Below are 414178 nucleotides of genomic sequence, written 5' to 3' on the forward strand. Positions count from 1 at the left end.
TCGGCCGGGACCTGCTGCTGCGCGAAGCCTGGGGGGACCCCCAGCAGACCGCCGGCAGCAACGTGGTCGAGGTCTATGTGCGCTACCTGCGCCAAAAGCTCGAGGAGGGCGGCGAACGGCGGCTGATCCACACCTTGCGCGGGCGGGGCTATTGCCTCTGTGAGCGCCAGCCTCCAGCGGCGCCATGACCATGACCTTGGCGGCCCGTCTCGCCCTGGCAGTCACGGGATTGGCGGCGTCTGGACTGGGCTTGTCGGTTCTGGGGATGTCAGCGCTGTCAGTGTCGAGGTTGGCTCCGATCCCGCAGCAAGCGACGACCCCGGCGCAACCCCCCCAGTTCCTGCCGATCGAAGCCCAGTGGTGCTTGGAAGCGGAGCCAGGCCCCTGTATCCAGCTGGAGGTGCCGCGAACCCCCCGCCAGTTCGCCTGGGGACTGATGCAACGCCCGGCCCTTGGCGCGCTGCGGGGCATGTGGTTTCGCTTCGAGCCCGAGGCGCCGCTGAGCTTCTGGATGCACCGCACCCTGGTTCCGCTCGACCTGATCTTCCTGCGGGCCGGCCGGGTCATCGCCATCGAGGCGGCGGCACCTCCCTGCCCGCGCTTGCCCTGCCCCAGCTATCGCTCTCCGGGGCCCGCCGACGGCGTTGTCGAACTTGATGGGGGTGAGGCGGCCCGGCTGGGACTCAGGCCGGGAAGCCCGGTGCTGATCCGCTGGAACGGCGCCCCTTCAGCACCAGCACCGGATTGAGCGGCGACAGGCGGGTGCCATCGGCCAGGGATGCCCCGCGCCAGGCCTGGTGCTGGCTCACCTGCACCTGCAGACCGGCCCGCTCCAGCAGGGGGCGCAGTTCGGCCAGGGCCTCCACCGTCGCCAGTGGCACCACCACCACCCCAGCGGGCCGGAGGCGCTCCAACACGGCCTGCAGCAACGGGGCCCGCTGCCGACCGCCTCCACCGATCAACACCCGGTCGGGGTCGGGCAGGGGAGGGGGGGTGTCATCAGCCCCGGCTCCCACCAGCTCCAGGGCCTCGCCCTCGAGCACCCCTGCCGGATGCACGCCCAGTCGCTGGGCATTGGCGGTGATCAGGGCGGCGGACCCGCCGCGCCGCTCCACCGCCCAGAGCCCCAGGTTCGGGCGCAGCCGCAGGGCCTCCAGACCGATCGAGCCCACCCCGGCGCCCAGGTCCCAGAGCACGCCGTCAGGGGGCAACTCCAGATCGGCCAACAGCTGAACTCGCACCTCCCGTTTGGTCATCAGGCCAGGGCGATCGGGGTGCTGCAGCCAGAGGCCGTCGTCGAGGCCGAACAGCGGCAGCTCGCCCGGATCGGGCGGGGCGGGGGTCTCGGCGATCAAGACCACCAGATGCAGCGGGTCGAGATCGGCGGGAAGGGCCGCCTCCGCCCCCAGGCGCCAGACCCTCTCGTCGGGATGGCCGAGCCGTTCGCAAAGCCAGACGGCATAGGCCGCTTCCAAGCCGGAAGCCCGCAGAATTCGGCGCACCTCCTCGGCACCGCCCCGGCCCGGATCGGTGAGCACCGCCAGGGCGGCTGGCCGCTGCTGCAGCCTGCGGGCCAGGGGTTCGGGCTCGCGGCCGTGCAGGCTGATCCAGCTCGCGTCCTGCCAGGGCCTGCCGATTCGCGCGAACGCCAGCTGCAGGCTGGAAGGTGCAGGATGAAAACGAAGCTGCTCTGATGGGATCTGCTGCAACAGCAGCCGACCGATGCCGAACCAGAGCGGATCGCCGCTGGCCAGCAGCACAGTGGCCCGACCAGCAGCCAGGGAGGCTCGCAGCACCGGGATCAGCTGATCGGGCCTGTCGCTGCTGTGCAGCTCCGCCTGGCAACTCCCCAGACCGCTCAGTAGGCGGGAGGGTGCCGCCAACAGCTGGGCCCTGTGCACCAGCCCCAGGGCCTGGGCAGAGAGGGACTCAAGGCCGCCGGCATCGGTGCCGATCACATCAAGCCTGGCGTCGTTGTTCATGGATTCCAGGTCCCCTCGCCATGATGCCCGGCAGATTGCTGCCGCCTGCCGATGTCCTCCCTGGCCGATCCCGACCGCCGCCAGCGCATCCATGAACTGGTGCTGGCCCTGGTGGGCCGTCAGGGGGAGCTGGAGCTCCTGGCCGGCGACGGGGTGGGTGGCGGTGGCGTCGAGGGTGACCCGGGCCTCTGGCTGGAGCGCAACCGCCGCGTGGTGCTGCGCTATCAGGCCCTGGTGCGTTCGGCCATCACCCTTGATGCCCTGATCGATCAGGACGTGAGCCGCAACCAGTAAGACGCAACCAATGAGCCGCTTGGGGCCAACCTGTTCTGATCAGTTCTGACAAGCTGACTCCACTTTCCCTGGCTCGATGGCGCCTTTCGGTCTTACCGCCTTCTCGAAACTGTTGCGCGGCCGCGGCTCCAGCCAGCCCTATCAGGCACCGGCGGCCAGTTGGCAGCGGCCGTTCGGCCTGGGCTGGGAGGCGCCTTACACCGTCCGTTACGCCAGCAACCTGGATGACGGCCCCAACCACGGCATGCCCCTGGGTGGTTTCGGCGCCGGTTGCTTCGGCCGTGCCCCCGATGGCCAGGTCAACCTCTGGCATCTCGATGGCGGTGAACACTGGTTCGGAGTTCTGCCGGATTGCCAGTTCGCCCTGTTCGAAAACGACGGCACCACCAGCCGCGCCCACGCCCTGGCCACCGCCCCGCAGCGTGACGATTCCCGTCCGCTTGATTCCAGCCAGGAGCCAGGCGAGCCACCCCTGGGCGCCTGGCAGTGGTACCCGGCCAGCACCCCTGAGCAGAGCACCGGCACCTATGCCGCCCGCTACCCCCTGAGCTGGGTCGAGCACAGCGGTGTGTTCAAAGCGTCGGTGGGCTGTGAGGCGTTCAGTCCGATCCTGCCGGGTGATTACCAGCGCAGCAGCTACCCGGTGGCGGTGTTCCGTTGGCGGTTGGCCAATCCCACCGACGCGCCCCTGGACCTGTCGCTGCTGCTGAGCTGGCGCAACACGCTGGGCTGGTTCACCAACACCGATCCCTCCGCCTCCGTCCACTTCCGCGATGACGGCAGCCCGGAGCACACCTACCTGCCGGCGATCGGCCGCGGCGAGGGCCAGCGCAACCGTTGCGTTGATACAGGCGCCCTCCAGGGTGTGCTGCTGGAGGGGCGGCGCAGCCAGCCGTTGGCGGAGGGCGAAGGCCAGTGGTGTCTGGCGGTGCCCGCCGACCTGCCGGGGGTGGAGGTGCTGCGCTGCAGCCGCTGGGATCCCCGTGGCGATGGCGCCGAAATCTGGGAGCCCTTCGCCCGCGATGGCTCGATTCCAGCCAGCGACAACGACCGGCGCAGCACCGCAGGCGAGCAGGCCAGCGCGGCGCTGGCCCTGCGCTTCCGGCTGGAGCCGGGCGCTGAGATCGAATTGCCGCTGGTGATCAGCTGGGACCTGCCGCTCACGGCCTTCGCCACCGGCCAGGGGGCCCTGCGCCGCTACACCGACCACTTCGGCGCCGGTGGCGACAACGCCGTGGCGATCGCCACCGAGGCCTTAGCCGACTGGCCCAGCTGGCGCCAGCAGATCGACGCCTGGCAGCAACCGGTGCTGGAGCGCAGCGACCTGCCCGAGGCCCTGCGCATGGCCCTCTTCAACGAGCTCTACGACCTCGCCAGCGGCGGCAGCCTCTGGACCGCCGCTGGTCCGGAGGATCCGGTGGGTCGCTTCGGGGTGCTCGAGTGCCTCGATTACGCCTGGTACGAAAGCCTCGACGTGCGCCTCTATGGCTCCTTTGCCCTGCTGCAGCTCTGGCCTGAACTCGACAAGGCGGTGCTGCGCAGCTTTGCGCGCGCCATCCCGGCCGGCGATGCCACCCCCCGACCGATCGGCTGGTATTTCACCCAGGGCAAGGGGCGGGTGGAGGCGCCCCGCAAGCTGGCTGGTGCCACCCCCCACGACCTCGGCGCCCCGAATGAGCGTCCCTTCGATGCCACCAACTACACCGCCTACCAGGACTGCAACCTCTGGAAAGACCTGGCCTCCGATTTCGTGCTGCAGGTGTGGCGCAGCTTCAAGCTGGCGCCTGGCGGCGAAGACCTGCGTTTCCTTGCCGATTGCTGGCCCGCTGCCGTCGAAGCCCTGCGCTACCTCAAGCATTTTGATGCCAACAACGACGGCCTTCCCGACAACGGCGGCGCCCCGGACCAGACCTTCGACGACTGGCCACTGCAGGGGGTGAGTGCCTACTGCGGCGCCCTCTGGATCGCGGCGCTGGAGGCGGCCCTGGCGATGGCCCAACGGCTGCAGCTGGAGCTGGGCCTCGACACCGGAGACGTGCAACGGGAGTTCGGCGGTTGGCTGGAGCAATCGCGCGCCAACTTCGATGCCCTGCTCTGGAACGGGGAGTACTACCGGATCGATGCCGAGAGCGGCACGCCGGTGGTGATGGCCGACCAGCTCTGTGGTGATTTTTACGCCCGTCTGTTGGGCCTGCCGCCGGTGGTGGCCGAGGAGCGCTCCCGTTCCTCGCTCGTCGCCATTCGCGAGGCCTGCTTTGAGCGCTTCGAGGGCGGCCGGTTGGGGATGGCCAACGGCCTGCGCCGCGACGGCACGCCGCTGGATCCGGGCGGCACCCATCCACTTGAGGTGTGGACCGGCATCAACTTCGGCATTGCCGCCTATTACCGCCTGATGGGCGAAACGGACACCGCCCTGGCGGTCAGCAGCGCGGTGGTGAACCAGGTGTATGGCGGCGGCCTGCAGTTCCGTACTCCCGAGGCGATCACGGCGACGGGCACCTTCCGCGCCTGCCACTACCTGCGGGCGATGGCGATCTGGGCCCTCTGGGCCACGCACACGGACTGGCAGCCGATCCCGGGCGCCGCGCGGGAACCATGAGCAGAGAAAGCCTGACCATGCCAATCCAGAACACTGGAATCCAGGGTCGATTGGTGCCCGTGGCTTGCCGTCCCCTGATCCTGATGCTCGCCCTGTTGCTGTCGTTTGCTGGCCTGGTGTCCTTCCCCAACGCGGTGATGGCGGCCTCTGGCCCCCTGGCCCAGCTGCACGCCCACCCCGATGCCAACGGCTCGCCGGTGCTGCGCAGCCTTGAAAGCCTGCGTGACCTCGACGACCAGAGCTGGCAGCTGGTGGCTTACCGCGAGGGCCCAGCTGGGGGGGCGTTGCGTCTGCGCCTGGTGGGCTTCCCAGGCAAATTGCGGCTTGAGCACCCCACCCAGCTGCAGGTGCGCTCCGGCCCCTTCAGCTGGAGCTTGGACGACCTCACCCTGGAGAATTCCCAGCTGGCGGTTGATGGCCGCTCGGCCGCGGCGGAATTCGATCTTGAGCCATTGCTGGCCGATCTTTCCCAAGACCGGCCGCTGCGCTTGAAGCTCCCCGGTGCCATTAACGAGCTGGCGGTGCCCCCCTATGTGGTCAAGGAATGGCGGCAATTGATGGGCGTTCAAGCTGTAGTTCCCGCTGCTTGAAACGTCTGAGCGGCGTCATGGGCGGCCTGGTGAAGACCACGTAGCCGTGGCTTTCTGCCACGGGTTTTTCATGGGCTGAGGCTGGTGTTGCCACTACGGTGATATCGAGCGCGAGAGCAACGGGTGAGCGTCTGGCAGCGCTGGATGGACCGCGCCCTGCAGCTGGCGGCGCTCGGCGAAGGCCGCACCAGCCCCAATCCGCTGGTGGGTGCGGTGGTGCTGGCCGCCGATGGCACGCTGGTGGGGGAAGGCTTCCACGCCAGAGCCGGGGCGCCCCACGCCGAGGTGGGTGCCCTGGTCCAGGCGGGTGAACGCGCCTGCGGGGGCACCTTGGTGGTGAGCCTGGAGCCCTGCTGCCACCACGGCCGCACCCCCCCCTGCAGTGAGGCGGTGATCGCCGCCGGCATCTGCCGGGTGGTGGTGGCAATGGCCGATCCTGATCCCCGGATGGCCGGCGCAGGCCTCGCCCAATTGCGGGCCGCTGGAATTGAGGTGATTGAGGCGGTCCGGCAGAGCGAAGCGCTGCGGCTGAACGCGGCCTTCTGCCACCGGGTGCGCAGCGGCCGCCCCCTGGGCCTGCTCAAGTGGGCGATGAGTGTGGATGGACGCACCGCCCTCCCCAACGGCCACAGCCAATGGATCAGTGGCCCCGAGGCGCGCCAGTGGGTTCACCGGCTGCGCGCCGGCTGTGATGCGGTGATCGTCGGCGGCGGCACGGTGCGCGCCGATGACCCCCTGCTCACCAGCCGTGGCCGGCGTTCGCCCGAGCCGCTGCGGGTGGTGCTCAGCCGCCAGCTGGATCTTCCCCCCGGCGCCCAGCTCTTTGACCAGACCGTGGCCCCCACCCTGGTGGCCCACGGGCCTGCTGCCGAACCCAGCCAGCGCCGCCGGCTTCTTCAGGCCGGGGTGGAGTGCCTGGAGCTCGAAGCCTGTGAACCGGCTTCGCTGATGGGGGCCCTGGCCCTGCGCGGTTGCAACCGGGTGCTCTGGGAATGCGGGCCGAGCCTGGCGGCCGCCGCCGTGGCCCAGGGATGCGTGCAGCGCCTGGTCGTTGTCGTGGCCCCGCGGCTGCTGGGCGGCGAGTCGGCGCGAACCCCCCTGGGAGACCTGGGCCTGACGGACGTCAACGCCGCCGCCCGCTGGAGCGAATGCGGCCTCGGGCGGCTCGGTCACGACCGGCTCTGGGAGCTGGTGGCGCCATCAGGCGAACGGCAGTCATGACAACCTGGCCCCATCGCTCTGGGCCCCACCCACTTCACCGACATCTGAATGACGCTTCTGCCTTTCGATCTACAGATTCCGATCCTCGGCCTGCTGCTCGCCGGCGGGCTCTGGTTACTGCTGGAGCTGCTGGCCCGCCGTTTCTCGCCGGGTTCACTGGCGCGGGCCCTGCTGTTGCGCAGCCAGCTCAGTCTTTGTCTCACCGTTGTCGCTGCCAGCTTCAGTTATTGGCTGGCAGGCCTGCTGCCCGCCAGCAAGCTGCCGACACCGCTCAATGAGGCGCAGCTGCGCGACACGCTGGTCAGCATCGGCCTGATCTGGACGGTGCTGCGCTGCAAATCGGAGCTGCTGCGCAAGGCTGATCGCTTTTCCGCCCAGCTCCTGCCCACCCTGCCCAGCAGGGATCGCCTGTTTCTCTTCGACGTTGCCGACAAGTTGATCGGAACGGTGGTGTTCGTGCTGATCACCCTGGCGATCCTCCGGTTGCTGGGGGCGTCCTTAACGGTGTTGGCCACCGCCGGTGGCTTCGGAGCGGCCGCCATCGGTTTCGGCGCCAGAACGATCGTGGAGAACCTGCTCAGCGGCGTCAGCCTCTACATCAATCGACCGTTCGTGGTGGGTGACATGATCCAGATCCCCGCCGACTCACTGATCGGTGAAGTCGAGCAGATCGGCTGGTTCTATACACGCCTGCGCGACCTTGAACGCCAGCCCCTGTTCATTCCCAACGGTGTGTTCACGACCCAGCCCGTGATCAACACCGGCCGCATTGACAGCCGCCGTATCTGGATCGAATTCGGTCTGCGCTTTGAGGATCACCAGGCGATCCAACCGGTGATCGCCGATCTTGAAGCCGCCTTACCGAAGGAGTCAGGGATTGATCTTGCGATGCCGCATGTGGTCCATTTCGTGAGCTACGGCCCCGCGAGCCTGGATCTGCGCCTGCTCTGCTTCTCATCAGGCGGCGACATCATGAATGCCTGGGACCTGCAACAGCGGCTGTTGCTGCAGATCGGTCATGTGGTCAAGGCCCACAATGCCGCCATCCCTTACCCCACCCGCCAACTGTTGAAGGCCTGAGCGCTGCGGCGCCTGAGCCAACACATCCGATCCTCTGTCTGGCCTGTATTCCATAGGTCCAGCCTCGGTGCAGTCGGCAGGGCATTGTCCGTAGCCTTTTGCAACGAGACGTTAAGAGCGTTGGCCAGGCCCCTTCCATGCTTTGTGGACCAGACGTGCTCCCAAGCGATTCCCCCGATCGTTTCAAGGAACATCAGGGTCTGGTCGACGGGCCTGATGCCCTTCTGAGGCGGCAGGCGATCCTGGTTTACGGGGTCTGGGCGGCATTGACGCTGGCTCTGGTTCTGTCGGTCGGCGCAGGCTCCGGCCCGATGTCGTGGCGCAGCCTTGTGCCGGCGCTCGCCGTCAGTATTTGGGCTCTGCTGCTCGGCTCACGCCAGGAGCAGCATCTGCCGCTGGCGGCCCGCCGCTCGGCGGTGGTGTTGCTCAGCCTTCTGGCGGCCCGCTATCTCCACTGGCGCCTGGTCAGCACCCTCAACCTGGCTACCCCTGGAAGCACAAGCCTGAGCCTGGTGATGCTGGCCGCCGAGCTGGCGCTGCTCGCCAACGGCTTCCTGCAGCTCTGGCTCACCTGGGTCAGGCAGCCGCCGATTGAGGCCGAAGCCAGGCTGGCTGCCGCCGACCTCGGCCGGCAGATCAGCGCGACCCCAGCCAGGGTGCCTGCCGTTGATGTGCTGGTGCCCAGCTACGGCGAACCGCTGGAGTTGATCGAGCGCTGCTTGCGCGGCTGCCTGGCCCTCGACTATCCGCTCTTTCGCGTCTGGTTGCTGGATGACAGTGGGCGGCCTGCTCTACAGGAGCTGTGCAAGCAGCTGGGCAGCCGCTATCTCACCCGTGGCTTCACCCAGCACGCCAAGGCCGGCAACCTCAACCATGCGCTGCCGCAGCTGCAGGGCGATCTGATCGCGGTGTTCGATGCCGACGTGGTGCCTCAGCAGGAATTTCTGCGGCGCAGCGTAGGCCTGTTCAGCGACCCGAGGGTGGGCTTCGTCCAGACCCCCCAGACCTACATGAATGCCGATCCGGTGGCTCGAAACCTGCGCCTCGAGCGCTGGCTGATGCCGGATGAGGAGAACTTCTACCGCTGGGTCGAGCCCACCCGCCAAGCGGTGGGCGCCGTGGTCTGCGCGGGCACCTCCTTTCTGATGCGTCGCTCGGCGTTGCTGCAGGTGGGGGGATTCGAAACCGGCACCTCGTCGGAGGATCTGGCCACCGGCATCCGTTTGGCCGCCGCCGGCTACCGCAATCTCTATCTCAATGAAAAGCTGAGCGCTGGCCTCTCCCCACTTTCGATCGGGGCCATGGCCCGGCAGCGCGGTCGCTGGGCCAGCGGCACTCTGCAGATCCTGCGCACCGGTGCCAACCCCCTCCGGATCCAGGGGCTGAGCCTGTGGCAGCGGATCGCCTATCTCGAGGGAATCCTGCACTGGTTCAACGTGATTCCCCAACTGCTGCTGTTGCTGATGCCGCTCAGCCTCGGCCTGCTGGGGGTGGCACCGATTCTGGTGCGTGGACCGGGCTTGCTCGAGGTGGCCCTGCCCTTTTTTCTCAGCCAACTGCTGCTGGTGGGTTGGTTCAGCCGCGGTGCTCGCTCGGCCCTGCTGCCCGAGCTCTACCGCTGGATTTTCCTGTTCCCGATCCTCACGGCGGTGCTCTCCACCCTGGTGGGCTGTCCCCGAAAGTTCAGGGTGACTCCCAAGGCGATCACCGCCCAACGCACCTGGCTGCCGGCCGGCGGTTTGTTTCTCCCCCTGCTGGTTCTGCTTGCCCTGCAGCTGCTCAACCTGCTCCATCTGATCCTCGGGCCAGGCGGCGCTGCCCCGATCGGCCCTGACCAGGCGGCCAGCAGCCGGGCAGCCACCCAGGCCCTCGGTCTCGTCTGGGCTTCGATCAGCGTCGCCACCCTGAGCGTCGCCCTTCGCACCTGCTGGGATCGCCCCCGCAGCGAGGCCACCCCCTGGTTCGCGGTCGGTTCGCCTCAGGTGCTGTTGCGCTCGGCCACTGGGCCTGCTCAGGCCCGCCTGATGGCGATCAGCGAAACCGGACTTGAGTTGCTGCTGGGGCCAGGCGGCACTGATGCCTGGGCTGCGGGGATGCTCGAAGGCGCCCGGCTGCAGTTGGAATGGCCAGGCCCCCTGCCGTTTCCTCTGCCGGTGCGCATCGCACGCACGCAGCGGGCAACAGCCGGCCTGCGCGTCGGTGCCGACTGGAATGACCTTGACGCCGCGCAAAGCGAAGCGATCCAGTCTCTGCTCTACCGACGCCTTAGCCAGTGGCCAACGCGTCAGGCGCCCTTCGAGCCCCTGGCCTTGCTTGCCGTTCTGTACCGCCTGCTGCAGCCGATGGCGGCGCAGGGTTGGTTTCAGCGCAGCCTGATGCCCTTGACGATCCAGGTCGATAACCCCTGAAACAAGGGACCCGCTGACCAAAGCCGCTCGATCAGGCTCAAGCAAACGCGTTTAGGCACCGGCAAGCGCGAGAATGAAAACTTTGCTGCCAAGTCCATGCAAGCCAGTTGGAACGACTGCCTGATCGCCACCAGTGACGACATCGTCAAGGTGGATGGCAATGCCTACTTCCCCGCCGAGTCCCTCAACTCCAGCCATGTTCGCCCCTCCAGTCACCGCACGGTTTGCGGCTGGAAAGGTGAAGCCCACTATTACGACGTGGTGGTCGGCGATCAGGTCAACGCCAACGCCGCCTGGTTCTATCCCGAACCCAAAGCGGCGGCCGCCGAGATCAAGGGTCGTGTGGCTTTCTGGAAGGGCGTTCAGGTTCGTTGAAGCGGGTCTCGGTTGCTGCTTCCCCAGAGTTTGGCTGATTGATGGGATGCGATTCAGCGCATTGGTTTCGGCAGAATCAGTTCGTCTCTGGGGTTGCTGCTGCCGGTGGTGAGTCAGTGTCTTGAATGTTTTGAGTGTGGTCGGTTGGGTCCGTAGGTGAAGGTCGCTGTTCGCTTGACCAACTGACGATCATTCCAGCGATTGGGATGGCTAGAAAGACGCCAAGCAGACCGGCAACCCGTTCGCCGATGAACAGCGCGAAGAAAATCACCACAGGGTTGATGTTCAAGGCTTTCCCCATCACTTTCGGGTGAATCAGATTGTCCTGGATCTGTTGCAGAACAATCGAAACCACCACCACCGAAAGTGCCGTCCACGGCCCTTGGGTGACGAAGACAAGACTACTGATTATGATCACTCCAAAGGTGGCCCCGATGCCCGGAATCGCATCGAGCACTCCAATGATGATCGCCAGAACCAAAGAGAATTTCACGCCTAAAACTGTGAAGGCGACGAAGCTTGAAATTGAGAGAAACAGCACCAGAATCATCTGGCCCCGCAGAAATCCAAGCACGTTCTTCTGCACACTGTGATCAAAGTGTTGGCGTGATCTGGCGGGCACCAGCCTGAGCAGCGAAATCCAGAGACGGCCATCATCAACCAGCATGTAAAGGCTGATCACCGGCAGAAAAATGAGTGTCAATACATTGCTGAAAGCACCGCCGATGAAACCGAAGCCCGTCTCCAAGCTGCTGCGCAACACCGACAGGATTGAGTCCAGATTGATCTGATTCAGCGTTTCAGTAAAAGGCAGATCGGAATCTCGTAATTTGCTTAGAACGTCCGTAGCAAGTGCACTGCCCTGGTTGACGACCTGAAACCCAAGGATCGCAATAAAGCCCAGAATCAACGCAGCAACAGCCAGGCTGGACGCCACGATGGCCAGCCATCTGGGCATTGTCTTGCTTAAATAGCGAACCGGAAAATCCATCAATATAGCGAGAATCGCCGCGACGATAAACATCGCCAGAACGTTGTAGAAGTAGGAAATTGCTAAGATTCCGGCCCAACCGCTGGCAAACAACAGCAAGAACCTCAATAAATCTGAATTCTGGATGGATTCCAGTCGGCTAGTAGCCTTGCTGTTCATTGGCTGATGTAGGGGAATGGTCACTGACAGCATTGGCTGTCGCTAGAGCTCTACCGAAAATCCAGCTGAGCAATGCTTTGTCAGCAAATCTAAGCTCTCCGTTGCTGATTCCTGGAGCTCGGCCTGTTCTTACACCAACACTGCTGGGCACTCGTAAGAGCCAAGCCCTCAAAAAGCCTCTCGATTAGGTAGCAAACTCCGCACACCTCAGGAGTCGTTCCGGCCGTGCTTGACAGCTGCAGATGGCATGAACCACACGCTCGGTCATTGCCGCCAGATTGAACCGCCGATTGAAGCGGTAGCTGAAGGCGCCCAAGTAGCGATCAGCGTACTTTTCGAAGCGAAGGGCATGGAAGCTGCCGCTGAAGCTGGTTTTCAAGTTGCTGAGCACCGTGTTAATCCAACGGAATTCTGGTAATTCATTGGGATGACGACCCTTTACGACCACAGGATGATGGAAGCAACCGACTTCTGCAACGGCGCGAAAGCAAGCCAGCCCATCGGAGATCACTTCACAGCCTATCGCCAGTGAATCTTGGGCCCAATCAGCAATAGCGGCAAAAGAGAACGTGGGCACGGTGGCAAGTTTTATATACCGGGGGTGGCCCGCCTCATCGACAGAGACGGCTGCCACGACCGGCACCTTGTTCTCCGATCCACGACCAGGCTTGCCACCACAGCGTTCTCCGCCAAGGTAGGCATCATCCACCTGCACCCTTCCTCTGAGGACATAGGCGCCATCACGTTCTTTCATTGCCTGCATGATCTTGTTCTGAAGCAACCATGCCGTTCGGTAGTTCACACCGAGATGACGCCTCAGAGCTAGTGAGGAGATTCCTGTCTTGGCTTGGCCGACGAGGTAGAAGGCAAGGAACCAGGTGGTCAGAGGTAACTTTGTTGCCTCCAAGATGGTACCGGCCGTGAGGGTGGCTTGATGACGACAGCTCCGGCACTGATAGCGCTTGTGGCGCCTGCCAATGATGAGCCCGTACTCCTTGCCCTCACAACGTGGGCAACGGAAACCATCAGGCCAGCGCGCCTGTTCCAGGGCAACTTCACATTTTTGCTCGGTTCCGTAGAGCTCAATAAACTGGGGCAGCGACAGGCTGGCCTGGAACTGGATCCGATTCATAGCCATGGCAGTGACGACTGGTATATGCGTACCAGCCTAGGTCCCAAAAGGGCTGCCTGCGGAGCTTGCTGCCTAATCAAGAAAAGCCTTGATGACCCCAATGACCACCTGGGTTCTTGGCGGTCCTGGAGCGGTTCTTGGGCGCCGCCAATTTGATGTCGTCGATTTCATCTCTCGATCGAAGCCGATCAACTCCGATCGACATCCATCGTCTTGTTGCTATGATCACAATATAGTTTCGCTACTGATTGACCGACCGTTCGTTGGCCCCCTGGCTGGATTCTTGACTGGCCTGCCTGCCGATCAACTTGGTTGCCATTTGCTGGCCTGTTTCGCGGCCCAGTTCAGCCCTGAACCGGCACAAAGCCTGCCTTTCGATGTCCTTATTGGATCACTCCCGTTGATGACAAACCAAATCGCGCCATCGCTGGTGACATCGGCTCAAGTTGAGCCAGCGGCTGTGAAGCGTTCGGATTTTGTATTGGCTCCCTATGTGAGGAGCAATGATCTTTGGGCCACTTGGCAAATCGTCAATACCCTTGTTCCCTATGGGCTGCTGTGGGTCGCGGTGATCTATGTGGCGAGGGTGTCGATCTGGCTGACGCCACCGTTGCTCGTGCTGATGGTTCTGTTTTCGGGTCGCTGCTTTTCGTTGATGCACGATTGCGGTCATCAATCGCTATTCCGCTCCAAGCGTATGAATCGCTTGGTTGGTTTTCTTTTGGGTGTGATCAACGCGATACCTCAGTACCCCTGGTCAAGGGGACATGCTTTTCACCACAAACACAATGGAAACTGGGACCTCTACCGAGGACCTTCGGCGCTGGTGAGCAGTGAAACTTTCCTGAAGATGACCCCTTTCCAGCAAGGATTTTATCAATTCCTTCGCCATCCCTTGATGCTCTTCCCGGGTGGATTCTTCTATTTGGTGATCAAGCCGAGAGTGGCCCTTCTGCTGGGCTTGTTTCACTTCGCTGGCCATGCCATGGCTTGCTTGAAAGCCGATATCCGCAGCAGCCTTAACTCGATCTGGACTAGCTACAAGCCTAAGTATTGGTATACCACTCTTGAGTTTCAGGATCTCGTCCTCAACAATATCTGCGTCGTTGCCAGCTGGATCATCCTCTCACGCTTGGTTGGTGCAGGTCTGTTCTGGAGCTTGTATTCGGTCGTGATGGCCTGCTCAGCAGCCCTGTTCATCTGTATCTTTTTTGTTCAGCACAATTTCGAGGGCTCCTACGCCCATCGAACAGAAGGCTGGAATTCGCTGACTGGAGCCATTGATGGCACCAGTCTGCTGCGCCTGCCAGCCATCCTCAATTGGTTCACAGCAGATATTGGCTATCACAACATCCACCATCTCTGTTCGCGGATCCCGAATTACCACCTCCGCGCTTGCCATCAACGCAATGCGTCCTTGTTAACCGGAGCCACCACCCTGACGGTGCGTCAGATTCCGGATTGCTTTGCCTTCATCCTCTGGGATCGGAGCACTGACAGCCTGCAATCCGTTGAGCAGGTTCAAGCGGCCCAGGCTTAGCGCTCGCCCAGCAACTCGGCCCAGCTGGGGGCCGAGCCAGATCCCGCCTTCACAGCTGACTTGATGTGGGGGAAGCTAACGAGCCAGGGGCTGATCGGGGCGATTGGCTCGAGCCGCTTCTGGCCGCTTGAAACCAGGCGTGGATTGGCAGATTTTGATTTGGTCTTGGTTTTCATGGTCTTGAGGGATAAAAGAAAAGGAACAGCAACATCCATCCGCTGACGCTCATTGAGAGTGACCAAAGAAAGCGTGAGCTTGCTTGAGAGGTCTTGAGAACGCTTGCCGCCTGGAGGGCAAGCTTCTCTACAAAACAAACTTCTTTGGCTTGACCTGGTGCTGAAGCGGAGCACTCAGGCGATCAACAAAAAACCAACGCTGCGGATCGATTCACTCAAAGTTTGCTTTCAATCTTCAATCTTCAGCTGTTAGTTGGCCTCTGGAAGATGATTCTAACTCAAAGTTTAGGTTTGTTTGAAAGCTAAGTTTCTACTCAAAGAGTATCACTCAAGAGTGCTACTTCAAAGTTGGATCGTCTCACAGAGTCTGCGATCAAGGCCAAAACCTGGGCGAGAACCCATAAAGGGTGCTCTTTGAAGACTTGTCAATCTGTAAGCCAACAGGCCGAAAGCCAGAGGTTTGAACAGTTGACGTGGTTTGGATGGAATAATCGGCCCCCCTAAGGAGCTACGGCCGACAAGTCCATACTAACCCCTTGACGCTCAGATCAGTTCCGGGTGGAGCGGATCTCCCTTGAACGGGCCGCTGACGGTGCTGGTGATCCAGCCGCCATAGAAGCCCCCTTGCTGGGGTCGTACCCGCTCTCCATCCACCCAGCAGCCGTCCATCTGGGCTGGATAGAGGGCATACCAGCCGGCCAGGGCCGCGAAGGCCGCTGTTGGCTCGGGGTAGTGCCAGAGAGCTCGCTTGATCCGCTGCGTTCCCACCACCAGATCGAAGTAATGGGCCACACCTTTCCATTCGCAGAAGCTGCGGCCGGGCACGGGCTCAAGCCAATCCAGTGCTACGGCGTCGGGCGGCAGGTAGTAGGTGGGTGGATGGAAGGTTTCGAGCACCTGCAAGGACAGCTGGGTCTCGCAGAGCAGCTCACCGAGGGCCCGCACCAGCACATGGGAGTGGCTGACGCGCAGCGCCGGAGGCCGGGGGTAGTCGGCGGCCTTCTCGGCCTGGGTTGCCTCCATTTGGCCTCTCCATTGACGACAATGGCTCCACCATGGCTCCATCACCCTCCGATCGGATATCGCTGCGTCTCGATCGGGCCCTGGCCCGGCTGGGCATGACGGCCCTGATCCCCGTGCTGCTGCTGCTGTTGGCCTGGGGCCAGGAGTTGGTGGACCAGCTGTTCTTCGCTGGCCAGTGGAATCTGCCGATGCTGCCGGGCGGGCCGTTCCTCGGCGTGCTGACTGGGTGGATTCCACCGGTCGTCGCAACACCGGGTTGGAAAAGGAGCATAAGGGCTTGTAGATACGGGTTTTCTCAGCTGCATCATTTTTAAATTTCTTTTCGATCAGTTAGTAACGAGCAGCAGCGGCTGGGCCCCGCCCGCTTGCGGGCGGTTCCACCTCGTCGGCAATCGGTGGCTGACGCCCCCGCTTGCCGCCAAGGCGGTTTGTTCAGAGGGAAAAATGGATCACCGGCTCACTTGATGATCGTTTCAACAGACGGTGCCTATGGATCCAAAAGCCAGTATGCACAGTGGTTTTCAGGGAGAACAGAATGCCAGATCTGTCGCTTAGGTCCGATGGCAGCGATGCGCGAGAACACCGTCGCGAATTAGAAAGGGGATTTCACAAAGCCCTCAGATGATTGTCAAGGGCCTCAGCAGGGGTCCTCCATCCGAGGGTTTTGCGTGGGCGTGTATTGAGTGCCAGGGCGACGGCATCAAGCTCGTTACGGGAGTGTCGGGACAAATCAGTACCTTTTGGGAAGTACTGCCGCAGCAGCCCGTTGGTGTTTTCATTCGACCCGCGTTGCCAGGGGCTATGCGGGTCGCAGAAGAAGATCCTCAGGCCTGTGTCGATGCGGAGTTGAGCGTGTTGTGCCATCTCAGCTCCCTGGTCCCAGGTCAGGGATCTGCGCAGCTGAGCAGGAAGCGTGTCGATCGTTGCAGCGATCGCATCGCGAACCGCCTCTGCACCATGTCCGGTCAGTGGGGGGCCGTTCTTGATCCGTGGCTGTTCTCCATGGCCCTGCATGCGGGGCAGGTGCAGCAGCAGGGTGAATCGGGTGGTGCGCTCCACGAGCGTTCCAATCGCTGAACTCTTGAGCCCCACGATGAGGTCGCCTTCCCAATGCCCCGGAATGGCGCGATCGTCAACCTCGGCCGGCCGCTGGGAAATCATGACCTCCGGGGTGAGGAAGTTCTTGCCGCTTGCCTGGCGCCTTGCGCGAGGAACACGTAGGGCACGCCCAGTGCGCAGGCACGCGACAAGTTCCCGTTTCAACGCTCCACGGCCCTGAACATAGAGAGCCTGATAGATCGCCTCATGAGAGATCCGCATCGACGCATCATCAGGAAAATCGATACGGAGCCGGTTCGAGATCTGCTCCGGGCTCCAGGAGGTCGCCCAAAGCCGGTCCTGACGACGACCATGCCTGCGGCCGATCCAGCTTGTAACAGGACCCGGCACGACATCACCGTTCGGGCGGGTGATCTGGCCAGAAAGCCGTTCCTGGACATACTTACGCAGGTGGCCGTTCCCGGCGAGCCTGGCAACTTTGGGACGTCTGGCGCGACGTTCAGCATGCCACTGTGCCGTTGTGGCCCGATAGGCCAACGCATTGCTGCGTGTTGAGGAATTACGGCGCAACTCTCGGCAGATGGTCGAGGCGGAGCGACCCAGCTCACGGGCAATGGCGCGGACTCCCAGATTCCTCGCCCAGAGGATGGCTATCTCCTCCCGCTCAGAAAAGGACAGGAAACGGCCCGAAGGCGGGTTCAGATCGATCGGAGGCATCCCGCCAGCATTGCGGAACCAACGCGTTCCAATCGCTTGAGGGATGCCCGCCTCGGATGCGGCATTCTCGCTCGATAACCCCTGAGCGATCGCCATCCAGAAAAGAACTCGATGCTTGTGCTGAGCTGTCGAGGGACGGCCAGGAGAGGGGATTTTCCCCCTCATCGAGCGAACGGCCATCTGCCGCTGATGCTTGCTCGTCATCCCAAAATCCCTCAGTGAATGAGGTGTTGCGACGACCACTTGAAACCGAGCTGCGCCCTTCAGTCACAGTGATTTCGGCCACCTGTTCGGGAACAGCCTCTGGTTTCTGCCCCTCTCCTGGCTGGTGCTGGCCAAAAGCCGTTCCGACTACATGGCCGTCTGGCTCGGGACCTACCTGATGGCGATTCCGGTCTGGCTGTTCTGGCCCAGCGGCAGCCATGGACTTTCCGGCGTGGTGTTTGCCCTGGTGGGATACCTGACCGTGATCGGTTTTCTGGAGCGGCGACCCCTGGTGCTGGCCCTTTCCGTGTTCAGCTTGATAAGCTATGGCGGCTTTCTGCCGGGTCTGCTTCCCTTCTTCTCACCGCCGGGTGTGAGCTGGATCGGCCATGCCTCCGGGTTTGCTGGTGGAGTTTTCGCCGCCTTTGCTGTGTTCAGGGAACCGGCGAAGGTTGACCGGCCCTGAACCTAAACCTTCAACCTGCGTTCCCCTGACCCTTCGCCCCCGATTTCGACGATGTCCTGTCCCCGCTGCGGAAGTTGGAATGTGCGCCGTGACAGGAGTCTGGCTGGTCGCATGGTCTGCGGCCAATGCAGCATGCCCCTGGGCCCCGGCCAGGCCTCGTCAGGGCGCGGGCCGGCGCGGCGGTTCCCCCGTCCCAGCTGGCCGTCCCGTCCAGGTGCTGTCTGGCGTTTGGCGCTGCCACTTGGCTTGTTGCTGCTGGTCAGCGCCCATCTGGCCCAGCGCAGCCTGCAGCAGGAACGCAGCATCCGGCCGCCGGCCGGGCTGATCCGCTGAACCCAACGGCCGCTCAGCCGGGAATGAAATTGCGCAGCCGACGCGCATCGTCACCAGCCCGTTGCTGCAATTCGCTGGCGCTCCGCTGGGATTCTTCGCGTTCGCGGGCTTCGAGCAGGTCTGTTTCTTCCACGGCGTAGCCTTCGCCTCGGGCCAGCATGAGGAAATCAGCCAGCTCGAGTGGCTCGTTCAACCTGGCCTGCAGCTGTGGTTGAAGGCTGGCCTGGAGCAGAAAGGCATCGAGTTGCTGGAGGCTCAAGGTGGCGGCGGCGCAGATTCGCCTGTCTTAGCGGATTGGGCTTCGATCGCAGCCGCTGCCGGCGGGTTGGAATAATCAGGTCTGTCCTGCATGGTGAAGCGGCTGATCAGCAGCCCCATCACCAACGCCAGGTAGAAAGGTCCAATCACCCCGAAGCCGATGCTGGTGATCTGGGCGATCGGCGTGGTGGGCAACACATCGCCGTAGCCGACTGTTGTGATTGTGGCGAAGGCGAAGTAGTTGAGACGCACAAAATCCAGCTCCCAGATCCTCTGCAAAGGGTTCTCGGCTGCCAGCTGATTGGGCAGCTCCAGACCAAGGGCCTGTTGGGAACTGCTGAAGCTGCCGGGTTGCACCGTTTCGAGCACGGTCAACAGCATGCCGGCGGTGAGCCCCAGCAGCAGATAGCCGGCCACCGCCCCCATCAGCACCTGGCCGTTGATCCGCCGCTCTTCGGCCAGATATCCCACCAGCCGCAGCAGGCTCCAGGCCACGAACATGGACATCAGAGCCATCACCGGCAGACCGCTTCGTTGTTCAACCACCGGTGTGAAATACCAGAACCACTGGGAGACGAGCGTCGCCAGTCCCAACAGGCGGTAGGAGCGTCCCAGCCGATGGCCCCGGCCACCGTGGCGGGTGTGCCCTTCCAGGGAGAGCAACAGGAGCAACGTGGTCAGGCTGTAGGCCAGGGCCCCCAGCCAGCGCAGGGTCTGGGGTAGGGCTAGACAGACCATCACCAGCAGCAGCAGTAGCAGCAGGTTCCGGTAAAAGCGATGCCGGCGACGCAGTCGCGCGAGCGGGCTGAGCGCGTTGGATCGGGCCTGAAGCCAGGTGTTCAGCAGGACGGGACACCGTTCGAAAGTGGAGCCATTCTGGGCCTGTCTCGAAACGGTCAGCCGAGCAGATCAAGCTGATGGAAACTGGCGCCCAACGGCAGCGCTTCCCAGCCCTGGGGATCCCAGCAGCCCAGCAACGGCTCCAGGGCCCGCAGTCCGGGGCCATCGGCAGGCGCCAGCCAGGCCTCTTCCAAGCCGGCGGGCAGGATCACCGGCATGCGGCCATGGATCGGGGCAACCAACCGGTTCGGCGCGGTGGTGAGCAGGCAACAGCTTTCCACCTCACTGCCATCGGCTCCGATCCAACGGTCCCAGAGGCCGGCCAGCCAGAACGGCCGCCGGTCGCGGCGGCGGATTAGCCAGGGCTGCTTGCGCCCGGCCACGGGCGGGCCTTTCCATTCATAAAAGCCATCAGCCGCCAGCAGGCAGCGGCGATGGCGCCAGGGGCCCCGGAAGGAGGCTCTGGTTGCCACGGTTTCGCTGCGGGCATTGATCGGCCGGGTGGCGCCCAGTGGATCCTTGGACCATTCCGGCAGCAACCCCCAGAGCAGCAGGGCTGCGCCGATCTGGCCATGTTCCTGGCGCAGGCCCAGCACCGGCTGACCCGGCCGCACCTCGGTCATCGGGGCGTAATGGGCGGCCAGGGCAGCCGGCAGGCTGTCGCGCAGCAGCGGCGGCAGTTTGTCGAACTCGGTGCTCAGCGCATAGCGACCACACATGGGAGAAGCAGATCACGTTCGGTTCTCACCCCCGCCCCGACGGGCATGGCCGCGGTGGCTCGGCCTAGCTTGGCCCCATTCCAGCGCCGCACACCCATGGCCCTCCGCCAGGACGACAATCGCCCCAACCGGCGATTCGGGATCATCAACCTCGTGTTGATCGGCTTCGGCGTGTTGCTGCTGTTCAGCAACTTCCTGCCCAATCAAGCCGCCCAGGTGCCACGGGTCCCCTATTCGTTGTTCATCGATCAGGTGAATGACGGCGACGTCAAGCGGGCCTTCATCACCCAGGACCAGATTCGCTACGAGCTCAGCAATGCACCGGAGGGAAGCCCCTCGGTGCTGGCGACCACGCCGATCTTCGACATGGATTTGCCCCAGCGCCTGGAGCAGAAGGGCGTTGAATTCGCCGCCGCGCCGCCGAAGCGGCCCAACTTCTTCACCACGCTGCTGAGCTGGGTGGTGCCGCCGCTGATCTTCATCCTGGTGCTGCAGTTCTTCGCGCGACGCCAGATGGGCGGCGGCGGAGCCCAGGGGGCGTTGAGCTTCACCAAATCCAAGGCCCGGGTCTACGTGCCCGATGAGGAGTCGCGCGTCACCTTCGCCGATGTGGCCGGTGTGGATGAGGCCAAGGCTGAACTGGCTGAAATCGTTGACTTTCTCAAAAAACCCGAGCGTTACACGGCGATCGGTGCCCGCATCCCCAAAGGGGTGCTGCTGGTGGGCCCTCCCGGCACAGGCAAGACACTCCTCTCCAAGGCGGTGGCCGGTGAGGCCGAAGTTCCCTTCTTCATCATCTCGGGCTCCGAATTCGTCGAACTCTTTGTCGGCGCCGGCGCCGCTCGGGTGCGCGACCTGTTCGAGCAAGCCAAGAAAAAAGCGCCCTGCATCATCTTCATTGACGAACTCGATGCGATCGGCAAATCCCGTTCCGGCTCGATGGGCGTGGTCGGCGGCAACGACGAGCGCGAGCAGACCCTCAACCAACTGCTCACCGAGATGGATGGCTTTGCTTCCACAGACAAACCGGTGATCGTGCTGGCCGCCACCAACCAGCCCGAAACGCTGGATGCTGCGCTGCTGCGGCCCGGCCGCTTCGACCGCCAGGTGCTGGTCGATCGGCCCGATCTCTCCGGCCGCAAGATGATTCTAGATATCTATGCCAAGAAGGTGAAGCTGGCCGAGGCTGTCGATCTCGATCGCATCGCCCAGGCCACCAGTGGCTTTGCGGGCGCCGATCTGGCCAACCTGGTTAACGAAGCGGCCCTGCTCGCGGCACGCGGCATGCGCTTGGCGGTGGAGCAGAAAGATCTCAATGAGGCGATCGAGCGGGTGGTGGCCGGTTTAGAGAAGCGCAGCAGGGTGCTCCAAGACGATGAGAAGCGCGTGGTGGCGTTCCACGAAGTGGGTCACGCCATCGTTGGGCACCTGATGCCCGGTGGCAGCAAGGTGGCCAAGATCTCGATCGTGCCCCGGGGCATGAGCGCCCTCGGTTACACGCTGCAGTTGCCCCAGGAAGAACGGTTCCTCAACTCCAAGGAAGACCTTGAAGGTCAGATCGCCACCCTGCTGGGAGGCCGCTCGGCTGAGGAGATCGTGTTTGGTGAAGTCACCACCGGCGCCGCCAACGACCTGCAGCGGGCCACCGACATCGCCGAACAGATGGTGGGCACCTACGGGATGAGCGACACGCTTGGCCCCCTGGCCTACGACAAACAGGGTGGCAATCGCTTTCTTGGCGGCGGCTCCAACCCGCGCCGCTCTGTGAGCGATGCCACGGCCCAGGCGATCGACAAGGAGGTGCGCGGCCTGGTGGACCGGGCCCATGAGCGGGCCCTAGCGATCCTGCACGACAACCGCTCCCTGCTCGATGACATCGCCGGCAAGATCCTCGAAAAAGAGGTGATCGAGGGCGATGATCTCAAAAACCTGCTGTCCTCCAGCCACCTGCCGGGGGCTGCTCAGCTGCCGGGAGAGGCCGCCGAGGCTGAACCAGCCGCTGTGGCCGGCTGAGCTGGGCTGGTTTTCAAGGGAACGAAAGGCCCCGGTACTTGACGCCGGGGCCCCTGATCCCGGATAAGGGATCTTTGGAATGGGGTCATGAGCCCTCCGATCACCAGCCCCGTTCCGGCCCTTGCAGCCCTGCGGGGACGTGACCTGCTCTCCTGCGCCGATCTCAGCTCTGACGAGGCCCAAGCCTTGCTGCAACTGGCGGATGAGCTCAGGAGTGGCGCCCGCCAGATCGATCTGAAGGGCCGGCAGCTAGGTCTGATCTTCACCAAGGCCTCAACCCGCACCCGGGTGAGTTTTTCGGTGGCCATGGCCCGCCTCGGTGGCCAGACCATCGATCTCAACCCCGCTGTCACCCAGGTGGGCCGTGGCGAGCCGATCGCCGACACCGCCCGGGTGCTCAGCCGCTACGTGGATGCCCTGGCGATCCGCACCTTCGCCCAGCAGGATCTCCTCGACTACGCGCACTGGGCCTCGATCCCGGTGATCAATGCCCTCACCGACCTGGAGCATCCCTGCCAGGCCCTGGCTGATTTTTTGACCCTCAAAGATGCCTTCGGCAGCCTCGATGGCCTGTGCCTGGCCTACGTGGGCGATGGCAACAACGTGGCCCACTCGCTGCTGCTCTGCGGAGCCCTGCTGGGGGTGAGTGTGCGGATCGCCTCTCCAGCTGGCTTCCAGCCTGATTCAGCCGTGCTGGAGCAGGCCAGGGCCCTGGCTGCGGGGCGTTGCAGCCTGGAGCTGACCACCGATCCCGTGGCTGCCGTGTGCGGTGCCCACGCCCTCTACACCGATGTCTGGGCCTCGATGGGCCAGGAGCAGGAACAACGGCAACGGGAGCAGGCCTTCGCCGGCTTCTGCCTCGATGAAGCCCTGCTGGCGGCGGCCGATCCGCGCGCCATCGTGCTGCATTGCCTGCCGGCCCACCGCGGTGAGGAGATCAGCGCCGGCGTCATCGATGGGCCCGCCAGCCGGGTGTTCGACCAGGCCGAAAACCGCCTCCATGCTCAGCAGGCGCTGCTGGCCGCTCTGCTGGGCGGGCTCTGACTTCCTGCCGGGGCTGGACATTGGCGCCAATTAGTGGCACAAATGTACTGACGGTGTCTGAGGCCAGCTGGTGATCTCCTTCGATTCGGATTCGCCTGCTCCCCAGGCCACGCTCACCTCGGCCCAGCAGGAGCTCTACGAGTGGCTGGCCAGTTACATCGACAGCCATCGCCACAGCCCCTCGATCCGCCAGATGATGGAGGCGATGGGCTTGCGCTCGCCGGCGCCGATCCAGAGCCGCCTGCGCCACCTGCAGCAGAAGGGCTGGATCACCTGGCAGGAGGGCCAGGCCCGCACCCTGCAGCTGCTGGGTGGCCATCTCCAGGGCATTCCCATGTTGGGCACCGTGGCGGCTGGCGGCTTGGTGGAGCCCTTCGATGACATCCAGGAGCGGCTCGATCTCCAGCCCCTGCTCGATACCCGCGGCCTGTTCGCCCTCACCGTGAACGGGGACAGCATGATCGCCGCCCACATCGACGATGGCGATGTGGTCTTGATGGAGCCCGTCAACGAGCCCAGCCGGCTCAAGGCCGGCACGATCGTGGCCGCCATGGTGGAGGGCCGGGGCACCACGCTCAAGCATTTCCACCGGCAAGGGGCGATGGTGCGCCTGGAAGCCGCCAACCCCGCCTATGCGCCGCTGCTGATCGAGGCCGAACAGGTGGCCGTGCAAGGGAAGCTGGTGGCGGTCTGGCGCCAGGTCTAGGGGGCCGCCCGAGCTGTAATGTTGGACCCGAAAGGGGCCATAGCTCAGCTGGTAGAGCACCTGCATGGCATGCAGGGGGTCAGCGGTTCGAATCCGCTTGGCTCCACTTTCAAAATCGTTGCAACTCACCCAACTCCCGTTCCTCAGCCCTGCGCTCTGTGACAGGGCGATCGCTTGGGTTCCTTCAAGCTTCAGCCGCTGGCCTCAGGAGAGGCCTCTCCAAGGTTGTCGGCGCTGGCCGGTCCGATCTCGCCGAGGGCGCGCATCAGCGGCGTGATCGAGAGTCCCTGCACGATCACTGAATAGGCCACCACGGCGAAGGCCACGGTCACTACGGCGTCGCGGTAGGGGAGTGTGGTGGGCAGGCCCAGCGAGAGGGCCAGGGCCAGGGCGCCGCGCAGGCCGCCCCAGAAGAGCACGTGCTGGTGGCTGGTTTTCACCTTCAGCGCTGAACCCAGGAACAGGCTGCAGCAGAGATAGGTGGACAGGGCCCGCCCCGCAGTGACCAGAACAATGGCGATGCCGATCGGCAGCAACACCTCGGTGAAGTTCTGGTGCGCCTCCAGCATCCCCATCAGCAGGAAGATCAGCGAGTTCACCACGAAGGCGGCGTAGTCCCAGAACGACACCACGGCCTCGCGTCCCTTCGGCGAGATGGCGCCCAATGGGCCGAGGTTGCCCATCATGATTCCGGCGGTGAGGGTGGCCAGCACCCCGGACACGTCCAGGTATTCCGCCAGCCAAAAGGAGCCGTACGCAGCAATGGTGGTGAAGGTGATCTCCACCAGGGGATCCTCGGTACGGCCGGCCAGGGCCAGGACCGCTGCTGCCACTGCGCCGCCGCAGGCCACGCCGCCAACGATCGTGACCGCCAGGAACTGAACGGTGCCCAGCGGTGTGATCGCGGCGCCGGTGGCCAAGGCGATCGCCACACTGAAGCCCACTGCAGCGGTGCTGTCATTCAGGAGGCTTTCGGCCTCCACCAGTGCCCGCAGCCGCCCATGCACGCCGGCTTCCTTGAAGGTGGCGATCACCGAAACCGGATCGGTGGCTGAGATCAGCACACCGAAGAGCAGGGCCGCCGGCCAGCTCCAGTGGGCCCAATAGTGCATTCCAAGCGTGGTGACCCCGACGGAGAGTACCACCCCCAGGGTGGCCAGGGTGAGCACCACCGGCAGGTCCTTGCGCAGCGCTGGCCAGGCGATGTAGAGGGCCGCCTCAAAGATCAAGGGCGGCAGGAAGGCGTTGAAGATCAACTCCCGCGTCAGGCTGAGATCGGGGGCGAAGGGCAGCCACGCCAGCACGATCCCCCCCAGCACCAGGCCAACGCTGTAAGGCAGTCGCAGCCTGCGGGCCAGCATGGCCACCACCGCTGCCACCAGCAGCAGCAGTTCGATCGATTCGATGGTGAGCATGGGCGAGAGGGGAGGGTGCGGCGTGCCGAAGGCAGCCCTCCAAGTGTGAAGGTTGGGACCCGCAGGCGTCAGCTCAGCTTCGCCGCTACGCCCATCTCCTGCTCCAGGGCTGCGATCGCCAGGCGGGTCTGCACGACGGCGTCGGGATTCAGGCTGATCGAATCGATGCCTTGCTCCACCAGGAAGCGGGCAAACTCGGGATAGTCGCTCGGGGCCTGGCCGCAGATGCCGATCTTGCGGCCGCAGCGTCTGGCTGTGCGGATCGCCATTCGGATCATGTCCTTGACGATGGGGTGACGCTCGTCGAAGAGATCGGCCACCAGAGCTGAATCGCGATCCAAGCCCAGGGTGAGTTGGGTGAGGTCGTTGGAGCCGATCGAAAAGCCGTCAAACCGTTCAGCGAAGGCCTCAGCTCCGATCACATTGCTGGGCAGCTCGCACATCACATACACCTGCAACCCGTTCACGCCCCGCCTGAGGCCATGGCGGGCCATTTCGGCCAGCACCCGGTCACCTTCCTCCGGCGTTCGACAGAACGGAATCATCGGGATCACATTGCTGAGGCCCATGTCCTCACGCACATGCCTGAGGGCCGCACATTCCAGGGCAAACGCTTCACGGAAGGCCGGCGCGACATAACGGGAGGCGCCACGCCAGCCGATCATCGGGTTCTCTTCGTGGGGCTCGAAGTCTGCGCCGCCCAGCAGCTTCGCGTATTCATTGCTCTTGAAATCGGAGAATCGCAGGATCACTGGACGCGGATAAAACGCGGCAGCCAGGCGAGCCATGCCCTGGCTGAGCAGGTCGAGGTAATAGTCCGCTGGATGGGGGTGGCCGGCGGTGAGCTTGGCAATCGCGGCGCGCTGCTCAAGGTCGCTGACCCGCTCAGGTTCCAGCAAGGCCATCGGGTGAACCTTGATCTGATTGGCGATGATGAATTCCAATCGGGCCAGCCCAACGCCATCACAGGGGATGGCCGCCAGCTTGAAAGCATCCTCCGGGTTGCCCACATTCACCAGGATCTGGGTGCGGGTGGAGGGAAGATCGCCGATGTCCTGTTCCTCCAGGCGGTAGGCCAGCGCTCCTCGGTAGACGCGACCCACATCCCCCTCGCAGCAGCTGGCCGTGACCGTTTCTCCATCGGCGATGGTTGTGGTGGCGTCGCCGCAGCCGACGATCGCGGTGATGCCCATTTCACGGGCGATGATCGCCGCATGGCAGGTGCGGCCACCCTGGTTGGTGATCACCCCGGCAGCCTTTTTGAGGATCGGTTCCCAGTCGGGGTCGGTGCGGTTGGTGACGAGCAGGTCACCATTCTCGAACTGGTCGATTCCCGTGGGATCGGCGATCACTCGGGCCCGGCCACTGCTCACCGAGGCACCAATCGCCCGTCCCTTGCTGATCAGTTCGGCGTCATGGGCTTCGAGATGCCAGCTGCGCAGCACGGCCGACGACTGGCGTGATTCCACCGTCTCCGGCCTAGCCTGCACGACGAACAGCTCGCCACTGAGGCCGTCCTTGGCCCACTCGATGTCCATCGGTGTGGGCACCCCGTGCTGGCTGCTGTAGTGCTGCTCGATTCGGCAGGCCCAGCGGGCCAGGGTCAGCACTTCGTCGTCGCCGATGGCATAACGGCGACGATCTACATCCGCAACCGGCACGTTGCGCGTGGAGGTTCCAGGATCGGCAGACTCCACTCCCACCATGCGGATCTCCTTGCTGCCCAGTCGGCGGCTGATGATCGGTGCATGGCCCTGCTGCAACGTGGGCTTGAAGATCAGGTATTCATCGGGGTTCACCGCTCCCTGCACCACGTTTTCACCAAAGCCGTAGGAGGCGGTGAGCAGCACCGCGTCGCGGAAGCCGGTTTCAGTGTCGAGCGTGAAGATCACTCCAGCGGCGGCCAGATCGGATCGCACCATGCGCTGCACGCCGATCGAGAGCGCCACCTCGAGATGGTCGAAACCGTTGTTCTGGCGGTAGGAAATGGCCCGATCCGTGAACAACGACGCATAACAGCGGCGGCAGGCATCCAATAGCGCCGCCTCTCCCTGGATGTTCAGAAAGGTGTCCTGCTGCCCGGCGAAGCTGGCATCGGGGAGATCCTCGGCGGTGGCGCTGGAGCGCACCGCCACGCTCAAGGATTCGCCATCCCCGACACCTTCGTTGTGGCGCAGATCGGCGTAGGCCGAAGTGATCGCCTGCTGCAGTGACTCCGGCAGAAACGCCGCCAGGATGCGTTGGCGGGCGGCCGCTCCGGCGGCTTGGAGGGCGCCCAGGTCGGTGGAATCGAGCTGGCTCAGCAGCTGACGCAGCGGCTGATCGAGACCGTTGTGGCTCAGGAAAAGGCGATAGGCCTCTGAGGTTGTGGCGAACCCCCCGGGCACGCGCACCCCCTGGGCCGAGAGCTCGCGGATCAGTTCGCCCAGCGAGGCATTTTTGCCACCAACGCTGGGGATGTCGGTGAGTCCGATGGCCTCGAGTGGGACCACGAGCTGCCGGTTGCGAGCCAGTTCAGCCATATGCCCCGCAAACTATGCGCGTGTTCAACCCTAGGGAAAGGCCCCGCCGGCGCAGCCAGGCCAGGGAAGATTCAGAAAAGACGAAGGAATACAGCGAGATCAGTCCGAACCGCTACGACTTCCTACGCTGGATTGAGGGTTGCGACAGCGTCATGCCCAGTGCCCCAACCGAACGGTCCGCTGAGGCCTCTGCTGAAGAGGTATCAGGCTTTGAAGCTTTGCAGTCGATTCTGGCTCGGCATCAGCGCAGCCCAGACAGCCTGATCGAGGTCCTCAATCACGCCCAGGAGACTTACCACTACCTCAGTGATGACCTGCTGCGCCATGTCGCCCGCAACCTGGGGCTGCCGCTCAGCCAGGTCTTTGGCACCGCCTCGTTTTATCACCTGTTTCGTTTCCAGGCACCGGCCAGGCACAACTGCACGGTCTGTACTGGCACAGCTTGCAGCGTCATCGGAGCCGGTCGCCTGGTGGAAGCTTTGGAGCAGGAGCTGGGGATCCGCCTGGGCAGCAGCAGGGCCGATGGATCAATAGACCTGGGCTCCGTTCGATGTCTGGGCACCTGCGGCGCCGCGCCGCTGGTGGTGATCGATGGGGTGGTGGCCAAGCAGCAGACCGTCGCCTCCGTACTGGAAGCCGTGCGGAGTCTGCGGTGATGACAGCACCCCCAGCCCCCTTGTGCCTGCGTTGTTGCACCTCGGCAGGCTGCCTGGCGAGCGGTGCGGCCGAATTGAGGCAGGCCCTGCAGCGTGCAGTGTCCTGTCTTGAGCTGGTCGACCGGATAGAGATCAGGGGCGTCGGTTGCCTGGGACCCTGCAGCCAGGGGGCGTTGCTGGCGGTTGACCCAGACGGAGCGCTCTTCGCCGGTGTCAGGGCGGAGGATGCCACTGGGCTAATTGCGGCTCTGGTCCGTCGCTGGGAATTGGAAGCGATCGATGGGCAGCGGCGGCCCCTCGCCTGGACCCCTGGGCGCGGGGAGCGGCTTGACACCAGTCGGCCTTTCTTTGCCCGCCAACGACGCGTGGTGTTGGAGAACTGCGGCCTGATTGACCCGGAGCGGATCGAGGCGGCGATCGAGCGGGGGGCTTACGACCAGTTGCGTCGAGCTGTTCAGGAGCTCACCCCGATGCAGGTGGTGGAGACGATCTACCGCAGTGGCCTGCGGGGACGCGGCGGGGCCGGCTATCCCACGGGGCTGAAGTGGAGCACCGTTGCCAAGATGCCCGGTGACCACAAAGTGGTGGTTTGCAATGCCGATGAGGGTGATCCGGGCGCCTTCATGGACCGCAGCGTTCTGGAGGGGGATCCCCATCGGGTGCTGGAGGGCATGGCGATCGCCGCTTTTGCGGTGGGGGCAAGCCGAGGCTTCATTTACATCCGCGCCGAATACACCCTGGCGATCGAGAACCTGCGCGGGGCGATTGAGCAGGCCCAGCGCCACCGCCTGCTGGGCCAGAGATTGTTCGATTCCAGCTTTGAGTTCACGGTGGAGTTGCGGGTCGGGGCTGGGGCCTATGTCTGCGGAGAGGAAACGGCCCTGATCCACTCGATCGAAGGCAAGCGCGGCACCCCCAGACCACGGCCGCCCTACCCGGCCGAGCAGGGGGTGGGCGGCCTGCCCACCTTGATCAACAACGTCGAAACCTTCGCCAACGTGGTGCCGATCCTGCGGGAGGGTTCCGACTGGTATGCAGCGATCGGTACGACCAGCAGCAAAGGCACCAAGGTGTTCTCACTGACGGGCAACGTGCGCTGGGGAGGACTGCTGGAAGTGCCGATGGGCACCAGCCTGGCCACGATCGTGCAGGAGATGGGGGGCGGTGCTCCCGAAGGCTCCACGATCAAGGCCGTCCAGACCGGTGGCCCCTCGGGTGGCTGCGTGCCCGCTTCCGAGCTCAACACAGCGGTCGATTACGCCTCGTTGCAGGAACTGGGCACGATCATGGGCTCCGGCGGCATGGTGGTGATGGACCACAGCACCAACATGGTGGCCCTCGCCGCGTTCTTCATGGAGTTCTGCCGGGATGAATCCTGCGGCAAGTGCGTGCCCTGCCGCGCCGGCACCGTCCAGCTCCATGGGTTGCTGCAGAAGCACCTGGCCGGCGACGCCACTGCCGCGGACCTGGCCCAGCTCGAGGCCCTCTGCCACATGGTCAAAGACACCAGCCTCTGCGGCCTCGGCCAGAGCGCTCCCAAGCCGGTCCTGAGCACCCTGCGCTTCTTCCGTGAGGAGTACGTGGCCCTGCTGAAGCCCGTGGCTGCGCGTGCAACCGAGGCTGCGCCATGAGTGTCTCCACCCTGACGATCGACGGCCAGGCGGTGGCGATGGCCGTCGGCGCCACCCTGCTGGAGGCGGCCCGGGAGGTGGGGATCGCCATTCCTACCCTCTGCCACCTGGAGGGGTTGAGCCCTGTGGCGGCCTGTCGCCTCTGCCTGGTGGAGATCGAGGGCAGCGGCAAGTTGCAGCCCGCCTGCATCACCCCCGTGCTGGAGGGGATGGTGGTGCGCACCGACAGTCCCACTTTGCGGGACTACCGCCGCACGGTGATCGAACTGCTGTTCACCGAGGGGAACCACGTCTGCGCGGTGTGCGTGGCCAACGGCCATTGCGAGCTTCAGGACCGCGCCGTGGAGGTGGGCATGGACCATTCCCGCCTGCCCTACCGCTTCCCTGATCGCGCGGTGGATCTCTCCCACCAGCGCTTTGGGCTCGACCACAACCGCTGCATCCTCTGCACCCGCTGCGTGCGGGTCTGCGACGAGGTGGAGGGCGCCCACGTCTGGGACGTGGCCTGGCGGGGAGAGCACTGCCGGATCATCGCCGGGCTCGATCAGCCCTGGGGAGCGGTGGATGCCTGCACCGACTGCGGCAAGTGCGTGATGGTCTGCCCTACCGGCGCCCTCTTCCCCAAGGGCGACACGGTGGAGGAGAAGCACGAGGATCCCAGCCAGCTGGTCGCCCTGCTGCGGGCCCGTCAGGCGCGCCAAGGGGCGCCGCCATGAGCTCCCCCTCAGTCAGCACTACCGGCAGCATCAACGGCAAGCTGCGTCTGGCCACCGTCTGGTTGGCCGGCTGCTCCGGTTGCCACATGTCGTTCCTTGATCTCGATGAGTGGCTGATCGAGCTGGCTGACTGCATGGACATGGTGTTCAGCCCGGTGGCTTCCGACAGCAAGGAGTACCCCCAAGACGTGGATCTCTGCCTGGTGGAGGGAGGCGTCGCCAATAGTGACAACCTGGCGCTGATCCTCCAGGTGCGCGCACGCACCCGCCTGTTGGTGTCGTTCGGCGACTGCGCCTTGAGCGCCAACGTGCCGGGCATGCGCAACATGTTGGGTGGGGCCGAGCCGGTGCTGCGCCGCGGTTACCTGGAGCTGGCCGACGACAGTGGCGTCATGCCGCACGCTCCGGGGATCGTGCCGGAACTACTGCCCCAGGTGTTGCCCCTCCACGAGGTGGTGCCCGTGGATTTCTATTTGCCGGGCTGCCCGCCGTCGGCCGCGCGTATTCGCGCCTTTCTTGAGCCGCTGCTGCGGGGCGAGGCGCCGCTGATGGAGGGGGCGGAGATGATCCGCTTCGGCTGATCCATGGAGCCGACCCCCACGCCACCGGCCGGTGCAAGGCGCACGATCCTGATCGACCCGGTGACCCGGATCGAAGGCCACGCCAAAATCACCATCCACCTGGGCGAGAACGGTGCCGTGGAGGGCGCCCGCTTCCACGTGACCGAATACCGCGGCTTCGAGAGGTTCTGCGAGGGGCGCCCGTTCACCGAGATGGCGGCGATCACCGCCCGCATCTGCGGCATCTGTCCGGTGAGCCACCTTCTCGCTGCAGCGAAAACCGGTGATCGGATCCTGTCCGTGACGATTCCGCCTACGGCCGTGAAGCTGCGGCGCCTGCTGAACCTGGCCCAGATCATTCAGTCGCATGCGCTGTCGTTCTTTCATCTCAGCAGCCCCGATTTCCTGCTGGGCTGGGACAGCGACCCCGCCAAGCGCAACATCTTCGGCCTGATCGCTGCTGACCCGGAACTGGCTCGCGGTGGCATTCGGCTACGCCAGTTCGGCCAGGAGCTGATCGAGCGGCTTGGGGGTCGCAAGATCCACGCCGCCTGGGCGGTGCCGGGCGGGGTACGCAGCCCTTTGGATCCGGCCGACCGCGAGGCGATCCAGGCGCGCTTGTCCGAAGCCTTCGCCACCACCAACGCTGCGCTTGATCGTTTCAAGGGGTTGCTGGATGGCCCATTGGCGGTGGAGGCGGCCACGTTTGGCTGTTTCCCATCCCTGTTCATGGGCCTGGTGGGGGCCGATGGCCGCTGGGAGCACTACGACGGCGATCTGCGCCTGATCGATGCTGTCGGCGCTGTGCTTGCAGAAGCCCTGCCTCAGCAGCAGATCAGCGAGGTGCTGGCTGAGGCGGTGGAACCCTGGACCTACCTGAAATTCCCGTATTACAGACCGCTCGGTCCGGAAGCTGGTAGCTACCGGGTCGGGCCACTGGCGCGGCTGAATGTGTGCACGCGCATCGGCACGGAGCGGGCTGATGCCGAGCTGCTGGAGCTGCGTCAGCGTGGCGGGCGCGTGGTAACCAGCTCTTTTTATTATCACCTGGCCCGCCTGATCGAAATCCTGGCGGCGCTCGAAGCGATCGAGGCCCTGCTCGACGATCCCGAGATCTGCACCAGACATGTGCGCGCCCATGCAGGGGTGAACACCTTTGAGGCGGTGGGGGTAAGCGAGGCGCCGCGCGGCACCCTGTTTCACCACTACCGCGTCGATGCCAATGGCCTGATTGAGGCGGTGAACCTGATCATTGCCACCGGCCAGAACAACCGAGCGATGAACCTCACGATCACCCAGATCGCCCGCACCTACATCCAGCCGGGCCAGAGCGAGATTGCCGAGGGCCTGCTCAACCGGGTGGAAGCGGGGATCCGCTGCTTCGATCCTTGCCTGTCGTGCTCCACCCACGCCGCCGGCCAGATGCCGTTGCATGTGCAACTGCTGGGGCCAGGCGGCGAGCTGCTGAGCGAGCGCTGGCGGGATTGAGGTCCCCGTGAGCACTCCAGAGGCGCCGCGGCGCGACCTGCTGATCGGCTGGGGCAACGCCCTCCGCGAAGACGACGGCGTGGGACGCGCCATCGCTGCGGAAGTGGAGGGCTGGGGGCTGGCGAACCTGTGCGTGATCGAGCGGACCCAGCTCACGCCCGAGCTGGCCCCAGAGCTGGCCGCCGCCCGGCGCGTGCTGTTTGTGGATGCGGCAGCTGAGGCGGCGGCTGGCTCAGATGGTTGGCGGCTGGAGCCGCTCCTGCCTCCGGCTTCTGGGCCAGCCGAGCTGTTCAGCCACCACACCAGCGCCGGCGGGCTGCTGCAGCTGGCCAACACGCTCTACGGCCGCCGCCCGCCGGCCTGGCAATTGCTGGTGACAGCTCACGGCATGGGCCTCAGCACCGAGCTCACGCCCGCGACCAAGGCTTTGCTGCCCGAGCTGCTGGCGGCCGTGCGTCGCTGGTGCAGCGGCGATGCATGAATTGGCCTTGATGGAGGAGGTGCGCCGCATTGCCCTGGCGGCGGCGGCGGCGCAGGGGGCCCGGCGGATTCACGCCGTGAAGCTCAGCGTGGGGCGGCTCTCAGGCGTAGACCCCGATGCGCTCGCCTTCGCCTTTGAGGTGGTGATGGCCGGCGGGCTGAGCGCGGGGGCGCAGCTGGAGCTGGAGGTGGTACCCACCGTGTGCCGGTGCGCGGCCTGCGATGAGAACTTCGAGCCGGTGGATGTGATCTACGCCTGTCCAGACTGCGGCTGCCTGTCGGCGGAGGTGCTGGCGGGGAGGGAGCTGGAGTTGACGGGGCTGGAGGTGAGTTGAAGCTGAGTTACTTGATTCCAACAACCATCGAATCCGGGCCAACCAGGTGCTCCACACGTGTGGACGTGAATCCCACCTCTTGCATCCAGCCCTGGCAGTCGCGGCCGGTGTAGTCGAAGCCGCCGGGGGTTTCGATCAACATGTTGAGGCTCATCAACAAGCCAAAGGCATTCTTGGAGCGATCGTCGTCGATGATCGCTTCGTAGATCACCAGTGCGCCGCCTGATGGCAGGGCGTCGTAGGCCTTCTGGATCAGGAAGCGTTTGGTTGGCAGGTCCCAGTCGTGCAGGATGTGCCCCATCAGAATCACATCGGCCCTGGGGAGATCGTGATCAAAGAAGTTGCCTGGGGTAAAGGTGAGACGGTCGGCAACACCAACCGCTGCCACGTAGGCCTCGAAGATCGGAGCCACTTCCGGCAAGTCAAACCCCACCCCCGTCAGGTGCGGATTGAAGCGTGCGATCTGGGCGGCGAGATCCCCCTGGGCGGTGCCCACATCAGCAAAGGTGGAGTAGTCCGTCCACGGGAAGGACTGGGCGATGGCCTGGTTGGCCGCATGGCTGATGCCAGTCATCGAGGCGAGGAATTCCTGCAGGCGGGCGGGATCCGCATAAATCGTCTCAAACAGACCCTCGCCACCGCCCTTGAGTTCGTTCTGCGGCAGCCCGGTGCGTAGCGCCTCGGTGAGGTGGCTCCAGGACGGATAAAGGCGATGGTTGGCCATCTCGAGGATTCCGCCCACATACGACGGCTTGGCGCGGTCGAGGAAGAGATCCGTCTCGGGGGTGTTCGCGTAGCCGTCGTCGCTGCGGGTCAGGAAACCCAGTGCCACCAGCGTGTCGAGGAAGTCGTGGGCGGCCCGGGGATGCAGGCCTAGCCGGCCACTGAGGGCAGCGAACGGCTCCGGACCGCGGGCCAGCTCACTGAACACGCCGATCTCGATCGCGCTCAGCAAGGCTTTCGACGCCCAGAAGCCCAGGCCGGTCTGCAGGATCCTCTCGGGGGTTGGGGAGTTGTTCATTGACTTCTGCGGGGCATGCGCCCAAACCGCCCATGAAGCGTAGGGCTGCTGCCGAGCTGGGATTGCAGCGTGGAGGCCGCCAGGCACAACCAAGTGATGGCGAGAAGAGACTTACGAAGTGTGAGGTGGATGGCTTTTATTGGACAGATCTGGCCCCTGTCATCGTTAACCTCGGGCGGGAGGGTCAGGGTTCAATTTGATTGTAGACCTCATTGGGAGTTTTGCCACCCAATGAGCTATGGGGTCTTACATGGCAGTACCTCCATAGGAATCGGGACAAGCTGATTTCAGCTTCCCAGCCATCGCTGTAGGCGCGCAGGTACACCTCCTCATATTTGACTGTCCTCCATAGTCTCTCCACCAGGATGTTGTCGTAACAGCGTCCTCTACCAGACCAGCTGATCTTGATCTCCTCTGTCTTGAGCCTTGCCACGAAGTCACCGGAGGTGAACTGACACCCCTGATCGGAGTGGAACATCTGTGGCTTTCGCCCACCGGTAAGAGCAATCTCCAATGCCTCCAGGCAGAATTCCATGTCAAGGCTGTTGGAAAGTTTCCAGCTGAGTACATGCCGGGAGAACAGATCCACAACGGCCACCAGGTAGAGGAAGCCCTTCCGCAATGGGATATAGGTAATATCTGTTGCCCAAACCTGATCCACTTCCGTGACCTCCTTGAGGTCCACCAGGCATGGAAAGCGCTCCGATGGCTCACCTGGCACTGTGGTGCGTGGCTTCTGGTAGATGGCCCGTAAACCCATGCGGCGCATGAGGTTTCGGACACGGTCACGGCTGATCGGGATCCCTTCTCGGGCCAAATACTGAACCATCCGACGGCTTCCAGAGGTTGGATCCTCCAAATACAGCGCATCGATCCTGGCCATGATCCCCAGGGTGGATTCAGGCACAGGGATGGGCTTGTAGTACAGCGTGGATCTGGGCAGCCCCAGGAGCTCGCACTGACGGCTGATCGTGATTTCTCGTTGGTCGTGATCGACCAGCTTTCGCAATTCACGGGCATCAGAGCAGCTGTGACTTTTTTTTAAGCCACTCCAGTTCCATCTGGAGCTTGCCAATCTGCTGGAACAGTTCGCCTTCCTTGGCCTGGCTCTCGTCTTTGCCTTGAGCCTTTTTGCCCTTGGCGAAAAGCTCACTGGCTCCTTCCAGGAGCTGCTTCTTCCATTGGCTCACCTGTATCGGGTGCACCGCGTGGTCTGCAGCGATCTCCTGGAGCGTCCTGCGGCCACTGATCGCTTCCATGGCGACCTTGGACTTGAATTCTGGGCTGTGGGTACGGCGTTTGCTCATCGGTAGGAGCCCCTTTCAGGGGCGGTGCCCCGCCTCAAAGGTTAACGATGGGACCTGTCCAGAAAACCCAGACCACCTCAGTGGCTCGGTTTTCCAGAGTCTCCTTAACGCATGGCCAACCCGCCCAATACCGCGCTACCCCATGACTATAACTTGTCTTGTGAACTCGGTGCGCGGTATTGGGTCGGCGTTTAGCCAATTGTTATGTGCGATTTTGAATACGACGTTCATAAGAAACATCCAACGGCCGCTTCGGACCCAGAGCCGGCAGCCGCGCGTTCGTTGCGATCGGCGAGGTGGTCCTAGTCTAAAGCCACCCCGGGTGAAATCGTCGAGCGGCAGGAGTCGGCCGAGAGTGGCTCCAGCAATCGCCGCTCCCCGCGGATGGCACTAAGCACGAAGTTTAGCGACAAATCTTTTGACGATTGCTTCAACGTCGTCAATCTCGTCAAACCTCACGATGAGCATCGGGATTCCCTTCTCTCGGCAGTAACGCTCCTTGATCTGATCGCGTTTGCTGACTGGGGCAGGATCGGACTCCCCCTTCCCAAAGTCAACCGGCCAAAAGTGTTGCTCGCCGTGGAATTCGATGACGCCACGGTCTCCCACGAAGAAGTCAAAGGGCAGCTCGTTAACGTTCCGGCAATCGGGGAATCGCTTCTGTTGCTCAAACCCAACGCCTAAGCGCTTCAGCACCTGCTCGACCCGGAACTCGCCGCGAGACTGGCGGCAGATCGGACATCCACTTCTTCCGAGATGATGGGAGGCTCGTTGGTGAAACGGACCGTGGTACGGGCAATGGATTTCGACATTGTCATTGGCACGGAGATACCTCGTGCGGCTGTAATCGTAAAGATCGCCGTGGACACCTCGTGCTTTCTCGATGAATTCCTCGGTCGTTAGCCTGCGGGAACCGCCGCAATCGGGGCACCCGGACCGCAGATGGTTCTTGGCCTTCTGGCGGAATCGACCATGAATAGGGCAGATGATTGTGATCTCTGAGTCGATAGAATCAAAAGCAACCTCGGAATAATCAAATTTGCCGTCGTGCTTCTCGGTGGCTTCCTCAATGAAGGTGGCCATATCAGTTTTCCCCCGTCCGTGGCATTTTGAGCAGCCCTCGTAACCTATCAGATGTGAGTGCGGTCGTTGCATGAAATCCCCGTGATCGCGGCAGGTGATGATGACCTTCTCATTGTTGGACACGTAGTCAACCTTCGCGTAGTAGTACTTGTCGCCCCAGACCTCGCGTGCCTCGGTGATGAAGTCTTCGGTGGTGCGAGGAGCGACGCCCGCACAGTCCGGGCAGCCGTGTCCGTGTAGGTGGGATTTGGCCTCTTGCTCAAAAGCGCCGTGGGTCGGACAGAAAATTTCGACCGGCAGCTTGTTGCCGCGGTACTTCACAAGGCTGTAATCGTATCGGTCGGCGTGAATAACACGAGCCTCTGCAACGAACTGCTCGGTCGTTTTTCGGCTTGCCCGCACCTTGCACTTCGGACACCCTTGCGGGTTGGTCTTGCTCAGATGATTGGAGGGTGACTTTTGGAAATCCCCGTGCTTACTGCAGGTGATCGTCACCGGGTTCTGATATCCCGTGTACTCAACCTTATCGTACGAGTACCGGTCGCCGTGGATGACGATCGCCTTGCGGATAAATTCCCCCTTGCTCATCCGACTACTCTCATTCCGTTCGAGCCGGGCGCACTCCGGACATCCCTGCTTGCGGCCACTAGTGTGCTTGCAGGGAGCGATGTGAAAGTCGCCGTGTTCTTGGCAGGTGACGGTGACAGCCGTCTTTGAGTTGACGTAATGGGTCTTGTCGTAGCCGTACCGGTCGCCGTGGATCGCCTTTGCCTCTTTCACGAAGTCAGCGGTCGTCTTCTTGCCGGTGCCGCCGCACTTTGGGCAACCGTACTTCGAGCGCAGGTGAAGGTGTGGAAGCTGGGTGAAATAGCCGTGATCGGGGCAGTAAATCTCGACAGGCTCTTTGGAGTGAATGAACCCGACCCGGTCGTACCCAAACTTGCCTCCGAATTTCGCGGTTGCTCGCTCTTTAAACTCTGCGATTGAAAGACGCTTGGACATCGTGGGTGGCTCGGCTTCGTAAATCCCCCTAAAGCTGGTAAAGCTGAGGGGCAATACGGTCTTGCGTGGGACGAAAATCAAGGAAGTCTGGGCATCCTTCATTAGCTATCGAAAGTAGTTTACACTTTTTCGGCCAAAAAAAATAAGGCAATAGGACTAGAAGGCCATCAACGATAGCCAAAAAGATCGTCGGGTTTGAAAAAGCTGCTTCTTGTTCTACGAAGCAAGAAGTAATTCTGGATCTTTCTCACCAAGAATGTCGAACAGGATGGAAATCCAGTCTTTCACTTGCGTTTTTCCGGTCAGCAGCTCCATGGGCGTTTTGTTCTTTCTTACGCCGTCACAATAACGCCGATGGTTGTGATAGTGCATAATCAGATTGAGCAGCTCTTGCGTGACGTGATTCTTGGTGGTGTTTAAATACGGCCGGATAATGGAATTGATACACTCGACCAGCGCCGAACTCTGGACAATGGTGTCGAGCTTGGCATAGACGGCTTCCTGAACATCTCCCAAGTTCTCCGGATGTAGGCCCTCGGCGATCTCCAGGCAAAATTGTTCTTGCTCTTGGGCCTTCTTTTTCCGCTCGGAATTCTTGACCTTCCTGAAAACCTTGCCCCATTGCCAAGCGATACAGTACGCCTTCAGGCTTTCATCGTCGATCGGCAGCGCTTTGCACGCGTTGACGACCTCCGCAGCAACATCCAAGTAATGGAACAAGTCCGGCAAGGCGCGCCTGATTTTTTGCACCGCTGCGGTGAGGCGGTTGTGGTTTAGTTCCTCCAAGAGCGCAAGGCCGGCCGTGAGGCCTGCTTCGGCCTGTTGTCGATCACGCAGGTTGCCGTTGACGTCGAACACATTGAGCTCGCCGAGAACGCAACGATAGAGGTAGCTGAAATCATCGTACAGCGTGACGGCCTTGTTGGCGGCGGCGACGGATTTCTCCCAAGCGAGCCTGCGCTGTTCGCGCACGTGAACGCTTTTTGCTGAAGTGAGTTTTCTTTCGCACGCATGCTCCACCCCGATCGCCTTGTAGGCGCCTGTTTCGAGGCTATGTGCCCAGTTCCCGAGCCGGTGGGCAACCGCATGGTAGGTATCGCTCTGGCGCACGACATCACTCAGGGCCTCGGCATGGCCCGCGCGGATTCCCTGACCGTCATCGGAAACCAAATAGACCGCTTCCAGCCCGTTGTCATGGAGGCACTCAAAATGTCGTTTCCAATCTTCTGCTTTCCGACTCTCGCTCAACTCGATGCGGAGAATCGCGCTACTAACGGGATCCACGGACACCAGGATCGGTATGGTTTTGGAAAAGATCTCATCGCTGGCAAACACCAGATAGCGGATGACGCCGTTTTCCGTGGAGAGCGTCGTCGGCAAGCAGCCGCCGATACGTGAGAGGAGTTGGCTGATGGAGCCAGTAGAAGACGATTCAAATGCGAATCGGCGCATGACCGTTGAGATGGCGCCGATACTGCTGCATGCCTCCATGCGCAGTGACAGCATCATCGCGATGGCTTGTTCGCGTGACGATGAAGAGGGACCACACCCCGCCGCCTCCCCGAAAAGAAACTGCCCGGCTTCTTTTAGCGTCGCGGCAAGTGAATAGACAAAAGGCCTGGATACGTCATGTTCATTTGCCAGCTTGGTTATCGTTCCCCAAATACCGTTCATCATGGCATGAAGCGCTTCTGCGCCTATCGCCAAGCGTACGCTGTTGGTAAGATCGGCGCGACGGGTGAAGCGTCTTCTTTGAAATTGGTCTTCGAGCGAGAGCTGACGATCTTCTGATTTTGGCAATACCATGACTACAAACCTCAATGCACAGTGAGCTGGGAGAAATTTCCCATCGCTTATACAAGAAGATGCGTCACTTGTCTAGGTCATGTCTTATTCGCCCATCGCCGATATCAGGTCTAATGAATGGTTGCCCATCCTACTCCAAGGTGTAAAGTGAGAGATGAAGGATGCCGAAGTCTGACCCAAGATACGTAATGCTAGTGGCTGACCATCTCTGAAGCACATAACGCTAATTGGGCGGATCCGCATAAAATCCCCCTCCTGATCCTATTAGAAGAATAAAGCCGGGGATGCCAGCTGGCAACATGGCAAGAACCCTGTCTTGTCCAGGGTTTTCTGAATACCTCCGCACGATCCAGGCATCTTATGCGGGTCCGCATAACACTGTTAGTATCGATACAAAATCGCGATCCCGAGCCTCTGGGCCATGGCCTGGCCTCAGTCAAAAAACCCGCAACTTGGTGCTTTAGCCATATAGAAACAGGGCCGGAAGCGTCCAGTTTTGCTGTTTTCCCGACTGAATCTACTGCTTTTATTGCTTGCAATGGCTCGATGTAGCGCGCAGAAAGTAGTATAAGACCTGATCATGCCTGATCGGCGAAGTAACTTCTGCTTTAGGTTTGTCGATCCTTTGAACTTGACATTAAGCAGCGTAAGCGAAGCGAACGTCCGTCTTCAAAGTCGTGTTCGGCACCCACCTCACAGGCCGCAGATCCTTCTCTGGATCAACTTCATACTCGATACCAAGCTCAGCGAGAGGTTTCAGATGGTGAGCATAAATATATCCTTCTGCGAAGAGTCCGTACTGCTGCCCGAAGTTGAGGCCGCAAACGGAACAGCTGTCCCCATATTTATCGATACAGAGACTTCGCGCCTTGGCGTTCCTTTCGTAAGAGTTCAACTGGATTCTAGTTGCAGATCCCTCCAAGAGCGGCGTGCTCGATTCGACCTCGCTCGCATCGCTGAAAGCATCGAGACGACCACGTTTGTACACGTCGGCCAGGATCTCAAAGACCTGCTCCACGACTTCATCGGGGCCTAAGCCCCATTTTTGCCCACACCGGTGTCCCAGGTGAGAATCTTGAGCGTATTATCGGTGTAGTTTTTGCCCCTATCGGTCGCAGCATGCCATCCGGCCTTGAAGCGACCACGGCGAAGGCTATCCGGGGGATTGCGTTCATCTTTGGCGTAGTCGAGTTGTCCCAAGAACTCCACAATCTCTCTCGCCTGTTTCATCTCAGCACCTCGTTTGCCGAACGACAAATCAAGTCGTTAGCCGCCACTCCCCCTACTCCTGTCCACACTGGAAGCACTGCTCCCACCGGGCCCATGTGCTCCCACTGCTCCTGCGGCCAGCCCACCCGCACCGTCCAGCTCCGCCACAACCTGCTGGCCACCAACGACGCAGCGGCGGAACGCAACCGCGAGCGCTTCGCTGCCGCCGGGCTGCTGGTGCTGAATGTGCTCTCAGCACCAGGGTCCGGGAAAACCGCGCTGCTGGAGCAGCTCGCCCGCCAGTGGCGTCCGGCCCCGGTGGGGGTGATCGTGGGTGATCTGGCCACCGACAACGACGCCATTCGTCTGCGGGCCGCCGGCGCCCGGGCCGTGCAGATCCAGACCGGTGATCTCTGTCATCTGGAGGCGGCGATGGTGGGGCGGGCCTTTGATCAACTCGAGCCCCAGGGCATGGAGCTGCTGCTGATCGAGAACGTCGGCAATCTGGTCTGCCCCACCGCCTTTGATCTGGGCGAGCAGCTGCGGCTGGTGCTGCTCTCGGTCACGGAAGGGGAAGATAAACCGCTCAAATACCCGGCCCTGTTCAAATCCGCCGATGTGGTGGTGATCAACAAGGTCGATATCGCCGAAGCGGTGGGCTTCGATCACGCCGCGGCCCACGCCAACCTGGCCGGTGTGGCACCGCAGGCGCCGATCTTCGAAGTCTCGGCCCGCAGTGGCGTCGGCCTTGACGCCCTGATGCACTGGCTCAGCCACCAGCGGCAATGACCCCCGCCGGGCAGCGGCGCCTGCGGCTTGAGGTCGAAGGGCTGGTGCAGGGGGTGGGCTTCCGTCCGTTCGTGCACCGCCTGGCCAGCTCCCTGGCGTTGGCGGGCTGGGTGGAGAACACCCCATCCGGTGTCTGCCTGGAGCTGGAGGGGGAGGAAGCGGCACTCGCATCCTTTCTGGAGCGCCTCGATCTGGAGCGGCCTCCCCACAGCCGCCTCGATCGCCTGGAGCAGCAGTGGTTGCCAGCCTTGGCTCTCGGCCAGATCAGTGGCTTCCAGATCCGGCCGCCCTCCGGCAGCGCGTCAAGTCCCACCGCTCTGGTGCCGCCCGATCTGGCCCCCTGCGCCACCTGCCTGGCGGAGCTGGTCGATCCCTTCAGCCGCCGCTGCGGCTATGCCTTCACCAGCTGCGCCCACTGCGGGCCCCGCTTCAGCATCCTGCGGGCCCTGCCGTTCGAGCGGCGCCACACGTCGCTGGCCTCCTTTTTCCTCTGCGCTGCCTGCGCGGGTGAATACACCGATCCCGCCAACCGCCGCTTTCACGCCCAGACCACGGGCTGCCCCGCTTGCGGCCCCCGCCTGAGCTGGTGGGCGGCCGCTGAGCCGCGGCTGAGCGATCCACCGCTGAGCACGGGCCTGCTCAGCCCCTGCCTGACGGCGGCGGTAGTCGCATTGCGGGCGGGGCAGATCGTGGCGTTGCTGGGGGTCGGCGGGTTCCAGTTGCTCTGCCTGGCCGGATTGGAGGCGTCGGTGGCTGAGCTGCGGCGGCGCAAGGGTCGACCCGAGAAGCCTTTTGCGCTGCTGGCGCCCGATCTGGCTTGGGTACGGCGCCACTGCGTGCTGAGCCCCGAGGAAGAAGCGCTGCTCACCTCCCCGGCGGCGCCGATCGTGTTGCTGCGGCGCCGGCCGCCGAGCGATGCCGCCATCGCCGCCAACGTGGCCCCGGCCAACCCCTGGCTGGGGGTGATGCTGCCCGCCAGCCCGTTGCACGCCCTGCTGCTGCGGGAACTGGGCGTGGCGCTGGTCGCCACCAGCGGCAACCGCTCCGGTGAACCGCTCTGCGCCGATCCCGAACGGGTGGAGGCGGAGCTGGGGACGATCGCCGATGGTTTTTTGGTCCACAACCGCCCGATCGCCAACCCCGTCGACGACAGCGTGGTGCAGCTGGCGGCGGGCCGGCCGCTGCGGCTGCGCCACGCCCGCGGCACAGCCCCCACCACGCTCGATCTCTCCGCCCTGCTGCCCCACCCGGATGCGCTTGCCGGTGTGGTCGCCATGGGCGCTCAGCTCAAGGGCAGCCTGGCGATCGGCCTCCCCGGCGGTCGCGCCTGGCTCGGCCCCCACCTGGGCGACCTCGACAGCCTCGCGTCTGAGCTGCGCTTGCGCGAGGTCCTCAGTAGCGCCCTTGAGCGCCTCGGCCTCACGCCCCGCCGCTTTGTGGTCGATGGCCACCCCGCCTACGTCTCGCGTCGGATCGGTGAGGAACTGGCGGCGGCAGCAGGCGTGCCACTACTGCCGGTGCAGCATCACCACGCCCATTTGCTGGCAGTGGCGGCCGAGCACGGTCTCGTCCCACCGCTGCTGGGGGTGGCCTGGGATGGCGCTGGCTACGGCGGCGACGGCAGCCTCTGGGGCGGTGAGTGCCTGCGCCTGGAGCCGGCCGCACCGGGCCAACCGGCCCGCTTCCAGCGCCTGGCGCAGCTGCGGCCGTTTCCGTTGCCCGGCGGCACACCGGCCTTGCGTGAACCACGCCGCGCCGCCCTGGGCCTGCTAGCAACCGCCTTCGGCGATAGCTCCCGCAGCACTCATTCCGCCTTCAGTGCTGAGGAGAAGCGGGTGCTGCTTGCCCTGTTGCGCCGCGGCGGCCCGCATGCGCCGCTCTGCTCCAGCATCGGCCGCCTCTTCGATGCGGTGGCCTCCCTGCTGGGCCTGATCCAGATCTGCAGCTTCGAAGGCCAGGCCGCCCTGCGTCTGGAGGCGGCCGCCTGGGAAGGGATGCGCGCCACAGCATTCGAACGAGCCGGCCCCTACACCCTGCCGATCGGCCCCGCCAGCGAAACCACCGGCTCCGGCCAATCCGAACTGCCCCTGCAGATCAACTGGCAGCCCCTGCTCATTGCCCTGCTCGCCGACCGCGACCGCGGCGTGCCGGTGCCCGCCATCGCCCTGGCCTTCCACCAGGCACTGGCCGGGTTGCTGGTAGCGCTGGCCGAAACCTTTTCAGACACTCCCGGCGAGCGGCGCCTGCTGCTGGCGGGGGGCTGCTTCCAGAACCGCCTGCTGCTGCAACTCGCCGCCACTGCCCTGCAGCAGGCCGGCATCGAAGCACTCTGGCCCCAACGGATCCCTTGCAATGACGGCGGACTGGCCCTCGGCCAGCTGCTGGCGGCTGCCCAGTTTCTGTAAGGCCTCGCAACACTGAGAGCGGAAACGAACCAGCGACCTATAACAAAAGAAGGGCGGTCCCACCCCCGGACGCTGCACCTCTGCCGGAGCTCCGCGATGTGTCTGGCCTTACCCGGTGAACTGATCGCCATTGAAGACGGCCACCCCCCTGGCGTCGCTGTCGATCCCTCCGATCCGGCTGATGCCGCGCTCTGGCGCTTTGGGCTGGTGGATTTCGGTGGCGTCCAGCGCCAGGTGAGCCTGGCCTGCGTGCCCGAGGCCCGCCTTGGCGATCAGCTGCTGGTGCACGTGGGCTTCGCCCTCAGCGTGGTGCAGCCATGAGCACCGCCAGCATCGACGGCAACGAAGCGGTGGCCCGCGTTGCTTACCGCCTCAACGAGGTGATGGCGATCTACCCGATCACCCCGGCAACGCCGATGGGCGAATGGGCCGACGCCTGGGCCGCAGCCGGCCGCCCCAACCTCTGGGGCAGCGTGCCGCAGGTGATCGAACTACAGAGCGAGGGCGGCGCCGCCGGGGTGCTGCATGGTGCCCTGCAGGCGGGGACGCTGGCCTCCACCTTCACCGCGTCGCAGGGGTTGCTGCTGATGCTGCCCAACCTCTACAAAATCGCCGGTGAACTCACCGCCACCGTGCTGCATGTGGCCTCAAGGGCCTTGGCGGGCCAGGCCCTCTCGATCTTCGGTGACCACGGCGATGTGATGGCCACCCGCGGCAGCGGTTGCGCCCTGCTCTGCTCGGGCTCGGTGCAGGAGGCGGGCGACTTCGCCGCGATCGCCACCGCCGCCAGCCTGCGCGCCCGGCTCCCGTTCCTGCACTTCTTCGACGGCTTCCGCACCTCCCACGAGATCCAGCGGGTGGAGCTGATCGATGACGCCGTGCTGCACGCCCTGGTGCCCCAGGAGCTGGTGGCCGCCCACCGCCGCCGCGGCCTCTCCCCCGACCACCCGGTGATCCGCGGCACCAGCCAGAACCCCGATGTGGCCTTCCAGGCCCGCGAGGCCGCCAACCCCTTCCACGCCGCCGCCCCCGCGATCGTTCAAGAGGTGATGGACGCCTTTGCTGCCCTCACCGGCCGCGCCTATCACCTGTTCGATTACGTCGGTGCCGCCGATGCCGAGCGGGTGCTGGTGCTGATGGGCTCCGGCGCTGAAACCGCCCAGGAAACGGTGGAAGCGCTCAACGCCGCCGGCGAGCGGGTGGGGCTGCTGAAGGTGCGCCTGTTCCGCCCGCTCGATACCACCGCCCTGATCGCCGCCCTGCCGCCATCGATTCGGGCGATTGCCGTGCTCGATCGCTGCAAGGAACCCGGCAGCGGCGCCGAACCCCTCCTGCTCGATGTGGGCCAGGCCCTGCTGCAGGCCTGGGCCGAAAAGCCCGGCCCCCTGCCGCGCCTGATCGGCGGCCGCTATGGCCTGGCCTCAAAAGACTTCACCCCAGCGATGGTCAAGGCGGTCTTCGACGCCCTGGCCCGCCCCGATCCACCCGGGCGCTTCACGGTCGGCATCACCGACGACGTCACGCGCCTCTCGCTGCCGGTGGACGCCAGCTTCTGCACCGAAGCCGCCGACTTTCGCGCCATCGTCTATGGCCTCGGCTCCGACGGCAGCGTCGGCGCCAACAAGAACGCGATCAAAATCATCGGTGATCACACCGATCTCTACGCCCAGGGCTACTTCGTCTACGACTCGAAGAAATCAGGTTCAGTCACCGTCTCGCACCTGCGCGTCAGCCGCACCCCGATCCACTCCTGCCACCTGGTGCAGCAGGCCCACCTGGTGGCCTGCCACCAATGGGATTTTCTTGGCCGCTTCGATCTGCTCGAAGCGGCCCTGCCCGGCGGCACATTGCTGCTCAACAGCCCCTTTCCCCCAGAAGAGGTGGCGATGCGGCTGCCGGCGTCGGTGCGGCAGGCGATCCGCGCCAAGCAGCTGACGGTGCAAAGCATCGACGCCACGGCAATCGCCCGTGAGCTGGGGCTGGGCGGGCGCATCAACACGGTGATGCAGACCTGCTTCTTTGCCCTGGCCGATGTGCTGCCGCAACAACAGGCGCTTGAGGCGATCCGAGAGGCAATTCGCCACAGCTATGGCCGCAAGGGGGGGCGCATCGTGGAGGCCAATCTCCAGGCCGTCGACGCCAGCCGGGCCCGGCTGCAGCAGGTGCCGATCGCAGACGACGAGCCGGCCAGCGCTGCTGCTGCTGCAGATCCAAGCCAGGCCCCAGCCCCCGATCCGCTGGCGGCGGCATCCGCTGCGCTGCGCCGGCTGATCGCCCCCCAGCTGGCCCGCCAGGGCGACCGTTTGCCCGTGAGCGCCCTGCCCGCCGACGGCAGCTTCGCCACCGGCACCGCCCGCTTCGAGAAGCGCAACATCGCCGAATCCGTGCCGGTCTGGGACACCGAGGTGTGCGTGCAGTGCGGCAAGTGCGTGATGGTCTGCCCCCACGCCGTGATCCGCGCCAAGGTGGTGGAGCCCGCCGCCCTGGCGGACGCCCCGGCCGGCTTCGCCCACGCCGCGGCCCGCGACCACCACTGGCAGGGGCAGAGCTTCACCCTGCAGGTGGCCGCCGAAGACTGCACCGGCTGCGGCCTCTGCGTGGAGGTCTGCCCGGCCCGCAACCGGGCCGAACCGCGCCGCAAGGCGATCAACATGGAACCGCAGCGCCCCCTGCGTGAGCAGGCCCGCGGCCACTGGGACTTCTTCCTCTCCCTGCCGAACCCCGAGCGCGGCGCCCTCAACCTGGCCCACGTCAATCAGCAGCAACTGCAGGAGCCGCTGTTCGAATTCTCCGGCGCCTGCGCCGGCTGCGGCGAAACCCCTTACATCAAGCTCGCCAGCCAGTTGTTCGGCGATCGCATGGTGGTGGCCAACGCCACGGGCTGCTCCTCGATCTACGGCGGCAGCCTGCCCACCACGCCCTGGAGCTCCAACCGTAACGGCCGCGGCCCCGCCTGGTCCAACTCCCTGTTCGAAGACAACGCCGAGTTCGGACTCGGTTTCCGCGTCGGCTTCGACCAGCGCCGCGTTATCTCCGCCCAGCTGCTGCGCGACACGCCCGGCCTTCCCGCCGGTCTGCGTCAGGGCCTGCTGGAGGCTGACCAGCACGATGAGCCGGGCATTTTCGAGCAACGGCAGCGGGTCGTGGAGCTGCGGCAGTGGCTGGAGGCCAACGCCCCCACCAGCGCCCTCAACGACCTGGCCGACGACTTGGTCAAACGCAGCGTCTGGATGATCGGCGGCGACGGCTGGGCCTATGACATCGGCTACGGCGGCCTCGACCACGTGCTGGCCGGCGGCCACGACGTCAACATCCTGGTGCTCGACACCGAGGTGTACTCCAACACCGGCGGCCAGATGTCGAAGGCGACGCCGCTGGGCGCCGTGGCCAAATTCGCCAGCGGCGGCAAGGCCACCGCCAAGAAGGATCTGGGCCTGATGGCGATGACCTACGGCCACGTCTACGTGGCCAGCGTGGCCATGGGTGCCTCCCAGGAGCAGACCCTGCGGGCCTTCCTGGAGGCGGAGTCGTATCCGGGGCCCTCGCTGATCCTGGCCTATTCCCACTGCATCGCCCATGGCATCGACATGGCCCAGGGGATGACGCAGCAGCAGCGGGCCGTGGACTCGGGGCGCTGGCTGCTCTACCGCCACGACCCACGCCGCAGCGAGCGGGGCGAGAATCCGCTCCAGCTCGACTGCCCTGAACCGAAACTGGCCATGGCCGAAGCGATGGCGGGCGAAAACCGCTTCCGCCTGCTGGGCTATAGCCATCCTGACCAGGCCCGTGCTCTGACACGACAGGCCCAGGCTGAAGCCCTCCAGCGCTGGCACCAGTACGCAGCCCGCGCCGCCGCCCCGGCGGATGCCAGCAAGGGAGCCCCCCCATGAACGGCCCCGACCTCGCTACCACCTATCTGGGCCTGCCCCTCTCCTCACCGCTGGTGGTCGGCGCCGCCGCGCCGCTCAGTGCTGACCCCGACTTGATCCCGCGCCTGGCTGAGCAGGGCGCTGCGGCCGTGGTGCTTCATTCACTCTTCCTCGAGCAGATCGAGCACGACTGGCAGGAATGGGAGCACCACCAGCAGCATGGCAGCGAGAGTTTTGCTGAATCGCTGAGCTTTGTGCCGCCCAATGCCCCCACGCACCTCGGCATCGCGGGCTACCTGCAGGAGATTGAAAGCGCCCGCCGCCGGGTGGACATCCCCATCATCGCCAGCCTCAACGGAAACGCAGGCGGCCACTGGGCCGGCACGGTGCGGGCGATCGAGCAGGCCGGTGCGCAGGCGATCGAGCTCAACCTCTACGCCGTGCCTACCGATGCCGAGCGCAGCGGCGGCGAACTGGAGGAAGAGCAGCTGGCGATCGTGTCCACGGTCTGCACGGCCACCCGTCTGCCGGTGGCCGTAAAGCTCAGCCCCAGCTACACGAACCTGGCTCATTTCGCCCGTCGCCTCCACCAGGCCGGTGCTCGCGGACTGGTGCTGTTCAACCGCTTCTTCCAGCCTGACATCGACATCGAAGCCCTTGAGCATGTCTCGAATGTGCTGCTCAGCTCTGCTGCCGATCTGCGCCCGCCGCTGCGTTGGATCGCCCTGTTAGAAGGCCAGGTGCCGCTGGATTTCGCCGCCAGCGGCGGCGTCGCCCACGGCACCGACGTGGTGAGGCTGCTGATGGTGGGCGCCAGCGTCACCATGGTGGTGTCGGACTTGCTGCGCCATGGCCCCGGTCAGCTGCGGCAGCTGGAAACCGAGCTCACTGGCTGGCTCGAACAGCACAACTACGCCTCCGTGCAGGACTTGCGGGGCTGCATGAGCCAGCGGCGCTGCCCCGACCCGGCCGCTTTCGAGCGGGCCCAGTACGTGCGGGCGATCAGTACCAGTCCAGCCGGCAGCGCTCTAGGCACCCATCTGTGAGCGCCCTGCTGGAGCCCTTCCGCCGGCCGGAGCGGGTGCGGCGCCTCACCGCCGAACTGCGCCAGGCCACCACGCGTCCCTGGACCCTGATGGAGGTCTGCGGCGGCCAGACCCACGCGATCCTGCGCCATGGTCTCGACCGTCTGCTGCCCGATGGTCTGGAGCTGATTCACGGACCCGGCTGCCCGGTCTGCGTCACTCCGGCGGCGGCGATTGATCGGGCCCTGGAGCTGTCCACCAGCCCCGGGGTGATCCTCTGCTCCTACGGCGACATGCTGCGGGTGCCGGGATCGGCGGGCCGCAGCCTGCTGGAACAGCGTGCCGAAGGCGCCAATGTCCGGGTCGTCGCTTCACCCCTCGATGTGCTTGCCATCGCCCGAGATCATCCAGGCTGCCGTGTGGTGTTCTTCGCGGTGGGCTTCGAGACCACAGCGCCGGCCACCGCCTTGCTGGCCCATCAGGCCTGGCGGTCGGGGCTTACCAACTTGGCTCTGCTTGTGGTGCATGTGCGGATCCCCCCGGCGATGGAGGCGTTGCTGGCAGCTCCGGAAGGCCGTGTGCAGGGCTTCCTGGCCGCTGGCCACGTCTGTGCGGTGATGGGTAGCGAGGAGCTGGAGCCGATCTGCCAACGCTTCCGCGTGCCGGTGGTGGTCACGGGTTTCGAGCCGGTGGACCTGCTGGAGGGAGTGTTGTGCTGCGTGCGGCAGCTGGAGCGGGGCGAGAGCAGGGTGGAGAACGCCTATACCCGCGCCAGCCCGCCGCAGGGAAACGCTGCGGCCCGGGCCCTGATCGCGCGGGTGTTCGAGCCGGTGGATCAGGAATGGCGTGGCCTTGGCGTGTTCCCTGCCAGCGGTCTGCGCCTGCGGCCGCCCTACGACGCCCTTGATGCCGATTTCATGCAAGCGTCTTCTCCTGGAATCCCAGCAGCCTCTCTTGGCAGCCCCTCTATCTGCATCAGCGGCCGGGTTCTGCAGGGCCTGGACCGCCCCACAGACTGCCCCTCCTTCGGGGTGGCCTGCACGCCGGAGCGGCCGCTGGGGGCACCGATGGTGTCTGCGGAAGGGGCCTGCGCCGCCTACTGGCACTATCGCCAACGGGACGGCAGCGCTGCAGCCGGGGTGCCCTGAGCGATGGAGATCATGCACGGAGTCGGCTGCCCCATGCCCTCAGATCCCGCCGAACGGGTTCAGCTGGGCCATGGTGGCGGCGGCGGCCTCAGCCAGCGGCTGATTGAGGAGCTGTTTGTGCCGGCCTTCGGTCCCGCCGATGGGGTCCTTCACGATGCTGCCACGCTTGCTGCTGGGCCTGGGGCACTGGCCTTCACCACCGACTCTTATGTGGTGCGGCCCTTGGTTTTCCCTGGCGGCGACATTGGCCGGCTGGCGGTGATCGGCACCGTCAACGACCTGGCGATGGTGGGCGCATGCCCCTTGGCCCTCAGCCTGGCTCTGATCCTGGAGGAAGGCCTGGCGATGGCCATGCTTCGGCACATAGTGGCTGCCATCCGCACAGTGGCTGCGGAGTGCGGCGTTCCGGTGGTGACCGGCGACACCAAGGTGGTGGAGCGGGGCAAGGGGGATGGCATTTTCATCACCACCAGCGCCGTGGGCCGCCTGGGGCCGGGTCCCGCCATCGGCCCACCTGCGGTTCAGCTCGGTGACGCGATCCTGGTGAGTGGCGATCTGGGACGCCACGGGGTGGCGATCCTGGCGGCACGCCAGGAGCTGGGCTTCCGTACGGATCTGCAAAGTGATTTGGCCTCGCTCCTGCCGGCGGTGCAGGCGCTGCTGGCGGAAGGGCTGGCCGTGCATGCCCTGCGGGACCTCACCCGCGGTGGGCTCGCCAGCGCGCTCACTGAAATCGCCCGCGGCGTCGGGCTGGAGCTACGGATCCAGGAGGCGGCCGTGCCGATTGCGCCCGCTGTGGCCAGTGCCTGCGCCCTATTGGGCCTTGACCCGCTGGCCATGGCCAACGAAGGCCGCCTCGTCCTGTTCCTACCCACCGCCCAGGCGGAGCAAGCCCGTGCCGTGCTTCAGACCTTCCAGCCCGAAGCCGCGATCATCGGCACGGTGGCCGCTGCCGGTAGCGCTATGGGCGGCATCGTGCTGCTGGAGAACGCCTACGGGGTGCTTCGGCGGTTAACGCTGGGCCAGGGCGAGCAACTGCCGCGCATCTGCTGACCACTGCGGCAGTCACACCAGCGCCAGGCCAGCCGAATCGAAGACCCCTTCAAACAGCACAGAGCTGAGATAGCGCTCGCCGGAATCGGGCAGCACCACAACGATCGTTTGGCCTGCGTAGGCCGCTTCGGCGGCCAGGCGAAGGGCCGCCACCGTGGCCGCTCCGCAGGAGATCCCCGCCAGGATGCCTTCCTCACGCATCAGCCGCCGGGCCATCTCCACGGCCTCTTCGTTGCTGACGGCTTCCACCCGATCCACCAGGCTGAGGTCGAGGTTATCGGGTACGAAACCGGCGCCGATCCCCTGGATTTTGTGGGGCCCAGGCACCAATGGCTGCCCCTGCATGGCTTGGCTGATCACCGGGCTGTTCTCCGGTTCGACCGCCACCGACACCAGGGGCTGGCCCAGGGTGGTCTTGATGTAGCGGCTGACGCCGGTGATCGTGCCGCCGGTGCCCACGCCCGCCACCAGCACATCCACGGTGCCTTCGGTGTCGTCCCAGATTTCCGGGCCGGTGGTGTCGTGGTGGATCTGGGGGTTGGCGGGGTTGGAGAACTGCTGCAGCAACACGTAGCGCTCGGGATCGGAGGCGGCGATCTCACGGGCGCGGCCCACGGCTCCTGTCATGCCGAGCCGGCCTTCGGTGAGCTCCAGTTGGGCGCCATAGGCGGCCAGCAGCTTGCGCCGCTCCAGGCTCATCGTCTCCGGCATGGTGAGGGTGAGCGGCAGACCCCGCGAAGCCGCCACGAAGGCCAGGGCAATGCCGGTGTTGCCGCTGGTGGGCTCGATCAACTCCTTGCCAGGACCGAGCAGGCCATCTTTCTCCGCCTGCCAGATCATCGCCGCGCCGATCCGGCATTTCACCGAGAAAGCCGGGTTGCGCCCCTCAATTTTGGCCAGCACCGTGGCCTTGCTCTCGCCCACCACCCGGTTGAGCTTGACCAGCGGGGTGCGGCCGATGCTGAGGCTGCTGTCGGCGAAGATCGTGGTCATCGGTGGATCCCTGGCATCAACGAGGCAAAACTATTTTCAGACTTCGACCCTAGGCAAGGGGAGCAAAAGTCTTGTGGTTTTGGCTTTGGCTTTGGCTTTGGCTGTCTGGCAGAGATCAGGCCCTGAGCCGCTTCTCGGAGCGCCAGTAGCCGGCCGACTGGACCACCAGGAGCAAAACAACTGCCGGGACCACCACCAGCAGGGTGAACCATTGCAGCGGAGCACTCAGCTCGGGCTGCACATAAGGCACAACTTGCTCCAGCAGGAAAAGGCCGTACAGGCCGAGCAAGATCCCCCCCTCGCGGCGGGTGATCACTCCGCCTGTCCAGAAGATCGGCAGGCAGGCCAGGGTGGTGGCCACCATGATCGGCAGATCCCGCTGAATCATGGTCGGGTCGACCGTGAGGCCCCGGCTTCCCGAGAGAAAGGCGCAGCTGCCCAGGATCAGCATCTGGTTCATCAGGTTGCTGCCCACCACGTTGCCGATCGCCAGATCGCCCTTGCCCCGCAGGGCCGCCACGATTGAAGTGACCAGTTCCGGCATCGAGGTGCCGGCCGAAACGATCGTCAGTCCGATCACGGTCTGGCTCACCCCCAGGCCAAGGGCGATCGCCGTGGCCCCCTTCACCAGAATCTGCGACCCCCAGATCAGCACGGCCAGGCCGGCCACCAACTTGATCAGGGCCGGCTTCAGGCTGATGTCTGACTCGCCTAGATCCAGGTCGTTATCTCCCTCGGAACCGCCTTCTTTGGACAGACCGCCTTGAGAATCGGCGGCCTCGGAGATTTTGGCTTCCCTTGATGTGCGAATTTCCCAGATGGTGTTGATCACCAGGGCCACCAGCAAGGCCACACCCGCCTGCCAGGTGACCCGCCCGGCCGAGGCCATGCCCCACACCGCCATCGATACCGCCAGCAGGATCGGCACGTCACGGCGGACGAGCCGGCTCTGCACCCGCAACGGCAGGATCACGGCGCTGCAGCCCAGCACCACCATCATGTTGAAGATGTTGCTGCCGACCACATTGCTCACGGCCAGATCATCGGAACCCTGAAGCGTGGACAGCAGGCTCACGAACAGTTCCGGTGTGCTGGTGCCCAGAGCGACGACGGTGAGCCCGATCACCAGCTGAGGGATACCAAATAGCAGGGCCAGCGCCACCGAACCCTGAACGAACAGCTCGCCGCCTCCGAACAGCAGCAGGATTCCAACGACGATCTCCACGACGCTGAGCACGGCAGGGCTGAGCACGGCAGGACGGCGAGAGGCAGGTGGGAGTCTGACGGGTCATGGGACTGGTGTCCTGCCTCCTTCGTTTCCGCTGGCGGCTCTGCAGCGTGTTGCCACAGATCCAGGGCAAAGCAAGGGATGGCATCGGTGCAGTTTCTAAGGTTGCTCCGCGCCGCACTCCAGCCACCCGTTGATGATCACCAATCGCATCAACTTCCATCATCTCAAGGGTGATCTGTTCGGGGGTGTCACCGCTGCGGTGATTGCCCTGCCGATGGCGTTGGCCTTTGGTGTCGCGTCCGGGGCTGGGGCCGCTTCCGGTCTGTGGGGGGCGGTGCTGGTGGGATTCTTTGCCGCCCTGTTCGGAGGCACTCCCACCTTGATCTCCGAACCCACCGGTCCCATGACCGTGGTGATGACGACGGTGATCGCTGGCCTCACTGCCGCGAATCCGGAGAACGGCATGGCCATGGCCTTCACGGTGGTGATGCTGGCCGGCGCCTTCCAGATTCTCTTCGGACTGCTGAAGCTGGGTCGTTACATCACGATGATGCCCTACACCGTGATCTCGGGCTTCATGTCCGGGATCGGCATCATCCTGATCATTCTTCAGATCGGTCCGTTCCTGGGCCAGGCCATTCCCCCCCGCGGTGTGATGGGGACCCTGCGGGCGATCCCTGAGTTGCTGGGCCAGACGCAGCCGATCGAAACCTTTCTGGCGCTGCTCACGGTGGCGATCATCTGGTTCACGCCCTCCCGGTTCAAGCAACTGGTGCCCCCCCAGTTGTTGGCTCTGGTGGCGGGAACGGTGATCTCTTTGCTGATCTTCGGTGGTGAGGACATCCGCCGCATCGGCTGGATTCCCTCCGGTCTCCCGCCTCTCCAGCTCCCCACCTTCATGCCCGGCGAAATCCAGCGCATGCTTTTCTATGGCGCGGTGCTGGGGATGCTGGGCTCCATTGATGCCCTGCTCACCTCGATGGTGGCCGACAGCCTCACCCGCACCGAGCACAATTCCAACAAAGAGTTACTGGGGCAGGGCCTGGGCAATGTGGTCTCCGGCCTGTTCGGTGGCATCGCCGGAGCCGGTGCCACGATGGGCACGGTCGTGAACATTCAGGCCGGCGGTCGCACGGCCCTCTCCGGCCTGACCCGGGCCGTCGTGTTGATGGTGGTGATCCTGGGAGCCTCGGGGCTGGCCTCCTCGATTCCGATGGCCGTGCTCGCCGGCATCGCCCTCAAGGTGGGGATCGACATCATCGACTGGGGCTTCCTCAAGCGGGCCCATCACCTCTCGATGAAGGGGGCCCTGATCATGTACGGGGTGATTCTGCTCACGGTCCTGGTGGATCTGATGGTGGCGGTGGGGGTTGGGGTGTTCGTGGCCAACTTCCTGACGATCGAGCGGATGAACACCCTGGAATCGCAGGGGGTAAAGGCGATCAGCACCGGCGATGGCGATACCGATCTATCGGTGGCAGAAAAGCGGCTGCTGGATCAGGCGAAGGGCAAGGTGCTGCTGTTCCAGCTCAATGGAGCCATGATTTTTGGGGTGGCCAAGGCGATCTCCAGAGAACACAACGCCATCACCAGCTGCGATTCCGTCATCTTTGACCTCACGTCTGTGACCCACCTGGGTGTCACGGCGGCCCTGGCCCTCGAGAACGCGGTGGAAGAAGCGGTCGAGAAGGGCCGCGCCGTCTATGTGGTGGGTGCCACGGGCACCACCTTCCAGAGGCTCGAAAAACTTCGGATGTTCGAGATCTTGCCCCCTGAGCGGGTGACCCTCTCCCGCCTCGTTGCCCTCAATCAGGCCGTGGCCAAGGCCGGCGTGGCGTAATCGCTGCCGGACCGCGCTAAAGCATGGGGCGTCCGCGATCCTCTGTCGCCATGGCCGAATTGGTGCAGCCCGACCCAGACGCGGCTGATCTGGCTGCACTCGTCGCCGGCGGCCATGCCTGGGAGGTGGAGTCTGTGCTCGCTGCCCTCGGCAGCGACGGGCTCCTGGGTTTGAGCGAGCCGCAGTCTGCTCTGCGACTGAGGCGTTTCGGCCCCAATGAGCTGAGCGGGCGACGGGAGCCACCGCTGTGGTGGCGTTTTCTGGGGCAGTTCAATGACCCGCTCCTCTATGCCCTGCTGATCACCGGCGCCATCAAGGCCCTGATCCATTCGCTCACTGAAGCGCTGGTGATCTGGAGTGTGACCCTGATCAACGCGCTGATCGGTTTCGTGCAGGAAAGCAAAGCCGAGACCGCCATCGCTGCCCTGGCCCGCTCGGTGCGCACCGACAGCGCGGTGATCCGCGAGGGCCAGCAGCGCCTGATTCCCTCCCAGGACCTGGTTGTGGGTGATCTGGTCCGCCTGGAGGCAGGCGCCAGGATCCCGGCTGATCTGAGGTTGGTGGCTGCCCGAAACCTGCAGGTCGACGAGTCAGCTCTCACCGGCGAATCCATCCCCGTGGAGAAGGGCGTTGCCCCTGTGGCTCAGGCAGTAGCCGTGGCTGAGCGGAGCGACATGGCCTATGCGGGCAGTTTCGTCACGGCGGGCGTTGGCTGCGGGGTTGTCGTGGCCAGTGGAAACGACACCGAAGTGGGTCAGATCTCCGGCCTGCTGCGCAAGCCCTCCGTGCTGACGACCCCGCTCACGCGCACGATCCGGCGATTCAGCCGAACGTTGCTGCAATTTATCCTGGTGCTGGCCGGCATCACCTTTGCTGTTGGTTTGATCCGGGGCCGGGGGGCGGCGGAGATGTTTGACGGAGCCGTGGCCCTGGCTGTGGGGGCCATCCCCGAGGAGCTGCCGGCGATCGTGACCATCACCCTGGCGATCGGCGTGGGCCGCATGGCCCGGCGCAACGCGATCATCCGCAAGCTTCCCGCCGTGGAGGCCCTGGGCAGCACCACCGTGATCTGCTCCGACAAGACCGGCACCCTCACCCAGAACCGGATGACGGTGCGCGAGATCTATGCCGGAGGCAGCCTGGTGGCCCTGGAGGATCTCTGGCCCTCCCGTTCGGGCGGTCCCGACCCCTTGCTCGACAACAGGGCCCTGCAGGAAACCCTGCTCACGGGCCTGCTTTGCAACGACGCCCGCCTCGACCCGGAGGGCGATCTGGTGGGCGATCCCACCGAAGCCGCCCTGCTGGTGGCGGCCGAGTTGGCCGGCATCGACCGCGACCATGCCCTCGGCCACCACCCCCGCCAAGACGCGATTCCGTTCGCCTCCGAGCACCAGTACATGGCCACCCTGCACGGCAGCCGGCGCATCCTTGTCAAAGGGTCGCTGGAGGCGGTGTTGCCACGCTGCCGGCGCCAGCTGGATCGCTCCGGCGTGGCGATCCCACTCGATGGTGCCGCCGTGGAGGTGGCCGTCACCGCCATGGCGGGGCGGGGCCTGAGGGTCCTGGCCTTCGCCATGGGCACCGCCACGGCCGATGAGACCAGCCTGGATCATCACCACGTCGCCGGAGGGCTCGACTTCCTCGGGCTGCAGGGCATGCTCGATCCGCCCCGTCCTGAGGCGCAGCGGGCCGTGGCGGCCTGTCATCAGGCGGGGATCACCGTGAAGATGATCACCGGCGACCACCTGGACACGGCCCTGGCGATCGCCCGCCAGATCGGCCTTTCCGGCCAGGGTGATGCGGTTGTGGGGGTGGAGGGCAAAGATCTGGCGGCCATGACCCCGGAGGCCCTGGCCGCCTGCGCCGATCGCACCGATGTGTTTGCCCGGGTGGCCCCCACCCAGAAACTGGAACTGGTGCGAGCCCTGCAGGCCCATGGCGCCGTGGTGGCCATGACCGGCGACGGCGTCAATGACGCCCCGGCCCTGCGCCAGGCCGACATCGGCATCGCCATGGGTCGCGGTGGCACCGAGGTGGCCCGGCAGGCCGCTGACATGTTGCTCACCGATGACGATTTCGCCTCGATCGAAGCAGCCGTGGAGGAGGGTCGCGGTGTGTACCTGAATCTGCGCAAGACCCTGGCCTTTGTGCTGCCCGTCAACGGCGGTGCCTCGATCACGATCCTGCTGGCGGCCGTGCTCGGGCTTGAGCTGCCGGTCACGGCCCTGCAGGTGCTCTGGCTCAACATGGTCAGCTCGCTGACCATGTCCGTACCACTGGCCTTTGAGCCCAAGCCAACAGGGCTGATGGTTCAGCCTCCCCGTCCGCCCAGCCAGCCGCTGCTGACCCCCAGGCTGATCCGGCGGGTGCTGCTGGTGTCCTTGTTCAACTGGGGGCTTGTCTTCAGCGTCTTCTTCGGGGGCAAGGCCATCGGCGCCGATCTGGACCTGGCGCGCACCATGGCCGTTCAAGCCCTGGTGCTCTCCCAGGTGGTCTACCTGGTCAGCATCAGCCAGGTGGGGCGTGGGCTCTGCCGTTTGGGCGCTGGCGGTTGGCAGGCGATCCGTCAGGCCCCGGCCCTGCTGCTGGGGGTAAGCGTTGGTTTGCTGCTCCAGTATCTGTTTAGCCAGGCGCCCTGGATGAACAACTTCTTCGGCACGGCCCCGCTGGGCCTGCGAGAATGGTTGATCTCTGCCCTGCCCATGCTGGCCATGCTGCCGGTGTCGTTGCTGGCGCAGCGGCTTGATCCCACCAGCGCTGCCTCCCGTTCCTGAGGGTCCTGTGTGACAAGCCAAGCCCTGCTGGCCAGCGTCGCCTTCGCCGTTGTGCTGCTGGTCACCGCTTTTGGCCTGACCCATCTCACCGAGGCGGCCCTGCTCGGTGCCGCCGTGGTTGTGGTCACGGGGGTGGTGACCATGGGCCAGGCGGTGGACAGCGTTGGAGCGGCCCAGGGCACCTTGACGCTGCTGTTCGGAATGATGGTGGTGGTGCGGGCTCTGGAGAGCACGGGTGTCTTCGCCGTGCTGGCCCATCGCCTGCTGGTGCTGGCGCGCGGGGAAGGACGTCGCCTGCTGCTCGCCTTGGTTGGCCTCGCCACCTTGATCGGAGCCTGGTTACCCAACGCCACCACGGTGCTGCTGCTCGGTCCCCTGCTGCCGCCGCTCGCCAGGGAGCTGGCGCTCGACCCCAGGCCTTTGCTGATCCTGCTGGTGCTCACGGCCAACAGCAGCGGATTGCTGACTGTGATCGGTGATCCGGCTACGTTCATCGTCGCCAACGGCATCGAGGTTGGCTTCGGCCGTTACCTGGTGGAGATTGCGGGAGGGGGGCTGCTGGTTCTGGCAGCAATCCTGCCGACTCTTCCTTGGTTGTATCGCGACATCTGGCGGGCCCGCTTTTCCCCCCACACAGCACCTCCGCCGCAGTTGCACCATCGCCCCACCCTGGTGCTGCTGCTGATGCTGCTGGCCGCGATGCTGGGCCTGTTCATCGGCGGCGACCTGCTGCCGGTGCCCCTCACCCCCGATGTGGTGGCGCTGTTGGGGGCGTCGGTCAGCCTCACGATCGTGCGCGTCGGCCGGCTGCTGCCGGTGGAGCGCCTGTTGGCAGACCTTGACTGGTCGACGCTGATCTACTTCATGGCGGTGTTCGTGTTGATCGGATCCCTGGAGCGCACCGGTGTGTTGGCCACCGTGGCCCTGGGTCTGGCCGATCTGGTGGGCAAGGATCTGTTCCTCTCCAGCCTGTTGCTTCTCGTTGCCACGGCCCTGCTCTCGGCGGTGGTCCCCAACATCCCCCTGCTGGCGGCCCTGACGCCCCTGCTGCTGGAAACATGCGAGCAGCAGGGGTTCGCCGCACCGCCAATCCCTCTGTTTGCAGCCCTGATGCTGGGAGGGACCCTCGGCGGCAATGCCACCTTGATCGGAGCCTCGGCCAACCTGGTGGCCGCCGGCATCGCCCGCCATGAAGGGGTGGCGATCAGTTTTCGCGGCTGGCTGCGCACCAGCCTGCCCACGGTTGCGCTGCAGCTGGCAGCGGCGGTCCTCTGGTTGCGGTTGAAAGCCTGAGGTGGCAAGCCCCCGACGATCACAGTTCGTTAACTGAGTCATAGGCAACGCAACTTCACGCAGCCCCCAGCTTCAGCATTACGGCACTTAACGTTTGCCAACCATTGCAGCTTCGGTGATTTCCCCCAGGTCCACCTGGATCTCCCTGCAGATCATGCCCGCCTGAGCCTCGGCGATTGTTTCCCCGAATCTCACGACTCTCCCCCCGTTCTTCACCCCGATGATCGTCGTTGCCGCTCAAACGGCTTCCCTGTCCGCCAGCTTCGTGCAAACGGCCTGGTGGATTCCGCTTTACCCGATCCTGGGGGCCACGTTCTCGTTGTTCTGGGCGCCAGGACTGATCTGGCGCTCGGGTCCAAGGCCCTCCGGGTATTTCAACCTGGCGTTCAACCTGGTGGCCTTCCTGCACAGCCTGCTGGCCTGGATTGCCTTCGACGGCACCCCCCTGACCACCAGCTGGACCTGGCTCTCCACCGCCGGGCTGACGATTGGTTTCGACGGCACGATCAACAGCCCCGCGCTGATCGCCATGACGATCATCTGTGGCGTGCATGTGTTGGCCCAGATCTATTCCATCGGCTATCTGGAGATGGACTGGGGCTGGCCCCGATTCTTCGGCTGTTTGAGTGTGTTTGAGGCTGGTCTGTGTGCCTTGGTGCTCACCGATTCGCTCTTCTTCGCCTATGTGGTGCTGGAACTTCTCACCCTCGGCACCTATCTGATCGTGGGCACTTGGTTCAACCAGTCGCTGGTGGTGAAAGGGGCACGCGATGCCTTCCTAACCAAGCGGGTGGGCGACCTGATCATGCTGGCTGGATTGATCGCCCTGCTGCCATTGGCTGGCAGCTGGAACATCAATACCCTCAACGCCTGGGCTGCCACTGCCACGCCCACACCGGCACTCACCTTGATCTTGCTGGCGATCATTGCCGGCCCGATGGGCAAGTGCGCCCAGATCCCCCTTCACCTCTGGCTCGATGAGGCGATGGAAGGGCCGATTCCCTCCTCTGTTCTGCGTAATTCCGTGGTGGTGGTGGGGGGTGCCTGGCTGCTGCTGCGGATCGAACCGCTGCTGGCGGTGAGCCCGATCGTGATGGGGGTGCTGGTGATCGTGGGAGGCACCACCGCTCTGGTGGGCGCCCTGATCGCGCTGGCCCAGATCGACATCAAGCGGGCCATCTCCTTTCTGGTGAGCAGCTGGCTCGGCCTTCTCTTCCTCGCCGTCGGCAGCGGAGCTTCCGACTCCGCCTGGCGCATGCTGCTGATCTATCCGCTGCCGATGGCCTTGATCCTGCTGGCTGTGGGCACCGTGACTGTCAGCAACGTCACCCAAGACCTCACCCAGCTGGGCGGCCTCTGGAGCAGGCGGCCGCTGATGGGCCTGGCCTTCCTCACCGGTGCCGCCGGTCTGGTGGCCCTGCCGCCGTTGGGTGGCTTTGGTGCCCTGGCCACCCTGGTGGGATCACTTGGTGGCAGTCAGGCACCGGGTTTGCTGATCGGCATTGTGCTGATCACCAATGGTTTGATCAGCGCCGCCCTGGTGCGGATCTTCGGCCTGATCTGGGGCGGGCGGCCGTCTGTATTCACCCAGCGCTCGCCGGAAGTTCTCTGGTTGATGGTGTTGCCCACCTTTGTGTGTGCGGGCCTGGTGCTGCACCTGCCAATCCTGATGGCCAAAGCAGGAGTGGCCAGCGGTTGGAATCCGATGGCCTTTCCCCTGTGCGCCTCCACCCTGGCGGGTATCGGTGTGGCCGGGCTTCTCTACCTCGTGCCCTCCACCGCGGCTTCCGCCCATACCCGCGCCGAAACGATCGGCCAGCCCGTGCTGCCCGCTTCCCTCTCAGGCCTCCAGGAATGGCTGGCCTCGGATCTGCACACCGAAACCTTCTACCGGCGCACGGTGGTGGGCCTGGTGGTGTTGCTGGCGGCCGCCAGCAACTGGTTCGAGCGCTGGGTTGTGGATGGCTTCAGCACCCGCAGCGGCCTGCTCTCGCTGGCAGGCGCACGTCGCCTCAGCTTCAGCACCTCCGGCCGGGTTCAGACCTACGCGCTCACGGTTTTGTTCGGCGTGGTGTTGATGGGCCTCTGGCTCCTCACCCGTCAGACCGTCAGCCTGCCCACCTTCTGAAGGGGACATCACCATGTTGACTCTGCTGCTCCTGCTCCCCCTGGCCGCCCTGTTGGCCTTCCCGCTCCTGCCCGTCTTCGAGCCCCTGGGCCCGGCGCGCTTCCGCCCTGGTCTGTGGCGCCCAGCTACTGATCACGCTTTGGCTTGGCCTCCATCCGGTTGAGGAGTTACGACGCGCCTGGTTGCCCCAGCTTGGTCTGGAGTTCCATCTCGGCCTTGATGGCCTCAGCTTGCCGCTGGTGGGTCTCACCGCCCTGATCACCCTGCTGTCGGTGGCGGAAAGCTCCCCTGAAGAACCCCGCGGTCGCCTCTTGTATGGACTGCTTCTGGCCGCCGATTTCGGCCTCACCGGTGCCTTTCTGGCCCGCAACGCCCTGCTGTTCGTGCTGGCCTTCGAGATCACCTTGATCCCCACCACCTTGTTGCTGGCGATCTGGGGAGGGGAGCGCCGCGCCACAGCCGCGATCCGTTATCTGATGTATGGGGCCGTTTCCGGTGTAGCCCTGCTCGCGGGTGTGCTCGCCCTGGGCCTGCTTAACACCAACGGCTTCAGCTTTGCCTACGACGATCTGGCCCAGGTGAGCCTGCCGCCGGGCTCCCAGCGCTGGATCATGGGCCTGCTGCTGCTGGCCTTCGGCCTGAAGATGCCGGTTCTGCCCCTGCACGGCTGGCAGCCGCTGGCCTACAGCCAGGCCTCCACACCGGTGGCGATGCAGCTCAGCGGGGTGGTCTCCAAGCTCGGGGCCTATGGCCTGCTGCGTTTTGCCGTCGGGATGATGGGCGACACCTGGGCCGCCTGGGCCCCGGCCATCGCCGTGCTGGGCATGGTGTCGGCGCTGTACGGCGCCCTCAATGCCATTGCCCAGACCGACATGCGCCGCCTGGTGGCCTACAGCTCCCTGGGCCATATGGGCCTGCTGATGCTGGCCATCTCCGCCGCCTCACCACTCAGCCTGCAGGGGGCCATGGCCCAGATCCTGGCCCACGGCCTGATCACCTCGCTGCTGTTCTGTCTGGTGGGCATGATCGAGACCCGCACCGGCACCACCGAAATCGCGGGCCTCTCCGGACTGCTCAACCCTTGCCGGGGGCTGCCTTTCACCAGCGGCCTGTTCCTGTTGGCCCTGATGGCTTCAGCCGGGGTGCCTGGCCAGGCCGGTTTTGTGGCTGAAATGGTGATCTACCAGGGCAGCTTCACCCTCTACCCGATCCCCACCCTCGGCTGCCTGCTGGCTTCCGGTCTCACTGCGGTTTATGCCGTGCGGCTGTTCAATCGGGTGGGCTTCGGTCGGCTCGACAACGCCTTGGCGGATTACAGCCGAACCAGCTGGCAGGAGCGGGTACCGGCCCTGAGCCTGTCGATGCTGGTGATCGTTGCCGGCCTCTGGCCGAACCTCCTGCTGGGCTGGAGCGAGGGCGCCACGGCCTCGCTGGCCCTGACCCATCCATCCCCATCGGTGTTGGTGGCTGCCCTGCCGTCCGCCGCCGTTCCCCAAGCCGCCGCCCTCCTGGAGCTTTCCTGACATGACGGTCCTCACCAGCTCTGCCAAGGCCCTGCCCCCCTCCACCCATCCCTTCGCCGAGGTGGTGGAACGCCTTGAGGCCGGCGGCTCGATGTTGCCGGACACCCCCGAGAACCTGATGCAGATCATCGGCATCTACAAGGCCTACGCCGTGCCGATGGATTTTTACTGGCGCGATCTGCTCTACATCGCTGAGCAGGTGTTCCTCAACCCCCTGCCGGCCTTCAAATACTTCCCCAGCCAGGAGTATCTCGATCGCCCCAATTCCTATCAGGGGGATCAGGCCGAGCTGCGCATCTGGCGCGGTGAGGCCGGGGCCCACCCTGAGCTGCTGGAGTTCATGGAGAAAGGCGAAATCGGCAAGCTGCCGAAGCTGCTCCATCACCTCTGGCATGACCGGATCAACATGGAGTTCGCCGAGGCCTGCATGGATGCCATGCTTTGGCACCAGGGCATGGGCGGCCGCTTCAACGACTATCTCGACAGTGAGGTGTACAGGCAGAACGCCGACAAGGCGATCAAGGCCTACTTCAAGGGCAACCCCCTGATGCTTGGCCTCTACAAACTGTTTCCGGAGATGCTGCTGGAGCAGGTCAAGAAGCTGTCCTATGTGGCGAACCTGGGCCTGTTCTGGGAGGTGATGGCGCCGGTCTTCTTCGAGATGAGCGACATCTACGACGAGGGCGGTTTTTCGGGTGTTCCCGCCGCGATGGACTTCCTGGTGAACGGCATCTTCGCGGTGGCTGGCCGGCCGATCTACCACCAAGTGTTCATCCGTGGCGAGTGCTTCGAGATCATTCCCAAATCAGAAGGCTTCACCTGGCTCTACGAGGCGGCACTCCCCTATGTGGAGGCGGTGTTCTACCGCACGGCACCATTCCGCGGCACCAAGAGCTACAACGCCCAGGCTGGCCAGGTGCCCTCCGAGCAGTCCGAATTTCACTACGGCATCCTCTATGCCGATGTGTTTCCTGTGGGCTCAGCGGGGATACCGCCCACCTTGCTGATGCAGGACATGCTGCATTTTCTGCCGCCCTACCTCACCGAGCTTTACCTACAGCACAAGCGCGGCGAGGACGACATCCTGGTGCAGCTGGGTATCACCTTCCAGCGCTCCATGTACAACGTAACCTCGGCGGTGATCCAGGCCCTGCGGGCCGCCTTGCTGTTCCCGCTCGACGATCCCGATCCTGAGCACCTCAAGGCGAATCGTGCCTTCTTCGAATCCCAGATGGACCGCTTCATCCGTCCCGAAGCGCGCCTCAGGGATGTGCAAACCGAACATTACCGCTAGAGATTGTCCCCATGGCCAACATCATCGAAACCGCCAAGGGCGCCGGCCTCTTCTCCACCTTGCTCACAGCCGTGGAAGTGGCCGGTCTCACCGGTGCCCTCGAGAGTCCTGGACCGTTCACGGTGTTTGCTCCGGTGGACGACGCCTTCGCCGCCCTGCCTCCCGGCACCGTGCAGACCCTGGTGCAGAACCCACCCCAGCTGGCTCGCATCCTCAAATTCCATGTGATCTCCGGCGCCTACAGCCGCAGCGATCTGGTGGATCAGCCCAGCTGGGAGAGCCTGGAGGGGGCCATGATCCCGATCCGTTGCGCCGAGCCCTTTGAAGTCAAGAACACCTCAGTGCTCTCCGCCGACATTGTCTGTGACAACGGCATCGTGCACGTGATCAACCGGGTGATGCTGCCGGGCTGAAATGGGCTAGGCCTGGCTGAATCCCAGGCCAGAGCAGCACCGAAGAAAGAGGTATTGATCGGCTTGGAGGTGTTGGCCACAGAGAAGGGAACGGCCGTACCACTTCATCCTGTGGCTGTGCAGTCGATCGCTGCGGCCAACTGCTTGACGTCTGGGGCCGTCGGAGCAGAACCCCGACGGCCGTGCGAATCAGATGGCAGAGGGGCCCGATTCCGAGGTGCGGATGCGCACCACGCTTTCGACAGGCAGCACAAAGATCTTGCCGTCGCCGATTTCTCCGGTGCGCGATGCGCTGATGGCGGAGATGACGGCATCCACCTTCTCGTCATCGACGACCACCTCGACCTTCACTTTGGTGATGAATTCAACGGTGAATTCGGTTCCTCGGTAGGTCTCCACCTGACCCTTCTGCCGACCGAAGCCACGCACATCGGTGATGGTCATGCCAATGATCCCGGCTTCGACCAAGGCGGTCTTGACATCGTCAATCTTGGCGGGCCGGATGATCGCTTCAACCTTTTTCATAACGGAAAACGAGGGCTCTGAGGATGGGCTGGATGAAGGTACAGGAGGAGTGAATCGCCCCTGAAACCAGATGCCAGCTGAGCTTGAGGCCCGGTGTCCAGACGCTGTGTAGCCGTTGTGACCAACAGCTGCTCCGGCAGGCTGTTTAGAGAATCTGGGCCAGGAACTGGCGGCTGCGCTCGTGCTGGGGGTTGGTGAAAAAGGTGCTTGGCGGAGCCTCCTCGACAATCCGCCCTTCTGACATCAGCACCACGCGGTGGGCCACCTCCCGGGCGAAGCCCATCTCGTGGGTGACCACCACCATCGTCATGCCATCGGCGGCCAGGCCCTTCATCACCTCCAGCACTTCCCCGACCATTTCGGGGTCAAGGGCGCTGGTGGGCTCATCGAACAGCAGGATGCGTGGCTCCATGCAGAGGGAGCGGGCAATCGCCACCCGCTGCTGCTGCCCGCCGGAGAGCTGGCCTGGATACTTGCTGGCCTGCTCGGCGATGCCGACGCGCTCCAGCAGGGCGGTGGCCTGCCGCTCCACTTCGCTGCGGCGTCGTTTGCGCACCAGCACCGGCGCTAGGCAGAGGTTCTGCAGCACGGTGAGATGGGGAAACAGGTTGAACTGCTGGAAGACCATGCCGGTTTCGCAGCGGATCAGATCGATGTTGCGCAGGTCGTTGGAGAGGGCGGTGCCGTCGATCGTGATCGATCCTTCCTGAAACTCTTCGAGGGCATTGAAGGTGCGGATGAAGGTGCTTTTTCCCGAGCCCGATGGCCCCATGATCACCACCACCTCGCCGCGCCTGACCCGCAGGTCGACCCCGCGCAGGGCATGAAAACCGTTGGGATACCGCTTCTGAACGCCGATCGCCTCGATCATCCAGGGCCCCGTCGCCGCTGGAGCCTGCGCTGAGCTGATGGAGGGGGTGGTCATGGCTCAGGCAGGCGAATGGGTGGGGTCGAGGCGGCGTTCCAGGGCCCGGCTGCCGAGCCCCAGGGCGGCGCAGCAGCACCAGAACAGCACCGCCAGGGTGAGGTACACCTCGGCGGTGAGGCCCAGGAAGTCTGGGTTGGCCATCACGGTACGGGCGGTGCCGAGCAGTTCGAGCAGGCCGATCAGGGAAAGCAGCGTGGTGTCCTGCAACAGGGAGATGAACTGCCCCACCGTGGCCGGCAGGGCGATACGCAGGGCCTGGGGCAACACCACCTGCTGTAAGGCCTGGGGCACTGTCAGGCCCAGGGAGCGAGCGGCCTCCTGCTGGCCGGCGGGTACGGAGGCCAGCCCGGCCCTCACCGCTTCAGCCACGTAGGCGCCGCAGAAGAAGGTGAGCACCCAGGCCGCCCGCCAGACCCGATCCGGTGCCAGGCCGCCGGGCAGCATGAAACCAAGGATGTTCTGGCCGAGGAACAGCAGGGTGATCAGCGGGGCACCCCGGACGAATTCGATGTAGACCACCGAGCCCCAGCGCAGCAGGGGCAGCTCGCTGCGTCGTCCCAGGGCCATCAAGACACCAAGCGGAAAACTTGCGAGGATCGCGAAGCTGGCCATCAGCACCGTGAGCAGCAGGCCTCCCCATTCCGAAGGCGGCACCCGCACCAGGCCCAGGCCGCCGCTGATCAGGGCCATGCCCAGCAGATAGAGCAGCGGCCAGATCAGGGGAACCAGTTTCAGCAGGCGTGGCGGCAGGCGCCGGCCCCAGCGGCCTGCCGACCAGCGGATGGCAAGCAGCAGGGCTGTGATCAGCCACCAGCGGGCCTGCAGCGGCACACTGAGCCCAAGGGCGGCGGGGGCCCAGCTGGCCAGAAACGCCAGCAGGGCAAGGGCGATCCGGTCGTTGAGCGGCCAGAGCACGCCGCTACGGTCCGCCCTGGGAATGGCGCGCAGCAGGCCCCAGCTGAGGCCGGAGGCCATGGCCAGCAAGGCCACTAGCAGCCACAGCCGCCATTGCTGATCGAGCGGGTAGCGCCCAACGGCGAACAGGGTGCTGTTGGCCTGGATCACCACCCACTGCGCCTGCAGGAAGGCCCAGCGCAGCAGACCCAGCAACGACGCCCCGATCAGGGCCAGCAGGCCAAGGCTGATCAGCCCGTCGGTGCGGCTGGCGAACAACTCGCGGCGGATGGCCTTCAGCGCGGGGTGGGAGGCCATCAGCGCTCGCGGATTTGAACAAGCTGGTTCAGGCCGTTCATCACAGCGGAGATCAGCAGATCGATCACCAGGTAGGCCCCCAGCAGCAGCAGGAACACCTCCAGTGCCCGGCCGGTCTGGTTGAGGGTGGTTTCAGCCACGGAATAGAGGTCGGCGTAGCCGACGGCCACCGCCAGGGCGGAGTTCTTGGCCAGAGAAATGTACTGGCTATTGAGGCCGGGAATGATCACCGGCAGGGCCTGGGGCAACACCACCGAGCGCATGCTCTGGCTCCAGTGCAGTCCCAGGGAAGTGGCGGCTTCCCACTGGCCGCGGGGCACAGCGGCGATGCCGCCACGCACCACTTCGGCCACGAAGGCACCGGTGTAGGTGATCAGGCCGGTGAGCAGGGCGGCGAACTCGACCGAGAAACGCCAGGGAGCTTGCCAGATCCCATTCACCAGTTGCGGCCCCTGCCAGGACCAGCCCTCGGCGAACCAGGCCAGATAGAGCCCCGACTTGGCCAGCACCACCCCAGGAATTTGCAAGGCCTCGGTGCCGTTGCCGAAGGAGAGGAACACCACGAAATACCAGAACAGGAGCTGGAGCAACAGGGGGATGTTGCGAATCACCTCCACGTAGATCCGCCCCAGACGGCGCACAAGGCCGTTGCCGCTGTAAGCCGTCATGCCAACGGCCGTGCCCAGCAGCGTGGCTCCAACCAGCCCAACCACGATCGCCCTCAGACTGTTCACCAAGCCCACCACCAGGGCCCGCCAGTAGGGCATGGCAGCGTCGAATGGGATCAGGCTTTCGGCCACATCAAAGCTGGCCGGTTGACCCAACCAGCGCCAGCTGAGTAGCAGGCCGGCGGCGGTGAGATTGCGCACCAGGTTGCCCACCAGCAGCGCTATCACCACGAGCATCGCCAGGCCAACCACTCCCTGCACCAGCCAGGGGATCACGCGCCGATCCCGCCACCAAGGGATAGGGGGCTTCTGTTCGCTCATCGGGGGATAGGCATCCGGTGTGATCAGCGGAACGGCGGTGAATAGATCAGGCCACCGTCGGTCCATTGCCGGTTTTCGGCACGATCCAGTTTCAGCGCAGAGGCACGGCCCACGTTGCGCTCGAAGATTTCGCCGTAGTTGCCCACGGCAGTGACCGCCTGGACGACGAAGTCGGCCGGCAGACCCAGCTGTTTACCGAAATCGCCTTCCACACCAAGGAAGCGGCGCAGGTCGGCCTGGTTGGTGTTGGCTTTGGCTTCGGCCAGCTTTTCGGCCACGTTCGCCTGGGTGATCCCCAGTTCCTCAGCTTGGAAGAGGGCGTAGACCGTCCAGCGAATCGCATCGGCCCAGGCGGGATCGCCGTTGATGCTGGCGGGGGTGAGCGGTTCCTTGCTCATCACCACAGGGAGGAGCACGTGCTGATCGGGGTCGGGGAAGCCACTGCGCTTGGCCGCGAGCTGGGAGCGGTCGCTGGTGACGGCCACACAGCGTTTGCCCAGGTAGGCGGCATAGGTCTGATCGCCGGTCTGGAATTTCAGGGGGGTGTAGGCGATGCCCTGCTCGCGCATGCGATCGGCCAAGTTGAGCTCGGTGGTGGTGCCGCTCTCGACGCAGATCGGCTTGCCGTCGAGATCCTTGAGGCTGGCGATGCCACTGGCGGCCGGAACCATCATTCCCTGGCCGTCATAGAAGGTTGTTGGACCAAAGCTGATGCCATTCCCACCAGCCGAATCGCGGCTGAGGGTCTTGGTGGTGTTGCGGGCCAGCATGTCCACTTCTCCGCTGGCGAGGGCGGCGAAACGTTCGCTGGAGTTGAGGTCGCGGTATTCCACCTGGCCGGGGTCACCGAAGAGGGCGGCCGCCATGGCCCGGCAGGTGTCGGCATCAAGGCCGCTGTAGGTGCCGTCGGGGCCCAGGAAGCTGAAGCCCGGCAGCTTGCCGTCCACCCCACAAACAAGCTTGCCGCGGCTGCGGATCGTGGCCATCTTCTCGCTCTGGACCCCGCCACCGCCACTGCCCTCGTCGGCGCAGCCGCCCATCACCAGGGCCAGAAGCAGGGGGCTCGCGCTGAGCAGGCGCCGCAGTTGGAGCATGGGTGGATAAGGAGTAGTGGGCGCAGTTTGCCAGTTGGGGGCAAGAGCACAGGTTACAAGCTCGACAGCAACACAACTGGGATAATTCGATGACTTGGCAGCATGCGGTTGTCTTTCAGCGCAAAGCAGCGTCCTGTGGCTGGGCAGGAGCTGGCGACGCGGCACAGCTGGCTCACCCTGGTGAACCACTGGCGATCACGGCTCACCGTTCCACAGTTCACCCTGGTGAGCGGTGTTTTGGTGATCGTCTTCGGCACCATGCTGATGGCGCTGCCGGCTTTCTCCAACGCCAATGTGGGGATCTGGGAAGCCCTGTTCACGGTCACTTCGGCGATCACCGTGACAGGGCTCACGATCGTGAACGTGGGCGAGGACCTCACCTTTGCCGGCCAGCTGCTGCTGCTGCTGTTGATTCTCACCGGCGGCCTGGGGCTGATGGCGATCACCACCTTCCTGCAGGGCTTTGTGCAGGGAGGAACGGGATTGCGTCGTCGCCTCGACCGGGGCCGGACCCTCGATGAATTCGGCGTGGGGGGAGTGGGCAGCACCTTCCACTCGATCCTGATCACGGCCGCCTGGATGGTGGGTCTGGGCACCGTGTTGCTGTTCAGCTATGGCTTTCGCGACATCGCCTCCCCCGGTGAGCGGCTCTGGGCCTCGTTGTTTCACTGCATCAGCGCCTACTGCAACGCCGGCTTCGGCCTCTGGGGCGACAGCCTGGAGGGCTACCGGGGCAATCCGGTGGTGAACGCGGTGATCGCCTTGATGATCGTGGCCGGCGGCATCGGCTACCGGGTCACCAACGACCTCTGGTTGAACCGCTTCAAGGTGAAGCGCATCCGCAGCTTCTGCCTGCACACCCGCCTGGTGCTGCGCTGGTCCCTCGGGCTGGTGGTCTTCGGTGCCCTGGGCCTGCTCTTCACCGAACATGTGACCGGCAGCAGCGGCCTGACTTCGTTGCCGTGGTGGCAGGAAATTCAGGTGGTGATCTTCCAGTCGGTGTCGACCCGGACAGCCGGCTTCAACACCGTGCCGCTCTCGGCGGCGGCGATATCGGAAGCAGGGATGCTGCTGATGATGACCCTGATGTTCATCGGTGCCAGCCCCGGGGGTACCGGCGGTGGCATCAAGACCACCACCTTCGCCGCCCTGGTGGCCGCCACGCGCTCCACGCTGATGGGTCTGGACACGGTGGTGATCCGCCGGCGGGCCATCTCCGACAAGGTGGTGCTGCGGGCCGTGGGAGTCACCCTGGCCTCGCTGTTGTTCGTGCTGTTGATGGCCCTGGTGCTGGGGCTGGACCAGGCCACCAGCGCCGATGGGCACACCTTCACCTTCCTCGACAAACTGTTCACCTGCATCTCGGCCTTCGCCACCGTCGGCCTTGATGTGGGGGTGACGAGCGCCTTGAATCGCTGGGGCCAGCTGGTGTTGATGGTGGGGATGTTCGTCGGTCGGATCGGCATCCTGCTGTTGCTCTCGGCGATTTTCGGCAAACCGGCCTGTCCACGCGTCTCCTACCAGCACGAGGACCTTTACGTCTGAGCTCCCCAGCCATTACCGCTTTCCCCTTCGCTCCGGTCTTCAGTCCTTGGCGCCAGCATCCCCCGATTCCCTGATCCTGCGCCGTCCCGACGACTGGCACGTCCATCTGCGCGATGGCGCCATGCTTCGGGCGGTGGTGGGTGCCACGGCGAGCCAGTTCGCCCGGGCGATCGTGATGCCCAATCTCGTCCCGCCGATCACCACGGCGGCGGCGGCGGCCGCCTACCGGCAACGGATCCTGGCGGCGTTGGCAGCCTCCGGCCATCCCTGCGCCGGCCGCTTCACACCCTTGATGACGGCCTATCTCACCGACAGCATCGATCCAGCCGAACTGGAGCGGGGCTTTGCCGACGGCGTGTTCAGCGCCGCCAAGCTCTATCCCGCCAATGCCACCACCAATTCAGCCGCTGGGGTGAGTGATCCCGAGCGGATCACCCCGGTGCTCGCCACCATGGAGCGGATCGGCATGCCGCTGTTGATTCATGGCGAAGTCAGCGACCTGGACGTCGACATCTTTGATCGCGAGGATGTGTTTCTCGAGCGTCATCTTCAGCCGATGCTGGCGCGGTTCCCGGGCCTGAAGATGGTGCTGGAGCACATCACCACCGCCGATGCCGTGGCCTTTGTGCAGGACGCCGGCCCCCAGCTGGCCGCCACGATCACCCCCCATCACCTGCAGATCAATCGCAACGCCATGTTCCAGGGAGGGCTGCGGCCCCATGCCTATTGCCTGCCGGTGGCCAAACGGGAATTGCACCGGCTGGCCCTGCGCTGGGCGGCCACCTCGGGCAACCCGAAATTTTTTCTCGGCACCGATTCAGCGCCCCACCCCCGCAGTGCCAAGGAATCGGCCTGTGGCTGCGCCGGCATCTTCAATGCCCCCCATGCCCTGGAAAGCTATGCCCAGGTGTTTGAGCAGGAAGGCGCCCTGGATCGTCTCGAAGCCTTCGCTTCGGAGTTCGGCCCCCGCTTCTACGGCCTGACGCCCAACGCGGGCACGGTGGAATTGCGGCGTTTGCCCCTCGATGTGCCCAAGCAGCTCGACCTCGACAACGGCGAGGGGGGCTGCGAACGGCTGGTGCCTTTTCAGGCCGGAGAGACCTTGCCCTGGCGGCTGGTGGTCTCCTGATCCACCGCCACGGGCGGGTGGTTCACCGACAACAGGGCCGCCTGGTCATCACTGAGGCGTCCGGCGGCATGGAGCACCTGGATGATCCGACCGATGCTGAGAACGGGATGACAACGGTATCCAGCCTCAGCGAGTCGCTGAATGCCGCCGCCGCCGTGGTCAATCAGCACCACCACATCATTCACCACCAGTCCGGACGATTCCAGCTTGCTGATCCCATCGAGCACACTGCCACCGGTGATCAGAATGTCGTCGACCACCACCACGCTTTCGCCTTCCTGGAAGTCGCCTTCGATCAGGCGGCGGGCGCCGTGGGCCTTCACCTCCTTGCGGGGATAGATCAAGGGGCTGTGCAGTTGCAGTGACAGCCCCGTGGCCGTGGGCAGGGAGCCATAGGGAATGCCGGCAATGCGATCGAACGTCAGTGGCTCAAGCCGGCCGGCATAGGCATGCAGCACCCGGTGAAACAAGTTCGGATCGGAGATGATCTGGCGCAGATCGATGTAGTAATTGAAGATGGCACCGGAGGCCTGGACGTAGTCGCCGAACAACAGGCAGCCGATATCAAACAGGGCCAGAATGAGCTCATCAAGTGGATCAATCGGCGGCTGGGTCTCGCTCGGCGCCTTTGGTTCGCGGGGCGCGCCCGGTGCCGGTAACCAGATCGAGCAGCGATCGGCGCTGCCCACATCGAGGCGGAGCCGCATCGTTTCGATCTGTTGGCGCAGAGCCGCGGTGCCCTGCTCAATATCCTTTTCCACCAGCAGGTTCTGGGGCAGGGGCAGCAGCAGCCCATCGGCCGAAGAGGTGAGGCCTGCCTTGAGCATCGACTCCAGCCGCTCCTCCTTTCCCCAGAGGCTGCGCAGGATCACGAACCGCTCCGGGGCGCCCTGCCGCACCCGGGCCAGTACCGCCGGATTGCTGGTGCCCACCTCCAGCAGCAGCTGTTCACTTGTGCCCCAGAGTTGGCACTCGCGCACGAACTTGAGGTAGAGCGGGTCGTCTTCGTCGGGATGGTGCTGAAAGATCTTCGAGGCCGCGTTGGAGCTGTGGCAGGTGACCACCACACCCCGCTCCGGGTAGAGCAGAAAGGGCGCCACGATGTCCTGACCCGGCAGCGGCGAGAGGGTGATCGCATCGACCCCGAGCTCGGCGAAGACGTAGTGCGCCAGGGCCGACGACGTGTTCAGGTCACAGTGTTTGGCATCGAGGATCAGGGGCACCGAGAGCGGCACCAGTTCACGCACTTCATGCAGAAGCTCGATGCCGATCGGACCGAGCGCCTGATAGAAGCCCAGGCTCGGTTTATAGGCGCAAACATTTTCAACGGTGGCCTCGATCACCGTCTTGATCCAGCGGCGGGCCTGGGCCAGAAAGGAGCCATTGCCGGGGTTGTGGCGGCTCCAGGTCCGCAGCATCTCCGGGTTGGGATCGAGTCCGGTGATCAGCAGCGACTGGCGGCTGGCCATCGCCTCGGTGAGTTTGACGAAAAAGCTCATGATCTCCGCCAGCATGCCGGCGCTACAGCCACAGCCAGCCTCCTGAACCCTTCGAGCATGGGATGGAGCCTCCGCCCACTGGCCATTGCCTGGAAGCTCCATCATGGTCATGTCGACCGGCCCCACCGCAGGACCTCTTGAACATCAAGTTCTCTTGAACATCAAGTTGCTGAAGCCCGCTCCGCTCAGCCTGCTGCTGGCCATGCTGCTGTTGCCAGCGGCGGGTTGCGCCGCCGCGGAGGAGGCCCGCCAGGCTCCATCTCCTACGCCGCCGCTTCATGGCGGGGGCGGGCTGGGCACCACAGTTCGGCCCAAGGCCCTGGTCACGGGGCTGGAGCACCCCTGGGGGATGGCCTGGTTGCCGGATGGTTCCGTGCTGATCACCGAGCGTCCCGGCCGCCTGCGCCTCGTGCGCGATGGGGTGCTCGATCCAAGGCCGATTTCCGGGGTGCCCGAGGTGCTGGCCCAGGGGCAAGGGGGGCTGCTGGATGTGGCAGTGGATCCCGATTTCGAGCGCAACCGTTTCATTTATCTGAGCTACGCGGCAGGCGAGCGTGGCGCCAACGGCACCCGGGTGGCGCGCGCCCGCTTCAACGGCCAGTCTCTGAGTGATCTGGAGGTGATCTATGCGGTGCCCCAGAACAAGCCCGGAGCCCAGCATTTCGGCTCCCGCCTGCTCTGGCTTCCCGACGGCAGCCTGCTGGTGTCGATCGGCGATGGCGGCAATCCGCCGCTGCAACTCGAAGGTGCGCTGATCCGCCGCCAGGCCCAGAACCGCAGCAGTGCCCTGGGCAAGCTGTTGCGCATCACCCGGGATGGAGCCCCAGCCCGTGGCAATCCCTTTGCCACCGGCCAGGGCGAAGCGCCCAAGGTCTGGAGCTACGGACACCGCAATGTGCAGGGTCTGGCCTTGGACCCGCTCAACGGGCGGGTCTGGGTGAGCGAACACGGCGCCCGCGGCGGCGATGAGCTCAACTTGGTGGAGGCCGGCGCGAACTACGGCTGGCCTGTGGTCACCCATAGCCGCGAGTATTCCGGTCCGCCGATCTCTGCGGCTCAATCAGCACCAGGACTGGTGGATCCACGGCGGGTCTGGACCCCCGCGATTGCCCCCTCCGGTCTGGCGATCGACCGTGGCGATCGGTATCCAGGCTGGAGTGGCAATCTGTTCGCCGGTGGGCTGGTCTCGCGCGATGTGCGCAGGATCAGCCTGCAGGCCGATGGAACGGTGGCGTCTGAGGAGACCATTCCAATCGGGGCGCGGGTCAGGGATGTGCGCCAGGGGCCCGATGGCTATCTCTACGTGCTCACCGATTCGCCAGATGACGGCCAGTTGCTACGCCTGGAGCCGGCCTCTGCCCCGCCGCCCTCTGGCAACCGATGACCGTGGCGGTGGCCCTGGCGATGCTGGAGCGGCATCGTCTATCCAGGCCATTGGGGATTGTTTGGCGGCCACCTGGAAGCCAACGAGACGCCGGAGCAGGCCCTGCGCCTTGAGCTGAAGGAAGAAATCAACGGGGAGATCCAGGAGCTGCCCCTCTGGTTCAGCCACCACGACAGCCAGCGAAGCGCCTATTTCTTCCGCGCGGCCCTGCCGGTGCCCATAGAAGCGCTGGAGCTGCTGGAGGGTCAGGACATGGTGCTCGCTTCGCTCAACGAGATGGCCAGCGGGGCGATCTGCACCCCCAGGCTCGATCAGCCACGTCCCCTGGCCCCCTCGCTGCGCAGGGCCATGCTCGAACTGGAGCTGGAGCAAAGTGGCCTGGCTTCCGCTGGGAATGTCCGCCCTTGGGCTGCTGCAAGCGGTGAGGATTGCTCGGTTTCGTAGTGGACGCGACAGCGCAACTCATCCACTTACGTAACTATAAACAAGCGGAAATGATTCCTAGGGTTCCGATTTCTTCAGCTTCTTTGCTGGTGGAATGTCTGGTCCGAGAGGAACACACTGAAGTGATTCAGTGGCACGGAGGGACAAAAGCCCGGGAGACCGCCATTCTCCAACTCCCTCCGTGCATGACAGACCCTTCGCCCACCGGCGCTTCAGCTTCCGGCACGAGCTCATCAGCCTTCGACCGTCGCCCCGGCACTGAAGGCTCCGAAGCGCTGGAAAAAGAGCGCAAACTTCCCCTCACCGGCTGGCAGCAGGAGGTGGATCAGGGCCTGCAATACGGCCTGGAGGCCGCCGAGAGCATTGTTGATCGGCGCATCTCCACCTTCTCGCGCGGAGAGCTGCCCCACTACGCGGGCATCAACACCTTCATGAAGGCGCCTTACATCGAAGACGTGAACCGCGTCGGCGATTTTGATGTGGCGATTCTGGGCGTGCCCCACGATTCCGGCACCACCTACCGCCCCGGCACCCGCTTCGGGCCCCAGGGCATTCGCCGTATCTCGGCCCTCTACACGCCCTACAACTACGAGATGGGCGTTGACCTGCGCGAGTCGATCAGGCTTTGCGATGTGGGCGACATCTTCACGATTCCCGCCAACAACGAAAAGAGTTTCGATCAGATCTCCAAGGGTGTGGCCCACGTGTTCAGCAGTGGCGCCTTTCCGATCATCCTCGGCGGCGATCACTCGATCGGTTTTCCCACCGTGCGCGGCGTCTGCCGCCATCTGGGCGACAAAAAGGTGGGCATCATCCACTTCGATCGTCATGTCGACACCCAGGAGATCGACCTCGACGAGCGCATGCACACCTGCCCTTGGTTCCATGCCACCAACATGGCCAACGCGCCGGCCGAGAACCTGGTGCAACTGGGCATCGGCGGCTGGCAGGTGCCCCGCGAAGGGGTGAAGGTCTGCCGTGAGCGCGGCACCAACGTGCTCACCGTCACCGACATCTGCGACATGGGCCTGGAGGCGGCTGCCAAGTTCGCGATCGAGCGCGCCACCGACGGCACCGACTGCGTCTACATCTCCTTTGATATCGACTGCATCGACGCCGGTTTCGTGCCTGGTACCGGCTGGCCCGAGCCCGGCGGCCTGCTGCCGCGCGAGGCCCTGAAGTTGCTGGAGCTGATCGTGCGCCATGTGCCGGTCTGCGGCCTCGAGGTGGTGGAGGTGTCGCCCCCTTACGACATCAGCGACATGACCTCACTGATGGCTACCCGGGTGATCTGCGATGTGATGGCCCACCTGGTGGTGAGCGGCCAGCTGCCCAGAAAGGAGAAGCCGTCCTGGCTGCACGATCACTGCAACATGGCCGTCGATCAGAAGTGGAGATAGGGCCATGCACGAAGTCGACATGACCAAGTGCCTGCTGCTCTCCCTGCAGGAGTGGAAGCGGGAGCACGAACCCCACACCCCTTGCGTCTCGGCTGTGCACCTCGAGGTGGGTGATTTCACCTGCGTCGAACCCGCCGCCCTGCGCTTCACCTTCGCCGCTGCCGTGCAGGGCACCTGGCTGGATGGCTCGAAACTCCAGATCGCCACCGTGCCCCTGCGCGCCCGCTGCCTGGGCTGCTCCGCCGTTTATGCCCCCGAGCCGGATCAGGCCTACCGCTCCCCCTGCTGCGATCGGCCAATGGAGGAGATCATCAGCGGCCGCGAGCTGCGCATCTGTTCTGTCGATTACAGCCTCTCGCCTCTGTCTGCCTCGCCTCAGTCTTCAGGTTCCACCTCCCTTTCCTCGCGCTGACCCCATGCACATGCCTCTCAGCGACACACTCGGCCTCAACTTGATGGCCGCCAACCAGCACCAGGCCGATCACAACCGTGAGCGCTTCGATGCCTGGCAGTTGCTCTGCCTCAACGTGATGAGCAGTCCCGGCGCCGGGAAAACCTCCCTGCTGGAGGCCACGATCACCGCTTTGGCCCCCCAGCTGGCGATGGCGGTGCTGGAAGGCGACATGACCACCCAGCTCGATGCCGAGCGCCTCGAAGCTGTCGGTGTGCCGGTGGTGCCGATCACCACCGGTCGCGCCTGCCATCTCGATGCGGCGATGGTGAGCGGCGGTCTGCGCCAGCTCCAGGCGCGGCTGTCCCCGGCCGATCTCGACCTGCTCTGGGTGGAGAACGTGGGCAACCTGGTTTGTCCGGCCGAATTTGAGGTGGGCGAGCACCTCAAGGTGGCGCTGCTCAGTGTCACCGAAGGCGACGACAAACCGCTCAAGTACCCGGTGATGTTCCGCGAGGCCGATTGCGTGCTGATCACCAAGGTGGATCTGCTCCCCTATCTGCCTGTGGAGGTGGAGCGCTTCGAAGAGCACATCCATGCCGTCAACCCTGCCGCCACGGTGTTCCAGCTCTCAGCCAGCAGTGGCGTTGGCCTCCAGGCCTGGTACCAGTGGCTGCTCGACACCAGCCGCGAGCACACCCAGGCGTTGACAGGCCAGACCATCACCGCTGGCCGTTCAGCCCATGAGCCGGTTGCTGTCTGATGGCAGCTCCTCTGAGCTGATTCGCTCTCCAGGCGATTTGTGATCGCCGCCCAACCCCCGCACCTTCCACTCACGCCATTCAGCCATGACCAACTCTTCAGCCAAGAAACGCAACCGCGCCCTCAGCCTGCTGCTGCTCGCCACCCTCAGCGGCGGTCTGCTTGCCAGTTGCCAGCAACCTCCCCAGGAGGGCAACGCTCCGGTGCGGATCGGCTACAGCGCCTGGCCCGGTTGGTTCCCCTGGAAGGTCAGTGAGGAGAAGGGCCTGTTCGAGCAGGCCGGCGTTCCGGTCACCCTGCAGTGGTTCGATGGCTACCTCGATTCGATCAACGCGCTCAACGCCGGCCAGCTCGACTGCAACAGCCAGACCCTGGGCGACACGATCAGTTCGGTTGCTGGTGGCGCCGACCTGCGGGTGGTGCTCACCAACGACAACTCAACCGGTAACGACCAGGTGATCGCCGCCGAGGGGATCAGCAGCGTGGCCGATCTCAAGGGCAAGTCGGTCGCGGCCGAGGAAGGCACGGTCGACCATTACCTGCTGCTGCTCGGTCTCAAGCAGGCCGGCCTCAGCGCCGATGACATCACCTTCGTTCCGCTCGAAACCGGTGCCGCCGCCGCCGCCTTTGTGGCTGCTCAGGTGGATGCGGTGGGCGTGTTTGCCCCCTTCACCACCCAGGCCCTCAAGCGCAGCGGCAGCACCACCTTGTTCTCTTCCGCGGATTTCCCCGGAGCGATCAGCGATCACCTGGTCTGCCGGACCGAATTCGTGGAGAAAAACCCCGAGCAACTGCAGAACGTGGTGAACGCCTGGTTCGCCACCCTCGCTGAGATCAAGGCCCAGCCTGAATCCAGCCTGGCGATCATGGCCGAACGGGCCGGTGTCACCGAGGCCGAATACAGCGAATACGACGCCGGCACCACGATCTTCAGCCTTGAAGACAATCGCCAGGCCTTCCAGCCCGGCGACACGATGCAGTCGCTGCCTTTCGCTGCCGCTCAGATCAGCGACTTCCTCCAAGAGGTGGGCTTGGCTGAGACCCCGCCCGATCTCACCAACCTGTTCGATTCTCGCTTCGTTGAGGCTGTCAAGTGAGCCTGCGCAGGCAGTTGGATCAGCCCTGGTTGCTCGGTCTGGTCGGCATTTTCAGCCTGCTGCTGCTCTGGCAGCTGGTGGCAGCTTCGCGGGTCGTCGATCCGCTCTTTCTGCCCAGCCCGGCGGAGGTGCTGGCTGCCGGAGCGGAGCAGGCTCAAGAGGGGATCTTGGTCAACGATGCCCTGGCGAGCATTGGCCGCGTGCTGGGGGGCTATGCCCTCTCGATCCTGGTCTCGTTGCCGCTCGGCATTGCGATGGGCAGCAACCGGCTGGTCTGCCAGCTGCTGGAGCCCCTGCTGGGTCTGATCCGCTACATGCCGGCACCGGCCTTCATCCCGCTGTTGATCATCTATTTCGGCCTGGGGGAGCTGCCGAAGGTGCTGCTGATCTTCATCGGCACCCTCTTCTTCAACACCTTGATGATCATGGATGCGGTCAAGTTCGTGCCCCGCGAACTGCTGGAGTCGGCCCTCACCATGGGTGGGCGGGGGTTGCAGATCATCACCAAGGTGGTGGCGCCTTTCATCGCTCCCCAGGTGCTTGATGCTTATCGGATCAACATGGCGGCCGCCTGGAATCTGGTGATCGTGGCTGAACTGGTGGCGGCTAACGAGGGGCTCGGCAAACGGATCAGCCTGGCCCAACGCTTCCTGCGCACCGATGAAATCTTTGTGGGGCTGATCGTGATTGGACTGATCGGCCTGCTGATCGATCTGGGCTTTCGCCTGCTGATGCGCCGAACCTGCCGCTGGGCGATCTGATGCATCTGTCTGTTAAAGGCGTCAGCAAATCGTTCGGCAAGGGCCGCGACAGCAAACTCGTGCTCGAGGACATCAATCTCGAGATCAACTCCGGCGAATTCGTGGCGCTCGTCGGCAGTTCAGGTTCTGGAAAATCAACCGTGATGCGCTTGATCGCTGGCCTGGAGCAACCCAGCAGCGGCACCATCCACATGGACGATCGCCCGGTGCGCGGACCCGGGCCGGATCGGGGCATGGTTTTCCAGAAGTACAGCCTCTATCCCTGGCTGAGTGCTGCCGACAACGTGGCCTTCGGGATGCGGCTGCAGGGGCGAAACAAGCGTGACGTCAAGGAACGCACCGCCTATTTCCTTGAAGTGGTGGGTCTGCAGGATTCAGCCAGCCGCTTTCCTCGCCAGCTCTCCGGCGGCATGCAGCAGCGGGTGGCGATTGCCCGGGCCCTGGCGGCTGATCCCAAGGTGATGCTGCTCGATGAGCCCTTCGGTGCTCTTGATCTACAGATCCGCGAGTCGATGCAGGAATTCCTCTACCAATTGTGGGAACGCTCTGGCCTCACGGCCTTGCTGATCACCCACGACCTGGAAGAAGCGTTGCTGATGGCCCAGAAGGTCCACATCATGGCGCCAGGACCGGGCCGGATCGTACGCACCGTGGCGGCCACCCTTGATCGCAGCAACCTCAGTGCGCTGCGGATGGAGCGGAGCTTCCTGGAGCTTCGCGAAGATCTGGCCGGTTGCCTGCGGGGTCTGGATCAGGAACCAGCAGTGCTGGCGGCAAGATCCTTGGCGTCAACGACCGGATCCAGCAGTTCCGGTTGAACACCGAGGTAAACGGCTTCGCGGAACAGGGCCTGAAGGATGTCGGCATCGCCGCTTTGGCGGGCTGTGCTGTAGCGCTGCCGCAGGGACTGAACCATGGCCTGATGGTGGGTCTGCGATTCGATCATGGATTTTCCGTATCAGATACAACAATTCTATCCAGCCACTTTTGGTTCAGCCGGCTGATTGAAGCCATTGGACTGAAGCCATTGGATCGAAGCTGTTGGATGAAAGCCGTCTCAGCGCGAGAGTGGAGCCGACTGGTCGACGGGCAGGGCCTGGGTGATCACCTCAAAGCCGGTCAGCTCGTGCTCGCCGAAGGAGCGCAAAAAAGGCACATCGGCCGCATCGCGGCCGCGGGCGATCAGCACCCGGCCGATCCGGGGCGTGTTGTAGCGGGCATCGAAGGTGTACCACCAACCATCGAGGTAGGCCTCGAACCAGGCCGAGAAATCAATCGGCTCCGGACTGGGGGTGACGCCGGTATAGCCGACATAGCCGGTGCAGTAGCGGGCCGGAATGTTCAGGCAACGGCAGAAGCAGATCGCCAGATGGGCGAAGTCGCGACAGACGCCGAGGCCTTCCTGGTGCGCGTCGAGGGCCGTTTTGGTGGAGCGGGCGTCGTCACCGCTGAACTGGATGTGGCTGTGAACGTGATCACAGATCGCCTGCACCAGCGGCCAGCCGGCGAGCGACCCACCGAACAGGCTCCAGGCGGTGTCGATCAACCGGTCGGTTTCGCAGTAGCGGCTTGCGTTGAGAAAGGGCAGCACATCGGGCGGCAACGACTCCACAGGCATCTGCCAGGCCGAGGGCACCACCGCATCGCTCTGGCCGCTGTCGGCTACCACGGTGCTGAGGCTGATGTGGCTCTCGCCGGCCGGGGCCACCAGGCGGCAGCAGCGGTTGCCCTGGCTATCGCAGAACTCCTCCACCGGCACCGCCGGCTCCACCAGGATTGGATCGGCTCCCAGCAGATCCTGCTGGCGGGAGCTGTGCGGCTGCAGCAGCAACAGCAGCGGTGTGGGCTGGGGACAGATCACCGTGAGCTCACAGCCGACATTGATTTTCATGGCTGGGTGAACTCCTTGCCTGAACGCGCTGGGCTCACTCTGCCGATGCCGGACGCGGCTCAGGCCGGATGTGCGGAAGTGAAGGCCCCAGGGTCGTTATGGCGCGGCTCACCGCCGAGAATTTCTGTGAGTTCCAGTCGCCAGGCAGCAGGAAAGGGCCAGTGTGCCAGGCCCTGGAGGATGCGGCTGGCGTAGTCGGCGCTGGGGCGCAGCCCCTCGGCACTCCATACCGCTGTGGGCACATAGGTGGAGGCCTCGAAGTACTCAGCCGCCGGGCTGTTCACCGTCGATGTCTTCACCGTCACGGTGTGGGGCCGGTAGTGGCCGATCGCCACGCCCTCGCAGGCATCGAGCCGGCGGCGATCGGCTGGGTTGAGATGGTGCACCACTCCCCAGCAGTTGCGGCCGGGTTCGGGCTGGATGCCGGCGGCGCCATCGGCTGGATCGGCGCCTGGGCCCTGCGCCAGCCGGATCTTGTGGATACTCCAGCGCCAACCCGCCAAGGTCGTCACCAGGCCACTGCCGTCCCAGCCAGCGCAGCGGGCAGAGAGCTGGTCGGGGCAGAGGTTCGACCCATAGCTGAAGATCGGCGTTGAGCCCCAGTCGGCGAAGGGCACCAGTGGGGCTGCGGCCACCAGTTCGGGGCGGCCCACATACACCCAGGCCCATGTTCCGTCACCCAGCTGGAGCCAGTGGCGGGTGTAGTCAAAGGGAACATTTTCGAGCTGGTCGAGTCCGGCCAGCACCGCAGCCGAGACCGCGAACAGTTCGCCGTGAATCAGGGGGGGCGGCCCCTGCCGATCGCCTGCAGCCGCTGGCTGTGCCATCACGGCCATCGGATAGGGCCCGAGGTCATGGAGCTGCGCGCCCAGCAGACGCCTCCGCCCGAGGAAGCGTGCTCCGCCCAGCCAGGAGTGGTTGCTCTGGCCCCGTTTGAGCGTGCCGTAAACGAACACCGAAGCCAGGCCGCTAGCCACGCCCTACGCCTGGCCGGCCGATGGATCGAGCGGCAGGCCCTTGAGGCCCAGCGCCAGACGCCGCGCCAGCAGCAGCAGCGGATAGAGACGACGACTGCGGCCGGGATCGCCAAACACCAGGCCTAGTAACTGCAGCACACCGGGGTTGGGCTTCATTTGCTGGCACAAGCGGCTCACGGCTTCCGAGCCATGCCAGCAGCGCTCTCCTTCGATCAGCACCGCCCCGGCGGCCAGGTCATAGCCCCGTTGTTTCAGCTGCTCACGAAGCTGGTGATCGGCGCGGCCATCCACGATCTCCAGGCCAGGCAATTCGCCCCGCAGGGCGCTGGTGGCCGCAAAGGAACGGCAGAACGGGCAACCGCCGTCATAGACGAGTTGCATGGGCTGGGCCATGGCGGGCATGGGTCAAGTTGAAATGGCTGAAATCAAGGTGGCGTTGGCCGTCGCCGTCCTCCTCAACGATATCCACGAAGCTCTCGCCGAAGCGCAGGCGTGATCCGCCATAGCTCCAGCGGGCCTACACCGGACTTCTCACCGTTTCATCCACCCCCTGGTGGCCTCCTCAGGGGCGCCTGAGCCCGGTGACCAGCCGCCGGTGCCAGTGCTCACGGCTGACACCGAGCAGGAGCAAGCCGACTCCCGCCAGGGTCGGGGCTGAGATCTGCTCGCCGAGCAGCAGGGCCGCACTCAGCACCGCCACCACGATCGTCAGGCTGCCCCAGAGCGAAACCGTGGCCACAGGCAGCTCGGCGTAGGCGCGGCGCAGGGCCAGCTCACTGCCCAGCGAGAGCGTCAGGCCGTAGAGACCGATCACGCCCACCACCCACCACAGCTGCAGCAGCACGAAGTGACCAGGCCCAAACAGCAGCAGGGCCAGAAGGCCGAAGATCAGGGCGCTCACGGTGGAGGCCAGGCCCACGGTGAGCGCCCCGGACCAACCTTTTGACGCGATCCTGCGGCCTGTCACCGCCGCGCCGGAAAAGGCCAGTACCCCCAGCAGGGCCCAGCTCACGCCGGCCAGGTTGTCCATTGCCGCGCCCATGCCGCCACCACCCACGGCGCCGCCGGCCAGGTTGGCCAGCAGCAAGCCCAGGCCAATCAGGCCGAAGCTCACGCCGAAGCCATCCGGGAGCGGCTCCGCCAGCAAGCGCTGGGCCAGCAGGGCGGACACCGGCAGCACCAGGGCGAAGATCAGGGTCTGGCTGATCACCGAGAGGGAACTCAGGGCGAAGTAATAGGCGACCGGCCCAAGAAACAACCCCAGGAAGGCATCTACAGCCAGCAGCCGGCGATCGCTCGGCCTGAGCCGGGCTAGGTCGAGGCCCAGCTGCCTGCGCCCAGGCAGCATCACCGCCAGGCCCACGATCATCTGGGCCAGAAAGAAAACATTGCAGAAGCTGATCGGATTCTCACCGTCAACCAGCCGTTGGGCACCCATCTCCTGCAAACCCTTCAGCACCGTTGCATTCAGGCCCTTGAGCAGCACATACAACCCAAGGGGAACAGCGCCGCGCCAGAGGAGAGGAGTCACAGGGGATCAAACGTGGGGAAGCTCGGCCTTGATCCTCGCCTGGCTGGGCCGTCAGGATCATTCATTCCGATCGATTCTGCTGCGATCCGATCGCAGTGGCCGCAGAGCTTGAAGGTGCGTTCATCTGGAAGTTTTCGATTTGGGGCTAGTCAGCCATCAGCTCGTGTTGCTACCTTATGCAGGAGCAATTCCATTCATTCCATGCTTACTGGATCTGACCTGCTGACCAAAGTCAAGGAGTTGGGTGATGTCGGCAAATCAGAGCTGGTCAGGGCTGCTGGTTATGTGAGCGTCAAGAAAGACGGAACCGAGCGCCTGAACTTCACGGCCTTCTACGAAGCGCTTCTTGAGGCCAAAGGCGTCAGCCTTGGCACCACTGGCGGAGCTGGTGTGGGCCAGGGTGGGCGCAAGCTCAGCTACGTCACCAAGGTGCAGTTCAACGGCAATCTGCTGATTGGCAAGGCCTACACCGCCTTGCTGGGCCTCCAGCCCGGCGATGAATTCGAGATCAAGTTGGGCAAAAAGCAGATTCGTCTGTTGCCTGCTGGTGCAAGTGAAGAGGCTGACGACTGAAGCCCTGCGCTCCTCCAGCCGCTCTGATCTGGGGTCATTGCACGTCTGATCCAGACCGTCCTCCACTGCCCAGCACGATCATGTTGGTCTGATGATCCAGCCATCCGGAGCGAAATCCAGCCGCAGCGGTAACCGCGCGCAGATCGCGGTAGAACCTCACCCCATCCGGGCTGATCAGGGCGGTGACATGCCGTTGGCTGGGATCAAAGCCCCGCAGCCACTGCTGGAACGCGTCGCGTCCCATCACCTGGCCCAGGCGGGGCTCCATTCGCAGTGAAGATCCCATCTCCTCCAAGACGAAATAGCGCTGCAGTTGCGAAAGGTCGCTGCTGTCGACTGGCCGTAACCCCTCTGCGGTCAACAGCACATAAAGCGGCTGGGTGAACGATTGCTGCAGCTGGGGCAGTTGCAGCCGAATCGGCTCTGGCTTGGCAACGCGAGGTGGTGCTGGTTCGGGTTTCGCAGTCTCTTCCTTGGCAGTTTCTTCCTTCGCGGTGGATTGGCCCGGGCCCCTGGCAGAGAGCGCAACCACCATGGCGGTGATCATCAGCACCCCGAGCACGTTCATGAACACGTCAATCAGGGAGTCCAGCGACAAATCAACTCCTGCCCGGTGCCGTGCCCGTCTGCTCACCATGGCCGCCTGCTCACCATGGCCGCCGTGCTGACTCCTCCACCGGCTCGTAACCGAGGCTGGAGCCCGAGCTGCGCAGGGCGATGACCAGGCTATCGAGGTCGTCAAAACAACTTCCTGCCACCGCCAGGTAGATGTTGGCCGTCTTGATCTCTTCGGCAATCGTTGTTGGGCTGACCAGGTCCAGATCCCAGCGATCGGTGATTTCGCCACTGACAGGATCGTGCCGCTCGACTTGTCCGGCTCGGCAGAGCAGGAAGCTGGTGGGGGTGCGCACCGGCGTGCCTCCGGCCGTGACCAACTCCACCAGGGCCACTGGTGTGGGCTCGACTGGCTCAGGTGTGGCGGGCTTTGGCTGGCTCTGGGCTTGCTGCGGCGATCCCGATCCCAGGGAGAGCGCCAGCACTGAAATCACGATCAGGATGATCACCATCACGGCGCTGAGGATGTCGAGGAAGCCGATCAACTCCACCGACTGGCGGCTACGCCGGCGGGTTCGTCGCATCGCCGCTGAGCCTGGGGAAAAAGCCGTCGTTGATGGAGGCCTCGATATCGCCGGCCAGCTGGTGCTCTCCCCGCTCGGCGATGCTCATCAGCACCATGCAGAGCACCGCCGTGACAATGCCGAGCAGGGTGGTGTCAAAGGCGGTGGAGAGGCCCCCGGTCACCGCCGTCAGGCTGGCCTTCACGGTTTCGAGATCATCGATATTGGCCAGCAGGCCTGTGAAGCCGCCGATCGAGGTGGAGATGCCCAGCACCGTGCCGAGAAAACCCAGCATCGGCAGCACCCAGATCATCGTGCGCGTCACCAGATAGCTGTCTTCGATCTCAGATTGGGTCAGGGCGATGTCGTCTTGGTGCAGCTCGCGGGTGACCTGCCTGGAGCGCGAATCCTGAAAACAACGCAGCAGACGACAGAGACGATTCGAGATCACCGTGCGGCGTTGGGACAACAGCACAAGCATGGTCTGGACATCGGAATCCAACGGCCTCAGATCAACAAGGCCGCGAGGCATCCAGTCTCTGCCGACGTGGCGACGTTCGCGGCGGCTGGCCAGCAGGCGACGGCCGCAATAATCCACCACCGTGAAGGCGATAGCCAAGCAGAGCGGCTGGGTGAGGCCCCGATCCAGCAGGAAGGATCCGAGCACACTGCCGCGATAGGGAAAGAGCAGCATCACAACCACCAGGGTGAGCGTGACGCCGATCACGATCGATAGCAGGGAGGAGGATTCGATCCAGCGCCGTGCCGGTAGTTCAAGCAGGCCGGGATAGGTCTCCCCCCGTTCAGCCGTGGCGGGGATGGTTGAAACAGCCATCAAAACAGCGTAGGTTCTCCGACCCGAAAGATGAACCCGTGCGTGGGGTCAGCCGTGATCCTGCTGGCAAACCGTTCGGCACCTTCAAGATCGGGGAAACGGGCCACTTCGGTCCGTCCGTCGGAGGTTGTCGACGCCTCCGAGCGGCAATGGCGGCGCACCGCCTCGAGTGTTTCAGGTCCGCCGATGACGGGCCACCACACGTCACCAGGGCGGGGCAGATCCGGCCCTGCTGGGAGTGTCTCGCAGCCACTCCAGCGCTCCGTGCTGCTGAACGTCGTGCTGCCTTGACTGTCCATCGGCCAGGGATCGGGGGGGGCTTCCGGCAGGCGGGACGGCGGACTGGCCGGGACCGCTGCCGCGGCTGATGATTCGAGCTGCTGCAGGGAGTTGCGGGCCTGGGCGAGGGCTTCCTCCAACTTTTCGATTTCTTCCTGCTGACTCTGATTGCGCTCCCGCAGGCCCACCACCTCAAGGCGGCCACGGCCTGCCTCAACGGCGAGCACAAAGCCTGCGGCGGCGACCAGGATCGTTGCGATCGCAAAGCCGATCCAGCCCTGCTGGCCTTGGCGAGCTGGCGCCGTGGCCGCTCGCCGTTCCCCGAAGCCCAGGGCGAGACTGCGCCTGCAGGCATCGGCCAGCGGGGTCAAGGCACTTGCTGTTACGCCGATCCGGCCAGCCACAGCTGCCGCGAGGGCCGCTCGCTCCGATCGCGGCGCAGCGAGCAGATCCATCCAGCCGGCTCGAATCAGCGGATCGACACGGTCAACCAGCTCAGCCTCGCTGCGGTCTTTGGCGGAGCGTTCCAACAATTGGATCAAGGCGACGGGTTCGAGTCCCGTCAGTCCTGGCCAGCCGTAGGTCTCCTTCAGCCCACGCAGCATCCAACCAAAAGCCTGAAGGCAGGCCTTCGGGGGCAGGGCCGAGTCGCTAAATCTAAACATCACGGTCCGATCAAAGCGCCCAGGCCTGCACCGACCCCCGGGTGGCGCGGATCAGGGCGTTGCCGAGCGCCGGTTGGCGGTTGCACAGCCCCACCGCTAGCCGGGCGATGGAGGGATGCAGGAACCCTTGGTGCAGGCAACGGCCCAGCTGCAGTCGCCGCAGGAACACCCGGTTCCAATCGCTGCGGTAGCGCCTGCGCAGCACGTTGGAGTCCAGGGAGTTGCTTAGAAAGGCCTTGGCGATCGGGGCGGCCAGGTCAGCGGAGCCGAGGGCCATGGCCATGCCGTCACCGCAGAGCGGCGCAATCATGCCGGCGGTATCGCCGATCATCCAGACATCCCGGTCGAAGTGACCCTTCAAGGCAAAGCTGATCCGGCTCAAGGATCGCGACGATCCACCGACGCGGTCCATCCCCTGCAGGCGGCTGGCCAGGAAATGATTGCGGCGGAGTACCGCCAGCGAGGACAGCTCCCCTCGGCTCGATCTGGCCGGTCCTGCCGCTGCCTGCATCAGGCCGGCGTGGCCGATCCAGCAGACGTTGATCAGGCCTGATTCAATCGCTGAGAGACCGCAATACCCCCCCGGGAAGGCGTGCAGCTCCACCGCCTTGACGTTGTGATGGCCTCGGTAGTGGGCCTTGCCGGCCACGAACGGACTGGGCTTGGCGGCAAAGGCACGCCCCAGTTGTCCGTCCAGCCGGGAGCGCTTGCCATAGGCTCCGAACACCAGCTTTGAGCGGTACTGACGATCGGCTGTGCTCACCACGAAGCCGTCGTCCAAGCTGCCCCTGACCGCGGTGACGGGCGTGCGATCAAGGCAGCGGGCTCCGGCTTCAGAGGCGCGGTCCCAGAGGATTTTATCGAGGGCGTAGCGGCTCAGCCCCAGCGCCGTGCCGGGCAGCTGGCCGTCGAATGACTCCCCCGTGCTGGTGCTGAGGCTGGCCTTCTGAATCGGCACCGCGCCGGCCGTGCGCACCGCGTCGAGGATGCCAAGGCGCCCGAAGATCTCGGTGACCTCAACAGAGAGGAATTCGCCGCAGAGTTTGTGCAGCGGGAAATGCTGTTGCTCCAGCAGCAGCACCGAGTGGCCCCGTTCAGCCAGCTGGATGGCCATGCTTGAACCAGCCAGGCCAGCCCCGATGATGATCGCGTCGTGGAGGGTCATAGGGGCGCCGGTTCAGCGGATGGTGCTCAGTAGCCAGCGAAAAGCCCAGCACCATTGAATCGAAACGTGCTCGAGCCCGGCTTCTGTGGCGATCGCTTGGAGTTCCCTGGCCTCGAAACCCCGCAGAACTGAGATGGGGCCGTCGTTCTGCATCATCTCCGAAGCCTGCAGCAGGCGCGTGAGCCCATAGATGCCGGCGTAGGCCAGGGGGTGGCGCTGCAGATCGTTGATCAGGATTCCGCGGCGCGCCAGCCGCCCCATGCTCTCCATCACCTGTACCGCCTTGGCATGGGCGAAGTGGTGCAGAAACATCGAAGCGATCACCACATCGAAGGACTGCTCGGGGTAAGGCAGCGCCAGGGCATCGGCCACGTCCACTCTGATGGAGGGCTGCAGATCGGGGGGCAGCCGCCTGGAGAGCGCCTGGCGGGCGTACTCCACGGTGACCGGATTGGCATCGACCGCAACGATCGCGAGGGTGCGTCCGGGCGCATGCCGAGCGACCCAACGCACGAGATATTCAGGAAAATCGGCGATCCCCGTGCCGAGATCGAGGATCCGCAGCGGTTGATCTGTTGCCTGCAACAGCAAGGGTCTGAGGATCTTCATCGGGGCGCTGTAGCCACCCAGGGTCTGATTGACGACGCGAAGTTGATCGAGCGCACTGGTGAGCCGCTGATCGGTGATCGAAAAATCATCCATCAGCTCGTCCTGGTCGGTGCGGACCTTGAACGAGGGGAACAGGGGCGGCGGGGAGGTCATCGGCTTTCGGAGTCATAGTGTTGAAACAGGGCAGCTTCGATCGAGAGGCCAGGCCCGAACCCCAGGGCAACCCCCTGGTGAGGCACAGCCGCAGGGTTTTGGGGCGGCAACGCCATCCAATGTTTCAAGATGAACAGGATCGTCGGTGAGCTCATGTTGCCGAAATCGCGCAGCACCCCGTAGGAGGCTGCGAGGGCTTGCGTCGGCAGGGCTTGGCCTTGTTGCACCAGATCGAGGATCTGGCGGCCGCCGGGATGGACAGCCCAGAGGTCGATGCCAGAAGCATCGAGCCCATGGCGCTGCAACCATGGCTTAAGAAAACCGGGAAGGGCGTGCTGGATGCGCTGGGGAACGCTGGCCGCCAACTTCATCAGGAAGCCTGTGTCGCCGATCTCCCAGGTCATCGCCTCAAGCGAGTGCTCGGCGATCGTGCAGGCGCTGTCCCGATAGGTCAGCTGACCCCGTTTGGGATCCCGGCAAGAGAGAACGGCAGCGGCCGCCCCATCCCCGAAGAGTGCGTTGACGATCACGTTCTCCACATTGTCGGGACGCTGCATATGCAGGGTGCAGAGCTCCACGCAGACCATCAGCACCCGGGTGCTTGCCGGGGAGGCGCGGCAGATCGCATCGGCCAGCTTCAGGCCGTTGAAGGCCGCATTGCAGCCCATGAAACCGATCAGGCTGCGCTCTGCGCTGGGCGGAATCCCCAGCCGTTGTATCAGCTGGATATCGAGGCCTGGAGCGAAGAATCCGGTGCAACTCACCACAATCAGGTGCGTGATCTGCTCGGCGCTGCAGCCCGCCTGCGCCAGTGCGTCACGGGCCACCGTTTCGGCCAGAGGCAGCGCCAGGCGGCTGTACAGACCGTTGCGCTTCGCGGTGCTCGGTAGGGGCGAGAGCTGCCAGTTGTTTGGAAAAAAGTTGAAATGATCCGCCTCCTCCTGGCCAAAATCCTCCAGGCAGCTGTAGCGGTGCTCGATGCCCGATCGCCGAAAGGTGGAGGCGATGCGTTCCTCAAGTCCTGCGGGCAATCCTTCGATGCGGGCCATGAAGGCGGCAAGCTCCTGCTGCGACCTCCTGTACGGCGGGTTGCCGGTCGCGATCGCTTCGAGAACAGTGGGCTTCAAGCTGACACGGAAATCGATCTGGCATTGCGGGACATCATTCTGACCGCAGTGAGCGATTCCCTCGGCCAAGCCAGAACCCTGTCCCAAGCAAACCGGGCTGCGTCAGTCGCCTGATCCGGCTTGGTCAGGGTCTCAGCAAAGAGATGACTGACTTGTGAATGCTTGTCAATACTCCTACTTAGAACGTTACGTTAAGTGCGTCGGCTCCAGGTCCGCCTGTTGTCGAGCCTTTCCATTCCTGCCTGTCTTCGTTGTAGAGCTTCCCCATGACGCTTGAACACCTCGCTGGTCCCGTTGAGCAAGGAGCCTTTGTCCGTTTGGCCAGCAAGGGCGACACCATCTACCAAGTTCTGAGCCTCGATGCTGATGCCGATCGTTGCTGGCTGCGCCGCTGGCCGCTCTCCCGGCAAGGATCACCTCCGTTCTCCGTTCCCCTCCATCAACTCAGGATTGCGGAGCTGATGCCGGCCTGACAACCCGGCAACCATCGCACCCATAAGTTTTCATTGCTCTGGTACGGATAACCTGCTGGCGGTTGCCGTCAAAACTTCGTATCATTTCGAAGTAATCCCTGAGGCCCATGACTGAAACCCTCCCCCTCAGCCGTCAGTTCGCCGTCGAGGCCCAAGGCCGGGCGATCGACGCCTGCACGGACATTGAAGATCTGCGCAGGATCTCGAAGTCTTTGTTGGAGCTCTGGCAGATGCAGGCCAGCTTCAGTGAGGCCTATGGCGCCGAGTTGCTCAGCCTTCACAAGCCTTGACTTGATTGTCCCTGTCATCATCGACAGACCAAGGGCCAGGGCAAGGCGTGAACGGCACACACCAGTCGCATCAAAACTCTGCCGACGATGACGACTTGCCGGCGCCCAGGGGCCTGCCCCTGGGTTTCAGAATCCTGGCGGGTGTTGGTGCCGCTGCCTTCGTGATGATTGGCGTCAACATCTTGGTCGTAGGACTGGGCTTGCTGAAGGAACCCCCAGCCAAGCGTCCGCTGCCACCTCCCACAGCCCGTCGTGATGATCTGGTCCTTTTTTCTTCGACGCAGCGGCTGATAGCTGCTTTGGAGCCGAAAATCCAACGCGGCACTCCGGTTCGTTCCGTCCACTTTGAGCAAACCCATCCAGCCGTTTCATCGCTTTGACCTCTGCTGCTGTCATCGGCTGAGTCTCCCCTGTGACCATGCGATCCGACGCTGCGTCACCTTGTTCTTAAATCCTCCGTGGCCATGGCCTTGACTGCGGGTCGATGTACTGTTTGCTTTTCAAACAACGCTATCGCTATAGTTCGTAACCCTGAAAACGCGTTGACGAACCATCATGTTTGTTGATTCCGCGCTAGGGTTTTTTCCTATGGAAGCTCTCGCGGACTACTTCAAGGTTTTTTCTGAACCGAATCGCCTGGCTGTGCTTGAAGCCCTGCGGTCTGGGCCTCTCAATGTCACCGCTGTGGTGGAGGCAACGGGTCTCAGCCAAGCGTTGGTTTCGAAGCACCTCAAGTTGCTCAACATTGCCGGGGTGGTTGCCCGCCGTCCGGCTGGCAGCCTTGTTTACTACGAGGTGATGGACAAAAAGGTCTTCAAATTCATGGGTCAAGCCGAGAAGTTATTGACAGCCACGCGCCGCCAACAGCTTGAGGTTTTGGCCTCGATTGTTTGATATCAAGCGCTCTGTGCCAGAAACCGTGCGAATGGCCTCAACCAAGACCAACCGCGACGAGCCAACAGCAGCTGAGGGTCTTGAAAGACTCCAGCCCCACCCAGGTCTGGTGGCTCAAATCAGGCAGTTCAACTGAGGCATTCGAGAGATCAAAAAAGCTGATCAGTCGCGCCCGCAGCGGCACTGCCCACCTTTCCAGTTCGAGCATTTCTTCTGCTTGCACCCTTTCTTCTTGAGGCGGCGGGTCGGCAGGCTGATCCTGCCTGAAATCCGGGATTCAAAAAGGAAGCGGAGAGGGGCCATCCTGTAGCGGTTGTGGTCTGGCACTATTCAAGCGAAGTGCATGCTCTTGTTTGGCACTGAGTGAACAGATCGATGTAACCGATGATGCAGGCCATGTCGGCACACCCCTGCGAGAGGTTGCGCAAGGGGAAGGCGCTTGGCCTGGTGATGGCCTTTGTCAGGGACCCTGGCTTGGGCTTGGGTTCAGGCAACGTCAGCGGCAATCGCTTACACATCCAGAAGCTGGCCTTCCCATGGGGTGGTCGATGGCATTGTGTTGATCAAGTGTCGATTCAATAAAAGAGCCTTGGTCCTGACAAATAACTCTTCAAAATCACAAGGTATGGCGATATAATCGTCTGCACCAGCTCGGAAGCCTTGAAGCTTGTCTGCCACCCCGCTGAGGTCTGAGAGGATCAGGATGGGAATCGTTTCGGTACGGCAATCGGCGCGAATATCCTGACAGGCTTTTAAGCCTTTTCGATCCGGATTGGTGTCGCTGATAATGATCACACTCGGCTTGAAGCTAAGCGCCATTGGATGGGCGTTCAGCATGTTGTCGGTGTGCAGCACATTCCAGCCGCCTTCTTCTAAGAATTGGATCGTTTGATTGCGCCGCCGGTCTTCCTGCTCAACCAGCAAAAGATCGGGTTTCACGGCAGTGAAAGAACCTTGGCATTAGCAATCATGGCGAGAAAGAACATGGCAAGTGCTCCCTTTGCTTTGCCTGACTCTAGTCAAAAACTGAGCAGTTTTCAGGCCGGCCTGGCTTCTTAAGATTGGTTTCCAATTTGGTGGATACCTTTAGCATTGAACGGAATGTTGCCTTAGGCATCTTCACACTCTGTCTGCTCGTCTGGAGGATAAGACGGATCATCTGCGATTCGGCTCGTCCAGCCGAAAGGCCAAGCGGTTGGTTGGGGAAGAATGGAGCAGAACGACACAACCCAGCAGGATCTTCAGCCGCCGTTGAGCTTCATGATCATGTCGGCTGCACGAGATTGTTCAGCCAGTGTTTGGCGTAACTGGTTGGCGAGTTGCTCCATCAAGGAATGAAAATAGGGTTGTTCTTCGGCATAGCTCGCGCTGTAGACGAGGCCAATCACATCGTGATCGATCGGTTTGGGCTCAATCACACAGAACTGCCCGGACAGTGGTTGCAGGGGCAGCCTGAGATGGTGAACCAGGTGGGCCATGGGCTGATATTGCCGTTCCTTCCGACGTGCCGAGGTGGTCTGGATTCGATAGCCGAGGCTCTCAAGGTGACGCAGCAGGCGGGGATGGCTGAGGCCACCCTCCAGAGAGAGAATCTTGGTCTCCGCTGCTTCGTTGAAAGGGACATCCACCGGACCGACACCCCAGAGCGGAACACGAGTCAGCGCTTGGGCCACATATCGCTTGCCCTGGAACTCAAGCAGTTTCTTGTTGTCCTCCATTCCAAGTTCATAGAGCGATCCAACGAAGGCATCACAAATTCCATCTCCGATCAGGACCAGACTGGCGGAGAGGTCCGCTGTTTTCCTGACCCAGCTCTCGACTTGGAGACCATGGCCAACCAACAACGATGGAATGAAATCATCGACTTCGAGGCGGCAGCCGTCCTCGGCGGTACGGAGTTGCTGGGCTGTTGTGCGAAGGGTTGCCAGGAGGTTCGCAAGCTGTTTGCTTTCGGCTTCTTCGAGCAGCTGAACAACGGAGCGGTGGGCCCGATTCAAGGTGGCCTGCGAGTAGCAGGATGACCCTGCCGCCCGGTTGCAACTTCCCGAATAGAGACAGAGCTCATAGAGGGGCAACCAGCGCATCACCATCTTGCTGTCGAGATGTTTCCGCAATGCACCTTCCTTGGCTGACTGATGGTCGGGCAGGTTAAAAAATGGCTGCATCTGCACGGATCCGCAGCCTGCTCATTTCTGTAGTTTTGAAACTACCAGGCTATTTATCTATTTTCCCACGTATTTCCATGATCAAGAGGATGTTCAAAGATTTTATTTACAATTAGCAGGTCCCCGCTCTGATCCGATCTACTGAATCGCTCCTCAATTTATGAGGAGCGATTCAGCGTCTAAAGGCACTTCTCAGCGTGCTTTTATTCATCTCATCCTGTGTGGTAGTGGGTCACTTGCCCCCTTCGCGGGCGCTTTGCTGGTCTGCTGAAATGTAGAGCCCATGATGACTGTGAAAAGTCTGGTGCCCGCTTCTGCGCCGCCGGCGAAGGCTGGAAGCGGCTGCAGGCCTTTCCTAAGCGATTCGGGGATTCCACGATGTCCGCTTTTGCAGTCGTTCTCAGCCAGCGAGGCCAATCGTTCTGTGGGAATAAAAAAAGACCGCCCCTTACGGAGCGGTTAGCGCGATCCAGACTGCGCTCAGCCGACAGCAGCGGCAGCGCGATCGAAGTAGGTGCCGATTTCAGAAGCGAGTGCGGTGCAGTCACCGGGTGTGATGCCGTTGCGGTCGTTGACGAGGCCGAGGGCAGCGTCCTTCATTTTGCGGACACCTTCAGCAACTGAAGCGCCGGGGACGCCGAGGGCGAGATAGGTTTCGCGCAGGCCGTTGAGGCAGCGGTCTTCCAGTACGGAAGCGTCGCCGGTGAAGACGGCGTAGGTGACGTAGCGGAGGATGATCTCCATGTCACGCAGGCAGGCGGCCATGCGTCGGTGGGTGTAGGCGTTGCCACCGGGAGCGATCAGAGCAGGCTGCTGGGCGAAGAGCTCGCGAGCGGCGTTGGTGACGAGAGCGGAAGCGTTGGAGGTGATGCGGTTGACCGCATCCATCCGCTTGTTGCTGTCGGAAACGATTGCCCCGAGGGCATCGATCTGGGCAGAGCTGAGGAATTCGCCGCGGGCATCAGCCTGGGCGATCACCTTGGTGAAAGCGTCGAACATTCAGATGACTGAACTGAACCTCCAAGCTAGGTATCTACCGTTACAGCCCGCGAGCTGGAGCTGTTGCTCGCCCATGGTGACCCCTGTTTGCCATCCCTGGACTTTGCCTAGTTTGGAATCCCCTGGCTCCTGACAGCGTGTCCGAACCGGTATCCAACGCAGTGCCAACAGAAGTGCCCACAGGCCTGTCCGACGACGTTTCTGTAGGCTCCATGTCCGCTTTGAGTTGGCAAGAGCTGCAGGGCCTGGCGCTGGCTGAAGCGGACCGGATCAACGGACCCACCAATGCCCAGGCCCGCCTGCGTCTGTTTGGACAGAGCGAAGCTGATGTGCGGGTTGTCCTTTACCGCGATCACCACGCCTGGTGCCCCTATTGCCAGAAGGTCTGGCTTTGGTTGGAGGAGATGCGGATTCCCTACCGCATCGGCAAGGTGACGATGTTCTGCTATGGCGAAAAGGAAAGCTGGTTCAAACAATTGGTGCCATCCGGCATGTTGCCGGCCCTTGCCCTTGATGGCCGTCTGATCACCGAAAGCGATGACATCCTTCTGGCTCTTGAAGCGACGTTCGGGCCCCTAGGCGATCGGATGAAATCCCCTGCTGTGGCTGTTTTGCGCCGTTTGGAGCGCACCCTGTTCCGGGCCTGGTGCCAATGGCTGTGTGTCTCGCACTGGCAACAACGGGACGAAGCTGTTGCCGAGCGGCAGTTCGATCGGATCGCCGAGCAGGTGGACGAGGTGCTGCAAGCCACACCAGGCCCCTTTTTCCTGGAGCGATTTGGCACGGCCGATCTGATCTTCACGCCCTACATCGAGCGGATGAACGCGAGCCTCTACTACTACAAGGGCTATTCCCTCAGGCAACGCCACGCCTCCATCGCCTCTTGGTTCGAGGCGATGGAGGAGCGCCCCACTTATCGTGGAACCCAGAGCGATTTTCATACCCATGCCCACGATCTGCCCCCACAGATGGGCGGCTGTTATCCCAGCGGCGGCGCGGCGCAGCAGGCCTGCAGCCAACGGGTCGACCAAGGTCCCTGGCCCTTGGCCATGCCCGACGATCCTGAGACATCCCAACCTGCCTCGGATGATGCGCCGGCCGAAGCTCTGGCGCGCGTGTTGCGCCACAGGCAGGCCATTTTGAGCGTGAACCCCTGGGCTGGAGAGCCCTTTGAGCTGGCCCTGCGCTCTGCCCTCTCGACAATGATCACGGGCCATCACTGTTCTTCTCCACCTGGATCGGCGGCTGCACTGCTCTACCTGCGCGATCGGATCAGCGTTCCCCGAGATATGTCCCTGCATGCGGCCCGGGCCCTGCGCCAAGCCCTGACGCAGACGGCTGCCAGCGATCCGCGTGTTCATGATTCCGCAGCCCCTGCCGCGGTTCCCCTGCCCAGCCGTCACCGCCGTGATCAGGACCCGCTTGCCTTTAAGCGCTTAACTGATCTCGCGACTGCTTCACCGGCTGGGTGACAGCCTCAATCAAAGTCAGATTCGCCCTTCGGTGCTGCTCGCGCCGATTTCCGATGACACGTTCTCCCCTGCAACTCAAGCCAGTGTCCCCAAGGCTGCGGGCTCGGGCTATCGCCAAGGCCAGGGTCTTGGCGATAGCCGGACTTGCGGCTCTCTCGTTGATGCTGCCGCTGCGGGCCGTTGAGCTGCGCGGCATGACCTATTTCCAGACTCCGCCCTGGAGCCTGACGTTTCGTAATTACTACACCACCGTGATGGCTAACGGAGCGGAGTATTACTTCACCATCGTGATGCCGGAGCAGGCTGGCGCTGGGCTGGGGCGGGTTGAAATTCAGCAGACCACAGGATCAGACTGGACGTTTCCCTTTGCTGTGAACCAGAGTCGGGCTTTCCTCGGTGAACCTCGCCGTAAACAGGCTGCCATTGCGGTGGAGGCCAGCTTTGACGAAAAACGGCGAGAGTTCAGCATCCTTTTCCCTAACCCGCCTTCCCCGGGACAGACCGTTACGGTGGTTCTGAGGCCGTTCAACAATCCCTCCTTTGCGGGGATCTATCAGTTCGCGGTGCGGGCATTTCCCGCTGGCCCCAATCCGGTCGGCCAGCAGGTGGGTTTTGCGCGGATGGCGATCTACAACGTGGATCGTTTCTGAACTTCAGGGCATACGAAGTCAGTGAACTCAAAGCCTGGCGCGACGCAGCAGTTCACCAGGCTCCAGTCCCCCAGGCTGCGGGCCGCTTGCCAGCAACCTGGTTCGATGATCTGCACTGGATATTGATCCGGGTGGTCCAAGTCCAAAGGACCAAGCCGCAGGGCTAAGGCTTCGCTTGTGGATGGAGTCTTCAGTTTCGCCTCACCACGCCAGAGAATCAGTGCTGCGCCACCGGCGTGGTGCCAGCTTTCCTCCGCCCCAATCAGGCGATGCCAGCGGCTGGTTACACCGGCTGGCAGCAGGAAGTCGATCACGGTGAAGGCCGCACGTTCGCTGCCGTCGGCGCGCCGCACGCTGAGGCTGGAGCGGTGCCGTTCCCGGTAGAAGCCCCCCTCCGGGTGGGGCATCAACCCCAACCGGTCGATCAGCCGTTGCATCTGCGTTTCAGCGATCTGCGTTTCAGCCATCTGCGGGCTCAGTCGGTTGCGGTAGGATCGGTTTTTTCACCCACCAGCTGGAAATTGCTGGCGCCAAGGATCGCCTCTCGGTGGCGGTAATGCTTGAACTCCAACCAGTTGCCGGAAGGGTCGATCAGAAAAAAGCTGCGATGTTCCAGGGGTGAGCCTGGGTAACGCAGCCGTGGCTGGGCTCCGAAGTGCAGGCCCTGCGCCCTGGCCCGTTCCTCCAGGTTGGCCAGCTCCTCGGGCTCAGCCAGCACCAAGCCAAAATGCCTGGGATAAACGCCGCGCTGGGTTGCCAGCGCGGCCGGTTCGAGGTGGGCCACCAACTGGTGACCGCCAAGGCCCAGCACCAGAGCTTCGTGGCTGCGCCGGCCGCGCTGACAACCGAGTCCATCCACATACCAGCGCTCTGTGGCGTCGAGGTCGGTCACCGGAAAAGAGAGATGGAACTGCGTGGTGGTGGCCATGGAGGCAAGGGGCGGGAGGAAGCGTGTCGGTGCGCGTTGAACAGCCATGGCTGGACACAGAAAAGCCCCCGAGCGGCTGGCGGGGGCTTTCCCGGAGAGTGGTTGTGACCATCAAGGCCCCGGACCGTTCTCTTGGCCGGCGGGGTGGAGGGCGCGCCGGTGACTCCTTGATAGCCATGATCAGAGCTGACCAGCCGTAGCCAGCACCAAACGCAACAGATCAGACCGGAGACTGGCGTGCCCGTTCAGACAAAAACTCAGAGGCGACGACGAAATCCTTCACTGAAGCCTGTGCTCGCCGCTTCGCGCTCCTGGTTGCGCGAGTGCCGAAGTTGCCAGACATTGCGACTGATTCGCTCGGCCACGACGCCGGCGCGGCGAACTTTGGCGCTGCCGGGCCTGGCGCCGATCAGTACCGTGACCTCCTGGGTGGTCAGCGGAGCACCCGTTTCGATCGCCAAGGCAATGGACTCAAGCCGGGCTTTGATCGCCTGAACGGACAGGGGAGCCTCATGCGTACTGAAATCTGCATCGAGAACGGGTTCAGCAAGGCCTGAGCCCCCCATCCCGCGCATCAGGCCCAGACCCACAACGGCCAGGGCCTGCTCCGGTTTCACGCCCTGATCGATCGCTTCGGTGATCCAATCAGAAAATGATTGCTCCCCACTGTATGCCGCTACAGCGTCAGCGGCGGTTGTCGGTGTACTGCGTTTGGAGACCACGGCTTTTGTTGCGTCGACCCTGAGCTGGAACTTATCGGGTCTGCCTGGGATCGCAAGGGTCATGAGCGCGAATGGTGCACTCTTGGTGGTCTCGCCTGGGCAGCCACAACGGGGCCATGCAAGCCAAACGGTAGGATCGACTCAATTCCTCGAAAACCCAGTCCCGCTGGGGAATTGACCTGTTCTATGCAGGCAAGACACTCCCCTCCTTCAGGTCTGGTTTGATGCCCCGCTCGCCAAGGATTAACCCACTTAATCCTCGCTTGCCGACTGATCCACGCCAGCCGATTGATCCACGCCAGCCGAACGCCAACCCAAGATTCGGCTCCACGCCGCTGACCGGCAGCCGTAGCGCCCGGATTCAGCGGGGGCCAGCCATTGAGTTGCGCGCCTACGTCTTCCTGGATTCCCTGCAGCCCCAGTTGGCGGCCTACATGGGCACTGTCTCCCAGGGCTTTTTGCCGATTCCTGGCGACGCTTGTCTTTGGCTGGAGGTCGCCCCGGGGATGGCGGTGCACCGCTTGACCGACATCGCCCTCAAGGCCAGCACCGTGCGGCTCGGTCAAAAGGTGGTGGAGCGAGCCTTCGGCTCCCTGGCCCTGTATCACCGCGATCAGAGCAGTGTGTTGCTCTCGGGGGAATCGGTTCTCGATGCGATGGGAACCACCTTTGAGCACCGCAGCCAATGCGAAGTCACCTGGTCAGAAATCATCCGCGCCATCACGCCTGATCACGCCGTGTTGATCAACCGCCAGAACCGGCGCGGTTCGATGATTCAGTCAGGGATGAGCATGTTCATTCTTGAAACAGAACCGGCCGGTTATGTGTTGATCGCCGCTAACGAAGCGGAGAAGTCGTCGAATATCACTGTGGTGGATGTCAAGGCCGTTGGCGCCTACGGACGACTGACGCTGGCGGGCCGTGAAGGGGATGTCGACGAGGCGGCAGCAGCAGCCTTAAGGGCCATCGAGATCATCAACCGCTGAAGGCCGTCTTGATCCCAAGCAGCTCCCGGAGAGCTGGTGCGAGCAACCGGGCCGCCTTGGCCCTGCTGCCCAGCTTGCTCAATTGATGGTCGCTCATCTCGGCATAGGTGCAGCCGGCTTCTCGCACGTAGAACACCGAGTTGTAGCCATAGCTGCGTGCGGCCTCGACGGGCTCCACCAGAACCTCTCCCCGGCAGACTCCCTCGCTTTCGAGCACGATCTCTCCGGTCGGGTCTGCCAGGGCCAAGGCGGAATGGAACGCGGCACTGCGGTAGGGGTTGCCCTCCAGTTCAGCAAGCAGCCTGCTGATCCGCTCAGGATCACTCCCGGCGTAACGGGCCGAATACACGCCCGGGGCGCCGCCGAGGGCATCCACCGAGAGGCCGGAGTCATCGGCGAGTGTCCAGCGGCCAGTGATCTTGGCCACGGTTTCGGCCTTCAGGCGGGCATTCTCTGCATACGTGATTCCAGTTTCTTCGATGTCGAGACCATCGGGCTGGGACAGCAGCTTCAGCTGATCGACCACCTCAAGCATCGCCGCGATCTCGGCGATCTTGTGGGGATTGCCGCTGGCGATCACGAGCTCCACGCGTTCCAGCAAGGATCCAGGTCTCAACCCCGTACCGGGATGGGTGTGCGCTCCCGGCGCGGCAGGGGGCCGTCCCGGTCTGAGCGGAACGTCAGCTCCAGCTCGGCGGCGTGCTCCGGCAGCAGCTCGATCAAGTTGGCGAGGGCCTGGAGGGTTTGGGGTGCTCCCTTGGTCATGGCCTCGCCGCTCATCAGCACCACATCGAGTTCGGGGCCATCAGCCTGGGGTTGCACATCGGCGAACAATTGAATGACCAAACCCTGGGGCGGAACCCTCACCACGCCGCTGAGGTGGTGGGACCCCTGGTTGTCGATCTCCGTGCCGAGCAAGGCCAGGGCCGGTAGCAGGCGGGGGATCAGTGTGTCACCGCTGGTCTGGTCGCTGGGCTTCAAGACCAGCATCAATCGCGCCATGCTTCCGGTAGCAGTGACTCACTCTCGCGCAACGCCGTCCCAGGCGGGTGAATGTTGAGTTGGCAGTCCGGCCGCCTTCGCCAATGACCCTCGTTGAGCTCTCCAGGCAGTTGATGGGCCATGGCTTCGCTTGTCTGGGCGAGTCGGATGGTTCCTGGTTTCAGCAGGGCGAGGCGGGCTGGTTCGCCAGTGGGATCCCCCATCCCTGCGCCAACACGGTTCTCAGCGCTGGGCCAGACTGGAACTACGCCAGTCTGGCTGAGATCGCCGGTCACTTCCATGCTCGGGGAGTGCCCTGCAGTTGGCTGTGTTGGCCTGATCAGCAACCTCTTGAGCAAGGCCAGCACCTGCTGGCTCTTGGCTACCGACCCGTTGCCGCTGCGGCCCTGATGGCGGCACCGACGGCCGCGTTACTGGCGACGACGCCCAACCCTGGTCAACGGCTGGCGGCGGCCTTGCCTGGGGCGGAGTTGCTGCCGCTCGGCCCGTCGTTCCGGCAGGCCTACGCCGTCTGTGCTTCCGTCAGCACCGGCGCACCTCAGGCCTTTGGAGCACGCGCCGCCGCAGCCCTGCTCGGATCCGGCACGGCCGGTTCCCCACTCACCTATGGCGTTCTCCACGGCGGAGAGCTGTTGGCGGTGGCCACCTCGGTGGTGGTCGGATCAGTGGGCGCGATTTTCTGGGTGGGAACCCTGCCGGCTTGGCGGCGGTGTGGATTGGCTCGGGCCGTCACTGCAGCAGCAATCGCCGCCGGTGCAGCCCGCGGCGCACGCCTCACCCTGTTGCAGGCCGGAGACAACGCTGAAGGGCTTTACGCCGCGATGGGGTTTCGCCGCCACGGCCGCACAGAGATCTTCGTGCGTTCAGAGGTCGATCAATATTCGAGATAGATCAATGTTCTGATTTCTGGGATGGGCCGCCACTGCGACCTTGAGGGTCCGGTTAGCTGATGGCGGCGCCATCCTTCGGCGCCTTCGGCACCGTGCTGGCATTGCCGTTGCGAATGGCGTGATAACCGGGCGAGAGAATCTCCAGGTCAGCGGCAGCGAATTGATCTTGTAGGGCGCCGAGCAGGCCAGAAAGATTCTCGCGATAGCTTCCCGGTTCGCTGATGAACACGGTTAGCTCATAGCTGATGTGAAAATCATTCAGGGATGTTTGCAGCACGTAGGGCTTCACCTCCTTGCTGATCCCATCGACGCTGTGGGCGGCTGCCAGCATCAGCGCCTGCACCTGGCGCCAGGCCACGTCGTAGCCGATCGTGATCGTGGTGGCCAGCGCCACCGGCTGCTGGATCTCCCGTCTCGAGAAGCTGAAGTTCACGATCGAAGCGCCGATCACCGTGGCATTCGGGATGCTGACCAGCTCATTGCGGGGCGTCTGCAGGCGGGTCACCAGCAGGGCTCGTTCCTGAACGACTCCCACCACCCCATTGATTTCCACACGGTCGCCTTCGCGGAAGGCGCGGGTATAGATCAACATCAGGCCGCTGATGATGTTGGTGGCCACGGCACTGGAGCCAAGAGCGGCCAGCACACCCAGCAGCAGGCCGGCCCCCTGGAAGGCTCGGCTGTCGGAGCCCGGCAGGTAGGGAAAGGCCACAGCGATTCCCACCAGGGTAATGAAAATGCCCAAGAGCCTGGCAGTGGGCAGAGCCCATTCCGGATAAAAGCCCGGCACACGCAAGTTCCCCCGTCCGAGGGCCCGAAACCAGGAATTGCTGCCCTGGATCACCAGCACCGTGATCACCAGAATCACAGCCACGGTGAGCAGGTTGGGAATCGCCGTGAGCACGTTGGCGATGAATCCACCCACGAAGCCGAGGATCTGACCGCGCAGGCCTTCGGCAACGGCCTGGGTGGGCGGGAAAAAACCAAGCAGCAGGGGAATCAGCAGATAGCTGATCAGCGAGAGCAGGCCCCAATGGACAATCCTGCGCGCCAGCTGCAGCACCTGGCTCGACTGACCTGGATCCAGAACCTGATTGCCGGCAAGGCGCAGGCCCAGCAGTTGTTTATTCCTCTGGGACGCCAGCCAGAACTTCAGCGATCGATTAAGGCGAAGCTGAAACCGCAGCCAAAAGATGTAAATGCCGAGAACAAGCAAGGCCAGGGCCGTTCCCCTTAGCCAAGAGGCCAGATTGTTGTCCTGGCGGTAGCGCACAATGGCGCGGCGAAAGCTCTTTTGGTAATCGGCTGCGACGGCCTGGCGTGGTTGACCGAAACAGGCGGCGATCCGATCATCGATCGCCATTCCCTCCACCAGGGTTTCGCCTTGTTTAAGGCCAATAATCGTATACGGCGGATTTTCATAAATACTAATCTGGTCCGGGTCAATATTAAAGTTATTAGCAACGTTGGTCAGCCGTTTTGAGGCGTTCTCGGCCAGTGTTTTGGGGTTCTGGGTTCCTGGAGCCCCCCGAACTTCGGCCACACGCTTTCCTCCAAGCGTGATCCACTCCGGCGTGCTGGCGCACCAGGGCTTGGCGGCCGTCGCATTGCCGGCTTCTGGTTCCGCCAACGATGGCCCTATCCCCCAGAGCATCAGGACCACACTGATCAAGGCGGCCAGAAGTGTTCGCTTCAGGGAACCCCTTCGTTGCCGCCTGGAGGCCCGTTCCATTGCACGAATGGAAGCCGAATTGGGGCCAGCCATCGGAGCTGCCTGATCAAGGTGATGTGCCGGCCACCCTATGGCCCGGTTCAGACGCCGTTGGATCTGAACCACTCCAGCAGACGCTGCCAGCCATCGGCCGCCGCTTCGGGGCGATAGGTGGGGCGGTAATCGGCGTGAAAGCCGTGGGGCGCGTCGGGGTAGATCACGATCACGCTGCTGCTGCCTGCGGCCTTGAGCGCCTGCTGCATCGCTTCAATGGCCTCAAGCGGAATGCCGTCGTCGCTGCCGCCGTAGAGGCTGAGAACCGGCGCTTTCAATTGCCTTGTCAGCGCCAGCGGCACCAGCGGCTGCAGGGTGGTGGCCGGGGTGCTCAGGCGGCCATACCAGGCCACGCCAGCCCTGAGCCGGGGATTGTGGGCGGCATAGAGCCAGGTGATGCGTCCCCCCCAGCAGAAACCCGTGATCCCCAGCCTGGAGACGTTGGCCCTGGCATCGGCGCCCACCCAGGCCACCGTGGCATCGAGGTCGGCGAGCACCTGCTCGTCGGGCACCAACGACACGACCGGCAGAATCGAGGCGACATCAGGCAGGCCCGACACATCGCCTTGCCGCTCGAACAGGCTGGGGGCAATCGCCAGGTAGCCCTGCTGCGCCAACCGCCGGCAGACATCCTGGATGTGGGCATGCACCCCGAAGATCTCCTGGACCACCAGCACCACCGGGAAGCCCCGGCCAGAGCCAGGCATGGCGCGATAGGCAGGGATCGTGCGATCGCCCACCGGAATCGAGACAAAGCCGCTGATCAGCCCCGCCGTTGGGGTGTTCAAGCTGCTGGCGGCGACGGGCCCGGCCGCCAGGGCAAAGCCCGCCGCCAGGCTGCCGAGCATCAGATCGCGCCGCCTGATCGTCATGGAGTTCAAATCTGAAGGGGCAGGATCATGCCGCAGCCAAGCTAAGAGGCGCCAATCGCATTGCTTACGCTCAGACGATGGCAGCACGTCTGGTGATTGGCCCTGTGGATGTCGAGCCCGTCGTGCGGGAGTGGGTTGACGCCGAAACCCTGCAGCGTCTGGTGGCCCGCCACCGGCGCGGTGACTGGGGTGAAGTGGATGCCCGTGATGCCCGCGACAACGTCCGTGCCGCCTACCACCAGCAAGGGCGGCTACGCAGCGTCTACACCGTCGCCAAAGACCTGCAGGTGTGGGTGATCACCCACAACCTCGGCACCGACAGCCTGCACACCACCGTGTTGATCCCCGAAGATGCCTGAGGGTCTGCAGTTGGCGGAGATTGCCGCCCAATTCCTGCTGGACGCCCCTGTCGCGGCGATCGAACCGCTTGGCAATGGCCAGGTGAACGACACCTATCGGGTCAGGCTGGAAGGAAGCGAATCCCCCTGCTTCGTGCTGCAACGGCTCAATACCCAGGTGTTCCCCCAGCCAGAGCTGGTCATGGGCAACCTGGTCCAGTTCAGCGCCCATGTGGAGCGCCGCCTGCGGCAGGGGTTCCCAGGCTTGAGGGGCCGTCGCTGGGAGGTGCCGCGGATCCTGCCCGCACGCCAGGGAACGCAGTCCTGGCTGGAAGCGGACGGCTCCTTCTGGCGCCTGGTCAGTTTCGTGGCTAACTCCGAATCCTTTGAAACCATCGACGGACTCGCCCAGGCCCGCGAAGTGGGCCATGGCCTGGGCCTGTTCCATGCCCTGATCAGCGACCTGCCTGTGGAGGGGCTTGCCGACACCCTGGTGGGCTTTCACATCACCCCCACCTACCTGGAGCAGTACCACGCGGTGCTGGGGACTGGCCCGATCAGTGACGATCCAGATGTGGCCTTCTGCCGTGCGTTCGTGGGCGAGCGCGAGTGGGGTGTGGCCGTGCTGGAGGAAGCCAAGGCGAGGGGAGACCTGCCCCTGCGGCCGATCCATGGCGACCCGAAGATCAACAACATGCTCATGGACGTGGCCAGTGGTGAGGCGATCGCCCTGGTCGATCTCGACACCGTCAAACCAGGCCTGGTGCATTACGACATCGGCGATTGTCTGCGCTCCTGCTGCAACCCGCTGGGGGAGGAAACAAGCGATTGGGCCGCCGTGCGCTTTGACCCCCAGTTGTGTGACGCGATCCTTCAGGGCTACGCGGCGGCGGCTGGCAGTTTCCTCACCCCCACCGACTACGACTATCTCTATGCCGCGATTCGCCTGATCCCCTTGGAGCTCGGCCTGCGCTTCTTCTCCGATTACCTCGCTGGAAACACCTACTTCAAGACCCGCTATCCGCGCCACAATCTGGATCGTGCCCTGGTTCAGTTCAGGCTCACCGCAAGCATCGAAGAGCAGGAAACCGCGATCCGCTCGATCATTGACGGCCTGCGATGAGCCGGCAGCACCGGTCGCTCCATCCTTTTGAGGCCTCCGCTGATGCGGAGGCTTTTTCGCTGGAGGCCTGGATCAGCCGATTCCCCGGACGGCTGCAGATTCGCTACCGCCTGGCCGGACCCATGGATCAGCTGGTTCTGCCCCCGCCGGCGGGCCAGCCACGGCGCCGTGATCAGCTGTGGCAGAGCACCTGTTTCGAAGCCTTCGTCGCCCACGCAGGCCAACCGGCTTACTGGGAAGTGAACCTGTCGCCATCAGGCGACTGGAATGTGTATCGCCTCGCTGGCTATCGCGCCGGCCTGGAAGCTGAAACCGGTTGTCGGTCGGTTGTCTCAGAGGTGAAACGTCAGCCTGGCTTGCTAAGCGTGGATCTCAGCCTTGATCTGGCCCCCTGGTTTGGGGAAGCCCAGGCCTTGGACATGGCTGTCACCGCAGTGCTGGAGCACAAAGGCGAGACGCTCAGCTATTGGGCCTTGGCGCACGCGGGCCCCGAGGCGGATTTTCACGACCGTCGCGGATTTCTGCTGCAACTGCAGGTTCCGTAGGAGTGAGCGGGCGTTTGAGGCTCAGCTTCGTCCCAACAAGGCATCGCGGGCACCATTGATGGCCTGCATCGTGGTGTGCTCGCCGCCGCGGTCGGGGTGGTGAGAGGCTGCGGCTTGCTTCCAGGCGCGGGTCACCGCGGTAACGCTCAAGCGACCGGCCAGGGCCAGCCCGAGCAACTGGCGCGCGCCCAGGGCTTCAAGATCCGGGCTCTTGCCCAGGGGAGAGCGGTCGGCGGCCGCCAGGCCACTGCCTTTGCGTTTGCGCCCCTTGCCACGGCTGGCCTGGGGCCCAGCGGCCTGGCGGCCGAAGCCGAAGCCTTTGCCATTCGGCAAGGTCGACGCTGGCGATGGATCGGCGCCTGAGGCTTTGACCTGGGGCTTTTGGGCGACCAGCTGGTCGCGCCTACTGGAGAGAACCTGGGGCATCATCAGTTCAGGATTTCAGCAATTCGAAGACTCAACAAACTCAGCCGCTCCATCAGTTCAGCTGCTCAACAATTCGCTTACGCAACAGTCTGGTCAAACGAACAGCGCGGTTCAACAGACAGTCTGGGCAAACAACAGGCCAGTCACTCAACAGTTTGCTCAATCCACTGGCCTATCGCCGAACAGCTTGGCCGTTCCATGGTCAACGACGCCTGAACTTCCCGAAATCAGCATCACTCCCCATGGAGCAGGTTGGAGGTTTTTGGCGACCGACCCGCCGTGGCGAGAAAACCATGGCAAAGAAACCATTACGGGGAAACCATGGCGAGAACAAGGGATACTCGGATTGAAGCCCTTCGGCTGCTGCCAGTGAGGTTGTCAGTGAAGTTGTCAATGGAAAGGCTCCGAGTGAACCACCACCCAGAGCCCCTGCCCGAAGGCATCAACATCGTGAAATGCCGATCCGCTCCAATCATGCCCGAGCGCGGCCGGCACACCCTCCGGCGGATTCTGCTTGCCATAGGCCTGGCGGCGGCCTCGGTGCTGGTTCCTTCTGTGGCGGCTCTGGGGTCTGTGGCTTCCATGCCGGCGTCCCCTCTGAAGGCCTCCCCGGAGGCGGCCTCAGACAAGGTTGATTCCGCCAGGCTGAAGGCAGCCTTGGCCCAGCTCGAGCGCTTCACCACCGATCTGCTGCGCCAGACCGGCGTGCCCGGCTTGGCGATTGCCGTGGTTCACGATGATCGCGTTGTTTATCTCAAGGGCTTCGGCGTACGTGAGGTCGGCAAGCCCGGCTCCGTTGATGCCGACACTGTTTTTCAGCTGGCTTCACTCTCCAAGCCCCTGGCTTCCACCGTGGTGGCCTCGGTGGTGGGGGAAGGCGGCCTGAGCTGGGACGAGGCCGTGGTGAAGCGGTTGCCCCAGGCCCGGATCGGTGAGCCGGCCATCGCCGCCAAGGTGACACTCCGCGACCTGCTTTCGCACCGCAGTGGCCTGCCCGACCACGCCGGTGACCACCTCGAAGACATCGGATTTGATCGAGGCACGATTTTTGAGCGCCTGCGCTTTTTGCCAATCGGCAACCGCTTCCGCGCCGACTACGCCTACACCAACTTCGGATTCACGGCCGCCGCTGAGGCGGCCGCCGTTGGTAAAGGTCTGAGCTGGGCTGAGCTTGCCAACCAGCGTCTGTATCGCCCCCTGGGCATGACCCGGAGCAGCTCCAGCCATGCCGACCTGCTGGCTTTCAGCAACCGAGCCGCCCTCCACGCCGCCACAGGTGATGGCTGGGTGGCCCGCTACCAGCGCAACGCCGATGCCCAGGCACCCGCTGGTGGTGCCAGTGCCTCGGTGCGTGATCTGGCCCAGTGGCTGCGGTTGCAGCTGGCCAATGGGCGCGTCAACGGCCGGCAGCTGGTTGCAGCCAGCGCCCTGGCTGAAACCCACCGGCCCCAGTCGATCAGCAAACCGCCGGCCAACCCCGCCGTCGACCATGCCGGGCTCTACGGCCTCGGCTGGAACATCAGCACCACCGATCAAGGAGCGGTTCAGCTGGGGCACTCAGGCGCGTTCAACCTCGGCGCCGCCACAGCCGTCTACCTGCTGCCGCAGCAATCCCTGGGGATCGTCGTACTGAGCAACAGCGCTCCGATCGGCGTGCCCGAAACCATCGCCCTCACCTTCCTCGACCTGGCCACGCTCGGACAGCCTCGCCTCGATTATTTCCCCCTGATCAACCCGGCCTTGAAAACAATCCTTGCGCAGGACTATCCCGCAGTCGTCATGCCTGCTGATCCCCTGCCGCCGCGGCCCGCTTCGGCCTACAGCGGCCGCTATGCCAATGCCTTTTTCGGTCCGATTGCGGTTGTCGCCGAAGCCGGCGGTCTTGTGTTGCAGCTTGGCCCTCAGCCCCTCAACTTTGCGCTCACCCCCCTCAGCGGCGACAGCTTCAGCTATCAGCCCAAGGGCGAAAACGCTGGGGGTCCCAGCACCGTTGTCTTCAGCCCCGGCGCCGATGGCAGGGCCGTCCGGGTTCGGATCGACAATCTCCACACCAATGGCCAGGGGCTGTTCGAGCGGAACTGACCGGGGCCTTCAGGCCTCCATGCGGCTCAGGCCTCCGGGCGGTTGAGCAACTGGAGGATGTGCGCAGCGCTCACGTCGCTGCGGATCACCACCTGGCCGATGCCGGTGGGCAGCACAAAGCGCAGCTGGCCGTCTTTCACCTTCTTGTCGCTCTGCAGGGTGGCCAGCATCGCGCCGGCATCGAGTTTCGGGAGCTGCAACGGCAGGCCCGCCTTGGCGATCACAGCACGCTGGCGGGCCTGGTCGTGGTCTGTCCAGAGGCCCATCGCCACGGCGAGATCGCCGGCGGCCAGCATGCCCAGGGCCACCGCTTCGCCGTGCAGAAACGTTCCATAGCCGCAGAGGGTTTCCACCCCGTGGCCCAGGGTGTGGCCGTAGTTGAGGATCGCCCGCAGACCGCCTTCCCGTTCATCGGCCGCCACCACCCTGGCCTTGGCAGCGGCCGAGCGCTCCAGCAGCGTCTCCAGCAAGAGCGGCCCAACCGCCTCGCGGCTGGAGAGATCGGGGGCCGCCTCCAAGGCGGCGAACAGCTCGGGATCGCCGATCACGCCGTACTTGATCACTTCGGCCATCCCCGCCCGGAATTCCCGGGCCGGCAGGCTGGCCAGGGTGCTCGGATCGATTAGCACCAGGCGGGGCTGGTGGAAGGCGCCGATCAGGTTCTTGCCACCGGGGTGGTTCACCCCGGTCTTGCCACCGATCGCGGCGTCCACCATCGCCAGCAACGTGGTGGGCACCTGAACCACGGCGATACCCCGCAGCCAGGTGGCGGCAGCAAAGCCCGCCATGTCGCCCACCACCCCGCCGCCGAGGGCCACGATCACAGAACCACGCTCCAGCCGGCGCTGGAAGGCGGCGTCGTGGATCAGGGCCACCGTGGCGGGCGTTTTCTGGTCTTCCCCTGCCGGCACTGCTAGCAAGCTGGTCTCGAATCCCGCTCCATTCAGGCCCGCCAGCAGCGGCTCGGCGTACAGGGCCTCCACCGCGGGGTTGCTCACCACCAGCACCTTGCTGCCGGCCTTGAAACCCCGCTTCTGCATTTCGCTTCCGAGCTGGCCGAGGCTGCCGGCGCCGATCACCACCGCATAGGGGTTGCTGGCCAGATCCACCTGGATTTCGCAGAAACCGCCGGGCGTTGGCTCAACGGCCCAGCCGGCAAGCGTGGTGGTCATCGCGGCGAACCCAGGGCGTGAAGGCGAGGCTAGGGCCCCGGTTGCGCGGCATCGCTGCTCCGCCAGCCGGCCAGAACGGCCAGCACCGCCTCCCCGTAGCGCTCCAGCTTGGCGCTGCCGATCCCGCTGATTCCCGCCAGCGCTGAGAGGGTGGCCGGCTGGCTGGCGGCAATCTCCACCAGGGTGCGGTCGTGGAAGACCACGTAGGGCGGCACGGCCTGCTCCCGCGCCTGCTGGCGTCGCCAGTCCTTCAGGGCCGTCAACAGAGCGGCATCGGCCCCGGCCCCTGCTTCGGCTCCGGGCCCTGCTCCGGCTCCGGGCCCTGCTCCGGCAAACGATGGATCGCTGGCCCCATCGCTTGAGCGGGCGGCGGCACGACGACGCTCCTTGCGGGGCGGCGGCAAGGGCAGCTCCAGCCGCCGTTCTCCGCGCAGCAGGGCGCGCACCGACTCCTCGGGGCCCCAGCGCAGGCCGCCATGGCCATCGGGCACGGGTTCGAGCAAGCCTTCGGCCGTGAGCTGGCGCAGCAGGCTGCGCCACTGGCCCTGGTCGAGTTCCTTGCCGATTCCGTACACACTCAACTGCTGGTGACCCAGGGAGCGGAGCCGGGCGGTGCTGGCACCGAGCAACACATCCACCACATGGGCGGCGCCGAAGCGCTGGCCGGTGCGGAACACGGCCGAGAGGGCTTTCTGGGCTGGCACGGTCGCGTCCAGCCGCTCCTGGGGTTCCAGGCAACGGTCGCAGTTGCCACAGGGCAGGGCCAGCGTTTCGCCGAGGTGGGCGAGCAGCACCTGGCGCCGGCAGCCGGCCGCTTCGGTGAAGCCGATCAGCGCTTCGAGCTTGCTGTGCTCCAGGCGTTTCTGGGCGGGCTCGGCGCCGGAGTCGTCGATGAAGCGGCGCAGCTGGGGCACGTCGCCTGCCCCATGCACCATCCAGGCCACTGCTGGCAGTCCGTCGCGGCCGGCGCGGCCGGTTTCCTGGTAGTAGGCCTCCAGACTCTTGGGCAGGTCGACGTGGGCGACGAAGCGCACATCGGGTTTGTCGATGCCCATGCCAAAGGCGATCGTGGCCACCACCACCACCCCGGCCTCACGCCGGAAGCGATCGAGCGCCGCGGCGCGTTGCCCCGCCTCCAGCCCGGCGTGATAAGCCACAGCGTCGTGGCCGGCCGCCCGCAGCTCGGTGGCGAAGCGATCCACCCGGCTGCGCGAGCGGGCGTAGACGATCCCCGCCTCACCGCGGTAGTCGCCGAGGAACGCGAGCAGCTGGGCTTTGGCGTCGTCCTTGTTGCGCAGCAGGTAGCGGATGTTGGGCCGATCGAAACTGGCGGTGAACACCCGTCCCGCCTCCAGGCCCAGCCGCGTCACGATCTCTGCGCGGGTGCGGGGGTCGGCGGTGGCGGTGAGTGCCAGCCGGGGAACGGCGGGGAAGCGGGCCGCCAGCTCGCTGAGCTGCAGGTAGTCGGGGCGGAAGTCGTGGCCCCATTGGGAGACGCAGTGGGCTTCGTCGATGGCGAACAGGGCCAGCTTGTGTTGGCCGAGGCGATCGAGCAGGTCGCCAGCCGCCAGCCGCTCCGGTGAGACGTAGAGCAGATCCAGCTCGTTGCTCTGCAGGGCTCGCCACACCGCTGAACTCTCTTCAGCATTCAGCGACGAATGCAGCGCCGCGGCCCGCACCCCCGCCTGGCGCAGGGCTTCGACCTGGTCTTGCATCAGGGCGATCAACGGTGAGATCACCACCGCCAGCCCCGGCAGACAGAGGGCGGGCACCTGATAACAGAGCGATTTTCCGCCTCCCGTTGGCATCAGCACCAGGGCCGATCCGCCAGCGATCACGTGCTCGACGATCTCCTGCTGCGGGCCGCGAAAGGCGTTGTAGCCGAACACGCGCCGGAGCATTTCCTGCGGGTTGGCCTGTGGCGTGGACGTCACACCTGGATCTCGCACAATGGCTCCATGTCAAGCACTCCAACGCGCGCAGCCGCCCCCCCATCATTCCCCGTTCGCCAGCGGCGGGGCCTGGGGCGGGGGACCATCGCCTGGCTGTTTCTGCTGCCGGCCCTGGTGCTGCTGGCGTTATCGGTGCTGGTGCCGGCCGCCATGGCGCTGCTGATCAGCTTCACCGAAACCGGCCTCGACATGAGTGAGCCGCTGCGGTTCGTGGGGCTGGCCAACGTTCGCCGGCTGCTCAGCGATCCGGTCTTCTTCCAGGTGCTCGGCACCACCTTCCTGTATCTGATCGGCGTGGTGCCACCGGTGGTGCTCGGCTCGCTCACCCTGGCGGTGCTGGTGAACAGGAAGTTGCCGGGGATCCACTGGTTCCGCGCCGCCTTCTACACGCCGGTGCTGGTGTCGATCGTGGTGGCGTCGATCGCCTTCCGCTGGCTCTATGCCGAGAACGGCCTGATCAATGGCTGGCTGGCTGCCCTGCTCGGGAACGACTTCACCCCCATCGGTTTTCTCACCAGCCCATGGCTGGCGCTGCCCTCGGTGATCCTGGTGACCCTCTGGAAGGGCCTGGGTTACTACATGGTGATCTTTCTGGCCGGCCTGCAGGGCATCTCGCCTGAGCTCTATGAAGCGGCGGCCCTCGATGGCAGCGAAGGCTGGCGGCGGCACACGGACATCACCCTGCCGCTGCTGCGGCCCTATCTCACCTTGGTGATGGTGATCTCCTCCATTGCCGCCACCAAGGTGTTCGAAGAGGTGTTCCTGATGACCCAGGGTGGCCCGGCCGACTCGACTCGAACCCTGGTCTATTACGTCTACGACCAGGCCTTCAGCGAGCTGGAGATCAGTTATGCCTGCACCATTGGTCTGGCGCTGTTCCTGATCGTGATGGTGTTCAGCCTGGTGCGCTTCCTGGCAGCTGGTGATCGGGGCCTCACCTGAGCTGGCACGGGGCAGCAGGATGGAGCGGATGCGAAGCTGCTTGATTGCCAGAACACCATGTTGAGCCTGGGCGGGATGAGGCCATGAGCGGCCGCATCGGTGTGGTGGGCGGTGGCCAGCTGGCCCTGATGCTCGCAGAGGCGGCCCGTCCGCTGGGAGTGGAGCTGCACGTGCAGACCCCCAAGGCCGATGACCCGGCCACCCGCCTGGCCACCAGCACGGTGCTGGCCCCCCTTGATGACCCGGAGGGCACACGCACCCTGGCCGCCCGAAGCGATGCGATCAGTTTTGAGAATGAGTGGCTGGATCTTGATCTTCTCGCGGCCCTGGAGGCCGATGGCGTCGCCTTCGTGCCCCGGCTTGAGGCCCTCAGGCCGCTGGTCTCGAAGCGTGAGCAACGGCAGTTGCTGATCCGCCTCAACCTGCCGTCGCCCCGTTGGATTCCCCTGGAGGAGGTGCTCGTTTCTCCTGAACCGCAGGAGGTCAGCCTGGCGGCTGTGCCCCGCTCCGGCCAGGCTCCGCCCTCTTCACCGCCGCTTCCGCCTCCCTCGCCGCGCCTGCCGGAGGGGTTTGATTTCCCGTTGATGGCCAAGGCCGCCACCGGCGGTTACGACGGACGCGGCACCCAGCCGATCACCAACAGCGAAGAACTGAAGGCCCTGCTCCAGCGGGTCGAGCCGGCCGACTGGCTGCTTGAGGAATTTGTGGACTTTGATCAGGAGCTGGCCATCGTGGCTTGCCGTGATCGCCGTGGAACCGTGGCCTGCTTCCCGGTGGTGGAGACCCACCAGCACCAGCGCATTTGCGATTGGGTGCTGGCACCAGCCGCCATCAGCCAGGCCGTGCAGGCCCGGGCCCGCAACGTGGCGGTCTCGCTGCTCACTGCCCTGGATTACGCCGGCGTGCTCTCGATCGAATTTTTCTACGGACCGGCCGGGCTGCAGATCAATGAGCTCGCGCCCCGAACCCATAATTCCGGTCACTACACGATCGAAGCGGCACGCACCAGCCAGTTCGCCCAGCAGGTGCGGATTGTCTGTGGTCAGCCCCTTGGCCCCACCGATCTGAAGCTGCCCGCTGCCCTGATGGTCAATTTGCTGGGCTACGAGAGCTCTGATCGCACTTACCAGAGCGAACGCCAGGCCCTTTCCGCCCTTCCGGGGGCCAGCCTGCATTGGTATGGCAAGCCGGGTTCGACCCCGGGCCGGAAGCTGGGTCACATCACCCTGGCCCTGAAGGAAACGGACCCGGCACAGCGGACCACCGAGGCCGCCAGGCGCCTTAAGCAGGTCAGGGCGTTGTGGCCCCTTCCGGGCGAAAAGGCTTAAGATGATGGTGAGCTGCTGTGTTGGTGACTGCCTTTCACAGTTTTCTGATCTGACTCCCTCTTCGACGTGGGAGGTCTGTCGTGACGGTGCAGTAAGCCGGCCTCGTAGCCGGACACGGATCCCCACTTTGACCTCTCCCCTGGTTCATCCAGGTCGAAACCTGGGGCAAGACGGCACAGCGGTTCACCCCTTTCCTATTTCGGCCTTTTCAAAGCTCAGCCCTCCACTGATCCAAGCTCAGCTCCAGGCTCAGTGGGCCAGCCGGTCGAGTTCCAGCTGCAGGGTCTCTTTGTCCCAGCTGGTCACCACAAACACCTCCTGGGCTGAGCTGGCCCGCCGGGCCACCAGCTTGTAGCCACCGGTGATCGGCGTCGATACCCTCAGCCGCAGGCGGGGGCTGCGTCCCCGTACCCGACAGATCACCGCCGGGGTCACCGTCTCGATGCCGGGTCTGGTCGCCAGGGTTTTCAGCAGCGGAATCAGCCCTTCAAGGTAGGTGCTGTGGGTGATCACCACCCGGCCCATCCCGTTGCCCCACAAAGTCCAACGCTAGCTGGCTTGCCTCAGGCCGGCTCCAGTGGAGCCATGGTGAGGCCCTCGCCGCCGAGTTGCTGGTGGTAGAGCTCGGCCTGTTCTTGCTGACCACACCAGACCACCGCCGAGCCTGATTGATCGATCTGATGGGCCAGCTCCCAGGCCCGATCCGAACCCATTCCGGGAAGGATTTTCACCAGGCATTCCACGACGTGCTGAAACGTGTTCACGTCGTCGTTGAGCACCACCACCTTGAAGTGGGGATAGGGCTGTTGCTGCCGCACCCCCGCGAGGGCTGGCTGGCTACGGGTCGGGGTCGCTGTCGCACTTGCTGTTGCTGTTGCTGGATGGCTGAAGCTGCTGCTGGTTCTGGGCATGGAGGATCGAGGCAGGCCCAAGCCTAGGTAAGCTGCCTCAGCAAGCCAAAAGGGCACCGTTATGTTGATCACCCTGGGTTGGGCTTCTCTCGCCGCCCTGTTCAGCTTCTCGATCGCCATGGTGGTGTGGGGACGCAACGGCGACGGCAGCATCAACTTCTGAGCCGACGCTCCTTCACTTCAGGATGCCTGAGCTCTCCTTCGCTGGATCGACAGCACTCGCTGCGGTGGCCTCGTCTCTTCTGGTTTTCGTCACCGGGGGTGTGGTGTATCTCTCTGTTGTGGAATGGCGTGATCGTCGTCGACGCAACAAAGCCACGCCAAAACGCCGGTGAGCCTGTTGGCTGTTGCTAAGAATTGGAAGCGGCTACCCCGGCTACCCCGCCTCCCCTGGAAGGCGCTCCTGCCGGTGACCACTGTTCTGGTGGTGCTGTTGATTGCACTACCAGCTCTGCAGTTGCAGCGGTTTCCCCGCTCCAACGCCGCCGGTCTTGAGCGGCTGATGAGCGCATCGGCCCTGATCCAGAGCTTTGCGGCTGGTCCCCAGCGTCTGGTGCCGGCCCTTTGGGGCGAGCGACTCGGTCCCAGCCTCGCCCCCCGGCTTTGGGGACGGCAACGGGGCTTCTGGTGGCTGTTCTGGTCGGCCGATGGTGACCAGGCCGAGCCCTTTCTGGCCATGCCGAGCCGGACTTTCGGGGTTGCTCCTTCGGGCCCGTTGCCGGCCAACAGCTTGCGTGTCGATGACCTGGTGGTGGTCGCCCCTGATCCGCTGACCCTGCAAGTGCTTGAAGAGCAGCTGAGTCTCAGCCGGCGCCCTCCCCAGGGTCTGCAGGAGCGTTGTGTTGATCGCTTGCGTTCCGGCCAGGCGGTGGCTTGGACCAACACGGCCATGGCCCAGCTGGCTGGTCCCCTTGCCCCGTTGCTGCAGCGTTATCAGCAGGGCTGCCTCACGCTCGACAGTGACGCTTCGGGACTGCTCTGGCGGGGCGAATCCAGCGCAACGGTGGATCCGATCAGCTCCCCAGTGCCCCTGCCATCGCCGTTGGCTGCGGCCCCAAGCCCTCCCCTGCCCCCCTCCCTGCTGCTTGACGTGCGCGGTGAACGGCTTGACCTGCTGGTTCAGGACCTGTTGACCCGGCAATTAATCCGCGAACCGTTGAGCGAGCGCTACGGGCTCAGCCCTGCGCTCTCGGAGCGCCTGGCTGCGACGCCGTTTGTGTTACGCATCAAGCCCCTGCCGAGCGGCCCGTTTCAGGCCTCTCTGGATCTCCAGCTTGCTGTCGGCAAAGACCGCAGCGCCTGGGATGAATGGTTGCTTCCCCTGAGGGAAGCCCTGCTGGCCCAGGGCCTGACCCTGAAGCTGCCTGGTGAGGCCAAGCCAGCAGACCAGACCCTGCCAGAAGAACAAACCAAGCCTGCAGAACTAACCAAGCAACCGAACCCCGCCAAGCCGGGTCCGCTGCCGCCCCTGATCTGGCAGCGCCAGGACGGAACCGTGGTTGGTGGTTGGCGATGGATCACGGCTGGCGACGCAGCTGCCGCCAATCTGCTGTTTTTTCTGGGGCCACTGCCGTCTGAAGTCCCGCCCCTGATGGCGCCTGTCCCGCCTGGAGTGGCCTTGATCTTGAAGGCCCGCCCTGCAGCGCTCTCCTCCGCTTCACTGCTCCCCCAGGGATTGCCACCCGTGATCAGCCAGGCCGAGCAGCTTGAACTGTTCAGCGCTACAAAACCTAACGCGGACCAGAAGCCAGGGCCGTTGTCCTCGTTGTGGGGATCCCTACAGCTGGCGGAAGATCCCTGAGCGCGCAGATAGAGGTCTTGCGGCCTCGTTCAGCGGCTGGCGCTGGGGGCGGCAGGTTCGCTGCTGGGGCTGGTCTCACTGGCTTCGCTGGCGGCTCCTTCGCCGCTGAGTGCAGGGGTCTCAGTGGCCGCTTTGGCGCTGACCTCTTGCCGCGCCGTCAGTTCCTCAGCCTGGCGCTGGCGTCGCCGCCGATCAGCAGCCACGGTTTCCTCCATCAACTCAACGGCTTGGGCCATCTTCTCGAGATTGCCGGCGTAGAGGCTGAGGTCCTTATCAACGCGCTCTTTGAGCAGGCCCATCGTGGCGCTGATCTCGTGGGCCGACGCCTGCAGCGCTTGGGGCTCCAGGCTGCCTGCCCCTTGGGCTTGTTGCAGCAGGCTGAGCAGGCCAACGGCGAACAGGCGGGAGTAGTGGAAATCAGGGCGTTTGACCTGCTCGAGAACCCCAGCGATGGGTTCAGGTGCTCCCTCGCCCTGCGCTGAGAGCCAGCCTCGGACCTCCTCCAGGCTGTGCTTGCCGACCATTTGAACGGCCGCCTCCCGCTCGCGGCGGAACTCGGCGGCATCGAAGCCAGCCGAGGCGCACAGAGCCACAAACAGTGGCTCTTGCTGCGATTCGGGGCGGTAGCCCTTGGCGAAGCTGTCGAACACCTGGGTTAGGCCGGTGGCGAAGAGCGCATCACGGGCAAACCCCTTCTGGCGGCTGAGCAGGTGGAGCTCGACAAGCAGCTCATCCACCAGGCGCCGATAGAGGGGAGCAATCACATAGGGAAAGGCCTGATGAAAAGCGCGCTTGCTGTCAGCGACGGTGAGACTGGCACCCACACTTGGTTCCCATGATTATCTGGACCATAGCGCCGGGCACACCCCGAGTCGGCGATCGGCCTCGGTAAGATCGAGACACTGTGTTGATGGTTTGCCGATGATCCCGATCGTGATTGAGGATTCGGGCAGGGGCGAGCGCGCCTTTGATATCTATTCCCGTCTGCTTCGAGAGCGGATCATTTTCCTCGGAGAGCCCGTCACCTCGGAGTCAGCGAATCGGGTCGTGGCCCAGCTGCTGTTTCTTGAAGCCGAAGATCCCGACAAAGACATCTACCTCTACGTCAATTCACCGGGTGGATCTGTCTACGACGGTCTCGGTATTTTTGACACCATGCAGCACATCAAGCCTGATGTTCAGACTGTATGTGTCGGATTGGCGGCCAGCATGGGGGCTTTTCTGCTCAATGCTGGCGCCGCAGGCAAGCGCAGCAGCCTGCACCACTCCCGGATCATGATCCACCAGCCCCTCGGTGGTGCCCGCGGCCAAGCCAGCGACATCCGCATTCAGGCCGATGAAATTCTCTTCCTCAAAGACAAGCTGAACCGGGAGCTGGCAGCTCGCACCGGCCAACCGCTTGCACGGATCGAGCAGGACACGGACCGTGACTTCTTCATGTCACCGGAAGAGGCCGTGACCTACGGACTGATCGACAAGGTGATTGAGCGTCGCCCGATCCGGCCAGTCAGTTGAACGGATCGAAATACAGGATTATCTATAACTTTGGCTGGCTTGTGTCATCTAGGGAGTATCATCCAAGATTAAATTAATCCAGATTAGCCGGTCTGGATTGAATTGATCTGGACTGGATTGATTCAAACTTGTTTTAACAGCAAGCTGGTGGGTCAGTCAGTTTGCTCTCCTTTGTTCTTGCCGAGTTTATTGTCTATCAGGTGGCCCTTGCTGCCTTTGAGTTCTTTCCAGAGCTGTCTGATCTCTGAATAGGCATTGTCTTGGCTGACCTTGCCATTACTTTGGAGTCCGACAATCAGCCCCACCCTCTCGGCAAACATCTCAAGATTCTGGTGGAAGGCCACCCGTTCTGGAGTCCAGTCATCGCCGCGGTATTGGCTGAACGACTCCATTGGCGAGTGAGTATTGCTCAAGGTGGATAGGCGATGTATCCCACATTAGTTTGCAAGATACTGAGCTTGATGAACAATAGGTTAAGAAAATAATTCCAATGCAAGCGGAAAGCCTTGGCTTTCCGCCCCACGACCACCACCTTTGCTGGCTTGGCCTTAGCTGGCTTGAAGCAGGGGAGAGAAGCGCTCCTTCTCGGGAATCACGGTGAATTCGGCAACAATGCTGCGCAGTTCATCCCCATCGAGTGTTTCCTTCTCGATCAACAGTTCGACTAGGCGATCCATGCAGGCTCTGTTGCTTTCCACCAAGACGACGGTGTCGCGGTAGCAGCTGTCGACAATCAGCCTGATCTGCTCATCGATCCGCTTTGAGATCGACTCGGAGATGTCACTGCGGGTCATCAGATCGCGGCCCAGGAACACCTCCTGATTGCCACCTTCCAAGGACACCGGCCCAAGATCACTCATGCCGAAACGGGTGACCATCTGGCGGGCCATGCCGGCCACCTGCTGGATGTCACCACCGGCGCCAGTGGTCACCTCGGCATGGCCGAAGACCACGGCTTCTGCAGCTCGCCCGCCCAGGGCTCCCATGATGCGCGAGCGCAGCTGGGCACGGCTGACAAGCATCTGGTCCTCGTCAGGGGAGAACCAGGTGAGGCCCTGGGCCTGGCCGCGGGGAATCAGGGTGACTTTCTGGACGGGGTCATGTTGCTTGACCAGGGTGCCCACCAGGGCATGGCCAACCTCGTGATAAGCGATCAATCGCTTACTGCGTCCATCGGTGAGGGGCTTGCCTTCCATGCCGGCAATGACCCGATCGACCGCATCGTCGATCTCGGCGAGGGTGGTGGCTTCCTTGCGGCGCCTGGCCGTGAGGATGGCTGCCTCATTGAGCAGGTTGGCGAGATCAGCTCCGGTGAAACCTGGCGTGCGTCGCGCGATGGCTTCGAGCGAGACACCTTCAGCGAGCTTCTTGTTGCGGGAGTGGACCTTCAGGATCGACAGGCGTCCCTTGATGTCGGGAGCGTCTACGGACACCTGGCGGTCGAAACGGCCGGGGCGCAGCAGCGCCGAATCGAGCACATCGGGGCGGTTGGTGGCCGCGATGATGATGATTCCGGTATTCCCTTCAAAGCCATCCATTTCAGTGAGCAGTTGGTTCAGGGTCTGTTCCCGTTCATCGTTGCCGCCACCGATGCCGGCACCGCGTTGCCGTCCCACCGCATCGATTTCGTCGATGAAGATCAGGCAGGGGCTGTTCTCCTTGGCGCGTTTGAATAGGTCGCGGACACGGCTGGCGCCGACTCCGACGAACATCTCAACAAATTCAGAGCCTGAGAGCGAGAAGAAGGGAACACCGGCCTCGCCGGCGATTGCCTTGGCCAAAAGCGTCTTGCCGGTTCCTGGCGGCCCCACCAACAGAAGGCCACGGGGGATTTTTGCTCCCACCGAGGTGAACCGCTCGGGCTGTTTCAAAAAGGTGACCACTTCTTCGAGGTCTTCCTTGGCTTCTTCCACGCCGGCGACGTCATCGAATTTGACGCCGGTTTCGGCCTCCATGGCAAAACGGGCCTTGGTTTTACCGAACTGCATGGCCTGGCCAGGACCGCCGGGCATTGAGGAGGAGCGGCGGGCCAGAAAGATCAACGACCCGATCAACAGCAGTGGGAAGAGCAGGTTGCCAAGGATGCCCAAAGCCGGAGGGTTGTTCTTGGGGGGATGGATGTCGAAGCTGATCCCTTGTTGTTTGAGGGTGTTGATCAGCTCGGGTGCCAGCCCGGGCAGGTCAACCCGCAGGCGCTGGACGCGGTTATCGAGTTCAGGGTCGACAGCTTCGATCACGGCGTTGCGGCCGCCGTCATAGATGTCCACGGCTGTGACCCGCCCCGCTTCGACGTAATCGAGGAAGCGGCCATAGCTCATGCGTGCGACGGCGGTGTTGCGGGGGCCAGCCGTTGCCTGCCCCTGGGGAGCGAAACGATCGCCGCCACCACCCCCGGCTCCGTTGCCGAGCACCTGCCAGGCCAGAAACAGCGCTACGGCCAGCGGCAGCAGCCAGAGAGCGATCAGACGCCAGCGCTGATTCATGGAACGACCTTTAATTTTACGAATTGTAAAGCCCTGGCTTGCCGGCCGGGGCCGGTGCCTACTGGACTCTTGGCCTACTCAGTTTGTCACGGGCGGCAGGTTGAATGCCGCTTGGGCGCTGATGCCTGGGGATCGATGTTCAAGCAGGGCGTTTGTCGCCTTCCTCGATCATCAGTTCGGAGGCGGCTACGGTCTCCAGCAGCTCAGGCCCGCCCAGGCCATGGGTCCAGATTTCCAGTTCCGAGCCGAGCGGAGCTTCGAAGCTCAGCAACTCGAAGGGGAACACCACCCGCTCCAGATAAAACTCCTGGGGACCGCAACAGCGCACGATAATCATGCGATCGCTGGTGTTTCGGAAACCGCAGGGAAGGCGGGACACAGTTACAAAGCATCTTCGAATGCTCATCAACCCATCAATGGGCGTGGAGCGTTGGTCGCGATGGCAACCAATCGGCCTTCTTAAGAATTTGTGCTGGCTCAGAGGCTGCGCAGGGCCACGATCGGATCGAGCCGGGCGGCGCGGCGGGCTGGCACCACCCCGAAGAAGAGCCCGATTCCGCCCGAGAGCGCAACGGTGAACACCACGCTGTTCATGGCGATCGCTGCCGGTAAAGGCGTGAAGCGGGCTGCTGCCCCAACAGTGGCCAGTCCCACCGCACTGCCGATCAGGCCACCAAGGCTGGCGAGCACAAGCGACTCGACCAGAAACTGGAGAAGCACATCGCCACTGCGGGCCCCGAGTGCCTTGCGCAAGCCGATCTCCTGGGTGCGCTCACTCACCGAGACCAACATGATATTCATGATGCCGATGCCACCCACCAGCAGGGAGACCCCGCCGATGGCTCCCAGCATCAGGGTCAGGCCGCCGGTGATCGAGCCCACGATCGAGAGCGCATCCTGTTGGGAGCGCACGGCGAAATCGTCCTCCCGCAGGATGCGGTGGCGCTGGCGCAGCAGGTTGGTGATCTGGAACTTGGCCGCTCCGGTACTGGCCTCATTGAGCGCCTCGACGCTGATGAAGGTGAGGCTCACCCCAAAGCGGGTGCGTCCCCCCAACTTGTTGACCATGGTGCTCAGCGGGATGTAGGCAGCCTCGTCCTGATTGCTGCCAAACGCTGCGCCTTTGGGCGCCATCACGCCGATCACCTCGAACGACTGATCACGGATTCGCAGGGTCTGGCCGACGGCGGCTCCGACCGGCAGTAACTTGTCGCGCAGGTCGGGGCCGATCACGGCCACATTGCGGGCGGATGACATGTCATCCGGGCTGAAGAAACGCCCCTGGGCCACCTCAAAGCGGCGCACGGGCAGGAATTCGGGCGTGATCCCCGATACCGACGAATTGACGCTGTTCGAGCCGGCCTGGACCACCTCGTTCAGGGTGATCTGGGGGGCCACGCGGCTGACGCTGGGGACCTGTTCAGCAATGGCGTCGGCATCGTCGAGCACCAGGGTCCGTGGGGGTGCGATTCCTTGCCTGCGGGTATCGTTGCTGCCCGGCACGATGAACAGAACATTGGCGCCGAGGGTGTTGAGCTGGTTTTCCGCCAGGTTCTGGGCGCCCCTGCCGACCCCCACCAGAGTGATCACCGAGGCGTTGCCGATAACGATGCCTAGCATGGTGAGCAGGCTGCGCAGGCGGTTGGCCTTGAGGGTGGTTAGGGCCATCCCCACGGTTTCGGAGAGGGGAAGTTTTGCAGCCATCAATCGCCAAGCAAGGCTCCGGCCGCCATCATGGCCAAGATCAGATCCTGCCGTTCCGGTCGGATGCGGTGTTGTAGCTGCGTGCGCCTCTGTGCACCAGGCCCTCGCGCAGCTCCATGGTTACGAACTCGCCATGGCGCAGGTCGGTGGTGGCGTTGCTGACACCGACGATCACCGGCACTCCAAGCCTCTGGGCGATCACTGCCGCGTGGCTTTCACTGCCCGCGGCCTCGGCAATCACCGCCTTGGCTTTGCGGATCGCGCTGAGGTAGTCGGCCGTGGTTTCGCGCACCACCAGAATCTCGCCGTCGACCAGGCGGGCGGCGGCCTCTGGGCTGGTGGCCACCCGCACCCTGCCGCTGACGGAGCCATGGCCGATTCCTAGCCCCCTGCCCAGCACCGCCCAGACGATGCCCACCTTGACCAGATCCGTGGAGCCGCTCACCCCTGACAAGGTTCCGGCGGTCTGAACCACCAGATCCCCTTCCTTGAGCAGCCCCTGCTCCTGGGCGATGCCCATCGCCAGGGTGAAGGTGCTGGAGGTGGACTCCTGGTTGTCGATCAGCAGGGGGTTCACGCCCCAGACCATCTGGAGCTGGCGGGCCACATTCACATCGCTGGTGATCGCCAGGATGGTGGTGCAGGGCCGGAACTTGCTGACGTTTCTGGCGGTGGCGCCGCTCTTGGTGAGGGGCAGGATCGCTGCGGCCCTCAACTGGCGGGCAATCGTGCTCACCGCTTGGCTGATCGCGTTGGGAATGGTGCTGGCCAGGTGGCTGTCCACGGGGCGGCTGGGATAGTCACGCTCGATCCGGCAGGCGATCCGCGCCATCGTGGCCACCGCCTCCACCGGGTAGTCGCCCACGGCCGTTTCGTTCGAGAGCATCACAGCGTCAGTGCCGTCGAGAATGGCGTTGGCCACGTCACTCACCTCGGCGCGGGTGGGGCGGGGGCAGCTGGCCATGCTGTCGAGCATCTGGGTGGCCGTGATGATCGGGATGCCGAGCGAGTTGGCCTTGCGGATCAATTCCTTCTGCAACAGCGGCACTTCCTCCGCTGGCATCTCAACGCCCAGATCGCCCCGGGCCACCATGACGCCGTCACAGAGGGGCAAGATCTGATCGATCTGATCGATCGCCTCGAACTTCTCGATCTTGGCGATCACCGGAGTGGTGTGGCCGTGGCTGTTGATCAGGTCGCGGATCTCCTGCATGTCCGAGGGGTTGCGCACGAAGCTGAGCGCCACCCAGTCGACACCCTGTTGCAAGCCGAAGGCCAGATCGTGGCGGTCCTTGTCGGTCAGGGCACGGATCGAGAGCTGGACATCGGGGAAGTTCACACCTTTGTTATTGGAGAGCACACCGCCCACCACCACGGTGCAATGCAGGGTTTGCTGGAGCTTGTCGACCCGGTCGACGACCATCTCGACTCGGCCGTCGTCGAGCAAGATGCGGCTGCCCTCCATCACCTCAGCGGAGAGTTTGTTGTAGGTGACGGTGGCGATCTCCTGGGTGCAGGCCACATCGCGTGAGGTGAGGTCGAAACTGACGCCATTGGCCAGGGTGATTGGCCCGCCGATGAAGCGACCCAGACGGATCTTGGGCCCTTGAAGATCCTGGAGAATGCCGACGTGAATGCCCAGCTCATGGGCCACCTGGCGGATGGTGGCGATGCGCAGGGCATGCTCGGCGTGGTCGCCGTGGGAAAAGTTCAGCCGGAAGGTGGTCGCGCCGGCATGGATCAACTGGCGGAGTCGCTCGGGTGATTCCGTGGCGGGACCGATGGTGGCCACGATCTTGGTGCGTCGCGACAGATCGGGTTGGGCCATCGGGGGGGCCAAATGTTAAGCGGAAACTACCATCCGGTCCTGCCCGTGCGCCGCAACAACGGAACCGATGGAGCTCAACCATTACCAAGTCCAGGCCCGTGCAACGGCCCGTTACCCCCAGGTGGGGGGCAATCCTATTTATCCCACCCTGGGTCTGTGCGGTGAGGCCGGTGAAGTCGCTGACAAGGTCAAGAAGGTCCTCCGCGACCAAGGCGGCGTCTTCGACAGCGCGGCACTCGAGAGTATCAAGTTGGAGCTTGGCGATGTGCTCTGGTACGTCGCCCAGCTCTCCAGTGAATTCGGCTTCGACCTTGCCGAGGTGGCCAGCGCCAATTTGCTCAAACTGGCCAGCCGGGCCGAGCGCGACGTGATCGGCGGCAGCGGCGACCAGCGCTGAACAACCAACTGCAGAGCAACCACTGCAGAAGCTTGATTCCCGCGAAGATGGGCCTGAGTGGGCCAGCCTGCTCTTGATCTTCGCTGGCCTGACCCTTCTTGGCCCGATTCGATGCCTGCTCAAAGCCACCCAAATCAACCGTCCCTTTGGGGCTTCCCCAGCCCGTTTCAGGCCGCCTTTGTTACCGTTTTGTTGGCGGCTTTCTGGCTGCTGGTAGTGCCGATTGCACCGGCGCTGGCCGCCGATCTTGCCGTCACTGAGATCAGCCTTGAGCCTTGTCCTGCTGAGGATGCCGGGGCCCAGCCCGAGCTGCGGCGCCCGGTGGGTGCCAGTTGTTATGCCCTGCGGGGGGTGGTGACTAACCCAGGTTCAAGGCCTGTGGTGGACACCGACTTGTTCGCCCAGATCCTCGATGCCAGTGGCGAGCCCGTGCTGCAGAACCGCAGCAGGGTGGGATCGATCGGGGATGTGCCACCAGGGCCAATGTCGTTCGCTTTGCGCCTGGCGGTGCCGGCAGCGACTCCAGGTCCGTTGCAGGTGAGCAAAGCCAAGGCCCGGGGCTTCAAGGAGCCGGTTCGGGTGCGGGCCCAAGCCGGTGAGGAGCTGCTGCCCTTGGAGCTCGATGTGTCTTGAGCTCTGAGGCCTCAGAAGCCAAGACCACCAGAGGGCAGCGAGGCGCTGAGGCTACCGAGCAAATCCTGGGCCAGGCTGAGGGTGATGAAGGCGATGATCGCGGAGAGGTCAAGGCCGCCCAGGGGCGGGATCAGACCGCGGAAGGCATTGAGGTAAGGATCGGTGATCGAGCTGACTGTGGCCAGCACCGGATTGCTCCAGTCAAGATTGGGGAACCAGCTCAACAGCACCCTGACCAGGAGCACCAGGCTGTAGATGATCAGGGTCTGGGCCAGGACGGCAAAGATCGAGCTGAGAATGGACACGGTTCTCGTCAGAACAAAGTTCAGGCTCCGACTCTATGCAGCTTTGTCCCCATCCCTTGGCAGCCGAGCTGATTCAGCCGATGGCAGTGAGGCTGATGGAGAGGCCACAGGCTTGGCGGCCAAGGCTTCCTGGAGTTCGTCTTTGACAGCGAAGGTGCGATGGAATTTTTCGCTGAGGCTGACCCAGTAGGAACGCCCCTCACTCTGGCGGCGCCGTTCGATGAAGTTCTGGGCCATCAGTTCCTTGATGTGGTCGTAGGCCCCCGACCCCCTCAGTTCCACCAGGTCGGATTGAAGAATGCGCTTTTTCAGGGCGATGGTGGCCAGGGTGCGCAGGGTGGCGGTGCTCAGTTCGACGGGAAGCAGATTGCGAACCAGATCGCCCAGGCTCTCGCGCAGCTGCAGGCTGTAGCGCGGGCCCTCCTGGCTGATCTCCAGGGCCGTGTCGCGGTGGGCGTAGTCGGCCATCAGGGTGATCAGGGCCAGCTCCACCTCTTGCCTGGTCACCACGTCTGGCTGGTCGCGGCTGGCGATCTCAGCCAGCTCGCTGATGGCCATCGGCCTGCCTTTGAGGTAGAGGATCGCCTCCAACCGGGCGGCCAGGGAGATGGACTCGGCCGCTGACCCCGCTTGATGGGGCGCCCCAGCCCTTATGGCAGCCAGTGGCTGCTTTGGGACGGGCTGATTGGCTCCTCGGTCTTGCTCGCTCGACACCGGCCTTCACCCGCAGAGCTCTGCCGGCAACGTACCGCAGCTGTTCCGGCTCAGGCCACCACGGGAATCGGGCGGTGGGTGGCCCCGAGAAACAAGGCATAGGCGGGATTGCCGGTTTCCTCCCAGTGGCGGTAGCCCAGTCCAGAGAGGAACGCCTGCCAGGCGTCGCGTTCGCCATCGGCCACCTGAACGCCCACCACGATCCGGCCGACGTCGGCGCCCTGGTTCCTGTAATGGAAAATGCTGATCGTCCAGTTGGGGTGGAGGGCGCTGACGAAGGCCATCAGCGCCCCGGGCCGCTCCGGAAATTCGAAGCGATACAGCAGCTCCTCACTGTTATCGGGTGGAGTGTGGGCCACCGCTTGGGGCAAGCGGCCGCCCACCATGTGACGCAGGTGCAGCTTGGCCAGCTCGTTGCGGCTCAGATCCAGGCAGGCGAAGCCTCCACCGCGCAGCTGTTCGATCAGTTGCTTGGTGTCGCTTCTGCCGCTGATCTGCACCCCCAGAAAGATCTGGGCCACGTTGGGATCCGCCATCCGGTAGCTGAATTCAGTCAGGCTGCGCTGGCCGAGTTGCTCACAGAGCCGGCGAAGACTGCCGGTGCGCTCGGGGATCTCCACCGCCAGCATCGCTTCGCGTTCTTCGCCCAACTCGGCCCGCTCGGCTACGAAGCGCAGGCGATCGAAATTCATGTTGGCGCCGCAGGCCACCGCCACCAGAGTGCGCCCTTGCAGTCCACGCCGCTGCACATCGGCCTTCAGGCCGGCCACGGCCAGGGCACCGGCGGGCTCAAGGATCGAGCGGGTGTCCTCGAACACGTCCTTGATCGCCGCACAGATCGCATCGGTGTTCACCGTCACCATGGCGTCCACGTAGCGCTGGGCCAGCTCAAAGGTGTGAACGCCCACTTCGCGCACCGCCACGCCGTCGGCGAACAAGCCGACCTGCTCTAAGCACACCCGCTTGCCGGCGGCCAGCGAGCGGGTCATGGCGTCGGCATCCACCGGCTCCACCCCGATGATCTCCACCTTGGGCCAGACGCTCTTGACATAGGCGGCAATGCCGGCGATCAAGCCCCCGCCGCCGACAGCCACGTAGATCGCGTCAGGGGGAGGCGAGGCCTGCCGCAGGATTTCAAGGCCAACGGTGCCCTGGCCGGCGATCACCTCGGGATCATCAAAGGGGTGGATGAAGCTGAGCTGCCGGCTGGCCTCCAGCCGCCGGGCTTCCAGGTAGGCCTCGTCATAGGTGTCGCCATGCAGAACCACCTCGGCGCCGCGGGCCGTCACGGCGCGCACTTTCATCTCCGGGGTGGTGAGCGGCATCACGATCACCGCCCGGCAACCCAGTTTGCCGGCGGCCAGCGCCACCCCCTGGGCATGGTTGCCGGCACTGGCGGCGATCACACCCCGCTCCAGCTCACTGGCAGAGAGGTGGACCATGCGGTTGTAGGCGCCGCGCAGCTTGAACGAAAAGACCGGCTGGAGGTCCTCCCGCTTGAGCAGCACCGTGTTGCCCAGCCGAAGCGAAAGGTTCGGGGCCGGATCGAGTGGCGACTCGATCGCCACGTCGTAGACCCGGGCCCGCAGGATGCGCTGCAGATAGTCGTCCATGGGCCCAGTGTGGCAACCGCCGCTTCAGGAAAGGTGACCAGGAGACCCGACCCCTGAAGGCAACCCGTAGATTGACTGTTACAGAACAGGGCGGGGCATGCATCTCAGTGAGCTGAGCCATCCCAATCAACTGCACGGGTTGACCATTGGCGAACTCGAAGCCCTTGCCAGGCAGATCCGGGAGAAACACCTGGAGGTGGTGTCCACCAGCGGTGGTCACCTCGGACCGGGCCTGGGGGTGGTGGAACTCACCCTGGCCCTCTACCAGACCCTCGATCTCGACATCGACCGGGTGGCCTGGGATGTGGGCCATCAGGCCTATCCCCACAAGCTGATCACGGGCCGCTACAGCCAGTTCCACACCCTGCGCAAGCAGGGCGGGGTCGCGGGCTACCTGAAACGCGCCGAGAGCCGCTTCGACCATTTCGGTGCTGGTCATGCCTCCACCAGCATTTCGGCGGCCCTGGGCATGGCCCTGGCCCGTGACCGCCGTGGCGAAGACTTCAAATGCGTGGCCGTGATCGGCGATGGTGCCCTCACCGGTGGCATGGCCCTCGAGGCGATCAACCATGCCGGCCACCTGCCCAGGACCCGGCTGCTGGTGGTGCTCAACGACAACGACATGTCGATCTCACCGCCGGTGGGCGCCCTCTCCACGTACCTCAACCGCATGCGGCTGAGCCCGCCGTTGCAGTTCCTCTCCGGCAGCGCTGAGGAGGCGGTGAAGAATCTGCCTTTCCTGCACGGCGAGCTGCCGACTGAGCTCAAGACGCTCAAAGAGAGCATGAAGCGGCTGGCGGTGCCCAAGGTGGGCGCTGTCTTTGAAGAACTCGGCTTCACCTATATGGGCCCGGTCGATGGCCACGACATCGCCGAGATGGTGCGCACCTTCCAGGCGGCCCACCGCTGTGATGGGCCGGTACTGGTTCATGTGGTCACCACCAAGGGCAAGGGCTACCCCTACGCCGAGGCCGACCAGGTGGGCTATCACGCCCAGTCGGCGTTCGATCTCAAAACGGGCAAGGCCTTCCCGTCGAGCAAGCCGAAGCCTCCGAGCTACAGCAAGGTGTTCGGCCAGACCCTGGTGAAGCTCTGCGAGCACGACCCCACGGTTGTGGGGATCACGGCCGCGATGGCCACCGGCACTGGCCTCGACCTACTCGAGAAGGCGCTGCCAAGCCAGTACTTCGACGTCGGCATCGCCGAGCAGCATGCCGTGACGATGGCGGCCGGCATGGCCACCGCCGGCCTCAAGCCGGTGGTGGCGATCTACAGCACCTTCCTGCAACGGGCCTTCGACCAGCTGATTCACGATGTGGGCATCCAGAAGCTGCCGGTCACCTTCGTGCTCGATCGCGCCGGCATCGTTGGCGCCGATGGCCCCACCCACCAGGGTCAGTACGACATCAGCTATCTGCGCGCCGTCCCCAACTTCACGGTGATGGCCCCCAAGGATGAGGCCGAACTGCAGCGCATGCTCGTCACCTCGATTCACCACAACGGCCCCTGCGCGCTGCGCATTCCCCGCGGGGAAGGCGAGGGCGTGCCCCTGGCCGAAGAAGGCTGGGAGCCGCTGGAGATCGGCCGCGGTGAGCAGCTGGCCGATGGCGATGACCTGCTGATCGTCGCCTACGGCGCCATGGTGGCTCCGGCCATGGCCACCGCTGGACTGCTCCAGGAAGACGGCGTGCGGGCGGCGGTCGTCAATGCCCGCTTCCTGCGCCCGCTTGATCAAGACCTGATCCTGCCGCTGGCACGGCGCATCGGCCGGGTGGTGACCATGGAAGAAGGAGCCTTGCCTGGCGGTTTCGGTGCCGCAGTGGTGGAAAGCCTCAACGACAACGAGGTGTTGGTGCCTGTCTTGCGGATCGGCATTCCCGACCAGCTGGTGGATCACGCCAGCCCTGACCAGAGCAAACAGGCCCTCGGGCTCACCCCGCCCCAGATGGCGGAGCGCATCTGCCAGCGTTTCGGCCTTGCCCTCAAGCGCCAGCCGTTGGCGGTTTGAGCCCAGCTGAGCAACTCCGTTGCCAGGTGCTGGTGGTGGGCTGTGGCCCCGCCGGTGGCGAGCTGGCCAGGGGTCTGGCCAGACATCAGCTGGATGTGCTGCTTGTCGACAGGTTGCCCGATCTGCGCCGGGCTGCCTTCAGTAGCGCCGCCTTGCCGATCGGGGCCATCGAGCAGTTCGGCCTGCCAGCTGAACTGGTGGCCAGTCGCTGGAACGGCTGGCAGTTGCATGGCCCCGCCGGCGGCCGTTGGCGCTGGCAGGCCGAGCGGCCCTTGGGGGGCGTTCTCGATTTCGGTGCGCTGCGCCAGTGGTTGGCGGCGGAATGTGTGGGCTGGGGCGGGGCGCTGCGCCTGGGAACCCAGGCCCTGGCCTGCGCGCCGGATCAGGAGCGGATGGTCACCAGGCTGCGTCAGGCCGATGGTCGCAGCCTGGAGGTGACCAGCGACTGGGTGGTGGATGCCAGCGGTCAGCAGCGGTCGTTGATCGGTGAACCGGCGGCTGACGCCGATCCCCTGGTCTGCGGTCTCGGGGCCGAATGGTTGATGGAAGTTCCGCTGAGCACTTGGCAGGCCTGGTCGGAGCGGCTGAGCTTCTTCCTTGGCAGCGACTGGATGCCCCAGGGGTATGGCTGGGTGTTTCCGATGCAGCCAGGGCGCCTGAAGCTGGGGGTCTGCCGGCTGGAGAGTGAGAAGCCAGGTTCTGGGCCGGGAGCCTCAGCGCTGGGGCCCTGGATGGAGAGGCTGTTGCAGCGCTGCGGCCTCGAGGAGGCTCGCGTGATCGATCGCCATGGCGGCCGAATCCGTAGCAGTGTCGGGCGCCGGGATCGCCATCGCCGCGGTCGGCTGCTGGCCCTTGGGGATGGCATCAGCACCGCCAACCTGCTGGGCGGCGAGGGCATTCGCCACGCCATGACCAGTGGCCGCCTGCTGGTGGATCCGCTGCGGGAGGCCCTGGCTGGTTCGCCGGCCCGGCTGAACAGCTATCCAGCTCGCTTGCGCCAGGAACTGGGCTGGCGTTGGGGATTGAGCGGCCGATTGGCCCGCCGCACCTGGCTGGGCCTGGTGGACCAGAGGGCCGACCGGCGGCTGGAGCGACTGCTGCGGGGGCTCCATCAAACCAGCAGGGCAGAGGATCTCTCCGCCCTGCTGTTCGACTATCGCTTTGAGCGCTATGGCCTCAAAGCCTTGCCCTACCTGCTGGGCTGGCGCTGAGCGCTGCGCCGTTGAAGGGGTTCCCGGTGAACCGTTAAAGGGGGTCGTCGTGTTTCAGAGCACGCCGCGAGAAGCGAGCCCCTGGATCACGCCGATGCCGAAGATGTGTCCGAGGCTAGTGGTGCCGAGCACGGCCCCGATCCCGAAACCTCCGAAGAATTGGGGGTTGGGCATGGCCGGCCCTGCTGACGGGACATTGATGGTGGCCTTGCCGATCGCGATCGCAACGACGTTGCAGACGATCATCACCAGGGCCACCTTGGGGGACCAAGTGAATGAAGCGGGGGCCATGGCCAGGAGCGGAGCGAGCATCGCGGAGCAGTGAGTGTCGGCCCATCTTCCGGGGGAATCGGGCGGCGGTCACGGCCGCTTAAGACTTGTTCATCGGAGTGCTCGCCTGCTCCGTCGCCGGCTTCGCTGCCTTGCCGACGCCACTGAACCCCAGCAGGATCATCAGGTTGCCGACCGTCAGCAACGATTCGGCGCCGCCGTGGAGGGCGTCCACATCAGCCAGCTGCTGCCCGAAGCGCTGTTCAGCGACCACGGCGGCCACGATCGTCACGGCCACGAACACCAAGGTGAACTGGAACCCCCGCAGGGCCAGCGGTGGCATCCGCCCACTACGCCCCGCCCAGCGCAGAAATGCCAGGTAGGGAAGCAGCGAGATCACGAACAGAGGGCCAGGATCAATCGCTGCCAGAGATTCCAGCAAGGCGATGCCCGGTCCAGCTGGAAGCAGGCTCATGGCTGGGGCTCGGCGGGCAGCAGGTTCCAGGCGGCGGCGGCGAGGGCCAAATTGCCCATCAGGGTGGTGAAGGCCTGCAGCACCACCAGGCCCTTGAGGGCATCGGGATTGTCGAACAGGTGCCAGGTGCAGGCCGCCATGGCGCTGACCAGTGCCGGCAGCATCGCCAGGGCGATCCAGCGCCATTGCGGCTCATCCCGCCTCTCCCCCCAGAAGGTGATCGCCACGATCGCCAGAGCCCACTCCAGCACCGAGGCGATGTGGATCCACCAGGTGGGCAGGGACAGGGCATGCATGTCTCCCGCCGTCGAAGATTCCGTAATGTACGAAGCCTTGAACTCGGGCTGTGGCGCCCGAGCGGCCAGACAAGCGGATGCGATGCTGCGCCCTCCCACTTCCACACCCAGCCTGGTGGACCCGTCCCCTGCCGACCCGACGAGGGCTGCATCAGCCGCGGCTGATCCCAGGGTGTTGCTTTGCGGCTACTACGGCGAGCACAACCTTGGCGATGACGCCCTGTTGGAGGCCCTGTTAGGCCAACTCCCGGCTGGAATCGTGCCGGTTGTCACGGCGTTCGACCAGGCTGAGATCGAGCGCTGCTTCGCACTGGAAACCACCCAGCGGCGCCAGTTGCCGGCGGTGCTGGCAGCCCTGGGCTCCTGCCGGGCCTTGGTGCTCGGCGGAGGCAGCCTGCTTCAGGACTCCACCAGCTTCCGCAGCTTGCTGTATTACGCCGCCTTGATCCTGGCGGCCCGTTTGAGACGCAAACCCGTTCTGCTCTGGGGCCAGGGGTTGGGGCCCCTGAGCAGGCGTCGCAGCCGCCTGTTGGTCCGCTCTTTGTTGCCCTTGGTGCAGGCGATCAGCTGGCGCGACGCCGCCTCAGCGCAGCTGGCCTCAAGCTGGGGCCTCCAAGGAGACGTGGCTGCAGACCCTGTCTGGTCGCTGCCGGCCCAGGTGTGGCAGGGGGCTGGTGGGCCGATTGTGCTCTGCTGGCGACCCAGCGTTCTACTGGAGGGCCGCCAGTGGAGCCCGCTGCTGGAGGCTGTGGATAGCTTGGCGGCAGGGTGCGAGCGGCAGGTGATCTGGTTGCCCTTCCACCGCGATCAAGATCGCGGCCTGCTCTGCCGCCTGGCAGCCGAGGGCCTCGTGCCCGAACGGCTGCTGCAGCGCAGCGAAGAGCGCCAGATCGATCACCCTGCTGCTGCTTCAGACCTGTTCAGTGGCGCTGGGCTGGTGGTGGCGATGCGCCTGCATGGCCTGATCCTGGCCGCGCTCGCCGGCGCCCCCTGCGTGGCGCTCAGTTACGACCCGAAGGTGGCTGCCGCAGCCGGTGCAATCGACTGCCCCTGCCAGGATCTTGACCAGGCTGTAACGGCCAAAGACTTGCGGATGAGCTGGGAGCAGCAACTGGACCGGCCGTCATTACCAAACAAAATCGCTGAATTGCGAGCCAGTACCGCCATTCACGCAAAGCTCCTGAATCGCTGGCTAAAACCAGAACTGTTGTGAAGCTGGATTAAAACCAACAGAACCCAAAACTAATCAGGTGCTGTTGGATCGTGGATGACTGCAACTCAAATCAGATTTTGGACAGGTCGATGCCCAGCTCGCGGGCATAGGCCCCGAGACCTTTTTTCTGAATGGTGCGCAGCGTGCTGGTGGCGACGCGCAGCTTCAACCAACGCTTGCCTTCAGCCCACCAAAGGCGGCGCTCCTGAAGGTTCACCTGCTGGAGTTTCTTGGTGCGCACGTGGGAATGGCTGACGGCCATGCCGTTGTTGGCGCGCTTGCCGGTGAGTTGACAAACCCGGGACATGACAATCAATTCAGACACGACAACTGGGCACAAGCCCAACCAACACTTTATCAAAGGGTGGTGGATCTCTTGCTGGAGTGCCCGAAAGGTCCGGCAAGAGATCCTGCGGCGATCAGAAGCCTCGTTGCATCAGCCGCCCCATCAGATCGGCGCTGCGCTGCTGGAAGCCAGCCAGCTCCTGGGGTTCCAGACCGCCCACGGAGAGACGGGCCATCTCATAGATATGGCGGGTGAGCTCGTCAGCAAGCTGGCGCGTGGGTGAGGTGCCGCCGCCGGTGATCACGGCTCCGGACGAGAGCTTGAGCACCCCTTCAACGAGCGGGTGCCGGCGGTTGATCAGCAGCACGTGATGGTCGGGCAGGCCCGGCAACCGTTGCTCCATCAGGGCTCCCATGTCGTTGAGGCGGCGCATCTGCTCGGGCAACAGGATCAGGGCCGCAGGGGCGCTTTCACCCTTGAGTGCCTGCACCTGCAGGGTCACCTTGTCGTTGGCCAGGGCTTCTTTGAACAGGCTGCGCAGTTGCTCGGAACTGTCCTTGCCCTCGGCGTCGGTGATGCCGCTGTCTTCCTCCTGCAGGCTCTCGTCAAGTTCGGCATCGACGCGCCGGAAGGTGAGGTCCTCATGGCGCGCTTCGAGCCAAGGGATGAACTGGGCGTCAATGAGTGAATCGGCCAGCAGCACTTCGGCCCCCTGCCCCTTCCACAGCGCCAGGGGTCCGGCCTGGCCGGCCTCATCGGTGCAGTAGAGCACCCGTTTGTCGTTGTCTGCCGGCAGGCGGCTGCGGTAATCGGCCAGGGTGGTGAAGGCCGACTCCGCGGTGGTGCCGAACAACACCAGATCCGCTACCTGTTCGGCGAACTTCTCGTCTTCCATGGCGCCGATCTTGATGAACGGCGCAATCCCCTCCCAGATTTCGTTGTAACGCTCGGGCTCGTCGCGATGCAGCTGCTTGAGGCGATCGCCCACCTTCTTGGCCACGAAGCCACCGATCGAGCGAACACGCCGGTCGGTCTGCAGGGCGCTGCGGCTCACGTTCAGAGGGATGTCGGGTGAATCAATCACGCCGCGCAAGGGCAGCAGGTAGCGGGGCACCACTTCCTTGATCGAATCGCTGACAAACACCTGGTTGCAGTACAGCCGGATCTCGCCTTTCTCCCAATCACCGCGACCGGTCAGTTTTGGAAAATAGAGAATGCCCTGAAGGTTGTAGGGGTAATCGGTGCTGAGGTGAACCCAGAGCAGCGGATCGCCTTGAAAGGGGTAAAGATAGCGATAGAGCTCGATGTAGTCCTTGTCGGTGAGATCACGGGCGCTCTGCCGCCAGGGAGCCTGACGCTTGTTCACCGTTTCGCCTTCCAGCTGCACTTCTACGGGCAGGAAGTCGCAGTAGGTGGTGATCAATGCCCTGATTCTTGCGGGCTCGATATATTCGAGTTCCTCTTCCTGCATGTGCAGGATGATGTCAGTTCCCGGTGTGTCTCGCTCGCCTTCTTCAAGGCTAAAATTGGGAGAGCCATCACAGCTCCAGCGCACCGCCTCCGCTTCTGGGCGAGCGCTCAGCGAAACCAGTTCCACCTTGGCGGCAACCATGAAGCTGGAATAGAAGCCAAGCCCGAAATGGCCGATGATCGCATCATCTTCGCGTTTGTATTTCTCAAGAAATTCTTCGGCGCTGGAGAAGGCCACCTGATTGATGTAGCGCTTCACTTCATCGCGCGACATACCAATGCCGTTGTCGCTGATGGTGACAGTTTTGTTCTCCCGGTCGATGCGGATCTGGATCTTGCCTTCTTCGCCCTCGCTGCAATCACCGGCCATCGCCGCCATACGGCGCTTGCTGATCGCATCAACGCCATTGCTCACCAGCTCCCGCAGGAACACCTCATGGCCTGAATAGACGGCCTTCTTGATGATCGGGAAAATGTTCTCGGTGTGGATCTGAATCTGGCCCTGTTCCAGCACCGTCATGGGATCGAAGAAAAAAGATTCAGCAAGGAGACCTTAGGAAAGGGGCGCCGGGCCCATCAAGCCCGGCCAGGGAGGGGTGACCGAACCCTTAACCCGTCCACTAGAGCCCGGCGAACCACTCGTAGCCCTTGTCTTCCCAGGTGCCGCTGCGCGTTTCCAGGGTGGCGATCACCTGGAGGCGGGTGACCCATTTGCTGAGCTTGTAGCCGAGCTTGATCGGCGTGGCCAGGCGCACAGGCGCTCCGTTGACCACCGGCAGCGGTGCCCCGTTCATGCCCGTGGCCAGCAGGGTCTGGGGGTGTAGGGCTGCGGCGATATCCCAGGTGGAGAAGTACTGGTCGGCTGAATCAATCGCCAGATAGCCGCCCAGGCTGGAGATCCCCGCCAGGCTGAGCACATCGGCCAGGCGCACCCCCGACCAGGCCACGATCGCCGCCCAGCCCTCCACGCAGACATGGCGGATGACGAAATCATGCTGGGGCAACGCCGCCAGATCGGCCAGGCTCAAGTTCAGCGGCTGGCTCACCAGTCCATCGACCTGCAGCCGGTAGCTCTCTGGATCCAGCCGGGGAACTCCGTTGAAGCTATTGACCAGAAGTGCGTCTGGATCCACTTGATCACGGCGGAATTCCGGCACCGGATTCCGGCTCTGCATCAGGGCCTCGATGCGTTCATTCAGTGGTTGGGTGGCGTTGCCCACGGCTTTGCTGAGGCCGTTCAAGGCGCAGCCTCCTAGCAGCAGCGAGGAGCCGCCACTGACGCCAAGACCCAGCCATTGGCGCCGCTTCACAGAAACATCCCGCGCAGCAGGCGCAAGCCACCAACCCGCCAGGAGAGAACCGCATGGCTGATCGTGAGCAGGAGCATGGCGGGGATCGTGGCCAGATGGCTGACGCGCAGGGTCTGCCAACTGCTGATCCCGAGAGGTTCGGCGAAGCTGAACAGACCCGATAACCACCAGAACTGGGCCGGCTTGTACATGGCCAGGCCTGTGATCAGGCTGAAACCCAGTACCACCAGCATCAGGCTGTACACCAGGCGATGGGCCGAGAGCCGCCGTTTCTGGCGGTTTTCGCTGGCGCGCAGCCGCTCAAGATCGCCCGCATCGGCCAGGCGCCGCCGGCGTTGGTCGAAGAGCAGGACGATCCAGACCGCGAGATTGGCGGCGTAGAGGCCCATCAAGCCGAAGTGCCAGTCCCGGCCCCCTGCCAGCCAGCCCCCCAGGGTGAACAGCTCCGGCACGGTGGCTCCCTCGCGGCCGCCGAACACCGGATTGGCGTTATAGATCTGCAGGCCGCTGCCGGCCATCAGCAGCAGCACGGCCAGATCAAGGACATGAAGAACCCGGGTCCAGCCGGGCATTCCCCGAATCGGGGCAAGCTTTCGGGCCGTGGCCATCGCTCAGCGTCGCTGCAGGTCGGGGCGCTCTTCAGCCAGGATCGCCCTCTCTACCGGGCAGACCTGCAGGCAGATGCCGCAATCGATGCAGGTGTCGAAGTCGATCCAGTAGAAACTGGTCCCCTTGCTGTTGGCGCCCTCGCCGGGGTGAATGCAGGCCACCGGGCAGGCATCGACGCAGTCAGACACGCCCTCGCAGACGTTGGTGACGATGGTGTGGGCCATGGCGCGGGCTGGGCGTGATTCGCCCGATCCTATAAATGTCTGGCCGCAGGCTCAGCCGAGCCAGTCCAGGCCGCTGCTGCCCCTGGCGCTGGCGATGGCCTCGGCCTCCGGTTTGTTCAAACAGGGATCGGGAATCAATTCGGCCGACTGGCCCAGCCGATGCAAGGCTTCCAGCCTCTCCAGCGCTGCGGCCAGGCCGCCATGGTTGCTGCCTTGTTTGGCGTAGGCCACCAGTCGCGATCCCTGGTGTGATGCGACCCGGTTGGCCGGGTCGATCAGGTCGCGGATTTCCTCGATGCGGAAGCCGAATCCCACCCCGGCTGCCTCGGCTGGATCAGGGCAGAAGCGCTCCACCAGGGCGTCGTAACGGCCACCGCTGGCAATTTCCACCGGCGCCTCCTCGCCCTGGCAGACGAGCTTGAAGACGATTCCGTCGTAGTAGTTGAACTGGGGCTGGAAGCTGGGGTCGAGCTGAATCCCCACTCCGAGGCGCTCGGCCACTGGCGCGACGATTTCCAGGGTGGTGGCCAGCTCCGCGAGCAGGGGAGTCGGGCCCAATTGCCGCTGCAGCTCCGGCAGCACCCGCGCCGGCTGGCCCCGCAGCTGCAGCAGCTCCTGCAGTTGGTGCACGTCGCCTGGCGGCAGCTCCAGGGCGCCGATGGCCAGGGGGTTGAAATCGGTGAGGGCCTGCCGGCAGGCGTGGCGCTGCTCCGCCGGCACCCGATCGAGCAAGGCCCCGAGCACGCCGTGGTGACCCACCAGCAACAGCGGCCGGTGGCTGGCCTTGAGTCCCAGGGTTTCGGTGCAGGCCAGCAGCAGGCGCATCAGCTCGGCATCGGCGGCGGCCGAGCGCACCCCGAGCAACTCCACGCCGCTCTGCAGCCGTTCGCTGATGCGCTGGCCGCCGCCGTCGCCGGTGAAGGTGCGAAAAATCGAGCCCTCAGCCCACAGCCGCAGAGGCCGTGGCCTGGAGGCCAGGCGGGTGGAGGCGGCACGCACGATCGGGGCCGTCAGCTCTGGCCGCAACCCCAGCGGTTCCTCCGACGCCAATCGCAGCACATCGTTCTGAGGCTTGCTGCGCAGCAGCTGGAGCGTGTCGAGATGTTCAATCGCCGGCGGGGCCACTTCCTGATAGCCCCAGAGCCGATAGATCGTGGCCAGTTGGGCGCAGAGGCGGCGGTTGCGATCCACCTGGCCGGGATTGAGATCCCTGGCACCGGCGGCGGGTTGCAAGGCCATGGGGAACGGCAGGCGGCAGATGGTGGTCTTGGGGCGATCCTATGGAAAGGCTCGCTTCAGGCCACCTCGTCAGGCTTCCGCCTCAGGGCCAGGGATGCCGTAGCAGGCGCCAGGCAAGGGGCGGCATTGGGCCAGTCCAGCCATCAGGGGTTGGTGAAGCCCGGGAGCCGAAGCGATCAGCCGCCCTTCGCTGAGCTGCAGGGGCGATCCGTCGTAGCGGCTCACCACCCCGCCGGCCTGCTCAACGAGCACCACACCGGCGGCGATGTCCCAGCTCGAGAGCCCGCGTTCCCAGTAGCCATCGAGCCGGCCGGCGGCCACGAAGGCCAGATCCACCGCCGCTGAGCCGCCACGCCGGACGCCACGGGTGCGGTGGGTGAACCAGCAGAACTCGGCGTAGTTGGTGTCGGGCTGGCTCTGGCGGTCGTAGGCGAAGCCGGTGACCAGCAGCGACGCGGCCAGATCGCTGCAGCCGCTCACCTGAAGGCGCTGGTCGTTGCACCAGGCACCCAGACCGGGGGCCGCCCAGTAGCACTGGCGCAGGGCCGGCGCCTCGATGGCACCCAGCAGCGGCAACCCCCGCCAGGTGAGGCCCACCGAGGTGGCGAAGAAGGGGTAGGAGTGGGCGTAATTGGTGGTGCCATCGAGGGGATCGACGCACCATTCCAGCGCGGCCTCGCTGGGGTGGCGGCCGCTTTCCTCGGCCAGCACACCGAGCTCGGGCGTTTGGGCCGAGAGCACCTCCAGCACCGCCGCCTCGGCAGCCAGATCTGCTTCTGTGACCAGATCTCCAGCGCGGCCTTTCTCGCGGATCTGCTCAAGATGGCCATAGAACTGCTGCAGTACGGCAGCTCCGGCGGCGGCGGCGGAACGGGCTACACCACTGAGTCGTTCGATCTCAGTTGGAGCCAGCCCCGAGGCGGCCAAGGCCTGATCGGACAAGGCCTGATGGCCGCTGCCCGCCTCCAAAGGTCTGCTGCTCATTCTTCTTCGATCGGTAGACCGGGGCGGACCTTACCCCGCCCGAAAAAGCGACCGAACTGAAGCTCGTAGACCTCGTCTTCGTCCTGGGTTTCCACCTGCAGCGGTTCGGTGGCCCTGGCGACGCATAACAAGCCATAGCCCCGGGCCCGCAGCTCGTGGGAGAGGCCAAGAGATTCACCTTGGTCGATGCGGCCTTCAATCACCCGCACGGCGCAGGTGGTGCAGCACCCATTTCGGCAGCTGAATGGCAGCGGTTCTCCCTGTTGCTCGAAGCTCGCGAGGATGTAGTCGCCCTCGGGCACGTCCAATGCAATCACCCGGTTCTGCTGGCGCCAGTAGACCGTGATCGGAATCAGTTTTCGCATAGCGGCGGCGAGAACGTCAGAAGGCTGACTGCTACATTGCCACGTGGCCTTGGTCTGCGAATGGAGAGGTGGCCGAGTGGTCGATGGCGCAGCACTGGAAATGCTGTATAGGGGCAACTCTATCGAGGGTTCGAATCCCTCCCTCTCCGTAGTTCATCCAAAAAGCCGGCCATTAGGCCGGCTTTTTCTTGGGCTCTAAAAAAGCAAGAAGTCCCTACAAGTGGATGGCAAGAGTTTGAAATTGTGGCCATAGATTGTGGCCATAGATTGTGGCCATAGATTGTGGCCATAGATTGTGGCCATAGAATAAACATCCCCAAGCAACGACGAGTTCAGCCGAAGCGGCCGGTGACGTAGTCCTGGGTGGCTTGTTGGAGCGGTGAATTGAAGATTCTTTCGGTTTCGTCAAACTCGACGAGATATCCCACTTTGCCCGTACCACCTTCGACGGCCTCGGCATTGAAGAAAGCCGTTTGATCAGACACCCGCACCGCCTGCTGCATGTTGTGGGTCACGATCACGATCGAGAAGGTTTTCTTGAGTTCGTGCATCAATTCTTCGATCTTCAGTGTGGAGATCGGATCAAGAGCCGAACACGGTTCATCCATCAGAATCACCTCCGGTTCGATCGCAATCGCCCGGGCGATGCAGAGCCGTTGCTGCTGGCCGCCGGAGAGGGAGTTGCCGCTTTCCTTGAGTTTGTCCTTGGTTTCATCCCAGATGAAGGCCTTGCGCAGCGAACTCTCCACCAACTCATCCATGTCGCCCGTGAAGCCGTTGATGCGGGCACCGAAGGCGATGTTTTCGTAGATCGATTTCGGGAAAGGATTCGGCTGCTGGAACACCATACCGATCCGACGCCTCACCTCAACGGGATCCACCTCCGGGGCGTAGATGTCCTGGCCATCAAAGATCACCCGGCCCTTGAGAGTGCAGCCCTCGATCAGGTCGTTCATCCGGTTGAGCCCGCGCAGCACGGTGGACTTGCCACAACCCGAAGGTCCGATGAAGGCCGTCACCTTGCCGCGGGGAATTTCAAGATAGACATCACGAACGGCCTCGAAACTGCCGTAGCTGATCGTGACTTTCTCCAGGGACAGGCAGCTCTGGTTCGTGATGGCTGGTGTCTTGCGGGGCATCGTCATGGTCATGGTGAGAGGGCCGGGAAACGGCGGAGGAAGGATGGATGGAGCAGATGACGCTGAGATTGGTGGGGCTCACATGCTTGCAAAACGGCGCAGCCAGCGGGCCAGGAGGTTGGCTCCCAGGATCAGAACCACCAGCACGAACGAGGCTGCCCAGGCGAGTTCGTTCTGGGCATCGAATGGCATGATCGCAAAATTATAAATTAATACCGACATCGTGGCGATCGGATTGAAGACCCCTTCAGGCCAGAAGGGTGAAAACAGTGCGGTGAAAATGAGGGGTGCTGTTTCACCGGCTGCACGCGCAATCCCCAGCACCACACCGGTGGCAATCGGTGTGAAGGCGCTGGGAAGGGTGATGCGCGTGATCGTCACGAACTTGGAAGCTCCCACTCCGATCGCCCCCATGCTGAGCGCTTTGGGCACCAGCCTGAGACCCTCGTCTGTGGTTTTGATCACGGTGGGCAACATCAGGATCGCCAAGGCCATGCCCCCTGCGGCAGCCGTGTACGACTGACCAAAGAACACCCGGGTCGCCACGATTGCCCCATACACAAAGACGCCGCAGATGATCGACGGCACCCCGGCGAGGATGTCGTTACCCAGGCGGATGAACTGGGCGAAAGGCCCGCTTTTGGAATATTCGGCCAGAAAAATGCCACCACCAACCCCAACTGGAATGGCAATCAGGGACGCCACCAAGGTGACCACGAACGTGCCGATGAGGGCGTTGCCGATCCCTCCTCCATCAAGACCGGGAGCCGGCGGTAGTTGGGTGAACAGATTGATGCTGATCAGCCGCCCCCCCTGCAGAATCACGTAGATGAGGACAAGGAACAGTGGCAGCACCGCGATCAAGCTGAAGCCACCAGCAATCGTGGTGAACAGTCGATCAAGCCGGTTGCGTCTCAGCGACGGATTCAAGCACAGGGATGAATGCTTGATGGCTGGGGTCAGGGTCGTCATCGAGATTCAGGATCTGGAGTTCGGGTTCTGTGGGTATGGATTTCTGAATAAGTATGATTCAGAACCAATTGAAATAATTAATCCGAGCTGAAGGTTGAACGACTAATAGCGGAGGCTGAGCTTTTTGACAATCCACTGCGCCAGAATATTCACCGTGAAGGTGAGCAGCATCAGAATCAAGGCTGCATAGAGAAGGGCTGACACCTGAATGCCGCTGGATTCGCCAAATTGGTTGGCCAGCATGGCTGAGATCGTGTTGCCCGGTGCCAACAATGACCAGCTGAAATTCGTGGAGTTGCCGATGATCATGGTCACGGCCATGGTTTCCCCCATGGCACGGCCGAGGGCCAGCATGACCCCTCCAATGATGGCTGAAATCGCGGCGGGCAGAATCACATTGAAGATGGCAATCCAGCGGGTGCTGCCAACGCCGTAAGCCCCTTGCCGTAGGGCCGTGGGCACCTGGTTGAGGGCGTCGCGGGAAATGGCCGTGATGATCGGCAGAATCATCACCACCAGGATCAGAATCGCTGGGGCCATCCCCGGACCCTTTGGTGTGGTGCTGAACAGTGGGAACCAGCCCAGGGAGGCATGGAGAAAGTTGAGAAAGGGCCGAAGGATGGGCTCCATCACAAAGATGGCCCAAAGGCCAAGCACCACTGAGGGGATCGCAGCCAACAATTCCACCATCACCCCGATGATGTCGCGCCAGCGGGTTGGGATCAGATTTTCGGTGATGAAAATTGCCGTGCCAACTCCCAGCGGAACCGCAATCAGCAGCGCCAACAACGACGACACCAAAGTCCCGTAGATCGCCGTGAAGGCCCCGTACTCACCGGTGACCGGGTTCCAGCTGGAGGTGGTCAGAAATGTCAGCCCGAAGGCCTTGATCGCGTCTTGGGCGCCTTGGAACACAACAAGAAAGATCCCCACCAGAACGATGGCGACGGTGGAGGCAAGCAGAATGGTGAGACTGCGAAAGCCACTGTCAATCCAGCGTTCTGAGGGCGGGCGACGCCTTAATTTGAAGCGATCCACAGGTGGCTCCGGTCTCATCGCAGGAGCAGGGAAAAAGTACGCATCGTCAAAAGTTCAACACCTGAACTAGCGAAAATCTAGAACTGACCCCCCGCTTCCATCCACTAAGAACGCGTTAATCCCCCAGTCTCCGCCTGATCCCCTCGGCCCTCGGCCGGCTGGAGGTGCGGGCGGCTCTGGCCGCTCCCCTCGGCCACAGGCCTGAAGAGCCGGTAGTTTGGGTCTTCGATTTGGGGGTCCATGGGGCGCATCGTTGGCATCGACTTGGGCACCACCAATTCGGTGGTGGCTGTGCTGGAGGGTGGCAGGCCTCAGGTCATCGCCAATGCTGAAGGCAGCCGCACCACTCCTTCGGTGGTCGGTTACAGCCGGGAGCAGGAGCTGCTGGTTGGACAGCTGGCCCGGCGCCAGCTGGTGCTGAACCCCCGCAACAGCTTCGCCAATCTCAAGCGGTTCCTTGGTCGCAGCTGGGATGAGCTTGAGGAGAGCAGCCTCGCTGTTCCTTACACGATCCGGGCCAACGACCAGGGCAATGTGCGCGTGATCTGCCCCGTCACGGAACGGGAATATGCCCCCGAAGAACTGCTGGCCAGCATCCTGCGCAAGCTGGTTGACGATGCCGCCACCTACCTCGGCGAGCCTGTGGAGGCGGCGGTGATCACCGTTCCCGCCTATTTCAACGATGCCCAGCGCCAGGCGACCAGGGATGCCGGTCGCCTGGCGGGGCTTTCCGTGGAGCGCATCCTCAATGAACCCACCGCCGCGGCGCTGGCCTACGGCTTCGATCGCAGTGCCGTGAAGCGGGTGCTGGTTTTCGATCTTGGCGGTGGCACCTTCGACGTTTCGGTGCTGCGTATCGCCAACGGTGTGTTCGATGTCAAAGCCACCAGCGGTGACACCCAGCTGGGTGGTAACGACTGGGATCGCCGCATCGTCGATTGGCTCGCTGAAAATTTCGAGCAGACCCATGCCATCGACCTTCGCCGCGATCGTCAGGCCCTGCAACGCCTCAACGAAGCGGCTGAAAAAGCCAAACAGGAGCTCTCCGGTGTTCAGAGCACCCCGGTGTCGTTGCCTTTCATTGCCACCGGCCCTGAGGGACCGCTTCACATCGAATGCAGCCTGGAGCGCCGTCGCTTTGAGTCCCTTTGCCCCGATCTGCTCGATCGCTTGCTCAGGCCCGTGCAGCGCGCCCTGCGGGATGCGGAACTGACGGCTGAAGAGATCGACGATGTGGTGTTGGTGGGCGGCGGCACCCGCATGCCGATGGTTCAGGAGATGGTCCGGACGCTGATCCCGAGGGAGCCCTGCCAGTCGGTCAATCCCGATGAGGTGGTGGCGATTGGTGCCGCCGTTCAGGCCGGCATCCTCACCGGAGAGCTCCGGGACCTGATGCTCAACGATGTGTCGCCTTTGTCTTTGGGCCTCGAAACGATCGGCGGGGTGATGAAGGTTCTGATTCCTCGCAACACGCCGATTCCTGTTCGTAAATCCGACGTGTTCAGCACCTCGGAGGCGAACCAGTCAGCGGTGGAACTGCATGTGCTGCAGGGTGAGCGGCAGATGGCGCCGGACAACAAGTCGCTGGGACGGTTCCGCCTCTCGGGGATCCCACCGGCACCGCGGGGGGTGCCGCAGGTGCAGGTCTCGTTCGACATCGATGCCAACGGCTTGCTGCAGGTCTCGGCCACGGATCGAACCACCGGCCGTCAGCAGAGCGTCTCGATTCAGGGCGGCTCCAACCTCAGTGAGGAAGAGATCAGCCGCTTGCTTGAGGAGGCCACCCTCAAGGCGGCGGAGGATCGCCGCAAGCGCTCCGAGGTGGATCGCATCAACCGTGCCCAGACCCTGGTAGCCCAGGCCGAGCGTCGGTTGCGGGACGCGGCCCTGGAACTGGGCCCCTATGGAGCGGAGCGCCAACAGCGGGCGGTGGAGCTTGCCCTGCGTGATGTGCAGGCCCTGCTCAGCGAAGACGATCCGGTGGAATTGGACCTGGCGGTCAGCCAGCTGCAGGAGGCCCTCTATGGCCTCAACCGTCGCCTTGTGACGGAGCGCAAATCCGAATCGGGGCCTCTTCAGGGCATCAAGAACACCCTTGGTTCGCTCAAGGATGATCTCTTCTCCGACGACGACTGGGATGACTGGGACCGGCCCGATGGCCGCAGGCGTAGTGGCCGTGACCCCTGGGAAGAGCCGGTGATGAGCCGGGGTGGGTACCAACCACCCCGCTATGAGCGCGGCGGTGGCGCCAATCGGGATCCCTGGGCTGAGGACTGACCCTCCGTGACCCGCAGCGCATCGCCTCCGCTCGAAACCGACTACTGGCAGGTTCTCGCCCTGTCCCCCGGCGCTGATGCCGCCAGCTTGAAGCGTGCCTTCCGCCAGCAGGCCCGCCGCTGGCATCCCGATCTCAATGGCAACGATCCCGTTGCCGAAGAGCGCTTCAAGTTGGTCAATGAGGCCTATGCGGTGCTCGGTGATCCGAAGCGACGGGCAGCCTGGGAAGCCGGCCTCGATCCGCTGGCCGCCCGCAACGCCGCCACTGATCCCTTTGCGGCAGGCTTCCCCGCTTTCGAGGACTACCTGGATGCTCTGTTTGGCCGTCGCCGCCGGTCAGAAGAGACGGCTGACTCTGAGCCCTTCGCCGGCGAGTCTGACGACGGCTCCGGAGACGGCTCAGCAGACAGTTTTGGAGGCGGTTTTGAGGATGGTTTAGGTGATGATTTTCGCGATGATCCAGGCGGCGCTTCTGGCCCCACCAGCGATTCGCAGTGGCAGCCGGATCCGCCTTCGGGAGGGGTCACCCACGCTCCACCGTCGCCGCCGCCTGTCCAGGCTGCAGCCGATCTGGAAACGATGGTTGAGCTCACGCCGGAGCAGGCCCTGGAGGGAACCCGACTGGAATTGGAGTTGCCCGGTGGCACCGCGGTGGAATGCTGGACCCCGCCGATGGCCGGTGATGGCTGGCGACTGCGCCTCGCCGGCGTAGCCTCAGGTGGCGGCGATCACTTTCTGCAGCTGCGGGTGCGCACCGCAGACGGCCTGCGCGTCGAGGGTCTACGGGTGTCGTTCCAGCTTGAGTTGTCTCCTCCGGAGGCGGCCCTTGGCTGCCTTGTCGTGGTGCCGACCCTGCAGGGGCGCGTCCAGTTGCGGGTACCGCCCGGCTCGTCGAGCGGCCGATTGCTGCGGCTGCGTGGCCGTGGCCTGGCGCGTGGGGAGCAGCGGGGTGACCAGTTGGTGGAAGTGCGGATCATGGTTCCCGAGCAACTCAATGAAGCGGAAGAAGCCCTCTACCGCCGCTTGGAGCAGCTCGCAATGCAGAGCCGGGAGGAACTGGGGGGCGGCGATCGATGAGACACTGGCGCGGCGGCAATGTTTCGGTCGATGGCTGTTCATGTTCTGCTTTTTGATGCCGGTACCGAAAATGAAGGCATCCACTCCCTTGAGCTGAACGGCCACACCGTGGTGCTGCTGTTCGAAGAGCTCGATGATGCGGAGCGCTATGCCGGTCTGCTGGAGGCCCAGGATTTTCCGGTGCCCAGCGTCGAGGCTCTTGATCGCGAGGAGATGGAGCTGTTTTGTGTTCAGGCTGGCTACGAGGCCCGCTTTGTTCCCGCCGGCTTCCTGCCCCAGTCGCCCGAGGAGCGCCTGTTGATTGCTCCCCCTGAGCGCAACATGGATGTGAGCAGCTGGAAGGAGGGCCAACCCCAGGGTGACGCCGGAGGTGATGGCGACGGCGATGGGCCAGCGGAGAATGATGCGGTCGAGGCGTTCCGCCGCCGTCTGGAGGGGCTCCTATGACCTGCGCCGATCGCGGCAACCTGCTCACCGAGCAAGCGAATCCGGCCAGTGCCAGCCTGGATCAACTCAGCGTGCTCGAGCTCGTTCAACTGTTTTGCGAGGAAGACCTCCAACCGCAGCAGGCGGTGGCGGCGGCCGCCCCTGAGCTGGCCGCCGCCATCGCGGCCATCGGCGCTCGCCTTGAAGGCGGCGGCCGCCTCTTCTATCTCGGCGCTGGAACCTCAGGCCGGCTCGGCGTGCTGGATGCGGCGGAATGTCCGCCCACCTTCTGCACCCCCCCTGAGCTGGTTCAAGGCGTGCTCGCCGGTGGAGCTCCGGCCCTGCTGCGCAGCTCCGAAGGCCTGGAAGACCGCTTCGAGGCCGGAGCCAACGACCTGATCGCACGCGGGTTCGGCCCCGCCGATGCTCTCGTCGGTATTGCCGCCGGCGGCACCACCCCCTACGTGCTGGGTGGTCTCCGCCATGCCGGCAGCATCGGAGCGTTGGCGATCGCGATGAGTTGTGTGCCGCCGGCCCAGGCGCCCATGCCCTGCGCCATCGACATTCGCTTGCTCACGGGGCCAGAGCTGCTGACTGGCTCGACCCGGCTGAAGGCCGGCACCGCCACCAAGATGGCCCTCAACATTCTCTCCACCGGGGTGATGGTTCAGCTCGGCAAGGCCTACGGGAACCGGATGGTGGATGTGGCGGTCACCAACACCAAGCTCGAAGACCGTGCCCTGCGCATCCTCTCGGACCTCGCCGGAGTGGACAGGATTCAAGGCGCTGCCTTACTGGCTGCCGCTGGAGGGTCAGTCAAGACGGCCCTGCTGATGGCCGCCATGGGCGGATCGGCCGATGACGCCCGCAAGGCTCTGGTGACAGCGAGCGGCAGACTCCGCCCTGCCCTCGAGCTGGCAGGCGCCTCCCTTCCACCCCGCTAAGCCGGCCGATCGCTGACCCTTGCGGCGATCCCTGATCAGTTTGTGGCGTTGCCGTTGAACGGGCCCCAGTAGGGGCTGGTGAGCAGGTCGAGGCGCTCACGGGTGTGGCCTGGCACATGCTCCTTGGGCGTCATCAGGGCACTGCGCAGGGCCGTGTGGCTGCTGCTCGACGGCCTTTGAACAGCAATCCGCTCGGCAGCCATCGCCACGATCTGTTGGGCCAACGCGGCGTTGGCGCGGAGATTATCGAGCACCAGATCCACCGTCACCGAGGCGTGTTCGGCGTGCCAGCAGTCGTAGTCGGTGACCATGGCGAGGGTGGCGTAGGCCATCTCGGCTTCCCGGGCCAGGCGGGCCTCGCTGTGGTTGGTCATGCCGATCACCGAGCAACCCCAGCTGCGGTAGAGGTTGGATTCGGCCCGGGTCGAGAAGGCCGGCCCCTCCATGCAGAGATAGGTGCCGCTGCGGTGCAGCTGGCGGCCCGGTGGCATCAGGCTCTCGGCCACATCGCCCAGCAGGCGGCAGAGTGTGGGACAGAAGGGATCGGCGATGCCGACGTGCGCCACGGCCCCCTGGCCGAAAAAGCTGATCGGGCGCTGATGGGTGCGATCGATGAATTGATCGGGCACCAGCATGTCGAGCGGGCGCAACGGCTCCTGCAGCGAACCCACGGCCGAGCAGGAGAGAATCCAGCGCACCCCGAGGGAGCGCAGCGCCCAGAGGTTGGCCCGGTAGGGCACTTCGCTGGGTGAATAGCTGTGGTGGCGGCCGTGGCGGGCCAGGAACACCACCTCCAGGTCGCCGATCCTGCCAAGTCGCAAGCGGTCGGAGGGCGCGCCGAAGGGGGTCTCGATTTCCAGCTCCTCGATCGCTTCGAGCCCTTCCATGGCGTAGAGGCCGCTGCCGCCGAGCACGCCGAGGCGGGCCTTGGCCAGATCCAGGCCGGCCTTGACGGAAGTGGTGGAGCTGCTCATCGGCTGGGAGAAAAAAGAGGAGGGGAGCGGGAAGACGCCGCAGATTCAAGGCGCTGGCGGGGCGAGGCCCCAGGTTCAAGAACCAGGTTCGTGGCCTGTTCTAAGCGAGGCTGGCGAGGGGTGGACGGGGGGTGTCGATGGGGGGGTCGATACAGTCGGATTTTGCTGAACCAGCGTGACCCGAGCCTTCATGGAGACCGATGCAGTCACCGCCCAGGGTCCTGTCACTGTGGAAATCGAGCTGTTCGAGGCCGATGCGCCCAAGACTGTGGCCAATTTTGTGAAACTGGTTGAGTCCGGTTTCTACGACGGACTGGCTTTCCACCGGGTGATCGACGGTTTCATGGCCCAGGGTGGTTGCCCCAACACCCGCGCCGGTGCGGGCGGCGCCCCCGGAACCGGTGGCCCCGGTTACAAGATTGACTGCGAAATCAACAGCCGCAAGCACCAGGCCGGCAGCTTGTCGATGGCCCATGCCGGTAAAAACACCGGCGGTAGCCAGTTCTTCCTCTGTCATGACGCCCAGCCCCACCTCGATGGGGTTCACACCGTTTTCGGTCAGGTCGCCGATGTGGCCGGGGTGCTGGCGATCAAGAAGGGCACCAAGATCAACAAGGTGACGATTCAGGCCTGACCTGTTGGCCCTGCCTGGGCTGTCAGAGCGATCGCTGTCACAGCCAGTGCAGAAATCCCCCGGGGCCCGGGGGCAACTGGGGGCTGCGTTGCCGCAGTTCCATCAGCGGGCGCCGCTCCGGCTCCAAGGTGGCGCTGGGGTGACCGCTGCGCTGGCTGTCGGGGGTGAGCAGCAGGCTGACCCCCATGGTGCCCGGCCACGCGGCCATCTGGGCCAGCACGGCCGTCAGGTCGGCTTCGGCCAGCCCATGGGCTGTGGTGGGCGAGAGCAGGATGGCGATCTCCGGTTGCTGCAGCAGGGCCAGCAGCCGGGGATGCTCCTCCAGCTTGAGGTCGAGATGGTGCTGCAGGGCCCACTGACGCAGGCTCGGCCAGTGCTCCGCCATGGCCCGCTCCGGTTGCATCCCATTGCCCCGCCAGGCCACAACGGCGCTTGGCCCTTTGGCTTCGTTGGCCGGGGTCTGCAGGAAATGGCCGAGCTTCAGCCGCTTGGTGGCCAGATAGGAGGCGTTGTACTGGCCGGGATCCATCATCAAGGGCACCCGGTCTTCGACCTGGAGGCCATAGCCGCCCAGCCCGGCGATCTTGCGCGGGTTGTTGGTGATCAGCCGCAGTCGCCGCACCCCCAGATCGCTGAGGATCTGGGCGCCGACGCCGTAATTGCGCAGATCTGCCGCAAAGCCGAGCCGCTCGTTGGCTTCCACCGTGTCGAGGCCGCCGTCCTGGAGGCTGTAGGCCTTGAGCTTGTTGATCAGGCCGATGCCTCGCCCTTCCTGGCGGAGATAGACCACAACGCCCTCGCCGGCCGCTTCGATCATGCGCAGGGCCGCTTCGAGCTGGGGACGGCAGTCGCAGCGGAGCGAGCCGAAGGCATCGCCGGTGAGGCATTCGGAGTGCACCCGCACCAACACCGGGCCGGTGGCCTGGCCGGGGTTTCCCTTCACAATCGCCACGTGCTCGCTGCCATCGAGTTCGTTGCGATAGCCGATCGCCTGGAAGGTGCCGAAGGCGCTCGGCATCTGGGCTTCGGCGTGGCGACGGACAAACCGCTCGGTGTCCAGCCGGTAGCTGATCAGATCAGCAATGCTCAGCAGCCGCAGGCCGTGCCGCTCGGCGTAGCTGGCCAGTTGGGGGAGGCGCGCCATCGATCCATCCACGTTCTGGATCTCGCAGATCACCCCGGCTGGATAGAGCCCCGAGAGCCGGGAGAGATCCACGGCGGCCTCCGTATGGCCGGCTCGTTTGAGCACGCCGCCTTCCCGGGCCCGCAGCGGAAAGATGTGGCCCGGACGGCGCAGATCCTGGGGTTGGCTGCGGGGATGGATTGCCACCTGGATCGTGCGGGCCCGATCTTCAGCGGAGATGCCGGTGCTGACCCCGTTCTCAGGTCCGGCATCCACGCTGACGGTGAAGGCGGTCTGGTTGCTGTCGGTGTTGCGATCCACCATCAGTGGCAGCTCAAGCGCATCGAGCCGCTCGCCCTCCATCGCCAGGCAGATCAGGCCCCGGGCTTCGGTGGCCATGAAGTTGATCTGCTCGGGGGTGGCGAACTGGCCGGCGCAGATCAGGTCTCCTTCGTTTTCCCGGTTTTCATCGTCGACCACCACCACCATCTCGCCATTGCGGATGGCGGCGAGGCCGTCGGCCACGGAATCGAAGCGAATCCGCTGATCGATTGCAGCGCTGGAACTGGCGGGGCTGCCGGGCCTGCCGGAGAGGGGGTCAGAGGAGAGGGCCGGGGCTGGGCTCAGCTTGGATCGGGGGGTCAGGGCGGTTCGGGCCAGGGCTGGCGCGGTGTTCTTTCCTTTATAGGGCCGTTGAGGATGGCCCCGGTACGATCTGCCCTTCCGAGGCACCGGCATGTCCAGATCCGTCGCAGCCCAGCGGGTGGGGGTGATCGGTGCCAGCGGCTACGGTGGCCTGCAGACCCTGCGCCTTCTTCAGGGTCATCCCCACCTGGAGGTCACCTTTCTCGGCGGTGAGCGCAGCGCCGGCAAACGCTGGAGTGAACTCGCACCTTTCCTGCCGCTTCCAGGCGACCCGCTGGTGTCAGCCCCCACCCCCGATGCGATCGCAGCGGCCGCCGATTTCGTCGTGCTCAGCCTGCCGAGTGGGTTGGCCTCCACGCTCGTGCCCGGCCTCCTGGAGCGGGGGGTCCGGGTGGTCGATCTCTCCGCCGACTACCGCTACCGTTCCCTGGCGCTATGGCAGGCGGTCTACAGCAGCGAGGCGGTGCAATTCCCCCGCGTTGATGGAGCCCTCTGCGAGGAAGCCGTCTATGGCTTGCCGGAATGGGAGGAGGCGAGGCTTGGTCAGGCCCGTCTGGTGGCTGCGCCCGGTTGTTTCCCAACCGCTGGTTTGTTGCCGCTGCTGCCCTTCTTGCAGCAGGGTCTGATTGAAACGAAGGGCATCATCATCGATGCCAAAACCGGTTGCTCCGGAGGAGGCCGCGCCGCCAAGGAACATCTACTGCTGGCTGAAGCCAGTGAGGCGGTGGTGCCCTACGGCGTGGTGGGGCACCGCCACACCAGTGAGATCGAGCAGGCCGCCAGCCTGGCGGTTGGCCAGCCGATCCAGCTCCAGTTCACGCCCCACCTGATGCCGATGGTGCGCGGCCTGTTGGCCACGGTCTATGGGCGCCTGCGCGATCCCGGCCTGACCGCCGAGGATTGCACCACCTTGCTCAGGGCGGCCTATCGCAACAGCCCCTGCGTGGAGGTGTTGCCGGTCGGCACCTATCCCTCCACCAAATGGGTGCGGCAAACCAATCGGGCGCTGCTGTCGGTGCAGGTGGACAAGCGCACCGGTCAGCTGATTCTGCTCTGTGCCATCGACAACCTGGTCAAGGGCCAGGCGGGCCAGGGGGTGCAGTGCCTCAACCTGATGGCCGGCCTGCCGGCGGAAACCGGCCTGCCGCTGCTGCCCTTTTATCCCTGAGCCTGTTTCCAGCGCTGAGCAGCCAGGGCGACGGCCAGCGGCAGGAGCCGATGTTCCTGGCGCTGGATGCGCTCCGCCAGGCTGCTGTGGCTGTCACCGTCCAGCACCGGCACAGCGGCCTGGGCCAGGATCGCTCCGCCATCGACCACCTCACTAACCAAGTGGGCGGTGCAGCCCGTCAGGGTCACCCCTGCCGCCAGGGCCTGGCCGACGGCGTCTTGCCCGCGGAAGCTGGGCAGCAGCGACGGGTGAATGTTCAAAAGCCTGGCTGGGAAGGCTTCGATCAGCCTGGGGGTGACGATCCGCATCCAGCCCGCCATCACCACCAGGTCGATACGGGCTGCGGCGAAGGCCTCGATCAGGGCCTGATCGAGATCCTGCCGCTGGCGATACAGGCGGTGATCCAAGCTGACGCAGTCCACAGCAAGCCGCTCGGCCCGCCGCTGGGCGCCACAGCCCGGGTTGTTGACCACCAGCAGCTCCACCGACGCGTTCAGCGGTCCGTGCCGGCAGCTGGATACCAGCGCTTCGAAATTGGATCCATGGCCTGAGGCCATCACCCCCAGCCTCAGAAGGGGATGATCCAGTGGCCACGGCTGTGGCTGTGGCCATGGCTGTGGCAATGGCCACTGGATGGAATCTTGCCCCTCGCTAGGGTTTGGCTCAGCAGGCAACGGGCTCATGTCGCACCTCTCCATCCTGCCAACGGTCATTCGCGACGCGTCCCAGCTGGCCGCCAGCCTCGAAGATCTTGGCTTTCAACCCATTCTCGGCGGTGTGATCACCGGCTTTGCCGGGGAAGCGATTGCGGTGGAGCTGCGGGTACTGGCGGACCGTGATCAGCCCCTCGGCTGGCAACGGCAAGCGGATGGTTCGCTCGGCCTGGTTGGAGATCTGCAACGGCTGAGCCGATCCCTGCCGTTGCAGCAGTTGATCGGCCAGATCACCCACCGCTATGCCCTGCGGATGGCCCTGAACGAGGCCATGGAGCACTTGCCGATGGCCACTCTTCACCCCGCCTCCTGAACGATTGGCGCCAGTTGAGATCTCCCTGGATTTGCGCCTGGTCAGCCAGCACCTCATTGGAGTCCGTCTGCGCTTCACGCCGCGGCAACCATCCCTTTCCTTTCGCTTGCCCGCCTGGACTCCAGGCTCCTATTTGTTGCGGGATTACGTCCGCCACCTTGAATCCCTGGAGGTCTGGCAGGAGCATGGTTCTGGCGAGCCACCACCCATGCTTCCCAAACGCCTCGTGCCGCGGCGCGTTGGCCCGGCCAGCTGGCAGCTGGCCCTGGAGCAGCTCGGCCCGATCGAGATCCGTTATGCCGTGCTGGCCACCGAGCTCAGTGTGCGCACCTGCCATCTCGATACTGATCACGGTTTTCTGGCCCTGGCGGCCGTTGCTCTCCAGGTGGAAGGAGAGCGTTGGACGCCCCATCGGTTGACACTTCAGCTACCGGAAGCCTGGTCCCCCTTTGTGCCCTTGCCGGTTCACAGCGATGGCAGCTGGCTGGCTGAGCATTTCGACCAGCTGATCGATACCCCGATCGAGGCCGGTCCCCATGGGTTCTCCCCTTTCGAGGTGCGCGGCGCGGCTCACCGTTGGGTGAGCTGGGAAGACGGCCCGGCCGATCAGGCCCGGCTCCTCTCTCGCTTCCCGTCACTGCTGCTGGATGTGGCCGCCGTCTGTGAGGCCTGCTGCGACCTGATGGGTGAAGCGGTGCCGGCGGCACCCGATTACCTCTTCATTCTCCATCTGCTGGAGCATGGTTACGGCGGGCTTGAGCACGACCGCTCCACGGTGTTGCAGTTCAGCCGTCAGGCCCTGGCCAAGCCGGATGGCTACCGGCGCCTGCTGCAGCTGATTGCCCACGAGTATCTCCACCAGTGGAATGTGCGCAGGCTGCGGCCCGCTGAGCTTACGCCGATCGATTACGACCGGCCCGTGATCGTGCCGACGCTCTGGTTCGCCGAGGGGGTCACCAGCTATTTCGATCAGTTCCTGCCCCTGCTGGCGGGACGCAGCAGCGAGCGCCAACTCTTTGAAGATCTTGGCGCCGATCTCAGCCGCTACCGGCTGACACCTGGACGCCTGCAGGGCCAGACCCTGCGCCAGAGCGGCGAGGAAGCCTGGGTGAAGTTGTATCGAAGAGATGCCTACAGCGATGATTCCCAGATCAGCTATTACCTGAAAGGTGCCGTGGTTTCCCTGGTCCTCGATCTTGCCTTGCGGCGCGCCGCCAGTTGCCTGGCCGAAGTCTTGCGTGACCTGTGGCGCAGCCTCGGTCGCTGTGGAAAGGGCTACAGCGAAGAACTTTTGGTTCAGACTATTCTTGCCCGAGCGCCAGATCTGGCCGATGACCTGCCGCGATGGCTCGAAAGCTTCGATGATCCTGATCTTGACGCCTATCTCCACGATGTGGGACTTCAGCTTCAGGCGGTGGTCAGCGCCGATCCATACACGGGCTTCCGTTGTGAACGGGAGCAGGCTGAATTGAAGGTGCAGCGGGTGCAGCGCCATGGCCCTGGGCAACAGGCCGGCCTGGTCGTGGGTGATGAGCTGATTGCCATCGATGGCCTGCGATTGCGGCGCCCTGACGACCTGCCCCCCCTGCTCGTCGCTGGCCGGCCTCAACAGCTGACGATCAGCCGCCGCGGCTGCCTGCGTCAGCTCAGCCTGCGTGCGTCCCCGGCCGAGGTGGAGCGATGGACGCTTGATCCCGATCCGAATGCCTCTCCCCAGGCCTTGCGGCGGCGGACCGAGTGGCTGGGGCTCCTGCCGTGTTGAGTGTGTTCCGCGTCTGGATCGCCTCGGCTCAGCGGTTCTCCCTGCAGCGGGGCGGCCTGGTGATGGTGGGGATTGCGGCGTTGGCGGGGATCGGCGGCCTGGGTTGGGTGGCCCGTGATGTCACCGCTGGAGCGGGGGAAGGTCAGCGACCGTCCTTGCTGCAGTTGCTGGAAAACGTCAATGGGCGTGAGAAGGCGCCGGCCGTCGAGCCGCCTCTCCGCGCCGCGCCGCTGCCTCCGAAAAGCCACCGTCCCTGGCTCAGCCCGATGGGCCGCCGCTGCACCACACCCAATCCAGGCGAGAACCTTCGACTCACCCAGATGCTCGCTGGTCTCCAAACCAGCATGCGTCGTCTACGCATCGATCCCACCAATTTCGGCGTCCGTTACGACCGCGATGCTTTCGGCAACCCGATCGATCCCACGCCCCAGATGGTGGTGCTGCACGAAACTGTTTTTGGAATGGAATCGGCCGTGCAGACCTTCCAGACCCCCCATCCCCGAGACGAGGATCAGGTCAGTTATCACGTGATGATCGGTCTTGATGGCGAGGTGGTGGAGGCGCTTGAGCCCACTCGCCGGGCATTCGGTGCCGGAAATTCAGCTTTCAACGGTCAGTGGGTTGTCACCAATCCGGATGTGGGCGGTTCGGTGAACAATTTCGCCCTGCATCTCAGCCTCGAAACCCCGATCGACGGCGAAGACAACGATCCGTCCCACAGCGGCTACAGCCCTGCCCAGTACGACGCAACGGCGGTGGTGCTGACCGATTGGATGCGCCGTTTCGACTTTCCCGCCAGTCACATCACCACCCACGCCTACGTTGATCTCGGCGGTGAGCGGGCCGATCCCCGCAGTTTTGACTGGGCTGCTTTGGAGTCGAGGCTCGCGGCCCTCGGGATGCTCTGCTGAGACTCGAACGGATCTGGGCCGACCCGAAAAAGACCTAGATCACCGGCCAGATCGTTGGCCTGTAGGTGCTGTAGATGAGGGCATGCAAGGCGGGATCCTGCATGTAGCTGAGAATCCTGGCCGGATAGTCGAGCTTGCCGTTGTGCAGGTAGGCCAGGGTGGCCAGAGCCTTGGCATCGCGCGGGCTGGCACTGGCCTCCAGCAAGTGGTCGGTGGGGAAGCCGAGGTCGGTGGAGAGGCGAGCGAACTTGCCCACCAGCAAGGCCACATTGCTTTCTGGATCCAGCAGCTTTTCGCGGGCAGCGACCATTTCTGCCTCGCTGGCATCGGGGCGCAGCAGGCCCTGATGAACCAGTTCACCCACCGAGAGCTGGGCGGGGCCATGGGTCTTGAACAGGCCGGACTGGGCGGCAATGGGCAGATCTTCGCCCGGTTTGGCCCGTTGCAGCTCATCAAAGAGCACAGCCGCCACCAGCATCGGGTTGACCCCCTGCTGTTTCGACTCCCTCAGGATGATCGGCTGCAGGTGCTCCAGGCGCTGGAAGGTGTGGGCCCGCAACGGCGTGAGCTGGTCGAGGCCCCGGGTGAGGAGTTGGGCCAGCTCTGGCTGGGGGCCATGGACGCCAAAGCGGCGTTGAAGCTCCTGGAGTTCCTCTGGGGTGAAATCAACGGGGTTCGGCCGCTGTCCCTCCAGGCTCAGGGCAGAGGCAGAGCTGCTGTCGCTGCTCACCACCGTTTCGTGCACCACGGTGGTGATCTGAAGGGGAAGGGGGCGGCTGCTGCCGATCAGCCCAATCATGGCAAGGCTGGCCACCGGTGCCAGCCTGGAAAAGGCATGGACCAAACGTTTTGTCCACTTGGTTGGAAATGAACAGACGGCTGGCGCCACGTCGTGAAGATTTCAGGAATCTTCATCATTTTAGCGTTGATCTCTGGCTTGATCCAGTCCTGGGTCGTTTTAAGCGCTGTCCATTGCGCTGGGAGCTTTGGCTGGACGGGGCTTGGCCTAGATGGAGCTTGGCCTGGAAACGTTTACCGATAGGTTCAGCTTCAGACCCCGATGAACCACCCTGGTCGGATGACGCTTCCTGATTTCAATCCCTCCGAGCCCCGGGCTCAGTGGGAACGCTTTTGTGCGTTGCTCTGGCACCACGAGGGTCTGGGCCTCTGGCTGGATGTCAGCCGCATGGCGCTGAACCGATCCAAGCTCGAGGCGTTGAGGCCGGCCTTCAGCGAGGCCTTCGCGGCGATGCGGGAGCTGGAAGCCGGAGCGATCGCCAACCCTGACGAGCAACGCCGGGTGGGGCACTACTGGCTGCGGGACCCCCAGCTGTGTCCGGATCAAGCTGAGGCCGAACACATACGTTCGGAAATTGATCAGGTCGAGCGTTTTGGCCAAGGCGTGCTCGATCACAGCCGTCAGGCCCCCGGAGCAAGGCCGTTCACGGACGTCCTCTGGATCGGCATTGGCGGTTCTGGCCTTGGACCGTTGCTGATCCTGCGGGCCCTGCAGCAGGAGGGCGTCGGCCTGCCCTTTCATTTCTTCGACAATGTCGATCCCCAGGGCTTCAGCCGCACCCTGACGGCCCTCGCTGATCGGCTACAGACCACCCTGGTGGTTGTGGTCAGCAAGTCGGGCGGGACGCCCGAGCCCCATATCGGCATGGAGCAGGCCAGGGCTGCTCTGGAGGCCAGGGGCGGCAACTGGCCAGCCCAGGCGGTGGCGGTCTCGATGGCGGGCAGTGCCCTGGATCGCCAGGCCGAAAGCGAACAGTGGCTGGCCCGCTTCGACATGTTCGATTGGGTGGGCGGCCGCACCAGCATCACCAGCGCTGTCGGGTTGCTGCCCGCCGCTTTGATCGGTGCCGATCTACGCGCTTTCCTGGCGGGGGCTGCCGCGATGGATCAGGCCACCCGGGTGGCCGATCTCGAGGCCAACCCTGCCGCCCTGATGGCGGCCTCCTGGCATGCCGCCGGCGCCGGAAAAGGGCAGCGCGACATGGTCGTGCTCCCTTATCGCGACAGGCTTGAGGTGTTCAGCCGCTACCTGCAGCAACTGGTGATGGAGTCATTGGGCAAACGCCTCGATCGTGCTGGCCAGGTGGTGCACCAGGGCCTGGCCGTGTACGGCAACAAGGGCTCCTCCGACCAGCACGCCTACGTGCAGCAACTGCGTGATGGAATCGACAATTTCTTTGTCACCTTCATCGAGGTACTGGACGATCCCGCCGAGATCAAGCCGATCGATGGTGATTGGCCTGGCGACTTCCTCGATGGCTTTCTGCAGGGAACCCGTGCGGCGCTCAGTGAAGGGGGGCGCCAGTCGATCAGCCTCACCTTGCGCTGCTTCGATGCCCGGGCGCTTGGTGCCCTTGTTGCCCTGTTTGAGCGGGCCGTTGGCCTCTATGCCGAACTGGTCAACATCAACGCCTACGACCAACCTGGTGTGGAGGCCGGCAAGAAGGCCGCTGCCACGATCCTGGATCTGCAAAGCCGGACCGAAGCGCTGCTTGCCGATGGCGAAATCCGCAGCCTGGAGATGATCCAGACAGCCCTTGGCCTCGAGAGCCCGGAGCCCATCTTCTGGATCCTGCGCCATCTCTGCGGTAATGATCGCGGCTACAGCGCCGAGGGATCCTGGGCCCAGCCCGATTCCCTGCGCTTCTGCCAATCATGATCCAATCCAGGGCCGCCGTGGCCTGGGCCGCCGGAGAGCCGCTCGAGATCACCACGATCGATGTGGCTCCACCTCAGGCTGGCGAAGTGCTCCTCAGAGTGGTGGCCAGTGGCGTCTGTCACACCGATGCCTACACCCTCTCCGGCCAGGATCCCGAAGGGTTGTTCCCGGCCGTCCTGGGCCATGAAGGTGGCGCGGTGGTGGAGGCCCTGGGCGAAGGGGTGACCTCCCTGGCCGTCGGTGATCACGTGATCCCGCTCTACACGCCGGAATGCCGCGCATGCTCGTTCTGCCTGTCGGGAAAAACCAATCTCTGCCAGGCGATTCGTGGCACCCAGGGCCGGGGCCTGATGCCCGATGGCACCAGCCGCTTCTCCAAGAACGGCAAGCCCATCTATCACTACATGGGCACCTCCACCTTCTCGGAATACACCGTGGTGCCGGAGATCGCCGTGGCCAAGATCAGCAAGCGGGCACCGCTGGAGAAGGTGTGCCTGCTGGGCTGCGGTGTGACCACCGGCATCGGCGCGGTGCTCAACACCGCCAAGGTGGAAGCAGGCGCCACGGTGGCCGTGTTCGGTCTCGGCGGCATCGGCCTGGCGGTGATCATCGGGGCGGTGATGGCCGGGGCCAGCCGGATCATCGGGGTTGACACCAACCCTGAGAAGTTCGCGGTCGCCCGCCAGCTGGGGGCCAGCGATTGCCTTGATCCCACGCAGTCGCAACGGCCGATCCAGGAGGTGATCGCCGAGCTCACCGATGGAGGCGTTGATTATTCCTTTGAGTGCATCGGCAATGTGGAGGTGATGCGGGCAGCCCTGGAGTGCTGCCACAAAGGCTGGGGTGAATCCACGATCATCGGTGTGGCCGGAGCAGGCCAGGAGATCGCCACCCGGCCGTTCCAGCTGGTCACCGGCCGGGTGTGGCGCGGCTCGGCCTTCGGCGGAGTGCGCGGCCGCAGCGAACTGCCTGGTTATGTGGAGCGCTTCGAGAAAGGCGAGATCCCGCTCGACACCTTCATCACCCACACCATGCCCCTAGAGGAGATCAACAGGGCCTTCGATCTGATGCACGCGGGTCAGAGCATCCGCTCTGTGATTCACTTCAACGGCTGATGGACTCGCTTCCTGTTCTCAACAAGCTCAGTGAGACTCGCAGCTTCGGCGGGTTGCATCAGCGTTACCGGCATCAATCGGCAGTGCTTGACTGTGCCATGACCCTGGCGGTGTATCTGCCGCCCCAGGCCCTCGCTGGAGCCCAGGTGCCGGCGCTGTACTGGCTTTCGGGTCTGACCTGCACCGATGAGAACTTCATGCAGAAGGCCGGGGCCCATCGCCTGGCCGCCAGCCTCGGTCTTGCCCTGATCGCCCCTGACACCAGCCCCCGGGGCCCCAAGGTTCCGGGGGATCCGGAGGGGGCCTGGGACTTCGGCCACGGGGCCGGCTTCTATCTCAATGCCAGCGAGCCCCCCTGGGCACGCCACTACCGCATGCACGACTACGTGGTGCAGGAGTTGCCGGCGCTGCTGGAGCGGGAACTGCCCCTCAACGACCGCCGCGGCATCAGTGGCCATTCGATGGGAGGGCACGGGGCCTTGGTGTGCGCCTTGCGCAATCCAGGGCGCTACAGCTCTGTCTCGGCATTCGCCCCAATCAGCCACCCCAGCCGCTGCCCCTGGGGCGAGAAGGCCTTCAGTCGTTACCTCGGCCCCGATCGCACCAGCTGGAGTGCCTGGGATGCGTGCGAGCTGATCGCCTCAGCGCCGCAGCGGCTGCCGCTGCTAATCGACCAGGGACTCGACGATCCTTTCCTGGAGAGTCAGCTGCGGCCGCAGGATCTGGAAGAGGCGGCTCAAGCGGCCGGCCACCCACTGACGCTGAGGCGCCAGCCTGGCTACAACCACAGCTACTTCTTCATCGCTAGCTTCATCGACGACCACCTGCGCCATCACGCTGTGGCCCTGCTTGCGTCTCCAGGTTGACGCGGCTTAAGGCACCAGGTTGACGAGCTTGCCGGGCACCACGATCACCCGGCGTGGGGCTTGGCCTTTCAGCCACTTGAGGGCGATCTCGCTCTCGAGGGCCAGACGCTCAAGGGTGGCGGCATCGGCATCGGCGGGCACCTCCAGCTGACCCCGCACCTTGCCTTTCACCTGAATCACCAGTTGCACCGTGTCCTGGATCAGGGCGGTGGGATCGGCCACGGGCCAGCGCTGGCGGTGCACGCTGCCATTCCCACCCAGCCGTTGCCACAGCTCCTCGGCCAGGTGGGGAGCGAAGGGGGCCAGCAGGATCACCAGGGCGCTCAAGGCTTCGATCGCCACAGGCTCGGCCGCCGCCTCCAGCTGGGCCGCCATGACGTTGCTGAGTTTCATCAGCTCCGAGACGGCGGTGTTGAACTGGTAGTGGCCGGGGGCCAGATCGTCGTCGATCGCGGCGATGGCGGCGTGGACGGCCCGGCGCAGTTCCTTCTCAGCCGGGGTGCTGGCCGTTGCGGCGGCTCCTGGGGTGCTCGGCAGGCGCAGTCCGCGGGTTACAGCAGTTTCCACCAGCCGCCACAGTCGCTGCAGGAAGCGGAACTGCCCTTCCACATCGGCGTCATCCCACTCCAGATCTTTTTCCGGTGGCGCCTTGAACAGGATGAACATCCGGGCGGTGTCAGCCCCGTAGCGGTCGATCACCACGGCTGGATCGACGCCGTTGGACTTCGACTTGGACATCTTCTCGAAGAAGGTGTCGAGCCGCTCGCCATCAATCGGATCGCGGGGATCGGCCGGATCGCCCACATCGGCCGGGGCCACGTATTTGCCGGTCTGCGGGTTCTTGTAGGTGATGGCCTGCACCATGCCCTGGGTGAGCAAGCGCTGGAAGGGTTCATCGAAGCTGAGCAGGCCCCTGTCGCGCAGCACCTTGGTGAAAAAGCGGGAATAGAGCAGGTGCAGAATCGCGTGCTCAATGCCGCCCACGTACTGGTCCACAGGCAACCAGCGGTCGGCGGCATGGCGTTCGAACGGCAGCTGGGTGTTGTGGGGATCGCTGTAGCGCAGGTAGTACCACGACGAGCAGATGAAGGTGTCCATCGTGTCGGTCTCGCGCCGGGCGGGCTGGCCGCAGCAGGGACAGGGCACGTTCACCCAGCTCTCCAGTTGGCTCAGGGGTGAGCCGCCCTTGCCGCTGAAGGCCAGATCCCTGGGCAGTTCCACCGGCAGCTGGTCGGCTGGCACCGCCACCAACCCACAGCTGTCGCAATGGATCATCGGGATGGGGCAGCCCCAGTAGCGCTGGCGTGAGATCAGCCAGTCGCGCAGGCGATAGCTCACCTTGCCCTCGCCCCAGCCCTTCGCCTCGGCCAGGGCCACGATCCCGGTGCGGGCCTCTGAGGCCTCAAGGCCATCAAAGGGCCCGGAGTGAACCAGCCGCCCGCCCGCGGTCCAGGCGCCGCCGTCGTAGGCCTCTTCGCTGGCACCCTCAGGCACGATCACCCGCTTGACGGGCAGCTCGTACTGGCGGGCAAAAACGAAATCGCGCTGGTCGTGGGCCGGAACCCCCATCACCGCGCCGGTGCCGTACTCGGCCAGCACGTAATCGGCGATCCAGATCGGGATCAGCTCGCCGTTGAAAGGATTCAGCGCGCTTGAGCCCAGGGGCACCCCGCGTTTGGGGTGGTCCTCGGCCGTGCGGTCCTGTTCGCTCTGTTCGCTCACCAGATCACAGAAGGCCTCCACCGTCAGGCGTTGCTCAGGGGCGGTGAGACGGGCCACCAGCGGATGCTCCGGAGCCAGCACCAGGTAGCTCACCCCATAGATCGTGTCGGGGCGGGTGGTGAAGACCGTGATCGACTGCTCGCTGGCGGCTGCGTTGTCGGCTCCAGCCGGCGCCATGATCTGGAAGTGCAGCTGGGCGCCCACCGAGCGGCCGATCCAGTTGGCCTGCATCGTGCGCACCCGCTCGGGCCAGCCATCGAGCTGGTCGAGGTCATCGAGCAGAGCCTCGGCGTAGTCGGTGATGCGCAGGAACCATTGGCGCAGCTGCCGTTTCTCCACCTTGGCGCCGGAGCGCCAGGAGCGGCCCTCGCTATCCACCTGTTCATTGGCCAGCACCGTCTGATCGATCGGATCCCAGTTGACCGTGGCTTCTTTGCGGTAGGCCAGGCCCGCCTCGTGGAACTGAAGGAACAGCCACTGGGTCCAGCGGTAATAGTCGGCGTGGCAGGTGGCCACCTCCCGGTCCCAGTCGATCGAGAGACCGAGGCGCTGCAGCTGGGCCCGCATCTGGGCGATGTTGGCGTCGGTCCAGTCGCCGGGATCGATTCCTCGCTCGATCGCGGCGTTCTCCGCCGGCAGCCCGAAGGCGTCCCAGCCCATCGGCTGCAACACCTGCCGGCCACGCAACCGCTGGACCCGGGCGATCACATCGGTGATCACATAGTTGCGCACATGGCCCATGTGCAGGTTCCCCGAGGGATAGGGGAACATCGACAGGGCGTAGAAGGTGTCGGCCGCCGCTTCGCCGTCGCTCTCAGGAGTGGCGTTGAGGCCATCCTCCTGCCAGCGCGCCTGCCAGCGGGCCTCAATCTCGGCGGGGAGGTAACGATCCGGCTGTTCGATCTTGATGCCGGAAGTGGGCTTGCCGGCAGCGGCTGGAGTGTTTTCTGAGACGGCCATGGCTTCAAAACGGCCGTTTCACTCAGCCACGCACTCTTGTGCTCGATCGTGCCACATGCCGCCCACGGCCCCCGCTCCGCTTCAGCCCAGCGGGCGAATCAGGGCCACAGCGCGGCGGCCCATCAGCAGCAACGGAGCCTCCGGGCTGGTTTTCAGGGCCAGAAATTCCGGGTCCTGCCAGTACAGGCAGCCGCCCAGGGCGGTGCCGTCGATGAGCTGCAGCTGGAGTGGGGTGCGCTCACGGATCCAGTCCTGGAGTTGGCGCACCCCGGGCAGACTGGGATCCAGGGCATGACTCTCCATAGGATCAAATGTATGTGGATGGGGCGATGCCGATGCTGGCCTTCAGCAAATACCAAGGACTGGGCAATGATTTTCTTTTGCTCGATGGCCGCGAAGCCGCCCAGGCCGACGAGACCCTGGGGCTGAGCCCGGAGACGGTGCAGCGGATCTGCGATCGCCGCTTCGGGGTGGGCGGTGACGGCGTGATCCTGGCCCTGCCGCCGCAACAGGGCGGCGAACTGCGCATGCGGATCTTCAATGCCGATGGCAGCGAGGCGGAGATGTGCGGCAACGGCATCCGCTGTCTGGCCCGCTTCCTCGCCGACAGCGATGGCGACACTCCGGGGCGGCGCTGGCAGGTGGAAACCCTGGCCGGCGCGATCGTGCCGGAACTGCTCGCCGACGGCAGCGTGCGCGTTGATATGGGCGAGCCCTTTCTGCAGCCAGCAGACGTGCCCACCACGCTGCAGGTCGGGCCGGCCGGCTTGCCCCAGGGCGAACTCGAAGCGGGTGGAGAAACCTTTGCCGTTGCGGCGGTGGGGATGGGCAATCCCCATCTCGTCATCCCGGTGGCCGCCGTTGAATACGTTGATCTCGAGCGCCTGGGTCCGCTCCTGGAGGTGGACCCGGCCTTCCCCGCCCGCGCCAATGTCCATTTCGTGGCCGTGCGGGCGGCTGACCACCTGGTGATGCGGGTGTGGGAGCGGGGCGCGGGCCCCACCCTGGCCTGCGGCACCGGAGCCTGTGCCGTGCTGGTGGCCTGCCATCGCCTGGGCCTGAGCGGGCCAGAGGCGCGGGTGGATCTGCCGGGTGGAACGCTGTGGATCCGCTGGGATCTACAAACCGGCCATCTGTTCATGGCCGGGCCGGCAGAACCGGCGTTTGATGGGGTGCTCGCCCCCGAGCTGCTGGGCCTGGAGCAGGCCCAGCCCGTTGCCGCTGAACCCTCTCTCCCAGCGGTGAGTGCCGAGCAGCCAGCGATCAACTGCTCCGTCGCTTGCGTTCAGGGCTGCCAGCAACCGGAGAACTGCCCCAGTGCTGAGGCCCGCGCCCGGGTCGACGCCCTGCTCAGCAGCCGTTCGCTCGATGATCTCGTTGCCATGGCCTCCGGATCGCTCGAATCCCGCAGCCGGGCCCGACTGGAGCGCGATGAGCCAGCCCAGGGTTGAGCCGCCGCTCTATCTAGACGCCTGTGCGACGGCTCCGCCGGCTGAGGCGGTGCTGGCGGTGATGGCCCAGGCGCAGGAGTCGGCCTGGGCGAATCCCTCCAGCCTGCATGGCTTCGGCCTGGCGGCTGCCGACAGCCTCGAACGTAGCCGTCAGGCGGTCGCGGCCAGCCTTGGAGCCGACCCCAACGGCCTCATTTTCTGCTCCGGTGGCACCGAAGCGGCCCATCTGGCGTTGCAAGGCGCTGCCGCAGCCCTGCCGCCTGGCCGCCTGGTGATCTCGGCTGTGGAGCATCCGGCCGTGACGGCCGCCGCCGCCGCCCTGGAACGGCTGGGCTGGCAGGTGGCGGTCTGTCCGGTCGACGGCTTCGGCCGGGTGCAGTTGGAGCCGCTCGATGCGCTGCTGGCCCCACCCACCCGTCTGGTGTCGGTGATCTGGGGGCAGAGCGAAGTGGGAACGCTGCAACCGATCGAGGCGATCGGACGGCGCTGCCGCGCCGCTGGAGTGGTGTTTCACACCGATGCGGTTCAGGTGGTGGGCCACCAACCGATCCAGTTCGAGACGATGCCGGTTGACCTGCTCAGTTTCACCGCCCACAAGCTTCAAGGCCCACGGGGCATCGGTGTGCTGCTCTGCCGCCCCGACCTGGAGCTGCTGCCTTTGCTGGCTGGCGGCGGCCAGGAGGCGGGACGCAGGGCCGGAACCGAACCGGTGGTGCTGGCGGCGGGGCTGGCTGAGGCCTTGCGCCTCTGTGATCAGCGCCTGCTGGCCAATGGTGGCATCGACCCGATCCAGGCGCGGCGTGATCGCTTGGCTGCGGCCTTGCTGGCCCTGCCGGGGCTGAGCCTGAGCGGCTGCCCGCAGCGCAGGCTGCCCCACCACATCAGCCTCTTGGTGGCAGATGACCAGGGCCGCCCGTTGCCGGGACGGTCGCTGGTTCAAGCCCTCTGGCGGCAGGGATTGGCGGTGAGCAGTGGCACGGCCTGTCAGCAGGGGCAAGCCAGGGGCAGCGCGGTGCTGGCGGCCATGGGATACAGCCCCGAGCAGGCGTCGAGTGGCGTGCGGCTCAGCCTTGGGCCCTGGTTGAGCGACCAGGACCTGGCGGCTGTTCCGGCGGCCTTTGAACGGGCACAGCAGGCGATGGCCACAGATTTCAGCCGGTAGGGTCAAATCCCCGAGACCCCCCAGGCGTGCTTCCTTCCGACCTGCGCAGCGCTGAAGCTGAAAGCCTCTGCGCCCTGCAATCTGCGCTCGATGCCACCGCAGAGGGCGGCACGGCCAGCCGTTGGACGATCGAGTTTCGCTTCCAGGGTCTGAAGATCCTGCCTCTGGCCTTGCGCTTTGGGGCGGCGTTGCAGGAGCAAGGGCTGCCGATGCGCCTGCTGTTCACCGATGCCGGTGCCACGGCCCTGGCCAAGCGGGACGCCCCTGATCTGGCCGGCTCGATCGCCAGCCTCGGCGATCAGATCCGGCTGCAGAAGGCAGCTGACCCGGAGGCTGAGCCTGGGGCTGAGCTCGTCACAGAGTTGCTGGTGTTGGTGGCACCGGCCTTGGCTGAGTACGAAGATGTTGACACGATCTGCCAGCAGCACCGTGGAGCCGTGCTGCTGCTGAACGGCAATCTGGAGGATGCCGCCATCGGCATCGGCAGTGTGGCCCGACAGCGCCGGCGGGGTTTCCTCTCCACCTGGAGTTGCGCCTATGCCCTGATCCCCCTGGCCGAGGCAGCCCTGCGGCGCTCGTTTCCCGATCCCTGGGGCCTCTACCGCCGGGATGCTGACGGCTATCGCTGGGTGGCGAACTTCGAACAGAAACCGGATGCCGAGCTTCAGGCCGAAGCCCTCAAACCGGGCCAGACCCCCTCAATGGCAGATGGTCTGAAGGCCCTCGATCGCTTTCTTGGCAGTCTCAGCAATTGAGCTCCTTGTCTGCGGGATCGGCTCTGGTGGGACCGGTTCGGCTGCGATCGGATCGCGCCGGGGGGTGGTGGGCTGCGGAGAAGCTCCTTAAGCTTGCGTGTCTGCAGATTTTTGATGGCCGCTGAGCTCAACAAACGCCGATGGTCCTGGAGCCTGATTGATCTCGGGGCCCTCACGGCGGTGTTGCTTGCCGTTGGCGGTGTGATCTGGAGCCCCAAGCTCAGTGGAGCTGTCGCCCAGGCCACCGGTGCCATGCAGCCCGTCCTGGTCACGGTGGATGTGCGCGGCGTGCCCGTTGCCGATCCAGCCGGGCTGATCGAGGCCGCCCGCGCGGAGGGCAAGGTCAACATCGTGATTCGCAACCAACCCCACGGCACGGTGAAGCTGAAGCAGATCTCTTCCCTGCAGCGCCGGCTTGTGGCTGTTCAGCCCGACGGCAGCGTCGTGACTGCCGTCGATCCGAACCAGGCGATGGTGGGATCCCTGGATGCCCGTTTTCTGCTGGAGGGACAGGGTCGTAAGACTGGCGGCGGCGTTGTGTTTGGCAACCAGAACCTGAAGATCGGCGCGCCGGTTGAGCTCGAAGGTGCCCAGTTCCGTGTCGGTGGCACGGTCAGCGGATTGCGTCTGGAGGACTCCTGAACCATGGCCACTTCCATCCGACGATCCGCCTCGCGCTCCCTGGGGATAGGCCTGGGGCTTGGCTTTTCCCTGCTGCCGCTCGCTCCACTGCGGGCGTTGCCTGTCTCGCCTGTTTCAGCTCTGCCGGTGGTCAGTCCGCAGGTCGGACTAACCCAGCTCCAGAACCAGGTCAGCTGTCCGGCCCTGCAGTCCAGGGTACTGGGCATCCTGGGTGGGCAGGCCAGCGTCTGGAGCGTGACGGTGGCCGACGGTTCCGGTCGGCTGCTGGCCGATGTCAATGGGCAGCGACCCCGGGTTCCAGCCTCGAATCAGAAACTGGTCAGTACCGCCTTCGCCCTCGATCAGCTCGGGCCTGATTACCGGCTGAGCACCAGGCTCTGGCGACTACCGAATGGCAACCTGCGACTCACTGGTGAGGGCGACCCCGACCTGGCCGTACCCCAGCTGCAGCGCATCGCCAAGCTGGCGCTCGGATCGGGCGGTGGCCCCGGCCAGGCGCAGGGCCCGGTGCGCCTGGAGCTCGCCGAGGAACCGGCCCAGGCCTGGTGGCCTCCTGGCTGGCACCAGGGCGATCGGGCCTTTGCCTATGGCGCCCCGATCACCCGGTTGGCGATTACCAGCAACGCCATTGAGATGGCCGTGGCCAATCCGCCGGGCCGGCTGCAGCGGCTGTTGGCCAATGAGCTCACCCGCCAAGGTGGCCAGGCCACCCAGCTGGCCGTTGTCCCGGCCCAAAGCCCCCTCCCCGAAGACTCTCAGCTGCTGCATGTGGAGCCATCGGCGCCGATGCACAACCTGCTCAGCCTGGCCAATTCAGAGAGTCACAACTTCACCTCCGAGGTGCTCTTACGCCAGGCCGGCGGCAGCTGGAACCTTCCCCAGAGCCGCAACGCCGCCAGCCAGTGGCTCGGCCAGCAGGGCTTGCCGATGCAGGGGGTCGTTCTCGTGGATGGCAGCGGTCTTGACCGCGGCAACCGTCTGACCAGCCGGTTTGTGGCGGCTCTGTTGCTGCGCATGGCCGAGCATCCTTTCGCTTCCCGTTACTGGGCGTCGATGGCGGTGGCGGGCAAGCGGGGCAGCCTGCGCAACCTCTACAAGGGCACCAGCCTCGATGGCCGTTTCTATGGCAAGACCGGAACCCTCACCGGGGTGCGTTCGATCAGTGGGGTACTCAATACCAGTGACGGCCCCCGTTACGTGAGCCTGATCTCCAACGGTGCCGGGTCACCCAACACCACGATCGGCCAGGTGCTGCGTCAGGTGCAGATCGTCAGCCTCTGCCAGCCGCCTGCTTGAGGCGTGAGGCGGCACGGCGGGCTCGGCTCATGGGAGCCTCAGACGAGGTTTTCTGGTCCAGCTCTGCCGATGGCGTCTCGTTCGTCTGAATCCGACCGAGTTCGCGGCGGCCGGCCAATACCACCTTGCTGAGGTCGCCGAGGCGCGTTTCGAGTTCGCCGAGCACCTGCTCGGCATAGTGATTGGCCCCGTCCTGGACGGCACCGGCTTCCTGGCGGCTGCGGCTGATTAAGGCCTCGCACTGCTGTTGGGTCTGCTGGCGGAACTGGAGGGCATCATTCTGGAGCCGTTCGGCCTCTGACTGGCTCTCGCGCTGGATGCGCAGGCCCTCGACGCGAATCTGTTCGAGTTCCTGCAGGCTCTGCTGGCGGGCGCGGTCATGCTGCTCGCCCAGTTGCCGCTTCACTTCCACGTACTCGGAATCGAGCTGTTGTCGGCGTTGCATCGCCTCCTGTTCCAGTTGCTGGCGACGGCTGCTGAACTGCTGTTCCGTCTGGGCCAGGCGGGTCTGGTGCTCTTGCTCGGCCTGGGCCACCTGCTGGCGCGTGCTCAGCAGCATCTGTTCGCATTGCTGGCGGGCCTGCTCGCGCATGTCCGCCACCTGGCGTTCAGCTTCCTGACGGATGGCCGCCGAATTGATCAGCTCCTCCCGTTCCTTCTGGGCCTGGGAGAGGAGTTCCTCGGCCTGCAGTCGGGTTTTGGCAATGAAGCTTTCCCGCTGCTTGAGCAGCTCCTCAGCCTGGGTGAGCTGGACCGGAATGGCATCCCGTACGGCATCCATCAACTCGATGGCGTCCTGCTCATTGACCAGACGGCCACCGCTGAAAGGAATGCGGCTGCCCTCAAGCACGATCTCCTCGAGTTGATCGAGTTGATCCAGCACGCTGATCCGGGGTTCAGCCATGGGAAGAGTGTGGAGTGATTACCGATTAAAGAGCCTGGTGAGATCCTCTGCCACTCCGGTGGGCACCATGTGACGCACGTCGCCGCCGAAACGGGCCACTTCCTTCACCACACTGCTGCTCAGAAAGCTGTGGTGGGCTGCAGTGGCAAGGAAAAGCGTCTCGACTTCCGTCGCCAGGCTCCGATTCGTGTGGGCGATCTGCAGTTCGAACTCGAAATCGGTCATGGCCCTCAGACCACGCAGGATGACGGCGGAGCCGGACTGCCGGGCGTAGTCGACGGTGAGGCCATCGAAGCTGCTGACTTCCACCGCACCGAGATGGAGCGTGGCCCGGCGGATCTGTTCAAGCCGTTGCTCAAGCGGGAAGCTGGCTTGCTTGGCCGGGTTGCGCAACACCGCCACCACCAGGCCATCGAAGAGGCGATCGGCCCGCTCGATCAAGTCGAGATGGCCCAGGGTGAGGGGGTCGAAGCTGCCGGGGTAGAGGGCCTTCATCAAGCGTGGGCGGCAGGGCGGTGTGGCTGAAGCAACGCCCTGCCACTGGGCCGGATCCTATGGGCCCGATTGATGGGCTCCACTTCACTGGCCCGGATGGCTAGGTGGAGGTTCCCTAGAGTTGTCTGACATTCCTGTTCAGATTTTTCCGATGGCTCCAGACACCAGCTCCGCCTCTGCCGCCGGCCTCGCTCTTGATGCGGCGGCCAAGAAAACCCTGTTGCGCAAGATTCCGCACGGCGTGTTCATCTGCGGTGTGGCCGAAGGGGAAGAGGTGAACGGCTTCACCGCCAGCTGGGTCACCCAGGGCTCCTTTGAGCCGCCGTTGGTGGTGATGGCCGTGCGGGCTGATTCCAGCAGCAACGGCATCATTCAGCGCACCGGTCGTTTCTCGCTCAACGTGCTCTCCGCTGACCAGAAAGACCTGGCAGCCGTGTTCTTCAAGCCCCAGAAGGGCATCGGCGGCCGCTTCGATGCCGCGCCGTTCAGCCTCGGTGCCCTCGGCCTGCCGATCCTCAACGAAGCCCTCGGCGCTCTTGAGTGCGTCCTGGTGGGTCAGGTGGCCCATGGCGACCACACGGTGTTCGTGGCCGAGGTGAAAACAGCGGTGCTGCATCGCGATGGTGCGGCCCTGGAGCTGGCCAGCACCGGTTGGCAATACGGCGGTTGATCACGGCGGCGCCCCTGCGCAAAGACCCTGCCCGGCTGGAGCAGCGCCTCAAAGAGCTGCCAGCCGAACCGGGCTGTTACCTGTTGCGCGATGCCGAAGATCGCATCCTCTACATCGGCAAGTCGAAGAGTCTGCGCAGCCGCGTGCGCAGCTACTTCCGCGACTCCCACGAGCTGAGCCCTCGCATCAGCCTGATGGTGCGCCAGATCTGTGAGATCGAGTTCATCGTCACCGACAGCGAAGCCGAGGCGCTGGCGCTGGAATCTAACTTGATCAAGGCCCACCAGCCGCACTTCAACGTGCTGCTCAAGGACGACAAGAAATACCCCTATCTCTGCATCACCTGGAGCGAGCCCTACCCGCGCATCTTCATCACCCGGCGGCGGCGGCTGCGCAGCCCCCTGGACCGCTTCTACGGCCCCTACGTGGATGTGGGCCTGTTGCGCCGCACCCTGTTTCTGGTCAAACGGGTGTTCCCGCTGCGCCAAAGGCCCCAGCCCCTCTACCGCGAGCGCACCTGCCTGAATTTCGACATCGGCCGTTGTCCGGGCGTCTGCCAGGAGAAGATCAGCTCAGAGGATTACCAGCGCACCCTGCGCAAGGTGGCGATGGTGTTCCAGGGCCGCAGCGACGAACTTCAGCAGTTGCTGCGCGCCCAGATGGAAAAGGTGGCTGAACGGCTCGATTTCGAGCAGGCCGCCCGCATCCGCGACCAGCTGGTGGGCCTCGAGCAGCTCACCGCCGACCAGAAGATGACCCTGGCCGATGGCTCGGTGTCGCGCGACGTGCTCGCCCTCGCCGCCGATCAACGCGTGGCGGCCGTGCAGTTGTTCCAGATGCGGGCCGGCAAGTTGGTGGGCCGGCTGGGGTACACCGCCGACGCCAGCATCGCCTCCCCCGGCGAGATCCTGCAACGGGTGCTTGAAGAGCACTACAGCCAGGTGGAGCCGGTTGAAATCCCTCCCGAGGTGCTGGTGCAACACCAGCTGCCCCGCCAGGAGTTGGTCGAAGACTGGCTGAGCGAGCGGAGGGGCCACAAGGTGCGACTGCTGCAGCCAAGGCGGCAGCAGAAGGCCGAACTGATCGAACTGGTGGAACGCAACGCCGCCTTCGAGCTGGCCCGCGCCCAGCGCACCGCCGAGCAGCATGCGCTGGCCACCGAAGATCTGGCCCAGCTGCTCGATCTGCCCGAGCCCCCTCGCCGCATCGAGGGTTTCGACATCAGCCACATCCAGGGCAGCGACGCGGTCGCCTCCCAGGTGGTGTTTGTTGATGGCCTGCCGGCCAAGCAGCACTACCGCAAGTACCGGATCCAGAGCAGCAGCATCACGGCCGGCCACTCCGACGACTTCATGGCGATGGCTGAGATCATGCGTCGCCGTTTTCGGCGCTGGTCCCAGGTGAAGGCCGAAGGGGCGAACCTGGCCGAGCTGCGGCGCCAGGCGAACACCCCGCTCCACACCGATGGTCTCGGCGACTGGCCCGACGTGGTGATGATCGATGGGGGCAAGGGCCAGCTCTCGGCGGTGATGGAGGCCCTGCGTGAGCTCGACTTGCACGAGGAGCTGGTGGTCTGCTCCCTGGCCAAGCAGCGCGAAGAGGTGTTTCTGCCCGGGGCGAGTACGCCGTTGGAGAGCGAACCCGAGCAGTTGGGCCTGCAGTTGCTGCGCCGCCTGCGCGACGAAGCCCATCGCTTTGCGGTCAGTTTCCACCGCCAGCAGCGGGGTGAGCGGATGAAACGCTCCCGCCTCTCCGACATCCCCGGCCTGGGCCCGAAGCGGGTGAAGGAACTGCTCGGCCATTTCCGCTCGATCGACGCCATCCAGCTGGCCAGTCCCGAGCAGATCGCTGCGGCGCCGGGTGTCGGTCCGGCCCTGGCGCGCCAGGTGTGGAGTTACTTCCATCCCGATGACCTCGAGCAGGCCGCCGAAGCTGAATCGACCAGCCCAGTGCTTGCCGGACACCTGGAGTGAAGGAACTCTCCTTTAGCGTGAAGTTCCTTTCCCCTGGCCTTGATGACGCTGCCGGCCCTGCCACCGGAGGCCTATCTCTGGTTCAAAACCCTGCACATCGTCGGGGTCGTGGTCTGGTTTGCAGGTCTGTTTTATCTGGTGCGTCTGTTCATCTACCACGTGGAGGCGGACAGCCTTGAGGAGCCTGTGCGGGCCGCTTTCAAGGCCCAGTACGCCCTGATGGAGCAGCGTCTGGCCAACATCATCACCACGCCAGGCATGGTGGTGGCGGTGCTGATGGCGGTGGGCTTGCTGATCGCCCAGCCGCTCTGGTTGAAACAGGGCTGGATGCACGCCAAGCTCGCCGTGGTTCTGGCCTTGCTTGCCTACCACTGGTTCTGCTACCGGCTGATGGGTCATCTACGCCAGGGGACCTGCGCCTGGAGTGGCCGGCAACTGCGGGCCCTCAATGAACTCCCCACCCTGATGCTGGTGTTGGTGGTGATGCTGGTGGTGTTCAAGGGCCAGTTCCCCACCGGGGCGGCCACCTGGTTCCTGGTGGCCCTGGTGGTGGCCATGGCCGGCTCCATCCAGTTCTATGCGCGCTGGAGGCGCTTGCGAGGGGAGCGGGAGGCCCTGGCCAGTGGTGGATGAAGTGGCGGTCGCAGGCTCTGCGGAGCATCCGCTTGTGGCCGTGTTGCGCGGCGTGGAGCCCTCAAGTTGCCCCGGCCGGCTGAATTTTCACTGTCACACCATCTGCAGCGACGGCAGCCTCGCTCCCGAGATTTTGGCGGACCAGGCGATTGAGCTGGGGCTGGAGCATTTTGCCGTCACCGATCACCACAGCAGCCAGGCCCTGGCGCCGATGCGGCGTCACCTGGATCGGCGTCGTCAGGCTGGAGAGACCGTCCCCATCCTTTGGAGCGGCGTCGAGATCAGCTGCCTGTTGGAGGGGTGTCTGGTGCATGTGCTCGGGCTTGGTTTCGACCCTGGCCATGCGGCGCTCGCTCCTTACCTGGCTGGCCGCGCGGTGGTTGGCGTGGCCCTGCAGGCCGGTGCGGTTGTCGAAGCGATCCACGCCTCGGCCGGTCTGGCTCTGCTGGCCCACCCGGCCCGCTATCGCCGCCCTTACCAGCAGTTGATCCGTGCCGCTGCCAGCCTTGGATTTGACGGAGCCGAAGCCTTTTACGACTACGAGCAGTCTCCCCGCTGGGCCGCCTCTCCACTGGTCTGCGCAGCGATCGCCGGTCAACTTGCCGACCTCGGCCTGCTGCACAGTTGCGGTACAGATACCCATGGGTTGAAGCTCTACGGCCGCTAGACTCGGGTCAATATTTTGATCTCCTCACCATGGGCTTACTCGATCGTCTGCTTGGAAAAGGCGGTGATGGTGGAGTCTTTTCTTCGAAACCCGCTAAGCCCAAACAGGAAAAGGCTGCCAAGAAAGAAGGCAGCTTCTTCCTTGATGCCGATTCCTCAGGCACCCTCGGCAATGTCAACTACATGCGCACGCCGAATACGATCCGCCATACTTTTCCTGGCAATGTTGAAAGTCCTGGCAATAAGGAAATCATCCAGCAGGTGGATTCGATGCAAGCCAGGATCGAATCCAGTAATGCTGAAACTGAAGTCAAAAGCAGTGTCAGACCTTCCCAGGGTTACAACGATGGTGTCCCCAAGAAGGTCAAGAAAACCTTCGTGGAGAGGATGAGCAGCGCCGAGTTGGACCGCCGCCTGCGTGGTTCGGCCGTTTCAGGGGTGAACACTCCTGGTGGGATCAGCCCCCGTCCAGCCGGCTCGGCGTCAGCCGAGTCCTCGACCAGCCAACAGCAGGGCGAGAAGCCCGGCGCGATCGATCCGTTCAAGGCGATGGCCAGAGAGATCAACAGCTGACGTTCAGGTTTCAACCAGGCTTTCACTGCTGAGCACCAACTGGCGCAGGTGCTCCAATTGGTACTCGCTGGCTCCCTGCCAAAAGCCCCGGTTGTGGGCTTCAAGCAGCCGTTCGCCCATGTCGCGCAGTGCCCAGGGATTGGCCTGGCGTAGGAACTTCAAGGTGTCCTCTGACTGCAGCCATTGCTCGCAGATGGCTCCATAACTCCAGTCCGGCACCCGGCCGGTGCTGGCGTCATAGGCAAACAGGTAGTCGAGGCTGGCGGCCAGCTCGAATCCTCCCTTGTAGCCGTGGGCCTTCATCCCCTCAATCCAGCGTGGGTTGAGCACCCGGGAGCGCAAAACCTTGTCGAGCTCGCGTTCCAAGCGGTGCAGCCGTGGCCTCTGGTGACGGGAATGGTCGCCGAACCAGAGGGCTGGAGCTGTGCCCCGCACCCGCTCGGTGGCCGCGCTCAGCCCTCCCTGGAACTGGTAGTAGTCGTCTGAATCGAGCAGGTCGTGCTCCCTGTTGTCCTGGTTGTGCAACACCACCTCCACCTGTTGGAGGCGTTGCTCCAGGCCGGCCCGATCGGGCACAGCCTCACAGCTTCCTCCTCCCCGGCTTTCGTAGCGCCAACCGCTCCAGTTCAGGTAGGCCTCGCCCAGGTCGGTGCGCTGCTCCCATTGGCCGCTGTCGATCAGGCCCTGCAGGCCAGCGCCGTAGGCCCCAGGCGCTGAGCCGTAGATCCGGGCGGCGTGCCCCTCGCGGCGGGCCGAGGCGGCCAGGGGATTCTCCTGCTCCGGTTCATCCAGCGCTGCGACCAGTGCCGTCGCCTGGTTCATCCAGCCAATCAATTGAGGAAAGGCATCGCGGAACAGGCCGGAGATGCGCAGGGTGACATCCACCCGCGGCCGTTGCAGCAGGCTGAGCGGGATCACCTCAAGCCCCACCATGCGCCGGGTGGGCCCGTCCCAGACGGGCCGGACCCCCATCAACGCCAGGGCCTGGCCGATGTCTTCGCCGCCATTGCGCATCGTGGCCGTGCCCCACACCGAGAGGGCCAGATGGGCGAGGTCGTCGCCCTGCTCCTGCAGGTGCAGTTCCAGCAGAAGTTCAGCGCTGCGGCGCCCCAGGTCCCAGGCGGCTTCGGTGGGCAGGCCGCGCAGGTCGACGCTGTAGAAGTTGCGCCCGGTGGGCAGCAGGTCTGGGCGGCCGCGGGTGGGGGCACCGGCTGGGCCGGCGGCAATCCGCTCCCCAGCCACGCCGGCGACGAAGGCCTGTCGTTCGGCTTCGCCACAGGCCAGCAGCCGCGGCAGCAGGGTTGTGGCGACCCGCTCGAGCACGGCGGCTGTGGCAGGCCCGGGGGTGGCGGGTTTTTTTGTGGCAGGCCCGGTCAGTGGGTCCCTGCCGGGTGCCGACGGCTGCTCCAGCAGTAGCTCTTTCAGCAGGCCGAGGGCCCGCTGCTCCAGCAGCTCAACCGCGTCGCCGCAGCAGCGCAAGCCAGACGCTGGGCGGCCATGGGCCGTGGCGGGCAGAGCAACGGTGTCGATCAGGGCTGCCAGCTTGTGCCGGTCGCTGGCGTCCAATGGGTCTTGCTCCAGATCCGCCCAGGGATCGAGAGCAAGACCCAGATCAGTGGCGAGCGCCTGGGTCAGACCGGCCCCTTCCGCCAGGGGCGGGCGAGCCAGGCAGAGCAGCAGTTCGGCCAGGGGCTCGGCGGCCGGCAGGGTGCCGTAGATGTGCAGCCCGGTGCGGATCTGGGCTTCTTTGAGTTCGCAGAGGTAGCCGTCGGCGGCCTCGAGGCGGGAATCGAGGCTGGCTTGCTGATCAGGCCGATCGCCGTCCTGGCTGGGGCCTGCCGGTAAGGCCATGGCGTCAAGCTGCTCGGCCAGGCGCTGGCGCAGGGTTTCCACCCGGGCCGCACCGAGCTGGCGGGCCTCCCAGTATTCGTCGAGCAGGGTTTCGAGCCGTTGCTGCGGTCCATGCAGCCCGGCCCGGCCAAGGGGCGGGGTGAGGTGATCGAGGATCACGGCCTGGGCACGCCGTTTGGCCTGGGAACCCTCACCGGGATCGTTGACGATGAAGGGGTAGAGATGGGGCATCGGCCCCAGCGCCCATTCCGGAAAGCAGTCGCTGGAGAGTCCGAGGCCCTTGCCCGGCAGCCATTCCAGGTTGCCGTGCTTGCCCACATGCACCACCAGCTGGCTGGCGGCCACCTGCCGCATCCAGAGATAGAGGGCCAGGTAGGCGTGGGTGGGTGGCAGGTCTGGAGAGTGATAGCTAAGGCTCGGGTCGCGGTCGTAGCCGCGCTCGGGCTGAATCAGCACCATCACAGCCCCGTAGCGCAGGCCGCGGATGGCAAAACCGGTTCCGCCGGCCGTGCGCTCCAGCCCGGCATCGTGCTCGGGTGGCCCCCAGCGGGCCTCCAGAACCGCCCGGCCCCGGGCCGGCAGGGTGGCGTACCAGGCCTGGTAGGTGGCTAGGGGCAGATGGTCGAGGGCAGGGCGGTGGCTGCTTTCCGGATCATTGCTGCGGCCGGCCAGCAGCAGCTGGATCAGGGCATCGCCGCTCTCGGGCAGGGGGCCTGCTCCGAGGTTGTGGCCGGCCTCCTGAAGCCAGCTCAGCATCAGGGCCGTGCTGGCCGGGGTGTCGAGCCCCACCCCATTGGCCACCCGACTGTTGCGGTTGGGGTAGTTGGCGAGTACCAGGGCCACCCTTTTCTGCGCCGGCGGCGTCTGGCGCAGCTCCACCCAGGCCCGCAGCAGCTGGGCGATCCAGTCGAGCCGCTCGGGATCGGGCCGGTAGCCGTAGAGCGCCGTGGTCAGCCCCTGATCGGCGCGCAGCAGCTCTTTGAAGGCCCCAACCCGCGTGGTGATGCGGCCATCGAGTTCGGGTAGGGCCACCTGCAGGCTGAGGTCGAGAGGGCCCAGGCCGATGCTGTTGCGTTGCCACTGGTCACGGCCCTGGGTGCTGCAGAGCAGTTGCAACACCGGCACGTTCAGGGCCTCCCAAAGCGGAGCCCCAAGTCCGGCCTCCTCGAACTGCACCGAAGCGAAGGAGGTTCCGCACAGCACCACCTCCACTTGCTCCCGGCCGAGCAGATCGGCCACGCCCCGTTGCACGGCCGGATCCCTCAAGCCGCTCACCCAAAGGGCCCTGGGGCAGAGGCCCTGGCCCCGCAAGGCCAGCAGAGTGGCTTCAACCAGGGCCGTGTCGCCGGCCTGCCACAGGGCCCGGTAGAGCACCAGGCCCACTCTCGGCCCGGGGTCCTGGCGCCAGTCATGGGCCAGGGGGTCGGCGAGGGGGACCACCGCGGGAGGTTCCACCGTTAGCCCGGCCATCAGGGCGCCAAGGGCGATCAACACCTGGCGCAGATTGTCGCGGCCACCCTCCCGCAGGCCGTGGCCGATGGCGAGGCTGAGCCCCGGCTCCACCGTCCCGAGGCTGGCCAGGGCCACTTCCTCTTCGGCGGTGCCGGCCACCACCAGCAGCTGTCGTTTCGGGCCCGCAGCCGCCCAGTCCCCCAGTCGCTCCAACCCGTAGCTCCAGTGCCCCCGCCCGCCCAGCAGGCGCACCAGCACCACCTCGGTGCTGGCCAGGCTGGTGCTGAGGTAGTGATCGATCGCGGCGGGATGGAGCAAGGCCGAAAGGTTCAGGCCTCGCACCCCCCGCGGCATCAGGGCGGGTTCGCTGGCGAGCAGGTCCGCCAGGCTCTGCAGATCGCTGTCGGCGCTGCTGAGCACCAATAACGGTGCGGAGGGCTGCTCAACAAGCAGCGGGCCCTCCTCTTGATCGGAGAGGCCTGGAACGGAGGCAAGCCGGTGCATCGCCCCATCCTCGGCCCTGGCGGTGAGAAGATCGGGGCAGCGCGTCTCGTCGACGCCACTCGCTCCGCCTCCTCACGACGCGAACCTGCATGCAAGAGTTTCTGCCCTACGCCTGGTTCGGGGGGCGCTGCGTTCCTTTCGCGGAAGCCACGATCTCCGTGGCCACCCACGCCCTCCACTACGGCACCGGGGCCTTCGGCGGCATGCGCGCCCTGCCCAATCCCGCCGACCCCAACGAAATCCTGCTGTTTCGGGCCGATCGCCATGCCCGCCGCCTCAGCCAGAGCGCCAGGCTGCTGTTTGCTGAACTGAAGGAAGAAACGATCCTTGATGCGATCGTTCAGTTTCTGCGGGCGAATCGCCCCACCACACCGATCTACCTGCGGCCGTTTGTGTACACCAGCGATCTCGGCATCGCGCCGAGGCTGCACGACATCGAAACCGACTTCCTGATCTACGGCATCGAGCTCGGCGACTACCTCTCCCCCGACGGGGTGAGCTGCCGCTTCAGCAGCTGGTGTCGCCAGGAAGACCGTTCCCTGCCCCTGCGCGGCAAGATCAGTGGCGCTTACATCACCAGCTCCCTCGCCAAAACCGAAGCCGTCACCAGTGGCTTCGATGAGGCCCTGCTGCTCAACAGCCGCGGCAAGGTGAGTGAAGCCAGCGGCATGAATCTGTTCATCGTCCGCGATGGCCAGCTGATCACCCCGGGGGTGGATCAGGACATCCTCGAGGGCATCACCCGCGCCAGCATCCTCGAGTTGGCCCAGGATATGGGCATCCCCACCCTGGAGCGGGCGGTCGACAAAACCGAGCTGTTCATCGCCGATGAGGTGTTCCTCAGCGGCACCGCCGCCCGGGTCACGCCGGTGCGGCGGATCGAAAGCACCGAGATGCCCGCCGATCGGCCGGTGATGGAGCAGCTCCGCCTGCGGCTCACGGCAATCACCCAGGGCCAGGACCCCGCCTACGACCGCTGGGTGACGCGAATCCGCCTTGAAGAGTGAACGTTTCGCCCCGGTTCCAAAGCCAAGGGCGATTTCTAGACTGATCGCCCAGAAACTGCTGGCATGACGACATTGGTGGCTCCGATTGCAACCCCAGCGGCCCGGACGATGGGGTTCATCGAGAGGCTGCATGCACCGGAGCGGCCGGTGCTGGTCTTCGACGGTGCCACCGGCACTTCCCTGCAGCAGATGGATCTCAGCGCCGCTGATTTCGGCGGCGCTGCCTTGGAAGGTTGCAACGAAAATCTGGTTTTCACCCGCCCCGACGCGGTACAGGCGGTGCATCGCCAGTTTCTGGCGGCCGGTTGTGATGTGATCGAAACCGACACTTTCGGGGCGGCCTCGATCGTGCTGGTGGAGTACGGCCTGGAGGATCGGGCCTTTGCAATCAACCAACGGGCTGCGGAACTGGCCAGGGAGGTGGCACTCGAATTCAGCACTGCCGATCAGCCCCGCTATGTGGCGGGCTCGATCGGGCCCACCACGAAGCTGCCCACCCTGGGGCACATCGACTTCGATGCGATGAAGGCGTCGTTCCAGGAGCAGGCGGAGGGATTGATCGCCGGGGATGTGGATCTGCTGCTGGTGGAAACCTGCCAGGACGTGCTGCAGATCAAGGCGGCTCTGCAGGGCATCGAGGCCGCCTTCAGCTCTACCGGCCAACGACGGCCCTTGATGGTGTCGGTCACCATGGAAACAACCGGCACCATGCTGGTGGGTTCAGATATCGCTGCTGTGGTGGCGATTCTTGAGCCTTTCCCGATTGACATTCTCGGCCTCAACTGCGCCACCGGCCCTGAGCAGATGAAGGAGCATGTGCGCTACTTGAGTGCGCACAGTCCGTTTGTGGTGAGCTGCATTCCCAATGCCGGCTTGCCCGAAAATGTGGGCGGCGTTGCCCACTACCGGTTGACGCCCCTGGAGATGAAGATGCAGCTGATGCACTTCGTGGAAGATCTCGGGGTTCAGGTGATCGGCGGCTGCTGTGGCACCACACCAGCCCATATCGGCGCCCTGGCGGAATTGGCCCAGGATCTTCATCCCAAACCACGGCAGGTGAGGCTGCCGGAACAGCAACTCAGCCGCCCGGCCCTGCAGAGCGAACCTGCAGCGTCCTCGATCTATGGCATCACGCCCTATCAACAGGACAATTCCTTCTTGATCATTGGCGAGCGACTCAACGCCAGCGGTTCCAAGAAGGTGCGTGAACTGCTCAATCAGGAAGACTGGGATGGCCTGGTTGCCCTGGCTCGCGGCCAGGTGAAGGAGAATGCCCATGTTCTCGATGTCAATGTCGATTATGTCGGCAGGGATGGCGAGAAAGATATGCACGATCTGGTCAAACGGCTGGTCACCAATGTGAATCTGCCGTTGATGCTTGATTCCACCGAGTGGCAGAAGATGGAGGCCGGCCTCAAGGTGGCTGGTGGCAAGTGCATCCTCAATTCCACCAACTACGAAGATGGCAATGAGCGCTTCTTCAAGGTACTGGAGCTGGCGAAGCGCTACGGGGCTGCGGTGGTGGTGGGAACGATTGATGAAGTGGGCATGGCGCGCACGGCAGAAGGCAAGTTCGCCATTGCCCAGCGGGCCTATCGCGACGCCCTTGAATTCGGCATTCCTGCCCACGAAATTTTCTACGACCCGCTCGCCCTGCCGATCTCCACCGGTATCGAGGAAGACCGGGGCAATGGTGCCGCCACGATCGAGGCGATCCGGCGGATCCGGGCCCAGCTTCCCGGCGTTCATGTGGTGCTGGGGGTGAGCAACATCAGTTTTGGTCTCTCTCCAGCCACCCGAATCGTGCTCAATTCGGTGTTTCTGCACGAGTGCTGCAGCGCCGGTCTTGATGCGGCGATCATCAGCCCCGCCAAGATTCTGCCTCTGGCCAAAATCAATGACGACACCAAGCAGGTTTGTCTGGATCTGATCAACGATGCCCGCCGTTTTGATGGGGACGTCTGCACCTACGACCCCCTGGCAGAACTCACCAAGATGTTCGAGGGGGTGAGTGCCCGGGAGGCCCGCGAATCGGGCCCATCCCTGGCGGATCTGCCGGTGGACAAACGCTTGAGCCAGCACATCATTGATGGCGAGCGCATCGGCCTGGAGGTCGCCCTCAACGAAGCACTCACGGGCTACCCGCCGTTGCAGATCATCAACACCTTCCTGCTGGATGGCATGAAAGTGGTGGGTGAGCTGTTTGGCTCCGGCCAGATGCAATTGCCGTTTGTGCTGCAGAGCGCTGAAACGATGAAAGCGGCGGTGGCTTTTCTTGAGCCTCATATGGAGAAGACGGAAGGGGAGCGGCGGGCCAAGGCCAAATTCCTGATCGCCACGGTGAAAGGCGATGTGCACGATATCGGCAAGAATCTAGTTGATATTATCCTCACCAATAATGGTTATGAGGTGATCAATCTGGGCATCAAGCAGCCTGTTGAGGCGATCATCGAAGCCCAGCAACTGCACCAGGCTGATTGTATTGCCATGAGTGGGCTGCTGGTCAAATCGACCGCTTTCATGAAGGACAATCTTCAGGCCTTCAACCAGGCTGGCATTGCCGTGCCGGTGATCCTCGGTGGTGCCGCTTTGACGCCTCGCTTCGTCAACAAAGACTGCCGCAGTGTCTACAAGGGTCAGGTGATCTATGGCCGTGATGCCTTCTCGGATCTGCGCTTCATGGATGCCCTGGCCGAAGCCAAACAGGCCGGCCACTGGGACGACCTGCAGGGATTTCTCGCCGGCATTCCTGAAGGTCTGGGCCTGGGCAGCGAGCCTGAACCTGCCAGCGACGAGCAGACGTCAGAGACCAGCACCTCTGCAGAGGGCTCCCCAGAGAACGGCCTCTCCGCCGAAGCGGCAGCTGAGCGGCCCGAAGGCGCCAGTGCAGCCGGTTCGCTGCAGTCTCACCTGGAGCAAAACTTGGAGCGCTCCGAGGCCGTTCCCGAGGAGCCGGCGATCAGGCCGCCCTTTCTGGGCAGCCGCGTGCTGGATGAAGCGCAGATTCCCTTGGCTGAGGTGTTCGCCTACCTCGATCGCAATGCCCTCTTCGCCGGCCAGTGGCAGTTGCGCAAGACGAAACAGCAGAGCCGGGACGACTACGAGCAGATGCTGGCCGAGAAAGCCGAACCCATCCTGACCGGCTGGATCGAGCGCTGCCTCCAGGAATCCCTGCTGACCCCCCGGGTGGCCTACGGCTATTTCCCCTGCGGTCGGGAGGGCAACAGCGTTGTGGTGTTTGATCCGGCCAATCCTGGCGTGGAGCTGGGCCGCTTTGTGCTGCCCAGGCAGCGCGCTGGCAACCGCTATTGCGTCGCCGACTTCTACCGGGATCTCGACGATGGCCGCCCCACCGACTTACTGCCGATGCAGGCCGTGACCATGGGTGAGGGGGCCAGTGCCTTTGCCCGGGAGTTGTTTGCCGCCGACCGCTACACCGACTACCTCTACTTCCATGGTCTGGGCGTGCAGATGGCCGAGGCCCTCGCCGAATGGGTCCACGCCCGCATCCGCCTGGAGCTGGGGTTCGGCAGCGAGGAACCTGCCCTCCTGCGCGACGTGCTGGCCCAGCGCTATCGCGGCAGCCGCTACTCCTTTGGCTACCCGGCCTGCCCGAACGTGGCCGATTCACGCCCCCAGCTCGACTGGCTGGGGGCGGAGCGCATCGGCCTCTCGATGGATGAGAGCGACCAGCTGGAGCCCGAACAGAGCACCACCGCCCTGGTGGCTCTCCATTCCCAGGCCCGCTACTTCAGTGCCTGAGAAGCAATCAGCAGGGGGAGTGGCAGGCTGAGGAGGTGTCTTCCTGTTCTGTGATGGCGATGGCCGGTCCTGATGGCGTTGATGCGGCGATCGCCGCTGGAGTTGATCTCGATGGAAGCCCCATTCCCGCTGAGATGCTCAGCCTTTACAACGAGGTGATGGCGCTGGAGGCCCAGCGGGCCCGCAGCGGGGTGCGCAAATCAATGCGCAACAGGGTGGTGAAGACCGGCGCCAAGCATTTTGATCAAGCCAGCCTGAATGCCCGGCTTCGTTCAGCCGGCTGGGATGGCCTCAAGGACAAAGAAATCGCCTTCTTCTACAGCTGAGATCCAGGTCACCGGGGGCCTTAAGGCCTCAAAGGTCCTGGAGGCTGTCGATGACCGTTTGCTGAAAAGCCTGCAGGTTGGTGGAATCGCTCAGATCCAAGCCCTCGCCGGCGGCGTTCTGGCTGAGCTCCTGGAAGTGGAAGGCGCCTTCCCCATGGGCAAGGAACTCCATGGCGGATGTTTCACCGCTCTCCTTGAAGGCGTCGTGCAGGGCCATGAAGGCCGCATCCTCGGTGAAATCCCAGCTCATGAAGGTGTCAAGGAAAGACGGTTCAAGGAAAAGCGGTTCAAGTAAAGACGGTGGGGCAAGAGGAAGAGAGTCTTCTTTAGCAGCTCCACTGCATGACCTTTACTGCCTTCCCCCCCGACTTCGTCAACCTCTCGGCGGCGATTCGTGGGCTCTCCCAGTCAGAATTCCATTCAGCAGCACCTTTTCGATTGGATCCCTCTCCCCTTCCCACCAGCCCGAATCCCGCTGGCGAACAGGCTTTGAGCGTGCTTGGAGAGCCCCTGGAGATCTGCAGCTGCCAGCCCCTCACCGGTTGGCGCCGTGACGGACGCTGCCGCACCGACAGCAGCGACCTGGGTCAGCACACGGTTTGCTGCGTGGTCACCGAAAATTTTCTGAGCTACAGCCGCTCCCAGGGCAACGACCTCAGCACACCGATGCCGGCCTATGGCTTCCCTGGCCTCAAGCCAGGAGATCACTGGTGCGTCTGCGCTGCTCGCTGGCTGGAGGCCCATCAAGATGGCGTCGCTCCACCGGTGTGCCTGGAAGCCACCGAACAGTCGGCCCTGCAGATCATTCCGCTCGAATTGCTGCGCCAGACGGCCGTGAAGGCGTAAGAGCCAAGGCCTAGGCGGCTGGCCTGGCCTGCTCACCAGGGAATCTCGGCCCCGTTCCAAGCCAGGAATCGCCCGCTCTGCTCCGGTCCCTGCACCTCCAGCACGTCCAGCAGCTGGCTGGCGGCCCGTTCCGGGCTGAACAGCCGCTCGGACGGTACCGAAGCCCGGAACGGCGCCGAGAGCGGCGTTTCCGTGGTGCCGGGATGGAGCAGCGACACACAGGCCAGAGGAAGCCGCCGCTGCCACTCCAGCGCGAGGCAACGCAGGAACTGGTTCTGGGCCGCCTTGGCTGCGCGGTAGCCATACCAGCCGCCGAGCTGGTTGTCACCGATGCTGCCCACCCGGGCCGAGAGGCTGGCGAACAGCACCGGCTCGCTGCGGCTCAGCAGCGGCTCGATCGCCTTTGCCAGCAGCAGGGGCCCGTAGGCATTGACGGCAAACAGCTGCTCAAGGGCCTGGCGGTTCACCTGGCGCAGGCGTTTCTCCGGCTGCAGGCCGCTTTGATGCAACAGGCCTGCGGTGTTGATCACCAGTCGCAACGAGGAGCGCAGCGGCTCGAGCGCCAGAGCGAACCGCTCCAGGCTGGAGTCATCAGTCAGGTCGAGCGCCACGCTGCGCACGCCTGTGGCGGGGTCGTCCGGGCCTGGGCACCAACCCTGACGGCTGGCGGCCCAGAGCGTCAGGCCGGGGGCCCGGCGGCCCAGTTCAGCCAGCAGGGCCCGACCGATGCCGCCGCAGCCGACCACCAGGGCGTCGCCCCGCCAATGCCGAAGGCCGTGGGCCCCGTCGGCACTGGGGTTCAGGGCTGAGGCCATGACCAATTCCCGCTCTTGGATGTCGCATGATGGCGGGATGGCGATGCGGATCGGCGTTCTGGGACAGGGTGCATGGGGCCGAACCCTCTCCGGTTTGTTCGAGCAACAGGGCCATCGGGTGCAGCGCTGGTCCCGCACGCATCGAACCGACCCGGCCAGCCTGCTAGGGGGCCAGGACCTGATCATCTGTGCCGTGGCCATGGCCGGTGTTCCCTCGCTCGCTCGCCAGCTGGAGCCGGCCTGGCCGGATGGTCTGCCGCTGTTGAGTGGCACCAAGGGCATCGACCTGGAGCAACAACTCACCGCCTCCCAGGTCTGGCAGCAGAACCTGCCGAGTATGCGCAGTGTGGTGCTGAGCGGACCGAATCTGGCCACCGAGCTGGAGCAGGGCCTACCGGCCGCCAGTGTTTTGGCTTCCTCCCATGCCGCCCTTGCCGCTGAACTCCAGCGTGAGCTCAGTAGTGATTCGTTTCGCCTCTACACCAACAGCGATCCGGTGGGCACCGAGTTGGCTGGAGCCCTGAAGAACGTGATGGCGGTGGCGGCCGGAATCTGCGATGGGCTCGACCTGGGCACGAACGCCAAGGCCTCCTTGCTCACACGGGGTCTGGCCGAGATGGGCCGTCTGCTGGTGGCCATGGGCGGTGCCCCCGCCACCCTCTACGGATTGGCCGGGTTGGGCGATCTCCTGGCCACAGCCAACAGCTCCTTGAGCCGCAACTACCGCTTCGGTCGCCTGATGGCGCAGGGGGTGAGCGCAGCCGAGGCCAGGGAGACCCTCCAGGCCACCGTGGAGGGGCCGATGACTGCCAAGGCGGCCATGGCGCTGGCCCGCCAGCACGATCTGAGTCTGCCGATCTGTGAACAGGTGGTGGCCTTCGTCGAGGGGCTATCCACGGCCGATCAGGTGCTCAGAATCCTGATGGAGCGGGAGCTCGGCCAGGAGAAGCGATGAGAGGCCTTCCAGACGGGGCCACTCCGCCGGCCGTGCTGATCAACGCGTTCGCCGAAACCCTGGAGCAGGGCAATGGGGCGGCGGTGGTACTGCTCGACAAACCGGCCTCAGCAGCCTGGATGCAGTCGGTGGCCTCCTGTTTCAAGCAATCAGAAACGGCCTTCCTGCTTCCCATGGCCGCCCTAGAGATCCCTGGCCCGGGCCAGGACCCTGCCCCAAACCCTGATCAGCCGGCGTGGGCCCTGCGCTGGTTCACGCCGAGCTGTGAGGTGCCGCTCTGCGGCCATGCCACCCTCGCCGCCACCTTGGCGTTGGCCCACTGGAAGCGATTGGCTCGGGGATCGGCCAGCTGTTTTCAGACCCGCAGTGGCGGCCTGACGGTGCGTTGCCACCCCGACCACCCCGAGGGCGAGGGCCTGACCAGCAGATCCAGTGCTGGTTCCGCCGATCTGGTCTTGCCTGCATCGCCCCTGGAGGCCTGCCCCTTGCCCCAGGATCTCTCTGCTTTTCTCGGGGTTTCCCTGCAGGCCAGCTGGCGGTCCGACCTGGGCTATTGGGTCGCCCTGCTGGCTGAAGCCGCCGACCTCGCGAGCTTGGATGGCCAGGCCTTTGCGCTGGCTCTGGCCGGTGAGCTGCGCGCCGGCCTTGTATTGATGCAAGGCTGCCCGAGTGGCGAAGGACGGCCGCTGGTGATGGGGAAGCCAGCCGACTACCAACTCCGCTTCTTCGCGCCTGGCCTGGGCATCAGCGAGGATCCGGTCACCGGCTCAGCCCATGCCCTGGTGGCCCCGTGGTGGTGCGCCCAACGGCAACGCCGCCAGGTGGTGGGCTGGCAGGCGTCGAGCCAGGGGGGCGGAATGCTCTGCGAACGGCTGTCTTCAGGCATGATCCAGTTGACAGGCTCGGGGCGATTAATTTGGGATGGCGTCCTGATAACTGGCTGCGCCGCTGGCGCGACCGCCGAATGGCGGCGGTGCCTTCCAGGCAGCTGAAGCAATTTTTACTGGGCGCTCCCCTGGGCGTGTGTGCCATTGGTGTGGGCTTCCTGGCCCAATCGTTCCGCCCTGCCCCGCCAATTCCCGACGACCGCGTCCTTGATGCGCTGCTGCCGGCCGTCACCGAACCTGCCAAAGATCAGGCCGTCGAAGAGCGCCGCCTCGAAGCCATCGAGGCCCGCCGCGCCGAGCCGGCTCCTTCTGCTCCCGGCCTGCCAGATGGTGCAGCAACCCTGGTGGAGCCGGCCCCCGGTCAGTCCGTTGCCCTGGAGATCCGCGTGGCGCTGTTGCGGCAGGTCGGCCAGCCCAGTCTCACGGCCACCGGTCCTTGGACGCTGCGCAGCAGTGACGGAGACGTTCTGCTCCAGGGAGCCGCCCAGACACCGCTGGCACTCGCGGCCCTGCCAGCGGGGGCCAACGGCCTCTGGCTCTCCACCACTGCTGGCTCTGCCCTGCTGGTCAACGGCCAGGCCTACGAGGGCCGGATTCGCTTGCTTCGCACGGGCGATGGCCTGACTCCGGTGAACCATCTTCCTCTGGAGCGCTATTTGATGTCGGTGGTGGGAGCGGAAATGCCTAGCTCCTGGTCGATCCAGGCCCTCAAGGCCCAGGCGGTGGCGGCCCGCTCCTACGCCCTGGCGCATATGGCCAGACCTGCCGACCCCCACTGGCATCTGGGGGACACCACCCGCTGGCAGGCCTACCGGGGCTTGGCTTCGGTCACGGACCGCACGGCCGAAGCGGTCAGGCGCACCGATGGGCTCATCCTCAGCTACCAGGGGGGAATTGTTGAAAGCCTCTACGCGGCCAACAGCCAGATCACCGTGGAGGCCCATGGTCATCTGGGCGCCAGCATGAGCCAGGAAGGCGCGCAAGAACTGGCCCTCAGTGGCCTGACCTACAACCAGATTCTCGGCCGTTACTACCAGGGAGCCTCCCTGGCCAGGCTCCAGATCGGTGCCAAGAACTGAGCGCCTCTGGCAGGCGGCCCTGGAGCGCAGCGACCAGGCTTGCCGCCAGGGCAGTTTAGTCCCCCTGATCACCCGCCTCGTCAGCCCAGAGGGCTGGGCTCCGTTTCAGTTGCGTCGCCTCTGCTCCGCCACGCCGAAACATCTCAGGGCAGCAGGTCCCCGCGCCAATCCCTTCCTGCCCTGGGAACCCCCGCTGGAAGTGGAGCGCCTGGGCGAAAGCCATGTGCTTCTGCTGAACAAGTATCCGGTCCAGGCGGGACACGTGCTGCTGATCACCCAGAGGTGGGCTGCGCAGAACGACTGGCTGGAGGCGGCCGACTGGCGGTCTGTGCTGGCCGTGGATCAAGACACCACCGGGCTGTGGTTCTTCAACAGTTCTGCCCAGGCTGGAGCCAGCCAACCCCACCGTCACCTTCAGCTCTTGCCCCGCCACAGGGGGGAGCCTTCCTGCCCGCTGGAGCCTGCCCTTCGCGCCCAGCTTCGCGGTGATGCGGCGCCCTGGCCCTGGCTGTATCAGCTCAGGGCCAGGGCAGCGGGGGAGACCGCCTCTGACCTGGCGACCCACTACCGCGAAGGGGCGATCGCCCTGGGCCTGGGGGATCCCGCCGCCGCCGGAACCCCTCCGCCCCCCTACAACCTGCTGTTCTGCCGTGAGTGGTTCCTGATGATTCGGCGGCGCCAGGAGCATGTGGCCGGCTTCAGCATCAATGCGCTCGGCTTTGCCGGTTATCTGTTGTTGACCGAGCACTCCAATCTGGACTGGTTGAAGGCCCATGGACCCTGGGCCCTGCTTGAAGCGGTGGCCACCAAGGTTCCGTGATTTCACGGTTGCCAGATCGAAGCGACGGGGATCTTTGTGGAAAAGGAAGCGGCGTCCAGCGCCCTCCCCAGTTCCCATCCCATTGATCGATTGCTCCGCTCCCTTATGTCCCACCCCATCGCTGTGGATTTCGGCAAGACCGACTCGGTCGCTGCCGAGAAGCTCAACCAACGCAATCGCCGCGTGGCCAGCTATCGCGAGTTGGTCCGGCCCATTGCCCTTCACTACAGCGCTCTGAGCCCCGAGTGCGCCGACGACCTTATCCAGGTTGGCCTGCTTGGTTTGATCCGGGCCGCTGAGCTTTTTCTACCCAGCCTGGGGACGCCGTTTTCAGCCTTTGCCCGGCAGCACATCCGCGGTGCCATCCTTCATTACTTGCGAGATCAGGCGGCGCCGATCCGGTTACCCAGGCGCCAGCAGGAACTCGAAGACCGCTTGCGCCAACTGAAGCGGACCTGGCCCATGCAGGCCGGCCGCGAACCCAACGCCACGGAGATCTGCGCCGCCTTGGGCTTGGGCCTGACCCAGTGGCAACGGTTTGAGCAGCTTCGCGGCCTGGCCAGACCGGTGTCTCTTGATCTCCACGGGATTGAGTTGGCCGCTCCAGACCAGCCCGCAAGCGCTGGCTCAGGGGCTGAGGAAGGAAGGGCCATGGCGGTTCTCGAGGGGCTCGATCCCGGCCTGCAAGCGGTGGTCAGGCGGGTGGTCCTGGAGGGCTGCAGTCTCCGGCAGGCCGCCAAAGCGATGAATGTCAGTCCGATGACCGTTCACCGCCGCCTGCGCACGGCTCTCGTCGAGCTCAGGAGCCGACTGAAGGAATCAAGCCAGGATCTTAGTTCTGAGTTGAGGGTCCATCCCGGTGCATCTGTTGCTCCAGCGTGTTGATGGCCGCGCTGACAGCCGCCAACTGCCGTTCCACACCGTCGCGCCAGAAGGTGAGCATGCGCAGCTTGCGCTCCTGGTAGGCACGGCGACTGGCCTCGGGGTCACTGTTGCTGCCGGAGCAACAGCCGAAGGAGGGGAACATGGAAAAATGGTTCAGGACCAGACGGTTCTAGCGACCGTTCAGCGGTTGCGGTGAAGGCTTGAATCGACCTGTGCCATTATCAACCGCTAGTGAGATCCCCTGTCTGCGCGCAGCCAGATCAGTACAGCCGGATCGATCAGCACAGAACCAGTCTTTCGGTTGTTGGATCGCTTGAATTTCAGAAACGACTTTGCCGTCTCCAGGGGATGCGTTCTTTCCCTCACCGTGGCCCTCTCCGGCGCCGCCGTTCTTCAGGTCGCTCCGGCCCAGGCCTATGTCTCGCTGATGGCGGGCCAGTCTGCCCGCCCCCTCAATGGCACCTTCAACAAGGTGCCCGTGCTCCACTCCAATCAGCCGGAGGAGGTGTTCGGACCCGGCATCTTGATCAACACCGCACCGGGTTCCGCCTGGGCCCGGGAGACCGGCCAACGGCTCGACAATGCCACCTTCACCTTCAACGGTGAATTTGGCCTGCATGCCCATCACAAGTATTTCCCTGAAGATGCCAGCCGCCTGGGCGGACGCTATGTGCGCGGCAAGCTGACGATTGCCACCATCGTGATCAATCCGGGGGCGAAGCCTGTCGCCCTGGAGTTCGACCGTGGTGCTGTTCGCAACAGTTTCGAGGCTCCCTATTTAGGCAACCACCTGATGGGAGTGAAGCCGTTGGGGCCGCGGCCCTGGAACACCGGACCGGGTGATGCCACAGCCGTGATCATGCTGCGCAATCAACTGGATTCGAAGATGCCTGCAAGCTTCGTGATCCCTCCCAAGAGCCGGGCCGTTCTCTTCCACACCCGGCTGCCGGCCCGTGGCATTGCCAACGGCCTGTTGCGGGGGCGCAGCGACGGACCGTTCCAGATGGCGGTCATCGCTGCGGAGGATCCCAAGACCGATGCCGACCTGATTGCCGTCCTTGATCAGGGTGTGCTTGCTCCAGGCCGCACCTATCTAGATATGTTGCCCAAAATCAATGATGGCAGGGTGTTCTCCCGGGTCGGTGGTGTGGCCCTCGGTGATGCCTATGAGGCCCGTCTCAGCCACGATCTCAGCAGCGGTCCACTGCATGTGCCGCTCACCAGCACCCCTCGCCACAATTTCGGAACCCGTGACGTCCAGGTGAATCAGCTGGCCAGCCGCATGCTGGATTCGGCTCTCGACAACATCGGCACCTACGGCGTGCGTTTTGATGTCAATCTCGATCTCAAAGGCAGCGGGCCCTACGAGTTGGTTCTCAGCCATCCGACAGCTCCTGGCAAGCAATTCACCGCCTTTCGCGGTTCGATCGGCATCGAAACCAGCGAGGGCTACCGCGAAGTTCACGTGGGCATGCAATCCGGGGAAAGCCTTTCCCTGGGTTCACTCAACATCTCCCCCGGGGTGAACAATCCGCTGAGGGTGAGCCTGGTTTATCCGGCTGATGCCACGCCTGGCCACTTACTCAGTGTTGTTCCGGCCTCTCAGCTCGCCCAGCTGCGTCAGCGCGAGCGCCAGGTGGAGGTTGCCCGCGCCGAAGCGGCAGCAGCAGCAGCGAGAAAAAGGACAGCTCCTCCAGCTCCCCCGGCCGTGGCCGGCACCGCCAGACCGCCTGTCGTGGCCCCTGCCCCCGCACCCGCGCCGGCGGCCAACAGGCCAGTCAGGCCAGCCACACCCAGGGTCAATCCCTCCCCGGCAACTCCCAGGCCTCCCCTCCTGCCTCTGGGCCGTCCGGCCGTGATCCCCGCCTGGATGCAGCCCTTACCACCCTTACCCTTGCCCCGGCTGAACCGTGGCCTGCCTCAAACAACTCCAGGCCTCCCAGGCAACCGGGACACTCCCCAGGTCACCCAGTCGTTGCTGGATCGCTATCAGCAGGCCGCCACTGCCCAGCAGGATTTTCTCAACCAGATGATGGAGCGCTAGATCTGCGCCGCCGGTGAGCAGAGGTAGGAGCAGTCGTGGCTGAAGCTGAACGACCGATACGAAAGCGCTTCAGCCTCGATCTGCCATTGGATCGTCTTGCGCAGTTTGATCAGCTCTGCAGCGAGTGGGGGTATCGCAAACGGGGCGATGCACTGGAGCGACTTCTCAACCATCTGTTCAGCAGTGAGGAAGATCTCGAGACTGAAGACGACAACCAAGAAGCGCTCGTCTTGCATGAGAATGGTTCTCTCGTGCTCCTGGCCAACAGTCACCAAGCCGAACTGGTGTTCGACTTCGAAGCGGCTAGCACTCCGCTAGGTGCTGAGGGCTTGCTAGCTCCGGAGACCACGCGAGCCGCTGATCCGCAGCCTCCTGCAGGATCACGGGGCAGAGGCTCAGGAATCGATCTGCCCGGATTTGTCAAGCAGAAATCCGACCGCTTGCGGCAGAGCCTGCATCCCCGAGCGACAGGGTCGGTGCGGAGCCAGGAACCGCTGCCGCCGTTGGCCCCGATCGATCTGGATCAAGCCTTGCTGGCTACAAGGGAGCATTGGCTCAGTCTTTATGGCACCGAGGCCAATGCGGCGGTGCTGGAGGCCTCCATGATCTGGCTGGCCCAGGAGATCTGGCCCCAGTCCGACCAATCCGATGGCCGCCCGTTCACCTGGTCGTTGGCTGAGCAGTGGATTCTCGGTGTCATTCCCGCCTGGCCTGCAGGGCCGGCCAGTTTCGATCGGGTGATGGTGGCTGCCGGATTGCTGGAGGATCCCTTCAGCACCGAAACCCTGACGCTGCGGATCCCCACCTTGATCCGTCGTTTTGTGCACCGCTTCCGCCGCCGGCATCGCGGCACCTCCTTCCAGACCCTGGAGCACACCATGACGCTGCAGGGGGCCCTGCGTCAGCTGAACCTGCCCACCCAGACCGGGCATCGCCTCAGTCTCAATCAGATCAGAGAGGCTTACCGCGAGCAGGCCTTGAATCACCATCCCGACGCCGGCGGCAGCGCCGATGCGATGCGCCGCCTTAACGAGGCCTACCAGTTGCTGAAGGAGCTCTATCGCGCTAAGGCCTGAGTGCCTCATGGTTCGCATCTTGGTCTTATGTCTAGTCTTGACCTGAGTCTTGGTTGAGTTCGGTGATCTAGCGATTGGGCCCTTGCGTTCTTATTCGCTCTCGCCCTGGCCTGCAGCCTTCAACTAGCTGGTTTCAGGTTGCAGGCCTTCGCCAAGTTTCGGGTTTTGGTCATTGGGTGAGGTGGATGGCTTTTGGTTGCTGGTCCCTGGTTTCTGCCCAGCGGATTTGCTGTCCAATCCGGTCGTTGGCCACTGTCCAGTACTAACGAGCCCTTCCCTAAACCTTTGCCAGGACTGGATTGCCTGTTCTTGCGTACCTGCTTAAAAAGCAGGTACGCAAGCTGATGAGCGCCTTCGCCGTGCTCTCTTTATGGTCCAGCACGCGATCAGGACGAGGGGAAACAGGGAAGTTGGTGAAACTCAATGTTGCGATCGAGGGCTTTGGCCAGCACCTGGCGATCGCGCCGGGCGGCCCAAAGTTCCAGATCAAGGTTGCCAGTGCCTAAGACTCCGATCTTCATCGTGTTTTCTGATAGCTGACAAGACAAGGACTGAACGCGCCCGGTCTTGGTTTTGTCCAGACTGATTGCGACTCGAAGTAGACCTGAGAGAACTCGAATCATCTGGCGATGTGCTTTTGACAACTTCTTGAAGCGTTTATGCCGTTTGGTTGGAGCCGCTTTGCAGTGGTAACGCATCAAAATGGCGATCAATGACGTTTCTTCATCGGTAAAGCCCCGTGGAATTGTCCGCTTAATAATATCTCGCGAGTTTTTGTGGTGTTTCCGGAAAGATATGTACATGCCGATATCATGAAGTAGGGCGGAAAATCGCAGCAGATTGCGCTCGAATAGGGTGTAGGAATGAAGCTTTTGGGTTTGGTCGAAAAGCTGTAATGCCAAGCTGGAAACGTGTTCATTTCTCTGCCAATCGGAATCATATTTCAGGGCCAGTTGAGCCACCTTCCGATCGCGTAGATTCGTATAAGCCGGAAAGGATGTGACCCTGTGCGTGTGTTGCTCAAGATAGTTTAAAATCATTCCCTCACGCAGAGACGCATCGCAAAGGGTGATTTCTTGGGCGCCAACCATGTTCAACAACTGCATGAGTAAGACGCCGCCCAGTTGGATAGCATCGGCTCGTTTCTCGCTAATTCCATCGAACTTGGCGCGATCTGCTGCTTTGATTTTCAGCAATTCATGCGTCAGGCGTTCGATGTCTTTGAGTTGAACTGTTTCGGCATTCACCGATTGCCAAGAATCGCCGCCGGCCAGAAGATTGGCTGCCTCTCCTAGCGTACGAATGGAGCCCGAGGTACCAATCACCCGGTCGAAACCGATGACTCGAATCTGGTCGATTGTCTGCTGGGCCAAAGCCTGGATGTGTGCTTCAAGAAGGTGGCAAGCCTCACTACCTACGGGACCTTGATCTTCAAACATATCGAGTAGGCGAAGCACTCCCAACTGCAGGCTCTTGCTGAAAAGCAGGTTTTGCCGATCACCAATCACAGCTTCCGTGCTGCCGCCACCGATATCAAAGATGAGGGCTTTATCCACGCCAAGTGCGATTGAATTACGAACGGCCAAGAGAATCAGACGGGCTTCCTCTTTGCCGGAAATCATCCGGGGAGTCAGCCCACTGCGGCTCTCCACATCGCTTAAAAAGGCTTCACCATTCTGCGCTTCGCGTATGGCGCTGGTTGCGGCGGTTATCACCTGATCAACGCCAACCTGTTCAGCGAACCGCACATAGCGCTTGATCACGTCTAAGCCAGTTTCAAAGGCGCGATCGCCGATTTGCCTGGTTGCGAAAACCCCACTCCCCAGCTTGACCATCTCTTTTTCGCGCTCAATCACTTTGAAATTCCGCTCGGCGATCGCCTCCACGATGATCATGTGAATGGAGTTCGTCCCAATATCGATCGCGGCGAGTTTCATCGATCAGCCAGACGTCAGTTTCGATCATCATGACGTCATTTTCGTTTGATGGAGCTGACGTGGACCCTAAAAACTGAACCAGTCCTTATGAGAGCTTCCCTATTGGCCAGACTTGGCCAGGAGAAGCCCAATGAAACGCAAGCGCCACAACCCAGAGCAGATCATCCGCAAGCTTCGGCAGGCCGAGCAGCTGCTCAACCAAGGTCAGACTGTCGCCGATGTCTGTCGGGCCTTGGAGGTCTCGGCTCCCACGTACCACCGCTGGCAGCAGCTCTACGGAGGAATGAAATCCAGCGAGGCCAAGAGACTCAAGGAGCTGGAGCACGAGAATACTCAGCTCAAACGATTGTTGGCCAACGCAGAGCTCGACAAGGCCATGTTCAAGGAGCTTGCCGAGGGAAACTTCTAAGCCCGGAACGACGCCGCAGAGCCGTTGTGGTTCTGCAGGATCGATTCCGGGTTTCGCAGCGGCGCGCCTGCCGTCTGACAGGACAGAACCGCACCACCCAACGCCGACCAGCACGCGTTGTTGATCTTGAGGAGCACAAGCTTCGGCAGAGCATCCTGGCGTTGGCACGTCGCCATGTGCGCTGGGGACGGCGCTTGGTCTATCGGCGCCTGCTCCTGGATGGCTGGAGCGTGAACCACAAGCGGGTGCAACGGATCTGGCGGGAGGAAGGGTTACAGCGGCCTCTGCCCCGCAAGAGGAAGCGCTCGAGAGCGGCAAACGGATCGAGAGAGCTTCTGAGGGCCGAGTACCCACATCACGTATGGGCGATTGATTTCCAGTTTGATCAGACTATGAATGGCAGAAATCTCAAGTTCTTGAATGTCGTGGAAGAATTCAGTCGCGTCTGTCTGGCCATTCGGGTGGGCCGGCGCTGCAAGGCTGTGGATGTGATCGACACGATTGAGGAGCTACTCAAACAGCATCCAGCACCCACCCACTTGAGGATGGACAATGGACCAGAGTTTATTGCCCATGCCCTGCAGGAATGGTGCACAGGAAGTGGCACTGGCGTCGCCTATATCCCACCAGGATCACCCTGGGAGAATCCATTCGTTGAATCCTTCAATGGCAGGCTCAGGGATGAATTCCTAAATATTGAACTCTTCTCATCGGTCAATGAAGCCAAGATCTTGGCGGAAAGGCACAGAATGGAGTACAACACATACAGACCGCATTCGGCTCTCCAAGGGCGTACGCCCTTGGAAGTCCTCCAGCAATGGAGAGCGGCATGACAACCCCACCAGCTCTCACTGGAACTGGACCACTGATGGGGGTCACGTCAGAGCCGCTCGGTGATGACCGCAGTCATCGCCAACCGTCGCTTGCAGCTGGATTGAGCTTGGACTTGATGCACCCCTCATTGTGTCGATGCCAAGTTGGGCTCTCTCGCGGCCCGCTCTTGTTCTGGCGGCATCGCGGCGGATTCACTTTGGCAGCGAAAATTCGGGTCGTACTGCTGGTGGCTTGATTGGAACTGTCTGCTTCAGGCTCCTGTGAGTCTCATCCAAGTCCTGTTCTCGGTCTTGAAATGAGTCTTAAGCTACTCTAAGGTGTCTCATACAATTCTCTTGAAGAGTCTTCTTGCTTGACTCATCTACGTCAGTTGAGTCATCGCGCTTGCATGGTTTTGCTGGTTCACGTGATCCTCAGCGCGTGTGTTATTGGCTGCGTTCTTCCGTCGCAAGCCCGCTGAAGTGAATGTATCAGACATCCCAATCAGGACTTATGGCTAGTCCCATTCAAAGACCATTTCTAGAGTGAAGGCTTTGACGCGACTGTTCTGCGCTATCGCTTGTCTCGCAGAAGAGTTGCGCTTGTCTCGAATGAGAAGTGAAATGGGTCCAATACTGAATCCAGAGCTGGATTCGCGAGTAAGTTCGTCCAGTCCGCAGCGGCCTGGGGCCCTGTTCCGCTCCCCTATTGGGCAAAGACCCTCTTGAGGGCAGACCCTTTTGGGCGCCACAAAACGCCTGCCTGCGCGAAGAACCTCGGCAGGTAGCCGTCACCCCTGAGCAAAGGGTGCTGACGGGGCGGAGTTCCAGCTGGAGTTTTAGACCGAGGTCTGCATTCCCTGGATCAGGAAGTCGAAATAGGGCGCGGCAACGGCGGCGTCTTCAGTGCCGAGCAGCACCAGGGAAGCGGCTTTCAGGCTGCGCATCCCCTGCACCATGCCCGCCATCGGAACGCCCAGGCTGTTGTACATCTCCCTGGCACCGACCAGACCGATCTCCTGGATTTTTTCAGTGCTGCCGGCCATCACGCCATAGGTGACCAGGCGCAGGTACCAACTGAAATCACGCAGGCACTGGGCCCGCTGCCGCTGACCGTAGGCATTGCCACCTTGGGCGACGTAGTCGGGCTTGAGTTCGAACAGCTGTCTGGCCGATTCACTGACAATTTTTTTCTCGTTTTCGCTCAGCACCCGGGCAATCCTGATGCGCTGGTTACCGCCCGAGAGGAACTGCGCCATCGAACGCAACTCACCGCCGCTTGGATAGCGGAGCTGATCATCGGCTTGCAGGATCAGATCCCGGACAACGCTCATTCACTCGACCACGCGCCCAGGCATCCTATCGACCCTTTGGCCCAGGGGAGCCCCAAGGGAGCCATGTGTAATGCCCCTTTGCATCTAGGGTCAAAGTTCGTTTCTGCTGGGCCGAACCCGGTGCTGGGGTCTTGCTGATGGGGTGCTGTTAATGGTCTCTAGCTTGCCGGCAACAGGCATCGAACTGGAGCTGTGCATCCACGGCCTCAACCACGAGGGACAGGGTGTGGCCCGTACGGCTGATTCCGCAGAAGGTGAGTCTGGTCTGGTGGTTTTCGTGCCCAATGCCCTCCCTGGCGAGAACGTGCGCGTGCGTGTTCAGCACCGGGCCCAGCGCCATCTGGTGGCCGAGCTGATCACACGCCACAACGATTCTGCCGATCGCCGCAAACCGCCCTGCATCCTCGCTAACGACTGTGGTGGCTGCAGTGTTCAGCACCTTGAAGACCAGGCCCAGGCGCTCTGGAAGCAGACGTTGGTCCAGGAAACCCTGCGCCGCATTGGCGGGCTGAGCATCGAAAGCGAGCCGATCATTCCGGCCCAGGCTCCCACCGATTACAGGAACCGGGCGGTGATTCCCCTCGAGCGCACCCCTGAGGGGCGCTTGCGAGCTGGCTTTTACCGCAGTGGCAGCCACCGGATCGTGAACATGAACCGCTGTCCGGTGCTCGATCCCCGCCTGGATCGCCTGATCGCTCCGCTCAAACACGATCTGGAGGTCAGTGACTGGCCGGTGGACGTGAACCTCAGTGAAGGCGGTGGGCTGCGCCATCTGGCCCTGCGGCTGGGCCATCACACCGGCGACGTGCTCCTCACCCTGATCAGCAGCCATGACGACCTCCCCGATCTGGCGATCCAGGCCGCGATCTGGATGGAGCGCTGGCCTGAGCTGGTCGGGGTGTGCCTCAACCTCCAGCCCCGGCCCAACAACACCCTGATGGGCCCGACCACCCGCTGCATCGCCGGTCGTCCCTGGTTGATCGAGCGTTTCGCCGGCCTTCAATATCAGATCGGTCCCGATACTTTTTTCCAGGTCAACACCGCCCAGGCAGAGCAACTGCTGCCCTTGCTGTTGCAGGCCCTGCAGCCCTCGCCTGATCGCAGAATTGTCGATGCTTACTGCGGCATCGGCACCTTCACCCTGCCGCTGGCGGCTGCCGGCGCCCAGGTCCTGGGCCTTGAACAACAGGCCGGCAGTGTGGAGCAGGCCCGCATCAATGCCGCCCTCAACGGCTTGAACAACGTCGAACTGGAGGTCGCCGATGTGGCGATTGGCCTGCCCGAAGCCCTGCGCCACGCCGATGCCCTGCTGCTCGACCCGCCCCGCAAGGGCCTGCCGCACAAGGTCTGCGAGGCCATCGTGGCTGACCCTCCCGCTCGGGTGGCTTACCTCAGCTGTAACCCGGCCAGCCTGGCGCGGGATCTGGCCAGGCTGAGTGCCGATGGCCGCCTGGTCGTGCGCAGCATCCAACCGCTCGACTTCTTCCCCCAGACCAGCCATGTCGAGGCGTTGGCCGTGCTTGAGCGGGTGATCAGCTCCTGAGCTGGGCGCCGAACTGCTTGGCCAGGGCGTCACGAATCGCGCTGTGGCTCGGCTCCACATCGGCTTCAGTCAGGCTGCGTCGGGGATCGCGGTAGCGCAGGCGGAAAGCCTGGCTGACGGCTCCGGCGCCGACCTGATCACCGGCATAGCGGTCGATCAACTCAGCGGACTCGAGCATCGGTTGACCAGCTTTGCGAATCGCAGCCAGCAGTTCGCCTGCTGTGACCGTGGCTGGCACTACGAGCGCCAGATCTCTCTCCGAGGCCGGCACGGTCGCGTAGGGGGCATAGCTGGGCTGCCAGCGGTTGCGCCGTGTGGCCGCCGTGAGCAAGGGGGCGAGAGCCAGCTGAAACAGATAGGTGGCTTCTGGCAGGTCGAGGCTTTCGGCCCGAGCGGGATGGAGTTGGCCGAACCAGCCGGCCACCTGGCCCTCGACCACTAACTCGGCGGCCCGGCCGGGATGCAGCAGTAACGGGTCACCGAGATGGCGATCGACGCAAGGAATGGCCAGGCTGGTCAGCGCCTGTTGCAAGATCCCGCGCGCCTGGAAATAATCGGGGTGGCTGGGCTTACCGCCATTGCTCCAGAGCTCACTGCGCCGCTCAGCGCAGATAATTCCGGCGAGTTCGAGATGCTCCCTGGGAACCTCGTTCCCATCGGCGGGAGGGCGGAACACGGTGCCGATTTCGAAGCCCCAGAAACCGGCTCGCGACGCCTGCAGATTGCGGCGAGCCGCCTGCAGCATCTCTTCGATCAGGTTGTCGCGCAGGTGGCTGTAATTGGCGAGCAAGGGGTTGGCCAGGGGCACCCGCAGCGCCGTGCCGAGGCTGGATTCCGCCGGCACCAGGGAAAGGGCGCAGAGTTCCTGCAAGCCAGCTGAACAGAGGGCCTGACGCAGCCGTCGCTCCGCCCGTTGGACTGGCTCCAGGCCCCCTGGGCAGATCGGATCAGGCAAGTGGCTGGCGAACTGGTCGTAGCCGACCAGGCGGGCCACCTCTTCGATCAGATCGACTTCCCGTTGCAGGTCCATCGCCCGCGATGGGGGCACCGTCACGGTCCAGCCCCCGTCACCCGCTTCGAGCCGGCAGCCGAGGGCTTCGAGGGTGCCGGTGATCCGTTGATCGTCCAGATCCACTTCGGCGCCGTCCACCAGCACCGGACCGAGCAGCTGATGCAGGGCGTTGCGGCGCAGTTCCAGGGGCGGCGGCGGCGGGCCAGGTCGTTGATGCAGCCAGCGTTCGCCCACCTGGGCGCCAGCGATCTCCTGCAGGAGCGCGACGGCTCGATCCGCTGCCGCCAGGGTCACCTGCCGCGGCAGGCCCTTTTCAAAGCGCAGGCTGGCGTCTGTGCGTAATCCGACGCTGCGGGCGCTGCGTCGCACCGCCTGGGGCGCGAAGACGGCGGCCTCCAGCCAGAGGTTGGTGGTGGCCGGCTGTACGCAGCTGTTCGCCCCGCCGATCAGCCCGGCCAGGGCCACAGGTGTGCCGGCATAGGTCACCACCAGGGCCTCGCTGCTGAGGCGATGCTCCAAGCCATCGAGGCTGGTGAAGGCTTCATCGCTGCGCGCCTGGCGCAGGCCAATCCGCTGCGCCGTTGCCTCGCCGCCGCCAAGCCCGGCCAGGCGGTCGGAATCAAAGGCGTGGAGGGGTTGGCCGGTTTCGAGCATCACCAGGTTGGTGACATCGACAACGTTGTTGATCGGCCGCAGGCCGGCATGCTCCAGGCGTTGCTGCAGCCACTTGGGGGAGGCCGCCACAGTCACCCTGTTGAGGGCGGTGAGGCTGAACAGGCCACCGGCTTCGATCGCCTGCTGATCGGCGGCGGCCACCGCCAGAGGTTGCGCCTCGATCGCCCGTGCGGGGACGCTGGACTGCAGGGGGGCTCCGGTCAGGGCGGCGACCTCCCGGGCAATGCCCAGCATCGACAGACCATCGGGGCGGTTGGCGGTGATGGACAGCTCCAGCACCTGGTCGTCGAGGCCCAGGCTGGGCCCGACGGGGCTGCCGAGCGCTGGCACCGTTTCCAGCAGCGCATCGAGCACGGCAATGCCGCTGGAGTCGTCAGCCAGGCCCAGCTCCTTGAGGGAACAGATCATGCCGCTGCTGGCCACGCCCCTGAGCTCAGCAGGCTTGATCGTCAGGGCGACGGCCTGCAGGTGGGCACCCACGAGGGCGACCGGCACCTTCTGGCCAGCCTGCACATTGGCAGCGCCGCAAACAATCTGAAGCGGGCTTTCTGCGCCGACGTCAACGCGGCAGACATTGAGCTTGTCGGCGTTGGGGTGGGGAGTCTTCTCCAGCACCTGACCCACCACCACGCCTGCGGCGCTGGCGGCGAGATCCTCGATCTGCTCGACTTCGAAACCGGCGATCGAGAGCCGATCGGCAAGCTCCGTCACCGGTCCATCCCAGGCCACGAGTTCCCGCAGCCATTGGAGCGAGACCCGCATCCGCCTTGAACCATCAAAGACTTGCCAATCTTAAGGAGAGGGGGTGGGGGGCTCTGCAGGTAAGATCAGATGTTGTCAGTTCGCATCGCACAAGCGGCGCACGTCCTTACATGGCTAAAAACAAGGGCGTCCGGCTCGTGATCACTCTTGAGTGCACGGAATGCCGGTCCAATCCCGCCAAGCGGTCTCCCGGGGTGTCTCGTTACACCTCCCAGAAGAACCGCCGTAACACCACCGAACGGCTTGAGTTGAAGAAGTTCTGCACTCACTGCAACAAAAGCACGATCCACAAAGAGATCAAGTGAGCTCGGCGCTGAAGTGATTGATCGATCGTTCGTTCAATCTCCAGTGCTCTGCCAGTCAACCTTTCTTCCACCCTGCCTGTTTCGATTTCATGGCCAGTTCTTTTTTCAAAAAGCGTCTTTCACCGATCAAGCCCGGTGATCCGATCGACTACAAAGACGTCGATCTTCTCAAGAAATTCATCACTGAGCGTGGCAAAATCCTGCCCCGCCGCCTCACAGGTCTTACGGCCAAGCAGCAGCGTGATCTCACCAACTCGGTGAAGCGCGCTCGCATCCTGGCCCTGCTCCCCTTTGTGAATCCTGAAGGCTGAGTAGCGCCTTGGCCCTGCAAACGGGGGATTTGGTTGGCCTGATCGGTCCGAAGGGACCGGAACTGGCTGTGTTGGTGGCGCTCAACGGCTCCAAGGCCAGCCTCTGCGTTGGCTGGTCGGGGCGCTCTCAGCAGCTCCCGCTGCGTCAGCTTGATCCAATCGCTTCTTCCCCTGACAGCCAGGCGAAGGCTGGCCGGATCGACCGAGCTCCTTGGCAGCTTTCGGAACCTGCCCTTCTCGCCCTCGATCCCGGCCCCAAGGATCTGGCGGCCGCTTGGATGTTACTTGGCGATCAGGCCTGCACGCTCGAGGATTTTGTGGAGCTGGTGGCCAGCGCCGATACCCCGGCGGCTCGCGCGGCCTGTTGGTTGGCCTTGCAACAGGGCAACCAGCTCTTTTTCCGTTGGCGCAACGCTGAGATCCAGCCCCGCTCGCTCAAGGATCTGAGGCAGTTGCGGCGCGAGCGGCGCCTTGCTCGCCTCGCCGACCAACGCCGCGACGCCTGGTTCGAGCTGCTGCGTCAGCGCCTTCCAATTGAGCCGGCAGCTCTGGCGGCCCCGCAGCGCGATGAGCTTGAGCTCCTGCTTTCGCTCGCTGCGGGCTCCAGCGATGTCAGCTTGTCCCCGGAGCTGCGCCGTGGCTTGCAGCAGGCCGGTTGCGCGGCGGAACCCGGTCCGATCCGCCATCTGTTGGTGGATCTGGGCCAATGGGAGCCCCATGGCCTCCCCTCGATGCGCCGCAGTGTCTGGGAGCGGGGCTTCAGTGCCGAACTGCTCGAGGAGGCCGGCCGGCTCATGGCCAGCGCCGACCAGGAGACCGCCAGCGACCAAGGCCGCTGTGATCTCACCGGCCTGCGCACCTACAGCCTCGATGACGCCGAAACCGAGGAGATTGACGACGCCCTTTCCCTCGAAACCCTCCCAGATGGCCGCTGCCGGATCTGGGTCCATATCGCTGATCCGGGCCGGCTGGTGCCGGCCGGTTCACCCCTGGATCTTGAGGCGCGGCAACGGGCCTCCAGCCTCTACCTAGCGGCGCAGGTTGTGCCGATGTTCCCCTTCGCGCTGGCCTCAGGGCCGTTCAGCCTGCGCCAGGGTCAGCGCTGCCCTGCCTGGAGCACGTCGATCGAACTGGCCGCCGATGGCGCTGTCGCGAACTATGCGATCAAGCGCAGCTGGGTGCGCCCCACCTACCGGCTCACCTACAGCGATGGTGATGACCTGATCGAGCTGGCCCCACCCCAGGACGCCGACCTGGCCCAGTTGCATCTGCTGTTGCAGCAGCGCCGGCAGTGGCGACTGCAGCAGGGAGCCCTGCAGATGGAGCAGCCGGAGGGGCGGATCCGCACCGACGGCCAGCGGGCGGAGCTGGAGATCACCGAACCGACAGCGGCGCGGGCCCTGGTGGCCGAAGCCATGATCCTCAACGGAGCTGTGCTGGCCGAACACGGCGCCAGGCAGGGCCTGGCTTTGCCCTATCGCGGCCAGCCCGCTGCTGAGTTGCCAGCGGAGGCCGAGCTGCTGGCGCTACCTCCGGGGCCCGTGCGTCATGCAGCCCTGCGCCGCTGCCTGGCGCGCGGCAGCAGTGGCGTTCGCCCCTCAGCGCACTTCAGCCTTGGCCTGCCGGCCTATGTCCAGGCCACCTCTCCGATCCGCCGCTACGGTGATCTGGTGGTCCAGCGCCAGCTGGCGGCCCTTGCTTCAGGAGAGGAGCCGCTGGGCGAAGACGCCCTGGCTGAGGTGCTCAACGAGCTTGATCCGGTGTTGCGTGAGGGCATCCAGATCAGCCGCGAAGATCAGCGCCACTGGCAGCAGGTTTGGTTCGAGCAGCATCGCAGCGAGCATTGGCAAGGGTTGTTTCTGCGCTGGCTCCGCCCCCAGGACCGGCTCGGTTTGGTCCATCTCGAGGCGCTGGCCATGGATCAGGCGATGCGCTGCCCGGACTCTGCTGCCCCCGGTGATGGCTTCACTGTCACGGTGCAGCAGGTGGATTCTCTCTCTGACCTGCTCCGACTGGAAGCGCGCTGAGTCAATCCGCCAATCGGGAGGCCCGCAACCACGGTCCCCAGGGATTCGCCACGGCAATCAAGGCAACCTGGCAGGGACCCTGCTGGGCTTCCAGCCAGCTGGCCAAGACAGGCTCAAGCGTGATGACGGGCCAGCTGGCTGAGTTTGTGTCCAGCCTGTAGCCGCCTGCGCCATCAGGGTGCAGGTGGCCGCTGAACCTTTGGGCCTGGGCCTCTTGCGGTGGCGCCATCGCGGCGCTCCCCGCTGGCCCACACCAGCGACCTGCCGCTGAGATCAGGCTTGGATCGGCCAACGCTGCGTGCTGGCGCCGAGCGCGATCGGGATGGTGCCAGGGGGTATCCCAGAGCGGCACGGGGCTGGCCGGTGCCTTGGGATCATTGATCAGGGCCTGTTGCAGTGGCCGCAGCGGCAGAGCGACCGGGGGCACACCCAGGCGCACTGCCAGGGCGGCCGCCGCTCCTGCTGCCTGGCCGATGTTGAGGATCAGCGGCTGCAGCCGGGTGGCGCCGTTGGCCATGTGGCTGCTGCTGAAGCACTTGTCGGCCGTCAACAGGTTGTCAACCGCCGCACTCACCAGGGCGCCGTAGGGAATGCAGAAGGGGGTGCCGCTCCAGCGGCCGCCCCAGCGGCAGCTCTTGGCGGCCAGGGTCCAGTCTTCGCCGGGATAGTGGTGATCGTTGGCGTAGTTGCCGACGGCAATCGATTGCACGGCCTGGGGTCCAATCGACGCGCCATCAAAAGGAAGCGGCGCGATCGAGGCTCCCGGGCCGCTCGGCAGCAGATCCTGCTCTTTCACCGTGATCTGCCCCAACAGCCTCCTGCCCTCTCGCCAGTAGGGCATCAGGGCGAGGGCAGAGCGGCCGGTTGTGGCCGGATCGCCTGCCTCAGGGAACACCGAGCCCAGCTGCATCCAACCGTCGGTGGCCTCCACGCAGGCGGCGGCAAAAGCGAGGCTATGGGCACGCATCTGGCCGTAGAGGTGGCTTTCAGCGACGGGATCGCCGCTGAAAGCTCCGCCGAGATCTCCGTGCCAGTCGTTGCCATGCAGCGGCCAGTTCAACATCACCTGACCGCCAGGCAGGCGCCCGTAGGTGATGGTCCGCTCCAAGCCGAAGTGGCTGCTGGCCTGCTCAAAGGGCGCCGCCAGCCGCCGCCCGTCCGGGCAGCCGCCCTCTCCCAGCTGGCCCATCACCACCCAGGTGGGGGATTGCAGCCGTTGGCGCTGGAAAAATGGCTCCGCCTCCAGTCGCGCGCGCAGCGGGGCACTGGGTTCATTCCATTCCTCGCGGGCTTCCCAGCCCAGCCGGAACGGCACGCCTGCTAGTGGCAGCAGATCGCCCCGGTCGCTGCCATCGACCAGCACCTCGAAGGGGAGCCGCAGCAGCTGGCCGCCCCGCTCCACGGTCAGGGCTAGCAGGCGCGAGCCCAGGCACTCCACGTCCCGGAGGCGGCAGTTACTCCACCAGCGGGCGCGGGGTTCTGCTGCCAGCCAGCGCCGCAAGATGGTTTCTGCCGTGGCTGGCCGCCAGCCGAAGCAACTCACCCAGTTCTGATCGAGCCCTTCGGGTTCCTCTTGCTGCAACTGGCGCAGCAAGGCTCCCCACAGTCCCGTCTGCCAGGGCGAGAGCTCGTTGCCATCGGGAGCGCAGACCCCGGCAGCGCTCACCATTCCCCCCAACCAGGAGCCCGGGGTGAGCAAGAGTGTGGACGCTCCGCTGCGGGCCGCCTGCAGCGCCGCCGCCACACCACCGCTGCCGCCTCCCCACACCACCACCTCAGCGCCGTCTTCGATCCTGTTGATAGCGACTCCCGGCGAACGGCCGGATTCTGAAGGAGCGGCAGCGATGGGTAAGATCCGGCTCCATGACCTACACCCTCACCACCCCGCTTTATTACGTCAACGACAAGCCGCACCTTGGCAGTGCGTACACCACCCTGGCCTGTGATGCCCAGGCCCGTTTCCAGCGTTTGAAGGGCGAGCCGGTGTTGTTCATCACCGGATGTGATGAACATGGCCTCAAAATTCAACGCACGGCAGAAGCCAGCGGTGTCAGCCCCCAGGCCCACTGCGATCAGGTCAGCGAAACGTACGAGAAGCTCTGGCAACGCTGGACGATCAGCAACGATCGCTTCATCCGCACCACCGATCCTCGCCACAGGCAGATTGTCGAGCAGTTCTACCGACGGGTTGAGGCTTCAGGCGATGTGGTGGAAGGCCGCCAGCAGGGCTGGTACTGCGTGGCTTGCGAAGAGTTCAAGGATGATGCCCTCGGGGCTGAGGATCCGGAGTGCTCGATTCACCGCCGGCCGCTGGAGTGGCGCGATGAGCTCAACCTGTTTTTCCGCCTGTCGCGTTATCAGGCTCAGATCGAAGCTTTGGTGAGCCAGCCGGGCTTCATCGCACCAGCCAGCCGGCGCCGCGAGGTGGAGAACTTCGTGGCCCAGGGGCTACGCGATTTCTCGATCTCCCGCCTGCACCTGCCCTGGGGGATCCCCGTTCCCGGCCATGCCGATCACACTTTCTATGTGTGGTTCGATGCCTTGCTGGGGTACATCACGGCCCTGCTTGAGCCAGGCGATCCCGCCGATCTGGATCTCGCCATCACCCGCGGTTGGCCAGCCCATGTCCACGTGATCGGCAAGGACATCCTGCGCTTCCATGCCGTCTACTGGCCCGCCATGCTGCTCTCGGCGGGCCTGGAGCCGCCCCAGCAGGTGTTTGGCCATGGCTTCCTGACCCGGGAGGGCCAGAAGATGGGTAAATCATTGGGCAATGTGCTCGATCCAGCCGAGCTTCTGGAGCATTACGGCCGCGACGCGGTGCGCTGGTATCTGCTGCGCGACATCACCTTTGGTGATGACGGGGACTTCCAGCAGCAACGCTTCCTCGATCTGGTCAACAACGACCTGGCCAATACGATCGGCAACCTGCTCAACCGCACCACCTCAATGGCCCGGCGCTGGTTTGATAACGCCGTGCCTCCCGTCTCGGCTGGATTCATGGCCGACCATCCCTTGGCGGCGGCGGCGGCTACGGCCCGGGAGCTGGTGCTTGCTGGCATGGAGCGCCTGGACTTCCGTCAGGCCGCTGAAGCCGCGTTGCAACTGGCGATCGCCGCTAACGGCTACCTCAACGAACAGGCGCCCTGGAGCCGGATCAAACAGGGGGACGGTCGCCTGCAGGTGGCCGATGATCTCTATGTCGTTCTGGAGGCCAGCCGGCATGTGGCCCTGCTCCTGGCGCCCCTGCTGCCCGATCTCTGCGAAAGGATGTTGAAGCAACTCGGTCAGCCTCCACTGTCCAGTGGCGCTGCCGGCACTTGGTTGGAGCAACTGCGCTGGGGCGTTCTCGAAGAGGGTCTCCCCTTGCCCCAGCCTGAGCCGGTCATGGCCCGGCTTGAGCCGGGGGAATGAGGATGGGCCGTCTGGCATCCCTGCTGCTGATCGCCCTGATGGGCGGCTACGCCCTCTCCGGATGCACCCGGACGCCAGAAAAGAAGACAGAAACGCAGCAGTTCGTCTTTCAGTCGCTCAACCTGCGCCAATCCGATGACAAAGGCCGCCCTGCCTGGTCGCTGATCAGCCCTGAAGCCAGCTATGACCTCGAGCGGAAAATTGCCCAGGTCAAACAGCCCCGGGGCGTGATCTATGCCAAAGGCAAGCCGCAATACAACATTTCCGCCACCAGCGGCACGGTGATCAACGACGGCGAAGTGATCCAGCTGGAGGGGAAGGTAAAGATTCAGGCGGTCGGACCCAAGCCCTCGGTGATTTCAGGGGATCGGCTGCGCTGGATCCCCAGCCGGCAGAGGATCTCCATCGATCGCCGTCCGATGTTGGTTGATCGTTCCTCCCGCCTCACGGCTGATACGGCCCTGTTCTTGCTGGACCAGGACAAACTGGAGCTGCGGGGCCGCACCCGGCTGGTCAACTCCACCATCGACCTGCAGGTGGCCCAGGCCGACTGGTTCGCGGCCAGTGGCGTCCTCAAGGCCCCCGGCCCGGTCAAAGGGATCCGGCGACTCAAGAACAAGCAGGAGCAGACCCTCACAGCGTCCGCCCTGGAAGGCAACACCCGCACCGAAGTGATCGATGCCTTAGCTCCAGTGCGCTTTGTGGATCCTTCCCAGGACGCCGTGTTCAATGGCCAGCGCACCCGCTGGGACAGCGCACGCCAGCGGCTCAGCACGGCCTTGCCCTTCGTTGCCCAGATTGGAAACCAGGAGGTGCGGGGCCAGTCTCTGGAACTGCAACTCGATGAGAAGTGGGCCTTGATTCCGGCCGGCTGCGACCTGCGCCAACCGGGCGAAGGCCTGACGGCTAACGATTGTCTCTACAACTGGGCTGACCAGTCGGTGCGGGCCCGGGGAAACGTGGTGTTTCGTCGCGAAGCCAACCAACAGGTCACCCGCAGTGAGGTGCTCAACGGCAAGGTGGATGGGAAGGGTCTCGCCGTGTTCACGACACCGGGGGGTCGGGTGAAATCCCAGCTTCAGGTTCCGCCGGCAAAAGAGTCTCCGACAGGGGAATCGGCGGGCAGCCGCTCTCCCCGCTCCAGGCCTCCAGTGACGTTCTGATCTTCTCCGTCCAGCCCTCAAGCCAGGTTTCATCGGCCTTGCTGAAGCAGCGTGGTGACCAGCCACCGAGCACCAGCCAGCCGCCGCCGCCGATCGGCTGGATCAGAACGGCAGGGGTGCCGGCCGGTAGGCCAGTGAACTCCTGCCGGCCCGGGTAGAGCGCCAGGTTCACCAGGGAGATCGCCTTTCCGGTTTGGCGGGACCTCTCGCTGATGGCACCGGGCCGCCAGCGCTCCGTTGCAAGCACCCCCCGCCGCAGGATCGCCACTCCTTGCCAATGGATCAGCACACTGGCCGCTGGAGTGGCCGTGAGCAGCAGCCGGCTCCCCCAGCTCAGCTCGGCAGCCAGCGCTTCTGGCAGGCCATTGATCAACTCCAGGCCCTCCCGTCCCTCCAGGGACACCCGTTCCGGTGCTTTCGGGTTGGCCCGGGTCCAGAGCAGGGCCACCAGCATCAACCCCACGGCCATCAGGCTGGCGAGCACGGCAGAACGCTGCAGGGCAGGGCTGAGTTCAGGCGCGCTGGCCTGGTTGATCAGGCAAAGCAGCAGGCCCAGCAGACCGGCTGCCAGGCAGGCGCGGGCGGGGGCCGGAAGGCCGTTCACGGACGTGGCTGCATGGTGTGACGGGCGAGCTGAGGGCGACGCGGTTCGTGCAAACGCTGACACATGAGCACCCAGGGGGGCCTGAGCCATGACAGGTTTTACAGCGATGCCCTTTTGCACCCAATCTCGCCATGAATGCCAGCAAGGGATTCGCCGCGATCGCCTTGGCGGCGGTGGCCTGTGACGGAGCCATGGGCCTGGAGGAGGCCAAATCGCTGCGCAGCCAGCTCGATCACCGAACCCCCTTCGCCAGCCTGCCGGAGCAGACCATCGCGACGATGTTCGATGATTTGCTGCAGATTCTGCGCAATGACGGCATAGAGGCTCTCGTCTCTGCCGCCATTCCTGCCCTCAACCAGGAGCAGCGCGAAACGGCCCTGGCTGTGGCGGCCCAACTGGTTCATAGCGATCGGGTGGTCGAACCCGATGAACAGGTCTTTCTCGACCGGCTCTCGCTGCAGCTGGAGCTGCCGGAGTCGAGAGCGCAGCAAATCCTTGAGGTGATTCAGATCCTCCACCGCGACAGCCTGGCCGAGTGAAGGCAGACTGAAGTCAAGCCCGCCCTGCCAATCGTCATCCGTGCGCTTGCCGCCGCTCCTGCCCCGACTCCTGGCGGCCTTGGCCGTTCTGGTGTTCCTGTTCCTTCCCCTGCAGCCCTTGCTGGCAGCCGGAGTGGACGACTACCCCGCCGAGGCTCCCCAGCAGAGGTTGATCGATCCGGCCAGTCTGTTCAGTCGCTCCACCGCCAAGGAGTTGGAACATCGCCTCGAAGATTTCGAAGCGGGCCATGTCCAGGCCCATCTGATCACAGTCGATCGCCTCGATTACGGACTTGAACTCGAGAGCCTGGGCGCCCAGATGGAGGAGCGCTGGAGCCAGGCCAACCCCGGCCGGGATTCCAACCTGTTGCTGCTGATCGACGCCCAGACCAACACAGCCTCTGTGGTGGCTTCGCCCGATCTGTTGATGCAGTTGCCCCAAGACCTGTTGATCAGCACGGCGGACACGACCATGGGCATTCCTATGCGGATGGGATCGCGCTACCGCCAGGCCTCACTCGATGCGCTCAACCGCCTGGAAGTGGTGCTCAACGGCGCCGATGATCCCGGTCCTCCCGAGCAGCAGGTGCAGGTCGAGATCGTCACCAACATCCCAACCCAAGCTGAAACCGCTGCGGGAAGTGGCTTTACCTGGGTGGTCGTGCTGTTGGTGGTCGGCACGATTGTGCCGATGCTCACTTGGTGGGTCTTCTCACGCTGATCTGCCATGACCCTGCGTGATTGGATCGGGACCTTCGGCAGGGCTCGCTCGGTTGATCTCAGCAATGAGCTTGAACGGGCCTATGAAGCGGCGCTGCTGATCCAGAGCCTGGAACTTGAGTACTACAACGATCGTCCGGTACGCCCCGAACTTGCCCTGAGCCTGCCTCGCACGGTGCAGGCTCAGATGCTGCGCCGCTTTCGCACGGCCCTGCAGATCTGCAGCGATTTTCTCGATGGGCCGGCACCCCGCCGCCAAGAGCTCGACAGCCAGGAGCTGCGCCAGCTGCAGCTGATCGAATCGGTGGAGGGGCGCTACAGCAACCGCACCCCGGTGGCGGTCATGAGCCGCTCACCGGAACTCCTGCCCCGCAGCCTGATCGGCGTGGTGGAGCGGGTCCGCCGCCAGCTGGATCCCGAGGCCGAGGCCAATGTGGTCGCCGGCTTTCGTCGTCGCCGCGATTCCACCTTGGTTTCGCTGCGCATCCTCCTGCTGTTGGTGCTCGTGCCCCTGTTGTTCCAGCAGGTCAGCCGAACGTTCGTGATTTCGCCGGTGGTCGATCGTCTGGCCCCTGACGTTCCATTCCTGAGCTACACCAAGCCCCAACTGGAGGAGGCGGCGGTTGAGAAGTTACGCATCTACAAAGCGGAGATCGAGTTCGATGCCCTGCTCAAGGGCGACGATCTGCCCAGCCCGGAACTGCTGCACAAGGCCCTCTCCTCGCGAGCCGCAGAGCTGAAGCAGGAGGCCGATGGTCAGAGCACCCGGGCGATCAAGAACGTGCTCTCCGATGGGGTGGGACTGCTGGGCTTCGTGCTGGTCTGCTTCCTTGGCAGGGAGGAACTGCGGGTGCTGCGGGGCTTCCTTGATGAGCAGATCTATGGCCTCAGCGACAGCGCCAAAGCCTTTGCCATCATTCTGTTCACCGATATTTTTGTGGGTTTTCACAGCCCGGAGGGTTGGACGGTGCTGCTCGATGGGGTTTCGAACCACCTCGGTTTGCCCCAGCGGGAGAATTTTGTGCTCCTGTTCATCGCCACCTTCCCGGTGATCCTGGCCACGATCTTCAAGTATTGGATCTTCCGTTATCTCAACCGGGTGTCGCCCTCTTCGGTGGCCACCCTGCGCAACATGAACGGCGGTGGTTGAGGGGGCTATCCAGCCGTCCCAGCCGTCCCGCCTGACGCTGGTGACAGGGCCAAGCCGCAGTGGCAAGAGCCGCTGGGCCGAGCATCTCGCCACCACCAGCGGTCTGCCCGTTCTGTACTTGGCCACAGGACCCCTCTATCCCGGGGATCTGGCCTGGCAGCAGCGCCTGGCCCTTCACCGCCAGCAGCGTCCAGCCAGCTGGCCCACCTGGGAGGTGGAGGGGGCCCTGGCTGAGGCGCTTGATCGGGTTCCTCCCGGCTGTTGTGTCTTGATCGATTCCCTGGGCACCTGGCTGAGTCATCACTTGGAGCTGGAGTCCGCGGACTGGCAGCGCCAGCAGAACGGCTTGTTGGCGGCCCTGGAGCGTTGCTGCAGCCCGCAGCTGGTCGTGTGTGAGGAGACCGGCTGGGGCGTGGTGCCCGCCACGGCGATCGGTGGCCGCTTCCGGGACCGCCTCGGGCGGCTTGGACAGCTTCTCCAGGCCCGTAGCGGCGCCAGTTGGCTTGTGGTCCACGGCAGGGCCCTCGACTTGCTGGCGCTCAGCCAGCCTGTTCCCCCTGAAGCCACGCCCACAGCTGGTGGGGCCACGCCCTGACTCCCATGCCCCGTCTGGTTCTTTTTCAGCCCCAGATCCCTCCCAACACCGGCAACGTGGCGCGTACCTGCGCCGCTACCAACACCGAGCTGCACCTGATCTGTCCCCTGGGCTTCGCTATCGACGACCGTCAGCTCAAACGCGCCGGGCTCGACTACTGGCCTTGGGTGTCGCTGCATGTCCACGCCGACCTTGCCGCCTTCGAGCTGGAGCGCTCCAGACGGGGTGGGCGACTGGTGGCCCTGACCAGCCAGGTGGAACGCTCCTACAGCGCCTTTCGCTTCGAGGCCAGCGATTGGCTGCTGCTGGGCAGAGAAACCGATGGACTGCCTCCGGACCTGTTGAAGCTGGCCGACGTGCGGCTCACTATCCCGATGACCGGATCGGTGCGCTCGGGCGGAGGGGTTCGCAGCCTGAATCTCTCGGTCGCAGCGGCCGTTGCCCTGTTCGAGGCCCTGCGCCAGCTGGAGACCAATCCGTCCGCTGCCGAGCCCTGCGTGAAGTCATGACAAAACCAGTCTGCGAACCAAGCAACGAAGAGCAGTGAGCGCAAGGGATTGGGGCCTGCATCGGCCCTGCTCAGTTCTGATTCGGGTTCAAGGGTGGGGTCGTCTGGCCGCGCTTGAAGTCTTGATGGCTTGTTTCGAGAGTGCCCAGCCGCTACTCTCAGCGCGGCGCGGGGATAGTGGCTTCTCCACCGTGCCTTGTCCCTTGTGGAAACTGCATGAAGCCTGTTCACTTCTTTCTGGCAATGGCGGGGCCGATTCCGGTCCTCTCGCTCGTGGCAGCTGGAGCTGTGCCCGGTGTAGCCGATTCCCGCTCGCTCAGCTGGGACGACTTGCCCGAGGCCTTGGCTGAGGCTCACCTGGCGCTAGCGCCAGGTGAGCCTTCTGCCAATCGCTTCTGGATCAAAATCAGCAGCCAAGTCAGCATCAGGGAGCTGGCGGATGCCTTGAGCCTTGTGCCCACAGACCTAGCCCAACTCAACAAGCGTCAGGTTGGCCATCGCCTTCAACCAGGTGAATGGGTGCAATTGCCTGGCGAGTCCCAGGAGCGTGCTCGGCGGCTGGACTCACTCGACGCCGGACAGATCCGCCGTACGCCACCCGCTTCGGTTTCTGGGCCTGTTGCCTCCACTGGAGTGGTTCGCTTCGGTGATGATCTTGGCAAGCTGGCGCAGCGTTATGGCATGCGTCTTCAGGATCTGTTACAGCTGAATCCAGGACTCCAGGCTGCCAGCCTGGTAACCGGCACTCAGATTCGTGTCGCTAATTCTTCTCCGGCCCGCAGCCGCATGGTGCTGGGACTCAATCCTGTCGGTAGCGGTGGTCTGAGCTGGCCTGAACTGCCCAGCTTCGGCGGTGAAGCTGAGGTTCGCCCCGCCCCGACCACCACCACCTGGATCTGGCCAGCGAAGGGGGTGTTCACTTCGGGATTCGGTTGGCGCTGGGGTCGCATGCACAAGGGCGTCGACATTGCCAGCAACGTCGGCACGCCGATCGTGGCAGCCCGCTCAGGCCGCGTCAGTTATGCGGGATGGCACAACGGCGGCTACGGCTATCTCGTTGAGATCATCCATGATGATGGCAGCAAAACTCTCTACGGCCACAACAGCCGGGTGACGGTCCAAGTCGGCCAGACGGTTGCTCAGGGCACCAAGATCGCGGCGATGGGCAGTACGGGCCGCAGCACGGGCCCCCACCTTCATTTCGAGATTCACCCTGCCGGTCGCGGTGCGGCCAATCCACTTCAGTTTCTTCCTGGCAGAGCCTGAACAGAAGCTGGTGGAATCGGCGATCGTCTAAACTCCAGAGGATAAGGCTCGGTAGCTCAGCTGGTTAGAGCGTGGGATTCATAACCCCAAGGTCGAGTGTTCAAGTCACTCTCGAGCCATTTGATTCTTCACTCCATTGGATGGAATTGTGATGGTTATTTCATCTATTCGATGTCAACTGTTTTGATTGGTTGACGAGTTTTTTTATTTGGCCTCAGTTAATAGGCCCAAATTGACAGGCCTAACTTAATCGATGTAAGTTAAGGACAACTCAAAAATCACCTTTCTTGCCAGTCCTGTCGAGTCAGACCTGTTGTCAGGACTTGAATCCGATTGGCAGCCTCGGCGGGCATGTCGGATTTTTCAAGGTGCCCTTAATTGGGAATTCCTGAAAAACAAAAGCAAGGCACTCACGCAAAATGCAAGTGCTTCGCCGAAACAGCCAGCGACTCGATGCTGCCTATACCGCAAGCAGCAAATCGTGCGATTGGCCTCTGAGAGAGTAGTAGCCCTCTGAGTTCTCCTCCTGGAGGCTGTAAAGACCCAATAACCAACCCAGAATAAGGACAAAAAAGAGGCGCAGCAGCCTCAGCACCTTCTCGGAGCACATCACGATGAAGGCCATCGAGATCGTGGTCTCGGCACCATGCTTGAGTTTGGCCATGATCTGATCCAATGAATACTTACGCTTTCCAGCTCCAAAGGATCCCTCTACCTCATTGCGTCGGCGCTGATCAGCATTGAGTTGCTGCTTGCGGGCAGCATTCAGCTCTGGGTTCTTTGGGGGACGCCCCAAAGGCTTGCCTGAGAGCCGGATTCCGTTTCTCATGCAGAAGTGTCTATTCTCGCGATTGATGTAGATACGATCAGCGCAGATCCGCTCTGGGTAGCAACCATTGTCTTCTTTATATTTTTCTGCCTGAGCAATGAGATCTCCACCTTCGTTGTATGCATCCCAACTGATGCGATGAAGAAATGGAAAACCATTCTCCACAGTGATGCTGATTTTGGCACCAAACTCCACAGCTGCCCTTGCTTTTCCTCGAACGATCGGCCTCACCTGCTTCTGAACCAGGTGCACCAGCCGATGGGGAATGCTTCTGGTATTGCTTTCGAGAAGGATGGCTTGCTGCCGTGCCAGTTCACTGCAGGCCAGAAGCTTCTGCCACCAGTGCTGCTTGAGGGCAGAAAGGCTTGCCCCAACAGCGATCAACGCGTCGATCGACTCAAGATTGCGCTGCAGGTAGCTGAGCTGCTTCCTCACTGCAGCCTTGATTTTGCGCAGCCTTGGCTTTTTCTGCTTGGCGATCGTGAGGAAGCTGAAACGAGCTTTTTCGCGGTTGTAGTGGGGGCGATGGCGTCCAAAACCTTTGGACTGATGGCAAAGATCATCGATAATCTTTTCAGTGCCATTCCTCGCCTCGTTGAGCAGCTTCAAATCGGTAGGGTAGGTGATGTCTGCAGGGGTGCAGGAAGCATCAATGCTGATCGTTCCCCAGTTCTTGCCTTCTGGCCAGTCAGCTGGCTTGATCATCGAATCAAGTGAGAGCTGCGCGCCACCGTCTCCATCTTGATGATCCGGCTCATCGCTGTCATCAACTCTGGCAGCTACAGCTTCAACCAGCATCTCTTTGCCTCGCTGCACAATCAGCTCATTGATCTTGCGCAGATCTTTATCTGATAGTCGCTTACGGAAATGAACCATCATCGATGGATCAAAAGGGGCTTTGCTTGAGTAGCCAGAGAAGCCAAGAAAATACTGCATGTATGGATTTTCCTGGATCTGCAGTACAGTCTCCTCATCACTCAGACCAAGCCGCTGCTTGATGTAAAGAGCGCCAAACGCTAGGCGTACTGATTTGGCAGGAGCTCCGATCGTGGCGCTGAACTGTGGTGCGTAGGACGATTCAAGCTCTTCCCACGGTATCAACTGAGCAAGAACCACCCAGCGGTTATCTGGATCAAGTGTGCCGCCAAAAGGAAGGTGGAACTCCTCGATGGAGAGCTGGCCATTATGATGTTTCCGATACATTCGTGGCCGTTACACGATGTAGCGAGCAAGGATTTGCTCGGTCATGGCCAGTTTAGCGCCTTTGATTGGCTCAAACCAGCTGCAGGGCAGGGGTTTTGGCTTTTTCAGGAAGCCCTAATTGTTTCTGGCTTGTTAAATTTAGCATAATAACAAAAATCTATCGATTAATCCTATCCTTAAAAAGATTCTGATTGATCAAACTATTGTTGCCTGAGTAGAAAACGACCTGGCAACCGTTGTTTTTTATGGAAATCTACCTTCGGCTTCGTTAAGCCTTACGCTTTTTGTAGTTGCACTTCTTTGAATACCATCTTCTTGTCAGCCAAGACTTCATGCTTGGATTGTTGTCATGTTGTCAGGCTCCAATAGAGCTGCTGGCATCGCTGCAATCGTCGCTGCAACTTGTTCTGCTCGCGATGCCTGGGATCGTGCTTCAACAGTTCAACGCATGTCGATCGCATTGAGCCGATCGCGAAAGCTCCTGGATGAACCGTTGGCGTCCAGCTCAGCGGCGTCGCTGAAGGATTCCGACTTGCTGGATGGGGAGCCGTAGCCACTGGAGCGGCGCGAACGGCTGTAACCCATGGGTTGGGGTCGCATCTCAATCGCGCCAGTGCCAGCTCCTCGGGTACCACCAGCTGCCGCGTCTCCTTCCGCCTGCTGGCGCGGGAGGGGATGGGCCTTGAGCTCACCGCGGAGTTGGTTGAGGAGCCGAAAATGACCAGTGGTGTTGAACTTGCGCAGAATCGCCGGATCCCAGGACATGGAGCTGCTTGCTTTTTAGATTCTCCCCTAACCTTACCCCCCGCCCAAGCATCAAGTTTCGTGATAAATTGAAACACAGGCAGGTGGTCGTTCGTCAGGCTCAATCCTTCAGGCTGAAGACTTGCCTTCCCTGCCATTCCCTTTCTCCTCCAGCACCCCTATGACCGTCAACGCTTCGCTGCGCGTTGGTCAACAGGCCCCAGGGTTCACCGCAACAGCGGTTGTTGACCAGGAATTCAAAGATGTGTCATTGGCTGATTACCGCGGCCAGTACGTGGTGCTGTTTTTCTACCCGCTTGATTTTACGTTTGTTTGTCCAACGGAAATCACGGCGTTCAGTGATCGATACAGCGAGTTCAGCAACTTGAACGCCGAGGTTCTCGGTGTTTCAGTTGACAGTCAGTTCAGCCACCTGGCCTGGATCCAGACCGACCGCAGCCAAGGCGGGCTGGGTGATATTGCCTACCCACTGGTCGCCGATCTCAAGAAAACAATCGCCAGTTCCTACAACGTTCTCGACGAGGACGCCGGTGTGGCTTTGCGCGGTCTGTTCATCATCGATCCCGATGGCATCGTCCAGCACGCCACCATCAACAATCTTTCTGTTGGTCGCAACGTCGATGAAACTCTGCGGGTGCTGCAGGCCTTCCAATACGTGCGGGCTCACTCCGGTGAGGTCTGCCCCGCCAACTGGACCCCGGGCGAACTGACCATGAAGCCCGATCCCGTCGGCAGCAAGGTGTTCTTCGCCGCCATCAGTTGAGCGGCCCCCACCCCGTGTTGCCCTATCCGAGCAGGCTCGCTAGCAGCCGCTGCCCGTCGATCCCGCCCAGCAGGGGATCACAGGCTCGCTCCGGATGGGGCATCAAACCCAGAACGTTGCCCGCCGGGTTGCAGAGGCCGGCGACATTGCCGATCGAGCCATTGGGATTGCGCTGGTAGCGCAGCACCACCTGTCCCTTCTCTTCCAGCTCTGCCAGGCTTCCTGCCTCCAGCTGGTAGCGCCCTTCGCCATGGGCGATCGGTAAATGGATCGTCTCCCCGGCGGCATAGCCCTGCAGCCAGCGGCAGGGTCCGGGTTGGACATTGAGCGTCGCGGGCTCACAGAGAAAGTGCAGGCGCCTGTTGCGAGTCAGGGCCCCGGGTAGCAGGCCAAGCTCGGTCAGCACCTGGAAGCCGTTGCAGATCCCCAGCACCGGCCCACCCCTGGCGGCAAAGGCCACCACTTCCTGGAGCAGGGGCGCGAAGCGGGCAATGGCGCCACAGCGCAGATAATCGCCGTAGCTGAATCCACCCGGCAAGACCACAGCCTCCAATCCGCTGAGATCCCGCTGTTCATGCCACAGAAAGCGGGTTGGAATTCCCAGGCATCCTTCGGCGGCCCACTGCACGTCTCGGTCGCAGTTGGAGCCAGGAAAAACGGCAATACCAATGGTCACGCCGCCGCCCCCGCCTCGGCGGACTGCAGTTCCAGGGACCAGTCCTCGATCACAGGGTTGGCCAGCAACCGTTCGCTCAGCAGTTCCAGTTGGGAGCGGGCCGAGCTGGCGTCGATCGCCTCGATCTCGATCTCCACTGCCTTGCCGATCCGCAGGCCGACAACCCCCTCAACGCCCAGCCTGGCCGCGGCGGCGCGGGTGGCCTCGCCGGCTGGATCGAGAACCGAGGGCCTCAGGCTGACCAGAACGCGGGCTTGAAAGCGTGGCACTGGCAGCTCAGGAGATTGATTAAATCTTGCCATCGCACGCTCCTGCAGCTCCTGGCGCTGATCCAGGTTGAAACTGTGGGAAGCGGGGATGGCTGTGATGCTGGAGACAACGGGATGGCCTTCAACGGTCGCCTCCGCTCTGGAGCGAGTTCGCAGGCCTCTGGGCTTGGCCATCGGCATCGGCGGCGCTCTGGCCATGCTTCTGCTCTCGGCAGCCCTCGCGGATCAACAACGGCTTCAGTTGCGCTGTCGCACCGATCAGGGTCCTTGGCAGGCCTGTGTGATGCGGATCGAGGCGGTCGGCGAGCGCTGGAGCCTCGAACTACCTGATGACAGCTTCGATTTCCGCCATGACGGCAGCGGCATTGTCGAGATGTCGCGGGCCGGTGCTGGTCAGTGGAGGCCAGTCACCAGCCAATGGAGCCCGGAGCATGCGCTCTGCTGGAACGGACTTTGTGCCCTGGGTCAGTTTCCGCTCGATTGAGACGCTCAGAGAACCTCAGCTGTTCTGAGCGCTAGCAAGCAAGGCAGTTTCCAGGACAGCTCGATCGAGCTGCAGCCCAAGGGCAACCAGCTCAAGCACCGGCAGCTCAATCGTCGCAGGCTGTGCCGGCCGGACCCCGGCCTGAGGATGCGCCTCATACCAACACTCCAGCCGAGGCCCCACCGCCTGGATCTGCAGGGGACGGACCTTGCCAGGCTGTTGCAACGAGCCTTTGAGGCGAAGAATGGCCTGGCGCTCGATCTGATCGCGCAGGATCGCCTCCAGCCTCTGGCGATTGAAACGGCCTTCCAGCCGGATCGCCACCGATTGCATCGGCACGTGGCTGTGGTCGTGATGGTCGTGGTCGTGATGATCGGAGTCATGGTCTGAATGGTGGACATCGCCCGCCTGAACGCCCGAGCCGGCTCCCAGATCGACACGGGAGAGACCCAGCAACAACTCTGGTGCGATCCGACCCTGCTCCACCGGCAGCACCTGGGTGCCGGGACGGGTCGCCTGGCCGATGCGTTCGCGCACGCGCGCCAGTTGGCTGGGCTCGAGGCGGTCGGCCCGACTGACCAGCACCAGATCGGCCGCTTCGAGTTGCTCGTCGAAGAGATCCTCTAGGTCGCTGAAGTGATCAAGGCTGGGGTCAGCGGTCCGTTGTCGCTCGATGGCGGCGGGATCGCCAACCACGCTGCCCAGGGCCAGGGCTTCGCCATCCACCATCGCCACCACACCATTCACCAGGGTGCGGGTGCGGATCTCCGGCCAGGAGAAGGCCTGGACCAGGGGCTCAGGCAGGGCAAGACCACTGGTTTCAACCACGATCCCGTCAAGGCGGTCGGCCGAAGCGAGCAGGGTCTGCATCGTCGGCAGGAAGTCGTCTTGAACGGTGCAACAGAGGCAACCGTTGGCGAGCTCCACCAGCCGGTCTTCGGCCTCATCTTCTGGGCAGAAGCCGCAGCTGCGCAGCAGGGCTCCATCAATGCCCACTTCACCGAATTCGTTGACGATCACTGCCAGGCGCAGCCCGCTGTTCAGCAGCAGATGGCGCATCAACGTGGTCTTGCCTGCTCCAAGAAAGCCTGTCACCACGGTGACCGGCAGGCGCCGCTGGGTTGTGCTGGTGGTCATCTCAGGCCCCTTGGCTTGTAAATGGCTCATTCAGCTGGCGTGTTGATGCCGGCAGGGTCGCGAAGGACCGAAAAGCAATGGTCATGGGATTGCGTCCGGTCCGCGCCGGGATTGAGGGAGACAAACCGGTGGCTGATCCCCAGCGGAACCAGGGCAGAAATCTATCGGCAACCCAGGCTTTCAGCCGTGGCGGCGCCGGTGCTCGCATTCACTCCCGCCGCTCTGGCGCAGAGGGCACGCTGCTGGGAGAGATCCAGCACCGCATCACTGAAATCTGCGCCCTCAATCTCGGCATTGGTGAAGCGGCTCTGCATCAACATCGCGTGACGCAGCACGGTGCCGCGCAGATCGGCGCCATCGAAGCGTGTGGCAAAAGCCACCACATCCTCGAGATTGGCGCCGCTCAGGTCGCTGTCCCTCAAGTCGCTGGAATTGAACACAGCTCCGCGCAGATCGGCTTCGCCCAGATCAAAGCCCCGCATTTCGGCCTTGAGGAATTCCTGCTGCTTGAGATCACGGCCGTGCATGTTGGGCTCGAGATCCTGCAGGGAGCGTTGACCGCGCAGCTCCGGCGCCGTGATCGCCCAGGCCGGCGCCACCGGTAAGGCGAGGCCGGCTGCGCCCAGCATCAGCAGCAGTAAGACCAGGCTGATCCCGCGTTGATAGATCCCGTGTTGAAGAAGTGGGAACAAAGGCGCAGACCTAGCTTGTGCCTTCAAGCTATGCCAGGCCAAGGCCAAGACGCGTTTCTGCATGAGCATGTCCCTGCGGGTGGTGGTGCCACCCCATCCCCTGATCACCCACTGGCTTACCGTGCTGCGCGATGAAGCCACCCCACCGGCCCTGTTCGCCAGTGCCATGGCCGAACTGGGCCGCTGGCTCACCTACGAGGCGCTCAGGGATTGGTTGCCCCACCGTCCTGTCACAGTGCAGACTCCCCTGGCCCCTGCCGAGGGAACCGTGGTGGATGGAACCATCCCTCTGCTGGCGGTACCGATCCTGCGGGCAGGTCTGGGCCTCTGGCAAGGAGCCCAGACAGTGCTTCCCACCGCCCGGGTGGCCCATGTGGGTCTGGTGCGCGATGAGGTCAGCGGCATCGCCCGCTGCTACCTCGACACACTGCCTTCCAGCATTGGCCCCCAGGTGGGCGTGCTGGTGTTCGACCCGATGTTGGCCACGGCCGGCAGCTTGATCCAGGTGCTGGAAAAGCTAGAAGCACTCGGTGTGGGCGGCGATCGTCTGCGGGTGATCACGGCGATTGTGGCCAGCCCCGGCCTCAAGACTCTGGGGGAGCGTTTTCCCCAGCTCACCATCTACAGCGCCTGCATCGACGCCGAGCTCGACGACGCCTTTCGGATCGTGCCGGGCCTGGGCGATGCCGGCGACCGCCTCTTCGGTTCCCAGCAGCCCCAGATTTAAGATCCAGGCCCTTGCCTGTGGCTCTATGGCCGTTGCCGCCGCCGGAAGCCTTCATGCGGGAGCCCGGGTGCTCGGTGATCGGGGGGCGGCCAGCCTGCGCGGGATCGTGAGGGTACCGGGTGACAAATCGATCTCGCACCGTGCCCTGCTGTTCGGGGCGATCGCCATCGGCGAGACCGCGATCGAGGGCCTGCTGCCCGCCGAAGATCCGCTCAGCACGGCGGCTTGCCTGCGGGCGATGGGGGTGGGCGTGAGCCCGATCGTGGCGGGCCAAACCGTGCGGGTGGAGGGTGTTGGCCTCGATGGCCTGCAGGAGCCGGAGTCTGTGCTCGATTGCGGTAACTCCGGCACGACGATGCGACTGATGCTGGGCCTGCTGGCGGGCCGCGTTGGCCGCCACTTCGTGCTCGACGGCGATCGCTCGCTGCGGCGCCGGCCGATGCGACGGGTGGGCCAGCCGCTGGCGCTGATGGGGGCTTCGATTCGTGGCCGCTGCGCCGGCAACCTGGCCCCCCTGGCCATTGAGGGGCAAGACCTGCATGGGGCTGTGATCGGCACGCCGATCGCCTCGGCCCAGGTGAAGTCGGCGATCCTGCTGGCGGCCCTGACCGCCAGGGGGAACACCACCGTGATCGAGCCGGCCCGCTCCCGCGACCACAGCGAGCGGATGTTGCAGGCCTTCGGTGCCGATCTCGCCATCGGCGGCGACTCCGGTCGTCATGTCACGGTCCATCCCGGCGCCCAGCTCCATGGCCGCCCGGTGGTGGTGCCCGGCGACATCAGCTCGGCGGCCTTCTGGTTGGTGGCCGCCGCGATCACCCCCGGCGCCGAGATCACGCTGGAGAACGTTGGGCTTAACCCGACGCGGACCGGCATCCTTGACGTGCTTGAGCAGATGGGTGCCTCGATCGAGCGCTTCAACCTGCGCGAGGTGGCCGGTGAGCCGGTCGGCGATTTGAGGGCGCGCCATGGGCCCCTGCGCCCCTTCACGATCGCTGGCGATCTGATTCCCCGTCTGGTCGATGAGATTCCGGTGCTGGCGGTGGCGGCCTGTTGCGCCGAGGGCATCAGCCGTGTCGGTGATGCGGCCGAATTGCGGATCAAGGAAACCGATCGGCTGGCGGTGATGGCCCGCCAGCTCCTGGCCATGGGTGCTCGCCTTGAGGAAACCCCTGACGGCCTGACGATCGAGGGCGGTCAAGGTCTGCGTGGCGCCGAGGTTGACAGTGAGAGCGACCACCGGGTGGCGATGAGCCTGGCGGTGGCGGCTCAGATTGCCGTGGGGTCCACCCTGCTGCAGGGAAGCGAAGCGGCGGCGGTGTCCTACCCGGGCTTCTGGGACGATCTGGCTCGGCTGCAGGCCTGATCCGGACTGGCGCCAGGCCGGGGGCGGGGGCGAGGGCCGGTAGATTCCGCCCAGATTTCCCAGGCTTTCCATGCTCGCCGTTGCTGTTCTGGCTGCCGGAAAGGGCACCCGAATGAAGAGTGATCGGCCGAAGGTGCTGCAGGAGCTGGCCGGGGTCAGCCTGCTGGAGCGGGTTCTCGGCTGCTGCGAGAGCCTTGCGCCCGATCGCCGCCTGCTGATCCTGGGCCATCAGGCCGAGCGGGTGGAGGCGTCCCTGGCTGGATACCCCGGCCTCGAATTTGTGCGCCAACAGCCCCAGAACGGCACGGGCCACGCCGTCCAGCAACTGCTCGGACCACTCAGCGGTTTCAGTGGCGAACTGCTTGTGCTCAATGGCGATGTGCCCCTGCTCAGGCCTTCCACCCTCGAAGCCCTGCTTGAGCAGCACCGCAGCAACGGGGCCGCCGTCACCCTGCTCACGGCTCGCCTCGACGACCCCACGGGCTACGGCCGGGTGTTCAGCGACGGCGATGGGCTGCTCAGCGCGATCGTCGAACATCGCGACTGCAACGAGTCGCAACGCACCAATGACCTGATCAACGGCGGCATCTACTGCTTCAACTGGAGCCGATTGGCGGCGGTACTTCCCGATCTTGAGGCCAACAACGACCAAGGCGAGGTCTATCTTACCGATACCGTTGCCCTGCTCGATCCAGCCGAGCACCTGGAGGTGGCCGATCCGGGCGAGATCGCCGGCATCAACGACCGGATTCAGCTGGCCCAGTGTGAGGCGGTGCTGCAGGACCGGCTGCGGCGCCACTGGATGGCCGAAGGCGTGAGCTTTGCCGATCCGGCCAGCTGCAGCCTCAGCGATGGCTGTCGCTTTGGGCGTGACGTGTTGGTTGAACCGCAGACCCACCTGCGTGGCGATTGCCAAATCGGAGCCGGTTCCCGACTGGGGCCAGGCAGCCTGCTGGAGAACGTCCGACTCGGGGACGGCGTTGAGGTGCTCTATTCGGTGCTGCGCGACGCTGTGGTGGCCGATGGCTGTGTGATCGGCCCCTATGCCCAGCTGCGCCCTGGCGCGGAACTGGGAGCCGACTGCCGGGTGGGCAACTTCGTGGAGATCAAACAGAGCCACCTGGCGGCGGGCTGCAAGGTGAACCACCTCAGCTACATCGGTGATACCGAGCTCGGAGCGGGGGTCAATGTGGGGGCCGGCACGATCACCGCCAACTACGACGGCGTGCGCAAGCACCGCACCGTGATCGGCGCGGGCAGCAAGACAGGGGCCAATTCTGTGCTGGTCGCCCCGATCAAGCTGGGATCGAATGTGACGGTGGGAGCAGGCTCCACCCTCACCCGCGACGTACCGGATGGGGCCCTGGCGCTCAGCCGCACCCCCCAGCGGATCAAAGCCGACTGGCCTGGTCCTGCGGCCTAGGCCGTCACGTTGGGAAGTTGGCTTCAAGCAGGGGGATCAGGCGCTCCAGGGCCACGCCCCGGCTGGCCTTGAGCAACAGTTGATCACCTGGGCTGAGCCATTGCAGCAGCGGGTCGAGGGCCTGCTCGGGCGTGGCCACCCGAACCTGCCTGGGAAGGTTGGCTGCACCGCGCTCCATGGCCTCGCCGTCGTCCCCATCATCGACGATCACCAGGCCATCGAGGCCCAGTTCGGCGGCCAGCGCTCCGATCTCCTGGTGCAGGGCGAGGCTGTGGGCGCCGAGTTCGCGCATCGTTCCCAGCACGGCGAAGCGGCGTCCTCTCTGGCCGGCCAGCAGGTGCAGGGCGGCCACCACCGCTTCAGGTGAGGCGTTGTAGGTCTCATCGAGCAGGGTGATCCCGGCGATATGCAGGCGCCCGCTGCGCCCGCCTGGCAAGGACGGGCTCAGGTGTCGCAGAGCTACCGGAGGAACGCCCAGGTGGTCTGCCACCGCCAGGGCCAGCAGCAGATTGCGGGCGTTGTGCGCCCCCTCCAGCGGCAGGTCGTAGGTCTCGCCGTTGCAGACCAGGCCTGCCGGGGTGAGGGCACCTGTCCAGTCGGCAGGGGGCAGGGCGGCGGTGCCAGTGGCCTGGGCTGGCGGGTCACCAGCAAGGGCCACACGCCGCACAGCACCGCTCCACGACTGGGCGAGAGCCTGCTCAAGCAGGGGATCGCCGGCCGGGATCACCACCAGCCCACCGGGCCGCATCGCCGCGGTGATTTCGCACTTCGCCCGCGAGATCGCCTCACGGCTGCCCAGCCTGCCGATGTGGGCGCTGCCGATGTTGGTGATCACCACCACATCGGGTTCAGCGCAGCGGGAGAGCCGCTCGATTTCACCGAGCCCGCGCATGCCCATCTCCAGCACCACGGCGCGATGCTCCGCCCCAGCTCGCAGCAGGGTGGCCGGCACTCCCACATCATTGTTCTCGTTGCCGCGGCTGGCCAGCACCGGCCCAAGTGGTTCCAGGGCAGCCCGCAACAGTTCGCGGGTGGTGGTTTTGCCGGCCGAACCGGTCACCGCCAGCACGGGGATGGCCAGACTCCGCCGCCAGAGGCAGGCCAGCTGCTGGTAGGCCACCAGGGTGTCGTCAACGACCCAGGCCAGCAGTCCGGCCGGCAGCTTCTGGAGCTGGCGCCGCTCCACCAGGGCGGCCTGGGCCCCAAGCCGCTGCGCCTCGACCAGGAAGGTGTGGCCATCGAAGCGATCCCCCACCAGGGGAACAAAGCAATGGCCGACTGCCAGGCTGCGGCTGTCGGTGCAGACCGGCCCCAGCTCGGCTTCGAGGTTGGGCCGCTCCACGCCGATCGGAGCACCCCAGAGGCTTTCGAGCTCACCTAGCCGCATCGCTTTCGGTCGTTTCAGGTGTTTCGAGCATGATCATGCCTTGTCCCACAAGGGCGGTTCGTCCCAGGCTTCGCCCCTCTGGGTCGCCCAGTTCCAGCCTGTCGTAGCCCAGGTCCATGGATCGTTCGAGCCAGAGTTCCGCCCGTTGCCGGCGCTGCTCGCCAGAGAGGCTGGTGAACCCTTCGTTGAGCGCAAGCTCCAGCCTCCCCGCAGCGGGCCACGGCTTCGCTGTGACGATCAGTCCCTGGGGGTCGAGATCGGCCAGCAGGGCCAGCAGCGGATCGATCTTCAAGGCAGCTGGGGGCGAGATCAGCGGCTGCGCCGATTGCTCAGCGGTCTGGCCGGTGGTCTGTTCAGTGGTCTGCTCGGCGTCTGGATTGGTCGGACCCGACGGGTTGATGAGGTCAGATGGGTTGTTCAGGCCGGATCGACGGCTGTCAGAGGGCCCAGCATCAGCTTCTGACTCGGCTGCTGCTGCCGTCTGTGGAGCCGGTAGCGGCTGGACCAGAGGCTCGATGGAGCCCCCCGGTCGTGCGATCCGCAGCACCAGCACCGTGGCGCACATCAGCAGGAGCAGCACCAACGGCCAGAACCAGGCGGCGAGGCGCCGGGGCCAGAGGCCCGGCATGGCCAGATCACCTTCAGCGTTGCGCCGCCAGATCTCCTGGGCTTTGAGGCGAAGGCTGGCCCCGACAGCCCGCAAATCCCTGGCCAGCAAGGACCAGGGGTTGCGATAGGGCGCCGGCAGGTCACGGCCACTGCGATCCGGACCTCGGTCCATCGTTTGCTCAGCCAGGCCCACGGCGCAGCAACTGGGCCAGGGGGTTCCTGGCTGGCGGGTTGGTTGCCGGAGGGCTGCCCAGCAGACTCGGATCGTCGGATTGGCCCCGGGAGAGCTCCTCGATCTCGGCCGCTGACGGGGTTGCTTCTTTCACGCCGCGCACGTCCTTGTACAGGGCGTCGTAGGCCAGGGCGGAACGCTGCCAGCTGCTGTCGAAGGCCATGGCCCGCTGCTGCAGCTCCTGCCAGCTTTGGGGATGCCGCCAGGCTTCCCAGGCCCGCACAATCGCGGTGTAGAAATCGATCGGCTCGTAACGATCGAAGCAGAAGCCGGTGCCGCTGTGCCCGGCCGGGGAGTGTGGAGTCACGGTGTCCACCAGCCCCCCGACGTTGCGGACCACCGGGATGCAGCCGTAGCGCATCGCCAACAGCTGGCTGATTCCGCAGGGTTCAAAGCGGCTGGGCATCAGGAACACGTCGGCGCCGGCGTAGATCAGCCGCGCCAGCAGGTCGTCGTAGGTGAGGAAGACGGAAAAACGGCCTGGGTGGCGGGAGGCCATCTGCCACAGGCCCGCTTCGTAGCCGCGATCACCGGTGCCCAGCACGACGATCTGGCTGTCGGTGTAGGCCAGGACGCGCTCCGCCACCTGTAGCAGCAGATCCACGCCCTTCTGGTCGACCAGGCGGGTGACCATCCCCATCAAGAAGCTGCCGGGATTGGCGCTCAGGCCCATCCGCTCCTGCAGGATCGCCTTGTTGCCCGCCCGGGGGGCGAGGTTACTGGCCGAAAAACGGGCCGGCAGGGTGCTGTCGCTGGCGGGATCCCAGTCCTTGGTGTCGATGCCGTTGAGGATGCCCCGCAACTTGCCGCTCAGGAAGTTCAGCAAGCCATCGAGTCCTTCGCCGTAGTCCGGTGTGCGGATCTCCTGGGCATAGGTGGGCGAGACGGCATTGATCCGGTCGGCATAGATCAGAGCCACCGCCATGGTGCTGTCCCCCTGCATGTACCAGGGGCACCAGGTCATGCGCTCCAGCTTCCAACGCCAGGGCCCCTGGTATTGCAGGTTGTGGATCGTGAAGACGGTGCTGATCTCCGGGTCCTGGTGCATCCAGGCAGGCAACATGCCTGTGTGCCAGTCATGGCAGTGCAGCACCTCTGGCTTCCAGTGGTTCCAGCAGAATTCGGCGCTGGCGTTGGCGAAGAAGGTGAAGCGCCAATCTTCGTCGTCGCCGCCGTAGATGCGCTCTGGATTGAAGACCGGATGGCCGACCAGATAAAGCGGCAAGCCGTGGCTGGGGTGGCGCGTTTCGTAGATCGCAAAGTCGTTGTCCATGGCCCGACCGCGCCAGATGGGCTCTGGCGGGATCGGCAACTGGCTCCAGAGTTTGCCGTAGCCCGGCAGGATCAACCGGACGTCATGGCCGAGGGCGGCGAGGGCTGGCGGCAGGGCGCCCACCACATCGCCCATGCCCCCGACCTTGACCATCGGAGCGCACTCGGCGGCGGCGAACAGCACGCGCATGGGAGGTTGCTCAGGTGGGCCGAACTCTACGGGGAGCCTTACGCGCAGCCAGCGGTCTTGTCAGGGCAGGACCGTCACCATCGTTCCCACCTCAACCAACTGGAAGAGGTCTTGCACATTCTCATCGAGCAGGCGCACGCAACCGTGGGACACGGCCTGGCCGACGCTGACCCGCTGGGGGGTTCCATGGAAACCGACGGTGACGCAGCCCTTCACCTCCAGGTGTTGCTGGCCGTTGAAACCACTGCGTCCCTGGCAATCCCGCAAAAACCCGATCCAGCGGCTGCCCAGGGGGTTGTTCGGTCCCGCCGGTACCACCTGGCCGGTGGCCGGGTGCTCCCACTCAGGGTTGGCACGCATTTCGATCACCTCAAAGCGACCGAGGGGCGTTTCCCAGCCGGGCATTCCCACGGCCACCGGAAAGCGGCGCAGTTCCCGACCGTTTTCAAGGACCAACAGCTGGCGCTGGGCGCGGAAGAGCACCAGGGAGCTGGTGGGCGCTGGGCTGGGTAGGGCTGGGCTAGGAGTGAGCGGGCTCGACGGGGCGGGGCTGGACAAGGTCCATTTCAGTCGGCTGGCAGCTTCTGCAGAAGCCGGTGCAACGACAAGCAAACCGCAGGTGAGCAGGGAGGCGAACCGGGCGGCCAGCACAGAAACAATCAAATCCGGTAGGTCTTGAGATTAATCAATCCCTGGTCTCCTGGGAATGTCCACCAGCTGACGTTGCCTCAGGGCAGCCAGGCTTGATCGGAGAAATCCGGATCCCTTTTTTGCAGAAAGGCATCGCGACCCTCCTGGGCTTCGGCTGTTCGGTAGAAGAGATGGGTGGCCTGACCGGCCAGTTCCTGCAAGCCCGCCATGCCGTCGGTTTCGGCATTGAAAGCGGCCTTGAGGCAGCGGATCGCCGTTGGGCTCTGGCGCAGCACGTCGCGGGCCCAGCGCACCCCTTCGGCCTCCAGCTCGGCCAGCGGCACCACCGCGTTAACCAGACCCATGGCCAGCGCCTCCTCGGCGTTGTACTGGCGGCCAAGGAACCAGATCTCCCGGGCCTTGCGCTGCCCCACCACGCGGGCCAGATAACTCGCCCCGAAGCCGCCGTCGAAGCTGCCCACCCGCGGGCCGCTCTGGCCGAAGACGGCGTTCTCGGCCGCCAGGCTGAGGTCACAGAGCAGGTGCAGCACCTGGCCGCCACCGATCGCGTAGCCAGCCACCAGGGCAATCACCACCTTCGGCAGTGATCGGATCAATCGCTGCAGATCCAGCACGTTGAGGCGGGGCAGGCCGGAGCTATCGAGATAGCCGCCATCGCCGCGCACGCTCTGGTCACCGCCGGAGCAGAAGGCGTAGCCGCCATCGGCGGCCGGCCCAGCACCGGTGAACAGCACCACACCGATGGCTGGGTTGTCGCGCACGCGCGAGAAAGCGTCGCAGAGCTCCTGAACGGTGCGGGGGCGGAAGGCGTTGCGCTTGGCCGGGCGGTTGATCGTGATCCGGGCGATGCCGGCCTGCCGGCTCAGCTCAAACAGGATGTCCTCGTAGTCGCCTGCCGGCAGCCACTCCTCGCACTGGCGACCCGTGCTGGATGGGGCCGGGTTGGGATCGGCGCTCATCGGGCCTGAAGCAAGGTCGCCCTCATTCTGTGGCGTGACCGCCACTGGCTCGCAACAGTTCTCGCAGCTGGGCATCGGCCCGGCGATCGGTGCGCAGCTCCAGCAGGGCGAGCTGTTCTCCCTCACTCCAGTGCAGGGCTGCCGCCAGGTCGTCGAGCCGCTCCACCCGCCGGGATGGCACGCCATGGGCCGCCGCCAGGGCCCGGTGATCAAGGCGCTGGGGCATGGCGAACAGGCGCTCAAAATCGACGGTGCCTGTTTCGGGCTTGGTGCGAATCGGCAATTGCTCGAAGATGCCGCCGCCGCCGTTATCGATCAACACCACGGTGAGTTGCCCCGTCAACTGCTGACCCCACAACCAGCCGGTGCTGTCATGCAGCAAGGCCAGGTCGCCACAGACCAAGACCAGTTGTCCCAGGCTCTCGGCCAGTCCAGCCGCCAGCGACAGGGTGCCGTCGATGCCGGAGGCGCCGCGGAAGCCATAGAAGGGCCGGGCTGGGCCCCTTGGATCGGCAAAGCTCTCCCAGTCGCGCACGGGGCTGCTGCTGGCCAGCATCACCGGCCGATCGGCCGGCAGCAGCAGGCTCAGGGCCCGGGCCAGGGCTGGTTCGCTCGGCGCTCCGCTGGCCGGCAGGTTGTGATCAAGCAGCGCCTGGCAGGTGGCCTCCCGCTGCCGCCAGCGCTGCTGCAGGGCCGTGCTGGCTGGGGCGGGCTGCCCTCGCCAGATGGCGTCGCTCTGGCTCTGGCACCAGTGGGCCAAGCCCAGTCCATCGCTTGATGTCGCCGTTCCCAGCGGATCCTGGTTGCGGGGATCGGCTTCGCAGATCAGCAGCTGATGGCCCCCCAAGCCAGCCAACCACTGCTGAAGGCGCCTGCTGGAGGGCGTGGGACCGAGGCGCAGCACCTGGGCGGCCGCCAGTTCTAACGGCGCCGCCTCCAGCAACAGGTCGTAGCCCGCGAAGCAGACCAGATCCGATTGGCCCCGCAGCCCGGAGAGCCCGTCAGCCAGCAGGGGCCAGCCACTGCGCTGCTGCCAGTGGCGCAGGGCGGCAAGGAACGCCGGCCAATCAGCCGGCGTTCCGCGCCACGGTCCGGCCACGATTAGTCCAGGTTGATCGGGATCCAGGCCGGACAGCGCCGAATCCAGGCCCGTTAGCGCGCCATCCGGCCTGGCCACGACTTCTGCCGAGGAAGCAGCTGGCAGCCAGAGGGCGGCCAGGCGCTGCAGGGTGCCGGCGTCGGCGTGCAGGGGTTCTTCGAACGGAAGGTTGAGATGGACCGGTCCGGCTGGATAGCCCAGGGCGGATCGCCAGGCACGCTCGGCCATCGCTTCGAGGGCTGCCGCTCCCATGGCCGCCAGGCCGGTGGCCTCGGCTTCGCCGACCCAGCGACAGCTGGGCCGCAGGAAGTCTTCCTGGTTGACGGTCTGGTTGGCGCCGCATCCCTTGCGGTGAGCGGGTCGGTCGGCGCTCAGAAGCAACAGAGGGATCGCGCCGTGGTCAGCTTCCACCACCGCTGGCAGCAGGTTGGCGACGGCGGTGCCCGACGTGGTGATCACGGCCGCTGGGACTCCATCGGCCCGGCTCAGCCCGAGTGCGAAGAAGGCGGCGGAGCGTTCATCGATGCCGGTCTGCAGGCTCAGGCGCGGACCCGCCAGCATCCCGGCCGCCACAGCCAGGGCTGCAGACCGGCTGCCGGGACAGAGCACCAGGCGCCGCAGTCCAAGCCGCTGCAGGCCTTGCAGCAGGATCAGAGAAGCCTCAAGGTTCCCGGCTGCGCTCACCCTGGCCCGCACCTGTTCAGGATGGGGTGATCATGCCCACTTGCGGGGCTTTCCTCCGGTTCGGACCCTGAAATGAGCGCCCCAGCACCGGACCTCGCCCCAGCGCCTGCTCCTGCCACTGGCCCAGGGGGCCAACCGAACACCCGGCCCTGGCTTGGCCTTTTGCTCTGGGTTCTGCTGGCGGTGACGCTGCGCTGGGCGGTGATCGAACCCCGCTGGATTCCCTCGGGCTCGATGCTGCCGACCCTGCAGCTGAACGATCGGATCCTGGTGGAGAAGGTTCGGCCCCATCTGCCAGCCCCCCTGCCGGTAGGAACCATCGTGGTATTCAGGCCGCCAGACCCCTTGCTCGAAGCCGGCTACGACCCCAAAGCCGCCCTCATCAAGCGGGTGGTCGGCGGGGCAGGTGATCGGATCGAAGTGCGTGGCGGCGCGTTGATCCGCAATGGGACCCCCGTAGTTGAGACCTGGCGCCAGGTGCCGATCGCTTACGACCTACCGCCGCTGGTGGTGCCCCCGGGACATCTGATGGTCTTGGGGGACAACCGCAATGCCAGCCTCGATTCCCACCTCTGGGGTCCGCTTCCTGCTGATCACGTGATCGGCACGGCCGTGTTGCGCTACTGGCCCCTCAACCAGCTCGGACCGATACGGTTCTCACCCCTGCCGGCAGGAGGGGAGGCCGACGGCCTGCGGTAGGGTGAAAGCCGTGATGCAGAGCACACCGGAGATGTTCAACCCGGAGTTCCTGACCACTGACAGTGAAGCGATCAACAGTAATTTGTTGATTCAGTATTTGCAGGAACAATCCCCGGACGTGCTGCAGCGGGTAGCCCGTTCGGCCAGTGGCGATATCCAAGACATCATCCGCCACAACGTGCAAGGCCTGCTTGGGATGATCCCCAGCGAGCAGTTCGAGGTGAAGATTCAAGCCAGCCGGGATAATCTGGCTGGATTGCTCGCTTCGGCGATGATGACCGGTTACTTCCTGCGCCAAATGGAGCAGCGGATGGAGCTCGAAACCACCCTGTTCGGCGAAGGGGGCAGTGATGCCGATCCCGGCGAACTGAAGCTCTGAGGGGCTGGTCCTAGTTCTGAACAGACCTGGGGATGATTCTCCAGCGCAGCAAGTTGTTGTCCAGGCCAGCTAAGAACCGCCAGGACCCTTCCGAGCAGGCCCAATCACGTGTTTCGAGTTCGCCAGCAAAGTTACAGAGATCTTGGCTGGTGCAGTGGACCGGGGCCGTGTAGTGGGCGGGAATGATCCAGGCCAGGGAGTCGATCCCCGCCAGCTCACGGATCCAGCCCAACAGAAGCTCCTTGGATCGGGGAAAGACCAGCCTCTCCAGCACTGGGGCGATCTGCAGATGGGGTTGGCCCCCGCGAAGCAACGCCTCGAAGTCGGCCTCCCAGCCAGGCAGCCAGCGAAACGGATAGATCCCGAAATAAGCCTCGGCCTGCCGTACGCCGACTCGGCAGGACAGAGCCAACGCCTCTGCCAAAGGCAAAACCTGTAGGAACTCCGGCCGGAAATAGGACGCGAACAGGACCATGCGCCACCAGCCCCGTCGCCGCCGTTCGGCTGTGTCCTGGAGTTGTTCATCACCCCTCTCCCGTGCGTGAAACAGCAGGGGCCTTGGATCAGCGTCAAACAGCTGCGGTGGATCAGGGGCAATAGCCACGAGCGCATCGGTTACGAGCAGGGCGCCACTGCTGCGGTGGAACACGGCAACCTCCAAGAAGGTGCCGATGCCCAAATTCACAGGACCCAGGGGGTGCCAGGACAGTGCATCGCCATGGGGCACGCCGTCCTCAAATAACACCCGTGTGCGATCCGCCGGGAAACCCAGCCAGTCCAGGGGCAAAGAGAGTGGGAAGCTCCACTGCTTGGGACTGACCCAGACCTGGGCACGGGGGAAAGCCCTGGCCATGGCCGGTACCGGCAGCTTGTGCTCCAGCCCGGAGCTGGTCGGCAGCACGATCGTGACCACCGGACCGTGGCGAGCCTCAAGGCTCCGAAGTTCCTGGATCACTTCAGCGGTGGCAGCAACCGGGGCGTAGAGGAGCAGGCCTTCGCGCAGCCGCACCACCGTCATCCGGATCGGCACGGCCACATAGAACAGCCCCTGCAGCTGCTCGAAACCCCACACCAGGCCTGGAACCAGCTCCCGCACCAAGGTGCGCCGTCGGCCGTAGGGATAAAGCGGCAGCAGAGGCCACCAGGGCCAGCGCTGGTCGGCGACCGCATCACTCACTTGCCATCACTCACGCTGTTCTCACTCGCCCTGACTGAAACCACTGACGAAATGCTTGAGGCCCGCGAGGAGTAAGGCCGCTGGGCCATTCAGTCATGGGGGAGATCGTCAGCCCAACGCAACGTTGCTGTGAGATGAAGAGATTGTGCGACCCTATCAAAAAGCCCCCTCCAGGGAGGGGGCTAAATGGTGGCAGTGAACACCTGAGAAAGCCGGCAAAAGGCCTGAACGAATAACGGATCAGCCGATCAGAGCCACGGGCCTGGATTCGCTCAGGGCCAGATCAAGCGGGAAGTTGTGGGCGTTGCGTTCGTGCATCACCTCGAAACCGAGGTTGGCGCGGTTGAGCACGTCGGCCCAGGTGTTCAACACCCGGCCCTGGGAATCGAGCACCGACTGGTTGAAGTTGAAGCCGTTGAGGTTGAAGGCCATCGTGCTGACGCCCAGGGACGTGAACCAGATCCCCACCACCGGCCAGGCGGCGAGCAGGAAGTGCAGGCTGCGGCTGTTGTTGAAGGAGGCGTACTGGAAGATCAGGCGGCCGAAATAACCGTGGGCCGCCACGATGTTGTAGGTCTCCTCTTCCTGGCCGAACTTGTAGCCGTAATTCAGGCTCTCGCTTTCGGTGGTTTCCCGTACCAGCGAACTGGTGACAAGCGAACCGTGCATGGCCGAGAACAGCGAACCGCCAAACACACCGATCACACCGAGCATGTGAAAGGGGTGCATCAGGATGTTGTGCTCCGCCTGGAAGACCAGCATGAAGTTGAAGGTGCCTGAGATGCCAAGGGGCATGGCGTCAGAAAACGAACCCTGGCCGAAGGGATAGATCAGGAAGACGGCGAAGGCGGCCGAAAGCGGCGCGCTGTAGGCGACAAAGATCCAGGGACGCATGCCCAGCCGGTAGCTGAGCTCCCACTGACGGCCCATGTAGGCCGAAATACCGATCAGGAAGTGGAAAATGATCAGCTGGTAAGGACCGCCGTTGTAAAGCCACTCATCGAGGCTGGCGGCTTCCCAGATCGGGTAGAAGTGCAGGCCGATGGCGTTACTGGAGGGAACGACAGCACCGGAGATGATGTTGTTGCCGTACATCAAAGAGCCCGCCACAGGCTCACGGATGCCGTCGATGTCGACAGGCGGCGCGGCAATGAAAGCAATGATGAAGCAGCTCGTGGCTGCCAGGAGGCAGGGAATCATCAGCACACCGAACCAGCCCACGTAGAGGCGGTTGTCGGTGGAGGTGACCCACTGACAGAACCTTTCCCAAGAGGCGGAACGTCCGCTGCGAACAGCCGTTGTCATTGGAGGAATGAGGACGAAGATGAATGACAGGCTAGTCATCAAGACTTTGGCCTCTGGGATCACTCCATGATTCGTGTCGCCTGGAAAATAATGTTCATGAACATGTTCATCAAGTGTTCATGAAGATGGATGAATCAAGCCGGTAGCTGGCGCTGATCCAGGCCTGGACTGTTTCCCCTGGAGCCAGGACCGGAGAGCACCCAGTCCTTGGCCTGGCGCAGGAACGCCGGCCAATCGAGTTGTTCTGCTGCTGCAGCTTTGGCCACGAGCAGGGGGGCCTGCAGGCGCAGCTGCTGAAGATCGGCCTGGGGCACGCCGCTGCTGAGGGCCAGCACATCGGCCATCGCGTGGGCCACCACCCGGGTGAGGTAGGCGGCACTGAGCGCCTGGAGCGCGCCGCTCACCAACCAGGTGGAAGCCTCCAGTCGCATCAAGGCCATCAAACCCTGGCTGCTCCACTCGGCGACGCCCAGGGCCAGGGCGGCCTTGGCCAGCTCCATGGCGGCGTCGCGCAGTTGATCGGCATCCCAGGGGCAGTTCCAGAGGCGGGCCATCTCCCGCAGCATCAGGCCGTTGGCAGCGGCCAGCACCAACAGATCCAGGCTGGGCAGCGGGGCGATGAGCACGGCGCCTGCCACGGTCCACTGGGTGCGCTGCAGCAGCGGCCGCAAGGCTTGCCGCCGCAGAGCCTCAAGTTCGGTTTGCCAGGCGTCATGCAGCGAGGCAAGGCAGCGCCGGTCGGTGTCGATCAGGCGCTGCCGCCCACCGCCATGCAGCACGGGTTGGAGTGGCGCGGTTGCTTGGCCCAGTCCCTCGGCCTCGCCCTGCCAGAACAGCAGCCGCTCGCCCAAAGGCTCGGGCAGTTGGGAGCGGAGTTCTAGCTCCAGGTCTTGGAGGGATTGCGCCGCCGACGGCTGGGCGTCCACCAGCAACCAGACCGCTTGCTGCTGCGGCAGGCTGCCCAGCCAGCGCAGGTCGGCGCCCCGCAGGGGTGGCGTCAGGCCGTAGAGCAGCAGGTCGCACTGCTCAAGGGCTTGGGGCCACTGCCAGTCGGGGCTGGTGGAGGGAAGGGGATGGCCCCAGTGCAGGGTCAGGGGCAGGGCGCCGCGCAGGGCTGCCAGCAGGGCCGGTTGCATCGAAGCGGGCGGCGGGGTTAACCCCACCACGCCCAGCTCGAGATTGGTCCGTTGCTGCCGCTGCCGCAGCAGCTCCAGCTGCTGGATGCGCTTCTCCTGGGCCAGGGCTCTGGCCTCGCCGGTCAGCCCGCCTGCAACGGCCAGCTTGTCGAACTGAAGCAGCAGGGCGTCACAGCGGCTGTACCAGCCCTCCAGGGATGTCGGCAATTTGGGGCTGACAGGACGCCGTGGGCGGCTCAACCACCACCAGCCCCCTGTCATCGCCGCTGCGGCGAGGGCGGTGGGCAGGGGCAAATGCAGGGCGTCGCCGAGAACCCAGCCTCCCGCCAACAGCGCCCCGGCTGGAAGAGCCAGGCGGCGCAGCCCAGTGGCCGCGATCGGCAGCCAGGGGATACCCCTGGGATCAGGGACCATGGGATTGGGCAAAGGGATTGGGCAAAACAGTCGGGCAGCGGCGCCGGTGGCGGCTCCGGCTGAGGTGAGCATCTCTAGCTCAGCTCAACCAATCATCCCAGAGCCTCCATAAATTAGATGGGAAGCCTCCGCTGGAAACGTCATCCCGTCCCAAGCCGCTCGGGCCGCCCTCGGCAGTGACAACCGGGGGCCCGTTCAGAGGGTTCTGCTGATCGCCCTGGCGGTGAACATCGCCATGAGTCTGCTGAAACTGGCGGTCGGCCTGCTGAGCGGCTCCCTGGCCCTGCTGGCCGATGCGATGCACAGCGCCACCGATGGCCTCTCCAGCCTGTTGGGTCTGATCGCCAACGGTCTGTCCGATCCCAGGCCAGACCGTGACCATCCTTACGGACACCATAAATATGAAGGCGTCGGTGCCTTGGCGATCGCGGCATTCATCCTGTTTGCCGCCTTCGAAATCCTCCAAACCGCAGCCCAACGCCTGATCAATGGCATTGGTCCGCTGCGCATCACCCCCGTTGAGCTGGGCCTGGTTCTGCTGGCGCTCTGCGGCAATCTGGCGCTGGCGTTCTACGAACGACGGGAGGGTCAGCGGCTACAGAGCCGTCTGCTGCTGGCCGATGCCATGCACACCACCAGCGACATCTGGACCACCGCGATGGTGTTGGTCGGCCTCAGTGGCGCGCTCTGGCTGGGTCTGAACTGGCTGGATCTGGCGGTGGCGGTCCCATTGGCCCTGCTGCTTGTGCGGGCCTGCTGGCAGGTGTTGCGCAGCAACTTGCCCTGGCTGGTGGATCAGATCGCCATCGCGCCAGAAGCGATCCACTCGGTGGCTATGGCGGTGCCAGGAGTGCTCAACTGCCATGACATCGCCAGCCGAGGCGTGATTGGTCAGCAGGTGTTCATCGACATGCACATGGTGGTGGCGGCCAACGATCTACCCACCGCCCATCGGGTCACGGAACTGGTCGAAGAGCACCTGGAGGCTCGCTTCGGCCCGGTGCGCTGCACCATTCACCTCGAGCCCAGGGAATATGCCAGTGCCGAGATCACCTTCCGTGGCACCCATGGTTGAGCTGACGCGGGAGCTGGGCCTGTCTCTGACGCTCCGGCAGGCTGACCTGCTGGAATCTCAGTGGCAGCAGCAACAGCAGCAACAGCATTGGCATGGCCAGCTGCCGGTATTGGTGCTGAATCGCTGTTGGTTGCGGCTCGCTGTTGTGCCACTCGAAACCCTGACCACGGTTCTGCCCCCAGACAGCACGGCGGCAGCTCCGGAGTTGGTGCGCTTCCGGACCCTGCGGCAGCAAGGGGTGGAGTCTGTACTGGCGGAATCACTGTGTTGGCAGGAATTTGGCCAACAGGCCTGCCAACAAGCCCTGCAGCGTTATTGGCAGGCCCAGGACGACGGCCGTCACGGTTGGACGCTGGCTGACTACCTGGCCTTCCTGGCCACCTATCGAGGGCTGTTTGAGCGTCCGGGCGATCGGCCCTTGCCCCTGCTGGTGCTCGCGCGCGGGCGGCCGAGGGAGTCACACCAGCTGCACTGGATGGCCGGGAGAGGGAACGCCTGATGGGGCAAACTTGCCCTGGATTGAAGGGCTCCGGCAATGGCCGATCAAAACAGCACGGATCAGGGCAACACGGATCAGAGCAACAGCAGTCAGAACGACACAGCCATTTCTCAGGCTTCGCAGGAGCAGTCCGGGACGCCCGAGACCGAGGTCATTGCTGAGCCTCTGGGAACGCCAGAACCTCAGGCGGCAGCTGAGGCTCTGGCTTCCGGGGAGCCGGCTCGTAAGGAGCCTCGCGAAGGGCGCCGTGAGCGGGTCCGCGGTCAGGGTGGCGGCAGGGACGGCAATCGAGAGGGTGGCCGCGATGGCAACAGGGAGACCGGTGGCTACCGGATCCGCCTGAGTGACAACGAACAACGGGCTGCCCAGCTGATCCAAGAGACATTCCAGCTGCGCACCCCTGTGGCGGCCCTTGGTTTCTCGATCCGCACCGTGGCCCAATTGCTGGAGCTGGGCAAGCTCGATGAGCTGCTCGCCCAGCACCGGGCCCAAGCTGGCGACCGTCCGGAACCGTCCCGGGAAGCCAGCAGTGTGCGGCGCCTGGAGGGCCGCAGCGAGGGCCGCGGTGACGGCCGTCGTGAAGGGCGCGGTGAAGGACGTGGAGAAGGGCGCGGGATCGTTCGCTCTGGCGAGCGGAACCCCAGCCGCTCCGATCCGTTTGCCCGACCCAGCCGGCCCCAACCGGCCCCGCCAGCCCCGGTCGACGACACGCCGTTGGTGGAGGTGGCGCCCCTGCTCGATCCCTCCCTGCACCAAGTAGGTGGCAACGAGCCCGATCCAGCAACGGAAGGCCCCTTGCCGGTGACGATTGAACCGTCGCTCGAACCTGCCGCTGATCCCGACAGCGGCGACACCCAACCGTGAGTGATCGCCCCAGGGTTCTCTCCGGGGTTCAACCCAGCGGCGCCTTGCATCTGGGCAACTGGCTGGGGGCCATCCGCAACTGGGTGGCCCTGCAGGAGAGCCACGAGCCGTTTTTTTGTGTGGTTGATCTCCACGCCATCACGGTCCCCCACGATCCAGCCGAGCTGGCGGAGTCGACGTTGCGCACCGCAGCTCTCTACCTGGCCTGTGGAATCGATCCGCAGCGCTCCACCGTCTTCGTTCAAAGCCAGGTGGCTGCCCACGCCGAGCTCACCTGGTTGCTCAACTGCCTGACGCCGTTGAACTGGCTGGAGCGGATGATCCAGTTCAAGGAGAAGGCCATCAAGCAGGGCGACAGCGTCTCGGTGGGGCTGCTCGATTACCCGGTGCTGATGGCCGCCGACATCCTTCTCTATGACGCTGACCTAGTGCCGGTGGGGGAAGACCAGAAACAGCACCTGGAGCTGGCCCGCAACATCGCCCAGCAGCGCGTGAACGCCCGCTTTGCGCCAGCCGATCAGCCCTTGCTGAAGGTGCCAGAGCCGATGATCCTCGCCGAGGGTGCCCGGGTGATGAGCCTCGGCGATGGACGCAGCAAAATGAGCAAGAGCGACCCCAATGAGGGCTCCCGCCTCAACCTGCTCGATCCACCGGAACTGATCACCAAGAAGATCAAGCGGGCCAAGACCGACCCGGCCATGGGGCTGGAGTTCGGCAATCCTGAGCGCCCTGAGGCTGACAATCTGCTTGGGCTCTATGCCTTGCTCAGCAACCGCAGCCGCGAGCAGGCGGCGCTGGAGTGCGAGGCCATGGGCTGGGGCCAGTTCAAACCCCTGCTGGCCGAAGCGGCGGTCGAAGCCCTGCGGCCTTTACAAGAACGCTATGGCGCGATCCGCGCCGATCCCAGCGCTCTTGAGGCGGTCTTACGCGATGGGCGGGAGCGCGCCTCGGCGGTGGCTGGGGCGACGCTGGAGCGGGTGCGCAAGGCGCTGGGTTTTCTGGCAGCGCGCTGAAGCGGCTGGCTCTGGAGCGATGAATTCCGTCCAACAGCCTGGCAGGTGTCCCGCTCAGAGACTGATCCACCCCAGCTTTTTGATCAGTTGATCTGATCGTTTCCTGTGGCAGCCCGGCAGCGGAAGCCTCTGTAGCTAGCCAATTTACCGGATCAGCATTTCTACGCACCCTTGTCAAGGGCGGTCGGCCAGCTCTTGCCAGGGATCCGTAGCGAAAAGCACAATCTCATGGCAGTTCTTAATCAATACAGCCGATGCGTTTCAGGCTTGAGCGGCCAGCACCCCTCCTTCCCCTGACCCAGGTGGGTCTGCTGATGGGGTTTCCTTTGCTCTGCCTGGCCGCGACATCCGCGAGGACGACTGCCATGGCTCCGCCGCCGGATCCAATCCCAGCAAGAGCTCCCGCCGTGACCTCCCCGGTGGATGCAGTTGTCAAAGGACCGGGGCTTTACCGGATCACACCGGAGCGCCGGGCTGCGCTGGACACGATTCGCTATGCGGAGGGCACCTGGAACGGTGGCAGCGTTTCGGGCTACCTCACCCTCTACGGCGGTGGCCGCTTCCAGAGCATGGCCCGCCACCCCGATGTCGTTGTGGTCAGGCGCTACGCCAGCGCCGCTGCTGGCGCCTATCAATTTCTGCCTGCCACCTGGCGTGCGGCACAGAGCCGCCTTGGCCTGTCGGGGTTTGGACCTGCCAGCCAGGATCAGGCCGCCCTCGATTTGGTGGAGCGGCGCGGCGCCTTGGCAGCGATTGATCGTGGCGTGCTTTGCGATCGCACCCTCGACAAACTTTCGCGCGAATGGGCCTCCTTCCCGATGGTCAACGGAGCCAGCGCCTACGGGCAGCCGGCCAAAACCGCCTCAGCTCTGCGCCTTTTCCACCAGCGGATGCTGGAAACCAGGCGCCGTGATGCCGGCCTGGCGGCTTAGGGCTCGCGATACACCACCCGGCCCTGGGCGTCGTTGCCGACATCAAGTAGATGGGCATGCAGCAGCCGTTCGATTTCGCTGCGGACCGCTTCGCTGCTCTGATTGTTGCCGGTCTGGAGGTTCAAGATGGCGTCATTGATCGTGAACCCCTCCAGACGCCGTGAGCGGGCCAAAAGCAACAGTTGTTTCTCGAGGGATGGGTGCTCGCTTTCCTGCTTGCTCTGCAGAGCCTCAGCCAGGCGCAGCGGCATGTTGGCCTGCTCCACCATCGAGGGCAGAAGAAAAAGATCAACCAGCTGACCGATCCCGCACCAGCCCAGCGTGAACAACCACAGCGCTCCGCTGACGGGTTTGCGCAGATAAAAACGCTGTAACCCGCAGATTCCCAGCAGGGAGGCGGCCCAGAACAGATAGCCCAGGCCGATGGATCGGGATTCAGGCAGCCGTGATAAGGGCAAACTCGATTGAGGCAGTCGGGAGCCGGGGAAGCGGTGCCGGATCGGTTGCGACAATAGGATTCAAACCCCTTCAAGGCTTTGCTCGTGCCCGCACCGTCGCTGCCAGGCGCGCAGACCCAGCCGGCCTCTGCTCCGATCGACCTCCCCAAAACCAGCCAGAGCCCCCAGCTGCTGCGCATTCGCCACTCGATGAGCCACGTGCTGGCCCTGGCGGTGCAGACGCTCTTCCCTGAGGCGAAGGTCACGATCGGCCCTTGGACTGAAACCGGCTTCTACTACGACTTCGACCACCCCGAGCCCTTCACGGAGGCTGATCTCAAGGCGATCAAAAAGGAGATGGGCAAAATCATTGCCCGTCGACTGCCGCTGGAGCGGATCGAGCTGAGCCGGGGTGACGCTGAAGCGCGCATCAGGGCCCAGAACGAGCCGTACAAGCTCGAGATCCTCGCCGGCTTGGTTGAGCCGATCACCCTGTACACACTCGGCGAAGGCTGGTGGGATCTCTGCGCTGGTCCGCATGTGGCCAACACCGGCGAGTTGAACGGCAAAGCCTTCGACCTCGAGAGTGTGGCTGGCGCCTATTGGCGGGGCGATGAAAACAACGCCCAGTTGCAGCGGATCTACGGCACGGCCTGGGAAACACCTGAGCAATTGGCCGAATACCGGCGCCGTAAGCAGGAGGCCCTGCGCCGGGATCACCGTCGTCTCGGCATCGATCTGGATCTCTTTTCGATCGAAGATGAGGCCGGGGCTGGTTTGGTGTTCTGGCATCCCCGTGGCGCCCGCATCCGCCTGCTGATCGAGGAGTTCTGGCGCGAAGCCCACTTTGCGGCCGATTACGAGCTCCTCTACACCCCCCATGTGGCCGATCTCAGCCTCTGGCAAACCTCCGGCCATCTCGACTTCTACAGCGAGAGCATGTTCGGGCCGATGCAGGTGGATGAGCGCCAGTTCCAGCTCAAGCCGATGAACTGTCCGTTCCACGTGCTCACCTATGCCAGCCGGCTGCGCTCCTACCGCGAGTTGCCGATCCGCTGGGCTGAACTGGGCACTGTGTATCGTTACGAACGCCCCGGCGTGATGCACGGGCTGATGCGGGTGCGGGGCTTCACCCAGGACGACGCCCACATCTTCTGTCTGCCCGATCAGATTGGCGACGAGATCCTCGGCGTTCTCAACCTCACCGAGCAGATCCTCTCCACCTTCGATTTCAACACCTACGAGATCAACCTCTCCACCCGCCCAGAAAAATCAATTGGCGAGGACGGCGTCTGGGAGCTGGCCACCCGGGGCCTGATCGACGCGCTCGAGCGCAAGGGCTGGGCTTACACAGTGGATGAAGGTGGCGGCGCCTTCTACGGCCCCAAGATCGACATCAAGATCGAAGATGCCATCGGCCGTCTCTGGCAGTGTTCCACGATCCAGCTCGACTTCAACCTGCCCGAGCGTTTCGATCTGGAGTACGTGGCCGCCGACGGCAGTCGCCAACGTCCGATCATGATTCACCGCGCCATCTTTGGCTCGCTGGAGCGTTTCTTCGCGATCATGGTGGAGAACTACGCCGGTGACTTCCCGTTCTGGCTGGCACCTGAGCAGATCCGCTTGCTGCCTGTCAGCGATGGGGCGCTTGAGTTTGCAGCCGATCTGCAGAGCAAGCTGCGGGCCGCTGGCGTGCGCTCCAGCCTCGATCGCAGCGGCGAACGGCTCGGCAAGCTGATCCGCCAGGGCGAACAGCAGAAAATCCCCCTGCTCGCGGTGATCGGGGCCAAGGAAGCTGAAGGGGGGAGCGTGAGCCTGCGCAGCCGCCGCGACGGTGACCTCGGCACTGTGGCCGTTGCCGAATTGCTCAGCGCCGCCGCCGCCGCCAATCAGCAGCGCGCCGCCGGCCTCAACCTTCCCAGCCCATGACCCTGCTTCTCGCCGGCGACATCGGCGGCACCAAAACCCTTCTGGCCACCTACCGGCTCTCGGACGGGCAGCTGCTGCCGCTGCGCCAGGAGCGCTATCCCTCCCAGGCCTGGCCCGATTTCGCCGCCATGGTGGCCCACTTCCTTGCCGCTGATCCCCTGCAGACAGAAACGCCCAGCCATGGCTGTTTTGCCGTCGCCGGTCCGGTGATCGGCGGCCAGGTGAAGGTGACCAATCTTCCCTGGCAGCTGGATCAGCAGCAGTTGGCGGCTGCCTGCGGCCTGGACTGCTTGGAGCTTGTCAACGATTTCGCCGTGCTCGTGTATGGCCTGCCCCATCTAGCCGCCGATCAGCAGCAGGCCCTGCGGCCTTTGCCGGCTAAGGAGCCGCTGCTCAGTGCACCCGTGGCGGTGCTCGGTGCCGGCACTGGGCTGGGCACCGCGATCGGCGTGCCTGGGCCGTCCGGCCTGATCGCCATGGCCAGCGAGGCGGCGCACGCCGAATTCGCCCCTCGCCTGAGCGCCGAATGGCGGCTCAAGCAATGGCTTCAAGACGACCTTCGCCTCGATCGCCTCTCGGTGGAGCGGGTGGTGAGCGGCACCGGCCTCGGCCATCTGTTCCGCTGGATGCTGACGGAAGCCCCCAGCGCCGATTCCCATTCCCTGGCTGAGCCAGCCCTGGCCTGGGCGGCCGCTGAACGGGATGGCCGCCCCGATCGACCGGACCTGCCGGCTTTGGTGTCAGCGGCCGCCGCCGACGGCGATCCCATGGCCGCAGAAGCGCTCAGCCTCTGGCTGGGGGCCTATGGCAGCGTGGCCGGTGATCTGGCCCTGCACTGCCTTTGCCGGGGTGGCCTCTGGGTGGGTGGTGGCACCGCCGCCAAACTGTTGCATCGCCTGCGCTCGCCGGCCTTCCTGCAGCCGTTCAGCGCCAAAGGGCGCCTCTCGCCGGTGCTTGAAGCCATTCCACTGAGGGCCATCGTTGACCCGGGCGCCGGGCTGTTCAGCGCCGCCTGTCGGGCGCGAATGTTGGCGGGGGGGCACGACACGGCAAGCCCTTTATTCAACCCATGATCGGGCAAGTGGGACACTGTGGCCAGCAGTGCAGACAACATGGTGCGGCCGCGACTCGGCCAGGCAGTCGAGGTGAATGTTCCCGCCACCACGGCGAATCTCGGGCCGGGGTTTGATTGCCTTGGCGCTGCCTTGGCCCTGAACAATCGCTTCGTGTTGCGCTGCATCGAAGGAGATGGCGAGCGCTTCGATCTGCTGATCGATGGCAGTGAGGGCTCCCACCTGCGCGGGGGACCTGACAACCTCGTCTACCGTTCTGCCCAGCGGGTCTGGAAGGAGGCCGGCGAGGAGCCGGTGGCGCTGGAAGCGCGGGTGCGGCTGGCCGTGCCGCCGGCTCGGGGCCTGGGCAGCAGCGCCACGGCGATCGTGGCCGGCCTGATCGGCGCCAATGCCCTGGTGGGAGAGCCGTTGAGCAAGGAAAAGCTGCTGGAGCTGGCCATCGACATCGAGGGCCATCCCGACAACGTCGTGCCGTCGTTGCTGGGAGGGCTCTGCCTGACCGCCAAGGCAGCCTCCAATCGCTGGCGGGTGGTGCGCTGCGAATGGAATGAAGCCGTCAAGGTGGTGATCACCATCCCGGCGCTGCGTCTGCCCACCAGTGAGGCCCGGCGGGTGATGCCGCGCCACGTGGCGATCACGGACGCCGTCGTCAATCTCGGCTCGCTCACCTTGCTGCTGCAGGGGTTGCGCACCGGCAACGGCGATCTTATCGCCGATGGCATGCACGACCGGCTTCACGAGCCCTACCGCTGGGGTCTGATCCAAGGGGGACGGGCCGTGCATGCGGCGGCCCTGGCGAGTGGCGCCTGGGGGTGTGTGATCAGTGGAGCCGGCCCAAGTCTGATGGCCCTGAGCACCGCGGACAAGGCCGCTCAAGTTGGGCGCGCCATGGTGGAGGCCTGGGAGAAGGAAGGCGTCGCCTCACGGGCCGAAGTGCTCGAGCTTCAGCACCACGGCAGCCGCTGGCAGGCCATGGAAGATCGCCCTGAGTAGTTCTACCCAACTGATAAATTCGCCACCGCCGGGTCACCGGTGACACCGGATCCCTTGTTGGCTGCCATGGACGCCCCCCTGCTCCTTTCGGCCACAAGCCGGCTCACCACGGAGTTCCCCTGGCTCAGCCTGATCGCCCTGCTGCCGGCCGCCGGCGCCCTGCTGCTCCCCCTTTTGCCGGGTGATGGCACGGACCCTCGCGGCCCACGCACGGTGGCCTTGGTGGTGCTGCTGGCCGATCTGCTGCTGATGCTCTGGGTTTTCAGCCAGCGCTTCGATGGCGGCAGCAGCGCCCTGCAGCTGGTGGAGCGGGTGCCCTGGGTGCCGTTCCTGGGCCTGGAGTGGTCGTTGGCCGCTGATGGCCTCTCGGCGCCGCTGGTGGTGCTCAGTGGCCTGGTCACCCTGCTGGCGGTGGCGGCCAGCTGGAATGTGAACAGCAAGACCAACCTCTACTTCGGCCTGCTGCTGCTGCAGGCCTCGGCCCAGTCGCTGGTGTTCCTCTCCCAGGACTTTCTGCTCTTCTTCCTGGCCTGGGAACTGGAGCTGGTGCCGGTGTACTTGCTGATCGCGATCTGGGGCGGGGCCCAGCGCCAGTACGCCGCCACCAAGTTCATCCTCTACACCGCCACCGCCTCGCTGTTGATTCTGATCAGCGGCCTGGCCCTGGCCCTCGGCGGTGACAGCTTCACCTTGAATCTCGCTGAGCTGAGCAGCCGCTCCTACGGCGGCAGCTTTGGTCTGCTCTGTTACCTCGGTTTTCTGGTGGGTTTCGGCGTCAAGTTGCCGATCTTTCCGCTGCACACCTGGCTGCCCGATGCCCACGGTGAGGCCAGTGCGCCTGTGTCGATGTTGCTGGCCGGCGTGCTGCTGAAGATGGGCGGCTATGCCCTGCTGCGCTTCAACGTGCAGATGCTGCCGGAGGTGCATCTGCGGCTCGCCCCGGCCCTGATCGTGCTCGGCATCGTCAACATCATTTATGGCGCCCTCAACGCCTTTGCCCAGGACAACGTCAAGCGACGGATCGCTTGCAGTTCGGTGAGTCACATGGGCTTCGTGTTGCTCGGCATCGGCGCGATCAACAGCCTCGGCATGAGCGGCGCGATGTTGCAGATGATCAGCCACGGGCTGATCGCCGCTTCGATGTTCTTCGTCACCGGCGTGTTCTACGAGCGCACCAAGACCCTCTCGATCCCGAACATGGGCGGCTTGGCCAAGGTGTTGCCGATCACCTTTGCCTTCTTCCTGGCCAGCTCGCTTGCCTCCCTGGCCCTGCCGGGCATGAGCGGTTTTGTCAGTGAGATCACGGTGTTCCTCGGTGTCACCAGTAACGAAGGCTTCACCACCAGCTTCCGCATCGTCACGGTGCTGCTGGCGGCGATCGGCCTGGTCCTCACACCGGTGTATTTGCTCTCGATGTGCCGGCGCGTGTTCTTTGGCCCGAGGATCCCGGCGTTGGCGGTGCTGGGCGACATGCGACCGCGCGAACTGGTGATCGGCCTGGTGTTGCTCGTGCCCACCCTGGCCATCGGCTTCTGGCCCCGCCTGGCGATCGACTTCTATGGCGCCAGCACCACGGCCCTGGCCCAGACCGTGGCCAACCAAAGCGTGATCGCCCTCAGCCGGCTTCCCGCCCTGGGTTGAGCCCACGCCGGCGTGGCGGATCGGCTGAAATGGGCTCAGAGCCATTGATCCTCTGATGAGCGCCAACGTGATTGCGTCCCCGCTGCAGTCCTCGCCCTTGCTGGCAGGCTCCGGTCTGCCGGCCTTCGAAGCGATCACCGCCGAGCAGGTGAGCAGCCAGATTCCCCTGCTGCTTGATCAGCTCGGCTCAGCGCTCACAGCCCTGGAAGCCAACCTCAACACAGATCTGGAGCGGGCTGGGGCCAGCGGCGAGATCCTGGGCTGGGAGGCGGTGATGCAGCCCCTGCACCATCTCGGCGAGCAGCTGCGCTGGAGCTGGGGAGTGGTGAGCCATCTGGTGGGCGTGTGCAACAGCCCGGAGCTGCGTGAGGCCCACCAGAGCCAGCAGGCGGCCGTGGTGGCCTTCAGCAACCGGGCCGGCCAGAGCCAGGCGATTTACCGGGCCCTTGAAAAACTGCAGAGCCAGCACAAGCAAGCGGGGCCCGGTGAAGCCGGTGAGCTCGATGCCACCCAGCAACGGATTCTCAGCGCCGAGCTGCGCACGATGCGGCTGCGCGGTGTGGGCCTCAGCGACGGTGAGCAGACAGCCTTCAACAAGGCCAGTGAGGAACTCGCTCACCTCTCCAGTGATTTCGGCAACCACGTGCTCGATGCCACCAACCAGTGGACGTTACGCCTGACCACAGCGGATGAGGTGGAGGGCCTGCCGTCCAGCGTGCTGGATCAGCTGGCCCAGGCGGCCGGATCCAGTGACCCGACGGTGGGGCCCTGGCTGCTGGGCCTCGACATGCCCCGCTACGGGCCGTTTCTGAAATACAGCCGTCGCCGTGACCTGCGGGCCCTGGCCTACAAGGCCCATGTGGGGCGGGCCTCCAGCGGTGAACTCGACAACCAGCCGCTGATCAGCCGCATCCTCACGCTCCGCGGTGAGCAGGCCCGCCGCCTTGGTTTCCCCCATTGGGCCGATCTCAGCCTCTCGAAGAAGATGGCCGGCTCGGTGGAGGCAGTGGAGGCCCTGCTTGAAGACCTGCGTGCGGCGGCCTTGCCGATCGCCGAGGCCGAGCTGGCCGACCTTCAGTCCTGCGCCGCCCGCCACGGCGCCCCCGAGGCCAGCGATTTCCAGCCCTGGGATCTGCCGTTCTGGGCCGAGGTGTTACGCAAGGAGCGCTTCGATCTCGACAGCGAAGCCCTGCGGCCCTGGTTCCCGCTGCCCCGGGTGCTCGATGGCCTCTTTGCCCTCTGCGGCCGTCTGTTCGGCATCCAGATCGTGCCCGCCGATGGGGAAGCGCCGATCTGGCATCCGGATGTGCGCTTTTTTCGCGTGATCGATGCCGCCAGCGCGGCGCCGATCGCCGCCTTCTATCTCGACCCCTACAGCCGCCCGGGCAGCAAGAGGGGTGGGGCCTGGATGGACGACTGCCTGGGCCGTTCGCTCGATTCAGCTGGCACGCCGGTCTTGCCGGTGGCCTACCTGATCTGCAACCAGAGCCCACCGGTGGGCAGCACGCCCAGCCTGATGACCTTCGAGGAGGTGGAAACTCTCTTCCATGAATTCGGCCACGGGCTGCAGCACATGCTCACCACCGTGGAGCGGCCCGAGGCCGCCGGCATCAACCACGTGGAGTGGGATGCGGTGGAACTGCCCAGCCAGTTCATGGAGAACTGGTGCTACGACCGGGCCACCCTGCTGGGCATGGCCCGCCACTGGCAGACCGGCGATCCCTTGCCAGCCGACAGCTTCGCCAAGCTGCTGGCGGCCCGCACCTTCATGGCCGGAGCAGCCACCTTGCGTCAGGTGCACCTGGCCTTGGTGGACCTGCGGCTGCACAGCCTCTGGCAGCCGGAGGCTGGCGTCACACCGGCCCAGCTGCGTCGCCAGATCGCCACCACCACCACGGTGCTGCCGCTGATCGAGGAAGATGCCTTGCTCTGCTCCTTCGGGCACATCTTCGCGGGCGGTTATGCCGCCGGGTACTACTCCTACAAATGGGCCGAAGTGCTCAGCGCCGATGCATTCAGTGCCTTTGAGGAGGTGGGCCTGGAGAACGAGGCCGAAATCATCGCCACCGGTCGCCGCTTCCGCGACACGGTGCTGAGCCTTGGCGGCAGCCGCAGTCCCCAGGAGGTGTTCGAGCGTTTCCGCGGCCGCCCGCCCAGCCCCGAAGCCCTGATCCGCCACTCCGGCCTGGCGACTAGCGCGGTCTGAACCAATCAGCCCGAATGAATCAGTCTGAAAGCAGGGCCTGGCGTAACGCGGCCAGGCCGCGCTGATCGCTGAGGATGCCCTGGTGGGTCATCGGCGGCAGAGCCGTGCGGGGCCCCACAGGCAGCACCCCCCGCCAGCCCGGCACCACGATCTGGTCGGTAGGGGTATAGAAGCTGCGGCAGTCGACCGCTTCGAGGGCACGGAGATCGGCATTGAGCCTGTGCAGCAGCGGGCTGCCCAGTTTGAGTTCGGCAATTCCACCCAGCAGCCAGGATGGACAGATCTGGGCCAGGGGCGTGCCCTGCTGGGGGCTGGCCACACAGAAAAAGCGGCGGGTGCGCCTGTGCCCCCCCAGCTCCTGAATCCAGGTGCGGCCAATCACACCGCCCATGGAGAAACCCAGCAGGTCGATCGGCTCGGTAGGCCCGAAGGCCGCCTCGATCGACTCGCCCAGGCGTTCAGCCAGGGGCCCCATCCGGGTGGCTCCGAGTCGGTGGTGCAGATAGGGAATCAGTAGCGGGTCGCGCTCACCGGCCAGGGCGTCACGCAGCCGGTTGAACAGGCGTGGCGTGTCCCAGAGGCCATGAACCAGTACCAGGGGCGGGTAGGCGGCCAGTGGATTGGCAGGCATCGGATTGGCAGCCATCAGTGTGGATCAGGCCAATGGCGCCAGCGCTCCACGCTGACGCTCCCCTGGAAGCCCGGCACCGGCGCCTGGCATTTGCAGATCTCCACCCGCAGGGGCACCGGCCCGTAGAGCTGCTCCAGTCGGTCCATCACCAGCTCGGCGTAGTGCTCCAGCGTGAGGCAGCGCAGCTCACGGGCCTGCGCCTGCAGCGCCTGGATCCCCAGGGCGTAATCCAGGCTGAGGCTGAGATCGTCGCTGCGGCCGGCTGGTTGCAGGTCGTGCCAGAGGCTGAAAGCCAGCTCGAACCACTGACCCAGTTGCCGCTCTTCTTCCAGTACGCCCACATGGGCCCAGAGCCGCAGCCCGCGCATATGGATCGCATCCGTCCCCCAGGGGCTCCCAGCGTTCAAAGCGGCAGGGGGCGATGGCGGAACTGACGCAGCTTGCCAGCATCGGCGCCACTCTCGCCGCTGTAATCGGCGGCGATCTGGCCGTGGCCACGCAGCCGGTAGCGGTAGGTGATCAGGCCCTCCAGACCCACAGGGCCCCGCGGCGGCATGGTCTGGGTGCTGATGCCGAGCTCAGCGCCGAAGCCGTAGCGGAAGCCATCGGCGAAGCGGCTGGAGCAATTGTGAAACACCCCGGCACTGTCCACTGTGCGCAGGAAGCACTCGGCGGTGTCGGTGTTGGTGGTACAGATCAGCTCGGTGTGCCGGGAGCCGTAGCTGGCGATGTGCGCCATCGCCTCCTCCAGGCTGGCCACCACCTTCACCGCCAGCACCAGCCTCGAATATTCCGTCGACCAATCGGCTGCGCTGGCGGCCTTGGCCACACCGAGGGCACAGGCGGCTGGATCGCCGCGCAGCTCCACGCCGGCGGCAGTGAAGGCCGGGATCGCCCGCTCCAGGAAGGCGGCAGCCACCTCCTGGTGAACCAGCAGGGTTTCGGTCGCATTGCAGGCTGCCGGGTACTGGGTCTTGCTGTCGATCGCAATGCGCAGCGCCTGATCGAGGTTCACCTGCCGGTCGACGTATTGATGGCAGATCCCATCGGCATGGCCGAGCACGGGGATGCGGGTGTGGTCCTGGATGAACTGCACCAGGTCGTTCGAGCCGCGCGGAATGATCAGATCCACCAGGCCATCGAGCCTGAGCAGGCCGAGGCTTTCTTCGCGTGATGTGAGCAACGCCAGGCAGCCTGGCGCCACGGCCGTGCCTGCCAGCCCCCTGTGGAGCGCCTCCACAATCGCCTGGCAACTGCGGCTGGCCTCGCGGCCTCCTTTGAGGATGGCGCCGTTGCCGGAGCGGATCGCCAGGGCGGCGATCTGGATCACCGCATCGGGGCGCGCCTCAAAGATCACCCCCACCACCCCCAGCGGCACGCTGACCCGCTCGAGGACCAGGCCCTCATCGAGTTCGGTGTGCAGTTGGCGGCAGCCGAGCGGATCGGCCAGGGCCGCCACCTGGCGCAGCCCAGCGATGGCCGCCGAGAGTTTGCCTGTATCCAGCTTCAGCCGCCCCAGCAACGCAGCCGCCAGCTGGTCGTGCTCGGCGGCCTCAAGATCAGCCCGGTTGGCGGCCACGATGGCCTCGGCGTCTTCCTCCAGGGCGCCAGCCATGGCCTCCAGCGCCTGCTGCCGTTGGCTGTCACTGGTCTGGGCCAGGGCCATCGCTGCTTGACGCACGGCGCTGGCCCGTTGCAGCAGATCGGCGCTCGGTTCGGGGACGGATCCTGGGACGGAATCGGGAATGGATTCAGGAACAGAAGGGCACCATCATCCCAGCCGATCGAGGGCGAGTTTCGCCGCTCCCAGCCGGCCGGCCCCATTGCCCAGGGCACAGCGCCGGATCTGGAGGCCCTGGCGGCTTTCAGGCAGCACCCGCTCCTCCACTTCACGCCAGAGGGCCGGCAGAAAGTGGTGGCTGGCGCCGCTGAGGCCACCGCCGAGCAAGACCAGTTCCGGGGTGAGCACGTAGATCAGGGAACTGATCCCCACTCCCAGCAGGCGCCCATATTCCGCCCAGATGGCCAGGGCTTCGCCCCCACCCGCATCGGCGCGGCGGCAGAGTTCGGCGGGATCAAGCGGGCTGAGCCGGCCGAGGCCGCTGATGCTGCAGTACTGCTCCAGGGAGCCCCGATTGCCGCTGTTGCAGGGAGGCCCAGCCGGATCCAGCCCGATCAGGCCCGGTTCGCAGGCGGCGCCACCATGGCCGGTGAACAAGCTCCCGCCCAGCAGCAGCCCACCTCCCACTCCCGTACCCAGGGTGAGCAGCAGCACGTTGGCGTAACCCCGGGCGGCGCCGGCCCAGGCTTCGCCCACGGTGGCGGCGTTGCCGTCGTTGACCAGCGTGACCCGCCGTTTCAGCAGGGGCTCCAGCCAGGCGGCCAACGGCACCTCACGCCAGCCCGGCAGGTTGATGCAGAGCCGGGCCACCCGGCTGGCGCGATCCATTGGGCCGGGCAGCCCCACGCCCACAAGCGCCGCCTGGCGTTGCGGGTCGAGGACGCTGATCGCCTCCACCAGGGCCGTGGTCAAGGCCCCAGGCAGGGCCGGCTGAGGTGTGGGCCAATGCAGCTCCGCCAGGCAGGTGCCGCTGGAGCTAAAGCGGGCCAGCTTGATCGCCGTGCCGCCGATGTCGACACCGATCAGCTGGGGTGGGGAGTCCATCAGAAGCGGAAGAACAGTTGCAGCCGGGTCTGCCAGCGGCCTTCGGTGTCGAACGTGCCCTGGAGGCCGATGTTGTCGGTGGCCTGGTAGCGGAGGGTGAGCTCGGGGGGGATGTCGCTGCGGTTCGGGGCGGCCAGCACCGAGAAGTTGAAGCGGTCGCTGAGGTCCAGACCCAGTTCAGTGCCCAGCACCAACTGGCTCGGAACAGACTGGTCTGTTTCCTCAGAATCTTCGTTGACCGACGGGGTGACGAAGGTGGGATAGATCGCGAAGCTGATCCGCTGACCGAGGGCATCGGTGAGGCTGCTCAACAACGGCGAGAGCAGCGTCTGGCCAACCACCGTGGCCAGGGCCGCACCGGCATTGCCGCCGCTGAGCCCCGCCACGGTATTGCCACCGATCAGGGCCACCAGTCGCTGCTCGGAGATGGGCGGGTTGCTGCGCAGCTCGAACGACTCGCCGATCCGATCGGCCGGGCCGCTCACCTTGAGCACGACGCGAACCAAGTTGAGCTGGTCAAGGGGGGTGAAATCACCGCGCAGCGAGAGATCCGTGAGCGCGCTGCGATCACTGCCAGTGTTCAAGGTGTTGGAGATGCGGGTGCGCAGAGCGATGTCCAGGAAGGGCACCAGCCCCTGGGACGGGGTGAACACCGCCACGTTCGGCGCGTCGGGATCGAGGGTGAAATTGGTGGTGAAGAAACTCAGTCTTCCGCTCAGCAGCCGCACCACGCCCCTGGCCGAGAGGGTTCTGTCGATTGGGCCGTTGAGGGTGAGCAATCCGCCCGTCTTGAAGGTGGCCACGGGTGGAGCAACCACCAGCAGATCGGGGCCGAAGCTGAGCCGCAGGTCGTTCAGGCGCACATAGGAGAAATTGGGAATCGCCTGCCGCAACGCCAGGCCGGTCGTTGTTTCCACCTCGGGACCGAACAACACCAAGGGCTGTTGGAAGTCCCACTTCTCCTCCACCAGCTGCTGGACCGCCACCGGCTCGACCATGCCATTGGCATCGCTGCGGCCCAGGCCACCAGGCTGAGCATTGATGCTTCCCTTGCTGACCTGCAGCTCGCCGCCCAGCAAGGGCTTGAGCAGGCTGCCGCCGATTCCCAGCTCGCCATCGATGTCGGCTTCGAGTCGGGGGACACGGATGCGGGCCTGGCTGATCTCCACAACCAGGGGATTGCGCTGAGCTGTGACCTCGGTGAGGCCCAAACCGCCGCCAGCCTTGATCGTGCCCTTTTCACCCACGCGAGCGCTGAACTCCTGGACTAGCAGCTCTTCGAAATCGAACAGGATCGTTGCTTCGAGCTGTCGCACCTCCTGGCCGCCCAGAGCGAGTTCGCCCTCGCGGAAGCGCAGGAAGCCGTTGGCCACTGGCTGGCTGAGGCTGCCGCGCACGAGCACTTCCAGGTCAGCGCTGCCTTTCTGCCAGATCGTCTCGCCCGCGATCAGTCCATTGAGAAAGCGCAGGCCATCGCCCCGACTCGATAGCCGCAAGCGCAAGCCCTCGGCCTCCGGATCCAGGGGCACCTCAGCGATCAGATCGACGCTGTTTTCAGCGCCGCCACCGCGCAGGGCACCCTGGACATTCAGGTTGTTGCCCGCCAGCGACAATTCCCCCTGTTCCAGGTTCAGCGGGGTGTCATTCAAGAAGCCCTCGCGCAGCGCGATGGTGGTCGAGAAGCTGGGCTCCTCATCACCGAGCTGGTACTGACCCTTCAATGAGAGAACGCCGCGCAAGCTGGCCGGCACGGGGGTGAAGAGAGCCAGCAGGCTGAGCGACAGGCCATCGAAGCCAAAGGAACCCTGACCACCGCTGAGGGCCCCCTGGATCGTCACCACCAGAGGCTCAAGTCCCAGCGCCTTATCTTTGTCGGCGCCCCTCTGCCAGAGATGCCCCTTGGCGGCCAGATCGAGGCGAAGCTGCCCGATCGTTGGACCAGCAAGCGTGAGATCGGCATCGACCAGGCCGCGCAGATCCTGCAGACGCATCGGGGCCGATTCCTCTGGAGTCACCTGGAAGGCGGCAAGGCGCTCTTTGGCCAGTTGCAGGGCCCTGAGCTGGGTGTCGATCGATTCCCCGAACGTTTCAATCAGCACCGTGCCCAGATCCTCGGCCCGGCCCCTGGGCAGCGGACTCGCCCCCTGGGTCAACGGCCAGCTCCCCACCAGTTGGCTGAACATCTCCAGTGGCAGCCGGCGACCCTCCAGCTGGGCGCGAAGAGCTCCATTGGTCTGTCCACTGGTGGTGTAGGTCACCAAACCTCCCTCCAGCGGCTCAAAGCGACCCTTGAGCTGGAACAACCGCTCGCGGATTCCGCCGCTGGCCGTGAGTTCCTTGCCCAGCAGCTCCAGCACCATGGGACGCTCAACCGTGAGCGAGCCGCTGGCCGCCAGCGGTTGGAAATCGAGGCTGCCCTGGCCACTCAGCCGTCCGCCGATCGGTGTGGGGCGCGCCCTGGGCCCGACCTCCACCGCGAGTCCGTCGAAGGGAAACTGCTCCGCCACCCATTGGTAGCGCTGGGGGCTGCCGACCAGTCGCAACTGCCCTTCGCGTCGCTCCAGCACCACCTGTTGCGGCAACCAGTTCGCTGAGAGGCGGGCACGCAGCTCGCCTGGCGGTGCCGGGCCCTGGGCTCGCATGCGCAGGCTGCTTCCCGCGCCGACGTTGGCCGTGAGCGACCCCCGCCAGGTTTCCTTGAGCGAGAGCGGCCCGCCACCGGGATTGCGCAACGTGAGCTGGACATCAGGACGCAGGTCTGCGAGCGGACCACGCAAGCTGCCGCTGGCGGCGAGATCGCCTTCGAGCTCAACCCCGAGCAGGGGGCTGAGTCGCTGCAGCGCAAACGGCGGCGCCGCGAAGGCCAGGTCCAGGTTGCCTGCCACCAGCCCTCGCCGCTTCTGCCAGCGCAAGGGCAGGGACCCGCTGGCGCTCAGCTCAGGGCTCTGAAGCTCCGTGAGACGCAACAGGTTGCCTCTCCAGGCCAGGCTGGCCCGGGCCGGGCCGAGCACGGTCGTCTGGTTCACGCTCAGCCCATTTGGAGCCCGCAAGCTGGCGCTGATCGTGCCCAGCGGCCCTGAGCCCGGCGGGACCGTGCGGCGGGCCTCGATCTCCAGCAGGGGCCGCCCGGCCTGGGCCAGAGAACTGCGCAGCACGGGCTCGCTCCAGGTGCCGCTGAGACTGAGACGGCCGCTCAGCCATTGCTCCTCGCCGAGCAGGGATTCCAGCCATGGCGCCGACTCCCACAGCGAAGGATGTACGCCCAAGGCCCGGCTATCGAGGTTGAGGCGGGGCCACAACGGTCCAGCGAGGAGCAGTTCCGAGCGTCCCGAGTTGAGCTGAAGCTCAGCCAGCCGCAGCGTCAGCGACTGGCGCCAGTCGGCCAGAACCTGGCCGCGGAAACGCAAGGGCTCCGGGCTGGTCGGGGTTCCGCGCCCGAGCGGAATTTGCCCGGCGATCTCCAGCCGGGGCTGGCGCCAGGGGCCGCGCAGGTCGAAAGCGAGTTGGTCCCCGCGTTTGGGGTCCTCGGCGGTGAGGCGAAAGTCAAACCAACGCTCCAGCTCCAGCCTGCCGTTGAGGACCCCCTGCCAGTTCGCCATTTGCCAGGGGGTCCTGCTCAGATTGAGGCGCTCTCCGGAGCAGCGCAGCGCGAGGCGTTCGATCTTCAATGGGCCTGGCAGGAGTTCGTCTTCCAGCCCAAGGCCGTTGAGGTTCAGGGCGCCATTGCAGCTGTTGCGACCGTCGCTGCGGCTCAGGCGCAGGCGGCCATCCAGCCAACCGCTGGCGCTGGTGCCCCTGGTGTTCGGCAGCAAGGAGACCAGACCCGCCAATGGCTGGCGCTTGACACCGAGGTTGAGGCGGACATTGCCTGTGTCCCAGTTGGCGTCACCTTGCAGCGCAAAGCGGCCTTCGGGCGGCAACAGGGCTGCTCCCGACCAGGTGATCGCGCTGCGGTGGAGGGCGACGCTGAGGCCACCGTCCACCCGCAGCTTCAGGTTGAGCGGCTTGACCGCGACGCTGGCAGGATCGACGAGCCGCACCCGCAGGGCCAGCCGGGGGGGGGCTTGTCCCTTGACGCCGCTGAACACCCAGAACTGGCCCTGGCGGTTGGGTTCCAGCTCAAGGCTGCCGCCCTGCACGGCCAGCTGGACCACGGGCAACCCCTGAACAAGGCTGGCCCAGGGGGCGATCGCTACCCCAAGGCCCTGGGCTGCGGCCGTGGAGTTATCGGCGGGACCGGCCTCAACCCGGCTCGGCCCGATGGCCAGTCCCCAGGGTCGCAAACCCTGATAGGGGCCCAGTTGCAGCGGATGGCCCAGCCCCTTGCCGATCTGGCGTTCCAGGTCCGGGCGCAGGTGGCGATAGAGCCTGCCAACGAGATAGTCGGCGCCGAACCAGATGCCGACCGCGGTTCCCGCACCGAGCAACACCCCGCCAACAACGAGGGAGTGGCGCCAATTCAGCTTCGGCAACCCCATCGGAACGTTGTGGTTACCGCTTGAGGTTTCCGCAATCTATAAGGTGATTTCATTGCCGCCCAGCCCCCCCCATGCCCGTTGATCCCCTGTTGCTGACCGTCGGCAAATGGCTGGGTGCCGCCAGCGGTGTGCTGGCGCTGTTGATGGTCGCGGGATTTGTCTCTGGCTGGGGAATCCGCTTTCGCCTGGTGGGCATCACCAGCTTCACCGCCCTGTTGTCGCTGTCTTGTCTGGCCTTCGCGATCAGCTACAACCCCCGGGTGCTGGTGGAGGGGGCGGTCACGGCACCGATCGTGTTCGACAACGGCACCAACCTGGTGGTAGCCACCGCTGCGGCCGATCTGCCCGCCGAGGCTTTTGCCCCCACGGCCAAACAACTGGCCCTGAACCTGCGCGGCAATGGCCGCTCCAGCCCCGATGGTCTGGTGCATGTGCGCCTGCGCCGGGTTGAATCCGTGGGCCCGGGTCTCAGCCGGCCGGTGATGTTGGCCGAAGCCACCCGCAACAACCGGGGCGAGGTGGCCCTGCTGCTGCCTTGACGCCAACCGCCATCGGCACACTGCCGCTTCACTTCCAGGCTGAGCAACGCCAGCTTGAACTGGCAGGCCATCTTGATTGGCAGTCCCTGGCCCAGCTGAGCGACGCTGAGCTGCGTCGGTTGGCCCGCAATGGCGCCTCAGAGCAGCGGCTGATCAAGCTGCGCGGCCAGGCCCAGCTGATCGTGGCGATCGGCCTGGCGCCGCCGGATGCGGCCCTGTTGCTCTATGCCGGCATCGCCACTGCCGATGGCCTGGCCCAGGCCTCCCCCCAACAATTGGTGGTCCAACTCGGCCGGCTGCAACGCTCCTTGACCGGCACCACCCTGCCGATGGTCAGCGCAACGACAGTGCGCCAGTGGATCAGTGCGGCCCGGCGCAGCACCGGTCGCTCGCCAAACTGACCCGAACCGGGGCCGTAAAGCCTGGGGTACGCCTGAAATGGATGTGTATCCCCTTTGCGGTGGATCGTCTGTGTTCCTCGATTCTTTCCCTCTGCGATCGCTCCGCCTCGGCCTGGCCGTTGTTCTTGGCCTCGCCACGGCGTTCAGCGGCAGCTCGGCGATCGCGGCCTCTGCCTTGCTGGAGTCCGTCAAGCAGAATCCACAGGTAGCCAAAAGTCTCTGCGCCGAATTTCGCAAGCTCAACAGCCAGGGGGTGCGTTCCTCCTCCCCCCAGGCGATCGCCATGGTGGCCCGCCGTCAGGGCATCAGCCCCTCCGACGCTGAAATTGTCATCACCTACGTGGTTGGCCTGCACTGCCCCGACGTTCGCTGAGTGCCTCCCCCCCTTTCGGTGGAGTCGTTCGATGCCTGGATGCCCTGCCCCGATGGGGTGAAGCTGGCCACCCGCATCTGGAAGCCGGCCGTGGGCGGCCTTTGGCCGGTGCTGCTGGTGCGGCAGCCCTACCACCGGGCGATCGCCTCAACGGTGACCAGCGCCCACCCCACCTGGTATGCCAGTCAGGGCTATCTGGTTGCCGTGCAGGACGTGCGCGGGCGTGGCGACTCGGACGGCAGCTTTGCCGGTTTCGCCCAGGAGGCAGGCGATGGGGCCACCGCCCTGGCCTGGGCCCGCAGCCTGCCTGGATCCAATGGCCGACTTGGCTGCTATGGCTTCTCCTACCAAGGCCTCACCCAGCTCCTGTGTGACGACCCAACGATCCGGCCCGATTGCCTGGTCCCGGCGATGGCTGGCCTCGATGAACGGCTGCACTGGGCCAGCGACGGCGGCGCCCATCGTTGGGCGCTTGGCCTGGCCTGGGCCCTGCAGCTGACGGCCGAAACCGTGCGCCGCCGCGGTGAGGAGATGGCATGGCAGGCGATCCGCCACAGCCTGCGAAGCGGCGCCTTCCTTGAGGACGGCCTGGCCCTGCTGGAGCGGCATGACCCAGGCGGCATGGGCTTGGGCTGGTTCCGCCTCGATCCCGGCCATGCTGACGGTTGGACCGTGCATGACCCCTCCGAGACGCTGTTGCGTCAACCGATGCTGTTGCTCGGGGGCTGGTGGGATGCCCAGCTCGAAGGGATTTTCGATCTGCAGGACCGCAGCCTCCGCGCCGGCGGTGACCCCCTGCTGCGGATCGGGGACTGGACCCATCTTGATTGGAACGGCGGCCTCGATCGCTTGCAGCTGGCCTTCTTCGACCACCACCTGCGCGATCGGCCGCCGCCACACCCGTTGGCCCGTGAGCGGTTTGCCGATCTGACAACCGCCGACTGGGCCCAGCCGTCTGAACCCCTGCATCCAGAGGGTGTGGCGCCCTGGCGCCTGGGCAGTCAGGGTCTGGCCTGCATCGATGGCGATGAAGGGCGCCTGTTGCGGCCGGGGGAAGGGGGAGCGGGCGGCAACATCTGGCTGGTCCATGACCCTTGGCGCCCCGTGCCAGGCCGTGGCGGACACCTGGGCCTCGATGCCGGACCTGCCGAGCGCGCCGATCTGGACCGCCGCGGCGATGTGGCCTGCTTCAGCAGCGGGACTTTTGAAACCGGGCTGACTCTGCAGGGGCGCCCCCGGCTGGAGTTGGAAGTGGCAGCCGACCAGCCCGGTTTCGATCTCTGTGCGGCCCTGTCGATCGTGCGCGCGGGCGGTCGCCAGGTGTGGCAGATCAGCACGGCGGTGGCCCGTTTCCCCGGCCCTGAGGCCCAGCGCCGACAACGCCGCGTGCTGGTCTTCCAGCCGTTGCGGGCCAGCCTTGCCAGCGGCGAGCGCCTGCGGCTGTCCCTGGCTGGTGCCGCCTGGCCCCAGATCGCCGTTATCAGCGGTAATCCGGATCAGCTGCCCGGGCCGGTGGGCCCCGCGCACCGGGTGATCACCCTTCAGTTGATGCTCTCCGAGGCGAAGCTGTGGCTGCAGCCGATCGGATCGGCCAAACTGGGCTGATCGTTCGTCGACCAACTGTGACTCTGCGTGCCCCCCTGCTGGCCATGGCGTTGGCTTTTGGTGCTGTGTTCCCGGCTATCCCGGCCAGTGCGGGCCAGACGGCAGCCCAGGCCCGCAGCTCAGCGGAGACGATCATCCAGGGATTGCGCCGCGAAGACAGCCAGGCGATCTACGACCTGCTCTCACCGGATCTGCAACGGTCGACCACGCTGGAGCGCGTGAAGAAACGCCTCAAGCAGCGCGATCCCATTCTCAGTATTCGCATCAAAGAGGTGCTCACCGGCGCCGACGACAGCACGGTTGAAGCTGTGCTGGTCACCGCCAAAGGGTCCCAACCGCTGATCCTGGTGCTCGATGAGCAGGGCCGGCTGCTGGGTTGGGAAACGTCTCTGGAGGACACGCCGATCGAGAAGGTGGCCTCCAATTTCGTGACCGCACTCAGTGAAGGAAAACTGATCGAGGCCCGCGCCCTGCTCTCCAGCTTCATGCAGACCGAGATCAGCCCCCAGGATCTGCTCAACCGCTGGAAGGATCTGGAGAAACTCACCGGCAGCTTTCAGCGGATTCGCGGCACGGTGGTGGCCAGTGAAGGCGGCGAACAGCAACTGGTGCTCGTCACCACCCAGTTCAGCCAACTCACCGACAACCTGTTCGTGATCCTTGATCCCAGTGGTCACATCATCGGCGTTGATTTTCCTGAAGAAATCAGGACACCTGGTGTGGCTGCCGGCTCCTGATCACACCAGAACTTCGACTCCAAACCAAAGCGGCTGGAGGGATCTGCTTGCCGTCTAGGGTTGATTTTCGGATGCCTGCCTTCCATGTTCCCCGCCAGCCTCGACGGGATCGCTGAAGCAGGACAACGGCTGGGGGAGTGCCGGGACGACCATCCGTTCGCGGTGCTCGGCCCCCAACCCCTGGGCGATGGCTGGGTGGTGAGGGCCTGGATGCCGGAAGCCCAGTCCGTGGCCCTGTTGCTCGACGGCCACAGCCACGCCACGGCCACGCCCCACCACCCCTGGTTGTTTGAAGCAGAGTTCGACAGCGATCCTGGCTGCACCTACCAGCTGGAGGTAAGTCGGGCAGGCATCACCCACATCCAGCACGATCCCTGGGCCTTCCGCCAGGAGTGGTTGGGTGAACTGGATCGCCACCTGTTCGCCGAAGGCAACCACCACCACATCTGGCGGCGTCTTGGTGCCCACCCCTGCGAGCGCAGTGGTGTGCCCGGGGTTCAGTTCGCCCTCTGGGCACCCAACGCGCGCAGCGTGGCGCTGCTCGGTGATTTCAACAACTGGGATGGCCGGCACCATCCGATGCAACAACGGCTGGGCGGCATCTGGGAGCTGTTCATTCCCGGCTTGGCGGTGGGCACCGTCTACAAATACGAAGTGCGCAGCCCCGAGGGGCACTGCTACCAGAAAGCCGACCCCTATGGTTTTCAGCATGAAATACGGCCCCAGACGGGCTCGGTGGTGTCCCAGCTGGGCAATTTCCGCTGGAGCGATCAGGCCTGGGTTGAACAGCGGGACAGCCGTGATCCACTCGATCAACCGATCAGCGTCTATGAACTGCACTTAGGCAGCTGGATGCATGGCTCCATCGACGAGCCTTTCCTGGAGGCCGATGGCACGCCGAGGCAACCGGTGGCCGCCGCCGATCTCAAGCCCGGTGCTCGCCTGCTCACCTACGCCGAGCTGGCCGATCGGCTGATTCCCTACGTGGTGGCACGCGGCTTCACCCACATTGAGCTGCTGCCGATCGCCGAGCATCCCTTTGATGGCTCCTGGGGCTATCAGGTGGCCGGCTTTTATGCCCCCACCAGCCGCTTCGGCAGCCCCGACGAATTCCGGGCCTTCGTGAACCGCTGCCATGCGGTGGGCCTTGGCCTGTTGCTCGACTGGGTTCCAGGCCATTTCCCCAAGGACAGCCATGGCCTGGCCTTCTTCGATGGCTGCCATCTCTATGAGCATGCCGATCCCCGCATCGGTGAGCACAAGGAATGGGGCACCTTGATTTTCAATTACAGCCGCAATGAGGTCCGCAACTTCCTTGTGGCCAATTTGATCTACTGGTTTGAGGAGTTTCATATCGATGGCATCCGGGTGGATGCGGTGGCCTCGATGCTCTATCGGGATTACCTCAGGCCCGATGGCGAGTGGCTGGCCAATGACGAGGGCGGCCGCGAGAATCTCGAAGCCGTGACCTTTCTGCAGCAGGCCAACACCGTGCTGTTTCAGCACTTCCCCGGAGCGTTGTCGATCGCCGAAGAATCCACCACCTGGCCGATGGTGACCCAGCCCACCCACCTGGGCGGCCTGGGATTCAACCTGAAGTGGAACATGGGCTGGATGCACGACATGCTCGATTATTTCGAGCTTGATCCGTGGATGCGTCAGTTCCACCAGAACAACATCAGTTTCTCGATCTGGTATCACTACACCGAGAACTTCATGCTGGCCCTCAGCCACGATGAAGTGGTGCATGGCAAGAGCAATTTGCTCAACAAGATGCCCGGCGATGACTGGCAGAAGTTCGCCAATGTGCGCGCCCTGCTGGCCTTCATGTGGACCCATCCCGGCAAGAAAACCATCTTCATGGGCATGGAGTTCGGTCAGCGGGCCGAATGGAATGTCTGGGGGGATCTTGAATGGAATCTGCTCCAGTTCGATCCCCATCAGGGCCTGTTGAACCTGGTCGATGACCTCAACAGCTTCTACCGGGCCGAGCCGGCCCTCTGGCGCGACGACTTTGTTCAGTTCGGCTTCCAGTGGATTGACTGCAGCGACAGCCGCCATTCGGTGATCAGCTTCATGCGCCGGGTGAGCGGCGACGACAGCTGGTTGGTGGTGGTGGCCAACTTCCTGCCTCAGGCGCACGACCATTACCGCATCGGTGTTCCGCTGGAGGGCTTCTATGCCGAAGTGTTCAACACCGACGGCAGCCGATACGGCGGCAGCAACCTCGGCAATCTCGGTGGCAAGTTCAGCGACGCCGCCGCCATGCACGGCTACAGCCATTCGCTCGATCTCTGTCTGCCGCCGCTGAGTGTGCTGGTGTTCCGCAGGGATGCGGAGCGCAGCGAGGTCCTGTGTGACGAAGCCGCTGATGGCGGTCTACTGGTCGGGTAGGTTCGCCCCTGGCTTCGCTTCTGACCCCGCCTCCGATATCCCCCATGGCCGAACCCCTTCCCCTGTTGCTGCGCGCCGCCCGAGGTGAGCAGGTGGAGAGGCCGCCAGTGTGGATGATGCGCCAGGCCGGCCGTTATATGAAGGTGTATCGCGAGCTGCGTGATCGCCACCCCGGCTTCCGCGAGCGCTCTGAAAACGCCGATCTCTCCTACGAGATCTCGATGCAACCGTTCCGGGCTTTTGCGCCCGATGGGGTGATCCTTTTCTCCGACATCCTCACGCCCCTGCCGGGCCTCGGCATTGACTTCGACATCGTTGAAAGCAAGGGGCCGATCATCGATCCGCCGATCCGCAGCCGGGCCCAGGTGGAGGCCCTGCGGGCGCTGAACCCGGCCGAGGCACTGCCGTTCGTGGGTGAGGTGTTCGGGCGGCTGCGCCAGAGCGTGGGGCATCAGGCGGCCGTGCTCGGCTTCGTCGGAGCCCCCTGGACCCTGGCCGCCTATGCGGTGGAAGGCAAAAGCAGCAAGAATTATGCGGTGATCAAGGCGATGGCTTTCCAGGAGCCTGCCCTGCTGCACCAGTTGCTGGGCCATCTGGCCGATGCGATCGCCACCTATGTGCGCTACCAGATCGACAGCGGCGCCCAGGTGGTGCAACTGTTCGACTCCTGGGCAGGCCAGCTCAGCCCCCTCGATTACGACGTCTTCGCCGCCCCCTACCAGAAACGGGTGGTGGATCAGGTGAAGGCCACCCACCCCGACACCCCCCTGATTCTCTATATCTCTGGCAGTGCCGGGGTGCTGGAGCGCATGGCTAACACCGGGGTCGATTTCATCTCGTTGGATTGGACCGTGGATATGGCCGATGGCCTTGCCCGCCTGCCGGAACATCTCGGTGTGCAGGGCAATGTGGATCCGGGGCTGTTGTTTGGCACCCCCGAGGCGATCCGGGCCCGGGTGGTCGACACGGTGCTCAAGGCCAGGGGCCGGCGCCACATCCTCAACCTCGGCCACGGCATCCTGCCGGGCACCCCGGAAGAGAATGCCCGGGTGTTCTTTGAAGCCGGCAAAACGGTGAATGAATTGATCGGAGCCGCTGGTTGAGCGCTCCGGCCAAGGTTCTGATCACCGGCGCCAGTGGCTGCGTCGGTCAGGCGATCGCCCAGCAGTTGTACCGCGAATCCGATGTGGAGCTGCTGCTGTGGCTGCGCGACCCTGCCAAGCTCACCGCCGTTCCTCGCCACGATCCCCGCATCACCCTGCTGGTGGGTGATCTGCGCGACCAGGAGCCCCACGCCGCCGCGATTGCCTCGGCCCAGCGGCTGATCCACACGGCCACGGCCTGGGGTGATCCCGAGCGTGCCCATCAGGTGAACGTGGTGGCCGTCAAGGAGTTGCTGGGGCGCACCGACCCGGCCAGGTTGGAGCAGGTGATCTACTTCTCCACCGCCAGCATCCTCGACCGCGATCTCAACCTGCTGCCGGAAGCGGCGGCCTACGGCACCGAATACATCCAGACCAAGGCCCTCTGCCTGCAGCAGCTCGAGACCCATCCCCTCGCTGAGCGGATCGTGGCGGTGTTTCCAACACTCGTGTTCGGTGGATCGGTGCAACCGGGCAGCAGCCTGCCCACCAGCTACCTCACCGCCGGGCTCAACGAGGTGGTGCGCTGGTTGTGGCTGGCCCGCTGGCTGCGGGCTGAGGCCAGCTTCCACTTCATCCACGCCGAAGACATCGCCCGGGTCTGCGTGAATCTGACCCTGCAGCCCCACCAACCCAACCCGGAGCCGGGGCAGGGGCCGCTGCGGCGCCTGGTGCTCGGCCAGCCGGCGGTCAGCGTGGACGACACCGTCAGTCGCCTCTGCCGCTGGCGCGGGATGTCCCGCCCCCCGTTTGGCCTGCAGCTCAGCGGCTGGTTGATCGAAGCCCTGATCAAGGTGCTGCCGATCGAGGTGAACGCCTGGGATCGCTTCAGCATCCGCCAGCGCCACTTCGTGCATGAGCCGATCAGCCCACCGGAGCGCTTCGGGCTTGTCAGCCTGGCTCCCAGCTTGGAGCTGGCCTTTGAGACCGCAGGGCTGGCCCGTCAGTAAGCCACCTTCACCCTGAAACCATGGCCCTGAAGGGGTGTTCATTTCCTAGTATTGGCAAACCTCTTGGATTTGCCATGCGCTCCCGCCTGTTTGCGTCCCTGTTCGCCTTCTGTTTTGCCCTGATCAGCGGTCTGTTGCTGGCCCTGCCCGCCGATGCCGCCACCGTGGAAGTGAAGTTGGGCACAGACTCGGGCATGCTCGCTTTTGAGCCCAGCAGCCTGACCATCGCCAAAGGCGACACCGTCCGCTTTGTCAACAACAAGCTGGCCCCCCATAACGCCGTGTTCGACGGCCACGAAGAGCTGAGCCACTCGGCCTTGGCCTTCAACCCGGGCGAATCCTGGGAAGAAACCTTCAGTGAAGTGGGCACCTTCAACTACTGGTGCGAACCCCACCGGGGTGCCGGCATGGTGGGCAAGGTGATTGTGGAGTGAAGCGGGTCTCTGCCTTCTTGATCAGCCTCGAAGCTGAGCAGCGAAGCCGGTGATCACAGGATTGTTTCGATCGTGGCCGGCAGGCTGGCTTAGGGCCCAACTGCCGGCCTATTTTTGTATCGTTGCCCGGATTTTTCCATGCGTCGCCTGATCAGCTTTTTCGCTCTCTGTCTTGCCCTCCTCTTCGGTGCAGCCCCAAGCTTTGCTGCGGATAGCGCCCATGGTGGCCAGCTCTTCTCCGCCAATTGCGCGGCCTGCCACATGGGAGGCGGCAATGTGGTGAATGCCGAGCGCACCTTGAAGCAGGGAGCTCTGGAGGCTTACCTGGCTGATTACAGCACTGATCATGAGGCAGCCATCGCCGCCCAGGTCACCAAGGGCAAGAACGCCATGCCCGCCTTCCTCGGTCGGCTTACCGAAGCCGACATTGCCGATGTCTCGGCCTATGTCGAAGAAATGGCGGCCAAGGGCTGGACCTGATCTGTTTCGATCTGAACTGATTGGATCCTCGAAATCACGCCCGCCTTTGGCGGGCTTTTTTGTGCCGCTGAGCCAGCCAGCTCACGCTTGCTGGCGGTGGAGGGCGAGCACCTCAAGGTAGAGATCTTCGGGGATCTCGCGGATGTCGTACTCACTGGGGAGCACGCCATGGGCATGGCGGTGAACCACCAGCCAGCAGTTCCTTTCGGCATCCCTGCTGCTGGACTCGAAGCTGCGTGACTCCGCCACCAGCCGGGCCAACAGGTCCCCGTGACTCTCGCTCTCCATCCTTGAATGTCCGTAGATCGACGCGCCCATCATGATCATTCGCGCCCTGTTGCTGCTTCTGCCCTTGGTCGCCGCCACCACCCCCTCCCCCCAGGCTCAGACCTTCTCTGCTGATGGCTGTCCCCTGCTGGTACCCCGGCAGGATGCGGTTTTCCAACCAAAGCGGCTGCTCCCTGCCCAGGTTGCCCGCAAGAATGCCGGCGGGTGTCTGTCGCCTTCGGATGCCATCTACGGCGCCGATGGCTGCCCGCGTCAATTGTGTCCCCCACAGACCCGTGGCATTGAGCTCTGATGGAAGGGTGGCAAGGGTTCAGCTGGGGCGCAGCAGCCGAAAGGTGAGGTTGAGGCGCGGCTGGCTCACCCGGCGGCGGCGGGGCAGTTCATGCAGCCAATGTTGCTGGGTGGGTGGATCCATCAGCAGCAGATCGCCATGGCCAAGCTCCAGGCAGTGACGCTCACGGCTGTCCGGGCCTCGCCCTTTGGGTTTGAAGCGAAAACTGCGGGTTGCCCCCAGGCTCAATGAAGCGATCGGCGCGCTGGGGTCGAGTTCAGGTTCATCGTCGGCATGCCAGCCCATCCGGTCGTCCCCGTCCCGGTAGAGATTGATCAGCACCGAGTTGAAAGCACAACCAGCGAACGCGTTAGCAGCGCACCGCAAATCCAGAACGCGGGGGATCCAGGGCTGGGCGATCTGCTGTTCACCGCTGTAGGTGTAAGCAAAACCAGGATCGGCCATCCAGCAGGTGAGCCGGGGCAGAAGCCGCCGCTGCCCGAAGATCTGAATCGAGTCCTGCTGCCAGGGCACCTCCGCTTGCAAGCCTTTCAGGGTGGCGTCGGCATCAAGCAGCCAGCCTGGCTGGTGACGCAGCTTCAGGGTCTGGGTCAACGGCAGCCGTAGACGGAGATGGTGTAGCTGAAGCCGGTGGCGTTGGCGTTGTAGCCACTGCCCACTTTCATGTTCACCTGGCTGACGAGCTTGTTGGCGGGGGGCAGCACCGGGCCGAATTGCTTGAACTCCCCGGGCTGGGCGTCGAAGGTTTCATTCACCACCTGAAGGTTGGTGCCATCGCTGAATTTCAGATAGGCCTGGATCGGAAAGGGGCCCGCCTTGGTGGAGGTGGATTTGAAATTGAGCCGGTAGCTGTTGTAAGGCCTGGTCACCGCGAAGTCGGTGTTGAAGTTGGTGCGTCCGAAGGGGAACACCAGGGGACCGTCGAGCTGGATCGACTTGCTGACGCTGGTGCCGCCACCCACGGCGTTCAGCTTGCTGCAGGTGGCAGCCTGCGCCCCTGACGTCAGCAGCACCCCGCCTAGGAGCAGAGCGAGCCAGGGCAGGGCCGTGGCTGAAGCGGGGCGCAAAAGCGTGAAGAGGGAGCGAGGCATCACGGATTCTATTCAGTGGTCAGTAGAAAAACATAAAAGAGTGCTCTGCCGCTCGGTTCGGATGATTCGCTATTTGTTTCGGGCCACCCACCCTGTGGAGCCAGGGGATCCGGCATACGGTTTTCCTACACAGAAACAACGTCAGGAGGTCAAATGCAACCCACCGCCGAGCAGTTCACCGAGAAGGCCTGGGGCGCGATCGTCGCCGCCCAACAGCTGGCCCAGCAGCGCCGCCACCAACAACTCGAAACCGAACATCTCTTCGCGGCCCTCTTGGCAGAGCCTGGCCTGGCCACGCGCATTCTCGAGAAGTCGGGGGTGGATCCCGCCGTGCTGGCCCAGAAGGTGGAAACGTTCATCAGCACGCAGCCCAGCCTGGGTGCGGCGCCTGAGTCTGTTTTTCTGGGCAAGGCGCTCAACGCCCTGCTCGATCAGGCTGAGGTGTTCAAGAAGGAGTTCACAGACAGCTTCCTTTCGATTGAGCACCTGCTGTTGGCCCTGGCAGGCGATGGGCGTTGCGGGCGCCAGCTGCTCTCGCAGTGCGGCATCGATGCGGCGAAACTACGGGAGGCGATCGATGCGGTGCGAGGCAGCCAGACGGTGACCGATCAGAACCCCGAGGGCACCTACGAATCCCTGGAGAAATACGGCCGTGATCTCACCAAGGCGGCGCGCGAGGGCAAGCTCGATCCGGTGATCGGCCGCGATGAGGAAATCCGGCGCACCATCCAGATCCTCAGCCGCCGCACCAAGAACAACCCGGTGCTGATCGGTGAACCGGGTGTGGGCAAAACCGCGATCGTGGAGGGGTTGGCCCAACGCATCGTCAACGGTGATGTGCCCTCGGCCCTGCAGAACCGCCAGTTGATCTCGCTCGACATGGGCGCCCTGATTGCCGGCGCGAAATACCGCGGTGAATTCGAGGAGCGGCTCAAGGCCGTGCTCAAGGAGGTGACCTCCAGCGAAGGCCAGATCGTGCTGTTCATCGATGAGATCCACACCGTGGTGGGTGCTGGTGCCGCCGGGGGCTCGATGGACGCCAGCAACCTGCTCAAGCCGATGCTGGCCCGCGGTGAGCTGCGTTGCATCGGTGCTACCACCCTCGATGAGCACCGCCAGCACATCGAGAAGGATCCGGCCCTGGAACGCCGCTTCCAGCAGGTGTTCGTGGATCAGCCCACGGTGGAAGACACGATCTCGATCCTGCGTGGCCTCAAGGAGCGCTATGAGGTCCACCACGGCGTACGCATCGCCGATAACGCGCTGGTGGCAGCGGCCGTGCTCTCCAGCCGCTACATCGCCGATCGCTTCTTGCCGGATAAGGCGATCGACCTGATGGATGAATCAGCGGCCCGATTGAAGATGGAGATCACCTCCAAGCCCGAGGAGATCGATGAGATCGATCGCAAGATCCTGCAGCTGGAGATGGAGAAGCTCTCTTTGGGCCGCGAATCGGACCCGGGCAGCAAGGAGCGGCTGGAGCGGATCGAGCGGGAACTGGCGGAGCTGGGCGAACAGCAGAGCGGCCTCAATGCCCAGTGGCAGAAGGAGAAGGGCGCCATCGATGCCCTCTCCGGCCTCAAGGAAGAGATCGAGCAGGTGCAGTTGCAGGTGGAACAGGCCAAGCGCAGCTACGACCTCAACCGGGCCGCCCAGCTGGAGTACGGCACCCTGGCCGACCTCAACAAGAAGCTCGCGGCCAAGGAGGCGGCCCTCAACGCCGAAACCGGCGAAAAGAACCTGTTGCGTGAGGAGGTCACCCAGGACGACATCGCCGAGGTGATCGCCAAGTGGACCGGCATCCCGGTGGCCCGCTTGGTGCAGAGCGAAATGGAGAAGCTGCTGCATCTCGAAGCGGAGCTGCACAACCGGGTGATCGGCCAGCAGCAGGCGGTCACGGCGGTGGCAGATGCGATTCAGCGCTCCCGCGCCGGGTTATCAGATCCGAATCGGCCGATCGCTTCGTTCCTGTTTCTTGGACCCACGGGCGTGGGCAAGACGGAACTCTGCAAAGCCCTGGCCGCCCAGATGTTCGACAGCGACGACGCCATGGTGCGCATCGACATGAGCGAATACATGGAGAAGCACGCTGTGAGCCGCCTGATCGGCGCCCCTCCCGGCTATGTGGGTTACGAAGAGGGTGGCCAGCTCACCGAAGCCGTGCGCCGCCGGCCCTATGCGGTGATCCTGTTCGATGAGGTGGAAAAGGCCCATCCCGATGTGTTCAACGTACTGCTCCAGGTGCTCGATGACGGTCGCGTCACCGACGGCCAGGGCCGCACGGTGGATTTCACCAACACGGTGCTGATCCTCACCAGCAACATCGGCAGTGCCTCGATTCTGGATCTGGCCGGTGATCCGGCCCGCCATGGCGAGATGGAGAAGCGAGTGAACGAGGCCCTGCGCGCTCACTTCCGGCCGGAGTTCCTCAACCGCCTGGATGAATCGATCATCTTCCACAGCCTGCGCGCCGATGAACTGCGCCAGATCGTTGTGCTGCAGGTGGAACGTCTGCGTCAGCGCCTCGAAGGGCGCAAGCTGGGCCTTGAGCTGAGCACCGAAGCACTCGACTGGATCGCTGCCGCCGGATATGACCCGGTGTATGGGGCCCGTCCCTTGAAGCGTGCGATTCAACGGGAGCTGGAAACACCCATCGCCAAAGCGATCCTGGCCGGTCGCTTCCTTGAAGGCAGCACGATCGGCGTAGCTGTGGAAGCTGCGGGAGATAGCAGGCGGTTGTGCCTCTCCCAGGCCCTCAGCCATGAACTGGCGATGGTGTGATGACCAACCTGGCGTGAGGAGCCAATCGTCCGACTGACAGCAAGGAGAGCACGCTGCCGTACAACCAGTCACCTTGAGAAAATGGCTGGAGATCATCAATTGAGCGCGAATTCGACGGCTACTCGGTTTCTTTGTGCTTTCAACTGTCAATCTTTTGTTTCTTTTAACAATCGCTACCCTGTAGATTAATAAAAGAACGTTCAGGCGCCTTTTTTCATGCTGCATGTTGACATTCCTACGCGTGCCGAAATCGAAGCGCTGATGCTCAATCACGGCCCAGCACGGGTCAGCTTGGTCCTGCCGACCACACCGCTGACCCAGGCGGCCCAGGGCGACCGAATCGTCTTGAAAAACCTGACTGAGCAGGCCGTTGAGCAGCTCGCCAGCCACGACAAGCCTGAAGTACTCGCCATTGAGGAACTGCTCCACGATCTGATCGATGATGATGATTTCTGGGAGGTTCAGGCCAACAGCCTTGCCGTCTTTGTGTCGCCAGAAGGCCTGCGCAGCTTCCGCTTGCCCAACCACCTCAAGCCCGCCGTGGAGGTCAGCGACCGTTTTCACGTTCAGCCTCTGCTGCGCACGGTCACAGTGAATCAGTCGGCCTACGTGCTTGCTCTGGCACAGAACAGCGTGCGCCTGGTCGGGGTCTCCTCCGACCTGCCGGCTGTTGAGCTGAACTTGGACGGCATGCCGAAGGATGTGGCCAGCTCAGCCCGAAAGACGTCGATCAAAGACCGTTCACCCAGCGGCCGCCTTCAGGGCTCAGAAGGCATGAAAGTGCACCAAGTTCAATATGCACGCAAGATCGATCAGGCGCTGAGGGTGCTGCTGGTAGGCAAGGAAACCCCATTGATTCTGGCAGCGGCAGAGCCGATGCAATCGATCTACCGCGAACTGCAGTCGTATCCGCACCTGGCTCGCACGGCAATCCAGCACAATCCTGAAACGCAGAGCGATGCCGAATTGGCCTCAAACGCACGCTCCATCCTTGATGAACTGTTCAGAGATGAGCTTGCTGAGATCCATTCCCTTTACGCGCTGCGCACCAGCCAGAGTCGGACCACATCCGATCTAGTCCAGGCGGCCCGCGCGGCCACCTACGGCGCCATTCAATTGCTATTGATTGACATTGACGATGTCACCCCCGGCACCGTCGACGACGATGGAGCTGTGACTTTTGCCGATGGCCCCAGTGCCAAGAGCTACGGACTTGTCGATGAGATTGCCAGCCGCGCCCTAGTCACAGGCGCCAAAGTCATGGGTGTGCGCAAAAGCGATATCCCCGGTGAGGCGAAGCTTGCGGCGATCTTGCGCTACCCGTTCTGAATGCGTATTTTTTGAGAGCATCCCAATAGCTTCGGCAAGCAGGTTCTTCGTGCCACCTCATACCTGGTGCGGGAACCTGCTCAGGTCATTGACGTTTGTATCTCGTCCCCATAAGGCCCCTAGCTGCTGGCACCCATCTCCATGCCATCCGCTGGAATGTCTGGATTAGTACCAGAGCCAGTAGTAGCAAGCGGAGTTGGAACCAGAAACAATGCCTTGATGGTGGCCGCAATCGGTACGGCCGTGATCACACCGTAGAAATCAGCCAATGTCGCCCCCACCATCACCGAGAACAAAATCACGATCGGATTGAGTCCGGTGAGCTTGCCAAGAAGCCGCGGCGGCAGGATATTTTCGATCACCTGATCAACGAGAATCAGCACGCTGAACACGCGCAGCCCAAGCCAGAAACTCTTGAACATAAACAGGATGCTCACGACCAGAATGGCAAGGATGGCGCCAAAGGGAATGAAGCCCATCAGGCCGATGGCAAAACCTGAGAGGATTGGGAAAGGTGCCCCCAACAGCATCAAAGCGGGCGTCAATGCCGTGATCAGCACCACCGTCAGCACCAGCTGGTTGAAGATGTAGCTGTTGAAGTTACGCCGGAGCACGCCGAGAACATACAGGCCACGGTCATCCGGTAACCAGGACACCAAACAATTGCGGACCAGCTCACCGCCATAGATCAGGAAGAAGACGGTGAGCACAAACAGGAAGAAGATGCTGAAGAACCCGCCTAGAGAACCGGAGACGAAACTTGGAATCCCGAGCAACACACTTTCAAGCTGCTCTTTGATGTTGCTGGCTATCGCTGGAATCAATCCACTCCGGCAACGTCTGGACCAATCGAAAGAAAGCAATCACCAGCATGGGCACCAGCGTGGCGCTGGCGAGAATCACCCCTACGCTGAAGAGCAGAAACACCGCTACGATCGCCCAGCTGCGCTTGAAGCCCAGGCGTTTCTGTAGCAATCGAACCGGAATGTTCAGAATCAAGGCGATCACCCCCGCCAGGATGAAGGTAGAAACAACACCTTCGAAGGCGCGGTAAAGCCCACTGAAGACCCAGAGGTTCAGCACGATCACCGGAAAGACGAAGCCGAGCACCAGGGAGCGGGGTAGACGTGAAGGCAGGGTCATGGCCCACGGCTCAGAGGCCCGCGATCAAGACCCCTCGATCGGCTCTCTTTGGCTGGGTATGGACTCGATCCAGCGATCGGCGATCTCACCGGTGAGGCCTTGGCGCTGCATCCTGACCAGGGCCACGTCCAGTGGGCGCTCCAGGGCGCTGCCGCTTTGGATCACGATCCCATAGGGTTCGGTCGCCAGGCTGAAGGGGGCCAGTTTCTGCCGAGCTCCGGGATTCTGGAGCAGGTGATATTTCAACGCCGGGCGATCAAAAATCACGCCCTGCACCCCTTCTGCCTCCAGCAGGGCAATGGCGTCCTCCAGGGAGTCGGTCTGGGTGAGCCTTGCTTCGTAATGGTTGCCCCATTTCACGCTCGTGGTGCCACGCACCGCAGCGATCGGCACACCACGCAGGTCGGCAGGTTCGGAGAGGGGCTCGCCACCCAGCTGGGCCAGGGAGATCGTGAAGGCCGAGGCCAAGCCAGCCGTGATCGAAGAAACGGCGATCAACGACACCACCATCCACACACCCGAAATCCAACGACCAATGCCGGTTACCGGAGCGCGGTCGCCGTATCCGACGGTGGTCAGTGTGACGAGGGCAAACCACATGCCGTTGCCGATCCCACGGATGTAATGGCGCGGAAAATGCTCTGGATTTTTGCGATGTTCAGTCAGCCAGATCAGATTCCCCACCACGAACAAGCAGATCAGCAGCACACCCGCCGAAGACAGAGCCGCCCAGCCGAAAAACGGGCGCAGCCTCCGCCAGAGGCCTGGCGATCGTTCCGAAACCAGCAAGCCGACATGGCTGATGTAATAAGGCTGGGTGAATTCGATACCATCGATCATCAACCGATCCGAGGTGATGCTGATCGGACCGATCGCCACATCCAGCTCACCATTGGCCACGTTCTTGATGCTTGCTGCTGTCGATGTCTGTGGAATCAGTTTGTAGGGCAAGCCTTCTGAAGAAGCGAAATCCCTCCAGACGTCAATGCTGATTCCCTGGGTGACGTCTCCTTCGCGCATCACGAAGGGGGCTGAGCCGGACACACCCACCCGCAGCGTCTGCGCTTGCACCCTGATGCAAAAGCCGGTCGAGGCCACCACCAACCCGGCCAACCCCAGGGCCAGGCGGACGAACGGACGAGCTGTGGGAACAACCAGGGGCATGGCAGCAACGCAAGTCGATCAGACTAGGCCCGACTTGCGAGCTGTTCCGAGATGGATGGCTTGTCAACGCTGACTCTTGCGGCTGCACGGACCAGCTCCAATCGTGCCAACAGAACAAGGTCGACAGGCTCCAGCAGGTTGAAGAAACGACAGCAGCGACCAGATGCCTGTCAGGCTCCGGCCTGGCTATGAGCAAGCCCTGAGACAGCAGGTGCCTTGATGTTGCCGGAGCCGATCAAGGAGGAGTCATTTGTAATTCGTACAGCATTGAGTTCTTTCACCAATGACGATCTCGACGCGTGACTCATACTTGCGGGATTGCTGTTGGCAGGACCCCATCAACCCACAAAAAAGCCCCCCTCGCAGTGAGGGGGGCTTGAGGTGAAAGGCATGGCTGGAGCCAACAGGGTTGACTCCGCTGCGATCAGCCGATGGAAGGCGTGATCAAAGCCACAGGGGTGGCTTCTGCAGAGGCCAGGTCAAGCGGGAAGTTGTGAGCGTTGCGCTCGTGCATCACTTCCATGCCCAGACCGGCACGGTTCAGCACGTCAGCCCAGGTGTTGATCACGCGGCCTTGGCCATCGAGGATCGACTGATTGAAGTTGAAACCGTTGAGGTTGAAGGCCATCGTGCTCACGCCAAGGGCGGTGAACCAGATGCCACAACCGGCCAGGTGGCGAGCAGGAAGTGCAGGCTGCGGCTGTTGTTGAAAGAGGCGTACTGGAAGATCAGACGACCGAAGTAGCCGTGGGCCGCCACGATGTTGTAGGTCTCTTCCTCTTGGCCGAACTTGTAACCGTAGTTCTGGCTCTCGCTTTCGGTCGTCTCACGCACCAAGGAGCTGGTGACGAGTGAACCGTGCATGGCCGAGAACAGGGAGCCGCCGAAGACACCAGCCACACCCAGCATGTGGAAGGGGTGCATCAGGATGTTGTGCTCGGCTTGGAACACCAACATGAAGTTGAAGGTGCCGGAGATGCCGAGGGGCATGCCATCAGAGAACGAACCCTGACCGAAGGGGTAGATCAGGAAGACAGCCGAGGCAGCCGCCACAGGGGCGCTGTAGGCGACACAGATCCAGGGGCGCATGCCGAGGCGGTAGGAGAGTTCCCACTCGCGGCCCATGTAGCAGAAGATGCCGATCAGGAAGTGGAAGATCACCAGCTGATAGGGACCGCCGTTGTACAGCCACTCATCGAGGCTGGCGGCTTCCCAGATCGGGTAGAAGTGCAGGCCGATGGCGTTGCTGGAAGGAACAACAGCACCGGAGATGATGTTGTTGCCGTACATCAAGGAGCCGGCGACAGGCTCGCGGATGCCGTCGATGTCGACAGGGGGCGCGGCCACGAAGGCCACGATGAAGCAGATGGTGGCAGCCAGCAGGGTGGGGATCATCAGCACACCGAACCAACCGACATACAGGCGGTTGTTGGTGGAGGTGACCCACTCACAGAACTGACTCCAGGCAGAAGCGCCTTGGCGCTGCTGGATGGTGGTGGTCATAAGGACGGGGGGTGATGCTCCGAAGAGCGGGAAATAGGTCCGGAGAACCGGCCTTATTAATGTACAGCAAACTTTCGAAACATTTTAAGCTGGAAGGCAGGGGATCGATCAGCTCATTGGATCACAATCATTAGCCAGGCTTATGAGTCATGTCCTGACCAGGGGGGCTGAGCGTTTCTGTGAGTGGGAGTTCCTGATAAGAGTCTCAAGCTTGACGTTCTTGGCTGGGCGTTTTCTTTCACATCGTTCCCTTGAAAGCTTCCGGATAACCATGCCGCTGATCAGCTGTGGCGGTTCAGAAGACCAGGCTCAGAAAGTGTGACGGGGTTCCCCGGGTCCTTGAGATCACAGTTGATGCGAATCAAGTTGGGGCCCTGATAGCCCTGCAAATCGCCCTGCCTAAAACCGTTCCTGATTTGCCCTCTTTTGGTCGTTTTTGTTCCTAGAGCGGGTCTAGGCCGTTTGGGACCACCCAGAAAGACTATTTGGACAAACTCTTGTGCTGCAACCGATCTGAGCGATGGGGGCAGGGGGACTTGAACCCCCACAGCCTTGCGGCCTGCGGATTTTAAGTCCGCTGCGTCTACCAATTTCGCCATGCCCCCGGCTCAGGCAGCTTAGATTTCAGGGGTAGGGGTTTCTTTTTCCATGCCACTGCTTGGACTTCTCAGCTCGCTCAGTACCGACTCCCTGCTGGTGATCGGCGCCTATCTGGCCGTGGCCGGTGCCTATCTGGTGGTGGTGCCTTTGGCCCTTTACTGGTGGATGAACACCCGCTGGACGGTGATGGGCAAGCTTGAGCGCCTCGGCATCTATGGGCTGGTTTTCCTGTTTTTTCCCGGCTTGATCCTGTTCTCCCCCTTCCTCAACCTGCGCATGGCTGGCCAGGGCGAGGCCTGAGCCGATGACCCGCGGTCAATCGCTGCTGCTTGGCCTGGGCGTGTTTGCCCTCGGTGGAGTGGGCTACTGGGGTTTTCAGGCCGCTGGGATGGAAGAGGTCTCAGCCGGTATTGCCGCTGAAGCTGTCCTGATCCTGGTGGTGGTCGGCTGGACGGGCAGTTACCTGTTCCGTGTTGTCACCGGCAAGATGTCCTTCATGGAGCAGCGGCGTCAGTACCGCGCTGGCTACGACGCCTTGACGGAGGAGCAACTCCAGAAGGAATTCGACGCCTTAAGCCCCGGCGAGCAGGAGAAATTGCTGCGCGAGATCGGTCAGCTCAACGACGAACCTGAGCTGTGAGACGCTCCCTGTCGTGCCTGACGAGCCTCCGATGAGCACCGCCCCCTCCGCCGCCAGCCTCAGCACGTCTGGAGGAACCCCGATCCAGCAACGCTTTGCAGCACTGGCAGGGCAAGGTCGCTGCGCCCTGATGCCGTTTCTGGTGGCGGGTGACCCCGATCTGGCCACTACCGGCCTCACCCTGCTGGCCCTCCAGGAGCGAGGCGCCGATGTGATCGAGCTGGGGATTCCCTACAGCGATCCGCTTGCGGATGGTCCGGTGATCCAGGCCGCTGCCGGCCGTGCCCTCGCCGCTGGCACCACTCCCGCTGCCGTGCTGGAGCTGCTGGCCAGCCTGCGCGGCCGGCTGACGATCCCTGTGGTGCTGTTCACCTACACCAACCCCCTGCTCAACCTGGGCATGGAAAGCTTCTGTCACCAGGCCGCCGCCGCCGGTGCCGCCGGCCTGGTGGTGCCCGATCTCCCGCTGGAGGAGGCCGAGCGGCTTTCACCGATCGCCACCGCCGAAGGGCTCGATCTGGTGCTGCTGGTGGCCCCCACAACGCCAGCTGCCCGCATGGCCAGGATCGCCGCCGCCAGCCGCGGCTTCACCTATCTGGTCAGTGTCACCGGGGTTACGGGCGTGCGCCAGCAACTCGAAGAGCGCGTGGGCGGGTTGGTGAGCCAACTCAAGGCCCTGGGGCCCACACCGGTGGCCGTTGGTTTCGGCATCTCCGGCCCCGATCAGGCCCGCCAGGTGCGCCAATGGGGGGCTGATGGGGCGATCGTTGGCAGTGCCCTCGTCAAACGAATGGCAGCAGCAAGCGCTGCTGGCGATGATCCAGCCGTCGCTGCTGCTGGGTTCTGCGCCGAGCTCCGCTCTGCCTTGGACGGCTGAACCCACTTCCCACCTCCCCGATGACCGCGTCTCGCTCCGTGTTCGGCTTCAACCAGGATCTGCCCTTCTCAGAAGCCTGCGAGCGCAACAAGCAGCCGATCCTCGACGTGCTGAGTCAATGGCTGCCAGCGACCGCCAAGGTGCTCGAGGTGGGCTCCGGCAGTGGTCAACATGCCGTCCACATCTGCCGCCAGCTCAGCGTGCAATGGCAACCCAGCGAACAGCGCCAGAACCTGGCTGGGCTGCAGCGTCGCGTCGATTTCGAAGGGGGTGCGGCTCTGCCGGGCCGGCTGCTGCAGCCGATTCCGTTGGATGTGACCGATCTGAAGCAATGGCCTTCAGGTCCCTTCCAGGCCGTGTTCAGCGCCAACACCGCCCACATCATGTCCGCGCCAGCGGTGAGTGAACTGCTGGCCGGTAGTGCCAGGGTGCTGGATCCAGGCGGGCTGCTGCTGCTCTACGGACCGTTCCTCAGCGGCGGCGTCCACACCAGCGCCAGCAACGCCGCCTTTGATGCCCACCTGCTCAGCCTCGATCCAGCCATGGGTGTTCGTGATGCGGCTGAACTCAGTGATGAAGCCGCTGCCCTTGGCCTCACGGCCTTGGAGGATCTGGATCTGCCGGCCAACAACCGGGTGCTGATTTTTCGGTGTGATCAGGCCGTGAGCACGAAGCGATAACGCACATCACCCCGGCGCAACCGATCGATGGCGGTGTTGATCTCGGCCATCGGCAGGGTTTCCACCATCGGGGCGATCTGGTGGCGCGCGCAGAATTCCATCATCTTGCGCAAGCTCGCCGGCGAGGAGGTGGGGCTGCCGGTGATCTGGCGGCGACCAGAAATCAGGGCGAAGGCCTGGATGGGGATCGGCTCGGTCACCACACCCAGCTGATGCAGGCGGCCCAGGGGCGCCAGGGCGTTGATCACCGCGTCCCAATCGAGCGAATGGTTGCTGGTGTTGATGATCACGTCATAGCGATTCGGGGTGGAAGCCAGATCAGCCAGCAGCTGTACGTCATGGGCACCGAAGCTGCGGGCCTCTTCTGCCTTCGAGAGCGTGGTCGTGATCGCCGTGACCTGGCAGCCCCAGGCGGCCGCGAACTGCAGGGCGAGATGGCCGAGTCCGCCGATGCCGATCACGGCCACATGGGCGGTCGGAGAAATCGCCTCGTCGATCAGAGGCGCAAACACGGTGATGCCTCCGCAGAACAGCGGCCCGGCCAGGGCGGGGTCGACGCCGGCGGGGATCGGAATCAGCCAGTCTTGGTGGGCTTTGACGTGGCTGGCAAAACCACCGCTGCGGCCCACCACGCTGGATTCGAGATCGGCGCAGAGGTTCTGATCTCCGCCCAGGCAGAGGGTGCAGTGGTTGCAACTGCCGGCGATCCAGCCCAGGCCCCGCAGCTCACCGATCCACTCCTGGGGAACGCCCTCGCCAACGGCGACGACCCGCCCCACCACCTCGTGGCCGGCCACCAGCGGAAAGGTGCTCACCCCCCAGGCGTTGTCGAGCATCGAGACATCGCTGTGGCAGAGGCCGCAGTGCAACACCTCCAACAGGGCTTCCCCCGGACCGGGAGGTAACAACTCGGTGTTGGTGAGTTGCAGGGGGGCGCCGGCTTCAGCGGCCTGCCAGGCTGTGATCTGCATCAGGGCGGGATGGCAAACAGGCCTCCAGCATGGCGTCTACACCTGAAGGACCTGCCTTAACGTCTGTGTTATGGACCCGCAGGCCATCCCGGGCGAGGTGCGCATTGCCCTGCTAGGCATGCCCAACACCGGCAAGTCGACCCTGTTCAACAAGCTCACCGGCGGCGATGCCCATGTCGCCAATTGGCCAGGCCTCACCGTCGAGCTGCTGCGCGGCTCCCTGCCTGCCGATAGCCAGGGTCGCCATTACAGCTTGATCGACCTGCCCGGAATCCATGACCTGCTCGGCGGCAGCGAAGACGAGCAGGTTGTGCAGCGCTTCCTGCTGGAGACCCCACCGGATCTGGCCATCGTGGTGGTCAATGCCAGCCGGGTGAATACGCAATTGCGGCTCGCCCTGGAACTGCAGGCCAGCGGCCTGCCTCTGCTGATCGCCTTGACCATGAGCGATGAGGCCCCCCGCTTTGGGGTGCAGGTCGACGAAGAGCGCCTGAGCGAGGAGCTCAAGCTGCCGGTGCTCTCGATCAGCGCCAGACACAACCAGGGGATGGAAACCTTGCTGGAGCAGATCCACCGCTTCGAGCAGATTGAACCAGCGCCGCTTGCTCCGGCTGGACCCGCTGCGCTGGAGCAACGGCTGGCCCAGCTCGCCGAGCGCTGCGTGCAGTTGCCTGAGGGCCTGATCGACCGGCTCAGCGATCGCCTGGACGGGATCCTGCTGCATCCCGTGGCGGGACTGCTGGCCTTCCTGGCGGTGATGCTGGCGATGTTCCAGCTGATCTATGCGATCGGTGTGCCGATTCAGGAGGTCTTAGCGCTGGGCTTCGACTGGATCCAGCAGGTCGCCCTCTTTCCGGCCCTGGCTGCCGTTGGCCTGCCGGACTTTGTGGTGGCCTTCTTGGCGGAAGGCCTCTGGCTTGGGCTGAGCACGGTGATCAGCTTCATGCCGATCATTTTCATCTTTTATTTGATGGTCGCCCTGATCGAAGACTCGGGCTATCTGGCGCGCGCGGCCTTCTTGATGGATGGATTCATGCACGGCCTGGGCCTTGATGGTCGTGCCTTCGTGCTGCAGATTCTCGGCTTTGGTTGCAACGTGCCGGCGATCATGGGCACCCGGGTGATCCGCGATCGTTCGGCGCGGCTGCTCACCATGCTGGTGATTCCCTTCTCCCTTTGCCAGGCCCGCCTGGCGGTGTTTGTGTTCATCGCGGGGGCCTTCTTTGCCCGGCCGTGGTGGGCCGCTGGTCTGGTGATTTTCGGGTTTTACGTGATGAGTTTCGTGGCTGCCACCCTCACGGCCCTGCTGTTCAAAGGCGTGTATCCAAGCCGGGACGCCTTCGTGCTTGAGCTGCCCCCTTACCGCCGTCCGCAGCTTGAGGCGATGCTGAAGCGGGCCTGGTTGGAGATGACGCGCTTTTTTTTCACCACCCGCCGCTTCATCCTCCTCGGAGTCATCGGCATCTGGCTGCTCAACAACCTGCCGCTCGGTGTCGATCCGTTTTCCGGACAGTCGCTGGCCGGCCAGCTCGGAACCCTGTTTCAGCCGCTGCTCGGGCCGATCGGCATGAACCCCCAACTCACAATTTCGCTGATTTTCGGCTTCATCGCCAAGGAAATCCTGCTCGGGGCCATGGCGGTGATCTATGCCACGTCTCAGGCCAATCTGGGCGAGGCCATCGCCGCTTCAATCACTCCCTTGCAGGCGCTGAGTTTCATGATGTTCACTCTGCTCTACACCCCTTGCCTCTCCACCGTGGCGGTGCAGCTCAAGGAATCGGGCAGCAAAGGTTTCACTCTGTTGTCACTGGGCTGGTCGTTGGGCCTGGCCTGGCTGATGGCTGCTCTGCTGTATCAAGGAGGCCTGCTGCTGGGGCTGGGCTGATTGCGGGATCTGGGAGCGAGGCCGTGTCCATTTGGGCGGCCTCACGGCGACGCAACATGAACTCCATCAGTCCGGCCCGCAGGTGCAGTAACCCACCTGGATAACCCCGCCGTAACACCTGCAAGGCAACACCTGGACGCACGCCCATCGCCCTGAGGCGAGCCTGGAGCGCCGGCTGCTCCGGCAGGCTCCTGAGCCAGACGGTTTCTCCGGTTGGAACGACCGCTAAAGGGCGCAGGACCTCGGTCATCGCATCGTGTCCGTTGAGCTCTTTGTATCGGCCGCTTGTAAGGAGCTGCCTCCATTGACCTGTCTGCGCTGACCTGTCTGCGCTGACAGTGCAGAGCCATCAAGCTAAGCCGGTGCCTGTTGCGGGTGCCTGTTGCAATTGGCTGCGGCCGGGCCTCAAGCGGCGCCATTGCGTTGCTGTTGCCCTGAAACTTCGGTGTCTACCATCCGCTAACCCCTGCATCCATGGCCCGATTCGTGCTCTGGGGAACGTATTGCCCCAACGCCGTTGAAAAACGCACACCCTTTCGCGACGACCATCTCTCAGGCCTTCAGCGTCAGAAGGACAGCGGCCTGCTGGTCACCCTCGGACCCACCGAAGGCAGCAGCCATGTGTTTGGGATCTACGAGGCCGACAGTCAGTCGCAGGTGGAAGCCGCTCTCCACGCCGATGTGTATTGGCGGGAGGGGATCTGGACGGAGCTGAAGGTCTACCCCTGGATCGAGGCGTTTTAAGCCTTTGGGCTCTCGGCGGCCCAGTTGTTCAGGGCCTGCTGCCACACCCAATCGCCGACAAGCTCCGCTCCACCCTCGCCGAGGACGGCTCCATAGCCGCCCATCTGGCCGATTCCTCCGGCAGCAATCGCGGCAATGGCCTCGGGCCCGCCAACGCCGTTGCGCTCCAGCGCCGCCAACTTCAGCGTTTTGCCGCGGCGCAGGATGTTACCGCCATTGACATGACAGCCGGCGCAGTGGGCCTCAAATAACGAACCAGCCAAGGACTTTGTGGTGGCGCCATAGGCCGCTCGAGGCCAACTGATCAGCAGCGACAGTCCCAGCACGGCCGCCCAGACCAGTAGTCGCCGCCACCAGAACCCAACTCTTGCGGCAGTAGCGGCGAGGCTGTTGGTTTGGAAAGCTGGACTGTTGCTGTTCATCCTGGGTACATTTCTCCGCTTCAGCGATTTCCTTGATTTGTTGGGCTTGATCCTATGTTTTTTGGTCCTTGGTCCTTTGGTGTTGTCAGTGCTGTTCAGATCGGCTTGACAAGCGATCATGCTGGGATTCAATCAATCAGAGAAACGAATCGTTTTTTAGGCTTTAATCCTGCTGATTCAAAAGAATTCTTGAATAGAGTGACCTCATGCAAGCTTCAAACCCTGAACTAAAAGGTCACTACTGTCAGGCCAGTGATCTCAACTCATTCATTTCTACTCACTGATCTGAGCTCACTGAGTTGAAACGATCTGACCAGTATTTCAGGCCAATACCGGCAAAGCCAGACATGCAAACAAGGCAGGTCATGGGGCGATAATCCCGATTGGCTCCTAGGTCACTGGTCAATCGGCAGGCCGGCCTGGTGGGCCCGCTGGTAACGCTGATAGAGATCGAGGGGTGAGCGGTAGCGCTGGGGCAGACAGTCATGCAGACGCTGCAGATTGTGCCAACAGTGGGTGCGCTGGATGCGTTCCTGGCTGCGTTCGTCGGCCACCAGCCGGCGCAGGGCCTGGCAGTAGGCCGAAAAGCCCGCTTCAAGCTCACCAATCGTGAGCGGTTTTGAATCGGCCATGGTCATTCGCAGTTCAACTCCATGGGCCTTTCGATGACCGTATAAAAGAACGCGTCACCATTGCGAGTGTATCCGGCCGAGCGGTCAGATCTCGTTTCATTTCTTCGCAGCCGCTCCTCACCATGACCTCGCTGCGCCCCCTCACCAGCCAGGACCACCCTGAAATCGTTGAGGTCTACCGCGACGCGGTTCTCAGCCAGGCCCCACGTCTGTACAGCCCCGAGCAGGTGCGGGCCTGGGCCCAGCTTGCCGCCGGCCGGGCCTCTCTGCCCAGGGAGCTGGAGCGTGGCACCGGTCTGGTCAGCACCGGTTCTGGGGGCGAGGGCATTGAGGCGTTCGCCCTGCTCGAACCCGCCGATCGCCTTTCCCTCCTCTACTGCCGTGGACGCTCCAGCCGCCAAGGGCGCGGCAGGGCCCTGTTGCGGGCCCTTGAAGCGCTCGCCCGCGATGCCGGCACCCCGAAGCTGCGCACCGAGGCCAGCTTTCTCTCCAGGCCGTTGTTTGAGCGTGAGGGCTGGCAGGTCGACAGGTTCGAGACCCTGCCCCTCGCTGGCGTCATTTTTCATCGCTTTCGGATGTCGAAATGGCTGCAGGGCTGAACCTGCCAATGCCGCTGCGGGCCTAAACAAGTGGTTGGCGGGCGCTCCTGGATCCATGGCTGAGAAAGACCTCCAGCTGTTTCTCACCAAGGTGGAGCAGCTCAATGCCTTTGTGGCCCTGAGTCAACGCGATCTCGGCCTCGGCGAAGCCCTGCGCAACTGCGCTGATCACCAAGCCGTGGTGGCCCTGGCGCTGCAGCACGGCTTTGCGATCGGTCGGCGCTGGGGAGAGGGACCTGGAGCCGCTGAGCCCGAGCAACCACAACCCGCCAACTTGCTGGTTGGCCAGTGCCCTGATTCCGGCCAGGAATACAAGCAGCGCCTGGTGGAGACTCCGGGGTTGTGGCTGGAGCGCATCCACTCCTGCAGTTACAGCGGCAGTTGGCAGGACCAGCCGTTCAGCGAGTGGCTGACGCTGTTAAGAGGAAGCGCCGAACTGGCCTTCTCAGGTCCAGACGAGCGGGTTCTGCTGAGCCAAGGAGATCAACTGTTGATCGAACCCCACCGCCGCCATCGGGTGGTGGCTACAGATCCAGCCCCCGGAACCCTCTGGCTTGCTCTGTTCTGGGGGGCCGATCCCTGAAGTCGGCTTTGCGCACCAGCCAGTACCCGGCCGAAAGGCTGACCACCGTGACGCCCAGCCCCAACAACAGCATCGGCTTGTTCTCAGCTCCTGGCGGCAGCACGATCACTTTCCGGGCCACTGCCGTGAGCGCGGTGATCAACACCAGTTCGATCTGCACGACGTGGCGGCGCAAATAAGCCGTGACGTTCTGCAGCACCTCCAAGGCAATGAGCAGGGTCAACACATCGCCGAGGATCTTGATCAGGTCATCGCCAAGCCAGCCGCTGGCGGGATTGCTGAATTCACTCAGAACCGAAACCACCAGCTGCACCGTGGCAGCCACCAGAACGATGCAGATCAGCACCGACAGCAATTTGGCCAGTTGCCGCTCAAACCGTTCGACGAGGCCCATGAAGGCCTCGTCGCTAAAGGCGTTTTTAAGGCGGCGCATCAATTATTGAACGGGCTGAATTCCGGCCTGGCACGCGTGTCGCCTGGGGGGTTCTCCAGGGTGGTGTTGCAGGTGACGGAACCGTCGGGGCCCGTGACGCAATCCACAGGTTTGACGCGGGTGGCCGGTCCGACATTGCTGCCGCGCTCCAGCAGGAACGACTCGCTCTGAGCCAGGTTCTGGTCGAGGGCAGGCGAACCGCCCCATACAACCCCTGCCAGCAGCAGAGCCATGGCGAGGGCGTTCTGGCCGTGCCCGCAAGGGCGTTTGGGCTTCGGGCGTGATCGCATGCTCATTGCGGCGTCATCAGGGCCTCTCACTCTGCCTCTAAAGGCCTAACTTTTCTGTCCTTCACGGATCTCGTTGAGCAACGCGTCGAGATCGAGATCCAGCTGGGCGAGGGGATCAACGGCCTCCTCGCTCTGCCACTGGGTCTCGATGGCGCAGAGCCGTTCAGCCACGGCGCCCAAGCCCGCCTCAACGTGCAGACGCTGCAGCTCCTCAAGCAGCGCCGGCATCTTGATCGACTCAGCCCGCAGGGCCCTGCGCAGATCGGATTGGGTACGGCCGGAATGGCGCAACCAATCTTTCAAAAACACCTGCAGGGAATCGAGCTGTTCAGGACTCAGCGTCGCCATTACCGGGAAGGAGGGAACCAGCGATCCAGCTTGCGCCTTGCCCGTTGGCGGATGTCCGGGGTGAGGTGGCTGCCGGTCATGCCGAGCAGGGCCGTGATCGCCACCAGGTCGTCACTGAAGCCGGCCACGGGGATGAAATCGGGGATCAGATCGAGCGGCAGCAGCAGGTAGGTCAACGCTGCCATCACCGTGATCCGCACCTGGGGAGGGGTGTTGCCATCCAGCAGCAGCTCCAGGCATTCGAGAGCAGGCAGGGCGATGGCGCGGCCGGCGCGGCGCAGCAATCGCTGCAGCACACCCTCATCAACGACGCTGCTCTCGAGCACCTCGGTGTCAACGGTGGTTTCGGTTGAGGCCATGGGTCTATCCACAGCAATGAACTTAGCCATCATCCTTGCCCCGGACAAGACGGGCAAGTTCGGTTTTTATCCAGCGACGGTCGGTGATCATCCCCTGGCTGCTTCCACCAGGCCACTTTGCAGGCCGATCCGGCGCATCTTGCGCAGGGCCCGCTGCACCACCTGGCGGCCATACTCGCGGCTGCAGCCGAGTTGTTCCGCCACTTCCGCCAGGGTTCGCCACTGGTGCCCCTGATCGAGTCCGAAGCGCAACAGCACCACGGCGCGCTCACGCTCGCTGAGATCGGAGCGATCCAACAACTCCCAGGCCACCGCGTGGCGTTCACTGACTTCGGCTTGCTCCAGAGGTGACGGCTGGGTGCTGGGCAACACATCCAATAACTCTGAAGGGTCTGCCTTGGCGCTTACCGCCCCCTGCAGGCTGACGGTGACCGTACGCAGTTCGCAGGCCAGTAGATCTTCGAGCTGGTCAAGCGGAAGCGTGAGCTTGGCCGCCAACTGGTCGTGACTGGGGGAGGTGCCGTTCGCTTGCATCAACTCGGCCCTGGCCGCCCGCAGCCGCGTGAGCTTCTCGTTCACATTGACGGGAATCCGGATGGTTCGGCTCTGGGTGGAGAGGGCCCGGTTCAGCCCCTGACGAATCCACCAATAGGCATAGGTGCTGAAGCGATGACCACGGGTGGGATCATATTTTTCAACGGCCCGGCACAGGCCGATCGTGCCTTCTTGAATCAGATCGAGCAGATCAAGGCCCTTGCCCTGATAGCGCTTGGCCAGATTGACGACGAGACGCAAGTTTCCGACCACCATCTGGTCCTTGGCCCTGGTGCCGTTGCGGATGTGGCGACGCTCCAGGTCGGAGTACAGGCAAGCTGTTCCTGTGCCACCGGAAAGCCTGCAGCGTTCGGTGAGGGCCACCATGCTCTGCACTTTTCGGCCCAGGGTGAGTTCCTGAACCGGGGTGAGCAATGGATGGCGACCGATCTCAGCGAGATAGGAACTGAGTGAACTGGACATGGAACTCTCAGCAGCTTGGCTGATTCAAATTACGGTGCTTTTGGGCCAGTCCATCTAGCCCCTACGAATCAACAGGTTGGCTACTGATTTTGTTCCAAAATCATTAGTTTTTATACCGAGTTGAAGCGCCATCGCGGCCTGCGCTCGTGTCAGCCCAGGGGGCCGCTACCGTCGGCGAAATGGCACCCGCGATGAGCGCTCTCGACGCCTTTCCTGCCCAGATCCTCTCTGGCTTTCTGCAGCAAGGACTTTCTCTGCCCGCACTTTCACTGCCTGGTCTCTCCCTGCCAGGCCTCTCCCTGCCTGGGTTCGTGTTTCCCAGCGGCGTGCTGCCCAGTGCGGCGGTGGCCTACGTCCACTACCTCAGTTTCATGGTCTGCTTCGGCGCGCTCGTGCTGGAGCGCCGCCTGATCAAGGCCGACCCGGCCAGGGGGGAAGCGATCCTGATGGTGGTCACCGACGTGGTGTACGGCATCGCTGCCTTGGCGGTGCTGGTCAGCGGCATCCTGCGGGTGCTGCATTACGGCCAGGGCAGCAGCTTCTATACGGAAAATCCCCTGTTCTGGTGGAAGGTGGGCGTCTACCTGGCTGTCGGCGCCCTCTCCCTGTATCCCACGATCACCTACATCCTCTGGGCGATTCCGCTGCGCAAGGGTGATCTGCCCCAAGTGAGCGAAGCCCTGGCCACGCGCCTGCGCTGGGTGCTGAATATCGAATTGGCTGGCTTCGCCACCATCCCCTTGCTCGCCACCTTGATGGCCAGGGGCGTCGGTCTGCCCGGCTGAAGGTGGTGGATCGAAGCGCCGTTTGTTTGAGGGCCATCACGCTGCTGGGAATTGGTCTGGGCCTGCCTTTGCCAGCTCTGGCGAGCGATCGCTGCCCGCCTGCGCAAGCCAGCCGGCCGTGGCAAGAGCCTGCCACCAGCCCAGCAGCCAGCCCAATGGCCCACCCAGCGGCCAGCTCAGAGGGGCAGGCGGCAGGCGAGGTGGCGCCTGATTCCGGCGACTACCGCCAAGCCCTCGATCCTTCTGTCGCCGGCTGGCCCGTGCTGGCCCATTGGTGCGTCTGGGTGGAGCCGACCAGCCTGGAAGGTCCGGGCGCTCGCTTTGAGCAGCGCTGGCTGACGGCCGTGGAATCGGCCCTGGGGCAATGGCAGGGTCACCTGCCGCTGCAGCGGGTCAACGATCCAGCCCGGGCGCAGGTGTTCGTTCGCCGCCGCCGCCCCCCGCTGATCTCCCTGGAACCAGGCCAGAGACGCGCCAGCCATGGCCGGGCCAGCCTGACCCTGCAAGAGACTGAACGCCAGGGGGTCTGGCGCCTTGAGCCGCGCGTAGAGGTGTTGATCAGCCCGGATCAGCGCCGCGAAGCCACTGAAGCCACGGCCCTGCATGAGCTCGGCCATGCCTTCGGGCTCTGGGGCCATAGCCCCGAGGCCAGCGACGCGATGGCTGCGGTGCCAGGCGCCGTGCCGGTGCTGCAGCTCACGGCCCGTGATCTGGCCACCCTGCGCTGGCTCTATGCCCAACCCAGTCGCTTCGGTGTGCTACAGCCCCTGAATGAGCTTGAGATTGGGCCCGGCAAAAAGAGATCTCCTGAAACGTCTGCCGCTGGTCAGGACGGCTCCTGAGTGCGCCTTGGCGCTCCTCGCCGGGCCGCCAGCACCTCCTGCACCCGCCGCCAGGGGACGCCGTGGTGGGCCAGGGCCACCTGCAGGTGAAAGATCAGATCGGCCGCTTCGCCGGCAATGGCAGCGGCATCGTCGTCCTTGCAGGCCATCACGAACTCAGCGCTCTCCTCGCCGATCTTCTTGAGGATGCTGTTGTCACCGCCTTCCAGCAGCTTGTTGGTATAGCTGCCGGGTTCGGGATGGTCGCGGCGCCCATTGATCACCCGCGCCAGTTCGCTGCAGGCATCGGCCGGCGGCTGGGCACCAGCGTTCAGGCGTTCTGCGCTGATGCCTGTTGCTGTCAATCCATCTGCGAAGAAGCAGCTGCGGGCGCCGGTGTGGCAGGCCACGTCTCCGCGTTGCTCGATGCTCAGCAGCAACACATCGGCGTCACAGTCGTAGCGGAGGCCGCGCAGGGTCTGGATATGGCCGCTTGTGGCACCCTTGTGCCAGAGCTCCTGACGCGAGCGGCTCCAGTAGTGCACCTCGCCAGTGGCCAGGGTCTGCTCGATCGCTTCGGCGTTCATCCAGGCCAGCATCAGCACGGCCCCGTCGAGCCAGTCCTGGGCGATGGCGGGAATCAGACCCGCCGCGTTAAAACGCAGTACCCCAATCAGCTCAGGCCATGGCAGGGAGCCAGCGGCGGTGCGGCGGGGCTGAAATGATGCCTCCAAGGCCTGCAGTGTCGAGTGGCTGCGATCCTCCCCCATCCCATGACGGCAGCACCAGCGGCGGCCTACAGCTGCTCCAAACAGTTCAGCGGCTACCCCTGCTGCCACCGCCAGTGGCGCCACAGCGGCCACTGCCGTTTCGTGCACGGCTACAGCCGCAGCTTCACCTTCTGGTTCCGGGCCCACCAACGCGATGCCAACGGCTTCGTGGTTGATTTCTCCGGCTTGCAGGCCCTCGAAGCCCAGCTCGCCAAGCAGTTCGATCACACCTTTCTTGTCAATGCCGACGACCCATTGCTGGAGCAGTGGCGCGAGCTCGAGGCCCAGGGCGGCCTGGATCTGCGCGTGATGGCCAACGTGGGCATGGAGGCCAGCGCCGAGCTGGTCTGGGGCTGGGCCAATGCCCTGTTGCAGAACCAGGAATCCGGCCGGGCCTGCTGCTGGAAGGCCGAAGCCCGCGAGAACGAGAAGAACGCGGCCTGCTTCGAGGCGATTCCCGCCTGGTTCCAGCTGCGGGCCGACAGCTGATGGGTCTGCAGCGTCTGGCCACCACCTGGGCCCTGTTCCAGGCCTTGCTCGTTGAAGCGATGCCGTTTCTGCTGATCGGTGTGGCGATCGCCACCTTGGCGCGCTGGCTGAGCCCTGGCGGTCGCTGGGTGCGGAAGCTGCCAAGCCAACCGCTGCTCGGGCCGCTCAGCGGCGCTGCCCTCGGTTTCGCCCTGCCGGCCTGCGAATGCGGCAATGTGCCGGTGGCCCGGCGGCTGCTGGCCTCCGGTGCGCCCCTGGGCGCGGCGCTGGGGTTCCTGTTCGCCGCTCCGGTGCTCAACCCGATTGTGCTGGCCAGCACCTGGGCCGCCTTCCCGGATAAGCCCTGGTTGTTGCTGGCCCGGCCCCTGGGCGCCGTGGTGGTGGCCGTGGCGCTGGCCACCCTGCTGGGCCAACGCTCCGAAGCCCTGCTGCTCACCCCGGAGCTGCTGGAAGAACGGCGTCTGAGCCAACCGCTCAGCCAGGTTTCGCTGCTGGATCGCCGCAGCGGATTGATCGGCAGCCAGCCGCCGACGCCGCTGCCGGCCGACGTGCCGGTGCGACGACAGCCGCTGGCGGAGGTGCTGGGCCACGGCAGCTCGGAATTTCTTGGCCTGGCCCTGCTGCTGGTGTTCGGCTGCCTGATCGCGGCATTGGTCCAAACCGTGCTGCCGCGCAGCTGGCTGCTGGCCGTGGGAGGGGCACCAACCCTCTCGATCCTCAGCTTGATGCTGCTGAGCCTGGTCGTGTCGGTGTGCTCGAGCGTGGATGCCTTCCTGGCCTTGGGGTTCGCCGCCCAGGTCACACCCGGTGCCCTGCTGGCCTTCCTGCTGCTGGGGCCGGTGATCGACCTCAAGCTGATCGGCCTGTTCGGCGTCTTGCTGCGCCCGCGCGCCATCCTGCTCACGGCAGCAGGAGCAGGTCTGGTGGTGCTGTTGATTGGCCAATGGGCGAATCTGATCCTGTTACTTGATTAGGCAGCAAGCTCCGCAGGCAGCCCTTTTGGGACCTAGGCTGGTACGCATATACCAGTCGTCACTGCCATGGCTATGAATCGGATCCAGTTCCAGGCCAGCCTGTCGCTGCCCCAGTTTATTGAGCTCTACGGAACCGAGCAAAAATGTGAAGTTGCCCTGGAACAGGCGCGCTGGCCTGATGGTTTCCGTTGCCCACGTTGTGAGGGCAAGGAGTACGGGCTCATCATTGGCAGGCGCCACAAGCGCTATCAGTGCCGGAGCTGTCGTCATCAAGCCACCCTCACGGCCGGTACCATCTTGGAGGCAACAAAGTTACCTCTGACCACCTGGTTCCTTGCCTTCTACCTCGTCGGCCAAGCCAAGACAGGAATCTCCTCACTAGCTCTGAGGCGTCATCTCGGTGTGAACTACCGAACGGCATGGTTGCTTCAGAACAAGATCATGCAGGCAATGAAAGAACGTGATGGCGCCTATGTCCTCAGAGGAAGGGTGCAGGTGGATGATGCCTACCTTGGCGGAGAACGCTGTGGTGGCAAGCCTGGTCGTGGATCGGAGAACAAGGTGCCGGTCGTGGCAGCCGTCTCTGTCGATGAGGCGGGCCACCCCCGGTATATAAAACTTGCCACCGTGCCCACGTTCTCTTTTGCCGCTATTGCTGATTGGGCCCAAGATTCACTGGCGATAGGCTGTGAAGTGATCTCCGATGGGCTGGCTTGCTTTCGCGCCGTTGCAGAAGTCGGTTGCTTCCATCATCCTGTGGTCGTAAAGGGTCGTCATCCCAATGAATTACCAGAATTCCGTTGGATTAACACGGTGCTCAGCAACTTGAAAACCAGCTTCAGCGGCAGCTTCCATGCCCTTCGCTTCGAAAAGTACGCTGATCGCTACTTGGGCGCCTTCAGCTACCGCTTCAATCGGCGGTTCAATCTGGCGGCAATGACCGAGCGTGTGGTTCATGCCATCTGCAGCTGTCAAGCACGGCCGGAACGACTCCTGAGGTGTGCGGAGTTTGCTACCTAATCGAGTCCTGTTATGAGCTGGCGACCTGGCTTCAACAGCGGCCTCAAGGCCCTGAGCCTGGGGCTCTGGGGGGTGGTGCTGGTGCAGAGCGGCGCCAGTGGCCGTCTCGACCTGCTCCTGCGCGCCGTCTTCCATCCGCTGGTGTGGATCAGTGGCGGGCTGCTGCTGGCGCTGGCCGTGCTCGAACTGGTCAGCGGTCAGGAGGCGCCGCTACCACGGCGCCAGCGCCTGGGCTTTCTGGCGGGCTGCCTGGCGGCGTTGGCGGTGTTGCTGCTGCCGCCGGTGCCCTCCTTCGCCGACCTGGCCGCCAACCGCAGCCAGGACTTTCAACCGGGCCCGGGCCTTAATTTCGTTGTGCCACCGGGCCAACGCAGCCTCACCGAGTGGGTGCGCCTGCTGCGCAGCGAACCGGACCCCAAGCTGCACCAGGGCGATCCGGTCAAGATCAGCGGCTTCGTGCTACCCGTGCCGGGTGATCGCCCCCAGCTGGCGCGCCTGCTGGTGCGCTGTTGCCTGGTCGATGCGGTGCCGGTGGGCCTGCCCGTGCTCTGGCCTGCTGATCAACCCACCCCCGAAGCCGATCTGTGGTTGGCGATTGAAGGGGTGATGGAGAACGAAACCGTGGCCGGCCAGAATCGCAGTGTGGTGCGGGTGCGCCAGGTCCGCCCGATCCCCCGCCCCCAACGGCCGCTGGAACCATGAAAGGCCTGCGATGAAAGCTTTGGCCCGGAACACGGTGGCTGTGATGTTGCTGGCAGGGGTCGGCGTGGCCCTGGCCCAGCAGCAGCTGTTGGTGCGCATGCCGCCCCGCTTGCAATCCCTGCGCCAGGCGGCGGCCAGCTCAGGACCCGCGGCGCTGAGTCTGGAGTTCAGCCGGCCGATGGAGCGCTCCTCGGTGGCAGCCGGCAGCAGCCTGAACCCGCCGATCCCCTTCAGCCTGCAGGGCCAGTCCAACCCCCTGTTGCTGTTGCCGCAGGCAGGCGAGCGGATCGATGGCCCGCTGGTGCTGGAACTGACCGGTCGCGATCGCCGCGGGCTCGCCCTCGCTGGTGGCCGCTGGCGCTGGGATCCCCGCCCCCACCTGCTCGCGGTGGTGCCGGTGAACGGCGGCGAACAGGTACAGGTGCGCCAGCACGATGGCGCCTGGACCCCGCTCACCCCGGTCTGGCCGTCGATCCCGGAGCTCGAACCCATGGCCGACGGTGGCGGCCTTGGCCTTGTCAGCCGCGATCTGGAGGCCAATCACCAGGTCTGGCGGCTGCCGATCAGCCAGGAAAACCTGGTGGCGCTGCCTGGAAGCCTCCAGCCGGTGGGAGCCGGAACCTTACAGCCCTTCGGCGGGCCGCCCCTGCGCTTTGCCCAGCTCAGCAGCAACCGCCTGGGCGAACTGCTGGTGCAGGCAGCGCCCCGGCAGCCCGGCAACGACCAGCTGGTGCTCTGGGAACGCGGCGGCGGCCGCTCCATTCTCGAAATCGAAAGCAGCGGGCCGGTGGCCCTGCTCCCCCAGGGCGGCGAGCTGATCGTGCCGGAGCAGGAAGGCCTGGCCCTGCGCACCCTGCCGCCCCGGCCGATCCAGCGGCAGGTGCTGCCCGGCAGCCGCGATCTCAGCAGTTTCTGTCCGGTGGCCGGCCGCGCCCTGTTGGTGCGCCACTGGCCCGATTTCCGGCGTTCACTGGAACTGGTGGAACCCGGCCAGGCGCCCCGCTCGCTCTGGCTGGGCAGCGAAGGGCTGGTGGCTAGCGCCTGCTCGCGCAGTGGCGAGCGGGTCTGGGCGCTGTTGATTGAAGGGGTCGGCCAACCCAGGCTCACGCTGCTGGCCCTCAACCGCGCGGGCCAGGTGCTGCAGCGACGCCCCCTGGAGGGCTGGGAGCTGGAGCCGGGCACCGGGCTCGACTACGACCCCACCGGCGACCGCCTGCTGCTGGCCCTGCGGCCCCTGCTCCCCATCGGCGTTGCTGGCAGGAGCGCAGCTCCCCAGGCCCAGGCCGCCCTGATCGATGCCACCAGCCTGGAGCTCACCTTGCTCGGCAAGCCGGTGAGGCAGGTGCGCTGGCTGGTGGCGGGCTGATCCCTAACCGATCGCCCCCTGGCGCGGTGCCAGGGTCAGGGCACCCAGGAAGCCCAGCAACTGCACAATCACCACACAGGGCCCGGACGGCAGGTTCAAGGCCCCCGAGAGCAGCAGGCCCAGCACCGCGCAGAGGGCCCCGAGGCCCGAGGCCAGCAGCACGTAGGAATTGAAGTGGCTGCTCACCAACCGGGAGGCACAGGCGGGGATCACCACAAACGCACTGATCAGCAGCACCCCCACGGCCTTGATCGAGATCGCCACCACCAGGGCCAACAAAAGAATGAACAGCAGACGATGAACGGGAACGGCCACCCCACGCGAGAGGGCGAGCGATTCATCGATGGTGAGCAGGATCTGGTCGCGGCGGGTGAGGGCCAGATAGGCCAGGGCCGTGAGCAGCAGGGCCGAGATCAGGCCCAGATCCAGCCAGGACACACCGAGGATGTCGCCGAATAGCAGGCTCTGGATGTTGCCCTGGTAGGTGCGCACGAAGCTGAGGGCCACCACCGCCACCGACAACGACGAGGAATAGACGATGTTGAGCAGGGCATCGGTGGGCAGGCGGCTGCGCTCCACCAACCGACTCACCAACAGGGCGAAGATCACCGCAAAGGGGATCAACACCAGGGTGGGATTGAGCCCCAGCAGGATGCCGATAGTGATGCCCAGCAACGACGAGTGGCCCAGGGCATCGCTAAAGAAGGAGAGCTGGCGCAACACGGCAAAACTGCCCAGCAGGCCGCCGAGGGCGCCGGTGAGCAGGCCACCGAGGAGGGCCCGCTGCATGAACGGCAACTGCAGCAGCTCCAGGAAGGGGGCGGCTTCGCTCATCAGGAGGATGGGTTGGCGTGGCGATGGTGGTACGGAACGAAACCCCGGCCGTAGACACGCTCCAGCTGGGAGGGGCTGAGGGCGTGATCGGGCGGCCCGGAGCAGCAAAGGCGGCGGTTGAGGCAGAGCACGCCATCGCAGGTCCGGCGCACCATCTCCAGGTCATGGGATACCTGCAGGACAGTCCAGCCCTCGCTGCGGCGCAGGTCGAACAGCAGGCCATAGAACTGCTCGGCCATCTGGCTGTCGAGGCCGGCCTGGGCCTCATCGAGCACCAACAGGCGGCGGGGGCGCACCACGCAAAACGCGAGCAGCACCCGTTTGGTCTGGCCGCCGGAGAGCTCGCTGATCAGGCGATCGGCCAGGTCGCTGCAGTGGGTTTTGGCCAGGGCCCGGCGAACGGCCGCTCGCCGGGCCTCGCCTCCAACCCAGTTGAACCGAATCCCGGCCGGATCCCAGCCCAGGCCCACGAATTCAGCCACGCTGAGTGGGCAGCGGTTGCGCACACCGAAGCTCTGGGGCAGGTAGGCCACCTGGTCGCGCACCAAAGAGGGCAGCTGACCTTTGCGCCCGAGCCGCCGGCCCAGCAGCCGCACCTCGCCGCTCCTGTGGGGAAGGATGCCGAGCAGGGCCTGCACCAGGCTACTTTTGCCGGCACCGTTGGGACCGATCAGGGCGGTATCGCTCTCGGCCGCCAAATCAAAGCTGACGTTCTCCACTGCCACGGCGCCCTCCCGGCAGACCGTCAGCCCGCTGACTTCGAGAACCATTTCCGCCATCAGCCCAGCCTACCCAGTGTTCTGACTCCAGATCAGGGCGCGAAGGCCGCCGCCAGGGCCTTGCCGTTGCGGCGCATCTGGCTGAGGTAGTAGCCAGGCTTGCCGGCCTCGGCCGGGCCGGTTTCAAGCGGATCAAACACGCCGATCTTCACGCCCAGATCGGCGGCGAGGGCATTGAAGGATTGGCGCCCCTCCTGGGGCTCGCTGAGCAGGGTCTTGAGCTCGGTCTGCTCGACCAACTGGCTGACGCGCTGCAGGTCGGCCGGGGTGGGATTCAGCTCGGGAGACTCCACCACAAAGGCGACCTTGAGCTGGTAGCGCTCGGCGAAGTAGGGGGCGAAATCGTGATAGGCCACGAAGGTTTTGCCAGCAAACGGTTTGAGCTGGCTGGCCAACTCGGCATTGAGGGAGCGGAGTTCATCGACGAAGGCAGCGGCATTGGCGCTGAACTGCTCGGCGCAGTCGGGCTTCGCGGCGATCAGGCCATCGCGGATGGTGTCCACCTGCTGGACGGCGCGGAGGGGATCGAGCCAGACGTGGGGATTGATCGGACCGTGATCGTGGCCGTGATCGTGGCCGTCGGCATGGTCGGGGTCTTTGGCGTCTTTTTCAGTGTTCTCCAGGGTGGGGATGCCGGCGCTGGAGTCGATCACCTGGAGGCCGCTGTTGTCGGCGTTGACGATCAGCTTGTCGAGGAAGGTTTCCAGGCCCAGGCCGTTCTTGACGAGCACGTCGGCCTTCTGCAGCCGCACCAGATCACCGGGGGTGGCCTGGAAATCGTGGGGGCTGACCGTGGTTGGCATCAGGGCCTCCACCGTGGCGCAGGTGCCGGCCACAGCTTTGGTGAATTCAGTGATCGGCAGGAAGGTGGTGACCACATGGAGGGCGGCATCGCTGGAGGGCGCAGGCCCAGACGCATCGCTGCCACAGGAAGCCAGCAGGACGGCGGCCAGCAGGGCCATCGGGCGGAGCGGTGCGTTCAAAGGAGTGACCAGAACAAACGGATCGGGCCGCCAGAATCGACCAGCGGCGATTTGAGAATGGTACTCATTCAGGAAGCTATGCAGGCCGGCTTTGGCCAATCAGCCCCTGGCGAGCGGCGACAAGCGAAGCTCACTCCATAGGATCGCGTGGTGTTCTCAGTGCCCTTCGCCATGGCCGCCCAGGTCGCCGATCCAGCGGTCCGCCAAGGTCAGCTCAACCCCAAACAGACCCATCTGCTGGAGCAACTGCAACAGGCCAGCGAGGAACTCACGGGCCAGGAGCTCCATGCTCGCCTGCGCGGAACCCCCCACGGCATGGGTCTGGCCACCGTGTATCGCCACCTGCGCACCCTGCAGCAACGCGGCCTGGTGCGCTGCCGCCATCTGCCCAGCGGCGAAGCCCTGTTCGCTCCCACCGAACGGGATGAGCACCATCTCACCTGCGTCGATTGCGGCAGCACGGTGGTGCTGCAGAGCTGCCCGATGCACGAGGCCCACCTGAGTGCCAGCCAGCTGGGTGGCTTCCAGCTCCTGTTCCACACCCTCGAATTCTTCGGGCTCTGCGCCGGCTGTCAGGAGCGCCAAAACTCGGCTTAAGCCCAAGACTCGGCTGAAGCCCAAGACTCGCCCTCAGCCCAGACCAGCAGCCAAACCAGTTTCTTGATCGATGCCCGGCCCGCTTCAGTCGCCCCAGATCCGCAGCAGGTTGCTGTAGCTGCGGCTGATCAGGTCGAAGGCCTCCCCCTTGCCCTGCTGGCTGAACAGGAGCCGCCGGGCTGTGTCGAGCTCAAACAGAAGTTCCCGTTGCTCGGCGCTGCGGATGCGGCTCTGGATCCAGCCCACGCAGACCAGCCGATCGCCATCGCTCACGGGCTCCACCCGGTGCAGCAGGGTGCTCGGGTAGACGATCAAATCGCCGGCAGGGAGCCGAAAGGTCTCCTCACCATGGGGAAACTCCAGCACCAGTTCGCCGTCGCTATAGGCATCAGGCTCCGATAGAAACAAGGTGAAGGAGAGATCGGATCGCCCCTCCGCCATGTAGGCGTTATCCACGTGGCGGCCATAGCCCTCACCGGGGCCTGAGCGGCAAAAGCGCAAGCTGTGGATCCGCGCCGGCAGGGCGGCTGAGGCCAGCAGGGGATGGCCCTGCAAGGCCTGATGCACCAGCGGCAGCAGGCTTTGATGCAAGGCCGAACCCCGCGGCAACTGGCGGTTGTGCTTCACGGTTCGGGCATGCCAGCCGGCGCTGTCTTGGCCCGGGCGCCAGTCGGCCTCGGGAGCGAGCAGACGACGGCACCAACCGGCGAGCTGGTCGGCTGGCAGCAGCGAGTCGATCTGGAAACGCATCGGAGCAGAAACAAAGGGATGGGGGCGCTGCAGCGGGCGGGCGGGCTGGAGTGGGGCTGGCTGGCGCGGGCCTCGTAACAAAAAGCACCCGGGCGGGTGACCGTTCCAACCCAGCGCTTCAACCCACCGCTTCTGCGACCCACGGCTGCTGAGGCCCATTCAGAATCTCTCTCACACGATTCGGATCGACCATGTCACGACCCAGCATCGCCCTCTTTCTTGCCGCCAGCGGACTGATCGCCGGCGTGGCGGGCTGCGGCATGGTCCCTGGATTGAACGAGCAACGGATGCCCTGGGACAGGGAATCGCGGCGCGATAACGACGACAGGGATGACAACGAAGACCAACAAAGGGAAGGCCGTGAATGGGGCGAAGACAGGGAAGGCGGCGAGGGTGGCGAAGGAGGAGAGGGAGGCGAAGGCGGTGAAGGAGGAGAAGGCGACGACGACTGAAGAGCTCCAGCTCCCTTAGCCGGCGGCCCAACTGCTCAAAGACCACAAACCAGGCCCTTTGCCATCGCAACGCGAACGATTATCATTCTTACCAAGATCCGAGCTGGCTTCGCCACCCGGATGTTGCGCAAACCGTCCGTCCGCCCTCCAGCCGCCCATGTTCACCCGCCTGATCGCCCCTGCAGCCCTGGGTCTGCTCTCCCCTTTGGCCCCCATCCACGCCCCGGCCACGGCTGCTCCCGCCACAGTCCCAGCCACCGTTCAGGCCACCGCGATCAACCTCGCCGCAATCGACGCCTACGCCGCCTCAGCGCGATCAGGCCTGGAGCAGGTCACCAGCATCACCCAGTTCTCCGATGTGCAACCCACCGAGTGGGCCTATCAGGCCCTCTCCAGCCTGGTGGAGCGCTACGGCTGCGTGGCGGGTTATCCCGATGGCACCTTCCGTGGCAAGCGCTCGCTCAGCCGCTGGGAAGCCGCTGCCCTCCTCAACGCCTGCCTGGATCGGATCACCGAGGTGACCGATGAGCTGCGCAGGCTGATGAAGGAGTTTGAAACCGAACTGGCCGTGCTCAAGGGCCGGGTCGATGGCCTGGAGGCCAAAGTCGGCGAGCTGGAGGCCAGCCAGTTCTCCACCACCACCAAGCTCAGCGGCCTGGCCACCTTTGTGGTGGGGGCCAACGCCTTCAGCGGCAGCGCCAATGCCGAGGTGGACTCCGCCCGCGCCCAGGTGGGGGCCACCACCTTCAGCTACGACCTGCAGCTCAGCCTTGACACCAGCTTCACCGGCAAGGACCTGCTGCGCTCGATCCTGCGGGCCGGCAACTTCAGCGATTCGGTCTTCGGTGGCGCCGGACCAACCGGCGGCATCGCCGGCTTGGAAGTGGCCTTCCAGGAAGACTCCGGCCCCAATTCCGTGGGCATCGACAAGCTCTACTACCAGACACCACTCGGCGCCGGCTTCACCGCCACCGTTGGCGGCCGCGTTGGCCAGGAAGACATGCTCGCCCTTTGGCCCAGCGTCTATCCAGCTGACACCGTCTTGAACGTGCTCACCCTCAACGGGGCACCGGTGGCCTACAACAAAAACCTCGGTGCCGGTGCCGGCCTCTGGTGGCAGTCCAACGGCTTCAGTGTCAGCGCCAACTACGTGGCGGCCAACGGCAACCTCGGCAATCCCAGTGAGGGTGGCATCGGCACCAACGCCTCCGCCGGCACCGGCACCGTTCAGATCGGTTACGGCGCCGAGCAGTGGGGCCTCGCCGCGATCTATTCCTACCTACAGGCCGGCGTCGATGTGCCTGGCGCCACGCCTTTCACCGCAGCAGCCCTGGTGGAGAACCCCGCCAGTCGCACCAATGCCGTTGGCCTCAGTGGTTACTGGCAACCGGCCAACTCCGGCTGGATTCCCTCGATCAGCGCTGGCTGGGGGATCAACACCACCTCCTACGACAGCGATCAGAGTGATGGTGCGTTGACCACCAGTCAGTCGTGGATGGTGGGGCTGCAGTGGAGCGATGCCTTCTTTAAGGGCAATGCCCTCGGCATGGCCGTGGGACAACCGGTGTTTGCCACCGCCCTGCAGGGCGGCGAGACCCCCAACGACGGCAATTTCGCTTGGGAGTGGTGGTACAAGGTTCAAGTCACCGACAACATTTCGGTGACCCCAGCGCTCTTCTACCTCAGCCGCCCTTTGGGTCAGGACACACCCTCGGGTGAGAGCTTCCGCCAGCTTGGCGGGCTCGTGAAAACCACCTTCCAGTTTTGATCGCCCGGTCTTAACTATGAAATTGGTCTGGCAACGATCGATCAACCTTCGTGGCCGCCCGTTCCACCAACCTTCATAATCAGATTCGAAACGGTTTCAGCGGGGAACAGCCGCTGAAGGCAACAGGGAAAGTGCCGTTCGAATCGGCCGCTGTCCCGCAACTGTGATTTGGCTTGTTTTCAAGTCGATAAGTCAGGATTCCTGCCGTTTTGCACAATCCAACCGTCTAACCTGCGAGGCACAGTGTGACGACTTTCAAGGCTAAGTCGGCCAGTCTTTTTGGCATGGCAGCACTCAGTGCCGCCATTGTTTTGCTTTCTCCAGCACCTGCCCAGGCGATGCACATCGCTGAGGGGTTTTTGCCTTTTTCTTGGGCCGTCTTCTGGTGGCTGGTGTCCCTGCCATTCCTGCTGATAGGGATGCGCTCGATGGCTCGAATCACCCGTGAGCATCCCGAATTGAAGCTGCTGCTGGCGCTGGCCGGCGCCTTCACCTTCGTGCTCTCCGCCCTGAAGCTGCCCTCGGTGACAGGCAGTTGCTCCCACCCCACCGGAACAGGGCTGGGGGCGATCTTGTTCGGTCCCTGGGTGATGACCGTGCTCGGATCCGTCGTGCTGCTGTTTCAGGCGTTGTTGCTGGCCCATGGCGGCCTTACCACCCTGGGCGCCAACATGTTTTCGATGGCGATCGTTGGTCCGCTGGTGGCCTGGCTGGTGTTCCGCAGCCTCAATTCAACCGGCAACACACGCCTGGCCGTCTTCGCAGCGGCGGCCCTGGCTGATCTCGCCACCTATGTGGTCACCGCCGGCCAGCTGGCCCTGGCCTTTCCCGCTGCCAGTGGTGGATTCAGCGCCTCATTCCTGAAGTTCGGCAGTATTTTCGCGATCACCCAGCTGCCCCTTGCGATCACCGAAGGTCTGCTCACAGTGCTGGTCTGGAACTGGCTGCAGAACTACGGCCAACGCGAACTGACCACCCTCCAACAGCTCGCCCAGAAGGCCTGAAACCATGACAAACCCCAAACCCCAACAACGGGCGCAGCACAACTGGCTGCTGGTGGCCGGCGTGCTGGCCCTGACGATCTTTCCTTTGCTGTTCGTTCGCGGTGAGTATGCCGGCTCTGATGGCCAGGGTCAGGAGGCGATCGAAACGCTTCAGCCCAACTATGAAGCCTGGTTTGAGCCCCTCGTCGAGCTGCCCAGCTCGGAGATCGAGAGCCTGCTCTTTTCCAGCCAGGCAGCCCTGGGAGCCGGTGTGATCGGCTACGTGATCGGTCTCTATCGGGGCCGCAGCGAAGGCAGGAACCAGACCGATTCGGTCTCCAAGTCCACGTGCTCCAAGCCAAAGGATGAGCCTTCGGCTCTATGAGCCACGTCCTCGATGCCCTGGCCCACGGCAATCGCCTCAGGGGGTTGCCACCGGGCCAGAAGTTGGCCTTTTCGGGGATCCTGCTCGCGCTGGCCTTGGTAGCTCCAGCCCCGATCCAGCTGCTGCTCACGTTGTGGGTTGGCGTCTGGATCGTGGGCCATGCCGCCATTCCAGCGCGCCTCTACCTGCCGATCCTGCTGCTGCCCCTTGGTTTTGCCGTGGCCAGCCTGCCGGCCCTGCTGCTTGGCCTGGTGGGAAGCGAGAACTTCGCCAGCGTCCAGGCCGACGTCTGGCAAGGCCTGGGCCATCCGCTGGGGGGCTGGACCTTGTATGTCAGCAAGCTTGGAATCAACCAGGCCTCGTTGCTGCTGACCCGTTCGCTTGCGGCCACCAGTGCGATGCTCTTCCTGCTGCTGACCACGCCGATCCACGAGCTGATCGGGGTACTGCGCAAGCTGCGTTGGCCGCCGCTGCTGCTGGAGTTGATGGTTTATGTCTATGGCTTCATCTTCACGTTGATGGCCATTGTTGAAGACATCCACGTGGCCCAACAGGCCCGTTCGGGCTACATCAGCTGGAAACGATCTCTACACAGCTTCGCTCTGCTGATCGGTCAATTGCTCGAGCGTTCCTTGAACTCCTATCGCTCCTTGTCCATGGGCCTGGCCGCCCGGGGCTTCCGCTCCGAGTTGCGCGTGATCAGCGGTCAAAGCTTTCGTCGCTCCCGGAGCCTGGAAGCGGAGGCTGTTGCTGGAATCCTGCTGCTCAGTGGCCTCAGCCTTGCGCTGCAACCATGAGAGCAGCAGCCGTGAGAGCCGCCAAGCCATCGAGTGAAACTCCATTGCTGGAGTTCGATGCCGTGGATTATCAGTATTCCTGTTCTCTGGCGCCATCCATTCGGCAGTTGAGCCTGCGCATTCCCGAGGGGGCCCGCTGTGGCTTGATTGGCGAAAACGGCTGCGGCAAAACCACCCTGTTCCTGCTTGCCAATGGCCTGCTGCGGCCCCAACACGGCCGGATTCGCTGGCGCGGCGAACCGATTGCCTATCAGCGCCAGGCACTCGCCCAGCTGAGGCAACGGGTGGGGCTGGTGTTCCAAAACCCCGAGCACCAGCTCGTGGCCACCAGCGTGGCCGAAGACCTCTCCTACGGGCTGGTCAACCTGGGCATGGACGACAACGAAATTCTCTGGCGGGTTAAGCAGGCCATCGTCCACTTCGATCTCGAAGCGCTGGTGGATCGGCCGGTGCACGGGCTCAGCCTGGGCGAGAAAAAGCAACTCTCGCTGGCCGACGTGATGATGCTGGAACCTGAGCTGTTACTGCTCGATGAACCCACCGCCTACCTCAGCCCCGGCCATTGCCGCGAGCTATTGCTTCAGCTCCAACGCATCCACGCAGCAGGAACAGCGATCGTGGTGGCCAGCCATGACCTTGATTTTCTTGATGGCTGGGCCGAATGGCTGTTCGTGATGGATCGCGGCGAACTCGTGCTGGAGGGCCCCCCGGCCGAGGTGTTTGCCCAGAGACAACACCTCGAAGCGCTGAACCTGGGGATTCCACCCCGCCTAGCCCTGCTGAAACGCTGGCGTGAGCTGGCCCAGCGGCACTTGAAGCTGCCGCCAGTGGAGCTTGAGGCGCTGGAGCGATTACTGCGTGAGCCGGAACAATCTGATTGCAACCAACAACCCGCCCAAACCCCTGGACTGGGGGATTGAAACCCTCACCGCATCGACTCCCCGCTACGAAACGATGGGCTCAAAGGCGGCAGCCGAACTGGATGTCGCCCTGATCGAGCAGGCGGCCGAGGCGCAGGGCTGCGGCCTCCTCCACCCGCGAAAAGCTGGCTTGCTGGGCAACCACCCAGTCGAGCTCGGCGGGGGTGATCACACCGCTGGACACAGACTCAAGAAACAGCTCTCCGACGGTCATGGAAATGGTTGCGGAATGTAAACATTCTGCCGCACCGGTGGCCCGGCTGCGGGCTAAGCCGTTGCAGCAGCTTGAAACGTCAGACTCACATTTCTTAATCAGATCAGCCATGCTGGGTGAAGTTGATCGCCAACCATGACCACCCTCACCTTGCTGGAAGTGTTCCTTGGCTTCCTCACCGCCGCGATGGCGCTGTGGGCCGTGACCCTCTCCGCCCCAACCCAAGCCTCCCCTCCCTCCCTGGAGAGCATCACCCGATGAACTCCTTTTTGAACCGCTATTTCCTCAAGGAAGGCTGGCGAGCCAGTGCTGGCCTGCTGATCCTCCGCCTGGCGATCGGCACGATGATGATCCACCACGGTTACGAGAAGCTGGCTGATCCCGCCAACTTCGCGGCGGCCTATGTGGAGCCACTGCACCTGCCCTTTCCAATCCTGATGGCCAACGTGGCCGGCCTCTCTGAGGTGATCGGCTCCTGGTTCTTGATCCTCGGCTTCCTCTCGCCCATCGGCGCCCTGGCCCTGGTGGGCACGATGTCTGTGGCGGGATACCACCACATCCTCACCAGTGGCTTCAACATCTATCTGATGGAGCTGGTGGTGCTCTATTTCGGAGGCAGCCTGGCGATCCTGCTGATGGGCCCCGGCCGCATCTCCTTCGATGCCGGCATCGTTACTGGCCTTCTGCAAACCGATGTAGAGCAGGAGTCATTCTTTTCTTCCACCACCGGCCAGCCCATCCCAGTCGAAGTGTCTGATCGGCAAGCAGCCAGCAGGCCAACCGCCGGGCGGCGCTGATCCACGCCAAGGGGCGGCTCCAGGGCATCAGGCTGGTTTCAAGGCGTCAGACTGTGCGCAGAACCAGGCCTTGGGCCGTCCTCCCCTCCATGACCAGCACCACCACGGCATCAACTGCTCCAGCCCCTGATCGCACCGACGCGCTGGTTACGGGCCTGCCGGTGACCATCCTCACCGGTTTCCTTGGGGCTGGTAAAACCACCTTGCTCATCCACATCCTCAGTAATCAGGAGGGGATCAAAACCGCCGTTCTGGTCAATGAGTTTGGCGAAATCGGCATCGACAACGATCTGATCATCTCCACTGGCGACGACACGGTGGAGCTGAGCAATGGCTGCATCTGTTGCTCGATCAATGGCGAGCTGCTTGAGGCCGTTGAACGGATCCTTCAGCGCCCTGACCCCGTCGATTATCTGGTTGTTGAAACCACAGGCCTGGCTGACCCCTTACCGGTTGCCATGACCTTCCTGGGAAGTGAGCTGCGTGACAGCACCCGACTCGATTCGATCATCACTTTGATCGATGCCGAGAATTTTGATGCCGAGCTGGTGAACAGTGAGGTGGGTCGGGCCCAGATCGTCTACGGCGACATCCTCTTGCTGAACAAAGGAGATCTGGTCGAGGAAGAGCGCTTGCTGGCGTTGGAGCAGCAGCTTCTCGAGATCAAGCCGGAAGCTCGGATCCTGCGTTCGATCAAGGGGGCAGTTCCGCTGCCCTTGCTCCTCAGCGTTGGGTTGTTCGAATCCGACCGGATGGCGGAGGAGCAAGCCGCCGAAGCCGCGCACGATCACAGCCACGACGAGCATCACGGCCATGACCATGGGCATCACCATGATCACGGGCATGACCACGGCCATAACCACGAATCCAGCCACGCTGCAGAAGACCCCGCAGAACACCCGTCAGACCATCTGGCGATCGAAGGCTTCACGTCGCTGTCGTTTGCAGCAGAAGGCCCCTTTGGCTTGCGCAAATTTCAGAATTTTCTCGACAATCAACTGCCGCCCGGGGTGTTTCGCGCCAAAGGCATCCTCTGGTTCAAGGAAAGTGAGCGGCGCCATGTGTTCCACCTGGCCGGTAAGCGTTTCTCGATCGACGACAGCGACTGGCCTGGTGAGCGCAAGAACCAGTTGGTGCTGATCGGCAAAAACCTCGACCACGCCAAATTGCGTGAGCAGCTGCGGGCGTGTGTTTCCAAGGACGCCGGCAAGGGATTCGGCTGATCAGCCCCCATACTTGCCATGCAGTGGTTCCCCGGATTCAGCCTGGGGAGGCAACGAGGAAAGTCCGGTGCGGGTCAATCTCCCCAGGGGGATGACCACTCCAGTCCGGCACTGTCCCGCAGCTGTGATGGACCCGGTCAAAAGCTTCGGCCTTGAATCCTGTCCTCAGTCAGAACGCTCGCCCTGTTTCGCCCCTTTTCCATCCCATCGCCGGCGCGGACCGGTCGTACCCACCATGCCAACACCTTCCTTCCTGTCTCCCTCTGGCCGGCAACTCGGCCTGGCAGCCTGCGCCGGCCTGGGGCTGAGTCTGATCGGGGCCGTACCTGCCTCCGCCCACTCCATCGCTGGCGCCGGTTTGGCAACGGGCTTCAGCCATCCGCTGCTGGGGCTTGATCACCTGCTGCTGCTGGTCGGGGTCGGGGCTTCGGCCTCCTTCATCAGCTCAACGCTGTTGCTCTATGCCCTGGCAGGCGCTGCGTTGGGCTCCCTGTTCGGCCTCAGCGGTGGCCAGCTGCCCCTGGCGGAACTGGTCGCGGCCCTGGCTGTCTCGCTGCTCGGTCTGCTGATCCTGCGCAGCCGCCGCCAGGCCGGCGCCCCGCCCGCCACCCTCTACGGGCTGGTGGTGATGGGTTCAGTCGCCGTTCACGCCATGCTGCATGGCCATGAAGCCAGTGGAGCCAACAGCTGGTGGCTGGGTGCTTTCCTGGCCTCAACCCTGGTGGTTGGCGTCAGTTATGGGGTGCTGCGCAAGCTCGGCACAGTCTGGACCCTGCGGCTCGCTGGACTGCTCAGCCTCGCTGGCGGGGTCCTCGCCCTGGCCCAGATCGAGGCCTTGCGGGCCGTCGGTGCCGGTTAACCGGCCTCGGTTGGCAACGATTGGAACAAATTTGCCGCCGATCCTGGCTATTCTTTGGAGACTAAACGCCGGAGACATGGCTGAACTTCTGCTCTTGACCGGCGTCTTCGCCCTGTTTGGCCTCGCCCTGTGGCTCACCACCGACTCCGATGACGACAACTCCGGAGGTGGTCTGATGCAGCCTTCTCTTGTTCCGATCCCGATCCGCTCCTCCAATCGCACCCGCTGAGCGCTTAGCCATCACTTCCCCCGATCTTTGGATCGGGGTTTTTTTATGGGAGCTTGGGCCGCGCCTCCCTTGAAATCACAGGCGGACCATCAGCCGTAGCAAAAGCTACGTTCAGCTGCCCTAATTGATCGGCCCGTTGCTTATGGGGTTCCCTAACTTCAGCCAATTGACGCCTGAGCCGAAGCCGGCGTCTGAATCTGAGGATGCAGGTCCCCAGCATCCCTACTAATGCACATCTAACTCACCCATGCCCACCCACGTTGACCAGTCCAAGACAAAGCATCGCGGCCTCTCCGCCCTGCTGGTGGCTGCGACAGTCGGAGCCCTTGGAATCGCCACGATCGCTTGCACCCCATCGGAAGACTCGCAGCAGACGAAGGAGGTGAATGTCTACTCCGGACGGCACTACAACACGGACAAAGAGCTTTACAAACAGTTCACCGAAGAGACCGGCATCAAGGTGAATCTGCTGGAAGCCAAGGACGACGAATTGCTGGCGCGGCTCAAGACCGAGGGAAACAACAGCCCGGCCGATGTGCTGGTGCTGGTCGATGCGGCCCGGCTGCAGCGGGCCCAGGATGACAACCTGTTTCAGCCGATCGACTCCGAAGCCCTGAACCGCGACGTGCCCGCCGAGTTGCGTGATCCCAAGGGGAACTGGTTCGCCCTGACCCGCCGGGCTCGGGTGATCATGGTCAACCCTGACGTGGTGAACCCTGATCAGGTCACCAGTTACGCCGATTTGACCAATCCCGCTTTGAAGGGCAAGCTCTGCCTGCGCAACAGGGCCAGTGTCTACAACCAATCGCTGGTGGCTGATGTGCTGGTTCAAGAAGGCGAGGCCGACACCGCGCAATGGGTGAAGGGAATGGTGGCCAACGTGACTCAGCCACTCTTCACCAGCGACACGCCGATGCTGCGCGCCCTCGGCAATGGTGAGTGCGGCGTCACGGTGGCCAACCAGTACTACCTGGCCCGCATGCTCTCACCCGAGGCCCCTGCCAACGATCGCGACCCCGCCGCCAACATTCGCGTCGTCTTTCCCAATCCCACCCACGTCAACGTCACCGCAGCCGGTGTCACCAGCAGCTCCAAGAATCCCAAGGCGGCCACCATGCTGATCGAGTTTCTGGCCTCACCTAGCACAGGCAAGGGCTACGCCTCGGCAAACAACGAATACCCACTCACAGGGTTCGGTGACAACCCAATCCTCAACAACTGGGGAAGCTTCACAGCCTCGAAGGTCAGCGTTGAGCAGTTGGCCAACGCGAACAAGCAGGCCACCGAATTGATGGCCGAAAACGGCTGGAAGTAAGCCAGCCGCCCATCCCAACTCCCCTCGCGAGGAATCCACCTGTTACCCACTCCGCGTCGATGACAGCCTCCCCCCTCTCGCAGCCGGCGCTGATCGCCCGCCGGTCCATGCCAGGCGGGAGGCTCAGCATCGTGATCGTCGTTTTGGCGATCTGTCTACTGGCCCTGGTGCCGCTCCTCGCCCTGCTGCGTGATGGCTTCGCCGGCGGGGCCGAGGGGGTGGGGCTCGGCTTCGACGGTCCAGCTCAGATCGTCGGAACTCTGCAACTGGTGGTGGGCGAGGGGATTCTCGGGGCCGTGCTGGGCACCGCCACCGGCTGGCTCACCGCCGCCTGCAGCTTTCCGGGCCGCCGGATCCTGCGCATCGCCCAGCTGATCCCATTGGCCTTTCCCGCCTACCTGCTTGCCGCCAGCCTTATCGACTGGGGCAGCCACCACGGCCTGCGCGTTCATGGCGTCGGTTGGGCCCTGATCTTGCTGACGTTGACCACGTACAGCTACGTGTTCCTACTGAGCACGGAAAGTTTTTCGATCAGTGGCAAGGCCCTGCTCGAAGCCAGCCGCAGTCTGGGGGTGGGGCCATGGCGCAGTTTCTGGCGGGTTGCCCTGCCGATTGCCCTGCCCTCGATCGGAGCCGGTGTGGCCCTGAGCGCGATGGAGGTGGTCAATGACCTTGGTGCGGTGCGCTTGCTGGGAGTTCCGACGCTCTCAGCCGGTATTTTCGATCGCTGGCAGGTGGATGGCGATCCAGGGGGCGCGGCCCTGCTCTCGCTGATCGCCTTGGCGATCGTGCTGTTGCTGGTGTTCGCCGAGCGGACCCTGCGTCGCCGCAGTCGGCGCTGGAATCTGGCGGAAGGCAGCAGCTCCAGGCACATCTGGGAACTGGTGGGTTGGCGTGCCTTAGCTGCCCAGTTGATCACCGCCCTGCCGCCAATCGCCACCTTGACCATTCCGATCCTCTGGGTCGCCGAAGGCTGGCAGGGAATGGGGAACGAGCCCATCCAAGACCTGCTTCCCCTCGCCGGCCGCAGTCTGGGCCTGGCCCTTCAGGCCACAGTGATCACCGCGTTCGCGGCCCTGTTACTGGCGATCATCAGGCGCTGGAGTCCCCAGAACCTGGTGCGCCAGCTCAGTTTTGTCGCGGGCATGGGCTACGCGGTGCCTGGCAGCGTGCTCGCCCTTGGCCTGATGCTGTTCGGTGGGCCGCTGGCGATCAGCCCTCTGATGCTTCTGATCTGGGGTTACGGGGTGCGCTTTTTGGCAGTGTCCAAGCAGGGACTGGATGCGGCCTTGGAGCGGCTCCCCCCAAGCATCGACGAATCGGCCACCAGCCTGGGCTGCTCCTGGTTCGGCGTGCTCAGGCGCATCCATCTGCCTCTGTTGAAGGGGCCGATGCTGGTGGGCAGCCTGCTGGTCTTCGTTGATGTGGTCAAGGAGCTGCCGTTGACCCTCTCGCTGCGCCCCTTCGACTTCGACACCCTGGCGGTGCGGGTGTTCCAGTACGCCAGCGACGAACGGGTGGGGGCGGCCATGGGCCCTGCCCTGATGATCATGGTGCTCGGCTTGGTCGCCTCCATGGCCCTGGTGCCGAGCCTGGAAAGCCTCAGCCAGGACACGCTCAAACGTCAGCCTGTCCAATCCGACCAATTCGCAGCTCAGATCTCGCCGGGATTGCCGGCCAAGGTCCACGCCTGAGCCGTGTGAAATGGGCTACCCGCCATAGTTGCCATTGATCTACACATTTGTCAGAACGTCTGGACAGTCAAACGTCTGGACAATCAGGTCAAGAGCCAACGCTAGAGGCCTCCTATTGATGGATCAATTTCACAGAGCCTCAAGAGACGATCGCAACGATCTTCAGTGCACACACCAGCTCACCAGCCTCCGCGACTGGTGCATGGAACGGTTGTCGATCCTCTCGCTCCAGCCCGACCTGGAGGATGCCCGCGCCATGACCAGGGAATACCAGGAGATGTTGATGGAAACCAGTGCCTCCTCAACACTCTGGATGCAAGTCTGGCGAAGCCGCTGAGCGCTGCCTTGGCGGCGCTGTGTATCTTTTCATACGTTCTCCACGATCAATCGCAACCTGATTGTGATGGCTTCACTTCTTAGCTTGAGAGGTGGAGACATCCAGCCCATTGATTCACCCACAGGAAGAGCGATTGTTCACTGATACCCATCCGACCTTGCTGATCCGGCTGGGTTTCTCCGCCTTGTTATTCACCGTGATTTTTGGTGCGATCGCGGTAGCCAGTGTCGGAAGCAGGCCACTGCAGCTCCAGGTCTTGGAGCTGCCGGGCGATCGCCCGGCTGTGCAAGGGCACAACGCAGATCGCTAGATGTGCTTTCTCACCAGGTCATTCAGCGATCAGCAGCCGCTGGAGGCATTGCTGAGGCGTGAGGCCACCGAGAGCCATGTGGCACCTGCTGCCGTTATAGATCCCCAGATAGCGGGGTAGCCAGCGGTTGCGTTCATCCGATGTTTGGTAGGCGATCACGTAAGCCCATTCCGCCAGGATGGTTTTGATGAACCGTTCGGCCTTCCCGTTGGTCTGCGGCGTGTAGGGCTTGGTGCGGATGGGCTTGAGATCCAAGGCGCGACAGGCTTTTCGCCAGTCTCCAGAGCGGTAGGAGGGGCCGTTGTCTGAGAGGATCCGCCGACAGGTGATCCCCTGCTCAGAGAACCAGCCGACGGCACGGGCCAGGAATCCAACGGTCGTCTCCTTCTGCTCATCAGCCAGCACTTCGACGTAGGCCAGGCGGGTGGCGTCGTCGATCGCGACATGTACCTTCTCGTAGCCGGCACCTCGGGAGGAGCCTTGACGACGGTCGCCGGTGATGCGGTGGCCGACCCGCTCAAACCTGGCCAGCTGTTTGATGTCGACATGGATCATGTCCCCGGGGCGCTCCCACTGGTAGCGACGAACAAGACGTTTGGGGTCAAGGTTCTTCAGGCGTCCCAGGCCCAGGCCCTTCATGAGCCGACCAACGGTGGAGAGGGGCGCACAGAGAGCCCTGGCGATGCGGCGGAGCGTGCAGCGCTGGTGCCGCAGGTCTACAGCCTGCTGGAGTTGCTGCGGATCGAGCGTCCGCCGCTGGCTGCGGCGAACACTCCGTCGATCCGCCAGTGCCGCTACGCCGCCTGCTCGAAACCTGGAGAGCCACTTGTAGGCCGTACGCAGGCTGATCCCGGCTTGTGCTGCAAGGGCTTTGAGTGGCACGCCTTCATCGAGATGCCGGCGGATGAGCCGTTCCCGACTGATGGGTGTCAGTCGGGCCAGAGGGTGGCTATGCATGGTGTGTGAGGTCTTGGGACGGTGGTGACACTCCGACCCTGGCGACCTCACACCCCCTTGTCAGCTGAACAACGTGGTGGGACTACACAGCTAGAGCCGAATCAAACCCTTGGCTGGGTGTCCTCCTATTCTGATTGTCAATTCAGGTACCACCATGGTTTCAGATGTCATACAAGCGTCCAAAGCTCTGGGGACCGGGGGAAGAGCCGTCTCGCAGCCCCTCGAAGAAGCCCTGCTCGATGGCTTGCAGCAGCACCTGAGCATGGAACTCAATGCCAGTTCGGCCTACTGGGCCCTGGCCATCTGGTTCGCCGAGCGGGAATTCCGCGGTTTCTCGCTCTACTTCAAGCAGGAATCAGATCAGGAACGCGGACACGCCGGCATCTTTGCCGATTATTTGGTTGGTCGCGGTCAGCCTGTCGCCCTCGATGCCATCGACAAGCCCCGCCAGAACTGGGACAGCCTCGAAGAGGTCTTCGCCGCTGTATTCCAGATTGAAACAGAGGTCACCACCTCCCTGATGCAGCTTTATTCGCTGGCGGAACGTTCCGGTGACGTGCGCACCACCGTCTTCCTTGACCCGTTGATCGAAAAGCAAACGGGCGCCGAGGCCGAGTCGGCTCACCTGCTCGGACGGCTTCGGCTGTGCGAAAACAATCCGGCGGCCCTGCTGCTACTCGACGGCGAACTGTTCGCCGGTCAGTCTTCACCCGCCAGCATGGGCAGCTGAGCCTCCGGGCCTTGGGCTGCGCCGGGTGAGTTCCAACAGGAACTCAATTCCGAGCGGGTCGAGATTGGGTTGCTGTTTGAGCTGGCGGGCAATGGCCTGCAGTTCGCACTGACGTTGCTGGAGCTGCTGCTGTTCCGCTCGTAGGCGAGCAAGCAGCCCCTTGGCCTGGCAACAGCCCAGATCCATGGCGATTCTTTTGTTGCGGCCATGGATCCGGCCCATTTCGCGGCAGAGTCCGCCCACCAAGCTGCCGACCTGATTGGGAAGGCGAGGGGGAGGCGCGGTCTGCATCAGCCTTGGATCAGATCTCATGTCGCTTCGAGCGGGGCCGATTCCACCAGCGCTGGAGCCAGTCGCAACACCGCTTCGCCGGCTGGGGATTGCAGCAGATCGGCCTGACGGATCCTGGAGATCAAGCGGGTGGTGGTGACCCGGGTAGTGCCGATCAATTCACCGATTCGCTCATGGGTGAGGCGGAATGGCAGGTCGCACCAGGAACCGCAGCGGCGGCCCAGCCGCCTGACCAGCAGGCCAAGCAAGGCATGGAGGCGTTGCTCAGCGCTGCCGAGGTGGCGGATGCGCAGCAGTTGCAACGTCCACTCATTGACAGGATCGAAGCCGTCACCGCTGAGAGCTTCGGAATCGCTGCGGAAACAGAGAGGCGTGAGTGCTTCGACGCAGACCCCTTCACTGCAGAGCCGATCGGTGCGCAACAGGTCACCGGCCTGAAGAAAGGCCAGGGTCATGCCCTCGGTTTCTTCACAGGGGCAAAACACCCTGGCGATGCCTTCGAGCACTTCAATGCAGTGACCACCAGGACCGGAGCGCGTGCTGGGATCCAGCAGCACCGTCTGGCCGACGGGCATGCGTACGGAAGCGGCTGGCGTGTCAGGCAAAAAGCGAAAAGCCACGGGTCGGGGCTATTGCGAATGACTCGCAATCTAAACAGTCGACCGGCTTTCTTGCAAGTGGTTCTCAATAGCAATTGGTAGTTGCAAATGACCTGGTGCTTTTTGAGCCCCCGATCTGTGCGATCCGCACGCTGGGCCAACGAAGACTGGCGGCAGAGTTTCAGCGACCCGATCCACAACCTCAACGCCATGATCCGAATCCTGGGTGATCGCGACAGCCTGCTGGCCGCTCTCACCGCCCACTGGGCCGACCAATCCATCGGCCTGAGCGCGCCACCACAAGCTGCCGATCGCTTCGCACTCCAGCGTCGTGTTCAGGGCGCTAAGTCGCGCCGATCTGCCGACTAGAAGCTGGATTGGGCGCCCGACTCGCCTCTGTCCTGGCAGTTGCGGCAAAGGGCCCTGACATTGAGAACGCATTCGATCAGGCGAAATCCCTGGGCGCTGGCGGCCTGCTCGCCTGCGGTAAGCACCGGGGCACTCTCGAATTCCTCGGTGCGGCCGCAGCCGATGCAGACAAGATGGTGGTGGTCGCGGTGGGTGTCACTGAACAACTCAAAGCGACGCCCCCCTTCGGGCAGTTCCAGCTCCCGCAACAGCTCCATCGCGCTGAGCAGGCGCAGGGTGCGATAAACCGTAGCCAGCGACACTTTCTCTTCTGCCCCCAGCAGGCGCTGGTGCACCTCCTCAGCGCTGAGGTGACTACCTTCGCCGATGCGTTTGAACAGGGCTAGAACCTTCTGCCGCTGGGGCGTGAGCCTCTGGCCCCGGCCATGCAGGCTGGTGCGCAGTTCAGTGGCCTGCAGTGGTTCGCCGCTGAGGGGGGTGGTACGGGCAGACACGAACACAACCCTGTCGTTCTCAATAGTAAGGGCAGTTGCGAATTTTTGACGACTTAAGCCGTTGGGCCGCTTGGGCCCATGGAGCCGGTGGCGGCCCGGGCTGATCGCCGGCGCTCAGCGGTGGCCACCAGGGCGTCATCGAGCCAGGACGTCAGGGCCGCCAACACGTCGGCCAGGGTGACCAGCAGCCGGTAACTGAGGGCAACCGCCAGCAGTGGGGCCTCAGGGATCTCCAGACCAAGGCGCAACAACAGCACCGCCTCGAACACCCCCAGCCCGCCTGGCGCGCCCGGCACCACCAGACCGACGGTCCAGGCCAGCAGAAAGCCCGCCAACCAACTGGGCCAGGCCAAGCTCAGCTGCTGGTCAAAGGCGAGCACACAGCAGGCGAAACCCAGGAAACGCAGCAACACAAACACCAGCTGGGGCAGTAGCGGCAGCAGCGGATAACCAGGCAGGGCGAATGGCACCAGGGCCTCCACCTCGTCGGGGCGAAGCTCCAAAGCCAATTGGCGAGCCCGACGTCGCTCCAGCCTGGCGAGCAGGGGATTAAGCCAGCGCGGACCCAGCACAACCAATGGCAGCAGGGCCAGCAGGCTCAGACCGCCCTGCCAGCCACCCAGGGGGATCAACAACAGGGCAGCACTGGCCGCCAGGATCGGATCAAGCAGCACGGCCACCAGGGCCTGGGGCGTGGTCAGGCTCGAGCCTGCTGGGACACTCAGCAAGGCGGCTTCGCCATTGGCCTTGGCTTGCTCGCCCAGGCGCAGCCGTTGCACCCTGGCCGCCAGATGCCAGATGCCTCCAGGCAAATACTTAAGCAGGTTGGAGCGCAGGTAGAAGCGCACGCAGGCGTCCCAGGCAGGCCGAAAGCCGAGCCAGCGCAGCCCCACCGTCCAGGCCAGACCATTGACCACCAGGCTCAGCAGGCTGATGCCGATGCCGATCGTCAGCCACAGCCAACCCTGGGGGTCGAGGCGCGTGGCCAGTAGCTGGGGCCCATTGCCGAGCAGGGCGGCGGCGACGAAGCCGAAGCTCAGCAGGCTCACCCAAAGGCGCGACCCACCCGGGAGTGGGTGCTTGGCCAGCCAGGCCGGCCAACGGCGCAGAAAAGAGAGGGAGGGGAACGTCGGCATCAAACGACTCGACCTGTCTGTTCAGCATTGTCGTTGCCGGTGTCATTGCCGATGCCATGCAGCTCGCCATGCTCCAGACCCAGGGCGTGGTTCACGCCATCGCGCAGCTGGCGCAGGCTGAGGCCGTGCTGCCGGGCCAGGGCCGCCAGGTCGTCGTACTCGGGTTTGGTGCGCTCGCTGCCATCGGGAAGCCGGGCCACTTTCAGCCGGACCGGTCCCCAGGGAGTGCTCAGTTGACGCATCCGCCGCGGCAGATGCCAGCGCTGCTGCAGCTGTTCGCGCACCCCCAGGCTGCTGCTGTGGCGCCACCAGATCGCGCGCAAGCCCTCGGCCTGATCAGGGCGTGCAACCAGCGTAATCACCAGGCCGCTGCGGCCTTTCTTCATCTGGGCCGCCTGGGTGAACACCTCCAGGGCCCCAGCAGCCCGAAGCTCCTCGGCCAGGAAGGCCAGATCCTCGGCGCTGGCGTCATCCATCTGGGCTTGCTGCAGCAGCACCGTCTCCAACCGGGGCCCATCGGAGCTTGATGGCGCGTCAGCCAACGGGTCGGGGTTCTGCGCCAACCAGAGGCGCAGCAGATTGGGACGGTCGTCCAGCTGCCGGTGGCCCAGGCCGATCCCCACGGCAGCCGGCACCATCGGCGGCGAGGCGCCAAAACTCTCGGCCCAGGCGGCGATCAGGGCCAGACCCGTGGGCGTGGTCAACTCGCCAGGCGGCAAACCCGCGCCACCTGCCAAAGGGATGCGATGACGGCGGGCCAGCTCCAGCACCGCAGGAGCTGGCAAAGGCAGCAGGCCGTGGGCCGTGGTCACCGAACCATGGCCTGCCGGCAGCGGCGAACAGATCAGCCGATCAACGCCGAAATGCAGCAAGCCAGCGCAGACCCCCACCACATCGACAACGGCATCCACCGCCCCCACTTCGTGGAAATGAACAGACTCCGCGGCATGGCCGTGGACGGCGCCCTCGGCCTCGGCCAAACAACCGAACACCTTGAGCACCTGCTGCTTCAGCGTCGGATCGATCGGGCCGTCGCTGATTCGCTGGCGCAGGTCAAGCCAGGTTCGCTGCGGCGGTTGCGCCTCCAGCAGCTCCAGCGTGAGGCGAGAACCGCGCAGCCCACCACTGCGCGCCTGTTCACAGCGCAAGCGGTAGGCAGCGTCAAATCCGAGGCTGGCCAACGGGCCCTCCACAACGGAATGGGGCAGGCCCAAATCGAACAGGGCCGCCAGCACCATGTCGCCGGCCACGCCGGTGGGGCAATCGAGGTAGGCCAGGCCCATGGCTTCAGCGCATCAGGCGGGGGGCTGCGGCCAGCAGTTGCTCGGCGCGGCTCTCGAGCTGGTCACGCTGCCGGCGCAACAACTGCTCAACTTCCCGGCGCGCCCGCCTTTGCTCCAGCTGGGCTGTGGCCACATCAAATCCCGACAATCCCCACAGCCGCCCGAGCAGGGCCCTGTCATCGCCGCCGCCTCTGGAGCTGCCATAGAGCAGTGTTTCGGCGGCGATACCGGCCTGGAGCACCCGGCTCCAGCGGCGCAGATCTTCGGCTGCCAACTTGGCGTGGGCTGGCGGTTCGAATTCGGTGCTGCCATTGACGTTGAGGCCGGCCCGCAGGCAGGCCAGGCTGCCGATCAACACCCGCCGGATCGGCAGGTCATTGCATTCAGCCAGCAGCGAATGGCCCGCCTCATGGATGGCGATTCGCCGCAGGCGCGCCTGGCCGCCTGGCAGGGCTTCAGCCAGCAAATGCCCGCCGCGCCCACCAAACCGCACCCCATCAACGGTGATCGCCACCAAGGCACCGCCCGCCGCCAAGGCGATCAACCAGGGGGAGATCCCCAGCAGTGGCCCCAACACCGCCAGCGCTGTCACGCTGGCCACGGCGATGCCAGCGCTGAGCGTGGCGACGGAGCCATCGCCGGGATCGCCGGGTGTCCCTGGCGAACGACCAGTTGCCAGGGATTCAGTGGATTTGGGGCGCTCCTCAGGCAAGGTTCAGCCCCCCGGCCGGATGATCGCGCTGCGCAGACCCGCGCGTGGCTGGATCTCGCCATGGCTAGCGCTTGACTTGCCGTTTCGCTTGTTACTGCCGCGATCCTTGCCGCCGCGGTTGCCGCGCTGGGCCACTGGAGCGATCACTTCATAGCGCTCCGTGCACAGATGGCTGCCCTGACGACGTAGGTCAAGGGAAACGAAGTGACGCAGGTGCTCCAGGGGAATCTCGCCCTTGAGCTGCAATTTGAATGGCTGAACGCGGCTGCCGTCGGCGCGGGGCTTCTGGCGGATCTTGATTACCACCTCGCCACTCTCAGGTCGGGTGTAGATCAACTCGCCGCGAACGGAGAAGTAGTCGTCTCCCTCGGGAAGTTCATCGCCGTTGCCTGGGCTCGATTCCGCCGTCTCCACAGGCTCAGCGGCTGTGGGGGAGTCGAGGGTGCTCGGCTCCCAGACGCCAACGATCTGGAGGTGGAGGTTGTCGGTTTCGCGCAGACGTGGGTAGACGACCCAGAGATGGGGAGTGGCCATGTCGAGGTGGCGGCGAACCAGGCTGAGCACACGACCCAGTACAACGGCTTCGATCTCGGTGCCGTCGTCGCTGCGGATCACACCGCGGCTGGGCTGCTCGGCGTCGGTCGGAACGTACTGACCGCGGACCAAGCCAATGGCCCGGTACTGCATCGGTTCGGTAACCGGGGAAATCGGATGGTGACGCATTGTGAGGGGGGGCAACCAATGGCCCAGTGCGCAATCTAGCCAGGCCTCCAGGCAGCAGACTCAGGGGCAAACGAATTCAGCCATGGCTCCCCGCCTGACCGTTGGTGGCATCGTCGGCGCCCCCCGGGGCCTCTGGCTGGGTGGGTCTGCACTGCTTCTCGCCCTTGCCGCGTTGTCGGCCGGCTGGTGGCTGGGCCAGCGCGGCTTCGGCATGGCCGGCGCTGATCGCTCCGAGCAAGAAGCGCTCAAGCAAGTCAATTTGCTCCAGGAGGATCTCAGCAGCGGCAAAGCCACCGCCAGCCAGCAACAACGCTTGCTGGAATTGCTGTTGGCACTTCAAAAGAATGCCGAAGCCACGGCGTTGCTGGAGCGAATGGCGGATCAGCAGCCCGATCGCTGGCCACTGCGGTTGATGCTGGCCGAACTAAGGCGCGATCAGAATGACCGCAAGGGAGCCGAGCGCGAGGTACGCCAGCTGCTCAACATCAAGCCCGACCGGATCGAAGCCCTGCAACTGATGGCCTTGCTCCAATTCGAGCAGGGGCGGGGCGAACAGGCCCAAAGCCAGCTGGAGGCCGCCCACAAGGCAGCGTCCAAGTCCACTCAGCAAGCAGAGCCCGCCCAGCAAGCCAAGGCGCTGCAGGTCGGCCTGCTGCTCGCAGACCTCTTACAACGCCGGGGGAAGCAACAGGAGGCCGATCAGCTCTACCGGAAGCTGGCCAAAGACCATCCCAACAGCATGGAACCCAGCTTGGCTCTGGCCCTGCTCAGCCATGAGCGCGGCCAGACCCAGGCCGCCCTAAACCTTCTCGCTGAAGCCAGGAAACGGCTTCCTGATCCCCAGGATCCCCGGCTGGATCAGGTGGCGGCCTCCTGGGGACTGGCCCCCTTGCGAGAGGCCGCCAATGGCCAGGCTCCTAGGGCGCCATCACCCCTGCCGATCCAGGGATCTGGGGCCCCGCTGGCCCCTGGACCTCCAGCTCCCTGAGGGCACGGTCGACAGCATCGCCGGGATTGGTGGCGTCTTTGAGGCCCTGACTGCGGCGAAGCATGTTCATCAGCTCAAGTGGATTGGTGGCGTCGATGATCCCCTTTTCCTTGGCAGGGCCGTCATCGAAGAACTGTCGCTGCTGCAGCGATTGGCCGCTCCCTGTGCCAACCCCCAAGCCTTCGGCACCGGCCGGAGACAGGAGGAAAGGAACGCTGAGCAAGGCCAAGGCGCTGAGAGCCATGCAACGGGCCATGGCGAAACAGGCGGAGGTTATGGGGCAATGCTAAGGGTCTTCGCCAACGGCTCGACCCGCCCGCCATGCGCATCGCCACCTGGAACGTGAATTCCGTCCGCAGCCGGCTTGAGCAGGTGCTGGCCTGGCTGGAGCGGCAACGCCCCGATGTGCTTTGCCTTCAGGAAACCAAGGTCGAGGACCATCTGTTCCCCGCTGAGGCCTTCGAAGCCCTGGGTTACAGCGCTGCCATCAGCGGTCAGAAGGCTTACAACGGTGTCGCCATCCTCAGCCAACTCCCCCTGGAGGATGTGAAGGTTGGCTTTGGCGCTCTGTTGCCAGGCGATGGGGCCGCCGGACCCTTGAGTGAACAGAAACGGCTGATCAGCGCCCTGGTGGATGGGGTGCGGGTGCTGAACCTCTACGTCCCGAATGGATCGGCTCTGGGCAGCGAGAAATACGCCTACAAGCTCGATTGGCTGTCCTGTTTGCGGCGCTATCTCGAGGCCCAGGGCGAGCAGGCCGAGGCGCTCTGCATGGTGGGAGATTTCAACATCGCCCTGGAGGACCGGGACATCCACGACCCTGGCCGTCTGGGCGGCGGCATCATGGCCAGCGACGCCGAGCGCCAGGCCCTGCGCGCGGCATTAAGCGATCGGCTGCACGATGTCTTCCGTCTCTTCGAGCCCAACGGAGAGCATTGGAGCTGGTGGGACTACCGCAGCGGCGCCTGGGACCGCGACCGGGGCTGGCGGATCGATCACATCTACCTCACAGACGATCTGATCGCCTGCGCCACCGGCTGTGCCATCGACAAAGTGGTCCGCGGCAACACCCAACCCAGCGACCATGCCCCGGTGGTGGTGAATCTGCAGTGGCCAGAAGAAGACATCGATGACGACTAAATCAAGTCGATCAGCCTCGATCAACCGCTGGTCTCTAAGAAGACGGGCATGAACGGGAAAGGGTCCTGGCTCAGAACACTTCCACAGTTTCGGGGACCACATCTGCGCCGATCCCATCCCTGTAGATGGTCAGGCTGCGGGCCCGCCGAGCCGATTCGCCACAACTGCGCGGGGTGGGGAACAGTTTGCCGGGGTTGGCGCGACCTTCGGGATCAAATGCCCGGCGCACCCGTTGCATGGTGGCCAGATCCTCGGGGCTGAACATCCAGTCGAGATAGCAGCGCTTGTCGGAGCCGACCCCGTGCTCACCGGTGATGCTGCCGCCGGCATCAATGCACAGACGCAAAATGTCGGCTCCCAGTTCCTGGACGCGATCCAACACGCCGGGGCTGCTGGCGTCGTAGAGGATCAGGGGGTGAAGATTGCCATCACCGGCATGGAAGACGTTGGCCACCGGCAGTTTGTAGCGGGCGCTCAGGGCTTCAATCGCCGCCAGCACGGCCGGTAGGGCACTGCGCGGAACCACCCCATCCTGAACGTAATAGGTGGGGGTGATCCGGCCCACCGCTGCAAAAGCAGACTTGCGACCTTTCCAGAGCAGGGCCCGATCCGCTTCGCTGCGGGCCCGACGGATCGAGCGGGCACCGGCCAGGCGGCAGAGGTCGATCGTGTGCTCTGCCGCCGCGCTCACTTCCTCGCTGCGGCCATCGAGCTCAATCAGCAGCACAGCGGCCGCATCTCGCGGGTATTCGTCGTGGCCGAAGAGGTCGTCGACCGCATTGATGGTGAAGTTATCCATGATCTCCATCCCAGCCGGCAACACCGCCGCCGCCGTGACACTGCGCACCGCCTCACCGGCGGCCTCCATCGCACTGAAATCGGCAAGCAGCACTTCAACGGTCTGCGGTTGGGGCAGCAGCCGCAGGGTGATGGCCGTGGCAATGCCGAGGGTGCCTTCGCTGCCGATGAACACACCACGCAAATCCAGTCCCGGCATCTCCGCCAACGAACCGCCCAGCCGGGTGATCTGGCCATCGGGCAAGACCACCTCCAGCTCGAGCACGTGGTTGCTGGTGACGCCGTATTTGAGGCAATGCACCCCACCGGCGTTCTCAGCCACGTTGCCGCCGATGCTGCAGACCACCTGGCTGGAGGGATCGGGGGCGTAATAAAAGCCTTCGCCGCTCACCGCCCGGGTCACCCAGCTGTTGACCACCCCGGGCTGCACGGTGATGCGCTGATTCTCCAGATCGAGAGCCAGCACCGAGCGCATGCGGCTGGTCACCACCAGCAGGGCTTCCTGTTCCACCACCGCTCCGCCGGAGAGGCCGGTGCCACTGCCCCGCGCCACGAACGGCACTCCCAGCTCATGGCAGCAGCGCAGAATGGCGGCCACTTGCTCGGTGGTTTCCGGCAGCACCACCAGCGGGGGCTCATGCCGGTGCAGGGTAAGGCCGTCGCTGTCATAGGTGAGCAGCTCCTGGCGCTTCGCCACGAGGGCCCGCGCTGGCAGGATCCGTCGCAGACGTTGCTCAATTCGCTTCCAGGGAAGGCACAAGGTGCTGGGCGTATCCACCAAGGAAAGCAGGTTCAGCCATCTGGACTTTAACGAGCAGGCGCCAGCTCAGCGAAATCGTCCGTTGTTGCGTAAGGATGGGAAATGGTTTCGCATCTGAGGGCTGGTCTTGCCGCTTCAGTTGCCGGAGCACCTCCTGACGTCTGCGGATTCAGCTTTGACTACGGCCCCCGTATCGGCTCCTGCCCTGAACACCGACCGGTCCCAGGAACTGTTCAACGCCGCTCTCAAGCTGATGCCGGGCGGCGTGAGTTCCCCGGTGCGGGCTTTTCGCTCCGTGGGCGGGCAGCCGATCGTCTTTGACCGCGTCAAAGGGGCCTACGCCTGGGATGTGGATGGCAACCGCTACATCGATTACATCGGCAGTTGGGGGCCGGCGATCTGCGGCCACGCCCATCCCGAGGTGATCGCCGCCCTGCATCAGGCCCTCGACAAGGGCACCAGCTTTGGCGCCCCCTGCGCCCTGGAGAACCGGTTGGCGGAACTGGTGATCGAGGCGGTCCCCAGCGTGGAGATGGTGCGCTTCGTCAACTCCGGCACCGAAGCCTGCATGTCGGTGCTGCGGCTGATGCGTGCCTTCACTGGCCGCGAGAAGCTGATCAAGTTCGAAGGCTGTTACCACGGCCACGCCGACATGTTCCTGGTCAAGGCCGGCTCCGGCGTTGCCACGCTCGGCCTGCCCGATTCCCCCGGCGTGCCCCGCAGCACCACCGCCAACACCCTCACCGCCCCGTACAACGACCTGGAGGCCGTTAAAAAGCTCTTTGCCGAAAATCCGGGCGAAATCGCCGGGGTGATCCTGGAGCCGGTGGTGGGCAATGCCGGCTTCATCGTGCCCGAACCGGGCTTTCTGGAAGGCTTGCGCGAACTCACCCGCGACCACGGCGCCCTGCTCACCTTCGATGAGGTGATGACCGGCTTCCGCATCGCCTACGGCGGCGCCCAGGCCAAGTTCGGTGTCACCCCCGACCTCACCACCCTGGGCAAGGTGATCGGCGGTGGTCTGCCCGTGGGGGCCTACGGCGGCCGAGCCGACATCATGGACCTGGTGGCTCCGGCCGGTCCGATGTATCAGGCCGGCACCCTTAGCGGCAATCCCCTGGCGATGACCGCCGGAATCAAAACCCTCGAACTGCTCAAGCAACCCGGCACCTACGAGCGCCTGGACACAATCACCCAGCGTCTCTGCGCAGGCATCCTGGCGGCGGGCAAGGAAGCTGGGCTGCCGATCAGCGGCGCCCACATCAGCGCCATGTTCGGCTTCTTCCTCTGTGATGGCCCGGTGCGCAACTTCGAGGAGGCCAAGGCGGCCGACACCGCCAAATTCGGCCAGCTGCACCGCGCCATGCTTGAGCGGGGCGTGTATCTGGCCCCCAGCGCCTTCGAAGCGGGCTTCACGTCCCTGGCCCACAGCGACTCCGACATCGACGCCACCCTCACCGCCTTCAGGGCCTGCTTCGCCGCGATCGCCTGAGGGTTGCGGCTGCAGGCAGCAAGTGCCAGGTCTGGCGGGCTTGCAGCGAACACTTTCAGGGCACTTGCGGCGAAAGCGATTTCAGCCTGGGCAGCTTCAGCCCAGCATCAGGCCGCCGTCCTCGCGCAGATACTCCTGCCAACTGCGCAGGTCATAAACGAGCTCTTCGAGGCTCAGCAACGCCAGTTCCCGCTCCAGAGCAAGGCGAAGCCGGCGCTCCAGGGCCTGGGCCACCCGTTCTCCAGCCAACTCTGGGCCGGGCTCCAGCCCTTCAGCCACTGACTCTGTAACTGATTCTGGTACTGAATCTGGAGCTGGCTCGCTGACTGGATCAGCGGCCGGATCGGCCCCCACGGCCCTGAGCACCTCCACCAGGGAAATTGCTGCGGGCTTGCGGCTGAGTCGATAGCCGCCGCTGCGGCCCCGCCGCGCCTCCACCAACCCCGCGCGGCGCAGCAGCAACAGCACCTGCTCCAGCATCGGGGCCGGCATCTCCTGGCTGGAAGCCAGATCGGGCCCTGAACGCCAGCGTTCGGGCTCCAACGCAAGCTCCAGCAAAGCCTGGATCGCCTGCAGGCCCCGGCGCTTGAGCATCATTTTACTTGCTCAAGGCGCACACAACCGCCAAACTAGGCCAGCAGGAATTTTCTATTATGCAAACATATGACTTCTGGGTCTGCATAAATTGCAGAAACGAGAAGAACTCCTTTCCGGAACTGGCTCCAGAACTGCTGGTGCTGGTACAAGCTTCTACTCTGAAGACTGGGAGTGCTTAGCCTAGAAAAATATTAATACAGGAATCGCGATCGGGCGGCCCATTTAGCAACTTACGACTAAACTTTTTCATTTTCAGGAGTTCTACGTGCTTGGTAAAATATTGAGCAGGCTCATCACGGGAAAGCCGAGATACAGAAGCGCTCCAAAAATTGAAATCTCAAGTGTAATATCCTATGAAGACTATATAAATATTGCAAATGACGAGCTGAGGACCGACTTAATTAATTTAATATTTGAGAAGAAGCTCGCCCTTGACTCTTCTAAGCAGTTTGCATACAATGGCTACTGCTATGTGTTCAAGGCTTTTGTCGACTTTATTGTAGATTATGATTATGCTTATAAAGTAGATAATATCTTGATGCCAAATTGGAGAGAAAGACTAGCATGTCCAGTCTGTCATCTCAACAACAGAATGCGTGCCGCTGTTCATATATTTAGACTAGAAACTCAAGCAAATGAAAACGCAAAAATCTATATCACTGAACAAACGACTATTCTTTGCAAGCTATTCCAGCAATCTTACAAGAATACATGTGGTAGCGAGTATCTAGGAGAGCTTGTAAGGCGTGGAAGCAGCAACAGCAATGGAATCAGAAACGAAGATCTTACGAACTTATCGTTTAATTCAAACAGATTCGACGCAATATTGTCATTCGACGTTTTAGAGCATATTCCAAACTACAAGAAAGCACTAGAAGAGTGCTACCGCTGCATTAAGCCTGGTGGGTCAATATTTATTAGTGCACCTTTTGAGCTTGCTTCTAAAAAGAATATAATGCGAGCTTACTTGTGTCAAGCAGGAGGCTTGGTCCATCTGCTGCCCCCCGAATATCACGGCGATCCAATTAATCCTGAAGGATGTCTTTGCTTTTATCATTTTGGCTGGGATATTCTCGATGATCTTAGAGAGGTGGGATTTAGTGATGCCAAAGCCCTTCTTTATTGGTCTAAAGAATTTGGGTATTTAGGCGGTGAACAATTAATACTTGTGGCACAAAAAGAATGATAAATATTATACTGCCTAGGAAGTGCATCGACCTAGGCAGCGCGGGCCGCCAGCCGTTCGAGCACATGCTCAAGCGTGTAACCAAATAGCACCGGATCGGGATCGCAGGCATCGATGTCGGCCAGGCCCAATTCGGCCCAGCGCCCATCGAGATGGGCCTCCAGCTCGGCCGGGCGGCTGAGCGGTTCGCCCCAGGCGTGGCGCTTCTCCGGACCGATCTTGGTGGTGGCGTCGATCGCCAGCCTGCCGCCCAGGCCCAGCCGCTCGCTGGCGAAATCAAGTGAATCGAACGGGGTGTCCTCCAACACGAACAGATCCCGCTGGGGATCCACCTGGGCGCTGATCGCCCAGATCACCTGGCGGGGATCACGGATGTTGATGCTGCGGTCGACCACCACCACGAACTTGGTGTAGGTGAACTGGGGCAGGGCGCTCCAGAAGGCCATCGCCGCCCGCTTGGCCTGGCCGGGGTAGGCCTTGTCGATGGCGATCACGGCCAGCTTGTAGCTCAGCCCTTCCATCGGCAGGAAGAAATCGACGATCTCCGGGATCTGCTGGCGCAGGATCGGCGTATAGATCCGGTTCAGGGCGATCGCCAGCATCGCCTCCTCTTTCGGCGGCCGGCCGCTGAAGGTGGTGAGAAACAGCGGGTTACGCCGCTGGGTGACGCACTGAAAGCGCACCAAAGGTGAAGCCTCCACACCGCCGTAGAAGCCCATGTGGTCGCCGAACGGACCATCGGGCAGCTCCTCTCCCGGGGTGATCGTGCCCTCCAGCACCACCTCGCTGTGGGACGGCACTTCCAGGTCAACGGTTTTGCACTTGGCCAGCCGCACCCCTTCACCGGCATAGATGCCGGCGAACAGCCATTCGGAGAGCTGCACCGGAATCGGCGTGGCGGCCGCCATCACCAGCAGGGGGTGGACGCCGATGGCCACCGCCACCTCCAGGGGCTTGCCCATGGCAGCGGCCTTGCGCAGGTGCCGGGCGCCGCCGCGCACGCTCAGCCAGTGCACCGTCATCGTGTTCACCGACTGGCGCTGCAGCCGGTAGACGCCCACATTGGGTACGCCGGTTTCCGGATCCTTGGTGATCACCAGGCCCAGGGTGATCACCCCGCCGGCATCGCCGGGCCAGGGCCGCAGCAGGGGCAGCGCGTCAAGGTTCACCTGATCGCCCTTGAACACCTGCTGGTGGCAGGGGGGAATCAGGTCGCGGTCGGGGCGGGCCTTGACCACATCCCAGAGCACGCCACCGAAGCGCATCGCCTCCTTGAGCCCCTTGGGGGGGCGAGGCTGCTGCAGCAGGGCAAGCCGCTCGCCGAGGTCTTCGAGCTGCTCGGCGTGTTCCATCCCCATGCTCCAGACCACGCGCTGGACGGTGCCGAGCAGGTTCACCGCCACAGGCATCGGGCTGCCGATCACATTTTCAAACAGCAGGCCCGGGCCGCCGCGGGCCAGCACCCGGTCGGCGATCGCGGCGAGCTCCAGATCGGGATCCACCGGGGCGGTGATTCGCCGCAGTTGTCCGCGCTCTTCGAGCAGGGCAAGAAAGCCGCGAAGGTCGCGTGTTGCGCTCTTTGGCAACGCCACCGTCATAGGGGCAAGGATCAGGTGCTGCTTACTGTGACGCACCTCCCCCTTCGGCCGCGCCGTGCAGATCCTCACCTTCCACAGCTCGGAATCCGTGCCGCCGCTGGGGCCCGAAGCAGCGGGCAACCCAGGCGCTGGATCCAGCCCCGATGCCGCCGTGGTGATCGACGTGTTGCGCGCCACAACCACAATCGCCTGGGCCCTGCAGAACGGTGCAGAAGCGGTCCAGGCCTTCGCCGATCTGCAGGCGCTGGAGGCGGCAGCTGCTGGCTGGCCGGCTGAGAAACGGCTGCGGGCCGGCGAGCGAGGCGGCACTCGGGTTCAGGGGTTTGATCTGGGTAATTCCCCCCTGGCTGTCACGCCGGAGTTGGTGGGTGGCAAACGGATCTTTCTGAGCACCACCAATGGCACGCGCTCACTCGATCGGGTCAGCGGCGTGCCCCTGCTGCTGACAGCCTGTCTGCCTAACCGCAATGCCGTTGCCCAGCGGCTGCTCGAGCAAGGGGCCAGCACGGTCTGGATCGTGGGCAGCGGCTGGGAAGGGGCCTACTCCCTGGAGGACACCCTGGCCGCCGGGGCTGTCACCGCCGCCGCCATCGAACTGGGCCTGAAAAGGGGCGAAACGGTGGAGTCAGGCAATGACGAAACGATGGCCGCCCTGGCGCTCTGGCAGCAGTGGAAGCACGACCCTGAAGCCTGCCTGCGACTGGCCAGCCATGGCAAGCGACTGGAGGCCTTGGGGAACCACGATGCCGACTTCCGCTGCTGCGCGGCTCTGGACAATCTGCAAATCGTGCCAATCCAGACCACACCGGGCGTGCTCAAGGCCAGCTGACGCAACGCCACGGGGGCTGCCTGAGGCCCGGAGCCCCTCCCCTACAGTTCCGCCGACCTGCCCTTCTTCTTCGGTGTCGAGCTTCCTTGCAGCTGCCCTGCAAATGACCAGCACGCCGGATCCGGAGGCGAATTTCACCGCCGCTGAGGAACTGATCGAGCTGGCCGCCAGGCGCGGCGCCGAACTGGTTGGTTTGCCGGAGAATTTCGCCTTCATGGGCGATGACTCCCGCCGCCTGGAGTTGGCTCCCAGCCTGGCCGAACGCTGCAGCCGTTTTCTGGTCACGATGGCCCGGCGTTACCAAGTCACCCTGCTGGGGGGTGGATTCCCTGTGCCGGCCGGCGAGCGCGTCACCTTCAACCGTGCCGAGTTGGTGGGCAAGGACGGCCAGCTGCTGGCCCGCTACGACAAAATCCACCTCTTCGATGTGGATCTGCCGGACGGCAACACCTACCGCGAATCGGAAACGGTTCAGCCCGGCACCGCCCTACCGCCGGTTGTCGATGTGCCCGGGCTCTGCAGGGTGGGCTTGTCAATCTGCTACGACGTGCGCTTCCCGGAGCTCTACCGCCATCTGGCTGGAGCTGGAGCAGAGCTGGTGATGATTCCAGCCGCCTTCACCGCCTTCACCGGCAAGGATCATTGGCAGGTGCTGCTGCAGGCAAGGGCGATTGAGAACACCGCCTACGTGCTGGCGCCCGCGCAGACCGGCTTGCACTATGGGCGCAGGCAAACCCATGGGCACGCGCTGGTGATCGATCCCTGGGGAACTGTGCTGGCTGACGCTGGAGTGTCGGTTGGGCTGGCCGTGGCACCGATCGATACCAGCCATGGCCAAAGGGTCCGGGCCCAGATGCCGAGCCTGAACCACCGTTGTCCCTCGCTGTTCTGAGTCTGAGGATGTTTCATCGACCACTGCTGGGGCCACTGAGCCGCGTTCTGCTGGGCGGTGTAGCCCCCCTGGCACTCCTGCTGGGCTCCCTGCCGGCAGAAGCCGCGAGCGCCCTGGCGGCTTGGCGGATCGCCCGTGATGGGGCGCTGGAGCTGCGTACCTCACCGTCCATCTCGCTCACGGCGTTCTATGAGGCCGGCAAGGGTGGCGTCGGACCGCGCATCTGGATCGATCTGCCTGGTGCCCCCAGCCGCACCCGCAGCATTCGCGGCAACGGGGCCCTCAAGGAGATCCGGATCGGCAAACCCGATCCCAACACCACCAGGCTCGTCCTGGAATTTTTACCTGGCACCCGCTTGAACCCGCGCAATATGCGGCTGGTCGGAACAGCCCGTGATCGCTGGAGGTTGGAGCTCGAAGGCCTCCGCTCCGGCAGCATCGCCTCGCTGGGCGAGGGCAGCCTCGAAGCCCCAACCGTGGCCTGGTCACGGCCGGCCAGCACGGGCCCGCTGCCGTCCGTGCCGAGTGGCCGTTTCACCGTGGTCATCGACCCGGGCCATGGCGGCCCCGATCCGGGTGCGATCGGCATCGGCGGACTGCGTGAGACCGATGTGGTGCTCGACATCAGCCTGCAAGCAGCCAGATTGCTGCAGAACCGTGGCGTGCGGGTTGTGATGACACGCACCTCAGAGGTGGATGTCGACTTACCGCCGCGCGTCTCGTTGGCTAACAGCAGCCGCGCCCACGCCTTTGTGAGCATTCACGCCAATGCCCTGAGCATGGCGCGGCCTGATGTCAACGGCATCGAAACCTTCTACTTCCAGAGTTCCCTCTCCAAGGCTCTGGCCAGCTCTGTACAGAGAGAGGTGGTGGGCGTGTCACCGGGCAGCCCGAATCGGGGCGTCAAACCAGGTCGCTTCTTCGTGATCCGCCGAACCGTGATGCCCGCCGCCCTGGTGGAAACCGGCTTCCTGACCGGAAATCTGGACTCCCCCCGGCTGGCCACGGCCTCGCACCGCAGCCAGCTGGCCAACGCGATCGCCCGCGGCATCCTCAATTACCTGGGGGGAGGCTGAATGGCGGCCCGTATCGGCTTGATGGATAGCGGTGTGGGCGGTTTAACAGTGCTTCGGCGGGTGATCGAATGCCACCCCAATCAGGCCTTCCTTTACCTGGGGGACACGGCGCGGGTGCCCTATGGACAGCGATCAAGCGCCGAAATCCGCTTGATTGCCCAGGAAATCGCGTACTGGATGCGACAGGAACAGGTGGACATGGTGGTGATGGCCTGCAACACCACCAATGCCCTGGCCTTCGACCTGGTCGAAGCCGAGGCGGGCGTGCCGGTCCTTGGCTTGATCGACAGTGTGGCCAGCCAGCTGCGGGCCGATCGGGTGGGGGTTCTGGCCACCCCGGCCACTGCGGCCAGTGGCGCCTATGGCCTGGCCCTGCGTGAGCTGCGCCCTGACACGACGGTGGTGGAAGTGGGCTGTCCGGCCTTCGTCCCCCTGATCGAGGCCGGCAACTTCGATGATCCCCGCCTCAGGGAAGCGGCAACGGCCTATCTCAAGCCCTTGCTGAACGCCCGGGTGGAAGCGATTGTGCTGGGCTGTACCCACTACCCCCTGCTGGAGGAGCTGCTGCGTGACCTGCTCCCCGCCGAGATCACCCTGGTGGACCCAGCGGTGGCCACCGTCGAGCGGCTTGGCGCTCTTCTCCAGCAAGCCCCGGTTCCGGCCAGTTCGCGCTGCGGACTCCACCCCAGCAAGTTGACAACCCACGCCGGCCGTTTCTGCGTCACCGGCGACCCCGACGCCTTCGCTCTTGCCGCCACCCCCTGGCTGGGTTGGCAGCCCCAGGTGGAGAAGGTTGGCCTTCACTCGCCGGTGAGCTCCTCCTAGGATCATCCAGACGGGCGGAGGACATGGCAACGGTTGCGGAATTGCTCCAGCCAGTTGAAAACGATCTAGAAGTTCTGCTCAGTGATCTGCGCAGCTTGATCGGCGCCGGGCATCCGATCCTGCAGGCGGCAGCTGAACACCTTTTCAGTGCAGGCGGCAAGCGCATCCGCCCGGGGATCGTGCTTCTGCTCTCGCGGGCCCTCTCGCCCGATGGCGAGCTCGGCAGCCGCCATCGCCGGCTGGCAGAGATCACCGAGATGATTCATACCGCCTCCCTGGTCCACGACGACGTCGTGGATGAAGCCTCAACCCGGCGCGGTGTCGACACGGTTCATAGCCGCTTCAACAATCGTCTGGCGGTGCTCGCCGGTGACTTTCTCTTCGCCCAGGCGAGCTGGCACCTGGCCAACCTGGACGATCTGGCCGTCGTCAAGCTGCTCTCCCGCGTGATCATGGATCTGGCTGATGGCGAGGTGCGCCAAGGCCTCTATCGCTATGACACCGGCCAGAGTTTCGAAACCTATCTCGAGAAGAGCTACTGCAAAACGGCCTCGCTGATCGCCAACAGTGCCAAGGCCGCCGGCGTGCTCAGCGGCCTGGAGGTGGGCCAGCTCGACCAGCTCAATCGCTTCGGCCGTCAGTTGGGCCTGGCCTTCCAGGTGGTCGATGACATTCTCGACTTCACCGGCAGTGATCAGCAACTGGGCAAACCGGCCGCCAGCGACCTGGCCGCCGGCTACCTCACCGCCCCGGCCCTCTATGCCCTCGAAGAGCGGCCCGCCCTGACCGGCCTGATCGAGCGGGAATTCTGTGAGCCCGACGATCTCTCCCAAGCCCTTGAACTGGTGCGGGGCTGCGAGGCGATCCCCCGCTCCAGGGCCCTGGCCGAGGGCTTTGCAAAGGAAGCCGGAGAGGCCCTCGATTGGCTGCCGAGTTCGGAAGCCGGAACCGCCCTGCTGGCTCTACCCGAGTTTGTGCTCAGCCGCCTCTATTGATCACCCGGCTGCCTGAGGGCTGGTTGGCCACCAACAGCAGCCCACCGATGATCGCCATGTTCTTGAGCAACTGGATCCGCTCGCCCGCATCCGACACCTCGCCGTGGAAGATCAGGCTGGTGGGAATCAGAAAGATCAGCAGCAGCAGGGCACCAACTCGGCTGTGCCAACCACTGATCAGCAGCAAGGAACCCACCGCCAACAGCACCATGGCCAGCGACAACAGCAAAGGAGCGAAGGGGAGTCCTTTGGCACTGATTGCGGCGGAAACGCCAGCGAAGCCTGTCACCTTGCCGAGCAGGGCATGCAGGAAAACAAGCCCAATCAGAACGCGGCCGATGGCATCGACGAGGCGGTGGGTCGTCATGGGGCAGGGCCAAGGATCTTGGCCGGGGAATCACGGCGACCAGTCTGGGGGCAGAGCTGTGGGGATCCAGCCATGAGCGCAACCCTGCTCACGGCGCGGCAGAGGCGAAAGCAAGACGAAGGCGACGACGCCCTCTTTTACGCCGAGCCCCGCTTCGTGCACCATCTCGATGCCGGCTTTCGCCAGCGGCTCACGGCGCTGTACCAGCAACGTCTGCCGCAGGGTGCGGTGCTGCTGGATCTGATGAGCAGTTGGGTCAGCCACCTACCCGAGTCAGGCCACTACGGCGAGGTGATCGGCCATGGCCTCAATGCGGCCGAATTGGCTGCCAACCCGAGGCTGGATCGTCACTTTGTTCAGAACCTCAACAAATCTCAGACCCTGCCGCTGGCCTCGGCAAGCCTGGATGCGGTCTTGGTTGTGGCCGGCTGGCAATACCTGCAACACCCCGAGGCGATCGCCGCCGAACTGGCCCGGGTGGTGCGTCCGGGAGGGGAGGTGATCGTGGCGTTCAGCAACCGCATGTTCGCCAGAAAAGCCCCCGTCGCCTGGCTGGAATCGAGCGACCGTGAGCGACTCACCCTGGTGGGCCAGTTGTTGGTGCAGGCCGGTTGGAGCATCGACGCCGTCATCGCCGAAGACACCCCGGCCAGTGGCCCGCTCGGCTGGTTGGGGGGCAAGGGCGATCCATTTTTCGCCGTGGTCGCCAAGGCCTGATGGCTTCTAGGGCGGATCTCCGTAGGATCGAGTTCAGGAGGCTGCTTCCATCTGTCCGGCAGTTTTTGGTCATGGCGATCGTGCCCTTTCGCTCCACCCTTCTGCTTGTTGCTTTGATCGTTGGTTCTGCTGGCACCAGCTGGGCCGGGTCCAGCACCGCCGACTCGGTCTGGGACGAAGAGAATGCGCGCCAGCGGGCAATCGAGCAGATCCCGGCTGGGGCGGTCGTCGGCACCACCAACTGTGAAAGCTTCTCCGTGGGAATGGGCAACACCCGTTACAGGTGCACGGTGAATTACACCCCGTCGGCAACAGGCAACGAAGCGCCTCCCCAAGGCAACTGACGAACCGTTGGATCGCTTCTGATCGAACACCTTTCAAGCTTCCCCTCTGATTGATCTCTTCTGAACTCTCGCCACTGATCCAGAGCCTCGCCAGGCCTTCGATCTACCCAGCTGAAGCCTGGGGCGATCTGCCGCTTTGTCAGCGTCACGTCGAGCTGATTGAGACCCACATCAGCGTGATTGCGCTAACAGCGCGGCGTGCCTACAAGCTCAAGAAGCCTCTACGTTTTTGGGATCTGCTCGACTACAGCAGCCTGGAGCTTCGCCGTCACTACTGCGAAGAAGAGGTGCGGCTGAACCGTCGGCTGGCTCCCGATCTTTATCTGGGGGTCACCGAACTGGCCACCCCTTCCGGGCCCGAAGCATCGGTGGTGATGCGCCGCTTCGATCCAGCCACCAGCCTGATGGTCCAGCTGGAGGAGGGGCGTGCCGGAGCGCCGGAGCTGCAGGCCGTGGGGCAACGAATAGCCGCTTTCCATGCCGATCACCCCCTGGTTGCCGCCAAGCCGGCCGCTCTGCTGAGGAGCTTTGCGCGGTTTGTACACAGCAATCTGCGCGCAACCCGCGGTTCAGGCGAAGCCCTGATTCCTGAGGCCGTGCACCGGCTGCTCGACCAGCGTCTGGCCATGGCCCTGCGGCGGCAACGGCGTTTACTGCTCAGCCGACTGGAGGGTGGCTGGGCTGTCGATGGCCATGGTGATCTGCGCCTGGAACATGTGTTGATGGACGGCCCGATCGCCGTGATCGACTGCGTTGAGTTCAATGCCGAGCTGCGCCACATCGATGGGGGCTCCGATCTCGCCTTCCTGGTGATGGAGCTGCAGGCCAACGGCCAGGCGGACCTGATCGCCCCCTTGCTGGAGGGCTACAGCAGAACGATCGAGCCCGCCGTTCTCGCCCTGTTCTGCGCCTATCGGGCCCATGTGCGCGCCAAGGTGGCGGTGGTGAGCGGCCGGGAAGCCCGCGGCCAGCTCAGCCTGGCCCTGGCCTACGCCAGCTCTAGCCAGGCCGCACCCGCCCTCATCCTGCTGCGGGGATGCTCCGGCAGCGGCAAAAGCCACCTGGCCGCAGAGCTGGCCCCCTGGTTACTGGCCGAGCACCTGGGCAGTGACAGGATTCGCAAACAACTCCACGGATTGCAGCCACAGCAGCGAACCAGCGGCAGGGAGAGGGAGAGGCTGTATTCAGCCGAAGCCAACCGGCGTACCGAAGCATCCTTGCTGGAGAACGCCCGCCTCAGCCTGGAGCGTGGCCAGGCCGTGTTGCTCGACGCCACTCACCTGCGACAAGACAGCCGCCAGCACGCGATCGCCCTGGCCGAGCAACAGAGATCGCCCTGGTTGATCCTCAACCTCCACACGCCCCAGGGGCTGATCGAGCAACGGCTCAAGCAACGCCAGCTACGCGATGACGACCCCAGTGACGCCGATGGGCCGATCCAGGCCGCCCAGCGCGCCTACAGCCAGCCCCTCACAGCCGCAGAATCGGAGAGAACCATCAATTACCACTTCCGCTACCACCCCAACCGCCCGAACCCTCCAGAAGATCAGGCAACAGCGCCTGTGATCACAGACCCCTTTGCCCTGCTGATGGAGATCTGGACAAGGCTGGCGGCGGCAGGGGGCTCAAGCGGGAGGCCGCTCAGGCTTTCAGCAAGGCGTTGATCCCCTGGGCCAGGTCCACATCGAGGGAGGAGAGTCCATCGGTGTCATGGGTGGTGAGATCAATCGTCACGCGGTTGTAGACATTGCCCAGCTCCGGGTGGTGGCCCATCGACTCGGCAATCAGCGCCACCTGGGTCAGAAAGCCGAAGGCTTCAACGAACGAGTCGAAGATCAAGCCGCGGTGCAACTTTCCGTTCTCCACGCTCCAATCGGGCAGGTCGGTTCCCAGGCTGGCGATCTGCTGGGGAGAGAGGGGCTGGGCAGGCATGGGCGCTTCCGCTGTTCAACAGCTCCAGGTTGGCAAAACAGGGAAGAGCTCGCCATTCCCTCTCGCCCTGCCCTGCTCAGGTGCCGCCCTGTTGATGGTCACAGAGCGCGTGGAGACGGTCGATCATCAGATCCACCTCTGTGTCGAGATCCGTGTCGCCGTCGGCATCGACGCCGATGCTGCTGCGCCGCATCACCTCAGTGTTGATCCGCTCGGCATTGCGACGCGCCAGCCACTGGGAGGGTGTGGCCAGGGCGCCAGCCTCCTGAGCCTGAGCGGGCTCGATCACCCCGCCGAGCTGGGCGAGGGTGGCACCCAGGGCCGCCAGTTCGGCGTTCATGGCCCTGATCTCTTCTTGCAGGGCAACCATCCGGGCACTGAGGTTCAGCATCGCGGCGGCGAGGGCCGGTGCCAGAGCAGGGGTGGGCGCCCCGGTGGTGGAAGCGGGGTCGTAGCCAGGCATCTCCAATCTCCAGGGCACGCAACGGATCCCATGATCCCCCGGGCGTTGGGGGATTCCCCATAGGCTTAAGACACGTGATCGCTTGCCTTCCCTGGTCCGTCCATGCGCTGTCCTTACTCCTTGTCTCCCCTGGCAGCAAGCCTCTGCCTGATCGGCTCCTTGGCGCTTCCCACGGGCGGCGCCCAGGCGCAGGAAGTGGTCCCCAAGCTGCAGGCCATGTGCCCACTTGGCTACGTCGACACCTTCAACGGCAAGTGCAGCCCCCTGGGGGTGATCACCTATACCGTGGCTCCCACGCGCGGTGAGGCCTGCGATTCGGGCTGGGTGAACATCGGCGGCGGCTATTGCCGGCGCCAATAGGCAGGCGGCTTCAGTCCAGCTGATCCCAGCGCACCAGCTGGAGCCGCAGGGCGATCACCGCGGCATGGGTGCGGTTGCGGGCCATCAGCTTCGTTTTCACCGCCTTGCAGTGGCTGCGCACCGTTTCCGGCGAAATACCCAGGCGGCAGGCGATCTCGTCGTTGTCGCAGCCGCGCACCAGCTCCTCGAGCACCTGACATTCCCTGGGCGTCAGCCGTGCCGGGCTTCCATCGATCTGGCCCCGGCTGGTGCGGTGCAGCATCGCCGCCACCGGCCCGTCCATGTAGGCCCCACCGCCGAGCACGGCCTTGGTGGCAGCCAGCAGGTTGCCGAAGCCCACCAGTCGCTCCAGGCAGATGCCATCCGCATTGGATTCGAGTGCGGCCAGCAGCAGGTCGGGGCTGTCCTGCTCAAGCAAAAGCAGAATGGACAGATCGGGATAGCGCTTCTTGGCCTGGCTCACCAAGGCGAGGCCACTGCCCTGCTCCAGCGGATCGGTCACGATCAGCAGATCCGGACGCTCCCGCTCCAACAGGGCCAGAGCCTGCTGCTCGCAGGTGGCGGCGCCGATCCAGCAGGAGGACGGGCCAATCGAGCCGGTGATCAGGCTGATTGTGAGGCGTCGACCACTGGCGATGAGCAGCCGACGATCCCTGAGCAACGCGATCGCTTGCTCGCGTGCCTGATCCAATCGCGCCAACAGCGGGGTCAGGTCCATGGCCTTCAGGTCAGAGATTTAAACGATGCTGCTCCCGCTCCCGTTGGCAAGGCCATATGGGGATTAGCTGACAATGAAGAAGTGGGGCCGACGGCTGGCCGGCGCCCCTCAGTAGCGGTGGGGGTTCAGGGCAATGGCCAGCCGCACTTCGCGCAGAAAAAGCAGCAGGCTTGCGATCAGCGAGAGCATCGCCAACACGAAAATGGGCACCACGATCGCAGCCAGATCAATGACTGCCACCACACTGATGAACAAAACCGCCACAACAACGGCGATCAGCAACGCCGTGATCGTGGCGAACAGGATGGCGCGGTTGATCAGGTAAAGGCGTCGGCGCTGAACCGTTAACACCGACTTCAGCGCCTTGACCTGGCCAATGCTGCCCCGGTCCATCGTCTCTTGAATGATCCTGATGCGGTCGATGATGCGACCCAGCCTTGCCGAAAACGTCCCCAGCAGGCCGGCAATGCCCGTGAGCAGAAAAACTGGTGCCACCGAGAGCTGAATCGCCCGTGACAGCCCGGCCACCGCAGAGGCGTCACTCGGGCCCATCACCAGCTGGCTCGGCAAGACGCTCCAATGTAGCGATAGCAATCTCAGAAACCATGGCCCAACCTGCGTTGGAGACCCTCGGCGCCCACCTGCGCGACACCCGTCTGCTCGGCAGCATTCACAGCACCCTCTACTGGGATCAGAACACGCTGATGCCGCCTGCCGGGGCCTCCTGGCGCGGCGAACAACTGGCCCTGCTGGCCCGCCAGCTGCACCAACGTCAGAGCAGCGACGCCTACGCCGAGCTGCTGGCCGCCGCCGAAGCAAGCGAGCCAGCAGGTGAGGGCTGGCGGCGGAACCTGTCGTTGCTGCGCCAGGACCTGGAGCGGCAACGTCGGCTGGACCCCTCCCTGGTGGCCGAACTGGCGCTGGCCCAGGCCAACGGCTACAGCCTCTGGCAGCAGGCTCGCGCCCAGGCTGACTTCAGCAGCTTCGCTCCGGCCCTGCGCCGCCTGATCGCCCTGCGCCAGGAGCAGGCCCGCCAGCTGGCACCGGTGGAGACAACTGCCGATGGCCAGCCGCGCAGCTGCTGGGAAATCCTGGCCCAGCCGTTTGAACCCGGGATCAGCAAGCAACGCCTCAACCACCTATTCTCTCCGCTGCGTCAGCGCTTGCCGGAGCTGATTGCGCGCTATGCCGGCCCTGGCTCCAGACCCTTCCCCCAGCCCAGCGACCTGCCCGATGCCGCCCAGCAGAGCCTCTGCCTGGAACTGCTGCAGGCCTGGGGGTTCGATGCCGAGAAGGCCGTGCTGGCACGCTCGCCCCATCCGTTTTCCACCACCCTCGGCCCCCGCGATTTCCGCATCACCAGCCGGGTGGTTCCAGGCCAGCCGTTTTCGGCCTTCCTGGCGACAGCCCACGAATGGGGCCATTCCCTCTACGAGCAGGGCCTGCCCCGTCAGGACAACCAATGGTTCGCCTGGCCGCTGGGAGATGCCACTTCGATGGGAGTTCACGAGAGCCAGAGCCTGTTCTGGGAATGCCGGGTGGCGCGCAGCGAAGCCTTCGCCCGGCGCTGGCAACCTCGCATCGCCCAGGCCCTGACCGGCTCGGGATCGTTGTTCCAGGCCCTCAACCCGCGCCGGCCTGGGCTGAACCGGGTGGAGGCCGATGAGCTCAGCTACTGCCTCCACATCGTTTTGCGCTACGACCTGGAGCTGGCCCTGCTGGAGGGCGATCTGTCGGTGGAGGAGCTTCCAGCCGCCTGGAACCGGCAGATGAAGGAGCTGCTGGGCCTCGAGCCTGCAGATAACGCCCAGGGTTGCCTCCAAGACGTCCATTGGAGCGAGGGACTGTTTGGCTATTTTCCCTCCTATGCTCTGGGACACCTGATCTCAGCCCAGCTGGCCGAGGCGATGGAGCGGGAGACAGGCCCGATCGAAGCGTGCGTGGCCGCCGGCGAGGAAGAGAACATGCGGCAGTGGCTGGGCCGGCACGTTCACCCCCTCGGGCGCAGCGTCAGCAGCGAGGAGCTGGTGGAGCGGGTCTGTGGCAAGCCCCTGGGCCCGGAGGCTTTTCTGTCCTATCTCGAAACGAAGCTGGAGAGACTCGCGGCCTGGGATTCGTAGACTCCGCAGCGCAACCTTGCCCTTGCTCCATGGCGAACATCGACCATGCCCCCAGCCGGACGATGCTCAATCTGCTGCACGTGTTGCCGGCATTCGCCGATGAAGCAGAGCTGCGTCTCAACGCGATCGTGGAGCTCAACTCCAACACGATCAACAAATACGAACTGATCACCGAAACCGGCCATCTCAAGCTCGATCGCGTCGGCTACTCCTCCCTGGCCTATCCCTTCGCCTACGGCTGCATTCCCCGCACCTGGGACGAAGACGGTGACCCGCTCGACATCGAGATCGTGTCCGTCACCGAGGCGTTGGTGCCAGGCAGCCTGGTGGAGGCTCGGATCATCGGCATCATGACCTTTGACGACGGCGGCGAGGTTGACGACAAGGTGATCGCCGTTCTCGCCGACGACAAGCGGGTGGATCACATCACCAGCTTCGAGCAGCTCGGCGCCCAATGGGTCAAGGAAACCACCTACTACTGGGAGCACTACAAAGACCTCAAGAAACCAGGCACCTGCAAGGTCAACGCGTTTCTCGGGGTGGATGAGGCGATGCGGATCGTCAAAACCTGTGAGGCGCGCTACAACAGCGAGATCGAGGCCAAACTCGTCAACTGACCGTCAACGTCGTCCCATGCCCTCCCAGCCTCCCCGCTCCAACCGTGCCGGCGCCAAGATGCGACGCCTGAGCAACGCTTCCTCAATGCTGAAGGCCCTGGGACTGAGCCTCGGCTTGGGCATGCTCCCGGCCCAGGCCCAGAACAAGCGGGCCCCCGCATGGGAAACGGTCGGTGCCGCCACGGCCCCGGCTCCGGAGGCTCCCTCCAGCCCCGCTGCAACGTCAACGGCCATCCCGACAGCGCCGCCGGCCGTAGTGCCCACACAGGCCCTGCCCACCCCCACCGCGATCGCCGTTCCGATCAGCGAATCCAGAATCCTGCTGGCTCTCGGCCGGCGTGAGATCCGTCTGGAGCGCGATGGCAAGATCTACGGCCCCTGGCCCGTGGCGATCGGCGATCCCAAGACCCCCACACCCACGGGCACCTTTGCCGTGAAGAACAAGGTGGTCAATCCTCAGTACGCCAGCACCAGGACCGGCAAGGTCAACCCCACGGTTGGACCGAATGGACCACTCGGCGATCGCTGGATCGGCTTCAAGACCCAGGGTCCCAACCAGTTCGGCATCCACGGCACGCCTTGGCCCACCTGGGTTGATCAGCGCGCCGCCGTCACCAATGGTTGCGTGAGGATGAAGCACGAACACGTGCGCAAGCTCTTCGACCTGGTGGATCTCGGCACCGCTGTTGTGATCACCCGCTGATCAGGCTGTGATCGTCTGAAATCATGCCGTCATCGCCTGATCAAGAACGGCCTGCCTGGCCAAAGCCCTGGCCAGGCTGTCACGGCAGGCCAGGCCGAGCAGGTCTTGCACCCGTAATCCTCCAGCTGGTAGGCCGTCAGGCAACTTGGCCCCAAACCTGCCGTTGATCCCTTCCTGCCACTCAAATACCGGTAGCTGACGCAGGCCATTGGGGCTGAGCTGATCCTCGAGTTCGGAGAGATTGGCCGTGCTTGGCAGCCAGATCAACTCGGAGCGACGGCAGCCGATCAAGTTGAGCTCCAGCTCTTCAGCCTCAGTCCCAGCAGCAGTACGCAGGGCCAGGGCCTGAGCCGTGATCGCCCGTTGCAGATCAGTGAGGGTCAGCAGGCCGACCACCCAGCCCTCCTGCTCGATCAACAGGCAATGGCCTCGCTGCTCAATCAGCCGGGCCAACGCGAGCTGCGGTGTCAGCGCGGCAGGCAGAACCAGGGGAAGATCCGGCTCCAGTGCCGCGCTGATGGCCAGGGCCGACAGGCCGCGACGGCGCTGCTCCTCCTGAGGATCAGGGCCCAGCAATCCAGGGTCAGCCAGACCTAACCAGCGCTCCATCAACAGGGCACTCAGTCCGGTGGCGGCCATCAGCGGCAGGACGATGCGGATGTCGTGGGTGAGCTCAAACAGCAACAGCAGGGCCGTGAGCGGTGCCCTGGCACTGCCGGCCAGCACAGCTGCCATGCCCACCATCGCGTAGGCCGGTGGTTCGGCAACGGCCCAATGCAGGCCGCTCTCGCCCAGCCACTGGCCATAGCAATTACCCAGCACGGCCCCAAGGAACAGGGAAGGAGCAAAGCCACCGCCGACAAAACCCGTGGCATTGCTGAGCCCGGTGGCCAGCAGCTTCACGACCAGCAAGGCCAGCAAGCTGGAGAGGGCAAGGCCGCTCTGAGTGCCGAGCAAGGCTTCGATCGTGTCGTAGCCAACCCCGAGCACCTGGGGAAAGCCCAGGGCCATTACTCCCACCCCTAGCCCACCGAGGGCATTGAGCAACCAGGGATCGAGCCGTTCCAGCTGGCGTTGGACCGGCCCACTGCGGCCTGCCGCCAACAGGCTGACCAAGGCCCAGGACATCAGGCTGGCCAGCACCCCGAGGCCGAGGTAAAGCGGCAACTCCAACAGGGAGCGCACCTCATAGGCGGGCAGGCGAAATATCGGCTCATCGCCAAGGCACAGCTGGGTGATCAGGGAGGAACTCACTGCCGCCACCAGCACCGCGCGCAGGCTGGCCCGCCCTGGAATCGCGCCCGAGACCCCTTCAAAAGCGAAGAAAACGCCAGCGATCGGGGCCCGGAAGCCCGCCGCCAGCCCTGCCGCCAGGCCCGCTGCCACCAGAGCTTTCTGGGATTGCGGCGAGAGCGCTGCACGCACACCCACCCAGAGGCCGATGTTGCCGCCGCCCTCAACACTCGGACCCTCAGGCCCGAGTGAGGCGCCACTGCCCAGGCTCAAGGCTGCTGTCACCAGCCGCAGAAACGGCAGCTTCGGTGCCGCCGGCACCAGACCATCAGCCATCGCCATCAAGCTGGGCAATCCTGGACCCAGGTCTTTGGCGCGTTGACGCAGGCCACCAACGAGCACCCCTCCCAGCATCGGCGCCACCAACACCGGCCACAAGCTCAGCCAGTTGAGAGCCTGGGGGACCGCCGGCTCCGCCAAAGGCGCCGGTGGAGGCGGCAGAAAGCCGATCCCACCGAGGCCGATCTGCAGTAACGCTTGGAGTGGCGTACTGGCTTCGGGGTCTGGACTGAAAACCTCGAGGGGGGCCGGCTTGGCTGCCAGTGTCCCCACCAGCCCCATCACCCCCTCGACCAGGCCGCCGAACAGGAACCGGTTGGTGAAGCCCAGCAGAACGTGAAAGCCCACCACGGCAGCACCGCTGAGAACCCCCACGAGAGCCGCCCAAGCCAGCAGATTCCATTGGAAAGGAGCCGCCCTGAGCGGACCCTGAGCAGGGGCCTCTGCACCCTCCTCGCCAGCCTCCTCAGTGACCGCGTCCGACGGTGGCAAAGATGTCCTCCAGGATCTCTCCTGCTCCCTGGGAGCGCAGGCGCTTGGCCAGGTCGATCCCGATCGCTTCTGGTTCGATGGCTGCGCCGCGAGCCTGATCACGGATCAGGCGCTGGCCATCGAGGCTGGCCACCATGCCGGTGAGCACGAGCTGCTCGCCCTCAAAGCTGGTGTTCACGCCAATCGGCACCTGACAACCCCCTTCCAACTGGCGCAGAAAGGCCCTCTCCGCCAGGCAGCGGCGGGAGGATGGCGTGTGCTCCAACGCCTTGAGCTGGCTGATCACGCGGTCATCGCCATGGCGGCACTCGATACCGAGGGCTCCCTGGCCAACGGCATGCAAGGAAATGGAGGGGTCGATCCGTTCATGGATGCGCGCCGTCAAACCGAGGCGTCCCAGGCCCGCCGCCGCCAGGATCAGGCAGTCGTACTGGCCGGCATCGAGTTTCTCCAGCCGGGTGATGACATTGCCACGCACATCCTTGAACACAAGATGGGGAAAGTGGTGACGGAGTTGGGCCAAGCGGCGCAGGGAGCTGCTGCCCACCACACTGCCTTCGGGCAGTGTGGCCAGGGTCTTGTCCTGATGCTTGGCGTGGACCACAAGGGCATCGGCCGGATCTTCCCGTTCGGTGATACAGCCAAGGATCAAACCTTCAGGCAGGTTCGTGGGCAGGTCCTTGAGGCTGTGGACAGCAATATCAGCCCGATCGAGCAGCATCTGGGCCTCCAGTTCCTTGGTGAACAGGCCCTTGTCGCCGATCTTCGCCAAAGCGACATCGAGAATCTTGTCGCCTTGGGTCGCCATCGCCTCGACGCTGATCTCCAGGTCGGGGTGAGCCTTGGCCAGTTCATCGCGCACCCAATGGGTCTGCACCATCGCCAACTGGCTGCGGCGGGTGGCGATGCGCAATGTGGAGCCAGCCATCAAGTTCAGTCCTCGAACCGGCCACAGGGCCGCTCAACACCCGTCAAGCCTAAGGACCGATGGGCCTCGGCCTGCTGGACCGCTTCAAGATCGTGATCAGCCAAAGAAATCGAGGGGAAAAGGCCCCCAGGTGCCCTCAGCCGCTGAATCGTCCGGCTGGTGTCCGGTGATCAACAAGCCCTCACCAAGGCCGGTTTCGCTGCGCAGCCGATAGAGGCCCGTCGCTTGATTCCCCTTGAGAAAAACCGGACCCGCAGCGGGCTCGTCGCCATCTACCACCAGGGGGGACCAGCCCAGGGCCTGTTGGCAGGAGCCGAGGGCCTTCACCGCGGCCGTCGTCGATGGGGCCATCACCCCAATGGTGAACCAGGCACAACCGGCCAGGCGGGCCGCCAGCTCCTCGCTCAGACGCTGCCGTTGCGGGGCCTCAAGCATTGGAGCTGTGCGCAGGCCGCAGAGAGCGGAAAGGGAGTCAAGGCTGGGGGAGGTGGTCAAAGCGGAATGCCGCGGTTCCGTTCACTCTGGCTGGCCAGGCTGACCTTCCAACCGGTTAGGCAGATGGTCAGCCAGATGAAGCCCACTGCAGCGCCAGCGACGATGTCGGTGAACCAGTGGACACGGCAGTAGAGGGTGCTGATCCAGATCAAAGCGACCCAAAGGGTGGATCCCAGGTAGAGCGGCTGGCGCAGGTGGGGATAACGCTTCGAGAGAATCGCGCACATCAGGAAATAAAACACCACCGCCCCGGCCGCATGGCCACTGGGGAAACTGCGGCCACTCACCTCCACCAACCGGCCGAGGGGCCGGGCGCGATCGAACAGAGGCTTCAACCATTGATCGACGATCAAAAGGATTCCCGCCGTACCGATCGCCAGCCAGGTCAGATCGTTCCAGGCCCTCTTCAGGCTCAGGAACAGCAAGGAAGCCATCACCAGCAAAGCCGTGACCCGGGTTCCACTGACCTGATACACCACCACAAGAAATCTGCCCAGGGGGGCGGGGATGGCGTCACCCAGCCAAAGAAGAACGGCTTCATCGGCCTCCGGGCTTTTGTCGTTGCCGATCGTCAGCTCAATCGCGATGACAACGGCCATGGCCGCCAGACAGGCCAGCAGCCGCCACGGCCCTAGGCAGCGGAACCAACGACGGAGGCCGCTCAAGGCTGGGACCGACCTGCCAGATCGGCACGGTTCACACGCCACAAGCGGTGGTTGCCGCGATCCGCGATGGCTTGAACAGAGGAGGGATCAAGGTCGAAACGGCGCAGATTGCGTTCTTCTCCGAATAACAAAACAGTGGAAGCAGCAGCGCTTTCAGCCGATCCAGCAGAGGTGGCATCTGGGCTGCGGCTGTTGTCATTCACGCTGTTGTCATTCCCACTGTTGCTAGGTCCACTGCTGTTGCTCCCACTCGTTTTGTTCCTGCTGGTGTCGTCGTCGCGCAGGTGCTCTCTTGCCCCTTGGACACTGTCAAAGAAGCTCACAGGTTGCTTGCTGTAATACACAACGCTGTATCGCATATAGCCGATCACAAGCAGTTCTTCGTTGGGCTCTGACACCTGTCCAGCCAGCACCGCCAGATCTTTGAGCGGTTGTTGGCGCTGGGCCTGCATTAAGGGAGCCAGGCCTGGCACCACCAGCAGCAGCAGGCCGGCGAAGCCCAGCAGATTCGGGGCCCAGAAACAGCGCGGCGACCCTTTTTGAACCAGTAGAGAAAAGAACCCAACAGCAGCGACAGCCAACACGAGCGCGAGCACCAGTGGCAGGCCTGAGCTCTCCAGAGCCTGGGCGAAATCCGGGTAGGCCGGATCGGTGGCCGCCCAGCGTGGTGCAAAGGCAGCGGCAATCGCCATCACCGCGAGCACCAAGGCATTGAAGCTGCCCATCCAGCGCTGGGGCCAATCAGGGCCAATGGCCCTTGGCGGTGACCCGCGCAAGGGGATCCAATACAGGCTGATCAGCAGCGCTCCTGCAGGCACCAGCGGCAGGATGTAGCCAGCCAATTTAGTGGCGGCGGCGGAGAAGAACAACAACACCACCAGGAACCAGACCAGGCAGAACGGGGCCAACTGGGAAGCTCTGGGCTGCTTGCGCCACCAGCCCAGCCGCCAGTAGCCGAGCCTGGCGACGGCCAGGGGCCAATAGAACGACCAGGGCAGCAGCAGCAGCAGGCACCAAGGCAGATAGAAGTACCAAGGCCCGGCGTGGCCGTACAGCACGGAGGTGTAACGCTCCAGATTGCTGAAACCGAAAAAACCACCCAGAAAGGCCATGCCATGGGCTTGGGCAGCCAGCGCGTACCAAGGGGTGGCCACAGCAAAGAAAAGCAGGGCCATCGCCAGCATCGGCATCTGGCGCAGCACGACCCATAACTGCCCCTGCAGCAGCAGAAACACCACAATCACCAGACCTGGCAGCACCAGCCCTACGGGCCCCTTGGCCAGCACCGCAATGGCGCTGAACACTGGCATGGCGACATAACCCAGCCGGCGCAACCAGGGCCGTTCCTGTTGGCTGTAACTGAGGAAGAAACCAAATAAACTGAGGCTTATCGCGCTCGCCAGGAACATGTCGGTCACCGAGCTGCGGCCCCAACCCACCCAACCAGGATTGAGGGCCAACACGGCGGCAGCAAGCCAGGCCCGTCGCCAGCGTTGCCCGCTTGCCTCGTCGGGCCCAGCGATGGTCAGGAGCAGACCAAAGCCAGCTAACACAACAGAACTTGCAGCCAGGGCCACCGGTAGCCGGGCTGCCCATTCCGACACTCCGAAGATTCGGAAACTGAGACCCACCATCCAGTAGCCCCAGACGGGATAGTCAAAGAAGAGCTCGTTGTTCCAGTAAGGGGTAACCCAGTCGTTGCGCAGCATCATCTGATGCCCGACTTCAACGAACAGGGCTTCGGTTTTGTCCATCAGGCTGAGGGTGCCCAGATGGTTGAAGAAAGCCAGCCAGCAGAGCAACCCCAGCCCCACAAGGCTGATCACAGCCAACCGCCAGGGAGATCTGCCCAGCGACGATCTCGACTTCAGCACAGACGCCTGGACATCATTCAAACGATGATCACGCAGATGAACCATCCCGACCGGGTCATGGATTGGGGGGGAGGCTACCAAGCAGTGAGACCAAGGTCTTACTTGATGTATTCCTTGAGCACACCGTTGCGGTTGGGGTGGCGCAGCTTGCGCAGCGCCTTGGCCTCGATCTGGCGGATGCGTTCCCTGGTGACATCAAAGATCTGGCCAATCTCTTCAAGGGTTTTCATGCGGCCATCGTCGAGGCCATAACGAAGGCGGAGCACGTCACGCTCCCTGGGGCTGAGCGTTGCCAATACGCCCTCCAGATCTTCCCGCAGCAGATTCTTGGCCACATCTTGCTCGGGATTCTCAATATCGGCTTCGATGAAATCACCGAGGCGTGAATCCTCCTCCTTACCAATCGGAGTTTCCAAGGATATCGGCAGTTGGGCCGATTTGGCGATGAAACGAAGTTTTTCGATCGTCATCTCCATGCTTTCAGCGATCTCCTCTTCCGTTGGCTTACGGCCGAACTCTTGACTGAGAACCTTGGTGGTTTTCTTGATACGGGAGATGGTTTCGTAGAGGTGAACCGGCAGACGGATCGTGCGGCTCTGGTCAGCAATGGCGCGGGTGATCGCCTGACGGATCCACCAAGTGGCATAGGTGGAGAACTTATAGCCCTTTTCGTGGTCGAATTTCTCGGCGGCACGGATCAGGCCCAGGCTTCCTTCTTGAATGAGGTCCTGAAAGGAAAGCCCCCGATTCATGTACTTCTTGGCGATCGACACCACCAGGCGCAAGTTCGACTGCACCATCTTCTCCTTGGCCCGCCGGCCCAGCATCAGCCGGCGACGGAACTTCAGCAAGGTCATGTCAACGAGAACGGCCCACTCCTTCACATCGGGGTAGTGACCGTTGTCCTGCTCGAACTGGTTCGCCAGTTCCTCAAGCAGCAGCAGGTCGGCGATCTTGCGCGCCAGCTCGATCTCTTCGTCTGGGCGCAACAGACGGATACGGCCGATTTCCTGGAGATAGACCCGGATCGAATCCTCGGTGTACACCCCTTTGGGTCCCACCTTGATGCTCGCCAAGGCCTTGGCCCCAGCGGCTTTCTTTTCCTTGGTCGCCGTCGCGGCATCGGCCGCTGTCAACAGTTGTTCGGCGGCGCTGTCCTGCTGCTGGCTCGCAGCGGCGGAGGCAGGAAGGGAGGCACCCACCTTGGTCTTGCCGGAGGTCTTGCTGGCAACCGCCTTACTGGAAACCGCTTTTCCTGAAGCCGGCTTCGCGGAGGAGGCTTTGGTTGTGGAGGTTTTGGTCGTCGAAGTTTTGACGGCGGCAGCCTTCGCCGCCGGAGGCTTACGGGTGCGCGTCACCTTGTTGGAGGCCACGGCAGGGGTCTCAGCCGTGCTGGGCTCGGCTGCCGCCTTGGACTTCGAGCTGGCCTTGGCTGCGGAATCCTTTGGCTTGCTTCGTGAAGCCTTCGGCTTTGCCTCGACACTCACCCCTGCTCCCGAAAGGGAAGCGACCGTGAGAATTTCCTGGTCGGGCTTCTTGGATTTGACGGCGGCGACAGGACTCATAAGAACAACAGAAGAAAGTAGAGGCGGGAGGGAGAAAGGGGGAAGGAAACGCCGGCGAGGTGGTTTCGAAGTGCTTCTTCACGGCAACGACGCACCAAGGCTGGGGAAGGCATCAGTAGAGACACTCCCGGTCCGTCAACAGATAGAGATTGAAACGGGACCGTCGGCCTCTCAGAACACAATCAACCAGACCAAACGACAAGGATCGACACGGATGCCAATGCAGGGTTGTCAGGGGAGGTCGCAGACTGGGAGGCTGGATGGAGGGTGACTCCAGTCGCTGCTCACTTCAAGTCTTCCCACTGGACGGAACACTGCCGGATCCGACTGCAGCTTCATCAACTGCTCAACACCCTCATTCTAAGAAAACTGTTTGGGGTTTGCAAGGAAACGAGCGGATGCGACCACGGTGATTCAAGAACTGACATGCTCCCAGGTGTGGCTGGAGGCAGGCCCGGAGGGCCGTGTTTTCACCTACACCAACCCCCAGAACCTTGTTCTGGCAGTGGGTGATCTGGTCAGGGTCCGCTTACGGGGCCGCCGGCACATCGGCCTGATCGTCGAAACCCCGGTCGCCTTTCCCCAGAACATCGACCCGATCAAGTTGTTGCCAATCGAGGCGATCCAGCAGAGCGGTGCCGCCGATCCCAGCTGGCAAGAGGTGCTCCAGCAGGTGGCCTCTGACTGCCACACCAGTCTGTTCAAGACGCTCAAGACAGCCTTGCCACCGGGTTGGCTTGGCCAGCGCCCCGCCTCCGCCCAGGGAGCAACGCCTGAGCGCCAATGGGTGGCACTGCTGGCCGGTGGGGCCATTGCGGAGGCTCGAACAGCACGTCAGCGAGCCTTGCTCGAACGTTTGGCCCTTCAAGACGGTGGCGGGGCCTGGTTGCAGGCGGTGGTGACGCAGTGGGGATTCAGCCGTTCGCTGGTCCAGGGGCTGGCCACACGATCGGTGCTTCAGCTGAGCCGACGGCCTGCCCCAGTAGCACCACGACAGGCCAGCACGCTGTCCGAGCCCGGCATGGCTAGGGGCCTGGAGCCCCCTCGCCAACTGAACCTGGCCCAGGCCCAGGCCCTCGCCCAGATTCTCTCCTCAGCAGACGATGCCGAACTGCTGCTCTGGGGTGTCACTGGTTCGGGCAAAACCGAGGTGTATCTCCAGGCTGCGGCGGCCTGCCTGGAGGAGGGCCGCAGCGCCCTGCTGTTGACCCCGGAGATCGGCCTGATCCCCCAGCTGATCGACCGCTGCCTGGCCCGCTTCGGCGACCGGGTTCTCGGCTATCACAGCGGTCTCAGCGATGCTGAGCGGATCAGGGTCTGGAGGCGCTGCCAGGGAACAGCGCAGCAGGCCGGCCCGCTGCTGGTGGTCGGCACCCGTTCCGCCATCTTTTTGCCCCTGGCCCCTCTCGGTCTGATCGTGCTGGACGAGGAGCACGACAGCTCCTACAAGCAGGAGGCTCCGATGCCCTGCTATCACGCCAGGACGGTGGCCAGGCGCCGAGCCGCCAGCGGCCCGGCAAGGCTGCTGCTCGGCAGCGCCACCCCCTCCATCGAAACCTGGCTGCGCTGCCAGGCGGGGCCAGGTGAACGTCAACCCCAGACCGGGCTGTTGCGGCTGCCCGAGAGGATCAGCGGCCAGACCGCGGCCCCGGTGCGGGTGGTCGACATGCGCCTGGAGCTGGCCGATGGCCACCGGCGCCTGATCAGCCGGGCGCTGAAGGGCCGGCTCGATCGGCTCAAGCAAGTGGGTGAGCAGGCGGTGGTGCTCGTGCCCCGGCGGGGCTACAGCAGTTTCCTGAGTTGCCGCAGCTGCGGGGAGGTGGTGCAGTGTCCGCACTGCGATGTCTCGCTCACCGTCCATCGCCACCGCGATGGTCTGGAGTGGTTGCGCTGTCACTGGTGCGGCCACCGCCAGCAGCCAAGCGAGCGCTGCAGTCACTGCGGCTCCACTGCCTTCAAGCCATTCGGCGCGGGAACCCAGCGGGTGATCGAGCAACTGGAAACGGAGCTCGAAGGGCTACGCCTGCTGCGCTTCGATCGCGATACCACCCGGGGACGGGATGGACACCGACGCCTGCTGGCACAGTTCGCCGCTGGCGAAGCCGATGTGCTGGTGGGAACCCAGATGCTCACCAAGGGGATCGACCTGCCGCGGGTGACCCTGGCGGCGGTGCTGGCGGCCGATGGCCTGTTGCATCGCCCCGATCTGCGGGCCGGAGAACAATGCCTGCAGGTGTTGCTGCAACTGGCCGGCCGCGCCGGCCGTGGCGAACGCCCCGGCGAAGTGATCGTCCAGACCTATTCCCCCGATCATCCCGTGATCCGCCATCTGATCGATGGCCGCTACGACCACTACCTCACAGGCGAACTCCAGCAGCGCCGGGCGGCCTCTCTGGTGCCCTTCAGCCGCGCCTGCCTGCTGCGGCTCTCCGGTACCACGGCCACCACCACGGCCACCGCCGCTGCCAGCCTGGCCGAGCGGATCCGGGGTGACCTGGAGTCCGCCGGTTGGCTCCTGGTCGGACCAGCCCCGGCACCGGTGGCGCGGGTGGCCGGCCGCCATCGCTGGCAGATCCTGCTGCACGGCCCCGCCGGCAGCCTGTTGCCATTACCAGCGGAAGCTGATCTGCGCTCAGGGCTCGATCGCCAGGTGAACCTCAGCATTGATCCCGACCCACTGGAGCTCTAAGACTCTTCATCAACGGAAGGAGAAGGCAATTCCGGCCAGCCAAAACCGGCCTGCCAGCGCAGCCGCTGCAGTCCGAGGGCCAGACCAAGCAACACCAGGATCACAACAGCCCCCACCCCCAGGCGGCTCCAGCGCCAGCAGACCAGTTCGATGCGGTTGAGAGCGCCGGGCTGCAACGGCCAGCGGATCCCATCGGCATCGGGCACGGCGGCCAGAGGCAACGCCAAGCGCAGGGCAGCAGGGGCCAGCGGGCCGAGCTGAACGCCGAGCTCCAGTCCCGGAAGTCCCCTGACAGCGCGCAGATCCACTTCCAAGCTGAATTGCTGGTGAGCCCCTACCAACCAATTGCGTTCCTTCAGCTGCAAATCCGGGGCTGGCAGCTCGATCCCCCCAAGCTGGGCGGCCGTGGCCACAGTGCTCTGCAGCAGCCTGGAAATCTCCGCGCTGTTCAAGTTGGCGCTCCTCAGGCTGACCACCCCCTGGCGGGTTTCAAGCTCCAGGCGAGGTTTCGGTGCTGGTGCCGCTGCCTGCAGCTCCTGGCTGAATTGGCGCTGAAAGGGGAGCAGGCGTCCGGACTCGCTGCTCAGGGTCTGCTGGAGCTGGAGCCGGCCGGGAGGACCGAAGCGCAGATCGGTCTCGACCCGCAGGCAGCCTGAGAGCAGGGAGCCAAGCAGCAGAAGCACGGCCAGCACGGCGATGGCAAAGCCAACCGGGCCGCGGGTGGGTCCAGTCGGTGGTGGCAGCGGCGACGGTGGCCCCGGCGCACGCTGGCGGCGCCGGGGACTGGCGCCGGGTTTCAAGCGACCCTCCAGGGGCGCGGCCTCCGTGATGGCCGGCAATGTCAGCGACCAGTTGGCCGGACGCGGCAGGGCCGGTGCTTCGAGAATCAGCTGCAGGTCCTTGGCCTGGGCCCGAATCTCCAGGTCCCGGCAGACGCGCAAACTGCGGCAACAGCTGGCGGCCTGCTCATCGTTGCCCTGGCCCAGCAGGGCCGTGACCATCAGCAAGCGCAGGCTGCCCCCCAAGGGCGTAGCGGCCGGATGGAGCAGGGCGAGGGGTTCGAGCAACCTCAGGCAACGCCCGTAGTCGCCCCTCTCCAGCGCCTGGCGGGCTGGTGACAGCGGGTCCTCAGTCATGACCGGCCGGCGCGGCTGCCGGCGCCAGACGGCCGACCACCATCGTACCGATGCCGGCATCGGTGAACACTTCCAAGAGCAAGGCGTGGGGAACGCGGCCATCGACGATATGGGCAGCCCCGACCCCCTGGGCGAGGGCACGGATGCAGCATTCGGTCTTGGGGGTCATGCCGCCATCGACCACCCCGCTGGCGATCAGCTCACGGGCCTCCGACAGGCTGAGCTGACGCAGCAGCGAACCAGGATCGTCGCGATGGCGCAGGATTCCAGGGGTATCGGTGAGCAGGATCAGCTTCTCGGCCTGGAGGGCGGCGGCGAGTTCACCGGCCACGGTGTCGGCATTGATGTTGTGCGACTGACCCTGGGGGTTGGCCGCCACGCTGGAAATCACTGGGATGTAGCCATTCTCCAGCAGGGGAGTGAGAACGTCGGGGTTGACAGCCGCCACATCCCCCACCAGCCCGTGGGAGCCATCCCCCAAGACCCTCGCTTCGACCAGGCCGCCATCACTGCCACAGAGCCCCACCGCCCGGCCACCGAGGCGGTTAAGCCCGTTAACGATCTGCTTGTTGACCCTGCCGACCAGCACCATCTCGACCACATCCATCGTCTCGGCATCGGTGACCCGCAGGCCATCAACGAACCGGGGCTCGATCGACATCCGGCTCAGCCATTGGTTGATCTCAGGCCCGCCGCCATGGACCACCACCGGTTGCAAACCCACGCAGGCCAGCAGAGCCAGATCACGGAAGACCGCCTCACGCAGCGCCTCGTTCACCATCGCCGCCCCCCCATACTTCACCACCACACGGCGGCCGGAAAACCGCTGGATGTACGGCAGGGCCTCACTGAGAACGGAGACCCGCAGGCTGTCCTCGGCACTGATCAAGGGGTCATGACTCAAGTTCGACAACGACGACGGGGAATCAGGACGGCACGGCGTCCAGCTGACCATCGCTGATGGCAGGGTCAACCGGACCCAGGATGAGTTCAAGTTCAGTGTCCGTCAACGGGGCCAGCGTGGCCACAAGCCCAGGTCCGAAAAAACGGCCAAGCCGCTCCTGCTTGGCTTGCCAGCGCTCATACGGCACCCCATGGCTGCGAAAACGCAGGCCCAGGCCATAGCCACCATGTTCCTCCAGTTCGCGCACGCTCAGGAGTTCGGGCGGCTGATCGTCGTTCCAGAGCTTGAGGGCCTCCAGCGAGCTCTCCAGGTGAGCCTTCTGGCCATAGCGCCAACGGGTCACGTCCTTGAGCAAGGTGCTGAGCGGTTCGCTCTCAGGTTGCTCGCGCAGGGCACGGAATTCAGCAGGTTTGGTCAGACGGATCGCGGGCGGCAGTTCCGAGGACTTCAGGGCCAGACCGCCCAGCAGCAGTGGAATGCCATAGAACACGCCAGCCAGGCTGATGTTGGGGCTATCGGTCGCGTAGGCGATCGTGCCGACCACGGTAAGAACGGCGCCAAGGAGGGTGAGCAGGCTGCCGGGTGAGGTGATTGCTTGCATGGCGACCATCCTCCCGCAAGGGCGTGCGCAACAATCGAAACCATGTTGGGTCCAACTCTGCGATGACTGCCTCCAACTCCGCTGAATCCTCCAGGCCTATCGGTGCCGAGCCCGATCGGGTCGAACCAGTGGCGGCTGAAGTCCAAAACGTGGCTCCAGAAACTGCTGAAGAGCTCAGCAGCACGGCCTTGATCGAGCAGCTCAGCGCCGATCGACTGTGGCTGTTGCGCCAGATCGATGGGGGCCGTTGGCCTGATCTGCGCCTCGACCTGGCGGCCCTGGAGCGGGAGCTGGGCCAGATGATCGATCTGGCCAGCGAACGGCTGACTGGAAGCTGAGGGGCCTGGCTTCAGAACGGGATGTCGTCGTCGTCGCTGAGCTCAGGCACCAGCGGCGAAGTGTTCCAGGTGGGAACCTCAGGCGCCGGGGTCGCTGGAATCGCAGCAGCGGCGGTCGTGGAGCCAGCCACAGCAGCCCTGGCCGGCACGGGCCTGGGCACTGAGCGGGGTTGCCCCCCCGCGGGGGGCAACGGGGCAGGCCTTGTGTCGCCGGCCGGGGAAGGGCCTTCGGCCAGGGGATGGAGACGGGAGAGGGTGAACTCGGCCCGTTTCTCCTTGAGGCCATCGGCGCGGGTGATGGTGCTGATGCGCAGGCGCCCCTCCAGCATCAACCGCTGGCCCACCTGGACCCTGTTCTGGAGATCCTGGGCCAGATTGCCCCAGCCCACCACCTTGATCTGGCCGGACGGGTCGTCGGGCCGCAGACCCTCGAACTGCACCGACATTTCGGCCACAGGGGTCTGGTTGTCCTGGGTGTAGCGCAACTGGGGCGCCTCGATCACCTCCACTTCCAGCAAACAGTGATTCAAAACCGGATCAAAAATACCGGTCCCCATCCTGGTGCACGATCCCGCTGATGCACGCTGCTGCTGAACAGAACAGTCCTGCCCTTGAACAGCCCCGTTGATGCCCAGCCTTGATCCTCAGCAGCGACGCCGGCTCTGGCTGATCGCCGGCACCGGCGAGGGACCCGCCCTGGCCAGGGTGTTGCTGGAGCGGGGCTGGGGCGTGACTGTGGCTGTGGTGAGCGCCAGCGCCTGCCGTGCCTACGACGCCCACCCCGATCTGCGCCTGGAGGTGGGAGGCCTGGCGGGACCAGCGGCCATGGCCGCGCGGCTGCGCCAGGCGACGCAGGGCGGGCAGCCGTTTGGTTGGGTAGTGGATGCCAGCCATCCCTTTGCCAGCCGGGTCAGCTCCGACCTGGCCGCCACCTGCCGGAGCCTGGGCCAGCCGCTGCTGCGTCTGTTGCGCCCCAATCTTGAAGCCGAAGCCGTCGACTGCACCCTGCTGGCGGGCTGTGAGGAGCTGGCCTGCCTAGACTTGGCGAGGGAGCGCCTGCTGTTCGCCATCGGTGCCCGCCATCTGCCCAAAGCCCTGGCCCTGGTGGCCCCTGCCGTGAGCTTTGCCCGCCTGCTGCCCAACCCCGCGAGTCTGCGGCAGGCACGGGCCGCCGGGCTGCCGGAGGCCCATCTGGCCTGTCATCGCCCCGGCACAGGAGCGGGCCTGGCCCCGCTGGCTCTTGAAGCGGCCCTGATTCGCCAGTGGGGCATCACCGCCGTTGTGTGTCGCCAATCCGGTGGCACAACCGAACGGTGCTGGCACACCCTTTGCCGCCGGTTCGGGCTGAGGCTGCTGCTGCTGCAACGGCCTGAGGAACCGGAGGGCGTCGAGCAACTCGAGCTGCCAGATCTGATCGCCCGGCTGGGGGCCTGCGGCTGATCAGCCCAGGTGCTCGGCGACCAGGTCAGGCAGAGAAATGGCGGGGCGCGGTCCCAGCTGGGTGATCACCTGGCCGGCACAGAGGGATCCCAGCTGTCCGCAGCGTTCCAGCGAGTCACCCCGGGTGTGGCCGAAGAGAAAACCGGCGGCATAAAGATCGCCAGCCCCGGTGGTGTCCACCAGTGGGCCGAGCCGGTAAGGCTCGATCTCCAGGGTGGTTGAACCCTGCAGCACGACCGATCCCCGTTTGCTGCGGGTCAGCACGGCCACCTGGCAGCGCCCCCGCACATGTTCGCGAGCCTCCTCGAAGCTGGAGCTGCCATAGAGGGCCATGATCTCGACCTCATTGGCAAAGAGCAGATCGACATGGCCGTCGACAAGCTCCAGAAAGCTCTGACGGTGGCGCTCGACGCAAAAAGCATCCGAGAGGCTCAGGGCCACCTGGCCACCACTGCGGCGCATCACCTCGGCCGCGGCAAGGAAGGCGCGCTTGGCCGCTTCGCTGTCCCAGAGGTAGCCCTCCAGATACAACACTTTGGCCTGGGCCACAAGCTCCAGATCAAGGTCTTGGGGCTCCAGCCCCACCGAGGCCCCCAGGTAGGTGCACATCGTGCGCTGGGCATCGGGGCTGACCAGGATCATGCAGCGGGCCGTGGAGGGTCCGCTGCTGGCAGCGGGCGTGTCGAAGCGGGTGCCGACGGCGCGAATGTCGTGGGCGAAGATCGCGCCGAGCTGGTCGTCGCGGACGCGGCCGATGAAGGCCGCCTGGCCGCCGAGCTGGGCGATGCCGGCCAGGGTGTTGGCGGCCGAGCCACCGGACGTTTCCAGACCCGGACCCATGGCGGCATACAGCCGCTCGGCCTGGGCTTCATCCACCAGGGCCATGGCGCCTTTGTGGAGTTGGTGGTCTTCGAGGAAACGGTCGTCGCTCTGAACGAGGACATCGACGATGGCATTGCCGATGCCGATGACATCGAGAACCTTGCTGATCTCAGGCATTGAGGAGGGCTCGCTTCGGTCCGTGGATCGGATCCTCCACCACGATGGTCTGGTCCCGGTGGGCGCCAAGCGACACGATCGCGATCGGCACTTCCATCAGTTCAGCCAGGAATCGCAGATAGGCCATGGCCGTTTCCGGAAGCTGCTCAAGGCGACGACAATCGGCCGTTGAAGACTGCCAACCCGGCAGGCTGACATAGATCGGCTTGCAGCGGGCAAAGAGTTCGGCGCTGCTGGGGAAATGGTCGATGCGCTCGCCATCGAGCTCATAGGCCACGCAGACCTGGATGGAATCAAGTTCGTCGAGCACGTCGAGCTTGGTGATCGCCAGGCAGTCGAGGCCGTTGACCTCCACCGCGTAGCGGCCGATCACGCCATCAAACCAACCGCAACGACGGCGACGCCCGGTGGTGGTGCCGAATTCGTGGCCCCGGTCACAGAGGTGATCGTTGAGGCTGCCTTCGAGTTCGGTGGGAAAGGGACCTTCCCCAACGCGGGTGGTGTAGGCCTTGGCCACACCGATTACGCGGTCGATCAGCGTCGGGCCGACCCCGGCACCGATGCAGGCACCACCCGAGACTGGGTTCGAGGAGGTCACATAGGGATAGGTGCCGTGGTCGAGATCCAGCAGGGTTCCCTGGGCCCCTTCAAACAGGATGTTTTTGCGGGCCCGCGCCGCCTGGTGAATGGTGCGGGTGCAGTCGACCACATGGGGAGCCAGCCTGGCCCCGTAACCCGCATATTCAGCGATCATGGCCTCGCAGTCGAGCGGCTCGATGCCGTAGATCTGCTCGAGCAGCTGGTTCTTCTCCGCCAAGGGGGCAGTGAGGCGATCGCGCAGCCGCTCTTCATCGAGCAGATCAACCACCCGGATGCCATTGCGCTCGGCTTTGTCGGCATAGGTGGGACCGATGCCCCGGCCGGTGGTGCCGATGCGTCTATCGCCACGACGCTGCTCCATCGCCTGATCGAGCAGGCGGTGGTAGGGCATGGTGACGTGGGCCGTGGAGGCCAGTTTCAGCCCGTCAATGGCGATGCCATAGGCGAGCAGCATATCGAGCTCGGCAAGCATCACCTTGGGGTCCACCACGGTGCCTGAACCGATCAGGCAGATCGTTTCGGGATAAAGAATTCCAGAAGGAATCAGGTGCAGTTTGAGAACCTTGTCGTCAACGACGATGGTGTGGCCGGCATTGACGCCGCCCTGATAGCGCACGACCACATCGGCGGAGCGGCTCAGGAGATCGGTGATCTTGCCCTTCCCCTCGTCGCCCCACTGTGCACCGATGACGACAACGTTGGCCAAGGACACAGCGGCCCGAAGCCGCTTCTAAGCACAAGGATGGAGCCTGTCAGATCAAAGGCCCTTCCGTCAAAGAGCCGGACTGATCGTTGGCACTGTTCAGTCAGCGGGCCATTCAGGCGCCGCGGGTCACGTTCGCTTCGGCTTTGCGTAGTTCCTTGGCCACGCGGGTCTTGAGGGCCTCGGGCAGGGGACGGTTCGGATAATTGGTGTAGTGACCGGCCAGGGAGTTGATCGCGGTCTGCATGGTGGTGAACGAGCTCAGGCCGTTGACCTTGCCCCTGGGGCGGTAGAAGGCGACGTAATCCTTGACGAGGGTGCGGGCGGATGTTTCGGCCTCTGCCCTGGCGGGATCGTCGTCGGCAATCGCGATTGTGCTCAGCAGGGCCTCGGCCACCACCATCGTGTCGTCGAGGTAGGTGCCGCTCAGAGGCGCCGCCGGACTGCCGCAGGCACTGAGCAACAGGCTGAGGCTGAGGCAGATGGCGATCAGGCGGGCCGTCGACCGACGGACCTGCTCACCCAAGATTCCGCTGAGTGTTTGCAGCGACCAGGACTGGACCCAACGGTCCCACGCAGCGGCCATCAGCGCCTCAATTCGATAATGGCTACTTTAGAAGCACCATGCCTCGACAATCTAGGCAGGCCTAAGGCTTGGCTGAGCTGTTCTCCAGGGGATCGAAGCGCCGGTCACTCAGACCGGTTCCTCGTCGGGGAGCAGCCCTCGGCGCCCAGCCTCGATCCGGGGCTCGAGCCAGGGCAACAGGGCGTCGGCAGCCAGCTCATGCTTAACGCCACCGGCGCGTTCCACCACTTCCACCATGCCTGTGGCGGCCCCGCGGCCCACGACCACGCGCCAGGGGATGCCGATCAGATCGGCATCCTTGAATTTCACCCCGGCCCGCTCGGCACGGTCATCAAGCAGCACCTCGATCCCCGCGGCCGCCAACGCGGCATAGAGCTGCTCGGCCAGGGCCAGCTGCACGCCGTCCTGGGCATTGGCGATCACAACAATCAACTCGAAGGGGGCGATGGCCAGTGGCCAGCAGATGCCCTGAGCGTCATGGTGCTGCTCCACCGCCGCCTGGGCTAACCGGGACACACCGATGCCATAACAACCCATCACGAGCGGTTCATCGACGCCGTCTTCGGTCGTGAAGCGAGCCTCCAGGGCTTCGGAGTACTTACTGCCGAGCTGAAAGATATGGCCCACCTCGATACCGCGGCTGGCCACCAGCCGTTGCTCCGGGTCGTGCTGGCAGCGATCACCGGGCTGGGCCGCACGCAGATCAACCAGCTCCGGCAAAGGCGTTTGGGCATCCCAGCCGGCGACCAACTGGTGGCTGCCGTCCTGGTTGCTGCCGCAGACGAACGCGCCGAGGCACTCCAGGCTGGAATCGGCCAGCCGCTCGAAGCGTGGTGCCCAATCGCGGGCAGCGGCGAGAACCCCATCGCTGAGCTGGGGCCCGAGAAACCCGAAGGGCAGGGGAGCCAGCTCCTGGGCCGCCACCTGGTCGGCTGTCAGGGGCTGGAGATCAATCAGGGGATGCCCTGACCCGGCCAAACGGCTGGTCAGGGCATTTCTGAGCTTCACCTCATTGAGCTGTTGATCACCGCGCAGGCAAACCAGCACCGGCTGGGGGGGCAGGCCGGCGAAACGGGCCAGCAGCAGCAGCACCTTGACGATCTGGCTGGGCTCGAGGCCATGGCCCTGACAGAGGGCCTCGATCGATCCCTGCGCCGGGGTCGAAAACGGGCCCAAGGGTCTGGAAGGCTCCAGGGGGATCGCCTCGCTCTCGAGCGAAACGGCCCGTTCCTGGTTGGCGGCATAACGGCCATCGGCGCTGGAGAGGATCAGGTCCTCGCCGACCTCGGCGGTCACCATGAACTCCTGGCTGGCGCTGCCACCGATGGCGCCGCTGTCGGCTTCAACGGCCACGGCCCTCAGACCGCAGCGCTGGAAAATGCGCCGGTAAGCCTGATCCATCTCCCGATAGGTGGCGGCAAGGCTGGCCCCATCGGCATGGAAGGAATAGGCATCCTTCATGATGAATTCACGTGCACGCATCAGCCCGAAACGGGGGCGGATTTCGTCGCGGAATTTGGTCTGGATCTGATAAAGGCAGACCGGCAGCTGCCGGTAGGAACGGAGCAGGTCGGCGGCTAGGGCCGTCACCACCTCTTCATGGGTGGGGCCGAGCCCCATGGAGCGGTCCTGGCGATCGACCAGGTGGAACATGATCCCCTCGCCGGCGGTGTAGCCCTGCCAGCGGCCGCTGCGTTCCCAAAGGTCGGCGGGCTGGAGCTGGGGCAGCAGGGTTTCCAGGGCACCGATCCGGTCCATTTCCTGGCGGACGATGCCGTTGATCTTGGTCAGCACCCGCCAGAGCAAGGGGAGATAGGCATACACACCGGCGGAGATCCGGCGGGTGTAGCCGGCTCGCAACAACAGCCGGTGGGAGGGGATGTCAGCCTCGGCCGGATCGTCGCGCAGTGTCACCAGCATCAGGCGGGTCACACGCATCTCACTAGCCGGGCGAAAGGGGTTGGAACCTATCACCTAGTTGCAGGACGTCCGACGCACAGCCAACCGAAACAAGCAGCCAGGAAGGTCTGGACGGAGGCCCCAGGGAGCGGGAGACTTCTGCTATGGTCGACTCATCAATCCCATTCGTCTCAGGATAGTCTCATGGCTGCGGCTCCCCATGGTTCCAGCGGGGGGATCGCCCCTTCCGGCCACAGGGTTGAGCCGTTCACTTCCATGCCCGGCCAGATCAGCCCGCCGTTGATCGGCCTCCCAGGCGGCGAATCGGCCACGCCAGAGGAGCACCTGATCGGCATCGACGACGTTCAGAGCGCCCTGAACCGTTCTCGCGCCTCGGTGTACCGCTACACCAACACCGATCCGCGCAACCTCAATCCCCCCTTCAACCCCCGCCGCCTCAATCCGGAATACCGCACGGATCAGAAGGAACCGTTGCAGTTCCACCCCCACGAAGTGGCTCGCTTTGCGCGGGATGTGCTGCGAATCAAGGAAGTCACCGTGGAGGTGCTCAATTCGCCTTCAACGGCCACCCAGCAGTTGTTGGGCTCCATTCTCGAAGAGCTCCAGGCGATCCGTTCCTTGATGAACCGCATGGAAGCAGCGCCCACCGATCTCAGCAGCAAGCGCGACGGCTTTGATCAGTCCCGGCCCGCCGCCTGAACAACTGCAGGCCCACTTGGTGTCAGAATTGAAAAGACTGTTTGTTAACGGCGGTGCCGCTGAATTGCTCAGTTGGTTTCTGCCAGAGACGTCCCGTTGCTTCCCGATCAACCTGATTCCGGCTCTTCAAGGGCGGTCTCAGCTTCCAGGGAGGGTATTCCTTAACCCCAGTCCATGGACTCCGACCAGCCCCGACATTCTTCCGAGGCCTTCCCTCACCCCGCCAAGGATCACGACAGCGAAGCCTCAGAGGACCCGTTCAGTCCGGGCTCGATGTTGCAAACCGGTTCTTCGTTGTTTGGAGGGCTGATTGGTTTCCTCGCCCTCTTCGTTCCTATTGCCGGAGTCGTCAGTGATCGGCTCACGCTTGAGAACACAGTCGTTCCCCCATCGCCAGCCCTAGTCCACGGGCATCAGTAATCCGGTCGCCTCAGCGGCAGCTGGGTTGCTCCTTAGCGTCGCCACGAACCCTTGCACACCTGCCCTCAACGACCGCGCGGGCAGGTAGGTTTGGAGGTGCCGTGTACCTCCGCAGTCCGTGCCCACCATCCGTTTTGAACAGGAAGGCCAGCAGGTTGGATGCATTGAGGGAGCCAACCTCCGCAAGGCGGCACTCGATGCCGGCATCAACCCCTACAAAGGGGTGAACAACTTCAACAACTGCGGTGGCCTCGGCCAGTGCGGCACCTGCGTGGTGGAGGTGCTTGATGGCGCCCGCAACCTCTCCCCCCGCAGCGATGTCGAGCAGGTTTATTTGGCTGATCGGCCCGCGAGCTATCGCTTGAGCTGCCGTACCACCGTCAACGGTGATGTCAGCGTCCGCACCCGCCCTGATGCGGCGGTGGGTAAGGGCTCCAACAGCCTGGTGGGTGCGCTGAAGGCGCTGATCGGCAAAGCTTGAGCCCAGGTCCCCTCAAGCTTTACAGCTACTCCCGCTGCTCAACCTGCCGCAAGGCAATCGCCTGGCTCGACCAAAAGGCGATCGCCTACAGCCTGGTTGATATCACGCTGACCCCGCCTTCACGGGCCGAGCTTGCCTTGGCTTGGGAACGGCTGCCTGTGCCTCGGCGGTTGTTCAACACCAGTGGGTTGAGCTACCGCGCTTTGGGGCCAGCGGTCGTTAAGGAGATGGAACCTGAGCAGGCCATCGACGCCCTCTCTGCTGACGGCAAACTGATCCGCAGACCCTTCCTGATCAGTTCAGACGGCTCGTCGCTGCTGGTGGGCTTTGGCTTTGATCCTCTGGCCTGGTCCCAGGTCCTGGTGAAGCTTCTGCCGGAACCATCAGCTGATCCAGCTCTCGAATCAGGGCATTGATCCCGGTGCGGTTGATCTGGCCCAGGTAGTTCAGCTTGAGTTCCTCCAGCAGCGTGCAGAGCAGCTGCTGGCTGCGCTCAAGCGCCACGCTGTTCTCCAGGGAATCGGCCAGTTCCTCCCAGAAGCGGTCCAGAACGCGCTCCAACAGGTCGATCTGCTGGTTATCCGGTTTCTGGATCCGATCCCCAGCGCTGCGTGAAAGATCGAGCAGGCTCTGGACCACGCCGCTGGCCAATTGCTTGGAGAGGCCAAGCTCCAGCTGCAGCAGGGGCTGAAGCTGGCGAAGGCCAGGGGGTACCACCATTCCCTGCAGGGTTTGTTGCAGAGAATGGCTGAGCACGGCCTCCAGTTCGGGGCCAAGGCGCGGAGCGACCTGACGCAGCAACAACGGGCCCCAGATCCGCGTCAGTTCCACCACCTCCCGCTCGTCATTGAGGTTCACGTTCTGGTGGCTCGGCAAGCGCCGGATGCGCTCGGGCCATTGGGATGAACGGATCAGGCCCTGGGCTCCATCCATCAATTGCAGCGCCAGCACCTCGAACAGTTCCACTGCCAGCAAGGCGACCACGACACGGCTGACCACGGCCCGCAGGGGCTCAAAATTGGCCAGTCCACTGGTCTGCAACCGCTCGACCACCGGAATCACCCGCAGCAGGGGCCAGAACGGCAGCAGCAGGGGCAGATCGGTCCAGCGGCGCAACAGGGCCTGACCCCAGCTCAGCCCCGGCAATCGCCGCCTGGAGCGGATCACCCGCAGCAGGATATCGACCAGAAAGACACTCTGAAAAAGAAGTAGATCGCCGCGCCAGAAGTGGTCGGTGGGCCGGCCGTTCTCATCGATCGAGCGCCAGTAATTGGTGGCCACCAGGGGCAGGATTTGCTGGCGCCAGAACTGCCGTTCCTCGGGCCAGGGGTTCTGGGCCAGCCAGTCATCGCTGAGCAGGACAGCGGCGGATTCCTTGGAGGAATCCAGGTCAGCACGGTCCCGTAAGCGGTTCTTGATCTTCTCGAGGGTGCCCGAGCCGCCCGAGGCCAGAAAAGGGTTCTCGGCAATCATCTCCTGGGCGAGTTCCACCTGGGCGCGCCTCAGATCTGGCGCCGCGGAGCCGGCCGTCAGGGCCTGATCGAGTTCGTTGAAGCGTTCGCTGAAAGCCTGGGTTTCGCGGTGGGGTTCGATCCCCTTGATGGGGTCATACAGCGGCGTGATGTTCGGCAGCCAACGCAGCCGCAACACCAGAGGCACCGATGGCAAGGGATAGAGGTTGCGCTGCAGCCAGAAGGTTCGCAGCGGCACGTAGCTGATGTCGAAGCAGATCCAGAGCAGGTTGAGGCTCGCCCAGAGTGCGACGAACTGATCCCAGCGCCTAGCCAGCCGGCTCTCACCGTTGCTTCGCAGGGTCTGCCAGCGGGGCCTTGCCATGGGGCCGTTGCAATCCGCACCAGGGTAGGGAGGGGGTCGCCGAGCTCAGCACGTAGGGTTCAGGTCTGGTCCAGCCGCACGAGCCAGGACCTGCCATCCAGACGCCATAGGTGCTTTGACTGCCGAGGATCCCCCGTCACCACTTCTGGGGCCGCCACAGAAATCAGAATCCACCAACCCCCGGCCCCAAGAGAGTGCCTGGGCCTTCTGGCGCAGTGTGGTGTTCACCCTGGCGCTGGCCCTTGGGATCCGCCATTTCCTGATTGAAGCCCGCTTCATTCCATCCGGCTCGATGTTGCCGGGGCTTCAGATCCAAGACCGGCTGCTGGTCGAGAAGATCAGCTATCGCGGCCGCAACCCTGAGCGCGGAGAAATTGTGGTGTTCAATTCACCATTCCATTTCGATCCTGCCCTCAGGGTGGATCACCAGGCAGGCCCGCTGCGCTGCCTGCTGGTGAACCTGCCGCTGCTGGGCTCGATCCCGGGCATCCAGTCGCCCGCCTGTGACGCCTACATCAAACGGGTCGTGGCCATTGCCGGCGACCGCGTGACAGTCAATCCCCAGGGGCAGGTCTGGCTCAACGGTCAGCCGCTGAGCGAACCCTATGTTCAGAATTTCTGCCAAACCGATGAACAGGGGATCGGACCCTGCCGCAGTCTGAACACAGTGGTCCCCCTGGGCCATGTGCTGGCCTTGGGGGACAACCGCGCCAATAGCTGGGATGGCCGTTTCTGGCCCGGGGGTGCCTTTCTGCCTGAGAAGGAAATCATCGGCAGGGCCTTCTTCCGGTTCTGGCCGCTCGACCGCACCGGTGAGCTTGGTGAAGGCGATGGGCTTACCCCGCCAGCCCCCGCCAAAGTTCCGGCAGCAACCCCGTCGCCAGCACCTGCCCCGTAAGCGACTGGTCAGCAAACGGCTGATTGGCAGCCAGGGATCCATGGATGTCGGAGGCCGGCTGCCAGACCTGGCCGGGGTCGAACAGCAGCCAACGCTGGTCGCCGATCGCCAACGACTCCTCAGCCAACCCCAGGTAGCGGGCAGGGCCCCAACAGAGGGCGTCCCAAAGCGCCTCCACCGTCCAGCCGTGGCCTACCACCAGCTCCTGCCAGAGAGACGGCAGGACGTGGCGATGGCCGGCAAGACCTGGACGACGCTGATCGATCGGCAGCAGCCGTTCTTCGGCGTCGAGGGGAAGGTGATGGACTGCCACAGCGCTGAGCACCCCATCGGCCAGCCCGGCCACCAGGGCTCTGCGGTCAGCAGGCCCGCCGAGGGAGGGGGTCAGTCGCCAACCCTCGGCGCTGGGATCAAGCCGGCCACTGTCGGCCACCAGATGCCACCAGCAGACACTGGCCGGCAGCGTGCCGTTGCCAGCGCGCAGCAGGGCAACGCCAGCGGCCGTGGAGAGGTTGCACAGGCGGAGTTCCTGGCCGCTGAGGGTTTGGCTCAGGGCCAATACGCTCTGCAGGGGCAGGGTTTCGCTGATTGTTGGATCGGGCGGCCAGCCGGCCCTGAGGGCTTCGACCCCCTCGCGCACGAAACCTTCCATGGCCAGCGCAGGGTCGCGCGGAGCGAGCAACACCGGTCGCCCCGCCGCTTCGCCCAGCCGTAATCCACGTTCAACCAGGGCCAAAGGGGGCAACTGGTCGTCGTCGGCCAGGCCGATCGCGCCTGCGGCGATCAGTTCGGCGTGGGGGGCCAGGTCAAGGCCGGAGCCACCGAGGCTGAAGCCGCCCCAGAGCGGCAACTGAAACGGCGGTGGACAGCGCAGCTGCAGCCGCTCGGGCCGGTCCCGCCAGCTGCGGCTGCGCGGCAGCAGTGCCACGGTGCCGTAACCCGCAGCCGAGGCTGAGTGCACCAGGCTCTCGAGGGTTTCGGCCGTGCCGTCCTCGGGCCGCTCCAACAGGCTGTGTGGATCCACCAGGGCCGGAGCCAACAGCCAATCAAGGGCAGGACGTGGGGCCAAGCCCAGGGCTTCGGCTGCGGCCACAGCCCCCGGCCCAAGGGCCTGCAGCCGTCCGTTCTCCAGGAGCACATCCTCGTGGCGCAAGCGATGGCCTGGACCCTCCAGAAAGCGGACGCCCTGAAGAAAACAGGCCGTCATCAGAGCGCCCCGGCTGCGGTCTGATCGAGCACACCGCCGAGATGGGTGGTCAGATTCAGGCAGGTCACCACCGGCTGCCGCTGGCCAAACGGGCCGCTCTCCTCGCCAGATGGCAGGGGCGCCGGGTAGTCGATCACGCTGACCCCGCCGTTGCCCTGCTTGACCATCCAGATCGCCGCTGGGCCGAGGCCAAGGAGGTCGCAGAGGATCGTTTTATTGACGGCATCATGGGCAACGACCAAGGCCGTTTCATCGGCATCGAGGCCAGCGGCGATTCGCCCGAAGCTGGCGACGGATCGGTGCCAGACATCCTGAAGCGTTTCACCCTCGGGCATCTGCACCGTGTGGGGCGCGAGCTTCCAGGAGTTCAGCAACTCGGGCCAACCCGCCTGGATCTCGGCTTCCAGTTGCCCTTCCCAAAGGCCATGGCCAATTTCCACCAGTCCCTTCAGGCAGGTGAGCGGGATGTCGGAGCGCCCGGCCAGGATGCATTCGGCGGTCTGACGGGGGCGGGCCATTGAACTGGCGTAGGCGCGCTGGATCGGCACAGCGGCCAGGCAGCGGCCAGCCGCCTCCGCCTGGACAAAACCTTGGCTATTGAGCGGAATATCGATCTGGCCCTGGAAGCGGCCCTGGCGATTCCATTCGGTCTCGCCGTGGCGCACCAGCAGCAACCGCGGACCAGGACCCTTGACTGGCAACGCCGGGCCGAGATGGGCCGTGCTGTTCAGTGATTCAATCTGCAGCTCGGGAGTGCCGCCAGCAGCGGCGCTCAGATTCAGGACCGAAAGGGAGCAGTTATCGATCCGTAAGCGCTGAAAGCAGCTGGCAGGCAACCCCAACAGGTTCAGCAACAGGCACCGCAAGATGGCGCTGTGGGCCACAACGAGAACGGTTTGATCAGCGGCGCCGGGGGGATGGAGCCGCTTTAACTTCTCCAGCCACTGGCCTGCCTGAAGCATCAGTTCGGCGATCGGCCGATAGGGGCTGCCGTCGTGGCGCCTGAGCTCAAGCTGGTCAGGGGCCTGGAGCCAGAGCCGATAGGACTCAGGAAAACGTTGTTTGAGTTCGCTGCTCAGCAGGCCGGTCCAGGGTTCGAAGTCCACCTCAAGCAGGCCCTCCTCGAGCTGGGCGCTGAGGCCGCCAGCCTGGGCGCCCAGCAGCAGGGCCGCCGTATCCCGGGCCCGGCTGAGTGGGGAGCTGTAGGCCGCCGTGATGGTCAGGGGCTTCAGCGCCGCGCCTGTGACCAAGGCCTGCTCCCGGCCCTGGTCGCTCAATGACGACAGATCGTCACGGCCCTGCACCCGGCGTTCAAGGTTGAAGCTGCTCAGTCCATGGCGGACCAGCAGGAGCCTGAGGGGCACGAAACAAAGGCCGAAAACGTGGCCATCGTATGGGAGGGCTCCGGGTGAGAATCGAGCGATCGAGGAAGGACGGTTGAATCCAGGCGAAAATCGGCAACGCAAGTTGCCTTGGAAGCTGGGGCTGGCCATGGTCTGTTTGGCCTTGAGCGTGCTGCTCTGGGTCAATGGGCTGGTGGAAAGCCTGGGGCGGCCATCGGTCGGCAACGATCTCATGCGCCGCCAGCTGGAGCTGGCGGCTCTGGCCGAGCCACAGGTGCCCCCATCGCTTCGCCCTTTGCTGATTGGAGAAAATCCGCAGGCAGCCCTTCTCCAAGAACTCGACCGGCAAGCCACGGCCAGTGACCAGCTGCTGCGGGCCCTCTTGCAACGCAACAGTACCGAGCCCGAACGGGCTAGGCCCGTGCTCGAGGAGCTACGCAACAGCGGCGATCCGATCAGCCGCGCCCTGGCGACAAGGCTGCTGGAGATTGCCGTTCTCCCTGGGGGGCAAGCGATCCCTGCCGATCAACTGCCCGCCGATCCGCTGCTGCAGAGGCTGAGCTGCCAGGCCCTTGGGGCAACCCCGTCCAGCTGCGCCAATCCCCAGGCGGAGGGGCGGGCCGTGCTTCAACTGGCCGGGATCAACCTCGTTCCAGCCCTGGCCCTGCTGGCCGGTGTGGTTCTGATTGCTCGCGAAGGCTGGTTGCGCTGGCGCGGCAAAACCCCACCACTGCCCCCCTTGCTCGGCCCCCAGCTCGGGGTGATCGATGTGATCCTGCTGATCGCCGGCGGTTTTGTGTTGCTGGGCGCCCTGGTCACCCCACTGCTGATCAGTCCCTTGATCAGCCGGCTGCTGGCCGTGCTCCAGGTCGGGTCTCCCCTGGCCGAGGGGCTGACGGTGCTCCTTCTCTACTTAGGACTGATGGCGGCGCCCCTGGCCATTCTCAGACTGATGCTCAACGGTGAGCCTCCCCAGGGGGGCTGGCTGCAATACCGCTGGCGACCGCCTGGTCCGCCGTTGGCTCAGGCGTTCAAGGGCTTCCTGATCGTGTTGCCCTTGGTCAGCCTGACCGGCTGGCTGCAGCAGCTGGTCTGGAGCGACCCGGGCGGAAGCAATCCCTTGCTGGATCTCGTGCTGCGCAGCGACAGCGGCTGGACACTCTTCTGCTTTGCCTTCACGGCGATCGTGCTGGCTCCCCTGTTTGAGGAAACCATTTTCGGGGGGGTGTTGCTGCCGGTCATGGCCCGCAAGCTTGGCCCGATCTGGGGCGTGGTGCTCAGCAGTGCGATCTTCGGACTGGCCCATCTCAGCCTCGGCGAGCTCTCGCCGCTCTTCGTTCTCGGCTTGGCCCTGGGATGGCTGAGGCTCTCGAGCGGCCGGCTGAGCTCCTGCATCTGGATGCACGCGCTATGGAACGGTCTCACCTTCAGCAATCTGGTCTTGCTGGGAAGCTGATCTGTGCCTTGCTGAGCCTCTAGGTGCATGGTTCACTTGCACAGGCTCCTTTCAGGTTTCAGTGGTTGCTGCCTCGTCGTCCCCACGCTCCGGCCATCGGCGTTCTCTTGACTTGATCCAGGGCTCGATGTCGGCACGCAAGGTGGCCAGGCAGGCCCCCGTGCTGGCTGGCCTGCACCGGGTTGCCGATGGGCTCCTGCTGGCCCTGGGTGGATCGATGATCGGCCTTTCCGTTCTGACGCTCCACTGGCAGGGGGCCTGGACCAAAAGTTTTCAACAGCTCGAGGCATCGCAGACACTCGAACATCGCCTCCAGGAGTCCACCTCCCAGCTGGAGCAGCACCACCTGGCGATGGCGCGGCGTCCGGGTCAACTCGTTCCCACCACCATCAAAAACCTGATCCATCTCCCCCCGGTCCCCGAGAGGGCCATCGAGGTCTCGCAGCCTGTTTCGCTCCAGGCTGTAGCACCTTCTGCGGAGCAGACAGTGGAGCAGATCATTCCCTTGATCCGTCCGGGCTATTGAGGTGCTGACACGTTCATCACCGGCCAAGGCCCGCCTCCACCGCCAGGGTCGCCATCCGGGGGGGCAATCTGATCGGGGCCATCGAGAGGCGGCACGACACCGCCGGGTGATTCATTTCCAGCCGGTTCCAGCGGCCCGGCTGGTGCTTGTTTTTCTGATAATGGCCACAGCCTTGGTGGGGCTGTCGATCCGTTTGGCCTGGCTGCAGGTCAAGGAAGGTGACCAGCTTCAGGCCAGGGCCAGGGCGATCCAGACCCAGCAGGTGCGTCCGATCGGCAAGCGGCGCCAGATCATCGATCGACAGGGCACGTTGGTGGCCCTTGATGAGGAGCGCTTCACCCTGTGGGCCCATCCCCGCTACTTCAATTTTCCAGGTGACGATCCCACCGCCATCCGCGGCGCCCTTGACGTGGCGGAGAAGCTCTCAGAAGTTATGGCACTGCCGGCTTCCGATCTCACCCGAACCATGGGAAGCCAGCGCAGCGGCATCAAGCTCGCCACTGACCTTGACGGGGAGACAGCCGAGCGAATCCGCGACCTCGGGATCAGTGGACTCGACCTTGAGGCGTTCCCCCAGCGGATCTACCCCCAGGGACAGTTGTTCGCCAATGTGGTGGGTTTCCTGAATCAGGACCGGGTCGCCCAGGCCGGCCTTGAACAAAGCAGAGACAAGGAGATGTGGCGGCAGGAGAGCGCCCGCTCGATGAAACGGGGGGCCGATGGCACGCCGCTTCCCGCTGGCCTCGAGGCCGGAGTGCTCTACACCGACGACCTGCGACTGCAGCTGACACTCGACACCCGCCTGCAACAGGTGGCCTACCAGGCGCTGACCCGCCAGCTCAAGGAGTGGAAAGCGAAGCGAGGAGTCGCCATGGTGATGGATGTGCGCAACGGCGAGATGCTGGCGCTGGCCTCGGCGCCCACCTACAACCCGAACCGTTTCTGGGACTTTTCACCCGCCCTGTTCCGGGAGTGGTCGGTGCAGGATCTCTATGAACCGGGCTCCACGTTCAAGCCGATCAACCTGGCGATCGCTCTCCAGGAAAAGGCGGTCAAGCCCAGCGACAAGATTAACGATTCCGGCTCCCTGATGATCGGAGGGTGGCCGATCTTTAACCATGACCGGCGCGCCAATGGCGTCATTGATTTTCCCACCATCCTGCAGGTGTCCAGCAACGTGGCCATGGTGCAGACGATGCGGCAGGTCAAACCCAGCCACTTCTGGCAATGGCTGGAGAGAATCGGGATCGACACCGTGCCTGACACCGATCTACCCGGTGCCGTGGCCGGGCAGCTCAAAAGCCGGCAACAGTTCACCAGCCAGCCGATTGAACCGGCCACCGCCTCCTTCGGTCAGGGTTTTTCGCTGACCCCCCTGAAGTTGCTTCAGCTGCACGGGATGCTCGCCAACGACGGCAAGCTGGTCAGCCCTCACATCACCCGTGGTCTGCGCTCCGGCGATGCCTTGGCTGGAGCCGCCGGTCCCGGCGAAGGGATCCAGCTGCTTGATCCCGCCGTCACCCGTCAGGTGATGGGCTGGATGGAAACAGTGGTCGAGGCGAGCAGCGGCGACGGCGTCAAGGTGGAGGGTTATCGGATCGGCGGCAAGACGGGCACAGCCCAGAAGGCACTCAATGGCGTCTACATCCCCGGAGCCAGGATCTGCAGTTTCGTGGCAAGCCTGCCGATCGATGACCCACGCTACGTGGTTCTGGTGGTGGTAGACGAGCCCCAGGGGGGCAATGCCTACGGCTCCACCGTGGCGATGCCGGCGGCCAGGGAAATCATTGAATCTCTCCTGGTGATCGAGAAGGTGCCGCCAAGCAAGCCGAAGGTACGGGGATGATCACCCGGGAGATGGCCCAGCGCCAACCTGGTTAAGTTGAAGTCTCGACAGACGCTTCGCTCCATGGCCAACTTGCTTGATCAACTCGCCGGGATGACCGTGGTGGTCGCCGACACCGGCGAACTCGAAGCCATCAAGCAATTCACTCCCCAGGACGCGACCACCAACCCGTCCCTGATACTGGCGGCAGCCCAGATCCCCCTCTATCAGGGGTTGATCGACAGCTCCTTGAAGGCTTCACGGGACCTGCTGGGCCCCGATGCTCCAGCTGAGATGGTGGTGCTTGAAGCCCTCGACGAAATCTGCGTCAATTTCGGCAAGGAAATTCTGCAGATCGTGCCTGGGCGGGTCTCCACCGAAGTGGACGCCAGGCTCAGTTATGACACCGCTGCCTCCATCACCAAGGCGCGCAAACTGATCGCTCTCTATCACGAGGCCGGCATCAGCAAGGATCGTGTCCTGATCAAGATCGCCTCCACCTGGGAGGGCATCAAGGCTGCAGAGCAGCTTGAGCTCGAAGGGATTCACTGCAATCTCACCCTCCTGTTCAGCTTCACCCAGGCCGTGGCCTGCGCTGAGGCCAAAGTCACCCTGATCTCCCCCTTTGTGGGGCGCATCCTCGATTGGTACAAAAACGACACCGGACGTGATCACTACCCCGGGCCTGAAGATCCTGGCGTGATCTCGGTGACCCAGATCTTCAATTACTTCAAGACCCACGGCTACAAAACCGAAGTGATGGGGGCCAGTTTTCGTAATACCGAGGAAATTGTCGAACTCGCCGGCTGCGACCTGCTCACCATCTCCCCCAAACTGCTTGACCAGTTGCGCCAGCAGCAAGGGGAACTGAAGCGCCGGCTGAATCCTTTCGATCCCGGCCCAACGGAACCCCGTTTCACGCTCAAGGCCTCCGATTTCGAGCAGCGCATGGCCGCGGACCGCATGGCCCACGAAAAACTCGATGAGGGCATTCGCGGCTTCAGCAAGGCCATCGAAACCCTCGAAGCCCAGCTGGCCCATCGCCTCGGTGAGCTGGAGGGTGAAGCGGCCTTCGCCCATGCCGCCCAGGAGATTTTTCTGCTCAACGATTTCGATGGTGATGGTTGCATCACCCGCGAAGAATGGCTGGGCAGCGATGCGGTCTTCGATGCCCTCGACACCGACCACGACGGCCGTCTTGCTCCTGAAGACGTGCGCGGTGGCCTGGGTGCGCCGTTGGCGGTTTCCGCCGCTGCCAGCAGCTAAGCCTGTTTTGCCCGCTGCTACCCCAGACTGGTCTGCTGATTCCACTCGGTTCTGCCCGTGAACGCTCTCGACACCATGCGCGCCCTCGCCGATCAAGGCGAAGTTCGTCAGCTTGAGCCGGGGGAAAAGGTTTTCAGTGCTGGAGAACCTGGCTCCTGCATGTTCGGAGTTTTAGAAGGCAGGGTCCAGCTCAGCTGGAATGGCGATGCCGGCCACGAGGAGATCGAAGCGGGCGATGTCTTCGGAGCCGGGGCGCTGGTGACATCCGATCACCGCCGTTACGGCGATGCCAAGGCCCTGACCGCGTGCCGGATCTTGGTGATGAACAGGGAGAAGTTCCTGTTTGCCGTTCAGGAGGCCCCGATGTTCGCGATCGAATTGCTCGGCTCGATCGACAGTCGCCTCCGGCAGCTCAAGGATTGCCTGAGGCGCTGAACAACAAGCGGCGGATCACGCGCTGGGCAATATCGCCGTAGCCCATCTCGCCGGAGAGGATCTGAGCGATGCGACGGGGAGCGGTGGGGCGCTTGATCCCCAGTTGGTAGCCGAGCTTCGGCACCCGATAAAATACCTGGGCGATCCGTCGTCCCCAGGCCATCGACTGGCCCCATTCCCGCCGCATCGTGCCGGTGTATCCCGCCAGGGCTGCCCCGTCGCCCGACAGCCAGTCGTCGAGGGAGGCAGCGGCTCTGGTGCCACTGAGCAGGGCAGGCCTGAGCCCCTCGGCCAGGAAGGGATCACAGAGCGAGGCCGCATCACCGACGACCAGCACACCAGGACCGTGCAGTCGGTGGTGGCCATCCCAGACCCGCAGGGGCCAGGACCGGCGCACACCGGCGTCAGCCGCGCAACCGAGGCTGGGCAACAGCGCAGCCATCACCTCATCGGCATTGGCCAGATCGCGTCCCAGGAACGTGCCGACCCCGATGCTGTAGCCGCCTTGACGGGGAAAGGCCCAGCAGAAGCCATGGCGCACCAGTCCGAATTCAAAGCGAGCACTGTTGGGATCGGCAACAACTCCCTCCACCTCCACCGAAAGGGCGGAGGCGTAGCGGGGCTTGAGGGCTCCGAGGCCCAGTGGAGCGTTGAAGCGACTGCGGGCCCCGTCGGCGATCACCACGGCACGGGCGAGCAGGGTGCTGCCCTGCTCGGTCCGCACGCGCCAGTGCTCGCCGCTCGGCTCGATCGACACCACCGGCGTGCCCTCGAGTAGATCGGCACCAGCCGCCACGGCTTTGGCCGCCAGAAAGGGATCCAGCACGGAACGGCGCACGATCCAGAACGGTGATTCGCCAGGAAGTTCCGCCACCACGGGATCCTCCAGGCACCAGGTGAAGCGCACCTGGTCGATCACCTGATCGACAGCAGGGCGAAGATCGAAGGGGAACCACTTCTGCACTGACGCGGCCATGCCACCGCCGCAGGGCTTGCCGCGGGGTTGGCGGAGGGCTTCAAGCAGCTTCACCTGGCGGCCCCGGGCCGCCAGGTGATAGGCCGCCGCTGAGCCGGCGACACCAGCCCCAACGACGATCACATCGGCGTCAAGCTGGCTCAAACTTTGAGAATGTCGCGTTCCTTCTCACTGAGATGCTTCTCGAGTTCGGCGATGGTGCGGTCGGTGATCTTCTGCACCTTCTCCTGTTCATCGCGGCTTTGATCCTCGGAGAGGTCACCGTCCTTTTCCTGTTTCTTGATCTGGTCGATCGCCTCACGACGAATGTTGCGCAAGGACACCTTTCCCTCTTCGGCGTACTTGGAGGCAAGTTTGCAGAACTCTTTGCGGCGATCTTCGGTCAAAGGCGGAATGTTGATCCGGATGACCTTGCCGTCGTTGTTGGGCGTGAGCCCCAGATCACTCATGGCGATGGCCTTTTCAATCAGGGCCATCGAACCACTATCGAACGGCTGGATCTGGATGGTCTGGGAATCTGGGGTCGAAAGTGTAGCCAGGGAACGCAAAGGTGTTTCGGCGCCGTAATACTCGACCGAGAGCTTGTCGAGCAGGGAAGGGTTGGCACGGCCCGTGCGGATTGTGTTGAAGGTGCGCTGGGTGGCTTCCACCGACTTGCGCATGCTCGCTTCGATATCCATGTCCATGACGTTGCAATGGGGAGAAAGCCGGAGCTAGCCGGCGGGAGTGATGCTGGTGCCGATCGGCTCGCCGGCGACCGCCCTGCCGATATTGCCCTGACCGAACAGATCGAAAACAACGATCGGGATGGAGTTGTCCTTGCAGAGGGCGATGGCTGTGCTGTCCATGACAGCCAACTCACCGCTGAGCACATCCTGAAAGGTGAGGGTGTCGTAACGGACGGCATCCGGGTGATGGGCCGGGTCCCGGTCGTAGACGCCATCCACCTTGGTGGCTTTGAACACCACATCGGCGTTGATTTCGGCGGCCCTCAACGCTGCTGCGGTGTCGGTGGTGAAGAAGGGGTTGCCGCAACCAGCCCCGAACACCACCACACGGCCCTTCTCCAGGTGGCGAATGGCCCGACGACGGATGTAGGGCTCCGCCAACTCCTGCATGTCGATGGCGGTCTGCACCCGGGTGGCCACACCCACGCGCTCCAGGGCATCTTGCAGGGTGATCGCGTTCATGACTGTGGCCAGCATGCCCACGTAATCAGCCGTGGCACGCTCCATGCCGGCGGCCGAACCTTTAAGGCCGCGGAAGATGTTGCCTCCACCCACCACGATGGCCAACTGGGTGCCAGAGGCAACAACCTCAGCCACATCGCTGGCAATCGACTGCACGATGGCCGGATCGATGCCGTAGCCCTGATCTCCCATCAACGCTTCGCCGCTGAGCTTGAGGAGGACTCGCCGATAAGCCATCGGGTTCAGCGCTCGGCTCGTTCAAACGGCCGAACAGTAGCAACGCTCCGGCTCAATACTCGATACCGACCTGCGCTTTGATCCCCTTCTCGCGGAATGGGTGGCGCACCAGCCGCATCTCCGTGACCAGGTCGGCACGCTCCAGCAGGGCCGGCGGCGCCCCACGACCGGTCAAGGCCACATGGGTGAGCTCAGGGCGCCGGTCCAGGCCTCCAAGCACCTGATCAAGCTCCAGGTAGCCCAGTTTCAGGGCCACGTTGATTTCATCGAGCACCACCAGCTTGCGTTGGCCATCGGCCAGATGGAGCAGCGACTGCTGCCAGGCCTCCTGGACTAATTGCCGGTCCCTGTCGCGGTTCTGGGTTTCCCAGGTGAAGCCTTCCCCCAGCGACTGCCAGACCAGGGCATCGCCGAAGATCTCCAGGGCTTTGGCCTCTCCCGGCTGCCAGCCGCCCTTGATGAACTGGACGACGGCCACCCGCTCGCCATGGCCGAGGGTGCGCAACACCAGACCAAGGGCTGCCGTTGTCTTGCCCTTGCCATCGCCGGTGAACACCAGCACAAGCCCCTGCTCAAGATTGCGCTCCCCCACGCGCTGCTGCTGCACCTCCTTGCGGCGCTCCATCCGCCGCCGGTAGCCCTCGGCATCCGGCTCGGGTGCCAGTACCCCACCCGGGCCGAGCTCGGCGGCCTGGCGATCGAGTCCAGCGACGGCGGAATTGTGGTCAGCCATGGAATTCAAACGGGGATGGGCTGGTTGCACTCTGGCCGACTCAGGCCACTCGGCGCCTGGCCAGGGCCGCATCCACCGCCTGTTGCTGGTCGCGACGGGTGATCCAGTGGTGGTAGGTGCGGGTGTGAATCGTCACGGAGTGACCCATCATCCGGGCCGCCACGGTGTCAGGCAGGCCGATGTGGATCGTGCGCACGGCCCAGGCGTGGCGAAGGTCGTAGGGGGTGATCGGCAGGTCGTAGCGGCGGAACTGCTCGGCCACCCGGCGGCCCACCTGCTGGAGGGTGGTGCGGGTCAGATCGGTACGCACCGCCGGCAGGGCACCGGCTGCTTCCACCAGTTTCGGCAATTCGAAAAGCTCCACCCATTCGGGATGGAAGGGCCAGACCTGATGTTCACCGGTCTTGCTGGTGGGCAGCACCCGCAGTACGCGGTCGCCGCCTGGCGCCAGGGGGGAGAGATCGCAGAAAAACACCTCGTGGTTGCGCAGGCCATAGGTCGCCATCAAGCCATAGGCCAGCCGCCAGGCAGGGTTGGGGATCCGGGCCACATGCGCCTGGACGTCGTCATCGCTGGGCAGCTGGCGGAACTGGGCTTGATGGAGCCCGTAGCCACCGGAGCGTTCCCCCCAGTCCTCGGCGAGGGAGAGTCCCAGTTGGCGGCCAAGGGCGGCCAGGGCGGTGCCGCATTGCTGCCGGCTGCGGCTGGCCGCCGGATAGCTCTCCAACACCTGAAGGAAGAGATCGGGGTCGAGTTGCCGGTGCTGACGGGTGGCTGCCGCCAGCAACCGTCTCAGGTACGGGAGGTAGGCCCCCTGCCAGGTGGAGCGGCTGCCGGACGGATGGCGGCGGCGGCGTGGGTCAGCAAAGAAGCTGGCCTCGAAATGCTCGAGCACCGCCGCAGTTGAAGCCGCAGTTGAAACCGTGGATGGCTCCGACGTGGGCGGGCTGCTCGGATGGCTCCAGGCCTGCCAGTCGAAGCGCTGCTGCTGAAGCTGCTGCTGCAGGCGGCGCAGGTCGCGGCGGGCCTGGGTGAGGCCTGCCGCAGTGGCGGGTAAGCCGAGACTGATCCGCTGGACGGGAAAGTTGCCACCACCACGCCTGCACGGCAAGGGGCCCCGCAGCACCAGACGCTGGCCACGCCGCTCGAGCCGCAGGGACACCCCACTGGCGGCCAGCAAGTCGTTGTGCCGCCTCAGTTCCGAATCAAGCGCAACCTGGTCCAAAGCCGTTGCCGGGGCACGGCCGACCCTATCGATCCAGGCCAGGGGCGGCCAGGGGTCGGCGGGCGGCGTTACGCTCAGCGCTAATGAAGGAGTCGTTCGGGCATGGCCAGGGTCGGCGTGGTGCTGCTGAACCTCGGTGGGCCGGAGCGAATTGAAGATGTCGGCCCGTTCCTTTACAACCTGTTTTCGGATCCGGAGATCATTCGCCTGCCGATACCAGCCCTACAAAGGCCTCTGGCCTGGCTGATCAGCACCCTGCGCAGCGGCAAGTCACAGGAGGCCTACCGCTCGATCGGTGGGGGCTCTCCCCTGCGACGCATCACCGAGCAGCAAGCGCGCGAACTCCAGAGCGAACTGCGCCAACGCCACGTCCAGGCCACCACTTACGTGGCCATGCGCTACTGGCATCCGTTCACGGAGTCTGCTGTTGCCGATCTCAAGGCTGATGCCGTTGATGAGGTGGTGGTGCTTCCCCTCTATCCCCACTTCTCGATCAGCACCAGCGGCTCCAGCTTCCGGGAGTTGCAACGCCTCCGCCAGGCCGACCCGGAATTCAATCGGCTGCCGATCCGCTGCATCCGCACCTGGTACGACCACCCCGGTTATGTGCAGGCCCTGGCCGAACTGGCCGCCACCGAACTGAGGGCCTGCAACGACCCCCCTACGGCCCATGTCTTTTTCAGTGCCCATGGCGTTCCCAAGAGCTATGTGGAGGAAGCGGGCGATCCCTACCAGCAGCACATCGAAGCCTCGACCGCCCTGGTGATGGCCGAGCTGGAGCGTCAGCTCGGCCATCACAATCCCCACACCCTCGCTTATCAAAGCCGGGTCGGTCCGGTGGAGTGGCTCAAGCCCTATACCGACGAAGCCCTGGTCCGCCTTGGTGGCGAGGGCGTCAAGGAACTGGTGGTGATCCCGATCAGTTTCGTGAGCGAGCACATCGAAACCCTCGAGGAAATCGACATCGAGTACCGGGAGATCGCGACGGAAGCTGGAATTCAGAATTTCCGCCGGGTCCCGGCCCTCGATACCTACCCCACCTTCATCAAAGGCCTGGCCGATCTGGTCGAAACCGCCCTCGCTGGACCGGAGGTCAACCTCGATCAAGCTGCCAAGCTCCCCACCAAGGTCAAGCTCTACCCCCAGGAGAAGTGGGTCTGGGGCTGGAACAACAGCTCCGAGGTCTGGAATGGGCGGCTGGCGATGCTTGGCTTCTCGGCTTTTCTGCTTGAACTGATCAGCGGCCAAGGCCCTCTGCATGCCCTTGGCCTCCTCTAAGCCGGCACAACCGCTCACTCGATCCTGGAGATATCTTGCGGTGCATGGTCAAGAGCTGCCGCTAACGTCCACCCAGACCTTAATGTTAGCTCTCTAGATGAGTGCGTCCCTGCTGCCGTGACCCTCACGTCCGTTCCCACCACAAGCCAAGTTTCCGTCACGCAGTCGGAAGCTGATCAGGCTGCTGAAGTCCAAGCAGCGGTCCATCCCTTGCCGGTGACCATGAGCGGCGCCGAAGCCCTGATGGATGCCCTGCATCGTCACGACGTTCAGCACATTTTTGGCTATCCGGGCGGCGCCATCCTGCCCATTTACGACGCCCTGCATCAGGCCGAAGCCAAGGGCTGGCTCAAGCACATCTTGGTGCGCCACGAGCAAGGTGGCACCCATGCTGCCGATGCCTACGCCCGCTCCACCGGCCGGGTGGGGGTGTGTTTCGGAACCTCAGGCCCCGGCGCCACCAATCTGGTCACGGGCATCGCCACCGCCCAGATGGATTCGGTGCCGATAGTCGTGATCACCGGCCAGGTGAGCCGCGCCTCGATCGGCACCGATGCCTTCCAGGAAACCGACATCTTCGGCATCACTCTGCCGATCGTGAAGCATTCCTGGGTGGTGCGCGATCCAGCCCAGATCGGTCGGATTGTTGCTGAGGCGTTTCTGATCGCCTCCACCGGCCGGCCCGGTCCGGTTCTGATCGATGTCCCCAAGGATGTGGGTCTCGAAGTCTTTGCCTATGAGCCCGTCGAACCGGGCAGCGTGATTCCGAAGGGCTATCAGCTGGCAGCTCCACCCAGGCCCCAGGTCATTGACCAAGCACTTGAGCTCATCCGAAACGCCAGGCGGCCGTTGTTGTACGTCGGCGGCGGCGCGATCAGTTCTGGCGCCCACGAAGCGGTGAAGCGGCTGGCTGAACGCTTTGAGCTGCCTGTCACCACCACCTTGATGGGCAAAGGCTCCTTCGACGAACGCCATCCCCTGGCCGTGGGCATGCTGGGCATGCACGGCACGGCCTACGCCAACTTCGCCGTCACCGAGTGCGACCTGCTGATCGCTGCCGGTGCCCGCTTCGATGACCGCGTCACCGGCCGGATCGACAGTTTTGCGCCTCGCGCCCAGGTGATCCACATCGATATCGACGCCGCCGAAGTAGGGAAGGTGCGACTTCCCGAGGTGCCGATCGTCTCGGACGTGCGCCTGGCCCTTGAGGCCCTGTTGGCAGCCTCAGCCGATGAACCGGCCTCTCAGCGCACCAGGGCCTGGCTGGAGAGGATTGAGAGCTGGAAACAGCATTACCCCCTGAATGTGCCTGAAGAAAAGGGCGCCATCGCCCCTCAGGAAGTTCTGATCAGCTTGCGGCAGCTGGCACCGGAGGCGTTCGTCACCACCGATGTCGGCCAGCACCAGATGTGGGCGGCCCAGTACCTCAACAACCCTCCGCGCCATTGGATCAGCAGCGCCGGTCTGGGCACGATGGGATTTGGCTTGCCGGCGGCCCTTGGCGTGCAGGTGGCCCATCCCGGTGAGGCGGTGATCTGTGTGGCGGGCGATGCCAGCATCCTGATGAACATTCAGGAGCTCGGCACCCTGTCGCAGTATCAGCTGCCGGTGAAGGTCGTGATCATCAACAACGGCTGGCAGGGGATGGTGCGCCAATGGCAGGAAAGCTTCTACGGCGAGCGCTATTCCGCTTCTGAAATGGTGGCGGGCATGCCTGATTTCCCCGCCTTAGCCGAAGCCTTCGGCGTCAGGGGGGTTCTGATCACCGAGCGCTCCAGGCTTAAGGAACAACTGGCTGAAGCCTTCGCCCATCCAGGTCCCGCTGTGATCGACGTACGGGTTCGCCGCAACGAGAACTGCTATCCAATGGTCCCGCCTGGCGCCAGCAACGCCCAGATGGTCGGGCTGCCCAGCCATCCAGAACTCGCGATCGACACCACCCGCGCGTGCGGCTCCTGTGGATCGAGCACCGTCAGCGCCCATCTCTACTGTCCCAGCTGTGGCGCCAAGCTCTGACGCCCTCCTCTCCGCCAAGCACACGATCCCGTTCAATCGCCCAGATCCTGAGACTAGGCCTGGGCCTGGCCATGGCTTTGCTTGTTTTATTCGGCCAGGTTGCGGTGGTGGCTGCCGCCGAGGTCCTGCAAGTCCGGAGCGGAAACCTGTTGCAAGTCGGAGATCAGAACCGCAGCTACCCGGTGCGCCTGGGTTGCATCGCCGTCGATCCCGCTGATTCCCAGGCTGCCGCTGAGTGGTTGCGACAACGGTTGCCACGCCAAGCCCGGGTCAACCTTCGTCCGCTGGGCTCAGAGTCGGGTGTGTTGATCTCCCAGGTGACCCTTCTCTCCAGCGGAGATGATCTCGGTTCAGGCCTGGTGGGAGCTGGCCTGGCCAGGCGCCTCTCCGCTGAGGCGGCACCGCTGGCCTGCCCCGACCCCAGCCCAGCAGAGCTGACAACCCAAACGAGACAGGAATGAGTCTGAATCGCACGGCCAAAGGCATCGTGCTGGTGCCAAGCCTGCTTCTGGGTGGGGCCTTTCTCTCCGCAGGGGTTTGGCTGCAGGGTGAGGCCGCTGCCAACCGCACTCTGGCCCTGGCGCTGGGTGGTCTGCTGCTGGCAGCCGGGTTGTTGACCCAGCTTCTGCCCGAACCGCCCCAAGCCAGCCCAGAGCCGACGCAGGGGCAGAGCGAGCAGAGCAGCCCCACAGATGAGTCACAGCCATGAGCCGAGCAGGCCTTGGCTACCGAAACGGCCGATAGCCGCCCCTCTACCCTGCCAAGACAGGTTGCGACAACCATGACCACAGGTGGGGATGCTCCCAGTCCCAGCACCGTTGAAACGGGGACCAAGCCCTGGGCAGCCCGGCCGGGGGTCTGGGGGTTGGCCGCCAGCTTGGTCGGGGTGCAAGCCCTGGTGGCCAGCGGCGCTCTCAGTGCCCAGGTGCTAGTGCTCCTTCCCGCCAACGGGCCGGTGGCCAAGGGCAATGATGGGCTTCTGCGTGGGTACGCGCTGGCCATGGATGAAGCCAGAGCGTGTGACGCCAGAACCCCGTCAACAGAACTGGGATGGTTGCCGGTAGGTCAGGATCCCAGACCGCTGTTCGAGGGCAGAACCACCCCGAAACTGTTGGTGGCACCGGCGGCCGTGTCGATGCTTCCCTACGGCCTGCTAGCCCAAGACAGAAGGATCAACGTGCTGTTTCCGCTGCAGCGCGGTGACTCACTCCAACGACTGCCCGGCCAGCTCGGGGCCGATTGGCTCTGGCCCGTGTCGCCGGCCCGGAGCCTGGAAGCAGACCGATTGGCCCGGGGTCTGCTTGAGCAGGAGAAAGCGAAGGTGATGATCATCCATGACGGCAGCGTCGAACAAAAGGCCCTGGCCGATCGCTTCACCGAGACGCTCGCAGGAGGCGGCGGATGGGTGGTGGGTCCCACAAATGCTCCCCTCGCCGTCCCCAAAACCGACAAGGAAGCGATCGAACAGCTGAGTGAGGATGTGGATTGGTACAAGCCCCAGTCCCTGGCCGTGATGGCAGCTCCGGGGGGTGCTCTGGCCAAGGCCGTACTCAGCGCCCAATGGCCCGCCAACTTGACCCTGGTCTGGCCCTTTCCCGTCAAGGAGCCGCTGGCGACGGCCCAGCTGGGAGTTGAACCGCTCAGCCAGGGAGCTGGCTGGAGCCGCTTTGCGAAGGCTTTCCAGGCCCGTTTTGGCTTTGAACCAGGCCTGGTTGAAGCGGCCGGTTACGACACCGGCCAATTGGCCGTTCTGAGCGCCCAGGTTGGAGGCGATGACGGCCGTTGGCAGCTGAGCTGGCTGGATCCAAAGGCTCCTCAACTTGAGCTTTGTGCTGCCCTCAAAGCCCTTGGAAGTGGCTCGCCGCTGGCTGTCAAAGGCGCCGGCAGCCGCCTGGACCTATCCCCTGGCCTCTCGCCAACCGGAGAGATCCGCCTGACACCGCTCGCACCCGCCGTTCAACAGGCGGAAGGCTGAACGAAACGGGGAGCCGCGCCACCCTGGGAATCCGCTTGTGGGCTCACTTGAGCCAGTTGCCAAACCAGGACCGCATACGCGCTGTAGCGAACAACGCTGAACACAGCCAACGCGACGCAGAGAGGGCAATGGCTCAAACCCATGGAGATCGCACCACCGAGCCGCTTCAAGGTCCCCAAGCTTGGCAGTGGGCAAGCGGATCCGAGGGCGAGCTGCTGAAATGGTCGAGAAGTGACATCCCTTGACGGGCAGGCAGCGTGCTCCGGCTGAGCGAACTCAAGCTGCCACTTGATCACAGCGACGGCGATCTGCGTCAAGGGGTGCTGAAGCGCCTCGGAATTCCCAGTGAAGACCTGGTCGATCTGCGCGTGGTGAAGCGCAGCGTCGACGCCCGCAAGCGTGAGGCCATTCAATTCAGCTACAGCCTGGATCTCGAGCTGCGCGATCCAGATCGAATCCTGAAGCGCTTTCGCCGCGACCCCCAGCTCAAGCCCAGTCCGGACACGACCTACCGGTTCGTGGGCCATGCCACGGCGCAAGACGGCGGCAACGCCCTGCGGCCGATCGTGATCGGGGCTGGGCCCTGCGGCTACTTTGCTGCCCTGCTGTTGGCCCAGATGGGCTTCCGCCCCCTGCTGCTGGAGCGTGGCAAGCCGGTGAAGGAGCGCAGCGCCGACACCTTCGGATTCTGGCAAGGAAAGCGGCCGTTCGACCCCGAATCCAACGTGCAGTTCGGCGAGGGTGGAGCCGGTACTTTCTCGGATGGAAAGCTCTACAGCCAGGTGCGCGATCCCCAGCACCATGGCCGCAAGGTGCTGGAGGAGTTGGTGGCCTGTGGTGCCAACCCCGACATCCTCAGCCTGCATCGCCCCCACATCGGCACCTTCAAGCTGGCCACCGTGGTGCGGGGGCTGCGCTCCCGGATCGAAGCCCTGGGTGGCGAAATCCGCTTTCAGTGCAAGGTCGAGCAACTCGAGACCGTAATGGCGACCGACTCGGGCACCCAATCGGAGCTCCAGCGTGTGGTGGGGGTGCGCCTGGCTGATGGCCAGGTCTTGCCAGCCGATCAGGTTGTGCTGGCCGTCGGTCATAGCGCCCGCGACACTTTCGCCATGCTGCACCGCCAGGGTGTGGCCATCGAAGCCAAGGCGTTTTCGATCGGGCTGCGGATCGAGCATCCCCAACCGATGGTCGACCAGGCTCGCTGGGGGGCCTTCGCCGGCCATCCACGTCTGGCCGCTGCCGAGTACAAGCTTGTCCATCACTGCCGCAATGGACGAACCGTCTACAGCTTCTGCATGTGCCCAGGGGGCCTGGTGGTGGCCGCCGCCTCCGAAGCAGGCCATGTGGTGACCAACGGCATGAGTCAGCATTCACGCAATGAGCGCAATGCCAACAGCGGCATCGTTGTGGGGCTGGAGCTCAGTGACCTGGCTCCATTCGGCTCTGGGCCTGGGGATCCCCTGGCAGGGGTGGCGTTCCAGCGTCACTGGGAAGCCAGAGCCTTCGCTCTCGGCGGTAACAGCTATCGGGCCCCCTACCAAAGAGTTGGTGATTTTCTGGGCAAGCAGACCGTAGGCAAACAGAACAAAGCCAAACAGACAAACGACAAACAGACAAACGAAACGTTTGGGTCGAAACCCAAGCTCAGGCCAGAACCATCACATCAGCTTGTTCCACAACCCTCCTATGAGCCGGGGGTGATCTCAGCCGATCTGGGTGATTGCCTGCCCGACTTTGTGACCGAGGCCATCCGCGAAGCATTGCCAGCGTTTGAGCGCAGCATTCCTGGCTTCAGCAGGGCTGACGCCCTGCTCACGGGAGTGGAGACACGTACCTCCTCTCCCGTGAGGATTCCCCGCGGGGAGAACCTGGAGAGCCTGAATACCCTGGGGCTCTATCCCGCCGGCGAAGGAGCTGGCTATGCCGGCGGCATTCTTTCGGCGGCGATCGACGGGATCAAGGTGGCAGAAGCTCTTGTGCTCACTCGTCTTCTTCTTCAGCGCCAAAGGGGACCAGGCGAATCTGCTTGCGACCTAGTTTGATTTCAAATTCATCGCCTGGCTTGAGATCCAGCAAGCTGGTGTAGGCCTTGCCTACCAGCAAATTGCCATTGAACTGAATTTTGGTGGTGAAGCTGAGCTTGCGTCCCCCCTTGCCGACCTTGGAGCCAAGACCAAAATCCACACCCTTGGCGTTGAGGAGTGCTTCATAGAAGGCGGTGAAGTTCAGGCGCTCACTGCCATCTTTCTTAGCTGAGACATAGCCACAGGCGCGAACAATATCAGATTTGCCCACGTCCCCCAACTCTTTGACTTTAGCGAGCAGATCGTTACCGGTAAGCATGTTGTTTCAGTTGACGCATAAACTTTATTGTATAAGGCAGTCGTCCATCTGGCAAGTTTTCGCAATGATTTCCCGGCCTGCTCAAGTGATCCCAGCGATCCCAGTGGGCATGATCCAAACAGTGCAACAAGTCAAAACAACGCGTCAATGCAGCCAGCGCATGCATGACGGCTGCAGCACTGAATGATCAGAACGCAGGCAACGCTTCGGAGCGGTGTTCGGAAATGAATACTCAGCATCAAACATCGCCCACTTCGAATGATCAGCCTTGGGGTGATCAGCCTTGGGAGACAATGCCACTCCATTGCACCGCTTTGACCTGGTCGCGGCGCCAGGAATGGAACAGGAGTGCTTCCGCCACGGTGCAAAGAGGGCAGACCGTGATCTGGGACTCCAGCAGACCTTCGAACTGCAGTTGGCCAAGGGTCGCCGCTCGGATGTCCAGGCGGTAGCGGCCGGGTTCTGGATCCTCCAGCAGGGCCCCAGCGCGCGCCAACACGGCCAGAGGATCGGAGGACGCTTGCCGCTCCAGGCTTCTTGCCACCTGCAGGGCCACATCCGCCTGCACCTGATAGGCGGAGCCACTGATCGCCGGACCGAGGGCCACCAGAAGATCCTGACGACGACTGCCGAAGCTCTCCAGGTGACGAATCGCCTCGGGAAGAATGCGCCCCGCCACTCCTCGCCAGCCTGTGTGGCAGGCCGCCACCCGTCCGCTGACTGGATCGGCCATCAGCACCGGCGTGCAATCCGCGCCACAAACCCACACACTTTCGCCGCCGCCCAAGCTGAACAGGCCATCGGCCTCCGGCCAGGGCTCTGCGCTGGCCTGATCCGACCCCAGCACCACAGCACTGTGGATCTGGCGGGTCCGGTGCACGCTCACGCCGGCGCTGATCGCTGCTGACAGCTCTCGAGGACCACGCCCCGCCCACTGGCGTGTGAAGAAAGCATGTTCGAAATCCGCTAGCAGGTCGGCCTGCAGAAAGGTGCCGCCGTAGGTGCCGACCCAGGTCCAGCCCGGCAGGTTGTTGAAGCCCAGATCGGGCCGATCGAATGGGGGTTCGAGGGCTTCAGCCACTCAGAGTTCCGGCAAGTCACGCAGCAGCCAGAAACCATCGAAACGCTCCGAATCAGGATCGCTTTGCACGGCAATGAACTGCATCCCGTGGGCCTCGGCTCGGGACGCCTCGAAGGCCTTGCTGGCGGCGTCGGCTTCGGCCTGATCCACGGCGCCAAGCAGCCAGCAATTCTCCAGGCTCGCCTCAAGCAACAGCGAGGAGGCACCAATACGCAGACGCACCGGTTCGAGTCCGGCCATCCAGCCGGCGATGGCCAAGGCCCGGCTGGCACTGAACAGGCGAATGCCGGGAACCACAGCCTGATCAGCCAGTCCATCGGGCAGGCGCAGCAGCCCATCGAAGCCAATGTCCCAGTCGGCGGCCTCCCGCAGCGCTACCGCCGGCAGGGTGGCCCAGCTCCAGTTGTCACCCCTGACCGATTCGGGCAGTTGCACCGGAGGCTGAGGTACCGGTACCGGCACCGGAGCCAGGGGACCGGCCATGTAGCCCGGTTCTGCGGGATAGACCTGAAGCTCCCGTTCGCGCAGCCATTCGACCAGGGCATAACAGCGGCGACTGGGCACAACCTCCAGCCCGATCGCCTCGGCCGCCCTTTGCACCATGGTTCGCATCGAAGCGCGCCAGCAGCGAAGTCGGCGAGGTGTGCGGTACCCCTCCAGTGCAGCGGCGGCGATCGCCTCAAGCAGGGCTTCCTGGAGCCAGATCGAATTGACGCTGCTGGCGGGACAGAGCTTGACCCAACGGAATCCGGCATCGCTGCCGGCAAAGGTCGGCGTGGAGCAGATCAGAAGCTCCCAGCGTTTCTTGCCATCGGCCTCCATGACGGGGCGTGAGTAGTAGTCGAGTTCCCAGTCAGCGGCGACTGCAACGGAGAGGGCGCTGCTCATCCGGCGGTCTGCTCCTGCTGGCGCTTGGCATTGCGGGCTCTCGAGGCCCGGTCCTCGGCTTCCGCCATCACCTTGTCCTTGTCAATCAGCAATTCGCCGGGCTGGTTCTCAAGCAACGCTGTGCTCAGGCCGATGCGGCCCCGGGAGGGATCGATCTGGGTGATCAGTGCCTTGAGGCGATCGCCATGGCCAAACACCTCGCCCAGCTCCCTCAGGCTCCCGCCGGTGACGGAAGAACGGTGCAGCAGGCCGCTGACACCACCGAGATCCACGAACAGGCCATAGGGCTTGACCGCCACGACCTGACCTTCGACCAACTGCCCCACCTCCAATTCCTGAAAGCGAGCCGCCGTGGTTGCACGCTTTTCCGAGAGCACCAATTTGCGGGTCTCGAGGTTGACCTCCAGGAAAGCAACGCCCAGGGACTGACCCACCAGCTCATCGTGCGACTCGCCCCGCAGCAATTGCGAGCGCGGAATGAAAGCCCGCAGCCCTTCGAGATCACAGGTCACGCCGCCGCGGTTGAAGCCACTGACTTTGACCTGAACGACCTTGCCGTCCTTCTCCATCTGTTTGACGTGCTCCCAGCTCTGACGCAGGGCGAGGGCGCGGGCACTCACCGTGACCATGCCATCGGCGTTCTGTTCCCCGGTGACGAGCACTTCGACCGCAAGCCCCTTGGGGAAGCGTTCCTTGACATTGACGATCACCCCAAGGCCGCATTCGCCCTTCGGCATGAAGCCGGGCGCCTTGCCACCGATGTCGACGTAGACCCCATCGCTCTCGACGGTGATCACCACGCCCTTGACCACTTCACCGGTGGCGCCCACTGGTTCGTTCTCATCGAGAGCGGCCAGGAACGCCTCTTCATCAAAGTCGAACTCATCGACCGTGCGGGCCGGCCGGGCAGAGGATTTCACAGCGCCTTCCTCTGCTCCGGCAGCCCCACCCTTTCCGGCAGTAGCCCCGCCCTTGGAACGGCCCGGACCCAGCAGGTCGGCCATGGTCAATCCTTCGAAGCTGGCCGTCTCGAAGCGTTCGTCATCGGAGAGCAGTGCCGCTGCGCCACTGCTGGCTGAGGCAACGGCCTTGCGGGGCGCATCGGGTCGGGCCGGTTCAGTGGCTCGTTCCTTCTGTTCCAACACGTGGGGGCTGGCGGCAGAGCCCAGACCTGAATCAGCGCTGGCGGCGTTGGCAACGGTTGCCGGCTCCTCTTCCTTGCGGCTGAGATGGAGCAGCTGCAGCGGTTTGCGCAGGGGAGTCTGGGGCTGGAGACGGCTGGCGGAAGGGGGAACGGGCCGCAGCGATTCCCCCTGGGGCTGCTGCGTTGACTGCTGCTCGGATCCGGCCATGGTCCCCACGGAACACTGGTAGTTCCACACTGTAAGGATCACGAGCTCGGAGACCTTCAGCCATGGCAAGCGCTGCCCCAGGCGATGGTGCCGCCTCAGCCGATCCTGCCGGGACGAAACCGCAACGGGCCCTTGAGCGGCTCAGCTGGCCTTCGGTGCAAAAGGCCGCAGCGCACCCAGGCAGCACCGTGATCTGGCCGTTCGGGGCAATCGAGCAGCACGGTCCCCACCTCCCCCTGGGAACCGATGCGCTCTTCGCAGAGAGGATTCTCGAGGCGGTGCTCGATAGCCTGCCCGCCGACCTGCCGATCTGGCGTCTTCCGCTCTCCAGCATTGGCTTCTCGCCGGAGCATCGGGGCTTCCCTGGTACCCTCAGCCTTCCTGCTGAAACTGTCATCGCCCAGGTGATGGCCGTTGGTGAGGATCTGGCGGCCACCGGCTTCAAGCGGTTGCTGTTGTTCAACGCCCATGGCGGCCAGATCGCCCTGCTGCAGGTGGCAGCGCGGCAGTTGAGAGCCAGCCGGTCCTCCCTGGCCGTGCTGCCCTGCTTTCTCTGGAGCGGACCACCGGGGCTGGACGCCCTGGTGCCCGAACCCGAACGCAGCCAGGGGCTCCATGCCGGCCTGGCTGAAACCAGCCTGATGCTGCACCTGGCCCCCGAGCTTGTAGGAGCCGAGCGGCCGGTGGATGGCCAGCTCGATGGCTGGGGAGCTGGGGGTGGAGCAGGCGGTGGGAAACCCCCACCGCCTGGGTGGAGCCTGGAGGGGGCTGTACCCACGGCCTGGCTGACAGCGGATCTCTCCACCTCCGGGGTGATCGGTGATGCCCGCGGCGCCAATGCCCAGCTGGGTGAAGCCCTCTTCAACACGCTGGTGCACGGCTGGAGGCAGCTACTGGAAGGGCTCCTCAGCAGCAGCTGGCCCCCGGGGGATTGAACCGTTTCGTCCCATGATGGTTACAGTTGTGATCTTCACTGACTTCCTGGTTGCCATGCCCGTTGCCGAGAGCACCACGGACCATCTCGACACCCCCCTTCTGGACACCCTTCCCGACTTCACCACCAGCGCCTACAAGGACGCTTACAGCCGCATCAATGCCATCGTGATCGAGGGGGAACAGGAAGCCCACGACAACTACATCTCGCTGGGCACCCTGATTCCAGATCAGGCCGAGGAGCTGGCGAAGCTGGCCCGCATGGAGCTCAAGCACATGAAGGGATTTCAGGCCTGTGCCAAAAATCTCAGCGTCATCGCCGACATGCCTTTCGCTGCTCGCTTTTTCTCACCGCTGCATGGCAATTTCCAGACTGCCCTTGCCGAAGGCAAGGTGGTCACCTGCCTGCTGATCCAAGCGCTGTTGATCGAAGCCTTCGCGATCGCCGCTTATCACATCTACATTCCCGTCGCCGATCCCTTTGCCCGCAAGATCACCGAAGGAGTGGTGAAGGATGAGTACACCCACCTGAATTACGGCCAGGAATGGCTCAAGGCCAATCTTGAGGCCAGCCGGGCTGAGTTGGAGGTTGCCAACCGCCAAAATCTCCCCCTGGTTCGCCAGATGCTGGATCAAGTGGCCGCCGATGCTGCCGTGATCGGCATGGAGAAGGAAGGTCTGATCGAAGATTTCCTGATTGCCTATCAAGAGGCCTTGGGCGAAATCGGCTTCAGCAATCGCGAGATTGCCCGCATGGCCGCCGCTGCTCTGGCAGGCTGAACACCTCGCTTCAACCATAGTCTCGAAGCCAAACCATGGCCCTGATCCGTCGGGGCCATGGTTCTGTGTCTGCGGCAGCGATGTATCGTGCGCAACCAAGCGGCTCCAAGACCACGGTCTCTCTGCAAAGGGTTCGCTTCCCAAGGGTTCGGTTTTTATGTTCGGTTTAATTGGCCACTCGAGTAATTTCGAGGAAGCGCGTCAGAAAGCCCGCGATCTCGGCTACGAGGAGTACGCCGATGGCGATCTCGACATGTGGTGCAGCGCACCGCCTCAGATTGTTGAAACGCTGAGCATCACCAGCGCCACGGGCCAGACCATCGAGGGCAGCTACATCGATTCCTGCTTTGTACCGGAGATGTTGTCTCGGTTCAAGACGGCGACTCGAAAGGTGCAGAACGCCATGGAGCTGGCCCAGAAACAGGACATCGCCATCACGGCACTGGGAGGGTTCACCTCGATCATCTTCGAGAACTTTGATCTCTCCAAGTTCCAGCAGATTCGCTCCACCACGCTGGAATGGGAGCGCTTCACAACTGGCAACACCCATACCGCCTGGGTGATTTGCCAACAAGTTGAGATCAACGCCCCTTTGCTTGGAATTGATCTGAGTACGGCCAAAGTTGCCGTGGTTGGCGCTACCGGTGACATCGGCAGCGGTGTCTGCCGCTGGCTGCAACAGAAAACCGGCGTTGGCGAGCTGCTGCTGGTGGCCCGTCACCAGCAGCGGCTGCTCGATCTCCAGACCTCCCTTGGAGGTGGTCGCATTCTTGCGCTTGAGGAGGCACTTCCGGAAGCTGATGTGGTGGTTTGGGTGGCGAGCCTTCCCCAATCACTGACCATCGATCGGGAGACCTTGAAAAAGCCTTGCCTGATGATTGATGGGGGCTATCCCAAAAACCTTGACAGCAAAGTGGCCGGCACCGGCATTCACGTTCTCAAAGGCGGAATCGTTGAATTCTTCAGCAACATTGATTGGAAGATGATGGCTGTGGCTGACATGGAGAATCCCCAACGCCAAATGTTTGCCTGTTTCGCTGAGGCGATCTTGCTGGAATTCGAAGGTTGGCATACCAATTTCAGCTGGGGGCGCAACCGCATCTCCATCGACAGCATGCAAACCATCGGCCAGGCCTCCATGCGCCATGGCTTCAAGCCCTTGGGGCTCAATCCGGCGACTCTTCCCCTTCTGGCCAGCACGGCTCACTGAAACAGACGCCCTGAACGTTTCCCACTCCCCTGCTTTCGCCGATGGCCCGACGACCCTTGCTGGAATTCGAAAAGCCCCTGGTGGAGCTTGAGGAGCAGATTGAGCAGATCCGTCAGCTCGCCAAGGATTCTGAAGTCGATGTCAGTCAGCAACTCCTCCAACTCGAAACCCTGGCCACCCGCCGGCGCGAGGAAATCTTCAGTGCCCTGAGCCCCTCCCAGAAGATTCAGGTGGCCCGCCATCCACAGCGGCCCAGCACGCTCGATTACATCCAGGTCATCAGCGAAGAATGGCTGGAATTGCATGGCGACCGCCGTGGCTCTGATGACCAGGCGCTGGTGGGGGGCATCGGCAGAATCGGCGACCAACCCGTTGTGCTGCTCGGCCACCAGAAAGGACGGGACACCAAGGAGAATGTGGCCCGTAATTTCGGCATGGCCTCACCGGGCGGCTATCGCAAGGCCATGCGTCTGATGGACCATGCCGATAGGTTCCGCCTGCCGATCCTCAGCTTCATCGATACTCCCGGCGCCTATGCGGGTGTGTTGGCAGAGGAGCAGGGCCAGGGAGAGGCGATTGCCGTCAATCTGCGGGAGATGTTTCGCCTGCGGGTTCCGGTCATCGCCACCGTGATCGGCGAAGGGGGGTCCGGCGGCGCCCTCGGCATCGGTGTCGCCGACCGCCTGTTGATGTTTGAGCACAGTGTCTACACCGTGGCCAGCCCGGAAGCCTGTGCCTCGATTTTGTGGAGAGATGCCTCCAAAGCGCCGGCAGCGGCGGCGGCACTGAAAATCACCGCCGCCGACCTGCTTCAGCTCGGGGTCGTCGATTTGGTGCTGCCTGAACCCTCCGGAGGCAACCACTGGTCACCGGTCCAGGCGGCCAACACCCTGCGTGAGGCCTTGCTGGAGCAGTTGACCGAGCTCAAGGCGTTGAGCGAATCGGAGCTGCTGAAGCAGCGCTACGACAAGTTTCGGCGCGTCGGTCGCTTCATTGAGGCAGAGGCCACAGATTCTTCGCTAAGCACTTAAAATTCTTACGGTACGTGTTGATTTTCTGAAACCTTGGCTGAAGCCGTGTCTGAAAGTGTGTTTGAAACGGTGATGGTTTGCCTGCTGTCCTGATCACCGGTGCCTCAAGGGGCATCGGTGCTGCTGCAGCAAGACGTTTTGCAGGTGCTGGCTGGGATCTTTTGCTCTTGGCCCGTTCCAGCTCCGAACTTGACGACCTGGCTGAATCGCTGCGATCCTGCGGTCGTCAAGTTGGGGTCGTCTCGGCCGATCTCAGCGTGCCTGAATCCATTCAGCGATCCATCCAGGAATTGCTTTCCTTTGGCATCACACCCAGGGTCGTGATCAACAATGCAGGAGCCGCTTACACCGGATCACTTGCCGAGATGACCCTCAAGCATTGGCAATGGTTGATCCAGCTCAATCTCACCAGCGTGTTCCAGGTCTGTCAGTCCGTTTTGCCGATTTTACGGCAATCGAAAGATGGCTTGATCATCAACGTGAGTAGCCATGCAGCCCGCAAGGCCTTCCCCGAGTGGGGGGCTTATTGCACATCAAAAGCTGCGCTCGAAGCCTTCAGCCGATGCCTCTCCGAGGAGGAACGTGGTAATGGCGTTAGGGTCAGCACCCTGACGCTTGGTGCGGTTGACACCCCCCTCTGGGGTACGGATACCGTCCATGCCTCCTTCGACACCCGTGCCATGCTTGCAGCAGATCAAGCGGCTGAAGCCCTGCTGTTTATGGCTCAGCAACCTTCTTCCCAAGTGGTCGAAGATCTGACCCTCATGCCCGCCACTGGCGCGCTCTAACTTCTCCCATGACCTCCACTCTCCCGACCAATCCCTTTTCCCTGGCCAAGACACCGGAGGTGGGACCTGCCCCCGTGAGCCTCCGCATTCGCGAGCGCCTCCAAAACTCCGGGGTATCCTTCTTCGCCAATGACAACATCGCCGACCATCTCCTCGATGGAGAGCTCGACCAGCTGGAGGTTGAGGTGGCTGGCAAGGTGCGGGAAATGCTGCGCAGCCTGGTCATTGATATCGACAACGACCACAACACGGAAGAAACGGCTGAACGGGTTGCCCGTATGTACCTCCACGAGGTATTCAAGGGTCGCTACCACAAGCAACCCAAGATTGCCAGTTTCCCGAATGTCAAAAAACTTGATGAGATTTACACCGTAGGACCGATCAGTATTCGTTCTGCTTGTTCCCACCACCTGGTACCCATCCTTGGCAATTGCTGGATTGGCATCAAACCAGGTGATCGGGTGATCGGTCTTTCCAAGTTTGCGCGTGTTGTTGATTGGGTGTTCTCAAGGCCACACATCCAGGAAGAAGCTGTCATGATCCTGGCTGATGAGATTGAACGTCTTTGCTCACCGCAGGGCTTAGCGATTTTGGTCAAGGCCCAGCACTACTGCATGAAGTGGCGTGGTGTGAAAGAACCCCAAACCAGCATGGTGAATTCCGTCGTTCGTGGAGATTTCCGCCACGACCCTAGTCTCAAGCAAGAATTCTTCGAGTTGGTGCGCCAACAGGAATCGATGCTGTCCACCTGATAGCAAGCTGACTCCAGAACGAATTCAAGCCTTTCTTGACGAGAGCGATTTTGAAGGCGAAAGCGTTCTTGAATCGCTCCAGCAAGACCTTATTGCAATGACAGGCCTTCCTTCAACAAGGAAGGCTTTTCATGTCTTGCTACTCTTGGCACTCAGCGCAGAGGACAGCTTTAGGGTTCAAACTGTTTGAATATAATATTTTCAATCCGGCCTATTTGATTGAATATGACCTTTTTGGATGCTATCATTTTGGATCTGACCTATTAGGACTAAACTGGCTAGAATCAAATACAATTTACAATTAAATCCAAGGAAAGGCCAAAGAAAGAGTCAAAGTTTGAATTGCAGCCGGCATTAGGCCGGTTCCACCGTTAAGGCTGAACAATCGGTCCCAGTGGTTTTGAGCTCTGCCGCTGTGTCGTCTCCCCGGATTGGATCACCGAAACAACCATCAATTGCTGGTCTAAATCGGCCGTTGTGACCACATAAGTGGTTCCTTCGGCGCCTTCGATCAGCTGCCAGACCTGCTGATCTGGCGCCAGGCGATACCAATGGAACTCTGATGTGGTGGCCGGAAGTGAGGCTGTCAGCACAGCTCCAACCAGCGCAGGGCCACTAAGCAGAACCTGCTCAACGGCTTTCATCTGTTGATCGATTCCACCCTCTATCGCCTGGTCGGCGCTGATGGCCTGGCGCAGGATTTTGATCTGCTGCTCCGGGTCTGTGCTCAATCCCGGCACGCACTGGAGGCTTCCGTTGACCAGCTGGCAGCCGGGCAGCATGCCCTGGGCGCTGGCGATAACAGGGAACAACAACAGGACCAGCAGGGCACGCGCTGGGGAACGAAAGAACAGGGTCAAGGCAGGCTGAGCGACGGGAGGGGTCGTGAGAATGTGGTTGGTCATTGGGCAATCCTGGCTCCCATCGCCAAACACTGCCACTTCTGAGGCTCGCATCAATCCAGGCCCGCCCCCTTGACGCTCTTCACCAGCTGGATTACCCGCGCGAGGTCCTTGTCCCCGGGGGCAAGTTCCAGCGAACTCGACGCATCGAGGCCATCGGGTTGGACCGCGCTCAGAACCGCACCCACCGTTTCCGGCGAAATACCGCCCGCCAGCCACCAAGGCACCCCAGGGCGGAAGCCTGCCAACCATTCGAGCGGGATCCGCCGGCCACTGCCGCCGAGCTGGCCCGGCACCCAGGCATCGAGCAGCACCGCTTCGACCACCCCGCTGTAGGCATGCACCTGGTTGAGGTCACTGGGCTTGGCGATGCGCAGGGCCTTCCAGAGGGGACAGCCCAGCAGGGTTGACAGTTGCACGCATCGCTCCGGTGTCTCCTGGCCATGCAGCTGAAGCAGCGCATGGCCGCCCTGCTCGGGGCGTAACGGATCAAGATCCCCGTCCTCCGGGTCTGCGACCACCAGCACACCCCGGCAGTGGGGGTTGGCACGCCCCATGGCCCCAAACAGGGCCGGGCGCTCCGCCGGATTCAACCAGCGGGGGGTACCCGGCACAGCAATCACTCCGAGGGCATCCACGCCGAGAGCCGCCACCGCCGCCGCCTGATCCGCTCGGCGCAGGCCACAGATTTTCAGCAACGGAGCAGGCACGGTGTGGATGGAGCGGAAGTGTTTCTAGGATCAGGCCTTGACGTCTTCAGGCTCTACCTGGGGCAGTAGCGGATTGAATCGCGTGGGCGAAGGATGGTTGCTGTTGAAGATTCGGGGCATTCCCCTGAGGATCCACCCCAGTTGGTTCGTGATCCTGGGCCTGGCCACCGTCAGCTTTGAGCAGCAGTACGGCGCACGCTTCGCCGGCCAGGCCTCCGTTCTAGGGCTCTGGCTGATGGCCCTGCTCACCGCCTTGCTGCTGTTCGTCTCGGTGCTGCTCCACGAACTGGGCCATTCCTTTGTGGCCATGGCCTACGGCGTCAAGGTCCGCAGCATCACCCTGTTCCTGCTTGGCGGTGTCGCCACGGTGGAGCGGGAATGCAGCACGGCCCTGTCAGCCCTGCAGGTGGCGGCCGCCGGTCCCCTTGTCAGCCTGGTGCTGGCCTCGGTCCTGCTGCTGGGCAGCCATTCGGTGTCCCATGCCTGGCCCCTGGCCGGTGAGGTGGTGCAGCAGCTCGGCGTCCTCAACCTGGTGCTGGGGCTGTTCAATCTCCTGCCCGGTCTGCCCCTCGATGGCGGCTTGATCGTCAAGGCCCTGGTCTGGCAATTCACCGGCAGCCAGCGCCGTGGCATTCAGGTGGCCGCCGGCATCGGTCGTTTCCTGTCGCTGATGGCGATCGGCATGGGCACGCTATTCGTGCTGCGTGGCGGCGGCTTCGGCGCCTTCTGGTTGATCCTGCTGGGCTGGTTCGGCCTTGGGGCTTCGCGCAACCAACTCCAGCAGCTCTCGCTGGAGGAGGCGATGCGCGAACTCAAAGTGGGAGACGCCGCAGCCCGTCGCTTTCGGGTGCTGGAATCTGATGCTTCCCTGCGGGACCTCAGCCAGCTGCGCCTCAGCGACGATTCCTCCCTGCCCGCTGACTGGGTTCTGATCTGCGACCGGGGGCGATGGCAGGGGGTGATTGACGACCAGGCCCTGCAGTCGTTGCCCGTGCAGCGCTGGGACGGCGAGCGCGTGGGTGATCATCATCAGCCGTTAGATAGCCTGCCCTCGATCACCAGCGGCGAACCGCTCTGGCAAGCCGCCCTCAAACTCGATGCCGACGGCGTCAACCGTTTGCTGGTGCTCAGCAATGCCGGGCTGCCCTCGGGCACCATCGAGCGCCCGGAACTCTCCGACGCCGTGTTGAAGCGCCTGGGCCTACGCCTGCCCGCGCCACTGATCGAAGCGGCCCGGCGGCAGGGGGCCTATCCCCTGGGGCTGGCCCTGGGCCAGGTGGCCCGGAGCATGGCCAACGCCGCACCAGCGGATCCAGACCCCGAACCACTCACAGCAGCGAAGCAGGCTCCGCTGGGCTGAGGCGGAAGCGCTGCCGGCGCGGCGCAATCGCCGCGAGCTCCTGGGGCTGCAAGGGCAAAATATCAAAGCCCGCAGGGGCTAACTGCCTTTCAGCGAAGCGGCGCAAGTGCTCTGCCAGTGCCGATCCGCTGAGCGGCAGGGGATCGAGCTGGGGTGGATCGGCAGCGAACACCTCCTGCCAGAGCTGACGACAAGGATCGAGCTGCACGCTGCCGTGCTGCAACAACTGGCCCTGTCTCCAGAGCTGGGCACTGCCAACCCGTTTCACCCCCTGGGCGGCATCCACCAGATCGGCCGCAGTGCTGCTGGCAAAACAACTGCTGGCCTGCAGGCTGACGGCCGCTTCCCCGAAGCGCAGGGGCTGCCCCAGCTCCTCCATGGCCTGTCGCAGCCAGTCAGTAGCGAGGCCGTAGGCCAAGGCGGGAGGCCGGGGGGCATGCGGCCAGAGCAGGGCATAGGTGAGACAGCCCCCATGCAGCACCGCCCGGCCGCCACTGGGCCGGCGCACGATGGCGATCCGCCCCTGCTCCTGCAGCAGGCGCCAGCTGGGCTCCACCCGGCGTTGGTGGAAGCCCAACGACAGGGTGGGCCGCGCCCAGGTGTAAAGGCGCAAAACCGGAGAACCTTCGCCGGCCACGAGTTGATCGAGAAGCCAATCGTCGATGGCCATCTGCCAGTCGCCTGTCCAAGTCAGCGGTGGAATCCAACGCCAGCGACGTGGCAGGGGAGGGGGGATGGTGGATCCTGGAGCCAATGGCCACCAACGCTCTAGGCCCAATCATGCCGTTGGAGCTTCTGCCCCTGATCCCGCTGGGCCTGCTGGCGGGGGTCTTCTCTGGCCTGCTGGGCGTCGGCGGCGGCCTGGTGTTCTCCCCAATCCTGCTGCTGCTGGGCCTCAGCCCCCACCAGGCCCTGGCCACCAGCACCCTGGCGATCGTTCCCACCACCTTGGGGGGCACCGTCTCCCACCTGCGGGCCGGCCGGCTGCCGCTGCGCTCTGGCGCCTGCGTCGGACTCAGCGCTGTGGCCAGCGGGCTGATCTTCAGCCGGCTGGGCGGGCTGCTGAGTGGCTGGCACCTGCTGGCCCTGCAGGCGTTGATGTATGGCCTGCTGGCCCTGACGATCGACCCGACCGAGAAGACCCTCAGCCAAAGCGAGGATCGCCCGGCCGCGGTGGCCGGCCTGATCGGGGTCGGGGCTGTCGGCGGCTTTGCCGGCGGACTCCTGGGCCTGGGCGGGGGCCTGTTGATGGTGCCGCTGATGGTGCGGGGCCTGCGCGTGCCGTTGCGCCAGGCGATCCGGCTCAGCACCCTGGCGGTGCTCTGCTCCAGTTCGGCAGCCTCGCTTCAGTTTCTGGCCGGTGAACGGGTCAACACGGCGATGGCCCTGCTGCTCGGAGGTGCTGCCGCGTTCTCTGCCCGTTGGTCAGCGGCCCGGCTCGACCGGGTCAGCGAGCGCAAACTCGCCTGGTCGCTGCGCTTGATCACCATGCTGCTGGCCGCCGACTCGGGCCGTCGCGCCCTCATGCTGGCCTTGGCGAATTAGGGCAGGGCATCCCAGAACGACGGATCGAGCTCAAAACCCAGCATCGCCGCCACCTGGCCCAGGCTCTGGCGACAACGAAGTCCGTGCAGGGCACTCCAGTCGTCGAGCAGGAACAGCCGGTGGGTGATCCACAGCTCAAGCGATTCCGGGGCAAAGCGGATGCCTTCGTTGCGGCTGAATCCATGGGGAAGCAGCATCGCCACATGGCGGCAGAGCTGGCCCGTACTGCGCTCCAGCACCAGCGGCAGCCAGGGATGGAGTGCATCGGCACGGAGACTCCAGAGCCGCAGCTCTGGCCATTCAGAGAGCTCGCGGGGATCTCCTTCAGGCCGGGGCCAGTCGAAATGGAGTTCCAGTTCGCCGGCCTGCTCCAGCAGCACAGCCGGTGGCAGATCATGCCAGTGCTGCAGGGGGCTTAGATCCAGGCGACGGATCTGGTCGGCATGGATCGTGATCGAAGTCGGGGAGGAAGCCATCAAGAGCTATGACAACCCACTGCCAGGACGTGGCGGGGGGCGGGATCGAGCTGAACAATGGTGGCGACATTTGTTATCGGTCGCCTGCCATGGTCACAACACTCAGTCAGGCAGAAGTGCTCATCGCCCTTGTGGTCGCCGCCCATGCCGGCGTGCTGGCCATTCGCCTCTGCGTCAGCCTCTACAACGCCTGATCGGCCGTTGGCCCTTGGCAGTGGGGCCTGGAGCTGCTAGAAGCAAACCACTACCGCATCGGTCCATTGGCCTCCGCGCAGCGTCTTGTGCCCCCAGGGGCGGATCAAACCAGAGTTTTGACGCGGAAACCCGAGGATCAAAGACGCGGACGGGGCAAAAGAGGTGACGCAGCCGGTGCCATCAAGGCCGTTCCCAGCCGCGTCTCCGCCTCCGCTCGGGTGGTTCCAATCCCGTCCGGTGAGCGGCAGGAGCTGCTCTGCAGCGTGATTGGCCTCACCGTCAAGCTGGGGATCGGCCTTGTTGCTGGCGTGAGTTTGACCCACCTGGCTTCGGCGTATCAGCAACGGCTCGACAGTCACAGCGAAGTCAGCGCCATCCTTGAGCTCGAAACGGCACGGCTGCGCCGGGCCCAGAACCGTTTCGACAAACTCTTTTCCACCGAAGGACAGGAACGGCTGATGCGCGAGCAGGAGCAGTGGATTGCTCCAGACCGTTTGCGCGTTGTCTGGGAAGCTCCCCAGCAACCGGCCAAGCTCCAATCCCAGCTCTGATCGAGCGGCCCAGACGCCAATCCTTCAGGGCTCCAACCATTTCCTTCTGTTGAATTCTCAGGGCCATGGCCCTCTGAAGACCACTCCCTGTCGTTAGGTAAGGGCAACTTGAAGTGAAGCGCCCGAATGGCGTCAGATCCGTCCCCTTCCTCCGGCACCGTGATGATCACCGGCTCCTCCTCGGGAGTTGGTCTCTACGCCACCAAGGCCCTGACTGATCGAGGCTGGCATGTGGTGATGGCCTGCCGCGATACCGCCAAAGCGCGGGCGGCGGCCACGGAACTCGGCATTGCCCAGAGCGCCGTCACCCATCTGCAGGTCGACCTCGGGGATCTCGAGAGCGTGCGCCGACTGGTTGATGCCTTCAAAAGCAGCGGTCTGCCACTCGATGCCTTGGTCTGCAATGCGGCCGTCTATTTGCCGCTGCTCAAGGCACCGCAGCGCTCCCCCCAGGGCTATGAGCTGTCGATGGCGACCAATCACTTCGGCCATTTCCTGCTGATCCAGCTCCTGCTTGAGGAGCTCAAGCGCTCCAATCACCCGTCACGCCGGCTGGTGATTCTGGGAACGGTCACGGCCAACTCCAAGGAGCTGGGTGGCAAGATCCCCATCCCTGCACCGGCGGATCTCGGCGACCTCTCCGGTTTCCAATCGGGATTCAAAGCCCCGATCGCCATGGCCAGCGGCAAGCCCTTCAAACCTGGCAAGGCCTACAAGGACAGCAAGCTCTGCAACATGATCACCACCCAGGAGTTGCACCGTCGCTTGCATGGAAGCAGCGGAATCGTGTTCAGTTCCCTCTATCCCGGCTGCGTGGCCGACACACCACTATTCCGCAACAGCTATCCGCTGTTCCAGAAGATCTTCCCCTGGTTCCAAAGGAACGTCACCGGTGGCTACGTCAGCCAGGAGCTTGCCGGGGAGCGTGTCGCCCAGGTGGTGGCCGATCCCGGCTTCGCCGTCTCCGGGGCCCACTGGAGCTGGGGTAACCGCCAAAAGCAGGGCGGCAAACAGTTTGTTCAGGAGCTCTCAGAAAAGGCCAGCGACCCCGGCATCGCCAGCTTGACCTGGGATCTCTCGATGCAATTGGTCGGTCTGGACTGATTGGTTCTGGGCTGATTAGTTCTGGGCTGGCTGGGTCTATTTTGATGGCCACCTCCAGCCCAGGCGCTCTTTGATTCACGCTTAATTGCACTTACTCCCAGTTTCATTCACCCTTCGTCGCTGAGAACCCTGATGCCCCGCCCGTTGCGCTGGATTCTTGGTCTGGTGGTCGCCGCCGGGCTGCTGCTGGGGGGAGCGCTGCTGATCCCCTTCGGCGATTGGCTCCCAGGCGGCACGGTGGCCAATGTTCCTAACCAGGAGGTGGTCAACGGCACCGCCTTCAACCGACTGTTCCCGGCACCGGTGGCAGGCGAGCAGTTGGTGTTCAGCCAGGAAAAGCGGGGGTTCAGCGAAGCCCGATTGAGGCGCGGAGGCGAGTTAGTGGCGCTGCTGGCCATCTCCGACACCACCACCGCACCGGAAGCCCGTGAGAAATTCGGGTCATCGCAGAACGCAGTGGCCGGCTGGCCCCTGGTGGAGCAAGGCAGCCAGGCCAGCGCGCTTCTGGTGGGCGGTCGCTTCCAGGTGAAGGTGATCGGCCAGGGCGACGGCCTCGACCTCCAGGCGCGCCATGAGCTGCTCGAAAGCTTCGATCTCACTGCCCTGGCCCGCCTCAGGCCCAGCCTCTCGCCCGTCTCTGCCCGTAAGGCCCCTGCCACTCCTGCGCCCGCAGCGATTGGATCCGCCCCTGCCCTGGCCAGCTGATGGGCCGCACCGTTCTCGAGCGTCTGGACCGTCTGCCCCGCCGTGATCTCACGGTGCTGGCCCTCAAGGGTCTCAGCACCCTGGTGCCAGGAGGCTGGACCAACATCACCAATGCTGACCAGCTGATCCAGGACGTGATCGGTGACACGGATCCCGCCCTGGTCGCCCGGATACGCGCCCGCGCCGATCAGCTGAGCCGGGCCCGCGCCGAGGGCTATGGGCGTGCCCTCAGCCTTTATGACGCCGTCAACCGTTCGCAGCACGCGGCCGGAGGCCTGCGGGTGCTGGCCAATCTGAGCGCCGGCTTGCCCTTGCTCAAGCGTCTGGCTGACGTGACGCCACCAGGCGACACTCTGCAAGCTGTGGACCTGAGCCTGAAGGTGGGCTCCGAGTTGCTGGCCTTCACCCAGGTGAACGGCCTGCCCGGCGACAGCTTCGGCGATTTCGGCGCCGCCCTGGCCGACTACGCCGGGGAGGCCCGGGTGCGGATGGCGGCCCTGATCTGCTTTGACGCGTTGCTACCGCTGGGTGACCAGGCCCTGCAGAAGCTTGACAGCCTGCTGGGGGCGGCCAACCGCAAGGATCTGAACCGGCTGCCTGCCTACCGGCAGATGGCTGGCCTGATCCCGGGCCGCAGCGACGACGCCCACCTCAGCTTCCTGCGCCGTGGCGTCGATCAATGGCTGGGCTGGGCGGGCGGATTCGTGGGCGAGCTGGGCCTCACCGCCCAGGGAACCGTGCAGGCAGTGGAATCCACGCTCGGCCCCTGGCAGGGCCGGATGGATCAGTTCGCGGCTTTTCTTGATGCGTTCACCGACACCTACGCCCACACGGGCGTACAGGCGGTGGCGCGCCGCCTGGTGGAGCGCGCCGCCGCTGAAGTCTGATCAGATGGATCAGATCGATCCGGTGGATCAGTCGAAGCCCAGGAGATCAAAGATGTCGCGATCTTTGAGCGAATCGGCCTCCAGCGGCTCCACATCGCTGAGCATCTTCTGGGCCAGGCTCAGGTATTCCCGCTGCACGGCTTCCACTTCCGGGGTGGATTCCATTTCAAAAATGGTGCACTTCTTCAGGCGTGATTTCCGGATGGCATCGACGGTCTTGAAGTGGGCCATGGTACGCAGACCGGTGCGTTCGTTGAACTTGTCGATCTGATCGGTTTCTTCAGAGCGGTTGGCAATTACACCGCCAAGCCGCACTTTGTAGTTCTTCGCTTTGGCATTGATCGCCTGCATGATCCGGTTCATGGCGAAGATCGAATCGAAATCGTTCGCCGTCACAATCAGGCAGTAGTCGGCATGCTGGAGAGGAGCAGCAAAGCCACCACAGACCACGTCTCCGAGCACATCGAAGATCACCACATCGGTGTCTTCCAGCAGGTGGTGCTCTTTGAGAAGTTTCACCGTCTGGCCGGTCACATAGCCGCCGCAGCCGGTACCTGCCGGGGGACCACCCGATTCCACGCACATCACGCCGTTGTAGCCCTCGAAGACGAAATCTTCAGGCCGCAGTTCTTCGGTGTGGAAGTCCACGGTTTCGAGGATGTCGATCACCGTGGGCACCATCTTCTTGGTGAGGGTGAAGGTGCTGTCGTGCTTGGGGTCACAGCCGATCTGGAGCACGCGCTTGCCGAGCTTCGAGAAGGCCGCTGAGAGATTCGAAGAGGTGGTGGATTTACCGATGCCCCCCTTGCCGTACACCGCGATCACCAGAGCACCGGTCTCGATGTTCATCGAGGTGTCTTGGTGAACCTGAAGGCTGCCTTCGCCATCGGAACCGCGGCTGGTCGGGGTCGTGAGGGTTGCTGTCATCGGCGGATTTCCTTGCCTGCAAACGGGGCCAGTAACTGGCACTTGCCCCATGTAAAGCGAGCCTCGATAGGGGTGTTGGCGGGCGGTGCAAACCGAAACATCCTGGGATAAAACCATGCCACCCTCTGGCTTCCTCCAGGCTGAATCTGCCTATGGCACGCCAGCGAGCCCACACAATTCAGCCTCAGGGCGCCTATTTGCTGTAGTGAGCTTTGGCGTCGTAGAGCACTTCCTCGGTGATCTCCCCGAGGGCATTGTCACGGGCGAAGGTTTCGGTGTTGGTTTTCACCTTGCCGCGCACGAAAAAAGGAATCTTGCGCAGGGCCGCCTCGCCATCAACGCTCCAGATCAGCGCGCCTTCAGCCAAGGGCAAAGACGACGGTTGCAGCGAGGACGAGGACAGCGAGGACGGTGGCGATGGCGCAACAGCCGCGGCCTGGGCCACTTCAGCCGCGCCGGCTGGACGGCTGGGTGCCCCATCGGCCAGGTGGCTGCGGTGCCCTTCAACGAATTCGAAGTCATGCCGGAACATGCCGATCAGATGTTCCTCCAGGCCCATCATCAGCGGATGCACCCAGGAATCGAAGATCACATTCGCCCCCTCCCAGCCCATCTGGGGGGCATAGCGGGCCGGCACATCCTGGACATGCAGCGGCGAACTGATCACGGCGCAGGGGATCCCCAGCCGTTTGGCACTGTGACGCTCCATCTGGGTGCCGAGCACCAGCTCTGGGGCGGCATCGCCCATCGCCTTCTCCACGGCCAGGTAGTCGTCGGTGATCAGGGCTTCGAGGCCCAGGTCGCTGGCAGCGGCCCGGACCTCGCGGGCCAGTTCACGGCTGTAAGTGCCCAGGCCCACCACCGTGAAGCCCAGCTCGTCGGCCGCAATCCGCGCCGCCGCAATCGCGTGGGTGGCGTCGGCAAAGATGAACACCCGCTTGCCGGTGAGGTAGGTGGAATCCACCGAACGCGAATACCAGGGCAGGCGGGAGCGCAGATCCGCTTCATTCGACTGGGGTGGCTCCAGACCCAGCAACGCGGAGAGTTCACGCAGAAAGCGGCGGGTGGCGCCGACCCCGATCGGCACCGTGCGCAGCACCGGGGTACCGAAGTTCCGCTCCAACCAGCTGCATAACGGTCCTGCCACCTCCGGGTAGAGGCAGACGTTGGCATCGGCCTCAGGCAGACGCAGCAGATCGGAGGGGCGGGCCCCCAGCGGAGCCACCAGGTTCACGTCAATGCCGTGTTCGCCCAGCAGGCCCCTGATCTCCTTGATGTCATCGCGGCAGCGGAAGCCCAGCAGGCTGGGCCCCAGCAGGTTCACCCGCGGCCGGCGGCCTTCGGATTTCCAGCGATCCGGGGCCGGCTTTGAGCTCCCCGGCGCCGGCATGCGTTCGCGCAGCAGGGTGCGGCAGAGCTGGTAGAGGGTTTCAGCCGCCCCCCAATTTTCCTTTTTGGAGTAGGCGGGCAGCTCCAGATTCACCACCGGCAGGCCGAGGCCCATGCCGCCGGCGAGGGCGCCCGGTTGGTCCTGGATCAGTTCCGCCGTGCAGCTCTCGCCCACGAGCAGGGCCTCGGGGCGGAAGCGGTCCACCGCCTGCTGGATCGAGCGCGTCACCAGCTCGGCAGTGTCTCCGCCCAGATCACGGGCCTGAAACGTGGTGTAGGTGACGGGCGGACGGCGATCACGCCGCTCGATCATCGTGAACAACAGGTCGGCGTAGGTGTCGCCCTGGGGCGCATGCAGCACGTAGTGCAGGCCTTCCATCGAAGCGGCGATGCGCATCGCCCCCACGGGGGGGGGGCCTTCGTAGGTCCAGAGGGTCAGTTCCATTGCAGAAGCTCGCGGCGGTGCAGGGGGCGGGCAAACAGTTCGGCCAGATCGGCGGCCTGGTCGATGCCATGGATGGGGCTGAACACCAGTTCAATCGACCACTTGGTGGCGATGCCTTCTGCCTCCAGCGGGTTAGCGAGCCCCAGGCCGCAGACCACCAGATCGGGACGGGCGGCGCGGACCCGCTCAAGCTGACGTTCCAGGTCCTGGCCTTCGCTGAGCTGGGTGCCATCGGGCAACAGGGCCAGTTCCTCGGCCATCAAGGTGCGATCGAGGTAGGGGGTGCCCACCTCCACCAGGTCCATGCCGCATTCACGGCTGAGAAACCGGGCCAGGGGGATCTCCAGCTGGGAGTCGGGCATCAGGAACAGGCGCTTGCCCTCCAGTTGGCGCCGCAGCGGCACCAGGGCCCGGCGGCCACGCTCCACCAGGGGATCGAGCACCTCCGCCACCCGGGCCTCATCCACAGCGAAGGCCGCAGCGGCGGCGGCCATCCAGGCGCGGCTGCCTTCGACGCCCAGCGGATAGGGGCTGGGGAGACGGCGGGCGCCGCGGCGCTCAAGGGCGCGAACGGTGTCGCTGAGGAACGGCTGGGCCAACAGCAGCCTGGTGCCGGCTCCGACGCTGGGCAGGTCGGTGGACTGGCGCGGCGGCAGGCTGCGCACCGGCCCCACTCCCAGGCGCTCGAACAGGGTGAGCAGGCGGTCTTCGACGCCATCGGCCAGGGTGCCGACCAGCAACAGCTGGTCGTCGTCGCAGCGGGGGAGCAGGGGCACCAGGGCACTGAGGGCGCCGTCCTCCCCCTGGGTGAAGGTGGTCTCGATGCCGCTGCCGGAATAGTTCACCACCCGCACGCGGCCGCGCAGGCGGGTGGTGATGCGCTCGGCCGCCTTGGCCAGGTCCAGCTTGATCACCTCCGAAGGGCAGGACCCCACCAGAAACAGGGTGCGGATCTCGGGGCGGCGTTCCAGCAGGTCGCCCACCACCCGGTCAAGTTCCTCGTTGGCATCGGCCAAGCCGGCCAGGTCGCGTTCGCCGAGGATCGCGGTGCCGAAACGGGGTTCGGCGAAAATCATCACCCCGGCCGCCGACTGGACCAGGTGGGCACAGGTGCGGGAGCCGACCACCAGAAAAAAGGCGTCGGGCATGCGGCGATGCAACCAGACGATGGAGGTGAGTCCACAGAAGACCTCCCGCTGGCCGCTTTCACGCAACAAGGGCGGCAGGGTCGGCGTTGAGGCCATGGGCACAGGTGATCGTCCCTTCCTGGCTAATCCGTCCGGGGCTCAAGGGTGAGGAGTGAGTGCCAGGGGAACGGTTTCCTTCACACGGCTTAACAACTAAGAACCCATGAGCAGCGCTTATCAAGGCAAGCAAAGACCTTGATGGTGAAGGACCCCCAGATTGCTTGACGACGGGGTACGTCGAAGAGCAGTGTTCTGATCGAACCTCCTCCCTCTGTTCCGGAGTCGTCAATGGCGAGTGAAACAATGGGCATCGCCCTCGGCATGATCGAAACGCGTGGCTTGGTGCCCGCCATCGAAGCGGCCGACGCGATGACCAAAGCGGCTGAAGTCCGTCTGATTGGCCGTGAATTCGTTGGTGGTGGCTACGTCACCGTCCTCGTGCGCGGAGAAACCGGTGCCGTCAACGCAGCCGTTCGTGCCGGCGCTGATGCCTGCGAGCGTGTTGGAGATGGTCTGGTTGCCGCCCACATCATTGCGCGCCCCCACCGTGAAGTCGAGCCTGCTTTGAACAGCAGCTTTGGAATCGGTTCGAAGGACTGAAATCTGACGCGCCCCTGAATCGACGGGCGCTCAGCCCACACCTTCCCAACTGAATCCATACGGAGAAATTCCCCATGAGCAAAAAGTTTGACGCCGGGGTCAAGGAGTACAGGGATACCTACTGGACTCCTGACTATGTTCCCCTCGACACCGACCTGCTGGCCTGTTTCAAGGTCACCGGTCAGGACGGTGTTCCCAGGGAGGAAGTGGCAGCCGCAGTGGCAGCCGAATCCTCCACCGGCACCTGGTCGGCGGTCTGGTCCGAGCTCCTCACCGACCTCGATTTCTACAAAGGCCGTTGCTACCGGATCGAAGACGTCCCCGGTGACAAGGAGTCGTTTTACGCCTTCGTGGCCTACCCCCTTGATCTCTTCGAGGAAGGTTCGGTCACCAACGTGCTCACCTCCCTGGTGGGCAACGTGTTCGGCTTCAAGGCCTTGCGCCACCTCCGTCTGGAAGACATCCGCTTCCCGATGGCTTTCATCAAGACCTGCCCCGGCCCGCCGAACGGCATCTGCGTCGAGCGCGACCGGATGAACAAGTACGGCCGTCCGCTGCTGGGTTGCACGATCAAGCCGAAGCTCGGTCTCTCCGGCAAGAACTACGGCCGGGTGGTCTACGAGTGTCTTCGCGGTGGCCTGGATTTCACCAAGGACGACGAGAACATCAACTCCCAGCCGTTCCAGCGCTGGCAGAACCGTTTCGAGTTCGTTGCTGAAGCCGTCGAATCGGCCCAACAGGAAACCGGCGAGAAGAAGGGGCACTACCTCAACTGCACCGCCGCCACTCCTGAGGAGATGTACGAGCGCGCTGAGTTCGCCAAAGAACTCGGCCAGCCGATCATCATGCACGACTACATCACCGGCGGCTTCACTGCCAACACCGGTCTGTCGAAGTGGTGCCGCAAGAACGGCATGCTGCTGCACATTCACCGTGCCATGCACGCGGTGATCGACCGTCACCCCAAGCACGGCATCCACTTCCGGGTGCTGGCCAAGTGCCTGCGCCTCTCCGGTGGTGACCAGCTGCACACCGGCACCGTGGTGGGCAAGCTTGAAGGCGACCGTCAGACCACCCTGGGCTTCATTGACCAGCTGCGTGAATCCTTCATCCCTGAAGACAGGAGCCGCGGCAACTTCTTCGACCAGGACTGGGGTTCGATGCCCGGCGTCTTCGCCGTGGCCTCCGGCGGTATCCACGTCTGGCACATGCCGGCCCTGGTGGCGATTTTCGGCGACGATTCCGTGCTCCAGTTCGGTGGAGGTACCCACGGCCACCCCTGGGGTTCCGCCGCTGGCGCCGCCGCCAACCGGGTGGCACTCGAAGCCTGCGTCAAGGCCCGCAACGCCGGCCGCGAGATCGAGAAGGAAAGCCGCGACATCCTGATGGAAGCCGCCAAGCACAGCCCTGAGCTCGCCATCGCCCTTGAGACCTGGAAGGAGATCAAGTTCGAATTCGACACCGTCGACAAACTCGACGTCAATTGATGTTTTTCCGTTCCCCTCCCCCTAACCAAGGATCCCCATGCCCTTCATGAGCACCGTGGGTGACTATCAAACAGTCGCCACCCTGGAGACATTCGGCTTTTTGCCCCCGTTCTCCCAGGACGAGATCTATGACCAGATCGCTTACATCATTGCCCAGGGATGGAGCCCCCTGGTCGAGCACGTTCACCCCAGCCGCTCAATGGCGACCTACTGGTCGTTCTGGAAGCTGCCCTTCTTCGGTGAGAAGGATCTTGGCGTGATCGTCAGCGAGCTCGAGGCTTGCCATCGGGCCTATCCCGATCACCACGTCCGGCTCGTCGGCTACGACGCCTACACCCAGAGCCAGGGCTCCTGCTTCGTCGTGTTCGAAGCACGCTGAAGGGTTTGATCGGTCCCGGCTCAGGCCGGGACCCCCCCTTCTTCTGATTGTTCAGGCCACTTAACTCACCGGGCGGATATGGCAATTCAATCCAGTCGCGAAGCCTCGCTAGCGCGACGTTTGGCACTCTCCACCGCCGGGAAAACGGCCGAAAAGCGTTTTTCAAACAGTCCGATCCGGACGCGCAGTGCAGCGGAAGCTCGGCCGATTCGCCAGGAGGCTGCGGCTACTCCTGCGCCGCCGGCTGCTGTTGCCATGCCGTCGCTCTCCAGGCCGGCCACGCATCAGGTCAGCACCCGGATCCGCGGGCCCCTGCCCAATCCCACCCGCGACCTTGCCCTGGCCCGCCGCGAAGCCCTCAGCAAGCAGGGGAAGCGGGCCGACACCACCAAGGACCGCACCCGCAGCGACACTCCGCCGAGCCAGCCCGCTCCTGCGGCTGTCGTGGCTCATTCAACGCCAAGCCAGGTGACTCCCCTGTTCAGCGGTGGTTCTGCGCGCCCCTCTAGCGGCCATGCCAGTCATGGGCATGGCAGCAACAGCCATCGCAACGGCCCGAAGCGGAGTGCCCAGCACAATCCGAACCGGGCGATGGCGCTGGCCCGTCGTGAAGCCCAGTCCAAGCGCGGCAAGTCAGCGGTCACCAATGGATCCACCGGTGCCGCTGCCGTCGTGCGCCAGTCGAATCCCGACATCAGCAGCCGGGAACTGGCCCACCGCATCCGCGATCTCAAAAGCAAGACCGGTGCTGCCGCCGTGGGCGCCTGCAACGGCGTCACCCGCCCGACCGGCCCTCGCCGGGGCATCAACAAAGTGGCAGGAGCCCAGGACGCCACCTGGAAGGTGGGCGCGGGTGAAACCAGCCGAGGTCAGGTCGTGACCGGCACCCAGGCCAACCGTTCGATCAAGACCACCGGCAACGAAGCCAGCACCTGCCGGCCGATCACCGGCACCGACTACATGGGTGGCGACATCTTCCGCACCTTCTGCCAGGGGGAAGCCAAACCGCTCCAACCCGCCAAGGTGGGAGTCACCGCCACCAGCCACGGCAACCGGGTCACCGGCAATGAGGTGGGCCGCTCTGAAAAAGTCACCGGCGATGAGCCGGGAACCTGCAAAACCATCACCGGCACCGAATACCTCTCGGCCAACCAAGGTGTGGCCTTCTGCTCAACCAACAGCGGCAGTGCCAGCGCCCAGCCGTCCCCCCGCAAGGTGGGCCTTGGCCAGACCCTGGCGGGTCGCCCCATCTCCGGCGTGATGGTCGGGCGCTCCGAGAAGGTCACCGGCGATGAGCACGGCTCCGGCCTGCGCACCACCGGCACCCAGTACGTGGGCAGCGATTCGACCAGCACTCCTGGTGTGGCTCCAGCCAAGGTGGGATCCGTACACACCCTGCGCGGCACAGGCATTACCGGCACGCTTGTGGGCCGCAGTGAGCTGGTCACCGGCAACGAACCCGGCACCTGCCGCCTGGTCACCGGCGACGAATACATCGGCAGCCAACAGTTCGAGGGTTTTTGCGGCGCCCGTCCCCAGCCCGAAGCCGCCAAGGTGGGCCACAGCCTCACCAACAAGCAGTTGGTGGTCTCCGGCACCATTACCGGCCGCTCGTCGAAGGTCACCGGCGATGAGCCAGGCACCTGCAAAGCCGTGACGGGCACGCCCTACGCCGGGCTGGAGCAGGCCGGCGAATGGTGCCCGACCGCAGCGGTTGAATCCATCCGCCAACGCCGCCCGATGGGCATGGGCACCCCTGGCCCCAGGTTGAGCGGCCTCCAGCCCGGAATCGGTGGTGTGATGACCGGGGCCAGCAAAGGTGCCTGTGAGCCCCTCACCGGCACCCCCTACGTGGGCGTGGACCAATACAACGAGGCCTGCAGTGCCGCCGAAGGTCACGAGGCTGACTTCCCCCAGCCACTGGAGGCCCAGCCCTGGCAACGTTTCAGCGTGCAATCGCCCGCGCGGGCGGCCCATCAGCAGCAGGAACGCAGCAGTGCCGTCACCGGCACCCGTTACGAAACCAGCGCCAGGATCACCGGCCCTTTTGATCTGGCCGGTGACACCGTCACCGGCACCGAACAGTTCCGCTTCGACCGTCGCGCGCCCCAGCAGGCGGCTTCGCACCAGCAGCTCGCTGCACCCAAGATGATGCCGCCGGCCATGCGCCGCCGCCCTCCGGTTTCGGCCATGCCGACCGCGCCTGACGCTCCTGAGCCTCTGGCTACTCCAATCCAAGTGGAGGAAGAGGCCCGGCCGACCTCCAGGGTCACCGGCGAAGGCATCTCCGCCGGGCTGCACATCACCGGAGACGACTGGGACCGTGGCAAGCGCGTCACCGGCACCGAAGGAGTGTCGGCCAGGCGCCGCAATCCCACCCGCAACGGTCCCCTGCAGGCGATGGCTGCGGTGGCACCCAAGCGAAACGACCAGATGGTCCAACCCGTCAGCCGGGTCACCGGCTCCAGCGGCAACACCAACCAGGGCTCCTTGATCACCGTCTCCGGCGGCGCTCGCGGTTGATCGCCATCCTCTCCCTCCCCCCGGTGCGCTGACCTTGTCGATCTCGCGACGCCATGCCCCAGCCGATCGCCCCCTGGCGCCAACGGCGCCGAGGCGGCGTCCTCAGCTTTCAGTGGCGACTGAAGACCTGGAGCTGGGCGGCTCGGCCAACAGCGCAGGGCCAAGCGGGCCCAGCCCCCGGCAAGCGGCCAGGGTACGGCCGATGCGCAACTGGCGGCCGATCGCCCCAGCGGAGAGCCACCCCCTCACCGACCTGACCGCCAACGCCCGCCTGCAGGCCTACGAGAGCGCGGTGAAAGGGGCCTTCGATCGGATCGTGCCTGTGCTCAAGCGGCTTTCGGCCCTGCAGCACGAAGACCAGTTCGTCGCCGAAGCCCAGCGCCATGCCGAGGCTGAGCTGGGATTTACCCTGCCCGAAACGATCCTGGAGACCGCCTGGGTCAGCCAGCTCGACATGCGCTCCCTGTTCGCCTGGTGCGTGTTTGAAACCTACGAACGGGTCAGCGAAACCTTCTTTCGCGAAGACCCGCTCGACTGCCGCGAGGGCACCCCGGCCGCTGAAGCCTTCAACGCCTTCCTGCTCTCCTCAGGCTTCCACCTGCTGGATGTCACCCCCTGCGCCGACGGCCGCCTCGCCCACACGATCAGTTACGCCCTGCGCCTTCCGTTCAGTTCCGTGCGTCGCCGGCCCCATGCCGGCGCCATGTTCGATGTCGAAGACACCGTGGATCGCTGGGTGAAAACCGAGCATCTGCGCTACCGCGAAGGGGTTCCCAATCAGGCCTACGACCCCACCCGCTATCTCAAGGTGGTGGTGTATCACTTCAGTTCCATTGACCCTCACCATGAGGGGTGTGCGGCGCACCACTCCGATGACGCCGCCGCCGCCGCCAGTGGCCTCTCCCGCTTGATGGATTTCCAGCAGGCGGTGGAGAACAGCTTCTGCTGCGGGGCCTCCGTGGATCTGCTGCTGATCGGCCTCGACACCGACACTGACGCCATTCGGGTGCATGTGCCCTCCAGCGAAGGCGGCACCGATCTGGAGCATTGGCTCGATGCCCGTGAGGTCCATGCCGCCACCCTGCGCATGGGGGCAGAGGCAGCCAGAGTTGAGATTCGCTCCAGGGTGATGGCGGCGGCCGCCGCAACACCGGATGAGGGCATGGTCAGCCTGATCAGCCGGCTGGTGGAGCACAACATTTCTCAGATCGACTATGTGCGCAGTTATCACGGCGGCGCTTATGCCGATGCCGGCCACGCCGAACGGTTCATCGGTGTTGGCATCGGCTTCAAGGAAATCCATCTGCGCAATCTCACCTATTTCGCCCATCTCGACACCGTCGAGGAAGGGGCCGCCGACCTCGACGTGGGCGTCAAGATCTTCACCGGCCTGAATGTTTCCAGGGGTCTGCCGGTGCCGGTCGTGGTCCGCTTCGATTATCACGGCAGTGTGCCGGGAGCCAGGGAGAGGGCGCTGCTGCAATGCCGCCGTACCGCCAGCGCCATCGAAGTGCGCTACGCCAAGCTGTTTGATCAGGGATTGCTGCACACCTTGCTGACACTGCGCGACCGGGATCAACACGCCCCCGCTGAAACGATCGGCTCATCGATCCAGCTCGAAGTTCAGGGAGGTCATTGAGATGTTGATCTGCAAGGTTGTCAAACCACTTGTATCCACCAACCGAATCCCTGGTTTCGAGCACAAACACCTCCAGGTGGTGCTCGATGGCAGCACCCAGAAAGTGGCTGTCGACGCGGTGGGCTGCATCCCCGGAGACTGGGTGATCTGTGTCGGCAGTTCGGCCGCGCGTGAGGCCGCCGGCAGCAAGTCGTATCCGAGTGATCTCACCATCGTCGGGATCATCGATTACTGGGATCCAGACAACCCCAGCAACCCGGGAGGTCCACCCTGATGGAAATCATGCAGGTGACGGGCTCGCTGGTCTGCAGCCAACGGGTCGACGGGTTGCGCCACTGCAATCTGCGGGTGCTGCGTTCCAACAAAGGCAAATTCAGCGTGGCCGTTGATCCGGTCGGGGCCTCCCCCGGCAACTGGGTGTTCACCTCCAGTGGTTCAGCCGCACGCTTCGCCTCCGGCAATCCCGATCTCCAGATCGATCTCACGATCAGCGGCATCATTGATTTCTGGGAACCAGATGGCTGAGTTCCCGCTCCCCCGATCGCGATCCGCCCAGCCAATCGTCTCTGCCCGATCCATGGCCACCCCCGCTCCCCGACAACCCTCCTCCAGGCGCAGCTCCACCAGTCGGGGCGTGGCCGCCAGCAGCCAAGCAAAAGCCCTGCCGGCGGCCACGGCGAAAACGGAGCCGGCCTCGCCTGATCCGAAGACTCCAGCTCCAGCAGCGACTCCGGTGGGTGGTAAGCCCCAGGAGCCGCCCAATTCCAACCCACCCCCATCCCCCTCCACGAGCAACGCCATGGCCTCAGCACCTCACGGCATCGCTCTCGGCATGATCGAGACCCGCGGACTTGTCCCCGCCATCGAGGCGGCTGACGCCATGACCAAGGCCGCCGAAGTCACCCTGGTGTCCCGCGAATTCGTGGGCGGTGGCTATGTCACCGTGATGGTCCGAGGCGAAACCGGTGCCGTCAACGCCGCCGTTCGCGCCGGAGCCGATGCCTGCGAACGGGTCGGTGACGGTCTGGTCGCCGCCCACATCATTGCCCGCCCCCATGTTGAACTGGAGCCCGTTCTCGCGCCCAGCGGTGTTGATCGGAGGAGCTGATCGTGATGGCTGGCGTGCATCCCCGGGTACTCGGGTATCTGGGCAGGGCCCTCAGCCTGGAGTTCACTGCCGTGCAGCAGTACATGACCCAGGCGTCACTGCTGGCGTTCTGGGGCGACAGCGTGGCCGCCGAACGCATGCGCCGCGAAATGGTGGAAGAGATCCAGCATGCCGAGCAACTCGTCCAGCAGATGCTCCTGCTCGGTGTGATTCCGGCAGCCTCCCAATTGCGACCGGTGCAGAGCTCCGGCGATCTGATCGGGCTGCTTAATCAGGATGCGGAACTCGAAGCCGAACAGATCCAGCATTACGCCGAAGCGTCGCGCTTTTGCACCCTGATCGGTGATGCGGCCAATGCCTCCTTCTTTCAGACGCTCTGGGAGGAGGAAACGCAGCTTGGTCAGGATCTGGAGCGCTGGCTGCAGGAGCTCAGGGGCCGCCACTGGGGCACGACCAATCAGCGGGCCACGTTCTGAGTGCACTGGCACTTGGCGCCAGTGCTGGCCTCATTTTCTTCTGAGCTAGGTTTCAACCATGGAACAGCCCTGGACCAAACGGCAGCGGCCCGACCGTCTGGAGCGCCGCATCGAATTCGCCGATTACGAAAGCACCCGCCTGTTTCTGGAGCGGCTCAACGAGCTCTCTGAACAGCACCAGCGCTATCCGGATATCAGCTTTGGGCGCACCTATGTGAATCTCACCCTGCGCGCTGAGCCTGATGACAACCCCCTGGGCGATGCCGAGTTCAGCTTCGCCACTGCCGTCGATGCCCTGGGAAACTGATGGAGAGGCTGGCTGGCCCGGATGCCAACGCCGGTCTGGCGATTGACGATGACACGCCGGTTGATCTCAGGGAGGCCTACAACGACACCGGGGTGGATGAGGTTCTTGAGCAACTCGACCGCGAACTGATCGGGCTGCGGCCGGTGAAAACACGCATCCGCGAGATCGCGGCCCTGCTGGTGGTGGAGCGGGCGCGCAAGCAGGTCGGTGTGGCCACCGGCGCCCCCAGCCTGCACATGTCCTTCACGGGCAGGCCGGGCACGGGAAAAACGACGGTGGCCGAGCGGATCTCAGAGATCCTGCACCGGCTGGGCTATGTGCGCAAGGGCCATCTGGTCACTGCCACCCGCGACGATCTCGTCGGCCAGTACATCGGCCACACCGCCCCGAAAACGCGCGAGATTCTCAAGCGGGCGATGGGCGGCGTGCTGTTCATCGACGAGGCCTATTACCTCTACCGCCCGGAGAATGAACGGGATTACGGCGCCGAAGCGATCGAGATCCTGCTGCAGGTGATGGAGAACAACCGCGACGATCTGGTGGTGATCTTCGCTGGCTACAAAGACCGGATGGATGTCTTTTATCAGTCCAACCCAGGCCTGTCCTCGCGGGTGGCCAACCACATCGACTTTCCCGACTACAGCGCAGCGGAGCTGCTGGCGATTGCCAAACTGATCATGGCGGCCGAGAGTTATCGCTTCAGCGCCGAGGCCAGTGCGGCCTTCGCCGATTACATCCAACGGCGCATGCAGCTGCCTTTCTTCGCCAACGCCCGCTCGATTCGCAATGCGATTGATCGAGCCCGTATGCGCCAGGCCAACCGCCTGTTCAACCACCGCGGCAGTGGCCTGACCAAGGGCGATCTGATCACAATCGAGGCCGAAGACATCACCGCCAGCCGGGTCTTCCATGGCGAAGTCGAAGGGCTCGACCCCAGCCGTCCCCTCACCTGAAGTTCGCG

417 protein-coding genes, 4 tRNA genes, 1 other RNA gene, 5 pseudogenes and 2 riboswitches (1 of these 429 running past the window's edge) are annotated in these 414178 nt (G+C 64.1%); of the genes and pseudogenes, 240 read left to right on the plus strand and 187 right to left on the minus strand.

What is annotated here, in order from left to right; translation table 11 throughout:
• Together BM449_RS12185 and BM449_RS12190 are read left to right on the plus strand one after the other, a co-directional pair.
• A protein-coding gene (locus tag BM449_RS12185) for a winged helix-turn-helix domain-containing protein (protein ID WP_071801448.1) crosses the window boundary here: on the plus strand, positions 1-188 show its final stretch. It extends 478 nt beyond the left edge of the window; 188 of the gene's 666 nt are visible here — the last part of the coding sequence; its start codon lies off the left edge, out of view; it ends in the stop codon at positions 186-188.
• Complete coding sequence (locus tag BM449_RS12190) at positions 185-748, plus strand: DUF192 domain-containing protein (protein ID WP_311134009.1); 564 nt, start codon at positions 185-187, stop codon at positions 746-748. The genes BM449_RS12185 and BM449_RS12190 overlap by 4 nt, the downstream gene beginning before the upstream one ends.
• Here the strand turns inward: BM449_RS12190 and cbiE are convergent.
• Positions 684-1982 (minus strand): precorrin-6y C5,15-methyltransferase (decarboxylating) subunit CbiE, encoded by a 1299-nt coding sequence (cbiE, locus tag BM449_RS12195; RefSeq protein ID WP_186437651.1) that lies wholly within the window; start codon positions 1980-1982, stop codon positions 684-686. The genes BM449_RS12190 and cbiE overlap by 65 nt on opposite strands.
• A 51-nt stretch (positions 1983-2033) precedes the next feature.
• Here cbiE and BM449_RS12200 point away from each other — a divergent pair, with 51 nt between their 5' ends.
• The 7 genes from BM449_RS12200 (at position 2034) to BM449_RS12230 (ending at position 10549) form a co-directional block, all read left to right on the plus strand.
• Positions 2034-2276, plus strand: a complete 243-nt coding sequence (locus tag BM449_RS12200; protein ID WP_071802259.1) for a hypothetical protein — start codon at positions 2034-2036, stop codon at positions 2274-2276.
• Positions 2277-2352: 76 nt separating this feature from the next.
• A complete protein-coding gene (locus BM449_RS12205) occupies positions 2353-4875 on the plus strand; it encodes a GH116 family glycosyl hydrolase (RefSeq protein ID WP_071801450.1) in 2523 nt (840 codons plus the stop codon).
• A gap of 137 nt (positions 4876-5012) precedes the next feature.
• Positions 5013-5465, plus strand: coding sequence for a DUF3122 domain-containing protein (locus tag BM449_RS12210; protein ID WP_233831346.1), 453 nt, complete (start codon positions 5013-5015; stop codon positions 5463-5465).
• A gap of 144 nt (positions 5466-5609) precedes the next feature.
• Positions 5610-6686, plus strand: coding sequence for a bifunctional diaminohydroxyphosphoribosylaminopyrimidine deaminase/5-amino-6-(5-phosphoribosylamino)uracil reductase RibD (ribD, locus tag BM449_RS12215; RefSeq protein ID WP_071801451.1), 1077 nt, complete (start codon positions 5610-5612; stop codon positions 6684-6686).
• A 48-nt stretch (positions 6687-6734) separates the two neighbouring features.
• Entirely contained in the window at positions 6735-7766 is a 1032-nt protein-coding gene (locus BM449_RS12220) for a mechanosensitive ion channel domain-containing protein (protein WP_071801452.1), read from the plus strand.
• 137 nt (positions 7767-7903) lie between these two features.
• Positions 7904-10174, plus strand: a complete 2271-nt coding sequence (locus tag BM449_RS12225; protein ID WP_233830726.1) for a glycosyltransferase — start codon at positions 7904-7906, stop codon at positions 10172-10174.
• Positions 10175-10270: 96 nt separating this feature from the next.
• Positions 10271-10549 carry a DUF427 domain-containing protein gene (locus BM449_RS12230; RefSeq protein WP_071801453.1) on the plus strand — a complete coding sequence of 93 codons (279 nt, stop codon included), beginning with the start codon at positions 10271-10273 and terminating at the stop codon, positions 10547-10549.
• A 76-nt stretch (positions 10550-10625) separates the two neighbouring features.
• Here the strand turns inward: BM449_RS12230 and BM449_RS12235 are convergent, their stop codons facing one another.
• Positions 10626-11699 (minus strand): AI-2E family transporter, encoded by a 1074-nt coding sequence (locus tag BM449_RS12235; RefSeq protein WP_071801454.1) that lies wholly within the window; start codon positions 11697-11699, stop codon positions 10626-10628.
• 184 nt (positions 11700-11883) lie between these two features.
• Positions 11884-12837 carry an IS1595 family transposase gene (locus tag BM449_RS12240; protein ID WP_071799713.1) on the minus strand — a complete coding sequence of 318 codons (954 nt, stop codon included), beginning with the start codon at positions 12835-12837 and terminating at the stop codon, positions 11884-11886.
• A gap of 277 nt (positions 12838-13114) precedes the next feature.
• Here BM449_RS12240 and BM449_RS12245 point away from each other — a divergent pair, with 277 nt between their 5' ends.
• Positions 13115-14371 (plus strand): fatty acid desaturase, encoded by a 1257-nt coding sequence (locus tag BM449_RS12245; protein ID WP_233830729.1) that lies wholly within the window; start codon positions 13115-13117, stop codon positions 14369-14371.
• Here the strand turns inward: BM449_RS12245 and BM449_RS12250 are convergent.
• Together BM449_RS12250 and BM449_RS12255 are read right to left on the minus strand one after the other, a co-directional pair.
• Positions 14368-14586 carry a hypothetical protein gene (locus BM449_RS12250; protein WP_162922882.1) on the minus strand — a complete coding sequence of 73 codons (219 nt, stop codon included), beginning with the start codon at positions 14584-14586 and terminating at the stop codon, positions 14368-14370. The two genes, BM449_RS12245 and BM449_RS12250, sit on opposite strands and share 4 nt — an antisense overlap.
• Before the next feature lie 504 nt (positions 14587-15090).
• Positions 15091-15570 (minus strand): DUF427 domain-containing protein, encoded by a 480-nt coding sequence (locus BM449_RS12255; RefSeq protein ID WP_071801457.1) that lies wholly within the window; start codon positions 15568-15570, stop codon positions 15091-15093.
• 89 nt (positions 15571-15659) lie between these two features.
• Between BM449_RS12255 and BM449_RS12260 the strand changes: the two are divergent.
• Positions 15660-15794: pseudogene (locus tag BM449_RS12260) on the plus strand (rhomboid family intramembrane serine protease); the annotation flags it as partial.
• A gap of 382 nt (positions 15795-16176) precedes the next feature.
• Here BM449_RS12260 and BM449_RS12265 read toward each other — a convergent pair.
• Positions 16177-17526, minus strand: a complete 1350-nt coding sequence (locus tag BM449_RS12265) for an IS30 family transposase (protein ID WP_162922824.1) — start codon at positions 17524-17526, stop codon at positions 16177-16179.
• Between the two features lie 76 nt (positions 17527-17602).
• Between BM449_RS12265 and BM449_RS12270 the strand changes: the two are divergent.
• Positions 17603-18016, plus strand: a pseudogene (locus BM449_RS12270) (rhomboid family intramembrane serine protease); the annotation flags it as partial.
• A 51-nt stretch (positions 18017-18067) separates the two neighbouring features.
• Positions 18068-18349, plus strand: a complete 282-nt coding sequence (locus BM449_RS15090) for a hypothetical protein (RefSeq protein ID WP_145537250.1) — start codon at positions 18068-18070, stop codon at positions 18347-18349.
• A gap of 13 nt (positions 18350-18362) precedes the next feature.
• Here the strand turns inward: BM449_RS15090 and BM449_RS12275 are convergent, their stop codons facing one another.
• The 3 genes from BM449_RS12275 to BM449_RS12285 form a co-directional block, all read right to left on the minus strand.
• Positions 18363-18608: a Nif11-like leader peptide family RiPP precursor gene (locus tag BM449_RS12275; protein WP_071801458.1), complete on the minus strand. Its 246-nt coding sequence runs from the start codon at positions 18606-18608 to the stop codon at positions 18363-18365.
• Positions 18605-19345 carry a potassium channel family protein gene (locus BM449_RS12280; protein ID WP_071801459.1) on the minus strand — a complete coding sequence of 247 codons (741 nt, stop codon included), beginning with the start codon at positions 19343-19345 and terminating at the stop codon, positions 18605-18607. Before BM449_RS12280 ends, BM449_RS12275 begins: the two co-directional genes overlap by 4 nt.
• 158 nt (positions 19346-19503) lie before the next feature.
• Positions 19504-20166: an SOS response-associated peptidase gene (locus tag BM449_RS12285; RefSeq protein WP_071801460.1), complete on the minus strand. Its 663-nt coding sequence runs from the start codon at positions 20164-20166 to the stop codon at positions 19504-19506.
• Positions 20167-20262: 96 nt separating this feature from the next.
• Here BM449_RS12285 and ftsH (BM449_RS12290) point away from each other — a divergent pair, with 96 nt between their 5' ends.
• From ftsH (BM449_RS12290) to BM449_RS12305, 4 genes are all read left to right on the plus strand, one after another.
• Positions 20263-22179: an ATP-dependent zinc metalloprotease FtsH gene (gene ftsH / locus BM449_RS12290; RefSeq protein ID WP_071801461.1), complete on the plus strand. Its 1917-nt coding sequence runs from the start codon at positions 20263-20265 to the stop codon at positions 22177-22179.
• Positions 22180-22266: 87 nt separating this feature from the next.
• Positions 22267-23223 (plus strand): ornithine carbamoyltransferase, encoded by a 957-nt coding sequence (argF, locus tag BM449_RS12295; RefSeq protein ID WP_071801462.1) that lies wholly within the window; start codon positions 22267-22269, stop codon positions 23221-23223.
• A 73-nt stretch (positions 23224-23296) separates the two neighbouring features.
• Positions 23297-23929, plus strand: coding sequence for a transcriptional repressor LexA (gene lexA / locus BM449_RS12300; RefSeq protein ID WP_071802262.1), 633 nt, complete (start codon positions 23297-23299; stop codon positions 23927-23929).
• A gap of 33 nt (positions 23930-23962) precedes the next feature.
• A tRNA-Ala gene (locus BM449_RS12305) sits at positions 23963-24035 on the plus strand.
• Between the two features lie 85 nt (positions 24036-24120).
• Here the strand turns inward: BM449_RS12305 and BM449_RS12310 are convergent.
• Positions 24121-25344 (minus strand): cation:proton antiporter, encoded by a 1224-nt coding sequence (locus tag BM449_RS12310; RefSeq protein ID WP_071801463.1) that lies wholly within the window; start codon positions 25342-25344, stop codon positions 24121-24123.
• A 68-nt stretch (positions 25345-25412) separates the two neighbouring features.
• Complete coding sequence (ppsA, locus tag BM449_RS12315) at positions 25413-27866, minus strand: phosphoenolpyruvate synthase (RefSeq protein ID WP_071801464.1); 2454 nt, start codon at positions 27864-27866, stop codon at positions 25413-25415.
• Between the two features lie 152 nt (positions 27867-28018).
• Here ppsA and BM449_RS12320 point away from each other — a divergent pair, with 152 nt between their 5' ends.
• Genes BM449_RS12320 through hypA form a run of 7 tightly spaced genes read left to right on the plus strand, consistent with a single transcriptional unit; the run spans position 28019 to position 33732 of the window.
• Positions 28019-28522: an NAD(P)H-dependent oxidoreductase subunit E gene (locus BM449_RS12320; RefSeq protein ID WP_071802263.1), complete on the plus strand. Its 504-nt coding sequence runs from the start codon at positions 28019-28021 to the stop codon at positions 28520-28522.
• A complete protein-coding gene (locus tag BM449_RS12325; protein WP_071801465.1) occupies positions 28522-30153 on the plus strand; it encodes a NuoF family protein in 1632 nt (543 codons plus the stop codon). The genes BM449_RS12320 and BM449_RS12325 overlap by 1 nt, the downstream gene beginning before the upstream one ends.
• The gene (hoxU, locus tag BM449_RS12330) at positions 30150-30869 is read left to right on the plus strand and encodes a bidirectional hydrogenase complex protein HoxU (protein WP_071801466.1); all 720 of its coding nucleotides are present in this window, start codon (positions 30150-30152) and stop codon (positions 30867-30869) included. The genes BM449_RS12325 and hoxU overlap by 4 nt, the downstream gene beginning before the upstream one ends.
• The gene (locus BM449_RS12335) at positions 30866-31450 is read left to right on the plus strand and encodes an oxidoreductase (protein ID WP_071801467.1); all 585 of its coding nucleotides are present in this window, start codon (positions 30866-30868) and stop codon (positions 31448-31450) included. The genes hoxU and BM449_RS12335 overlap by 4 nt, the downstream gene beginning before the upstream one ends.
• Positions 31451-31453: 3 nt before the next feature.
• Positions 31454-32917, plus strand: a complete 1464-nt coding sequence (locus BM449_RS12340) for a Ni/Fe hydrogenase subunit alpha (RefSeq protein WP_071801468.1) — start codon at positions 31454-31456, stop codon at positions 32915-32917.
• A 7-nt stretch (positions 32918-32924) separates the two neighbouring features.
• Positions 32925-33398, plus strand: coding sequence for a hydrogenase maturation protease (locus tag BM449_RS12345; RefSeq protein WP_071801469.1), 474 nt, complete (start codon positions 32925-32927; stop codon positions 33396-33398).
• The gene (hypA, locus tag BM449_RS12350) at positions 33391-33732 is read left to right on the plus strand and encodes a hydrogenase maturation nickel metallochaperone HypA (protein ID WP_071801470.1); all 342 of its coding nucleotides are present in this window, start codon (positions 33391-33393) and stop codon (positions 33730-33732) included. The genes BM449_RS12345 and hypA overlap by 8 nt, the downstream gene beginning before the upstream one ends.
• A gap of 7 nt (positions 33733-33739) precedes the next feature.
• Here hypA and BM449_RS12355 read toward each other — a convergent pair whose 3' ends face one another.
• From BM449_RS12355 to BM449_RS12380, 6 genes are all read right to left on the minus strand, one after another.
• Positions 33740-34753 (minus strand): methyltransferase, encoded by a 1014-nt coding sequence (locus tag BM449_RS12355; RefSeq protein WP_071801471.1) that lies wholly within the window; start codon positions 34751-34753, stop codon positions 33740-33742.
• A 184-nt stretch (positions 34754-34937) separates the two neighbouring features.
• Positions 34938-35762 (minus strand): IS3 family transposase, encoded by an 825-nt coding sequence (locus BM449_RS12360; RefSeq protein ID WP_071801472.1) that lies wholly within the window; start codon positions 35760-35762, stop codon positions 34938-34940.
• Positions 35763-35772: 10 nt separating this feature from the next.
• The gene (locus tag BM449_RS15465) at positions 35773-36060 is read right to left on the minus strand and encodes a transposase (RefSeq protein WP_071801473.1); all 288 of its coding nucleotides are present in this window, start codon (positions 36058-36060) and stop codon (positions 35773-35775) included.
• A 390-nt stretch (positions 36061-36450) separates the two neighbouring features.
• Positions 36451-38226: a DUF723 domain-containing protein gene (locus BM449_RS12370; RefSeq protein WP_071801474.1), complete on the minus strand. Its 1776-nt coding sequence runs from the start codon at positions 38224-38226 to the stop codon at positions 36451-36453.
• A 135-nt stretch (positions 38227-38361) separates the two neighbouring features.
• Complete coding sequence (locus BM449_RS12375) at positions 38362-39951, minus strand: hypothetical protein (protein WP_145536745.1); 1590 nt, start codon at positions 39949-39951, stop codon at positions 38362-38364.
• Between the two features lie 637 nt (positions 39952-40588).
• Positions 40589-40969: a hypothetical protein gene (locus tag BM449_RS12380; protein WP_071801476.1), complete on the minus strand. Its 381-nt coding sequence runs from the start codon at positions 40967-40969 to the stop codon at positions 40589-40591.
• A 305-nt stretch (positions 40970-41274) separates the two neighbouring features.
• Between BM449_RS12380 and hypB (BM449_RS12390) the strand changes: the two genes are divergently transcribed.
• The 7 genes from hypB (BM449_RS12390) (at position 41275) to hypE (ending at position 51449) form a co-directional block, all read left to right on the plus strand.
• Positions 41275-41949, plus strand: a complete 675-nt coding sequence (hypB, locus tag BM449_RS12390; protein ID WP_071801478.1) for a hydrogenase nickel incorporation protein HypB — start codon at positions 41275-41277, stop codon at positions 41947-41949.
• Positions 41946-44354, plus strand: a complete 2409-nt coding sequence (hypF, locus tag BM449_RS12395; protein WP_071801479.1) for a carbamoyltransferase HypF — start codon at positions 41946-41948, stop codon at positions 44352-44354. The genes hypB (BM449_RS12390) and hypF overlap by 4 nt, the downstream gene beginning before the upstream one ends.
• A 96-nt stretch (positions 44355-44450) precedes the next feature.
• Positions 44451-44675, plus strand: a complete 225-nt coding sequence (locus BM449_RS12400) for a HypC/HybG/HupF family hydrogenase formation chaperone (protein ID WP_071801480.1) — start codon at positions 44451-44453, stop codon at positions 44673-44675.
• A complete protein-coding gene (gene nifJ, locus BM449_RS12405; protein WP_071801481.1) occupies positions 44672-48244 on the plus strand; it encodes a pyruvate:ferredoxin (flavodoxin) oxidoreductase in 3573 nt (1190 codons plus the stop codon). The genes BM449_RS12400 and nifJ overlap by 4 nt, the downstream gene beginning before the upstream one ends.
• Complete coding sequence (locus BM449_RS12410) at positions 48241-49269, plus strand: dihydroorotate dehydrogenase-like protein (protein WP_071801482.1); 1029 nt, start codon at positions 48241-48243, stop codon at positions 49267-49269. The genes nifJ and BM449_RS12410 overlap by 4 nt, the downstream gene beginning before the upstream one ends.
• Complete coding sequence (hypD, locus tag BM449_RS12415) at positions 49266-50396, plus strand: hydrogenase formation protein HypD (protein WP_233830733.1); 1131 nt, start codon at positions 49266-49268, stop codon at positions 50394-50396. Before BM449_RS12410 ends, hypD begins: the two co-directional genes overlap by 4 nt.
• Positions 50397-50429: 33 nt before the next feature.
• Complete coding sequence (gene hypE, locus BM449_RS12420) at positions 50430-51449, plus strand: hydrogenase expression/formation protein HypE (protein WP_233830736.1); 1020 nt, start codon at positions 50430-50432, stop codon at positions 51447-51449.
• Between the two features lie 12 nt (positions 51450-51461).
• On the opposite strand, the gene cysK is transcribed toward hypE, so the two are convergent.
• Positions 51462-52442: a cysteine synthase A gene (gene cysK, locus BM449_RS12425; protein WP_071801484.1), complete on the minus strand. Its 981-nt coding sequence runs from the start codon at positions 52440-52442 to the stop codon at positions 51462-51464.
• A 115-nt stretch (positions 52443-52557) separates the two neighbouring features.
• The gene (locus BM449_RS12430) at positions 52558-53694 is read right to left on the minus strand and encodes a calcium/sodium antiporter (protein ID WP_233830739.1); all 1137 of its coding nucleotides are present in this window, start codon (positions 53692-53694) and stop codon (positions 52558-52560) included.
• A 169-nt stretch (positions 53695-53863) separates the two neighbouring features.
• Between BM449_RS12430 and BM449_RS12435 the strand changes: the two genes are divergently transcribed.
• From BM449_RS12435 to BM449_RS12465, 7 genes are all read left to right on the plus strand, one after another.
• Complete coding sequence (locus BM449_RS12435) at positions 53864-55513, plus strand: SulP family inorganic anion transporter (protein ID WP_071801485.1); 1650 nt, start codon at positions 53864-53866, stop codon at positions 55511-55513.
• Between the two features lie 50 nt (positions 55514-55563).
• Positions 55564-58287: an HAD-IC family P-type ATPase gene (locus BM449_RS12440; RefSeq protein WP_083544551.1), complete on the plus strand. Its 2724-nt coding sequence runs from the start codon at positions 55564-55566 to the stop codon at positions 58285-58287.
• 9 nt (positions 58288-58296) lie between these two features.
• A complete protein-coding gene (locus tag BM449_RS12445; RefSeq protein ID WP_071801486.1) occupies positions 58297-59580 on the plus strand; it encodes an SLC13 family permease in 1284 nt (427 codons plus the stop codon).
• Between the two features lie 220 nt (positions 59581-59800).
• Complete coding sequence (locus tag BM449_RS12450; protein ID WP_071801487.1) at positions 59801-61708, plus strand: NAD(P)H-quinone oxidoreductase subunit F; 1908 nt, start codon at positions 59801-59803, stop codon at positions 61706-61708.
• Positions 61709-61890: 182 nt separating this feature from the next.
• On the plus strand, positions 61891-63231 hold the full coding sequence (locus BM449_RS12455) for an NADH-quinone oxidoreductase subunit M (protein WP_233830743.1): 1341 nt from the start codon (positions 61891-61893) through the stop codon (positions 63229-63231).
• Position 63232: 1 nt separating this feature from the next.
• The gene (locus BM449_RS12460; RefSeq protein WP_071801488.1) at positions 63233-64525 is read left to right on the plus strand and encodes a CO2 hydration protein; all 1293 of its coding nucleotides are present in this window, start codon (positions 63233-63235) and stop codon (positions 64523-64525) included.
• An 11-nt stretch (positions 64526-64536) separates the two neighbouring features.
• The gene (locus BM449_RS12465; RefSeq protein WP_071801489.1) at positions 64537-64938 is read left to right on the plus strand and encodes a fasciclin domain-containing protein; all 402 of its coding nucleotides are present in this window, start codon (positions 64537-64539) and stop codon (positions 64936-64938) included.
• Positions 64939-65127: 189 nt separating this feature from the next.
• Here the strand turns inward: BM449_RS12465 and BM449_RS12470 are convergent, their stop codons facing one another.
• From BM449_RS12470 to BM449_RS12490, 5 genes are all read right to left on the minus strand, one after another.
• On the minus strand, positions 65128-65463 hold the full coding sequence (locus BM449_RS12470; RefSeq protein ID WP_071801490.1) for a P-II family nitrogen regulator: 336 nt from the start codon (positions 65461-65463) through the stop codon (positions 65128-65130).
• Positions 65464-65608: 145 nt separating this feature from the next.
• Positions 65609-66388, minus strand: a complete 780-nt coding sequence (locus tag BM449_RS12475) for an amino acid ABC transporter ATP-binding protein (protein ID WP_071801491.1) — start codon at positions 66386-66388, stop codon at positions 65609-65611.
• Positions 66389-66391: 3 nt separating this feature from the next.
• The gene (locus BM449_RS12480; protein ID WP_071801492.1) at positions 66392-67603 is read right to left on the minus strand and encodes an amino acid ABC transporter permease; all 1212 of its coding nucleotides are present in this window, start codon (positions 67601-67603) and stop codon (positions 66392-66394) included.
• The gene (locus BM449_RS12485; RefSeq protein WP_071802267.1) at positions 67603-68592 is read right to left on the minus strand and encodes an ABC transporter permease subunit; all 990 of its coding nucleotides are present in this window, start codon (positions 68590-68592) and stop codon (positions 67603-67605) included. The genes BM449_RS12480 and BM449_RS12485 overlap by 1 nt, the downstream gene beginning before the upstream one ends.
• 23 nt (positions 68593-68615) lie before the next feature.
• Entirely contained in the window at positions 68616-69686 is a 1071-nt protein-coding gene (locus BM449_RS12490; RefSeq protein ID WP_083544552.1) for an amino acid ABC transporter substrate-binding protein, read from the minus strand.
• A 258-nt stretch (positions 69687-69944) separates the two neighbouring features.
• On the opposite strand from BM449_RS12490, the gene BM449_RS12495 reads away from it, so the two are divergent.
• Together BM449_RS12495 and pyrC are read left to right on the plus strand one after the other, a co-directional pair.
• Positions 69945-71231: a potassium transporter TrkG gene (locus tag BM449_RS12495; RefSeq protein ID WP_071802269.1), complete on the plus strand. Its 1287-nt coding sequence runs from the start codon at positions 69945-69947 to the stop codon at positions 71229-71231.
• Between the two features lie 46 nt (positions 71232-71277).
• Positions 71278-72360 (plus strand): dihydroorotase, encoded by a 1083-nt coding sequence (pyrC, locus tag BM449_RS12500; protein ID WP_071801493.1) that lies wholly within the window; start codon positions 71278-71280, stop codon positions 72358-72360.
• Here the strand turns inward: pyrC and BM449_RS12505 are convergent.
• Positions 72318-73859 (minus strand): bifunctional orotidine-5'-phosphate decarboxylase/orotate phosphoribosyltransferase, encoded by a 1542-nt coding sequence (locus BM449_RS12505; RefSeq protein WP_083544675.1) that lies wholly within the window; start codon positions 73857-73859, stop codon positions 72318-72320. The two genes, pyrC and BM449_RS12505, sit on opposite strands and share 43 nt — an antisense overlap.
• 103 nt (positions 73860-73962) lie before the next feature.
• On the opposite strand from BM449_RS12505, the gene BM449_RS12510 reads away from it, so the two are divergent.
• The 8 genes from BM449_RS12510 (at position 73963) to BM449_RS12545 (ending at position 80916) form a co-directional block, all read left to right on the plus strand.
• Positions 73963-75243, plus strand: a complete 1281-nt coding sequence (locus BM449_RS12510) for a PQQ-dependent sugar dehydrogenase (RefSeq protein WP_233830746.1) — start codon at positions 73963-73965, stop codon at positions 75241-75243.
• A 57-nt stretch (positions 75244-75300) separates the two neighbouring features.
• Positions 75301-75687: an NUDIX domain-containing protein gene (locus tag BM449_RS12515; RefSeq protein ID WP_071801495.1), complete on the plus strand. Its 387-nt coding sequence runs from the start codon at positions 75301-75303 to the stop codon at positions 75685-75687.
• 46 nt (positions 75688-75733) lie between these two features.
• A riboswitch (guanidine-I (ykkC/yxkD leader) is annotated at positions 75734-75847 on the plus strand.
• A gap of 25 nt (positions 75848-75872) precedes the next feature.
• Complete coding sequence (speB, locus tag BM449_RS12520; protein WP_083544554.1) at positions 75873-77087, plus strand: agmatinase; 1215 nt, start codon at positions 75873-75875, stop codon at positions 77085-77087.
• Positions 77088-77091: 4 nt separating this feature from the next.
• Positions 77092-77499, plus strand: coding sequence for a hydrogenase maturation nickel metallochaperone HypA (locus BM449_RS12525; protein ID WP_071801496.1), 408 nt, complete (start codon positions 77092-77094; stop codon positions 77497-77499).
• Between the two features lie 4 nt (positions 77500-77503).
• Complete coding sequence (gene hypB, locus BM449_RS12530; protein ID WP_083544555.1) at positions 77504-78241, plus strand: hydrogenase nickel incorporation protein HypB; 738 nt, start codon at positions 77504-77506, stop codon at positions 78239-78241.
• 85 nt (positions 78242-78326) lie between these two features.
• Entirely contained in the window at positions 78327-79337 is a 1011-nt protein-coding gene (locus BM449_RS12535) for an ABC transporter substrate-binding protein (protein ID WP_071801498.1), read from the plus strand.
• Positions 79334-80098, plus strand: a complete 765-nt coding sequence (locus tag BM449_RS12540; protein ID WP_071801499.1) for an ABC transporter permease — start codon at positions 79334-79336, stop codon at positions 80096-80098. Before BM449_RS12535 ends, BM449_RS12540 begins: the two co-directional genes overlap by 4 nt.
• Positions 80098-80916 carry an ABC transporter ATP-binding protein gene (locus BM449_RS12545; protein ID WP_071801500.1) on the plus strand — a complete coding sequence of 273 codons (819 nt, stop codon included), beginning with the start codon at positions 80098-80100 and terminating at the stop codon, positions 80914-80916. The genes BM449_RS12540 and BM449_RS12545 overlap by 1 nt, the downstream gene beginning before the upstream one ends.
• Here BM449_RS12545 and BM449_RS12550 read toward each other — a convergent pair.
• The 5 genes from BM449_RS12550 to BM449_RS12570 all read right to left on the minus strand — a co-directional run bounded on the left by BM449_RS12550 (position 80850) and on the right by BM449_RS12570 (position 84497).
• Complete coding sequence (locus BM449_RS12550; protein ID WP_071801501.1) at positions 80850-81044, minus strand: hypothetical protein; 195 nt, start codon at positions 81042-81044, stop codon at positions 80850-80852. The two genes, BM449_RS12545 and BM449_RS12550, sit on opposite strands and share 67 nt — an antisense overlap.
• 111 nt (positions 81045-81155) lie before the next feature.
• The gene (locus BM449_RS12555; RefSeq protein ID WP_071801502.1) at positions 81156-81989 is read right to left on the minus strand and encodes a transglutaminase family protein; all 834 of its coding nucleotides are present in this window, start codon (positions 81987-81989) and stop codon (positions 81156-81158) included.
• Between the two features lie 59 nt (positions 81990-82048).
• Positions 82049-82966 (minus strand): gamma-glutamylcyclotransferase, encoded by a 918-nt coding sequence (locus BM449_RS12560; protein ID WP_071801503.1) that lies wholly within the window; start codon positions 82964-82966, stop codon positions 82049-82051.
• A gap of 3 nt (positions 82967-82969) precedes the next feature.
• Positions 82970-83359, minus strand: a complete 390-nt coding sequence (locus tag BM449_RS12565) for a DCC1-like thiol-disulfide oxidoreductase family protein (RefSeq protein WP_311134013.1) — start codon at positions 83357-83359, stop codon at positions 82970-82972.
• Between the two features lie 169 nt (positions 83360-83528).
• On the minus strand, positions 83529-84497 hold the full coding sequence (locus BM449_RS12570; RefSeq protein WP_145536751.1) for an EamA family transporter: 969 nt from the start codon (positions 84495-84497) through the stop codon (positions 83529-83531).
• 201 nt (positions 84498-84698) lie between these two features.
• On the opposite strand from BM449_RS12570, the gene BM449_RS12575 reads away from it, so the two are divergent.
• Positions 84699-85070 (plus strand): AbrB family transcriptional regulator, encoded by a 372-nt coding sequence (locus BM449_RS12575; protein WP_071801506.1) that lies wholly within the window; start codon positions 84699-84701, stop codon positions 85068-85070.
• 34 nt (positions 85071-85104) lie between these two features.
• Here BM449_RS12575 and BM449_RS12580 read toward each other — a convergent pair whose 3' ends face one another.
• From BM449_RS12580 to BM449_RS12610, 7 genes are all read right to left on the minus strand, one after another.
• A complete protein-coding gene (locus BM449_RS12580) occupies positions 85105-85707 on the minus strand; it encodes a hypothetical protein (protein ID WP_145536756.1) in 603 nt (200 codons plus the stop codon).
• A 10-nt stretch (positions 85708-85717) separates the two neighbouring features.
• A complete protein-coding gene (locus BM449_RS12585; protein ID WP_071801508.1) occupies positions 85718-86209 on the minus strand; it encodes a hypothetical protein in 492 nt (163 codons plus the stop codon).
• Positions 86187-87023, minus strand: a complete 837-nt coding sequence (locus tag BM449_RS12590) for a MotA/TolQ/ExbB proton channel family protein (RefSeq protein WP_071801509.1) — start codon at positions 87021-87023, stop codon at positions 86187-86189. Before BM449_RS12590 ends, BM449_RS12585 begins: the two co-directional genes overlap by 23 nt.
• Entirely contained in the window at positions 87023-87907 is an 885-nt protein-coding gene (locus tag BM449_RS12595) for a hypothetical protein (protein ID WP_071801510.1), read from the minus strand. The genes BM449_RS12590 and BM449_RS12595 overlap by 1 nt, the downstream gene beginning before the upstream one ends.
• A gap of 70 nt (positions 87908-87977) precedes the next feature.
• A complete protein-coding gene (locus tag BM449_RS12600) occupies positions 87978-89132 on the minus strand; it encodes an NAD(P)/FAD-dependent oxidoreductase (protein WP_071801511.1) in 1155 nt (384 codons plus the stop codon).
• Positions 89133-89144: 12 nt separating this feature from the next.
• Entirely contained in the window at positions 89145-89894 is a 750-nt protein-coding gene (locus tag BM449_RS12605) for a methyltransferase domain-containing protein (protein WP_071801512.1), read from the minus strand.
• Positions 89891-91021, minus strand: coding sequence for a type III polyketide synthase (locus BM449_RS12610; protein ID WP_233830749.1), 1131 nt, complete (start codon positions 91019-91021; stop codon positions 89891-89893). The genes BM449_RS12605 and BM449_RS12610 overlap by 4 nt, the downstream gene beginning before the upstream one ends.
• A gap of 266 nt (positions 91022-91287) precedes the next feature.
• Between BM449_RS12610 and BM449_RS12615 the strand changes: the two genes are divergently transcribed.
• From BM449_RS12615 to BM449_RS12630, 4 genes are all read left to right on the plus strand, one after another.
• Positions 91288-91494, plus strand: coding sequence for a hypothetical protein (locus tag BM449_RS12615; RefSeq protein ID WP_071801513.1), 207 nt, complete (start codon positions 91288-91290; stop codon positions 91492-91494).
• Between the two features lie 107 nt (positions 91495-91601).
• A complete protein-coding gene (locus tag BM449_RS12620; protein WP_071801514.1) occupies positions 91602-91784 on the plus strand; it encodes a hypothetical protein in 183 nt (60 codons plus the stop codon).
• Between the two features lie 47 nt (positions 91785-91831).
• Positions 91832-92164 (plus strand): hypothetical protein, encoded by a 333-nt coding sequence (locus tag BM449_RS15095; RefSeq protein WP_162922883.1) that lies wholly within the window; start codon positions 91832-91834, stop codon positions 92162-92164.
• A gap of 208 nt (positions 92165-92372) precedes the next feature.
• Positions 92373-92678 carry a metalloregulator ArsR/SmtB family transcription factor gene (locus tag BM449_RS12630; RefSeq protein ID WP_071801516.1) on the plus strand — a complete coding sequence of 102 codons (306 nt, stop codon included), beginning with the start codon at positions 92373-92375 and terminating at the stop codon, positions 92676-92678.
• 510 nt (positions 92679-93188) lie between these two features.
• Here BM449_RS12630 and BM449_RS12635 read toward each other — a convergent pair.
• From BM449_RS12635 to BM449_RS12645, 3 genes are all read right to left on the minus strand, one after another.
• Positions 93189-93617, minus strand: coding sequence for a response regulator (locus BM449_RS12635; protein ID WP_071801517.1), 429 nt, complete (start codon positions 93615-93617; stop codon positions 93189-93191).
• Between the two features lie 302 nt (positions 93618-93919).
• The gene (locus BM449_RS12640; RefSeq protein ID WP_162922884.1) at positions 93920-94849 is read right to left on the minus strand and encodes a hypothetical protein; all 930 of its coding nucleotides are present in this window, start codon (positions 94847-94849) and stop codon (positions 93920-93922) included.
• 474 nt (positions 94850-95323) lie between these two features.
• Positions 95324-95842, minus strand: a complete 519-nt coding sequence (locus BM449_RS12645) for a phycocyanin subunit beta (RefSeq protein ID WP_071801519.1) — start codon at positions 95840-95842, stop codon at positions 95324-95326.
• A gap of 212 nt (positions 95843-96054) precedes the next feature.
• On the opposite strand from BM449_RS12645, the gene BM449_RS12650 reads away from it, so the two are divergent.
• Entirely contained in the window at positions 96055-97314 is a 1260-nt protein-coding gene (locus BM449_RS12650; RefSeq protein WP_071801520.1) for a glutathione S-transferase family protein, read from the plus strand.
• Positions 97315-97367: 53 nt separating this feature from the next.
• On the plus strand, positions 97368-97964 hold the full coding sequence (locus BM449_RS12655) for a DUF2808 domain-containing protein (protein ID WP_071801521.1): 597 nt from the start codon (positions 97368-97370) through the stop codon (positions 97962-97964).
• Here BM449_RS12655 and BM449_RS12660 read toward each other — a convergent pair.
• The 3 genes from BM449_RS12660 to BM449_RS12670 all read right to left on the minus strand — a co-directional run bounded on the left by BM449_RS12660 (position 97943) and on the right by BM449_RS12670 (position 99677).
• Positions 97943-98431: a cupin domain-containing protein gene (locus BM449_RS12660; RefSeq protein ID WP_071801522.1), complete on the minus strand. Its 489-nt coding sequence runs from the start codon at positions 98429-98431 to the stop codon at positions 97943-97945. The genes BM449_RS12655 and BM449_RS12660 overlap by 22 nt on opposite strands.
• An 8-nt stretch (positions 98432-98439) precedes the next feature.
• The gene (locus BM449_RS12665; protein WP_071801523.1) at positions 98440-98892 is read right to left on the minus strand and encodes a VOC family protein; all 453 of its coding nucleotides are present in this window, start codon (positions 98890-98892) and stop codon (positions 98440-98442) included.
• Between the two features lie 257 nt (positions 98893-99149).
• Positions 99150-99677: a hypothetical protein gene (locus tag BM449_RS12670; protein ID WP_233830752.1), complete on the minus strand. Its 528-nt coding sequence runs from the start codon at positions 99675-99677 to the stop codon at positions 99150-99152.
• Positions 99678-99949: 272 nt separating this feature from the next.
• Here BM449_RS12670 and BM449_RS12675 point away from each other — a divergent pair, with 272 nt between their 5' ends.
• Positions 99950-100600 (plus strand): BMC domain-containing protein, encoded by a 651-nt coding sequence (locus BM449_RS12675; protein ID WP_233831351.1) that lies wholly within the window; start codon positions 99950-99952, stop codon positions 100598-100600.
• Here BM449_RS12675 and rdgB read toward each other — a convergent pair.
• Positions 100590-101198, minus strand: coding sequence for an RdgB/HAM1 family non-canonical purine NTP pyrophosphatase (gene rdgB, locus BM449_RS12680; RefSeq protein WP_083544677.1), 609 nt, complete (start codon positions 101196-101198; stop codon positions 100590-100592). The genes BM449_RS12675 and rdgB overlap by 11 nt on opposite strands.
• A 14-nt stretch (positions 101199-101212) precedes the next feature.
• On the minus strand, positions 101213-101602 hold the full coding sequence (locus tag BM449_RS12685; protein ID WP_145536768.1) for a hypothetical protein: 390 nt from the start codon (positions 101600-101602) through the stop codon (positions 101213-101215).
• An 83-nt stretch (positions 101603-101685) separates the two neighbouring features.
• Between BM449_RS12685 and BM449_RS12690 the strand changes: the two genes are divergently transcribed.
• Positions 101686-102492 (plus strand): GNAT family N-acetyltransferase, encoded by an 807-nt coding sequence (locus tag BM449_RS12690; protein ID WP_071801526.1) that lies wholly within the window; start codon positions 101686-101688, stop codon positions 102490-102492.
• 52 nt (positions 102493-102544) lie between these two features.
• Here BM449_RS12690 and BM449_RS12695 read toward each other — a convergent pair whose 3' ends face one another.
• Both BM449_RS12695 and BM449_RS12700 read right to left on the minus strand, forming a co-directional pair.
• The gene (locus BM449_RS12695; protein ID WP_233831354.1) at positions 102545-104155 is read right to left on the minus strand and encodes a mechanosensitive ion channel family protein; all 1611 of its coding nucleotides are present in this window, start codon (positions 104153-104155) and stop codon (positions 102545-102547) included.
• A gap of 149 nt (positions 104156-104304) precedes the next feature.
• Positions 104305-105129 carry a dienelactone hydrolase family protein gene (locus BM449_RS12700; RefSeq protein ID WP_071801527.1) on the minus strand — a complete coding sequence of 275 codons (825 nt, stop codon included), beginning with the start codon at positions 105127-105129 and terminating at the stop codon, positions 104305-104307.
• A 77-nt stretch (positions 105130-105206) separates the two neighbouring features.
• Between BM449_RS12700 and BM449_RS12705 the strand changes: the two genes are divergently transcribed.
• From BM449_RS12705 to BM449_RS12715, 3 genes are read left to right on the plus strand one after another with little or no spacing between them, the layout of a single operon-like run.
• On the plus strand, positions 105207-105488 hold the full coding sequence (locus tag BM449_RS12705) for a hypothetical protein (protein WP_071801528.1): 282 nt from the start codon (positions 105207-105209) through the stop codon (positions 105486-105488).
• Complete coding sequence (locus BM449_RS12710) at positions 105481-106590, plus strand: phosphotransferase (protein ID WP_071801529.1); 1110 nt, start codon at positions 105481-105483, stop codon at positions 106588-106590. The genes BM449_RS12705 and BM449_RS12710 overlap by 8 nt, the downstream gene beginning before the upstream one ends.
• Entirely contained in the window at positions 106587-107135 is a 549-nt protein-coding gene (locus BM449_RS12715; protein ID WP_071801530.1) for a DOMON-like domain-containing protein, read from the plus strand. Before BM449_RS12710 ends, BM449_RS12715 begins: the two co-directional genes overlap by 4 nt.
• 21 nt (positions 107136-107156) lie before the next feature.
• Here the strand turns inward: BM449_RS12715 and BM449_RS12720 are convergent, their stop codons facing one another.
• Positions 107157-107564 (minus strand): molecular chaperone DnaJ, encoded by a 408-nt coding sequence (locus BM449_RS12720; protein WP_233830755.1) that lies wholly within the window; start codon positions 107562-107564, stop codon positions 107157-107159.
• Between the two features lie 579 nt (positions 107565-108143).
• Here BM449_RS12720 and BM449_RS12725 point away from each other — a divergent pair.
• Positions 108144-109643 (plus strand): serine hydrolase, encoded by a 1500-nt coding sequence (locus BM449_RS12725; RefSeq protein ID WP_120352862.1) that lies wholly within the window; start codon positions 108144-108146, stop codon positions 109641-109643.
• Between the two features lie 26 nt (positions 109644-109669).
• On the opposite strand, the gene aroB is transcribed toward BM449_RS12725, so the two are convergent.
• Positions 109670-110815: a 3-dehydroquinate synthase gene (aroB, locus tag BM449_RS12730; protein ID WP_071801531.1), complete on the minus strand. Its 1146-nt coding sequence runs from the start codon at positions 110813-110815 to the stop codon at positions 109670-109672.
• Between the two features lie 29 nt (positions 110816-110844).
• The gene (gene recQ / locus BM449_RS12735; RefSeq protein ID WP_233830758.1) at positions 110845-112749 is read right to left on the minus strand and encodes a DNA helicase RecQ; all 1905 of its coding nucleotides are present in this window, start codon (positions 112747-112749) and stop codon (positions 110845-110847) included.
• Positions 112750-112773: 24 nt separating this feature from the next.
• Here recQ and BM449_RS12740 point away from each other — a divergent pair, with 24 nt between their 5' ends.
• The 3 genes from BM449_RS12740 (at position 112774) to ssrS (ending at position 115226) form a co-directional block, all read left to right on the plus strand.
• A complete protein-coding gene (locus BM449_RS12740; RefSeq protein ID WP_083544678.1) occupies positions 112774-113709 on the plus strand; it encodes a sugar ABC transporter permease in 936 nt (311 codons plus the stop codon).
• A gap of 83 nt (positions 113710-113792) precedes the next feature.
• Complete coding sequence (locus tag BM449_RS12745; RefSeq protein WP_071801533.1) at positions 113793-115037, plus strand: 5-(carboxyamino)imidazole ribonucleotide synthase; 1245 nt, start codon at positions 113793-113795, stop codon at positions 115035-115037.
• A 6-nt stretch (positions 115038-115043) separates the two neighbouring features.
• Positions 115044-115226: non-coding RNA, 6S RNA (ssrS, locus tag BM449_RS12750), on the plus strand.
• A 60-nt stretch (positions 115227-115286) separates the two neighbouring features.
• Here ssrS and BM449_RS12755 read toward each other — a convergent pair.
• Together BM449_RS12755 and clpS are read right to left on the minus strand one after the other, a co-directional pair.
• The gene (locus BM449_RS12755; protein WP_071801534.1) at positions 115287-115562 is read right to left on the minus strand and encodes a DUF2103 domain-containing protein; all 276 of its coding nucleotides are present in this window, start codon (positions 115560-115562) and stop codon (positions 115287-115289) included.
• Positions 115563-115600: 38 nt separating this feature from the next.
• On the minus strand, positions 115601-115948 hold the full coding sequence (clpS, locus tag BM449_RS12760; protein ID WP_071801535.1) for an ATP-dependent Clp protease adapter ClpS: 348 nt from the start codon (positions 115946-115948) through the stop codon (positions 115601-115603).
• 61 nt (positions 115949-116009) lie between these two features.
• Between clpS and petN the strand changes: the two genes are divergently transcribed.
• Positions 116010-116111: a cytochrome b6-f complex subunit PetN gene (gene petN, locus BM449_RS12765; protein ID WP_071801536.1), complete on the plus strand. Its 102-nt coding sequence runs from the start codon at positions 116010-116012 to the stop codon at positions 116109-116111.
• 246 nt (positions 116112-116357) lie between these two features.
• Entirely contained in the window at positions 116358-117749 is a 1392-nt protein-coding gene (locus BM449_RS12770) for a hypothetical protein (protein WP_071801537.1), read from the plus strand.
• A 29-nt stretch (positions 117750-117778) separates the two neighbouring features.
• On the opposite strand, the gene psb29 is transcribed toward BM449_RS12770, so the two are convergent.
• Entirely contained in the window at positions 117779-118573 is a 795-nt protein-coding gene (psb29, locus tag BM449_RS12775) for a photosystem II biogenesis protein Psp29 (RefSeq protein WP_071801538.1), read from the minus strand.
• A gap of 97 nt (positions 118574-118670) precedes the next feature.
• Between psb29 and clpP the strand changes: the two genes are divergently transcribed.
• Positions 118671-119264: an ATP-dependent Clp endopeptidase proteolytic subunit ClpP gene (clpP, locus tag BM449_RS12780; protein WP_071801539.1), complete on the plus strand. Its 594-nt coding sequence runs from the start codon at positions 118671-118673 to the stop codon at positions 119262-119264.
• Positions 119265-119416: 152 nt separating this feature from the next.
• Here clpP and BM449_RS12785 read toward each other — a convergent pair whose 3' ends face one another.
• From BM449_RS12785 to pyk, 5 genes are all read right to left on the minus strand, one after another.
• Positions 119417-119677 carry a hypothetical protein gene (locus BM449_RS12785; protein WP_259728643.1) on the minus strand — a complete coding sequence of 87 codons (261 nt, stop codon included), beginning with the start codon at positions 119675-119677 and terminating at the stop codon, positions 119417-119419.
• Positions 119678-119812: 135 nt separating this feature from the next.
• Positions 119813-121747 carry an ATP-dependent zinc metalloprotease FtsH gene (ftsH, locus tag BM449_RS12790; protein WP_071801541.1) on the minus strand — a complete coding sequence of 645 codons (1935 nt, stop codon included), beginning with the start codon at positions 121745-121747 and terminating at the stop codon, positions 119813-119815.
• A 139-nt stretch (positions 121748-121886) separates the two neighbouring features.
• Positions 121887-122153, minus strand: coding sequence for a DUF1830 domain-containing protein (locus BM449_RS12795; RefSeq protein WP_071801542.1), 267 nt, complete (start codon positions 122151-122153; stop codon positions 121887-121889).
• A gap of 71 nt (positions 122154-122224) precedes the next feature.
• Complete coding sequence (locus tag BM449_RS12800) at positions 122225-123451, minus strand: ABC transporter permease (protein WP_071801543.1); 1227 nt, start codon at positions 123449-123451, stop codon at positions 122225-122227.
• A gap of 40 nt (positions 123452-123491) precedes the next feature.
• The gene (pyk, locus tag BM449_RS12805) at positions 123492-125279 is read right to left on the minus strand and encodes a pyruvate kinase (RefSeq protein ID WP_071802277.1); all 1788 of its coding nucleotides are present in this window, start codon (positions 125277-125279) and stop codon (positions 123492-123494) included.
• A gap of 67 nt (positions 125280-125346) precedes the next feature.
• Here pyk and BM449_RS12810 point away from each other — a divergent pair, with 67 nt between their 5' ends.
• Together BM449_RS12810 and BM449_RS12815 are read left to right on the plus strand one after the other, a co-directional pair.
• Entirely contained in the window at positions 125347-125676 is a 330-nt protein-coding gene (locus tag BM449_RS12810; RefSeq protein WP_071801544.1) for a nucleoside triphosphate pyrophosphohydrolase family protein, read from the plus strand.
• 189 nt (positions 125677-125865) lie between these two features.
• The gene (locus BM449_RS12815) at positions 125866-126309 is read left to right on the plus strand and encodes a hypothetical protein (RefSeq protein ID WP_071801545.1); all 444 of its coding nucleotides are present in this window, start codon (positions 125866-125868) and stop codon (positions 126307-126309) included.
• Positions 126310-126320: 11 nt separating this feature from the next.
• On the opposite strand, the gene BM449_RS12820 is transcribed toward BM449_RS12815, so the two are convergent.
• The 3 genes from BM449_RS12820 to ilvA form a co-directional block, all read right to left on the minus strand.
• Entirely contained in the window at positions 126321-126614 is a 294-nt protein-coding gene (locus tag BM449_RS12820; RefSeq protein ID WP_071801546.1) for a YggT family protein, read from the minus strand.
• A 33-nt stretch (positions 126615-126647) separates the two neighbouring features.
• Positions 126648-127205, minus strand: coding sequence for an SMC-Scp complex subunit ScpB (scpB, locus tag BM449_RS12825; protein ID WP_259734818.1), 558 nt, complete (start codon positions 127203-127205; stop codon positions 126648-126650).
• Positions 127206-127378: 173 nt separating this feature from the next.
• On the minus strand, positions 127379-128941 hold the full coding sequence (ilvA, locus tag BM449_RS12830; RefSeq protein WP_071801547.1) for a threonine ammonia-lyase, biosynthetic: 1563 nt from the start codon (positions 128939-128941) through the stop codon (positions 127379-127381).
• Positions 128942-129038: 97 nt separating this feature from the next.
• Here ilvA and dxs point away from each other — a divergent pair, with 97 nt between their 5' ends.
• Positions 129039-130949, plus strand: a complete 1911-nt coding sequence (gene dxs, locus BM449_RS12835; RefSeq protein WP_071801548.1) for a 1-deoxy-D-xylulose-5-phosphate synthase — start codon at positions 129039-129041, stop codon at positions 130947-130949.
• A complete protein-coding gene (locus BM449_RS12840) occupies positions 130946-132160 on the plus strand; it encodes an NAD(P)/FAD-dependent oxidoreductase (RefSeq protein WP_233830764.1) in 1215 nt (404 codons plus the stop codon). Before dxs ends, BM449_RS12840 begins: the two co-directional genes overlap by 4 nt.
• Positions 132161-132214: 54 nt before the next feature.
• Here BM449_RS12840 and psaK read toward each other — a convergent pair whose 3' ends face one another.
• From psaK to BM449_RS12855, 3 genes are read right to left on the minus strand one after another with little or no spacing between them, the layout of a single operon-like run.
• The gene (psaK, locus tag BM449_RS12845; protein ID WP_071801550.1) at positions 132215-132472 is read right to left on the minus strand and encodes a photosystem I reaction center subunit PsaK; all 258 of its coding nucleotides are present in this window, start codon (positions 132470-132472) and stop codon (positions 132215-132217) included.
• A 58-nt stretch (positions 132473-132530) separates the two neighbouring features.
• On the minus strand, positions 132531-132905 hold the full coding sequence (locus BM449_RS12850; protein WP_071801552.1) for a DUF3593 domain-containing protein: 375 nt from the start codon (positions 132903-132905) through the stop codon (positions 132531-132533).
• Complete coding sequence (locus BM449_RS12855; RefSeq protein ID WP_071801554.1) at positions 132902-133201, minus strand: DUF2499 domain-containing protein; 300 nt, start codon at positions 133199-133201, stop codon at positions 132902-132904. Before BM449_RS12855 ends, BM449_RS12850 begins: the two co-directional genes overlap by 4 nt.
• A gap of 82 nt (positions 133202-133283) precedes the next feature.
• Here BM449_RS12855 and csaB point away from each other — a divergent pair, with 82 nt between their 5' ends.
• Entirely contained in the window at positions 133284-134414 is a 1131-nt protein-coding gene (gene csaB, locus BM449_RS12860) for a polysaccharide pyruvyl transferase CsaB (protein WP_083544680.1), read from the plus strand.
• Between the two features lie 70 nt (positions 134415-134484).
• On the opposite strand, the gene rpmB is transcribed toward csaB, so the two are convergent.
• From rpmB to BM449_RS12900, 8 genes are all read right to left on the minus strand, one after another.
• On the minus strand, positions 134485-134721 hold the full coding sequence (gene rpmB, locus BM449_RS12865) for a 50S ribosomal protein L28 (protein ID WP_071801558.1): 237 nt from the start codon (positions 134719-134721) through the stop codon (positions 134485-134487).
• Positions 134722-134833: 112 nt separating this feature from the next.
• Positions 134834-136690: a molecular chaperone HtpG gene (htpG, locus tag BM449_RS12870; RefSeq protein WP_071801559.1), complete on the minus strand. Its 1857-nt coding sequence runs from the start codon at positions 136688-136690 to the stop codon at positions 134834-134836.
• A gap of 100 nt (positions 136691-136790) precedes the next feature.
• Positions 136791-137480 (minus strand): molybdopterin-dependent oxidoreductase, encoded by a 690-nt coding sequence (locus tag BM449_RS12875; RefSeq protein WP_233830767.1) that lies wholly within the window; start codon positions 137478-137480, stop codon positions 136791-136793.
• Positions 137477-138088, minus strand: a complete 612-nt coding sequence (locus BM449_RS12880) for a cytochrome b/b6 domain-containing protein (RefSeq protein ID WP_071801560.1) — start codon at positions 138086-138088, stop codon at positions 137477-137479. Before BM449_RS12880 ends, BM449_RS12875 begins: the two co-directional genes overlap by 4 nt.
• Before the next feature lie 3 nt (positions 138089-138091).
• On the minus strand, positions 138092-138313 hold the full coding sequence (locus BM449_RS12885; RefSeq protein WP_071801561.1) for a ferredoxin family protein: 222 nt from the start codon (positions 138311-138313) through the stop codon (positions 138092-138094).
• Between the two features lie 51 nt (positions 138314-138364).
• Positions 138365-139552, minus strand: coding sequence for an ATP phosphoribosyltransferase regulatory subunit (locus tag BM449_RS12890; RefSeq protein ID WP_071801562.1), 1188 nt, complete (start codon positions 139550-139552; stop codon positions 138365-138367).
• Between the two features lie 69 nt (positions 139553-139621).
• Positions 139622-140536 carry an inositol monophosphatase family protein gene (locus tag BM449_RS12895; protein WP_071801563.1) on the minus strand — a complete coding sequence of 305 codons (915 nt, stop codon included), beginning with the start codon at positions 140534-140536 and terminating at the stop codon, positions 139622-139624.
• Entirely contained in the window at positions 140533-140901 is a 369-nt protein-coding gene (locus tag BM449_RS12900; protein WP_071801564.1) for a 2Fe-2S iron-sulfur cluster-binding protein, read from the minus strand. Before BM449_RS12900 ends, BM449_RS12895 begins: the two co-directional genes overlap by 4 nt.
• A gap of 62 nt (positions 140902-140963) precedes the next feature.
• On the opposite strand from BM449_RS12900, the gene BM449_RS12905 reads away from it, so the two are divergent.
• A tRNA-Ser gene (locus tag BM449_RS12905) sits at positions 140964-141050 on the plus strand.
• Positions 141051-141233: 183 nt separating this feature from the next.
• On the opposite strand, the gene pstB is transcribed toward BM449_RS12905, so the two are convergent.
• The 3 genes from pstB to pstC all read right to left on the minus strand — a co-directional run bounded on the left by pstB (position 141234) and on the right by pstC (position 144068).
• Positions 141234-142046 (minus strand): phosphate ABC transporter ATP-binding protein PstB, encoded by an 813-nt coding sequence (gene pstB, locus BM449_RS12910; RefSeq protein WP_083544558.1) that lies wholly within the window; start codon positions 142044-142046, stop codon positions 141234-141236.
• Positions 142047-142118: 72 nt separating this feature from the next.
• Positions 142119-143012 carry a phosphate ABC transporter permease PstA gene (gene pstA / locus BM449_RS12915; RefSeq protein ID WP_071801566.1) on the minus strand — a complete coding sequence of 298 codons (894 nt, stop codon included), beginning with the start codon at positions 143010-143012 and terminating at the stop codon, positions 142119-142121.
• 102 nt (positions 143013-143114) lie between these two features.
• Positions 143115-144068, minus strand: a complete 954-nt coding sequence (pstC, locus tag BM449_RS12920) for a phosphate ABC transporter permease subunit PstC (RefSeq protein WP_071801567.1) — start codon at positions 144066-144068, stop codon at positions 143115-143117.
• Between the two features lie 222 nt (positions 144069-144290).
• On the opposite strand from pstC, the gene dnaK reads away from it, so the two are divergent.
• The 4 genes from dnaK to murQ are packed head-to-tail and all read left to right on the plus strand — an operon-like array spanning position 144291 to position 148774.
• Positions 144291-146327: a molecular chaperone DnaK gene (dnaK, locus tag BM449_RS12925; protein ID WP_083544559.1), complete on the plus strand. Its 2037-nt coding sequence runs from the start codon at positions 144291-144293 to the stop codon at positions 146325-146327.
• 6 nt (positions 146328-146333) lie between these two features.
• A complete protein-coding gene (locus BM449_RS12930; RefSeq protein WP_071801568.1) occupies positions 146334-147404 on the plus strand; it encodes a DnaJ C-terminal domain-containing protein in 1071 nt (356 codons plus the stop codon).
• 30 nt (positions 147405-147434) lie between these two features.
• Positions 147435-147851 carry a DUF3110 domain-containing protein gene (locus tag BM449_RS12935; RefSeq protein ID WP_071802281.1) on the plus strand — a complete coding sequence of 139 codons (417 nt, stop codon included), beginning with the start codon at positions 147435-147437 and terminating at the stop codon, positions 147849-147851.
• Positions 147848-148774, plus strand: a complete 927-nt coding sequence (gene murQ, locus BM449_RS12940; RefSeq protein WP_071801569.1) for an N-acetylmuramic acid 6-phosphate etherase — start codon at positions 147848-147850, stop codon at positions 148772-148774. Before BM449_RS12935 ends, murQ begins: the two co-directional genes overlap by 4 nt.
• 35 nt (positions 148775-148809) lie before the next feature.
• Here murQ and mtnP read toward each other — a convergent pair whose 3' ends face one another.
• Positions 148810-149748 (minus strand): S-methyl-5'-thioadenosine phosphorylase, encoded by a 939-nt coding sequence (gene mtnP / locus BM449_RS12945; RefSeq protein WP_071801570.1) that lies wholly within the window; start codon positions 149746-149748, stop codon positions 148810-148812.
• A gap of 190 nt (positions 149749-149938) precedes the next feature.
• Between mtnP and BM449_RS12950 the strand changes: the two genes are divergently transcribed.
• Positions 149939-150382: a peptidylprolyl isomerase gene (locus BM449_RS12950; protein WP_120352792.1), complete on the plus strand. Its 444-nt coding sequence runs from the start codon at positions 149939-149941 to the stop codon at positions 150380-150382.
• A 37-nt stretch (positions 150383-150419) separates the two neighbouring features.
• On the opposite strand, the gene ribBA is transcribed toward BM449_RS12950, so the two are convergent.
• Positions 150420-152243: a bifunctional 3,4-dihydroxy-2-butanone-4-phosphate synthase/GTP cyclohydrolase II gene (gene ribBA / locus BM449_RS12955; protein ID WP_255448108.1), complete on the minus strand. Its 1824-nt coding sequence runs from the start codon at positions 152241-152243 to the stop codon at positions 150420-150422.
• On the opposite strand from ribBA, the gene argC reads away from it, so the two are divergent.
• Positions 152242-153318, plus strand: a complete 1077-nt coding sequence (argC, locus tag BM449_RS12960; RefSeq protein WP_071801572.1) for an N-acetyl-gamma-glutamyl-phosphate reductase — start codon at positions 152242-152244, stop codon at positions 153316-153318. The genes ribBA and argC overlap by 2 nt on opposite strands.
• Here argC and purN read toward each other — a convergent pair.
• Positions 153309-153875 carry a phosphoribosylglycinamide formyltransferase gene (purN, locus tag BM449_RS12965; protein ID WP_233830771.1) on the minus strand — a complete coding sequence of 189 codons (567 nt, stop codon included), beginning with the start codon at positions 153873-153875 and terminating at the stop codon, positions 153309-153311. The two genes, argC and purN, sit on opposite strands and share 10 nt — an antisense overlap.
• 124 nt (positions 153876-153999) lie before the next feature.
• Between purN and BM449_RS12970 the strand changes: the two genes are divergently transcribed.
• The 3 genes from BM449_RS12970 to BM449_RS12980 are packed head-to-tail and all read left to right on the plus strand — an operon-like array spanning position 154000 to position 157017.
• Positions 154000-154344, plus strand: a complete 345-nt coding sequence (locus BM449_RS12970; RefSeq protein WP_071802283.1) for a DUF1257 domain-containing protein — start codon at positions 154000-154002, stop codon at positions 154342-154344.
• Positions 154345-154348: 4 nt separating this feature from the next.
• Positions 154349-156106: a PDZ domain-containing protein gene (locus BM449_RS12975; protein WP_083544560.1), complete on the plus strand. Its 1758-nt coding sequence runs from the start codon at positions 154349-154351 to the stop codon at positions 156104-156106.
• Between the two features lie 2 nt (positions 156107-156108).
• The gene (locus tag BM449_RS12980) at positions 156109-157017 is read left to right on the plus strand and encodes a peptidoglycan recognition family protein (protein ID WP_233831364.1); all 909 of its coding nucleotides are present in this window, start codon (positions 156109-156111) and stop codon (positions 157015-157017) included.
• Between the two features lie 34 nt (positions 157018-157051).
• On the opposite strand, the gene BM449_RS12985 is transcribed toward BM449_RS12980, so the two are convergent.
• Positions 157052-157816, minus strand: coding sequence for a helicase DnaB (locus tag BM449_RS12985; RefSeq protein ID WP_071802286.1), 765 nt, complete (start codon positions 157814-157816; stop codon positions 157052-157054).
• A 279-nt stretch (positions 157817-158095) separates the two neighbouring features.
• On the opposite strand from BM449_RS12985, the gene BM449_RS12990 reads away from it, so the two are divergent.
• The 3 genes from BM449_RS12990 to fghA are packed head-to-tail and all read left to right on the plus strand — an operon-like array spanning position 158096 to position 161675.
• On the plus strand, positions 158096-159694 hold the full coding sequence (locus BM449_RS12990; protein ID WP_071801574.1) for a glucose-6-phosphate isomerase: 1599 nt from the start codon (positions 158096-158098) through the stop codon (positions 159692-159694).
• Positions 159691-160809, plus strand: coding sequence for an S-(hydroxymethyl)glutathione dehydrogenase/class III alcohol dehydrogenase (locus tag BM449_RS12995; RefSeq protein ID WP_071801575.1), 1119 nt, complete (start codon positions 159691-159693; stop codon positions 160807-160809). Before BM449_RS12990 ends, BM449_RS12995 begins: the two co-directional genes overlap by 4 nt.
• Complete coding sequence (fghA, locus tag BM449_RS13000; protein WP_071801576.1) at positions 160809-161675, plus strand: S-formylglutathione hydrolase; 867 nt, start codon at positions 160809-160811, stop codon at positions 161673-161675. The genes BM449_RS12995 and fghA overlap by 1 nt, the downstream gene beginning before the upstream one ends.
• 6 nt (positions 161676-161681) lie before the next feature.
• On the opposite strand, the gene leuS is transcribed toward fghA, so the two are convergent.
• Positions 161682-164357 carry a leucine--tRNA ligase gene (leuS, locus tag BM449_RS13005; protein WP_071801577.1) on the minus strand — a complete coding sequence of 892 codons (2676 nt, stop codon included), beginning with the start codon at positions 164355-164357 and terminating at the stop codon, positions 161682-161684.
• 81 nt (positions 164358-164438) lie between these two features.
• Entirely contained in the window at positions 164439-164660 is a 222-nt protein-coding gene (locus tag BM449_RS13010; protein WP_071801578.1) for a hypothetical protein, read from the minus strand.
• Positions 164661-164692: 32 nt separating this feature from the next.
• Here BM449_RS13010 and dapF point away from each other — a divergent pair, with 32 nt between their 5' ends.
• From dapF to dacB, 5 genes are all read left to right on the plus strand, one after another.
• The gene (gene dapF / locus BM449_RS13015) at positions 164693-165808 is read left to right on the plus strand and encodes a diaminopimelate epimerase (RefSeq protein ID WP_071802287.1); all 1116 of its coding nucleotides are present in this window, start codon (positions 164693-164695) and stop codon (positions 165806-165808) included.
• Positions 165789-166970 carry a cysteine desulfurase family protein gene (locus BM449_RS13020; RefSeq protein WP_071801579.1) on the plus strand — a complete coding sequence of 394 codons (1182 nt, stop codon included), beginning with the start codon at positions 165789-165791 and terminating at the stop codon, positions 166968-166970. The genes dapF and BM449_RS13020 overlap by 20 nt, the downstream gene beginning before the upstream one ends.
• 26 nt (positions 166971-166996) lie before the next feature.
• Positions 166997-167725 (plus strand): DUF1995 family protein, encoded by a 729-nt coding sequence (locus BM449_RS13025; protein ID WP_071801580.1) that lies wholly within the window; start codon positions 166997-166999, stop codon positions 167723-167725.
• Positions 167726-167839: 114 nt separating this feature from the next.
• On the plus strand, positions 167840-168367 hold the full coding sequence (locus BM449_RS13030) for a DUF4330 domain-containing protein (protein ID WP_071801581.1): 528 nt from the start codon (positions 167840-167842) through the stop codon (positions 168365-168367).
• Between the two features lie 3 nt (positions 168368-168370).
• Positions 168371-169663, plus strand: coding sequence for a D-alanyl-D-alanine carboxypeptidase/D-alanyl-D-alanine-endopeptidase (gene dacB, locus BM449_RS13035; RefSeq protein ID WP_083544561.1), 1293 nt, complete (start codon positions 168371-168373; stop codon positions 169661-169663).
• On the opposite strand, the gene BM449_RS13040 is transcribed toward dacB, so the two are convergent.
• Together BM449_RS13040 and coaD are read right to left on the minus strand one after the other, a co-directional pair.
• On the minus strand, positions 169638-170567 hold the full coding sequence (locus BM449_RS13040) for a hypothetical protein (RefSeq protein WP_071801582.1): 930 nt from the start codon (positions 170565-170567) through the stop codon (positions 169638-169640). The genes dacB and BM449_RS13040 overlap by 26 nt on opposite strands.
• 18 nt (positions 170568-170585) lie before the next feature.
• A complete protein-coding gene (gene coaD, locus BM449_RS13045) occupies positions 170586-171062 on the minus strand; it encodes a pantetheine-phosphate adenylyltransferase (protein ID WP_071801583.1) in 477 nt (158 codons plus the stop codon).
• A 151-nt stretch (positions 171063-171213) separates the two neighbouring features.
• Between coaD and BM449_RS13050 the strand changes: the two genes are divergently transcribed.
• From BM449_RS13050 to BM449_RS13070, 5 genes are read left to right on the plus strand one after another with little or no spacing between them, the layout of a single operon-like run.
• Positions 171214-171732, plus strand: coding sequence for a flavin reductase family protein (locus BM449_RS13050; protein WP_071801584.1), 519 nt, complete (start codon positions 171214-171216; stop codon positions 171730-171732).
• Entirely contained in the window at positions 171720-173705 is a 1986-nt protein-coding gene (uvrC, locus tag BM449_RS13055) for an excinuclease ABC subunit UvrC (protein ID WP_233831366.1), read from the plus strand. Before BM449_RS13050 ends, uvrC begins: the two co-directional genes overlap by 13 nt.
• A gap of 42 nt (positions 173706-173747) precedes the next feature.
• Positions 173748-174338 (plus strand): protoporphyrinogen oxidase HemJ, encoded by a 591-nt coding sequence (gene hemJ, locus BM449_RS13060; RefSeq protein WP_071801586.1) that lies wholly within the window; start codon positions 173748-173750, stop codon positions 174336-174338.
• Between the two features lie 34 nt (positions 174339-174372).
• Entirely contained in the window at positions 174373-175005 is a 633-nt protein-coding gene (locus BM449_RS13065; protein ID WP_233830775.1) for a PHP domain-containing protein, read from the plus strand.
• A 29-nt stretch (positions 175006-175034) separates the two neighbouring features.
• On the plus strand, positions 175035-175577 hold the full coding sequence (locus BM449_RS13070; RefSeq protein ID WP_071801587.1) for a hypothetical protein: 543 nt from the start codon (positions 175035-175037) through the stop codon (positions 175575-175577).
• 3 nt (positions 175578-175580) lie between these two features.
• On the opposite strand, the gene cobN is transcribed toward BM449_RS13070, so the two are convergent.
• Positions 175581-179384: a cobaltochelatase subunit CobN gene (gene cobN / locus BM449_RS13075; RefSeq protein WP_071801588.1), complete on the minus strand. Its 3804-nt coding sequence runs from the start codon at positions 179382-179384 to the stop codon at positions 175581-175583.
• Positions 179385-179473: 89 nt separating this feature from the next.
• Here cobN and BM449_RS13080 point away from each other — a divergent pair, with 89 nt between their 5' ends.
• The 3 genes from BM449_RS13080 (at position 179474) to BM449_RS13090 (ending at position 184479) form a co-directional block, all read left to right on the plus strand.
• The gene (locus tag BM449_RS13080) at positions 179474-180391 is read left to right on the plus strand and encodes a branched-chain amino acid transaminase (RefSeq protein WP_071801589.1); all 918 of its coding nucleotides are present in this window, start codon (positions 179474-179476) and stop codon (positions 180389-180391) included.
• Positions 180392-180454: 63 nt separating this feature from the next.
• Entirely contained in the window at positions 180455-184153 is a 3699-nt protein-coding gene (gene metH, locus BM449_RS13085) for a methionine synthase (RefSeq protein ID WP_071801590.1), read from the plus strand.
• 53 nt (positions 184154-184206) lie between these two features.
• Positions 184207-184479, plus strand: coding sequence for a DUF4090 family protein (locus tag BM449_RS13090; protein ID WP_071801591.1), 273 nt, complete (start codon positions 184207-184209; stop codon positions 184477-184479).
• A gap of 28 nt (positions 184480-184507) precedes the next feature.
• Here BM449_RS13090 and BM449_RS13095 read toward each other — a convergent pair whose 3' ends face one another.
• Positions 184508-184729, minus strand: coding sequence for a hypothetical protein (locus BM449_RS13095; protein ID WP_071801592.1), 222 nt, complete (start codon positions 184727-184729; stop codon positions 184508-184510).
• A 245-nt stretch (positions 184730-184974) separates the two neighbouring features.
• Here BM449_RS13095 and BM449_RS13100 point away from each other — a divergent pair, with 245 nt between their 5' ends.
• A complete protein-coding gene (locus BM449_RS13100) occupies positions 184975-185325 on the plus strand; it encodes a DUF2237 domain-containing protein (protein WP_233831368.1) in 351 nt (116 codons plus the stop codon).
• Between the two features lie 32 nt (positions 185326-185357).
• On the opposite strand, the gene BM449_RS13105 is transcribed toward BM449_RS13100, so the two are convergent.
• Positions 185358-186140 (minus strand): SDR family NAD(P)-dependent oxidoreductase, encoded by a 783-nt coding sequence (locus tag BM449_RS13105; protein WP_071801594.1) that lies wholly within the window; start codon positions 186138-186140, stop codon positions 185358-185360.
• Here BM449_RS13105 and BM449_RS13110 point away from each other — a divergent pair.
• From BM449_RS13110 to BM449_RS13130, 5 genes are all read left to right on the plus strand, one after another.
• Entirely contained in the window at positions 186139-187095 is a 957-nt protein-coding gene (locus BM449_RS13110; protein WP_233830778.1) for an NAD(P)H-dependent glycerol-3-phosphate dehydrogenase, read from the plus strand. The genes BM449_RS13105 and BM449_RS13110 overlap by 2 nt on opposite strands.
• Positions 187092-188087 (plus strand): PhzF family phenazine biosynthesis isomerase, encoded by a 996-nt coding sequence (locus tag BM449_RS13115; RefSeq protein ID WP_071801595.1) that lies wholly within the window; start codon positions 187092-187094, stop codon positions 188085-188087. The genes BM449_RS13110 and BM449_RS13115 overlap by 4 nt, the downstream gene beginning before the upstream one ends.
• Positions 188069-189061 carry a SpoIID/LytB domain-containing protein gene (locus BM449_RS13120; protein ID WP_233830782.1) on the plus strand — a complete coding sequence of 331 codons (993 nt, stop codon included), beginning with the start codon at positions 188069-188071 and terminating at the stop codon, positions 189059-189061. Before BM449_RS13115 ends, BM449_RS13120 begins: the two co-directional genes overlap by 19 nt.
• Complete coding sequence (locus tag BM449_RS13125; RefSeq protein WP_071801597.1) at positions 189048-189881, plus strand: ATP adenylyltransferase; 834 nt, start codon at positions 189048-189050, stop codon at positions 189879-189881. The genes BM449_RS13120 and BM449_RS13125 overlap by 14 nt, the downstream gene beginning before the upstream one ends.
• Positions 189882-189986: 105 nt before the next feature.
• On the plus strand, positions 189987-190766 hold the full coding sequence (locus BM449_RS13130; RefSeq protein ID WP_071801598.1) for a sigma-70 family RNA polymerase sigma factor: 780 nt from the start codon (positions 189987-189989) through the stop codon (positions 190764-190766).
• Here the strand turns inward: BM449_RS13130 and BM449_RS13135 are convergent.
• Positions 190714-190908, minus strand: a complete 195-nt coding sequence (locus BM449_RS13135; protein WP_071801599.1) for a sigma factor SigF — start codon at positions 190906-190908, stop codon at positions 190714-190716. The genes BM449_RS13130 and BM449_RS13135 overlap by 53 nt on opposite strands.
• A gap of 285 nt (positions 190909-191193) precedes the next feature.
• Between BM449_RS13135 and BM449_RS13140 the strand changes: the two genes are divergently transcribed.
• The gene (locus BM449_RS13140) at positions 191194-192810 is read left to right on the plus strand and encodes a DUF3370 family protein (protein WP_083544681.1); all 1617 of its coding nucleotides are present in this window, start codon (positions 191194-191196) and stop codon (positions 192808-192810) included.
• On the opposite strand, the gene BM449_RS15470 is transcribed toward BM449_RS13140, so the two are convergent.
• A complete protein-coding gene (locus BM449_RS15470; RefSeq protein WP_233830785.1) occupies positions 192807-193046 on the minus strand; it encodes a hypothetical protein in 240 nt (79 codons plus the stop codon). The genes BM449_RS13140 and BM449_RS15470 overlap by 4 nt on opposite strands.
• A 267-nt stretch (positions 193047-193313) precedes the next feature.
• Here BM449_RS15470 and BM449_RS15475 point away from each other — a divergent pair, with 267 nt between their 5' ends.
• On the plus strand, positions 193314-193886 hold the full coding sequence (locus BM449_RS15475; protein WP_233830788.1) for a J domain-containing protein: 573 nt from the start codon (positions 193314-193316) through the stop codon (positions 193884-193886).
• Positions 193887-194272: 386 nt separating this feature from the next.
• Here the strand turns inward: BM449_RS15475 and BM449_RS13150 are convergent, their stop codons facing one another.
• On the minus strand, positions 194273-195823 hold the full coding sequence (locus BM449_RS13150) for a Ppx/GppA phosphatase family protein (RefSeq protein WP_071801601.1): 1551 nt from the start codon (positions 195821-195823) through the stop codon (positions 194273-194275).
• 130 nt (positions 195824-195953) lie between these two features.
• On the opposite strand from BM449_RS13150, the gene BM449_RS13160 reads away from it, so the two are divergent.
• Positions 195954-197065, plus strand: a protein-coding gene (locus tag BM449_RS13160; RefSeq protein ID WP_120352794.1) for an IS3 family transposase whose coding sequence is annotated in 2 segments (ribosomal slippage) — positions 195954-196212 and positions 196212-197065 — 1113 coding nt in all. Because the reading frame shifts where the segments join, the coding sequence is not laid out codon by codon here.
• An 818-nt stretch (positions 197066-197883) separates the two neighbouring features.
• Here the strand turns inward: BM449_RS13160 and apcD are convergent.
• On the minus strand, positions 197884-198378 hold the full coding sequence (gene apcD, locus BM449_RS13165; RefSeq protein ID WP_071801603.1) for an allophycocyanin subunit alpha-B: 495 nt from the start codon (positions 198376-198378) through the stop codon (positions 197884-197886).
• A 163-nt stretch (positions 198379-198541) separates the two neighbouring features.
• Between apcD and rlmD the strand changes: the two genes are divergently transcribed.
• Positions 198542-199921 (plus strand): 23S rRNA (uracil(1939)-C(5))-methyltransferase RlmD, encoded by a 1380-nt coding sequence (gene rlmD / locus BM449_RS13170; protein WP_233830791.1) that lies wholly within the window; start codon positions 198542-198544, stop codon positions 199919-199921.
• On the opposite strand, the gene pheT is transcribed toward rlmD, so the two are convergent.
• Positions 199911-202370, minus strand: coding sequence for a phenylalanine--tRNA ligase subunit beta (pheT, locus tag BM449_RS13175; protein ID WP_071801605.1), 2460 nt, complete (start codon positions 202368-202370; stop codon positions 199911-199913). The two genes, rlmD and pheT, sit on opposite strands and share 11 nt — an antisense overlap.
• 110 nt (positions 202371-202480) lie before the next feature.
• Here pheT and rpmG point away from each other — a divergent pair, with 110 nt between their 5' ends.
• From rpmG to BM449_RS13190, 3 genes are all read left to right on the plus strand, one after another.
• The gene (gene rpmG, locus BM449_RS13180; RefSeq protein ID WP_071801606.1) at positions 202481-202675 is read left to right on the plus strand and encodes a 50S ribosomal protein L33; all 195 of its coding nucleotides are present in this window, start codon (positions 202481-202483) and stop codon (positions 202673-202675) included.
• A gap of 89 nt (positions 202676-202764) precedes the next feature.
• On the plus strand, positions 202765-202986 hold the full coding sequence (rpsR, locus tag BM449_RS13185; RefSeq protein ID WP_071802293.1) for a 30S ribosomal protein S18: 222 nt from the start codon (positions 202765-202767) through the stop codon (positions 202984-202986).
• An 8-nt stretch (positions 202987-202994) separates the two neighbouring features.
• Positions 202995-205013 (plus strand): ribonuclease catalytic domain-containing protein, encoded by a 2019-nt coding sequence (locus BM449_RS13190; protein ID WP_311134029.1) that lies wholly within the window; start codon positions 202995-202997, stop codon positions 205011-205013.
• Position 205014: 1 nt separating this feature from the next.
• Here the strand turns inward: BM449_RS13190 and BM449_RS13195 are convergent, their stop codons facing one another.
• Positions 205015-206787: an FAD-dependent oxidoreductase gene (locus tag BM449_RS13195; protein ID WP_071801607.1), complete on the minus strand. Its 1773-nt coding sequence runs from the start codon at positions 206785-206787 to the stop codon at positions 205015-205017.
• A gap of 89 nt (positions 206788-206876) precedes the next feature.
• Between BM449_RS13195 and metG the strand changes: the two genes are divergently transcribed.
• A complete protein-coding gene (gene metG / locus BM449_RS13200; RefSeq protein ID WP_071801608.1) occupies positions 206877-208427 on the plus strand; it encodes a methionine--tRNA ligase in 1551 nt (516 codons plus the stop codon).
• Positions 208428-208429: 2 nt separating this feature from the next.
• Positions 208430-209590: an LPS export ABC transporter periplasmic protein LptC gene (lptC, locus tag BM449_RS13205; RefSeq protein WP_071801609.1), complete on the plus strand. Its 1161-nt coding sequence runs from the start codon at positions 208430-208432 to the stop codon at positions 209588-209590.
• Here the strand turns inward: lptC and BM449_RS13210 are convergent.
• The gene (locus BM449_RS13210; RefSeq protein ID WP_071801610.1) at positions 209472-210194 is read right to left on the minus strand and encodes a cofactor assembly of complex C subunit B; all 723 of its coding nucleotides are present in this window, start codon (positions 210192-210194) and stop codon (positions 209472-209474) included. The two genes, lptC and BM449_RS13210, sit on opposite strands and share 119 nt — an antisense overlap.
• Before the next feature lie 131 nt (positions 210195-210325).
• On the opposite strand from BM449_RS13210, the gene BM449_RS13215 reads away from it, so the two are divergent.
• From BM449_RS13215 to BM449_RS13245, 7 genes are all read left to right on the plus strand, one after another.
• On the plus strand, positions 210326-210733 hold the full coding sequence (locus BM449_RS13215; RefSeq protein WP_071801611.1) for a tellurite resistance TerB family protein: 408 nt from the start codon (positions 210326-210328) through the stop codon (positions 210731-210733).
• A 40-nt stretch (positions 210734-210773) separates the two neighbouring features.
• Positions 210774-211454, plus strand: coding sequence for a TPM domain-containing protein (locus BM449_RS13220; RefSeq protein ID WP_120352795.1), 681 nt, complete (start codon positions 210774-210776; stop codon positions 211452-211454).
• Between the two features lie 6 nt (positions 211455-211460).
• Positions 211461-212603, plus strand: coding sequence for a proton extrusion protein PcxA (gene pxcA, locus BM449_RS13225; protein WP_071801613.1), 1143 nt, complete (start codon positions 211461-211463; stop codon positions 212601-212603).
• Entirely contained in the window at positions 212596-213198 is a 603-nt protein-coding gene (gene cobU / locus BM449_RS13230; protein WP_233830794.1) for a bifunctional adenosylcobinamide kinase/adenosylcobinamide-phosphate guanylyltransferase, read from the plus strand. The genes pxcA and cobU overlap by 8 nt, the downstream gene beginning before the upstream one ends.
• 5 nt (positions 213199-213203) lie before the next feature.
• A complete protein-coding gene (locus BM449_RS13235; protein WP_071801614.1) occupies positions 213204-213707 on the plus strand; it encodes a tRNA (cytidine(34)-2'-O)-methyltransferase in 504 nt (167 codons plus the stop codon).
• Positions 213708-213922: 215 nt separating this feature from the next.
• Positions 213923-214972 (plus strand): M23 family metallopeptidase, encoded by a 1050-nt coding sequence (locus BM449_RS13240; protein ID WP_071801615.1) that lies wholly within the window; start codon positions 213923-213925, stop codon positions 214970-214972.
• A gap of 45 nt (positions 214973-215017) precedes the next feature.
• Positions 215018-215091: transfer RNA gene (locus BM449_RS13245), tRNA-Met, on the plus strand.
• A gap of 400 nt (positions 215092-215491) precedes the next feature.
• Here the strand turns inward: BM449_RS13245 and BM449_RS13250 are convergent.
• Positions 215492-217004 (minus strand): annotated as a pseudogene (locus BM449_RS13250) (IS5 family transposase); the annotation flags it as partial.
• Between the two features lie 441 nt (positions 217005-217445).
• Positions 217446-217769: a hypothetical protein gene (locus BM449_RS13255; RefSeq protein ID WP_071801616.1), complete on the minus strand. Its 324-nt coding sequence runs from the start codon at positions 217767-217769 to the stop codon at positions 217446-217448.
• Between the two features lie 160 nt (positions 217770-217929).
• Here BM449_RS13255 and BM449_RS13260 point away from each other — a divergent pair, with 160 nt between their 5' ends.
• Positions 217930-218532, plus strand: a complete 603-nt coding sequence (locus tag BM449_RS13260; RefSeq protein WP_071801617.1) for a peroxiredoxin — start codon at positions 217930-217932, stop codon at positions 218530-218532.
• Positions 218533-218554: 22 nt separating this feature from the next.
• Here BM449_RS13260 and purQ read toward each other — a convergent pair whose 3' ends face one another.
• Positions 218555-219208: a phosphoribosylformylglycinamidine synthase subunit PurQ gene (purQ, locus tag BM449_RS13265; protein WP_071801618.1), complete on the minus strand. Its 654-nt coding sequence runs from the start codon at positions 219206-219208 to the stop codon at positions 218555-218557.
• On the minus strand, positions 219205-219477 hold the full coding sequence (gene purS, locus BM449_RS13270; protein ID WP_071801619.1) for a phosphoribosylformylglycinamidine synthase subunit PurS: 273 nt from the start codon (positions 219475-219477) through the stop codon (positions 219205-219207). Before purS ends, purQ begins: the two co-directional genes overlap by 4 nt.
• 166 nt (positions 219478-219643) lie before the next feature.
• Here purS and BM449_RS13275 point away from each other — a divergent pair, with 166 nt between their 5' ends.
• A complete protein-coding gene (locus tag BM449_RS13275; protein WP_145537084.1) occupies positions 219644-219961 on the plus strand; it encodes a hypothetical protein in 318 nt (105 codons plus the stop codon).
• A 15-nt stretch (positions 219962-219976) separates the two neighbouring features.
• On the opposite strand, the gene cobW is transcribed toward BM449_RS13275, so the two are convergent.
• Both cobW and BM449_RS13285 read right to left on the minus strand, forming a co-directional pair.
• Complete coding sequence (cobW, locus tag BM449_RS13280) at positions 219977-221098, minus strand: cobalamin biosynthesis protein CobW (RefSeq protein WP_071802297.1); 1122 nt, start codon at positions 221096-221098, stop codon at positions 219977-219979.
• Positions 221099-221259: 161 nt separating this feature from the next.
• Complete coding sequence (locus BM449_RS13285) at positions 221260-221727, minus strand: pentapeptide repeat-containing protein (protein WP_233831370.1); 468 nt, start codon at positions 221725-221727, stop codon at positions 221260-221262.
• A 124-nt stretch (positions 221728-221851) separates the two neighbouring features.
• Here BM449_RS13285 and upp point away from each other — a divergent pair, with 124 nt between their 5' ends.
• The 3 genes from upp (at position 221852) to glmU (ending at position 225306) form a co-directional block, all read left to right on the plus strand.
• Positions 221852-222517, plus strand: coding sequence for a uracil phosphoribosyltransferase (upp, locus tag BM449_RS13290; protein ID WP_071801621.1), 666 nt, complete (start codon positions 221852-221854; stop codon positions 222515-222517).
• 25 nt (positions 222518-222542) lie between these two features.
• Positions 222543-223883: a 3-phosphoshikimate 1-carboxyvinyltransferase gene (gene aroA / locus BM449_RS13295; RefSeq protein WP_083544566.1), complete on the plus strand. Its 1341-nt coding sequence runs from the start codon at positions 222543-222545 to the stop codon at positions 223881-223883.
• A gap of 70 nt (positions 223884-223953) precedes the next feature.
• On the plus strand, positions 223954-225306 hold the full coding sequence (gene glmU / locus BM449_RS13300) for a bifunctional UDP-N-acetylglucosamine diphosphorylase/glucosamine-1-phosphate N-acetyltransferase GlmU (protein ID WP_071801622.1): 1353 nt from the start codon (positions 223954-223956) through the stop codon (positions 225304-225306).
• Between the two features lie 4 nt (positions 225307-225310).
• Here glmU and murF read toward each other — a convergent pair whose 3' ends face one another.
• The 6 genes from murF to menD form a co-directional block, all read right to left on the minus strand.
• Positions 225311-226693, minus strand: coding sequence for a UDP-N-acetylmuramoyl-tripeptide--D-alanyl-D-alanine ligase (gene murF, locus BM449_RS13305; RefSeq protein ID WP_071801623.1), 1383 nt, complete (start codon positions 226691-226693; stop codon positions 225311-225313).
• A complete protein-coding gene (locus BM449_RS13310) occupies positions 226680-227474 on the minus strand; it encodes a hypothetical protein (RefSeq protein WP_145537081.1) in 795 nt (264 codons plus the stop codon). The genes murF and BM449_RS13310 overlap by 14 nt, the downstream gene beginning before the upstream one ends.
• A 7-nt stretch (positions 227475-227481) precedes the next feature.
• Positions 227482-228996, minus strand: a complete 1515-nt coding sequence (glgA, locus tag BM449_RS13315) for a glycogen synthase GlgA (RefSeq protein ID WP_071801625.1) — start codon at positions 228994-228996, stop codon at positions 227482-227484.
• A 60-nt stretch (positions 228997-229056) separates the two neighbouring features.
• Complete coding sequence (locus tag BM449_RS13320; protein WP_233830797.1) at positions 229057-229554, minus strand: L,D-transpeptidase; 498 nt, start codon at positions 229552-229554, stop codon at positions 229057-229059.
• A 170-nt stretch (positions 229555-229724) separates the two neighbouring features.
• Positions 229725-230606 carry a 1,4-dihydroxy-2-naphthoyl-CoA synthase gene (gene menB / locus BM449_RS13325; RefSeq protein ID WP_071801626.1) on the minus strand — a complete coding sequence of 294 codons (882 nt, stop codon included), beginning with the start codon at positions 230604-230606 and terminating at the stop codon, positions 229725-229727.
• Positions 230607-230628: 22 nt separating this feature from the next.
• Entirely contained in the window at positions 230629-232389 is a 1761-nt protein-coding gene (gene menD / locus BM449_RS13330) for a 2-succinyl-5-enolpyruvyl-6-hydroxy-3-cyclohexene-1-carboxylic-acid synthase (RefSeq protein WP_233830801.1), read from the minus strand.
• 72 nt (positions 232390-232461) lie between these two features.
• On the opposite strand from menD, the gene lepB (BM449_RS13335) reads away from it, so the two are divergent.
• Positions 232462-233088 carry a signal peptidase I gene (gene lepB, locus BM449_RS13335; protein WP_071801627.1) on the plus strand — a complete coding sequence of 209 codons (627 nt, stop codon included), beginning with the start codon at positions 232462-232464 and terminating at the stop codon, positions 233086-233088.
• 31 nt (positions 233089-233119) lie between these two features.
• Positions 233120-233467, plus strand: a complete 348-nt coding sequence (locus BM449_RS13340; protein WP_071802301.1) for a DUF760 domain-containing protein — start codon at positions 233120-233122, stop codon at positions 233465-233467.
• A 10-nt stretch (positions 233468-233477) separates the two neighbouring features.
• On the opposite strand, the gene BM449_RS13345 is transcribed toward BM449_RS13340, so the two are convergent.
• The 3 genes from BM449_RS13345 to BM449_RS13355 form a co-directional block, all read right to left on the minus strand.
• Complete coding sequence (locus tag BM449_RS13345) at positions 233478-234644, minus strand: DUF4336 domain-containing protein (RefSeq protein WP_071801628.1); 1167 nt, start codon at positions 234642-234644, stop codon at positions 233478-233480.
• A 240-nt stretch (positions 234645-234884) separates the two neighbouring features.
• Positions 234885-235949 (minus strand): photosystem II q(b) protein, encoded by a 1065-nt coding sequence (gene psbA / locus BM449_RS13350; protein ID WP_071801629.1) that lies wholly within the window; start codon positions 235947-235949, stop codon positions 234885-234887.
• Positions 235950-236083: 134 nt separating this feature from the next.
• The gene (locus tag BM449_RS13355) at positions 236084-237499 is read right to left on the minus strand and encodes a YcjF family protein (RefSeq protein WP_083544683.1); all 1416 of its coding nucleotides are present in this window, start codon (positions 237497-237499) and stop codon (positions 236084-236086) included.
• A gap of 142 nt (positions 237500-237641) precedes the next feature.
• On the opposite strand from BM449_RS13355, the gene BM449_RS13360 reads away from it, so the two are divergent.
• The 5 genes from BM449_RS13360 to BM449_RS13380 all read left to right on the plus strand — a co-directional run bounded on the left by BM449_RS13360 (position 237642) and on the right by BM449_RS13380 (position 241882).
• On the plus strand, positions 237642-238574 hold the full coding sequence (locus tag BM449_RS13360; protein WP_071801631.1) for a cation diffusion facilitator family transporter: 933 nt from the start codon (positions 237642-237644) through the stop codon (positions 238572-238574).
• A complete protein-coding gene (locus tag BM449_RS13365) occupies positions 238567-239073 on the plus strand; it encodes a hypothetical protein (protein ID WP_071801632.1) in 507 nt (168 codons plus the stop codon). Before BM449_RS13360 ends, BM449_RS13365 begins: the two co-directional genes overlap by 8 nt.
• A 36-nt stretch (positions 239074-239109) precedes the next feature.
• Positions 239110-239937, plus strand: coding sequence for a hypothetical protein (locus BM449_RS13370; RefSeq protein ID WP_186437654.1), 828 nt, complete (start codon positions 239110-239112; stop codon positions 239935-239937).
• A complete protein-coding gene (trpS, locus tag BM449_RS13375) occupies positions 239934-240950 on the plus strand; it encodes a tryptophan--tRNA ligase (protein WP_071801633.1) in 1017 nt (338 codons plus the stop codon). The genes BM449_RS13370 and trpS overlap by 4 nt, the downstream gene beginning before the upstream one ends.
• Positions 240951-241357: 407 nt before the next feature.
• Positions 241358-241882: a glycoside hydrolase family 104 protein gene (locus BM449_RS13380; protein ID WP_311134030.1), complete on the plus strand. Its 525-nt coding sequence runs from the start codon at positions 241358-241360 to the stop codon at positions 241880-241882.
• On the opposite strand, the gene BM449_RS13385 is transcribed toward BM449_RS13380, so the two are convergent.
• Entirely contained in the window at positions 241879-242340 is a 462-nt protein-coding gene (locus tag BM449_RS13385; RefSeq protein WP_205526825.1) for a TM2 domain-containing protein, read from the minus strand. The genes BM449_RS13380 and BM449_RS13385 overlap by 4 nt on opposite strands.
• A gap of 189 nt (positions 242341-242529) precedes the next feature.
• Between BM449_RS13385 and thrS the strand changes: the two genes are divergently transcribed.
• The 5 genes from thrS to BM449_RS13410 all read left to right on the plus strand — a co-directional run bounded on the left by thrS (position 242530) and on the right by BM449_RS13410 (position 250161).
• Positions 242530-244248, plus strand: coding sequence for a threonine--tRNA ligase (thrS, locus tag BM449_RS13390; protein ID WP_233831372.1), 1719 nt, complete (start codon positions 242530-242532; stop codon positions 244246-244248).
• Entirely contained in the window at positions 244245-245321 is a 1077-nt protein-coding gene (gene glk, locus BM449_RS13395) for a glucokinase (RefSeq protein WP_071801636.1), read from the plus strand. The genes thrS and glk overlap by 4 nt, the downstream gene beginning before the upstream one ends.
• Before the next feature lie 39 nt (positions 245322-245360).
• The gene (gene thrB / locus BM449_RS13400; protein WP_071801637.1) at positions 245361-246314 is read left to right on the plus strand and encodes a homoserine kinase; all 954 of its coding nucleotides are present in this window, start codon (positions 245361-245363) and stop codon (positions 246312-246314) included.
• Between the two features lie 66 nt (positions 246315-246380).
• Complete coding sequence (locus tag BM449_RS13405; RefSeq protein WP_071801638.1) at positions 246381-247955, plus strand: NAD(P)H-quinone oxidoreductase subunit 4; 1575 nt, start codon at positions 246381-246383, stop codon at positions 247953-247955.
• A 55-nt stretch (positions 247956-248010) separates the two neighbouring features.
• Positions 248011-250161: a M3 family metallopeptidase gene (locus BM449_RS13410; RefSeq protein WP_071801639.1), complete on the plus strand. Its 2151-nt coding sequence runs from the start codon at positions 248011-248013 to the stop codon at positions 250159-250161.
• A 19-nt stretch (positions 250162-250180) separates the two neighbouring features.
• Here BM449_RS13410 and BM449_RS13415 read toward each other — a convergent pair whose 3' ends face one another.
• Genes BM449_RS13415 through BM449_RS13435 form a run of 5 tightly spaced genes read right to left on the minus strand, consistent with a single transcriptional unit; the run spans position 250181 to position 257935 of the window.
• The gene (locus tag BM449_RS13415) at positions 250181-250792 is read right to left on the minus strand and encodes an alpha/beta fold hydrolase (protein WP_120352864.1); all 612 of its coding nucleotides are present in this window, start codon (positions 250790-250792) and stop codon (positions 250181-250183) included.
• A 14-nt stretch (positions 250793-250806) separates the two neighbouring features.
• Positions 250807-251160 (minus strand): dihydroneopterin aldolase, encoded by a 354-nt coding sequence (locus tag BM449_RS13420; RefSeq protein WP_071801641.1) that lies wholly within the window; start codon positions 251158-251160, stop codon positions 250807-250809.
• Between the two features lie 35 nt (positions 251161-251195).
• Positions 251196-252539, minus strand: a complete 1344-nt coding sequence (locus BM449_RS13425; RefSeq protein ID WP_071801642.1) for a glutamate-5-semialdehyde dehydrogenase — start codon at positions 252537-252539, stop codon at positions 251196-251198.
• A 24-nt stretch (positions 252540-252563) separates the two neighbouring features.
• Positions 252564-253457, minus strand: coding sequence for an ROK family protein (locus tag BM449_RS13430; protein WP_071801643.1), 894 nt, complete (start codon positions 253455-253457; stop codon positions 252564-252566).
• Positions 253457-257935: a translocation/assembly module TamB gene (locus BM449_RS13435; protein WP_071801644.1), complete on the minus strand. Its 4479-nt coding sequence runs from the start codon at positions 257933-257935 to the stop codon at positions 253457-253459. Before BM449_RS13435 ends, BM449_RS13430 begins: the two co-directional genes overlap by 1 nt.
• A 71-nt stretch (positions 257936-258006) precedes the next feature.
• Between BM449_RS13435 and BM449_RS13440 the strand changes: the two genes are divergently transcribed.
• From BM449_RS13440 to BM449_RS13485, 10 genes are all read left to right on the plus strand, one after another.
• The gene (locus tag BM449_RS13440; protein ID WP_071801645.1) at positions 258007-258474 is read left to right on the plus strand and encodes a Ycf51 family protein; all 468 of its coding nucleotides are present in this window, start codon (positions 258007-258009) and stop codon (positions 258472-258474) included.
• Positions 258471-258875: a DUF4332 domain-containing protein gene (locus BM449_RS13445; RefSeq protein ID WP_233830804.1), complete on the plus strand. Its 405-nt coding sequence runs from the start codon at positions 258471-258473 to the stop codon at positions 258873-258875. Before BM449_RS13440 ends, BM449_RS13445 begins: the two co-directional genes overlap by 4 nt.
• A 37-nt stretch (positions 258876-258912) precedes the next feature.
• Positions 258913-259248 (plus strand): hypothetical protein, encoded by a 336-nt coding sequence (locus BM449_RS13450; RefSeq protein ID WP_083544570.1) that lies wholly within the window; start codon positions 258913-258915, stop codon positions 259246-259248.
• Positions 259249-260853 (plus strand): CocE/NonD family hydrolase, encoded by a 1605-nt coding sequence (locus BM449_RS13455; RefSeq protein WP_311134020.1) that lies wholly within the window; start codon positions 259249-259251, stop codon positions 260851-260853.
• A gap of 44 nt (positions 260854-260897) precedes the next feature.
• A complete protein-coding gene (locus BM449_RS13460) occupies positions 260898-261590 on the plus strand; it encodes a DUF3887 domain-containing protein (protein ID WP_162922885.1) in 693 nt (230 codons plus the stop codon).
• A gap of 84 nt (positions 261591-261674) precedes the next feature.
• Complete coding sequence (glgB, locus tag BM449_RS13465) at positions 261675-263984, plus strand: 1,4-alpha-glucan branching protein GlgB (RefSeq protein ID WP_071801647.1); 2310 nt, start codon at positions 261675-261677, stop codon at positions 263982-263984.
• Positions 263985-264028: 44 nt separating this feature from the next.
• Positions 264029-265087, plus strand: a complete 1059-nt coding sequence (gene hemE / locus BM449_RS13470) for a uroporphyrinogen decarboxylase (protein WP_071801648.1) — start codon at positions 264029-264031, stop codon at positions 265085-265087.
• The gene (locus BM449_RS13475; protein WP_071801649.1) at positions 265084-266076 is read left to right on the plus strand and encodes an NAD(P)-dependent oxidoreductase; all 993 of its coding nucleotides are present in this window, start codon (positions 265084-265086) and stop codon (positions 266074-266076) included. Before hemE ends, BM449_RS13475 begins: the two co-directional genes overlap by 4 nt.
• Positions 266077-266150: 74 nt before the next feature.
• A complete protein-coding gene (petE, locus tag BM449_RS13480) occupies positions 266151-266510 on the plus strand; it encodes a plastocyanin (protein ID WP_071801650.1) in 360 nt (119 codons plus the stop codon).
• 138 nt (positions 266511-266648) lie between these two features.
• On the plus strand, positions 266649-266990 hold the full coding sequence (locus tag BM449_RS13485) for a c-type cytochrome (RefSeq protein WP_071802307.1): 342 nt from the start codon (positions 266649-266651) through the stop codon (positions 266988-266990).
• A gap of 81 nt (positions 266991-267071) precedes the next feature.
• Here the strand turns inward: BM449_RS13485 and BM449_RS13490 are convergent, their stop codons facing one another.
• Entirely contained in the window at positions 267072-267278 is a 207-nt protein-coding gene (locus BM449_RS13490) for a hypothetical protein (protein ID WP_071801651.1), read from the minus strand.
• A gap of 31 nt (positions 267279-267309) precedes the next feature.
• On the opposite strand from BM449_RS13490, the gene BM449_RS13495 reads away from it, so the two are divergent.
• Positions 267310-267570 (plus strand): hypothetical protein, encoded by a 261-nt coding sequence (locus BM449_RS13495; RefSeq protein ID WP_071801652.1) that lies wholly within the window; start codon positions 267310-267312, stop codon positions 267568-267570.
• Positions 267571-267588: 18 nt separating this feature from the next.
• On the opposite strand, the gene BM449_RS13500 is transcribed toward BM449_RS13495, so the two are convergent.
• Positions 267589-268164, minus strand: a complete 576-nt coding sequence (locus BM449_RS13500; protein WP_071801653.1) for an alpha-ketoglutarate-dependent dioxygenase AlkB — start codon at positions 268162-268164, stop codon at positions 267589-267591.
• Positions 268161-268661: a hypothetical protein gene (locus BM449_RS13505; protein WP_071801654.1), complete on the minus strand. Its 501-nt coding sequence runs from the start codon at positions 268659-268661 to the stop codon at positions 268161-268163. Before BM449_RS13505 ends, BM449_RS13500 begins: the two co-directional genes overlap by 4 nt.
• Before the next feature lie 153 nt (positions 268662-268814).
• Between BM449_RS13505 and clpB the strand changes: the two genes are divergently transcribed.
• Positions 268815-271442 carry an ATP-dependent chaperone ClpB gene (clpB, locus tag BM449_RS13510; RefSeq protein ID WP_071801655.1) on the plus strand — a complete coding sequence of 876 codons (2628 nt, stop codon included), beginning with the start codon at positions 268815-268817 and terminating at the stop codon, positions 271440-271442.
• Between the two features lie 216 nt (positions 271443-271658).
• On the plus strand, positions 271659-272771 hold the full coding sequence (locus BM449_RS13515; RefSeq protein WP_071801656.1) for a hypothetical protein: 1113 nt from the start codon (positions 271659-271661) through the stop codon (positions 272769-272771).
• A gap of 119 nt (positions 272772-272890) precedes the next feature.
• Here BM449_RS13515 and BM449_RS13520 read toward each other — a convergent pair whose 3' ends face one another.
• From BM449_RS13520 to BM449_RS13540, 5 genes and pseudogenes are all read right to left on the minus strand, one after another.
• A complete protein-coding gene (locus tag BM449_RS13520) occupies positions 272891-273595 on the minus strand; it encodes an AI-2E family transporter (RefSeq protein WP_071801657.1) in 705 nt (234 codons plus the stop codon).
• Positions 273555-273881: an AI-2E family transporter gene (locus tag BM449_RS13525; RefSeq protein ID WP_162922886.1), complete on the minus strand. Its 327-nt coding sequence runs from the start codon at positions 273879-273881 to the stop codon at positions 273555-273557. Before BM449_RS13525 ends, BM449_RS13520 begins: the two co-directional genes overlap by 41 nt.
• Positions 273882-273938: 57 nt before the next feature.
• Positions 273939-275078, minus strand: coding sequence for a transporter substrate-binding domain-containing protein (locus BM449_RS13530; protein WP_071801659.1), 1140 nt, complete (start codon positions 275076-275078; stop codon positions 273939-273941).
• A gap of 424 nt (positions 275079-275502) precedes the next feature.
• A pseudogene (psbA, locus tag BM449_RS13535) lies at positions 275503-276581 on the minus strand (photosystem II q(b) protein).
• Between the two features lie 521 nt (positions 276582-277102).
• A tRNA-Leu gene (locus BM449_RS13540) sits at positions 277103-277186 on the minus strand.
• Between the two features lie 43 nt (positions 277187-277229).
• Between BM449_RS13540 and BM449_RS13545 the strand changes: the two genes are divergently transcribed.
• The 4 genes from BM449_RS13545 to BM449_RS13560 are packed head-to-tail and all read left to right on the plus strand — an operon-like array spanning position 277230 to position 279378.
• Positions 277230-277481: an NAD(P)H-quinone oxidoreductase subunit L gene (locus BM449_RS13545; RefSeq protein ID WP_071801660.1), complete on the plus strand. Its 252-nt coding sequence runs from the start codon at positions 277230-277232 to the stop codon at positions 277479-277481.
• 4 nt (positions 277482-277485) lie between these two features.
• Positions 277486-277821, plus strand: a complete 336-nt coding sequence (locus tag BM449_RS13550) for a DUF3007 family protein (protein ID WP_071801661.1) — start codon at positions 277486-277488, stop codon at positions 277819-277821.
• Between the two features lie 31 nt (positions 277822-277852).
• Positions 277853-278698, plus strand: coding sequence for a tryptophan synthase subunit alpha (gene trpA / locus BM449_RS13555; protein WP_071801662.1), 846 nt, complete (start codon positions 277853-277855; stop codon positions 278696-278698).
• Positions 278699-278718: 20 nt separating this feature from the next.
• Positions 278719-279378, plus strand: coding sequence for a DUF938 domain-containing protein (locus BM449_RS13560; RefSeq protein ID WP_071801663.1), 660 nt, complete (start codon positions 278719-278721; stop codon positions 279376-279378).
• On the opposite strand, the gene BM449_RS13565 is transcribed toward BM449_RS13560, so the two are convergent.
• A complete protein-coding gene (locus BM449_RS13565) occupies positions 279354-280349 on the minus strand; it encodes an NAD(P)-dependent alcohol dehydrogenase (protein ID WP_071801664.1) in 996 nt (331 codons plus the stop codon). The two genes, BM449_RS13560 and BM449_RS13565, sit on opposite strands and share 25 nt — an antisense overlap.
• Before the next feature lie 70 nt (positions 280350-280419).
• Between BM449_RS13565 and feoB the strand changes: the two genes are divergently transcribed.
• Positions 280420-282234: a ferrous iron transport protein B gene (gene feoB, locus BM449_RS13570; protein ID WP_071801665.1), complete on the plus strand. Its 1815-nt coding sequence runs from the start codon at positions 280420-280422 to the stop codon at positions 282232-282234.
• On the opposite strand, the gene BM449_RS13575 is transcribed toward feoB, so the two are convergent.
• Positions 282143-282484 (minus strand): FeoA family protein, encoded by a 342-nt coding sequence (locus tag BM449_RS13575; RefSeq protein WP_071801666.1) that lies wholly within the window; start codon positions 282482-282484, stop codon positions 282143-282145. The two genes, feoB and BM449_RS13575, sit on opposite strands and share 92 nt — an antisense overlap.
• Before the next feature lie 224 nt (positions 282485-282708).
• On the opposite strand from BM449_RS13575, the gene BM449_RS13580 reads away from it, so the two are divergent.
• A complete protein-coding gene (locus tag BM449_RS13580; protein WP_071801667.1) occupies positions 282709-282978 on the plus strand; it encodes a YciI family protein in 270 nt (89 codons plus the stop codon).
• Here BM449_RS13580 and BM449_RS13585 read toward each other — a convergent pair.
• Both BM449_RS13585 and BM449_RS13590 read right to left on the minus strand, forming a co-directional pair.
• A complete protein-coding gene (locus BM449_RS13585) occupies positions 282975-283400 on the minus strand; it encodes a cytochrome C6 (RefSeq protein ID WP_233830807.1) in 426 nt (141 codons plus the stop codon). The genes BM449_RS13580 and BM449_RS13585 overlap by 4 nt on opposite strands.
• Positions 283401-283795: 395 nt before the next feature.
• Positions 283796-284038, minus strand: a complete 243-nt coding sequence (locus BM449_RS13590) for a DUF3136 domain-containing protein (RefSeq protein WP_071801668.1) — start codon at positions 284036-284038, stop codon at positions 283796-283798.
• A gap of 116 nt (positions 284039-284154) precedes the next feature.
• Between BM449_RS13590 and BM449_RS13595 the strand changes: the two genes are divergently transcribed.
• A complete protein-coding gene (locus BM449_RS13595; RefSeq protein ID WP_071801669.1) occupies positions 284155-284631 on the plus strand; it encodes a GNAT family N-acetyltransferase in 477 nt (158 codons plus the stop codon).
• A 55-nt stretch (positions 284632-284686) separates the two neighbouring features.
• Positions 284687-285214 (plus strand): Nif11 domain/cupin domain-containing protein, encoded by a 528-nt coding sequence (locus BM449_RS13600; RefSeq protein WP_071801670.1) that lies wholly within the window; start codon positions 284687-284689, stop codon positions 285212-285214.
• Here the strand turns inward: BM449_RS13600 and BM449_RS13605 are convergent.
• The 5 genes from BM449_RS13605 to BM449_RS13625 form a co-directional block, all read right to left on the minus strand.
• Entirely contained in the window at positions 285156-285608 is a 453-nt protein-coding gene (locus BM449_RS13605; protein ID WP_233830809.1) for a phosphate-starvation-inducible PsiE family protein, read from the minus strand. The two genes, BM449_RS13600 and BM449_RS13605, sit on opposite strands and share 59 nt — an antisense overlap.
• 38 nt (positions 285609-285646) lie before the next feature.
• Positions 285647-285880: a hypothetical protein gene (locus tag BM449_RS13610; protein ID WP_071801672.1), complete on the minus strand. Its 234-nt coding sequence runs from the start codon at positions 285878-285880 to the stop codon at positions 285647-285649.
• Between the two features lie 102 nt (positions 285881-285982).
• Positions 285983-286285, minus strand: a complete 303-nt coding sequence (locus tag BM449_RS13615) for a hypothetical protein (RefSeq protein ID WP_071801673.1) — start codon at positions 286283-286285, stop codon at positions 285983-285985.
• Entirely contained in the window at positions 286285-286644 is a 360-nt protein-coding gene (locus BM449_RS13620; protein WP_071801674.1) for a DUF1232 domain-containing protein, read from the minus strand. Before BM449_RS13620 ends, BM449_RS13615 begins: the two co-directional genes overlap by 1 nt.
• Positions 286645-286731: 87 nt before the next feature.
• Complete coding sequence (locus tag BM449_RS13625; protein WP_071801675.1) at positions 286732-287661, minus strand: sigma-70 family RNA polymerase sigma factor; 930 nt, start codon at positions 287659-287661, stop codon at positions 286732-286734.
• A gap of 191 nt (positions 287662-287852) precedes the next feature.
• On the opposite strand from BM449_RS13625, the gene BM449_RS13630 reads away from it, so the two are divergent.
• A complete protein-coding gene (locus BM449_RS13630; protein WP_083544572.1) occupies positions 287853-288446 on the plus strand; it encodes a DUF2214 family protein in 594 nt (197 codons plus the stop codon).
• 155 nt (positions 288447-288601) lie between these two features.
• Complete coding sequence (locus tag BM449_RS13635) at positions 288602-289288, plus strand: peptidase (RefSeq protein ID WP_071801676.1); 687 nt, start codon at positions 288602-288604, stop codon at positions 289286-289288.
• Here BM449_RS13635 and hisIE read toward each other — a convergent pair.
• Complete coding sequence (gene hisIE, locus BM449_RS13640) at positions 289273-289959, minus strand: bifunctional phosphoribosyl-AMP cyclohydrolase/phosphoribosyl-ATP diphosphatase HisIE (RefSeq protein ID WP_071802310.1); 687 nt, start codon at positions 289957-289959, stop codon at positions 289273-289275. The genes BM449_RS13635 and hisIE overlap by 16 nt on opposite strands.
• Before the next feature lie 81 nt (positions 289960-290040).
• On the opposite strand from hisIE, the gene BM449_RS13645 reads away from it, so the two are divergent.
• From BM449_RS13645 to BM449_RS13665, 5 genes are all read left to right on the plus strand, one after another.
• Positions 290041-290526 (plus strand): 6-carboxytetrahydropterin synthase, encoded by a 486-nt coding sequence (locus tag BM449_RS13645; protein ID WP_071801677.1) that lies wholly within the window; start codon positions 290041-290043, stop codon positions 290524-290526.
• On the plus strand, positions 290526-291500 hold the full coding sequence (locus BM449_RS13650) for a permease (protein ID WP_071801678.1): 975 nt from the start codon (positions 290526-290528) through the stop codon (positions 291498-291500). The genes BM449_RS13645 and BM449_RS13650 overlap by 1 nt, the downstream gene beginning before the upstream one ends.
• A 66-nt stretch (positions 291501-291566) precedes the next feature.
• Complete coding sequence (locus BM449_RS13655; RefSeq protein ID WP_071799713.1) at positions 291567-292520, plus strand: IS1595 family transposase; 954 nt, start codon at positions 291567-291569, stop codon at positions 292518-292520.
• A gap of 12 nt (positions 292521-292532) precedes the next feature.
• Positions 292533-293222: a TIGR03943 family protein gene (locus BM449_RS13660; RefSeq protein ID WP_071801679.1), complete on the plus strand. Its 690-nt coding sequence runs from the start codon at positions 292533-292535 to the stop codon at positions 293220-293222.
• 10 nt (positions 293223-293232) lie between these two features.
• Positions 293233-294588, plus strand: a complete 1356-nt coding sequence (locus BM449_RS13665; protein ID WP_071801680.1) for a hypothetical protein — start codon at positions 293233-293235, stop codon at positions 294586-294588.
• Positions 294589-294591: 3 nt separating this feature from the next.
• On the opposite strand, the gene BM449_RS13670 is transcribed toward BM449_RS13665, so the two are convergent.
• The 3 genes from BM449_RS13670 to BM449_RS13680 are packed head-to-tail and all read right to left on the minus strand — an operon-like array spanning position 294592 to position 297184.
• A complete protein-coding gene (locus tag BM449_RS13670; protein ID WP_071801681.1) occupies positions 294592-295422 on the minus strand; it encodes a metal ABC transporter permease in 831 nt (276 codons plus the stop codon).
• Entirely contained in the window at positions 295422-296201 is a 780-nt protein-coding gene (locus BM449_RS13675; RefSeq protein ID WP_071801682.1) for a metal ABC transporter ATP-binding protein, read from the minus strand. The genes BM449_RS13670 and BM449_RS13675 overlap by 1 nt, the downstream gene beginning before the upstream one ends.
• Before the next feature lie 32 nt (positions 296202-296233).
• A complete protein-coding gene (locus BM449_RS13680; RefSeq protein ID WP_233830811.1) occupies positions 296234-297184 on the minus strand; it encodes a zinc ABC transporter substrate-binding protein in 951 nt (316 codons plus the stop codon).
• A 171-nt stretch (positions 297185-297355) separates the two neighbouring features.
• Between BM449_RS13680 and BM449_RS13685 the strand changes: the two genes are divergently transcribed.
• Positions 297356-297781: a transcriptional repressor gene (locus BM449_RS13685; RefSeq protein ID WP_071802312.1), complete on the plus strand. Its 426-nt coding sequence runs from the start codon at positions 297356-297358 to the stop codon at positions 297779-297781.
• 84 nt (positions 297782-297865) lie between these two features.
• Here the strand turns inward: BM449_RS13685 and BM449_RS13690 are convergent, their stop codons facing one another.
• A complete protein-coding gene (locus tag BM449_RS13690; protein ID WP_071801683.1) occupies positions 297866-298531 on the minus strand; it encodes a Fe2+-dependent dioxygenase in 666 nt (221 codons plus the stop codon).
• A 191-nt stretch (positions 298532-298722) separates the two neighbouring features.
• Between BM449_RS13690 and BM449_RS15100 the strand changes: the two genes are divergently transcribed.
• The 6 genes from BM449_RS15100 to BM449_RS13720 all read left to right on the plus strand — a co-directional run bounded on the left by BM449_RS15100 (position 298723) and on the right by BM449_RS13720 (position 303836).
• Positions 298723-298983: a hypothetical protein gene (locus BM449_RS15100; RefSeq protein ID WP_071801684.1), complete on the plus strand. Its 261-nt coding sequence runs from the start codon at positions 298723-298725 to the stop codon at positions 298981-298983.
• Positions 298984-299140: 157 nt separating this feature from the next.
• Positions 299141-300751, plus strand: a complete 1611-nt coding sequence (locus tag BM449_RS13700) for an iron uptake porin (RefSeq protein ID WP_071801685.1) — start codon at positions 299141-299143, stop codon at positions 300749-300751.
• 74 nt (positions 300752-300825) lie between these two features.
• Positions 300826-300975, plus strand: a riboswitch (cobalamin riboswitch).
• Between the two features lie 60 nt (positions 300976-301035).
• Positions 301036-301755: an energy-coupling factor ABC transporter permease gene (locus BM449_RS13705; RefSeq protein WP_071801686.1), complete on the plus strand. Its 720-nt coding sequence runs from the start codon at positions 301036-301038 to the stop codon at positions 301753-301755.
• Between the two features lie 4 nt (positions 301756-301759).
• On the plus strand, positions 301760-302119 hold the full coding sequence (locus BM449_RS13710) for an energy-coupling factor ABC transporter substrate-binding protein (protein WP_071801687.1): 360 nt from the start codon (positions 301760-301762) through the stop codon (positions 302117-302119).
• A complete protein-coding gene (cbiQ, locus tag BM449_RS13715; RefSeq protein ID WP_071801688.1) occupies positions 302116-302916 on the plus strand; it encodes a cobalt ECF transporter T component CbiQ in 801 nt (266 codons plus the stop codon). The genes BM449_RS13710 and cbiQ overlap by 4 nt, the downstream gene beginning before the upstream one ends.
• An 11-nt stretch (positions 302917-302927) precedes the next feature.
• Entirely contained in the window at positions 302928-303836 is a 909-nt protein-coding gene (locus tag BM449_RS13720) for an ABC transporter ATP-binding protein (RefSeq protein ID WP_233830813.1), read from the plus strand.
• Between the two features lie 40 nt (positions 303837-303876).
• Here the strand turns inward: BM449_RS13720 and BM449_RS15105 are convergent, their stop codons facing one another.
• The gene (locus BM449_RS15105) at positions 303877-304050 is read right to left on the minus strand and encodes a hypothetical protein (protein WP_162922887.1); all 174 of its coding nucleotides are present in this window, start codon (positions 304048-304050) and stop codon (positions 303877-303879) included.
• 135 nt (positions 304051-304185) lie between these two features.
• Here BM449_RS15105 and BM449_RS15540 point away from each other — a divergent pair, with 135 nt between their 5' ends.
• The 8 genes from BM449_RS15540 to BM449_RS15545 all read left to right on the plus strand — a co-directional run bounded on the left by BM449_RS15540 (position 304186) and on the right by BM449_RS15545 (position 310504).
• Positions 304186-304311 (plus strand): hypothetical protein, encoded by a 126-nt coding sequence (locus BM449_RS15540; RefSeq protein ID WP_255448148.1) that lies wholly within the window; start codon positions 304186-304188, stop codon positions 304309-304311.
• Positions 304308-304847, plus strand: coding sequence for a DoxX family protein (locus BM449_RS13725; RefSeq protein ID WP_083544575.1), 540 nt, complete (start codon positions 304308-304310; stop codon positions 304845-304847). Before BM449_RS15540 ends, BM449_RS13725 begins: the two co-directional genes overlap by 4 nt.
• Before the next feature lie 89 nt (positions 304848-304936).
• Entirely contained in the window at positions 304937-306070 is a 1134-nt protein-coding gene (locus BM449_RS13730; protein ID WP_071801690.1) for a GTP-binding protein, read from the plus strand.
• Positions 306071-306305: 235 nt separating this feature from the next.
• Positions 306306-306929, plus strand: a complete 624-nt coding sequence (locus tag BM449_RS13735) for a HupE/UreJ family protein (protein ID WP_071801691.1) — start codon at positions 306306-306308, stop codon at positions 306927-306929.
• 76 nt (positions 306930-307005) lie between these two features.
• On the plus strand, positions 307006-307158 hold the full coding sequence (locus BM449_RS15110) for a hypothetical protein (RefSeq protein WP_162922888.1): 153 nt from the start codon (positions 307006-307008) through the stop codon (positions 307156-307158).
• 247 nt (positions 307159-307405) lie between these two features.
• Positions 307406-308473 carry an extracellular solute-binding protein gene (locus BM449_RS13740; RefSeq protein ID WP_071801692.1) on the plus strand — a complete coding sequence of 356 codons (1068 nt, stop codon included), beginning with the start codon at positions 307406-307408 and terminating at the stop codon, positions 308471-308473.
• Between the two features lie 107 nt (positions 308474-308580).
• Positions 308581-310167 carry an iron ABC transporter permease gene (locus tag BM449_RS13745; RefSeq protein WP_120352867.1) on the plus strand — a complete coding sequence of 529 codons (1587 nt, stop codon included), beginning with the start codon at positions 308581-308583 and terminating at the stop codon, positions 310165-310167.
• Between the two features lie 202 nt (positions 310168-310369).
• Complete coding sequence (locus tag BM449_RS15545) at positions 310370-310504, plus strand: hypothetical protein (RefSeq protein WP_257785592.1); 135 nt, start codon at positions 310370-310372, stop codon at positions 310502-310504.
• A 328-nt stretch (positions 310505-310832) separates the two neighbouring features.
• Here BM449_RS15545 and BM449_RS13755 read toward each other — a convergent pair whose 3' ends face one another.
• Entirely contained in the window at positions 310833-311771 is a 939-nt protein-coding gene (locus BM449_RS13755; RefSeq protein ID WP_071801696.1) for an IS481 family transposase, read from the minus strand.
• A 244-nt stretch (positions 311772-312015) separates the two neighbouring features.
• On the opposite strand from BM449_RS13755, the gene BM449_RS13760 reads away from it, so the two are divergent.
• Entirely contained in the window at positions 312016-312501 is a 486-nt protein-coding gene (locus BM449_RS13760; RefSeq protein WP_311134196.1) for a ferritin, read from the plus strand.
• Here BM449_RS13760 and BM449_RS13765 read toward each other — a convergent pair.
• Positions 312478-312792 (minus strand): hypothetical protein, encoded by a 315-nt coding sequence (locus BM449_RS13765; protein ID WP_071801700.1) that lies wholly within the window; start codon positions 312790-312792, stop codon positions 312478-312480. The two genes, BM449_RS13760 and BM449_RS13765, sit on opposite strands and share 24 nt — an antisense overlap.
• Positions 312793-312809: 17 nt before the next feature.
• Positions 312810-313412 (minus strand): helix-turn-helix domain-containing protein, encoded by a 603-nt coding sequence (locus tag BM449_RS13770; protein ID WP_071801702.1) that lies wholly within the window; start codon positions 313410-313412, stop codon positions 312810-312812.
• A gap of 117 nt (positions 313413-313529) precedes the next feature.
• Here BM449_RS13770 and BM449_RS13775 point away from each other — a divergent pair, with 117 nt between their 5' ends.
• Positions 313530-313760 carry a hypothetical protein gene (locus tag BM449_RS13775; RefSeq protein WP_145536804.1) on the plus strand — a complete coding sequence of 77 codons (231 nt, stop codon included), beginning with the start codon at positions 313530-313532 and terminating at the stop codon, positions 313758-313760.
• Here the strand turns inward: BM449_RS13775 and BM449_RS13780 are convergent.
• Genes BM449_RS13780 through BM449_RS13800 form a run of 5 tightly spaced genes read right to left on the minus strand, consistent with a single transcriptional unit; the run spans position 313757 to position 318108 of the window.
• A complete protein-coding gene (locus BM449_RS13780; RefSeq protein ID WP_233830815.1) occupies positions 313757-314254 on the minus strand; it encodes a Fur family transcriptional regulator in 498 nt (165 codons plus the stop codon). The two genes, BM449_RS13775 and BM449_RS13780, sit on opposite strands and share 4 nt — an antisense overlap.
• Positions 314255-314307: 53 nt before the next feature.
• Positions 314308-315390 (minus strand): lysylphosphatidylglycerol synthase domain-containing protein, encoded by a 1083-nt coding sequence (locus BM449_RS13785; protein ID WP_083544576.1) that lies wholly within the window; start codon positions 315388-315390, stop codon positions 314308-314310.
• Positions 315390-316673, minus strand: coding sequence for a nickel pincer cofactor biosynthesis protein LarC (larC, locus tag BM449_RS13790; protein WP_071801705.1), 1284 nt, complete (start codon positions 316671-316673; stop codon positions 315390-315392). The genes BM449_RS13785 and larC overlap by 1 nt, the downstream gene beginning before the upstream one ends.
• Positions 316674-316677: 4 nt before the next feature.
• Complete coding sequence (locus tag BM449_RS13795; RefSeq protein WP_071802315.1) at positions 316678-317352, minus strand: hypothetical protein; 675 nt, start codon at positions 317350-317352, stop codon at positions 316678-316680.
• Between the two features lie 36 nt (positions 317353-317388).
• Complete coding sequence (locus BM449_RS13800) at positions 317389-318108, minus strand: hypothetical protein (protein ID WP_233831378.1); 720 nt, start codon at positions 318106-318108, stop codon at positions 317389-317391.
• Between the two features lie 82 nt (positions 318109-318190).
• Between BM449_RS13800 and BM449_RS13805 the strand changes: the two genes are divergently transcribed.
• A complete protein-coding gene (locus BM449_RS13805; RefSeq protein WP_071801708.1) occupies positions 318191-319096 on the plus strand; it encodes a tetratricopeptide repeat protein in 906 nt (301 codons plus the stop codon).
• Here BM449_RS13805 and BM449_RS13810 read toward each other — a convergent pair.
• Positions 319026-319340 (minus strand): hypothetical protein, encoded by a 315-nt coding sequence (locus BM449_RS13810; protein WP_083544577.1) that lies wholly within the window; start codon positions 319338-319340, stop codon positions 319026-319028. The genes BM449_RS13805 and BM449_RS13810 overlap by 71 nt on opposite strands.
• Positions 319341-319417: 77 nt before the next feature.
• Between BM449_RS13810 and xth the strand changes: the two genes are divergently transcribed.
• Positions 319418-320236: an exodeoxyribonuclease III gene (gene xth / locus BM449_RS13815; RefSeq protein ID WP_071801710.1), complete on the plus strand. Its 819-nt coding sequence runs from the start codon at positions 319418-319420 to the stop codon at positions 320234-320236.
• A gap of 70 nt (positions 320237-320306) precedes the next feature.
• Here the strand turns inward: xth and BM449_RS13820 are convergent, their stop codons facing one another.
• Entirely contained in the window at positions 320307-321812 is a 1506-nt protein-coding gene (locus BM449_RS13820; protein WP_233831380.1) for an FAD-linked oxidase C-terminal domain-containing protein, read from the minus strand.
• Positions 321813-321999: 187 nt separating this feature from the next.
• On the opposite strand from BM449_RS13820, the gene hemL reads away from it, so the two are divergent.
• Positions 322000-323286, plus strand: coding sequence for a glutamate-1-semialdehyde 2,1-aminomutase (hemL, locus tag BM449_RS13825; RefSeq protein WP_071802316.1), 1287 nt, complete (start codon positions 322000-322002; stop codon positions 323284-323286).
• 96 nt (positions 323287-323382) lie between these two features.
• Here hemL and BM449_RS13830 read toward each other — a convergent pair whose 3' ends face one another.
• Positions 323383-323883, minus strand: coding sequence for an Rrf2 family transcriptional regulator (locus tag BM449_RS13830; protein ID WP_233830817.1), 501 nt, complete (start codon positions 323881-323883; stop codon positions 323383-323385).
• 280 nt (positions 323884-324163) lie between these two features.
• Between BM449_RS13830 and BM449_RS13835 the strand changes: the two genes are divergently transcribed.
• The gene (locus BM449_RS13835) at positions 324164-325069 is read left to right on the plus strand and encodes a class I SAM-dependent methyltransferase (RefSeq protein WP_071801712.1); all 906 of its coding nucleotides are present in this window, start codon (positions 324164-324166) and stop codon (positions 325067-325069) included.
• A 32-nt stretch (positions 325070-325101) separates the two neighbouring features.
• Here BM449_RS13835 and BM449_RS13840 read toward each other — a convergent pair whose 3' ends face one another.
• Entirely contained in the window at positions 325102-326667 is a 1566-nt protein-coding gene (locus BM449_RS13840; RefSeq protein WP_071801713.1) for a UbiD family decarboxylase, read from the minus strand.
• Between the two features lie 88 nt (positions 326668-326755).
• Between BM449_RS13840 and BM449_RS13845 the strand changes: the two genes are divergently transcribed.
• The 5 genes from BM449_RS13845 to sds all read left to right on the plus strand — a co-directional run bounded on the left by BM449_RS13845 (position 326756) and on the right by sds (position 331284).
• Complete coding sequence (locus BM449_RS13845) at positions 326756-327496, plus strand: 2-phosphosulfolactate phosphatase family protein (protein WP_233831381.1); 741 nt, start codon at positions 326756-326758, stop codon at positions 327494-327496.
• A 73-nt stretch (positions 327497-327569) separates the two neighbouring features.
• Positions 327570-328388, plus strand: a complete 819-nt coding sequence (locus tag BM449_RS13850) for a carbon-nitrogen hydrolase family protein (protein ID WP_071801715.1) — start codon at positions 327570-327572, stop codon at positions 328386-328388.
• Between the two features lie 8 nt (positions 328389-328396).
• Positions 328397-329464: an N-acetylmuramoyl-L-alanine amidase gene (locus tag BM449_RS13855; protein WP_083544578.1), complete on the plus strand. Its 1068-nt coding sequence runs from the start codon at positions 328397-328399 to the stop codon at positions 329462-329464.
• A complete protein-coding gene (gene murI, locus BM449_RS13860; protein WP_071801716.1) occupies positions 329465-330289 on the plus strand; it encodes a glutamate racemase in 825 nt (274 codons plus the stop codon). It begins immediately after the preceding gene.
• Positions 330290-330312: 23 nt separating this feature from the next.
• Positions 330313-331284, plus strand: coding sequence for a solanesyl diphosphate synthase (sds, locus tag BM449_RS13865; RefSeq protein ID WP_071801717.1), 972 nt, complete (start codon positions 330313-330315; stop codon positions 331282-331284).
• Here the strand turns inward: sds and BM449_RS13870 are convergent.
• Positions 331268-331651, minus strand: coding sequence for a DoxX family protein (locus BM449_RS13870; protein WP_071801718.1), 384 nt, complete (start codon positions 331649-331651; stop codon positions 331268-331270). The two genes, sds and BM449_RS13870, sit on opposite strands and share 17 nt — an antisense overlap.
• Positions 331652-331723: 72 nt before the next feature.
• Between BM449_RS13870 and BM449_RS13875 the strand changes: the two genes are divergently transcribed.
• The 3 genes from BM449_RS13875 (at position 331724) to BM449_RS13885 (ending at position 334376) form a co-directional block, all read left to right on the plus strand.
• Positions 331724-332368: a class I SAM-dependent methyltransferase gene (locus BM449_RS13875; protein WP_071801719.1), complete on the plus strand. Its 645-nt coding sequence runs from the start codon at positions 331724-331726 to the stop codon at positions 332366-332368.
• A 71-nt stretch (positions 332369-332439) separates the two neighbouring features.
• The gene (locus BM449_RS13880; RefSeq protein ID WP_071801720.1) at positions 332440-332712 is read left to right on the plus strand and encodes a hypothetical protein; all 273 of its coding nucleotides are present in this window, start codon (positions 332440-332442) and stop codon (positions 332710-332712) included.
• A gap of 50 nt (positions 332713-332762) precedes the next feature.
• A complete protein-coding gene (locus BM449_RS13885) occupies positions 332763-334376 on the plus strand; it encodes a bifunctional aminoglycoside phosphotransferase/ATP-binding protein (RefSeq protein ID WP_071801721.1) in 1614 nt (537 codons plus the stop codon).
• Here BM449_RS13885 and BM449_RS13890 read toward each other — a convergent pair.
• Together BM449_RS13890 and BM449_RS13895 are read right to left on the minus strand one after the other, a co-directional pair.
• Positions 334354-334644, minus strand: coding sequence for a 4a-hydroxytetrahydrobiopterin dehydratase (locus BM449_RS13890; protein WP_071801722.1), 291 nt, complete (start codon positions 334642-334644; stop codon positions 334354-334356). The genes BM449_RS13885 and BM449_RS13890 overlap by 23 nt on opposite strands.
• A 76-nt stretch (positions 334645-334720) precedes the next feature.
• Positions 334721-335125, minus strand: a complete 405-nt coding sequence (locus tag BM449_RS13895; protein WP_145536807.1) for a hypothetical protein — start codon at positions 335123-335125, stop codon at positions 334721-334723.
• Positions 335126-335209: 84 nt separating this feature from the next.
• On the opposite strand from BM449_RS13895, the gene BM449_RS13900 reads away from it, so the two are divergent.
• Positions 335210-335467: a hypothetical protein gene (locus tag BM449_RS13900; protein WP_071801724.1), complete on the plus strand. Its 258-nt coding sequence runs from the start codon at positions 335210-335212 to the stop codon at positions 335465-335467.
• Between the two features lie 10 nt (positions 335468-335477).
• Here BM449_RS13900 and BM449_RS13905 read toward each other — a convergent pair whose 3' ends face one another.
• Together BM449_RS13905 and BM449_RS13910 are read right to left on the minus strand one after the other, a co-directional pair.
• The gene (locus tag BM449_RS13905; protein ID WP_071801725.1) at positions 335478-336185 is read right to left on the minus strand and encodes a response regulator transcription factor; all 708 of its coding nucleotides are present in this window, start codon (positions 336183-336185) and stop codon (positions 335478-335480) included.
• Between the two features lie 108 nt (positions 336186-336293).
• The gene (locus BM449_RS13910; protein WP_233830819.1) at positions 336294-336755 is read right to left on the minus strand and encodes a DUF2721 domain-containing protein; all 462 of its coding nucleotides are present in this window, start codon (positions 336753-336755) and stop codon (positions 336294-336296) included.
• A 35-nt stretch (positions 336756-336790) separates the two neighbouring features.
• Between BM449_RS13910 and BM449_RS13915 the strand changes: the two genes are divergently transcribed.
• The 3 genes from BM449_RS13915 to BM449_RS13925 are packed head-to-tail and all read left to right on the plus strand — an operon-like array spanning position 336791 to position 339625.
• On the plus strand, positions 336791-338305 hold the full coding sequence (locus tag BM449_RS13915) for a carboxypeptidase M32 (protein ID WP_071801726.1): 1515 nt from the start codon (positions 336791-336793) through the stop codon (positions 338303-338305).
• 29 nt (positions 338306-338334) lie between these two features.
• On the plus strand, positions 338335-338922 hold the full coding sequence (locus BM449_RS13920) for an inorganic diphosphatase (protein WP_071801727.1): 588 nt from the start codon (positions 338335-338337) through the stop codon (positions 338920-338922).
• A gap of 16 nt (positions 338923-338938) precedes the next feature.
• Entirely contained in the window at positions 338939-339625 is a 687-nt protein-coding gene (locus BM449_RS13925) for a L,D-transpeptidase (protein ID WP_233830823.1), read from the plus strand.
• A 21-nt stretch (positions 339626-339646) separates the two neighbouring features.
• Here the strand turns inward: BM449_RS13925 and BM449_RS13930 are convergent, their stop codons facing one another.
• From BM449_RS13930 to rpoD, 6 genes are all read right to left on the minus strand, one after another.
• A complete protein-coding gene (locus BM449_RS13930) occupies positions 339647-341572 on the minus strand; it encodes a chloride channel protein (protein WP_233830826.1) in 1926 nt (641 codons plus the stop codon).
• A 91-nt stretch (positions 341573-341663) separates the two neighbouring features.
• Entirely contained in the window at positions 341664-342617 is a 954-nt protein-coding gene (gene hemC, locus BM449_RS13935; protein WP_071801728.1) for a hydroxymethylbilane synthase, read from the minus strand.
• A gap of 96 nt (positions 342618-342713) precedes the next feature.
• Positions 342714-343112 (minus strand): DUF1824 family protein, encoded by a 399-nt coding sequence (locus BM449_RS13940; RefSeq protein WP_071801729.1) that lies wholly within the window; start codon positions 343110-343112, stop codon positions 342714-342716.
• Positions 343109-343777: a phosphatase PAP2 family protein gene (locus tag BM449_RS13945; RefSeq protein WP_233830828.1), complete on the minus strand. Its 669-nt coding sequence runs from the start codon at positions 343775-343777 to the stop codon at positions 343109-343111. Before BM449_RS13945 ends, BM449_RS13940 begins: the two co-directional genes overlap by 4 nt.
• Positions 343774-345603 (minus strand): glycosyltransferase family 39 protein, encoded by a 1830-nt coding sequence (locus BM449_RS13950; protein ID WP_233831383.1) that lies wholly within the window; start codon positions 345601-345603, stop codon positions 343774-343776. The genes BM449_RS13945 and BM449_RS13950 overlap by 4 nt, the downstream gene beginning before the upstream one ends.
• 146 nt (positions 345604-345749) lie before the next feature.
• Positions 345750-347216, minus strand: coding sequence for an RNA polymerase sigma factor RpoD (rpoD, locus tag BM449_RS13955; RefSeq protein WP_071801732.1), 1467 nt, complete (start codon positions 347214-347216; stop codon positions 345750-345752).
• Between the two features lie 409 nt (positions 347217-347625).
• Here rpoD and priA point away from each other — a divergent pair, with 409 nt between their 5' ends.
• Positions 347626-349905 (plus strand): primosomal protein N', encoded by a 2280-nt coding sequence (priA, locus tag BM449_RS13960; protein WP_071801733.1) that lies wholly within the window; start codon positions 347626-347628, stop codon positions 349903-349905.
• Here the strand turns inward: priA and BM449_RS13965 are convergent.
• From BM449_RS13965 to BM449_RS13975, 3 genes are read right to left on the minus strand one after another with little or no spacing between them, the layout of a single operon-like run.
• Positions 349902-351041 (minus strand): DUF3153 domain-containing protein, encoded by a 1140-nt coding sequence (locus BM449_RS13965; RefSeq protein ID WP_071801734.1) that lies wholly within the window; start codon positions 351039-351041, stop codon positions 349902-349904. The genes priA and BM449_RS13965 overlap by 4 nt on opposite strands.
• Positions 351034-351954, minus strand: coding sequence for an acetylglutamate kinase (gene argB, locus BM449_RS13970; RefSeq protein ID WP_071801735.1), 921 nt, complete (start codon positions 351952-351954; stop codon positions 351034-351036). The genes BM449_RS13965 and argB overlap by 8 nt, the downstream gene beginning before the upstream one ends.
• Before the next feature lie 13 nt (positions 351955-351967).
• Positions 351968-352546 (minus strand): DUF2854 domain-containing protein, encoded by a 579-nt coding sequence (locus BM449_RS13975; protein WP_071802322.1) that lies wholly within the window; start codon positions 352544-352546, stop codon positions 351968-351970.
• 62 nt (positions 352547-352608) lie between these two features.
• Here BM449_RS13975 and BM449_RS13980 point away from each other — a divergent pair, with 62 nt between their 5' ends.
• Positions 352609-352884, plus strand: coding sequence for a hypothetical protein (locus BM449_RS13980; RefSeq protein ID WP_233830830.1), 276 nt, complete (start codon positions 352609-352611; stop codon positions 352882-352884).
• 11 nt (positions 352885-352895) lie between these two features.
• On the opposite strand, the gene BM449_RS13985 is transcribed toward BM449_RS13980, so the two are convergent.
• A complete protein-coding gene (locus tag BM449_RS13985; protein WP_071802324.1) occupies positions 352896-353414 on the minus strand; it encodes a single-stranded DNA-binding protein in 519 nt (172 codons plus the stop codon).
• 97 nt (positions 353415-353511) lie between these two features.
• On the opposite strand from BM449_RS13985, the gene BM449_RS13990 reads away from it, so the two are divergent.
• Entirely contained in the window at positions 353512-354324 is an 813-nt protein-coding gene (locus BM449_RS13990; RefSeq protein ID WP_071801736.1) for a precorrin-6A/cobalt-precorrin-6A reductase, read from the plus strand.
• On the opposite strand, the gene BM449_RS13995 is transcribed toward BM449_RS13990, so the two are convergent.
• The 4 genes from BM449_RS13995 to BM449_RS14010 form a co-directional block, all read right to left on the minus strand.
• On the minus strand, positions 354325-355323 hold the full coding sequence (locus BM449_RS13995) for an adenosine kinase (RefSeq protein ID WP_071801737.1): 999 nt from the start codon (positions 355321-355323) through the stop codon (positions 354325-354327).
• Entirely contained in the window at positions 355316-356635 is a 1320-nt protein-coding gene (locus tag BM449_RS14000) for an adenylosuccinate synthase (RefSeq protein WP_233830832.1), read from the minus strand. Before BM449_RS14000 ends, BM449_RS13995 begins: the two co-directional genes overlap by 8 nt.
• Positions 356636-356741: 106 nt before the next feature.
• Positions 356742-357212 carry a photosystem II protein Psb27 gene (gene psb27, locus BM449_RS14005; RefSeq protein ID WP_083544582.1) on the minus strand — a complete coding sequence of 157 codons (471 nt, stop codon included), beginning with the start codon at positions 357210-357212 and terminating at the stop codon, positions 356742-356744.
• Positions 357213-357320: 108 nt separating this feature from the next.
• Positions 357321-359150, minus strand: a complete 1830-nt coding sequence (locus tag BM449_RS14010; RefSeq protein WP_071801740.1) for a proline--tRNA ligase — start codon at positions 359148-359150, stop codon at positions 357321-357323.
• Between the two features lie 237 nt (positions 359151-359387).
• Here BM449_RS14010 and BM449_RS14015 point away from each other — a divergent pair, with 237 nt between their 5' ends.
• The 3 genes and pseudogenes from BM449_RS14015 to BM449_RS14025 form a co-directional block, all read left to right on the plus strand.
• Positions 359388-359831: a hypothetical protein gene (locus tag BM449_RS14015; RefSeq protein ID WP_233830834.1), complete on the plus strand. Its 444-nt coding sequence runs from the start codon at positions 359388-359390 to the stop codon at positions 359829-359831.
• Between the two features lie 538 nt (positions 359832-360369).
• The gene (locus BM449_RS14020; RefSeq protein WP_071801741.1) at positions 360370-360732 is read left to right on the plus strand and encodes a 2Fe-2S iron-sulfur cluster-binding protein; all 363 of its coding nucleotides are present in this window, start codon (positions 360370-360372) and stop codon (positions 360730-360732) included.
• A pseudogene (locus tag BM449_RS14025) lies at positions 360729-361001 on the plus strand (glutaredoxin domain-containing protein); the annotation flags it as partial. The gene BM449_RS14020 and the pseudogene BM449_RS14025, both read left to right, overlap by 4 nt.
• A gap of 25 nt (positions 361002-361026) precedes the next feature.
• On the opposite strand, the gene BM449_RS14030 reads toward BM449_RS14025, so the two are convergent.
• The gene (locus BM449_RS14030; RefSeq protein WP_071801743.1) at positions 361027-362568 is read right to left on the minus strand and encodes a hypothetical protein; all 1542 of its coding nucleotides are present in this window, start codon (positions 362566-362568) and stop codon (positions 361027-361029) included.
• Between the two features lie 217 nt (positions 362569-362785).
• Between BM449_RS14030 and lepB (BM449_RS14035) the strand changes: the two genes are divergently transcribed.
• Positions 362786-363466, plus strand: a complete 681-nt coding sequence (gene lepB, locus BM449_RS14035) for a signal peptidase I (RefSeq protein ID WP_083544687.1) — start codon at positions 362786-362788, stop codon at positions 363464-363466.
• Here the strand turns inward: lepB (BM449_RS14035) and BM449_RS14040 are convergent.
• On the minus strand, positions 363405-364673 hold the full coding sequence (locus BM449_RS14040; RefSeq protein WP_071801744.1) for a dihydroorotase: 1269 nt from the start codon (positions 364671-364673) through the stop codon (positions 363405-363407). The genes lepB (BM449_RS14035) and BM449_RS14040 overlap by 62 nt on opposite strands.
• A complete protein-coding gene (locus tag BM449_RS14045; protein WP_071802327.1) occupies positions 364673-366037 on the minus strand; it encodes a histidine phosphatase family protein in 1365 nt (454 codons plus the stop codon). Before BM449_RS14045 ends, BM449_RS14040 begins: the two co-directional genes overlap by 1 nt.
• Positions 366038-366164: 127 nt before the next feature.
• Between BM449_RS14045 and BM449_RS14050 the strand changes: the two genes are divergently transcribed.
• From BM449_RS14050 to BM449_RS14070, 5 genes are all read left to right on the plus strand, one after another.
• Entirely contained in the window at positions 366165-367472 is a 1308-nt protein-coding gene (locus BM449_RS14050) for a CPBP family intramembrane glutamic endopeptidase (protein ID WP_071802328.1), read from the plus strand.
• A gap of 127 nt (positions 367473-367599) precedes the next feature.
• The gene (locus tag BM449_RS14055) at positions 367600-367998 is read left to right on the plus strand and encodes a hypothetical protein (protein WP_145536812.1); all 399 of its coding nucleotides are present in this window, start codon (positions 367600-367602) and stop codon (positions 367996-367998) included.
• 160 nt (positions 367999-368158) lie between these two features.
• Positions 368159-369844, plus strand: coding sequence for a penicillin-binding protein 2 (locus BM449_RS14060; protein ID WP_083544688.1), 1686 nt, complete (start codon positions 368159-368161; stop codon positions 369842-369844).
• A gap of 63 nt (positions 369845-369907) precedes the next feature.
• On the plus strand, positions 369908-371089 hold the full coding sequence (locus BM449_RS14065) for a transaldolase (protein WP_071801747.1): 1182 nt from the start codon (positions 369908-369910) through the stop codon (positions 371087-371089).
• Positions 371090-371146: 57 nt separating this feature from the next.
• A complete protein-coding gene (locus tag BM449_RS14070; protein ID WP_071801748.1) occupies positions 371147-371524 on the plus strand; it encodes a Crp/Fnr family transcriptional regulator in 378 nt (125 codons plus the stop codon).
• Here BM449_RS14070 and BM449_RS14075 read toward each other — a convergent pair.
• From BM449_RS14075 to BM449_RS14095, 5 genes are read right to left on the minus strand one after another with little or no spacing between them, the layout of a single operon-like run.
• A complete protein-coding gene (locus BM449_RS14075; RefSeq protein ID WP_071801749.1) occupies positions 371502-372644 on the minus strand; it encodes a geranylgeranyl reductase family protein in 1143 nt (380 codons plus the stop codon). The two genes, BM449_RS14070 and BM449_RS14075, sit on opposite strands and share 23 nt — an antisense overlap.
• The gene (frr, locus tag BM449_RS14080) at positions 372641-373180 is read right to left on the minus strand and encodes a ribosome recycling factor (protein ID WP_071801750.1); all 540 of its coding nucleotides are present in this window, start codon (positions 373178-373180) and stop codon (positions 372641-372643) included. The genes BM449_RS14075 and frr overlap by 4 nt, the downstream gene beginning before the upstream one ends.
• Before the next feature lie 33 nt (positions 373181-373213).
• Entirely contained in the window at positions 373214-373927 is a 714-nt protein-coding gene (gene pyrH / locus BM449_RS14085; protein ID WP_071801751.1) for a UMP kinase, read from the minus strand.
• A 52-nt stretch (positions 373928-373979) separates the two neighbouring features.
• Complete coding sequence (gene cobO, locus BM449_RS14090) at positions 373980-374660, minus strand: cob(I)yrinic acid a,c-diamide adenosyltransferase (RefSeq protein WP_071802329.1); 681 nt, start codon at positions 374658-374660, stop codon at positions 373980-373982.
• 40 nt (positions 374661-374700) lie between these two features.
• Complete coding sequence (locus tag BM449_RS14095) at positions 374701-375858, minus strand: site-specific integrase (RefSeq protein WP_083544689.1); 1158 nt, start codon at positions 375856-375858, stop codon at positions 374701-374703.
• A gap of 129 nt (positions 375859-375987) precedes the next feature.
• Between BM449_RS14095 and hemH the strand changes: the two genes are divergently transcribed.
• The 6 genes from hemH (at position 375988) to BM449_RS14130 (ending at position 383199) form a co-directional block, all read left to right on the plus strand.
• Positions 375988-377163 carry a ferrochelatase gene (gene hemH, locus BM449_RS14100; RefSeq protein WP_071801753.1) on the plus strand — a complete coding sequence of 392 codons (1176 nt, stop codon included), beginning with the start codon at positions 375988-375990 and terminating at the stop codon, positions 377161-377163.
• Positions 377164-377280: 117 nt separating this feature from the next.
• Positions 377281-379179 (plus strand): biosynthetic-type acetolactate synthase large subunit, encoded by a 1899-nt coding sequence (ilvB, locus tag BM449_RS14105; protein ID WP_255448119.1) that lies wholly within the window; start codon positions 377281-377283, stop codon positions 379177-379179.
• A 71-nt stretch (positions 379180-379250) separates the two neighbouring features.
• Complete coding sequence (locus BM449_RS14110; RefSeq protein WP_071801755.1) at positions 379251-379640, plus strand: hypothetical protein; 390 nt, start codon at positions 379251-379253, stop codon at positions 379638-379640.
• Positions 379637-379888, plus strand: coding sequence for a GIVxVP protein (locus BM449_RS14115; protein WP_071801756.1), 252 nt, complete (start codon positions 379637-379639; stop codon positions 379886-379888). The genes BM449_RS14110 and BM449_RS14115 overlap by 4 nt, the downstream gene beginning before the upstream one ends.
• Positions 379889-379960: 72 nt before the next feature.
• A complete protein-coding gene (locus tag BM449_RS14120; protein WP_233830836.1) occupies positions 379961-381154 on the plus strand; it encodes a histidine kinase in 1194 nt (397 codons plus the stop codon).
• 257 nt (positions 381155-381411) lie between these two features.
• A complete protein-coding gene (locus tag BM449_RS14130; RefSeq protein WP_071801758.1) occupies positions 381412-383199 on the plus strand; it encodes an FAD-dependent protein in 1788 nt (595 codons plus the stop codon).
• Here the strand turns inward: BM449_RS14130 and BM449_RS14135 are convergent.
• From BM449_RS14135 to BM449_RS14150, 4 genes are all read right to left on the minus strand, one after another.
• Positions 383138-383500 (minus strand): AbrB family transcriptional regulator, encoded by a 363-nt coding sequence (locus BM449_RS14135; protein WP_071801759.1) that lies wholly within the window; start codon positions 383498-383500, stop codon positions 383138-383140. The two genes, BM449_RS14130 and BM449_RS14135, sit on opposite strands and share 62 nt — an antisense overlap.
• A 277-nt stretch (positions 383501-383777) precedes the next feature.
• Complete coding sequence (pgeF, locus tag BM449_RS14140) at positions 383778-384581, minus strand: peptidoglycan editing factor PgeF (RefSeq protein WP_071801760.1); 804 nt, start codon at positions 384579-384581, stop codon at positions 383778-383780.
• The gene (locus tag BM449_RS14145) at positions 384582-385469 is read right to left on the minus strand and encodes a Tab2/Atab2 family RNA-binding protein (protein ID WP_071801761.1); all 888 of its coding nucleotides are present in this window, start codon (positions 385467-385469) and stop codon (positions 384582-384584) included.
• On the minus strand, positions 385466-386821 hold the full coding sequence (locus BM449_RS14150) for a S1 RNA-binding domain-containing protein (protein WP_071801762.1): 1356 nt from the start codon (positions 386819-386821) through the stop codon (positions 385466-385468). Before BM449_RS14150 ends, BM449_RS14145 begins: the two co-directional genes overlap by 4 nt.
• A gap of 62 nt (positions 386822-386883) precedes the next feature.
• On the opposite strand from BM449_RS14150, the gene BM449_RS14155 reads away from it, so the two are divergent.
• The 6 genes from BM449_RS14155 (at position 386884) to folE (ending at position 392315) form a co-directional block, all read left to right on the plus strand.
• Complete coding sequence (locus BM449_RS14155) at positions 386884-387756, plus strand: creatininase family protein (protein WP_071801763.1); 873 nt, start codon at positions 386884-386886, stop codon at positions 387754-387756.
• A gap of 55 nt (positions 387757-387811) precedes the next feature.
• Positions 387812-388534: an aldehyde oxygenase (deformylating) gene (locus BM449_RS14160; RefSeq protein WP_071802331.1), complete on the plus strand. Its 723-nt coding sequence runs from the start codon at positions 387812-387814 to the stop codon at positions 388532-388534.
• A gap of 157 nt (positions 388535-388691) precedes the next feature.
• Entirely contained in the window at positions 388692-389744 is a 1053-nt protein-coding gene (locus BM449_RS14165) for a long-chain acyl-[acyl-carrier-protein] reductase (RefSeq protein ID WP_071801764.1), read from the plus strand.
• Between the two features lie 41 nt (positions 389745-389785).
• Positions 389786-390775 carry an acetyl-CoA carboxylase carboxyltransferase subunit alpha gene (locus tag BM449_RS14170; protein ID WP_071801765.1) on the plus strand — a complete coding sequence of 330 codons (990 nt, stop codon included), beginning with the start codon at positions 389786-389788 and terminating at the stop codon, positions 390773-390775.
• 77 nt (positions 390776-390852) lie between these two features.
• Positions 390853-391563 (plus strand): SDR family oxidoreductase, encoded by a 711-nt coding sequence (locus BM449_RS14175; RefSeq protein WP_071801766.1) that lies wholly within the window; start codon positions 390853-390855, stop codon positions 391561-391563.
• An 8-nt stretch (positions 391564-391571) separates the two neighbouring features.
• On the plus strand, positions 391572-392315 hold the full coding sequence (gene folE, locus BM449_RS14180; RefSeq protein WP_071801767.1) for a GTP cyclohydrolase I: 744 nt from the start codon (positions 391572-391574) through the stop codon (positions 392313-392315).
• Between the two features lie 371 nt (positions 392316-392686).
• Here folE and BM449_RS14185 read toward each other — a convergent pair whose 3' ends face one another.
• Positions 392687-393175: a hypothetical protein gene (locus BM449_RS14185; protein WP_233830838.1), complete on the minus strand. Its 489-nt coding sequence runs from the start codon at positions 393173-393175 to the stop codon at positions 392687-392689.
• Positions 393176-393270: 95 nt separating this feature from the next.
• The gene (locus tag BM449_RS14190) at positions 393271-393927 is read right to left on the minus strand and encodes a phosphoribosylanthranilate isomerase (protein ID WP_233830840.1); all 657 of its coding nucleotides are present in this window, start codon (positions 393925-393927) and stop codon (positions 393271-393273) included.
• An 82-nt stretch (positions 393928-394009) separates the two neighbouring features.
• Between BM449_RS14190 and BM449_RS14195 the strand changes: the two genes are divergently transcribed.
• Complete coding sequence (locus tag BM449_RS14195) at positions 394010-395287, plus strand: site-2 protease family protein (protein WP_071802332.1); 1278 nt, start codon at positions 394010-394012, stop codon at positions 395285-395287.
• On the opposite strand, the gene BM449_RS14200 is transcribed toward BM449_RS14195, so the two are convergent.
• Positions 395256-395957 (minus strand): hypothetical protein, encoded by a 702-nt coding sequence (locus BM449_RS14200; RefSeq protein WP_071801770.1) that lies wholly within the window; start codon positions 395955-395957, stop codon positions 395256-395258. The two genes, BM449_RS14195 and BM449_RS14200, sit on opposite strands and share 32 nt — an antisense overlap.
• 110 nt (positions 395958-396067) lie before the next feature.
• On the opposite strand from BM449_RS14200, the gene BM449_RS14205 reads away from it, so the two are divergent.
• The gene (locus tag BM449_RS14205; RefSeq protein ID WP_071802333.1) at positions 396068-396832 is read left to right on the plus strand and encodes a sulfite exporter TauE/SafE family protein; all 765 of its coding nucleotides are present in this window, start codon (positions 396068-396070) and stop codon (positions 396830-396832) included.
• Here BM449_RS14205 and BM449_RS14210 read toward each other — a convergent pair.
• Positions 396829-397308 (minus strand): CRR6 family NdhI maturation factor, encoded by a 480-nt coding sequence (locus BM449_RS14210; protein ID WP_071801771.1) that lies wholly within the window; start codon positions 397306-397308, stop codon positions 396829-396831. The genes BM449_RS14205 and BM449_RS14210 overlap by 4 nt on opposite strands.
• An 89-nt stretch (positions 397309-397397) precedes the next feature.
• On the opposite strand from BM449_RS14210, the gene psaM reads away from it, so the two are divergent.
• From psaM to BM449_RS14235, 5 genes are all read left to right on the plus strand, one after another.
• Positions 397398-397502 carry a photosystem I reaction center subunit XII gene (gene psaM / locus BM449_RS14215; protein ID WP_071802334.1) on the plus strand — a complete coding sequence of 35 codons (105 nt, stop codon included), beginning with the start codon at positions 397398-397400 and terminating at the stop codon, positions 397500-397502.
• 219 nt (positions 397503-397721) lie between these two features.
• On the plus strand, positions 397722-398054 hold the full coding sequence (locus tag BM449_RS14220) for a hypothetical protein (protein WP_071801772.1): 333 nt from the start codon (positions 397722-397724) through the stop codon (positions 398052-398054).
• Between the two features lie 126 nt (positions 398055-398180).
• Complete coding sequence (locus tag BM449_RS14225) at positions 398181-399158, plus strand: protochlorophyllide reductase (protein WP_071801773.1); 978 nt, start codon at positions 398181-398183, stop codon at positions 399156-399158.
• Between the two features lie 132 nt (positions 399159-399290).
• Entirely contained in the window at positions 399291-399863 is a 573-nt protein-coding gene (locus tag BM449_RS14230) for a hypothetical protein (protein WP_071801774.1), read from the plus strand.
• Entirely contained in the window at positions 399863-400750 is an 888-nt protein-coding gene (locus BM449_RS14235; RefSeq protein ID WP_071801775.1) for a hypothetical protein, read from the plus strand. Before BM449_RS14230 ends, BM449_RS14235 begins: the two co-directional genes overlap by 1 nt.
• Positions 400751-400777: 27 nt before the next feature.
• On the opposite strand, the gene bchL is transcribed toward BM449_RS14235, so the two are convergent.
• The 3 genes from bchL to BM449_RS14250 form a co-directional block, all read right to left on the minus strand.
• Positions 400778-401677, minus strand: coding sequence for a ferredoxin:protochlorophyllide reductase (ATP-dependent) iron-sulfur ATP-binding protein (gene bchL / locus BM449_RS14240; protein WP_071801776.1), 900 nt, complete (start codon positions 401675-401677; stop codon positions 400778-400780).
• Between the two features lie 193 nt (positions 401678-401870).
• Positions 401871-403511: a ferredoxin:protochlorophyllide reductase (ATP-dependent) subunit B gene (locus BM449_RS14245; RefSeq protein ID WP_071801777.1), complete on the minus strand. Its 1641-nt coding sequence runs from the start codon at positions 403509-403511 to the stop codon at positions 401871-401873.
• On the minus strand, positions 403502-404755 hold the full coding sequence (locus BM449_RS14250) for a ferredoxin:protochlorophyllide reductase (ATP-dependent) subunit N (RefSeq protein ID WP_071801778.1): 1254 nt from the start codon (positions 404753-404755) through the stop codon (positions 403502-403504). The genes BM449_RS14245 and BM449_RS14250 overlap by 10 nt, the downstream gene beginning before the upstream one ends.
• Positions 404756-404986: 231 nt before the next feature.
• Here BM449_RS14250 and BM449_RS14255 point away from each other — a divergent pair, with 231 nt between their 5' ends.
• The 11 genes from BM449_RS14255 (at position 404987) to cbbX (ending at position 414170) form a co-directional block, all read left to right on the plus strand.
• The gene (locus BM449_RS14255; RefSeq protein ID WP_071801779.1) at positions 404987-405298 is read left to right on the plus strand and encodes a BMC domain-containing protein; all 312 of its coding nucleotides are present in this window, start codon (positions 404987-404989) and stop codon (positions 405296-405298) included.
• Positions 405299-405372: 74 nt separating this feature from the next.
• Positions 405373-406785: a form I ribulose bisphosphate carboxylase large subunit gene (locus BM449_RS14260; RefSeq protein WP_071801780.1), complete on the plus strand. Its 1413-nt coding sequence runs from the start codon at positions 405373-405375 to the stop codon at positions 406783-406785.
• Between the two features lie 37 nt (positions 406786-406822).
• Positions 406823-407164 (plus strand): ribulose bisphosphate carboxylase small subunit, encoded by a 342-nt coding sequence (locus tag BM449_RS14265; protein ID WP_071801781.1) that lies wholly within the window; start codon positions 406823-406825, stop codon positions 407162-407164.
• Between the two features lie 78 nt (positions 407165-407242).
• Entirely contained in the window at positions 407243-409687 is a 2445-nt protein-coding gene (locus BM449_RS14270) for a CsoS2 family carboxysome shell protein (RefSeq protein ID WP_071801782.1), read from the plus strand.
• Positions 409688-409721: 34 nt separating this feature from the next.
• Positions 409722-411326, plus strand: a complete 1605-nt coding sequence (locus BM449_RS14275; protein WP_120352799.1) for a carboxysome shell carbonic anhydrase — start codon at positions 409722-409724, stop codon at positions 411324-411326.
• Between the two features lies 1 nt (position 411327).
• Positions 411328-411600 carry a carboxysome peptide A gene (locus BM449_RS14280; protein ID WP_071801783.1) on the plus strand — a complete coding sequence of 91 codons (273 nt, stop codon included), beginning with the start codon at positions 411328-411330 and terminating at the stop codon, positions 411598-411600.
• Positions 411600-411851: a carboxysome peptide B gene (locus tag BM449_RS14285; protein WP_071801784.1), complete on the plus strand. Its 252-nt coding sequence runs from the start codon at positions 411600-411602 to the stop codon at positions 411849-411851. Before BM449_RS14280 ends, BM449_RS14285 begins: the two co-directional genes overlap by 1 nt.
• A gap of 52 nt (positions 411852-411903) precedes the next feature.
• The gene (locus BM449_RS15555) at positions 411904-412434 is read left to right on the plus strand and encodes a BMC domain-containing protein (protein WP_071801785.1); all 531 of its coding nucleotides are present in this window, start codon (positions 411904-411906) and stop codon (positions 412432-412434) included.
• Positions 412435-412439: 5 nt separating this feature from the next.
• Positions 412440-412910 carry a ferritin-like domain-containing protein gene (locus BM449_RS14295; protein ID WP_071802336.1) on the plus strand — a complete coding sequence of 157 codons (471 nt, stop codon included), beginning with the start codon at positions 412440-412442 and terminating at the stop codon, positions 412908-412910.
• Positions 412911-412968: 58 nt separating this feature from the next.
• On the plus strand, positions 412969-413217 hold the full coding sequence (locus BM449_RS14300; RefSeq protein WP_071801786.1) for a 4a-hydroxytetrahydrobiopterin dehydratase: 249 nt from the start codon (positions 412969-412971) through the stop codon (positions 413215-413217).
• Positions 413217-414170 carry a CbbX protein gene (gene cbbX, locus BM449_RS14305; protein ID WP_071801787.1) on the plus strand — a complete coding sequence of 318 codons (954 nt, stop codon included), beginning with the start codon at positions 413217-413219 and terminating at the stop codon, positions 414168-414170. Before BM449_RS14300 ends, cbbX begins: the two co-directional genes overlap by 1 nt.
• Positions 414171-414178: the final 8 nt, after the last annotated feature.

The sequence above is a fragment of the Synechococcus sp. SynAce01 genome, from assembly GCF_001885215.1.
Classification (GTDB): Bacteria; Cyanobacteriota; Cyanobacteriia; order PCC-6307; family Cyanobiaceae; genus Regnicoccus; species Regnicoccus frigidus.

What these genes read in the sequence shown, in the direction of transcription:
- BM449_RS12190 (WP_311134009.1), top strand. Translation starts at nt 185, where the DNA reads ATGACCATGACCTTGGCGGCCCGTCTCGCCCTGGCAGTCACGGGATTG.
- cbiE (WP_186437651.1), bottom strand. Translation starts at nt 1,982, where the DNA reads ATGAACAACGACGCCAGGCTTGATGTGATCGGCACCGATGCCGGCGGC.
- BM449_RS12200 (WP_071802259.1), top strand. Translation starts at nt 2,034, where the DNA reads ATGTCCTCCCTGGCCGATCCCGACCGCCGCCAGCGCATCCATGAACTG.
- BM449_RS12205 (WP_071801450.1), top strand. Translation starts at nt 2,353, where the DNA reads ATGGCGCCTTTCGGTCTTACCGCCTTCTCGAAACTGTTGCGCGGCCGC.
- BM449_RS12210 (WP_233831346.1), top strand. Translation starts at nt 5,013, where the DNA reads ATGGCGGCCTCTGGCCCCCTGGCCCAGCTGCACGCCCACCCCGATGCC.
- ribD (WP_071801451.1), top strand. Translation starts at nt 5,610, where the DNA reads ATGGACCGCGCCCTGCAGCTGGCGGCGCTCGGCGAAGGCCGCACCAGC.
- BM449_RS12220 (WP_071801452.1), top strand. Translation starts at nt 6,735, where the DNA reads ATGACGCTTCTGCCTTTCGATCTACAGATTCCGATCCTCGGCCTGCTG.
- BM449_RS12225 (WP_233830726.1), top strand. Translation starts at nt 7,904, where the DNA reads ATGCTTTGTGGACCAGACGTGCTCCCAAGCGATTCCCCCGATCGTTTC.
- BM449_RS12230 (WP_071801453.1), top strand. Translation starts at nt 10,271, where the DNA reads ATGCAAGCCAGTTGGAACGACTGCCTGATCGCCACCAGTGACGACATC.
- BM449_RS12235 (WP_071801454.1), bottom strand. Translation starts at nt 11,699, where the DNA reads ATGAACAGCAAGGCTACTAGCCGACTGGAATCCATCCAGAATTCAGAT.
- BM449_RS12240 (WP_071799713.1), bottom strand. Translation starts at nt 12,837, where the DNA reads ATGGCTATGAATCGGATCCAGTTCCAGGCCAGCCTGTCGCTGCCCCAG.
- BM449_RS12250 (WP_162922882.1), bottom strand. Translation starts at nt 14,586, where the DNA reads ATGGATGTTGCTGTTCCTTTTCTTTTATCCCTCAAGACCATGAAAACC.
- BM449_RS12255 (WP_071801457.1), bottom strand. Translation starts at nt 15,570, where the DNA reads ATGGAGGCAACCCAGGCCGAGAAGGCCGCCGACTACCCCCGGCCTCCG.
- BM449_RS12265 (WP_162922824.1), bottom strand. Translation starts at nt 17,526, where the DNA reads ATGGCCGTTCGCTCGATGAGGGGGAAAATCCCCTCTCCTGGCCGTCCC.
- BM449_RS15090 (WP_145537250.1), top strand. Translation starts at nt 18,068, where the DNA reads ATGTCCTGTCCCCGCTGCGGAAGTTGGAATGTGCGCCGTGACAGGAGT.
- BM449_RS12280 (WP_071801459.1), bottom strand. Translation starts at nt 19,345, where the DNA reads ATGGTCTGTCTAGCCCTACCCCAGACCCTGCGCTGGCTGGGGGCCCTG.
- BM449_RS12285 (WP_071801460.1), bottom strand. Translation starts at nt 20,166, where the DNA reads ATGTGTGGTCGCTATGCGCTGAGCACCGAGTTCGACAAACTGCCGCCG.
- ftsH (WP_071801461.1), top strand. Translation starts at nt 20,263, where the DNA reads ATGGCCCTCCGCCAGGACGACAATCGCCCCAACCGGCGATTCGGGATC.
- argF (WP_071801462.1), top strand. Translation starts at nt 22,267, where the DNA reads ATGAGCCCTCCGATCACCAGCCCCGTTCCGGCCCTTGCAGCCCTGCGG.
- BM449_RS12310 (WP_071801463.1), bottom strand. Translation starts at nt 25,344, where the DNA reads ATGCTCACCATCGAATCGATCGAACTGCTGCTGCTGGTGGCAGCGGTG.
- ppsA (WP_071801464.1), bottom strand. Translation starts at nt 27,866, where the DNA reads ATGGCTGAACTGGCTCGCAACCGGCAGCTCGTGGTCCCACTCGAGGCC.
- BM449_RS12320 (WP_071802263.1), top strand. Translation starts at nt 28,019, where the DNA reads ATGCCCAGTGCCCCAACCGAACGGTCCGCTGAGGCCTCTGCTGAAGAG.
- BM449_RS12325 (WP_071801465.1), top strand. Translation starts at nt 28,522, where the DNA reads ATGACAGCACCCCCAGCCCCCTTGTGCCTGCGTTGTTGCACCTCGGCA.
- hoxU (WP_071801466.1), top strand. Translation starts at nt 30,150, where the DNA reads ATGAGTGTCTCCACCCTGACGATCGACGGCCAGGCGGTGGCGATGGCC.
- BM449_RS12335 (WP_071801467.1), top strand. Translation starts at nt 30,866, where the DNA reads ATGAGCTCCCCCTCAGTCAGCACTACCGGCAGCATCAACGGCAAGCTG.
- BM449_RS12340 (WP_071801468.1), top strand. Translation starts at nt 31,454, where the DNA reads ATGGAGCCGACCCCCACGCCACCGGCCGGTGCAAGGCGCACGATCCTG.
- hypA (WP_071801470.1), top strand. Translation starts at nt 33,391, where the DNA reads ATGCATGAATTGGCCTTGATGGAGGAGGTGCGCCGCATTGCCCTGGCG.
- BM449_RS12355 (WP_071801471.1), bottom strand. Translation starts at nt 34,753, where the DNA reads ATGAACAACTCCCCAACCCCCGAGAGGATCCTGCAGACCGGCCTGGGC.
- BM449_RS15465 (WP_071801473.1), bottom strand. Translation starts at nt 36,060, where the DNA reads ATGAGCAAACGCCGTACCCACAGCCCAGAATTCAAGTCCAAGGTCGCC.
- BM449_RS12375 (WP_145536745.1), bottom strand. Translation starts at nt 39,951, where the DNA reads ATGGTATTGCCAAAATCAGAAGATCGTCAGCTCTCGCTCGAAGACCAA.
- hypB (WP_071801478.1), top strand. Translation starts at nt 41,275, where the DNA reads ATGTGCTCCCACTGCTCCTGCGGCCAGCCCACCCGCACCGTCCAGCTC.
- hypF (WP_071801479.1), top strand. Translation starts at nt 41,946, where the DNA reads ATGACCCCCGCCGGGCAGCGGCGCCTGCGGCTTGAGGTCGAAGGGCTG.
- BM449_RS12400 (WP_071801480.1), top strand. Translation starts at nt 44,451, where the DNA reads ATGTGTCTGGCCTTACCCGGTGAACTGATCGCCATTGAAGACGGCCAC.
- nifJ (WP_071801481.1), top strand. Translation starts at nt 44,672, where the DNA reads ATGAGCACCGCCAGCATCGACGGCAACGAAGCGGTGGCCCGCGTTGCT.
- BM449_RS12410 (WP_071801482.1), top strand. Translation starts at nt 48,241, where the DNA reads ATGAACGGCCCCGACCTCGCTACCACCTATCTGGGCCTGCCCCTCTCC.
- hypE (WP_233830736.1), top strand. Translation starts at nt 50,430, where the DNA reads ATGCCCTCAGATCCCGCCGAACGGGTTCAGCTGGGCCATGGTGGCGGC.
- cysK (WP_071801484.1), bottom strand. Translation starts at nt 52,442, where the DNA reads ATGACCACGATCTTCGCCGACAGCAGCCTCAGCATCGGCCGCACCCCG.
- BM449_RS12440 (WP_083544551.1), top strand. Translation starts at nt 55,564, where the DNA reads ATGGCCGAATTGGTGCAGCCCGACCCAGACGCGGCTGATCTGGCTGCA.
- BM449_RS12450 (WP_071801487.1), top strand. Translation starts at nt 59,801, where the DNA reads ATGATCGTCGTTGCCGCTCAAACGGCTTCCCTGTCCGCCAGCTTCGTG.
- BM449_RS12460 (WP_071801488.1), top strand. Translation starts at nt 63,233, where the DNA reads ATGACGGTCCTCACCAGCTCTGCCAAGGCCCTGCCCCCCTCCACCCAT.
- BM449_RS12465 (WP_071801489.1), top strand. Translation starts at nt 64,537, where the DNA reads ATGGCCAACATCATCGAAACCGCCAAGGGCGCCGGCCTCTTCTCCACC.
- BM449_RS12470 (WP_071801490.1), bottom strand. Translation starts at nt 65,463, where the DNA reads ATGAAAAAGGTTGAAGCGATCATCCGGCCCGCCAAGATTGACGATGTC.
- BM449_RS12475 (WP_071801491.1), bottom strand. Translation starts at nt 66,388, where the DNA reads ATGACCACCCCCTCCATCAGCTCAGCGCAGGCTCCAGCGGCGACGGGG.
- BM449_RS12480 (WP_071801492.1), bottom strand. Translation starts at nt 67,603, where the DNA reads ATGGCCTCCCACCCCGCGCTGAAGGCCATCCGCCGCGAGTTGTTCGCC.
- BM449_RS12485 (WP_071802267.1), bottom strand. Translation starts at nt 68,592, where the DNA reads ATGAGCGAACAGAAGCCCCCTATCCCTTGGTGGCGGGATCGGCGCGTG.
- BM449_RS12490 (WP_083544552.1), bottom strand. Translation starts at nt 69,686, where the DNA reads ATGCTCCAACTGCGGCGCCTGCTCAGCGCGAGCCCCCTGCTTCTGGCC.
- BM449_RS12495 (WP_071802269.1), top strand. Translation starts at nt 69,945, where the DNA reads ATGCTGATGGCGCTGCCGGCTTTCTCCAACGCCAATGTGGGGATCTGG.
- BM449_RS12505 (WP_083544675.1), bottom strand. Translation starts at nt 73,859, where the DNA reads ATGAGCTTTTTCGTCAAACTCACCGAGGCGATGGCCAGCCGCCAGTCG.
- BM449_RS12510 (WP_233830746.1), top strand. Translation starts at nt 73,963, where the DNA reads ATGGTCATGTCGACCGGCCCCACCGCAGGACCTCTTGAACATCAAGTT.
- speB (WP_083544554.1), top strand. Translation starts at nt 75,873, where the DNA reads ATGACAGACCCTTCGCCCACCGGCGCTTCAGCTTCCGGCACGAGCTCA.
- BM449_RS12525 (WP_071801496.1), top strand. Translation starts at nt 77,092, where the DNA reads ATGCACGAAGTCGACATGACCAAGTGCCTGCTGCTCTCCCTGCAGGAG.
- hypB (WP_083544555.1), top strand. Translation starts at nt 77,504, where the DNA reads ATGCACATGCCTCTCAGCGACACACTCGGCCTCAACTTGATGGCCGCC.
- BM449_RS12535 (WP_071801498.1), top strand. Translation starts at nt 78,327, where the DNA reads ATGACCAACTCTTCAGCCAAGAAACGCAACCGCGCCCTCAGCCTGCTG.
- BM449_RS12545 (WP_071801500.1), top strand. Translation starts at nt 80,098, where the DNA reads ATGCATCTGTCTGTTAAAGGCGTCAGCAAATCGTTCGGCAAGGGCCGC.
- BM449_RS12550 (WP_071801501.1), bottom strand. Translation starts at nt 81,044, where the DNA reads ATGATCGAATCGCAGACCCACCATCAGGCCATGGTTCAGTCCCTGCGG.
- BM449_RS12555 (WP_071801502.1), bottom strand. Translation starts at nt 81,989, where the DNA reads ATGAAAATCAATGTCGGCTGTGAGCTCACGGTGATCTGTCCCCAGCCC.
- BM449_RS12565 (WP_311134013.1), bottom strand. Translation starts at nt 83,359, where the DNA reads ATGGCCCAGCCCATGCAACTCGTCTATGACGGCGGTTGCCCGTTCTGC.
- BM449_RS12575 (WP_071801506.1), top strand. Translation starts at nt 84,699, where the DNA reads ATGCTTACTGGATCTGACCTGCTGACCAAAGTCAAGGAGTTGGGTGAT.
- BM449_RS12580 (WP_145536756.1), bottom strand. Translation starts at nt 85,707, where the DNA reads ATGGTGAGCAGACGGGCACGGCACCGGGCAGGAGTTGATTTGTCGCTG.
- BM449_RS12585 (WP_071801508.1), bottom strand. Translation starts at nt 86,209, where the DNA reads ATGCGACGAACCCGCCGGCGTAGCCGCCAGTCGGTGGAGTTGATCGGC.
- BM449_RS12590 (WP_071801509.1), bottom strand. Translation starts at nt 87,023, where the DNA reads ATGGCTGTTTCAACCATCCCCGCCACGGCTGAACGGGGGGAGACCTAT.
- BM449_RS12595 (WP_071801510.1), bottom strand. Translation starts at nt 87,907, where the DNA reads ATGCTGCGTGGGCTGAAGGAGACCTACGGCTGGCCAGGACTGACGGGA.
- BM449_RS12600 (WP_071801511.1), bottom strand. Translation starts at nt 89,132, where the DNA reads ATGACCCTCCACGACGCGATCATCATCGGGGCTGGCCTGGCTGGTTCA.
- BM449_RS12605 (WP_071801512.1), bottom strand. Translation starts at nt 89,894, where the DNA reads ATGACCTCCCCGCCGCCCCTGTTCCCCTCGTTCAAGGTCCGCACCGAC.
- BM449_RS12615 (WP_071801513.1), top strand. Translation starts at nt 91,288, where the DNA reads ATGACGCTTGAACACCTCGCTGGTCCCGTTGAGCAAGGAGCCTTTGTC.
- BM449_RS12620 (WP_071801514.1), top strand. Translation starts at nt 91,602, where the DNA reads ATGACTGAAACCCTCCCCCTCAGCCGTCAGTTCGCCGTCGAGGCCCAA.
- BM449_RS12630 (WP_071801516.1), top strand. Translation starts at nt 92,373, where the DNA reads ATGGAAGCTCTCGCGGACTACTTCAAGGTTTTTTCTGAACCGAATCGC.
- BM449_RS12645 (WP_071801519.1), bottom strand. Translation starts at nt 95,842, where the DNA reads ATGTTCGACGCTTTCACCAAGGTGATCGCCCAGGCTGATGCCCGCGGC.
- BM449_RS12650 (WP_071801520.1), top strand. Translation starts at nt 96,055, where the DNA reads ATGTCCGCTTTGAGTTGGCAAGAGCTGCAGGGCCTGGCGCTGGCTGAA.
- BM449_RS12655 (WP_071801521.1), top strand. Translation starts at nt 97,368, where the DNA reads ATGACACGTTCTCCCCTGCAACTCAAGCCAGTGTCCCCAAGGCTGCGG.
- BM449_RS12660 (WP_071801522.1), bottom strand. Translation starts at nt 98,431, where the DNA reads ATGGCTGAAACGCAGATCGCTGAAACGCAGATGCAACGGCTGATCGAC.
- BM449_RS12665 (WP_071801523.1), bottom strand. Translation starts at nt 98,892, where the DNA reads ATGGCCACCACCACGCAGTTCCATCTCTCTTTTCCGGTGACCGACCTC.
- BM449_RS12670 (WP_233830752.1), bottom strand. Translation starts at nt 99,677, where the DNA reads ATGACCCTTGCGATCCCAGGCAGACCCGATAAGTTCCAGCTCAGGGTC.
- BM449_RS12685 (WP_145536768.1), bottom strand. Translation starts at nt 101,602, where the DNA reads ATGGCGCGATTGATGCTGGTCTTGAAGCCCAGCGACCAGACCAGCGGT.
- BM449_RS12690 (WP_071801526.1), top strand. Translation starts at nt 101,686, where the DNA reads ATGACCCTCGTTGAGCTCTCCAGGCAGTTGATGGGCCATGGCTTCGCT.
- BM449_RS12700 (WP_071801527.1), bottom strand. Translation starts at nt 105,129, where the DNA reads ATGACGATCAGGCGGCGCGATCTGATGCTCGGCAGCCTGGCGGCGGGC.
- BM449_RS12705 (WP_071801528.1), top strand. Translation starts at nt 105,207, where the DNA reads ATGGCAGCACGTCTGGTGATTGGCCCTGTGGATGTCGAGCCCGTCGTG.
- BM449_RS12710 (WP_071801529.1), top strand. Translation starts at nt 105,481, where the DNA reads ATGCCTGAGGGTCTGCAGTTGGCGGAGATTGCCGCCCAATTCCTGCTG.
- BM449_RS12715 (WP_071801530.1), top strand. Translation starts at nt 106,587, where the DNA reads ATGAGCCGGCAGCACCGGTCGCTCCATCCTTTTGAGGCCTCCGCTGAT.
- BM449_RS12720 (WP_233830755.1), bottom strand. Translation starts at nt 107,564, where the DNA reads ATGATGCCCCAGGTTCTCTCCAGTAGGCGCGACCAGCTGGTCGCCCAA.
- BM449_RS12725 (WP_120352862.1), top strand. Translation starts at nt 108,144, where the DNA reads ATGCCGGCGTCCCCTCTGAAGGCCTCCCCGGAGGCGGCCTCAGACAAG.
- aroB (WP_071801531.1), bottom strand. Translation starts at nt 110,815, where the DNA reads ATGACCACCACGCTTGCCGGCTGGGCCGTTGAGCCAACGCCCGGCGGT.
- BM449_RS12740 (WP_083544678.1), top strand. Translation starts at nt 112,774, where the DNA reads ATGTCAAGCACTCCAACGCGCGCAGCCGCCCCCCCATCATTCCCCGTT.
- BM449_RS12745 (WP_071801533.1), top strand. Translation starts at nt 113,793, where the DNA reads ATGAGCGGCCGCATCGGTGTGGTGGGCGGTGGCCAGCTGGCCCTGATG.
- BM449_RS12755 (WP_071801534.1), bottom strand. Translation starts at nt 115,562, where the DNA reads ATGGGCCGGGTGGTGATCACCCACAGCACCTACCTTGAAGGGCTGATT.
- clpS (WP_071801535.1), bottom strand. Translation starts at nt 115,948, where the DNA reads ATGCCCAGAACCAGCAGCAGCTTCAGCCATCCAGCAACAGCAACAGCA.
- petN (WP_071801536.1), top strand. Translation starts at nt 116,010, where the DNA reads ATGTTGATCACCCTGGGTTGGGCTTCTCTCGCCGCCCTGTTCAGCTTC.
- clpP (WP_071801539.1), top strand. Translation starts at nt 118,671, where the DNA reads ATGATCCCGATCGTGATTGAGGATTCGGGCAGGGGCGAGCGCGCCTTT.
- ftsH (WP_071801541.1), bottom strand. Translation starts at nt 121,747, where the DNA reads ATGAATCAGCGCTGGCGTCTGATCGCTCTCTGGCTGCTGCCGCTGGCC.
- BM449_RS12795 (WP_071801542.1), bottom strand. Translation starts at nt 122,153, where the DNA reads ATGAGCATTCGAAGATGCTTTGTAACTGTGTCCCGCCTTCCCTGCGGT.
- BM449_RS12800 (WP_071801543.1), bottom strand. Translation starts at nt 123,451, where the DNA reads ATGGCTGCAAAACTTCCCCTCTCCGAAACCGTGGGGATGGCCCTAACC.
- pyk (WP_071802277.1), bottom strand. Translation starts at nt 125,279, where the DNA reads ATGGCCCAACCCGATCTGTCGCGACGCACCAAGATCGTGGCCACCATC.
- BM449_RS12810 (WP_071801544.1), top strand. Translation starts at nt 125,347, where the DNA reads ATGGAGCTCAACCATTACCAAGTCCAGGCCCGTGCAACGGCCCGTTAC.
- ilvA (WP_071801547.1), bottom strand. Translation starts at nt 128,941, where the DNA reads ATGGACGACTATCTGCAGCGCATCCTGCGGGCCCGGGTCTACGACGTG.
- dxs (WP_071801548.1), top strand. Translation starts at nt 129,039, where the DNA reads ATGCATCTCAGTGAGCTGAGCCATCCCAATCAACTGCACGGGTTGACC.
- psaK (WP_071801550.1), bottom strand. Translation starts at nt 132,472, where the DNA reads ATGCTCGCTCCGCTCCTGGCCATGGCCCCCGCTTCATTCACTTGGTCC.
- BM449_RS12850 (WP_071801552.1), bottom strand. Translation starts at nt 132,905, where the DNA reads ATGAGCCTGCTTCCAGCTGGACCGGGCATCGCCTTGCTGGAATCTCTG.
- BM449_RS12855 (WP_071801554.1), bottom strand. Translation starts at nt 133,201, where the DNA reads ATGCATGCCCTGTCCCTGCCCACCTGGTGGATCCACATCGCCTCGGTG.
- csaB (WP_083544680.1), top strand. Translation starts at nt 133,284, where the DNA reads ATGCTGCGCCCTCCCACTTCCACACCCAGCCTGGTGGACCCGTCCCCT.
- rpmB (WP_071801558.1), bottom strand. Translation starts at nt 134,721, where the DNA reads ATGTCCCGGGTTTGTCAACTCACCGGCAAGCGCGCCAACAACGGCATG.
- htpG (WP_071801559.1), bottom strand. Translation starts at nt 136,690, where the DNA reads ATGACGGTGCTGGAACAGGGCCAGATTCAGATCCACACCGAGAACATT.
- BM449_RS12880 (WP_071801560.1), bottom strand. Translation starts at nt 138,088, where the DNA reads ATGGCCACGGCCCGAAAGCTTGCCCCGATTCGGGGAATGCCCGGCTGG.
- BM449_RS12885 (WP_071801561.1), bottom strand. Translation starts at nt 138,313, where the DNA reads ATGGCCCACACCATCGTCACCAACGTCTGCGAGGGCGTGTCTGACTGC.
- BM449_RS12890 (WP_071801562.1), bottom strand. Translation starts at nt 139,552, where the DNA reads ATGGCCTTGCAACCCGCCGCCGGTGCCAGGGATCTCAATCCCGGCCAG.
- BM449_RS12895 (WP_071801563.1), bottom strand. Translation starts at nt 140,536, where the DNA reads ATGAGCAGCAGACCTTTGGAGGCGGGCAGCGGCCATCAGGCCTTGTCC.
- BM449_RS12900 (WP_071801564.1), bottom strand. Translation starts at nt 140,901, where the DNA reads ATGCGAAAACTGATTCCGATCACGGTCTACTGGCGCCAGCAGAACCGG.
- pstB (WP_083544558.1), bottom strand. Translation starts at nt 142,046, where the DNA reads ATGACGATGCCCCGCAAGACACCAGCCATCACGAACCAGAGCTGCCTG.
- pstA (WP_071801566.1), bottom strand. Translation starts at nt 143,012, where the DNA reads ATGACGACCCTGACCCCAGCCATCAAGCATTCATCCCTGTGCTTGAAT.
- pstC (WP_071801567.1), bottom strand. Translation starts at nt 144,068, where the DNA reads ATGAGACCGGAGCCACCTGTGGATCGCTTCAAATTAAGGCGTCGCCCG.
- dnaK (WP_083544559.1), top strand. Translation starts at nt 144,291, where the DNA reads ATGGGGCGCATCGTTGGCATCGACTTGGGCACCACCAATTCGGTGGTG.
- BM449_RS12935 (WP_071802281.1), top strand. Translation starts at nt 147,435, where the DNA reads ATGGCTGTTCATGTTCTGCTTTTTGATGCCGGTACCGAAAATGAAGGC.
- murQ (WP_071801569.1), top strand. Translation starts at nt 147,848, where the DNA reads ATGACCTGCGCCGATCGCGGCAACCTGCTCACCGAGCAAGCGAATCCG.
- mtnP (WP_071801570.1), bottom strand. Translation starts at nt 149,748, where the DNA reads ATGAGCAGCTCCACCACTTCCGTCAAGGCCGGCCTGGATCTGGCCAAG.
- BM449_RS12950 (WP_120352792.1), top strand. Translation starts at nt 149,939, where the DNA reads ATGGAGACCGATGCAGTCACCGCCCAGGGTCCTGTCACTGTGGAAATC.
- argC (WP_071801572.1), top strand. Translation starts at nt 152,242, where the DNA reads ATGTCCAGATCCGTCGCAGCCCAGCGGGTGGGGGTGATCGGTGCCAGC.
- ribBA (WP_255448108.1), bottom strand. Translation starts at nt 152,243, where the DNA reads ATGCCGGTGCCTCGGAAGGGCAGATCGTACCGGGGCCATCCTCAACGG.
- purN (WP_233830771.1), bottom strand. Translation starts at nt 153,875, where the DNA reads ATGGCCTCAGGCCATGGATCCAATTTCGAAGCGCTGGTATCCAGCTGC.
- BM449_RS12970 (WP_071802283.1), top strand. Translation starts at nt 154,000, where the DNA reads ATGTCGCACCTCTCCATCCTGCCAACGGTCATTCGCGACGCGTCCCAG.
- BM449_RS12985 (WP_071802286.1), bottom strand. Translation starts at nt 157,816, where the DNA reads ATGATTGGGCTGATCGGCAGCAGCCGCCCCCTTCCCCTTCAGATCACC.
- BM449_RS12990 (WP_071801574.1), top strand. Translation starts at nt 158,096, where the DNA reads ATGACGCTTCCTGATTTCAATCCCTCCGAGCCCCGGGCTCAGTGGGAA.
- BM449_RS12995 (WP_071801575.1), top strand. Translation starts at nt 159,691, where the DNA reads ATGATCCAATCCAGGGCCGCCGTGGCCTGGGCCGCCGGAGAGCCGCTC.
- fghA (WP_071801576.1), top strand. Translation starts at nt 160,809, where the DNA reads ATGGACTCGCTTCCTGTTCTCAACAAGCTCAGTGAGACTCGCAGCTTC.
- leuS (WP_071801577.1), bottom strand. Translation starts at nt 164,357, where the DNA reads ATGGCCGTCTCAGAAAACACTCCAGCCGCTGCCGGCAAGCCCACTTCC.
- BM449_RS13010 (WP_071801578.1), bottom strand. Translation starts at nt 164,660, where the DNA reads ATGGAGAGTCATGCCCTGGATCCCAGTCTGCCCGGGGTGCGCCAACTC.
- dapF (WP_071802287.1), top strand. Translation starts at nt 164,693, where the DNA reads ATGCTGGCCTTCAGCAAATACCAAGGACTGGGCAATGATTTTCTTTTG.
- BM449_RS13020 (WP_071801579.1), top strand. Translation starts at nt 165,789, where the DNA reads ATGAGCCAGCCCAGGGTTGAGCCGCCGCTCTATCTAGACGCCTGTGCG.
- BM449_RS13030 (WP_071801581.1), top strand. Translation starts at nt 167,840, where the DNA reads ATGGCCGCTGAGCTCAACAAACGCCGATGGTCCTGGAGCCTGATTGAT.
- dacB (WP_083544561.1), top strand. Translation starts at nt 168,371, where the DNA reads ATGGCCACTTCCATCCGACGATCCGCCTCGCGCTCCCTGGGGATAGGC.
- BM449_RS13040 (WP_071801582.1), bottom strand. Translation starts at nt 170,567, where the DNA reads ATGGCTGAACCCCGGATCAGCGTGCTGGATCAACTCGATCAACTCGAG.
- coaD (WP_071801583.1), bottom strand. Translation starts at nt 171,062, where the DNA reads ATGAAGGCCCTCTACCCCGGCAGCTTCGACCCCCTCACCCTGGGCCAT.
- BM449_RS13050 (WP_071801584.1), top strand. Translation starts at nt 171,214, where the DNA reads ATGGCTCCAGACACCAGCTCCGCCTCTGCCGCCGGCCTCGCTCTTGAT.
- hemJ (WP_071801586.1), top strand. Translation starts at nt 173,748, where the DNA reads ATGACGCTGCCGGCCCTGCCACCGGAGGCCTATCTCTGGTTCAAAACC.
- BM449_RS13070 (WP_071801587.1), top strand. Translation starts at nt 175,035, where the DNA reads ATGGGCTTACTCGATCGTCTGCTTGGAAAAGGCGGTGATGGTGGAGTC.
- cobN (WP_071801588.1), bottom strand. Translation starts at nt 179,384, where the DNA reads ATGCACCGGCTTGCCTCCGTTCCAGGCCTCTCCGATCAAGAGGAGGGC.
- BM449_RS13080 (WP_071801589.1), top strand. Translation starts at nt 179,474, where the DNA reads ATGCAAGAGTTTCTGCCCTACGCCTGGTTCGGGGGGCGCTGCGTTCCT.
- metH (WP_071801590.1), top strand. Translation starts at nt 180,455, where the DNA reads ATGACGACATTGGTGGCTCCGATTGCAACCCCAGCGGCCCGGACGATG.
- BM449_RS13090 (WP_071801591.1), top strand. Translation starts at nt 184,207, where the DNA reads ATGGCGATGGCCGGTCCTGATGGCGTTGATGCGGCGATCGCCGCTGGA.
- BM449_RS13095 (WP_071801592.1), bottom strand. Translation starts at nt 184,729, where the DNA reads ATGAGCTGGGATTTCACCGAGGATGCGGCCTTCATGGCCCTGCACGAC.
- BM449_RS13110 (WP_233830778.1), top strand. Translation starts at nt 186,139, where the DNA reads ATGACCAATTCCCGCTCTTGGATGTCGCATGATGGCGGGATGGCGATG.
- BM449_RS13105 (WP_071801594.1), bottom strand. Translation starts at nt 186,140, where the DNA reads ATGGCCTCAGCCCTGAACCCCAGTGCCGACGGGGCCCACGGCCTTCGG.
- BM449_RS13115 (WP_071801595.1), top strand. Translation starts at nt 187,092, where the DNA reads ATGAGAGGCCTTCCAGACGGGGCCACTCCGCCGGCCGTGCTGATCAAC.
- BM449_RS13130 (WP_071801598.1), top strand. Translation starts at nt 189,987, where the DNA reads ATGTCCCACCCCATCGCTGTGGATTTCGGCAAGACCGACTCGGTCGCT.
- BM449_RS13135 (WP_071801599.1), bottom strand. Translation starts at nt 190,908, where the DNA reads ATGTTCCCCTCCTTCGGCTGTTGCTCCGGCAGCAACAGTGACCCCGAG.
- BM449_RS13140 (WP_083544681.1), top strand. Translation starts at nt 191,194, where the DNA reads ATGGCGGGCCAGTCTGCCCGCCCCCTCAATGGCACCTTCAACAAGGTG.
- BM449_RS15470 (WP_233830785.1), bottom strand. Translation starts at nt 193,046, where the DNA reads ATGCAAGACGAGCGCTTCTTGGTTGTCGTCTTCAGTCTCGAGATCTTC.
- BM449_RS13150 (WP_071801601.1), bottom strand. Translation starts at nt 195,823, where the DNA reads ATGAAACTCGCCGCGATCGATATTGGGACGAACTCCATTCACATGATC.
- apcD (WP_071801603.1), bottom strand. Translation starts at nt 198,378, where the DNA reads ATGAGCGTTGTCCGGGATCTGATCCTGCAAGCCGATGATCAGCTCCGC.
- pheT (WP_071801605.1), bottom strand. Translation starts at nt 202,370, where the DNA reads ATGCGGGTCTCGCTCCAATGGCTGCGGGAACTCGTGGCCTGGGATGGA.
- rpmG (WP_071801606.1), top strand. Translation starts at nt 202,481, where the DNA reads ATGGCTAAAAACAAGGGCGTCCGGCTCGTGATCACTCTTGAGTGCACG.
- rpsR (WP_071802293.1), top strand. Translation starts at nt 202,765, where the DNA reads ATGGCCAGTTCTTTTTTCAAAAAGCGTCTTTCACCGATCAAGCCCGGT.
- metG (WP_071801608.1), top strand. Translation starts at nt 206,877, where the DNA reads ATGACCTACACCCTCACCACCCCGCTTTATTACGTCAACGACAAGCCG.
- lptC (WP_071801609.1), top strand. Translation starts at nt 208,430, where the DNA reads ATGGGCCGTCTGGCATCCCTGCTGCTGATCGCCCTGATGGGCGGCTAC.
- BM449_RS13215 (WP_071801611.1), top strand. Translation starts at nt 210,326, where the DNA reads ATGAATGCCAGCAAGGGATTCGCCGCGATCGCCTTGGCGGCGGTGGCC.
- pxcA (WP_071801613.1), top strand. Translation starts at nt 211,461, where the DNA reads ATGACCCTGCGTGATTGGATCGGGACCTTCGGCAGGGCTCGCTCGGTT.
- BM449_RS13235 (WP_071801614.1), top strand. Translation starts at nt 213,204, where the DNA reads ATGCCCCGTCTGGTTCTTTTTCAGCCCCAGATCCCTCCCAACACCGGC.
- BM449_RS13240 (WP_071801615.1), top strand. Translation starts at nt 213,923, where the DNA reads ATGAAGCCTGTTCACTTCTTTCTGGCAATGGCGGGGCCGATTCCGGTC.
- BM449_RS13255 (WP_071801616.1), bottom strand. Translation starts at nt 217,769, where the DNA reads ATGTCCTGGGATCCGGCGATTCTGCGCAAGTTCAACACCACTGGTCAT.
- BM449_RS13260 (WP_071801617.1), top strand. Translation starts at nt 217,930, where the DNA reads ATGACCGTCAACGCTTCGCTGCGCGTTGGTCAACAGGCCCCAGGGTTC.
- cobW (WP_071802297.1), bottom strand. Translation starts at nt 221,098, where the DNA reads ATGACCACCAGCACAACCCAGCGGCGCCTGCCGGTCACCGTGGTGACA.
- BM449_RS13285 (WP_233831370.1), bottom strand. Translation starts at nt 221,727, where the DNA reads ATGCTGGGCGCAGCCGGCCTCGCCTTACCGGTGGCGCCGGCCTGGGCG.
- upp (WP_071801621.1), top strand. Translation starts at nt 221,852, where the DNA reads ATGAGCATGTCCCTGCGGGTGGTGGTGCCACCCCATCCCCTGATCACC.
- aroA (WP_083544566.1), top strand. Translation starts at nt 222,543, where the DNA reads ATGGCCGTTGCCGCCGCCGGAAGCCTTCATGCGGGAGCCCGGGTGCTC.
- glmU (WP_071801622.1), top strand. Translation starts at nt 223,954, where the DNA reads ATGCTCGCCGTTGCTGTTCTGGCTGCCGGAAAGGGCACCCGAATGAAG.
- murF (WP_071801623.1), bottom strand. Translation starts at nt 226,693, where the DNA reads ATGCGGCTAGGTGAGCTCGAAAGCCTCTGGGGTGCTCCGATCGGCGTG.
- BM449_RS13310 (WP_145537081.1), bottom strand. Translation starts at nt 227,474, where the DNA reads ATGGACCGAGGTCCGGATCGCAGTGGCCGTGACCTGCCGGCGCCCTAT.
- glgA (WP_071801625.1), bottom strand. Translation starts at nt 228,996, where the DNA reads ATGCGCGTGCTGTTCGCCGCCGCCGAGTGCGCTCCGATGGTCAAGGTC.
- menB (WP_071801626.1), bottom strand. Translation starts at nt 230,606, where the DNA reads ATGAGCGCCGATCCCAACCCGGCCCCATCCAGCACGGGTCGCCAGTGC.
- lepB (WP_071801627.1), top strand. Translation starts at nt 232,462, where the DNA reads ATGAGCGCCCCAGCACCGGACCTCGCCCCAGCGCCTGCTCCTGCCACT.
- BM449_RS13340 (WP_071802301.1), top strand. Translation starts at nt 233,120, where the DNA reads ATGTTCAACCCGGAGTTCCTGACCACTGACAGTGAAGCGATCAACAGT.
- psbA (WP_071801629.1), bottom strand. Translation starts at nt 235,949, where the DNA reads ATGACAACGGCTGTTCGCAGCGGACGTTCCGCCTCTTGGGAAAGGTTC.
- BM449_RS13355 (WP_083544683.1), bottom strand. Translation starts at nt 237,499, where the DNA reads ATGGTCCCTGATCCCAGGGGTATCCCCTGGCTGCCGATCGCGGCCACT.
- BM449_RS13365 (WP_071801632.1), top strand. Translation starts at nt 238,567, where the DNA reads ATGGTTGAGCTGACGCGGGAGCTGGGCCTGTCTCTGACGCTCCGGCAG.
- BM449_RS13370 (WP_186437654.1), top strand. Translation starts at nt 239,110, where the DNA reads ATGGCCGATCAAAACAGCACGGATCAGGGCAACACGGATCAGAGCAAC.
- thrS (WP_233831372.1), top strand. Translation starts at nt 242,530, where the DNA reads ATGAGCCACGTGCTGGCCCTGGCGGTGCAGACGCTCTTCCCTGAGGCG.
- glk (WP_071801636.1), top strand. Translation starts at nt 244,245, where the DNA reads ATGACCCTGCTTCTCGCCGGCGACATCGGCGGCACCAAAACCCTTCTG.
- thrB (WP_071801637.1), top strand. Translation starts at nt 245,361, where the DNA reads ATGGTGCGGCCGCGACTCGGCCAGGCAGTCGAGGTGAATGTTCCCGCC.
- BM449_RS13405 (WP_071801638.1), top strand. Translation starts at nt 246,381, where the DNA reads ATGGACGCCCCCCTGCTCCTTTCGGCCACAAGCCGGCTCACCACGGAG.
- BM449_RS13410 (WP_071801639.1), top strand. Translation starts at nt 248,011, where the DNA reads ATGAGCGCCAACGTGATTGCGTCCCCGCTGCAGTCCTCGCCCTTGCTG.
- BM449_RS13415 (WP_120352864.1), bottom strand. Translation starts at nt 250,792, where the DNA reads ATGCCTGCCAATCCACTGGCCGCCTACCCGCCCCTGGTACTGGTTCAT.
- BM449_RS13420 (WP_071801641.1), bottom strand. Translation starts at nt 251,160, where the DNA reads ATGCGCGGGCTGCGGCTCTGGGCCCATGTGGGCGTACTGGAAGAAGAG.
- BM449_RS13430 (WP_071801643.1), bottom strand. Translation starts at nt 253,457, where the DNA reads ATGGACTCCCCACCCCAGCTGATCGGTGTCGACATCGGCGGCACGGCG.
- BM449_RS13435 (WP_071801644.1), bottom strand. Translation starts at nt 257,935, where the DNA reads ATGGGGTTGCCGAAGCTGAATTGGCGCCACTCCCTCGTTGTTGGCGGG.
- BM449_RS13440 (WP_071801645.1), top strand. Translation starts at nt 258,007, where the DNA reads ATGCCCGTTGATCCCCTGTTGCTGACCGTCGGCAAATGGCTGGGTGCC.
- BM449_RS13450 (WP_083544570.1), top strand. Translation starts at nt 258,913, where the DNA reads ATGGATGTGTATCCCCTTTGCGGTGGATCGTCTGTGTTCCTCGATTCT.
- BM449_RS13460 (WP_162922885.1), top strand. Translation starts at nt 260,898, where the DNA reads ATGGCGTTGGCTTTTGGTGCTGTGTTCCCGGCTATCCCGGCCAGTGCG.
- glgB (WP_071801647.1), top strand. Translation starts at nt 261,675, where the DNA reads ATGTTCCCCGCCAGCCTCGACGGGATCGCTGAAGCAGGACAACGGCTG.
- hemE (WP_071801648.1), top strand. Translation starts at nt 264,029, where the DNA reads ATGGCCGAACCCCTTCCCCTGTTGCTGCGCGCCGCCCGAGGTGAGCAG.
- petE (WP_071801650.1), top strand. Translation starts at nt 266,151, where the DNA reads ATGCGCTCCCGCCTGTTTGCGTCCCTGTTCGCCTTCTGTTTTGCCCTG.
- BM449_RS13485 (WP_071802307.1), top strand. Translation starts at nt 266,649, where the DNA reads ATGCGTCGCCTGATCAGCTTTTTCGCTCTCTGTCTTGCCCTCCTCTTC.
- BM449_RS13490 (WP_071801651.1), bottom strand. Translation starts at nt 267,278, where the DNA reads ATGGAGAGCGAGAGTCACGGGGACCTGTTGGCCCGGCTGGTGGCGGAG.
- BM449_RS13495 (WP_071801652.1), top strand. Translation starts at nt 267,310, where the DNA reads ATGATCATTCGCGCCCTGTTGCTGCTTCTGCCCTTGGTCGCCGCCACC.
- BM449_RS13505 (WP_071801654.1), bottom strand. Translation starts at nt 268,661, where the DNA reads ATGCCTCGCTCCCTCTTCACGCTTTTGCGCCCCGCTTCAGCCACGGCC.
- clpB (WP_071801655.1), top strand. Translation starts at nt 268,815, where the DNA reads ATGCAACCCACCGCCGAGCAGTTCACCGAGAAGGCCTGGGGCGCGATC.
- BM449_RS13515 (WP_071801656.1), top strand. Translation starts at nt 271,659, where the DNA reads ATGCTGCATGTTGACATTCCTACGCGTGCCGAAATCGAAGCGCTGATG.
- BM449_RS13530 (WP_071801659.1), bottom strand. Translation starts at nt 275,078, where the DNA reads ATGCCCCTGGTTGTTCCCACAGCTCGTCCGTTCGTCCGCCTGGCCCTG.
- BM449_RS13545 (WP_071801660.1), top strand. Translation starts at nt 277,230, where the DNA reads ATGCCACTGCTTGGACTTCTCAGCTCGCTCAGTACCGACTCCCTGCTG.
- BM449_RS13550 (WP_071801661.1), top strand. Translation starts at nt 277,486, where the DNA reads ATGACCCGCGGTCAATCGCTGCTGCTTGGCCTGGGCGTGTTTGCCCTC.
- trpA (WP_071801662.1), top strand. Translation starts at nt 277,853, where the DNA reads ATGAGCACCGCCCCCTCCGCCGCCAGCCTCAGCACGTCTGGAGGAACC.
- BM449_RS13560 (WP_071801663.1), top strand. Translation starts at nt 278,719, where the DNA reads ATGACCGCGTCTCGCTCCGTGTTCGGCTTCAACCAGGATCTGCCCTTC.
- BM449_RS13565 (WP_071801664.1), bottom strand. Translation starts at nt 280,349, where the DNA reads ATGCAGATCACAGCCTGGCAGGCCGCTGAAGCCGGCGCCCCCCTGCAA.
- feoB (WP_071801665.1), top strand. Translation starts at nt 280,420, where the DNA reads ATGGACCCGCAGGCCATCCCGGGCGAGGTGCGCATTGCCCTGCTAGGC.
- BM449_RS13575 (WP_071801666.1), bottom strand. Translation starts at nt 282,484, where the DNA reads ATGACCGAGGTCCTGCGCCCTTTAGCGGTCGTTCCAACCGGAGAAACC.
- BM449_RS13580 (WP_071801667.1), top strand. Translation starts at nt 282,709, where the DNA reads ATGGCCCGATTCGTGCTCTGGGGAACGTATTGCCCCAACGCCGTTGAA.
- BM449_RS13585 (WP_233830807.1), bottom strand. Translation starts at nt 283,400, where the DNA reads ATGAACAGCAACAGTCCAGCTTTCCAAACCAACAGCCTCGCCGCTACT.
- BM449_RS13590 (WP_071801668.1), bottom strand. Translation starts at nt 284,038, where the DNA reads ATGACCATGGCCGATTCAAAACCGCTCACGATTGGTGAGCTTGAAGCG.
- BM449_RS13595 (WP_071801669.1), top strand. Translation starts at nt 284,155, where the DNA reads ATGACCTCGCTGCGCCCCCTCACCAGCCAGGACCACCCTGAAATCGTT.
- BM449_RS13600 (WP_071801670.1), top strand. Translation starts at nt 284,687, where the DNA reads ATGGCTGAGAAAGACCTCCAGCTGTTTCTCACCAAGGTGGAGCAGCTC.
- BM449_RS13605 (WP_233830809.1), bottom strand. Translation starts at nt 285,608, where the DNA reads ATGGGCCTCGTCGAACGGTTTGAGCGGCAACTGGCCAAATTGCTGTCG.
- BM449_RS13610 (WP_071801672.1), bottom strand. Translation starts at nt 285,880, where the DNA reads ATGGCTCTGCTGCTGGCAGGGGTTGTATGGGGCGGTTCGCCTGCCCTC.
- BM449_RS13615 (WP_071801673.1), bottom strand. Translation starts at nt 286,285, where the DNA reads ATGGCGACGCTGAGTCCTGAACAGCTCGATTCCCTGCAGGTGTTTTTG.
- BM449_RS13620 (WP_071801674.1), bottom strand. Translation starts at nt 286,644, where the DNA reads ATGGCCTCAACCGAAACCACCGTTGACACCGAGGTGCTCGAGAGCAGC.
- BM449_RS13625 (WP_071801675.1), bottom strand. Translation starts at nt 287,661, where the DNA reads ATGTCCAGTTCACTCAGTTCCTATCTCGCTGAGATCGGTCGCCATCCA.
- BM449_RS13630 (WP_083544572.1), top strand. Translation starts at nt 287,853, where the DNA reads ATGAGCGCTCTCGACGCCTTTCCTGCCCAGATCCTCTCTGGCTTTCTG.
- BM449_RS13635 (WP_071801676.1), top strand. Translation starts at nt 288,602, where the DNA reads ATGGCCCACCCAGCGGCCAGCTCAGAGGGGCAGGCGGCAGGCGAGGTG.
- BM449_RS13645 (WP_071801677.1), top strand. Translation starts at nt 290,041, where the DNA reads ATGACGGCAGCACCAGCGGCGGCCTACAGCTGCTCCAAACAGTTCAGC.
- BM449_RS13650 (WP_071801678.1), top strand. Translation starts at nt 290,526, where the DNA reads ATGGGTCTGCAGCGTCTGGCCACCACCTGGGCCCTGTTCCAGGCCTTG.
- BM449_RS13655 (WP_071799713.1), top strand. Translation starts at nt 291,567, where the DNA reads ATGGCTATGAATCGGATCCAGTTCCAGGCCAGCCTGTCGCTGCCCCAG.
- BM449_RS13660 (WP_071801679.1), top strand. Translation starts at nt 292,533, where the DNA reads ATGAGCTGGCGACCTGGCTTCAACAGCGGCCTCAAGGCCCTGAGCCTG.
- BM449_RS13665 (WP_071801680.1), top strand. Translation starts at nt 293,233, where the DNA reads ATGAAAGCTTTGGCCCGGAACACGGTGGCTGTGATGTTGCTGGCAGGG.
- BM449_RS13670 (WP_071801681.1), bottom strand. Translation starts at nt 295,422, where the DNA reads ATGAGCGAAGCCGCCCCCTTCCTGGAGCTGCTGCAGTTGCCGTTCATG.
- BM449_RS13675 (WP_071801682.1), bottom strand. Translation starts at nt 296,201, where the DNA reads ATGGCGGAAATGGTTCTCGAAGTCAGCGGGCTGACGGTCTGCCGGGAG.
- BM449_RS13685 (WP_071802312.1), top strand. Translation starts at nt 297,356, where the DNA reads ATGGCCGCCCAGGTCGCCGATCCAGCGGTCCGCCAAGGTCAGCTCAAC.
- BM449_RS13690 (WP_071801683.1), bottom strand. Translation starts at nt 298,531, where the DNA reads ATGCGTTTCCAGATCGACTCGCTGCTGCCAGCCGACCAGCTCGCCGGT.
- BM449_RS15100 (WP_071801684.1), top strand. Translation starts at nt 298,723, where the DNA reads ATGTCACGACCCAGCATCGCCCTCTTTCTTGCCGCCAGCGGACTGATC.
- BM449_RS13700 (WP_071801685.1), top strand. Translation starts at nt 299,141, where the DNA reads ATGTTCACCCGCCTGATCGCCCCTGCAGCCCTGGGTCTGCTCTCCCCT.
- BM449_RS13705 (WP_071801686.1), top strand. Translation starts at nt 301,036, where the DNA reads ATGGCAGCACTCAGTGCCGCCATTGTTTTGCTTTCTCCAGCACCTGCC.
- BM449_RS13710 (WP_071801687.1), top strand. Translation starts at nt 301,760, where the DNA reads ATGACAAACCCCAAACCCCAACAACGGGCGCAGCACAACTGGCTGCTG.
- cbiQ (WP_071801688.1), top strand. Translation starts at nt 302,116, where the DNA reads ATGAGCCACGTCCTCGATGCCCTGGCCCACGGCAATCGCCTCAGGGGG.
- BM449_RS15105 (WP_162922887.1), bottom strand. Translation starts at nt 304,050, where the DNA reads ATGACCGTCGGAGAGCTGTTTCTTGAGTCTGTGTCCAGCGGTGTGATC.
- BM449_RS15540 (WP_255448148.1), top strand. Translation starts at nt 304,186, where the DNA reads ATGACCACCCTCACCTTGCTGGAAGTGTTCCTTGGCTTCCTCACCGCC.
- BM449_RS13725 (WP_083544575.1), top strand. Translation starts at nt 304,308, where the DNA reads ATGAACTCCTTTTTGAACCGCTATTTCCTCAAGGAAGGCTGGCGAGCC.
- BM449_RS13730 (WP_071801690.1), top strand. Translation starts at nt 304,937, where the DNA reads ATGACCAGCACCACCACGGCATCAACTGCTCCAGCCCCTGATCGCACC.
- BM449_RS13735 (WP_071801691.1), top strand. Translation starts at nt 306,306, where the DNA reads ATGCCAACACCTTCCTTCCTGTCTCCCTCTGGCCGGCAACTCGGCCTG.
- BM449_RS15110 (WP_162922888.1), top strand. Translation starts at nt 307,006, where the DNA reads ATGGCTGAACTTCTGCTCTTGACCGGCGTCTTCGCCCTGTTTGGCCTC.
- BM449_RS13740 (WP_071801692.1), top strand. Translation starts at nt 307,406, where the DNA reads ATGCCCACCCACGTTGACCAGTCCAAGACAAAGCATCGCGGCCTCTCC.
- BM449_RS13745 (WP_120352867.1), top strand. Translation starts at nt 308,581, where the DNA reads ATGCCAGGCGGGAGGCTCAGCATCGTGATCGTCGTTTTGGCGATCTGT.
- BM449_RS15545 (WP_257785592.1), top strand. Translation starts at nt 310,370, where the DNA reads ATGGAACGGTTGTCGATCCTCTCGCTCCAGCCCGACCTGGAGGATGCC.
- BM449_RS13755 (WP_071801696.1), bottom strand. Translation starts at nt 311,771, where the DNA reads ATGCATAGCCACCCTCTGGCCCGACTGACACCCATCAGTCGGGAACGG.
- BM449_RS13765 (WP_071801700.1), bottom strand. Translation starts at nt 312,792, where the DNA reads ATGCAGACCGCGCCTCCCCCTCGCCTTCCCAATCAGGTCGGCAGCTTG.
- BM449_RS13785 (WP_083544576.1), bottom strand. Translation starts at nt 315,390, where the DNA reads ATGCCGACGTTCCCCTCCCTCTCTTTTCTGCGCCGTTGGCCGGCCTGG.
- larC (WP_071801705.1), bottom strand. Translation starts at nt 316,673, where the DNA reads ATGGGCCTGGCCTACCTCGATTGCCCCACCGGCGTGGCCGGCGACATG.
- BM449_RS13800 (WP_233831378.1), bottom strand. Translation starts at nt 318,108, where the DNA reads ATGCGTCACCATCCGATTTCCCCGGTTACCGAACCGATGCAGTACCGG.
- BM449_RS13805 (WP_071801708.1), top strand. Translation starts at nt 318,191, where the DNA reads ATGGCTCCCCGCCTGACCGTTGGTGGCATCGTCGGCGCCCCCCGGGGC.
- BM449_RS13810 (WP_083544577.1), bottom strand. Translation starts at nt 319,340, where the DNA reads ATGGCTCTCAGCGCCTTGGCCTTGCTCAGCGTTCCTTTCCTCCTGTCT.
- xth (WP_071801710.1), top strand. Translation starts at nt 319,418, where the DNA reads ATGCGCATCGCCACCTGGAACGTGAATTCCGTCCGCAGCCGGCTTGAG.
- BM449_RS13830 (WP_233830817.1), bottom strand. Translation starts at nt 323,883, where the DNA reads ATGATGCTCAAGCGCCGGGGCCTGCAGGCGATCCAGGCTTTGCTGGAG.
- BM449_RS13840 (WP_071801713.1), bottom strand. Translation starts at nt 326,667, where the DNA reads ATGACGGTGGCGTTGCCAAAGAGCGCAACACGCGACCTTCGCGGCTTT.
- BM449_RS13855 (WP_083544578.1), top strand. Translation starts at nt 328,397, where the DNA reads ATGTTTCATCGACCACTGCTGGGGCCACTGAGCCGCGTTCTGCTGGGC.
- murI (WP_071801716.1), top strand. Translation starts at nt 329,465, where the DNA reads ATGGCGGCCCGTATCGGCTTGATGGATAGCGGTGTGGGCGGTTTAACA.
- sds (WP_071801717.1), top strand. Translation starts at nt 330,313, where the DNA reads ATGGCAACGGTTGCGGAATTGCTCCAGCCAGTTGAAAACGATCTAGAA.
- BM449_RS13870 (WP_071801718.1), bottom strand. Translation starts at nt 331,651, where the DNA reads ATGACGACCCACCGCCTCGTCGATGCCATCGGCCGCGTTCTGATTGGG.
- BM449_RS13875 (WP_071801719.1), top strand. Translation starts at nt 331,724, where the DNA reads ATGAGCGCAACCCTGCTCACGGCGCGGCAGAGGCGAAAGCAAGACGAA.
- BM449_RS13880 (WP_071801720.1), top strand. Translation starts at nt 332,440, where the DNA reads ATGGCGATCGTGCCCTTTCGCTCCACCCTTCTGCTTGTTGCTTTGATC.
- BM449_RS13890 (WP_071801722.1), bottom strand. Translation starts at nt 334,644, where the DNA reads ATGCCTGCCCAGCCCCTCTCTCCCCAGCAGATCGCCAGCCTGGGAACC.
- BM449_RS13900 (WP_071801724.1), top strand. Translation starts at nt 335,210, where the DNA reads ATGCGCTGTCCTTACTCCTTGTCTCCCCTGGCAGCAAGCCTCTGCCTG.
- BM449_RS13905 (WP_071801725.1), bottom strand. Translation starts at nt 336,185, where the DNA reads ATGGACCTGACCCCGCTGTTGGCGCGATTGGATCAGGCACGCGAGCAA.
- BM449_RS13915 (WP_071801726.1), top strand. Translation starts at nt 336,791, where the DNA reads ATGGCCCAACCTGCGTTGGAGACCCTCGGCGCCCACCTGCGCGACACC.
- BM449_RS13920 (WP_071801727.1), top strand. Translation starts at nt 338,335, where the DNA reads ATGGCGAACATCGACCATGCCCCCAGCCGGACGATGCTCAATCTGCTG.
- BM449_RS13925 (WP_233830823.1), top strand. Translation starts at nt 338,939, where the DNA reads ATGCCCTCCCAGCCTCCCCGCTCCAACCGTGCCGGCGCCAAGATGCGA.
- hemC (WP_071801728.1), bottom strand. Translation starts at nt 342,617, where the DNA reads ATGGCTGGCTCCACATTGCGCATCGCCACCCGCCGCAGCCAGTTGGCG.
- rpoD (WP_071801732.1), bottom strand. Translation starts at nt 347,216, where the DNA reads ATGAGTCCTGTCGCCGCCGTCAAATCCAAGAAGCCCGACCAGGAAATT.
- BM449_RS13965 (WP_071801734.1), bottom strand. Translation starts at nt 351,041, where the DNA reads ATGACTGAGGACCCGCTGTCACCAGCCCGCCAGGCGCTGGAGAGGGGC.
- BM449_RS13975 (WP_071802322.1), bottom strand. Translation starts at nt 352,546, where the DNA reads ATGCAAGCAATCACCTCACCCGGCAGCCTGCTCACCCTCCTTGGCGCC.
- BM449_RS13980 (WP_233830830.1), top strand. Translation starts at nt 352,609, where the DNA reads ATGACTGCCTCCAACTCCGCTGAATCCTCCAGGCCTATCGGTGCCGAG.
- BM449_RS13990 (WP_071801736.1), top strand. Translation starts at nt 353,512, where the DNA reads ATGCCCAGCCTTGATCCTCAGCAGCGACGCCGGCTCTGGCTGATCGCC.
- BM449_RS13995 (WP_071801737.1), bottom strand. Translation starts at nt 355,323, where the DNA reads ATGCCTGAGATCAGCAAGGTTCTCGATGTCATCGGCATCGGCAATGCC.
- psb27 (WP_083544582.1), bottom strand. Translation starts at nt 357,212, where the DNA reads ATGGCCGCTGCGTGGGACCGTTGGGTCCAGTCCTGGTCGCTGCAAACA.
- BM449_RS14010 (WP_071801740.1), bottom strand. Translation starts at nt 359,150, where the DNA reads ATGCGTGTGACCCGCCTGATGCTGGTGACACTGCGCGACGATCCGGCC.
- BM449_RS14015 (WP_233830834.1), top strand. Translation starts at nt 359,388, where the DNA reads ATGCCCGGCCAGATCAGCCCGCCGTTGATCGGCCTCCCAGGCGGCGAA.
- BM449_RS14030 (WP_071801743.1), bottom strand. Translation starts at nt 362,568, where the DNA reads ATGGCAAGGCCCCGCTGGCAGACCCTGCGAAGCAACGGTGAGAGCCGG.
- BM449_RS14040 (WP_071801744.1), bottom strand. Translation starts at nt 364,673, where the DNA reads ATGACGGCCTGTTTTCTTCAGGGCGTCCGCTTTCTGGAGGGTCCAGGC.
- BM449_RS14050 (WP_071802328.1), top strand. Translation starts at nt 366,165, where the DNA reads ATGGTCTGTTTGGCCTTGAGCGTGCTGCTCTGGGTCAATGGGCTGGTG.
- BM449_RS14055 (WP_145536812.1), top strand. Translation starts at nt 367,600, where the DNA reads ATGTCGGCACGCAAGGTGGCCAGGCAGGCCCCCGTGCTGGCTGGCCTG.
- BM449_RS14060 (WP_083544688.1), top strand. Translation starts at nt 368,159, where the DNA reads ATGGCCACAGCCTTGGTGGGGCTGTCGATCCGTTTGGCCTGGCTGCAG.
- BM449_RS14065 (WP_071801747.1), top strand. Translation starts at nt 369,908, where the DNA reads ATGGCCAACTTGCTTGATCAACTCGCCGGGATGACCGTGGTGGTCGCC.
- frr (WP_071801750.1), bottom strand. Translation starts at nt 373,180, where the DNA reads ATGGATATCGAAGCGAGCATGCGCAAGTCGGTGGAAGCCACCCAGCGC.
- pyrH (WP_071801751.1), bottom strand. Translation starts at nt 373,927, where the DNA reads ATGGCTTATCGGCGAGTCCTCCTCAAGCTCAGCGGCGAAGCGTTGATG.
- cobO (WP_071802329.1), bottom strand. Translation starts at nt 374,660, where the DNA reads ATGGCTGACCACAATTCCGCCGTCGCTGGACTCGATCGCCAGGCCGCC.
- hemH (WP_071801753.1), top strand. Translation starts at nt 375,988, where the DNA reads ATGGCCAGGGTCGGCGTGGTGCTGCTGAACCTCGGTGGGCCGGAGCGA.
- BM449_RS14110 (WP_071801755.1), top strand. Translation starts at nt 379,251, where the DNA reads ATGGCTTTGCTTGTTTTATTCGGCCAGGTTGCGGTGGTGGCTGCCGCC.
- BM449_RS14115 (WP_071801756.1), top strand. Translation starts at nt 379,637, where the DNA reads ATGAGTCTGAATCGCACGGCCAAAGGCATCGTGCTGGTGCCAAGCCTG.
- BM449_RS14120 (WP_233830836.1), top strand. Translation starts at nt 379,961, where the DNA reads ATGACCACAGGTGGGGATGCTCCCAGTCCCAGCACCGTTGAAACGGGG.
- BM449_RS14135 (WP_071801759.1), bottom strand. Translation starts at nt 383,500, where the DNA reads ATGCTTACCGGTAACGATCTGCTCGCTAAAGTCAAAGAGTTGGGGGAC.
- BM449_RS14145 (WP_071801761.1), bottom strand. Translation starts at nt 385,469, where the DNA reads ATGAGCAGCGCCCTCTCCGTTGCAGTCGCCGCTGACTGGGAACTCGAC.
- BM449_RS14150 (WP_071801762.1), bottom strand. Translation starts at nt 386,821, where the DNA reads ATGGCCGGATCCGAGCAGCAGTCAACGCAGCAGCCCCAGGGGGAATCG.
- BM449_RS14155 (WP_071801763.1), top strand. Translation starts at nt 386,884, where the DNA reads ATGGCAAGCGCTGCCCCAGGCGATGGTGCCGCCTCAGCCGATCCTGCC.
- BM449_RS14160 (WP_071802331.1), top strand. Translation starts at nt 387,812, where the DNA reads ATGCCCGTTGCCGAGAGCACCACGGACCATCTCGACACCCCCCTTCTG.
- BM449_RS14165 (WP_071801764.1), top strand. Translation starts at nt 388,692, where the DNA reads ATGTTCGGTTTAATTGGCCACTCGAGTAATTTCGAGGAAGCGCGTCAG.
- BM449_RS14170 (WP_071801765.1), top strand. Translation starts at nt 389,786, where the DNA reads ATGGCCCGACGACCCTTGCTGGAATTCGAAAAGCCCCTGGTGGAGCTT.
- folE (WP_071801767.1), top strand. Translation starts at nt 391,572, where the DNA reads ATGACCTCCACTCTCCCGACCAATCCCTTTTCCCTGGCCAAGACACCG.
- BM449_RS14200 (WP_071801770.1), bottom strand. Translation starts at nt 395,957, where the DNA reads ATGGCCATCGACGATTGGCTTCTCGATCAACTCGTGGCCGGCGAAGGT.
- BM449_RS14205 (WP_071802333.1), top strand. Translation starts at nt 396,068, where the DNA reads ATGCCGTTGGAGCTTCTGCCCCTGATCCCGCTGGGCCTGCTGGCGGGG.
- BM449_RS14210 (WP_071801771.1), bottom strand. Translation starts at nt 397,308, where the DNA reads ATGGCTTCCTCCCCGACTTCGATCACGATCCATGCCGACCAGATCCGT.
- psaM (WP_071802334.1), top strand. Translation starts at nt 397,398, where the DNA reads ATGGTCACAACACTCAGTCAGGCAGAAGTGCTCATCGCCCTTGTGGTC.
- BM449_RS14225 (WP_071801773.1), top strand. Translation starts at nt 398,181, where the DNA reads ATGGCGTCAGATCCGTCCCCTTCCTCCGGCACCGTGATGATCACCGGC.
- BM449_RS14230 (WP_071801774.1), top strand. Translation starts at nt 399,291, where the DNA reads ATGCCCCGCCCGTTGCGCTGGATTCTTGGTCTGGTGGTCGCCGCCGGG.
- BM449_RS14235 (WP_071801775.1), top strand. Translation starts at nt 399,863, where the DNA reads ATGGGCCGCACCGTTCTCGAGCGTCTGGACCGTCTGCCCCGCCGTGAT.
- bchL (WP_071801776.1), bottom strand. Translation starts at nt 401,677, where the DNA reads ATGACAGCAACCCTCACGACCCCGACCAGCCGCGGTTCCGATGGCGAA.
- BM449_RS14245 (WP_071801777.1), bottom strand. Translation starts at nt 403,511, where the DNA reads ATGGAACTGACCCTCTGGACCTACGAAGGCCCCCCCCCCGTGGGGGCG.
- BM449_RS14250 (WP_071801778.1), bottom strand. Translation starts at nt 404,755, where the DNA reads ATGGCCTCAACGCCGACCCTGCCGCCCTTGTTGCGTGAAAGCGGCCAG.
- BM449_RS14255 (WP_071801779.1), top strand. Translation starts at nt 404,987, where the DNA reads ATGGCGAGTGAAACAATGGGCATCGCCCTCGGCATGATCGAAACGCGT.
- BM449_RS14260 (WP_071801780.1), top strand. Translation starts at nt 405,373, where the DNA reads ATGAGCAAAAAGTTTGACGCCGGGGTCAAGGAGTACAGGGATACCTAC.
- BM449_RS14265 (WP_071801781.1), top strand. Translation starts at nt 406,823, where the DNA reads ATGCCCTTCATGAGCACCGTGGGTGACTATCAAACAGTCGCCACCCTG.
- BM449_RS14270 (WP_071801782.1), top strand. Translation starts at nt 407,243, where the DNA reads ATGGCAATTCAATCCAGTCGCGAAGCCTCGCTAGCGCGACGTTTGGCA.
- BM449_RS14280 (WP_071801783.1), top strand. Translation starts at nt 411,328, where the DNA reads ATGTTGATCTGCAAGGTTGTCAAACCACTTGTATCCACCAACCGAATC.
- BM449_RS14285 (WP_071801784.1), top strand. Translation starts at nt 411,600, where the DNA reads ATGGAAATCATGCAGGTGACGGGCTCGCTGGTCTGCAGCCAACGGGTC.
- BM449_RS15555 (WP_071801785.1), top strand. Translation starts at nt 411,904, where the DNA reads ATGGCCACCCCCGCTCCCCGACAACCCTCCTCCAGGCGCAGCTCCACC.
- BM449_RS14295 (WP_071802336.1), top strand. Translation starts at nt 412,440, where the DNA reads ATGGCTGGCGTGCATCCCCGGGTACTCGGGTATCTGGGCAGGGCCCTC.
- BM449_RS14300 (WP_071801786.1), top strand. Translation starts at nt 412,969, where the DNA reads ATGGAACAGCCCTGGACCAAACGGCAGCGGCCCGACCGTCTGGAGCGC.
- cbbX (WP_071801787.1), top strand. Translation starts at nt 413,217, where the DNA reads ATGGAGAGGCTGGCTGGCCCGGATGCCAACGCCGGTCTGGCGATTGAC.